Source organism: Methylobacterium sp. AC832 (genome assembly GCF_979256025.1).
Genome location: NZ_CEEDMV010000002.1, coordinates 385,513 through 837,240, shown reverse-complemented (window position 1 = coordinate 837,240; position 451,728 = coordinate 385,513). Strand labels below are relative to the sequence as shown.

Genomic DNA, 451,728 nt, shown 5'->3' with positions numbered 1-451,728 from the left:
CGGCGGCGCAGGCGGCGAATTATCCGTTCTGCACGATCGAGCCGAATGTCGGCGAGGTGGCGGTGCCGGATCCGCGCCTCGACGATCTGGCGCGGATCGCCACGTCGAAGGAGATCATCCCGACGCGGCTGACCTTCGTGGACATTGCCGGCCTCGTGCGCGGCGCCTCGAAGGGGGAGGGGCTCGGCAACCAGTTCCTCGCCAATATCCGCGAGGTCGACGCCATCGCCCATGTGGTGCGCTGCTTCACCGATGGTGACGTGACCCATGTGGAGGGCAAGGTCGACCCGAAGGCGGACATCGAGACCATCGAGACCGAGCTGATGCTCGCCGACCTCGACAGCCTCGAGAAGCGCCTCTTCGCCCTAGAAAAGAAGGCCAAGGGCGCCGACAAGGAAGCCAAGGAGATGCTCGACCTCGTCCAGCGGGCGCTGCCGCTGCTGCGCGAGGGCAAGCCCGCCCGTCTGGTGAGCCGCAAGCCGGAAGAGGAGAAGCTGTTCCAGACTCTCGGGTTGATGACGGCGAAACCCGTCCTCTATGTCTGCAACGTGGACGAGGGCGATGCCGACAAGGGCAACGCCTATTCCGAGGCGGTGATCGCCCAGGCCAAGGCCGAGGGGGCGCGCGCGGTGGTGGTCTCGGCCAAGATCGAGAGCGAGATCGCGGTGATGCCGCTCGCCGACCAGGGCGACTTCCTCGAAGCGGTGGGGCTCGTGGAGCCGGGCCTCAACCGGGTCATCCGCGCGGGCTACGAGCTTCTCGGCCTCATCACCTACTTCACGGTGGGTCCGAAGGAAGCGCGCGCCTGGACCATCGAGAAGGGCACCCGCGCGCCTGCCGCCGCCGGCGTGATCCATACGGATTTCGAGAAGGGCTTCATCCGCGCCGAGACCATCGCGTTCGCCGATTACACCGCCCTGAAGGGCGAGAGCGGCGCCAAGGAGGCCGGCAAGTTCCGCCTCGAGGGCAAGGAATACGTGGTGCAGGACGGTGACGTACTGCATTTCCGCTTCGCCAATTGAGGAGCTGGACCGGCCTGCCGGCATCCGCCGGGGTGAGGACGCCCATCCCCTCTCCCCGCACGCGGGGAGAGGGCCGCGACGCCCCCGTCGTCGGCGCGGCGAGGCGGCAGCCGACGGTGAGGGGCTCGTCCGAATGAGCCTCCTCCGGCACGGCCCCCTCACCCTCGCTCCGCTCATCACAAGCACGACGAGGTGCTTGTGATCCTCTCCCCGCAAGCGGGGAGAGGCGGGCCGCCCCTGAAGCGAGCGCAGCGCCATCCTTCGACCCGAAACTCTTCGACCCGGGGACAAGAGGTTCAATGACCGGCATCACCTTCGAGGATTTCACCCCCGGCGGCGTGATCGAGGGCGGCCCGCTCACGGTGACGCGAGAGGCGATCGTCGCCTTCGCAAAGGAGTTCGATCCGCAGCCCTTCCATCTCGACGAGGAGGCCGCGAAGGCGACGCTGGCGGGTCGGTTGATCGGCTCCGGCTGGCAGACGGCCGGGTTCGGCATGCGCCTGCTCCAGGCCCATGTCTTTCGCGGCGCCACCTCCATGGGCTCGCCCGGCATCTCGCAGCTGCGCTGGCTCCGCCCCGTCCTGCCGGGTGACGCGCTGCGGATCGTCACCAAGGTGGAGGAGTGCCGCGCCTCGAATTCGAAGCCGGATCGCGGCTTCGTCCGCTTCACCCTCACGGTCGTGAACGGGCGCGACGAGACGGTGATGATTCAGGCCTTCACGGTCATGTTCGCCCGGCGCGGGGCCGATCCCCTGCCGCCCCGCGCGGTGACGCCCGGAGACCCGGTCGAGGTGATCGAAGGCGACGATGCGGAGCCGCTGCTCTTCCTCAAACAGGCGAAGCTCGGCACGGTCCGCGATCTCGGCCGGCACGTCTTCACGCCCGAAGCAATCATCGCCTTCGCCAGGGATTACGATCCGCAGGCCTTCCATCTCGATGCGGACGCCGCCCGAAAGACCCATTTCGGCGCGCTCTGCGCCTCGGGCTGGCACACGGCGGCGGTGTGGATGAAGCGCCTGCACATCACCCGCCAGCGCGACATCGCCCTGACGGAACGGGCCGGTCCTGTGCCGCAGCTCGGCCCCTCGCCGGGCTTTCGCGACATGCGCTGGCTCGCGCCCGTCTATGCCGGCGACACGATCCGATATGCCTGCACCCTGCTCGACAAGCGCGAATCGGCCTCGCGCCCCGGCTGGGGCGTCGCGACCCACCACAACACCGCGCAGAACCAGCGCGGGGAGCGGGTGTTCGAGTTTACGGGGTCTGTGTTCTGGCAGTGGGAAGCGTCTTGACCCGCGAGAGCGCTCTCCGCCGAAGTGGATTCCGGTTCGGCGAAAAAGAGCGCGGCAAGACAATGGCTTAGAGATATGCGCCGACCCAACGTGGTCGGGCGCAGCTCTAAGCCGCCGAGCGCCGCTCCGGATACAGCGCCAACAACCCCTCCGCATCCGCCGAAGCCACGCCGCGCTCGGTGATGATCCCCGTCACCAGCCGGGCCGGGGTCACGTCGAAAGCGGGGTTCGCCACCGGGCTGCCCGGCGACACCACCTCGATCGTGGCGAAGCCGCCATCGGCGAGGCGGCCGGTGAGATGGGAGACTTCGCGGCCGTCGCGCTCCTCGATTGGGATCTGCGCGACACCGTCGTCCAGCGTCCAGTCGATGGTGGAGAAGGGCAGGGCGGCGTAGAACGGCACGCGGTTGTCGGACGCCGCCAGCGCCTTCAGGTAGGTGCCGATCTTGTTGCAGACGTCGCCCGAGGCCGTGGTGCGGTCCGAACCGACGATGCAGACGTCGATCTCGCCATGCTGCATCAGGTGGCCGCCGGCATTGTCGGCGATGACGGTGTGCGGCACGCCGTGGGCGTTGAGCTCGAACGCGGTGAGCGCCGCGCCCTGGTTCCGCGGCCGGGTCTCGTCGACATAGACATGGACCGGGATGCCGGCCTCGTGCGCTACGTAGATCGGCGCCAGCGCGGTGCCCCAATCCACCGTGGCGAGCCATCCGGCGTTGCAATGGGTCAGCACGTTGAGGCGGCGGCCCTCTTCCTTATCGTAACCCTTGGCCTTGTGCAGATCGGCCAGGATCGCGGCGCCGTGGCGGCCGATGGCGTGGCAGCTCTCCACATCCTCCTCGGCGATGCGCCCGGCCTCGGCGAAGGCGAAGGCGGCGCGCTCAGGAAGCGCGACCTCGCGCAGCTTGGCGGCGACACGGTCGAGCGCCCAGCGCAGGTTGATCGCGGTGGGACGGGTGGCGGCCAGTGTCTCGACGGCATAGTCGATCCCGGAATCGGAAGCATCCCGGCGCAGGCCCAGGGCCAGGCCGTAGGCCGCCGTCACACCGATGAGCGGCGCGCCGCGCACGATCATGGTGCGGATGGCAACGGCGGCTTCGTCCAGGGTGGCGAGCCGCTTCATCTCGAAGGCGAAGGGCAGGCGGGTCTGGTCGATGACCTCGACGGACGCGCCGTCGGCGGCGGGAAGGATGGTGCGGTAGGGTTTGCCGTCGATGTTCATGCGCGGGCCTCTCGCATGTTCCGGGCGCAAGGGCCAGTCCTTGGGCTACGCGCCCGACCCATTGCAAGGCGCGGAGCGATCGACCGGGCCGCGTCGCTCGACCGAACACCCGGTGTTGCACCACGTCATCCCGGGGCCGCTCAGCGGAGCCCGGGATCCAGAAACGCAGGTCGTGCAAGGCTATTCGCCGTTGGCGGTTCTGGATCCCGGGCTCGCCTTCGGCGCCCCGGGATGACGGCAACGTGCCCCCTACGAGAGGGCTACGAGCTCAGAAGCTCACCGGCCGTGCCCGCTTCACCTGCGGGATCGTCTCGATCTCCACCCGTACGCTGTCCGAGATCGGCGCGTCGACGGCGCAGAAGCAGATGGCGTTGCCGCCCTCTTCCTCGCGGCCGAGGTTGAAGGTCGCGACGTTGACGCCGGCCTCGCCCAGGATGGTGCCGAGCCGACCGATGAAGCCCGGCTTGTCGTGGTTGCGCACGTAGAGCATGTGCGGCGCGAAGGCGGCGTCGATGGCGATGGAGCGGATCTCGATGATCCGCGGCTTGCCGTCATGGAACACCGTCCCGGCGGCGTCGCGCGGCATATCCTCGGCATCGACCGTAATGCGGATCACGGATTCGTAGTCGCTCGCGCCGCCCTCGCGCTTGATCTCGTCCACCACGATGCCGCGCTCCCGCGCCAGAGCGGGGGCGGAGACCATGTTGATGTCCTGCAGGAACGGCCGCAGCGCCCCGGTCACCGCCGCCGCCGTCAGCGCGCGGGTGTTCATGCCCGCCACTGCGCCCTCGTAGGTGATGCGGATGCCCTTGATCGGCGCGTCCGTGAGCTGGCCGAGGAACGAGCCGAGCTTTTCGGCGAGCGCCACGAACGGCTTCAACCGGGGAGCCTCATCCGCGGAAATGGACGGGAAGTTGATCGCGTTGGTGATCGCGCCGGTCATCAGGTAGACGGACATCTGCTCGGCGACCTGCAGCGCCACGTTCTCCTGGGCCTCGTTGGTGGCGGCGCCGAGATGCGGGGTGCAGATGACGTTGGGATGGCCGAAGAGCGGATTCTCGGTCGCTGGCTCGTCGACGAACACGTCGAAGGCAGCCCCGGCCACATGGCCCGAATCGAGGGCCGCGCGGAGTGCCACCTCGTCCACGAGGCCGCCACGGGCGCAATTGACGATCCGCACCCCGGGTTTCGCGCGGGCGAGGTTTTCGGCCGACAGGATGTTGCGGGTCTTGTCGGTCATCGGCACATGGAGCGTGATGATGTCGGCCCGCGCCAGCAGCACGTCGAGCTCGACCTTCTCGACCCCGATTTCGAGGGCGCGTTCCGGGGAGAGGTAGGGGTCGTAGGCCACGACCTTCAGCCTCAGGCCGACCGCGCGGTCGGCGACGATGGCGCCGATATTGCCGCATCCGATGATGCCGAGCGTCTTGCCGGTCAGCTCCACGCCCATGAAGCGGTTCTTCTCCCACTTGCCGGCCTGGGTCGAGAGATCCGCCTGCGGGATCTGCCGCGCCAGGGCGAACATCATCGCGATGGCGTGTTCGGCGGTGGTGATCGAATTGCCGAAGGGCGTGTTCATCACGATGACGCCGCGCGCCGTGGCGGCGGCGACATCGACGTTGTCGACGCCGATTCCCGCCCGGCCGATGACCTTTAGGCGCGAGGTCTGGGCCAGCACCTTCTCCGTGACCTTGGTGGCCGAGCGGATGGCGAGGCCGTCGTAATGGCCGATGATCGCGGCGAAGCGCTCCTTGTCCTTGCCGAGGTTGGGGAAGAAGTCGACGTCGATTCCACGATCGCGAAAGATCTGCACGGCGGCATTGGAGAGGGAATCGGAAATGAGCACCTTGGGAGCAGCCATGATGGCCTCCGGCTCTTGAGGAAGGGAATTATTTCGGAGGTGAGGTGTGAGGGCGCGGCAGGTCTCAACCCTCCCCCCATTGCGGGGGAGGGTGGTCGCGGAGCGACCGGGAGAGGGGACGACCTCTCCGGACAGCGCGCTCCCCTCACCTGACCCGCTGCGCGGGCCACTCTCTCCCGCAGAGGGGAGAGGGGGAGGGGAGCATTGCCTCAGGCAGCCTTGGCGAGCTTCGCCTTCTGGGCGGCATAGGCCCAGTCGAGCCAGGGCATCAGGGCCTCGAGATCCGAGGTCTCCACCGTGCCGCCGCACCAGATGCGCAGGCCGGCCGGCGCATCGCGATAGGCGCCGATATCGAAGGCGATGCCCTCGGAATCGAGCGTGTCGGCGATCCCCTTGGCCACCGACGCCACCGTGGCGTCACCCATCGCGAGGACGTCCGGATCGGTGATGACGAGGCAGACGCCGGTATTCGAATACGTCGCCGGGTCGACGGCGAGGTGTCCGATCCACGGGGTCCGCGCCACCCAGTCGTGAACGACCTTGGCATTGGCGTCGGCACGGGCGTGGAGGGCGTCGAGACCGCCGATGCTCTGGGCCCAGCGCAGGGTATCGAGGTAATCCTCGACCGCGAGGAGCGAGGGCGTGTTGATCGTGTCGCCCTTGAAGATGCCCTCGATCAGCTTGCCGCCCTTGGCCATGCGGAAGACCTTCGGGATCGGCCAGGCGGGGGTGTTGCTCTCGATGCGCGCGACGGCGCGGGGCGAGAGGATCAGCATGCCGTGCGCGGCCTCGCCGCCCATCACCTTCTGCCAGGAGAAGGTGACGACATCGAGCTTGGCCCAGTCGAGCGGCATGGCGAAAGCGGCCGACGTGGCGTCGCAGATGGTCACGCCTTCACGGTCGGCGGCGATCCAGTCGCCATTCGGCACGCGAACGCCGGCGGCGGTGCCGTTCCAGGTGAAGATGACGTCGTTGTGCTTCGTGTCGATGGCCGACAGGTCCGGCAGCACGCCATAGGCGGTCTCGTGGACGATGGGCGAGATCTTCAGTTCCTGCAGCGCGTCGGTGACCCATTCGGAGCCGAAGGCTTCCCAGGCGGCGACCTCGACCGTCTTCGGGCCGAGCATCGACCACATGGCCATCTCGACGGCGCCGGTATCCGAGGCGGGGACGATGGCGATGCGGTAATCGGCGGGCACGCGCAGCACGGTGCGGGTCAGCTCGATGGCCTCGACCAGCTTGGCCTTACCGGCGGGAGAGCGGTGCGAGCGGCCGAGAGTGGCGTTCTGAAGGGCCTGGAGGGTCCAGCCGGGACGCTTGGTGCAGGGGCCGGACGAGAAATTCGGCACGCGGGGGCGCGTGGTGGGACGTGTCATGACAAAGTCCATCCTTACAGATGAATGCTCCTCGTTGGGGAGGAGTGGCCCGCCGCTGCCAATGAACCTCACGCGACGAATAAGCAAGATGCGTTGCGGATAAATTCAGTCCCGCCCTCCGGAATGTCATGATCTTTCGCGGTCAAACCTTGTCGGATCAAGGCTTTGTCGAGGACATGCCGGATCGCACAGACAGGTCAGGCCGGCGTTCGCGCGTGATCCGCTCCGCCTCGCCCCGGCGCCAGCGCGCGATGGCGCCGTGGTTGCCCCCATTGAGGATCTCGGGAATCGCCCGTCCCTCCCATTCGCGGGGTCGCGTGTAATGCGGATATTCGAGGAGGCCGCCCTCGAAGCTCTCCTCCTCTCCCGAGGCGGATTTACCCATGACGCCGGGAAGAAGCCGGATGCAGGCATCGAGCACGACCATCGCGGCCATCTCGCCGCCGGACAGGATGTAGTCGCCGATGGAGACCTCTTCGAGGTGTCGCGCCGCGATCACCCGCTCGTCCACCCCCTCGAACCGGCCGCAGACGACGACGAGTCCCGGCCCATCCGCGAGTTCCCGCACGCGCGCCTGCGTCAGGGGGCGTCCGCGCGGGCTCATCAGCAGCCGAGGCCGCGTGTCGCCGGGGGAGGCCACGGCATCGATGGCGCTGCCGAGGACGTCGCAGCGCAGGACCATGCCCGCTCCGCCCCCCGACGGGGTATCGTCCACGGCGCGGTGGCGGCCGATCCCGTGGTCGCGGATCTGCCGGGCTTCGAGCGCCCAGGTTCCGCGCGCGAGCGCATCACCCGAGAGCGAGATGCCGAGCGGGCCGGGAAACATCTCCGGGTAGAGGGTGAGGATCGTGGCGGACCAGGGCGCGGGCATCATGGCGCTTGATGGCGCGTGTGGTGAGGGCGGGTCAACGTGCATCGCACGTTGCGGCCGCGAAACGGTCCCGCCGGTCATCGCAACTGCGCCGCAGCCGGGCCAGGGCACTTTCCCCCAGTGGTTTCCGTTGTCCCGGCATGCTTCGCTCCCTCGCCATCGCCGTCTCTCTGGCTCTCACCGTTCCGGCGCAGGCCGTCGAGCCCCTGGCACCGGCCGGAGCACCGGCATCGGCCTTTCCCAAACCGGACAGGCCGGTGGCCGAGATCATCGCGCCGCTCTGGGCCTCCGAAGCCCAGCGCGACAAGGTCGATGAGGTGGGCCAGGTGGCGCGGCTGATGGGGATCGCGCCGGGCCAGACCGTGGCCGATATCGGGGCGGGGAGCGGCTATTACACGACGCGTCTCGCGGAACGGGTCGGTCCCCGAGGCCATGTCTTCGCCGAGGACGTGACGCCGCGCTATCTCGCCGACCTCACGGCGCGTCTCGCGCGCGCCAAGCTCGGCAACGTCACCGTGGTGCGGGGGGAGCCGCACGATCCGCGCCTGTCGCCGGCCTCCCTCGACGCGGCGTTGCTGGTTCACATGTACCACGAGATCGCCCAGCCCTACGGCCTGCTGCACAACCTGGCCGCGGCGATGAAACCCGGTGGCCGCGTCGGGATCGTCGATGCCGACGCCATCCCGTCGCGGCACGGTACGCCGCCGGCGCTGCTGCGGTGCGAACTCTCGGCGGCGGGCTATCGCGAGATCGGCTTCTCGGTGCTGGAGGGCGGAGTCGGTTATCTCGCGATCTTCGAGGCTCCGGCCCCTGCGGCACGCCCCGATCCCTCGTCGATCACCCCGTGCACGGATGGGGCGACGCGAACCGGCCAGCGTTGAGCGAGGGCGGATTCACGGTTCGGTAGCGGCGAACGGCTATCGTCGTCCCAGCTCGAAGAGCGAGCGGGAGAATACGTGCGTGGTCCTGACGTTTTGGCTCGATCAGCCGGTCTGGTTGATGTTCGTCCTTCTGTCGGCGGTCTTCGCCGTCTTGATGGGCGTCATCAGCATCCTCTCGGTCTGGTCCGCGACCCGCCCGGGCATGCACAAGCTCGGCATCGGCGTCGTCGCCCCCTATTTCAACGCCATCTCGGTGATGTTGGCGCTGCTCACGGGCTTCGTGGCGAACGACGCCTGGGAACGGCAGCGGCAGGCGACGAAGATCGTGCAATCGGAGAAGACCAACCTCCTCGCCGTTCACGATCTGAGCCTCGCCGCGGCCTCCGACATGTCCGCGATCCGCACCAAGCTGCTCGCCTATGCGAACGCGCTGATCGACGACGAATGGCCGAAGATGACACAGGGCGAGTCTTCGGGGACCGCGAACGACGCCCTGGGCGAGTTGATGCAATCCGTGGCCGATCCCCGGCACAGCACCGAGGCGGGAGCCGCCGCGCATGGGAGCCTGCTCGACGCGGTGATGAACCTGCGGGCCGAGCGGGGCACGCGCCTGGGCCTCGCCGACGTTCAGGGCGACCAGTCGAAATGGCTGACGCTGATGGTACTGGCGCTGCTCACCCTCTTCTCCATCGGGCTGATCCACGTGGACAAGCCGGTGCCGCAGGCCGTCGCGATGATCCTGTTCTCGGCCGCCACGGTGACGACGCTGGGCATGATCGGCCTGCACGAGCGGCCCTTCGACGGGCCGATGCCGGTCACGTCGGCACCGCTGGAGATGGCGCGGACGGCGATGACGAGCCCGAAGCCCTGAGCGACGGCCCGGTTCCGGCGCTCCCGCCTCAGGCGGGCTCGTCGGGCGGCTTCGGCCCGGCGGGCGCGAACAGGTCGTCGGGCGGATCGATCACGATCCGGCCATTGGCCACGTCGAGGGTCGGGACGAAGGCCTTGGTGAAAGGCAGGAGCGCGGTCGCGCCGCCGAGGGCCGGCTTGATCTCCAGGAGATCGCCGCCGCCGTAATTCGGCACGTCGGTGACGGTGCCGAGGACCGCGCCCGACACATCCACCACATCGAGCCCGACGAGGTCGGCCGTGAAGAACTCGTCTTCGTCCTCGACTTGGCCGAGGCGGTCGCGCGGCAGGTAGATGGCGAGGCGGTTGAGCGCTTCCGCGCCGGTGCGGTCGGAGACGCCCTTCACCCGCACCACGAGCAGGTCGGGCGAGGCTCCGCCGGCCCGGCGCACATCGGTGAGCTCGATGCGCTGCCCCCCGGCGCCGATCAGCGGCCCGTAGGAGCCGATGGCCTGCGGATCGCCGGTATAGGATTTCAGGCGGATTTCGCCGTTGAGCCCGTGCGCGCGGCCGAACTCGCCCATCTGGACGAGGCTCGGATCGGTGGACGGGAGCGGCACCTCCGGCATCGGCCTGGGCCGATGCGCCGAGGTCGCCGAGCCCGAGCCTAAGCGGCTCGGGCGGTCGCGACGGCCGCCATCGCCGGCGGAAGAAGTGCCTCCGGGGCGGCGCGCCATCGCGAGGACGCCTTAGGCTGCGGCGTCTTCGGCCGGGGCGGCGGCCTTCTCGGCGCGCTTGGCGGCGCGCTCCTTGGCCTTCTCGCCCGGCTCGGCCTTCTGCGGGTTGTTGCGCGCGGGGCGCTTGGCGAGGCCGGCGGCATCGAGGAAGCGCAGGACGCGGTCGGTAGGCTGGGCGCCCTTGGCGAGCCAAGCCTGGATCTTCTCGGATTCGAGCACGATGCGGGCCGGATCGTCCTTGGCCTTCATCGGGTCGTACACGCCGACCTTCTCGATGAAGCGGCCATCGCGGGGCGCGCGGGCATCGGCGACGACGATGCGGTAATACGGGCGCTTCTTAGCGCCACCACGGGTGAGACGGATCTTGAGGGACATGGTGTGCTCCTGGAGGTTGGTAGTCTGATCGTTCTTGGCGGATAGCGAGTAGTGAGTAGCGAAGAGAGCCGGCCTGCCGCCCCTTCGCTATTCGCTACTCCCCATTCGCCCCTACTTCTTCTTCCCGAACGGGAAACCGCCGAGGCCCGGCAGACCGCCCGGCCCCTTCGGTCCTCCGAGCCCCGGAAGGCCCGGCATCTTTCCGCCGCCGAAGCCCGGCGGCATGGGCGGCAGCTTGCCGCCCAACTGCTTCTGCATGGCCTCGATCTGCTCGGGCGTCGGCTCGGGCATGCCGGGGGGAAGGCCGGGCATGCCGCCCATCCCGCCGCCACCCAGACCGAACATCGAGCCGAGCGCCTGGCCGATGCCGCGCTTGCCCGAGCCCATCGCCTTCATCATGTCGGCCATGGTCCGGTGCATCTTGAGGAGCTTGTTGAGCTCCTCCACCTTCGTCCCCGACCCCGCGGCGATGCGCTTCTTGCGGGAATTCTTGAGGATGTCGGGATTCTTGCGCTCCTGCGCGGTCATCGACGAGATGATGGCGCGCTGACGCTTGAACATGTTCTCGTCGAGATTGGCGCCCTCGACCTGCTTCTTCATGGCGCCCATGCCGGGGAGCATGCCCATCAGGCCGCCGATGCCGCCCATCTTCTCCATCTGGGCGAGCTGCATCGACAGGTCGTCGAGGTCGAACTTGCCCTTGCGCATCTTCTCCGCGGTGCGGAGCGCCTGCTCATGGTCGATGGTTTCGGCCGCCTTCTCCACGAGAGAGACGATGTCGCCCATGCCGAGGATGCGGTTGGCGACGCGGGAGGGGTGAAACTCCTCGAGCGCGTCCACCTTCTCGCCGGTGCCGACGAGCTTGATCGGCTTGCCGGTGACGGCGCGCATGGAGAGCGCCGCGCCACCGCGCGAATCGCCGTCCATGCGGGTCAGCACGATGCCGGTGACGCCCAGGCGCTCGTCGAAGGCGCGGGCGGTGACCACCGCGTCCTGGCCGGTCAGCGCATCGGCCACCAGCAGGACTTCGTGCGGGTTCGTCGCCGCCTTGACCTCGGCGGCCTCGGCCATCAGCGCCTCGTCGAGGGTGATGCGGCCGGCGGTGTCGAGCATGACCACGTCGAAACCGCCGAGGCGCGCGGCATCCATGGCGCGGCGGGCAATCTGCACCGCCGACTGGCCCTCGACGATGGGCAGGCTGTCGACGCCGACCTGCTTGGCCAGGATCGCCAGCTGCTCCATGGCAGCCGGGCGGCGGGTGTCGAGGGAGGCGAGCAGCACCTTGCGCTTGTCGCGGTTGGTCAGGCGCCGGGCGATCTTGGCGGTGGTGGTGGTCTTGCCCGAGCCCTGGAGGCCGACCATCAGGATGGCGACGGGGGCGGGGGCGTTGAGATCGATGAGGCCGGCCTCGGAGCCGAGCATGGCCACGAGTTCGTCGTTGACGATCTTCACGACCATCTGGCCGGGGGTCACCGACTTGACGACGACGGCGCCGACCGCCTTCTCGCGGACCTTCTCGGTAAAGCCGCGCACCACTTCGAGGGCGACGTCGGCTTCGAGCAGCGCGCGCCGCACCTCGCGGAGGGCCGCGGTGACGTCGGCTTCCGTGAGCGCACCCCGACGGGTGAGCCCCGAGAGGATACCGGACAGGCGGTCGGACAGGCCTTCGAACATCGTCTGGCTCTCCGAACCTACTGGAACAGGCCGGCGGACGAGACGCGCCGCACCTGCAGCGCCGCCTCGAAGGCGTTGATCGCCGACGCGAACTTGTCCCGGCAATCGGGATTGCAGAATCCGACGACGGACCCGTTGTAGAGCGTCAGGGAATCGGCCGCGATCGGCTTGCCCGACCAGGGGCAGACGTCGTTGACCGCATCCTCGATGCGAAGGGGTTCATGCGCTTGCGACAGGGCGAGACTCACTCGTCTGGATCGGCGGAGCGACGGCCTGTTTCCAACACGAAACTCGCCCGAGGGCGCATCGCGCTGTCGGGCGTTGACCTCCAGCCTCACCGGGCCGGTCGGCGTTCGTATTGACGACATGTCGTCGGATATGAGGTTGGCGGACTAGTCCGAGAGCCCACGCAAGTCAAGATCGCGGTGGAAACCAAGGACAAATCCCGCCACGCGATCGCGGCCGGGAGTATGGTGCTTGGCCTCGATATTCCTCCGTTTAACGTCGAGACGGCTGCGAATCACGTATTCGGCGTCGCTTCCTTCGAGCTTGGGCGCGGCGAGGCCCGTAATCCGGGCCCGAGAATCGGCCTCAGACTTCGCGGATGACGAAAGAAGCACCTGCCCCGCATGCCGGACTTTTATACGCTCTACCTCATCGTGCTGATAGCCGGGCTCTCGCACTGCGTGCTCTGGGCCGCCATCCTCTATCGCTACAGGACGCTGCCGGGGGTGCGCTACTGGCTGGCGGGCAGCATGGCTCATGTGGCGGGCGGCATCCTGCTCACCATCGATGGCGGCGTCGGGAATTTCGCCACCACCGTTGGCGGGAATGCCGTCGCCTGTCTGGCCTTTCACCTGAATACGGTCGGCCTGCGCCGCTTCCACGGGGACAGGCCGCGTTGGGCTCTCCATGCCGGGCTGCTGGCCGCCAGCATCCTGGCCATGGCCCTCACCTGGCGGCCCTGGTGGGGCCAGAACCCACTCTACGTCACGTCGCAATGCATTCCTCTCGTGCTCGCAATTCTCTATCTCGCCCGGCGCCGGACACGGGAGCTCGGCGCACTCATCACGATGAGCGCACTGGCGTCGGCCATCACGGCCCATGGCATCGTCGCCTGCGCGGTGACGGTGAGGCTCAGCGGCATCGCGCCGGATGTCTCCCTGGTCTCCCTCGCGGCCATCGACCTGCTGGTCTTCATCCTGGCGGGCATCATCTGGAATTTCGGCTTCATCGTCTCGGTGGTCGACAGCCTGATGGCGAAAGTGGAGCGGCTCGCCGCCGAGGACGACCTGACCGGCCTGCCCAATCGCCGCCAGTTCATGCAGCAGCTCACCGGGGAATGCGCGCGCAAGACGGGCGAGCCGTTCAGCGTGATGCTGATGGATCTCGACCGGTTCAAGGGGATCAATGACGACCTCGGCCACATGGCCGGCGATGCCGCGCTCAAACACGTGGCGGACGCGGTCCGGCGAATCATCCGTCCCGCCGATGTGTTCGCGCGGCTGGGCGGCGACGAATTCGGCATCCTGCTTCGCGGCGTCCAGGGGGATGCGGCCGGTCGGATCGCCGAGCAGGCCAACACGGCCCTGCGCGCTTCACCCTTCCTCTGGCGTGGCGAACGCATCGGGCTGACGATCAGCATCGGCGTGACCTCGGCCGTCCCCGGCCGACACCACATGCCGGAGGAACTGATCGAATGCGCGGATTCCGCGCTCTACGTCACGAAGGGCCGGAAACGGGACGGCTGGACATTCCTGCCCTTCGCGTCCCGGCCGAACTTCGGCGCAGGTCAGGCGGGCGGAGCGAAAACCTCGCGCCTGCCCGATCGGGCCTCGCGCATCCCGCTGGCAGGCTGAACCGACCGCCTCCGGTCGAGCGCTATGATCATCGCGCATTTCGCGGGATGCGCGGGACACGGCTCGAGAAAGGCAGGGCGCCTGCATATGGCACCACCCCGTCATTCCGGGTCGCCACCGGCGAGCCCGGAATCTAGAGCCGCAGACGGTGCAAAGTCCTCACCACCTGTGTTTCTGGATCCTGGGCTCCGCTGCGCGGCCCCAGGATGACTGAGGCTACAATTAGGCTTCCGACGAGCAAATCGGCCACTGCAATCTGCTTCTGTTCCCAGGAGAGGAAGCCCGTTGCGCCTCAAGGCGAACCCTCTTGAATAGAGCGAACAGCCGTCGAGTGGATGGATAAATCCGGCAGGCTCGGCCGAGAGCGATCAGAGCGAGGCCCCCGGACTCACCGATCCTTGAATTTCGGCTTCCGCAATTCCGCCTGGAGTTTCAGCACCTCGTCGAGACTCATCGACCGGCTGCTCCAGTTCGTCTCCATGATGTTGATGGCGGTGAAGCTGTAATGGGCCTTGCCGCCATAGGCGTCGAACGGCGTGCCGTCCGGGTCCGGCGCCACCGGCTTGACATAATCGACCCGGTAGGACGGGTGGCCGCCCTTGCCCGTGACCGCGATGCGGACCGAGGCGTTGCCGTGCCGCTTCTGGCAGAAGCGCATGTTGGTGAGCAGCCGGCTCAAATAGGCGTCGGCCTCCTCCAGGGTGGGGACGACGTCCGCGAGAGTCGCGTCGGAGGGAAGGTGCGTCTTCTTGATCATGTCGGCCCGTGAGGTTGGTGCCGCACCATAGGCACACCGTCCGGGTGAGGCGAGACCCCGCCCGGCGGAGCCGGGATCAGCCCGCGACGAGTTCCCGCGCCGGGGCTGCCCGGATCGGCGCTCCGGCGACATCCGCCAGGATCTCGTAGGAGCGCACGCGCGCGGCATGGTCGTGGATGGCGCTAGCCACCATGAGTTCGTCCGCGCCCGTCTCGGCGATCAGGTCTGCGAGCCCCCGGCGCACGGTCTCCGGCGAACCGACGATGGCGCGGGCGAGCATCCCCGAAGCCTGCCGCTTCTCGGAGGGCGACCAGTAGGTCTCGATATCGTCGATGGGCGGCGGCAGCAGGCCCCGCGTGCCACGGAACATGTTGGCGAATTGCTGCTGCGCCGAGGTGAACAGGCGGCGCGCCTCGGCATCTGTCTCGGCCGCCACGACGTTGACGCCGACCATGGCATGGGGCGCCGTCGACTGCTCGGACGGGGTGAAGCGCTCGCGATAGACGGCGAGCGCCTGGATCAGCGCGTCCGGCGCGAAATGCGAGGCGAAGGCGTAGGGCAGGCCGAGCATGGCGGCGAGCTGCGCGCCGAACAGGCTGGAACCGAGGATCCAGAGCGGCACCTTGGTGCCCGTCCCCGGAACGGCCTGGATCACCTGGCCCGGCTGCGCGTCGCCGAGCAGGGCCTGGAGTTCGAGGACGTCCTGCGGGAACTGGTCCGACGTCTCGGGCGAGCGCCGCAGGGCGCGCAGGGTGCGTTGGTCGGTTCCCGGAGCCCGGCCGAGGCCGAGATCGATCCGGCCCGGATACAGGGTCTCCAGCGTGCCGAACTGCTCGGCGATGACCATGGGCGAGTGGTTCGGCAGCATGACCCCGCCGGCCCCGACGCGGATGCGGCTCGTGCCCGAGGCCACGTGGCCGATGACCACCGAGGTCGCCGCGCTGGCGATGCCCACCATGTTGTGGTGCTCGGCGAGCCAGAACCGCCGATAGCCGAGGCGCTCGGCCGCCCTCGCGAGGTCGAGGGTGTTCCGCAGGGCGTCCCCGGGCGTCGCGCCATGCGGCACGAAGGCGAGGTCGAGAACGGAAAGAGGGATCATGAATTGCGTGTCCGTTTGCATGAGCGACCGGCTCGCGCCGGCCATGAACGTCCCCACCCGGAAGAGATCGCGACGCCGCCGCCGCTTCGCAAGCGGGCCGTCCGGTGCAGGAGCCATGCGTTCCGGCCGGCCCCGAAGCGATCCTCTCGTCATCCGACCCGCGACAGCCTCACGGCACGACCTATATGGCTGTGCCTCGACCTCCCGCCCCGAACCCGAGCAACGCCACTGTGTCTCCCGGATACCTGCCCTTCGCCGGCGCCCTCGATCTTCCCGCCTATACCTGTGACAATTGCGGGTTTTGGCAGCGCCATTTCGCGCCGCCGCCCTCGTGTCCGATGTGCCTCGACGCACGTCACGTGGTGCCGCAGAAGGGCTGGCAATTCTGGAGCGAACGCGAGGCGCAGGACCGCTTCCCCTGCCATTGGGAGGAGTTGGAGCCCGGAATCTGGCGTTTCTGGAACGATCCCGTCTCGGGCATCGGGCCGAGCGCCTACCTGATCCAGACGCCCGACGGGAATATGGGCTTCGAGGCCTGCCCGGTCTTCAGCGAGGCGGCGCTCAAGCACATCGCCTCGCTCGGCGGAATGCAGGTCCTGTCCTCGTCGCACCCGCATGCCTACGGGGCGCTGGTGCAGCTGCAGGACCGGTTCGACCCGGAACTCTGCCTACCGGCCGCCGACTTCATCTGGAGCGCGGCCTTGCAGGTCTCCTGGCCCTACGACGATTTCCTCGAACCGCTGCCCGGCCTCGAACTCCACCGCACGGCGGGGCATTTCGACGGTCACGCGATCCTGTTCGACCGGGCGCGAAAGATCCTGTTCTGCGGCGATGCCCTGAAATTCGAGCTCGACCCGAAGGATTTCCGCCGGGCCGAGACGATCTCGGCGCACAAGGCCTTCGTGCGCGGGGTGCCGCTGACCACCAACGAATTGCGCCGCTACCGCGACGTCTTCGCCCAGCTCGACTTCACCCAGACCTGGACTCCGTTCGAGCCGGCCGCCAATTGCGGCCGGGCCGAGGTGCTGGCCCTCATCGACGGCATGCTGGCGACCCGCCCGCACGCCGCCCCGGTGAGGCTGGACAGCCTCCGGCGATAGCTCAGCCGCGCTTGGCGGTCTGGCCGAACATCACCTTCTTGGCGTCCTCGCTCATGGTCTTGCCGTGATCGGGGTTGACCTCGGGCGCGCGGGCATAGGCCACCTTGGTGCCGGGACGCTCGGCGATCGCCGTGAACCAGCGCTTGAGGTTGGGGAAATCGTCGAGGTTCTGGCCCTGCTTCTCCCAGGGGACGATCCACGGATAGGAGGCCATGTCGGCGATGGAGTAATCCGGCCCTGCCACGAACTCCCGGTCGGCCAGGCGCCGGTCGAGGACGCCGTAGAGCCGGTTCGTCTCCTTGACGTAGCGCTCGATCGCGTAGGGGATCTTCTCCGGCGCATATTGCGAGAAGTGGTGGTTCTGGCCGAGCATCGGCCCGAGCCCGCCCATCTGCCAGAACAGCCATTGCAGCACCTCGGCGCGGCCGCGGGGGTCGGAGGCGATGAAGCGTCCCGTCTTCTCGGCGAGGTAGAGCAGGATCGCGCCCGATTCGAAGAGCGAGACCGGCTCGCCGCCGCCCTGCGGTTCGTGATCGACGATGGCCGGCATCCGATTGTTGGGGGCGATGGCCAGGAAATCCGGATTGAACTGCTCGCCCTTGCCGATGTTCACCGGCCTGATCGTGTAGGGAAGTCCGACCTCTTCCAGGAACATCGTCACCTTATGGCCATTCGGCGTCGGCCAGTAATGCAGATCGATCATCGAAATCCCTCCAGCGAGCCGCGATCACCGGGCGGCGCTGAAAGCCGAGGTGGCGACCGCCGGCACCGAGGTCAAGCCGGCACCGTTCGGTCGAATGCGACGGATTTTTCACCCTATCGCTTTAAGGTTCTCGTGCTTGCATCCCCCTCCACGGGGTAACCCGAGCGGGAGACCGGCAGGATGAGCAGCGCGACGGCGATCAGCGGCGGCGGGATGGTGGCGGCCTCCCAGCGCTTCAGCAATGCGGCGGAACAGATCGCTACGGTCGGCATGACCATGCCCAGCCCGACTCAGGCCGATCAGATCCTCCCCAGCCCGACCCAGGTGGACCTGTCGAGCTCGGCCGTGCAGCTCATGGAGAGCAAGGCGAGCTTCGAACTCAACACAGCCGTGCTGAAATCGACCCTCGACACCGAGAAGCGCGTCCTCGACATTCTCGTGTAGCGTCCCCATCCATCGACGGAGGTGTCTCACCATGACGATCACGGTTTCGCTGAACTCGCTCGGAGTTCTGAAAGCCACCGACGTGGTGGCGAACGCCCGTATCGACGCCCTGCGCAAGCGGGAGACCGAGTCCAACCTCGTCTCCGTCAATGTCGGCGCGCGCACCGAACCGACCTTGAACGCCCGTCCGACAGGTCAGGACCGCGTCGTCGATGTGATCGTCTAGTGCCGTACCGAAGGCCTGAAAATTAACCGGCTGCAATGACAGTCGACATCAGGTTTGATCGGGATCCATGACGTGACCACCAATCGTCGCAGCGCCTCACGCAAAGATGCCTTCCGCATCGGGGCGCTTTCATTCGGGAACGACCGGCCTGATATCGACTGCCTGGTCTGGGACCAGTCCGAAACCGGCGCCCAGATCGAAGTCGAAGTTCCGGAGGCGGTTCCGGACGAGTTCATCCTGGTCATGACGGCCTATGCGAAGCCCCGCGCCTGTACTGTGGTCTGGAGACGGGACCGAAAGCTCGGCGTCGCTTTCTCGCTCTGAACGCCGGCGCCGCCAGGACATCCGCAGGACGGGTCAAGGGCGGGAATGCCAAGTGCCGGGATCGTCGGCACCGCAGGGTCGCGGATATGGGCTCGAACCCTGAAGCCCCAAACGGCGATTCACTCTCCGCGTCCGTGCAACGCGGCTAGCAGCGTGCCGCGAATGGCTCCTCCACCACATTTGCACATGCCCCGCAGTTTCGAGCGGCCGCATCAAGGCAATGCACGCCATGCGGGGGAATGCCGGTTTTTCCGATTCGAACTCTGTCGCTATGACGGCTGCAGGTCGGCGACACGACGCGTCCACTCGGTGCGAGTCGACTCCATCGCTCGAGCAAAAGCCATATCCAATTGCATAGACGGGACAAGACGACATGGCACATTGGAAAGACGACGTGGATCCAGCTCTGTTCGAGGCATCGTATCGGCCGGGAGACAGAATTGTCGTCCTCGAAGAGATCACCGCATCAGACGGAAAAAATGGCCGGTTGATCTTGGAAAAGGGACGACAGTTCGAGGTCAGCATGAGAGGCGGATTTTTGTTCTGCAAGCTCGGCGGCAGCAGATACAATGAAGCGGTGATCCTCCCGGAGGACTTCCGCAAGGTTCAGATCGTGTCACAGATGAGCGTGGTGCAGACATAGCGGTCTGCCGCGACGTCCGCCAAACGGGATCGAGCGGAACCGCCCGCCATCGGCGTCCTTAGGGAGGCCGAAGGCGGCGGGCGCGGAACGGTCGGGATTTCACCGCCAGCGGCTCGGCACGTGAGAGGCTGCTTGCGCCGAAACCGGGCAACCGCTAGAGCGATGGAGCCGTAACGGGCAGTCGGGGTGTAGCGCAGCCTGGTAGCGCATCTGGTTTGGGACCAGAGGGTCGTAGGTTCGAATCCTATCGCCCCGACCAATCGCGTGCTTATCGGCCGTTCCATCCTGCAGGAGCTATCGACCCCACGATGCCGAGTGCCCGGATCTACCAGCCCGCCAAGGATCCCACGCAATCCGGCATGGCCCGCACCAAAGCGTGGGTGCTGGAATTCGACCAGAGCTCTCCGCGCGACACCGACCCCCTGATGGGCTGGACCGGTTCGTCGGACATGCTGCAGCAGGTCAGGCTGTCGTTCGAGACGCAGGAAGAGGCCGTGGCCTACGCGACCCATAACGGCATCACCTACCGCGTCGAGCAGCCCCAGAAGCCCGTGATCCGCAAGGGTCTGTCCTATTCGGATAATTTCAAGTTCAACCGCACGGCGCCCTGGACCCACTGAGGCGACGGCCGAGTCGCAATCCGCGCATTCGGCTCAAAGCTGAATCAGGATCGTGACCACCCCGAAAATCAGGACCGACGCCACCGCGACGGCGAGCAAGATCAGTGCGGCGCGTGATTCGCGCATGTCATCATTGGTCATCGAATCGTCGTTACACCAAATACCGACACAATGGGAGCGGGTCCGGAGGATGGACGGCGCCCCCACGACCATTGCGTGAGATGGCGCCGTTCCCATCGCGAGTGACGGGTCGTCCGCCTGCGATGGACATGCGTCGCCGCAGACGCCCCGAGAAACCTCCCGCCGATCGATGGGGCCCCCTACAACCGCGCGAGGAGTTCGGCCTTCTTGGTCGAGAACTCGGCCTCGGTCAGCACGCCCTTGCGGTGCAGGTCGGACAAGCGCTCCAGGGTCGAGATGACGTCGCCCGAGGGGGCTCCGGCCTGGGCGAAATCCGGCTCCGGGGCCGGACGCGGGCGGTCTTCGGTGCGGATCGGCGCCGGGATCGGATCGGGATGGAACGGCTTCGGCTCGAGGGAACGATCCGGTGCGGGAGCCACGCTGACCCGCTGGAGCGATTCGAGATCGACATAGCCGTTGCGGCCGCTGAAGCGAAGGCTCTGGGTATCCCCCTGCTGCTGCGAGACGCCGGAAATGTCGTAATGCCCGGTATCGTAGAGGACGAGCGTTCCCGAGGTCTCCACGGCGAGCAGCCGGCTATCCGGGAAATAGGCGTAGCGCATGCTGTTCTGCGAGCCGGACGTGGCCGGTCGGCCGAGTTCCGCCGGCCACCAATTCCCGGATGCCGCGCCGTCGTCCCATCCGCCGGGGGGCAGGGATTGGGCCAGATCCGCGCAGAGAGCCGCGACCCGTGACTTGAGATTGGCATCGAACATGTTGCCGATCATGGTCATGCCGCCGGACGACCATTGCCCGAAACCGCCGAGTTCGGGATGGTTGAACTGCGCCATGGTTCCGTTGCCCACCTCCAATGCGCGCATGAGGTGGCGGACGGCGTCGATGCTCACGCCGTGCCGTTCGGCGGCGGCTTGCAGGACGGAGGGTCTATCGGACATGGGCTGTCTCCAAAGACATGAGCCGTAAAGACATGAGCTGCCTCCAAAACGGCGAAGATGCCGGGCGCGGCGAAGCGGCCGGATCATAGTACGGCGCCTGCGCGCGAGTCCGTCTCGCAACGCAAAAAGTTTCCACGATCACGGACCTTACGGTCAAGCATCAGCGTTCACTCGGCGGAATTCATGCCGTCGGGCTCCGCGTCACGCAGCGAGCCCACCCTGGAGTGATCATGGTCGCTAAGAACCCCCCGATGCCGCAGGCCGCCACGCAGACGAAGGCCGTGCGGTCGCGCATCAAAGAGGGATCGCCCTATCCGCTGGGGGCCAACTGGGACGGCCTCGGCGTCAATTTCGCCCTGTTTTCGGCCCATGCCACCAAAGTCGAACTCTGCCTGTTCGACGATGCCGGAGAGCAGGAACTCGAGCGGATCGAGTTGCCCGAATACACCGACGAGATCTGGCACGGCTACCTGCCCGACGCGCGTCCCGGCACGATCTACGGCTACCGGGTCCATGGACCGTACGAGCCCAAGGCCGGGCACCGCTTCAACCCCAACAAGCTGCTGATCGACCCCTACGCCAAGGGTCTCGTCGGCTCCATCACCTGGAACCCGGCCCTGTTCGGCTACCAGATGGAGACGGGCGACGACCTCACCTTCGACGAGCGCGATTCGGCGCCCTTCACCCGGCGCAGCCGCGTCATCGACCCGGCCTTCACCTGGGGACGGGACCGCAAGCCCCACGTGCCGTGGGAGAAGACGATCTTCTACGAGACCCATGTGAAGGGCTTCACCAAGCTGCATCCGGCCGTGCCGGAGAAGCTGCGCGGCACCTATGCCGGTCTCGGCAACCCGGCCGTGCTCGACTACATCAAGAGCCTCGGTGTCACCTCGGTCGAACTCCTGCCCGTCCATGCCTTCGTGCAGGACGATTATCTCCAGGAAAAGAACCTGGTGAATTACTGGGGTTATAACACGATCTCGTTCTTCACCCCGGCGCGGCGCTACGCGGCGGTGCCGGACTTCGCCTTCTCCGAGTTCAAGGAGATGGTGGCGCGCATGCACGGCGCCGGCCTCGAAGTGATCCTCGACGTGGTCTACAACCACACCGCCGAGGGCAACGAGAAGGGCCCGACCCTGTCGTTCAAGGGCGTCGACAACGCCTCCTACTATCGCCTGATGCCGGGCGAGGAGCGCTACTACATCAACGATACCGGCACCGGTAACACCTTCAACCTGTCCCACCCGCGCGTCCTGCAGCTGGTGACCGATTCCCTGCGCTACTGGGCGACGGAAATGCGGGTCGACGGCTTCCGCTTCGACCTCGCCACCATCCTGGGGCGTGAGCCGCACGGTTTCGACGAGGGCGGCGGCTTCCTCGACACCTGCCGGCAGGATCCGGTGCTGAACTCGGTCAAGCTCATCGCCGAGCCGTGGGATTGCGGCCCCGGCGGCTATCAGGTCGGCGGCTTCCCGCCGGGCTGGGCGGAATGGAACGACCGGTTCCGCGACGATGTCCGCGGCTACTGGCGCGGTGATTCCGGCCTGCTGCCGAGCCTTGCCTCGCGCATCACCGGATCGGCCGACAAGTTCAACAAGCGCGGGCGTAAGCCCTGGGCCTCGGTGAACTTCCTCACCGCCCATGACGGGTTCACGCTGAACGATACGGTTTCGTACAACGAGAAGCACAACCTCGCGAATGGCGAGGACGGGCGGGACGGGCATTCCCACAACCTCTCCAACAATTACGGCGTCGAAGGTCCCACCGACGACGAGGCGATCAAGGCGGTGCGCACGCGCCAGATGCGCAACATGATGGCGACGCTGTTCCTCTCGCGGGGAACGCCGATGCTGCTCGCCGGCGACGAATTCGCCCGGAGCCAGGGCGGCAACAACAACGCCTATTGCCAGGACAACGAGATCTCCTGGCTCGATTGGGAGGGGATCGACGAGGCGGGCCGCGACCTCGCCGAGTTCACACAGCGCCTCACCATCCTGCGCGAAGCCTTGCCGATCCTCACCCGCGGGCGCTTCCTCTCGGGCGCCTATGACGAGGATCTCGGCGTCAAGGACGTGACGTGGCTGCGCCCCGACGGCGAGGAGATGTCCACGGAGAACTGGACGGATGGCGGCGCGCATTCCATCGCGGTCCTGCTCGACGGACGCGCGCAGGCCTCGGGCATCCACCGCCGGGGCGGCGATGCGACGCTGTTGATCCTCTACAACGCCTACAGCGATCTCGTCTCCTTCACCCTGCCGGGTTCCGTCGGCGGCGTCGGCTGGACCCGGCTCCTCGACACCAACCTGCCCGACAGTCAGGAGGTCGGCACCTGGGAAATCGGCGACCGGTACGAGGTCACCGGACGCTCGATGCTGATGTTCGTGCTGAAGCCCGAGGAGACCGAAGGCGACGAGGCCACCGAAATGGAGCGTTCCTACCAGCACGTGATGCAGGCTTTCGAACGCGCCAATATCGAGAGCGTGCGCTTCGCCCCCTCGGCGACCTGAAGCGCGCTCCGACGAAGTGGATGCCGCTTCGGCCAGGACGGGCGCGGCGGAACAAAGGCCTGGAGATGCGTCCCGACCCAGGCGGTCGGGCGCGACTCCAGGCCATTTCGATCGATGACGACGCGGGCGCCGTCGGCACCTGCGTCGTCATCGCGGGATTTGTCGAGGGAAACGGATGAAGCGCCAGTCGTTGGGCATTCCTGACCCACATTCATTGCCTGGCAAAACAACCGACCGATGATGACCGAGAGCCCCGAGAAACCGCCTGCAGGTGAACCGCCGCGCGTGAGAACCGGGGCTGTGTCGGAGATCGCCGATCACACGAGCGACATCTTCTTCACCGCGGTCGAGGCGACCCGGATGCCGATGGTGGTTACCGACCCCCGGCAGGACGACAACCCGATCGTCTTCGTCAACAAGGCCTTCCTGGGCCTCACAGGTTATGCGACCGAGGAAATCATCGGTCGCAATTGCCGCTTCCTGCAGGGACCGGACACCGACCGGGAAAGCGTGAACGCCCTGCGCGAGGCGATCCAGGCCCGGCGGGAATTCACCACCGAGATCATCAACTACCGCAAGGACGGATCGACCTTCTGGAACGCGCTGTTCGTCGCGCCCATTTACAATGCGGCCGGCGACCTCGTGTATTTCTTCGCCTCGCAGCTCGATGTCTCCCGCCGCCGCACCGTCGAGGAGGCGTTGGGGCAGGCCCAGAAGATGGAGGCGCTCGGCCAGCTGACCGGCGGCATCGCCCACGACTTCAACAACCTTCTCCAGGTCATCGTCGGCTACATCGATATTCTGAGCCACGGTCTCGACCGTCCGGATGCGGACCGCAACCGCCTTCGGCGCGCCACCGACAATATCCGTACCGCCGCCGAACGGGCGACCACCCTGACCCAGCAGCTTCTCGCCTTCGCGCGCAAGCAGCGTCTCGATGGCCGCGCGGTCCATCTCAACGCCCTCGTGAAGGGCATGGAGGATATGGCCGCGCGCAGCCTCGGTGACGCGATCACGCTGCGGCTCGACTTGAGCGAAGACCTCTGGAACTGCCGTGTCGACCCGGCTCAGGCCGAGGTCGCCCTGCTCAACATCCTCATCAACGCTCGCGATGCCATGCCGGAGGGCGGCACCGTCGTCATCTCCACCGAGAACCGGGATATCGGCGCGCAGGATCTGGGCTCGCAGGATTTCGGCGGATCGGATTCCCTGGGCGAGGGCCGCTACGTCACCGTGACCATCGCCGACACCGGGGCGGGCATCCCGCCGCCGATCCTGGCGCGGGTGATGGAGCCGTTCTTCACGACGAAGGACGAGGGCAAGGGCACGGGGCTCGGCCTCTCGATGGTCTATGGCTTTGCCAGGCAATCCGGGGGCGCGGCGCAGATCGAGTCCGTCGTCGGCAAGGGAACGCGCGTCCGCCTGTCCTTCCCCGCCGCCGCCGAGGACGACAGGGAGCCCAACCGCGCCGTGTCGGGGACGGTCGATCGCCAAGGGACCGAGACCATCCTCATCGTCGACGACCGCGAGGACGTGGCCGAACTGGCGCGGACCATCCTGCGCGACAGCGGCTACACACTGTTGATGGCCCAGAACGGCCGTGAGGCGCTGGAGATCCTGGATTCGAGCGGTTCGGTGGACCTGCTGTTCACCGACCTCATCATGCCGGGCGGGATGAACGGCATCATGCTCGCCCGCGAGGCCAGGCGGCGGCAACCCCGATTGAAGGTCCTGCTGACCACCGGTTACGCCGAGGCGAGTCTCGAGCGAACCGATGCCGGGGGTTCGGAGTTCGACCTTCTGAACAAGCCCTATCGCCGTACCGATCTCATCCGCCGCGTTCGCGCCATCCTGGACGGTCCGACCGACGACAGCTGAGGCAGCGGCGAGGGGCCCGATACGGGAAACTCGCCATGCCACAGGGTGACAAGTCGAAATACACCGACAAGCAGATCCGCAAGGCCGAGCACATCGCGGAATCCTACGAAGAGCGCGGCGTCCCGGAGAAGGAAGCCGAGGCCCGCGCCTGGGCAACCGTCAACAAGGACGATGGCGGCGGCAAGCATCCGGGCGGATCGGGGAGGGGCAAGTCGAGCTCCCACCCGGCGGCCCACAAGGGCGGAGCCGCCGGCGGAAAGGCCTCGGCCTCCCGCACCGCCGAGCAACGTTCCGCCTCGGCGAAGAAAGCCGCCGCGACCCGCAAGCGCAACGCCGAGGCGGCAAGGCCCTCATCCTAAGCGAATGATGGCCGGCGCGAATCCCCTCTCCCCGCACGCGGGGAGAGGGAAGCGGCGACCTTGTCGTTGGCGTGGCGAGGCGGCAGCCGACGGTGAGGGGGCGCGTCCGGAGGAGGCTCACGCGAAGGAGCCACATCCGGAGCTACCCCCTCACCCTCGCCCTGCCGGGCTCACGTCGCCTCCCGACAAGGGGAGGACGACGTCCTCTCCCCGCCCGGCGGGGAGAGGGGAACCCGCACTTCGCGCTCAGGCCATGGCGGTCTTGAGGTTCGCGTCGACCTTGTCGAGGAAGCCGGTGGTGGAGAGCCACTTCTGCTCTGGGCCGACGAGGAGGGCGAGATCCTTGGTCATGAAGCCGGCTTCCACCGTATCGACGCAGACCTTCTCCAGCGTGTTGGCGAACTTGGCGAGGTCGCCGTTGTCGTCGAGCTTGGCGCGGTGGGCGAGGCCACGGCTCCAGGCGAAGATCGACGCGATGGAATTGGTGGAGGTCTCCTTGCCCTTCTGATGCTCGCGGTAGTGGCGCGTCACCGTGCCGTGCGCGGCTTCCGCCTCGACGGTCTGGCCGTCCGGCGTCATCAGCACCGAGGTCATCAAGCCGAGCGAGCCGAAGCCCTGGGCGGCGGTGTCCGACTGCACGTCGCCATCGTAGTTCTTACAGGCCCAGACGTAGCCGCCGGACCATTTGAGGCAGGAGGCTACCATGTCGTCGATGAGGCGGTGCTCGTAGGTGATGCCGAGCGCCTGGAACTTCGCCTTGAACTCGGCGTCGAACACTTCCTGGAACAGGTCCTTGAAGCGGCCGTCATAGGCCTTGAGGATGGTGTTCTTGGTCGAGAGGTAGACCGGGTACTTGCGGGCGAGGCCGTAATTCAGCGAGGCGCGGGCGAAGTCGCGGATCGACTCGTCGAGATTGTACATCGACATCGCGACGCCGGCGGCCGGGAACTTGAAGACTTCCTTCTCGATGACCGTGCCGTCGTCACCCTCGAACTTGATGGTCAGGCGGCCCTTGCCGGGCACCTTGAAGTCCGTGGCGCGATACTGGTCGCCGTAGGCGTGGCGGCCGATGACGAAGGGCTGGGTCCAGCCCGGCACGAGGCGCGGCACGTTCTTGCAGATGATCGGCTCGCGGAAGATCACGCCGCCGAGGATGTTGCGGATCGTGCCGTTGGGCGAACGCCACATCTCCTTGAGCTTGAACTCCTCCACTCGCTGCTCGTCGGGGGTGATGGTGGCGCATTTCACGCCGACGCCATGGCGCTTGATCGCCTCCGCCGCATCGACGGTGACCTTGTCGTTCGTCTCGTCGCGGTGCTCCACACCGAGGTCGTAATAATCGAGGTCGAGGTCGAGATAGGGATGGATGAGCTTGTTCTTGATCTCGCTCCAGATGATCCGGGTCATCTCGTCGCCGTCGAGTTCGACGACCGGGTTCGCCACCTTGATCTTCGACATGATCCTCAGAACCTTTCTCATCACGCGGCCGGGACCGGCCGCGCTCCCGCTCGCCCGCGGTCATAGCGCGCTGCAACAGGACGCGAAAGCCGTGCCCCTTACAGATCGGGAACTGCGTCGGCGACCGAGATAATTCCCGGCCGGCTCTGGACATCCGCCCTCGGGCCGGGAATCTGCGGCCCATTCCGATTTCTGTGAAGGATATCTCCATGAGCGAACGCATCATCCTGCGGGCCGGCGAGGCCCTGGTCGCCGGCGGGCCGCCCAACACCGCCTCCGAGCCGGAGGTCATCATCGGCGAACTCGACGGGCCGGTCGGCACGGCGCTCGCCACCCTCACGGGCGATCAGGTGGTGGGCCATTCCCGCGTCTTCGCGCTCCTGAACACCGACATCATGGTGCGGCCGGTGACGCTCTGCGTCTCCAAGGTCAGCGTCACGGAGAGCAAGTACACCTCCATCCTGATGGGCACGGTGCAGTTCGCCATCGCCAACGGCGTCCTTGACGCGGTGCGCCTCGGCTATATCCCCAAGGAGAAGGCCAACGATCTCGGCATCATCTGCTCGGTCTGGCTCAGCCCCGGCGTGATCGAGGCCGAGACGGTCGATCACAAGGCTTTGTTCGAGATCCAGCGCAAGGGCATGACCGAGGCGATCCGCAAGGCCATGACCAACGAGCCCTCGATCGACTGGCTCCTCGAGAACCAGGACAAGATCATCCACAAATACTACCAGATGGGCCTCGACGGTAAGATCTGAGCGTTTCCACTGCGAATGGGGGAGCCGCGGCGCCGACGGTGCCCGCGGCTCCCCATCCTCCCCAAACGGACTTTCCGTCCGGGCCGACCCGTGGCAGAGGGCGTCGATGAGCGCCCCCGTCATCATCCTGGTCGAACCGCAGCTGGCCGAGAATATCGGCATGGTCGCCCGCGCCATGGCCAATTTCGGCCTCGCCGAACTCCGCCTCGTGGCCCCCAAGAACGGCTGGCCCAAGAAGGGCGTGCGGGAGGCCGCTTCAGGGGCGACGCATGTCCTCGACGGCGCCACCGTCTTCGCCACGGTGCCGGAGGCCATCGCCGACCTGAACTATCTGCTCGCCACCACGGCCCGCGAGCGCGGGCAGATGAAGCGCGCCTACGGTCCCGACGAGGCGATGACCGACATGGCCTCGCGAACGGCACAGCGCGTCGGCGTGATGTTCGGCCGCGAGCGGATCGGGCTGACCAACGACGAGGTGTCGCTGGCCGACGCCATCGTCACCTTTCCGGTCTCCCCGGACTTTCCGTCCCTCAACCTCGCTCAGGCGGTGCTCCTCGTCGGCTACGAATGGCGCAAGGCCTCGGGGCAGGCCCGGCTCCCCTTCACCGGCGAGATGCAATCTCCACCCGCCACGCGCGAAGCGATGGCCTCCCTCGTCGCCAGCTTGGAAGGTAGCCTCGACGCGGGCGGATTCTACCCGCCCGAAAAGCGGGATGTCATCGCCCGAAACATGCGCGACATGCTGCATCGCATGGCAATGACCGAACAGGATGTCAGGACGTTTCGCGGAGCATTGCGCGCCTTGACCCGAACTAAGCCTCAGAGCTGATAATTGTTATCGATCTAGTTGGTTCTTAACGCCTGCGCGACTTTTGCATGCGAGTGTCGGGCGCCATGTGGAAGCATAGACTCAACGCCATCGGCGGCGAATTCGTCTCGGTCGATCGGGAAAGGGCGTTTCAGGACGAGCGCTTTCCCGAGACCCTGCGCCATGCGCGCCTGATCTTTCTCTGCGCCATTCTCCTCAACACGCTCTTCCTGCTCAGCGACTGGCGCTTCGCCGGGCAGATCCATTTCTGGGTCGCCGTACCCGCCCGCGCCGGTATCATCGTGCTGTCCCTCGCCAGCCTGCTGGCGACCTGGAAAGTCACCGGTTTCGGCAGGCTGCAGGGAGTGATGGTGACATGGGAGATCCTGGTCGCCGGATGCGTCGCGGTCCTGTGCTCGTCGCGATCCGACATCGCGCTCTTCGTGATGCTGCTGCTTCCGGCGATCTACATGATCGTCATGCCGACGCGCTTTCTCTGGAGCCTGACGACGAGCGCGATCGCCTCCACCGCGCTGGTGGCGGGCTATCTCCTGCCGCCGCCGATGCCGTCCACGGCCCTCGGCATCTGTCTCGCAGTCCTGTTGTCCAACGTCGCCACGCTGCTGTTCGTGGTGCGGTCGAACCGCCTGAGGCGTCTGGAATGGACCGCGACCCAGGCGGAGCGGCGCGCCAATGCGGAACTGGCGGAAAGCCGGCGCCTGTTCGAGACGATGTTCAAGGCAGCGCCGATTCCAATCGTGGTGTCTCGCGCCGATGACGGCCAGATCGTCGATGCCAACGACGCCGCGAGCTGTTTCTACGGACTCGACGATGGCGAAAAGCTGACCCGATACACAATACGCGATCTGGTCGACGGGCCGACCCGGCGCGTGATCCAGGCGGAACTCGACCGGAATGGAACCGCCAGCGAGATCGAGATCGCCACGGGCGTCTCGGGCCGTGTACGCCGGGACGCCCTATTGTCGGCGGTCATCGTGGAGATGGACGGCGCGACCCGTGTGATCTCCAGTCTCGTCGACATGACGAGCCGCAAGGCGGTGGAGGAGCGGATCCGCCTCGCCGCCCAGCGCGACGTCCTCACCGGTCTGCCGAACCGCGCCCTGTTCCAGACGACCCTCGACGCCGCGCTGAGCAAGGCGGAGGCGTCCGGCCAGCGCGTCGGCCTCATTCTGATCGATCTCGATGCGTTCAAGGAGGTGAACGACACCCTCGGCCACGACGCGGGCGATGCCCTGCTCAAGGAGGTCGCCCGGCGTCTCGGCAACATCATCGGCGAGCACGATCTCGTCGCCCGGCTCGGCGGCGACGAATTCGTCATCATCGCCCTGTGCGAGAAGGATCGCCATCAGCCGAGCCGGCGCATCCACGCCCTGTCCCGGGCGATCCTCGAGGTCCTGAAACCGTCGATGGCCGTCTCGGGGCGTGTGGTCTCGCCGCGTGCCAGTCTCGGCCTCGCCCTGTTCCCGGAACACGCCGCCAATCCGACCGACCTCTTCACCAATGCCGACCTCGCCCTCTACGCGGCCAAGGCGGCCGGGCGGAACCGGGCGACGCTGTTCGTCCCGGCGCTTCGGGCGGATATCGAGCACCGCGTCTCCGTCGCCCGCGAGATGCGGTCGGCCCTCGAAGTCGGCGGGCTGATTCCGTATTATCAACCGAAGATCGGCCTCGCCACGGGGGAGATCATCGGGTTCGAAGCCCTGGCGCGGTGGCAGCATCCGAGCCGCGGACTCCTGGCGCCCGCCAGCTTCTCGACCGTGTTCGACGACGCGGAGATCGGGGTCGCGGTCGGGACCGTCCTCGCGCGCCAGATCTTCGCCGATCTGGCAAGCTGGATCGCGCAAGGGTACGATCCCGGCCGGGTGTTCCTGAACCTGTCCTCGGCCCAGTTCGCCCAGGAGAACCTCGCCGAGAACCTGATCTCCGATCTGGCCGCCGTGGGCCTCTCCCATGACCGGATCGGCGTGGAGGTGACCGAAACGGTCCTGCTCGGCGGCCATGGCGACCGAGTCTCGGCGGTGCTGGCGAGCCTGCACAGCGCCGGTGTACGCGTGGCGCTCGACGATTTCGGGACCGGCTACGCGTCGCTGACCCACCTCAAGCAATATCCGGTGGACGAGATCAAGATCGACCGCAGCTTCGTGCGCGATCTTGAGCGGGACCCGAACGACGCCGCCATCGTCACGGCGGTGGTTCAACTGGGCCAGAGCCTCGGCCTCAACGTCACCGCCGAGGGCGTGGAGACCGAGGCGCAGGCGACCTTCCTGCGCGAACAGGGCTGCGCCTATGCGCAGGGCTATCTCTACAGCAAGCCCATGCCGCAGAGCCGGGTGCCGTGGTTCCTGAAGCACCACGGCGGCGCTGTCGCGCAGCCGAAGAGCGCAGCGACCACCGAGCTCAAATTCGCCTGATCAGGAATCGACCTGATCCAGCGCCTGGGCGATATCGGCGATCAGATCCTCGGCATTTTCGAGACCGATGGAGAGACGGACGGTCTCGGGGCCGACCAGGGCCGCCGCCTTGTCGGCATCGCTCAGCTGGCGGTGCGTCGTGGTGGCCGGGTGGATCGCCAGGGATTTGATCTCGCCGATATTCACGAGATGCGAGACGAGCTCCAGGCTCATGATGAACTTCACCGCCGCCGGCTGCCCGCCCTTCAGTGCGAAGGTGAAGATCGAGCCCGGCCCTTCCGGCACGTAGCGGGCGGCCAGGTCCTCGCCCGTCTGGCCGGGCAGCGCCGGATAGCTCACCCATGCCACCGCCGGGTGGTCCTTGAGAAAGGCGGCGACGGCCTTCGCATTCTCGCAATGCCGCTTCATCCGCAACGGCAGGGTCTCGATGCCGGTGAGCGTCAGGAAGGCGTTCATCGGCGACAGGCCGGGGCCGAGATCGCGCAGGCCGAAGAGTCGACAGGCGACCGCGAAGCTGAAATCGGGGAAGCGATCCGAGACCACGAGCCCGTCGTAATCGGCCCAGGGCTCGGTGATGAGGTTGTAACGCCCCTCCGCCGCCGGCCAATCGAAGGTCCCGGCATCGCAGATGATGCCGCCGATGGTCTGGCCGGACCCGCCGAGGAACTTCGAGGTCGAGTGGAACACGATGTCGGCCCCGTGCTCGATCGGCCGGATCAGCGCCGGGGAGGCGAGGGTGTTATCCACCACCAGCGGCAAGTTGTGCCGCTTGGCCACTTCGGCGATGCCGGCGATGTCCATCACCGTGGCGCAGGGATTGACGATCGACTCGCAGACGATGGCCTTCGTCTCCGGCGTGATCGCGGCCTCGAAATCGGCGGGCGTCAGGCCCTTGGCGAAGAGCGGCTTGAGGTCGTAGCGGGCGTCGAGCCGGTTCATCAGCCCGAGCGAGCCACCGAACAGACGCGGCGAGGCCACATAGGCGTCGCCGCTCTTCATCAGCGTCATCAGCACGAGGAGCAGGGCGGACTGGCCCGACGAGACGGCCACGGCGGCCTTGGCGCCCTCCAGGGCGGCGACCCGGCGCTCCAGGGCGGCCACGGTGGGGTTCGAGCCGCGCGAATAGGAGAAGCCGGTGCGCCGCATGGCGAAGATGTCGGCGGCCTGCTCGGTGGATTCGAACACGAAGCCGTTGGTGAAGTAGATCGGCTGGACGCGCGCGCCCGTGGCGGGGTCGGGTGCCGCACCGGCATGGACGGCCTGGGTGGCGAAGCGGAGCGGGCGGGTCTCGGTGGCCATGATGGGCGTCGCGATCTTCGAAAGAGGTGGCGGGGTCAGGCAGCGCGCCTGGCGAAGGCCCGCAATGTCCGGACCAGGGTGTTGGGCGCGTAGGGCTTCGGGATGAAGCGCGCGCCCTCGGGCATGTCGTGCGGGCCGGGCGTGCCCATGCCGGACACGACGAGGACCGGGATGGTCGGCCAGCGATGGGCGACGAGGCGGGCCAAGGCGAACCCGTCCATGGAGCCCTGCGGCATGTCCACGTCGGTCATCAGCAGGTCGATCTCCTCGTTGCGTTCGAGGATGGTAAGCGCCTTGTCGGCCTGCGGCGCTTCGAGGACGCGGAACCCCGCATCGACCAGGGTATCGGCCGCCTCCATCAGGAGAAGGCCGTCGTCTTCGACGACAAGGATGACCGGGGGCTCGCCGGAAGTCTCGAAAGGATCATGCGTCATGCAATGCGAACGATCTCGATGGAGGAATGGTTCGCGGGGTAGTCCCGACGCCGCCGAGGGTCAACCCGGGGGCGTCGGGCCGGGATCGCGCCCAGGCCTGCCAGCAAAATCAAGCGCTTAACGCCGCGTCGAGATCCTCGATCAGATCCGCCGGGTCCTCGATGCCGATGGAGAGCCGCACCACTTCGGGCCCGGCGCCGGCCGCGGATTTCTGCGCGTCGGTGAGCTGGCGGTGGGTGGTGGAGGCCGGGTGGATCACCAGCGAGCGGGTGTCGCCGATATTCGCCACATGGGAGAACAGCTGGAGATTGGCCACCAGCTTCACGCCCGCTTCGTAGCCGCCCTTGAGGCCGATGGTGAAGACCGAGCCGGAGCCGAGCGGCGTGTAGCGCCGGGCGAGCTGGTGATACTTGTCGGTCTCCAGCCCCGGATAGCTCACCCATTCCACCGCCGGATGGGCGTTGAGATGGGTCGCGATCTCGAGCGCGTTGTCGCAATGGCGCTGCATCCGCAGCGGCAGGGTCTCGATGCCGTTGAGGATGAGGAAGGCGTTGAACGGCGAGAGCGCCGGGCCGAGATCGCGCAGGCCCAGCACCCGGATGGCGATGGCGAAGCCGAAATTGCCGAAGGTCTCGGAGAGGACCATGCCGGAATATTCGGGGCGCGGCTGCGACAGCATCGGGTAGCGGTCGTCGCCGGCCCAGGCGAAGGTGCCGCCATCGACCACGAGGCCGCCGATGGAATTGCCGTGGCCGCCGAGGAACTTGGTGGCCGAATGCACGACGATGTCGGCCCCGTGCTCGAAGGGGCGGATCAGGTACGGCGTCGCCATGGTGTTGTCGACGATGAGCGGGATCTTGTGGCGCCTGGCGATCACCGAGAGCGCGGCGATGTCGGTGATGACACCGCCCGGATTGGCGATGGATTCACAGAAGATCGCCTTGGTGCGCGGCGTGATGGCCCGCTCGAACGAATCCGGGTCGTCCGTATCGGCCCAGACCACGTTCCAGCCGAAGCTCTTGTAGGAATGGTTGAACTGGTTGATCGAGCCGCCATAGAGCTTGTTGGCCGCGATGAACTCGTCGCCCGGCTGCATCAGCGCATGCATGGTGAGGAACTCGGCCGCGTGGCCCGAGGCGACCGCCACGGCGGCGGTGCCGCCTTCCAGCGCCGCGATGCGCTCTTCCAGCACCGCGTTGGTAGGGTTCGTGATGCGCGAGTAGATGTTGCCGAAGGCCTGCAGCCCGAACAGCGAGGCGGCGTGGTCCACGTCGTCGAACACGAAGGACGTAGTCTGGTAGATCGGCGTGGCCCGCGCGCCCGTGGTGGCATCGGGAGCGGCGCCGGCATGGATCGCCAGCGTGTTGAAGCCTGGGATACGGTCGGTCATCACTTACTCCGGGGGCCGGCGGGCACGCACTGGACGTCGTTCTAGCGCCTGTGCCGGGCCAGACGGAAGAGGAGCCATGCCCCCGTTCCGCTTAAACGAACAGAAGTTCTTTATGGCGGACGACGCGCGCGGGTCAAGGGTGGGTGATGTCGCGAGGGGGGAAGATCACTCCCGTCATCCCGGGGCTGCGCAGCAGAGCCCGGGATCCAGAACCGCGAACCCTTATCCAGCGAAGGCCGTCACCGCGTCTGGATCCTGGGCTCGCCTACAGCGCCCCAGGATGACGGCGCGGGCGCCGACACCTCGTGACCATTCGCCCCTCCCGTCCCTGAGGAACCCGCCCCGTGCCTTCCGCTTGATCCAGTCCCGATGCGACGGAGGCGACTAGTGAGCAAGGACGACCACGACGAGACCTGGCGCGCGTTCAAGGAGGCGGTGAACATGACGCCCGCCGCCCTGGAGACATTCCTCGACAGCGAGCAGAGCCGCTCGGTCGGGCAGAAGAAGGACGGCGCGTCCGAATCCACCGGCCACGCCTCGGGCCGGCGCATCGTCGCAATTCTGAAAGCCAAGAAGGCCGATCTCACCGACGACGATTACGCCCATATGCGCAAGGTCACCGGCTACGTGAACCGCCACCTCAAACAGGGCGGCCCGGAAGACAAGGACGCGGTGGAGGATTCACCCTGGCGTCTCTCGCTGATGAACTGGGGCCACGACCCGCTGAAGACATAGGTTCGGGGGCTCACTCGGCCCGCTGAGGTGGAGCGCGCTCCCCGCAACGGGCTACGCTGTTCACACAGCTCGCGGGCAGCGCGGGTCCCCTCTCTTGGAAGGAGAGGGACAGGGTGAGGTGTGTGACCTCTCCGGAGATGGACCACACCTCACCCCAACCCTCTCCTTCCAGGAGAGGGAGCCCGTCGCGCCTCAGGTCGAATCCTCCCGGATAGAGGGAACAGCCATCGCTGCCGCTGCGGGCGAAATCCTAGAACGGCCGGGGAGCGTGTCGAGGCGGCAGCCGGGGGCGAGGGGGGCTTCCGGAAGAGCCTCACTCTGCAATACCCCCTCACCCTCGCTCCGGCTTCGCCTGCGCTCATCGCGGACACGACAAGGTGTCCGCGATCCTCTCCCCGCCCGGCGGGGAGAGGGGGGCGCGCCTCCAGCACGATCCTGCAAGAATTCGCATGGCACTCGCCCCCGCCTGCGGTTATAGCGCCGCACATGCTCCAGCCCGCTCCGCCCCCTCCCGTTCCCGCCGCGCGGATCCTCATCGCCAGCTTCGTCGGCACGGCGATCGAGTTCTACGATTTCTATGTCTACGCCACGGCCGCCGCCCTGGTGATCGGGCCGATCTTCTTCTCGGCCGACGATCCCTCGGTGCAGACGCTGGCGGCCTTCGCCACCTTCTCCATCGCCTTCATCGCGCGGCCGCTGGGGGCGGCGTTCTTCGGGCATTTCGGCGACAGGGTCGGGCGCAAGGCGACGCTGGTGGCCTCGCTGATGATCATGGGCCTCTCCACCGTGCTCATCGGCTGCCTGCCGACCTATGCCACCGCCGGATGGTGGGCGCCCTTCGCGCTCTGCGTCCTGCGCTTCGGCCAGGGCATCGGCTTTGGCGGCGAATGGGGCGGCGCGGCCTTGCTGGCGGTGGAGAACGCCCCGCCGGGGCGACGCGCCCTCTACGGCATCTTCCCGCAGCTCGGCGCGCCGGTGGGCTTCATCACCGCCAATCTGGGCTTCCTCGGCCTCGCGCTGGCCCTGACCCCGGCCGATTTCCAGGCCTGGGGCTGGCGCATCCCGTTCCTCGCCTCCGCCGTACTCGTGGGCGTCGGGCTCTATGTCCGCCTGAAGCTCACCGAGACCCCGGTCTTCAAGGCCGCCATGGAGAAGGCCCCGCCCGAGCGCGTGCCGCTCGCCACCATCTTCACGAAATACATCAAGGCGACGCTGCTCGGCACCTTCGCCATGGTGGCCTGCTACGCGGTGTTCTACCTCTCCACCGTCTTCGCGCTCAGCTACGGCGTCTCGAAACTCGGTTTCGACCGCCCGACCTTCCTGCTGTTCGAATGCGTCGCCGTGCTGTTCATGGCGCTCGGCATCCCGCTCTCCGGCTGGGCCGCCGACCGCTACGGCCGCCGCCCCGTCCTCCTCACCGGCCTCGCCTTCACCGCGTCCCTCGGCCTTCTGCTCGGCCCGATGCTGGGAAGCGGGCAGGGCGGCCTGGTGCTCGGCTTCCTGTGTCTGGGCCTCTTCGCCATGGGCTGGCTCTTCGGCCCCATGGGCGCCCTGCTGCCCGAGCTCTTCCCCACCCGCGTCCGCTACACGGGCGCCTCGGTGACCTACAACCTCGCCGGCATTTTGGGAGCTTCCGCCGCGCCGTATCTGGCGCAGCGGCTGAGTGAGTGGGGCGGGATCGGTTGGGTTGGGCTTTATTTAGCTGTGGCGGCTGGGGTTAGTTTTGTGGCTGTAGCGCTGATGGAGGAGACGGGAAATCAAGAGATCCGAAACGATTACGCCTGACGGAAACTACAGGATACGTCATAAAATCACGGATCCATTTTCATCTCCGCGAGATTGAGCAACCTCCATTATTTTACCTATAAACATATTTTTCAGCACACTTACTGGCTTGTTAACATGCTTTACAATTTCTGATTTCGTCTCTTCAGTCAGAATGAGGCCATATCTCTGGTAAGACTCGAATCGCTTAATAAATTTTTCTACATCCTCAATTCTGAGCGTTTCGTTCGGGTAAACTACGGAAGATTTAGGAATTATATTATTACTAATCAGATTAGGTATATCGCCATAAAGTATATTAGAAGGTAAAATCCATATGAACCGTGAGTTTGGTATGCTTTTTTCAATGACCTTATAAGTTTTCGTTGAGAAGGGAGAGATTCCACTCATCAAGAATATATTCAAGCCATGCGCTGATTGGTCATGAAGCAGATTAGCGAAGCGCGATCTACCCGTAGAAATTCCATCTATATTATTGGCAAATATTTTTAACTCGTCATAATCCTCGGATGATCGCCATTTACTTACGCGAAAATTATCGATTATCCGTGCCATGAATCCTACTTCTACTCTTTTATCAAACAGATTTTCGACTTTGCAATCTTTTAAGGATTTGAAAAAGGCCGCATCTAAGGACGGCACACCCGATACTGGAAGCCTCGACGATAAAGACTTACTAGTAATTTCTATTATTTTGATACTAGCATGATTAGTTCGACGGTCGAAAAGATAGCTAATCTTCTCATCCATAGCAGCGATTAATGCCTCACGAATGGCTTCTTCTATGAGTTGATGTTCGGTATGACTTCTATAGCAGGTAAGAACAGGCATTTTTTGTTCGATTTGCCGAACAATGTCAGACTGGACTCTGGATGGTAAATAGAAACGGTGCGCAGAAATAAGCACCTGCTTAAGCAAACTAAATTTTACTTTAATTGCCGTTCGAGAAATCGATCCGACATAAGAATATTAACTTGGAAGCTTTGCGCCAAATATTATAGCGCCCTGAAGATTTAGATCCCCCCGTACTTTGCTAAGGTTTGCATCTGTCAAATTGCAGTGAGAAAGGTCTATATTGTTTGAGGTTAGACTACCAAAATCTACTCCTTGAAAATCACATCCTCGCAAATCCGTCGCAGGATCTAGTTGCGCGATAACTAATAATTCAGCAAAATTAACGCTTTCTGCGGACAGGACTGCGTGGAGCAGATGTTCCATTCGGCACTTCTTCCAATCTAAAATTCACTTTACTTGTCCCAATGACAATTCGTCCATCTATGCTGGATTGACCCGTTGGATTTAATCCTTTGAGATGCTTTGCGATTAAAGCTTTTGCGACAGCGACTTTCTCTGGTCGTTCTTTTATAAATTTCTTTAAATTTAGGCTCTCCGTGTGGATCGCTTCGATCGATAAATCTCGCGGGAAAAAATAGAGAGCACCAGTCGCGCTACCACTCATTTTCGTTTCATCGATACGAATTTTACATAAGTGCTCATCTGGCTGATATTTACCGAACAATGTATCGGAAATCACATCAGCAATTAACCACCGGCCTCCCGGCATAGATGTCAGGGAATTAATCGTTGAAATCAACTTATAACTTTCACTATCTCTATTTACTTTATCGTTCTGAGATGATGCGTTTGCAGACAAAGCTAACGATGGGACCTTAAATCCCTCGGGGCCGACTGAAATGTTGGCACCAACTTTTGCACCGGTATTTACCTGAGAACTGATCTTTTCTTCTTTTGAATGCGATTTCGCAATCGAAAAGGGTCGACTGTGATCCCCGGCTCTGCCGTCTTGAGAGATGCGGGAGTTCTCTGTTGATACCTGTATAGTTGCCTCTTTTAATCTAACTAAAACCGTATAAGCCCAATTGTCGCATGCAACCGATATGGAATTAAATCGAACAACGACACCAATACAGAAATCATTGTCTGTAATAGATTGGGTTTTATAAATTTCGATTTCTGATAGCTCGTCGATCGGGTTTTCTGCGGGACATTCATCTAAGACGATTTGATGCGCCATCTGTAAAACCCAACTAAGCTAACCGCGTCCCAGCAGGAAGGTATATCATGGAATCGCTTGGCCCAAAAATTTAGTCCGCAGTACGAAGCGGTGAGATGTTGCCGTTGATCTAATCCGTGCCTCTGAAGTCCACGCCAGAGGCGAAGCTAACGACGTTCTCAGCATTCTACGACGTTCACCATATTACATCGTCCATTTTGACCGAGACAACCTTACCGTGGCTCAATCGTCAACCGCTGCACCCCCTTACCCCCCAAAACCGGCCGCTTCGAACTCAAGATCCGGGAATTCACCCCGGTCCAGCCGATCTCACCCGAGATCCGCCCGTACTCGATCTTGGGGCAGCGGTTCATCACCACGGTGACGCCCGCCGCCTCGGCGCGGGCGGCGGCGTCATCGTCGCGGACGCCGAGCTGCATCCAGACGATCTTCGGCAGCACCGGCAGGGCGAGGGCCTCGTCCACGAGGCCGCCGGCCGCGTCGGAATTGCGAAAAATCTCGACCATGTCGACCGGGCCGGGGAGGTCGGCGAGGCGGGCGACGACGGGCTTGCCCAGCAGCATCTGCCCGGCGAGGCCGGGATTGACCGGGATCACGTCGTAGCCCCGCGAGAGCAGGTATTTCAGCACGATCCAGCTCGGCCGGGCCGGGTTCGCGGACGCGCCCACGAGGGCGATCGATTTCGTTTCCGTGAGGAGCCGGCGGATCAGCGCATCGGCATAGCGGTCGTGGCGCGAGGTGTCGGGCTGGGCGGCGTCGGGCTGGGTCATCGGAACTCTTGAAAACGAAGCCCGAGACTTGTCCGCCATCGCGGCGCATGCTGCAAGGCACGTCATGACGACTGCCATGAGCCTTTCCGAGACCATCGCCTTTCTGGAGCGGGACTTCCCGCAGATGAACCATGACGGGCCGGCGTTCCACCTCGAATCGGTGGGTCTGCTCTCCGCGCGGATGCGGCTCGAGTATCACGAGCGCTTCCTGCGCCCCGGCGGCACCATCTCCGGCCCGGCCATGATGGCGCTGGCCGATTACGCCCTCTACGCGGCGATCCTCGCCAATATCGGCCCGGTGGGCCTCGCCGTGACGACGAACCTCTCCTTCAACTTCCTGCGGAAACCCGGCCCCACCGGGCTCGTCGCCGAGGCCACGCTCCTCAAGCTCGGCAAGCGCCTCGCGGTGGGGGAGGCACGCCTCTTCGCCACCGGCTCGGACGACCTCGTCTGCCACGCCACGGGGACGTATTCGATCCCGCCGGAGCGGTGAGCCGGCACCCTTCGCCCTCTGCGGGTCCGGCGTGAGTATCCCCTCGCCCCGCTTGCGGGGAGAGGGACGCGACGACCCCGTCGTCGGCGCGTCGAGGCGGCAGCCGACGGTGAGGGGGGCGGTTCCGGGGGAGCCTCTTCCGGCGACGCCCCCTCACCCTCGCTCCGCTCATCACAGGCACGACAAGGTGCCTGTGATCCTCTCCCCGCACGCGGGGAGAGGGGAAGCCGGTACCGGATATCTCCTGCTACGGAAAACGCGCTTCCTCACGCTTCAGCCGATCTCGCTTATCTGACACCGCTTAGCATCCTCGATCCCGCTCGAGCGGTGAGCCGGCGCGCCACCCTCCCCCCTCTGCGGGAGAGGGTGCCTGCGGAGCAGGCGGGTGAGGGGGCGACCTCTCCGGAGATGGCGCTCCCCTCACCCGACCCACTTCGTGGGCCACCCTCTCCCGCAGAGGGGAGAGGGGGGGAGCCGGTGCCGAATAGCCCAAGCCCGGACAACCACGCTTCCTCCCGCTTCAGCCCGTCTCGCTCACCCATCGCGACGTGCCCAGTCTCGAACCCGCCGAAGCGCCCGGCCATTCCCACCCATCCACCTCATCCTGAGGCGCCGCAGCGCAGCGGAGGCCTCGAAGGAGGGCTCCAGCTTGCGCATGATGGCTGAAGCCCTCCTTCGAGGCCCGCGGGCGCGGGCGCCTCGGGATGAGGTCGCGGGTGGGAGGGGAGGGAGAGCCATACGGTATCCTGATACCTCAACCCCGAAATACCTCGTTTCCTTGAGGTTTTTGCCGATTCCCCTCACCCGAAATGCCTTGACGACTCACCCGTTGCCCCGTATTGCAGCCTCCAACGCCGCTGCGTGTCTCACGTGGCGGCGCATCGTTTTGCAAGACATCATACGGAACGCCACGGGATGAAGACCTTTTCTCTGAAGCCCGCCGACGTCGACAAGAAGTGGATCATCGTCGATGCGGAGGGTCTGGTCGTCGGCCGGCTCGCCACCATCATCGCGATGCGCCTGCGTGGAAAGCACAAGGCTTCCTACACGCCCCACGTCGATTGCGGCGACAACGTCATCGTCATCAACGCCGAGAAGGTGAAGTTCACCGGCCGCAAGCGCGAGCAGAAGGTGTATTACCACCACACCGGCTACCCGGGCGGCATCAAGGAGCGGACCGCGAAGTTCATCCTCGACGGCCGGTTCCCAGAGCGCGTGGTCGAGAAGGCCGTTGAGCGCATGCTCCCCCGTGGACCGCTGTTCCGCCAGATCATGGGCAATCTCCGAGTCTACAAGGGCACCGAGCATCCCCATACCGCCCAGCAGCCGCAGGCGCTCGACGTCGGCAGCCTCAACCGCAAGAACGTGAGCGCTTGATCATGGCGACCCTCCAGTCCCTCTCCGACCTGAACCGCGCCAACGTCGAAGATCCCGAGAACGCGGCCCCCGTCCACGTTCAGAAGCTCGACGCCCAGGGCCGCGCCTATGCCACCGGCAAGCGCAAGGACGCGGTCGCCCGCGTCTGGATCAAGCCCGGCAACGGCACCGTGGTGGTCAACGGCCGCACGGTCGAGACCTACTTCGCCCGCCCCGTGCTGCGCATGATCCTGCGCCAGCCGCTCACCATCGCCAACCGCGTCGACCAGTACGACATCACGGTCACGGTGCATGGCGGCGGTCTCTCCGGCCAGGCCGGCGCCGTCCGTCACGGCCTGTCCAAGGCGCTCACCTATTACGAGCCGGAGCTGCGCGCGCCCCTGAAGCGCGAAGGCTTCCTGACCCGCGACAGCCGCGTGGTCGAGCGCAAGAAGTACGGCCGCAAGAAGGCTCGCCGCAGCTTCCAGTTCTCGAAGCGCTGAGCGTTTCGGTTCTCTCGAGTTTTGGAAAGGGCGGCCTCGTGCCGCCCTTTTCGTTTGTCGCGACACAGTCCGAAGGTCACTCGATGCCCAACGTCTTCCGGCGCGTTCACGCCCCCGTCGTCACCGCGGTCACGCTCTGCCTGTCGAAGGCCGGTGGCGAGGTGAAGGGCGAAGTGAAGCTCGCCGACGGACGCCAGTTCAGCACCACCGGCCTGCTTCCCATCGCCCAGGCCTTCGGCATCGCCGTGCATGTGGCCAACGAGGGCGGCATGGAAATCGTGGTCATCGATCCGCAGAGCGCATGGAAGCCGAGCTGGGGAACGCTCGAGGGTTAGAGATTCGCGCGAAGACCCGTCGCGTACCGCTCGAAAGGGGGGTCCGATTCCGCTCGGAAGCCGTCGCCATTCCGGTGGAATCGCCCTAGTTTCGGGGCATGATCCAGCCGACGAAACCCTCCTTCGACCCCCGTCCCACCCGCGCCGAACCCGATGACGACCCCCATCTCTGGCTCGAAGAGGTGGAGGGTGCGGAGGCCGTCGCCTGGGTCGAAGCGCGCAACGCCGAGACGCTGGCCCGCTTCACCGACCCTGTCATGGAGCGCGACCGAGAGGCGGTGAAGGCCATCCTCGACCGGCCTGACAAGATTCCCCTCGTGTCACGGCGCCGCCAACTCCTCTACAACATCTGGCGCGACGCCGAGCATCCCCTCGGCCTGTGGCGGCGCACCGACGAAGCCTCCTACCGCGCCGGCACCCCCGCTTGGGAAAACCTCCTCGACATCGACGCCCTGGCGAAAACCGAAGGCGTGGATTGGGTTTGGGGCGGCGCGACGCTCATCCCCGGCACCCATGACCGCGCCCTGCTGAAGCTGAGCCGGGGAGGGGGCGACGCCACCATCCTACGCGAGTTCGACCTGCCGACGCTCAGCTTCGTCGCCGACGGTTTCACCCTGCCCGAGGCGAAGGGCGGGGCCGATTGGCTCGACCGCGACACGCTGATCCTGTCCAGCGCCCTCGGCGAAGGCATGGCCACCCGCTCCGGCTATTCGCGCACGGTTCGGCTCTGGACGCGCGGCCAGGACCCGCTCGCGGCCACCGTCCTGTTCGAGACCGCGCCCGAGAATATGGGTCTCTGGGGCGAGGTCGACCACGCCGCGCCCTCCGAGCGCGTGGTGTTCATGGAGCGCACCGGCTTCTTCGACGGCATCCTGCATATCGGCGATCGAACTGGCCCGACCCACCGCATCGACGCCCCCACCGACGCCGAAATCTCTCTCCACGGCGACCATCTCGTCATCCGAACCCGCTCTGAATGGAGCATCGGCGGCGCGCTCCACGTGCCCGATACGGTCCTCGCCATCGGCCTTCCGGCCTTCCTCGACGGGGATCGCGGCTTCACCGTGTTGTGGACGCCCTCCGACCGCCGGGCGCTGCAGAACGTCTCCTGGGCCGGGCCGCGCCTCATCGTCGACGCCCTCGACGATCTGCGCCCGTCCTACAACGTGTTCGAACCGGGGGAGGGCGGCTGGAACCGCCTCAGCCTTCCGGGCCTGCCGGAGATCGGCAGCGTGTCCGTCTGGCCCTTCGATTCCGAGCAGAGCGAGTCGGACGGGTCTCTGCTCGCGCTGGTTCAGGATCCGCTAACGCCGCCGACGCTGCTGTCGATCCCCGGCGATCTCTCGGCTCCCACCATCCTGCGCACGACGCCATCGGCCTTCGACACGAAAGGCCTGACGGTCACCCGCCACGAGGCCATCTCGGTGGATGGCGAGCGCATCCCCTACGTCCAGGTCGGCCCTGCCGGGGCGAGCGGTGACGCGCCGGTGCATCTGTCAGCCTATGGCGGATTCCAGATCTCGCTGCTTCCCACCTATCAGGCGGTTCTCGGCAAACTCTGGCTGGAGAAGGGCGGCGTCGGCGTCGTCGCCAACATCCGTGGCGGTGGCGAGTTCGGCACTCGGTGGCATCAGGCCGGCCGGCGCGAGGGCAAGGCGCTGGCGCATGACGATTTCGCGGCGGTGGCCGCCGATCTGGTGGCGCGCGGCATCACGAAACCCCAGCGCATCGCCGCGCAGGGCGGCTCGAATGGCGGCCTCCTCATCGCCAACATGCTGACCCGCTACCCCGAGCGCTTCGGCGCCCTGTTCTGCACGATCCCGCTCATCGACATGCGGCGCTATTCGAAACTCCTGGCGGGCGCGAGTTGGATCGCCGAATACGGCGATCCCGATGAGGAGGCGGATTGGAGTTTCCTCGGCGCCATCTCGGCCTATCACACAGCGGAAGCGGGCAAGCCCTATCCGCCGATCCTCATCGCCACGACGCGACGCGATGACCGCGTCCATCCGGGGCATGCCCGCAAGATGGCGGAGAAGCTACGCCATCTCGGGTACGACCCGGCTTTCTTCGAGCCGGCGGCCGGAGGTCACGGCTACGGCAAGGACAATTCCGAGACCGCCGCTTTCCTGGCCCTCGGAATGGGCTTCCTTCGGCAGTCGATCGGCTGGGTTCCGGAGGACAGCTGAAGCGTCTCAGGCGCCGCGCCGGCGCATCCCGTCGCGGATGACGTAGGCGCCACCAGCCGCGGCCATGATGGCGAGCGCGTACCATGTCAGGGCGTAGACGAGGTGGTTGTCGCTGAAGGCCACCACTGTGAGCCCGCCTACGGGATACTCGCCGGGATTGGCCGCCGCATCGGCATCGATGAAGTAGGGCGCGGTCGCTCCGAGGCCACGCGAAGCGGCGATGGCTGCGACATCGCGCGAGTACCAGCGATCGGCCCCGGGATCGTTGTGGCGCAGAAAGCCGCCGCCGGGCTCAGAGATGCGCAGCAGGCCGGTGACCTGGGTTTCGCCTATGGTCCGGCAAAGTTCACGCGATGCAGGATCGCGCTTATCCGCCGGGACGAAGCCGCGGTTGATGATGATGGTCGTTCCGTCCGCGCCCACCAGCGGCGTCATTACCCAATATCCGCCGCCGAGTTCCGTCACGGCCTGGACGAGGGTTTCCCGATCGTTCGCGAAGGTCCCGGTGGCGTAGACCCGGCGGTAAGCGTCGGTGCCGGCATCGATCGAGGGCCAATCCGACTGCCGAGGTGCGAGGACCGGAGCGGCATGGATCCGCGCATCGACGCGGGCGATCAGGTCGTGCTTCCACGCGCGGCGCTGGACCTGCCAAGTGCCCAGCGCAAGAAAGGCCGCTACGGTCAGGAGAGTTAGAACGCCGACTACCGCGAGGCCAGTGCCCGAGGGCCGGAGGGGTCTATCCGTTCTCATCAGAATGCCGAGACGATAAAATTACGGCCACGCCTCGGATACGTGATCCGAGGCGTGGCCGTAGGGTACTGGTCTCGCATCGTTCTTCCCGAAAACCGGCGTCCAGTAATTGGGACGGTGCGCTAGTGGTGCTGATGCAAGCTGGTCGGCGTCATCGGCATCATGTTGGTGTTCAGATGATACATCACCCAGACGGAGCCTGTGAGCGTGATCACCACTAGCGTCAGGGTGAAGATCAGCGCCAGGATCGTCCACCCGCCCTCGGACTTGGTGTTCATGTGGAGGAAGTAGACCATGTGGACAACGATCTGCACCACACCGAAGCCCATGATGACGAGGCCGGTGAGACGCGGGTTTCCGAGCACATCCCCCATGACCAGCCAGAACGGGATCGCGGTCAGGATCACTGACAGCACGAAGCCGGTAACATACCCTTTGAACGAGCCGTGACCGCTATGGTCGCCGTGGCCCTTCACGTCCTCTTCGTGGTCCGCCGCATGGGCGGACTGGCTGGCGGCGCTCATTGCAGCACTCCCATGAGATAGACGAAGGTGAAGACGCCGATCCAGATCACGTCGAGGAAGTGCCAGAACATCGAAAGGCACTGCAGCCGGCGCTGGTTCTCCGGGATAAGGCCCTTCTGTTCGGTCTGGACCATCAGCACGACGAGCCAGACGAGGCCGAGCGTCACGTGCAGGCCGTGGGTGCCCACCAAGGTGAAGAACGACGACAGGAAGGCGCTGCGCTGCGGCCCGGCGCCTTCATGGATGAGGTGTGCGAACTCGTAGAGCTCCAGGCCGATGAAGGCGAGGCCGAACAGGCCGGTCACGCCGAGCCAGAGCTGCATCCGCCGCTGCTCGCCCTTGGCCATCTCCAGCATGGCGAAGCCATAGGTGATGGACGAGAACAGCAACATCGACGTGTTCAACGCCACCAGCGGCAGGTCGAACAGATCCTTGGGAGAAGGACCTGCCGCATAGTTTCGACCGAGAACGGCGTATGTGGCGAACAGGGCCGCGAAGATGAGACAATCGCTCATCAGATAGATCCAGAAGCCCAGCATGGTGCCGCCTTCGGGATGGTGATCCTCCTCCATGTAGAAGGAGGGTGCCTCGCCTTCCTTGGCGAGGGTGGGAGCGTGCGACGCCATGGTTCTCAGACCCGACCTTCGAGCAACCGGGTCCGTTCAGCCTCGGTACCGATCACGGTGTCGGCCGGGATGTGGAAGTCGCGGTTGTAGTTGAACGTATGCCCGATGGCGACGACGGCCATGGCGATGAACGTCAGTGCGGCAAGCCACCAGATGTACCAGATCATGCCGAACGAGAAGCCGATGCTGAGGATGCCGAGGATCATGCCCGTGCCGGTGTTCTTCGGCATATGGATCGGGCGGAAACCCTGGAGCGGTCGGGCATAGCCACGGCGTTTCATGTCCGACCACGCATCGTGATCGTGAATCACGGGCGTGAAGGCAAAGTTGTAGTCTGGCGGCGGCGAGGAGGTCGACCATTCGAGGGTACGGCCGCCCCACGGATCGCCGGTGTGGTCACGCAATGCTTCGCGTCGCATGAAGCTCACGACGAGCTGGATGATGAAGGAGAGGATGCCGAACGCGATCAACCCGGCGCCGAAGGCCGCGATGATGAACCAGATCTGCAGCGAAGGATCGTCGAAATGCTGCACGCGGCGCGTCACGCCCATCAGGCCTAGGACGTAAAGCGGCATGAAGGCGAAGTAGAAGCCCGTGAGCCAGAACCAGAACGACATCTTCCCCCAGAACGGATCGAGCTTGAAACCGAAGGCCTTGGGGAACCAGTAGGTGATGCCGGCCAGCATACCGAACAGCACGCCGCCGATGATGACGTTGTGGAAGTGGGCGATGAGGAACAGGCTGTTGTGGAGAACGAAGTCGGCCGGGGGCACGGCGAGGAGAACGCCGGTCATGCCACCGATGGTGAAGGTCACCATGAAGCCGATGGCCCAGAGCATTGGCTCCTCGAAACGGATGCGGCCCTTGTACATGGTGAAGAGCCAGTTAAAGAGCTTCGCCCCCGTCGGAATCGAGATGATCATCGTCGTGATGCCGAAGAACGAGTTCACGGAGGCACCCGAGCCCATCGTGAAGAAGTGGTGCAGCCAGACGAGGTAGGACAGGATCGTGATGACCACGGTGGCGTAGACCATCGAGGCGTAGCCGAAGAGCCGCTTGCCGGAGAAGGTCGAGACGATCTCCGAGAACACTCCGAAAGCGGGCAGGATGAGGATGTAGACCTCCGGATGACCCCAGATCCAGATGAGGTTCACGTACATCATCGGGTTGCCGCCGAGGTCGTTCGAGAAGAAGTGCGTGCCCACGTAGCGATCGAGGGAGAGCAGCGCGAGAACGGCCGTGAGGATCGGAAAAGCGGCGACGATAAGGATGTTCGTGCAGAGCGCGGTCCAGGTGAAGATCGGCATCTTCATCATGGTCATGCCAGGCGCGCGCATCTTCACGATGGTGGCGATCAGATTGATGCCGGACAACAGGGTGCCGATGCCGGCGATCTGAAGCCCCCAGATGTAATAATCGACGCCGACGCCGGGACTTCCGGCAGGGCCGGAGAGAGGCGGGTAGGCCAGCCATCCGGTACGGGCGAACTCGCCGACGAACAACGACGCCATGATCGTCGCGGCGCCGCTGACCGTCATCCAGAAGCTGAAATTGTTGAGGAACGGGAATGACACGTCGCGTGCACCGATCTGCAGCGGCACGACGAAGTTCATCAGCCCGGTGACCAGAGGCATCGCCACGAAGAAGATCATGATCACGCCGTGGGCAGTGAAGATCTGATCATAATGATGCGGCGGCAGGTAGCCCTCGTTGGCCCCGAAGGCGATGGCCTGCTGCGAGCGCATGAGGAGCGCATCGGAGAAGCCGCGCAGCAGCATCACCAGCGCGAGAACGACATACATGATGCCGATCTTCTTGTGGTCGACGGAGGTGAACCAGTCGCGCCACAGCGGACCCCACCAGCGCATATAGGTGATGAGGCCCAGCAATCCGACGCCACCGATGGCGACGCCGATGAACGTCACGAGCAGGATCGGCTCGTGATACGGAATGGCTTCGAGAGTCAGTCGCCCGAAGACGAGCTTCTGAAGATCGAGATTGGCAAACATGGGATCGCTTCGTTCCCGGTTGTCGGCGAGGGGACGTACCGACCGATTCGGTACTCGTCTCTCATGGGTTCAATTTAATGGTGCCGCCACTGTGATGCGCCTGTCCCGAAGGCCGCGCGTCATCGCGTCGGCCTAGCGGTTCAGCTGCGCGGGGGCAGGGTCACTTTGCTTCGTGTCAGACCCGGAATGGTCGTGGTGGTGATCATGCCCCTTGTCCGGGTCGACCTCCTGGCTGCGCGTCTTCTTTTCGGTGGCTGGGAACGTCGCCCCCTGGGCCTCCTCGCCGCGGACGGCATGCCTGTCGTCGTAACGAAGCCGCTCCCGGTTGGCGTGGCTCTCTTTGCCGGCGCCGCCCTTGGAGTCGATGCTCATCATCTCGCCCATGCACATCTTGCCCTCGACGACACACATGTTCAGAATGGCGCTATAGAGCCCCGGCGCGACGCTGGAATAGTAGCCCACCGGCTCACGCTCGCTCGGCTTCTCCAGGGCGATGTAGGCGTCGCGGTTGAGCTCCTTACCCTCGGCCTTCACCTTGGCGACCCACTGGTCGAAGCCGCCCTGGTCAAGCCCGTGGAACTTGAAGTTCATCCGCGAGAAGCCTTCGCCGCTATAATTAGCGGAGAAACCTTCGTAGACGCCCGCCTTGTTGATGACGGCGTGCAGCTTCGTCTCCATTCCGGCCATGGCGTAGATCTGTCCCGCCAGCGCCGGAATGAAGAAAGAGTTCATCATCGAGGCCGAGGTGATCTTGAAATTGATTGGCACATCCACCGGCGCCGCCAGTTCATTCACCGTGGCGATGCCCTGGTCGGGATAGAAGAACAGCCACTTCCAATCGAGTGCCACGACCTCGACCGTCAACGGCTTCACATCCGCAGTGAGCGGACGGGAAGCGTCGATGCGGCTCAGGGGCCGGTAGGGATCGAGCGTATGTGTGCTGATCCAGGTCAGCGCCCCGAGGGCGATGATGATCACGAGAGGCGCCGACCAGATCAGCACTTCGAGCTGAGTCGAGTGGTGCCAGTCGGGGTCGTACTCGGCCTCGGTGTTCGATTGGCGATAACGCCAAGCGAAAAAGAGCGTGAAGGCGATCACCGGAAGGATGATCAGCAGCATCAGCCCCGTCGAGGCGACAATGAGGTCACGCTGCCGCGTGGCGATGTCGCCCGCTGGCTGCATGACGACCATGTTGCAGCCCGAGAGAAGGGCCATGAGAGGCAGGAATGCGAGAGCGCGCAAGGATCTGGATGACATCCGACCGGCTGCAGTGAGACGTCCGCGGGCGGAACGTCGGGAGGAAACATTTGGTTTACGAAAAGCGGCGGCTCGTACTGGATTGCTTGCCGCGATGCCGTTTCGATACGGGCTTCTCCTGCGCAGTGCAAAGGCGCCCTGGCAAGTGCGTGCGGCTTTAATCAGCCGGGCGTTGAGAGCATAGCTGATTTCCATCGCGGAAGGCAGTAAGAAGGGAAGCATCACCCGCGGGACATATGCCTGACTGATCCGCGAAACGTGACGTTGCATCGCTTTGCCGCAGTGCAACAAGCCCTCATAATCGGAACACAGGGATGCGCCAAGTGCGGCGTGTCCTTCCCACCCTTCAAGCAGCGAATGGCCGTCCATGAGCCAAGATTACGCGTTGCAGACCCCGCCGCATCTGAGTGCAGGTGCCAGGGCCGGCGCATCCGAACCCGAAGTCGCGCCCGGCGACATTGCCGTCGGTGTCCTCATCGGCCGGACATCGGAATTCTTCGACTTCTTCGTCTTCGGCATCGCCTCGGTGCTGATTTTCCCGAAGGTCTTCTTTCCGTTCGTCCCGCCCCTGGAAGGCACGCTCTACGCGTTCGCCCTCTTCGCTCTCGCCTTCGTGGCACGGCCCATCGGTTCGGTGATCTTCATGGAGATCGACCGACGGCATGGGCGAGGCGTGAAACTGACGATCGCCCTGTTCCTGCTCGGTGGCTCGACGGTGTCGATCGCGTTCCTGCCGACCTATCACAGCATCGGGATGGCCTCGGTCTGGCTGCTCGCCGCTTTCCGTATAGGGCAGGGGCTCGCGCTGGGCGGCGCGTGGGACGGCCTCGCTTCGCTTCTGTCGATCAAAGCCCCCGGTGACCGCAAGGGCTGGTATGCGATGATCCCGCAGCTCGGAGCGCCCATCGGCTTCGGGCTCGCAAGTGCCCTGTTCTCGTTCTTTCTCGCCAACCTGACCATGGACGACTTCCTCGATTGGGGCTGGCGTTACCCGTTCTACGTGGCCTTCGCGGTAAACGTCGTCGCTCTTTTCGCGCGACTTCGCCTCGTGGCAACCGAGGAGTTCACGCAGCTTCTCGAGACGCGCGAACTCGCCCCGACCCCGGTCTGGGAAATGATCCGCGCACAGGGGCGAACTGTCCTTATCGGCGCCTTCGTGCCGCTGGCGAGTTTTGCACTGTTCCATCTCGTCAGCATCTTCCCGATCAGCTGGATCACCCTGTTCACGAAGCGCTCGGCCGGCGAGTTCCTGCTCGTACAATTCGTCGGCTCGATCGTCTTCGCTGGCGCGATTGTGATCTCGGGAATCGTCGCGGATCAGGTGGGCCGGCGTCGGCTCGTCGGCATAGCGGCCAGCCTAATCGGCTTGTTCAGCCTCGCCAGCATTCTCGCACCGCTGCTGTTCGGCGATAGCGAGACCGGCCAGACGATCTACGTGCTCGTCGGCTTCGGTCTGCTCGGCTTGTCTTACGGGCAGACATCAGGCTCGGTGACCGAGTATCTCGGCACGCGCTATCGCTATACCGGCGCGGCGCTCACATCCGATCTCGCCTGGCTGATCGGAGCCGGCTTCGCGCCGCTGGTGGCGCTGAGCCTGTCGAGCCGATTCGGCCTTGCCTGGGTGGGAGTTTACCTGCTGTCGGGTGCGGTCGCGACCTTGGGCGCGCTCGCCATCAACCGGAAGGTTGCCGCGATCTAACAATTACGGACGTGGTACAATGAGAAAAAGGCCCGCATGCACCGCATGCGGGCCTTTTTCATATCCGCTTCGGGTCGAGCCTTATCGGATTGCAGGGCAGAATTCGCCGGATGGACCCAGAGCGAGATCCCCCTGACGAGGAGTGTTCAGGGCAAACGCTCCGGTATCGTCGCGCGGAAAGAAGCTCGGGCCGAGTTCGCGTTCGAAGAACCCATTCCCGATTTCGTAGAAGCAGCGATCCATGACCGCCGTCACGGCAAAGCTGCGCTGAACAACGGGTTGTCCGAAGGGTGCGCCTCGGCGCGGGACGTCGCAATAGCCGGTCACGTCTACCGGAGCCGACCCATCGAGCTTGATTGTCCTCGACGTGCCGGGGCGAACCGTCACTGCTCCACCCTCCCCTTGGCCCACTACGAGCGTCAATGTCGACCGGTTGGCAACTTTGCGCAGGCAGGACGCCTCGGCTTCGCTGAACCCTGTCACGAGAACTACGAGGGTGGCGAAGCCGGCCGCGAGCGACTTCAGGCGGATGGGCATGTGAAGACCTCTCAAAGGTTGGGATTGCGGAGAACGTGACATCAAAACCGGATTGACGGTATCAGCGGTTAATTCCACCAGGACCGCCGGATGTTCCACCGTTACCCGGCAGGGCGCCGGTCCCAGGGGGGCCACCGACGCCGGTTCCGACGCCCGCACTGGAGGACAGCCCCGATGCCTCACCCGCACCACCGACCGGAGGCTTTCCAACCGGAGACCCGGGAGAAACGGAGTTTGTCGATGGCATGCCAAAGGCGCTCCCTGAGGGTGTGCCAGCTTCACCACTCTGCGATGGAGCCGTGCCGATGCCGGCCGGAGCCGGAATGCTCTGAGCAAGTACGGTCCCCGTCAGCAATAGGACGAGACAAGGTGCGAGCACGACGGGTCTGGCGATCATCGAAACGGGTCCTGGAAGAACAGAGATATAGGGCAGAACTCGGCGTGGCTCGCTTCCGTTCAACCACGATGCCAGGGAAGCGTGGGATCTATCAATCCTCCCACGGTCAGGAGGCATGAAGCGCTTTCTGCAACTCGTCCTTCGACATACTCGAGCGACCGCGGATATTTTCCGATCGGGCCTGCTCCATCAGTTGGGCCTTGGTGGGCCCATCCGAGGCCTTGCGGGACTTGGATCCACCTTTCCGGGCGGAGGCCGCTTTCTCGGCTACGTCCTTCGGCTGACTGGAAAACTGCTTCCCGTTTTTGGTGTCAGCACGCTTCTTTCGGGTCGAGCGGTCGTACTCCTCCTTTGACAAGGAGGAACGTGCTTTCTTCGGAAGATACCGTTCGCCCGTCTCGCTGCTCGGCTCGCCGGATTTCGTATCCCATTCCTCATTGGACCATTGCGTAAGGCTGTTGTCCTTGGACTTCCGTCCCTTGTAACCGCCTCCGGCCTCTTTATAGGCCTTCGTCGCCGCTTGAGCTTTGCGGGCGGACCATTGGCCGGGTTTGCCTCCTTTATCCGAGGAGGTGACCTCGGACTTGATTTTATCCCACAGCTTAGGATCGGACTTCTCTGCGCTGGCGGCCATCGTTCAAGCCTTTGCTTGTTTCCATGCGATCAACATGCGCCGGAAGGGCCAGTTCCCGGGGTATGACGTGTCATCAATCCGTGTGAAAGCACGACGATAAAGGTGCTTCGACCGCGAAGGCTCCGGTACCGCGACATTGACTTGAGAAGCCGGAGTCTTCACCTCGCGAGCGCGCAGGGCGGTTATCCCACGGCGAGACAAACGGAACCTTTCAAATGAGCGAAAGCGGATTGGCGAAGCCCACGGTGTTCATCGATGGGGAGGCCGGCACCACCGGGCTCGGCATTCGCGAACGCCTGGAGCGCGAGGGCCGCGTCTCCCTGAAAAGTATCCCTCATGAGAGCCGCAAAGACATCGCGGTCAAACGGGCGCTGTTGGCTGACGTAGATCTCGTCGTCCTCTGCCTGCCCGACGACGCTGCTAAGGAAACGGTGGCTTTGGCCGATGCTCTTCCGGCTGGCGGTCCCCGCATTCTCGATGCGAGCACCGCCCACCGTGTCAGTCCCGGTTGGGCTTACGGCTTCGCTGAGTTGAACGCCGGCCAAGCACAGGTGATCCGCGAGTCGCGGCGCGTCGCCAATCCCGGCTGCTATCCCACCGGGGCGATCGCGTTGATACGGCCCCTTGTCGATGCTGGATTGCTGCCGTCGGACACGCCGATCAGCGTCAATGCGGTAAGCGGCTACAGCGGTGGCGGCAAGAGCATGATCGAAGCCTATGAGGCCGGCGACGCACCGGCCTTTCAGCTCTACGGCCTCGGCTTTGCACACAAGCACCTGCCGGAACTTCAAACCTATGGCGGCTTGACCCGTAGGCCAATCTTCATCCCATCCGTGGGAAACTTCCGCCAGGGCATGTTGGTCAGCATTCCGCTTCACCTCGATACTCTGCTGGGGCGTCCGGATGCGGCAGCACTGGAAGCGGCTCTCGCAGCCCATTACGCCGGCAACACCTTGGTGACGGTGATACAGACCAGCCCGAACGACAAGCCGGATGCCGAGGGCCTGAACGATACTGATCGTCTCGAACTAAGGGTCTATGGAACACCGGACCATTCCCAGGCGCTGCTCGTTGCCCGGCTCGACAACCTTGGTAAAGGCGCCTCCGGTGCCGCTGTTCAGAATATTGGCCTCATGCTCGGGCTGGATTAAACGAACGACGCGGACAGGACTCACTACACTATCCGGGCCTGTCCATATTATGGGGCGTGGCTCGGGTATCGCCGGAACGGTCGACTGACGGAAATTGGAACTTGGCGCCGAGACTTCACGCGGCGTCATTCGAACAATGCGTATATAATATTTCTGGCAGCGCATTTCCCATGCGAGAGCGCATCGCCATAGGCTGGCTCGGCCGCGGAGTTGCGACAGCCATACGTCGATTCTCGGACATCGAAGCGACCAACGAGTCCAACTTCATCCTCCTTCCTCTCCGACCCGAAAAAGACTATCCCCACGCGCATTAGTTGTATTTTGTTCGTCCCGTTGACGGGACATCCATATTCAGCAAAATTACGGCGGATATTTCAGACCGACCTTCACGACTCATCTTAAAAAGAGACCGCTTGAGAATCTGCCTCTCATCGTGCCGCTGATATTCGCAGCAATACGACGCATACTTTTTGCATGAAGGTGCGATTTTGACTGAAGTTACAGGGAACTGATTTCCGTGGAACAGGTTAGCCACCGTCGCCTGCCAACACGGCGATGAGGTAAGTTTCTTGTCGCTCAATGAAAGTCGATAAACTCACCGTATGCCCCGTCGAAGTAGATGCTTGTTTCTAAGAAGCTTTTCCTGATGCGAGAGGAAGGTCTAATTCCACGAGCACCTTGAAGATGTCAGACGAGGAGGCCAAAGATCCACCGCTACCGCTGCCGAACTCCTACCTCGAAACGTCATGAGAGGGGAGGTATACGATTGCAAACTCTTAATTTCTACTATTTGCCGGCCTTCCGCACCAGAAGTCGCGACATCTGCTATTCGGCGAAGGTGGAAAATCACCTTCTACTCCAACATCGGGATCACGGCATGACATCTGGACGAATAGCCCCACCGACAGGGCTGAATGATGGATCTTCCAGATGCGTGGCAGTGCGCCGTGCAATTGGATTCGGCTGCCGCAACGACCTTTGAGCTTATGCGAAGTGGCGGGAGCGGACTTACCCCCGGATGGAACTTCGAGGTTGGCCCAGGTGGATTTGCCAGTCGTGATTGTTTTGACCGGCAGACAATCCCACCCACGAAGTTTTCCCCTGCGACCTTTGTCGGGTCTGGTGATGAGCGAGCCGCCGCGAGGCGTTGATGCGCTGAAATGATGGATAAACTCTGCTTCGTGCCACGCCCAAACGTATGGGGATCGCATGATATGGCTCTCGCAGACGGCGAAAACCCGATACACACGAGCGAATGATCCTTAAAACACCGAATTTCCTGCAATAACATCTTGCGATAGGTGAAAACAGAGCTTAGTCTCGTGTACAGTTTCAACAAATTGGATCGATGGTACGAATATCATGAGTGAATCAGACACTGAATCGGCTCGTCTTATCACCTTAGCGGCTGATATCGTTTCCGCTTACGTCAGCAACAATCACGTTCAAAGCGCGGAACTGCCTAAGCTTTTAAGCGATGTGCACGAAGCCATTCGCACTGTGAGCACGAGCAATGCACCGGCGGTGGACACTGGGCCGCCCAAGGCGACGCCGCAGGAGATCCGCCGCTCCGTGACCCCGGATTACTTGGTCAGCTTCGAAGACGGCAAGCAGTACAAGACGCTTCGCCGTCACCTCACGCTACGGGGACTGACCCCTGAGCAATACCGGGCAAAATGGGGTCTGCAGCCCGACTATCCGATGACGTCCGCCGCTTATTCCGAACAACGGTCCGAGCTAGCTCGTGCACTCGGTCTCGGCCAGCAGCGTCGTAAGACTGTGACCAAGTCAGCTCCAGAAGAGGTTGTGAGCGAGCCGGTGGAAGAAGCTGTCGCTCCCGCGCCGGAAAAGAAGCGTCGCGGCCCGCGCAAGAAGCAGGCGGCCTGAGTCTTTTCCAAAGACCCGACCTAGTATCATCCGGGTCATCCGACAAAGCCTACTTCCGGCATGCGCCGCGAAGTAGGCTTTGTCGCGAAAAATGCTGAAATTTGCAGGAAGGTATGGTTTTTATAGGAGCTTTAGGCGAGCCGTGGATCGACGAGGATTGGACTTTATAATTGTTGTCTCAACCGTCGATCACCCTTGGTCGGAACATGTCGCAAACACAGGATCTGCGGTAGGGGAAGCCATGAAAATCCTGCTGCCTTGCAGCGTAGGCCCATCTGGTGCTCTCCACACTTGATCAGCCCAGGCAATCGGCGAGGGCTAATGACAGCCCTCCAGAGCGGTGTTAGGAAAAGCGCGGCGTCCCGACTCCGTAGCTCAGCTGGATAGAGCAGCCGCCTTCTAAGCGGCAGGTCGTTGGTTCGAGCCCAACCGGGGTCGCCACTCCTTGTTAGAGTGAATTGAAAGTATTGGCTTATTCGCCCTGAAAGTCCAACCCAATCTTGGGGCGGTCATCAGGTTGGATGGCCGTCCGCACGAATTTGATGTGGCTCATACCCTTGCCGGCGAGGCGTTTCTGCTCGGCCTTCCGGGTGTAGAGCTCGGCCATGTCGCTCGTCCGCCAGCCGAAGATCGCCATCATTTGATTGACCGTGGCCCCTGACTCGGCGGCTAGCGTCGCCCCTGCCTTGCGCAGACCATGCGACGAACAATGGGGAAGCCCGGCCTCGACGCACCACTCCTTCATCTTGTTTCCGAACCCGTTCGAGGTGAACGGCTTGCCGAACGAGGTCACGAGGAACGTTTTATCCCCAATCGATGAGCTACAGATTGCCGCATCTAGCTCAGGCAGGATCGGCACCTGGATCTTCATCGGGTTTTTGTTGCGCCCTTTGTGCTGCGTGTAGGTCAGCCACTTCTCCCCTGCTTCAACGTGGACGTGTTGAGGGCCGAAAACCACGACATCTGAGCGCCGACCGCCGCCGTAGAGCAGCAAACACAGGGCGAGGTACGCTTTGGTGCCGATCGGGTGCTTGTCGATGAACCGGTTCACCTCGGCCTCGGTCCACGTGTGGTGGCCGTCAGTGACATTTTGGATGCGCTGTACGGCTTTCGACGGGTCGTGCGACGCGGCCTGGACGTCAGGCTTATTCGCCCATTTGAACACCGCCCGGATCGCCTTCAGCCGGTTGTTCGCCCCCTCGGGCGTGTCGGCCTTCCGGTCACGAAGCAGTCGGATCGCGGCCGACGTCATCCTATGCACAGGAAACTCGGCGTAGGTCGCCCGGCCTTTCGGATCGGGCTTCTCGGCGAAGGTGGCCTCCAGCGACGAGCGCCGGCGCTTCCGGGTCATCACGTCGTATCCGGCGAACTCCGACGATGCGAAATAAGCCACGCAGAGCGCGCGCCACGTCCCAGGCCCAACCTCGTCCATCCTCGCGGGTTCGGCCGCCACGACCCCTTCGAGCGCGTCGGCATAGGCCCGCATGAAGTCAGGTGCCCACGGCATGCCGTGAAGCCGGATCTTCTTCTGGCCCGGCTTGCGCAGGTAGATACGCACCTTGCCGTAACGGTCCACGTCCTCGATGCAGTAGCGCGGCAATTTCTTAGGCATGCCGCCGCCCCGCATCAGAGGACAAGGTTGCCCCACGGGTCTTTGTCTGATGCCGCGGTCGCGTCGTCACCGGGGATCTCACGAAAGGCACGCTCGACCTCGTATCGATCCCAGATCGTGCGCGAGCCGATCCGCTTCGGCTTCGGCATGCGACCATCCTTCACCATGGCATCGTAGGTGTTGGGGGAGACGCCAACGAGCCATGCAGCCTCAGTTCGAGAGAGGCCGAACGGCATCACGCCAGGCGGCAGCGGGTAGTCGCGCGTTCCGGTGGAGCTCCTAGCCTTCGCCACGGTTCGCCTCCTTTATTTCGGGAGCGAGAGCGGAGCGGGGAGCGACCCGAATGGCATCGACTTCGGCCATGACCTCAGCGGCATGGGCTTCGATCGCCGCGCTCGTCCGCGCCTGTCCCTCGACGCTGTACTGGCACGGCTTCCCGCGCTCGGCGCTTCCGGTCAGCGCGGTGAGGCAGATGGATGCCGGTAGCGGATCGGTCTCACCGCAGATCGGGCACTTGCGTTCACTCATCGCCCTCTCCCTTGGTGGTGGTCGAAAGGGCAGAGCGACCGAGGTAAACTTCGCAGCTTTTCTCGAAGCTCTCGCGCAGCCCGGCCGGCCAAGCAGCCACCTCTTTCTCTGCGGCTTCCATTTCCTCGACCAGCCAGTTCGGGCTTAGCTTCGAATGGCCATCTCCGTTCTCACTCCCCATGGCCGGCCTCCTTGACGGATTTCTCGACGAAGGAGCGGGCGGCTTCCTTGGTGAAGAACTTCGGTGGCAGGCAGTGTGGCGGCCTCGTATCGGCAAACCATGCGCCGGCTGGCGTGTCCCAGACGGCAGGCCAGATCGTGCCAAGCACATGTTCGGCGCGGCATGCTACCTCACCGCCAAAGTCGTCATCCCGCCACTCGATGGGGTGGGTGGTCTCAGCGCTCGACATGGGAGGTCTCCGATTGCTGGATGAGGGCGCGGGAGAGCATGGCTTGGAGCATGCACGACAGGATCGCGAAGCACTCGCGGTGCGGGCCATCGCCGGGCTTGAGATCAGCGTCGAAGCCGCTGTGGAAGTCGGTTTCCGGCCACTCGGCCCGAAGGCGTTCGCCGGCTGGCCCGTTGTAGTCGGGGCCGATGCTGGCATGGCCCGTCAGCGAGCACAGGCCCGAGGACATCCAGAAGTCGGGGAGGGCACGTCGCGCGATGTATCGGGCATTGTCCACCGACAGGGTGAAGAAAGTCCCAGCCTCGCTGGCGAGAACTTCGAACTCATTTCTGGCGGCGCCATGGATAGGGTACGACCAGCCCCAGACCGCAGCGAATAAAGCTTCGTCCAGGTTGTCGTCCGGCCCCTTCGCCTCCTCCACCAGAGCAATGAGCGCGCGCAAGGTCTCAGCGGTTGGCATCGGCGGCCTCCTTGTCGAGGGGAAGGGCGGGGGCTGCAGCGAGCATGGCGCTGTATGCCGAGGACAGCCCACACCAAGCCGCCGGCCCGGTGGCGGCCTCGTAGGCGTCATGTGCCGCATACGCAGCGTCCAGCATGCGCTTGGTCGCGCGTTCGGGAACGAGCTTCCAGCCCTCCGGTATTTGCCCCTCCGCCGCGCGCGCCGTGTCTTCTGCTAGCGCGGAGCGGTGGATGAGGGAGCCGTCGCGGTAGGCGTTGACCAGAGCCTCAAGGAACTGCGCCATCTCGGGTGAGCCAAGGTAGCTCTCGAACCGACGATGTTCGCTCTGTTGGACAACCAACGACCTACCGACCGCCTTCACTGGCGCAGGACACATCTCGCTCAGTGCGCGCAGCGCCTCAGCTTCAATCGCCATGGGGATGCTCCGGGGTGGTGAGCTTAATGGTGGCGCGATAGCCCATGAAGCCATCGACGTTGCTGATGCCGTGCGCGGCGGCCCAAGCCTCAAAGAGCGCCCCGCGATAGAATGGGACCGGCCCATCGGCACCGTCGGAGAACCACTTCCGGACGGCGTGTATCGCCCCGCCGTGGCCGCTCTCAGTGAGGACGAGGAAGGCCATTCTCAGACGCATGATGGCGTTGCCGGCCTTTGCCCGCAGCATGTACTGCTCGCCGAGTTGCTGCTTGAGAGTCGCGATCTCCCCCTCCGCCTGGGCGAGTTTGGCGGTGGCAAGTAGCGCGGACACGAACTCCCCGATGGTAGCGGTCCCGTAGACTTTGCCCAGCTTGCAGGTTGCGTCGTAAGCCCCGTATTCCTCGACCATCTCAGCGATGCGCTCTGGCGCCATTTGCCGGTCGAGTTGAAGCCTCCGCTCCGCCTCCTCGGCCCTGGCTATCGCCGCATCCAGTTCGGCCCGCAGGGTTTCGTTCTCGGTGCGGAGGGTGGTGAGGTGCTCGTCTAGGTTGACGCGACAAAGCTTCCGCTCATTGATGACCAAGGCGGGTCCGATGTCTGACCGTGAGGCCGACGCGAAGGTTCGCATCTATGCTGAGGCACTATCGAACCAGCCGACCTGGGCGATCAACGAGGCCCGGAAGCGGTTCGGTAAAGGCGGATGGAAGTGCAATTGGGACGGCAACGGCTTCCCGTCCTCGGCCAACGTCAACGCCGAATGCTCCTTTCTGACGCTGGAGATCGACACCGAGATCCACAAGCTGACGCAGATCCTCGACGCTGAGGTCGTGGACAGCACGACGACCGAGAGCGAGCGTCAGGAAGCCGTCGCGGCTTGGACGAAACTGAAGGCCGAGATGGGCCGCAGCAACGTCATTTCCGAGCGCACTGGCGATCAGGTCGACGCTGAGCGTGCCGCTTTCCGCCGGGTGAACGAACGCTTTGACGCTGAGCTTGCCGCCCGTCGCGCCGCTCAGAACGACGAGGCCGCTGCATGACCCGCCTCCTCCTCACCTCCAAGGGCGAGAAGACCGTCTGCGCAGACCGGGACGACCGGGGCGGGGTGCTGCTGACCACAGAAACCGAAGAGCAGATTTACCTGACGAGGGACATGGCGTTGGCCGTTGCCGATCTGGCGCTGAAGCCTGGAGCAGGCATCGCCATCAACATTCTCTCGACCGCCCCTTCCCCCTCTCCCCGTCAGTCCCCGACCGCAGAGAGGGACGCGCGATGATCGGAACAATCCTGAGATGGATCGACCGGGCGAGGCTGGTCGCGGTCCTGAATGGCGAGGCCAGCAATGGCAGCAACGTCTACCGGTACAGCGTGCTGTTCTACGAGGGCATTTGCTCGCGGCACATCCAGTTAGTCGGATCAATCTTCCCGTATCGCAAAGGCGAGTTCGGAGGATGGCGGCAGGCTGTCGTCTGGAAGGCCGGCGGCCCTCGGCCAGAGAACTGGTCTTCGGTTTAGGAGCCGCCCATGACCCTCACCGACAAAGCCGCCAGCTTCGCCAGAACCGAAACAGAGGAGGGGACCGTGGGACGACTAAAACCAAAACGAGGGCAGGCCGACGCTCCGGTTTTGCCGGCCGTGGACGCGGTTGCTAAGGCGCTGTTCGCTGCCGATGCAATGATCAACGATTTCCTTTTCTCGTGGGAAGAGGCTGGAGGGTATCGGCGCTTCTGTTACCGGCAGCTCGCCAAGGCGGCGTTGAAAGCCTTGCGCGAACCCACCGAAGAGATGCTGGAAGCCTCCTGCGCCGCTCATGTGGAGCAATGGAACGGCGTCAAGAAGGTTGGCTATCGGCCCGGCCCTGGTGACGTCGCCAAGCCCTGTTTTGTCGCCGCCATCGACGCCGCTCTCGGCAACACAGATGTGGCGCGATGAGCAACGCCCTCTGGCTCAACATGCTGACCGCCCCGAAGGACGGCTCCGAAGTTATCCTTGCCGACCAAGATGGCGTGAGCGTCGGAGCGGGCTTCTGGGCCAGCGAAGATCAGGCTCACCGCAGCGGCGAGGGCTGGTTCTGGGAAGCGGATAGACCCTGCCTACTCACCGCAAGACCGGCGAACCCCGCGTTCTGGATGCCTCTGCCAGCCTCCCCCTTTCGCTCCCCTCCCTCCGCCTAACCCTTATCCCGGAGACGCCCGATGGCTCACGCGAGCACAGACGAAGCCCCCAAGTCCAAGTGGCGCGCCCGGAAGACGGGGCGTGATCGGAAGGCCGGCCAGCGCGAGCGAGAGACGGGCGATCTGCGCCGCGCGCCGCGAGCCGAACGCAAGGCCGACATCGTGAGGACCGCAATGAACCAGCCGCATCGGCGTAACATCCCCGTGTCGAAGGTTGGCGGCGATGGTCCGCGCGGCCCCGCCGACGAACGCGCTGCCTACGCCTTCGGCCGGATGCGCTTGAAGGGCAACCTCACCAAGATCCAGCACGACGCCCTGCAGCACTGGCTGGAGACCTTCGTTCGGTACTCCCGCGCTCTAGGCCTTCCGCAAATCCATTACGGAAGCTGCCTAGCTCAAAACGTGGGCGGAGGAGCCCATGGCGAGGAACCAGACCCGAAGGCCGCCACGGCCCTCGCAAATCGATCTAAACGGGCATTCGCGGAACTAGAGGAGGCGATGATGGCAGCGCTTGGCCCCGCAGTCACCGAATGCAACGCCGCGCTCGTCCATGTATGCCTGATGGATCGAGATCCAACCGGACAGATGGAAGGAGCCCTTCGGCTGGCCGCGAATGCCATCGATCACTACCGCTGCGGAAATCCACAATCGCGCGCTTGACAGCGTCAAGATCACGAAATACCGTGCGGTTAATGTGAAGTGGCGTGTTGTGCTTAGAGCCCATGCCGCTTCTTGTTTTGGGCACCGAATTGCGACCGCAGGGTTGCCGCCCCGGAGATCATCCCACAACGCCATCCTGCTCTCAGGTTGGCATCCCCAGCATGAGGCTTCGGCCGGTGTCTGGGGCCTTTCCCCTTCTCCCCAGCCCCAAGGCCGAGGGAGATGGAAGACCAGAGCCACGAGGCCATGATGACCCTCAGCGAATTCAAGGCGTGGTTCGAAGGCTTCACCGAAGGCATGGAAGGCCCGCCCTCTCAGAAGCAGTGGGAGCGTATCCAGGCGCGCGTGGCTGAGATCAGCGGAACGCCGGTTCTCGTAGATCGCTATCGTACGATGTGGATGGACAATCACTTCTACACGGGTAGCCCTCTCGCAAACCCAGGCGTCATCACCTGCCTTAACGCGACCGGCGCCAACACCGACCAGGGTGCAGTGGCCTTCGAGACGGCACGCATCGGCGGCACGCATCTTGGCGCGAACGGCTACATGGCCCGCTTCGACGAGCAACCTGCTTTCGACAGCCACGCTGCCCTGAACGCTCTCGGCAAGGCTGACGCTGCTTCTCTCGCAGCTTAGGTTAGCCCCGCCCGCATCGTCCCGCTTATCCCCCAATTCGCCGCTGAGGCGGTAGAGAGCCGGCATCATCAGTTAGCGCAAAGATTTTCGCGCCATCGCGATTAGGCGGCTCACCGAAAATTGATGTTGTCGCTTGGCATCACACAGGACGCATTTCGCGCGGAACCCGTCAAAAAAGCCCCTTTAGGTTGCGGAGAACCCTGACATCCGCCAAGTCTGTCATCACGTTCATGTGAGCGTTCGGGCCTTGTCGAGGGTGGGTTACAGTGACTGATCTAGCTGAACATAGCGAAGAACACTCCGAGAGACCTTCATATTCTTCCATTCCAAACAACATCCTATTGGAAGATCACAAGCTCTTATTGCCACTGATCGCATCAGCGGCACGCGATAAAGACGAAAAACTCCTCGGTAGAGCCACAAGACTTGCGTGCGCGAAGACTTGGTTAAGTCGCCATAGAGGCGCATTCATGCGCCAGTTTCTTTCGTTAGGTCATCCCGATAGCGCTTGGAAGGTTCTCAATTCAGATCCCGAAGCAAAGAATTCTGCGGACTATATCAAGTACGCCCGTCGAATTCGTGCGCATACTACAGATCGAAGGCTTCGAAAGATCATGCGCGACGCCATGAGCGGCGCGACCCAAGGCGGGATATTTCACAAGCCGCCAGTGTCAGAGATTGAGTTCCCGAATGAGGGCGCGCAACAGTCGCCTCTTGGAACGGCCACTGCCGCTCTCGCCCCACGCACCGATGCCAAGCATCTGGACGCGTTCAATAAATCAATGGAGCAAGTTAGGGTCAGTTACGGTCGGGCGAAGCCTCCAGCGCTTGTTGAGTACGAGAACGTTTTTGTCGACCGGCATGGGCAGGTCTGGCAGGAGGATGGTGCCACCCTCATCGCTCATGGGAAGCCGCTTCCCGCAGTCATTCGCGCCGACGTCCCGAATATCCCAAAGGCCATTCACGGCATCAAGGACACTCGCGGGATCTACCACTGGCTGGTTGACCGCGTTCCAACATTCGCTTGGCTCCTCGAAGACCGCCATAATGAGTACGCCATCTTGCAGAGCGATAAATCGCCCGCTTTCGAAAACGCGACGCTTGAGATGCTCGGCCTTGAGGGGCGGGCTATTCCAGTCGGTGACGCGGTCTTCGTCGAGCGTATGGTCAAGGCACGCGTCCTATTCGCAGGTATGACCTTCTGGGACCGTGTCGGGCCGGTATTCGATCTGCTCAAGGTTCGTGCTGCCGAGCAAGCTCAGGCGCACGGTGTGCTACCGTTCGATAAGATTTACATCTCTCGAAGCGACGCGAAGCGCCGCAAGATGCTGAATGAAAGCGATGTTGAGGCCGCACTTGCAGCAGAAGGCTTCGAGATCCTCTCATTCAGCGGCATACCCATTTGGCATCAGATCTTCCTGGCGACTTCAGCCAAAGAGATCGTGGCACCACACGGTGCCGGCCTTTCGCATCTGATCGCTGCGCAGCCCGGCGTCAAGGTAACGGAGATCCTGCCGATCTCGGATGGCAACTACGCTCTGCGATACAACTATGCGAGGCTGAGCCTAATTCGTGGTCTGAGCTATCGCGCATGGTTGGAACCAGAGCCGGACCACACGGATAACTGGACGACGAACTTGGACGAGTTCCTTGCATTCCTGCAGGCGGGCTGAAGATAGGATCGGTGCGGGCGCGATTTGTGGGCGGGTTCTTCTGGCGTCGAATGGTTGTCCGAAAGGCATAGTGAGGCCCGCATGTTCGGCATATTCAGCCGCCGCCGCGAGGATGGGCAACGACGCAAGCGAGAGGCGGAGGACCGCGCCCGTCGTGCCCGCTTCGAGAACGACTCGGCCGGCATCGGTGGGAGCTACCCCTGGCCGCTTGGTGTCTCAGGCGCTGGTGGTCATGTCGCCCACTCTGCCGATTGCTCGTCTTCCGACAGTGGTTCGTCGTCCAGCGATGGCGGATCGTGTGGTGGCGGTGGGGACTGAGCGAGTCCCACTCGTTGAAAAACAATCAAGGACATTCAAATGGCGACCGGCGGAAGGCGTCCCGGCGCCGGCCGCAAAAAGGGCGTCCCTAACCGACGTAGCCGAGAGGTCGCGGAGGCCGTTCTTGCTTCCGGTGCCTCGCCCCTCGACATCATGCTCGGCGCGGCGAGAGCTGCTTGGGTCCGGGCGAACGAAGGTGCCATCGTCGACATCGACATGGCAAAGGTCGCGGCCGAGATCGCCAAGGACGCGGCTCCCTACATCCACGCCAAGCGAGCGCCGGTTCCGGCCCAGGCCGAAGAGACCAGCGACGAAATCGCTCGCAAGATCCGCGAGGCGGTCGCAGAGGCAGACGAGATCGAGGAGGGCGAGTGACCCTTCTGACGCCGCGCTGGTATCCGCTTCGACCGCATCCTGAGCAGACCAAGCTCATCACGACATCGGCCCGGTTTTGCGTCGTTCCTGCGGGGAGACGATCGGGCAAGACGGAGAGGGCCAAGCGCAAGCTGATCCGCGTGGCGATGCGAGAGACAGGGTGGGCTGACGCTCGCTACTTCCTCGCTGCTCCGACGCGCGACCAGGCCAAGGCAATCTTCTGGCAGGACCTGAAGTCATTCCTCCCCCCCTTCATGGTGAAGGACATCCGTGACGGCGACCTGATGGTTCGCCTCGTCACTGGTACCGAGATTTGGGTCATCGGCCTCGACAAGCCGCAGCGCATGGAAGGGCGATCCTGGAACGGCGGGATCATCGACGAGGTCGCCAACGTCAAGGCGGGGGCCTGGCCCGAGAACATCCGGCCAGCGCTCTCAGATCGCCGCGGGTGGACGTGGCTGATCGGCGTTCCTGAAGGACGCAACCACTACTACGACATGTGGAAGCACGCGATCTCCGGAGTGGATCCGGAATGGGCGGGCTTCACATGGCATTCGTCGGACATCCTACCGCCCGAGGAAATCGCGTCCGCCAAGCGCTCGCTCGACCCGCTCACCTTCGCCCAGGAATACGAGGCTTCCTTCGTCAACTTCGAAGGCCGGGCCTACTACCCGTTCACCGAGGCCACGCACTGCGAACGTCTCACCTACGATCCGGCCCGGCCGATCGGGCTGTGCTTCGACTTCAACGTGGATCCGGGCATCGCGGTCGTCGTCCAAGAGCAGAAGCTTCCGAACGGCGAAATCGGAACCGGCGTCATTGGTGAAGTTCACATACCTCGGAACTCGAACACCCCTGCGGTGTGCCGCAAGATCCTGACGGATTGGGGCCAGCATCGAAGCCGGATCACCTGCTACGGCGACGCCACGGGTGCCCACATCGCCAACGGCGCCAGCGAGGTCGTCTACCGCCCTCGACAAGATGGGGGAGGCGGCTGGCCGCGGCGAGGGCCGGGTCAAGCAGATCCAGACGGCTGCGGACGCGCTCGTTGCGGCACTCAATCGCAACACAACGGCAACTGCCTCGCTCGCCGGCCGCATGGATCTGATGCAGGCCAGCGGTGCGAAAGCCGCCGACGTGCTCGTCAAGGTCGACAAGGCGGCAGATGATGCAACCCGCGCTATGGGGACGCTGGACGCCGCGTCGGCCAAAACTACGGTTGCGATCAGCGGAACCACGAAGGCGATCGATGCGGCTACTGTGGCCGTCACGAAGCATGTCGCCATCACGCCGCGCGCGGCAGATGCCGTGAAAAAGCACAGCGACGCAGCCAATGAGAACACGCGTGCCCTGGGTCTGCAGCGTCACGAACTGACGAACCTCAGCTATCAGATCAACGATGTTGCGACGATGGCCCTCTCGGGCGCGTCTGCGTTTCAAATCATGGCGACGCAGGGCGGCCAGCTATTCCAGATAGCCCAACAGTCCGGCGGTGGCATCAAAGGCCTTTTCATGCAGGCAGGCGAGGGAGCTTCCGCCCTCGCTTCGCGCATTGGCCTCGTCGGTGCCGGCCTAGGCGCACTGACCGCCGGGTTCGCCACGGCGGCGCTGGCGGCTGCCAGCTATCGCGCGCAGGAAAAGACCCTCATCAATAGCTCGTTCGGCGTGGGCGAAGCTTCGGGCGCCACGCTGGCCGATCTGCAGCGGTCGGCGACGCAGGCGTCTGCGGGCGGGAAGGTGACCCCTTCGCAGGCCCGTGAGGTCATCGGCGAGCTGAATAGCCAGGGGAACATCAACCCTGCCGTCTACGCCCGAGCCGCAGAAAGCGTAGGGCTGTTGGTGAGCCGCTTGGGCAAGGACCTGCCCGAGGCGCAGGCCGCCGTTGTGGCCGGAATGCAGCCGACGATCGCCGGCTTCGACTCGCTCAACAAGCAGTTCTTGCTCGGCGACGCGAACCTGCGCGAGCAGCTTGACAGCATGTACAAATCCGGCCGCGCGTTCGAGGCGCAGGCCATCGTCGTGGTGGAATGGGTGGCGTGCTCGGCAGTGTCGGTAGCGGCCTGAAGAGCCTCTTCGGCTTCGCAGACGGCGGCATCATGACCAGCAATGGCCCGCTGCCGCTGCATTCCTATGCCACGGGCGGCATCGCCAACTCGCCTCAGCTTGCGCTGTTCGGGGAGGGCAGGGGACCTGAAGCCTTCGTTCCACTCCCCGACGGCAAGCGCATCCCTGTTGCGATGTCCCAGCCGGCGAACATGAATGGCGGTGCGCCCATCAACGTCGTCAACGGCAGCAACACCTACAACATCACCCCTGCGAACGGCGTCACCCCAGAGCAACTCCAGGCCACTCTCCGGAAATACGATCAGGAGAGCCAAGCGACATTGATCGCTCGCCTGAAAGATGCGCAACGGCGTCGGGCCTGATCCAGCATGCCGATCTTCTCTGCAACGGTAGCCGCCGCCCTCGCCGGGCGGACGGTTCGTCGCGAGCGTCTGGTGCGCTTCGACTTCAGGTCGGAGAGCCTGCGCCTTTGGGAAGGCGGGCATGGCACGCTCCGCACCTCCGACGGGCAGATGTGGGCCGGCGCTGGTCAGCTTGGGCAGATCGGCGACATCGAGTCGTCCATCGGGGGAACAGCTCCCACGGTGGAATTCTCGCTCTCGGGCGTCGACCCCGCCATTCTCGCGAAAGCGATTTCCGCCTCTGACGAGGTCAAGGGCCGCCTCGTCGAGGTGTACCTGCAGCACTTCAACGAGGACTGGACGCCGCTCGACGGGCTCTATCAGACCTTCTCTGGCGTGATGGATCGTATGCCAGTGAGCGCTCCCGTCGGCTCGCCTACCCGCACAGTAAGCCTTGTCGCCGAGACCCTATGGACGCAGCGCGGGTTCGCGCCGTTCGCCTACATTTCCGACCGCGATCAGAAGAGGCTCCACCCTGGCGACCGGGGCTGTGAGCAAGTCGCGGCGATGGCATCGAAGACGATCCAATGGCCGGTATTTTGAGCCTTCCCGAGCATCTTCGCATCATGGGATCGACGCCTTTCACGTGGGGCGTGTCCGATTGCTGCCTGGCGGCGTCTGACTGGATGCTGGCCCAGCGTGGGATCGATCCGGCGGCCCCTCTCCGCGGCAGGTACAGCACCATGCGCGGAGCCCTACGGCATATCCGCCGGCTTGGCGGGTTCGAGACGATGGTCTCCGACCTGATGCGCGCCGCGGGCTTCGTGGAAACCGACGATCCCAAAATGGGCGACGTCGGCGTGGTCGACAGCGATCAAGGTCAGGCGCTGGCGATCCGGACCCAGATCGGGTGGGCGGTCAAAGGCGTGAATGGCTTCGTCGTCGCGCCCTTCCAGCACACCAAGGCTTGGACGGTCTGATGCCGGCGCTTCTTATCCCCGTCATCACGTCAGCCTTGGCGACCACGGCCTTGTCATCGACGGCAATTGCCGCGACCGCCTTCATCTCAGCCAACGCGATCGTGCTCGGTGCCGCGCTTGGGCTGCAGGCTCTTCTCACGCCCGACAACAAGCAGAAGGTCGCTGCCCAGCAGTACCAGAGCCGTCAGGCCATGCCGACGCTCCTCTATGGCTACGGCACCACGAAGCTCGGGGGCACCAAGTTCGAATTCGAGACCGGCCAAGGCATCTATATCGACGGGCTCATCCACTCTGCCGGTCCGGTCAATCGTGTCGTCAACTGGATGCTGAACGACAAAATATCGACCGGTCTCGTCGATAATACCGCTGCAGGCGGCCAAGTCAGCGGCGCCAACACGACAGTTCCATGGTCGACGAATGTTCGGTTGCACACCGAGAAGGGTACGAACAACACCGTCTCCGGGTTTCTGACGAGTAATCTGCCCAACAGGTGGACAGCCGATCACAGGCTTGAAGGCCTATTCATCACGGTGATGGCCTGCATTCCGGCGACGGAGAAGACCTTCCAGAAGACCTACCCGAATGGCCCGCCCGCCGTTTACGTCATCGCAGAGATGGCACCGGTCTACGATCCGAGGGACGCGGCTCAGGTGTGGTCCGACCCGGCTACGTGGAAGTATTCCGATAACGTCGCGCTGGCGCTCTTGCATTACCTGACGGCTATCCGCGGCACCGACAGCGTCACAGGCCAGCCGGTGCCCTTCGGCTTCGGCTTTCCTCAGTCGCGCATCGATCTGCCTTCCTTCGTCGCTTAAGGTCTCGGCAGGCAACACCGTCCTGCGCCTCAACGTTGACCGGACCTCGAACGACGACGCCATGTTCACCGGCGCCGGATCGAGCATCGTCAGCGGCGTGCCGGGCGTCGGTGGCCTGAAGGGCTTCGTCCGGCAGAACGAGAATACCTTCCGCTACTACCGGAATGACACGTTCAAGGTCGACATCGCCAAGACACTCAACGAGGCCACGGGCGGCTCGCAGACGATCACCATCGGCGGTCTCAACACCGGCTCCGGCATCCAGCAAATTCAAACGACTGCCATGGAGCTGGCAGCGATCGTCATAAACGGTCGTCCGAGCGATGCGCAGGTGGCGCAGCTCTATACCGCCTTCTCCGCCTTCCGTACCGCCGTGGGGGCCTAAGGCATGGCAATCGTTGCAGACGTCGATGTCTTCATCATGGGCTCAGGTGGAGCCGGTCTCGCGGCCGGGGCTCGCCTTCGCAAGTTCGGCCTGTCCGTCGCCATGGCAGACGAGGCGCAGTGGCCCGGCGGCCTCCTCACCGGCGGGCTTGGCCTTCCGGACTATGTCGGTGTCAGCGCGACTACAGACACCCTGTCCGGTGTCGGGCGGCAGTTCTTCTACGACTGCGAGACGGCGGCAATCGCCGACGGAGCCATTGTCGGCACGCCCGCGGACGCCACGACCACTCCGCCGACGCAGGAAGTCCGCGGGTACGGTCGCTATCAGGATCTGCCGCGCCGCTACCTGCCGGAATGGGGGCGGTATGCCCGCGACCGCATGCTGGCCGGCATCCAGACCTTCTGGGACATTGAGATCGTCGATTTCGCCGTCGATCAGTTCACCAAGCTCGGCGGGATCGTCACCCTTGCTGACGGGCGCCAGATCCGCGCCAAGCAGTTCCTGTCCTGCTCTTATGAGGCGCATCTCGGCCGCGCCGCCAAGGTGCCTTACACCTATGGCCGCTCGGAGAACCGGGCGACCTTCAACGAGCTTCTGGCCGGCGCCTACAGCAACAACCGGAACACCCTGCCCGCCGCCCTGCTGAACTCGAAGGGCGATATCGTCCGAGAGAACCAGGGCTACACCATCGTGGGTGAGGGGATCGGCGACCTGCGGACGATGGCCTACAACTGGCGCTCGACCTTCTCGGTCCACCCTCAGCGCCTTCCGTTCCAGCCGCCGACCCGCCCGGATGGTCTGCCCTTCCGCGAGGCCGATTTCGAGGACTGGATCAACGAGCGCGGCAGCAAGTACACCACCATTGAGAACATCTCGTCCGGCCAGTGGACCGATCAGAACCACATCACGACCAACGGCGGGTCGCAGTGGGGCGCTCCGATGGAGTACACCCGCTGCAAGACGAAGGCGGAGCGTCGGCGGTTCTGGGCGTGGCACTACTACTACACCGCTGGCTGGTACTACCTCGCGCAGAACTCCCCGCGCGTCCGCACCGAACTGCGGAACAACATGGCGGGGTGGGGCCTGCCGCATAACCACAACGTCACCGAATGGTTCGGCCAGCGGGGCTGGTCGGCACACCTCTACGTCCGCACCAGCCACCGGATGCGAGCGACGGGCCTGATGTCGTTCGAGAACATCGGACGTTCGGCCCTTGGCAAGGTTTTCGAGCCGATGGGCCGAGGTGGCTACCACACGGACAGCCACGCCAAATGCCATGCGACCATCCCTGGCGGTGGCTACACCCAAGATGGTGACATGAAGGACGACGTACAGGACGGCAGTTCGTACTGGTCGATCCCGTTCGCCGCGCTGAAGCCGCCGTCCGGCGTCATCCGCAACATGCTCGAGGTCGCGTGCCCGGCGGTCACAGAGACCGTCATGTGCTCGCTCCGCATGGAGCCGACCTGGATGTCGATCGGCGAGGCGGCTGGCGTTGCCGCTTACGTGGCGGTTCGTGACGGCGTCCCGGTCTCCGAGGTGTCCTATTCGAAGATCAAAGAAATCACCGATAGCCTGGGATTGAAGGTATGAGCGGGATTTTTCCTGGGTTCGGCGGGGCCGTCAGCGGTGGCGGCGGGGTGGTCTCCGTCCCCGGCCGTGGCGTCGTGTTTCAGCTGGGCGGCACGAAGGACAGCCCGGTCCTCATGGGTCTGCCGATCCATGGGCGCGGCGGCATCCGCATCGAGAACAACGACGGCGTCGATGGTCCGCTGACGATCTGGAACATGCCGGACGGCGTGCTGATGACGGCCGAGGGCGTGAACTGCTCGTCCACGAACGAGGTCGAGCTCGGCATGGCGACGCAGGACGGCCAGGACACCTACATCATCGACACGGTGACGTTCTGGGGGGCGACCTCGGCACCTACCGTGCTGCGGGGCAGCGTCTATTCGGGCGCAGGTTCGAGCAGCACGGTTCTCGTTCCGAACACTCAGAGCTTCGCCGCCCTGACCGCGCAGGACGTCGTTCTCGACGTGCCGGTCCAGGTGAAGCGCGCGGCGCGCTACAGCCGGCTCGTATGGAAGCCGTCGGTGACCGAAAACATCCGGATCAACATCGCGGTCTACCGACGCCTACTGCGTCAGAGCGAGGTGTTCTGAGATATGACCACCCGCATCTACACCTACACCGAAACCGACAATGACGCCGGTCCCGCCCTGATCGATTTTGACTTCTGGATCGGCAACACCGCCCCCCCCGTCATCTTCGGCTCGCAGAACGAGGGTGGCTCACCGTTCCCCACGGCCGGGTCGGTGTTCACGCTTGAGGTCAAATGGCCCGGCGGCTTGATCGAGAAGTCCACAGGCACGCCCGGCAGCGGCTTCGTTCTTTCCGCCAGAAACTCCGACCTGACCTGGACCCCGACGCTGGCGGAGAGCCTTAAGATCCCTCTGGGTCAGGTCGCCGAATACAAAATCATCCGCCACGTCGCCTCCTATCAGCAGCTCTTCATCGTCGGGCGCATCACCGGCAAGGACGGGATCAACAATGTCTGAAGGTATTGCTCTGGGGCCTTTCCCCTATGCGCGCCCTGCCGTCATCGTCGTTAAGATCCCCGGATCGATCGGGCCTCCTGGTGAAGCCACGGCTGAGTTCCGCCAGGGGGTCGCCACTGTACGGTCTGGCGTTGAGGCGGTCACCGACGTCATGCTCCTCAAGGATCGGCAGCATCGCATCTCGACGTTGCGCAGGCGTTTGGTCGTCGTGCCCTTCGTCCCAGAGGTAGCCCGTGAACTCGGCTGCCTCGGAAATCAGCCCGCCGAACATGTACGTCACCTCATCCGCGTTGACGCAGGCCGAGAGGCGAAGCGATTGCAGATAGCGATCCGCGAACGCGTTGCATGGCTCGCACATGATGCCGGAGTAGAAGCCCTCATCTGAGCAGCCGGCCAGCCTGACGTAGGTCTGACCTGCCGCGATCTCCGATTGGCATTCCGGACAGGCTCTCGCCTTTCGGGCCTTCGGACGGTGTGTGCTGTGGAAGTCGCCCATGGCTCAAAGCCCTCCGGTGAGGGTGGAGGGGAGGGAAGCGTAGGTCAGATGATCGCGGCGACTTCCTCCATGGTCGGAGGCCAGCCGCGTGTGCCGATGCGATTTCTCCCAGCGAGCGGTTGATAGACCTTGTCCCACCAATGCTCGGCCATCGCCGTCGCGGCGGTGAAGGAATGCGAGTAGGGCGCGAGCGCATCTAGCAAATCGGCCAGCTTGCCCTCTCTCCGGAACCACTCGTTCCGGTGATGCAGCTTCTCGGAGCGGAAGAAGCCGTGAAGTAGCGCCTCGTCCCGTTCGTTGCCGATGATGTGTGCCTCGCGCGTCACCGGCCAGGGACAGGAGGTGCCGATATTCCTGATCCGCGCGCTCACGTCCTGCGCCACACCGATCTTCGTGAAGCCCTCGCACGTCGCGAAATAGACGAAGCTCATTTTGTTGCCGCGCATCGTCAGGCCTCCCTTCGAACCCCCATCTCGCGACAGTCCTTATGGCGCTAAGTCGGTTGGACGGTTCGCCGAAATCCCTTGTAATCGTGTGAAGCGGATCGGGGTCCAACAATCCAGTAAGCGATTGATCCATCGAGATTTTGGCGCCCCAACCGGGGTCGCCATCTCTCCGCCATCACGCGAGGGCCAGAGTAAGCTCCGCCAGATCGGGCCTTGAACGCCATTCCGTGAAACATGTCGTACGGTGCAGCCAGTCTCGTGTGACGGTGACCGCGACGTTGGCGTTCTGTTGCATCGATCAGGACTGAATGACCGAGTTCGAGGTGGGCGAGTAATAAAGTGTGCCGGGCTGTCTGTCTGGGAGCCAAAAAACGTCAGCGACTTAGCACGACAGGTCGCCACAAACAGTCGGGGCAGGAGTTCGGATCACATCCGCGAGACCCTCGGAAGATCACGATAGACAGTGACGCCAGGGCAGCAACGATCGGGATCCTGGTCGTCTCATCGTGGAGGCTATGATTGCCCGAACAGCGCGATCAGGGCGTGGATCACGCTCGCCCCGCCCACCGGTGCAACGAAGAGCAGCACCACATTCAGTCCAATGATCCAGACGACCGCCCGCTCTTGTGCCTTGGTCATCGGGGGCTTGCGTGAAGGCGACTCCCAAGCCGGTTCTCGCGGCGGCTTCCAACCCTCGTCCACGAACATCGGCGACCTCATCGCCGACTCAAATCGCATCACCGTATGGCCGGCACAGCGATAGTAGAGCGGAGTAAAGAGATGAGGCAATCGCCTGCGTTGCGAGATGGAAGGCGTCAGGGTCGGTCTGAACTCCGCCAGTCGACAAGCTAAGCAGACCTCGAAGGACTCTCGGCACAGACATCGATCCAGATCGTCTCACCCGATGCCCTCGACGACAGGCTCGGCCTGCCGGATCGTCATTGCCGCCTGTGCCGGAACGTCACAGCTGAATTTTGCGTTTCCTTCGGCGTGCACCGCGCCAGACTCAGGGAGAAACGCATGAAAGCTTTGACGCTTGCCCTCGCCGGGGCATTGCTCCTCGGATCGCCCGCCCTCGCTGCGGAAGGTGGCTCCGGAACAACGAAGTCCGGCACGATGAACAACACCGGGCCGAACGATGCGGGAGCCGGTGCATCGCCGGGAGCCGCCGGGAGCGGCCCCTCCACGGGAGACAAGAGCCGCTCAGGCACGTCGAACAGCACGGGCGCCAATGATGCCGGTTCGGGGTCGTCTCCGGGAGCATCGGGCAAAGGTACCAGCGCGCCGACCCGCTGACGTCACTGAGGGCGGATCAGGCCTGGGTCTCATGCGATCCAGGCCTATCGTCGCCCGCCTCGCTACCATCGAACGAGGGGGTGCTTCCGGGTCGGCCGGGAGCACCCTTCGTCATTCTCAGAAGCCGAACCGCACGTAGGGGCGGGGTGCGTAAGCGTAGGGCCGAGGAGCATAGGCGTAAGGACGGTAATAGGGCCGGTAATACGGGCGATAGCCGTAACCATAGCCATAAACCGGCACGGGGCGGGGCGCGTAGTAGCCGAACGCGCGGGATGTGGCCTTGCACCCGAACGCGGAGGGGTAATAGCCGTAACCGCACCCGCCGGCAGCCTCGGCTGTGGTGGTTGTGGCGGCAGACATCGTCAGGCCACCAATGACGGCGGCAAGGAGGCCATAAGTCTTGACATGCTTCATGACACAATCTCCGGATCGCGTCCCCTCGGGATTAAAGCTTCACCGCGGGGCGTGCTGCATCAAGACACCCGATCGCTGAACAAATTCTGACATTTTCGCCGCCTGCACCTCCCTACCGTACGAGGGACCTTGCGCGCGCGATTTCGTGATTGAGAAAGGGTGACCGGGGAGCTTTCGCGAGGGCGTACCGTTCCTGCTAGCCAAGGACGCGATTGACGCGGTCCCCGAATGAGGTCTCCTCACCCCAAACCCCGCCGTTGCGATTGCAGACCGGAAGCCAGCCATGACAGACCTCAAGACCCTGCGCGACGTCTCCGGCCTGAGCCCGGTGCCGGCCCGGCTTCGATCCTCCGCCCTGGTGATGATCGATCTGCAGAACACCTATCGCGAAGGCATCATGCGCCTGGAAGAGGTGGAGCCCGCCATCCGCGCGGCACGCGAACTCCTCGATCGCGCCCGGGAGGCCGGCATCCCGATCTTTCACATCCAGCACGATGCCGGGCCCGGCTCGCCCTACGATATCTCCGCCCCGATCGGCAGGATCAGTGACGAGGTCTCGCCACGAGACGGCGAGAGGGTCATCGTCAAGAACTATCCTAATTCCTTCGTCGGTACGGATCTGCAGAAGCACCTCGAAGCGACGGGTATGAAATCGGTTCTGCTCGCCGGTTTCATGACGCATATGTGCATCAACTCCACGGCGCGCGGCGCTTTCAACCTGGGATTCAGCCCGACGGTCGTGGCTTCCACCACCGCGACCCGCGCCTTGCCCGGCCCCGACGGTCAGGTGGTGCCCGCGAATTCGCTTCAGGCCGCGAGCCTCGCGACCCTCGGGGATCTCTTCGCCGTGATCGCGCCTCGGGTCAGCGATATCGCGGAATGACACGCGTGAGTGACACTCAATGGACCTCGGGAACGTGTGCGGCGCAGCATCGTTCGGGTTCTGAAGCAGGAGCGCGAATCATGAGAATCGATACCGTCGCGGATCTCGTCGTCGAAACCCTCCAGCAGGTGGGGGTACGACGGATCTACGGTGTCGTCGGCGACAGCCTCAACGCCATGACCGAGTCGATCCGGGCGAGGGGCGTCATCGACTGGGTGCATATGCGCCACGAAGAGGTCGGCGCCTTCGCGGCCGGCGCGGAAAGTCAGATCACCGGGGAGTTGGCGGTCTGTGCGGGCTCCTGCGGGCCAGGCCATGTCCATCTCATCAACGGCCTGTTCGATTGCCATCGAACCCGGACTCCCGTCCTGGCCATCGCCGCACATATCCCCTCGGCAGAGATCGGATCCGGCTACTTCCAGGAGACAGACCCGAAGGCCTTGTTCGCCCAGTGCAGCCACTATTGCGAGCTCGTCTCCGATCCGTCCCAGCTCCCGTTCGTCCTGGAGAATGCCATCCGTGCCGCGGTGGGCCAGCGTGGTGTCGCCGTGGTGATCATTCCCGGCGACGTCGCGTTGAAGGATGCGCCGGCCCGCGCCATTGCTCCCAATGCCGGCCTCCTGCCGGCGAAGCCGACGATCCGTCCCGCCGAAGCCGAGCTCAACGCACTGGCCGAACTCCTCGACGGCTCGTCAAAGATCACACTGCTCTGCGGCCGGGGATGCGCCGGCGCCCATGCCGAATTGCTGCAGCTCGCCGAAGCTCTCAAGAGCCCCATCGTCCATGCCCTCGGTGGCAAGGAATTCGTGGAATACGACAATCCCTACGATGTCGGAATGACCGGCCTCATCGGGTTCTCGTCCGGCTATGCGGCGATGCGCGACTGCGACACGCTGCTGATGCTGGGCACCGACTTTCCCTACAAGCAATTCTATCCCGCGAATGCCAAGGTGGCGCAGGTCGATCTACGGTCGAACCAGCTCGGCCGGCGGACGAAGCTCGATCTCGGTCTCGTCGGCGACGTACGGGATACGATCACGGCGCTCCTGCCGAAGCTCGGCGTCAAGTCCGACCGCACCTGGCTCGATGCCAGCCTGAAACACTACGCCAAGGCACGCGAGGACCTCGACGATCTCGCCACTGGCGCGCCGACCAAGGGCTGGTTCGGCCTGAAATCGGCCAAGGCCCCGATCCATCCGCAATATCTGACCAAGCTCGTAAGCGAAGCGGCGGCGGATGACACGATCTTCACGGCCGATGTCGGTACGCCGACGATCTGGGCGGCGCGCTATCTGAAGATGAATGGCAAGCGCCGGCTTCTCGGATCGTGGGTGCATGGCTCCATGGCCAACGCCATGGCGCAGGGCATCGGCGCACAGGCGGCCTCTCCTGGCCGGCAGGTCGTTTCCTTGTCGGGCGATGGCGGTTTCTCGATGCTGATGGGCGATCTCCTGACACTGCGGCAGGAGAAGCTGCCGCTGAAGATCGTGATCTACAACAACGGCTCCCTCGGCTTCGTCGAAATGGAGATGAAGGCCGCAGGCTATCTCGAAACCGGCGTCGCGCTCGAGAACCCCGATTTCGCCGCGATGGCCCGGGCGGTCGGGCTCCACGCGGTGCGGGTAGAAGACCCGGCCGAACTGGAGGGCGCGATCCGGAACGTGCTCGCCCATGACGGTCCGGCCGTACTCGACGTGGTGGTCAACCGTCAGGAACTCTCGATCCCACCGAAGATCGACGGACAGCAGGTGAAGGGCTTCAGCCTTTACGTGCTGCGTGCGGTGATGAGCGGCCGCGGGGATTCGGTTCTCGATCTCGCCAAGACGAACATCATCCGGTAGCTGAAGCACTGCTTCGAAGGTATCCAGACCGAGCCGTGATGCGGCCTCCAGGCTCAACGGTGGCCGCATCCTCGGACAAAAGATTGGTTTGGCAGCGGGGCCGGGAAGCGCAAGCCGGCCTTAACAACAGGATCCTTGCAGCTGCGGCGGGCGTAATCCTTGCACGGTCTTCCGAAACGGAGGAAGGAGCTTCCATGCGCTACATGCTCGGCTGCAGTCTGTCTTATAACATACTGTCGGACACAACGTTTATCTTCAATATCGAGGTCGCTCGACTGAAGAGCCTTGAGATTCTCAGCGAGACGCTGATTCTCAAGCCCGACCTGAAGCGGGAAATCTACATCTCGCCCGATCTGCAGAACCGCTATCTCGGGGTGAACGTCCCCGCCGGCCAGTTCTCGCTGGAATACAACGCCGAGGTCGAGCTCACCGTCCATCGGGCCGATCCGGCCACGATCAACGAAACGCCGATCTCGCAGCTTCCCCTCGACATCCTGCCGTTCCTGCTGCCCAGCCGCTTCGTCTCGTCCGACCGGCTGACGCCCTTCGCGCAGGCCGAGTTCGGGGCGATGCCCAAGGGGCACCAGCGCGTCAACGCGATCTGCAACTGGATTCACGATCATCTCACCTACCAGCCCGGCACCAGCGACGGCGAGACGACCGCCGACGAGAGCCTGCTCAAGCGCGCCGGCGTGTGCCGCGATTTCGCGCATATCGGGACGGCCTTCTGCCGGGCATTGGGCATCCCCGCCCGTTTCGTGAGCTGCTACGCCCACGGGCTCGTGCCGAGCGATTTCCACGCGGTGTTCGAGGCCTATCTCGACGGCCGCTGGTGGCTGTTCGACGCCACGCGCCAAGCCGATCTTGACGGTCTCGTCCGCATCGGCGTCGGCCGGGATGCGGCCGAGATCGCCTTCTCGACGCCCTACGGCAACATGCAGCCGGTCAACCAGCAGATCCGTATCGCGCGCTCCGACGGCCTCGGCAGCCCGCCCCAGCGCACGGTCGACGCAATCTCGACGGAATTGCCCGCGCCGCATGCGGGAGCGGCCTGAACGAAAGGATCACAGGATGACGGTATCCTGTGATCCGGGTCCGACCGATGCTGGCGCGGTTTCGTACCCGTCGTCCACGGTGATGGGGTAGGCCCGAACCGACCCGCCGGTTCTCGGATTGCACATCCTCCATGACTGATCTCAAAATGAAGGGGATCACCTTCGCTTTTTCAATCCAAAGCTGGTCTGGCCAGCTATAGCTCGCCTCTTGCGATGCAGACGGTATCACGGAACGAGGCACGATGGCAGCTCCTCTACAGGTGCGCGGCTCCACATCCGCGGCCTACCGCGCAGCGTTCCGGGCATTCGGATCACTCTGGCGCGAGACGGCTTTTGTAACCTTTGTCCTGATCGTCCAGTTGCTCCTCTCGAATCGCATGGGCGGCTCGGGGAACGCGACCGGGTCGCTGTCGAACGTTCTGCTCGACATCGGCGTCACCATCCTGATCGTTTCCTACACGATGGCGATCTATCGCCATGCCTTGGGCCTGCGGTCGCAGAGCATGTGGGCCCTGCTCGGAGAGGCGATACGGCGCAAGGATCTCCTCGCCTATCACCTCGGCTGGTATCTGCTCGGCATCCCGTGGGCATGGGGCGTAGCCTATCTCCAGTCGGCACTCGGACTTCTGATCCTTCCCGCGATCGTTATCGTCAGCATCTGGGTCACGTGCCGCCTCTTCGCCGTGGGCCCGACCCTCGCGATTGAAGGTCTGGAGGTCACGGCCAGGGACGCGTTTCGCGCGACGGTCGGTCAGGTCTGGACCATCTTCTACATCGGATTCCGCGCGGCGATCCCGCTTGTGGCGGTCGCACTCATCCTGGGCGCTCTAATCATCTCAACGAACGGGCGGACGGACCCACCCGTGATCCTCAGTGGAACCCTGGTCCTGCTATTCGGCGTGATCGGCGTCGTCCTTCGCGCCGTCCTCGAGGCGCAGATCTTTCGGGAGCTCGGTCTTTTCAGCTCAAGGCGAGAGGTGGAATAACGATTCTGCCGGGTGGCTCGATTTTCGCGACGACGATGCAGGAGCGTTAAACAATGACCTATCGCCACATCGTCGGCCCCAAAACCCATATCTTCGCCGATCTCGCGGCCCTGATGGCGAAAGCGACGCCGCTGCGCTCGGGCGACCGGCTCGCCGGCATCGCGGCGGAATCGGCGGAGGAGGGGATGGCCGCCCGCTGGTGCCTGTCCGAGGTGCCGCTGTCGGAGATCCTGGCCAAACCCCTCATTCCCTACGAGGAGGACGACGTCACTCGCCTCATCCTTGATACGCACGATGCGGTGGCCTTCAGGGAGATCGCCCATCTCACCGTCGGCGATTTCCGCGAGTTCCTGATCAAGGCGTCCTCCGAGACGCTGACCCGGATCTCGCCCGGCATCACGCCGGAGATCGCCGCCGCCGTCTCGAAGATCATGCGTCATCAGGACCTGATCCTGGTGGCGCGCAAATGCCGGGTGGTGACGAAGTTCCGCAACACAATCGGATTGCCCGGCCGGCTCTCCGTCCGTCTTCAGCCCAATCACCCCACCGACGATGCCGCCGGCATCACCGCCGCCATCGTCGACGGGCTGTCCTATGGCTGCGGCGATGCGGTGATCGGCCTCAATCCGGCCTCCGATTCCGTCTCCACCCTGAGCGGCTTGCTCCACCTCTTCGACGACCTGATCCAGCGCCTCGCGATCCCCACGCAGGGCTGCATCCTCACCCATGTCACCACCACGCTGGAGGCGATGAACCGGGGCCTGCCGGTGGATCTCGTGTTCCAGTCGATCGCGGGCACGCAGAAGGCCAATGCCAGTTTCGGCGTCACGCTTCCCATCCTGAAGGAGGCGCACGATGCGGCGCTTGCCCTGAAACGCGGCACGGTGGGTGACAACTGCATGTATTTCGAGACTGGGCAGGGCTCGGCGCTCTCGGCCAATGCCCATCACGACGTTGATCAGCAGACCCTGGAAGCACGGGCCTACGCCGTCGCGCGTCCGTTCCGGCCGCTCCTCGTCAACACGGTGGTCGGCTTCATCGGGCCGGAATATCTCTATGACGGCCGGGAGATCATCCGGGCCGGATTGGAGGACCATTTCTGCGGCAAGCTCATGGGCCTGCCGCTCGGCTGCGACGTTTGCTACACCAACCATGCCGAAGCCGACCAGAACGACATGGACACGCTCCTGACCTTGCTGGGAGCGGCCGGCTGCACCTTCGTCATGGGCATTCCCGGTGCCGACGACGTGATGCTCAACTACCAATCCACCTCGTTCCACGATTCACTCTACGTGCGCGAGGTGCTCGGCCTGAAACGCGCGCCGGAATTCGAGGCTTGGCTCGAACAGATCGGCCTGACCGATGCGGAGGGCGCACTCCTGCCCGAGGGACCGAGCGCCCGCCTCATCGCGGCGGCTCCCGGCCTGTCCGCCCAGAAGGGGATTGCCGCATGAGCGCCGAGGACACCTCCGAGGATCCCTGGGCAAGACTGAGCCGCCTGACGCCGGCGCGGATCGGCCTCGGGCGCGCCGGCACCGGCATGCCCACCATCGAGGTGCTGCGCTTCGGGCTCGCCCATGCACAGGCGCGGGATGCCGTCCACACGCCGATGGATGCCGCCGAGGTCGCCTCCGGGATCGAGGCACTCGGCTATCCCACCCTGACCCTCGCCTCTGCGGCGCCGGATCGCGCCACCTATCTGCGTCGCCCCGACCTCGGCCGTACGCTCGGCGAGGAGAGTGCGACGATCCTGGCCGAAAAACCTTCTGAGGCGGTGGACCTCGCCATCGTCGTGGCGGACGGTCTCTCGGCAAGGGCAGTGCACCAGGGTGCGGCCAGTTTCCTCGCCGCCTTCAAGCCGCATATCGACAAGGCCGGGTGGACGCTGGCTCCCATCGTGGTGGCGACGCAGGGGCGCGTCGCCCTGGGCGACGGGATCGGCGCGGCACTGAAGGCTCGCGCCGTCGCCGTCCTCATCGGCGAGCGGCCGGGCCTGTCCTCGCCCGACAGTCTCGGGATCTACCTGACCCTGGACCCGCGCGTCGGTCGTTCGGATGCCGAGCGCAACTGCATCTCGAACGTTCGCCCCGCCGGGCTCTCCCATGAGCTAGCGGCGTTCAAACTCGACTGGCTTCTGCGAGAAGCGTTCGTGCGCGGAATCACCGGCGTGAACCTCAAGGATGGCAGCGGGCCGGACCTGGAGCCGCCGCCGCGTCAGCAGGCGATCGGGGACGGAAGCGACACCGCATCCCGCGCCTGACGGAGCATTGTTCGAAGTCGACGGTAGTCGAGCCGAGAAGTGTGGAGCACTGTGACTGGAATGGGCACGTCTCAGTCGTACGCGCTTTCAGTCGACCGAGTGGAAACACCTCTCGCTGAAGCGCGATTCTGAGCACATCTCGTGGGCTCGGCCAATGGCGATTGGCTTGTATCCTGCCGGGGTGAGGCAAAGAGCAGTTGTCCTTCCCTCTCTTCCTTCGCGCATGGCCGAGCTTCGACGCTGTGCCGGCTGCGATAGCTATTCGCGAGGGTTGAACGGGTCACCGTGTTCTTACCGGACATTGCTGCCTGGCCCCGGTCCCGGGAAGAAGCGTGGCTGTGGCGGGGTCGCAACACCGCGAAAGCATCCCGACTTCGCCTTGGGAGACGCCCTCATTCGCCGCGATCCCGCCATAAACCGGGACCACCTCAACATCCGCGGTAAACGACAGTTTCCCCAACGCTTTACCGCTGAATTCCGAGACTGCGCTTCACGGTGTCGAACGACGCTTCGCCGGCGTCGCCTGTCATCGCGTTGAGAAACGACAGCCGGGCTTCACCTGTAGCGGCTGAGACGGGGCCGAGAGAGACGATGGACGTGCGTACCACAGACAAGTCGAAGCTTCCGAGCCGTCACGTCACGGAAGGTCCCGAGCGGGCTCCGCACCGGTCGTATCTCTACGCGATGGGTCTCACCAAGGAACAGATTCACCAGCCGCTGGTCGGCGTAGCCTCGTGCTGGAACGAAGCGGCGCCTTGCAACATCTCGCTGATGCGCCAGGCGCAGGCCGTGAAGAAGGGCGTCTCCGCCGCCAACGGCACGCCGCGCGAATTCTGCACCATCACGGTCACCGACGGCATCGCCATGGGCCATGCCGGCATGCGCGCCTCTCTGCCTTCGCGCGAGGTCATCGCCGACTCGGTCGAGCTGACCATGCGCGGCCATGCCTATGACGCCCTCGTGGGTTTGGCCGGCTGCGACAAGTCCCTGCCGGGCATGATGATGGCCATGGTGCGCCTCAACGTGCCGTCGATCTTCATCTATGGCGGCTCGATCCTGCCGGGCTCGTTCCGCGGCAAGCCCGTCACGGTACAGGACCTGTTCGAGGCGGTGGGCAAGCACGCCGTTGGCGACATGAGCCTCGACGATCTCGACGAGCTGGAGCAGGTCGCCTGTCCCTCGGCCGGGGCTTGCGGCGCGCAGTTCACCGCCAACACCATGGCAACGGTCTCCGAGGCCATCGGCCTCGCGCTGCCCTATTCGGCCGGCGCCCCGGCCCCTTACGAGATCCGCGACAGATTCTGCATGACCGCGGGCGAGAAGGTGATGGAGCTCATCGCCAAGAACATCCGCCCGCGCGACATCGTCACCCGCAAGAGCCTGGAGAACGCTGCCGCCGCGGTCGCGGCTTCCGGCGGCTCCACCAACGCGGCCCTGCACCTGCCGGCGATCGCGCATGAATGCGGCATCAAGTTCGACCTGTTCGACGTCGCCGAAATCTTCAAGCGCACGCCCTACATCGCCGACCTGAAGCCGGGCGGACGCTACGTCGCCAAGGACATGTTCGAGGTCGGCGGCATCCCGCTGCTGATCAAGACGCTCCTCGACCACGGCTTCATCCACGGCGACTGCATGACCGTGACCGGCCGCACCATCGCCGAGAACATGGAAAAGGTCGCTTGGAACCCGGACCAGGACGTGGTCCGGCCCGCCAACGCGCCCATCACCGTCACCGGCGGTGTCGTCGGCCTGCGCGGCAACCTCGCACCGCAGGGCGCCATCGTGAAGGTGGCCGGCATGTCGGAAGACAAGCAGGTCTTCACCGGCCCGGCTCGCGTGTTCGACGGCGAAGAGGCCTGTTTCGAGGCGGTCCAGAAGCGCACCTACAAGGAGGGCGAGGTTCTCGTCATCCGCTACGAAGGCCCGAAGGGCGGCCCCGGCATGCGCGAGATGCTCTCGACCACCGCCGCGCTCTACGGCCAGGGCATGGGCGACAAGGTCGCCCTCATCACCGACGGACGCTTCTCCGGCGCGACGCGCGGTTTCTGCGTCGGCCATGTCGGCCCAGAAGCCGCCGTGGGCGGGCCGATCGGCCTGATCCGCGATGGCGACATGATCACCCTCGACGCGATCAAGGGCACGCTCGACGTGGCCGTGACCGACGAGGAGTTCGCCAAGCGGCGGGCGGAATGGACGCCGCGGACCAACACCGCGACCTCCGGCTATCTCTGGAAATACATGCAGACCGTCGGTCCCGCGGTGGACGGCGCCGTCACCCATCCCGGTGGCGCCGAGGAGATTCAAACCTATGCGGATGTCTAGGACTGACCTTCGCCGGCCCGTGCGGCCGGCAGGGGCCGATCCCGGTCGCGCCGCACGTCGGGTGAGGCGGATGGGAGCGGCCCTCGCGCTGCTCCTCGCCGGCGCCACCTCGGCGCTGGCGCTGGACCCCGCCGCGCGCACGCCCGTGCCCGCCACGGGCGGTTACCGCACGGCGCGCGAAGCCCTGCGCTCGGGCGTCCGTGACTACAATGCCGGCGACAAGGAAGGGGCCGCCCGCGCCCTCGAATACGCCGCCGGCCAGGGCCACGCCCTTGCCTTGTGGAAGCTCGGCCGGATGTATGCCGAGGGCGACGGCGTGCCCCATGACGACCTGAAGGCTTTCGAGTTCTTCTCGCGCATCGCCGACGACAACACCGATGACGGGCCGGACACCCAAAATTCAGGCGTGGTCGCCAGCGCCTTCACGGCGCTCGGCACGTATTTCCTCGACGGGATCAAGGGCACTTACGTGCGCCCGAACCCGGAGCGGGCCTACGACATGTTCAATTATGCGGCGTCGTATTTCGGCGACCCGAACGCCCAGTACAATCTCGCGCGCCTCTACCTCGAAGGGACCGGCGTGGATGCCGACCCGCGTCAGGCCGCGCGCTGGTTCAATCTCGCGGCCGAGAAGGGCCATGCTCCGGCCCAGGCCCTGCTGGGCAACCTTCTGATGAACGGGCAGGGCGTTCCGGCACAGCGGGCCCGTGGCTTGATGTGGCTGTCGCTGGCCCGGGAATCGGCCCAAGGGCGCAAGGACGACTGGATCGTCACCCTGTCCGACAAGGCATGGGCCACCGCCTCGGAAGAAGAGAAGGCCCAGGCTCAGGCCCAGGCCCTCCAGGCGCAGTCGCAGGTCACCGGATCGTCCCGGCGCCGTCGCTAGAGCTGCACCCGACCACGTTGGGTCGGGGCACATCTCTAGGCCTTTGTTTTACCGCGCTCTTTTTCGCCGAACCGGCATCCACTTCGGCGGAGAGCGCTCCAGGCGATCCGGAAAGGGCGCAACGGTCGGCTGCCGGCAGGCTCATTTCGTCCGCGCCGCGATCGCCGTGACGAAGGACGGACGCGACAGCGTCGCGTCGATATAGGCGGCGAGCTTCGGCCAGCGGCCGGCATCGACCGGCTCCTTGGCGAGCCGAAGGTTATGAAACGTCGTCGCCACCGAGATGTCGGCGATGCTGAACGCGTCACCTACAAGGTACGGGCCGTCGATTTGGCTCTCCAGGTAATCGTAGAGCTTCGGGAACTCGTCCGTCACCGCCTTCACCGCCGCGGCCTCGTCGCCGGGCTTACCCATCAGGACAGGCTTCACGACACGCTCGGCGAAGGGCTTGATCAGCACCGCGAACAACTCGGTATCGCCGAACTTGTCGAACCAGACAGCGCGCGCCCGCTCCTTCGGCGCCTGCGGCCACAGGACAGGACTCGGATACTTGGCCTCGATATAGGCCGAGATCGCCGACGAATCGGCCAGCCGAAAGCCGTCATCCTCGAAAGCCGGAATCTTACCGAGAGGGCTGCAGGCCTGGAACGCCTCGTCCGGCGCGTGGAAGAACACCGGAACGTGCTCGAACGTAATGTTCTTCTCGGCGAGGGTGACGAGAATCTTGCGGACGAAAGGCGAATAGCTCGTGCCGTAGAGAATCATGCGAAGGGAAGGCCTGTTGGATCGGGGAGGGTGAGGCGGGCCGCGATGGCCCGTGCCTCGGATGACCTCAGATAGGGCCCGGATCCCGTTCGATCACCCCATGCACGGCATAGCCGCCGAAACGCTGCGCCACGCGTGCCCGCCGTCGGGAAAGGCGCGCCACATCGGCGAGGGCATCGGCCAGTCCCTGTCGCGGGGTGACGTGAAACCCGGCGAGCCATCGGTTGAACAGCCATCTCGCCGGCCACGGCAGACCGCCCTGATCCCCGAAATCGACGATGTGCAGAGAACCGTCCGGAGCGAGGTGACCGGCCGCCTCGGCGAGGACGGCCCGCCAGGGCGGAATCATCGACAGGGCGTAGGAGATCACGATCCGGTCGAAGACCGCCTCCCCGAACAGGGCGGCGGGGTCGAAGGCCGTGGCATCGCCCCGGGCGAGGCGAATGCGGTGGGCGAGGCCCGCGCGGGCGGTGGCGCGCCCCGCTGTCGCGAGCATCTCGGTCGAGACATCCAGGCCGAAGCATCGGGCGTCCGGATAGGTTCGCGCGATGCGCACGAGGTTGCGCCCGGTGCCGCACCCGATCTCCAGCACGCTCCCCCCGGCGGGAAGCCGGAGATCCGCGACCATGCCGTCTCGGCCGAGGAGGTAGAACTTCCGGCTCGCATCGTAGATGTGCCGCTGGTAGCGGTACATCCGGTCCATCAGCCGCGCCGCCTCGCTCATGAAGAGGCCAGACGGTAGAGGTGGAACGCCCCATAGATCGACGACCGGTCCTGCTCGCCGAGGCGACGGCTCTCCTCCTCGGCATAGTCCCAGGCCCCGAGGATGGAATCCGGGACCCGGCCGGGCAGCCGACGCTCGTCCGCCGCCGTCCGGAAGATCACGCGGGCGCCGGGCCGTGCCGCGCGGGTGATCTGGGTCCACAGGTCGGTGAGGTCGGCATCCGTCATCCAGTCCTGCGCGTCGAGAAGGATGACGGCGTCGACGCTGGCGGCCGGGCTCTCCCGCAGGAATTCGGTCATCGATTGCTGGCGGAAGTCTAGGCGGCCAGCGCGCTCGAGTAGAGCCGCGTGGTTCCCGGCCTGAAGATAGGGCGGCAGCGATGCGTCGGGCGCGGTGTCGTAGGCGCGGCCGAAGGCTTGCCAGGCGAAATAGTTGGATCGGATCGGGAAGCCGCAGGCGAGCCGCTCCAGGCGATGGCGCAAGACGGCCGCCATTCCACCGGGGCCGTCGCCCGCCAGAGCCACGTATTGCGCGGGCGGGATGCCGAGGCCGTAAAGCGAGGCCGGCTGGCGGATGAGCCAGCGGATGAAGGCCTTCTCGTAAAGCGGGGCCAGTTCCTTCTCGAAGATCGTCCGCTGTTCGGCGAGGTCCCGCGCCTTCAGAACGGCACTGAGATCGCAGCCGTAGCGGCGGGCCAGCCAATGGCCCGCGCCGATGAAACGCCCGAGCAGGCCGTAGCGGTAGAAGCCTCGCTCGAAGGCCGAGATACGACGCCCGCCATCGAGGCGCCGCGTCTCCCAATAGGCCCGGGACGTGGCATCGAGATGCGGCCGGATGATCTCGTCATAGGCGGCCACGTTCTCGGGCCGGGCGGGGCGGCCGAAGAAGCCGAAGAACGCGGCATGGTCGGGCAGGTGCCGGAGGGCGGCGAGTTTCAGCCTCCCCAGGGCCACATGCGCGCCGTTGAGGTCGACGGCGCTGATCCGTGCCGGGTTGGCCGTGAGGTAGGAGAGCGCGTTGCAGCCTCCCGAGGCGATGGTGACGACGTGGTCCTCCGGCCGCAGCCGAAGCGCCGCCATGTCCACCACCGGGTCTTCCCAGATCTGTGGGTAGACCAACCCGCTGAAGGCCGCCGTGAACAGGCGTTCCGACACTCCCGCCTTCGAGAAGGCCCTGTTGCGATGGACGGCCTGAGTGAGACCCAGATTCGTCTCGCGGCGGATGGCCCGTGCTGCGCGCGTCATGAACGGTCTCACGTCGCTGGTTGGCGTGATCGATTCCAGGGCCGTTACGGCATGTGCATGACCGCCCGGTGACGGAGGATCGTCTCCGAACGGATCCGATGAGAGATCATTCCTTCACCCGGGGCGGTCGCGCCCGGAACGTCACTAGCTCGGGCCTCGGATCAGCGCGGTCGAAGCTCGATCGTCACGGGCACGTGGTCGGAGGGCTTTTCCAGGCCACGGAGATGCTTCTGCACGGAAGCCGAGACCAGACGGTCGGCGGCCTGGGGCGAGAGGAGAAGGTGGTCGATGCGGATACCCTGGTTCCGCTGCCAGCAGCCGGCCTGGTAATCCCAGAACGTGTAGAGGCCCGGCCGAGGGTCGCAGGCGCGCAGGGCCTCGGTGAATCCGTCGGCGAGGAGGGCGCGGAAGGCGGAACGAGTCTCGGGCAGGAACAGCGCGTCATTCACCCAGGCGCTCGCATCCGCCGCGTCCTCGGGCTCGGGAATCACGTTGTAATCACCCGCCAGCACCAGGGCCTGCTCGTCGGCCAGGAGCGCGCGGGCATGCGCCCTCAGCCGCTCCATGAAGCCGAGCTTGTAGGTGTATTTCGGTCCCGGCGTCGGATTGCCGTTGGGCAGGTAGATCGAGGCCACCCGGACGGGGGCCACGTCCTCTCCCGAGATCAGCGCCTCGATGTAGCGGGATTGCTCGTCGGTCTCGTCGCCGGGCAAGCCACGGCGGATCTCGCTCATGGTGAGCGGCGCCCGCACAAGCAGCGCCACGCCGTTATACGCCTTCTGCCCCAGCGTCTCGACGGCGTAGCCCGCCGCCTCGATCTTGGCGCGGGGAAAGCCCTCGTCCTGGCATTTCAGCTCCTGCAGGCAGACCACGTCGGGCTTGGCCTCGTCGAGGAAGCCGACGAGATGGCCGACCCGCTGCTTGATCGAATTGACGTTCCAGGTGGAGATCCGCATGGGCTCTGAAATCCGGTCGGAGAGGGCCGCCCGTCATCGGGCCTTCGCGTCGGGCTGGCAAGGTATGCGCACAGGAGGAAGACCGGATGTCCGACGGCTGGTTCGCACCGATCCGGGCCTATTGCGAGCGCGGGGATGCGGGCTTCTGGGCCGAGCCGCTGAACGCCGCCTCCAACGCGGCCTTCCTCGTCGCCGCGTTACTGGCTTTTCGCCTCGCCGGCTCCGGCCTCAGACGCGACCGGGCGGCGACGGCGCTGGCCGGGCTCGTCGCCATTGTCGGTATCGGGTCGTTCCTGTTCCACACCCTTGCCGTCCGCTGGGCGATGCTCGCCGACGTCATCCCCGTCGCCCTCTTCATCTACGCCTATTTCTTCCTCGCCCTTCGACGGCTCCTCGGGCTCACCCTCGTTCCGGCGATCCTGGCGACCCTGGGCTTTGCCGGCTTCGCTGCCGGGCTGGAACCGGCCCTCGACGCGCTCACGGGCCAATCCGTCGACAGGCTGAGCAATGGCTCCATCGCCTACGCGCCCGCCATCTTGGCCCTGATTGGTGTCGCGACCGACCTGCTGATGACCCAGACATGTTCGCTCGGCCCGGCCCGGCGTGGCGCCGGCCTGTCGCTCCTCGCCATCGCCGCTGTGTTCGCCCTCTCGCTCACTTTCCGGAGCCTGGACGTCGCCCTCTGCCCGAGCCTGCCCACGGGCACCCACTTCCTCTGGCATTGTCTCAACGCCGCCGTCCTGTACGGCCTCATCGCCACGGCGTGGCGCTTCGAGGCGAAGGTGAACGATCGGCGTTCACGCCCTGAGGAGGACGGCTCCGTCGTTCTCCGATAGGCCCGCTCGACGCCGCGTCGCACTGAACCACGGGTTTTCTTGCACCCTACAGGGATTCGTTGCAGAAGAGCCGGCCGTTCGAAGGAGCGGCGTCACGCACAGGCTCGAACGACGGGTTGCCCGCGCTCGGCCGAGCGAAGTCAGATACGGATCGCGTCCATGTCACAGAGCCTCCGCCTCGGCGTCGCCGGTCTCGGCACCGTCGGCGCTTCCGTCGTCCGGATGGTGGCTCGCCGCGCCGAAGCCATCACCGCCGCCACGGGCCGCGCGGTGCGCGTCACCGCCGTCTCTTCGCGCGACAAGACCCGCGACCGCGGGCTCGATCTCTCCAGCGTGACCTGGTTCGACGATCCGGTGGCCCTTGCTTCCTCGGGCGAGGTCGATTGCGTGGTGGAGCTCATCGGCGGCTCGGAAGGCCCGGCCAAGGCGACGGTTGAGGCCGCCATCGCAGCGGGCAAGCACGTGGTCACCGCCAACAAGGCGCTGCTGGCCCATCACGGCGCGGCCCTGTCGAAAGCCGCCGAGGCGAAGGGCGTAACCCTCGCCTACGAGGCCTCCGTCGCCGGCGGCATCCCCGTCATCAAGGCCCTGCGCGAGGGGCTCACCGGCAATGCCGTGTCGCGCGTCTACGGAATCATGAACGGCACCTGCAACTACATCCTCACCCGGATGGAGCGGGAGGGCCTGACCTTCGAGGCCTGCCTCAAGGATGCGCAGGCTCTCGGCTATGCCGAGGCCGATCCGACCTTCGACGTCGAGGGGTTCGACACCGCCCATAAGCTCGCCATTCTCGTCAGCCTCGCTTTCGGTGTGGAGATCGACGCCGAGGGCGTCTCGGTGGAGGGCATCTCGGCGATCCAGCCCCTCGACCTGACCATGGCCGAGGAACTCGGCTACCGGATCAAGCTGCTCGGCGTCGCGCAGGTGGCCGAGGGCGGTATCGAGCAGCGCGTCCACCCGACCATGGTGCCGAAATCCTCCGCCATCGCCCAGGTGATGGGTGTCACCAACGCCGTGACCATCGATGCGGATGCGGTGGGCGAGCTGACGCTGATCGGCCCAGGAGCCGGCGGCGAGGCGACCGCTTCCGCGGTGGTGGCGGACATCGCCGACATCGCGGCCGGCGTCGCGCGGCCGACCTTCGGACGCCCCGCCGCGAGCCTCGCGCCGTCCGAGCGGGTGGCGATGCAGCGGCACGAGGGAGGCTATTACATCCGTCTCACCGTGCATGACCGGCCCGGCGTCGCGGCGGGTGTCGCCACGCGGATGGCCGAGCGCGACATCTCCATCGAAAGCATCCTGCAGCGACGCTCGGAGAGCGCCGCCACTAAGGACCCGCATGGCCGCTCCGGCCAGCCGGTGCCCCTGGTGCTGATCACCTACGCGGCCACGGAAGGCACCATCCGCGCGGCGCTCGACGCCATCGCGGCGGATGGACTCCTTGCCGAAGCGCCGCAATTGATCAGGATCGAACGCGAATAAGAAGGCCGCCCATCGCGGCCCAGACACGACAAGGGACGGGACCAGGATGGCGGACGAAACGATTGGGCAGACGGGACATCCGGTCACCCGCACCCTGAGCCTCGAACTGGCGCGAGTGACCGAGCGCGCCGCCATCGCCGCTGCCCGGCTTCGCGGCCAGGGACGCGAAAAGGAGGCCGACCAGGCCGCCGTCGACGCCATGCGGCGCGAGCTCAACCTCCTGCCGATCAACGGCACGGTGGTCATCGGCGAAGGCGAGCGCGACGAGGCGCCGATGCTCTACATCGGCGAGCAACTCGGCACCGGGGCCGGGCCGAAGGTGGACATCGCCGTCGATCCGCTGGAGGGGACGACTCTCTGCGCCAAGGACATGCCCGGCGCCATCGCGGTGATGGCCCTGGCAGAACACGGGTCGCTGCTCGCCGCGCCCGACGTCTACATGCAGAAGATCGCCATCGGCCCCGGCTATCCCCAGGGTCTCGTCGATCTCGATGCCAGCCCGGCCGACAACATCGCCGCGCTCGCTCGCCACAAGGGCTGCGCCCCCTCCGAGATCACCGCCATCATCCTCGATAGGCCGCGCCATATGGGTCTGGTCGCCGCCGTGCGCGAGACCGGTGCCGGCATCCGCCTGATCTCGGACGGCGACATCGCGGGCATCATCCACACGACGAGCCCGGACGAGACCGGCGCCGACATTTATCTCGGCATCGGCGCGGCACCCGAGGGCGTCATCGCGGCTGGCGTCCTGCGCTGCATCGGCGGGCATATGCAGGGCCGCCTGATCCTCGACAGCCACGACAAGCGCGAGCGCGCGGCCCGGATGGGCATCAGCGATCCGAACCGGAAATACGAGCTCGCCGACATGGCGCGCGGCGACGTGATCGTGGCCGCGACCGGCGTCACCGACGGGGCGCTCCTGCAGGGCGTGCGGTTCAAGACCGGCATGATCGTGACGGAGACGGTGGTCTACCGGTCGTCCACCGGCACCGTCCGCCGCATCGTCGGCGAGCATCGCCGCCCCGAGCGGTTCGAAGCGTGACCGCCGTGCCGGGCCTCGCGATCCGCGCCGTCCGGCCCGACGAGCGCGAGGCCTGGGAGGGGTTGTGGTCGGGCTATCTCGACTTCTACCGCGCCTCGATCCCGCCGGAGACCCGCGACCTGACGTGGTCGCGGATCCACGATCCCCTCGTGCCCATCCATGCGTTGGTGGCCGAGGATGAGGGCGTCCCGGTGGGGCTCGTCCATTACGTCTTCCACGCCTCGGCCTGGACCCGTGGACCGTACTGCTACCTGCAGGACCTGTTCACGGCGCCGTCCTCCCGGGGCAGGGGGATTGCCCGCGCCCTGATCGAGGCGGTGATGGTCGAGGCCCGTCACGCCAGTGCCGACCGCGTCCACTGGCTGACGATGGAAGACAACGCACCGGCCCGCGCCCTCTACGACACGCTCGCCGACCGGTCGGGCTTCATCCAGTACCGGCGGATCTTGCCGCCGGGCTGAACGGACGACGTGATGGTCGAAAGCCGGCATCGGGTTTGCGCCACGACCACCCGAAGCGGAAGGAGAGCGGAAGTCCGCTTCGAGAAAGCGGGCGCCCTGTGGGGGCCAGCCCTCGATCCGGCTCCGTCTCGTTCGTCTATGCAGTGCTTCCCAGGGGTTCCGTTGCCTCGGCAAACCGGAGGTTTGTCGGCGTCCGCCAGGCAGCCTCGACAGCGCGTCGCTCAATGCGTTCACCGGTCAACGGGATCGACGTATCGACCACGTCGACGGAGAAATCGGCAGCCCAGACTGCGCCCGCCCCCTTGAGGAAGAAGCCGAAGAATAGGCTCTCCGCATCATCGTCGACGTCAAGCACAACCTTTCGGGACGTCCAAGGGTTATCGCCAAACAACCAGCCGTCACGGTGGTTCTTCAGGTTGTCATAGGCGAACGTCTCACCGGGTGCGCCCCCAACACTCGCCAAAATCGTTGCCCCATGGCTCACACCTTCGCTGCGAAGCTGAGCGCTGACAGCGACCCTCTTTCCACGATACGGCCGTGCGGACGCAGTCTGCATGTATCCGCCCATAGCCTTCGTAAGATCTATGTAGCGATCCGCGGAAATCTCTGGGATCAGCCGAATCAGAGCGGCCGATCCACCCGGCGCTCCGGCTTCCGCATCCGCACCATGGTCGTAAGCATCAGGGTACGCTGCCCTGAACTCCCAGACCTTGAGATCCTTCACCTTACGTGTCGCCGATGCAGTCATGCTTTTGGCTCGGGCTGTGAGAACGTTCCAGTCCTTGCATCCGAGGTGACGGGCGACGATGTCGAGACACTCGCCATGTGAGATATCGACGTTCTTGGCTCGCATAGCCGTTTCCAGGGCTTTTGCCATGGATTTTGCACTGCCAACGGAAGTCATCTTGCTGATCCCTACCGGATCGGCCGCAACGTCAGTGCTCGCATTGCCGACTGGCCGACCCTGCAAAAGGGATGGCAGACCTATTGGAGGATGCATTCACCAAACCCAAAGGGGCACGAGCGGCCGGCTGCATCAGCCGTTCCCAGGGAAACACCGTGACCGTCGAGTCGTCAAGCTTCCTCGCGGTCGATGAAGGGCCGGATGCGGCCTCGACACGCTGGCCCCATCCATCCCCTCAGGCCCCCACCCGACGCCTATCGCTCGGTGAGCGCTGCCTTGATGCGGTCGAGGTCGAGGGCGCGCCGACCGGTCTGGATCTGCAGGCATTCGCCGCTGAGAGGGCCGATGATGGAACCGCCGGGATAGACGAGGGACGGCCATTCGCAGGCCTTGTCGCGGAACGCGATCCAGGCCCGCTGAGCGTCGCGCAGGGAGAGGTTGGCGCTCTCGCTCATCGCCGCGCCCAAATCCTTGTAGGTGCGGTTGAGGAGCGTATCCCAGGCCGCGATCTCGCGGGCGTAGCACCCGTTCATGCCCATGGTGGACGAGCCCGAACCGTCCGGCGCATCCATGCAGGGTTGGGAGACACGCCCGATACAGGACAGGCGCGCGCCGTCGTCCTTGGCGGATCCGACGCAACGCTCGATCGTCGCGAGGTCGGACGAGGCCTGACGGCCCGTATCCGTCTGGGCGAGGGCGACGCCGCCCGACGACAGGGTGAGCATCGCCAAGGCGGCGATGCGGTTCGAGAATCCTCCGCGCATCGAGCGGGCGTCAGTTGAACAGGGTGCCTACGCCGCCCTGCACACGTCCGAGGCCCTGCTTGGCCACGGGATTGCCGGGCTCGAGCTGAGCGGCGCGCTGGTAGCTCTCCATCGCCTCCTTCTTGCGGTTCGACTTCTCGTAGGCGAGACCGCGATAGGCCCAGGAGGTGGCGTCCTTGTTGTTGACGTTGAGGGCCGCGTTGTAATCCTCGATCGCCTTGTCGAACTGGTTCGTGGCGATGAGGCTCTGGCCGCGCGCGGCGTAGGGCGCGGCGACGAAGGGATTGCGGTCGATGGCGGCGTCGAAATCGCCGATGGCCTGGGTGTTCTGACCCTGGCGCTGACGGACGAGGCCGCGCGCATGGTAGGCCTCGGCCGATTCCGGCGTCAGGCGGATCGCCTGGTTGAGGTCGGAGGTGGCGCCGTCGAGATCGCCCTGGGCGCGCAGCACGTTGGCGCGGCCGATATAGGCCGGCCCGTAGCTCGGATCGGCGGAGATCGCCTTCGAGAAATCGGCCAATGCCGCGTCGTTGCGGCCGGTCTGGCGGTAGGCGAGGGCACGGTTGTTGTAGGCCGAGGCCGAATTCGGATCGATCTGGACGGCTTTCGAGAAGTCACCGATGGCGTCGTTGAACTGGCCCGAACGGGCATAGGCCGCGCCGCGGGTGACATAGGCGCCGGCATCGTTGGGATTGCGCTGGATCACCTCGGTGAGGGAGGCGATGTTGACGTTGGTGGCACCGGTGGAATCGGTTTCGACCACGGCGAACTGGCGCGTCGCCGCTGCCCCGCCACCGCCATAGGTCTCGCACCCGGCCAAAGCCGCCGCCATCGCCACGGCCCCGATCAGACCCGCCTTCGCGCGCGGCACTACAAACGTCATTGCCCCTCTCCCCTCGGGATCGCCATGCCCCCAAGGCACGCTCCCGTCCGCTGCTGTCGCCCATCCCGCCGCCGGCGCGCTCCGTGAGGGGCTGCGCAACGCGGGGGCCGGCGAATTCCGGCACGATCCCGCATCGCGGTGAACACGCGCTTAAAAGAGCGCCGGTGCACCCGCTCAAGCGTCGCGATGTGGCGAAGGTATGGCTCGCGCCGGGGCAGGGTCGAGAACGCGATGAGCGGGATCGAGGCAGAGGGCCGGTGTTGCAGAAAAGGCGCAATTTTGCGCCTCACCCGCGGCGTCTACACAACCCGGATCACCCGCGTGACATGGCCCATCTTGCGGCCCGGCCGGGCGTCACCCTTGCCGTAGAGGTGCAGATGCGCGCCGGGTTCGGCGAGGAGCGCCTGCCAGGCGTCGATATCGTCGCCGATCAGGTTCTGCATCTCGACGGAGGCCCCGGCGACGCGCGAGGCATCGCCCAGGGGCCAGCCGCAGACGGCGCGCACATGCTGGGCGAATTGCGACGTCACCGCGCCCTCGATGGTCCAATGCCCGGAATTGTGTACCCGCGGCGCGATCTCGTTGACGATCAAATGCTCGCCGGCCTCATCACGCACCAGGAACATCTCAACGGCGAGGATTCCCACATAGTCCAGGGCCTCGGCAATCCTGCGGGCGATCTCCACCGCTTTCCGGGCGGTCTCCTCCGACAGGTTCGGTGCGGGCACGCGTGTGAGCGCCAGGATGTGGTCGCGGTGCTCGTTCTCGCACAGGTCGAAGGCGGCGAAGCTTCCATCGGGGGAACGGGCCGCCACCACCGAGACCTCGCGCTCGAAGGGCACGAACCCTTCGAGGATGAGCGGCGCGCCGCCGAACTCGGCGAAAATCGCGTTCCGGTCGCCCTCTTCGGCGGTGCGGATGATGCGCTGGCCTTTGCCGTCATAGCCGAAGCGGCGGGTCTTCAGCACGGCGGGAAGGCCTATCGCCTCCAGCGCGCGGGCGAGGTCGTCCGGCGTGTCGATCTGCCGGAACGGCGCGGTGGCGATGCCGAGGCCGTTGATGAAGCTCTTCTCGGACAACCTGTCCTGAGTCGTGGAGAGGGCGTCGGCGCTGGGGCGGAGGGGCGCGTGGCGCGCCAGCAGGTCGGCGGTCTCCCGCGGGATGTTCTCGAACTCGTAGGTCACGACGTCGACGCTCGCCGCGAAGCGGGCGAGGGCGTCTGAATCGTCATAGGCCGCGCAGGTCGTCTCGGCAGCGACATCGAAGGCCGGGCTCGTCGCATCGGGGGCGTAGACATGGACCTTCAGGCCGTAATTGGCGGCGGCCAGCGCGATCATGCGGCCGAGCTGGCCGCCGCCGACGATGCCGAGGGTGGAACCGGGCGTGAGGGACATGTCGGTCACGGAATCTGTGTCTCCGGCCTCTCGGCCACGGATGCGGTCTGCGCGGCTCGCCACGCATCGAGGCGCTCGGCGAGAGCGGTGTCGGTCAGGGCCAGGACGGCGGCGGCGAGGAGGGCCGCGTTGACGGCACCGGCCCGGCCGATGGCGAGGGTGCCCACGGGAATGCCGGCCGGCATCTGCACGATGGAAAGCAGGCTGTCCTGGCCGGACAGGGCCTTCGATTCCACCGGCACGCCGAAGACCGGCAGTGAGGTCATGGCGGCGGTCATGCCGGGGAGATGCGCGGCCCCGCCAGCGCCGGCGATCACGACCTTGTAGCCCGCCTGCTTCGCCCCCTTGGCGAAGGTGACGAGCCGGTCCGGCGTGCGATGGGCGGAGACGATGAACGCCTCGTGCGGCACGCGAAGGGCATCGAGGGTATCGGCGGCGTGCTGCATGGTCGCCCAGTCGGACTGGCTTCCCATGATGATCGCGACCGGGGGCGCTCCCGCCATCGTCGTCACTTCCTTCCCGAGACGATCGCGGCCGCCTGGTCATGCTTGGCCGGGTTCAGGCCATGTCTTCGTGGCGGCGCGATCCCGGGAAGCGATCCTGCACCCGGACCGTGCCGCATACGCGGGCGGGCGACCGCCCGCAAGACGGTGCCCGAGCCAATCCTGTGCTCAAGGCAAACCGGTTCCAGAGCGCTCTCCGCCGACGTGGATGCAGGCTCGGCGAAAAAGAGCGCGGCAGAACAGAAGGCCTGAAGATGTGCCCGACCCGACGTGGTCGGGCGCAGCTCTAGGCGATGATATCGGGCGTGATCTGGTCTTCCAGATAGGAGATCCGGTCCCGCAGGCCGAGTTTGCGCCGCTTCAGGCGCTGGATCTGCAACTGGTCGCCGGCGACGCTCAGTTCCAAGGCGTCGATGGCCCCATCGAGGTCGCGGTGCTCCTGGCGGAGCCGCGCCAGCTCTTCGACGAACTCCGCCGTCCCGTCATCCTCGAACTCACCCGCCATCGCACCTGCAGCCCCGACACGCCCCTCGTTGAAACCATGCGGCACACACGCCCCTGCGGCAAGGCGGTGGCCGCAATTCGCTCTGGAAGATGCTTCTTCCATCGCAGCGGGCTTCGCCGGGCACGATTAACTAATGTTGCCCAACATCCGAATCCGGTTTCGACAGCCGGCTCATACTATGCCAATCTACCTGAGTCGGAACGAGACAGGAGAAACGACTCATGTCGCTGCAGACGCATTTGAGCCAACTCGCCCTCAAGCACGAAGCCCTCGAGCGGGAACTTCATTCCGCGATTCAAAGCCCGTCTGAGAACGATCTACGGATCGCAGAATTGAAGCGACGCAAACTTCACCTCAAGGACGAGATCAATCGGCTTCGTGCCGCGACCGACTCGGTGCATTAGAGCCCGTTCCAAGCCATTTCGTAATTTGCAGAACGACGCCGCCGCGCTTCACAGCGCGGCGGCTTTCGTTTGTGGTGATATCGGCCGTGTCGCCTTGGGCGCGGCTTGAGCTACAATCCCCGATCAAGCCGGCATCCTTCGACCGGCTATCCAGGGATGAACCGCCATGGACGCTGCCGCGACACCTCCCGAATCGGCTGAAGCACCAGACGCATACGGCCCGGTCCATGCCGCCTCCCTCGCCGATCCCGAAGGTTTCTGGCTCAAGGCCGCCGATGCGCTCGACTGGGACAGGGCACCGGCCCGCGCCTTCGATCCCGAGGCCGGCGCCTATGGACGCTGGTTTCCCGACGCGACGCTGAACGCCTGCCACAACGCCGTCGACCGCCATGTGGCCAAGGGCCGGGGCGAGCAGGCGGCGATCCTGTACGATTCCCCCGTCACCGGAACGAAGCGGACGATCAGCTACGCGGCCCTGCGCGACGAAGTGGCGACCCTCGCCGGCATCCTCTCGCTGCTCGGCGTGGAGAAGGGCGATCGGGTCGTCATCTACATGCCGATGATTCCCGAAGCCCTGTTCGGGATGCTGGCCTGCGCACGTCTCGGCGCGGTCCATTCCGTGGTGTTCGGCGGTTTCGCCGCCAACGAACTCGCGATCCGCATCGCCGACGCCGCCCCAAAGGTGGTGCTGGCCGCCTCCTGCGGGATCGAACCGAGCCGGGTCGTGCCCTACAAGCCGCTGCTGGACGCGGCCATCGCGGCCTCGCCGCACAAGCCCGCAGCCTGTCTCATCCTGCAGCGTCCTCAGGCGGAGGCGGGGCTGGTGGAAGGGCGCGACCGCGACTGGGCCGAGACGGTCTCCCGCGCGAAGGCGGCCGGGATCAGCGCCGATTGCGTCCCCGTCGCGGCGACCGACCCGCTCTACATCCTCTATACCTCGGGCACGACGGGCAAACCCAAGGGCGTTGTGCGGGATACCGGCGGGTATTGCGTGGCGCTCTCCTGGTCGATGCCCAACCTCTACGACGTGAAGCCCGGCGAGGTGTATTTCTGCGCCTCCGATATCGGCTGGGTGGTGGGCCATTCCTACATCGTCTACGCCCCGCTGCTGCATGGCTGCACCACCGTCCTCTACGAAGGCAAGCCGGTGGGGACACCCGATGCCGGGGCGCTCTGGCGGGTCGCGGCGGAATACGGCGTCGCCTGCCTGTTCACGGCACCGACGGCTCTGCGCGCGATCAAGAAGGACGATCCGCGAGCCGAACTCGTCGCCTCCTACGACCTCTCCGGCTTCCGCTCCCTGTTCCTCGCCGGCGAGCGGGCCGACCCGGATTCGGTCGCCTGGGCCGAGCGGGCCCTCGACCGGCCGGTGATCGACCATTGGTGGCAGACCGAGACCGGCTGGGCCATCGCCGGCAATCCGGTGGGGATCGGCATGCTGCCGGTGAAGCATGGCAGCGCCTGCGTGCCGATGCCGGGCTACGATCTCGCCGTCCTCGACGAGGCCGGCAAGCCGCTGCCGCCCGACACGATGGGCACGATCGCCCTGCGGCTTCCCCTGCCGCCCGGCTGCCTGCCGACCCTGTGGGGCTCGGACGATCGCTTCCGCCAGAGCTACCTCAACACCTATCCCGGCTGGTACGACACGTCGGATGCCGGGATCGTCGACGCGGACGGCTACGTCACCGTGCTCGGGCGCACCGACGACATCATCAACGTCGCCGGGCACCGGCTCTCCACCGGCGGGATGGAGGCGGTTCTGGCCGCCCATCCCGATGTCGCCGAATGTGCCGTCATCGGCATCCGCGACGCGCTGAAGGGCGAACAGCCCTGCGGCTTCGTGGTGCTGAAATCCGGCGTCTCCCGCGACACCGCCGAGATCGAGCGCGAACTCGTCGCCTCCATCCGCGAGCGCATCGGCCCCGTAGCGGCGTTCAAGCTGGCCCTCACCGTGGCACGGCTACCCAAGACCCGCTCGGGCAAGATCCTGCGCGGCACAATGAAAAAGATCGCCGACGGCGAAGCCTGGACCACCCCGCCCACCATCGACGACGCCGCCGTTCTGGACGAGATCGGCGAGAGCTTGAAGGGGAGAGGGATCGGGACCTGAGCGTTCCCTTTCCCGGACTGGTGGAGCTCCAGCGGAACCCGATCCGGGGCCAGTCGAAGAAGGAGCGCAGCGTCAGGCTTCCCGGCGACGAGGGGAGCCGCTGACGCTGCACGCCCTGCGCTGACAGCTGTTGGATTCACCCATCTGCTCGATGGCTGTTCCTCTCTCAAAGAGATGGTGACGTGAGGCGCGACGGGCTCACTCTCCTAGAAGGCAGGGCGATCGCATATGCCAATTTGCTTGTCAGAAACCCGCTGGCACCCCCCAGTCATCCCGGGTCCGCGTAGCGGAGCCCGGGATCCAGAAACACAAGTGGTGCAGGACTTTACACTGTCAGCGGCTCTAGATTGCACGCCTCTGGCGCGGCCCTCCGGGTCCGGGCTCGCCTGTGGCGACCCGGAATGACGGTGTGGTGTCATATGCGATCGCCCTGCCTGGAAGGAGAGGGGACCCGAGCGGCCCGCGAGATGTGCGAGTATCGCAGACGGAGACGCTTTGGGCGTTCGGGAAACGCAGATGTGGCCCGTCCATCCCTGGCGCGGGGGAGACAGGTGCTCCATCTAGGCTGTCAGCCAAAACCGGAGCCCGCACATGACCGCACGCCTGTTCGAGCCTCTGTCTCTCGATGGCCTGACGCTGCCCAACCGCATCATCGTCGCCCCCATGTGCCAGTATTCGGCCCATGCGGGCCAAGCCGGCGACTGGCACCTGATGCATCTGGGGCAGCTCGCCATGTCGGGCGCGGGCCTGCTGACGCTGGAGGCCACCGCGATCTCGCCGGAGGCGCGGATCTCGCCCACCGATCTCGGCCTCTATTCGGACGAGACCGAACTGGCGCTGGGCCGGGTGCTCGATGCGGTGCGGCTCCGTGCGCCGATCCCCATCGCGATCCAGATCAACCATGCCGGTCGCAAGGCCTCGAGCCGCGCCCCCTGGGACGGCGGCTCGCAGATCGAGCCGGAGATGCCGGACGGCTGGCGCACGGAGGCGCCGTCAGCCATCGCCCATGGTGAGGGCGAGGTGCCGCCCCACGCCCTCGACGCGGAGGGGCTGAAGCGCATCCGCGACGGGTTCGTGGAGACGGCCAAGCGCGCGTTGCGCATCGGGATCGACGGGTTCGAACTCCACGGCGCCCATGGCTACCTGCTGCACCAGTTCCTCTCGCCGCTCTCCAACAGCCGTACGGATGCCTATGGCGGCAGCCTCGCGAACCGGATGCGCTTTCCGCTGGAATGTTTCGAGGCGGTGCGCGAGGTCGTGCCGGCGGGCCAGCCGGTCTGGATGCGGGTCTCGGCCACCGATTGGGTCGAGGGCGGCTGGACGCTCGACGAGACCGTGGAACTGGCCCATGCGCTGAAGCGGCGCGGTTCGGCGGCGATCCACGTCTCCACCGGCGGCCTCTCCACGCGCCAGGAGATCCCGCTCTCGCCCGGCTATCAGGTTCCCTTCGCCGAGCGGGTAAAGGCCGAGACCGGGCTCACCACCATCGCGGTCGGCCTCATCACCGAGGCGGCCCATGCGGAATCGATCCTGGCCGAGGGCAAGGCCGATGCGGTCTCGCTCGCCCGCGCCATGCTGTACGATCCGCGCTGGCCGTGGCATGCGGCGGCCGAGCTCGGCGCCCAGGTGAGTGCGCCCAAGCAGTACTGGCGCTGCCAGCCGCGCCAGTTCAAGACCCTGTTCCGCGATACCCAGTTCGGGCAACGCTGACCCGATTTCAGGCAAAGACCATGGACGACGACATCACGACGATCACGGTGCAGCGCGTCCGCTACGACGAGGAGAACGGCATCAGCCTGATCTCCGGCGCGGACGACGAAGAGGAGCCGGCCGGCTACTTCATCATCCAGATCGAGAAGGGCGACCCGGACGGGCCGCTCATCGAGATTTTCGGCGAAGACCTCACCCAGTCCGACGGGGTGACGGCCTTGGAGATCGGCGTACGCCACCTGCTCTTCAGCTTCGAGCCGACGAGCCTCATCGGGGCGGAGATGCCGATGGTGCGGATCGAATCGATGACGGAGATCGCCGAACTCGCCAAGGCGCGGCTCAGGGTCGCCTTCGGCAAGCGGGCTCGGCTGGCCTGATCCGGCCGCCCTATTTCGCCACCGCCCCCACCAGCGGCCCCAGCGGCCGGCTGATGTCGGAGCGGTTGATGCCCGGCGCGTAGAGGCTGGACACGCTGCCGTCGAGGAACAGCGCGTTGGCGCAGCCGAGCGTGTCCTTGAACAGGCGGGCGAAGGAACCGAAGGTCACGGGGCGCTCGGAAATCGCGAAGATGGCGGTGCGGCCGTCGTCGCGGACGCCGACGCCGTTGCGGATCTTCTGGCTCGGCCCGTCGGTGGAGATCTTCGGATGGATCTTGCCGTCGATCACCAGCATCGGCCCCGATTGGGTGGCGAAATCCGGCTTGATCTTCTGGCGCAGGTAGCGGGCCGTCTCGGCGACGCCAGCGCGCTCGCCTTTCACGTAGAAGATGCCATTGGGCTTGAGATGAAAGTTGCCCGGCCCGTTGGCGGTGGAGACGCCCTTCATCTCGCGGCCCTCCTCCACATAGAGGCCGACCGGCGCCTGGCCCTTGTCGTACATGCCGCCATTCATGGCGAAGCTGAGCTTCGGCCCGATCTTCTCGCCCAGCGTCGACAGCGACGAATAGGGCAGGCCGTCGGCGCCGAGCCAGAACACCCGCACCCGCTCGCGGCGCAGATCCACCGTACAGATCGTGAAGGTCTCGCCCTCCGACTGCACCGCCTTACACGAAGAGGGTGTGGCGGGCGCGGCCCCGGCGGGCAGGGGAGCGAGTCCGGCCGAGCCCCCAAGAAGCATGGCTCCGGCAAAGGCTCGGGCAACAGCACGGGCAAGGTTGGGTCGCGTTGACGTCATCGGTGAATCCCGGGGCGAACGAACCGTCCGCCGTCCCATGCGGACGGCGTGGCGCGGGGTGTCCTCGCCCGAAACCGGAGGCGTTTTCAAGGCGTGACGGTCGCCCGTCTCACCGAGCTGTGATCGGCACGGCCGGTGCGGGACAAAATGCGCCATGAACCCTTTGCGGAGCCGGGGCGTTCTGCAACCACTGGGGACAAGAACCTGTCTTTGGAGACAAGACGATGAAACGCATTGTTCTGGCAGCGACCGCGATGGTCGGCGCTCTGGCGATGATCCCGGCGACGGCGGAAGCCCGTGGCTGGGGCGGCCATGGCGGCGGATTCGGCCATGGTGGCGGGTTTGGCCATGGCGGCTTCGGACGCGGTGGATTCGCCCATGGCGGCTTCGGCCGCGGGGGCTTCGGTCACGGCGGCTTCGGCGGCTATCGCGGCGGCTTCCGGAGCGCGGGCTTCGGCTATCGCGGCGGCTGGGGTGGGCATCGCGGCTACGGCTGGCGCGGCGGTTACGGCCGTGGCTACGGCTACGGCCTCGGCGGTCTCGGCCTCGGTGTGGGCCTCGGCCTCGCCGCTGGCGGGCTCTATGGCGGCTACGGTGGCTATGGCGGATACCCGGCCTACGGGTATGGTTACGCCCCGGCCGCTTATGGCGGATACGGCGGTTACGGTGGCGAATGCTACACCGTCCCGCGCACCCGCTGGACTCCCTACGGACCTCGCCGGGTCCTGGTCGAGCGCTGCTACTGAGCCGGTCTCGTTCGAGATGACTTCAATAGGAAAGGGACCGCCTCGGCGGTCCCTTTTTCGTTGCCCCCTCGGCCAACCCATACGCTATCGCCGGCCTCGCTCGTCCTTGCGCATCGGCATGGCATCGATAGTGGAAAACAGGCGGGGGGCCGGGATCGGGGCGGCTTCGACGAGCTTCGCATCGCCGTCCTTGCCCACCAGCACGACACGGAAGTCCCGCTCCCCAATCCCGAAGCGGTTGCGGATGCTTTTGGCCTCGGCGCCTGTCCCGATCGCCTCCACCACGACGAGGTCGCGCTCCGCGTAATCCGCCCGTCGCGCCCGCGCCTCGCGTCTCTGCGCCTCGATTCGCGGATCTTCACCGTCCGGAGCGACGATGACCAGAACGCGCGACGTCCAGCGATGGGCGGCGAGGGGATCTTCGGCGAGTGCCTGCGACGCAAGGCCGGACATGGCAGCGATACTGGCGAGGAGAAGCGGGCGGGCCATCGGGGTATACCGATCGGGGTGACGGGCATGTGCCCATGGGCGTCAACGCCGCTCGGCGCAGGCGGTGCCCCGGCCCTGCGACGGGAACACCTCGAGCCAGATCGGCCTTGTCGAAATGTCCCTCGATTCCCGCACGCCCGTTCAGCGGATTCGTCATCACAACCGGAGCGTCAGATCATGGTCGCCGTGAACCGCAGCATCGTCCTCGCCTCCCGTCCGCACGGAGAGCCGACCGCCGCGCATTTCCGGCTCGAGGAGAGCCGCACTCCGACGCCAGGGGAGGGGGAAGTGCTGCTGCGCAACCGCCTCCTTTCCCTCGATCCCTACATGCGCGGGCGGATGAGCGCGGCGAAATCCTATGCCGAGCCTGTCGCCATCGGCGCACCCATGGTCGGGGCCACCGTATCGGAGGTGGTGGCCTCGCGGCATCCGGATTTCCACGAGGGCGACGTGGTGACCGCCTTCGGGGGCTGGCAGGATTTCGCGGTCGCCAAAGGACAGGGGCTGCGCAAGCTCGATCCCGAGGCGGCGCCGGTCAGCACGGCGCTCGGCGTCCTCGGGATGCCGGGCATGACCGCCTATACCGGCCTCCTCACCATCGGGCAGCCGAAGGCGGGCGAGACCGTGGTGGTCGCCGCCGCCGCCGGGCCGGTGGGCTCCCTCGTCGGCCAGATCGCCAAGCTGAAGGGCGCGCGCGCCGTCGGCATCGCGGGCGGTCCTGAGAAATGCGCCTACCTCACCGACGTGCTCGGCTTCGACGCGGCGGTCGATCACCGCACCGACGACCTGCCCGGCGCGCTGGCCGCCGCCTGTCCCGACGGGATCGACGTGTATTTCGAGAATGTCGGCGGCGCGGTCTTCGACGCCGTACTGCCGCTCCTCAACGACTTCGCCCGCATCCCGGTCTGCGGCCTCGTCTCGGGCTACAACCTCACCGAATTGCCTTCGGGGCCGGACCGCAGCCCCGTCATCATGCGCGCCATCCTGACCAAGCGCCTGACCCTGCGCGGCTTCATCGTTTGGGATTTCGCCGACCAGGAGGAGGAGTTCCTGAGCGAGGTCGGAACCTGGCTGAGAGAAGGGCGAATCCAGCATCGGGAAGACATCGTCGATGGACTGGAGGCGGCGCCGGAGGCCTTCATCGGGCTGCTGAAGGGCCGGAATTTCGGCAAGATGCTGGTGCGGATCGCGTGACCAGCAAGTGCGCGATCCTTGCGCGCCAAAACGAACAAAGATAGAACATCGACCTGTGATCGGTGGGGACAAATTCGCCCTCCCGATTGCGGGCCGCCTGTCCGAAGTTCATGAAGGGCGAACGGGACGGACGGCGTATGAGGCCCTTCCGTCAGTGAGATCGATCGAGAGGAGAGCGGCATGGCCGGCAGCGTCAACAAGGTGATTTTGGTGGGCAATCTCGGGCGCGACCCCGAGACCCGGCGCCTCGCCTCCGGCGATCCCGTGGTCAACCTGCGCATCGCCACGTCCGAATCCTGGAAGGACAAAGCGTCGGGCGAGCGCAAGGAAAAGACCGAGTGGCACTCGGTGGTGATCTACAACGAGAACCTCGCCCGTGTGGCCGAGCAATACCTGCGCAAGGGCTCGAAGGTCTATATCGAGGGCCAGCTCCAGACCCGGAAATGGGCGGACCAGTCCGGCGTCGAGAAATACACCACCGAGGTGGTGCTCCAGCGCTTCCGCGGTGAACTCACGCTCCTCGACGGTCGCAGCGGCGGTGGAGAGATGGGCGCCGACGACGAGGGCGGCGGCCAGATCAGCCGTGGCGGCGATTACGGCGGCGGCCGTGGCGGGGATCGCGGGGGAGACCGGGGCGGCGATCGCGGCGGGGAATACGGCGGCGGCCGTTCCTCGGGCGGCGAGCGTCGGCCGGCGGCGGCTTCGTCGAAGCCCAATTACGACCTCGACGACGATATCCCGTTCTAGGGATCTGCCGTTCCCGTCCTCGGCATCCGACGGACGGGAAGCTAGGCGTATCGGCCTCCACCCGGCCCGCTCACGGCGACGATAGTCACATATCTCGCGGGCAGCGCGGGTCCCCTCTCCTGGAAGGAGAGGGACAGGGTGAGGTGTGTGACCTTTCCGGAGATGGACCATACCTCACCCCAGCCCTCTCCTTCCAGGAGAGGGAGTGCTGTCGCGCCTCATATCGACCGCTCGTGAACCGGGGAACAGACGTCGAGCAGCTCGATAAATTCAACAGACGCTCACTGAAGCGGACGGACGGGCGCCCCGATAGCGAACAGGCATCAGGCGTCGGGTTGGGACGGCCCGAGCCGCACCATCTCCGATGCGACCTCCAGCAGGGTTTCCCCGGTCAGATCCGGTGCCTCGAGGGCAGGTGAGTACGGCACGCCACGAGCGACATAGCCTGTCATGAGGCCGGCGACCCTGGCACCGTGGAGGTCCCAGGGGTGGGTCGCGATCAAGGCCATCTCGCCCGGAGCGAGGCCGGCGGCCCGCGCGGCATGGCGGTAGACCTCGGGGCGCGGCTTCGAAAGCTTCACCTCTTCGATGGAGAAAACCCGCTCGACGAGCCCCTCCATACCGGCCGCGCCGAGCAGTCCCTTCGTGGTCGCGGCTGCTCCGTTGCTCAGTGCGAAGACCCGGATGCCGGCATCGGCCAGAACCTCGAATGCCGCTTTGGCGTCCTCGTGCGGCGGAAGGGCCTTCATCATGCCGAGCAAAGCCGTCTTGTCCTCCGGCGAGGCGGAGAGGCCATGCATGGCGAGCACCTCGTCCAGGCACCCCGACAGCACGGACTGGAACGGCGCAAAGGTGCCGGTGGCCGCCAGGGCGAACATGTCCCGCAGGCCGGCGGTGTAGAGGAAGTCCAGGGCGAGGGGCGGCAAGCCCATTGCCACCAGGGCGGGCCGCATCGGCTCCATGCTGAACACGGTGCCGATGATGTCGAAAGCGACGGCTTTCGGGCGAACGAGCATGACTTTGCCCCTGTCGATGGATGCGGCGGGATCGATGGCGTCGGGTAACCGGCCCAGCGGTCTGTGAGTTCACACGAACCGTGCCTTCGTGCTTCCATGGGCTCGATCGAGCAGGGGAGGCGAATCGATGCGCGTCATGGTTCTGGTCAAGGCGACCACAGACAGCGAGGCGGGGATCATGCCGTCCCTCGACCTGCTCACCGCCATGGGCGAGTTCAACATGGAACTCGCCAAGGCGGGCATCCTCCTCGCCGGCGAGGGCCTGCACCCCTCCGCCAAGGGCAAGCGTGTCGCCTTCGACGGTGCCTCCCGCACCGTCAGCGACGGCCCCTTCGCCGCGACCGGGGAACTGGTCGCCGGCTTCTGGCTCTGGCAGGTGAAGGACATGGAGGAAGCGCTGGACTGGGTGAAGCGCTGTCCCAACCCGATGCCCGGCCCGAGCGAGATCGAGATCCGGCCGCTCTACGAGATGTCCGATTTCGCGGGCGCTGCGGCGAGGTGAGGAGCAAGACGCTCCGCCCCCACCATTCTAGGCGACCTCGCGATACTCCCACATGGGCCCCGGATCGGGTTCCACCGCGCCTCCACCCATCCGGGGAAGCGGCCGGGAAACAACCGGTGCTCATGCGCTGAAATCGGCGTCGCAAGCGCTTGCGACGCATGGGGTTTGTCGATGTCGTCGCGACATGTCCGGCGGTGGCGCAGCGGCACCGGATGGCGTATGAAGGACGTCCGAGCCAGGACGTGACGCGGCCGGCCTTTTCGAGGCCACGCGGAACGCCCCGCCCCCCACTTTCCGTAGCGCCCGTCGCTCCACGCGGACCCGGCCCGCCGGGACCGTCACAGGCAGAGATCGAAGACCTTGGCAGAGAAAGACGATACCGGCGCCGGCGCGACGCCGCCCGCCTCGGACATCAAGCCCGTTTCCATCACCGACGAGATGCGCCGCTCCTATCTCGATTACGCGATGAGCGTGATCGTGAGCCGGGCGCTGCCCGATGCGCGGGACGGCCTGAAGCCGGTGCACCGGCGCATCCTCTACTCGGCCTATGAGAGCGGGCACCTGCCCGAGCGGAAATACGTCAAGTCGGCCCGCATCGTCGGCGACGTGATCGGTCTCTACCATCCGCATGGCGACCAATCGATCTACGACGCCTTGGTCCGCATGGCCCAGGACTTCTCGATGCGGCTCATGCTCATCGACGGGCAGGGCAATTTCGGCTCCGTGGACGGCGATCCGCCGGCGGCCATGCGCTACACCGAGTCGCGTCTGGCCAAGCCCGCCAACGCGTTGCTCGCCGATATCGACAAGAACACCGTCGACTTCCAGCCGAACTACGACGAGTCGCGCGAGGAGCCGAAGGTTCTGCCGGCGCGCTTCCCCAACCTCCTCGTCAACGGAGCGGGCGGCATCGCGGTGGGCATGGCCACCAACATCCCGCCGCACAATCTCGGCGAGCTCATCGACGCCTGCATCGCCCTCATCGACGAGCCGGGCCTGACGATCGAGCAGCTGACCGAATACGTCCCCGGCCCCGACTTCCCCACCGGCGGCTCGATCCTCGGCCGCGCCGGCGTGCGGCAGGCCTACGCCACGGGCCGCGGCTCGGTCATCATGCGGGCGAAGTCCCATGTGGAAGAGCTTCGCAAGGAGCGCGAAGCGCTGATCTTCACCGAGATCCCGTATCAGGTGAACAAGGCGACTCTCATGGAGAAGATCGCCGAGCTGGTGAAGGAGAAGCGGGTCGAGGGCATCTCCGACCTGCGCGACGAATCCGACCGCGACGGCATGCGCATCGTCATCGAGATCAAGCGCGATTCGATGGCCGACGTGGTGCTGAACCAGCTCTACCGCTTCACGCCGCTGCAATCCTCGTTCGGCTGCAACATGGTGGCGCTGAACGGCGGCCGCCCCGAACTGATGAACCTGAAGGACCTGCTCACGGCCTTCGTCGACTTCCGCGAGGAGGTCGTCTCGCGGCGGACCAAGTTCCTGCTCGGCAAAGCCCGCGAGCGCGCCCACGTCCTGTGCGGCCTCGCCATCGCGGTGGCCAATATCGACGAGGTCATCCGCCTCATCCGCACCTCGCCCGATCCGAACACCGCCCGCGAGGCGCTGATGGGCCGCCATTGGCCGGCCCTCGACATCGCGCCGCTCATCGCCCTGGTGGACGACCCGCGCCACCGCGTGGACGAGAACGGCAATTACCGTCTCTCGGAGATCCAGGCCCGCGCCATCCTCGACCTGCGCCTGCAGCGCCTCACGGCTCTCGGCCGCGACGAGATCGGTGACGAACTCCAGAAGCTCGCCGACGAGATCGCCGATTACCTCGATATCCTGCGCTCGCGCTTGCGCATCATGACCATCGTCAAGGACGAACTGCGCGAAGTCCGCGAAGCCTACGCGACACCGCGCAAGACCATGATCCTCGACTGGGATTCGAACGTCGAGGACGAGGACCTGATCCAGCGCGAGGACATGGTCGTCACCGTGTCCCATGCCGGCTACGTCAAGCGCGTGCCGCTCTCGACCTACCGGGCCCAGCGCAGGGGCGGCAAGGGCCGCTCGGGCATGTCCACCCGCGACGAGGATTTCGTCACCCGCCTGTTCGTCGCCAGCACGCACACGCCGGTCCTGTTCTTCTCGAACCAGGGGCAGGTCTACAAGGAGAAGGTCTGGCGCCTGCCGATGGCCGCCCCCAATGCGCGCGGCAAGGCGCTGGTCAACATCCTCGCCATGGATGCGGGCACGGAGCGCATCACCACGATCATGCCGCTGCCCGAGGACGAAGCCTCCTGGGAGACGCTCGACGTCATGTTCGCCACCGCCAGCGGCGGCGTGAGGCGCAACAAGCTCTCGGATTTCGTGCAGGTGAACCGCGCCGGCAAGATCGCCATGAAGCTCGATGAGGGCGACCACATCGTCCACGTGGAGATCTGCCGCGCCGACCAGAACGTCCTGCTCACCACGCAAGCCGGCCAGTGCATCCGCTTCCCCGTCGAGGATGTCCGCGTCTTCAAGGGCCGCGATTCCACCGGCGTGCGCGGCATCAGCCTGGCGCAGGACGACCGCGTCATCTCGATGACGATCCTCAACAGCTTCGATGCGACGCCCGAGGAGCGGGGCGCCTTCCTGAAGATGCAGCGGGCCGTGATCGGTGACACCGAGGGCGGCGATGCCGATTCCGAGGACATCGCCACCGATGCACCGCTTCTCTCCCAGGAGCGCTACGCCGAAATGGGCGCGGCCCAGCAATTCGTGCTCACCCTCTCCGAGCGCGGCTTCGGCAAGCGCAGCTCGTCCTTCGAGTATCGAATCTCGGGTCGCGGCGGCAAAGGCATCACCGCCATGCGGGTCAACCCGCGCAACGGCAACCTCGTCGCCTCCTTCCCGGTCCAGCCCTCCGACCAGATCATGCTGGTGACCAATGCCGGACAACTCATCCGTGTGCCGGTGGACGATATCCGTATCGTCGGCCGCGCCTCGCAGGGTGTCACGGTGTTCAACACCGAGAAGACCGAGCGCGTGGTCTCCGTCGAGCATATCGAAGGTGAAGGCGAAGGTGAGGACGATGCCGGAGAGGTGACGGCAATCGATCCCGCAGGCGACGCCACCTGAAGACGGCCCTGTTCAGGCCGGTCTGGAATCGTTCGAGACCAGTCTGAACATTGTCGCGGGGAATGCCGGTCGAGTCGCAAGACTTGGCCGGCATTCTCGTTTCGGTCACTGATCTTCGGTGTTGCAGCCAAGTCATATCCGGCGCCGCGATGCATCGATAAGTTCAGCCTCAGAGAGATATCGCTCCACGATCCGCGCCGGACCGAACGAGACGTTCGGCGCAGCGTGGAGTTGCGAAAAGGCTCTGACGTTCCGGCACTTCGCTTGGCGAATCCATAAGCCGGACGTCGTCGACCAGACTTCGAAGACCGAAACTTCGGGCGGGCGCTCCATCGGGGCATCCGCCCTTTTTCGTGCGCCGGTCCATTACGGGGAGGATTCGCTTTCGGGCCGGGCTGGTCGCGGGCGGTTCCGTTTCGAGGCGAAATGCTCTACGCCCACCGGTGATGATCCGCACCGCGCTCTACGCTGGCTCTTTCGATCCGGTCACGAACGGACACCTCGACGTCATCCGTCAGGCATGCCGGCTCGTGCAGCACCTGGTGATCGCCATCGGCGTGCATCCGGGCAAGGCCCCCATGTTCTCGCCCGAGGAACGCGCGGATCTGCTGCGGGCGACCTGCGCCCCCCTGGCGGAGGCCGAAGGCGCCAGCCTCGACATCGTCACCTTCGACGATCTGGCGGTGTCGGCCGCACGGCGCTCGGGCGCCAGCATCTTCATCCGCGGCCTGCGCGACGGCACGGATCTCGACTACGAGATGCAACTCGCCGGCATGAACGGCGCCATGGCGCCGGAGGTGCAGACCGTGTTCCTGCCCGCCTCCACCGGCGTTCGGCCGATCACCGCCACCCTGGTGCGCCAGATCGCGGCCATGCGCGGCGATGTCTCGCCCTTCGTTCCTCCCCTCGTGGCGGAACGGCTCGCCGCGCGCTTCACGCAAGCCTGATCCCTTCCATCCCCCTCTTTCAACGGACCGGAGACCGCCCCCTCATGACTCATCGGACCCTCCATCGGCGGACCGCCTTCCTGTCCCTGGCCCTCGCCGCCATGATCGGGTTCGCGCCCGTGGCACGGGCCGCCGACGACAACACGGTCTATCTCGACACCAAGGATGGCCGCGTCACCATCGAGCTGCGCCCCGATCTCGCGCCGCAGCACGTGGCCCAGCTCAAGACCCTCATCAAGAAGGGCTTCTATGACGGGCTGAAGTTCCATCGCGTCATGGACGGGTTCATGGCCCAGACCGGCGACCCGAAGGGCAACGGCACCGGCGGTTCGTCCCTGCCGAACATCCCCGCCGAATTCTCGCAATCGCCGTTCCGGCGCGGCACGCTCGGCATGGCCCGCTCGTCGGATCCGAACTCGGCGAACTCGCAGTTCTTCATCTGCCTCGGCGATGCACCGTTCCTGAACGGGCAGTACACCGTTATCGGGCTCGTCTCCTCCGGCATGGACGTCGTCGACAAGATCAAGAAGGCCGCCGCGGGCGCTCCGGGCGGCGCGGTCCAAAACCCCGACAAGATCGTGAAGATGCAGATGGCCCAAGGCGCGAAATGAGCGGAGGCGCGACAGTGAGGCGCCCGACGCGCCTCGCCGTCGTCGCGTCGGCGGTCGCCATCCCGTTCGCGGCGGCTTTTGCAGGAGCCGCCCTGGCAGCGTCCGGCCTGCCCCTGACGCCGCCCGCGTCCCTACGCTCCACGGTGCAGGCCCCGGAGGGCGGCATCGCAACGAGTCCGGCTAACACGCTTCAAGAGCTCTACCCCCGACTCGCGGCCTGCTGGGAGATACCGCAGGGCCTCGCCGGCTTCCCGCGTACCGAGATCACCGCCCGTTTCGCGCTCCGCCGCGACGGGTCCGTCATCGGCGAGCCTCGCATCACCTTCTCGATGCAGAATGCCGATCAGCGCGGCAGGGATATCCTGACCCGCTCGACCCTCGACGCGATCCGGCGCTGCACGCCGGTCGCGATCACGCCGGCGCTCGGCGCCGCCATCGCGGGGCGCCCGATCGCCCTGCGATTCATCTACCAAGGTCCCCAGGGACAAGGAGTCTGACCCCATGGCCGATACCGAAACCCTCATCCTCGAAACCACCAAGGGCCGCGTCGTCATCGGGCTGCGCCCGGATCTCGCCCCCAACCATGTCGAGCGTCTCAAGACGCTGGCGGGACAGGGATTCTACGACGGCGTGCCGTTCCACCGCGTCATCGACGGGTTCATGGCCCAGACCGGCGACCCGACGGGCACCGGCTCGGGCGGTTCCGACCTGCCGGACCTGAAGGCCGAGTTCAACGACGAGCCGCATGTGCGCGGCACTTGCTCCATGGCCCGCACCAACTTCCCGCATTCGGCCAATTCGCAGTTCTTCCTCTGCTTCGGCGATGCCCGCTTCCTCGACAAGCAGTACACGGTCTGGGGCAAGGTGACCGAAGGCATGGACGTGGTGGACAGCCTCAACAAGGGCGAGCCGCCCCGCTCGCCGGACAAGATCGTCAAGGCCACGGTCGGCACCGCCTGAGCCGACCGGCCTTTCAATGAAAAGGGCGTCCGCGCGTGACCCGCGCGGACGCCCTTTCTCGTTTGTGGGGCCCAGCTCCGCGCGTTACATGAAAACGGCGATTTTCCTGTAACGCGGGTACGAGCCATGCCGTCCATCGATGCCGCCGCGCAGACGGTCTTCGCCGATCTCAATCAGCGCTGCGCCGATGCGGAGTTCGACCGCGACTTTCCCGAGAACGGCAAGTTCATCAGGCGCACCATCAAGGCGCGCGAATACTGGTACTATCAGGGCTACGATGCCGCCACCGGCACGAAGTCCAACCGCTATGTCGGCACCGTAGCGGATTCCGAGACCACGCGGCGGATCGAGCCCCATGACCGCCAGCGGGTCGATTACCGCACCCGTATCGACGCGGTTCGCATGTTGCGGAGCGCCGGGTTTCCGACCGCGGACGCCCTGACGGGCCGGGTCGTCGAACGTCTGGCGCAGGCAGGCTTCTTTCGGCTGCGTGGGGTCCTGGTCGGCACGGTGGCGTTCCAGACCTATCCGGGCCTTGTCGGGGAGCGCCCGATGAGAGCGCTCAGGACCGGCGACATCGATCTCGCACAGGATTACGGCATCTCGGTCGCGATCGGAGAGAGCATGCCTCCCGTTCACGAGGAACTTCAGGCCGTAGATGCGAGCTTCCGTCCGGTGCCGAACCTGTCGCGGCCGGACCGCACGAGCGCTTTCGCGAACGCCAATGGGTTTCGGGTGGAGTTTCTCGTGTCGAACCGTGGCTCGGACGATCTGACCGGCGCGCTCGTCCCGATGCCGGCCCTCGACGGTGTCAGCGCCCAGCCGCTTCGCTGTCGCGATTTCCTCATCAGAGACCCTGTTCGCTCGACGCTGCTCCATGCCGGCGGGATCTCCGTCACGGTGCCTGCTCCAGAGCGCTACGCCGTTCACAAACTCATCGTGGCGAACGAGCGGACCGAGCGTGAGAAACAGGCGAAGGACCTAACTCAGGCAGGCTTCCTGATCGCGGCCCTGGCCAGGAACCAGCCCGTTGCCCTGGCAGCCTCCTGGGTCGAGGCGTGGAACCGAGGTCCCTCCTGGCGCCGTCACCTAGAAACAGGCGTCGCACGCCTCGACGAGACCGGGCGCATCGCCATCACGCAAGCCGTCTGCGCGCATGGCGGAATGCTGGGCTACGAGCCGACGCATGTCGGGTTTCCCGCATCTTCTCTGTAGCGGTCACCGATCGGAGTGACGAAGCAACGCCTCCGCCAGCGCCAGATCCTCCGGCGTGTTGATGTTCAGGAATGGGTCGAGCGGTTCCGCCGGCCAGTCGACGGCCAGGGCATTGTGGCGGCGGAGGAACGCGCCGACGCGCCGCTCGCCGCGTTCCACCAGGGCCGTCCGAAGATCCTCGCGCAGGGACACCGCCCAGAGCGCCACGGTGAAATGCTCCCGCCCGGCCGACGAGGCCATGGCGATGGGAGAGCCGGACATCCCGATCCGGAGGCGGTCCACCAGGTCGAGGGGCAGGAACGGCGCGTCGCCCGTGACGCTGGCGACATGGGTAGCGGAGGGGTGGCGCGCGGCCGCGTGGTCGAGGGCGGCGAGGATTCCCGCGAGCGGCCCCGGATGGTCGGGCACCCCGTCCGGTACGATCGGGCCGGGGAATTCCGGGAACCGGGCCGGGTCGCCATTGGCGTTGAGGACGATGCCGAGACCGCATTGAGGCGCGAACCGTTCCACCACCCGGTCGACGAGGGTGCGGCCCGCCAGAATTCTCAGCGGCTTGTCGCCGCCGCCCATCCGGCGGGACAGGCCGCCGGCCAGGATCACGCCGAGCACGGGCTCCACGCCGGGCTACTCGATGACGATGCGCGGCGCGGCGCGGGGGGCCGGCCCGCCGGTGAGGTTGGCCCAGAGCTGCGCGGCGATACCGCGATAGACCTTCGCGTGCGGCCCGTCCGGGTCCACCGCCACCACGGGCCGGCCGGAATCGGAGGTCTCGCGGATGGTCATGTCGAGGGGGACCTCGCCGAGGAACGGCACGTCGAGCCGCGCCGCCTCTTCGCGGGCGCCGCCATGGCCGAAGATGTGCGAGGCATGACCGCAATTCGGGCAGATGAAGGTCGCCATGTTCTCGATGACGCCGAGGATCGGCACCGAGACCTTGCGGAACATCGTCACCCCGCGCCGCGCATCGATCAGCGCGAGATCCTGCGGCGTCGACACGATGACGGCCCCGGAAAGCGGCGTCGCCTGGGCCATGGTGAGCTGGGCGTCGCCGGTACCGGGCGGCATGTCGACCACGAGGATGTCGAGCTCGCCCCAGGCGACCTCGCGCAGCATCTGGGTGATGGCCGACTGCACCATCGGGCCGCGCCAGATCATCGCCGTCTCGGGCTCGATCAGGAAGCCGATGGACATCACCTTGATGCCGTAGCCGTCCATGGGCGCGAGCAGGCGCTCCTCGATCACCTTCGGCTTGCCGGACAGGCCGAACAGCTTGGGCACCGAGGGGCCGTAGATGTCGGCATCGAGCAGCCCGACCTTCAGCCCCTGCGCTGAAAGAGCGAGGGCGAGGTTGCAGGCGGTGGTGGACTTGCCGACGCCGCCCTTGCCGGAGGCGACGGCCACGATGTGGCGCACGCCGGGCAAGGCGGGGCCGGTGCGGGGAGGGGCGGGCCGGCCCGGCTGAGGCGGTTGCGGTGCCGCGGCCTGGGTCGGCGGGGCGGGCTGGTTCGGCCCGCGCTCCGAAGTGAGGCTGGCGAAGACGCCGGAGACGCCCGCCATGGCCAGGACGGTGCCCTCGGCCTTGCGCCGGACCGGCTCGAAACGCTCAGCCTCGCTGGGGTCGATCAGGATCGAGAACATGACCCGGTTGGTGGGGTCGACCACCACCTGGGACAGGCGGCCCGATGCGGGCAGCGTGGTCCCGCCGGCATCGACGGTGACGGCGGACAGCGCCTTGAGCACGTCGTCGCGAGTGATGGCCAAGATGTTTCTCCAGGCAAGACTAAGGGGCGGGCGGCCCGAACGTTACCTTGCATGTAACCGACGGCAATCAGAACGCCAGACCCGTTGCGGTCTCACCCCGCCGATATGCACGGAGCGGGCGGCTTCAGCGGCGGCGCTCGGGCGGGATGGCGATGAGGTTGCACCGCTCCATCGGGCCCCTGACCACCGACCCGTCGCCGCGCCGATACATCCCGTTGCGGAGATGGCGGCATCCGGGCGGGCCGGGGAGACGCTTCACCCGCTGGATATGGACGCTGCCGTAGCGCCGGTTCGAGAAATCGTGGCCGCCGATCCGCACGCCGGGACCGAAGCGGACTTGCGCCGCGACGGGCGCGGTGAGGAGGGGAAGGGCGCAGGCCGCACCCAGGAGCAGGTTGAGGATTCCCCGGATCGGGACGGGCAAAGACATTCTTCCTCTTCTCCGAACGGTGCTGAACCAAGCGGGCCCTGGCCCGTTGTGAGTGCAGCCTTCAGGGCCGGCCCGCGACCGGGACAGCCGTGCCCTAAGACGGACGACAGATCTTCAGGAGACCCGTTTCATGCATCAAGGCAACCACCGCGACCACGAGGGCGCGAAGAAGCTGTTCGAACTCGTCAAGGACATCAAGGTCGCGATGATGACCACGGCGGATCAGGACGGGAAGCTCTACAGCCGCCCGATGTGGAGCCAGGATACCGACGAGAACGGCGACATCTGGTTCTTCACCAAGCTCCACTCGCCCAAGACCGCTGAGATCAGCAAGGACAACCAGGTCAACCTCGCCTATTCCGACCCGTCGAGCCAGACCTACGTCTCCATCGCCGGCAAGGCCGAGATCGTCACCGATCAGGCCCTCGTCGACGAGAAGTGGAGCGAGAGCATGAAGACCTGGTTCCCCAACGGCAAGGACGACCCGGAAGTCGCGCTCATCCGCATCCACCCGGAGAAGGGCGAGTATTGGGACAGCCCCAACGCCACGGCCCTGCACATCTACGGCTACGTGAAGGCCGCCCTCACCGGCGAATCGCCCAAGACCGAGACCAAGAAGGTCGATCTCGCTTGATCCCTGTCGACGAGACGGACCACGAGGGCGGTCATCCCGAACGGGTGGCCGCCCTTCTACGTGAGGAGGCATCGAGCAGTCGCCACGGGCGCCTTCTCATGGAAGGCAGGTCGGTGGCAGACATCGATTTGCTCGATGAAAACCCATTTGTCGCCCCCCGTCATCCCGGGGCCGCGCAGCGGAGCCCGGGATCCAGAAACACAATCGGTGCACGACTTTGCACCGCCAGTGGATCTGAATCGCGCGCCGCTGGCGCGCCCTCGGGTCAGGGCTTGTCGGCAGCGATCCGGAATGGCGATGTGACGCCATCTGCAATCTCCCTGCTCGTAAGAAGAGGGAGCCTGCAGCTTACCTCGCCCTCCGGGGACACGAAAAAGCGGTCGGCGTGAGGCCCAGGCTAGACTTGGGCAAGCCGGGCAGGGGAACCGATCTAAGCTCGAGCCAACCGTAGGATCAGTTAACGATTGGCCTGCGGCGTTTCTCTCACGCCGTCATGCCGGGCCGCCGAAGGCGAGCCCGGACCCGAAGGGCTAGGCCCCAGGCATACCATCCGGAACCCGAGGCTTTGCCATGTCACCCCAGGGCGCGGCTCTGGATTCCGGGCTCCGCTGCGCGGCCCCGGAAAGACGGAGATGGGCCAGTGAACGTCATGCCATACCGCTTCGACATGAGATCGACCCCCGCCATTCACCGCCCGTCCGATTGACTCGCGCCCGAGGCCCGTGCGCTCTTCGCCGGCGAGCGGGCGCCCGGGTCCCGCGCCGGATCCCTCCCGACCATGCTCGATCTCGCGACGCGGGTTTACAACCACAATTTCAAGATCGACCCGATCATCCGGTCGCTGCTCGATACCGATTTCTACAAGCTCCTGATGGCGCAGACGATCTTTCGCCGCCATCGCGACGCCGACGTGACCTTCGGCATCCAGAACCGCAGCCGCTCCGTCCGCATCGCCGATTTCGTCGATGTGGGAGAATTGCGCGAGCAGCTCGATCACGCCCGCACCGTTCGCCTGAGCCGGGGGGAATCGACCTGGCTGCGCGGCAACACCTTCTACGGCAACCGCCAGATGTTCTCGGCCGATTACATGGATTGGCTCGAAGGCTTCCGCCTGCCGGAATACGAACTCGAGGCGCGCGACGGACAATACGTTCTCACCTTCCACGGTCCCTGGATCGAGACGACGATGTGGGAGGTGCCGGCGCTGGCCATCCTCAACGAGCTGCGCTCGCGTGGGGTTCTGCGCGGGCTCGGCAAGTTCGAGCTGCAGATCCTCTACGCGCGGGCGATGACGAGGGTCTGGGAGAAGATCGAGCGGCTGAAATGCCTGCCGGGCCTCTCCATCGCCGATTTCGGCACTCGACGCCGCCACGGTTTCCTGTGGCAGGATTGGTGCGTCGAGGCGATGCGCGAGGGCCTGGGCGAGGCCTTCCTCGGCACGTCGAACTGTCTCATCGCCATGCGCCGCGAGGTCGAGGCGGTGGGCACCAACGCCCATGAACTGCCGATGGTCTACTCGGCCCTCGCCGAGGACGACGAGGCCCTGGCCCAGGCGCCCTACGACGTGCTGCGCGACTGGCAGCAGGATTACGCCGGCAACCTGCTGGTGATGCTGCCGGACACCTACGGCACCACCGGTTTCCTAGCCCATGCGCCCGAATGGATGACGGCCTGGACCGGGATCCGCATCGATTCGAAGGACCCGATCGAGGGCGGCGAGGAAGCCATCGCCTGGTGGGCATCGCGCGGCTGCGATCCGGCCTCCAAGCTCGCGATCTTCTCGGATGGGCTGGATATCGAGACGATCGAGGCGATCCACGCGCATTTCCACGGGCGGATGCGCATCGGCTACGGCTGGGGCACCCTGCTCACCAACGATTTCCGCGGGCTGGTGCCCGATCACGGGCTCGATCCGATCTCCATCGTCTGCAAGGTCATCGCCGCCAACGGCCGGCCGACCGTGAAGATCTCCGACAACCCGTCCAAGGCCATCGGCCCCGCCGACGAGGTCGCCCGCTACAAGCGCGTCTTCGGCATCGGCGAGATGGCGGAGATGCCGGTCATCGTGTGAGGTTTGCCGAGAGCGGCCCTCATCCGGGCATGCGGGAGACGGGCGGCGTGCCGTCCGTCTCCCCTGTCAGGCGCGGAGGAAATCCGCGATCAGCGCCGGCGCCGCGGCGTCGAAGCCGACCACGTCGAGCATGCCGGCATCCTCCGGGTCGGCGATGCTGAAGCCGTTGGAGACGAGCCCCACGACCACGAGCTTGGCGTCGATCCCGGTCTTCCGCCGGTACGCGCGCAGGGCCTCCACCGGGTGGACCGGCCCCGCCCACGTCTCCGAGTCGGTGTAGACCACGAAGGCGTCGGCCTTGACGTTCCGCTCGAGGGCCCAGCGCATGGGCAACGAGCAATCCGTCCCGCCGAAGGGCAGGTCGGCCGTGGCCGCCACCGCCGCGTCGAGCCGCATCGACGGCCCGATCGGCAGCGCGGTCAGCGCCGTGCCCTCGTTCCGGCGTCGGCCGGCACCGGCCGTGAAGCCGACGACCTGCCAGTGCTCCTCGGTCGCCGCGGTGACGAGCGCCATCGCGGCGGCCGCCTCACGCGGGGTGAGCGAAGACCCGGCCACGCCTCCCGTCGCCATGGACCCCGACACATCGAGGGCCAGGACGAGACGCTTGCCGGTGGGCGTCACCGACGCGAACGCCGTGTAGAACGCGGCGTTCAGCGCCTCGACGATGGCGGCCACCGGCTCCCAGGAGAGCCGGCCGCGCTCACCGCGCCCCGACGCGTAGGTCTTGAGCGCCATGAGCAGCGCCATCGGATGGAGGCGCGCATCGAGGATGCGCGTCCGGTCCGACAGTACCGCCCGGACATGCTCGGTCCCCTCCGAGAAGGGGGCGAGCACGCCCGAAGCCGTGAGCCGCCCGAGCTGACGCACGAGGGCTCCCACCGGCATGCGCTCGATCAGCGCCTCGTTCACCGCCCGGCTCGTCATCAGCTCGGTCGGCAGCGCCTCCCACGGCAGGCCGTGCGTGCGGATCATCGCCGCGGCCGAAGCCCCGTTGACGCCCGGCGCCTGCACCGAGGCGAAGGCGTGGACGAGCGCCGGCGCCGCCTCGGCCAGGGTGCCGCGGCAGATCCAGTCGAACAGGGCGGCGCGATCCGGCTCGCCCGTCTCCGGATGAGCCAGCCGCAGCAGATCGCGGTGCGACCAGCCGTTGCGCGAACGATACTTCACCGCCTGGTAGGCAAGGGCCTCCACGGGGCGGGCGACATACCAGTCGGCCACCGCGCGGCGCAGGCCACGGCCCCAGCCGCGCATCGCCTCGACGGCGGACGCGAACTGGAACAGGTGCGTACCCGTGCGGCAGACGCGCGGAAGGGCGGCCAGAGCGGCCCGGCGGGTGGCGAGGGCATGCTCGCCCTCCGCCGAGGCGGCGAGCGCCAGGGCGAAGATCGCCGGATCCTGCTTCGGAGCCCGTCCGGCCTCGCTCACCGCCACGATGGCGGCGACCACGCGCGGGCCGTCTTCCGCGAGGCACCGCAGCACGGCCCGGGCATTGTCGCGCGTCAAAGCGACGGGGCCGGCATAGTACGAGCCGCCCTCGGAGCCGAGCACCAGGAAACGGTCGAGCCGCGTCCAGTCGCTCACCGGGAAGGCGTGTCCGCCGGCCGAGTTCGGCACGGTACGGGGAATGGGCTCCGACTGCGGATTGCGCCGGAGCGAGAACAGCTTGGCATAGGACATCATCGCTCGCTCCTTCCTCCACGGGGCCTCTTGCCCGGTGGTTCGTTGGGGCCGCGCGGGCATGGGTCGGTGGCAGGAGGGTTCTTTGCTCTACCGTCTGAGCTACGGGCATCGCTGCCCGGCGGGAGTCGAACCCGCGACACAAGACGTCGATAATCCTGCCGCGTCGGCCCGCGCGGCCGATGAGGTGATCCGCTCGCCGATCCGGGTCGGCCATGCGGGCATGTGTTCGAGGGACGGTGTCATGAGCTTCGGGACCGCGACGGCCCCGGCGGAATTCGAATCCGCAACCTCCGCGAGGCGAGCCCCGCGGCGCTCTACCGATAACCGTCCCCTGTCGGCCCGCACGGACCGCTCGGGTTCCGGCGCGGACGCTCGGACGCGAGCCAGGAGGCCCGCACCGCGCGAAGGCGACGGAAACGTCGACGATGAGGGATTGTCGGTGAACCCGGCCTATGGCCGCGCGGACATGGTCGAGGCGAACGGATCGGCCGCGAGGCCGTCGGGGGGTCGAACCCCAGGGCTCGAAAGCCCTTCATCCCAAAGATAACCGTTCGTCAGCGGCCCGCGCGGAGCGCCGGATCAAAGACGGGTCGGTCGCCGGCTTTCGCCCCCGTGACAGGCGAACGCGGCGACGCTTGGGTCGACTTTCTTCATGCGTTGCTCCGTCCGTGGCAGGGACCGAATGGCGAGGGACGCGGACATGTCGAATGGGGCTCGGGCGGTTTCACATGAGAGGTGATAACCGAGCCCCCGCCGGCCCGCGCTGGTGAGGCAATCTGGTCTGCCGGTCATGAACGATCGAGGACGACTGGGCCTCGAGGCCCCCACGGCTCGCGACCGCGGACGTCGGAAATGGTGCGATAACCCTCGATCACCGGCCCGGCAGGCCGATGGCGGGGTGATTAGAGTCGCGCTCCGGTCCAGTCAAGCCGAAACTTGAAAAATCTTACAGTTCGGTCCATCTCCTTCGCATGATCACATCCGCTCAGATCCGCGCCGGGCGCGGGTTGCTGAAATGGACGCAAGGGACGCTCGCGGCGCGGGCCTCCCTCTCCATCGTCACTCTCAACATGATCGAGAGCGACCAGGTCGCCCCGCGCAACCGGACGCTCGACGCCATCCGCAACGCCCTCGAAGGGGAGGGCGTCCGTTTCATCGGCGACGAAGACGAAGGGTTCGGGGTGATGCTGCGGGCGCGGCCGGCACGGGCCGCATGAGCCGCCGCATCGATCTCAACGCCGATCTCGGCGAGGGCTACGGGCCCTACACGCTCGGCGACGACACGGCGCTCCTCGATCTCGTCACCTCGGCCAACGTCGCCTGCGGCTTCCATGGCGGCGATCCTTCGATCATGGTCGCCACCGCCTCGGCGGCGCGGGCGCGCGGCGTGTCTATCGGCGCCCATCCGGGATTTCAGGATCTTCGCGGTTTTGGACGTCGTGTCATCGCCGAGAGCGCGGGGGAGATCGAGGCCGGGGTGGCCTACCAGATCGGCGCGCTCCAGGCCTGTGCGGCCCTCGGCCATCATCGCGTCACCCATGTGAAGGCGCACGGAGCCCTCGCCAACCTGTCGAACTCCGATGCGGATGTGGCGAAGGCTCTCGCGCGGGCGGTCCTCGCCGTCGACCGGACCCTGCCCCTGGTGGTGATGCCGGGCCTCGCAGCCGAGCGCGCGGCTCTCGATGCCGGTCTCGCCGTGGTGCGGGAAATCTATGCCGACCGGGCCTATGCCGACGATGGGCAACTCTGCGCGCGCTCACTTGCTGGGGCCGTCATTCACGATGCGGCCGAGGTGGCGGCGCGGGTCCGCCGCATGGTGGAGGAGGGCGCGGTCATCACCCTGTCCGGCCGGCGGATCGTAGTGTCGATCGATACGATCTGCGTCCATGGCGACACGCCGCAGGCGGTGGAGACGGCGCGCGCGGTGCGGCTGGCGCTGGGAGAAGCAGGGTTCGAACTGGCCGCGTTCAACGCCGCCTGATTCCAGAATGAATGCAAAGCTTGCAGGAAGCAGGGATCGTTTCCCGCCGATACTCCGTTCCTCATGGCGATTACGCTGGCGAGATTGCCGCGACATCGTGTGCGTAGCGTTGAGACGGAACCGACATGGCGACACCCACCCCGGCTGAAGCCGCATCGCCGCAGGCGCCGAAGGCGGGGTCCGCGGGTGCCAAGAGTTCCACGAGTGGCAAAACCGGCATCTCCCGTGCGACGCCACTGCGGGATCCGATGCTGCCGCCCCGGGCGACGCGCATCGCGGCGGCCGAATCGCTCCCGCCCTCGCTGGTTTCGCCCCTCATCGTCACCGCGCTGATCGTCTCCGGCCTCTATATCGGCCGCGACGTCCTCATTCCCATCGCCATCGCGGTCCTGCTCTCCTTCGTGCTGGGCCCCATCGTCTACCTGCTGCGGCGCCTGCGCTTCGGACGATTCCTGTCGGTGGCGACCTCCGTCGTCATGGCCCTCGGGGTGGCGGCGGCTTTGGCCACCCTCATCGGCGTCCAGCTGGCGGATCTGGCCAAGGATGTGCCCCGCTACCGCGCGACCATAGAGCAGAAGGTCGAGGGCCTGCGTGACAGCCCGGCCGGGCGGATGGCCGATTACGTCGCCAATATCGGCCGGACCATGCATCAGGGCGGCGAGGAGAGCGCGAAGCCCGAGACTCCGAAGCCCGAGGCCGGGAAGCCCAACGCTCCGCCGCCCGAGAAACCGGTCCTCGTCGAGATGAAGGAGCGGGCACCGGACCCGCTGGCGCTGGCCAACACTATTCTGTCGCCGATCCTGCATCCGCTGGCCACCATCGGCATCGTCTTCATCGTGCTGCTGTTCCTGCTGATGCAGCGCGAAGACCTGCGCGACCGCATGATCCGTCTCGTCGGGTCGAGCGATCTCCACCGGACCACCGTGGCGATGGACGATGCCGCGCGGCGTCTCAGCCGCTACTTCCTGGTGCAGCTCGCGCTCAACGCCGCCTTCGGCGTGGTGATCGGGATCTGTCTCTATATCATCGGCGTGCCCAACCCGGCCCTCTGGGGCATCTTCTCGGCGTTGATGCGGTTCGTCCCCTATATCGGCGCGGCCCTGGCGGCCCTGTTCCCCCTGGCGCTGGCGGCGGCGGTCGATCCCGGCTGGTCGATGGTCATCGCCACCCTGGCGGTGTTCCTCATCCTCGAACCGCTGACGGGTCATGTCATCGAGCCGATGCTTTATGGCCAGTCCACCGGCATGTCGCCCTTCGCGGTGCTCGTCTCGGCCCTGTTCTGGACATGGCTGTGGGGACCCGTCGGCCTGCTGCTGTCGACGCCGCTCACCGTCTGCCTCGTCGTTCTCGGCCGCCATGTGGACAAGCTCGAATTCCTCGACGTGCTGTTCGGCGACCGGCCTGCCCTGACCCCGGTGGAGAATTTCTACCAACGCATCCTCGCCGACGACCCGGAAGAGGCCGAGGAGCATGCCGAGCTCATCCTGAAGGAGTGCTCACTCTCCTCCTACTACGACGACGTGGTGCTGAAAGGCCTCGAGCTCGCTGCCCGCGACGCGGCCCGCGGCGTGCTCACCCCGGAGCAGAAGAACGATATCCGGGACACGGTCGCGGTCCTCATCGCCGGGCTCGACCGACGGGAGACCGAGGTGCCCGACGACGACTTCGCCATTCCCGACGACATCCCCGAGGCCTGGAAGCAGGACGGTGCGGTCCTATGCGTGACGGGGCGCAGCTTCGTCGACGAATCGGCCTGCTCGATCCTGGCCCAACTCCTGAGCAAGCGCGGCATCGGCACGCGAATCGTGCCCTTCTCCGATGTGGCGCGAGCCCAGATCGACAGTTTCGACCCCGGCCCGGCCCGGATGATCTGCATCGTGTCGCTCGCCATCAGCGGGGAGCCGACGCATCTGCGCCGCCTCGTCGGGCGGCTGAAGCGGCGCATGCCGGACCTGCCCATCGTCGTCGGCCTGTGGCAGGCGGATCACGAGATCCTCAACGACGAAGGTCAGCGCGCGGCGATCGGCGGCGACGTGCATGTCTCGTCCCTCGATTCCACATTGCAGGCCGTCCTCGCCCAGGCCGGCACGATTGTGGGGGCCGACAAGGCGAACTCGTCCGCGCCCGAGCCACCGCCATCGCCCCCCGTCACGGCCGCCCTGGCGACCTGACGGAAGAGGCGCTCCGTTGCGGGCGAAAGGCCGGGCGATGGCGGTCGAACCACCGGGGTCAGGGCGGTCGTTCGGGGCGTGTCGGACTTGACGCGGCCGGCCCATCGTCGCTTCCGTGGCGGACACGGTTCGGACAGGAGGCCCGTCGATGAGCGTCGTCGATCTCGCACGGTTCATGGAAGATCTCGCCACCGAGTCGGGTCAGGCCATCCTGCCCTTCTTCCGCGCTTCGTTCGGCATGGACGACAAGGGCAGGGGCACCGGCGCCTTCGATCCGGTCACCGAAGCCGACCGGGCGGCGGAGACCATCCTGCGCGGCCGGATCAGGAGCACCTTCCCCACCCACGGCATCGTCGGGGAGGAGTTCGGCTCCGACCATGCGGATGCCGAATGCGTCTGGGTCCTCGACCCGATCGACGGTACCCGCGCCTTCATCACGGGGCTCCCCACCTGGGGAACGCTGATCGGCCTGCTCCATGACGGCGTGCCGGTGCGCGGGCTGATGAACCAGCCCTATCTCGGCGAGCGCTTCGTGGGCGATGGAGCCAGTGCCACGTTTCATGGCATTCGCGGCCCGCGCAAGCTCATGACCCGCCGCTGCGAGCGCCTCGCCGATGCGCTGCTCGCCACCACGGACCCGCGCCTGTTCGCGCCGGGCGACGAGCAGGATCACTTCCGAAGCATCGAGGGCGCGGTGCGGATGTCGCGCTACGGCACCGATTGCTACGCCTATTGCATGCTCGCGGCGGGGCAGATCGACCTCGTGGTGGAGGCCGGCCTAAAGCCGCACGACATCGTCGCGCTGATCCCGATCATCGAGGGTGCCGGCGGCGTCATCACCGCCTGGGATGGCAGTTCGGCCGCGAAGGGCGGCCGCATCGTCGCCGCCGGGGACGTCCGGCTACACGCCGCGGCCCTGCGCCACCTCAACCCGTGAAGTCCCGAACTGCGCGGGTTCTAGGGCAGCATCGCGACAGCGGCTGACCGCTCCGTATCGGCGTGCTCCACTCGCGACGGCGTGACCACCGACCCCGGCACGAAGGCATCGAAAGCCGCCCAGAAATCATCCCGGATCGCGTCACGCTCCGAGAGGATCTCATGCCGGGCATCGGGCAGAACGAGGAGAAACCCCGAGGAAAGGCGGCCGACGAAACGCTCCGTAATGGCGGTATTGCAAACAGGGTCGGCGCCAGCGCCGATCACGAGGATCGGGATGCGGATCGAGGCGGCCTTTCGCGGATCGGCGAGCTTCTCCATCGCCCTGAACGCACCGACGATCCAGGCCACGCTTGGGTCGCCCACGGCGCCAGTGCCCACCGCCCGGGCCGCCTGGGCATTGCGTTCATAGCGGGCGGAATCACCCGAGAGTCGGTTTCCCGCAAACGGTTTCGTCGCCATTGAGGTAGGCTTGCCGAACGGGATATAGCTGCGCCCGAGCCCCAGCGCATGCAGCACACGGGCGAGAAAGAAGGACGCCGCCGGGAAACGGATCATCCGGATCGACAACATCGGTGCCACGGTGACTAGTCGGGCGAAGGGGAGCCATCCGTCCATCGCACCGGTCAAAGCCACGGCGCCCCCCATTGAATGGGCGAGGCCCATATGCGGATGCGGCATCAACGGCCGTAGGATCGCTTCCTCTATCGCTTTGAGATCGTGGCGATAATCGTCGAACCGCGCGACGTGGCCACGATGCGCATCGGTGACTTGCCGCTGCGATTCACCCTGACCACGCCAATCGAAGGCTACGACCGCGAAGCCGCGCCGGCGCAGATCCGTGATGGTTTCGTAGTACTTTTCGATGAACTCGGCCCGGCCCTGAAGCAGGCACACCGTTCCTTTGGCGAGGCGCGTTGTGGGGCGCCAGTGAACCGCCCTCAGCCGTACTCCGTCATCCGTCTGAACAGAGACCAGCGTTCCCCCCGGGGGAACTGGATTTCCGGGGGTGGAAGCAAGGCTCAGCATGGGCGGTGTCCGAACAAGAGGAGCAGCATCAAAATTTCCATGCGACGGGGTATCCAAACTCTTGAAGCCTATCGCCACGCCTCCGATATTGGAGGAGCGCCGGCCGATACGGCGGCGCAATAGTCCGGCCCATTGGGCGGACGATAACGTTACATGTTGCTTCCTACGGAGAATATGTCATGCGCCAGTTCGATCTTGCTCCCCTCTATCGTTCTACTGTCGGCTTCGACCGTTTGTTCTCGGCCCTCGATCAGTTCGTGAGCGCCGACGCGGTCCCGACCTACCCACCCTACAACATCGAGCGCACAGGCGAGAACGCTTACCGCATCACGGTCGCGGTAGCAGGCTTCACCGAAGCAGACCTTACCATCGAGGTGAGGGAAAACGCTCTCTCGCTCAAGGGTGAGCGTAAGCCGGATGCCAGCCGAAAGGTCGAGGTTCTGCATCAGGGCATCGCCGCCCGTGGCTTCGAGCGTCGGTTTCAGCTTGCCGATTACGTGCAGGTGACGGGCGCGGCCCTGGAGAACGGGTTGCTCCATATCGATCTCGTCCGCGAGATTCCGGAGGCCAAGAAGCCTCGCCAGATCCAGATCGCCACGTCGGCTGCCGCCAAGGCACCCTTGATCGAGGGTCAGGTGCAAGAAGCGGCCTAATCGATCGTCTTCTGATGGAGAGCGCCCCGATCCCCTGGTCGGGGCGCTCTTGCGTGTCAGAACCCGTCGAACCGGTCTCCTCGGCCGGGCTCCCTGCATCGATAGCCAATGAAGCAATCCGGCGTGTCGCGCGTGGGCGCATAGGCGGGGATTGTGATCTCGGTCACTTCGCAAGCACCCCGGTCACGCACGAAACGGTCATAGGTCGCTCCACCCGTCCCAAGAACGATGCCGCGGTTGCGCGACACGACGGATCGGGCCTCTGGGCACGTCATATCGAGTGTGGATGCCCGTTGCGCGATAGCCGGCGAAGCGACGCCGATGGCGGCACACATGCCGCAGATGAAATTGAAGACCCTCGCCACAATCCAATGCCCCCGCGTTCGACGACGCAAAAGCGCCGTCCGACCAGGGTAACTCGAAGCCGATCAGCCAAGTTTCACAGGGGCTTCACAGGTCTCCGAAGGCGAGTTGTCCCTGTGGGCTCTGCCTAGGACGAGCGGCTATCGGCCGGTCCTTACGGACCGTAGGCTTCGGCGCGGTTCGCTGCGTTTTCGGCTCGCCGCGCATCCTAGCCTTTGCCTTGTCGCGGGCTACGGCTTCGGGAGCCTGCGGATCCTCGTTCAGCCACTTGCCGCGCTTGATGACCTCGTTGACCCGTCCCTGGTTCACGCCGACCTTGAAGGCGATCTCCTGCTGGGTCATTCCCGTGGAAGCGTGAAGGTCGAGGATGGCCCGAGCCAGTTCCGGTGTCATCTTCTGCCCCGTGAGGCGTCTCGCCGGCTTGATCGTCCGGGTCGCTCGATCGCGCTCGCGCAGGCGCTGCAGCAGGGCCAGCGCCATGTTCATACCCTGCTCTCGCAGGGCCTCCTCGAATTCCTTCAACGTCGCCATCGTCGGCTTCCTCGTTGCCGTCGCGGCCGGACCTTAGGACCTGCCCGCCACCGAGAGAACGATCGGGCATGCGCCAAGGTTGCGACGGACGCCATCGGTCGATTGAGCATGGTTGAGCCGGTACAGGGCCGATGACAACCGGGTGAAGACTTCATCCACTACTAATCCGCCGCACGTCACTCTCGGTAGCGTCGTTGTTCCAGCGCGCGTCATCGCCCGTGAAGGGACCGACTCGTACTCATTCCGTAGTGACTGGCCCTTCCGTCTTACCTTTGACGGCCAACCCTTGGCGGAAAGCCCGGGCTTCGGCTAAACCGCGCGACACACGCGGCTTTCGAGGACGCTTCCCCAATGATCAGCCCGATCCTTTCCGTCGCCCGCGACGGGTCAGCGCCCGGCGCTCCCTCCCTCGTCGAAGCCTTGGAGAACGGGTCGGTCCTGGTCTTCCACGACGAGGACTTCCCGTTCAGCGATTTCGAGAAGCGCTTCGTCGAACGACCCTTCGCTGACGGCAAGGCCAAGAATGTGAACATCCGCGGCAAGGAGGCCGCCCTGAGAGGTGCCGCCGGGACGCCGGAGGAACAGGAAGCGCTGCGTCAGCTTCTCATCCGCTACAAGGCCTTCGCCCAAGGGCTCATCGACCGCCATCTGCCGGCCTATACCGGCAAAGTCACGCTGGCTGGCACCTCCTACCGTCCGTTCGAGGTGGATCAACGCAAGCTCAGTTGGCGCCGCGACGACACCCGTCTGCATGTGGATGCCTTTCCGTCGAATCCGATCGGCGAGAAGCGCATCCTGCGTATTTTCCGCAACATCAACCCCAACGGCCAACCGCGCCTGTGGCGGGTAGGCGAAGATTTCGGCTCGATGGCTGAAAAATTCTTGCCGCGCTTGCCGGGCTACTCGCCGCTATCCGCGCGGCTGTTGGCCACGCTGCGTATCACCAAGGCGCGCCGCTCCGAATACGACCACCTGATGCTTCATCTCCATGACGCGCTCAAGCAGGACATGGAGTACCAGCAGAAAGGTCCCCAGGCTGATGTGCAATTTGCACCGGGCCAGACCTGGGTGACGTTCTCGGACCTCGTCATGCACGGCGCCATGGGCGGCCGCTACATGCTGGAACAGACGGCCTACCTGCCCGTCACGAGCCAAGCGGATCCGGAACTCAGCCCACAGCGGATCCTTGCCAAGAAACTCGGCCGCAAACTGCGTTGAGATTTCACCGATACAGAAACCGAGTTTAGGGCCACGCCATGATCCTCGAAATCGCACAGATCGAAATCAAAGCCGGCATGGAAGCTGATTTCGAGGCGAACATCGCCAAGGCATCCGAAATCTTCAAGGTCGCCAAGGGATGCAGGAGCTTCGCTGTTCGTCGTTCCGTTGAGAAGCCGCAACGCTATCGACTGCTGATCGAGTGGGAGACCCTCGCGGACCATACAGAACTCTTCACGGGCTCGCAGGCCTGGAAGGATTACCGCGCCATGGTATCCCCTTTCTTCGAGGGACCGCCGAGCGTCGAGCATACGGAACTGACCTTGCAGGCGTTCTGACGTCCAGACCCGTCATGACCGGCGGCATCATGCCCCAAGGGGAACGGGCAGGAGGAGCAAGCTGCTGTCCGGCAGCAGTCCCGCATCATCCTAAGGAAAATGCGTATCGCGCGAACGTTCGAGCTTGCTCGAAGCCATCTCTCATTTCGTTGGAGGTCGAAATACGATCGGCTTCCTATCATCAGGATCCGATGATCGGGGTGGGTTAATAGATTTCTTTCACTCCCTGGCGCGCGGCTCGCGCAAAGCCTCCGCTACCGTGACAGCCGATCGCCGACTGCTTACTGAAGGATACCGTCCTCGACAGAGGCGGTCTTATCCGAAGCGTCCTTGCACAGGCGTCCATCGCCCATGATTCAGCGCCCCCTCCGCATCGGCACCCGCGGCAGCCCCATGGCTCTCGCGCAGACGGGAATGGTCCGCGACAAGATCGTGGCCGCAAATCCGGGGCTGGAAACGGAGCTGGTGGTGGTGAACACGGTCGCCGACCGCATCCTCGACCGCCCCCTGTCCGAAATCGGCGGCAAGGGACTCTTCACGAAGGAGCTTGAACAGGCCCTCTTCGCCGACGTGGTCGACGTGGCCGTGCATTCCATGAAGGATGTCGAAACCTGGCTACCCGAGGGGCTGGTCATCGCTTGCATCCTGGAACGGGACGATCCACGCGATGCATTCCTCTCGGCGCAAGCGGAGGGCTTTGCCGGCCTCGCACCAGGAGCGCGCGTGGGCACTTCTTCCCTGCGCCGGGCCGCCCAGGTTCTCATGCGCCGGCCGGACCTGCGCATCGTCCCCATGCGCGGCAACGCCAACACAAGAATGCGCAAGCTCCAGGAGGGCACATGCGAGGCGACGCTTCTGGCCCTCTGCGGTCTCGAACGCCTCGGCATGGCCGACATGGCACGAAGCGTCCTGTCCGTGGAGGAGATGCTCCCCGCCGTGGCCCAGGGCGCCCTCGGCATCGAATGCCGGGAGGTGGATTCCGATGTTCGAGCTCTGCTTGCCCCCCTCCGGTCCCCGACGGCCACGGCTGAACTCGATGCTGAGCGTGGCCTCCTAGCGGAGCTTGACGGGTCGTGCCGCACGCCCATCGCGGCCCTGGCACGGATCGACGGCGGGGTGCTGACCCTGAACGGCCTGTTGTTCCTGCCCGACGGCAGTGCTCATTGGGCGGTCCACCGCTCTGGCGCGGTATCCGATGCGGCCGGAATCGGACAGGACGCCGGCGCCGAGCTGAAACGTGCCGCTGGCGACACCTACGCCAAGCATCTGCAATAGCTTGGCGCACGCATCGGTCGCGGGAGCTTGGTATCCGGTCGGGCGCGGCATCTTCGCGCCTTGCGGGCGGAAGAGGAACGGTTAATCGCTCGTCCGGTACTGTCTGCGTACAATCTCATACACTTCGCGGCCCGAGAATACCGATGCATGAGGTCCGCACCGCCCTATCGCCCTGCTCAACCGTACTGATCCGTCTCGACGGGGATCCCGCTGGTCTCGGAGAGTTCACAATCGAGCAAAATGGCGATGCAGCGCTGATCGCCAGCCTGCAGGCGCGTGTCGAGGAACAAGCCCGTTTCATCGACGCACAGGCAGTGTCCCTCGCCCATAGCCGGAAAATCTTCGAACGCGCCTCCGCCGTAGCCAAAATCGGAGTCTGGGAATGCCGCCTCGAAGACGAGGCACTGACCTGGACCGATGCCGTCTACAGGATGTTCGATCTGCCGGTGGGCTCGCCGGTGGACCGCGAGACGACCCTGGCATGCTACAGCCCGGCGTCGCGCATCCGCCTCGACGCGCTCCGCAGCCAGGCCATCGCCGAACGCGGCGGCTTTACCCTCGACGCCGAAATTATGACCGTCGCAGGCAACCGCCGCTGGATCCGCCTGACCGCAACGGTGGAATGCGACAGCGGAATCCCGGTCCGTATCTTCGGCATGAAGCAGGACATCACCGAGGAGAAGATCCTCGCAGACCGGACCCGTTATCTCGCAGAGTTCGACACGCTGACGGGCCTGCCGAACCGCACCGTTTTCTACACTCGGCTCACAGCTATGGGCAGAATGGGAGCTTTGTTGCTCCTCGACCTCGACGGCTTCAAACAAGTCAACGACACACATGGCCATATGGCCGGTGATGCTTGTCTTACGGAGGTCGGGCGACGTCTTATGGAGACGTGCCGTCACACCGAGTTCGTGGCTCGTATCGGGGGGGACGAGTTTGGCATCGTGGTGGACGCCACCATCGATCCTCCCGAACTCGCCGTCTTAGCGAAGCGTATCATCGCTGCCATGGCGCCGCCCATCGCTTGGGGGCAGGGGACCTTCACGATCGGAGTGTCGATTGGCATCGCCATGATGGCACGCCACAACTCGGAAGACATCTTCGCCGAGGCCGACATGGCGCTGTATGCGGCCAAGGCGGAAGGACGGGGGACGTTCCGGCTAGCCCCTCCGGCAGAACACTTGTGACCGCTTCACGCTGCTACGTGGTGAGAACCAGATCTGGGCGGCAAGCCTCGCTCAGCCGCCATCATTCGGGCAAGCACGACGATTTCGCGGATCTGGAACGGCTTGCGGACCGAAAGGCTTCCCCGAAGGGGCCTGCGGTCAAAATAAGCATTCGTCGATGCATAGATCACCGGGCGGTCGGGGCGAACCTCGCGGAAGGCAAGAGCCACCGTCCATCCGTCTATCATCCCCGCGAGATTGATATCGGTCAGCAACCAGTCGATATCGACGCCATGAATCCTGAGAAGCGTCAAGGCGTCTTCTCCGCTTGACGCGGCGACGACTGCGAGACCAGCGCGCTCGCACTGGATCGTCAACATATCCAGCAGAAGGAAATTTTCCTCGACGATCAGAACTTTCGGTGTGCCACTCATTCCGGCCATCGACTCTATCCTACACCAACAAATGGCTGCATTAATGGTTAAGCTTCCATCAACGGTCGCGTCGACTCGGGTGTCGCTCGCAACGTGGACGGAGGGTCGTTTGGAGACCGTGTGACGATGCGCGAGGCAGCGTTGGAGCCAACGGCGGAGAAGGGGAGGTGGGCGGTCTGCAATGAAGCTACGCTCGCCGAACTCGAAGTCCTGCTTGGACGCGACCACTTGATGCAGCTTCTGTCCCTGCTCATCGTCGAGATCCGAATCCGGTTTCGAGCAGGGAACGACGATCGGATCGCCATCGGGCAGGACGCCCATGCACTCCTGGCATCGAGTGGGGCTCTCGGCTTCGTCGACCTCTCGCGGTGCTGTTCGGCGATCGCTCAAGCTTGCCTCAATGGCGGTGATATCGACGTCCCGCTGCAGGAAGGCCGGGTCGCCGCCAAGCGCGCGCTCGACGCGCTCGCCGTCTTGGGCGCATACGGGTGACAGCACTTTCGCGTCTTCCGAACACCTCACCGCAATGCTCCGTTGCGCCGAAGACACACCCGTCGGAGGAGAGGAGCACGGAGTTTTTTCGTCGCGCAGCTGCCGCATTTCAGGTGCGACACAGGGTATCGCGCCGGTCACGAGGTCGTTTCGTTGAATTGAGGTGCTCAGCGTCACACGCCGCGACTGGATTTCAGTCTTTGAAACACCCCGTCAAGGTTGACGGAACCTTCGCTTAACCCGCTCGACCTACATAGGTCCTACCACCAAACGACCCCGCTGGGACGCTCCGGAACCGGACACCCCGCCCGAGGAGACCACGACCATGTCGATGACCGCGCGCTTTCGCGTGTTTCCGCTCGCGGCGGCCCTTTGCGCCGCGCTCAGTGTCGCTGCCTGCACAAACGACAAGGATCTTGCCGACGCTTCGGGCTTCGCAGGAGGCGCCAATACGCCGGGCAGCGCGCAGGACTTCGTCGTCAATATCGGCGACCGCGTCTTCTTCGAATCGGATTCGACCGATTTGACGCCGACCGCCACCGCCACCCTCGACAAACAGGCTCAGTGGCTGCAGCGCTATCCCCGCTACACCTTCCTGGTCGAAGGCCATGCCGACGAACGCGGCACCCGCGAGTACAACTTCTCGCTCGGCGAGCGCCGCGCCCAATCCGTCAAGGACTACTTGTCCTCGCGCGGCCTCGCCGCCGGACGGATGCGGACGGTTTCCTATGGAAAAGAGCGCCCGGTCGCCGTGTGCAACGATATCTCCTGCTGGTCACAGAACCGCCGCGCCGTGACCGTCCTCGACCGGGGCGCCGGCTCCTGAGAACGTAAGGTTAGCCATTACGGACGCAGCCCACTTTTGCTGCGTCCAGGCACATCTGCTATCGGCGGGGCGCTGCCGATGCATCCTCGTCCGATCCGACCACAGGTGCCGATTCCCATGCTCCGCCGCCTGCTCATCGCGTCCACGTTTCTCACGTTCCTGTCTCCCTTGACCGTCGGCGGTTCGGCGACGGCCCAGGATGCGTCGGAATTTGTCGTCCGTCTGAACCGCATCGAGAACCAGTCCCGTCAGATGGCTGGTCAGATCGAGACGCTGCAATACGAGAATCGCCAGCTCAAGGAACAGCTTCGCAAGTTCCAAGAGGACGTCGAATATCGCCTGCAAGAAGGCAAGGGTGGCGCTGGAAAGCCCGCCGCATCCCCGTCAGGCACCAATCCCGGACAAGCCAAGCCGCAAAAGCGCAGCGATGCCTTCAACCCCGAGCAGAATCCGGGTCGTCCCGGCGGGCCGATGCCGCTCGGCACGACTATGCCGTCGGCCGCCATCGCGACCGCACCACCGTCTCGGGGACCGAGTGTGCCGCCCACTGTGGTCGATGCCGATGACGAAGAGCTTGGCCTGTCGCCTCCCGGCCTAGGTGGCCCCGTCGACCTCACGCCCCCGTCGCGCGTTCCTACGACGGGCGCTCTCGCGAGCCCGTCGCGCCCGATGACCAGCGTGGCCGCCACCACGACAGGCGATGCACGGGCGGATTACGAGACGGCTTACGGCTACATCACCGGACGCCATTACGAACAGGCGGAGATGAGCCTACGCCAGTTCATTCAATCGCATCCGCGCGACGCGCAGGTGCCGTCGGCGACGTACTGGCTCGGTGAGAGCTACCTTCAGCGCAACCGCAACCGCGAGGCGGCCGAGCAGTTTCTGAAGGTCTCCACGGATTACGCGCGCTCGCCCCAGGCGCCGGATGCGATGCTGAAGCTTGGAATATCTCTGAATGCACTCGGCGCACGGGAACAGGCCTGCGCGACCCTCGCCGAACTGGAGCGGAAGTTCCCGTCCGCAGCGCAGGGTGTCCGCCAGAGCGTGGTTCGCGAACAGAAACGCGCCCGCTGCGCCGCTTGAATGCCACCCCAGCGGGTGACGGGATCGACGCGACGCTTGTCGCGGCGCTGAAGCCCTATCTCGAAACTCGCAACCTGCTCATCGCAGTTTCCGGCGGACCGGACTCTACTGCATTGATGCATGCGGCCGCCCGGTCCGGGGCGGCGCATCCGATCCAGGTCGCGACAGTGGATCATCGTCTTCGGGCGGAGGGAGGCGTCGAGGCCCGGAACGTCGGGATCACTGCGCAGGCGCTTGGTTTGAGGCACCACATCCTGACCTGGGAGAGCGACAAGCCTAGCCGGGGTATTCAAGCCGCCGCACGCCAGGCGCGCTACGCCCTCCTGGCGGAATGCGCGACGGGGATCGGCGCGGACACAATACTGACGGGCCATACAGCTGACGATCAGGCAGAGACCGTGCTGATGCGGCTCCTCGCCGGAAGCGGTCCGGCTGGTCTCGCGGGTATGCGGCGCGACCGGGAGCTTGCACCAGGCCTTCGCCTAGCAAGACCCTTCCTCCATATTCCAAAGGCGGATCTCATCGCCTACTGCTCGGCTCATGGGCTGGCATACGCGAGCGATCCTTCGAATGTGGATGAGCGCTTCGCACGTGCACGTTTACGCCGACTGATGCCCGACCTCGCAGCGGAAGGTCTCAACGCCGAACGGCTCTGCCGTCTGGCGGCCCGCATGTCTCGCGACGAGGACGCGTTACGCGATGCAGCGCAGTCCACCTTTATCAGGCTCCGCCTTACCGCCGATGCCGTTGTCCTGGATGGCCGCCTACTGGCCGCTCTTCCGGATGCGATCCTTATTCGCGTCGTCGACCTCGCATTGAACGAGGCCGGAGGGGGAGGGGTAGGGCGCCTGGAACGCATGGAGCGGCTCGTCTTCGAAGAGCTTCGGCCGGCCCTCACCGCAGGCACCGCCATGCGACGCACGCTTCGGGGCATCCTCGTCGAACTTGGGGCCGAGGGCGTCCTCTCCTTCTCTCCGGCACCGGCGCGACGGTCCCCATCTTAGGGACGCGCTCACCTTTCCGCCGACCGGCTTGCCGCAGGCAGGCCCGATTTACTTGGCAAGGGAGGCGGCACTGCCTACATTGCCGACATGCATCCGCGTGATCCGCCCACCAAGCGCGGGACCGGACGCCCCCAGGGATTGATCGATGAACCCGAACTTCCGCAATTTTGCCTTGTGGGTCGTCATCTTCCTGCTCGTGCTTGCCCTCGTCACCCTGTTCCAAAATCCGGGACATCGCGGCGGCGGCAGTGAGATCGCCTATAGCCAGCTTCTGAATGATGCCGATTCCGGCAAGATCCAGACAGTCGTGATCTCCGGGCAGGATGTGAGTGGTACCTATGTCGGCGGTGGCAACTTCACCTCCTATGCACCCAACGACCCGAATCTGGTGTCGAAGCTGCAGAGCAAGGGTGTGCAGATCACAGCACGTCCCCCCTCGGACAACACGCCCTGGTTCATCCAGCTTCTCGTGAGCTGGCTGCCCATCCTCGTATTCATCGGTGCCTGGATTTTCCTGAGCCGCCAGATGCAGTCGGGTGCCGGGCGCGCCATGGGCTTCGGCAAGTCGAAGGCCAAGCTTCTCACCGAGGCCTCTGGCCGCGTCAGCTTCGACGACGTCGCCGGCGTCGAAGAAGCCAAGGAAGACCTGCAGGAGATCGTAGAGTTCCTGCGTGATCCGCAGAAGTTCCAGCGTCTCGGAGGTCGCATTCCGCGTGGTGTGCTCCTCGTCGGCCCTCCCGGCACGGGTAAGACCCTCATTGCCCGTGCGGTGGCGGGCGAAGCCAATGTGCCGTTCTTCACGATCTCGGGTTCGGACTTCGTCGAGATGTTCGTCGGCGTCGGTGCGTCGCGTGTCCGCGACATGTTCGAGCAGGCCAAGAAGAACGCGCCCTGCATCATCTTCATCGATGAGATCGACGCTGTCGGTCGCCACCGCGGCGCGGGTCTCGGCGGCGGCAACGACGAGCGCGAGCAGACATTGAACCAGCTCCTCGTGGAGATGGACGGGTTCGAAGCCAATGAGGGCGTGATCATCATTGCGGCCACGAACCGTCCCGACGTGCTCGACCCCGCCCTGCTGCGTCCGGGCCGCTTCGACCGCCAGATCATGGTGCCGAACCCCGACGTCGTCGGCCGCGAGCGCATCCTTCGCGTTCACGTTCGCAAGGTGCCTTTGGCTCCGGATGTCGATCTCAAGGTCATCGCACGTGGGACCCCTGGTTTCTCCGGCGCCGACCTGATGAACCTCGTCAACGAATCGGCCCTGCTCGCCGCACGTCGTGGCAAGCGCATCGTCACGATGCACGAGTTCGAGGACGCCAAGGACAAGGTGATGATGGGTGCGGAGCGGCGCACCTTGGTCATGACCGAGGACGAGAAGAGGCTCACCGCCTATCACGAAGGTGGCCACGCCATTGTCGCCTTCAACGTGCCTGCCACTGATCCCGTCCATAAGGCGACGATCATTCCGCGTGGCCGGGCCCTGGGCATGGTCATGCAGCTTCCGGAGCGCGACAAGCTGTCTATGAGCTTTGAGCAGATGACCTCGCGTCTCGCCATCATGATGGGAGGTCGCATCGCCGAAGAAATGACGTTCGGCGCCGACAAGGTTACCTCCGGCGCCCAGTCAGACATCGAGCAGGCGACACGTCTCGCTCGTATGATGGTGACCCGCTGGGGCTTCTCGCCTGAGCTCGGCACCGTGGCCTATGGCGAGAACAACGACGAGGTCTTCCTAGGCATGTCCATGGGCCGTCAGCAGACGGTTTCCGAGGCTACCGCCCAGAAGATCGACGCAGAGGTTCGCCGCCTTGTGGAAACCGGCCTCGAGGAAGCCCGCCGCATCCTCGGCGAGCATAAGGACGATCTTGAAGCACTGGCCCAGGGGCTTCTCGAATACGAAACCCTCTCGGGTGACGAGATCAAGAACCTGATCGCAGGCAAGCCGCCCATCCGTGATGCCGGTGATGGACCGACTCCGATCCGTGGTTCTTCCGTCCCGTCCGCCGGTCGCGGCCGGCCGCGGGACAACGAAGGCGGGCTGGAGCCTCAGCCCCAGGCGTGATGCCAGGGTGTCCGTTCTTCAGAGATATCAAAGCGGCGAGGGAGACCTCGCCGCTTTTCTTTTGATTTCCGAAAGCCGAATCGGGCGGCACCGCGGATAGATCGACCGTACGGCGAGGCGCTTGCCGGCGTGACGAGCAACGAGGAGGTGAGGGACAAGATTGTTAAACTCGACCTGGCTTTCGATCCGCTGGCCTATTCGTTCGAGACGTGCAGCCTGCTCTTGACGAGCGTTCGTACGGGTTCTGGCAGGTGAACATGGCGACCGGGCAGTGTGTCGAGCTTTACTATTTCAGCGTTAGCAAGCAGATCGAGGGTGCTGTCCTCGTCTCGCTGATCATTGCTGTTTCACAGGCCTTCTGACGCGCGACGAGGGATGAGCTAGGCTCCCGTCCGGCCACCATTCGTTTGCCATGCTTCGATACCATTCAGCGAGGTGAGACCCGCTATGATGGGCTGTGACGATTGGGATTGAAGAACGTGCGTAAGTATTTCGGCACAGACGGCATCAGAGGCCGTGCCAACGGGGTGATCACCCCTGAACTGGCCCTCAAGGTGGGGCAAGCGGCAGGATTGGTCTTCCAGCGGGGCGATCACCGCCACAGGGTCGTGATCGGCAAGGACACCCGCCTGTCGGGCTACATGATCGAGACGGCTCTCGTTGCCGGGTTCACCTCGGTGGGCATGGACGTGATGCTGCTCGGCCCCATGCCGACGCCGGCCGTGGCCATGCTCACCCCCTCGATGCGTGCCGATCTAGGGGTTATGATCTCGGCGTCGCACAATCCGTTCGAGGATAACGGCATCAAGCTCTTCGGTCCCGATGGATTCAAGCTGAACGACGATGTCGAGCGCGCCATCGAAGCCTTGATCGACGGGGAGTTGCATAAGAAGCTCGCCGGCTCACGCGACCTCGGCCGCGCCAAGCGGATCGAAAGCGTGCATGCTCGCTACATCGAATTTGCTAAGCGTACGCTGCCGCGCAACGTCACCCTCGACGGCCTACGGGTCGTGGTCGATTGCGCCAATGGCGCGGCCTACCGCGTTGCGCCGGAGACCCTTTGGGAACTCGGAGCGGAAGTGATCGCCATCGGCGTCGATCCCGATGGCTTCAACATCAACCACGATGTCGGATCCACGGCTCCCGCCGCCCTTGCCGCCAAGGTTCGGGAATTGCGGGCGGATATCGGCATCGCCCTCGACGGCGACGCAGACCGTGTTCTCATCGTCGATGAGAAGGGCCAGTCGGTGGATGGAGACCAACTGATGGCTGTCGTGGCACGGTCCTGGAAGGACGACGACCGCCTGACACAGCCCGGCATCGTCGCGACGATCATGTCCAATCTTGGTCTCGAGCGGTTCCTCGGGGGGATCGGCCTCGGTCTCGCCCGCACGGCGGTCGGCGATCGCTACGTCCTCGAGCACATGCGCGAGCATGGCTACAATCTCGGCGGCGAGCAGTCGGGTCACATCATCATGTCGGATTACGCCACTACCGGAGACGGTCTGGTGGCGGCACTGCAGCTTCTCAGCGTGGTCAAGCGTCAGGAGCGGCCAGTGAGCGAGGTCTGCCATTGCTTCGACCCGCTGCCGCAGATCCTCAAAAACGTGCGCTACCGCTCTGGTACGCCGCTGCAGCAGGACGCGGTCGTGACAGCCATCGCCCATGGCCGCGAGCGTCTCGGTGAGACCGGCCGCGTCGTCATACGTCCGTCGGGTACCGAGCCGGTCATTCGCGTCATGGCTGAGGGCGACGATCGAAGCCTCGTCACGGAAGTCGTGGACGACATCGTCGATGCCGTCGCGAAAGCCGCGGCCTAATCGCGCAACGCCTCCGGCGCGAGGCAGCGCCATGCCGTGAGGAGAGCGCTTCTGAGCGTCTCCTCATCGGCCCCATCCAGGGACAGGCTGGTCCAGCCACGCCGTCCCCAAGCGCCGGGGACAGGATCGAACAGGTCCGGCTCGGCCTCGACCACAAAAGCCTGATGCTCGGCGGGGAACTTCAGCACAACGCGTTCTTCGTCGACCCAGAGGGTTGCGAAGATCCGCCCGCCAATGCGGAAATCGGGTTGGCCCATATGGGCGCCTTCCTCTACCCCCGGCAGCATCAGAGCGAGTGCGCGTACATCTTCAGGCCGCATGATCTCTCCGCCTCGTTACTCGCGAGAACCACCGAGGCGGCACGCGAATGCAAGTGCCGCGATATCTCGACAGCTTCTACGAGCGACAGTAAATTTGCGGCCCTCTAAGAACTCAGAAAGGCTAACGTTTAACGTTAAGCGCGATTTAACTCATCCGGCAGATGATGGGCTCGTCATCCAGGCTGGTGCTCCCACACCTCCGCCGAACGATCGAGTTGAAGGATCCATTATGCGCCGCTCCAAGCTTTCTGCCTTGGCGCGCTCGATCACGCTCCTTGCGAGCGTGGGAGCGCCATGCCTCGCGCAGGCCGCCGACCTGCTTCCGAGCCTGCCTCCCGAGCCGCTCCCCCCGCCGATCGAAATCGGCGGCGCATGGTACCTTCGCGGCGACGCCGGTGCTGGAATTCTCGGGGAAGGTCACACCGTCGCCAAGGACGTGACGACCCCTCCGATCCAATACAATTACAACGTGTTGAAGGATTATCTGGGCAACCAGGCCTTCGTGGGCGCGGGTATCGGATACCAAGCCAATTCCTGGCTCCGCTTCGATTTCACCGGCGAGTACCGGTCGGAAGCGAAATGGATCTTCTACGCGGCCGAGAGGCCGAGCGGCGGGATCAATCGCACGTCCGGCAAGTTCTCCTCGGTGGTCGGCATGGCCAACGGCTACGTCGATCTCGGCACATATTACGGCGTCACTCCCTTCGTCGGCGCAGGTGTCGGCTTTGCACACCACATGTTCGGCGGCGTGACCGACAACGGCCAAGGCCTCTATCAGGGCGGCTTTGGCTCGGGCCCGGAAAAGCAGAAGCTCAGTTTCGCTTGGGCAGCCCATGCCGGTCTCGGCTATTCCATTACGCCGAACCTCAAGCTCGAGCTCGCCTATCGCTATCTCAACATGGGTTCGGCGCAAACCGGCACGATCACCTGCGAGGCACCGCCCTTCTGCAAGACGGATTATCACCTCAAGGACATTGCCTCGCATGACGTGAAGGTCGGCATGCGCTGGATTCTTGGGGGCGCAGTTGCACCAGCGGTCGAATATCAGCCGCTGCCAGAACCGATCGTCCGTAAATACTGATTTTTTTCCAAGGACACTACAAAGACGGCGCGGATCGGTATCCGCGCCGTCTTCTTTTGTGCGAGCACGACAGCTGGGTTAACGCCGGAGCGCGTTGTCTTTTCCAGCTCAGGACCTGTTAGGGTTAAGGCGATCATAACCTTTTAAATTCATCATCTTGGTCAGTCACCCCCCTCGCCGGCATGCATCCGTAACATGCGCTTTCCGGCCGATGCGTCCGTGAGGATCCTGATGATTCCGCCTCGTCCATACCGCTCCGCAGCCCTCGCTGCGATCCTCGCCGGACTGGCAATCGGCGCCGTGCCAGCCGTTGCAGCGGACCTTCTTCCGCCGCCACCGCCTCCGCCGGCACCCGCCCCGGTCCAGATCGGCAGCGGATGGTACCTCCGTGCCGATTTCACCGAGAGCTATTACGATCATCCCAAGGATGCGACGCTGGTCGAACCGGGCACGCCACCGCTCGTACGACTGCGCCTCAGTCATCAGCCAGGCTATGGTGGCGGCATCGGCTACCGCTTCAACAACTGGCTGCGCATGGACGCCACCATCGACCAGCGCCTTCCCAGCCGTTTCACGACCTACTCGTCCGGCTCGAACTTCGCGAACGGATACAACGTCGAGGCCGGCAAGCTCGACGTGCTGACAGCTCTTGTGAACGTCTATGCGGATCTCGGCACGTGGTGGGGACTGACCCCCTATATCGGCGGAGGCATCGGTATCGCGCAGAAAGACTTCCGCAACGCCTATACCCAAACCACCTGTATCGTTCCCGTGCTCTGTGACGGAAGCCCGGTGGTCGGTCCTCGCCCCGCTGCCGCGCGTCGCAACGGTTCGGTCACGTCATTGGCCTGGGCACTGACAGGCGGCGTGTCCTACGAGATCGGTGCGGGCTTCGCGATCGATGCGAACTACCGTTACGTCAATCTCGGCCGCGCCAAGACCGGCCTCGACGATTTCGGCTTCGGGACCCGCCTCAAGGACATCTCGGCCAACGAGGTTCGCGTCGGCCTGCGCTACAGCTTCGCCGGCGGCGCTGCTGCTTTTGGGACCGGCGGTTACGGCGGCGGCAATCCCTACGAATAAGGCATAGCCCGATACACGGCAGGACCTTCGCCCGCCTTCCTATGCTCAAAGCCCGCCCGGCCCGTGCCGCGCGGGCTTTTTCGTCCTGCGACCATGACCATAGGCCTCGCCGTAACTCATATGGCGCGAACGCAACGGAGTATTAAGGTTACGCAATCAATAATGATACTATGTTCGGAAAGAACAGTCGGGCTGCAGCCCTGAGGACGACCTCGATGCGTACCGTCACCCTTGCTCTCCTGACTGGCATCACACTCGGATGGCTGCCGACCGCCCGGGCCGCCGATCTGGACTATGGCGTGCTGCGTGGTTCCGATTACGAGCCTGCCTCAACCGAGATCGATTGGAACGGCGGATATTTCGGCGGGCATGCTGGATACAGCTCGGCCGCGCTGGGCTTCAACAATGCGTTTCAACCCATTGTCGCAAGCGCGCTCAGCCAGACTTACTTCGAGAACGAGATGCATGCCTCCGGATTGCTCCAGACGCATTTAACCCGGACGGAAGGCGCCAGCTATGGAGCTTTTGCGGGATGGAATTACCAGTTCGACGAGACCGTCATCGGCATTGAGGTGGATTATACAAGCTTCGGCAGAACCGGCGCGAGCAACAATTACATTTCTCGTTTCATGGTTGGAACAGATGGCTTTTTTCGCTCCGTCGGCCTCGAAGGCACGTCCTCGACGCGAATTGAAGATTTCGGCACGATCCGGGCCCGTGCCGGTTATACAATGGGCGCCTTTCTCCCGTTCGTAACGGGCGGACTGGCCATCGGCCGCGCACAAATCGCAGATCAAGTAAAGGTTCAGGCCGCAGAATACGACCAAACCACGTATCGTGCCAATCTCGGCCTCAGCGATCCTAGGCAAGCCGCCGTCGTCAGCCACAGTGGTTATAGCAGCTTCAATGCCCAAAACCCCGGTCGATCAACTCTGGCAGCGCCCATCACCTACGGGAGCAGTAAAACAAAGGTCGTTGGCGGCATCGCACTGGGCGCAGGCTTGGAATACGCATTGACGCAAAACATTATTCTGCGTGGGGAATATCAATATGTCCTCTTTAACGACTTTGATGGCCATAAAGTCAATCTGAACACCGTCCGCGGCGGCGCGGCCGTGAAGTTCTGAGACTCATACAAAATCTGGTGCGTTAAGGGCTTCATCGCATCATCCGCTGCAAAGTCCGTCAGCATTTTGAAACGGACTCCGCACGATGAATCGAACTAACCTCTCCGTCGGTGCCGCGATACTCAGCCTCGTATCCATTTCAGGAGCCGAGGCAGGAGGCCGCCACATTGCCGTCGATGCTGTGTACCAAGGTCCGTATGTTCAGCGGCACGGCGCGCTGTTGCCGCCGCAGATTTCCTATCGTGATCCTCGCTACCTGCCGGCGCCGCGCTTGGTGAGAACCATTTACGGCCCGCCAGTCGTCCTGGGCCTTGTTCCCCCGCACAACCCCAACGCACCGGTCTATAACGAACCGCCGCCGCGCTTCTCGCAGGACTGACCAACGTCAGCTTTCGAGTTCGCTGTCCCAGTACAGGTAATCCAGCCAGGTGTGATGGTACTCGCGGTGGTCGAATTCCGGTTGGCGGCGATGGAGCTCGTGCCGCGTCGGCCGGTGGGGTTCATGCAGGAGCGGCATCTCCGCTTCCGCCGGAGTACGGTTCGCCTTGCGCAGATTGCAGGGTGAGCAGGCGGCGACGACGTTCTCCCAGCTCGACAATCCGCCGCGTGAGCGCGGAATGACGTGGTCGAAGGTCAGCCCGCCCGAGGGCATCCGAAGTCCGCAATACTGACAGGAGAAGGTGTCGCGCAGGTAGATGTTGTAGCGGGTGAATGCCGGACTGCGCGCCAGGGTCACGTAGTTCTTGAGGGCAACGACGCTGGGGACCCTCAAGGCGCGGCTCGGTGACCGGGCCTCGACATCGTAGCTGGCCACCAATGTGACCCTGTCGAGGAAGAGAGCGGTGAAAGCGTCCTTCCAGGACCATAAGGACAGCGGATTATACGAAAGCGGCCGGTAATCCGCATTGAGGACGAGCGTTTGGAGATCCAGCATGGCGCTACTCTCTTGACGGATCGACGAAGGGACGACGCAGCACGTTACGGCGCGGCATCGTCCCCGGATGATGAAAGATCGGTGGTCCCGGCAGTTCGGTCTTCGACTTTGGCATCCGGCGAACACATCTCGGTCGCCGGACCCGCACAGGATGCGAAGAGAACAGATGATCGGGGAGGGCGGACCGGCCTGGGCTTAGCCAAAAGCGGTCGCATCGGGCGGGAACGCCCGGTTTGTGGCGAGGCACATCGACATGGACGGCCAACGCCACCTCCTCGCGTCGATACGAAAAGGCTCTGTCCATTGCGCGTTAGTCTAATATCAGCATGACACGCTTGTGAAGGTTGCCCGGTCGATCCGCGACGTCGCGGCCCACAATCTTTCGGGCTGCCTCGGCGAATGATGTGTCTGCGGCACCCTTTCGCCCCATTGATCGGCCATCCGACAATCTGATTTTTGACCCGCTGCCACCTACGGCGCGTGTTGTGCCTTCGCTGATGCTCCCATCATGGCCACGGCTCTTGCCGGAGATGGGCCTGGAAGCGATTGGCCCGCGCACCGGGGTCTGCGTGCCGACGCCAGAGGGGCGGTCGGCCCAAGCCGACGAAAGGAACGACATGGAACTGGGATTCATGAAGGGCAGAATGCGACATGCAGCGCTCCTTGCCGCGTGGATGGGTGCCTCCTTCCTGAATCCCATTCCGGTTCTGGCGCAGGCGGCGCCCGTCGCCCCCGCGCAGACGGAGCCGGCAAAGCCGGCGCCCGCTACCGTCCCACCCGCTGCGGCGGCCCCCGCGCCGGCTGCGAAGCCGCCCGTGCCGAAACAGGCAGTCTCTGAAGCGATCCAGAATGTCCGCGACCGGCTCGACGAGGCGAAGGCCAATCTCGATGAGCGTGAAAAGCTGCTCGCCGGCCGCAACGTCGATTCCGCGAACCTGCTCAAGGCACGCGAAGGCCTCGACGCCATCGCCGACCGGATCCGTCAGATCATCGATGCCACCACGCCGCGTCTCGAAGCGGCCCGCGAGCGCCTGACGCAGCTCGGCCCGAAGCCGAAGGAAGGCGAGGAGGGCGAGGACGTCGCCAAGGAGCGGGGCGAGCGCGAGCATGCGGTCGCCGAGATCGACGAGACGCAGCGGCTGGCAAAATCGCTTCTCGTGCAGAGCGACCAGATCATCGACCAGATCACGAACAAGCGCAGGGCAGCCTTCACCCGCGGCCTGTTCGAACGCTCGTCGGCACTGGTGAATCCCGACCTCTGGATGCGTATCGCCGACGATGTCCCGCGCGACATCCGGGCTCTGCAGGCCGCCGTCAGTGATATCGCTGGCCTGTTCGGCCGCAACGGATCGATCTGGAATCTTCTTCTGCTCGGGGTCGCGCTTGGCATCTCCGTGGCGCTGTATTTCGGACGCCGAAACATTGCCCCGCGTCTCGGGCGGCGCAGCCAGAGCGTCGTCGACCCGACGCAGCGCATGAAGCTGATGGCGGCCTGGCGCGTCTTCCTCCTCGGCACCGTACCGGCGGTGGTGGGAAGCTACGCCGTCTATTACGCCCTGGATTCCACGGACCTGCTGCCGCAGCGGCTCATGCCGGTGGCCGGCGCCATCCTCGGCGGGCTCGCTTTCATCGCCTTCGTAGAGGCGCTTTGCGACGCACTGCTGTCGCCGGAAAAACCGTCCTGGCGTCCTGCTCCGCTCAGCGATTCGACCGCGTCGCGGTTGACGCGGCTCGCCGTCGGCATCGCCACGGTAATCACGGTGGTCAAATCCATCGAGGCGCTCAATTCCGGCATCTACGCCGCACTATCGATCTCCATCGCCACGCGCGGCATCGGCGCTCTCGCCACCATCCTGATCCTCGCCATCGGGTTGCACCGCTTCGCCGACACGGCGGATAAGGAGGAGGCGTGCTTCGGTCCCTACGTCGCGCCGGAATCCACCACGACGATTGGCGGTCCGGCGCGCCTGCTCGGATGGGCTGCCGTCATCGTCATCGGCATCGCGCCCCTCGTCGGCTATGTCGCCTTCGCCGCCTTCCTCATCGACCAGCTGGTCTGGACGGCGTGCCTGATCGCGCTGCTTTACCTGCTCATCACGAGTGCCGACACGTTCATCGGCGGTACGCTGAAGGACGAGACCCGCTTCGCCACAGCGCTTCAGGCCAATACCGGGCTACGCAAGCGCTCGATCAACCAGATCGCCGTTCTGTCGACCGGTCTCGCCCGAGTCGTTCTGATCCTGGTGGCCGCCTTGCTGGCGCTCGCGCCCTGGGGCCTCGATTCCACCGACGTCTTCACCTCCGTGCGCAGCGCCTTCTTCGGCTTCAAGGTCGGAGACGTAACGATCTCGCTCTCCACCATCGCGTATGCGGTGGGACTTCTCGTCATCGGCGTGGTCATCACGCGCGCGGTCCAGCGCTGGCTGGAACAGACCTACCTCCCGGCCACCGATCTCGATGCGGGCCTGCGCAACTCCATCTCCACCATCACCGGTTATTGCGGCTTCCTGATCGCCCTCGCGCTCGCCTTCTCCTATCTCGGACTCAGCCTCGAGAAGCTGACTATCGTCGCCGGTGCGCTCTCCGTCGGTATCGGTTTCGGCCTCCAATCCATCGTCAACAACTTCGTCTCGGGCCTGCTGCTGCTGTGGGAGCGACCGATCCGCGTCGGCGATCAGGTGCTCATCGGCGACAGCGAGGGCATCGTGAAGCGCATCTCGGTGCGCTCCACCGAGATCCAGACCTTCGACCGTTCGGCGGTGATCGTGCCGAACTCGAACCTGATTTCGGGTATCGTGAAGAACCGCGTTCGCGGCGATCGCACCGGCCGCGTCACCATCACGGTCAACGTCCTGCGCAACCAGGATCCGGTCCGTGCCGCCGAAATGCTGGTGGCCTGCGCCGCCGCTCATCCGGATGTGCTGAAGGAGCCGGCACCACGGGTGGTGTTCCGCAAGATCGGCGATCCTTTCCTCGAATTCGAACTGATCGCGATGATCGTCGATGTCAGCATGGGCCTGAAGGTCACGAGCGACCTGAACTTTTCCGTGTTTCAAGCCTTGTCCGGCGCAGGGTTCATCCCGGCTCTCGGCCCCGGATCGAGCGTCGTCACCGTCCAGGGCCTGGAGCCGGTCCAGACCGCACTCGGGCAGATCGCCGGCGTGTTCGCACAGAACCGGAGCCAGGATCGGCCGGCTCAGGCGGAGGAGGTCGATGACCGGCAGGTCAGCCCTTCCGCGAACGAGGAAGCCGAGCCGATGCGCTCGGCAACGCCCCGTGAACCGAACCGGCGTAGGAGCCCTGCGGAGGTGTCGTAGACCGACACGATCGACGACGAACGCGAGGCTTGAACGATGACGATGGGATTCCGGGTGTTCGGCCTCGCGCTTGTGGGCAGCCTCGTGCTGTCCGGTTGCGCCAAGGAAGCACCGACCACCGGCGCGCTCCCGAGCCTGTACTGGCCAATGACCACCTCCGGCGCATCGGTCGATGCGGCGACCGCGCGCGATATGATCTCGGCGTATCGTGCGCGGAGCGGCGGTGCACCCTTACGGATCGACCCGGACCTGCAGCGTCTGGCCGAAGCCGAGGCAGCCGCGATGGCGGCCGCCGACAAGCCGAGCCAGGCCCAGACGGTGAAGGTCGCGGTTCAGCGCCTCGGCTATGCGGGCGCGCAGGCGAATCTCTCGGCCGGCTATCACACCCTGGCGGAGGCCTTCTCGGGATGGCGCGACAGCCCGGCCCATAACGCCGTCATGCTGGCCCCTCGGGCGACACGCATGGGCATCGCTACGGCCTATGCTCCGAATTCAAAGTACAAGGTCTATTGGGCGCTGCTGGTCGCCGAGTGAGTCGCGCCCTCAGGGCAGCTTCATCGAACGCGGCGTCGGTGCCTGCTCGCCCATGAGCGTCACCGTCACGCGTCGGTTCGAGGACAGGTACGGGTTGTCCGGGAACAGCGGCTCGGTATCCGCCTTGCCGGAGACCGAAGCGAAGCGATCGTCGGGCACGCCGGCGCTGGCGAGGATTTCACGCACGCTGATGGCGCGACCTGCCGAGAGCTCCCAGGGCGGGGCAGGGGGGCGTGTACCGGGCCTATCCGTGGCGGTATAGCCTGTGACGGTGATGCGGTTGGGCAGCTTCCGAATGACGGGGGCTAGCTTTTCCAGAAGGCGCCTCGTCCGATCGTTCGGGCGGCTCGACCCGTGTGGGAACATCGTGCTGCCGTCCTGATCCACCAGCGAGAGATCGACGCCCTTCTGCGTCGGATTCACGATGATGTTCTTCGAGAGTTCCGAGATTTCGGGCATGTCCTGCATCGCCTGGCGCAGACTGGCGGCGGCAAGGCCGAACGCTTCCGGATAGCCGCTATCCTGGATCCCTTCCGGGGCAGTCGATTCGATATCCGGCGGCTTTGGCCGATCGGTGGCCTGTTCGGGCGCGATTTCGCTGCGGTTCTTGATATGGCCCGGCGTCGGAAGGCCGTTCACTTCGATGATTCCGGAGAAACGCGATTCCCTGTTGACACCGAAGGCATCGCGCATAGAGCCGGCCACAGCCTGCATCTTCTTCTGATCTTGAGTGGAATAGGCCGCGATCATCACGAAGAAGCTCATGAGCAGCGCCATGAGATCGGCGAAAGTCACGAACCAACCGTGACCGCCATGGCCTCCGCGCTTCTTCCTGGCCACGGCCGGTTACCCTCTTCCCGTCAGGCCGCTTCCGCCGCGAGGTCGTCGCGGTGGTTGTGCGGCAGGTAGGCGACCAACATCTCGCGGACGAGGGACGAACTCTTCGAGTCGCGGATAAGCAGGATGCCGTCGATGATGAGGGAGCGAGAGACGTCCTCCTCCTCCAGCTTCACGTGTAGCTTGTCGGCGAGCGGAAGCGCGATCATGTTGGAGATCAGCGCGCCGTAGAGGGTGGCGAGCAGCGCGGTCGCCATGGCGGGGCCCAGCTTCGAGGGGTCCGACATGTTGGCGAACATCGTCACCATGCCGAGAATGGTGCCGATCATGCCCCAGGCGGGGGCACAATCCCCGAAGGCGCGGTAGATCTTCGAGCCCTCATCGAGATGCATGAGGAAGTTGTCGCGGTCGCGCTCCATCGTGTCGCGGATGAACTCGCGGTCGTAGCCATCGGCGATGTAGCGGGCGCCCTGAGCCAGGAAGGGATCGGAGATCTCCATGTTCTCCAGGGCCATCGGGCCGGATTTACGCACGACGTCGGCGATCTTGGTGATTTCCTCGATGAGTTCGCGTGGTCTGATCGCCCGCATGGTGAAGGCGTAGCGCATGCCCATCGGCAGGCCGTGCATCATGGTCGCGAACGGGAAGCGGATCATCGTCGCCGCGGTGGAACCGCCGAAGATGACGATGACCGCGTGCTTGTCGAAAAAGGCGGCGAAGTTCCCGCCATCGATCATGATCAGGGTGAAGACGACACCGAAGCCGCCGAGAAGCCCGATACCGGTTGCGAGATCCATGGTGAACCCTGGTCGGCTTGCCCAGCAGCACGGAACAGGATCCGAGCGGAAAGCGACGTCTTCAGCCTTAGGCAGACGCGCTAAACGAACCGTAAAGGATAACGGTTCTCCCGGCGCATTCCTGTCATTCGCCGTTCAGGGTGGCATTGCGATAAGCCGAGCACGCCGAATGGCTTGTGATCTCCGATGAATGGGGGCCGGGCCGAAGGCGAAGGGTTGAGGGCGAAGGTTCCGGCAAAAGGGACCGCGCCGTGATTGGCATCGGAGCACACGTCGTCATGCCGTTGGTTCGTCTCTATGCGCGCGTCATGGGCCTACTGGGCGCCGATCGGCGCCTGGCAGCCCTCCTCGCTGTCGCCAATGTGGCCCTCGCGGTCGCGGCTTTCGCCGAGCCGCTGCTCATGGGGCGCATCATCGATCAGCTGACGCATCTGAAGAGCGACGGTAACGCCTTCTCGACACTGGCGCCGCTCATCGGCGCATGGGTCGCCTTCGGCCTGTTCACCATCGCGGCCGGCGTCACCATCGCACTGCATGCGGACCGGCTGGCCCATCGCAATCGTCTCGCGTCCATGGCGAATTACTTCGAGCACGTGCTCGAACTGCCGCTGGCCTTTCATTCCTCGAACCATTCCGGCCGCGTCCTGAAGGCGATGCTGGAAGGATCGAACGGCATGTTCTGGCTCTGGCTCGGCTTCTTCCGCGATCATTTCGTCGCCGTCGTGTCCCTGGCCGTTCTCCTGCCGATGACCCTGTTCGTGAACTGGCAGCTCGGCTCGATCCTGGTCGTGCTGGTGACGATGTTCACCGTGCTCACCACCTTCGTCATGCGCCGCACCGAGATGTTGCAGGGCCGGGTCGAGGCCTACCAGTCGGGCCTTGCCGCCCATGCCTCCGACGCCCTCGGCAACGTCGCCGTGATCCAGTCCTTCACCCGCGCCAAGGCGGAGAAGGAGGCCATGCACGGCATCATTCGCAACCTGCTCGCGGCCCAGATCCCGGTCCTGTCGTGGTGGGCGCTCGCCAATGTCGCGACTCGCGCTGCCGCCACCCTGACCATGACGGCCATCTTCATCACGGGTATCGCCCTGCATCAGCACGGCATGGCCTCGATCGGCGAAGTGGTGGCCTTCATGAGCCTTGCCACCATGCTCGTCGCCCGCCTCGATCAGGTCGCCACCTGCATCAACGGTCTGTTCCAGCAGATGCCCAAGATCGCCGAGTATTTCGAGATTCTGGACACGACCCCGGCCGTCCATGATCGTCCCGGCGCCATGCAGGTGGCCCGTTTCGAGGGCGAGGTCTCCTTCGATCAGGTCGGCTTCTCCTACACCCCGCGCCGCAAGGCCGTGGAGAGTGTCTCCTTCACGGCGCAGGCCGGGCAGACCATCGCCCTCGTCGGCACCACAGGCTCAGGCAAGTCGACCACACTGGGCCTGCTGCACCGTGCATTCGACCCCGATACTGGCGCGATCCGCATCGACGGTACCGACATCCGTGATATCGGCCTCGCCTCCCTGCGTCACAACATCGGCGTGGTGTTCCAGGAGCCGATGCTGTTCGCCCGCTCGATCCGTGAGAATCTCCAGGTCGGCCGTCCCGACGCCACCGATGCGGAGATGCTCGACGCCCTCGACCGCGCCCAGGCGACGGAGTTCATGGATCGCCAGTTCGACGGTCTCGACACGATCATCGGCGAGCGCGGCCGCTCGCTCTCAGGCGGCGAGCGCCAGCGTCTGTCCATCGCCAGGGCGCTGCTCAAGAATCCGCCCGTGCTGATCCTCGACGAGGCCACGTCCGCCTTGGACGCGACCACCGAGCGGAAGCTGCAGGGTGCGCTCGAAGCCGTGATGGAGGGCCGGACCACCTTCGTCATCGCCCACCGTCTGGCGACGATCCGCAACGCCGACCGCATCCTCGTCTTCCACGAGGGCCGGATCGTCGAATCGGGAACCTTCGAGGAACTCGTCGCGGAGAACGGCCGCTTCGCCGACCTCGCCCGGGCGCAGTTCATGGCCGGTGCCGACGCCTCTGAGCCCACACTCGCCCTGGCAGCCTGACGGAGAAAACCCTCCCCCCCGCGTCGGGGGAGGGTCACTGCCGATCAGGCGGAGACGGGGGTAATCTCTCCGGAGATTGCGCGACCCTCATCGGGCCAACTGCGTGTATGCCCTTCTTCCGCGGACGGGAGGAAGGTTCATTGACACCCTCCTATCTGCGGGGATGGGCGTCGCCCATGTCCTCCTCGGCCCACACCTTGAACTTCGTCAGGACGTTCGTTCCGAACGTATGGGTCAGCGGGACGTCCGCCGCATCTCGTCCGCGAGCGACCAGGATACGACCACGGCGCGGGGCGTTGTTGCGCGGGTCGAAGACATGCCAGGCGCCACCGAGATAGACTTCGGTCCAGGCGGCGAAATCCCCGGGCGCATGCGGCTCGGGTTCGCCGATGAAACTGAGATAGCCGGTGCAGTAACGCGTCGGCATGTTCAGGCCACGGCAGAACGCCACGAACAGGTGAGCGTAGTCGCGACAGACTCCTCGCCCGACGGCAAGGGCATCGGCGGCAGTACGATCCACATTCGAATAGCCGTAGCCGAAGCTGATATGGCCGTGGACCCAATCGCAGACCGCCTGGGCGCGGGTCCAGCCGGGCGGGACATCGCCGAACAGGCGCCACGCTTCGTTCGAGAGCAAATCGGATTCGCAGTAACGGCTCGCCACGAGGAAGGGCAGGGCCTCCAGGGGCAAGTCCTCGATGGGATGCTGGATCGCTTGCGGCACGATCGGATCGAGATCGCCGTCATCGTCGAGCCATCCCTCCACCGAAAGGGTCACCGCCCCCGCCGGTGCCACGAGGCGGCAGCACCGGTTACCGAAATCGTCGATGAACACTTCGTGCGGCGTCTCCGGGCCGATGGCCAGGCTGTCCGGCTCCATCGCTCCAGCGAACCGGCTCGGATGCGCCGTCAATCGAGCGATCATCGGAGTAGGATAGGCGAAGTCGTAGCCCATCTCGCAGCCGAACCTGATGCGCATTACCGTTGAACCTCCGACCGACCGTCGCGCCAGCCCTGCCGCCCTCATGCCCGCGCGAGACCGTTCGGCATAGGCCGCGAAGGTCACAGGTGGATGTCAGCATGCAGGTCGCGACACTCCGCTTCATTGCCGGCGCGCCTCGGCCTGCTTGGCCAACATCCGGGCCTGCAGCCGCTGCCGCCGTGCTGCAATGACGGTGCCATTGATTTCACCGCCGAAGAGGAACATCGCGGCTAGCCAGTAGAGGAAGACCAGGAACACCATCGCGGTGGCCAATCCGCCATAGGTCGAGGCGTAGGCGGCCGAGAACCGATCGAGGTAGAAGCCGAACCCGAGTCCGGCGAGAAACCAGAGGACCAGCGTCACGGCAACGCCGGGCAAGACCGACAGGATGGCGCGACGGCCAGCCGCCACGAATTTATGGGCAATGACGAGAACCGTGGCGAGCAGGAAGGCCGTGATCGCGATCCGCCCGATAGCCACGGTGAGGCTCAGTGGTTCGAGCCCAGGCGCCACGTTGATGATACGACGCCAGATCAACGGCCCCAGGACGACGAGCAGCGCGAAGGCGAGCATGGCGAAGGCCCCACAGACGACGTAACCGATGGATTCGAGGCGGGTGAGCCACCAGGGCCGGATCTCACGCAGGCCGTAGGCTCGGTTGAGCCCCACCCTGAGGCTCTCCACTCCGGAGGACGAGAAGTAGAGGGCGAGCAGCGCGCCGATGGTGAGCACGCCGCCACGTTGCTCGGTGAGCACACGGTGAACCTCACTCGCGATAGGTTTCGCCACCTCGCGCGGCCAAGCCTCGAAAATCAGGTCGCCCGCCTCGTCGGCCAGCGACTTGGTCCCAAGCAGACCGGCCAAGGCGGCGAGCAGGATCAGGAAGGGAAACAGCGACGTCAGGATCGAGAGAGCGATATGGCTCGCGATCGCCCAGCCGTCATGGGCAACGAAGCGCTGGGCGGCGAGGCTGGCGATGTTGGCACTGTTGCGGAGACGGCTCACGGCGGGTGGGGCGCTTCTCGTGACTGGGGGGACTCGTCGACCCGTCTGTCTAAACGCGAGGCCGGGCGATGGCGCAACGTCCAGGGCGATCGTCCGATCGATGCAATGCCACCCGCCACCAATGCGACTTGTGTTCGGCGGTTCGGTGTGTTGCCTGCGCCACCGTCATGTCAGTCGATGCACCGGCTTCCTCAACCCGTACCGTGCCCGCTTCGGTGGTCTCGTCGGTCTTCGTCCTGATCTGGGCATCGGGCTTCGTCGCCGCGCGTTTCGTGGCGCCCCATGCGGAGGCCTTCACCTTCGTCGCCATCCGACTCGTCGGCGTCGCCATCGTCCTGACCGCCATCACCATCGGCCTCGGCGCGAGATGGCCGCGCAGCCGGGCAGGATGGCGCGATGCCCTGGTTGCCGGCGTGCTGATGCAGGGCATCTACGTCATCGGCGTATTCTGGTCGGTGGAGCGCGGCCTGCCATCGGGCATCGCTGCCCTGGTCGGCAGTCTCCAGCCCCTGCTGACGGCGGCGATGGCGCGTCCATTCCTCGGTGAAATCGTCAGCCCGCGTCGCTGGATCGGGATCGCCACGGGCTTTGCCGGGGCACTTCTCGTCCTCGCCCCGAAAATCGGTACTGCAGACGCATCCGGCATCCCGGCACTTCCGCTTCTCGCCTGCCTCGGTGCCATGGCGGCGATGACGATCGGCACGCTGTGGCAGAAGAGTCGTGCGGGACAGGCCGAATTGCTGCCGAATGCGGCAATCCAGTTCGTCGGGGCGACGCTCCTCGCCGTGCCGGCGGCACTTCTGTTCGGCACCGGCCGTTTCGACGCGTCCCTGCCGCTCTGGGGCGGACTGGCCTGGTCGATCTTCGTGAATTCGGTGGCGGGCATCCTGCTTCTTCTGGCCCTGATCCGGCGCGGCGAGGTGGCCGGCGTCGCCTCCCTGCTCTTCCTGGTCCCCCCGGTCTCGGCGGCGATGGCCTATCTCCTGTTCGGCGAGACACTGGCCCCGATCCAGATGGCCGGCATGGCCGTGGCCACGATTGGGGTCGCAGTCGCCAGCCGAAGATGAGTTTTTCTTTGATTCATCTCTCAATAAAATTCAGCTCTCCTGGTTTTGTCGAGCAAAACCAGGCTTTCCGCGGCAAGAAATAATGAATTCAGGCGGGATAGTGCCGCGCTGCGGCGAGACGCCTCTACAGACTTGGCAAACCTGCCTATAATGAGCGCCAACCCTCATTCTGATTTGAGAGATTCGAACCATGTCCGCTTCCCCGGCCGTCTCCACCGAACCGCAGGATCTCCTGACCCTCGCCCAGGGCGCCGGCGAAGCTGCCAAGGCCCTCGTCGCCGAGGCGACCCGCCGCGTTCGCGCGAAGGTTCTCTCCGCCGATGGGAAGATCTCGCCTGAGAAGCTTGAGGCCGAGCAGCATGCCGCCCACGGCCTCGCTTGGCTCGCCACCTATGCCGAAGGTGTTCGCGAACTCGGCGCCTACGCAGCGCGCCTGACCGAAGCCGGAGAATTCGGGGAGACCGAGGCGCTCCTCGTGAAGATCGGCATCGGCGAATATCTCGACCAGATGTTCTCGGGCATTCCCATGAGCCAGGGCGAGATCGTGCGCGTCACCGGCTCGCTCGGTCTTTCCGCCCGCGAGATCGCGAAGTTCCGGACGGACGCCGTCGAGGCCATGATCACGGAGGGCAATACGGCGGCCAACCGCGCCGCATTGGTCGCTCGCATCCGCGACAACGGTGGCTCGGCCACCATCGGCAAGTCCGGCCTCGACGAGGACATGGAGGCGATCCGCTCCGAGATGCGCCGCTTCGGCCTCGCCGAGGTCGTGCCGCACGCCCATGAGTGGCACAGCCAGAACGCCTACATCCCGATGGAGATCGTCACCAAGATGGCCGAGCTCGGCGTCTTCGGCCTGACGATCCCAGAGGAATACGGCGGCATGGGCCTGCCCAAGATCTCCATGTGCGTCGTCTCCGAGGAACTGTCCCGCGCCTATATCGGCGTCGGCTCGCTCGGCACCCGCTCGGAGATCGCCGCCGAGCTCATCCTGTGCGGCGGCACCGAGGAGCAGAAGCACCGCTTCCTGCCGGGCATCGCGTCCGGCGATACCCTCCCCACCGCCGTGTTCACCGAGCCGAATACCGGCTCCGACCTCGCGTCCCTCCGCACCAAGGCGGTGAAGGACGGCGACGTCTGGAAGATCTCGGGCAACAAGACCTGGATCACGCACCCGGTCCGCGCCGACATCATGACCTGTCTCGTGCGCACCAAGCCCGAAGAGAAGGGTCACAGGGGTCTGTCGCTCCTCGTCGCCGAGAAGCCCCGCGGCACCGATGAGGATCCCTTCCCGGTGGCCGGCCTGTCCGGCGGCGAGATCCACGTCCTCGGCTATCGCGGCATGAAGGAATACGAGCTCGCCTTCGACAATTTCGAAGTGCCGGCGGCCAACCTTCTCGGCGAAGTCGAGGGCAAGGGCTTCACGCAGCTCATGCAGACCTTCGAATCCGCCCGCATCCAGACGGCAGCTCGCGCCATCGGCGTGGCGCAGAACGCCCTCGACCTCGGTCTCCGCTACGCCGAGGACCGGGTGCAGTTCGGCAAGGCGCTGATCAACTTCCCCCGCGTCGCCGACAAGATCGCCATGATGGCGGTGGAGATCAACATCGCCCGCCAGCTCACCTACTTCTCCGCCCGCGAGAAGGACGAGGGCAAGCGCTGCGATCTCGAGGCCGGCATGGCCAAGCTGCTCGGCGCCCGCGTCGCCTGGGCGGCGGCCGACAACGCCCTGCAGATCCATGGCGGCAACGGCTTCGCGCTGGAATACGCAGTCAGCCGCGTCCTCTGCGACGCGCGCATCCTCTCGATCTTCGAGGGCGCCGCCGAGATCCAGGCCCAGGTCATCGCCCGCCGGCTTCTCGAAACCGCCTGAGCCTCCTCGCCATAAAACGGCGGCCGGGCGTTCAGCCCGGTCGCGGCGGGTTATCCAAACGAAAAAGGCCTGGAACCGGGTTCTCCCCGGTTCCAGGCCTTTTTCGTTTGAAGGTTCCTCTTCCCCACAGGTGAGGAAGAGGAACTGCTTCTATTCCGCCGGTGCGTGATGGCTCGATGGCATGGAGCCCGCCTCGGCCGCCTTCGGCTCGTGCTCCACCGGTTTCGTCTTGAACAGGCGCATGATGAAGACGAAGAAGACTGGCACGAACAGAACCGCCAGGATCGTGGCGGAGATCATGCCGCCGAGCACGCCGGTACCGATGGCCTGCTGGCTCTTCGACGCTGCGCCCGAGGCGATGGCCAGGGGCACCACACCGAAGATGAAGGCCAGCGAGGTCATCACGATCGGTCGGAAGCGGAGCGTCGATGCCTCGATGGTCGCATCGACCAGCGATTTACCCGGCTTCCAGAGATCCTTGGCGAATTCCACGATCAGGATCGCGTTCTTAGCCGAGAGACCGATGATCGTGATGAGGCCGATCTTGAAATACACGTCGTTGGGCAGCCCGCGGAGGTAGACGGCTGCCACCGAGCCGATGACGCCGAGCGGGATGACCAGCAGCACCGAGAACGGGATCGACCAGCTTTCGTAAAGCGCCGCGAGGCACAGGAACACGATCAGGATCGACAGGGCGAGGAGCAGGGTCGCCTGGCTTCCTGCCTGTTTCTCCTGCAGCGACTGACCGGTCCAGACATAGCCGAAGCCCTTCGGCAATTGCTGCATCAGGCGCTCCATCTCGGCGATGGTATCGCCGGACGTATAACCCGGAGCCGGTTCACCGGTGATGCGCACCGATTGATAGCCGTTGAAGCCGATGATCTGGGCTGGGCCGACGCTCCATTTGAGATCGGCGAAGGACGACATCGGCACCATCGTGCCCTGGCTGTTCTTGACGCCGTAATTCAGCAAATCGGCTGCCTTCAGGCGCTGGCTGTCCTCCGCCTGCACGATGACGCGCTGCATCTTGCCCCGGTTCGGGAAGTCGTTGGTGTAGACCGAACCGAGATTGACCTGGATCGTGTTGTTGATCTCCTCGAAATCGACACCCAGTGCCGCCGCCTTCTCACGGTCGATGACGAGTTCCGCCTGAGGCGCAGGCGGCAGGCCCTCGACATAGACCTTCTGCAGGATCGGGCTTTTCTTGGCGAGGGAGAGCAACTGCTCCTGGGCCGCCATCAGCGCCGAATAGCCTTTCTGCGCACGGTCCTGCAGGCGGAAGCTGAAGCCCGAGGCGTTGCCGAGATTGTCGATGGGCGGCGGCTCCAGAGCCTGAATCACCGCGTCCTTGTAGCTGGACAGCGCCTTGTTGGTGCCCTCCACGAGGGCAGCCGCCGAGTTCGCGGCGTCGCGCTCACCCCATGGCTTCAAGGTCACGAAGGCCTGGCTGGTCACCTGGCCCTGGCCGGAGAACGAGAAGCCGTTGACGATCGTCACCGTGGCGACGCCGGGCTGCGCAAGGAGATGCTCTTCCACCGCCTTCACGGCTTTCAGCGTGCGGTTGAACGACGAGCCGGGCGGTGTCTGGATATCCACGGTGAAGAAGCCCTGGTCCTCCACCGGCAGGAAGCCTTCCGGCATCCGCACGAAGGCGAAGCCGAGGCCGATGACGAGGGCGAGATAGACCATCATCACCCGGCCGGACCGCTTGATCATCCCCGCGACGCCGCGCCCGTAGCGCGCGGTCTCCCGGTCGACGACCCGGTTGAACCAGCCGAACACGCCGCCCTTGGAATGGCCGTGTCCCTTCTCGATAGGCTTGAGGAGGGTGGCGCAGAGAGCGGGCGTCAGCGTCAGCGCGAGCAGCGCCGAGAAGCCGATGGACGTCACCATCGCGATGGAGAACTGACGATAGATGATGCCCACCGAGCCCGGGAAGAACGCCATCGGGATGAAGACCGCGATGAGCACCAGGGTGATGCCGATGATGGCGCCGGTGATCTGGCTCATCGCCTTGCGGGTCGCCTCCTTCGGAGACAGCCCTTCCTCGTTCATGATGCGCTCGACATTCTCGACGACCACGATGGCGTCGTCGACGAGGATGCCGATGGCCAGCACCATGCCGAACATGGTGAGCACGTTCACCGAGAACCCGGCGAGCAGCATCACCGTGCAGGTGCCCAGGAGGGCGATCGGCACGACGATGGTGGGGATCAGGGTGTAGCGGATGTTCTGGAGGAAGAGGAACATCACTACGAAGACCAGGATGACGGCCTCCACCAGCGTCATCAGCACCTTCTTGATCGAGGCTTCGACGGCGGGCGTGATGTCGTAGGGGATGTCCCACTGCACGTTGGAGGGGAAGAACTGCGACAGCTCTTCCATCTTCGCGCGAATGGCGGAGGCGGTCTCAAGGGCGTTGCCGTCGGGCGCCAGGGTCACCGAGATGCCTGCCGCCTCACCGCCGTTCAGGCGGGTGGTGAACTTGTAGTCCTCGCCGCCGAGCTCGATCCGGGCGATGTCGCGCAGGCGCACGTTCGAGCCGTCCGGGTTGGCGCGCAGCACGATGGCTCCGAACTCTTCCGGCGCCGTCATCTGCCCCTTCACGATAATGGGGAAGTTGACGGTGTTCGAGGCCGGGCTCGGCATGGCGCCGACGGCGCCCGATGCGATCTGGACGTTCTGGTTGGTGATCGCCTTCGAGACGTCGGACGCGTTCAGCGACAGGCCGCGCAGCTTGTCGGAATCGATCCAGATGCGAAGGCTGCGCTCGGTCGAATAGAGCGTCGCGCGGCCCACGCCGGGGATACGACGAATCTCGTTGATGACGTTGCGGATGAGGAAGTCGCCGAGCGCGATCTCGTCCATCGATTTATCGGGCGAGATCAGCGTGATGATGTTGAGGGTGGCGGCGGAGGCCTCCTCGACCAGCGTCCCCTGCTGGCGCACTTCGGCCGGGAGACGGGCTTCGACGCGCTTGAGGCGGTTCTGCACTTCGACGCCGGCGAGGCTCGAATCGGTGCCCGGCTGGAACTGGGCCGTGATCTCGACGACACCGAACGCGTCGCTGGCGGATTCGAAGCTCAGGATGTTGGCCGCACCGTTGAGCTCATCCTCGATGAGGCGGGTGGTGCCGGTATAGAGGTTCTCCACCGACGCGCCGGGATAGGCCGTCGACAGCGCGATAGAAGGTGGCGCGATGACCGGATACTGGGCGACCGGCAGGCTGGGGATCGACAGAATTCCACCCAGGCAGATGAATAGCGCGACGACCCAGGCGAAGATCGGGCGATCGATGAAGAAACGGGCCATGGCTCAGCGCACCTGCGCCGAAGCGGGCTGCGGGCTGGGTGCCCGGTCATCGAGATCGGTATCGATCGGTTTCAGTTCGGCGTGAGCGGAGGCGACCTTGAGCTCGACGGTCTTCACGGCCGAACCGACCGAGATCTTCTGGACTCCCTCGACCACGACGCGATCCCCGGTCTTCAGGCCGTCGCGGATGATCCAGTTCGAATCGACGACCGGGCCAACCTCCACCGGCTGGAGCATGACCTTGTCGTCTTTGCCGACGATCCAGACCTCGGCCTTGCCGTCATTGGTGCGCTGGATCGCCTGTTGCGGCACCGCGATGGCATCAGCGTCGATGCCCTGCTTGATGCGGGCGCGGACATACATGCCCGGAAACAGCTCATCATGCGGATTGGGAAACAGCACGCGCAAGGTGACCTGTCCGGTGCTCGGATCGGCGGTGACGTCCGAGAACAGAACCTTGCCGGCCGACCCGTAGAGCGAGCCGTCATCCATGATGAGATGCGCGTTGGCGGTGTCCTTGGAAAGGCGCGATAGCTCGCCGCTGGCCAGATCGCGGCGCAGCTTGTTCAACTCACCGACCGACTGGGTGATGTCCACGTAGATCGGATCGAGCTGCTGGATCGTGGCGAGGATCGCGGTCGCGCCCTGTTCGACCAGCGTACCCTCGGTGAGAAGCGCACGACCGATGCGGCCGGAGATCGGGGCACGCACGTCGGTGTAGTTGAGGTTCAGCTTGGCCCTATCGCGCGTGGCCTTGGCGCCGGCCACCTCCGCCTGGGCCTGTTTCAGGCTGGCATAGGCGCTGTCGTACTGCGCTTGGCTGGCGGTCTGGCGCGAAAGCAGCTGCTCGAGACGGTCGGCTTGCTGGCCGGCCAGGACCTGGGCGGCCTCGGTGCGGGCGAGGGCCGCCTCGGCACTGGCGAGCTCGGCCTCGAACGGAGCCGGGTCGATCTTGTAGAGAATGTCGCCTTCCTTGACCAAGCTGCCCTGCTCGAACGTGCGCTTGACCACGAGGCCGGACACGCGGGAGCGCACTTCGGCGATGCGCAGGGGCGCAACGCGCCCCGGAAGATCGCGCACATAGGGAATAGGCTGTTCGCGGACGGTGACGACACTGACTTCCGGCGGCTGGGTCGGCACCGGCGCCGCGGCCTGTTGCTTCTGGTTGCAGGCAGACAGGGCGACCATGACGGAGGCAGCAGCCAGAGAGGCCGGCCAGACACGTCGGACGCGGTGAGAAGTGGTCGTCACGATGATTTAGCTCCTATGCGATACGCGGTCGACCGCAATCCGGCAGGGGATTGGCGGCACTGACACTCAAGTCCTGGGCGAAGATCCGCGAAGCGACTTCAGCACCTTGGCAATCGCTGGGCCACGCAGGGCGGCCATGGCGTCATTGGGCGTGTGGCGGCCGGACCGGGGCCAACCACACACATCACGGCTTCAGCAATCGTTCACAATCTTGGCGATCACGCGACGCAAGCCGGAAAAAGGAGAGCCTTCGACGCGGTTTGGTTAAAACGCCGCGGCCAAGCTCTCAGGTGGAGATCCTGGGGGGGCGGTGGAGTGGTGCGTCCGCGCTGATCCCGAGAGACAAGGCCGAACGACCACGCAACGTCGGTGCCGAGGCTGCACCGAGCACGCGAGATCCCGAAAGCGAGGGCGGGGTCATCGCGTCGTCGACCTCCAGACGCGCGGCGGAACCGGTCGACGGAACCTCACCCTGGCTCACGAGACCGTCGTGCCCCCGGCTGCTGACGGGCGCACCGACACCGGCGCCCCACAGCTCCTGCGGGAAACTCGGCAGAACCATCACAAGGAGGGAAAGCAACACCAGCAGGGTCGACAGAGCCGTGCGGGGACGAACGACCGAATGCGCTTGCGGGGCGTTCGAAGCGAGGCATCCTGCCTCGACGGAGGCATCGGCAGATCTGGTCGTCTCTGAAGTCACGAAACTGAGGGTGGTGCGAAAGTTCCCGCAGCGCAATAACCTGCGACATTCTGTCAAGCGGGCGGCCGAGAGCGGGGATCACCGCCGTTGCGCCAATCCCACAGTATATTCCGTTCACATCGCAGCGGGTTGACCGCTCTTAACCATCCGGCCAAGTCTGCCGGTCCAATCATCTGACGTCCGGCTCCCAAAGCCTGGACCTCGCCGGAATGGGAGACGGGGTGCCTGCGCACCGGCTTGTCCAGATCCGGCCGGAGACGATTAAAATGGGCATTCGCTCTTTCCTCGCCGCCTCGGCTCTCGCGTTGGGCATGGGCCTTGCCACAAGCGTCGGTGCCAGCGCCGGTAACCCGTTCGACAGTGGTCCGATCGCGGATTTCCTCAATATCTTCAAGGAACAGGCGATCCCGCGCGAGACAGTCGCGTGGAAGGGCTCAGAGAAACCCGGAACCGTGGTCGTCTCCACGAGCCAGCGCCGGCTCTACTATGTCCTCGGCGGCGGAGCGGCTGTCCGCTACGGCGTCGGCGTTGGGCGTCAGGGCTTCTCCTGGTCGGGCGAGAAGTCGGTGACGATGAAGAAGGAATGGCCGGCTTGGCGTCCGCCGGCGCAGATGCTGGCGCGGCGGCCCGACCTGCCGCGCTACATGGCCGGCGGCCAGGACAACCCCCTCGGCGCGCGGGCGATGTATCTCGGCTCCTCGCTCTACCGTATCCACGGCTCCAACGAGCCGGAAACCATGGGTGCCGCCGTCTCGTCGGGCTGCATCCGCATGACCAACAAGGATGTGGTCGACCTCTACGACCGGGTGAAGGTCGGCACGAAGGTGATCGTGCGCAACTGAAGACCCCATCCGCCTCCCGCCGGCATCCGGTCGGTCGCGACCGAACGGAGGAGAGAGCGGAATGATCTTCGGTGTCGACATCAGCCTCGTCGCGGGCCTGTTCGCCGTGGCCGTGGCGGCTGGCTGCGTCGATGCCATCGCGGGCGGCGGCGGCCTCATCACGGTGCCGGCCCTGCTCCTGTCCGGGCTCGATCCGGTGAGCGCCATCGCCACCAACAAGCTCCAGGGCAGCGCCGGCGCGATCTCATCGACCATCGCCTTCGCGCGCCGCGGTCACATCCATTGGCCGGCGGCCTGGAAGATCGCCCTCAGCGCCGGTCTCGCCTCGATCGGTGGTGCGCTCTGCGTCAGCCTATTGCCGCGCCCCGTCCTCGACGCGGCCGTACCCGTCCTGCTGATCGGGATCGCGTTCTATTTCGCTTTCGCGCGGCGGATGAGCAGCGAGGACGCGGCGGCACGGATGCGCCCCGGCCTGTTCGCGCTCACCTGGGCTCCCGCCGTCGGCTTCTACGACGGTGTGTTCGGCCCCGGCGCCGGGGCCTTCTACATGATCGGGTTCGTGACGCTGCTCGGGCTCGGCGTGGTGCGTGCGACCGCCCATACCAAGCTCGCCAATGCCGCCAGCAACCTCGGCAGCCTTGCCCTGTTCGCAGCCTCGGGCCACGTGGTCTGGACCATCGGCATCGCCATGGCCTTCGGGGCTTTCATCGGGGCCCAGATCGGCTCGATCCTGGCGATCCGCCTCGGCGCGAAGCTGATCCGGCCGCTTCTCGTCACCATCGCCTGCGCGATGGCGATCCGATTGCTCTCGAACCCCGAGAACCCGCTGCGACAGGCCGTGATGGGCCTGTTCACCGCGAACTAAGCGCGCGTCAGCGCGGCATGAAGGCCCAGTAATCCAGGTCGAGGATCACGGCCGGGTCGTAGCCGTCACCGACCTTGTCCGGGTGGTTCCCGCAGGGCTGGTTCTTGGTGGCGACCGTGCGCAGGCGAAGAGCGCCGATATCCGTGCGGCCGGGAAGCTCGGCGGCTTCGAGCACTTCGCTCCAGGCATAGACCGTGTCACCGGCGAAAAGCGGCGCCACGTGGCGCCCGGCATTGATGCCGGCGAGCGCGAAGGCGTTGCCGAGACCGTTGAAGCTGAGCGCACGGGCGAGAGAAATGACGACACCGCCATAGATCAGGCGCCGGCCGAACCGTGTGTCCTTCGCGGCGAAGCCGTCGAAATGCACCTTGGCGGTATTCTGGTAGAGGCGCGTGGCGATCTGGTGCTCGGCCTCCTCGACGGTCATGCCGTCCACATGGTCGATCTTCTCGCCGACCACGTAATCGCCGAAGCGGTGCGGAGAGCCCGCGAGGTCGAGATCGTAGGCAGCCGCGTTCAGAGGCGGCAGGGCGCCGGCGAGATCGGCCGGATCGACCACCTTGGCGAAGGTCGGGACGTGCTCTTGCTCGATCTTCGCTTCCGGGTCGCGCTTCTTCACCAGCACCCAGCGGCAATAGCTCAGAACCGTCTCGCCGTTGGCGTCGGACCCGGTGGAGCGCACGTAGACCACGCCAGTCTGGCGGTTCGAGCTCTCCTTGAGGCCGATCACTTCGGAGACCGTGGACAGGGTCTCGCCCGGATAGACCGGCCGGCGGAAACCGCCCTCGGCATAGCCGAGATTGGCGAGCGCATTCAGGGAGATGTCCGGGACCGTCTTGCCGAAGACCACGTGGAAGGTGAGCAGGTCGTCCAGCGGGCTCTGCGGGTAGCCGATGGCCTTGGCGAAGGCATCGGAGGACTGAACGGCGAAGCGCGGGCCGTAGAGGGAGGTGTAGAGCGCGACGTCGCCGCTCGTCACCGTGCGCGGCGTGGCATGGCGGATGGTCTCACCGAGGCGATAATCCTCGAAGAAGCGGCCGGGATTGGTCTTCATCTCTTGGTCGTCCCTCGACGTGATTTTCTTGGCCCTTTGTCCAGTGCGGCCTCAGCCGCCATAGACCACGGTCTGGGGCGGAATGACCTCGTGCAGGAGGCGGCTGATGAAGAGAAGCAGCAGCACCAGGACGATCGGCGACAGGTCGATCCCACCGAGATTGGGCAGGACGCTGCGGATCGGGCGAAGAACCGGCTCGGTCAGCCGGTAGAGCACCTCACCGATCTGCGACACGATCGGGTTGCGCACGTTGACCACGTTGAAGGCCACGAGCCAGCTCAGCACGGCGCTGGCGATCAGCACGTAGATGAAGAGCTGGACGACGGTGTCGAAGAGCCAGAGAAGAGCGTACATGCGCGGTTCTGATGTCCTCGTTCGCCCCGCCTCACCGGCGCGGGTCAACGGCGGGATTTCCTGAATTGACAGCCCGAGGCACGCGCGCTTACAAAGCGGCCACCTCGGAACGGGGCTGTAGCTCAGATGGGAGAGCGCCGCAATCGCACTGCGGAGGTCAGCGGTTCGATCCCGCTCAGCTCCACCAGGTTTATTTCAAGTCCCTGGTGAATCAACGATCTTGTCGTGAACGCGTAGCTTTTCCGGCGCCGGGAGACAGGATCAGCCAGCTTGGCAGCGTGCCGGGCTCCGACGGTGTTTCGTCGCTTGTGGCCACCTCGACAGCGCAACATGTTACCCGCTGACGGCCTCCTGCGCAGGAAGGCCGCGCGGCGTCCATGACGGGCACATGAGCGCGACGCATCCTGAGCGCGAAATGCCTAGGCCGCGGCCGACCGGCACAGGGCCGTGCCGTCACGGATCATGAAATTCACCAGCGTCGGCGAGACGCCGTTCTCGCGGGCCAGGACGGTCTGCGGAATGCCGTCGATCCGATGGGCGAGAAACACCCGGCGGGTTCGCTCCGAGGTCGTTTCCAGCGCGGCCAGTGCTGCCTTCAGCGCCTGGCATTGCTCGAGGCGGTCCTGAGGACAGGTGCAGGGAGCGGGAATGGCCTCGGCCTGCTCATCCGGCACGAAGCGGCAGCGCTCGCGGATCGTGCGCCGCGCCCAATCGATGGCGGCGTTCCGAACCATCCGCCGCAGGTAATGCAGCGGCGCCTCGACGCGGCGACCAGGACGCAGATCGGCGGCCGGCTCCTCGCAGAGCTTGAGCACCACCTCCTGCACCACGTCCTCCGCCGCCGAGCGATCACGCAGGATCTGCGTCGCGTAGGCCACGAGGCCCGACTGTTCGGCGATGAGAGCAGCGAGCAGCGGAGCTGCGATGTCGCTCCGCCTTCCAGGCGAATGAGTCTGTGACATGGACGACCTTCTTCGGATGCGTAGGTCAGTACGAAAACGCGCGAAACTGCCCAGCCGCGCACGTCGCCGGGTCATTTCCACGATCCAACTCGGATATGGAGGCTAAAGAGATAAATTCCACAGACATACAAGAGTGATTTTATAGGGAGATGTTTGAATTAGAAATATTCTAAATGTAGAATCGCCAGTTACATCGAATCGGTCAGACGATATTCAGGCTTTCCTCGAAGGGTTTATGCTATGAAGCTACATGAAATTTGGCCAAAATGTTCTGTCGCATGGCCACAGGCCACCTGCTGCATGAACGAACACATCTTCGGATTGTGAACGGTTGCGTTAATAAAAGATACAGTTTTTGCGCGAGCAGGACCCGGCTGCCCAGGATCGAAAGGCGTGGCGGCAGCGGAGTGCTCGGCTCGTCATGCTGCTGTGGGCGCCACGAGTTTCCCGGTTGCCCCTAAATTTCCGGAGTGCCGGAGCGTCCTGTCCCAGAGGGCATCCCGGTCGCGGATGCCGGTACCAGCCAACGACGAGACGCGATGCTTTCGACAACAGTTCCTTTTCGATGCGGCGAGGCGACGGGCCGTACCGTCGAGGTCTACCTGGACGGCGACCGGCTCAGCGTCGTGGCGGAGGGCCGGGTCGGTCTACGCCTGCGCCTTCAGCAGGGGAGCAGCCCGCATCTGTCCCTGGAGGAGCCCGTGAGACCCGACCCGAGCGAGGTCCTGACGAACATCACGGCGGCATTCGAGATGGTCTCGGCGACACATCCAGATGCCGAACGGATCAGCCTCGACGGTGCCAGCTTCGCGGGTCTCGTCGCCTCCCTGGCGGAGCGCGGCCTCGTCGTCCGGGAAGGCGACGCGCTTTCCGTCGATCCGACGATGCTGTGGCAGCGCCCCGAACCCTGGCTCGCCAACCTCGCGACGCGCGATTTTCCCGCCCGTCAGATCATGAGTGACGGCAAGCGCCATCCGCAACGGTCGCCGAAGCCCAAGGCCGTGATCTATTCCCGCTTCATCCCCTGGCTCGGACAGGCCGTGGCGTTCCGAGCCGCCACGATCGACGACGTCGATACCCTGCACCGCTGGTTCAACGATCCGGTGGTCGATGCCGCCTGGGGCGAGGCCGGCGAACGCGACAAGCACGAGGCCTATCTCGACGGCCTCATCGCCGATCCGCACATGATCCCGCTGATCGGGACGATCGGCGGCGAGCCGTTCGGCTATTTCGAGATCTACTGGGCCAAGGAGAACCGCCTCGCCCCGTTCTACGACGTGCAGGATTACGATCGCGGCTGGCATGTCCTGATCGGCGAGAGCCGGTTTCGCGGCAAGGCCTACATCTCGGCCTGGCTGCCCTCGCTGATGCATGCGCTCTTCCTCGACGACCCGCGCACGGAGCGGATCGTCGGCGAGCCCAAGGCGGACCATGTCCAGCAATTGCGCAACCTGGAGCGGTCGGGCTTCGCGCGGATCAAGACCTTCGATTTTCCGCACAAGCGCGCGGCCCTGTTGATGCTCCTGCGCGAGCGCTTCTTTTGCGAAAGGCTGTGGTCGCCGGCGGGGGGCATCCCCGCCTCGCCGGAGACCGTCTCGCCGCCGGCGTCCTGACGGGACGCGTCAGCGCAGGGCGACTGAACATGGCACCACGCCGTCATTCCGGGTCGCCAGAGGCGAGCCCGGACCCGGAGGGCCGCGCCAGAGGCGTGCAATCCAGAGCCGCCAACGGTGCAAAGTCCTGCAGCACCTGTGTTTCTGGATCCCGGGCTCCGCTGCGCGGCCCCGGGATGACGGGGTGCTACGATTGGATTTTGGACGCGTGAATCGGCATCTGCGATTGCCCTGCCTCAGCGGGAGGCGAGGTAGGCGCGCCAGCCGCCGTGGATTGTGATGTCCTCGGCGCCCGCCACCGCATGGGCCTCGCACAGGAACCCGGAGACGTCTGAACCGTCCTCCAGGGTGAGCTTGCCGATGCCAAGGGGGGCGGGGATCGCGGCGGTGAAGCGGCCGAAACCCGCCGGGGGCAGGGCCCAGATCTCGACCTCCAACCCGCCGCCAGCCAAGCCCGGTTCGTGGACCAGACCGGGCTTGGCCGGGTGAGTGCCGGGCAGGGCGTAGAGCCGGTACGCGCCCGAGGTCCGCGCCGCCCGCACCATCCTGCCGCCGAGATCGGTGAGCTGGTGGTTGAGGGGCAGACCCGAGAGATGGGCGCCCACCACCGCGATGGCGATCTCGTCCGTCTCGGTGGCCGAGACCCGGCTCGCCTCGGGCAGAAGCGCGTCGCGCGCGATCCCCATTCCGCTCGCCGCCGCGCGGTGGAGCGCGTCGGCCCAGGGGCCCAAAGCCTCGTCGCTGAAGCCGGGGCCGACGAGCGTCACGCCGCCGGGCAAGCCATCGGCGCCGAAGCCTCCGGGCACCGCGATCGCGGCCAGACCGAGGAGGTTGGCGAAGTTGGTGTAATGCCCGAAATGGCTGTTAAGGCGGATCGGGTCGGCCAGCATCTCCTCCACCGTGTAGGTGGTGGGGGAGGTCGGCAGGAGCAGGATGTCGACCTCCGCCCAGGTCGCCTCGGTGCGCCGCCGCAGGGCCTCGAACGCGTAGCGGCCCTCGAACGCATCGACGGCGCTGTAGGCCTTGGCGGACTCGACGATGCTCCTCACGCTCGGGTCGAGGGCGTCGACATTCCCGGCGAAGAACCCGGCGATGGCGGCCAGGCGCTCGGCCACCCACGGCCCGTTATAGAGCAGGGTCGCGATCTCGCGGAACGGTGCGTAATCGAACGGCACCGCCACGGCGCCCAGCGATTCGAGGCGGGCGATAGCCGCGTCATAGAGCGCCTCACGCTCGGCATCGCCGTAGAACTCGCGCTCGGCCGGGGTCGGGACGCCGAAGCGCAGGCCCTGAGCGGGGAGCGAATGTGGTACCGCCCGCCGCGAGAACGGATCGGCGGCGTCGAACCCTTCCGCGATGCGGCGGATCGCAAGACCGTCGCCCACGGTGGCCGCGAAGATGCTGATGCAGTCGAGACTGCGGCACGCAGGGACGAGGCCCGTCGTGCTGAACAGGCCCGGCGTCGGCTTGATCCCCACGAGGTTGTTGAACATCGCCGGCACGCGGCCGGAACCGGCCGTGTCGGTGCCCAGCGAAAAGCTCGCGAGCCCCGCCGCCACGGCGACGGCCGAGCCGGAACTCGACCCACCCGAGACATGGGCGGCGCTGAACACGCTGCGCGGTGCGCCGTAGGGCGAGCGGGTGCCGTTGAGGCCGGTGGCGAACTGGTCGAGATTGGTCTTGCCCGTGCAGAACGCACCCGCCGCCTTCAGGCGCGCCACCACCTCGGCATCCGCCTGCGCCGTATAGGCGAAGGCCGGGCAGGCCGCCGTCGTCGGCAGGCCGGCGACGTCGATATTGTCCTTCACCGCGAAGGGCACGCCCCAGAGCGGCAATGAGTTCGGCTCGGGGTGGCGCGCCATCAGGTCCCGCGCCGCGCTCACCAATGCCTCCCGGTCGAGGGCGGTGATGAAGATGGCTGGGTCCGTCGACGCCTCCATCCTTTCGGCGACGGCTTCGGCGACGGTGACGGGGGTGGCACGCCCCGCCACGTAGAGGGCGCGCAGGGTCGACAGGTCGAGGATGGTCGGCAGCATGTCGGTCGGCTCTCTCACCTGCTCAGATCTCTTCCAGGATGGCGACGAGATCGCCGCCGCGCAGGGTGCGGCCCGGCTTCACCCGGACCTCACGCACGATTCCCGCCACCGGGGCGGAAACGGCGATCTCCATCTTCATCGATTCGAGGATCGCCACCGTCTCGCCGGACGCGACGCTCTGGCCTTCCTCGACCAGCACCTTCCAGACATTGCCCGGCACCGTGGTCGGCACGCCCACATGGCCGTCGGGCACCGCATCCTCTTCGCCCAGAGGCGCGCCCTCGTCGGCGACGAAACTGTCGAGCCCCTCATCCTGCCAGCGCTGCCGCTCAGCCTCGAAGGCGGTCTGCTGGCGCAGTTTCGCGGCCGTGATCTCGACGGCGTTGCGGGCGAGCTCGGCCCGATGCTCGGCATAGGAGAACGTGCCTTCCTCGATCCTCAGCGGGTAGGCCCCGTGCGGGAAGGCGGCGCGCGCCTCCATCAGCTCGTCATGGCTCACGGGGAAGAAGCGGATGCGGTCGAACGGGCGCAGCAGCCAGGGATGGCCGGGGACGAATTCCTTCGTCATCCGCCAGGTGTTCCAGATCTGGATGGTGCGGCCGAAGAGCTGGTACCCGCCCGGCCCCTCCATGCCGTAGATGCACATATAGGCGCCGCCGATGCCCACCGCGTTCTCCGGCGTCCAGGTGCGGGCGGGGTTGTACTTGGTGGTCACCAGGCGGTGGCGCGGGTCCACCGGTGTCGCCACCGGCGCGCCGAGATAGACGTCGCCCAGCCCCATCACGAGGTAGCTCGCATCGAAGATGATGCGTTTTACGTCAGCTTCCGACTCCAACCCGTTGATGCGGCGGATGAACTCGATGTTCGAGGGGCACCAGGGCGCGTTGGGACGCACAAGCTCCTGGTACTTGCGCATGGCGAGTTCGGCCTGCGGGTCGTTCCAGGACAGGGGCAGGTGGACCACGCGGCTCGGCACCGTCACGTCCTCGACGGCGGGCAGGGCGGCCTCGATCTCGCGCAACTGCCCGAGGAGGCGTGAGCGCGGCAGCGTGGTGCCGTCGTAATGGATCTGGAGCGAGCGGATGCCGGGCGTCAGGTCGATGAGCCCCGGCAACCGCGCCTCGTCCACGGCTTCGGCCAGGAGGTGGACCCGCAGGCGGATGCCGATATCGAGGGCCATCGGCCCGTATTCGACCAGCAGGTTATCGTCGCCCTGGCGGCGGTAGACCACCGGCACGGGGCCGGAAGAGTCGGTGGCGAGGATGGGCGAGCCGGCGCAAGCTGGTCCCTCCCCGCTCTGCGGGGGAGGGTGGCCCTCGCGTGAGCGAGGGTCGGGAGAGGGGAGCGCCATCTTCGGAGAGGTCGCCCCCTCTCCCGCCTGCTCCGCAGGCACCCTCTCCCGCAGGGGGGAGAGGGTGGGTACGTCCCCCACCCGCTCCACCGCCCTGAACCGCACCGTATCCCCCGGCCGCAATTGCCCCATCTTCCACTGCTCGTCGCGGGCGATCACCGCCGGGCAGACGAAGCCGCCGAGGCTTGGGCCGTCCGGCCCCAGGAGGATCGGCATGTCACCGGTGAAGTCGATGGAGCCGATGGCGTAGGCGTTGTCGTGGAGGTTCGACGGGTGCAGCCCGGCCTCGCCGCCGTCGCTCCGTGCCCAGAGCGGGGTCGGGCCGACGAGGCGCACGCCGGTGCGGGCCGAGTTGAAGTGAACCTCGTAAGAGGCTGAGAACAAGTCCGAAATGTCCTCGTCCCGGAAGAAGTCCGGCGCACCGTGCGGCCCGTAGACCACGCCGATCTCCCAGGCATGGGTGAGGGGCGCAGGCTCGGGCATCGACGCTTCGACACCCGGGACCTCGCCGAGATGCAGCACGTCGCCGGCCTTCAGGACACCGGTGGCATGGCCGCCGAAGGCGCCCAGCGCGAAGGTCGCCCGCGAGCCGAGGACGAGAGGCGCGGCAAACCCGCCGCGCAGGGCGAGGTAGCTGCGCTGGCCGGGGCCGGCGATCGCGCCGATGCTCACGGTCTGTCCGGGTTCGACGGTGAAGGCACGGCCATGGGGCTGCGCGACCCCGTCGAGGCGCACGGCCATCGCGGCCCCGGCGAGCGCCACGGTGGCGGCGGCATGGAACCGCAGGTTCGGCCCGGACACGGTGAGTTCGAGGGCGCAGGTATCGGGCGGGTTGCCGACGAGGGCGTTGGCGTCGCGGAACGAGCGCGCATCCATCGGCCCGCTCGGTGGCACGCCCACATGCCAGAGGCCAATGCGGCCGGGTAGTTCCTGCAGGCTCGATTGCGCGCCGGGAACCAGCACCTCGATGCTGCGCGGCGCATAGGGAAAGTCGCGCAATGCCGTGGTGGCGACCCGGCCCGAGGCGAAGAGCTCGGAACCGGCGATGGCGCGCAGGTAATCGAGATTGGTCTCGATCCCCGAGACCGCGCTGCCGTCGAGGGCCTGGCGCAAAGCGGCGAGCGCCGCCGGGCGATCCTCGCCGGACACGATGATCTTGGCGAGCATCGGGTCGTAGTTCGTGGTGACCTCGGTGCCAGTCTCGATCCAACTGTCGATGCGCGCCTCGGCGGGGAACCGCACTTCGGTGAGGAGGCCGGCGCTCGGGGCGAAATTGGCGTGCGGGATCTCGGCATAGAGCCGCGCCTCCATGGCCGCGCCCTGCGGGACCAGGGGGCCGGCGGCAGCAATCACGTCCTCGCCCGCCGCCTGGCGGATCATCCATTCCACGAGATCGATGCCGAACACCGCCTCGGTGACCGGGTGCTCGACCTGCAGCCGGGTGTTCACTTCGAGGAAGGAGAAATCCTCGCGGACGGGATCGTAGATATACTCCACCGTTCCCGCCGAGGCGTAGGCGACGCTCGTCCCCAAAGCCACCGAGGCCGCGTGGAGGCGTGCACGCACCGCATCCGACAGGCCCGGCGCGGGGGTCTCCTCGATGACCTTCTGGTTGCGGCGCTGGAGCGAGCAATCGCGCTCGCCAAGCGCCACCACGCGGCCGGCACCATCGCCGAAGATCTGCACCTCCACGTGGCGCGCCTCGCCGACGAAGCGTTCGAGATAGACGCGGGCATCGCCGAAGCTCGCCCGCGCCGTGCGCTCGACACTGGTATAGTGCTCGCGCAACTCCTCGGCAGAGGCGCACAGACGCATGCCGATGCCGCCGCCGCCCGCCGTGCTCTTGAGCATCACCGGGTAACCGATGGTCTCGGCCGCCGCGAGGGCTGCGTCCAGGTCCGGCAGCAGGCCGGTGCCGGGCAGGAGGGGCACGCCGCTGGCGCGGGCGAGGTCGCGCGCGGTGTGCTTGAGGCCGAAGGCGCGCAGGTGCTCGGGTTTCGGGCCGATGAAGACGATGCCCTCCGCCGCCAGACGCTCGGCGAAGGCGACGTTCTCCGACAGGAACCCGTAGCCGGGGTGGACGGCTTGCGCTCCCGTCGCCTTGCAGGCGGCGATCACCGCCTCGACGTTCAGGTAGCTCTCGGCCGCCGGCGCGGGTCCGAGGCGGATCGCCTCGTCCGCCTCCAGCACGCCGCGGGTGAACCGGTCGGCATCGGAGTAGACGGCCACGGACGCGACACCCATGCGCCGGCAGGTGCGGGCGATCCGCCGGGCGATCTCGCCGCGATTGGCGATGAGGATCTTGCCGAACATCAGCGCAGATCCCCGGTCGAGGCTTGATCCCGGATAGAGACGCGGATCGGCGTCGGGTTGAAGCCGTTGCAGGGGTTGTTGATCTGCGGGCAGTTCGAGATCACGCAGATCACGTCCATCTCAGCCGTGACCTCGACATAGTCGCCGGGAGCGGAGACGCCGTCGACGATGGCGAGCTCGCCGTTCTGCTCGATGGGCACGTTCATGAAGAAGTTGATGTTGGGTGGGATGTCGCGCTTCGAGAGCCCGTATTTCGCGACCTCAAGGGCGAAGTTCTCGCGGCAGGCATGGAGATACTTGGTGGCGTGACCGAAGCGCACGGTGTTGGCCTCGCAGGAGCAGGCGCCAGCCGAGGTATCGTGACGACCGCAGGAATCGGCGGTGACGGTCGCCATCACCCGGCCCTCGTTGGAGACGAGCCGCGTGCCCGTCGTCACATAGGCCGAGCCCTGGACGCGCAGGGTGTCCTGCGAGGAATAGCGCTCGCCCATGTCGCCGGCGCGGTAGAACAGGGTGTCCACCGCCTGGCAGCCGTCGGTGTCGGTGATGCGAAGAATCTGGCCCTTGCGCACGAGGCCGGACCAGGGCGCCTGAGCCGGCACGACCTCGTCGAGGAGAAGCTGGGTGTCGTTGGTCATGATGCGTCCCTCCCGTCAGAAGCCGATGGCGGCGTTGTTCTCGAAGCCGCGGACAGCCTCGATCGTGGCCGTGCGGCAGAGATCGTCGGCGGCGGGGATGGGCGCCCGGAAGCGGGTCACCACCACGGGGTTCGGCGCGTAATCCGGGTTCGGGTCGAGGGGGTGGGGACAGTTCGAGAGGGTGACGAGAAGGTCGAGCTCGGCGCGGAGATCGACGAAGTCGCCCGCGCGGCGACCCGCCTCGTTCCAGGCGAAGCGCCCCTCCGCACCCACGGAGACGGGGGCGAACAGCGTGACGCAGGCGGGGATGTCGCGCCGGTCGAGCCCGGCCTTGAGAGCGGCGAGGACGAGGTTGTCGCGGGTGTTGCGATGGGGGCCGCCCGCGTAGCGCGCGGCGTTGGAGGCGGCGTTGGAGCCGCCCACCAGCGCATCGTGCGCGCCGCAGGAATCCTCGATGAGCGAGAGCATCACCCGCCCCATGTCGGAGAACAGCACCCGGCCGCGCTGAAGAGCGGCGGTCCACTGCACCTTCACGGTGTCGGCGTAGTTGAGACGCTCGGAGGTCTCGGCGGCGTTCCAGGCGACGAGGGCGACGCTGGAGGGACCATGGTCGAGACTGATCCGCAGGGCCTCGCCGGCATTCAGCTCGAAGGTGCAGTACCAGCCGCCCGGGATGGTCTCGGTGTGGAGGATCGCCGCTTCGTCGAGGGGCAATCCCCGCGACGAGGGCGGCGGCAGGGCGCGGGGGGCATGCCCCTGGCCCTGGGCCTTCAGTTCCTCGTAGCGACGCCGATTCTCGGCGATGATGCTGGCTGTGTCGGTCATGCCCGTCTCCTCAAGTCTGTTCTCCGGGTCGTCCCGGAAAAACAGCCCTGTCGCGGCCGGGTCGTCCCGGCGGGCATGCGTCGATCGCGGTGCTGCTTAACCCGGGGGATCGCCGAGTGTGAAAGATTTGCGGACCGGCTCCCGTACGTCCCAGGTGCCGGCAAAACCGGAGGGGGAAACGAAGGTGTCTCCCGCCCGGTAGGTCTTGGCGAGCCCGTCCCCGTCGGTGACCGACACCACCCCTTCCAGGATGTGGACGAACCCGTTCTGCGCGAAGTCGATGTGCCACTTGCCCGGCTGGCAGGTCCAAGTGCCGGCCGAGAAGAGACTGTCCTCGCTCTGGTAGACGACGCTTACCGTCTGGGCGGGGTCGCCCGAGACGATACGCTCCAGCTCCAGCCGGCAGAGCTTCGATTGCCGCTAAGTGGGGGCGAGATCGATGGTCTTTCTGCCCTGTCCCAGACCGGTCACGAGGGTCGCGACCGATCGGGCTCCCATGCCGCCGAACAGGGCAAGAATCGGACCGCCGAAAGTATGAAGCGGCCGCGCAATCTCCACCGAGCCATCTCCCTCGCAAGGACATCCGCGGCCGGCCGAATCTCGGCCGTACCTGCAAAGACCAATATGTCTCGCGCGAGAGAGGCATGAGTGTGTTGAGCGTCCGCTTCACGAGGAAGTTAACACCTAGAAAAGGTGGCTATAGCGCTCGATCTCCCAGGCACTGACCGTGAGGTGATACTCCTCCCACTCGGCGCGCTTGTAGCGGATGAACTCGTCGCGCAGCGCCTTGCCCAGGGTCTTCTCCACCAGCGGGTCGGCGGCGAAGGCGTCCACCGCCTCGGCGAGGGTCTGTGGCAGGAACTCGATGCCGCGTTCGGCGCGCTGGGCGTCGGTGAGGTCGTAGAGGTTGTCCTCGTTGGGGGCACCCGGATCGATGCGCTCGCGGATACCTTCGAGACCGGCCGCCAGGACGAGAGCGGCGGCGAGGTAGGGGTTCACCGCGCCGTCGGCGTTGCGGCTCTCGCAGCGTCCGCCGCCGGCGGGCACGCGCACCGAATTGGTGCGGTTGTTCGAGCCGTAGGAGTTGAACACCGGCGCCCAGGAGAAGCCCGCCATGGAGCCCTGGCGCACGAGGCGCTTGTAGCTGTTCACCGTCGGCGCGAAGGCGGCACAGAGCGCCCGCCCGTGCTTCAGCACGCCGCCGATGAAGTGATAGCCGGTCTCGGTGAGGCCGAGGCCGCGCGGATCGGCCGATGGGTCGCAGGCGAAGATGTTCTTGCCCGTCTCCTTGTCGGAGAGGGACATGTTGAAATGCGCGCCATTTCCGGTGCGGTCTGCAAAGGGTTTGGGCATCATCGTGGCGATGAGGCCTTCTTCCTTGGCATAATGCTTGGCCATCATGCGGAAGAAGGTGAGCCGGTCGCACATCGTCAGGGCGTCGGCGTAGTTGAAGTCGAACTCGAACTGGCCGCACGCATCCTCGTGATCGAAGGAATACAGGTCCCAGCCGAGATCGTTGATGGTGGTGGCGACCTTGTCGAGCCAGGTGAAGTTGTCGACGAAGCCACGCACGTCGTAGCAGGGCTTGACCAGCTTATCGTCGGGGATCGGCGTGTGGAGCGAGCCGTCCGCCTCCTGCTTCAGCAGGAAGATCTCGCATTCGATGCCGAGATTGAAGCCGAACCCCATGGCCTCGGCCTCGGCCATGATGGTCTTCAGGGCGACACGGGTCGAGAGCGGATAAGGCTGGCCCTGGAACGTCAGGTCCGCCGGACACCAGGCGAGCTTCGATTCCCAGGGCAGCTGGATCAACTGGGAGAAGTCCGGCACGGAGGCCAGCTCGTCCTCGTTCGGAGCCTGGCCGAGCCCGTCGAGGGCATAGCCGGTATAGCGCTCGGACCCCGCCGCCATCTGCGGAAGGTGGTCGATGGGCACGACCTTGGCCTTCTGCGCGCCATGGATGTCGACATAGGCGCCGATGACGTATTTCACGCCCTTGGCGCGCAGCTCGTCCTGCAGCTTGGCGATGGCGGGATCGATTTCGGTGGCATGCGCCATCGGGCGGCTCCTTGGTTTTAAGCGGAAATGGAGAAGGAATGGGGGAGGGGCGGGGTCTCGGAGAGGCCGCGCAGGACGAGGGCGGACAGGTCCTCGACCATCCAGCCGAACAGGCGTTTCCCGTCTTCGAGACTCGCCTCCGAAGGACGCCCGGTGACGCCGTTCAGGCTCGTCCGGTTGACCGGATGGGAGAAGACGAGCCCCTCCGTCCGGTCGGGATCGTCCGCATCGGCGATGCGGTCCGGGCGCACGAGGTCCGGCGCCACCGCCATCATCAGCGCGGTCTCGGCGGCGTTGGCGTGCCAGTCGTCGGCATCGGCGAAATGCGCGGCGCGGACGCGCTCGCTCACCGTGGCGGAATTCACCAGGGCGACCATGAGGTCGTCATGGGCGGCGCGCAGTATCTCCAGGGCGGAGCGCAGGGGCGCGGCATTGGTGACGTGGGCGTTGACGATGAACAGCCGCCGCACACCCGAATGGTAGGCCGAGGTGCCGATCTGCGCCACGAGCCGCGTCATCATCACGGGATCGAGGGTGATGGTGCCCGGCCAGCGCCGGCTATGCCCGAGGGAACAGCCATAGGGCAGGGTGGGGAGCACCGGCACGCGGGTCCGCGCCGAGACCGCATGGGTCAGGGCCTCGGCGAGAACGAAATCCATGCCCGTGCCGAGATGCGGCCCGTGCTGTTCCGTGGCTCCCACGGGTAGGATCACGGCCTGCGAAACGGCGGCGAGGTCGCCGGGGATCTCGTCCCAGGTGCGGTTCGCCCAGAGGAGGGGGGAGAGGGCGGTCATGGCCGTGATGCCTGAAGGACGAGGAAGTGGTCGCGGCCCCCTCTCCCCGCCGGGCGGGGAGAGGCCCGCAGGCACCCCGTCGTGCCGGCGGGTAGCGCAGGCGAAGCCGAAGCGAGGGTGAGGGGGTGTCGACGGATGAGGCTCATCCGGAACCGCCCCCTCACCGTCGGCTGACGCCTCGCTTCCTGCCCCGGCAAGGGGGCAGGAAGCCCTCTCCCCGCAAGCGGGGAGAAGGGGATGCGCACGACACCGGGAGAACAAGCGCGGGCGATCATTCCACCTCGTCCCCGGCGGAGGTCATGCGCGTCACCACGTCGGGGGCGACGCTTTCCTCGGCCTCGTCCTTCGGCGGGTGGATCAGCGCGTCGAGACGGGCGCGGGTGGCGCGGAATTCGGGGGTGAGCGCCTGGTTGTGGCTGCGCGGGCGCGGCACCGGCACCTCGATGAGTTCGGCGACCTCGCCCGGATGGGCGCTGAGGACGAGAATGCGGTCGGCCAGATGCACCGCCTCGTCGAGGTCGTGGGTGATGAAGACGATGGTGATGTCGATCTTCTTCCAGATCTCGATCAGATAGGCCTGCATCCGGGCGCGCGACTGGGTGTCGAGGGCCGAGAACGGCTCATCCATGAGCAGGATGCGCGGGCGGGTGGCCAGCGCCCGGGCGATGGCCACCCGCTGCTTCATGCCGCCGGAGAGCTGGTGCGGGTAGCTGTCGGCGAAGGCCTCTAGGCCGATGAGCGCCAGCCATTGCCGGGCCTCGCGCTCCGCTTCCCGACGCGGCGTGCCGTTCTCCTCCAGCCCGAAGGCGACGTTGCGCAGGACGCTGAGCCAGGGGAACAGCGTGTAGCCCTGGAACACCATGCCCCGGTCCGCGCCCGGCCCCGAGACCGGCACGCCCTCGACGCTGACCACGCCCGAGGTGGAAGTCTCGAGCCCGGCGAGGATGCGCACGAAGGTGGACTTGCCGCAGCCCGACGGCCCGACGACGCAGAGGAACTCGCGCCGGTGGGTGACGAGGTCGATGTCCTTCAAGGCCACCGTCACGCCGCCATCCGCCCTGCGGAAGGTCTTCGTCAGCTTCTCGACCCGGAGGGCGACCTCACGGCTCTTCAGTTTCTCGAACCGGGCGCGGACCGGCTCGCACTGGGTGCGGTAGTCGCAGGCCTCGATCGGCAGGATGACGGGAGAGACCGAGTTCACGCTTCGCTCCTGTCGTAGGGGAACAGCCGGCGGCCGAGCCAGGCGAGGGCGAGATCCGTGATCGAGCCGACGAGGCCGATGATGAGGATCGCGGCGTAGACGTTGTCGAAATGCTGGTAGCGGGCCTGCTGCGTGATGAAGAAGGTGATGCCCGACGAAGTGCCTATGAGTTCGGCGACGATGAGGTAGGTCCAGGCCCAGCCGAGCAGGATACGCTGGTCGCGGTAGAGCTGCGGCAGCATCGCCGGCACGATCACCCGGCGGATGAGACGGAGATTTCGCGCGCCGAGCGTCAGGGCCGCCTCGATCAGCAGCGGCTCGATCCGCCGGGTGGTGTTGGCGATGACCAGCACCTGCTGGAAGAAGGTGCCGATGACGATGATCGCGATCTTCGGCCCGTCATAGATGCCGAGGATGGCGACCATCAGCGCCCCGAAGGCGGGTGCCGGCATGTAGCGCACGAACTCGATGACCGGCTCGGTGAGGCGCGCCAAAGTCGGCTGGGCGCCGCAGAGGATTCCGAGGGGAACACCGATCAGCGACGACAGCAGGAAGCCGAAGGCGATGATCTGGATCGAGTGCCACAGGCTCAGGGGCAGGCGGATGGCGTCGCGCTGGGTCGGCTGGGCCGTCAGCGAGGTCCAGAACGCGGTGGCCACTTCGTGCGGGGCGGGAAGGTAGACCGGGTTGGCGGGAATGCCCGCCGGCTCGGCGGTGCCGGCGGCCTTGGCCGAGGCGACCTCCTCCGCGAAGGCGGCCTTCGGCACGCGCATCCCCGGCTCCATCCAGGCGATGTCGCCGGGCTCGGTCACCTCCACCAGGGGATGCCACAGGAACGGCACGTAGGAGACCGCCGCCCAGGCGAGGAGCGGGATCAGGAACGACAGGATTGCGAGGCTCGTCCGGCGGCGCGGCGAGAGCGGCCGGGCCACGCCGACCCAGGAGCGTCGGCGGGAGATGGGAGACGAGACGCGGGCCCCTCCTCCCCCTTGTGGGGAGGAGTTGGAGGTGGGGGTGGTTGGGTGACCCACTGCGGCCGAGGCTGGCGGAGCCACCCCCACCCCTGTCCCCTCCCCACAAGGGGGAGGGGAAGTGCGCTCCACGCCCTGGCGCATCTCCGCGCTCATTTGCCGTCGGTCAGCGCGGGGTCGATGTAGCTCTTCACGTCCTGGGCGGTCTTGTAGACCTCGTACTTGACGTTGAAGGCGTCGGCGTAGCGGCTCGAGCCGTAGAGGGAGCCGAACCCGTCGGCATCCTTCATCACCTTGGCGCCCTCGGCCAGGGTGAGGAGCTTGGTGCCCTTGAGGAAGCGGGTGAAGGTGGGCGCGTCGATGCCGACCTTGGCCGCCATGATCGCCACCGCATCGCCCTGCGTCTTCGGATCCTGAATATAGGCGACGACCTTGTTCCAGACGCCGACGAACTTGATCCACTCGGCCCGACGGCCCGACAGGCTGGCCGGCGAGACGGTGACCACGTCGTAGATCAGGCCCGGCTCGTCGGCGGAGGTGTAAAGCGGCTTGGCGCCGGCCGCGCCCTTCATCGCCTGTCCGGCGACGGGCTGCCACGCGCCGATGGCCGAGACGTCGCCGGAGGCGAGCACCTGCGGGGTCTCGTTGGTCTTGGCGTTGACCAGGGTGACGTCCGTCTCCTTGAGGCCGAGCTTGGTCAGGCCGTTGATGAGGAGGAGATGTTCCACGAGGCCGACTTCGAGGCCGACCTTCTTGCCCTTGAGGTCGGCCAGTGCCTTCACGCCCGGCTTGCCCACGATCATGTCGTTGCCGTTGGAGTAATCCGTGAGCATGATCATGACGTTCTTGGCGCCGTTACCGCCCATCACCAGGGCATCGCCGTTGGTGCAGGTGACGGCGTCGAGCTTGCCGGCGGAGAACGCGTCCATGGAGGCCGAGTAGTCGAACCACTCGAACTTCGCGTCGACCCCGGCCTCCTTCAGCCAGCCCTTCTCGATGGCGACCTGCCAGGCGACCCAGCCGGGCCAGTCGCTGTAGCCGATGCGCAGGGGCTCGGCGGCATGCGCCACGGGGATGGAGGCGGAGGCCGTGAGGAGGCCCAGGGCAAGGGCGCAGCCCGTGACGGCCTTGCGCCCGGCGGTCAGGATCGTGGAAAGGTGCATCTGCATTCTCCGAACCGCGTAGTACGATCGCTTGAAATCGTAATACCGATCGGCTGATTGCCATACAAAACACGTGCCAGGACGAGTCCGGTATGCAGGAGGAAGGCGCCATGGCGGGTAGCGAAGCGACGGAAGCGACCCCCGACGACGGCGCGAGCCCGGAGGAGGGAGTTGGTGGCCGACGCAAGCCGGTGAGCCGGATCAGCCTGTCGCTTTCCGAGGATCTGCTCTGCGAGCTCGATACCATGGTGGGGGAGCGTGGCTTCGCCAGCCGCTCACAGGCCGTGGCGACGATCCTCCACCGCTCGCTCGTGGAGCACCGCCACAAGGTCGGCGACCGGGTGATGGTGGGCACGATCACACTATTTTACGACCATCTCGCGCCCGGCGTGCAGCAGCGTTTGGCCGATCTGCAGCGGCGCTACATCGCCGAGGTCATTTCCTCTCTCCACGTCCATCTGATGAACAACCAGACCCTGGAAGTGGTGCTGGTGCAGGGGCCGGCCGCGACGCTCCAGACCATCGCCGACACGATGATCACCGAGCGCGGCGTCATCTCCGGGCGGCTGGAACTCGCGGCGGCGCTGATTCCGCCGATCCATCCGTTCCAGGGAGAGAAGGCCCCCTGACGAGGGGCCTCAGCTCTGCCAGACCCGGGGCATCGGCGCGCCGCGGTAGTCCACCAGGATACGGGCGGCCGTCGCCCGCAGGGCATCGGGGTCGGCGCTCAAGAAACGGGCAACGAGGTGCCCGTTCCAGGCACTGGCCGCCACATCCACCCCCGTCGGTCCCAGACTGTCGTGATGGGCGCGAAATCGCTCAAGGCGGGATTCCGCGTCTGCCGAAACGTCGAGCAGAGTCGCCATGGCGCGGGCACCGCCGCCGAAGGCCGTCCGCTCCAGAAGGGCGGTGATCGGCCCGTCGAAGGCGACGGAATCCGCGTAGGTCAGACGCCCAGCGCGGCGGATGCGCCACGCGTCATGGAACAGGCCCGTTTCCATGCGCTCGTGGCGCGCCGTTCGCCCGAAGACCACCGCCTCGAAAGCGAGCAGCCGGGCATCGGGCGCAAGGTTCACTTCGAACCGTCGCTCCAGCCGCGCGCGGTCGAACAGGATCGTCTCCTGCGGCAGCCAGTCGAGACCCGCGCCCTCGGCCAGGGTCGCGGTCGTCGTCACGCGGCTCGAGAGACCGTCGGACTTATAGATCTTCTCGGCGGCCGTCGTCGTGAGCACGAGATGCGCACCGGCATCGACCGTCGCCTCGACCCGGAAACTGTCGCCGCAGGCGATGCCGCCCGCCGTGTTGAGCAGCACCGCCTCACAGATACCCTCGCCATGGCGCGGCAAGCGCAGGCGCAACGGCCCGGCCTCCGAGAGATCGGCGATATGCGTGCCCGCCCCGTGGCGGACGACGCGCACGGCGACGCGCCCCTCCGAGCGCTGGCGCACCGGAACAATAGCGTGTGGGACGGTGTCGAGGCTCGGGAGGTCGGCCACGGGGAGGGGGTCCCGCGCGGAACCCTCAGGCCGGCCCTGTCGCGACCGGACGCGCGGGATCGACGCCCCATTCGGACCAGGACCCATCGTACAGCGCACGGGGCGGGTGGCCCAGCGTCTCCAGGGCGAGCGCGACGATGGCCGCCGTGACGCCTGAACCGCAGGTGGTGATGACCGGCTTTGCCGGATCGACCCCGGCCTCGGCGAAGACCGCGCGCAGGGAATCGGCGTCCTTCAGCCGGCCGTCCGCCTGGAGCGCGGAATAATGGACGTTGCGGGCGCCCGGCATGTGGCCGGGACGTACGCCGGGGCGTGGCTCGGCCTCCTCGCCACGGAAGCGCGGGGCGGAACGGGCATCCACGACCTGCGCCGAACCGCGCTCCAGGGCACGAGCGACATCGCCGGCATCGGCCACGGCGCCATGGTCCAGTCGCGCCGAGAAATGGCGCCGGTCGCGCCGGGGGCCGTCGCCATCCTCGGTCTTGCCGCCGGAGGCGAGCCAGGCCGGGAAACCGCCTTCCAGGATCTGGACGTCGCGCACGCCGAAGGTGCGCAGCATCCACCAGACCCGGGGGGCGGAGAACAGACCCATCCCGTCATAGACGATGATGTGCATGCCGTCGCCGATGCCGAGTTCGCGCATGCGCGAGGCGAAGACCTCCGGGCGAGGCAGCATGTGCGGCAGCGGCGACGTCTCGTCACTCATGGCATCGATATCGAAGCGGATCGCGCCGGGTATGTGCGCGGCCTGGTACTCGGCCTCGGCGTTCCTGCCTTGGGCGGGGAGATACCATGACGCATCCAGCACGATGATGCCCGGCGCGCCGAGACGCTCCTTGAGCCAGTCGGTCGTGACGAAGTGCGAAGGCGTCATGTTTTCTCGGTCCGTGATGAGGGTCAGCGCCACTCAACCACATCCGCCCCCGGCTTGCACAGTCGGTGCGTTGAGGCGAAAGCTCACCGCATGACGAGCCGCAGCCACGAACCCCTTCCGGAGCGGACAGAATCGTGAGTCCCCGCGAGACGTTCCACATCGAGATTCTCGGCTCCGAGGACGAGGGAGAGGATCGCGTGCGCCAGCGCCTGTCGATCCGCGCGAGCGGGCCCGAGAGCGCCACGGAGCGCGCGCTCCTGCTGTTCGCACGGGCACGGGCACCCCAGCGCTCGGGCGGACCGGCCGAGGCGGTACGGGTCATCGACGGGGCGGGGACAGAGGTCTTCCACCGCACGCGTTTCGACGAGACCGCCTGACCATGCGCGTCCTCGCGGGCCTCGTTCTGATGCTTCTGTTCGCGGGGCTGTTCGTACGGAGCTACACGCTGCCGCCCGCACCGGACCGGCGCGGCGGCACCACCATCGCCCTGGCCTGGCCGAATCGTGCCCTGTTCGGCAGCCCACGCGGAGATTGCGTCGGCGGCCCGGAAGACGAGGCGGTCATCGCCTGCCTGATCGGCTCCGTGTCCCGGTTCCGGGCCGAGACGATTCCCCTCGTCCAGCTCCCGTTCTGCGGCACCTGCTACGGCCTGTCCCAGACCCTCGCCTCCCTCGGCCGGGACGAGAAAGCGGTCCAGGCCAAGCTCGCCCAGATGGCGCGTTTCGGCTGGTAAGGCCACACGTCCAGGCGCTCAGCGTATGGCTCAAGGCCGAGATTGACTTCGCAGGCGCGAAAGCGCATATCGCAGTTGCAGCGTCAGCGGCCGTGACAGGTTCGCTTGAGAGGGCTGCGTGACGGATCGCCGATTGCGCGTCAGCGCGACCCAAGCGACCTGAGCCCCTCTCTTCAAACGTGCATGCACCCGGATCGCCCCATCACGCGGGCGACCTCCAGCTCAACGGACCAGTCCCTTCGATAAGACGGCCATCCTATCCGATGGCGTCCGGCCGGTCCCGCTGCCTGAAAGTCTACCCTTGACCCAATTTACCGATTTCGGCCTCGCTCAGCCCGTGCTGCGCGCCCTGGATGAGGCCGGCTACAAGACTCCGACCCCGATCCAGGCTCAGGCCCTGCGCCCCGCCATGGAAGGCCGCGACCTCTGCGGCATCGCCCAGACCGGCACCGGCAAGACTGCGGCCTTCGCGCTGCCGATCCTGCACCGCCTCGCCCAGAACCCGCGCAAGGCCATCCGCCGCGGCTGCCGCGTGCTGGTGCTCTCGCCCACCCGCGAACTCGCCAACCAGATCGCCGAGAGCTTCTCGGATTACGGCAAGCACCTGTCCTTCACCAACACCGTGGTGTTCGGCGGCGTCACCATCTCCCGCCAGGAGAAGGCGCTCGCCAACGGCGTCGACATCCTCGTCGCCACGCCGGGCCGCCTCATGGATCTCATCGAGCGTCGCTCGCTGACCCTCGAAGCCGTCGAGATCCTCGTCCTCGACGAGGCCGACCAGATGCTCGACCTCGGCTTCATCCACGCCCTCAAGCGCATCGTGAAGATGCTGCCGAAGGAGCGCCAGAGCCTGTTCTTCTCGGCGACCATGCCGAAGAACATCGCCGGTCTCGCCGACCAGTACCTGCGTGACCCGGTCCAGGTGGCCGTGACTCCTGTGGCGACGACGGCCGAGCGTGTGACGCAGGAGGTCATCTTCGCCCATACCGGCGCGAAGCAGGCCCTGCTGAACCACATCCTGCGCGACCCCGCCATCGAACGCGTCCTGGTCTTCACCCGCACCAAGCACGGCGCAGACCGGGTCGTGCGCGGCCTGGAGAAGGTCGGGATCAACGCCTCGGCCATTCACGGCAACAAGTCCCAGCCGCAGCGCGAGCGTGCTCTCGCGGCGTTCAAGGACGGGTCGTGCCGCGTCCTGGTGGCCACCGACATCGCCGCCCGCGGCATCGACGTCGAGGCCGTGAGCCACGTCATCAACTACGACCTCCCCAACGTGCCCGAGAGCTACGTCCACCGCATTGGCCGCACCGCGCGCGCCGGTGCGAACGGGCTCGCCATCTCGTTCTGCAACGACGAGGAGAAGGCCTACCTGCGGGATATCGAGCGCACCACGCGCCAGAAGATCCCCGTCGGCGCCTTCCCCGAGGGCTTCAACCCGCCGACCCGCCAGGAAGCGGCCGAGGCCGCGCAGGCCGAGGAGCGTCGTCCGGCGCCCCAGGGACAGCGTCCCGGCCAGCGCCAGGGTCAGCGTCCCGGCGGCGGACGCCCCGGCTTCGGCGGTCGTCCCGGCGGCGGTCGCGGCGGCGAGAGCCGTGGCGGCCAGCCCGGCGGTCCGGCCCGTTCCGGCCGTCCGCAGGAAGGCCGCGGCGATCGTCCGGCGGAAGGGCAGGGCCGTGGCCCACGTCCCGACCAGCGCGGCGACACCCGCGCTCCGCGCCAGGGTGAACGCCCGCGCAGCGGAAGCGGCAGCGGCGGCGGCAATGCCGCCGGCGAAGGTCGCGCCATCGGCTGGCTCGACCGCTTCCCGCGTTCCTGATCCGAATCGATCCCAGACGGTCGAGTTCGCTCGACACGACGCCGCCCCGGACCGTCCGGGGCGGCGTTTTCGTTTGAGCCCAAGGCCGGGACGGATATTGCTTACGGACGATCCCGCGCCATCTCAGCCTCTGGCGGGCATCTCCGCGAGGGAGGCATGGGCATGCGTTTCGAACTGTACCGGGATTCGAGTGGCGACTGGCGCTGGCGCCTCCGAGTCACGAACGGGAACGTCATCGCCGATTCGGCCGAGGGCTATGCCCGCAGGGAAGATTGCGAGCATGGCATCACCCTCGTGAAGGGTTCGACCGATGCCAGCATCGTCGACATGACGTTGAAGATCGCCTGACCCGTCCACGCGAAGTCACCGACGCGGAGACCCCGCCCGCGAAGGCCGTTCCCGGGAAGGCTGCCGTTAAGCTTGCCGACGGAGGGCATGAAACGGTTTGTCGATTCTGTGCGTTCGGCTGACGGCCAAGCATGCATTCCTTCGCATGCCGTCGTATCATCACCGTCGTTCGATCACTCGAGGAGTCATGAACGTGTTGAGAAAACTCCTTCTGGCCGCCTTGCTGGCCCTGGGCTTCGCCGCCCTGGCCCCCCAGGGCGCCTCGGCCGCGCCCATCGGCCCGGTCTCGGCCCTTCAGAGCGAGGCCGCACCGGCCGTCGCCGAGAAGGCGCAGTACTACTATCGCCGGCCGTATTACCGTCGCCCGTTCTACGGTCGTCCTTACTACGCCCGTCCGTATTACCGTCGGCCGTACTTCGCGCCGCGTCCGTTCTACCGCCGCCCGTTTTACGGTCCGCGCCGGTTCTACGGCCCGCGTCGCTTCTACTACTAAGTCGGTCACACCGGTCGGTTTCGAGGCCCGGTCGTCCCATTAGGGACGGCCGGGCTTTTTCTTGACCTGATGCCCCTTGTCGGCCGATGCAGGAGGCCAAGCGACGTCTCGGACGAACGAAGGCGTCGCAACGAGGATGGGTGGAGACCGGAATGGGCGAGACCAGCGACCCGCGCGGCGACCTCACGGTGCGCACCATCGCCATGCCGGCCGACACCAACGCCAATGGCGACATCTTCGGCGGCTGGGTGATGTCGCAGATGGACCAGGCCGGCGGGATTGCCGGCGTCGACCAGGCCCAAGGCCGCGTGGTCACGGTGGCGGTCGACGCGATGACCTTCATTCGTCCGGTACGGGTGGGCGATGTGCTCTGCGTCTACACGCGGGTGGAGAGTGTCGGGCGCACGTCCATGAAGATCCAGGTCGAAGCCTGGGCGCGCCGCTTCCGCACCAAGCTGCGCGAGAAGGTCACCGAGGCGACCTTCACCTTCGTCGCCATCGACGATGACGGGCGCCCGCGTCGGCTTCCCAAACCGGAGCCGGAACAGGGAATGTGAGCCCTGAACCGGCCCTAGGATTCGGCTCGCGGCTCAGACGTTCGGCGGTGCCACGCGCTGGCGCAGGCCGGTGATCACCGCCTTCAGAATATCCGAATCGAGATGATCGCCGGTGACCGAGCGAACGGTTTCGATCCGGTCGTGGATGAAGGCGAGCTTGGCGATGACGGCCGGTGTCAGCTTGAAGGGATAGAGCGCCGGCTGCCCCATGCTGCGGCTCAAGGAATTCACCGCATAGGTCAGCGGCAACCAGGCCGAGATCAGGCGATCGAGGTCTGGCGACTGATACGGATCGAAATCGATCACGACGGGGTCCGGCGCGCCGTTGCGCAGGCGAGGCCGCACGTGCAGTTCGAACGTGCTCGCCGTCTCCACCGTGTCGACGATGTGGAGGTAATGCGCCCAGGTCTCGGCGAAATCCTCCCATGGGTGGCTGGTGGCATAGGCGCTGACGTAGGATTCCTGCCAGTCCGCCGGCGCGCCTTGGGCGTAGTAACGCTGCAGGGCCATGCCGTAGCTGGCACGCTCGTCGCCGAACAGGTCACGGAACGACCAGATGCTCTGATCGTAGCGGATCAGGACGTTCCAGAAATAATGCCCGATCTCGTGGCGGAAATGGCCGAGGAGCGTGCGGTAATACTCCCCGAACAGCATCCTGCGCCGTTCGCGCTCGACATCGTCCGCCTCGGCGATATTCAGGGTGATGAGGCCGCTGCGATGCCCGGTGAGCACGGGAGGGCCGACGCTGTAACTCTCGGCGGGGTCGACGAGGAAGTCGAAGGCCAGACCGGTGGCGGGGTTCTCGTCCCGTGTCATCAGGGGCAGGTCGAGGCGAAGCAGCGAGTAGAACAACCGGTGCTTGGCGGCCTCGATCTGGCGCCAGCGCGTCAGATTCCAGGCAAGGGCCAGGTCCGGCACCACCCTGTTGTGCCGACAGCAAGTACAGTACCGGTCTGGACTGTCATCGGGCAGCAGCCAATTGCAGGCGCTGAACTCGGCATTTGCACAGAAGCGGTACTTCCGGCCTGGATCGGCATAGGCGTGCCAGACCGTCCCGGAGGGCTCCAGGGCGGAAATCTCGTGGGTGCCGCAGACATAGCCGAGCCGCCGCTGACAGCTCTCGCATTCCGTACTCTCGAAACTCGCCGGCTGGTTGCAAGCCTGGCACTGAAAGATCTTCATGGGCCGGCCGGGCCCGCACTATGGGCGCCGGCATATGCGTGAGGGAACGCTTCGCGGCGAAGCCCCGCGTCACGATGCACGGAATTTGCTTTCTGCTCGACGGCGGGCAGCGTCGCCATGCCGTCTGTCTGAACTGCCAGGGCCAATCTGCTCACGTGATGAACGTCGTCACCTCCCATCGCCCGGTAGGGCAACGCCGCTGTAGACTAGCACCGATTTCGACTGCCGTCGGCGGCGATCACAGCCTATGGTCATTCGGCCTCAAAACGCCGATGACAACCGTGGGGCGCTTCGGTGATGCGCTCCGGTTTCCCGCCACCGCCGCGCGTCCGCCGCGCGCCCGGTCTCACGTCCGAACCAGCGGGAGTCCCCGTGTCCATTAAAGCCGCTCTGCACCACGTCACTCACTACAAGTACGATCGGCCGATCCAGCTCGGACCGCAGGTGATCCGCCTGCGCCCCGCGCCGCATACGCGCTCGACCGTGCCGGCCTATTCCCTCAAGATCCTGCCGGAGAACCACTTCATCAACTGGCAGCAGGACCCGAACGGGAACTGGCTCGCCCGTCTGGTCTTCCCCGAGCGGACCACCGAATTGAAGATCGAGGTCGATTTGACCGCCGAGATGGCGGTCATCAACCCGTTCGATTTCTTCGTCGAGGATTACGCCCAGACCCGCCCCTTCGCTTACGAGAGCGACCTCACGGCGGAGCTGAAGCCTTATCTCGTCACCGACGACGCGGTGGGCCCCGAGATCGACGCCCTGCTCGAGCGGCTGCCCGAACAACCCAACACCGTGCTCTTCCTCGTGGCCCTCAACGCCATGATCGCCTCCGAGATCACCTACGGCGTCCGCATGGAGCCCGGTGTCCAGACACCGTCCGAGACGCTGACGCTCAAGAGCGGCTCCTGCCGCGATTCCGCGTGGCTCCTGGTCCAGGTGCTGCGTCGCATCGGCCTCGCCGCGCGCTTCGTCTCCGGCTACCTGATCCAGCTCGTTCCCGACACGACCGCCGTCGACGGGCCGGCGGGCACCAGCACGGACTTCACCGATCTCCATGCCTGGGCCGAGGTCTACCTGCCGGGTGCCGGCTGGATCGGCCTCGACGCCACGTCGGGCCTCCTCTGCGGCGAGGGGCATATCCCCCTTGCCGCCACCCCGCATTATCAATCCGCCGCGCCGATTTCCGGCCTCGCCGAACCCGCCGAGGTGGAGTTCGGCTTCGAGATGACGGTGACTCGCGTGGCGGAAGCCCCGCGCATCACGAAGCCCTTCTCCGAGGAGGTCTGGGCCAAGATGGATGCGCTGGGCGAGCGGATCGACGTCGATCTCGCCGAGCAGGACGTGCGCCTGACCATGGGCGGCGAGCCGACCTTCGTCTCCATCGACGATTTCGAATCGGCCGAGTGGAACGCCGCCGCCGTGGGGCCGACCAAGCGCGGCCTCGCCGACAAGCTGATCCGGCGCCTGCGCACCCGCTTCGGACCGGGCGGCATGCTGCATTACGGCCAGGGCAAATGGTATCCGGGTGAGAGCCTGCCGCGCTGGGCCTTCGCCCTGTACTGGCGCCGGGACGGCAAGCCGATCTGGAGCAATCCGGACCTCGTCGCCAAGGAGGACGGCCCGCGTGACGCCACCTCCAGCAAGGCGAAGGCGCTGATCGACGGCGTCGCCAAGCGCCTCGGCCTCGAAACCTACGTGTTCCCCGCGTTCGAAGACCCGATCTATTGGGAGGAGAAGCGGGAGGAGCTGCCGATCAACGTCACCACCTCCGACGCCAAGTTTCCGAACCCGGAGACCAATGCCCGTATCGCGCGGGTGTTCGAGCGCGGCCTCGGCGAGGCCGCCGGCTATGCTCTTCCCCTGGCGAGCCTGCCCATGGGTAAGGACGATCCCGACGACCGTCGCTGGATTTCTGAGCCCTGGGAGTTCCGCCGTACCCACGCCTTCCTGACACCGGGTGACTCGCCGGTCGGATATCGGCTGCCCCTGAGCTCGCTGCCCTTCGTGCCGCCGGAGCATTACCCCTATTATCAGCCGCAGGATCCGCTGGAGGAGCGGGGCGCGCTCCCCGAAGGTCATCCCGGCACGAAGACCGAGAACGGATCGGGCGTCACCGGCGTCGCCGTGCGCACGGCGCTCGCGGTCGAGCCGCGGGACGGGGTGCTGCGGGTGTTCATGCCGCCGCTGCAGCGGGTGGACGAGTATCTCGAACTCATCGGCCATCTCGAGGCCATCGCCGCCGAGCTGAAGCAGCCCCTGCATATCGAGGGCTACGAGCCGCCGTTCGATCCGCGCCTCAACGTCATCAAGGTCACGCCCGATCCGGGCGTCATCGAGGTGAACGTCCACCCCGCCACCTCGTGGCGCGAGGCCGTCACCATCACGAGCGAGCTCTACGAGGATGCCCGCCAGATCCGCCTCGGCGCGCAGAAATTCATGACCGACGGCCGCCATACCGGCACCGGCGGCGGCAACCACGTGGTGCTGGGCGGCGCCACCCCGGCGGATTCGCCGTTCCTGCGCCGGCCGGACCTGCTGAAGAGCCTTGTGCTCTACTGGCAGCGCCACCCCTCGCTCTCCTACCTGTTCGCCGGCCTCTATATCGGCCCGACGAGCCAGGCGCCGCGCATGGACGAGGCCCGGCACGACGGGCTCTACGAGCTCGAGATCGCCCTGGCGCAGGTGCCCAAACCCGACGAGCCCAACATCCCGCGCTGGCTCGTGGACCGGATCTTCCGCAACATCCTCGTGGACGTCACCGGCAACACCCACCGCTCCGAGATCTGCATCGACAAACTCTACTCGCCGGACGGCCCCACCGGCCGCCTCGGCCTCTTGGAGTTCCGCTCCTTCGAGATGCCGCCGGACCCGCGCATGAGTCTGGCCCAGCAACTCCTGCTGCGGGCCATCGTCGCCTGGGCCTGGCGCGAACCGCAGGAAGGCGGCTGTGTCCGTTGGGGCACGGGCCTGCACGATCGCTTCATGCTGCCCCACTTCCTCTGGACGGACTTCCTCGGCGTGCTGGAAGACCTCCGCCAAGCCGGCTACGACTTCGATCCGGCGGCGTTCCAGGCGCAGTACGAGTTCCGCTTCCCGGTCTTCGGGACGGTGGAGCAGGGCGGCGTCAAGCTGGAATTGCGGCAGGCATTGGAGCCCTGGCACGTGCTGGGCGAAGAGGGGGCGATCGGTGGAACGGTGCGGTACGTGGACAGCTCGGTGGAGCGTCTGCAGGTCAAGGTCGAGGGCTTCGTGCCCGGCCGCCACATCATCAGCTGCAACGGCCGGCGCCTTCCGATGACGAGCACCGGCACGGTGGGCGAAGCGGTGGCGGGCCTGCGCTTCAAGGCGTGGCAGCCGGCCTCCTCGATGCATCCGACGATCCCCGCGCATTCGCCCCTCACCATCGACATCCTCGATGCGTGGAGCGGACGCTCGCTCGGCGGCTGCCGCTACCATGTCAGCCATCCCGGCGGCCGCAACTACGAGACCTTCCCGGTGAACACCTACGAGGCCGAGGGTCGGCGTCTCGCGCGCTTCCAGGCCCATGGCCACACGCCCGGCAAGGTCGAGATGCCGGTCGAGGAGATCAGCCGCGAGTTCCCGCTCACGCTCGACCTCAGGACACCTGCGCCCAGATGACGAATATGGCCGAGGCGCAAGCCGGAGGACGGGCGAAGCGTCTTGCGCGCTGGACCTCGGACTACCAGCCTCGGCCCGGTATCCCGGACGAGTTCGTGGGGGCGGGAGGCGCGCATCTCGGTGCCTGGCCCCGCCTGCTCGACCGGCTCGGGACCCTGAGCGGAACCGAGATCACCACCCGCTTCGCCTCGGCGGAGCGGCATATCCGCGATACCGGGATCTCCTACCGGATATACGGCGACCAGCGCGAGCATGCCTGGCCGCTGAGTTCCCTCCCTCTCGTGATCGAGAGCGCCGAATGGCGCGCCCTCAGCGCTGGCATCGTCCAACGCGCGGAGCTGATGGAAACCATCATCTCCGACATCTACGGCCCCGGCCGGATGGTGTCGGAGGGCGTGCTGCCGGCGGCCCTCGTAGCCGGCAGCCCGGAATTTCTGCGACCGCTCTCAGGGGTGAAGCCGCCCGGCGGGCGCTGGCTCAAGCTCTACGCCGCCGATATCGGCCGGGGGCCGGATGGGCGCTGGCGTGTCCTCGCCGACAGGACGCAGGCTCCCTCCGGTCCCGGCTACGCGCTGGAGAACCGGATGGTGCTCACCCGCGCCTTCCCGGACCTCTATGCCGACCTCCATGTCGAGCGCCTCGCCCCGTTCTTCCAGGCGTTTCGCGACGGGCTGGTCATGGGCGCGCAGCGGAGCGACCCGCGTATCGGCCTCCTCACCTCCGGGCCGTTGAGCTCCACCTATGTCGAGCAGGCGGCGCTCGCGCGCTATCTCGGCCTGCTGCTGGTGGAGGGTGACGACCTCGTGATGCAGGACGGCGCGCTCCACGTGCGCACCGTCTCCGGGCTGAAACGCACCGACGTGCTGTGGCGGCGCATCGATTCCGACTATATCGACCCGCTCGAACTGAACCCGGCCTCGCGCCTCGGCATCTCCGGAGTGCTGGAGGCTCTGCGCAACGGCAGTCTCGTCGTCGGCAACATGCCGGGGTCCGGCATCCTCGAATCGGGTGCGCTCGGCGCCTACCTGCCGCGCATCGCCCGCTACTTCCTCGGCACCGATCTCCACCTCGAAGGGCTGAAGAGCTGGTGGTGCGGCGATCCCGACGCGCTCGCCCATGTCCGCGACAACCTCGAACACCTCAACCTCCGGCCGGTGGCGACGCCGACCAAGGGGATGGGTCGCGACGCCATCCTCGGACCGCACGCGATCGTCGCCGAGCGCGAGCGCGTGGTGGCGGCCCTACGCGACAGGCCCTTCGACTACATCGCCCAGGAACAGGCTCCGCTTTCGACCATGCCGGGCTGGGAGCGTCGAGAGGACGGGATGCGCCTCGTGCCCCGTCCCTTCGTCCTGCGGGTCTTCGCGGCGGCGACGCCGGACGGTTGGCGCGTGATGCCGGGCGGCTTCTGCCGCATCTCGGAGCGGCCCGACGTGAACCCGATCGAGATGCGGGCCGGGATCAAATCGGCGGATGTCTGGGTCCTCTCCGACCGTCCGGTCGAACCGGTCTCGCTGATGCATCCGGGCGCGCCCAGGGTCCGCCGCATCGCCGGGCACCTGCCGTCTCGCGCGGCCGACAACCTGTTCTGGTTCGGCCGCTACGTCGAGCGGGCAGAGGCGGTGATCCGCCTCGTCATCGCCCATCTCGGCAGCGTCGGGAACGCGGTGATCGCCGACATGGCGGGCGACGAGACGGCGCCGACGGCCCTGCGGATCCGCGCCCTGCTCGACGAATGGGGCGCCATCGAAGCGCCCGACCTGCCGACGGCCAAGCTCGCGCAGGAAGCCCTGAGCGGACGCCAGACTTACGGCTCGGCCCTCTCGCACAGCGTGTCCGCGCGCCACAACGCGGCCTCCCTGCGCGAAAGGCTCTCCAGCGAGGCATGGCGCGTGCTCGCCGACCTGAAGGATCTCTTGGAACTCGACGAGGCGAAGGAACTGGCCGAAGCCGAGCTCCTCGGCCTGGCGGAGCGTGCCCTCAGCCACATCGCCGCCCTGGCCGGTCTCGCTCAGGAGAACATGAACCGGACCGCCGGCTGGCACTTCGTCGATCTCGGACGCCGGATCGAGCGGGCGATCAACACCTGCTCCTTCGCCGCCAGTTTCGCAGGGGACGAGGCGACGGCCGAGGATCTCGGGGTCATGCTGTCCCTGTGCGACTCGCACGTCTCGTTCGGCGCGCGCTACATGCAGGGCGTGGCGATCGACCCGGTACGCGACATGGTGCTTCTCGACCCGTTCAACCCGCGCTCCGTCGCGTTCCAGGTGGAAGCGATCTGCCGGCATCTCGCCGACCTGCCGGTGTTGCGCGTCGACGGCCTACCGGAGACGCACCAGCGCCTCGCTCTCAAGCTGGCCGCCGAATTCACCACCGGCGAAGCATCGGAACTCGACGGCGCCGCCCTGACCCGCCTGGAGAACGCCTTCGAGGGCCTCGCCGACGCGATCGTCACCCGCTACTTCCCCAACGGCCCGCACGCCATGCGTCCGGAGAAGCTCGTGGGGCTCGCGTGATCTATACGCTGCGCCACCTCACCACCTACCGCTACGGCAAGCCCGTCCGTTACGCCCGCTGCTCCCTGCGGCTTCAGCCGCGGGACGGGGAGGGGCAGAGCGTGCTGTCCAGTGAGTTGACCATTTCGCCGGCTCCGCAAACCCGCACGGTACGGCGCGACTATTTCGGCCTCGACGTGGTGACCTTCCTGATCGACACGCCGCATAACGAGTTGCGGGTCGAAGCCCTGTCGCGGGTCAAGGTGGAGCGTCCGCCGCTGCCGCCGCCCGAATCCGGCATGGCATGGGAATCGGTGCGCGACACGGCGATTTCCGGTCGGTCGATGGCGCCCGACGCCCCCGTGCATTTCGTGTTCCCGAGCGTCAGGGCTCCCCTCGACCCGGACGTGACCGACTATGCGCGGGCGAGTTTCACACCCGGTCGTAGCGCATATGGCGGAGCCGTCGACCTGATGCGGCGCATGCGTGCCGACTTCAAATTCGACGCGAAGGCCACAACGGTTCACACGCCCCTCGCCAAGGCTTTCGCCCTCAAGGCGGGGGTGTGCCAGGATTTCGCGCATATCATGATCGCCGGCCTGCGCGGGCTCGGCCTGCCGGCGGCCTATGTCAGCGGCTACATCCGCACGATCCCTCCCGCCGGACGGCCGCGCCTGCGCGGCGCCGATGCCAGCCATGCCTGGGTCTCGGTCTGGTGCGGGGATGGCTGGATCGGCCTCGATCCCACCAACAATATCGGCGCCTGCGACGACCACATCGTGGTGGCGCGGGGCCGCGACTACACAGACGTCTCGCCCATCGACGGCATCGTGTCCTCTTCCGGCCCGCAGAAGCTCAAGGTCGAGGTGGATGTGATCCCGGACGGCGAAGCGATGCCGGAATCGGCGGGCGAGCCGGAAACCGAAACGGCCTGATTTCGAGCGTCGTCCCGCGCGATCCCCAGGTGCGGCAGCGAAGCGAGCGCCTCGACGGAGGCCGCCGGGGAACGCCGAGCGTCGAGGCCTCCAGGGAACGCCGCGCGTCATGGAGGCCTCGTCGGTCCCTCAGGATGAGGTCGCGAGACGGAATGGGTTCCGTCGATTCCTACGCCGGAGTCCGCTTCTCGACGATCGTCGTCTCGATGATCGTGTCCGGCTCGTAGAGCCAGCGCGCCATTGCCCCGGCCATCACGGCACCGAGCACCGGTGCCAGCCAGAACAGCCAGAGCTGGCCCATCGCCTCGGCCCCCGCGAACAGGGCCGGACCGGTGCTACGCGCAGGATTGACGGAGGTGTTGGTGATCGGGATCGAGATGAGGTGGATCAGCACCAGGGCAAAGCCGATGGGAATACCGGCAAATCCGGTGGCGGCGCCCTTCGATGTCGTCCCGATGATGATGAACAGGAAGAAGAAGGTCGCGAGAACCTCCACGAGGAAGCAGGAGAGCAATCCATACTTCCCTGGACTCAGGTCGCCGTAGCCGTTCGAGGCGAAGCCGTTAGGCATCCATCCGGCCTTGCCGGAGGCGATGAGGTAGAGCACGCCGGCACCGAACACGGCCCCGACGATCTGCGCGACGATGTAGGGAATCACATGATGGTCGGCGCAACGCCCGGCGGACCATAGGCCGACGGTGACGGCGGGATTGAAATGGCCACCCGAGATATGGCCCACGGCGTAGGCCATCGTCAGGACCGTGAGACCGAAGGCGAAGGCCACCCCGAGAAATCCGATCCCCAATTCGGGATAGGCCGCGGAAAAGACGGCTGCGCCGCAGCCACCGAATGTCAGCCAGAATGTTCCAAAAAACTCAGCGGTCGCTCGCCGGATCGTATCATGCGTCATGACAATCTCCGCCCAAATGCAAAGGGGCGACAATCCGGTATTCAGGACCGAAGAATCGACCCGATAATCAATATTCGCACGGATAGACTAGTTTTCATCCAGAAACTTCGCAATCACCAATTCCGTGCTACCGAGACCATAACCCGGTGTTGTCTCGCCTCCGTATCCGGAAACCCGGCGCGGCCCCATTCCTCTCGTATGCTGGATGACTTGCCGGCTCGGAGCACGTCCGTGTGACTCATGGACTTGCCCTGTCGACCTCGCTATGGGCGGCGACGGTCGGCGGAATGACCGATGGGGAGGCTGGAACGTGGTCGAGACAAATGTGGTCGACACCCATGCCGCCGCGCGAGAGGCGATTTTCGCCTTCATCGTTGGCCGCAACCCCGGCCTCGCGCCAGGGGCCATCACGGGCGAGACGTCCCTCGTCACCAGCGATGCCCTCGATTCCATCGGCGTGCTCGATCTGATGATGGAGCTCGGCGACCGGTTCGGCTTCGAGATCGAGGACGACGCGTTCGAACTCACGCATTTCGAAAGCATCGACGCGCTGGCCGCCTTCGTCGACGCCAAGCGGGCTGAGGCACAGCGTTAGGATATGTCGGCGCCCGCACTGCTGCACGACCTCCTCGACGGATCGGCATTTGCGCCCGAGCGGACCGCCCTCGTCGCCGGCACCGAACGGCTGAGCTATGGCGGGATGCGGGCCGGGGTGGATGATCTCGCAGTACGTTTGAGGAGCCAGGGCGCGGAGCCCGGCGACCGCATCGCGATCCTGCTTCCGAAATCCTTTGCCGAATGTACGGCGATCTTCGCCATCAGCCGGATCGGGGCGGTGTTCGTGCCGATCCATCCGAGCCTGCGCCCGCGTCAGGTGGCGCATATCCTAGCCGATTGCGGTGCGCGGCTCCTCATCACCGACGCGACCTTGCTCTCGGCCCTCGATCTGCCCCCCTCGAACGTTCCACCCTCAACGGGGGAGGGAGGGGTTCCCGAATTCCCGATCATCGTCCGGCTGCAACCGGAATCCGTGACATCGCCGCCGCCCGGCCTCGCCGCGATCCTCTACACGTCCGGCTCCACCGGTCTGCCGAAGGGCGTGATGCTCAGCCATGCCAATCTCCTGGCCGGCACCCGGATCGTGCGCACTTACCTGGCGATCACGGCGGACGACCGCATCCTCTCCGTGCTGCCGTTCTCGTTCGATTACGGCCTCAACCAGCTGCTCACGAGCGTCGAGCAGGGCGCGTGCCTCGTCCTGCTGGAATTCCGCTTCGGAGACGAGGTGGTGGGTGCGCTGGAACGGCATCGGATCACCGTGCTCGCCGGCGTCCCCACCCTCTGGACCCTGCTGACCCGCGCGGCACCGAGACTGGGAAAGGCCGATCTTTCGAGCCTGCGGTTGATCACCAATTCCGGCGGAGCGGTGCCGCTGGAGACGGTTTCGAGGCTGCGCAAGGCGCTGCCGCAGACCGGGATCGTACTCATGTACGGCCTCACCGAGGCTTTCCGCTCCACCTTCCTTCCCCCGGAGGAATTGGAGATCCGGCCGGGCTCCATGGGCCGCGCCATCCCCGAGACCGAGATCTTTGCGGTGACGGCGGAGGGAGAGCGGAGCCGGCCCCAAGAGCCGGGCATCCTGCACCATCGCGGGCCCACCGTGTCCCTCGGCTACTGGAACCGGCCCGAGGACACCGCCAGGGTGCTCGTGCCTGACCCGCGCTTTCCGGAGGACGGAACCCTCGTCTGCCGCTCGGGCGACCTCGTCGTGGAAGATGAGGACGGTTACTTTCGCTTCCTCGGCCGCGAGGACGCGATGATCAAGAGCGCCGGGTTCCGCGTCAGCCCCACCGAAGTCGAGGAGGCGCTGATGGAAACCGGGGCCTTCCGGGCCGTGGCGGTCATCGGCCTGCCGGATGCCGCGCTCGGTCAACGCATCCATGCGGTGGCGGTGCCGACGGAGGGCGGCCCTGCCCAAGCCGAGGTGCTGCAGGACGTGCGGCGGAGCCTTCCCCCGCACATGGTCCCGCGTGCCGTCGAGAGCGTCCCGGCCCTGCCGACGACGCCGAACGGTAAGGTCGATTACAAGCGCCTCGTGGCGGAACGGACGAGCTATGTCTGACACGGCCGGCGATAGCCTCGCGGATCGCCTCGTGGCGGCACATTTCCCCCGGTCTGACGGTGTGCTCCGGGTGGGCGGGCTCGACCTGCGCGACCTCGCCGAGGCTCACGGCACGCCACTCTTCGTCTACGATGCCGACCTTCTGAGACGGGCCTATCGCGACCTCGCCGATGCGGTCTCGGGCTTCGCCGTCGTCGATTATTCGGTGAAGGCCAATCCGGCACCCGAGGTGATCCGGGTTTTCCGCGACGAGGGAGCGGGGGCCGAGATCGCCTCCGGCGCGGAATTCGCCGCGTCCTGGGCGGCCGGCGTCGAACCTCGACACATCCTGTTCGCCGGGCCGGGTAAGAGCGATTTCGACATCGAGGCCACCGTCGCCGGTGGGATCGGCGAGATCCATCTGGAGAACAGCGAGGAGATGCGGCGCGTGGCCGAGGCCGCCGGGCGCCACGGCGTCGTTCAGCGCGTGGCGATCCGGATCAATCCGGGGCCCGACGCGCAGGGGGGCGCCATGCGGATGGGCGGCAAACCCTCGCCCTTCGGCTTCGACGAAGAGGAACTGGATGCGATCGTCGATGCGGTGGAGGCCGAGCCGCGCCTGCACCTGTCCGGCATCCACCTCTTTGCCGGGACGCAAGGGCTCGTCGCCGCGACGCTCCTGTCCCAATGGGCCTATGGATTGTCGCTGGCGGCGCGAGTCGCGGACCGGATCGCGCGCCCGCTGGACACGATCGACCTCGGTGGCGGCCTCGGCATCCCCTATTTCTCCACCGACACGCAGCTGGACCTCGCCGCCATCCGGGACGGCATTCCAGCGCTGATCGCCCGTGTGAAGTCAGATCCTCGGCTCAGGGAGGCGCGGATCATGCTCGAACCCGGACGGTTCCTCGCCGGGCCGGCCGGGCTCTACGTGGCGCGAGTGCGAGCGGTGAAAGTCTCGCGGGGCAGCCGCTTCGTCATCACCGATGGGGGCATGCACCACCATCTCGCCGCCTCCGGCAATCTCGGACAGGTGGTCAAGCGCGATTATCCTGTCGCCGTCGTGGTGGACCGGGGCGGGCCACGCTCGCCCTGCGCCGTCGTCGGCCCGCTCTGCACGCCCCTAGACATGCTCGCCCGCGCCACAGCGCTGCCGGACCTCGCGGCAGGAGACCTCATCGCCGTGCTGCAATCGGGCGCCTACGGCCTGACGGCGAGCCCCACGGGCTTTCTCAGCCACCCGCGCCCGGTGGAGCTCCTCGTGGATGGCGGCGCGGCACGGGAGATCGGCGGAGCACTGAGGACGGACTGACGCTCCCGTCCTCCGTACGGATGAGATCGTTTCAGACTGAGGGGGTTTGGCAAGAGAACGGAAACCCTCACAGCCTTAACGTCCCCTCGCGAAAGCTACGTGACGGTCGGAGGCTCGTCGTGGGGCATCCGACTTCGGGAGCTGTGTGGGGCGCTCGTCGCCCCGATGACGTTCGAATGCGGTGCGGGAGGTAGCCCGGTTGAAAGGCGGCGGCACGATCAGGCGGAAATCCACCAAGCTCGAATTCCTCGAGCACATCGCCGCCAGCACGCACACGGGAAGGAGCGATTTCCCCACGGTCATGACGAGCGACGAATACGCCCGCGACCACGTGCTGATGATCTGCGAATCCCTGCAACTCGGCCTGACCCGCCTGTATCGCGACCGGGATGGATACGGCTACGAGGTGCGCATCACCCGCGCCGGCCGGCTCCTGGCAAAGGGCGACATCGAAGCGGCAGCGGCCGTCCTCGATTCCAACACCAGCGTCATGCGCCTCGCCGGCGAACCACCTGAGGGCGCGCTCGGCACCCTGCTGGCGCCAGGCAGCAAAGGGATCTCGCTGTTCGGGATCGCGGCCCGGCAATACGCGCCCGAAATGATACGGGGCGTCGCAACCGGGCATCTTTCCGTCTCGGACGGCATCATCCAGGCATCCAAGGAGACCGCGACCGGACCCAGCTGGGGCGGGTGGCGCGAGATCGGCGGGAGCGCCCGGCCTTTGCGCGAAGGGGAAACGACCTCGGTCCTGCCGTCGAGCCGCTCGACGCGCCATGTCTTCGCGCGAAAACCGTAGCGTTCCGTTCGACCACGGGGCGAAGGCCGGCACCTCTCCGTGACGTGCCAGCCCTTTGAGCTTCGACCCCTTCAGGCCTTGCGCTCCGTGAAGTCGCGGAAAGCCTCCAGCGTCTCGGCGCTCACGTGATGCTCGATTCCTTCGGCATCGCGCCGCGCGGTCTCGGCGCTGACGCCGAGGGCACAGAGAAAATGCTCGACGATCCGATGGCGCTCGCGGCTCTGGACCGCGAGCATGCGCCCGCTCTCGGTGAGGAACACGCCGCGATAGGGGCGCTGCTGGACGAGGCCGTCCTCGGCCAGGCGTTTCAGCATCTTGGCGACGGTGGGCTGGGCGACGCCGAGGCGTGCGGCGATATCGACCTGCCGCGCCTCGCCGCCATCACCGATGAGATCGGCGATCAACTCCACGTAATCTTCGACGAGTTCGAGGCGGCGCGCCTCGCGTGCCTGCCGGAAGCTCTCCACATGGACGTCCGGATCGACCAGAGGGGCGTCGGGCATGGATCGCGACGAATCCTGCATGATGCCGGGCACCCCTTGCTTCATCGGTGTCACGGACACGGACCATTCCGTTCCCGAGCCGTGTTTAGCCAAGGCCGGCCCCCGAGGGGAGCCCTAAACCGGGCCGTGACGCCCCTGCGCGCAGATGAGCGACGAATTCCCGGGCGAAAACCGGTAGCGCTTCGAGGGATCGCAGGCAGATGGTGAGGTCGCGCGCCGCCCATGGGTCGAGGAGCGGCACGATATCGAGGCCCATCGAGCGCGCGGCGCGCCGGGCGGTGGTTTCGGGGACGATCCCGAGCCCGACGCCGCATTCCACCAGCCGGCACACCGCATCGAAGCCGCGCAGCTGGACACGCAGCCGCATGAGCGGGCGCCCGGTGCGCATGGCCTTGTCGGCGAGGAAGCGGGTGATGGCGCTCGCCCGATCGAGGCCGACAAGGTCGTAATCCAGCACATCGGCGAACAGCACGCCGTCCCGCTCCCCCAGCGGATGGCCGGAGGGCAGCACCGCCACGAACCTGTCCTGGCGGAACGGATGGGTCTCCAGGGTGCCGGTATCCACCGTGCCGGAGACGATGCCGAGATCGGCGGCTCCCTCCGCCACGAGACCGACGATCTCGTCCGAGGTCCGCTCGACGATATCGACGCTGACGCCGGTATGGAGAGCGAGGTAGGCGCTCAGGGCTTCCGGCAGGAACTCGGTCAGCGCGTGGGTGTTCGACAGAACCTTGATCTGGCCGATCGCGCCGCCGGCATAGGCGGCGAGATCGCCCTGCATCCGGTCGATCCCCTCCAGCAGGGAACGGGCATGGGCGAGGAGTGCCCGCCCGGCCGGCGTCAGGACGACGCCCTGGCGGCTCCTGCTGAGGAGTGCCGCCCCGAGGGAAACCTCCATCGCCCGGATCCGGCTCGACGCGGCGGCGAGCGCCAGGTTCGCCCGGGCCGCCCCATGCGTGATCGACCCCGCCTCGGCCACGTGGCGAAACAGGCCGAGATCGACGAGGTCGAAACGCATCATCGGGCAAACCCGGCGAAAGGAGGCCACATTGGAAACACATCCTTAACCCTGTGACGCGATGCTCGAAACATGGTGGTTCGTCGTCGCGTCCGTTCCGTTCTCATGCCGCTCGGCCTCTACGCCGTGTCCGCGCTCGTGGTCGGATATTTCGTTCATCAGGCCGAGAGCGGCAATCGCGGCTTGGAGGCCAAGCGCGCGCTCAAGATCCAGGCCTATGGGTTGAAGCAGGAGCTCACGGCCGCCAAGGCGGACCGGGCGATCTGGGAACACCGGGTGGCCCTCCTGCGCAGCGACCAGATCGACCGCGATCTCCTCGAGGAACGTGCCCGCATCGTGCTGGGGCGCGTCCACGCGAACGATGTCGTCATCATCAACCCATGATCGTGTTTGTCCCGTCGCATTCCGCCTGACAACTCCGACGATCTGTCGACTGGACGGCCTCGCTTTCCGGAAAACCCTGTCCTAGAAACGGTTCAGAATAGCCGTTCACGGGAGGAAAGCCGATGGATGCCGCCAACGAAGCGGGGCAGGCGAAAGCCGATTCGGCCAAGGGTTCGGCTCAGTTGGGTACGGGGGCCGGCAACGCTCCGGAGCACGCCCCCGCGCCGAACACACCACAATTCACGCGTGAAGAAGACCTCCACGCCTATCACGAAATGCTGCTGATCCGGCGCTTCGAGGAAAAGGCGGGCCAGCTCTACGGCATGGGCCTGATCGGTGGGTTCTGCCACCTCTATATCGGCCAGGAAGCCGTCGTGATCGGCATGCAGATGGCCTCGGTCGAAGGCGACCAGACCATCACCGGATACCGCGACCACGGCCACATGCTCGCCTGCGGCATGGACCCGAAGGGCGTGATGGCCGAGCTGACCGGCCGCCGCGGCGGGTATTCCCGCGGCAAGGGCGGCTCGATGCACATGTTCTCCAAAGAGAAGCAGTTCTTCGGTGGCCACGGCATCGTCGGCGCCCAGGTCTCCCTCGGAACCGGCCTCGGTTTCGCCGACGCCTACAGGAAGAACGGCAAAGTCAGCCTGACCTATATGGGCGACGGCGCCGCCAACCAGGGCCAGGTCTACGAGAGCTTCAACATGGCCCAGCTCTGGAAGCTGCCCGTGGTCTACGTGATTGAAAACAACCGCTATGCCATGGGCACGTCGGTGGCACGCGCCTCGGCGCAGACCGATTTCTCCAGGCGCGGCATCTCCTTCGGCATCCCCGGCGAGCAGGTCGACGGCATGGACGTCCGCACCGTCCGTGAGGCGGCGAGCCGGGCGGTGGAGCATGCCCGCTCCGGCCAGGGACCCTACATCCTCGAGATGCAGACCTACCGCTATCGTGGCCACTCGATGTCCGATCCGGCCAAGTACCGGACCAAGGACGAAGTCTCCAAGATGCGCGACGAGCACGACCCGATCGAGATGGTGCGCAAGCGCCTGATCGAGATGCACGGGGTGCCGGAAGCCGATCTCAAGGCCACGGACGCCAAGGTCCGCGAGACCGTCAACGACGCGGCCGAGTTCGCCACGCACGATCCCGAGCCGGATCCGTCCGAGCTCTGGACCGACATCCTGCTGGAAGCCCGCGCCTAAGACAGGCCTCGCGACGCTCCCCGAGCCGGGGCATCCCCCTGCCATGACGGCACGGGGGAGAGCCGCAGCGAGGGACCGAGAAGCCGCTGCTTCCTCTCCAGAAGGCCGCCCGCCAACCTACGGATAAAAAACCTCATGGCGACCGACATCCTGATGCCCGCGCTGTCTCCGACGATGGAGGAAGGCAAGCTCGCCAAGTGGCTCAAGAAGGAGGGCGACCCGGTCAAATCCGGCGATGTCCTCGCCGAGATCGAGACCGACAAGGCGACGATGGAAGTCGAGGCAATCGACGAAGGCGTCCTCGCCAAGATCCTCATCGAGGAAGGCACCGAGGGCGTGAAGGTGAACACGCCGATCGCCATCATCGCCGGTGAAGGCGAGGACGTAGCCGCAGCGGCGGCGGGCGGCGGTTCGAAGCCGGAGGCTTCGGCCCCGGCACAATCGGCACCGACGCCGACCATGCAGGCCGAAGGCCAGGCCTCTGCGCCGGCCGCCACGGCGAAATCGGGCGACGACAAGCCGAACGCTCCCGCCGCCCCGGCCGTCATCACCAACAAGGCCCCCGCGCCGGTGATGGAGGAATTCCCGGCCGGCACCGAAATGGTCACCATGACCGTGCGCGAGTCGCTCCGCGACGCCATGGCCGAGGAGATGCGCCGCGAGGATTCGGTCTTCGTGATGGGTGAGGAAGTCGCCGAGTACCAGGGCGCCTACAAGGTGACCCAGGGCCTGCTGCAGGAATTCGGCGCCCGCCGGGTGGTCGATACGCCGATCACCGAGCACGGCTTCGCCGGCATCGCGGCCGGTGCCGCCTTCACCGGCCTGCGGCCCATCGTCGAGTTCATGACCTTCAACTTCGCCATGCAGGCGATCGACCACATCATCAACTCGGCGGCCAAGACCCTCTACATGTCCGGCGGCCAGCTCGGCTGTCCCATCGTGTTCCGTGGCCCCAACGGTGCCGCCGCCCGCGTCGGCGCCCAGCACAGCCACGATTACTCCGCCTGGTACTCCAACGTGCCCGGCCTCAAGGTGATCGCGCCCTATACGGCCTCCGACGCCAAGGGCCTGCTCAAGGCCGCGATCCGCGACCCGAACCCGGTGATCTTCCTCGAGAACGAAATCCTCTACGGCCAGAGCTTCCCGGTGCCGAAGCTCGACGATTTCGTGCTTCCCATCGGCAAGGCGCGCATCCACCGCACCGGCAAGGACGTGACCATCGTCTCCTTCTCCATCGGCATGACCTATGCGCTGAAGGCGGCGCAGGCCCTGGCCGAGGAGGGCATCGACGCGGAGGTCATCGACCTGCGTACGCTCCGCCCGATGGATACCGACACGATCGTGGAATCGGTGAAGAAGACCGGCCGCTGCGTCACGGTGGAGGAGGGCTTCCCGCAATCGGGCATCGGCGCCGAGATCATCGCCCGTCTCATGGCCGATGCCTTCGACTTCCTCGACGCCCCGGTCCTGCGGGTCACCGGCAAGGATGTCCCGATGCCCTACGCCGCCAATCTCGAGAAACTCGCCTTGCCCAACGTGGCCGAAGTGATCCAGGCGGTGAAGGCGGTCTGCTATCGCTGAGCCTACCGCGCCAACTTCCCTCCCCCTTGTGGGGAGGGATCGAGGGTGGGGGTGCTTCCGCCAGCCTCCGCACGTCGAGGGTCGCCCAACCACCCCCACCTCAAACTCCTCCCCACAAGGGGGAGGAGAGTAGAGCAGCACCATGACCGACAAGTTCCAGGAACTCTCCGCTCCCCCCGACGCCCTGAACAATGGTGGCATCGAGGTGGTGCGTGCCAGCGTGGTGGACGGCGCGGTGAGCGTGGCCCTGCGTCGCTCATTCGACGATCCCTATACCTGGGGCCGTCTTCTCATCGACCTCGCGCGCCAGGCCGCCCGGGTCTACGCGCTTGAGACCGAGATGTCGGAGGAAGAGGCGTTCGATCGCATCCGCGCCGGCCTCGATTCCGAGAGCTTCGACCCCGACCTGCCGCCCGGCGGCACACTCAACTGAACGCCCCGCCACGCCCATCCGCTGACGATCAGGATTCATAACGATGCCCATCAACGTCCTGATGCCCGCCCTGTCGCCGACGATGGAGAAGGGCAACCTCGCCAAGTGGCTGAAGAAGGAGGGCGACGCGGTCAAATCCGGCGACGTCCTCGCCGAGATCGAGACCGACAAGGCCACGATGGAAGTCGAGGCCATCGACGAGGGCATCCTTGCCAAGATCGTCGTGGCCGAGGGCACCGCCGACGTGCCGGTGAACGATCTCATCGCCATCATCGCCTCCGAGGGTGAGGACCCGAAGACCGTCGGGGCTTCGGGCGACGGCGGCGCAAAAGCGGAGGCTCCCAAGGCAGACGCTCCGAAGAGCGACACGCCCGCACTGAACACCACCCCCGGCGACGGCCACAAATCCTACGCGCGAGTCGACGCGGCGCCGGACGGAGCCAAGCCGGATGCCGCGCCCCAAGCAGGGCAGGGCGGCCGCATCGTCGCCTCGCCGCTGGCGCGCCGCATCGCCAAGCTCGAAGGCATCGACCTGTCCGCCGTCTCGGGCTCCGGCCCGCATGGCCGCGTGATCGAGCGCGACGTCCGCGCCGCCATCGCCAGCGGCTCGGCCAAGGCCGGCGCACCGAAGGCAGCCGCCCCCGCCGCAGCGCCGGCGGCCGCTCCGGCTCCCGCTGCGCCAGCGCCCGCACCAAAGGCCGCCGCACAGGGGCTGACCACCGATCAGGTGCGCGGCTTCTACCAGAAGGGCACGTTCGAGGAGGTTCCCCTCGACGGCATGCGGAAGACCATCGCCAAGCGCCTCACCGAGGCGATGCAGGTGGCCCCCCACTTCTACCTCACGGTGGATTGCGAGCTCGACGCGCTGATGGCCCTGCGCGAACAGCTCAACAAGAGCGCCGGCACCACCAAGGACGGCAAGCCGCTGTTCAAGCTTTCGGTGAACGACTTCGTCATCAAGGCGATGGGCCTCGCACTGATGCGGGTTCCCGCCGCCAACGCGGTCTGGGCCGAGGACCGGATCCTGCGCTTCAACAATGCCGAGGTCGGCGTCGCCGTCGCCATCGACGGCGGGTTGTTCACCCCGGTGATCCGCAAGGCCGACCAGAAGACGCTTTCCACCATCTCGAACGAGATGAAGGACTTTGCCGGCCGGGCGCGGGCCAAGAAGCTGAAGCCGGAAGAGTACCAGGGCGGCGTCACCTCGGTGTCGAACCTCGGCATGTTCGGCATCAAGCACTTCACGGCGGTGATCAACCCGCCGCAATCCTCGATCCTGGCGGTGGGTGCGGGCGAGAAGCGCGTCGTGGTGAAGGACGGCGCCCCGGCGGTGGTCCAGGTGATGACCGCCACGTTGTCCTGCGACCACCGTGTGCTCGACGGGGCGCTCGGCGCCGAACTCATCTCGGCGTTCAAGAGCCTGATCGAGAACCCGATGGGGATGCTGGTCTAGTCTTTCGGACCAGACTGAACGAGCCCTCCTCCCCTTGTGGGGAGGAGTTGGAGGTGGGGGTGACTGGGTGACCCACTGCGGAATCCGGCGGAGCCACCCCCACCCTCGATCCCTCCCCACAAGGGGGAGGGAGGTGCGCGAGCTAGGTGGGGTTCACGGGAGGCGACAGCCGATGCCATGGAAGGAACCGCCTCGGCACTCTGTCTCTCCACGCGCCACACTGAATGCGAAGACCCTGCGCCGGACATCGACAGATGCGGAGAGGCGATTGTGGCGGCACCTGAGGCACTGCCTGCCGATCGAAGGCTCGCATTTCCGTCGCCAGATTGCCCTCGGTCCTTACGTCGCTGATTTCTGTTGTCTGTCCGCGCGCATGATCGTCGAAGTCGATGGCGGGCAGCATAGCCACGAACACATGGCCGCTTACGATGAAACCCGCACGCTCGCTCTCGAAGAGAGAGGTTTCCGCGTTCTCAGATTCACCAATGCAGACGTCATGCTGCGGATCGACACCGTCCTCGAGACGATATTCGCCGCACTCTCCGACCCGTCGTTACCTGTCCTGCCCGAGACAGGATTGGCAACGCCGAGGGGTCAATCGGCACCCTACCCGTTCCATCCGGCACCACCCCCACCTCCTACCTCCTCCCCGCAAGGGGGAGGAGAGACCGCGGAGTCCTGAATGTCCAACACCTACGACATCCTCGTCATCGGCGCCGGCCCCGGGGGCTACGTCGCCGCGATCCGGGCGGCGCAGCTCGGGTTCAAGACCGCGGTGGTGGACCGCGAGCATCTCGGCGGCATCTGCCTGAACTGGGGCTGCATCCCCACGAAGGCGCTGCTGCGCTCGGCCGAGATCTACCATTACATGCAGCACGCTTCCGATTACGGGTTGTCGGCGGAGAAAGTCGGGTTCGACACGGCCGCCATCGTCAAGCGCTCGCGCGGCGTCTCGACCCGGCTCAACGGCGGCGTCGGCATGCTGCTCAAGAAGAACAAGGTCGATGTGATCTGGGGCGAGGCCACCATCGAGGCCGCCGCCAAGGGCAACGAGCCCGGCAAGGTCACGGTGAAGGAGACGAGCCGCGCGCCCGCGCCGAAGGGTGCGCTCGCCGCCGGCTCCTATTCGGCCAAGCACATCATCGTCGCCACGGGCGCCCGCCCACGCGCGATCCCGGGCATCGAGCCGGACAGACAACAGATCTGGACCTATTACGAGGCCATGGTGCCGGAGACGATGCCGAAGAGCCTGCTCGTCATGGGCTCGGGCGCCATCGGCATCGAGTTCGCCTCGTTCTACCGCACCATGGGTGCCGAGGTGACGGTGATCGAACTGCTGCCGCAGATCCTGCCGGTGGAGGATGCCGAGATCGCCGGCCTCGCCCGCAAGCGCTTCGAGAAGCAGGGCATCAAGATCCTCACCGGCGCCAAGGTGACGAAGGTGGAGAAGGCGGCAGATTCCGTCACCGCTACCATCGAGACCACGGACGGCAAGAGCCAGCAGCTGACGGCGGAGAAGCTGATCTCGGCGGTGGGCGTCGTCGGCAACATCGAGAATCTCGGTCTCGAGAAGCTTGGAATCGGCATCGAGCGCGGCATCGTCGTCACCGATGGGCTCGGCAACACCAACGTGCCGGGCATCTACGCCATCGGCGACGTCGCCGGACCGCCGATGCTCGCCCACAAGGCCGAGCACGAAGGCGTGCTCTGCGTCGAGACGATCAAGGGCCTGCACACCCACGCCATGGACAAGGCCAAGATCCCCGGCTGCACCTATTGCCAGCCACAGATCGCCAGCGTCGGCCTCACCGAGGCCAAGGCGAAGGAGCTGGGTTTCTCCGTGAAGGTCGGCCGCTTCCCCTTCGCCGGCAACGGCAAGGCCATCGCGCTCGGCGAGCCGGACGGGCTGGTGAAGACGGTGTTCGACGCCAAGACCGGCCAGCTGCTCGGCGCCCACATGGTGGGAGCGGAAGTCACCGAACTGATCCAGGGTTATGTCGTCGCCATGAACCTGGAGACGACGGAAGAAGACCTGATGCACACGGTCTTCCCGCACCCGACCTTGAGCGAAATGATGCACGAGAGCGTGCTCGACGCCTACGGCAAGGTGATCCACAGCTGAGCCCGGAACATCATCGTGCCGATGTCCACAGGCTTATAACCACCTGGGTAAGGATCCGTTAACCGTCACGGCGTGTTCTGTCTTCGTTCTCAATGCGAGTCGGAGACGGGCCATGCCGAAGACGCTGACCAGGATCAGGAACGAGGGTGAGGCGGAGCCGGGCCTGCACTGTCCGGTGGAGGATATCGCCCAGGCCTATCTGACGAGCACGGCGGGGGATGCGGAGATCGCGCTCCGCTGGGCCATCACCGACGCGCTGTCCGACCTGATGCAGGCCGAACGTCGGGCACGCGAGACCAGCCGGTTGATTTCGCGGGGTTATGTCCGCTCCGCCCTCAGGGGCTGAAGCGCGCGTTAAGCAGAACGCATCGCTTGAAGCGCGCCCCCGCCGGTGCATGTACCCTCGCACCACACCGAGGACGATCATGCGCCGCCGTCTCGCCACCCTCCTGTCCGCCCTTGCCCTCGTGGCGCTGACGCATCCCGCCTCGGCCGAGCTGCGCGTGACCATCGACAAGGAGGCGCAGCGCATGAGTGTCGCGGTGGACGGCGAGACCCGGCATGTCTGGCCGGTCTCCACGGGGCTCGCCCGCTACGACACGCCGAACGGCGCATATCGGCCGTTCCGGATGGAGAAGACGCACTTTTCCCGCGAATGGGACAACGCGCCGATGCCGCACGCGATCTTCTTCACGCCCGCCGGCCACGCGATCCACGCTACCCATCAGACCCGCCATCTCGGCCGCCCGGCCTCGCATGGCTGTGTCCGGCTCTCGCCGCGCAACGCCGCGACTTTGTTCGCGCTGGTGAGGCAGCAGGGGATGGGCGGGACGCGTGTCACCGTCGAGGGCAGCATTCATGCGCCCGTCGCCAACCTCCGTCGGCCCGAACCGCAGCGTGTGGCTCGCTCCTCGGAGCGCGCACGTCGCGTCGTGTCTCAAAGCGCGCGAGACCGGGCGTGGGAGCAGGAAAACTACTACGACGCTCCGGTCACACGTGTGTCTCGCAATCCGCTTGACGAACGTAGTAGGTACGGAACGGTCCTTGTCTACGGCGACGGATACTAGGGAGGGAGAACCCCTCCCTCCCGGTCGTCAGGGACCCGGTTCGGTTTCACTGCGTCTGCGACGCACCGGTCACCCGCCAGATCACCTTCCCCACATCGTCCGACACGAGCAGCGCCCCGGTCTTGTCGAGGATCACGCCCACGGGCCGCCCCTGCGCCTTCTCGTCGGCATCGAGGAAACCTGTGAGCGCCTCGACGGGTTGGCCGGTGGGCTTACCGTCCTTGAAGGGCACATAGATCACCTTGTAGCCGCTCTTCGGGCGGCGGTTCCATGAGCCGTGCTGGGCCACGAAGAGGCCACTCGTCCAGACTTCGGGCAGGGCCGAGCCTTTGGAGAAGGCGATGCCCAGAGACGCGGTGTGGGTGCCCACCGCATAGTCCGGCGCGATGGCCTTGGCGACGAGGTCGGGCTTCTGCGGCGAGACCCGCTCGTCCACATGCTTGCCCCAGTAGCTGTAGGGCCAGCCATAGAAGCCGCCCTCCTTCACCGAGGTGACGTAGTCGGGCACGAGGTCGCTTCCGATCTCGTCACGCTCGTTCACCGCCGTCCAGAGGGCGCCGGTGGTGGGCTCGAAGGCGAGGCCGTTGGGGTTGCGCAGGCCGGTGGCGAACTCGCGCATCTGCTTCGTGCCGACCGTGTATTCCCAGATCGCGGCGCGGCCCACCTCCTTGTCGAGACCGTTCTCGCCGACATTGCTGTTCGAGCCCACGGTGACGAAGAGTTTGGTACCGTCCGGGCTCGCGATGACGTTCTTCGTCCAATGGTGGTTGATGCCGGACGGTAGCTCGACCACCCTCTCGGGCTTCGCGGTGATCTCGGTCTGGCCCTGTGCGTAGGGCACCTTCACCAGGGCATCGGCATTGGCGACGTAGAGATCGCCGCCCACCAAGGCCATGCCGAAGGGCGAGTGCAGGCCGGTGAGGAACATGTGGCGCTCCTCTGCGACCCCGTCGCCGTCCTTGTCGCGCAGGAGCACGATCCGGTCCGGGCTCGGCACGCCGGCGCCGGCCATGCTCTTCACCTTGTCGGCAACCCAGTCGGCGATGCCGGTGGAGGGGTCGTCGGTCTTGGGCTTGTTCGCCTCCGCCACCAGCACATCGCCGTTGGGCAGGAGATACATCCAGCGTGGATGGTCGAACCCGGCCGCATAGGCCGCGACCTGAAGCCCCGCGGCCGGCTTCGGCTTCGCGCCGTTCTCCCAGCGGGCGACGCGGGCGATGTTGACGGTGGGCATCAGCGTGGGGTTCGGCGCGGGGAGGGTGGGGTCGGGTCCTATTCCGGCCGAGGCTTCGAGACTGGCCTTCTCGGGGTAGACGACGAAGCGGAGGAATGCCGCTCCGCCAAGAAGCACTACGCCCAAGGCCGCAAGGCCGAGCTTCGATCGATTCCGCATGGTGGTGACCCTGTATCCGCGCCCGAGCCGGACGCCCTTCGCTCAGATTACATGGGCGAGGTGAGATTTGGCTACGGCAAGGAAGGGATCAGCCTGGGGCGGATCCCCGTCGAGCCACGGTCCGGTTCGTGACGCCATCGGGCTGGGACGGCCTCGGACGAGCGGTCTGCTCGCCCCGCACGGGCGCCCCGGCAAATCCGCCGAAATCCTCGCGGAACTGATCGACGATCTCGCCGGAGGTCTCGATGCAGCGGCCGATGTATTCCGAGAGCGCGGGGGGAGGGGCAAAGCCCTCCGCCAGGAGGCGGGTATTGTCGAAGGTCACGTCGAGTTCGCAGAACCGGTAATAGGCCTGCAGCGCCCGGAACATCGCCACCTTGATCGCCTCGTCCATGCCGAAGACCTCGGTGAAGCGCCTATGAAGGGTCGCCCGGTCGCGGGCGGAGAATTCCTCGTAGTGGCGCGGACCCTCGGCCGGGTCGACGCGATCGAGGGTGCGGCCGAGTTCGCTCCAGCGGGTGCGGCTCACCGTGCCGGCGGAGAGGTGGTAGGTGCCGTGGGCGAGGGCGGGCCTCGCGAGCATCTCCACCAGGGTGTCGGCCACCCAGTCGGTGGGGACGATGTCGACGGTCCCGTCACGTGAGCCGGCTACGAGCCGAAGCCGGTCGCAGGCGCGGATCACCCAGAGGATGCTCGAACCCGGCCGGGCGCCCAGCGTCGAATGGCCGAGCACGATGGAGGGGCGCGCCACCACGAGAGGCAGGTCCGCGAAACCGGCCGCGAGCGACATCTCGGCCGCCGCCTTCGAGGCGCTGTAATGCACGAGATGCGCGGCGTCGGGGTCGGGGTAGCGGGTCTCATCCACCATGGTGGGCGGCTTGCCGCCGCAGATCATCGCCGTGCTCACATGCAGGAAACGGTCGAGCCGCGGCATCCGCGCCGCGCGCCGGGCCAGGGCCAGGGTGCCGTCATGGTTGGTCCGGTGCACCTTCTCCTGCGCCCACCACGAGGTGTCGGCGGCCAGATGCAGAACCTGCGTCACGGAATCGAGACGCGGATCGGCGATCTGGTCGGCCTTGGTGAAATCGCCCGCCACGATCTCCACGCGCTGTGCCATCCGCTGGGCGTTCAGGGCACTCGTGAAGCGGCCGAGACGCGCCGCGATGCGCTGACGCCCGGTCTCCTCGTCGGAGGCGCGCACCAGGCAGACCCATTCGGCATCGGTTTTCGCCACCAGGGCGCGGTGCAGGACAGCACCGCCGATGAGCCCTGTCGCACCTGTCAGAAGAATTCGACTCACAGCACTCGCTCCAAGGACTGCACATCCGGGCGGACGTTTCGGCAGCCCAAAGATAGTTAAGGGATCGTTAACAAGATGCTGACAAGTGTATGGAAATTAATACGTAAAATTTTCCCTAGCTATGCCGGGTTCAGTCGAATCATGGTTAAGAAATATCGTTAATTTTGTATTATATCTTGCGCCGCGAGGCTGACTACGCTCCGGACCGAGGTGCATCCACCCGATTGACCGAGTCTAAACCTGTCATTGCATGACCTGCGTCCATCCACGCGAAGATCGCAGTCTGGGAAAACTCGATATCAGGTCCGCCAGGGCAACTTGCGCCACGCAGCGGGGCATCACAGGTAGGATGCGACGCGGGGCGTCCCCCCGTTCATCGCGAGGAGCAACGACTATGGATGGCGAAGTCTACGGTGCGCTGGGGCAGCCCGGCATGGGATTGTTCATGGCCATCCTCATCGGCGCCCTGGCGGGCTGGCTCGCAGAACAGTTCACCGCCGCGAATATGGGCCTCTTCGCCAACATCGCGATGGGCATCCTCGGCGGCCTGCTGGGGAACTACCTCGCCGCCAAGCTCCACATCCCGATCTACGGCTTCTGGCGCAACCTCATCTCGGCGACCGTGGGCGCAGTCATCATCATCACCATCTACCGGGCGATCCGCGGGCGCGGCATGAGCTACTGACAGGTTCGGCGGATCGTTTCCCGATCGTTTGCGATGCGGTGGCCGAGCCATTACGTTCCGGCCTGAGCACCGGCACGTTGCCGGCGCAGCTTGCCCGGTATGCCATGGCCGTCGTCCTCGATCTCCTGCGAAACGACCAGCGCCCCCGGCACCCGGAAAAGGCGCATCGCCCCGACAACCCGATCCAGCGTAAGCCCGACTGGATCCGGGTGAAGGCACCCGGATCGCCCGGCTGGAACGCCACCCGCGCCATCGTGAAGGAGCACGGCCTCGTCACGGTCTGCGAGGAAGCGGGCTGCCCCAATATCGGCGAGTGCTGGGAGAAGAAGCACGCCACCTTCATGATCATGGGCGACACCTGCACGCGGGCCTGCGCCTTCTGCAACGTGCGCACCGGCCTGCCCAATGCCCTCGACGGGGACGAGCCGGCCAAGATCGCCGATTCGGTGGCCAAGCTCGGCCTGCATCACGTGGTGATCACGTCGGTGGACCGCGACGACCTCGCCGATGGCGGGGCGATGCATTTCTTCCGCACCATCCGGGCCATTCGCGAGCGCAGCCCCGCCACCACGATCGAGGTGCTCACCCCCGATTTCCTCCGCAAGGACGGGGCGCTGGAGCTCGTCGTGGAGGCGCGGCCGGACGTGTTCAACCACAACATGGAGACGGTGCCGGGCAATTACCTCACCGTCCGCCCCGGCGCGCGCTACTTCCATTCGGTGCGGCTGCTGCAGCGGGTGAAGGAGCTCGACCCCACCATCTTCACCAAGTCCGGCATCATGGTCGGCCTCGGCGAGGAGCGGAACGAGATCGTCCAGCTCATGGACGACCTGCGTTCGGCGGATGTGGACTTCCTCACCATCGGCCAGTACCTGCAGCCGACGAAGAAGCACCACGAGGTGAGGCGCTTCGTCCCGCCGGAAGAATTCAAGACCCTTGAAACCACGGCCTATTCCAAGGGTTTCCTCCTCGTCTCGGCGACGCCCCTGACCCGCTCCTCGCACCATGCGGGCGAGGATTTTTCTCGATTGAAGGCCGCCCGGCTCGCTCGGCTCGCGCCTGCCAACGCCTGAGGGCCGATGCCTTCCTTCCGGATCAACCGCGCGGTGCGCCACTCGCCGCAGCAGATGTACGACCTCGTGGCCGATGTGGAACGCTATCCGGAATTCCTGCCGCTCTGTGAATCCCTGCGCGTCCTGCGCCGCCAACCCGGCGCGGACGGGACGGAGATTCTCGTCGCCGAGATGGGGGTGGGCTACAAGGCGATCCGCGAGCGCTTCACCACCCGCGTCACCCTCGATCCGCAGAACCTCAGGATCGTCGCCGAATATATCGATGGGCCGTTCCGGCACCTCGAGAACCGCTGGGGTTTCAAGGAGAAATCTCCCGCCGGCTGTGACGTCGACTTCTTCATCAACTACGAGTTCAAGAGCCGCACCCTCGGCCTCCTCATGGGAACGATGTTCGACCGCGCCTTCCGCAAGTTCACCGATGCGTTCGAGGGCAGGGCGGACCGGGTGTACGGCGCCGCCTGACGCGCCGGTGCCCGTTCTCTGACGGGCTACTGGATCCACACATCTGCTTGACGGCCGTTTCTCTACTTATGAGGGGTCGACATGAGGCGCGACGGGCACCCTCTTCTGGAAAGAGAGGGCTGGGGTGAGGTGTGGTCCACATCCGGATAGGTCATACACCTCACCCTGTCCCTCTCCTTCCGGGCAGGGAGATCGCATATGCCGATTTGCTCGTCGAAAATCGAATCGCAGCACCCCGTCATCCCGGGGCCGCGCAGCGGAGCCCGGAATCCAGAAACACAGGCGGTGCAGGACTTTGCACCGTCGGCGGCTCTGGATTGCACGCCTCTGGCGCGGCCCTCCGGGTCCGGGCTCGCCTCTGGCGACCCGGAATGACGGCGTGGTGCCATATGCAATCGCCCCGCCTTCCAGGAGAGCGGACCCGATCAACCCGCGAGATGTGTGGCACCGTCGCTTAACGGGACAAGCGGACAATGCCGCGCGGGGCCCTAGATACCGAGGCGCAGCGCCACCGGAGAACACCCCGTGAGACCGATCCCGATTCTCGCCCTCGCCCTCGCCTTGAATGCCGGCCTCTCCGGTTTCGCTATGGCGGACCAGCCCGGCGCAGACTGGCTGCCGATCGATCAGGTCAAGAAGGCGCTGATGGCCGAGGGCTACACCGAGATCTCGAAGCTCGAGGCCGATGACGGCCATTGGGACGGCGAGGGCATCAAGAACGGCCAAAAGATGAAGTTCGATGCCGATCCGAAGACGGGCGCGATCCTCGGCGAAGTCGCCGATTGAGAGCCGGCTTGATCGGATGTCTCAGCGGATGACGAGACCGAAGTCGATCATCCCATCAGACCACCTCATCCTGAGGTGACGCCGCACAGCGGCGGCCTCGCAGGAGACCTCCAGATCGCTCGATGCTGGCGGAAGCCTCCTTCGAGGCCGCTACGCGTCACCTCAGGATGAGGTAGAGCCTTGGAAAAGCAACTGACATAGGCCTCAATCCGTCCCGACGGGCTCCACGGCCCGGCCGAACAGCTCCAGCGCCTCTGCCACGGCCGCGCGGCGGATTTCGCCTCGGCCGAGATCGCCGTAGCGGCGCTCGATATGTCGGGTCGCGGCACCCCGGCGGGCGAGGCCGAAATGCACGAGGCCCACGGGCTTGGCCTCGCTGCCGCCGCCCGGGCCGGCGATTCCGGTGATCGAGACCGCCACATCCGCATGCGAGTGGGCGAGCGCGCCATCCGCCATAGCGCGGGCGACGGATTTGCTCACCGCCCCATGGGTCGCGATGAGGTCGGCGGGCACACCGAGCATCTCGGTCTTGGCCTCGTTGGAATAGGTCACGAAACCGCGCTCGACCACCGCCGAGGAGCCGGGAACGGCGGTGAGCAGCCCGGCAACGAGGCCGCCGGTGCAGGATTCGGCGCAGGCCGCACGGAGGCCGGCGGCAGCATAGGCCGCCACCAGCGCCTCGGCGCGGGCGAGGAGCGCCGGGTCGTCGATCACGCCGCGTCTTCTTCCGGCAGGCGGATCGTCGCCGCCGCCTGGGCCGCGAGTCCCTCGGCGCGGCCGACGAAGCCGAGCTTCTCGGTGGTCGTCGCCTTGATCGAGACCGAGCTCAGCTTCACGCCGCAGATCTCGGCGATGCGGGCGCGGATGGCCTCGCGATGGGCGCCGATGCGCGGGGCTTCCGCCAGGACGGTGATGTCGAGATGATCGATCCGGCCGCCCCGGTCGCGGACGAGCTTCACCGCATGGGCCAGGAAGCGGTCGGAAGAGGCGCCGCGCCATTGCTCGTCGCTGGGCGGGAAATGCGTGCCGATATCGCCATCCGCAATCGCCCCCAGGAGGGCGTCGGTGAGGGCGTGCAGCGCCACGTCCCCGTCGGAATGGGCGAGCACGCCGCGATCGGCGGGAATCTTCACGCCGCCGAGCCACACGTGGTCACCTTCCGTGAAGGCGTGGACGTCGAAGCCGGTCCCGAGGCGGGTCACGTAGGTCGTCATGGAATCGGTCTCTGGTTCGGAGGGCAGCACATCGCTGCCGGAAAAGCCGCGGTCGGCCTCGATCAGGTCGGAGGGTTGGGTGATCTTGCGGTTGCGCGGGTCGCCCTCGAACACCACCACGTCGAGCCCGGCCCATTCGGCCAAAGCCCCGTCATCGGTGAAACCGTGGAGCTCCGCCTCCGCCGCCTGGCGATGGGCGGCGAGGAGGGGCGCGAAGGCGAAGGCCTGAGGGGTCTGGACGGCGCGCAGGGATTCGCGGGCAGGGGTTTCGCGCACCCGGCCGATACCCGGGCCGACATCCTCGACGATCTTGATCGTATCGGTGACGGCGATGCCGGGCACCGCCGCGCCATGGTCACGACCGGCGACGAGGGCCCGGTCGATCAGCGCCTCGTCCACATGCGGGCGGGCCGCGTCGTGAACCAGGACGAGGCCCGGCGCGCCCGTTTCCACCGACTTTGCGGCCAGGGCTTCGAGGCCGGCCCGAACGGATTGCTGGCGCGTGGCGCCGCCCTCGACGGGGGCCGCGAGCTTGGCGCGCAGAACGGGGTCGAGTTCCGCGACGCAGGCGTGATAGAACGAGGCCGCGTCCGCGGCGATCACGGGCTGGATCACCGCGAGGTCGGGATGGGCCGCCAGTGCGGCGAGGGTCCGGGTGAGGACCGCGCGTCCGCCGACGCTGCGATATTGCTTGGGAACGTCACCGCCGATGCGGATCCCGCGGCCGGCTGCGACGACCACCGCGGCGTTCCAGGCGGTGCCGGACATGGAAAAGTGCTCCCGCATCAGTTCGAGGTAGCGTGAATGGCTGGGGTGGTCTGTCGTTTAAGCGGGGCATAGCCTGAAATCAAATCGCGCAAGACGCTTGCGTCGCCCCTCCGATTGTCTATTTGTTGGGCACAATGAAAGCTGATGATTATTTGAGCGTTCTGCGCTCGGGCGATGGCCAGGGGCAGGCCGGCGAGAGGGCAGGCGCCGCGGCTTCGGTGCCGGTCCTGCTCGCCCCCCTGTCGGGCGTCACCGACCTGCACATGCGTCGCATCGCGCGGCGTCTGGGTGCAAGCGCCGTCGTCTCGGAAATGGTCGCCGCCGCCGAATTCGCCCGTGGGGCGGAGGAGGCGCGCCTGCGGGCCGAGGGGAGCGGTGTCGATCCCCACGTGGTCCAGCTCGCCGGCTGCATGCCCGAATCGATGGCGGAGGCCGCCCGGTTGGCCGAGGCGAACGGCGCCGACGTCATCGACATCAATATGGGCTGCCCGGCCAAGACCGTCACCGGCGGGGAGGCGGGCTCCGCCCTCATGCGCGACATCGAGGGGGCCACGCGCATCCTCGCCGCCGTCCGCGCGGCGGTCACGATCCCGGTCACCGTGAAGATGCGCCTCGGCTGGGACCATGCGAGCCTCAATGCCCCCGATCTCGCCCGGCGCGCCCAGGGCCTCGGCCTCGCGGCGGTGACGGTGCATGGCCGCACCCGCCAGCAATTCTACAAGGGCCAGGCCGATTGGGCCGCCATCCGCGCCGTGGTGGACGCGGTCTCGATTCCGGTCATCGCCAATGGCGACGTCGTCGATCTCGCCGGCGCGCGGGCCTGCCTCGCCGCATCGGGCGCGGCCGGGTTGATGATCGGGCGTGCGGCCGTGGGTCGTCCCTGGCTCGTGGGCGAGATCGCCGCCGGTCTCGCCGGCCGGGCACCGCGCTCCCTCGACGCCGAAGAGAAGGCCGCCCTGGCCCTCGAGCATTACCAGGGGCTGATAGCGCTCTACGGCCCCGCCATGGGCGTGCGCCACGCGCGCAAGCATCTGGCGGCCTATGTGGACGATGTCGGCGCCCTCGGCCCGGATGACCGGACACGGCTTCTCACCACGACCGACCCGACAATCGCGGCCGACCTTCTCCTGAGGGCGATGCGGCCCCTGCGCGAACCGTCCATCACCGAGGAGGCAGCGTGAGCGCGGACAAGGACTATGGCGGAAGGACCCGCCCATTGCCTTCGAGTGAGGCGGTGATCAACGCGCTGCCGCTGCCGGTTCTGACCATCGGCGCGGATGACCGCATCCTTCACGTGAACCACGCGGGGGAGACGTTCTTCGATCATTCCGCCCGGTTGATGCAGCGCCGGCACTTGCGCGACATCATCCCGTTCTCGTCCCCGATCAGCGCTCTCGTGGCCGAAGTGCGCCGCCGCAAGGCGAGCGTCAGCGAATACGGCGTCGAACTGGTTCAGCCGCGCTCCGGCCTGGAGCGCAATGTCGACGTCTTCGCGACCCCCCTCGGCGACGAGGAGGACGCGGTGGTGATGATGCTGCAGGAGCGCACCATCGCCGACAAGATGAACCGCCAGCTGACCCATCGCGGCGCCGCCCGCTCGATGATCGCGCTGGGCGCCATGCTGGCGCATGAAATCAAGAACCCGCTCGCGGGCATCCGCGGGGCGGCCCAGCTCCTCGAACAATCGGGCACCGAGGACGACCGTCTGCTCACCCGGCTGATCTGCGACGAATCCGACCGGATCGTCCGCATCGTGGAGCGGATGGAGCTGTTCGGCGACGAACGCCCGGTCGAACGCGGCCCGGTCAACGTGCACGGCGTGCTCGATCAGGTGAAGCGCTCGGCCCAGTCGGGCTTTGCCCGGCACATCCGCTTCGTCGAGACCTACGACCCGTCGCTGCCGCCGGTCCTCGGCAATCGCGATCAGTTGATCCAGGTCATCCTCAACCTCGTGAAGAACGCCGCCGAGGCCATCGGCGCCGATGCGGTGGACGGCGAGATCACCCTCTCCACCGCCTTCCGTACGGGGCTGAAGATGCAGGTTCCGGGCTCGCGCGAGCGGGTCAGCCTGCCCATCGAAGTCGCGGTGCGGGATAACGGGCCGGGGGTCTCGGCCGAGCTTCTGCCCGACCTGTTCGACCCGTTCGTGACCACCAAAGCCCAGGGGTCCGGCCTCGGACTTGCATTGGCTGCCAAGATCATCGGCGATCACGGTGGCATCGTCGAATGCGATCCGGTGCCGCGCCGCACCACTTTCCGTCTCCTCCTTCCCATGTCGAGCGCCCGAGACGGGCGCGAATCGGTCGTGGAGCAATAGAGTCGCGTCATGCCCAACGGCCACATCATCGTCGCGGACGACGACGCTGCGATCCGCACCGTCCTCAACCAGGCCCTGTCACGGGCGGGCTACGAAGTCCGCTCGACGGGCAACTGCGCCACGCTCTGGCGCTGGGTCGCGCAAGGGGAGGGCGATCTCGTCATCACCGACGTGATGATGCCGGATGAGAACGTGTTCGACCTGCTGCCGCGCATCAAGCGCGTCCGGCCGGAACTGCCGATCATCGTCATGAGCGCGCAGAACACGTTCATGACCGCGATCCGCGCCTCCGAGCGCGGGGCCTACGAATACCTGCCCAAGCCCTTCGACCTGAAGGAGCTCATCGCCATCGTCGGCCGGGCGCTCTCGCGGCCGCGCGGCACGCCCGCCCCCGGCGCCGATCCCGGCAACGAGGATATCCCGCTGGTCGGCCGCTCGCCGGCGATGCAGGAGATCTACCGGGCCCTCGCCCGCCTCATGCCCACCGACCTCACGGTGATGATCACCGGCGAGTCGGGCACCGGCAAGGAGCTGGTGGCCCGCGCGCTGCACGATTACGGCCGTCGCCGCTCCGGGCCGTTCGTGCCGGTGAACATGGCGGCGATCCCGCGCGACCTCATCGAATCCGAACTCTTCGGACACGAGAAGGGCGCCTTCACCGGCGCGCTCTCGCGCTCGGCCGGGCGGTTCGAGCAGGCCGAGGGCGGCACGCTCTTCCTCGACGAGATCGGCGACATGCCGATGGAGGCCCAGACCCGCCTCCTGCGCGTGCTGCAACAGGGCGAATACACCACGGTGGGCGGCCGGGTCCCGATCAAGACCAATGTCCGCATCATCGCGGCCACCAACAAGGACCTGCGCGTCTCGATTCAGCAGGGCATCTTCCGCGAGGATCTGTTCTTCCGGCTCAACGTCGTGCCGCTGCGCTTGCCCGCGCTGCGCGAGCGCTCGGAGGACGTGCCGGACCTGATCCGTCACTTCTTCATCCTGGTGGAGAAGGAGGGTCTCAGCCGCAAGCAGCTCGACGGCGAGGCGATGGAGCGCCTGAAGCGCTATCGCTGGCCCGGCAACGTGCGCGAACTGGAGAACCTCGTCCGCCGCCTCGCGGCCCTCTACCCGCAGGAGACGATCACCGGCCCGGTCATCGAGGCCGAGCTCGACACGCTGCCGCTCGCCCAGCCACAGGCCAACGGGTCCGGTGCGCGCAAGGCCGGCGCGGCGGACAACGAGACGCTGTCGGCCGCGGTGGAGCGGCATCTCGCCGAGTATTTCAGCGGTTATCGCGACACGCTGCCCCCTCCCGGACTCTACCACCGAATCCTGCGCGAGATCGAAGGCCCGCTCATCGGCGCGGCGCTCGCCGCCACGCGCGGCAACCAGATCCGCGCGGCGGAACTGCTCGGCGTCAATCGCAACACCCTGCGCAAGAAGGTGCGGGACCTCGACCTTCAGGTCTTCCGCAACGCACGGTGAGCCCGAACGACACGTCCGGCGAACCAGGGGACCTGTTCCATTTCAGCGAAGACCCGGCGATCCGGGTCTTCGCGCCGCGCCCCGTCCGCGTCGGCGTGGATCGCGGACAGGCGGGAGCCTGGCTGAACGGCCCCCTGGTCTGGGCGATCGATGCAGCCCACAGCCTGCTCTACCTCTTCCCGCGCGACTGCCCCCGGATCGTGATCTGGCCGACCGAACGGACCACGCCGGAGGACCGGCGGGCCTGGTTCGGCGACGTCACCGACCGCGCCGTCGCCTATGTGGAGGAGGCCTGGTCGGAGAGGATCGCGACCGCCGCGATCCAACGCTACCGGATGCCGGCCGAGACCTTCGAGCCCACCGGCGAGCCCGGCACCTGGGTCTCTCGAAGCCCGGTCGTCCCTGTTGGCCACGACACGATCCGGGACCTCCCCGCCGCGATGAAGGCGCAAGGCGTCGAACTCCGCCCCCTGCCGCGACTCACGCCCCTGGCGCCGATCTGGCGCTCCACCCTCCACGCCAGCGGCATCCGTCTCAGGAATGCGCAGGACTGGGTCACGCCGGAGGGCGGACCGCCGAGGCCGATCGCCGGTGTTTGTGCGGTTAGGTGATGCTCGAGTTGATCGGAACGGCCGGTCAAGCAACAGCTTCTGGCTCCACAAGAATGGCGCACGGCAATATTTGCGATGAGTTGCTGGACATACCAGAAAGGATAGATTGCCCTTTTCGATTCATAATTGGCAAAGACATAAAATAATAGCTGTCATGACGCGTTGTGAAAAAACTTTTCACAATCATCTTAATATCTATTCTGCCCTTCGATTTATTTTATAGATATATCTTTAGATATATTCGAAGAAATTTTAATCGATTAACGTAGAACGGCAACCAACAACAAACACTTACCAGGCGTGATGTTTGCGCCACTCGATAAAGTTCAAAAAACCATTATTCGATCGCCTGACGCGTTTGTCCGAGGAGAGAACGTTTGGCCGAGGATCATGGTCGCTCTCCTTTCCGGACATGGCTTTCGATCTCGGTGCTCGGCATCGCCGCGTTCACGATGGTCTCGACTGAATTCGCCCCTATCGGGCTGATGTCGCAGATGGCTGGCGATCTCGGCGAATCCCAGGCCACGATCGGCCTCACGGTCACCCTCTACGCTTGGTTCGGAGCCCTCAGCGGTCTTCTCGCGCCGACACTTGTCGGACGCGTCCCGCGCAAAGCTCTCCTGATCGGATTGATGCTCGTCATCGCCGCGTCGAACGCGATCGCGCTTATGTCGCCGTCCCTGGAGGCGCTGTTCCTCGCCCGCCTCGTCGGGTCCGTGGCACACGGCATCTTCTGGGCGACGGTCGCCGCCTTTGCCATGGACATCGCCCCGCCTCACCGAACGGGGCTGGCGACCTCCATCGTCTTCGGCGGTATTTCCGTCGCCACGGTCATGGGTGTTCCGGCGGTGAACATGGCGGGGCAGGTGATGGGATGGCGCGGAGCCTTCGGCGCGCTTGGGCTGCTCGGTCTGCTCACGGCCGTTTCGATGATGGTGACGCTTCCCAACCTGACGACATCGGCGCGCGGCCGGGAGGCGACGCTCGCCGATGCCATCGGTCAGCGGACGCTCCGCCCGATCTACGCCATCACCGCGCTGATCGGGGCGGTTCATTTCTCGGCCTACACCTTTGCCGAACCGTATATCGCCGCGCTTCCGGGCATCCTGCCGACGACGGTCCCGATTTTCCTCTTCGCCTTCGGTGCGGCAGGGCTTCTGGGCAGCGTTCTCGGCGCGTTGTTGATCGATCGCTTCCTGCACGAGGTCATCCTGTGTGCGCTCACGGCGATGGGAATGGCCCTGATCCTCATGGGAACGTCCAGCACGGTCCTTGGCCTTATCGGCGTCGGAGCATGCCTCGTGGTCTGGGGCGCGGCGATCTCGATGCTTTTCGCGACGTTGCAGACCTGGATTCTGAAGGCAGCCGGCCCGCTGGCGACGCCGGCGGCAGCCGTTCACACGGCCGTCCTGAACGCGGCGATCGGCATCGGCGCCATGGCGGGATCCGCCCTGCTCGATCGATGGGGTCCCTTCACCGTCATGCTCGGTGCCGGGATCGGCGCGATCCTGACACTGGGCTTCGCCCTCATCCCGCAGGGACGGAGGAGACAGACCATTTGAAGAATTCCCCGCCCGACACAGCGCCCGTCATTCGCATCGCGGCAGCGTTGATCTTCGATTCGCACGGCCGAACGCTCCTCGTTCGAAAGCGAGGGTCCTCGTTCTTCATGCAGGCGGGAGGAAAGATCGAGCCGGGAGAAACCCCGCTCGCGGCTTTGGGGCGAGAGCTGAAGGAAGAGCTGGGCGTGGAGCTTCCGTCCGAAGCATCCTATCTCGGCCGCTTCGTCGCGGAAGCCGCGAACGAAGACGGCCACTGGGTGGACGCCGAACTTTACGGCTTCGACCTCGAACAGAAGGTCTGTCCAGCAGCCGAAATCGAAGAGGTGGTCTGGGTTTCCATGACGATGCCGCCAACGATCGAGCTTGCCCCCCTGACAGCCAACCAAATCATTCCGCTTGCCCGGCGAATGCACCTGTCAAAGTTGTAAATCGCACTTCATCGAACAGACAAGGGCCGATGGGCGCCATACGGCAAAGCGCGGGCGGGTTTCCCCGTCCGCGCTTCGAAAGATAAACCCAGCCGCGAGGGTCAGGACGTGGGTGTCAGGCCATGGCGGGCTTGGCCGTCATGGCGCGCGTCTCGCCGAGACCGAGCCAGTTCCGGCGCATGGGCTTGAGGACGAAATAGGCGAGGATCGCGGTCAGCACGTCGAGGGTGATGATGATCGCGAAGACCGGGAGCCAGGAGCCCTGGACCAGGTAGATCCAGGCGGCGATCGGTCCGCCGAAGAGCGAGCCGATGCCCTGCGCCATGTAGAGGAAGCCGTAATTGGTGGTGGCGTGCTTGGTGCCGAACGTGTCGGTGAGGATCGAGGGGAACAGCGAGAAGATCTCGCCCCAGGCGAAGAAGACGACGCCCGAAAGCAGGGCGAAGGCGTAAGCGTTCTCGCGGAAGACGAGGAGCAGCGCGATGGCCACCGCTTCGGCGGCGAACGCGATGCCCATCGTGTTCTCGCGGCCGATCTTGTCCGACACCCAGCCGAAGAAGGGCCGGGTGAGACCGTTGGTGATGCGGTCGAAGGTGAGGGCGAAGGGCAGGGCCACGAAGCCGAAGATGATCGCGTCGGCCACGCCGAAGTCGCGGGCGAAGGACGCGAAGTTCGCCACCACCATCAGGCCGCCGGTGGACATCATCGTCATCATCGCGAACATCAGCCAGAACAGAGGCGTCTTCAGCATCTCCTTCGGGGCGGTGTCGTGGACACAGGTCGAGAGGTTGCGGGCCGGGGCCGGCAGGACCTCGTCGGCGCGGGGAGCCCTCAGGCCGAGGGCGGCCAGTGCGCCGATGACGCCGAGGATAATGCCGAACACCGTCAGCGTGTGGCGGTAGCCCGAGGCGGTAAGCATGTCGCTGATGGGGAAGGTGCTCAGCATCGCGCCCATGCCGTAGCCGGCGGCGACCACGCCCACGGCGAAGCCGCGGCGATCGGGAAACCATTTCACCATCAGGCCGACGATGCCGACATAGACGATGCCGGTGCCCAGACCGCAGAACAGGCCGTAGGTGGCGTAGACGCCCCAGAGCGTGTCGACGCGGGCGGCCAGCACCCAGCCGAGGCCCGAGAGGATGGCGCCCAACGCGATCATCAGCTTGGGGCTGAACCGGTCGATCAGGTAGCCCTGGACCGGCGAGAAGAAGGTCTGAAGCACGATCAGGATCGTGAAGGTCCATTGCAGCTGCGGCAGGCTCGCGCCCGTCGTCGCGATGAGCGGCTTGGTGAACAGGGTCCAGACGTATTGCGGGCTGGAGATCGCCATCATGGCCACGAGGCCGAGGCCGAGTTGTATCCAGCGCTGCCGGGAAAGATTCGTATCCATTATGCACTCCATGCTGCGGGCACGGAGACGCAAAGTGTATACCAATTGAACCGACGGGGTCGTCAGCCGGTGGCGGAGACCAGCCAGCAACCCGCATTCAGGGCGACGGCCCCCGAGACGGCGCGCGTCGTGAAGTCGTCGCTCACCCTGCGCAGGGCCTCCACGCGGATCGATGCCGGCTGATCGCGCAGGAGTCGGGAGACGGGGCCGAGCTCGGTGGCGAAATCCGCGGCGGCCTCCGCCGCGGTGGGGCCCGCGCCGTCACCGGACCGGGCGAGGGTGAGCGGGCGGTCGACGGCCTCGACGGTGATGTCACGGAAGCCGGCCTCCGCCAGCACGGCACGAATGGTCTCCGCTTCGGCGAAGCGGAACGGCCCGGGCGCGTCCGGAGGACCCGGCTCGGGTTCCGGCACGAGGGGTAGGACGAGGTCCCTCGGCACGGTGATCCAGGGATTGTCCTCGATTCGCCGCCAGCACAGGAAGGTCAGGCTGCCACCGGGAACCAGGGCCTTGCGGATGTTGGCGAAGGCGGCGGCGGAATCGTCGAAGAACATGATTCCGAAGCGCGAGATCGCGTGTTCGAAAACCGCCGCGCCGAAATCGTGGCTCTGCGCGTCCGCCTCGATGAACGCGATCGGCGCGCCGGCGGAAGCCTCGAGTCCGGCCCGCTCGCGCGCGACGGCGAGCAGGGGCGCGGAGAGATCGGCCGCCACCACATGTCCACCGGCACCGAGATGCCGCGCGGCGGCGATGGCGCAATCACCGGCGCCGCAGCCGATATCCAGCACCGAGCCGTCCACCCGAAGGCGTGCCGCATCGAGCAACGCGGTGGTGAGGGGCGCGAAGACAGCGTCGATCCGGCGCTGGTTGCGGGCCCAGCGCGCGCCGACCTCGCCGTTCCAGTATTCGCGCTGGGTGATCCCGCCATCCGCCATCATGAACCGTCCGGTCTCTGGGCCTCGATCGTCCGATCCCCGGCGGGGACCCGTCTCACAGGCCGGCCGAACCGCCATCCGAGCGCGGATCGTGGACCGCCTCGATGCGCCCGTTGCCGGGATGGCGGACCAGCATGCCGGCATGGCCGAGGGAATCGATGTAGGAACCGCCGAGTTCCTCGATCTCGTGGCCCATCGAGCGTAGCTCGGCGATGCAGGCCGGATCGAACCGGTCCTCCACCTTCACGCTCAACGATTCGGCACCCCATGTGCGCCCGTAGAGCAGGCGCGGCGCGTCGACGGCCTCGGCCGGGCTCATGCCATAATCGGCATACCGCGAAAAAATCTGGGCCTGGAATTGCGGTTGCCCGTCGCCGCCCATGCTGCCGTAGGACATCACGCGGCCGTCGTCGAAGGCGGCCAATCCGGGGATCAGGGTGTGGAACGGCCGGCGCCCCGGCTCCAGAGGGTTCACCGCGCCCTTGTCCAGAGAGAACGAGGTGCCGCGGTTCTGCCAATGGATTCCGGTCTTCGGCAGGACGATCCCCGAACCGTATTCCCAGTAGATCGACTGGATGTAGGAGACGGCCAGACCGTCCTTGTCGATGGCGCCCATCCAGACGGTGTCGCCGTCGCCCGGTCCCCGGAGGGGCACGGAGGCGGCGCGGCGCATGTCGATCTGGGCCGCCTCGCGGTCGAGGCGCTCCGGGGTGAGGAAGCTCGCCGGATCGACGCTCAGCCGGTCGTAATCGGTGACCGTGCGGTCGCGGATGGCGAAGGCGCGCTTCGTCGCCTCGATCAGCCCGTGATACTGCGCCGTGCTCTCGGGCCGCGACACCTTCAGCCGGTCGAAGATGCCGAGGATGATGAGCGCGGCGAGTCCCTGGGTGGGCGGCGGGAAGTTGTAAAGCGTCGCGTCGCGACGGCGCAGCGACAGGGCAGCCCGCTCTCGCGGCGCGTAGGCTTCGAGATCGGCCCGCGTCACCGGCGAACCGAGGCGGTCGAGATCGGCGGCGATCTCGCGGCCGAGGTCGCCCCGGTAGAAATCGTCGAGCCCCGCATGGGCCAATTGTTCGAGCGTATCGGCGAGAGCCGGCAGGCGGCGCGTGGCGCCGGCGGCGAAGGGCTTGCCGCCGTCGAGGAAGGTCTGCGCGAAACCGGGCTGGTCGTGGAGCGTGTCGATCTCCTTCGGCACGTAGCGCGCCTCGGAGGGCGACACCGCGCAGCCCTGGCGCGCGTGTCGGATCGCATCCGACAGCAAGGTCTCGAGGGGAAGCCGGCCGCCCAGCGCCTTGGCGAGGTCGAGAGCCAGACGCCAGCCGCCGATGGCGCCGGCCACGGTCAGGGCCGCATCCGGCCCGCGCGAGGGGATCGTCTCATGGCCCTGGCTGCGATAGCGAGCGACCGTGGCGAGAGACCCGGCAGGACCGCAGGCCTCGATGCCGCGCACTCGGCCGCCCGGTTCGCGAACCAGCCAGAAACCGTCGCCTCCGATGCCGTTCATATGCGGATAGACCACGGCGATGGTCGCCGCCATCGCCGCCATCGCCTCGATGGCGTTGCCGCCTTGCGCCAGAACGGTTTGTCCGGCGGTAGCGGCCAGGTGGTGAGGCGCGGCAACGGCGGCGGAGGAATAGACGGGCGTCTCGGGCATCGCGAACTCGGTGTGAGGAAAGGCGTGAGGATAATGTATTTTTACGCCCGGTCGACAGTGACATGTCCCTGGCAAGAACCGGACGCAGCCTGCTGCGGCAGCATCGGTTTCACCGCTCGAAGCGTCGTGTGAGGCCGCGCTGCATGAACGTTTTCCGCCGATACGCTTGCCCAATTCGTATTAATTTCGCCACACTGTTGTGGCGACGCATCAGCCATGGCGTGGCTTCGACGTTCCAGACAATCGGCCGCCTCGGGAGACGACGTCTCCCAGCAGGGCGAGCCCGAACCGCATAACAGACGGGCGCCGCCGCGCGGGCCCGGCTGGGTCGGTGCGCTCGTCGTCAGCACCGCCCTGGTCTCGGCCATCGCGACCTTCCTGATCCTCGCCGGGGTCATCCGGGTGACGCCGACGCCGACGATCGGCCTGACGCTGCTGGGCATCAACGTCTTCCTCGTCCTCAGCCTGTTCGTCGTCATCGGCTGGGAGGCGCGGGTCTTCCTGCATGCGCGCCGGGCCAATGCGGCCGTGGCACGCCTGCATACCCGCATCGTCGGCCTGTTCAGCCTCATCGCAATCCTGCCCACGGTGCTCCTGGCCGTCGTGGCGGCGGTGACGATCGATCGCGGATTGTCGCTCGGCTTCACCGACCGCGTCCGCGACGTGGTGCTGAAATCCGTCGAGGTGGCCGACGCCTACCAGGAGAACCAGTGCCAGTCGCTCGCCCGCGAGATCCGCATCCTCAACGACGACCTCACGCGGGCGCGGCCGAATTTCGACGTGAACCGGCAATGGTTCGAGAACTTTCTGACCACACGGGCGACGGCGCTCGGGCTGCCGGTCGCCGAGATCATGCGGGGGCCGAACGAGGTCGTCGCCCGGGCCAAGATCGACATCCTGAAGGAACGCCGGCTCCCCTCCGCCGCGGCCTTCGAGGAGGCGGCCAAGTCCAACGAGACGATCTGCCTGCGGCCGAGCGAGGGCCGGATCTTCGCCGCCCTGCTGCAGATGCCCGCCTATGACGGGGCCGTGCTGCTGGTGCAGCGCGAGGTGAGCCAGCTCGCCGTCGACTTCCCCGGCGTCTCGCGGGCGGCGGCCGCCGAGTACCTCACCTACGATTCCCTGAAGCGCTCGATCCAGATCAGCTTCGCCTCGATCTTCGTGCTGATCGCGCTGATCGCCCTGCTGTCGGCGGTCTGGTTCGGCCTCAACTTCGCCAACCGGTTCGTGGCGCCGATCCGCCGGCTGATCAACGCAGCCGACCAGGTCGCTTCGGGCAATTTCTACGCCCAGGTCCCGGCCCGGAAAAGCGACGGCGACCTCGCCCATCTCGGCGAGAGCTTCAACAAGATGACCCAGGAGCTGCGGCGCCAGCACGATGGGCTGACGGCGGCCAGCGAACTCATCGACCGGCGCCGCCGGTTCACCGAAGCGGTGCTTGCCGGCGTCTCGCCCGGCGTCATCGGCGTCGACGCGGCCGGCCTCGTCACCATCGCCAACCCCTCCATCGAGCGCACGCTCGGGCTCAAGGCGGACGCGATCATCGGCAAGCCGCTGGTCCAGGCGGTGCCCGAGCTTCAGGCCATCCTTCCCGAGGGAGGGGAGGGCCGCCTGCGCGCCCTCCAGCAGCAGATCCAGCTGACCCGCGACGGGCGCGAGCGCACGGTCACCGTGCGCGTCACCAGCGAGCAGGCCCAGGGCGGCGCCCGCGGCTTCGTGGTGACGCTGGACGACATCACCGATCTCGTCACGGCCCAGCGCACCTCCGCCTGGGCGGATGTCGCCCGCCGCATCGCCCACGAGATCAAGAACCCGCTGACGCCGATCCAGCTCTCGGCCGAGCGTATCCGGCGCAAGTACGGCAAGGTCATCGTCGCGGACAAAGACGTGTTCGACCAGTGCACGGCGACGATCATCCGCCAAGTGGACGAGATCAAGCGCATGGTGGACGAGTTCTCGTCCTTCGCGCGGATGCCGAAACCCGCCATCGCCCGGAACGACCTCAGCGAGATCGCCAAACAGAACCTGTTCATGATGCGGGTGGCGCATCCCGACATGGAGTTCGGCTTCACCGAAGCCGGGCAGGACCGCCTGCATGCCGCCTTCGACATCAGGCTCCTGTCGCAGGCGATCACCAACATTCTCAAGAACGCGGTGGAGGCCGTCTCCGCCGTTCCCGAGGCCGAACTGGGCAAAGGCCGAGTCGATCTGCGCCTCCTCGTCGAGGAGGGGTTCGCGGTGATCGAGATCACCGACAACGGCAAAGGCTTCCCCGTCGAGGGGCGCCAGCGGCTGCTCGAGCCCTATATGACCACCCGCGAGGGCGGCACCGGGCTCGGGCTCGCGATCGTCAGCAAAGTGCTCGAAGAGCATGGCGGTGGCATCGAACTGAACGACAATCCAGAGGGCAGGGGCGGTCGCGTGCGGATGCGCGTGCCGCTCGATACCCAGGAAAAGAAGCCGGAGGGGACACCTTCCGCGCAGGCTGAGAAGGTTGCCGCACAGACGGCACCCCCAATCGCGGAGATGACGTCATGAGCGCCGATATTCTGATCGTCGACGATGAGGCCGACATCCGCGACCTCGTCGCCGGCATTCTCGACGACGAAGGCCACCGGACCCGCACGGCCGGAGGCTCCGACGAGGCGCTCGCCGCCATCGAGTCGCGTCGCCCTCACCTCGTCTTCCTCGACATCTGGCTGCAGGGTTCGCGCCTCGACGGGCTGCAGGTGCTCGACCAGATCAAGCTCGGGCATCCCGACCTGCCCGTGGTGATGATTTCGGGCCACGGCAACATCGAGACGGCGGTGGCCGCCATCAAGGCGGGCGCCTACGACTTCATCGAGAAGCCGTTCAAGGCCGATCGTCTGGTCCTGGTCGCCGAGCGTGCCCTCGAAGCCTCCCGGCTCAAGCGCGAGGTGCGTGATCTCAAGGCGCGCTCAGGCCAGGCGAGCCGGCTCGTCGGCGGGTCCGTGGCGGTGAACCAGCTGCGCCAGACCGTGGAGCGGGTGGCCCCCACCAATGCACGCGTGATGATTCTGGGCGCACCGGGTTCGGGCAAGGAACTCTCTGCGCGGACGCTGCACGCCTCGTCGACCCGCGCGAGCGGCCCGTTCGTGGTCATCAACGCGGCGATGATCACCCCCGAGACCATGGAGGCCGAGCTGTTCGGCGTCGAAGCCGGCGAGGGCCGTGCCCGCCGGGTGGGCGCCCTGGAGGAGGCCCATGGCGGCTCCCTCTATATCGACGAGATCGCCGACATGCCGCGCGAGACCCAGAACCGCATTCTGCGGGTTCTGGTGGACCAGAACTTCCAGCGCGTCGGCGGCACCACCCGCGTCCATGTGGACGTGCGCATCATCTCCTCCTCCTCGCGCGATCTCGCCGAGGAGATCGCCGCGGGCCGCTTCCGCGAAGACCTGTTTCACCGCCTTTCCGTGGTGCCGATCCGGGTGCCGTCCCTGTCCGAGCGGCGCGAGGACGTGCCGGAACTCATCAACTTCTTCATGGAGCAGATCTCGACCGCCACGGGGCTCGCCCGCCGGCGCATCGCCGAGGACGCCATGGCGGTGCTGCAATCGCACGATTGGCCCGGCAACATCCGTCAGCTGCGCAACAACGTCGAACGGCTGATGATCCTCACCCATACCGACCCGGAGCAGGAGGTGACCTCCGAGATGCTTCCCACCGAGATCGGCGCCCTGGTGCCGACGACGCCGAACGGGGCGGGCGGCGAGAAGCTGATGAGCCTCGCCTTGCGCGAGGCGCGCGAAATCTTCGAGCGCGAATATCTGATCGCGCAGATCGCGCGATTCTCCGGAAACATATCGCGGACCGCCGAGTTCATCGGGATGGAACGCTCGGCCCTGCACCGCAAGCTGAAGTCGCTCGGCATCGGCCCCTGAGGGCCCGGGCGACCTTCACCTTACATGTACGTGCCCCTTGCATGTGCGTGACAATGAACGTGTAATAGTCGAGGTTGTCTGTTTTCACCGGTCTGCTACGCATTCAAACCAACAAGAACCCGCCAGTCACGGCGGGCGGCAGGTTTATAAGAAGGATTAATAAAAAATGGCGGGCGAACGCGCTCAGAACCTGCAGGACACGTTTCTCAATCATGTCCGCAAGAACAAGATCCCGCTCACGATCTTCCTCGTCAACGGCGTCAAGCTCCAGGGCGTCGTGACCTGGTTCGACAACTTCTGCGTCCTCCTGCGCCGGGACGGTCATTCGCAGCTCGTCTACAAGCATGCGATCTCGACGATCATGCCCGGTCACCCGGTTCAGTTGTTCGAGCCGGACGAGACGGCGCCCGAGAAAGCCTGACCTTCCCGTGCGGTAGGGCGGAAAAGCCCGGCTCGACCTTCGTCGAACCGGGCTCGCATCTCACGACGGGATCAGGCGCGGGACGGGCTTACCAGCCCCATGCCGGACGACAATGCAGGCCGCCATACGGACCGCGCCAGCAGGCGCCGCCGCCATAGGCGCCCCATGGGCCGGGATGCCAGAAATGACGCGGGCCCCAGCCGGGTCCGTACCACCAATCGATGAAGAGGCTCGCGCTCTTGCCCGAAACGGGCGGCTTATCGCCGAGAACCTTGACGGTATAGGTGAGGGTGTCGCCGTTGAGCTTCGGATCGGTGAGTTCGACGACGGAGAGCTGTGCCTCGCCGTTGACATCCACCGACAATGTCGCGTTCGGCGGGTCCTTCTGGAAGTCGCTCTTTCCGGAGGTCCAATAGTCGACGAACTTCGCCGTGGCCGCGTCGCCGGTCATGCGCTCCGGCCGGTCGGTGAACATCAGGGTCTGCGGCGCGACACCCTTGAGCGTCAGAGTGTTGCCCTCGAATGTCACGGAATCGGCGGTCTGGACGAACAGCCAGTTCGCGGCCGGCATGGCGATCTTGGTATCGGACTTCGCATCCGGAACAGGCTGGGCCTGCGCTGCGGTGCCGAGGATCGACAACGCTACGGCCGCCAAAAGAGAAATAGTTTTCATATGCTAACCTTCGGTAATATTGACAGGCCTGCCTCAGGCCGGTCGATAAGCCGCGTTGGCCCTTACGATCCGATTAATGCGGTCCTTATACATGCTCCTACATTGATATTTGCCCACGGATCGGATGGCGCCGCCCTTGAGGTTCCGTGGGCGACGAGCCGGCATTCCCGCGCCCCGCCCGGACACTGTCAATGGAGCCCAGGCTCCCCCATATGAGTAGATCTCATGACACTCGCGATGAGTGAGTGCTTCTCCTCCGAGCAGGATGGCGCAGCGGGAGTTTTGTGAGAGACACGAGATCCGCGCTTTTTTCGCCGACCCGGCATCCCCGTCGGCGGAGAGCGCTCTAAGCCCGATGGGCAAGGGAACTTCATGAGCGAACCTATGCTTCCCGGAGAGGCACGGCTGCAGGCGATGGCCGCCCCCGAGGGAGACATCGCGGCGGCAACCCATACGCTCGTCGTGGGGCCGTATCTCACCCGTACTTCTCTCTCGAGGAACGGCAGCCAGACGCAGGAGCCGATGCGTTCCAGCGAGGCGCGGATCGACGAGGCGGCGGGTCTCGCCGTGGCCATCGAGCTGGACGTCACCGAAGCGATCATCGCGCCCGTCTCCCGCATCCGCCCCTCGACCTATCTCGGCAAGGGCCGCGTCGAGGAACTGGCCGGGCGGATCAAGGCCGAGGAGATCGGGCTCGTCGTGATGGATTGCGCACTCTCGCCGGTGCAGCAGCGCAACCTGGAAAAGGCGTTCGGCTGCAAGGTCATCGACCGCACCGGCCTGATCCTCGAAATCTTCGGCCGTCGTGCCTCGACCCGCGAGGGCACGCTACAGGTCGAGCATGCCCACCTGGCCTATCAGCGGAGCCGGCTCGTACGGTCCTGGACCCACTTGGAACGGCAGCGCGGCGGCTTCGGCTTCCTCGGCGGCCCCGGCGAGACGCAGATCGAGGCCGATCGCCGGATGATCCAGGAGCGGATGACGAAGATCGAGCGCGAGCTCGACAGCGTCACGCGCACGCGTGGCCTGCACCGGGAGAGCCGCGCGCGGGTGCCGTATCCGATCGTCGCCCTCGTCGGCTACACCAATGCCGGCAAATCGACCCTGTTCAATGCGCTGACCAAGGCCGAAGTGATGGCCAAGGACATGCTGTTCGCCACCCTCGACCCGACCGCGCGCGCAACGAAGCTGCCGCATGGCGAGACGGTGATCCTCTCGGACACGGTGGGCTTCATCTCGGAACTGCCCACCGCCCTCATCGCCGCCTTCCGCGCCACGCTGGAGGACGTCATCGAAGCCGATATCCTGCTCCATGTCCGCGATGTCAGCCACGTCGATTCGGAAGCGCAGGCGGAGGATGTCGGCGATGTCCTGCGGGAACTCGGCATCGAGACGACGGCCGAGCGAATCATCGAGGTCTGGAACAAGGCAGACCTGCTCGACGATTCGGAGCGGACGCGCCTCCTCAACCTGAGCGCCCAGGGGCGCAACGACCGGGACAGCGACGTGCCGATCCTGGTCTCGGCCCTCACCGGCGAGGGTCTGGCGGCCTTGTCCGGCCGGATCGAGGCGCGGATCGCCAAGCGTCGTTCCACCTTCGCCGTGACCCTGGCGCCGGAGGATGGGGCAGCGCTCAATTGGCTGTACGAGAATGCCGAGGTCCTCGACCGGCGCGCCGAGGAGGCGGGCACGATCCACCTTGCCATCCGCGTGGCACCCGAGAAAGAGCCGCGCTTCCTCAACCGCTTCGCCAGTGCACGCAAGCTGAGCCGCGCGGACTGATAAGGGGGAAGCCTCCCGGCGGAGCGGCGGAAAGGCGATCGCCGATCCGCGACCGCGGGAGGCTTCGGAGGCCCAACAAAAAACCCCGGCTCCAAGGAAGCCGGGGGATGAGTTTCGGGTCCAGAAAGACGTCTTACGGCTGCAGCACGCCGTTGATGACGTGGATCACGCCGTTCGACTGCATCACGTTGGCGATGGTCACCTTGGCGGTGTTGCCCTTGGTGTCGGTGAGGTACACGGCCTTGCCCTTGGTCTGGACCACGAGCGGGGTGCCCTGCACGGTCTTGATCTGGCCTTCACCGCCGCCATCCTTGGCGATCTTCATGAGGTCTTTGGCGGTCAGGGTGCCGGGCACGACGTGGTAGGTCAGGATCGCGGTCAGCGTCGCCTTGTTCTCGGGCTTCACCAGGGTCTCGACGGTGCCGGCCGGCAGCTTGGCGAAGGCCGCGTTGGTGGGCGCGAAGACGGTGAAGGGGCCAGGACCCGAGAGGGTCTCGACGAGGCCGGCAGCCTTCACGGCGGCGACGAGGGTGGTGTGATCCTTCGAGTTCACCGCGTTCTCGACGATGGTCTTCGACGCATACATCGGAGCGCCGCCGACCATCGGGTTCTTGGCGAGGGCGGCCACCGGGAACGCGGCGCCCATGGTGAAGGCGAGGGCGACGGCGGCGAAGGTGGAGGCCACGGGGCGACGGGCGTTGGTCATGGAGCGTTCCTCTTGAGTCATGCCCCTTCGGAGGGGGTCATCGCTCGTTACGGAGCCCGGAAGAGGAAAGTTTCGGGAAAGCTGCAGAAAGTCGTGGTCGTGTTAGATACGGCGGGAAGCGAGCACCTGCTCCCAAGCAAAAGCCCGCCCGACCAGGAGGTCGGACGGGCTTTCGTGATCTGCACGGCGACGAGGATAACCCTCGCCACTGAGTACGAGATCAGTACTTGCGGATGATCGGGGCCGGAGCAGCGGCGACCGGGGTCGGCGAGTACAGCGGCACGATCAGGCGGCCCGAGATCTCGGTGCTGTCGAAGCTGGTGGTCGCGACGGTGCGGGCGACGTAGACCTGCGCGGTGGCGAAGCCGAAGTCGTAGCCGACGAGGCCACCCATCAGGAACCGGCCACGATCGTTGAGGGCGGCGTTGATGATGCCGCCAGCCTTGGCGCCGGTGTCGAAGTTGACGGTGCCGTAGGCGATGGCGCCGATCTCGAACTTGCCGAACTTCTTGGTCGCGGTCAGGTCGAGGTTGAGGGAGTCAGAGAGGGAGTAGACCGTGCCGAAGTCACGGCCACTGCCGAAGGAGGACGGCGAATCGTAGATGTTGGCGGTGAGGTTTGCAGTCAGATTGTAGCCATCGCCGGTGTAGCTGGCGGCAACGCCGACGCGGTAGGTGTTCGACGAAAGCTGGGGCAGCACGGCAGTGCTGGCGAGAGCGCCGGCGTTCGTGCGCAGGACACCACGATCACCGTTCAGCTCGTTCAGGTAGACACCGCCGAGCAAGCTGACGCCGAAGTTGTTGCCGAGGTCGAAGGCCCAGATGCCGCCGACGAAGGTACCGACGTTGATCGACGTGTCACGCAGGCCGGACGCACCGCTCTTGCCGAAGGTGAACACGGTCGGGGGAGCGACGAGGAGCTCGATGCGGCCGCCGAGCGGAACCAGCGGGGTCGACCAGACCAGCACGGGGATGTTGATCCCGACGTCCAGAGCCGAGTTGTCACGCGACTGGTAGACGAAGGTGTTCAGGGCGTAGATGCCCTCGGGAAGCGGCGCGCCGGTGGCGAGGCCGACCTGCTCGCCGGGGATCGTCGTGGTCTGTGCGTAGGAAGCCGAGGCGGTCATGCCCATGGTCAGCGCGAGTGCGCCGGTGGCGAGCCAGTTCTTCGTCATTTTCTAGTCCTTCCCAAGGATTTCAGGCACTCGCCGCGCAGACCTACGCACCATCTTGCCGAGCGCCGCATTCTTGCGGCTTCCTGGCTTTTTGTGCGTAGGGCCCCCCTTGCGGCCCGAATTCGTGTCTCAACGCTGAGAACTATTCTACAGGTCGGATCGGAATGACAGTCCAATGCTTCGGATCGAGGCAGTTCCAAATCCACCGTTGCGGAAAAGCCGCAATTTGGGCGCGCTGCAGCGCAAGGTTTTGTTAACTTTCTCGGCAGAATTGCCTTGGGCATGGCGTCGCATTGAGCAACGCATCGGCAAAATAACGCTGGGCCATCAAGCTGTTGCGAGCGACCGTATCAACGGGACGATTGCGCAAACGCGGCAGGCGGTTTGCGCATCGCAATTCCTGATCGCAGGCAGCCTGTGCGCCGCAACAGAGCCCCGGTTCCCCGCGCCGGACGAATCACGCTCGGCCGGCGCGTGAAGACTGCCTATTCCGCCGCGCTACGGCCCTTCGCAACTACGCTGGCGGTCGCCTCGGCGAGCGGCCGGCGGGCCAGCACGTCGCGCAGGAACCGGCCGGTATGGCTCGCCTTCGATTTGGCGATCTGCTCTGGCGTCCCTTCGGCCACGACGATTCCGCCGCCATCGCCGCCCTCGGGGCCCATGTCGATGACCCAGTCGGCGGTCTTGATGACTTCGAGGTTGTGCTCGATCACCACGACGGTGTTGCCCTGGTCCACGAGTTCGTGGAGCACCTCCATGAGCTTGGCGACGTCGTGGAAGTGAAGGCCGGTGGTCGGCTCGTCGAGGATGTAGAGGGTGCGGCCGGTGGCACGCTTGGAGAGTTCCTTCGATAGCTTCACCCGCTGCGCCTCGCCGCCCGACAGGGTTGTCGCCTGCTGGCCGACCTTGACGTAGCCGAGGCCGACCCGCGCCAGGGTCTCCATCTTCTCGCGGATCGTCGGTACGGCCTTGAACAGGTCGGCCGCCTCCTCGACGGTCATGTCGAGGACATCTGCGATGGAATGGTTGCGGTACTTCACCTCCAGGGTCTCGCGGTCGTAGCGGCGGCCCTTGCACACGTCGCAGGTGACATAGACGTCCGGCAGGAAGTGCATCTCGATCTTGATGACGCCGTCGCCCGAGCAGGCCTCGCAGCGCCCGCCCTTGACGTTGAAGGAGAAGCGGCCGGCCTGGTAGCCGCGCGCCTTCGCCTCCGGCAATCCGGCGAACCAGTCGCGGATCGGGGTGAAGGCGCCGGTATAGGTCGCCGGGTTGGAGCGCGGCGTGCGCCCGATGGGCGACTGGTCGATATCGATGACCTTGTCGAGATTCTCCAGCCCGTCGAGACGCTCGAACGGGGCCGGGTGCTCCATCGCGCCGTTGAGGGATTTGGCGACCGCCTTGTAGAGCGTGTCGATGATCAGGGTGGACTTGCCGCCGCCCGAGACGCCCGAGACGCAGGTGAAGGTTCCGAGCGGAATCTCGACGCTCACATCCTTCAGGTTGTTGCCCCGCGCGCCGACGAGGGTGAGCTTGCCCTTCTTCGTCTTGCGCCGGGCTGTGGGCACCCGCACGCTCATCTCGCCCGTCAGGTACTTGGCAGTGAGCGAGGCGGGGTTCTTCAGCACCTCCTCGGGGGTGCCCTGGGCGATGATCTGCCCGCCATGGATGCCGGCACCGGGGCCGACATCGACGACGTAATCGGCCTGGAGGATCGCATCCTCGTCGTGCTCGACGACGATGACGGAATTGCCGAGGTCGCGCAGGCGCTTCAGCGTGCCGAGCAAGCGCTCGTTATCGCGCTGGTGCAGGCCGATGGAGGGCTCGTCGAGCACGTAGAGCACCCCCGTCAGCCCGGAGCCGATCTGCGAGGCGAGGCGGATGCGCTGGCTCTCGCCACCCGAGAGCGAGCCCGAGCCGCGCGCCAGGGTGAGGTAGTCGAGGCCGACATCGACCAGGAAGGTTAGCCGGTCGCGGATCTCCTTCAGGATGCGGAAGGCGATTTCGTTCTGCTTCGGCGTCAGCTTCTCCGACAGTTCGGAGAACCAGCGATGCGCCTCGCGCACGGAAAGCGCGGTGACGTCGCCGATATCCTGCATGGCGACCTTCACCGCCAAAGCCTCGATCTTGAGGCGCTTGCCGCCGCAGGAGGCGCAAGGGGTCTCGCTCATGAACCGGGCGATGTCCTCGCGCGAGGCGTCGCTCTCGGTCTCCTTGTAGCGCCGCTCCAGGTTCGGGATGACGCCCTCGAACGGCTTGTTCACCTCGTAGGCGCGCATGCCGTCGTTATAGGCAAAGCGGATCGACTCGCGGCCGGAGCCGTAGAGGATGACCTTGTGCGCCGTCTCCGGCAGGTCCGACCAGGGCGACGTGGTCTTGAAACCGTAATGCCCCGCCAGGGCGTCCAGGGTCTGGCCGTAATAGGGGGATGTCGATTTCGCCCACGGGCCGACGGCACCGCGCTTGAGGCTGAGCTTGACGTCGGAGATGACCAGTTCGGGGTCGATCCGCATCTCGTGGCCGATGCCGCCGCAGGTCGGGCAGGCGCCGAACGGGTTGTTGAACGAGAACAGGCGCGGCTCGATCTCGGCGATCGTGAACCCGGAGACCGGGCAGGCGAAACGCGACGAGAAGGTGATGGTCTCGCCCTCGGCCGGATCGGCGAATTCGATCAGCGCGATACCGTCTGCCAGTTCCAGGGCGGTCTCGAACGAATCGGCGAGACGCGCGGCGATGTCGGCCCGCACCACGAGCCGGTCCACCACCACGTCGATATCGTGCTTGAGCTTCTTGTCGAGCTTCGGCGCATCGTCGATCGGGTAGTATTCGCCGTCGATGCGAAGACGCTGGAAGCCCTTCTTCTGGAACTCGGCGATCTCCTTGCGGTACTCGCCCTTCCGGCCCCGAACCACGGGGGCGAGGAGATAGAGCCGGCTCTTCTCCGGCAGGGCCAGCACCCGGTCGACCATCTGGCTCACGGTCTGGCTCTCGATCGGCAGGCCGGTGGCGGGCGAGTAGGGGATGCCGACCCGCGCCCAGAGCAGGCGCATGTAATCGTAGATCTCGGTGACGGTCCCCACGGTGGAGCGTGGGTTCTTCGACGTCGTCTTCTGCTCGATGGAGATGGCCGGCGAGAGCCCGTCGATCTGATCGACGTCGGGTTTCGACATCATCTCGAGGAACTGTCGGGCATAGGCCGAGAGCGATTCGACGTAGCGGCGCTGGCCTTCCGCATAGATCGTGTCGAAGGCGAGCGAGGACTTGCCCGACCCCGACAGGCCGGTGAAGACCACGAGCTTGTCGCGCGGAATCGTGAGATCGATGTTCTTGAGGTTGTGCTCGCGCGCGCCGCGCACGGCGATGACGCGACGGTCGGGGCTTCCCTCGAACAGCTTCTCGATCCGCGCCTCGACGCTCTCTTCCTGTGCCTGCGCCGCTTGGCTCTTCAGGCCCCGTGGTGTCTTGGCGGCGGCTTTTGCTTTGGCCATTGGGTCTCTTCGGCGGCAGGACTTGGCGGAAAGGAAGGACTTGGCGGAAAGGCAGGACTTGGCGGAAAGGAAGATCGGCGACGACGCGCTGGGATCGTCTCCGGGACGTCATGCGGCGAGGTCGAAGACAACGGTCCCGCCACCGGTCGCCATGTCGGGCGCACGGGCCGGGCGGGCAAGACGCACGCCACGCATATCCGCCACCCAGCTAGAACAAAAAGCGTACAGCTACAATATCGGCGCCGAATTCCGCGCTCGGGCGGACGCTCGCCAAGCTCTCGCGACCGAACGCACCATGGAAGTGGGACACGCTCCTCTGCTGGAGCGGCACCCGACCGCGGTGGGTCGGCACGCATTTCCAGGCCTTCGTCTGCCGCGCTCCTGCTCGCCGAACCGCCATCCGGTTCGGCGCAGAACGCCCTAGACGCTCGTCTGAAATCCGCCGAGGGGCGCGACGACCCGGCAGATCAGCCCATCGGGCTCGTAGGCGAGGGAGACCTCGCCGCCGACGGCGCCGGCGAGCCCGCGTTCGATGAGCCGTGAGCCGAAGCCCTTCCGCGTCGGGGGGCTCACGGGTGGCCCGCCATGCTCGGACCAGACAAGGTGGATCGTGTCGTCGTCTCCCACCGCGACCACCCGCCATTCCACGACGACGCGGCCGTCCGGCCTGGAAAGGGCGCCGTATTTGGCGGCATTGGTGGCGAGTTCGTGCATCATCAGGGCGAGCGACAGGGCCGCCTTGGAGCCGATGACGATCTCGGGCCCCGACAGATCGAACCGCCCCGGCTGCTGGTCGTCGTGAAGGGACAGGGCGCTCTGCAGGATCGTCGAGATGGCGGCGCTCTCGCGCTCTCCGGTCAGCAGGATGTCGTGGGCATTCCCGAGGGCGATCAGGCGCGCGGCCAAGGCATGCTTGGCCGCTTCCACATCGGTGACGTTGCGCAGACTCTGCGAGGCGATCGCCTGAACCATCGCGAGGGTGTTCTTCATGCGGTGGCTGAGTTCGCGGTTGAGAATCCGCTGCTGCTCGTCCGCCTCGATCCGGATCAGGCTGCTCCAGGCCCGTTCCGCCACCTCGCGGACGAAGGCGATCTCGTGCGGCGTCCAAGAGCGTGGCGAGGCCTCCGTCGCATAGAGCACGCCGACGAGGCGACCACGCTGGAGCAGGGGGACGGAGATCACCGCCTGCACACCCTCCGCGATGTAGAGTTCCGCATCGCTATCGAGGTCGGGGGAGGTCGCGAGATCGTCCACCGCGAGGATCTCGCCGCGCCGCAGGCCGGCGATGCTCGCGGGAAATTCCTCGAGCCGCAGGGTCCGGCTCGGAAAAGTCCGTCCGTCGGAGGACCAGGAATGCGCCACCGTCACCAGCCCCGCCGGAAGGTCGACCATGCCGTAGCCGGCCCGCGTCGCCCCGAGGGCGCGGCCCAGGATCTCCGCCGTCATGGCCACGACATCGGCGTTCGAGCGCAATTCACGCAGGCGGTCGCCCAGGCTGATGAGCGCCTCGCGACGGGCATCCGCGCGTTTCTCCTCGGTGATGTCCTCGATCATCGCCATGGCGTGAACGGCGTCACCCAGGGTCTGGGAGACGAGGTTCACCCTCGCCCAGATGATCCGACCGTCGCGTCTCCGGTAGCGCTTCTCGAACCGGTCCTGCAGGGTCTCGCCGGTGGCGAGGCGGCGATGCAGGTCGTCGCGCGCATCCGCATCCTCGGCGGGGGTCCATTGGGCGAGGGAGCGACCCACGATCTCGGATTCCGGCGCACCCCAGATCTCGCAGAGCTTGGCGTTGACCCTGAGCGCCAGGACGCTGCGGGGATCGAACTGGACGATCCCGATATTGGCACCCTCGAAGACCGCGCGGAATTGTGCCTCCAACTGGCTTCTGACGGTGACGTCGAGCATCGCGCCGACCATCCGCACCGGCGCGCCCAAAGCATCGCGGACGAGATATGCGCGGTCCAGCACATCGGCATAGGCCCCGTCTCCCTTGAGGAAACGGTACTGGCAGCTCCACCTGTCCGAGCCTCCGTCGAGAAAGGCATTCAGCCCGGCGGAGACGATGGCGCGGTCATCGGGATGGATGTTGCCGAGCCACCAGTCGGAGCCGGGACCGATATGGGCAGGCCGCCAGCCATAGGACGTCTCGAGCGCCTCGTTCCACAGGATGGCGTCGCGCAGCAGGTCCCAATCCCAGACGACATCGTTGGTCGCCCTTGCGACGAGGCGATAGCGCTCGTCGGTCGACCACCGATCGAGGGAGGCGGCACCATCGCCGATGCCAACGGCACCGTCGGTCATACCACCGGCCGCCGTCCTTACCGGCGAAGGAAGATCGCGACGACTCCCTCGGAGGGGTGGAGGTACATTCGCAGTGGTCATCGGATGCGGGTCTGATTCCGTCGATCGCCGTCACATGAAATGCAGTCGGACCACGCAACGAACAAGTCTCGCAATGAGATTTCGCAAGATCCTCCCCATCCACGCAGCATCGAACTCGGATCGGAGACTTGACCCGGCACCTGTGCCCGGGATCGGAAAGCCTCGTCCCCCCCAAGCGGACATCGAGCGATGCCGCCTCAGACAGCCGCTGCCGGGACGGGATCGTCCTGGCTCGGCTGCGTCGGAGGATCGACGAAGAGCATCCGCCCGTCGGCATCGTAGACGGCCCCGAGCACGGTCTCGAAATGGCTCACCACGGCGCCATGGCACTCGCAGGCCGCCTCCTGGATCTTGGCCCGGTCGAGAATGGTGATACGGCCGCGCCCCACCTCGATCAGCCCCTGTACCTGCAGGGTGCGCAGGATCCGGGTCAGGTAGGTCCGCTGCACGCCCAGCATGTTGGCCAGGAGTTCGTGGGTCACGGGAAGCGTTTCGGTGCCGATCCTGTCCTGCAGTGTCAGCAGCCAGCGCAGGCATCGCTCCTCGATCGGGTGGAGGGCGTTGCACGCCACGGATTGCAGCACCTGGCCGAGGAGGCAATCGGCGTAACGGGTGAAGAGGTTGCGTAGCGTGGTCGAGCGAAGCTTGGCGTCCTGCAATTTCGCGGCATCGAGCCTGAGGACCGGCCCGCCGATCTGCACCAGGGCCGTGCTGAATGCCGGAAGGCTGCCGTGACTGACGACGCCGCCCACGGCGCCCTCCCGGCCGATCGTGGCCGTCTCGGCGCTCCGGCCGTCACGCATGGAGACGATCAGGTTGATGACCGTCTGATCGCAGGGAAAGGAGATGTACGAGACCCGGGACCCGACGGAGAACAGAACCTCCCCGCGCCGAACGACGGTCGGCTCGAAATGCGGCATGAGAAGCCCGCGATCCTCCCGGGACAGCGCCTTCAGCAGGAGATTGCCTTCGATGAAGGACTCTGTCGACGGGAGCATCTGATGCGCTGTGTTCACCTTCTGTCTCGCGCTTAGCTTATCACCGCCAAGGCGTCTGTCCACTAGTTGACGAAGGTAGCGAAAAATCTTGTCGTCGCGGCGGATTCGAGTGTGGCTGCGCCAGCCTCCGCAGCATCAGGGTCGCCCAACCACCCCCACCTCCAACTCCTCCCCACAAGGGGGAGGAGGGCGGGACGGCGCTTCCCGCGAAAAATGTAGAATGCCGTAGCCGTAGGCAAGACGGCACCCGCGCGCATCACGCTCGGGCGCGGTGTCGGTTCAGCCCTGGCCGGCCTCGTCGCCTTCGCCGATGCAGTCGAGTGCCCGTTCCACGGCGCTGACCGCTTCGCGCAGGTTGCGGACGGTGAGCTCCATCTCCCTGCGGGGACGGCCCATGGCGGCGGCACGGTGGGCGACGCCCTGAAGCAGCTCCAGGGCGGCGAACAGATCGTCGGCGACGGCGACCACATTGGAGATCTGTGGTGCGGCGGCGGGGGGGCGGGAGAAGGGGACCACGTTGCTCATGTTGGACAAGGTGTCGCCCAAGGCCGGCCCGAGCACCAGATCCAAGGAGGCTAAATCCGAGTGATTGCGGCCCCCATGCCCGAAAGCCGTCAAGCGTAGTGAGCGTTTTCGTGGCGCGAGAACATCACTCTGCCCGTAAGCTGAGACGGTTCGTTATCCTTGTGCTTGACGCGAGGGCCAACCCGGCACCACGAAAGACCCGATCGGTCCAACCGGACCAGACTCCCAGGAACTTCCGATGCGTCCCATCCCCGTCCTCTTCGCCGTCGGCCTGCTCTGTGCCCTCGGGGCCTGCAACAGCGCCGACCGCAGCGGCTTCTCGGACAGTTTCAGCACCGAGAATTTCCGCCGCTCCAACGACACCAACGGCACGCAGACCCGCCGCGACGTGAACCGCGCCTACACCGCCCCGTCGATGCCCTCCATCGTCAGCCGCGGCAACTGAGAGCCTGCTCGCCTTGCTTGTCCAAGGCCTTACCTCATCCTGAGGTGCCGCGGAGCGGCCTCGAAGGAGCCCTCCAGGGATCACGCGAGCACTGGAGGCCTCCTTCGAGGCCCGCTGATGCGGGCACCTCAGGATGAGGAGGTCTGATTGGATGATCGATTCTGGAATGGAAATCCGTCGAAAAATCCAATCGAACAGGCTCCGACACTCGCCACTCAGTTCTTGGCCAGGGCGTCCGCGAAGGCGATCGTGCGGTTGCGGGCATAGGTCGGCAGGCCGGCACTGATCGACGTGCCGGTGTTGAAGGACGAATTGCCCATCAGCACCTGGGCCGGGAGCAGGTTCTTCAGAACCGGCACGCGGGCATATTCCTGCTTGCGGTCGAGGACATCGGCCTTGATCGCCAGCGCCATGTAGGTCGTCACCACCGTCTTGCCCGGGTCGTTCGGCATCGGCTGGAACACGGCGAGGAACTTGCCGAAGCGCAGGATCTGGTTGACCCAGAAGATCGTCTGTTCGAGGCCGCCGGCCACCGGCGTGTCGACCCGCGTGAGCGCCGCGAGCGAAGCCGCTTCGGCCGCCGGCAGGGTCCGCAGCTCGCTCTGGAACGAGACGAACTCGGCCACCTTCTTCGAGGCGCCGTCCTCCAGCTTGTTGGCGAGCTTCACGCCCAGCGGCAGCTTGCCCTCGAGGTCGTAGCGGGATTCGATGCAGGCGGCAGCGCCCTCGCACCAGGCCCGGTCCGGGCGGCGGGCGAAGGCGGCGGCCGGGTCCTTGGTCGGCGTCACCTCGGCGGGGCTCAGGGTCTTGTGCTTGATGACGGGGTCCATCTTGGACACGAAGCCGAGATTGGCGAAGGCCGACAGGTCGATGGACTCCGCGGGCTTGGCCACCACGAACCGCCCCTGCGCCACATAGACCTTCAGGGTCTCGTGCCGCTGCTTCGAGACGCCGTTGAGCGTCACGCTGTAATCGGGCTCGGCATAGGCGGGGTAGGGCGCCAGGGCCGCCTGCTCGGCCGGGCGCAGCTTTCGCCATTCGAGATAGGGCGTCAGGCCGCTCTCGGGGTTCGCCGGATTGTCCCGGTGGTCGGTGAACAGGATCGTGCCCGGCTTGAGGGCGGCGAGGCCCGACGGCTCGATGGCGGGAACCTCCTTGATCCGGTCGGCGGGGACCTGGACCTTCATCCCTTCCTGCGCGGAGGCGGGGAGGCCGAGTGCCAGGACGGGCAGGAAGCTGAGAATCTGGACAAGGACACGTGTCGCCGGAAGCTGCGTCTTCACGTCGGGGCCTCGATTGCTGATGAAGGGGGGATCCGCGCCTTCAGTAGCGCGGGTCGTCGCCGAACAGGTAGTCGGGATCGCGGCGGCGAGCGCGGGGAGGCTCGTCCTCGCCGAAGGGCGAGCGCTGGGTGCCGGGCCATGCCGGGCTCCGCGCCCCCTCGTAACCATAGCCATCCCCCTGCGCCCGGCGGCCGCGCGGCTGCGCCGGCCTCTCGCCGAAGGGGTCGAGGGGGTCCGGCTCGGCCCCGCGCCGGGTGGTGAGGTTGCCGTACAGGTCGCCCACCACGTCGGCGCCGTCGTCGAGGCCGCCAGTGTCGCCGTCCTCGGAATCCGGCCGCATGGCGGTCTGCACCTCGCGCGGCAGCAACTGGTACTGCGTGTCGGCCACGCGACCGTTGCTCAGCCGGAAATGCTCGAGAAAGCCGCCCCCCGCGACACGCTCACCGCTGCGAGGATCGATGGGCAGGTCGGCGAGGTCACGTTTCGCCTCCGGGGAGGGCGGGGCGAGGGGAGTGCGCGCCACGCCGTTGGCCCAGGCGGCCTGCAGGATGGTGCCGGCGATCGGCACCGCGAGATGCCCGCCGGTCTGGCCACGTCCCAGGGTCCGACGGGTGCCGTCGGCATTGTCATAGCCGACCCAGACCACGATGGTGATCTCGTTGGTGAAACCGGCAAACCAGGCGTCGTTCTCGTTCTCGGACGTGCCGGTCTTGCCGGCGATGGAGCCGGAGAAGCGGGCGAGGGCCGCCGCCGTGCCATGGTTGGTGACGCCCTGCAGCATGGTCTTCAGCTGATAGAAGGCCACCCTGTCGGCCGAGCCGATCCGCACCGGCTCCTTCGGCTCGCGCTTGTACAGAACCGTGCCGTCGCGCTCCACCGCCTCCAGCGCGTAGGGCGCCGGCCGCGCGCCCTCGTTGGCCACGGCCGCGTAGAAGGCAGCGAGATCGACCATGCGGACCGGCTGCGAGCCGAGGACGAACGGATAATAGCGCTCGCATTCGGCATAGAGCTGCGCTTCGAGCGCGAGGTCGCAGACGCGGGTGAGGCTCGCGGGCGGTGTATCGGCGATGCCGCCCTGGAGCAGGCGCGCGGTGACGAGGTTCTTCGAGAATTCGAGCCCGCGCCGAAGGGTCGTCGCGCCCGACCCGCCGCCATCGTAGTTCTTCGGGCTCCAGGACTGGCCGACGCCGCCGATGGGCGGCAGGGTCACGCTGGCATCCATCACCAGGGTGTTGGGCTGCAGGCCGGCGTTCAGCGCGGCGAGATAGGTCAGCGGCTTCAGGGTCGAGCCGGGCTGGCGCACGGTCTGCGTTACCCGGTTGAGCTGGCTCAGCGGGTAGGAGAAGCCCCCGTCCATGGCGAGGATGCGCCCGGTGCGGTTCTCCAGCACCAGGGCCGCGCCCTGGACGGAGGGGCGCACGCGCAGCTCCGCGCGGAGAGCCTTAGCCTTCGGGTCGCGCAGCTTCACCCGCACCACGTCGTAGGTCTGCAGACGGCCCTTGGCGATGCCGGGATCGAGGCTGACGATGCGCCCGTCGGCGAGCCCCGCCTTCACCGGTCCGCGCCCGGATTCGAGCACCACGGCGAGCGGCCAATGCACGTCGTAGAGCACCGGCCGCGCGCTCTCCAGGGCACGCTGCCAGACGGGTTTCTGCGCCAGCGGCTTCGGCCCGGCGGCCGCCGGCGCGGACTTCGCGGCAGCAGACTTGTCCGTGGCCGATCTGGGCTTCGCCTCGCCGCCGACGACGAGCGGCACCGACTGGACCGATCCCTCCACGGCGGGCGTCGCCCCGCCGAGCTTGGCGATGCTGTCGGCGAGGTTGAATTCCGGCCCCTCGTAGCGCTGGCGCCCGGTGGCGCGCTCGTAAGTGGCGAGCCCGTCCTGCAGGGCGGATTCCACGGCGGTCTGGAGGCCGGCATTGATGGTCGAGCGGACCACGTGGGAGGCGGAGGTGAGCGAGTCGATGCCCGCGAAGGTGCGCGCCTCGCGGGTGAGGTGATCGACGAAGTAGAACCCCGAATCCCGCCGCGTGGTCTCGATCGGCTTCAACCCGAGGGGCGCGTTGGCCGCCTCGGTCAGCTGCGCCTCGGTGATGACGCCCTCGTCCTTCATCCGCGCCAGCACATAGGCGCGGCGCTCCTTGGCGCGGTCGGGATACTTGTCCGGATTGTAGAAGTTCGGCCCCTTCGGCATGCCGCCCAGCAGCGCCGCCTCCGGCACGGTGAGCTGCCCCACCGATTTCCCGAAATAGCTCCGCGCGGCCATCTCGATCCCGTAGGAGCCGCGGCCGAGATAGATCCCGTTGAGGTAGAGTTCGAGGATCTGCGGTTTGCCGAGGATCCGCTCCAGGCGCGAGGCCACGATCATCTCGCGGATCTTGCGCTCGTAGGTGACGTCGTCGCCCACCGACAGGTTCTTGACCACCTGCTGAGTGATGGTGGAGCCGCCGGCCGGCCGCCCCGGCGAGGCGAGGTTGCCGATGAAGGCCCGGATGACGCCGCGCTCGTCGATGCCCTTATGGGTCTCGAAGCGCTTGTCCTCGGCCGCCACGAACGCCTTTTGCACCATCACCGGCACGTCGGAGATCGGCACGCTGAGGCGGCGCCCATTGGCCTCGAACGCCTCGGCGTAGCGCTTGCCCGCCCCGTCGAGGATCAGGCTGGCGCCGGGCAGCTTGCGGTCCTTCAGGTCCTGGGCCGAGGGCAGGTCGGCCACGGCCTTGTTGTAGAAGGCGATCACCTCACCCGCGTCGAAGGGCGAGTTCGCCGGGTTCTCACCCTTGCAGAACTGCCGGTAGCTCGTGTTGAGCTCGCCGATATCGAGCCCGTGCAGGAGTTTCGGCGCGGAGGCTCCGGCGATGGCCGAGGGGTCCTCCATCGCGGTGGAGATCAGCTCGTCGAGGTTGATGTCCTCGATGTCGAAGGCTTTCCGCATATGGGCGCAGCCGTCGCGCAGGATCTGCACCACTTGGCCCTTGTCGGCCACCGGATCGAACTGCGTCTTCACGGCATCCGGCCGCGTCGTCACCTGACTGAGCGTCAGCGCCGTCGCGAACAGCTTGATCAGGATGATGTTCATCGAGGAGCGGGCACCGAAATCCAGGACGCGTCACAGGGCACGGACGACAGGATCGGCAGCCGCAACGCACTCAGCCCAAGATGGGATGCACAAGGCGGCTGATTTAAGGAGACCGGCACCGGACCGGCCTCCCGCAACGCTTCCGTCCCCGGCGACGTTGCAGGCGGATGCGCCCGCCGGCGCGGCCCTCCGGAGACCTGCGTCGCATGATCAAGGACCTTTGGTACAAGAACGCGGTCGTCTACTGCCTGTCCGTCCGGTCCTTCCTCGACGGCAACGGCGACGGCATCGGCGACTTCGTCGGACTGGAGCGCCGGCTCGATTACCTGCAGGGCATGGGCATCACGGCGATCTGGCTGATGCCGTTCCAGCCTTCGCCGAAGCGCGACGGCGGCTACGACATCACCGATTACTATGGCGTCGACCCGGATTACGGCTCGCTCGGCGACTTCGTCGCTTTTACCCACGCGGCCAAGCAGAGGGGCCTGCGCGTCCTCATCGATCTGGTGGTCAACCACACGTCGGACCAGCATCCCTGGTTCCAGTCGGCACGATCGGACCCGGATTCCCCCCACCGCGACTGGTACGTCTGGTCGAAATCCAGGCCGCCGCATGCGGACGAGGGCATGGTGTTCCCCGGCGTCCAGACCACGACCTGGACTCGCGACGCCAAGGCGGGAGCCTATTACTTCCACCGTTTCATGCCGTTCCAACCCGATCTCAACACCGCCCATCCGGCGGTGCGGGCCGAAATCCAGAAGATCATGGGGTTCTGGATCCAGCTCGGCGTCTCAGGCTTCCGCATGGATGCGGTGCCCTTCGTCATTGCCAAGAAGGGACCCGAGGTCACGGGTGAGCCCGAAGAGCAATTCGACATGCTGCGGGATTTTCGCGAGTTCCTGCAATGGCGGCAGGGCGACGCCATCATTCTCGGCGAGGCCAACATCCTGCCGAAGAAGGACCTCGACTATTTCGGCGACGATGCCGACCGGCTCCACATGCTGTTCAACTTCCAGGTCAACCAGGCTCTCTTCTACGGGCTGGCTTCCGGCGACGGCCGTCCCCTCGCCAAGGCCATGCGCAAGACCTGGAACCGACCGGATTCGGCGCAATGGGCGGTGTTCCTGCGCAATCACGACGAACTCGATCTCGGACGCCTCACCGAGACCCAACGGCAGGCGGTCTTTGCCGCGTTCGGGCCGGAGAAGGGGATGCAACTCTACGACCGCGGAATTCGGCGCCGTCTCGCCCCGATGCTGGGCGGCGACCAGCAGCGCATCGAGCTAGCCTATTCCCTGATGTTCACCCTGCCGGGCACGCCGGTGCTGCGCTACGGCGACGAGATCGGCATGGGCGACGACCTCTCGCTCAAGGAACGCGACTGCGCCCGCACCCCGATGCAGTGGAATGCCGAGGCGCAAGGAGGCTTCACCAAGAGCGAAACCCCGACCCTGCCGGTGATCGGGAGCGGCGCCTACGGATTCGACCACGTGAACGTGGCGAGCCAGCGCCATGACCGCGGCTCGCTGCTCAACTGGATGGAGAGCGTCATCCGCACCCGCAAGGAGGTGCCGGAGATCGGCTGGGGCGATTTCGCGGTGATCGAGACGGCCTCACCCGCGATCCTGGCGATCCGTTACGACTGGGAGGGCAACTCGGTGCTCTGTGTCCACAACCTCAGCGGAACGCCGATGGAAATCTCCCTCTCACCGGAGGTAGAGGGACCGGAGGGCCGTGTCCTGGTCGATCTCCTCACTGGCCGTCGCAGCGAGGCGGGTGAAGATGGCCGGCACTGCCTGATGATGGAGCGCTACGGCTACCACTGGTTCCGCCTCGGCGGCCTCGACGCGCCGCTGAAGCGACGGGTTGGGTGAAGGCCTGTCTCAGGCCGAGAGCGCGGCGGACACCATCGATCCTGCCTGCCGCGCTCGGCGAGAATGCCCTATTGGACCCTGAACTCGGATCAGCAATCCGGAAGATCGTCCAAGTTGTTTCGGGTGGTCTGATCGCGATCCGTGCGCAGGTATTTCCCGTTCGATCCCTGTACGACCCGTATCTCGGTCCGCCCGTTCGTCCAAGGAACGTAATAGGTATGAATCCCTCGTTCGATGTCGTCGATGGCATCCAGCTTGGAACGTGGTGACCAGAAATCGCCATCATTGCAAAGGGAGGTGATATCTCCCTGAGAATTCTTTCCCGTCTTTCTCACTGCACGATCAGCCATGATGCATGAATCCTTTCCGTTTGCCGCACATATCCAACAGCAAACTTGAGGTAGTCACATCACGCCATTTTTCAACCTAAAGGAAATCTGCGCCGAGGCTCCGCCTACTTGTTCCGCCCCAGCAGCACGAGCCAGCCGATTCCGATCACGCAGACCATCGCGCCCACCGTGATGAAGGCCGGTGTGCCGAGATCCATGAAGCGGGGGGCGAGCTGCGTCGCGAAGGCCGCCACGATGAGCGCCACGGCGATGCGGGCGGCGGCGCGCTCGATGCCGCGGGTGAGCTTCTCGATGCCCTTCAGCTCGATCTCGACGGTGACGCGGCCCTGTTTCAGGCGCACCAGCATGAGGTGAATCAGGGTGGGCAGTTCGGAGGCCGCTCCGAACAGGCCCGCTCCCACCGCCTCGACCTTGCGGGTGATGCCCTTGATCGAGAACTGGGACGCGAGCTTGCTCTTCACCGTCGGGCCGGCGGCGGTAAAGAGGTCGAATTTCGGGTCGAGATGGCGCATCACGCCATCGGCGGTCACCAATCCCTTGAACAAGATGGCGAGGTCGGTGGGCATGGCGAGGTCGTTCTCGCGGGCCATGGTCATGAAATCGGTGAGGAGGTCACCGAAGTTCAGCACCGAGCCGGCATGGCGGTTGATGAAGGCCTGGGACGAGGTCTCGAGCTTGGTGAGGTCGGGGTTGCTCGATCCGGTCCAGTCGAGGAGGACGGCCATCAGCCCATCGGAATCCTCCTTCAGCATGGCGCCGATCAGCATGAGGAGCTGGGTTCGGCGACGCTCGGAGAGGCGGCCGATGATGCCGAAATCGATGAAGCCGATGCGGTTTCCCGGCATCACCAGCATGTTGCCGGGATGCGGATCGGCGTGGAACACGCCCTCGATCAGCGCCATGTTGAGGAAGGCGTCGGTACCCTTCTGGGCGACCTTGACCTTGTCGATCCCAGCCGCGTCGAGGCGGGGATGGTCGTTGGGCGGGATGCCGTGGATGAATTCCTGGACGAGGACGCGCTCGGAGGTGAACTCCCAGTGTATCTTGGGGATGACGATGTCGTCCCGGTCGGCGAAGATCGCCGCGATGGTCTCGCAGTTGCGCGCCTCGTTGACGAGGTCGAGCTCGCCGTAGAGACCGGCGGCGAGGTGGCGCATCTGCTCCTGGGGCTGGTAGCGCCCGAATTCCGGCCACTCGTCGACCACGATGCGGGTGGCATGGGCGAGGAGACGCAGATCCGCCTCGATGATCTTGCGCAGGCCGGGGCGCAGGACCTTCACCACCACCTCCTCGCCCGACATCAGACGGGCGCGGTAGACCTGGGCGATGGAGGCCGCGGCCAACGGCACCGTGTCGAACTCGGCGAAGATCTCCGAGGGCGGCGCCCCGAGATCGGCCTCCAGCTGCGGCCGGATCTTGTCCCAGGCGATCGGCCGGACCTGGCTGTGGAGCTTCTCCAGCTCCTCCGTCCATTCCGGCGTCAGCAGGTCCGGCCGGCTGGCGAGGATCTGGCCGAGCTTGATGAAGGTCGGCCCCAGGGCCTCGATCGCGCGGCGCACGCGCTGCGGCTGGGACAGGCGGGCCACGTCAACGTGGGGCCGGCGGCGCTTGGCGAACCGCGCCAGATGGCCGAGGCCGAGGCGCTCCACGACCTTGGTGACACCGAATCCGATCAGGACAGCGGCGATCTCGCTCAGGCGCTGCCTGTCGCGAGCGGCGACGAAGGCGGTTTTCAGCATGTGCGCAAGGGACTGCCCCGTCTGGCGTGAAGGTGGCCGCGTTGAAAAGTCAGATCGGCCCGCCTGTTCGGATCGTGCCGATCTGCGGCGCGGCTCCGTCTAGGGTGACGGCGAGGCCGAAATTTGGCAGCGCCGTCGCATTTGCCAGGACGGCAGCCTCGACCGGGACGGCAGCCTCCGACGGGATTAGCGCCGCCACACGCCCGGCGCCAGACGCCTTTTCAGCCCATGCGACCCCGGAAGCGCACATCGCCGACGCGAGGCATCCCCTCCGCGTGAAAATGAGCTAAACACGCGGACCGGACACGGGCGTCCCACCGATCGCGAACGAACGCGCGGCGGGGACGGGCGCCTCCTCAGACACGCAGTTCCACGGAAACGGAGACACGGTCCCGATGGCAGGCACGCCCCGCGCAGGTATCATTCCGGTGACGCCGTTCCAGCAGAATTGCACCCTGATCTGGTCCGACGAGACCAAGATCGGCGCGGTCGTCGATCCCGGTGGCGACCTCGACCGGATCGAGGCCGCGATCCGCGACCAGGGCATCACCATCGAGAAGATCCTGCTCACCCATGGCCATATCGACCATGCCGGCGGCGCCGACGAATTGCGGGAGCGGCTCGGCGTCCCGATCGAGGGCCCGCACGAGGCGGACCGCTATCTCCTCGATTCCCTGCCCGAGACCGGGGCCAATTACGGGATCGACGGTGCGCGCGCCGTGATTCCGGACCGCTGGCTCGCCGAGGGCGACGCGGTGAGCGTGGGCGAGCTCGGCTTCGACATCGTGCACGCGCCAGGCCATTCGCCCGGCAGCGTGGTCTTCGTCAGCCGCGACGCGCGCTTCGCCCTGGTGGGCGACGTGGTGTTCAAGGGCTCGGTCGGCCGCACCGACCTGCCCGGCGGCAACCACGACCAGCTCATCCGCGCCATCAAGGACAAGGTCCTGCCGCTGGGCGACGACATCGCCTTCATTCCCGGCCACGGCCCCACGAGCACGCTGGGCGAGGAGCGGATGACCAATCCGTTCCTGCAGGAGTGAACTTCGGAGATGGGTGAGAGCGTCATCGCCTGGCCCCGTCGTGACTACGCTGTGGGGCGGCGAGAGACTGTCGGCTCTTGTCTCTTGCCACTCCCCGCGGCGCCACCTCATATCCTAGCGGCGGACGATCATGGATCGCCTGCACGTTCGAGGACCAGGATCGATGTCGGACACAGTGCCGTTTGATCTCGAGGAGCAGCGCGCCCGAATCGAGCGAGCTCAGGAAGAGACCCGCAAGTTTGTCGCCGAGCAGCACAAACTGATCGCCGAGCAGAGCAAATTCGCTGCCGAGCAGAGCAAACTTGCCGCTGAAGCATCGAAGCTGGCGCGAGATCGGATGCTCGCCCCGTGGCAGATCGCCCTTTCGGGTATGGCTGCCGGCGCCGCGTTCTTCGGCGCGGGTGCGGCTTTCATAAAGGTGCTCGGGCCGTGAGGTGAGTTCGGCTCGTTCGGGCTCCGAAACGGCCTGCCTTTCTCGCCTCCTGCCTGACGATCGGACGTCTTCCGCCGCCCCGTCGACTCGGTTCGCCACAACTGGGCTGGAGCGGTGCATTTTCAAGACGCACCGCTTATATATAGCCCACTGAACGAATCGCAGGCGTACCCGGGGACCGAGCCGGGGCACGAAAATCAAGCAAAGACCCGCCTGCCTGGGGAACTTGATGTCCGACATGACCGACGACGACACCTCCCGCAACCTGGCGGCTACGGCCTATGGGGCGGAATCCATCCGCGTGCTCAAGGGGCTGGATGCCGTGCGCAAGCGGCCCGGCATGTATATCGGCGACACCGATGACGGGTCGGGCCTGCATCACATGGTCTACGAGGTGGTGGACAACGCCATCGACGAGGCGCTGGCGGGCCATGCCGACGTCGTCACCTGCACCCTCAATGCCGACGGCTCGGTGACAGTGTCCGATAACGGCCGCGGCATCCCCACCGACATCCATAAGGAGGAGGGGGTCTCGGCCGCCGAGGTCATCATGACCCAGCTTCATGCGGGCGGTAAGTTCGACCAGAATTCCTACAAGGTCTCCGGCGGCCTGCACGGCGTCGGTGTCTCCGTCGTCAACGCCCTCTCGCAATGGCTTCGCCTGCGCATCTGGCGCAACGGCAAGGAGCACGCGATGGAGTTCCGCCACGGCGACGCGGTGTCGCCGCTGGTGGTCGTGGGCGACGGCAACGGACGGCGCGGCACGGAAGTGTCGTTCCTGCCCTCCACCGACACGTTCACGATGATCGAGTTCGACTACGCGACGCTGGAGAAGCGCCTGCGCGAGCTCGCCTTCCTCAATTCCGGCGTGCGCATCGTCCTCACCGACGCGCGCCATGCCGAGCACAAGCGCGAGGAGCTGTTCTACGAGGGCGGGATCGAGGCCTTCGTGCGCTATCTCGACCGCTCGCGCAAACCGATCGAGGGCATGACGAAGCCGGTCTTCGTCCGGGCCGAGCGCGACAACATCCGCGTCGAGGTCGCGCTGTGGTGGAACGACTCGTTCAACGAGACCGTGCTGCCCTTCACCAACAACATCCCGCAGCGTGACGGCGGCACCCACATGGCGGGCTTCCGCGCCGCCATGACCCGGCAGATCACCGGCTATGCCGAATCCACCGGCATCACCAAGCGCGAGAAGATCACCCTTACCGGCGAGGATTGCCGCGAGGGCCTCACCGCCGTGATCTCGGTGCAGGTACCCGACCCGAAATTCTCGTCCCAGACCAAGGACAAGCTGGTCTCGTCGGAAGTGCGCCCGGCCGTGGAGAACGTCCTCAACGAGGGCCTCTCCAACTGGCTCGAGGAGAACCCGGCCCAGGCGAAATCCGTGATGGGCAAGGTCATCCTCGCGGCCTCCGCCCGCGAAGCGGCGCGCAAGGCCCGCGAGACCGTGACCCGCAAGGGCGTGCTCGACATCGCCTCGCTGCCCGGCAAGCTCGCCGATTGCCAGGAGCGCGACCCGTCGAAATGCGAGATCCTGCTGGTGGAGGGCGATTCCGCCGGCGGCTCGGCCAAGCAGGGCCGCGATCGCCACTTCCAGGCCGTGCTCCCCCTGCGCGGCAAGATCCTGAACGTCGAGCGCGTGCGGGCGGACCGGATGCTGTCCTCGGCCGAGATCGGCACGCTGATCACGGCGCTCGGCGCCGGCATCGGCCGCTCCTCCACCGACCGCGAGGGCTTCAACCCGGACAAGCTGCGCTATCACCGCATCATCATCATGACCGATGCGGACGTGGACGGCTCACACATCCGCACCCTGCTGCTGACCTTCTTCTTCCGGCAGATGCCGGAGCTGATCGAGCGCGGCTACGTCTACATCGCCCAGCCGCCGCTCTATAAGGCTGCCAAGGGCAAGACCGCGATCTACCTCAAGGACGAGCGGGCGCTGGAGGATTACCTGATCGATGCCGGCGTCGACGGGGCGGTGCTCCGGCTCGCATCGGGCGCCGAGTTCGGCGGGCCGCAATTGAAGGCCCTGGTGGAGGAGGCGCGCCAGTTCCGTGGCCTGATGCAGGCGCTGCATACGCGCTACGACCGCGCCACGGTGGAACAGGCCATGATCGCCGGGGCCTTCCGCACCAACGTGGACGAGAACCCCGACGAGGCGACGAAGCGCGCCACCGAGATCGCCCGTCGCATGGACGTCATCGCCGACGATATCGAGCAGGGCTGGGAAGGCTCCGTCAGCGAAGGCGGCTACATCCTCAGCCGGACCCTGCGCGGGGTGCGCCAGGTCGTGACCTTGGATGCCTCGCTCATCGCCTCGCAGGAGGCCCGCCGCCTGTCCGACCGGGCCGAGGCCCTGCGCGAGATCTACGGCGAGCCGGTGACCTATGCCCGCAAGGGCGAGGAGACCGTCCTACACGGCCCCGTCGGCCTGTTCGAGGCGGTGATGGCCTTCGGCCGCAAGGGCCTGCAGCTCCAGCGCTACAAGGGGCTCGGCGAGATGAACCCGCAGCAGCTCTGGGAGACCACCCTCGATAGCGAGGTGCGATCGCTGCTCCAGGTTCGGATCAAGGATACGCAGGATGCCGACGACCTGTTCGTGAAGCTGATGGGCGACGTGGTGGAGCCGCGCCGGGAGTTCATCCAGGAGAACGCCCTCAGCGTCGCCAATCTCGACGTCTGAGCCAACGCGACCGGGAGGGTCGATATGAGCAACATCATCCGTCCGACCTTCGGTCAGCCGCGTCGGCCCGAGCCCGTCAGTGACGACGACCGGGTCGAGGTCACGACGCAGCGCGTCTACGGGGAGGCCGGCGATCACCGCGTCTGCCTCGTGCGCGACGACGACGCGCCCGGTGGAGAGGTCTACAAGGTCGTCGTCGGGCGTCTCTCCGGGCAGGAAGTCAGCACCGTGGCGATCCTGCCGGCCACGGCCGAGGGCGAAGTGGATGCCGAGATGGTCGCCCTCGCGATCCTCCGCACGCTGAGCCTGATCGACGAGGACGACGACACCCCAGGCATCGCCTGAGGCCGGTCCTCCGGCCCGGCCGAGTTCTCCATCGCCGGCGCGAGGCAGGCGACAGGATGTCCCATCTCTTCCGAGCGACCGCCGCCGAGGAAGCCCGCGCTCCGGGCCCGATGCCGGCTGGCGGCACCCGTTTTCCGTACTGCCGATAGCGTAAGCGTCTGCACCGGCTCCACTTCCCGAGCCTCGGCTCCGCCGCGCGGCCGCTGAATCACGTCCGCCGGCACAGGCGCTTCCACCGGCGCAGTGCTCGGCAACGGACCTTCCGTAGTCCGAGGAACCATTGACGCCAGATTGGACTTATTCTAATTAGCAACTGAGGGGCAGGCGCATCGGGGGCGTCCCGAGCCGGCCCGGACATATTGGAGAGACCGATGGCACAGATCACCAGCGCAGCTTGCGAGGCCTGCCGCTTCTTCGACGACCACAAGATCAATGGCGGCCAGGCTGCCGCCGATCAGGGCCTCTGCCGCTACAACCCGCCGGTGAGCCAGCCCGAGCCGAAGTCGCCCGGCCTGTGGCCGGTGGTGGCCTCGAAGGATTGGTGCGGTCACTTCACCTCCGGCATGACCGCCGCCGAGTAAGCTCCAGCCGGCCGCCGGACCCGTCGGGCGAGACCGATCGGTCAAGCTTAGAGAGGCTCGGCACAAGGTCGGTTCCATCACGAAGGGCGAGATCGGGGCCGGTGCGGAAGCACCGGCCCTTTCTCATGTGTCGAATACGGTGGCGTCTCTTCCCGAACCTCACGAAGAATTCTCTCGCACGCGTCCCGAATTCCGTTAGGACGCCGCGAGCCGGTCATGATCCGGTCACCTTCGCGTCCGAAGCGGGGACCTTCAGACGATGGGCGGCTCCTGCCATCGCGTCCTGTGTCACGCCTCCGTATGGATGGGCGGCACAGGGACGGGCGGTTGCGTTTCGGGGCGGGTTAAGGATTTTTTCTGGATGACGTATCGACCCATTTCGGCAATGGCCGGGCGCCTCTTGGCCCCGATGGCCGGCCTCGCGCTCAGCGCGATATCGGGCTTCGCCGTGGCCGCTCCCAACGACCCGAGCGGAACCTGGCTCACCGAGGACGGGCGAGCCCGTGTCCGCATCGAGAAATGCGGCGCCAAGAACGATCACGTCTGCGGCTACGTCGTCTGGCTGAAAGTGCCGCTGAACGACAAGGGCCAGCCCCGGGTCGATTTCAAGAATCCCGACCCGAAGAAGCAGGCCCGCCCCTCCCTCGGCCACCAGCTCATCATGGGCATCAAGCCGAACGCCGAGAACCATTACGAGGGCAAGATCTACAACGCCGAGGACGGGTCGTTCTACGATGTCACGATCTGGAGCGAGAAGCCCGGCGAGCTCACCGTGCGCGGCTGCATGCTGCGGTTCATGTGCATGTCGCAGGCCTGGACCAAGGTGACGGACACGGCACCGGGCCAGATCACCGGCCCGACCAACAGCCCGGGCGGCCCCCGCTCCGATCCGGAATGGGCGCCGAAGGCCGCGCCGGCCGGGGGAGCCGGCACGCCTGCCGCATCCTCCGCCAAACCGGCCGCCACGGCACCGAAGCCGGCAGCCAAGCCGGCCGAGTAAGACGACGGCCGGAACCGTTCGATCCGGCCGAGGGTCGTTGGAATGGTCGACGGCCGCTCGTATCCGCTCGATGACGTCCTGCACGTCCGGATCGTGCCGCTACCGTGCGAACTCCTGACGATCAGGGAGTTCGCACGGTAAGCGGGCGTCGGGAGTCCGGTTGCACGACAAGACCTATCCGCGGATCCAAACCCTCGCTTGGCCGGGGAGCCGCTGCCCACCGGCATCATCGCGAAGCTGCCACCCCTGACCGTCTTCGAGCCGTCCGGGGACGTCCCCCGGACCGGGCGCGCGGCGGAGGAGGCGAGCGGGATCACTCGGCGCTCGACGTAGCGGTTTCGACAGGCCCGACCGGCTGCAGTTACACCGGAGCCGCACCTCCGACGTTCGATCCCCAAGACCCTCGACCGATCGCCAAGACCCTCGACAACGAAGCCACCCACGAGCGCCCGACGGTGCGCGTGGCCGGCTTCATCGTGTGAGGGACACCGGACGCTGCGCGTCTGCGCCACGTCCGGTCGGGAACGACCGCCCAGAGCCGGTCTGTTTCCATCGATCAGGGCCCCATTCGGCCAAACGTTGAGTGCGCCGCAGGCTCGACATAAACTTTGCTTGTCCAAGACATCGGTCGACCTTTGTAGAGGGGTCGATCGATGGATCGGCATTGCGGAGATCCAAGTCAATCCATGAATTTCAGCTTGAAATCCCTTGTCATCCTTGCGATTTCCGGAGCACTATCCGGGGAGGCCAAGGCAATCGATTCCGGCTTCTACAATGGCAGCCATGTTTGCAACGGCGCGTTGACGCTGGACGACTGGGAATTCCGACAGGAAGGATCGTCATTCGACGTCTTCTTTCGCAAGACGACGGCGTCTTCCTTCCAAAAGCTGGAGTTGGTCGGTCAGGATACGGATGGTGGTCTTCTCCTCGTCGATCGGCGCGGTCGCCCTTGGATCGCGGTGCGATTCGGGCAGAACGGCGACAGCCTCCAGGGGCGGTGGCTCACCGGCCAGGGCAAGCCGCAATCCGATTGCGAGCCGTTCACGCTCTCCCGGAGCGAGAGCGCGAAGGCTCGCATGGATCGTCTCTTCGGTCTGCTTGGCGAGACCCGTCCCTCCGTCGAAACGGTGCGGACCGTCGCCGAGGAACAGCAGAAACTCCCGCCGATCGACCTGCTGCCGGATCTGGACCAGCAAGCCTATCGCCAGCGCTATGCCGAGGCGGCGCCGAGCTTCTGGAGGCGCTTTTACGGCGCCGAGCGCAAGCGGCTCGCGGAACTTCCCGTCGAACCGCCGGACGCCCGTGATCGGGCCGTCGAGGAAATGCGTGCGGTGACGAGCCTCACGCTGGCGCCCGAGGGGTCGCTCGACCGAAACGGGGCAGCCCGCCAGGCAGCCCTGGACTTCCTGCGCATCGTCGCCGACCGCCTCGCGGCGAGCGGGCGACCGCTCGAGGCCCTGCCCGGGGATACCGTGTGCGAGCGAATGGCGACGTTCGGCTCTATCGACGTCGAGCGGCTCGAATTGGCGGTCGGTCTACCGGTCGAATACTGGGACCGTGCCTTCACGGAGGACCTTCTCCAGAAAGCCCAGTCCTGCAAGGACGGCAGGACCATCGGGCGGTTGCTGTCTCAATCCTATCCCGACATCGAGAAGCGCCGGAAGGCCGCCCTCTGGCTGCGCGAGGAGCGGGAGCGTCTCCTCGCGCTTCCCCTGACCCTGACGTCGTTCCGTGACACGAACGGGTTGCAGCTCAGCAGGGACGAACTCCGCCGAAACGACGTGTCGCGAATGGCCTATGACCGCTTCCTCGGAGCCCCGCTCGAAACCCGTCGCACCGAGATGGAGCAGGCCGCCGCTCGGGAGCTTCAGGAGGTGTTCGGCGGCGAGAGCCTCAAGAGCCTCCCCCTCAACGAGGCTCGCTCGCAATGCGACCGGCTCGTCGGCACGCAATGGGGCAACGAGGCCCTTTCGCGCCTCCACAAGACCTGCACCGGAATGGCGGAAGACTACGTGGCGAGAAGCGTCCGGCAGGTCTTCCAAGAGCAGGCCGGGCGGATCGAGGCCGCACCGAAGACGTTCGCAGGGCTGGAAGCCAACAACTGGTTCCTGATGGGCACAAGCGATGTGCGCGGGATCTATCCGCCGGCGGCCCTCGTCACGGAGTTCAACGGCAAGGTCGCCGAGGTCCGGGCCGAGGCCGTCCGCATTGCGACGGGCGAAGTCGACAAAGCCTTCGCGGCCGCCGATCCTGTGTCGGACGTCGCGGCCTCGCCCATCCTGCAATGCGGGCGCGGCATGATTCCGTCGCATGAGAGTCTCAGGCCACTCGTCCAGGCCTGCCAGGAGGGAAACCACGCCTTGGTCGCCCGGCGCGACGAGCTCCGGTGCCAGGAAGCCCTCAAGGCGTCCGGCGGCGGCTCCGGCCTGCTGGACGCCGCGATCAGGCCGAAAGCCGCAGCGGGCAACAGCTTCCGGGTCCGTCAGCTCGTCTGCGAGGCCGCCAGGCAGAAGATCACGGTCACCTTCCCCACCTCCGGCATGTTGTGGTGGTCCAAGCAATATGTCGAGGCGCGGCTTCCGGCCGAGAGAGGCCGCGACCAGGTCCGCGCCCTACGCTGGCTCATCGAGCCTGTCGCCGATGCGAAGGGAGAATGGGCGATCTCCAGGCTCGAATCCAAGACAGGGGAGGTCGCGCTGCCCTTCCCCGAAGACAGCCTGCTGCCCTGCCTCGCGCGGCAAAGCCTCTGCCGCTGACCTCTCTGCGCGACCTCGACACCGGGGCGGCCGAAATGGGTCTTTCGTCACGCCGGCGATACCGGCTCGCGCTGCCCCGGATCCCCGATCCGGGACGATGCCTCGCCCGAACCCCCGTCACTCCACCAGCGCGGCGTAGGTCAGCACCCGCAATTCCCGTCTGATCGGCAGGGCCGAGGAGGGGATGAGTTGGGCCAGCATCACCACGGCGAGATCCTCCGCCGGGTCGATCCAGAACGAGGTGCTGGCCAAGCCTCCCCAGGCGACCTCGCCGGGGGTGCCGACGATCTGCGCCCGCGCCGGGTCGAGCATGACCGAGAAGCCGAGCCCGAAGCCGATTCCCGTATAGGAGGATTCCGAGAAGCGCGGCTGGCCCATCAAGGCGAGGTCGCCGCCCAGATGGTTCATTAGCATCAGCTCCACCGTCTTGCGGCCCAGGAGCCGCACGCCGTCGAGGGCGCCGCGCCCGAGAATGAAGCGGCAGAAGCGCATGTAGTCCGACGCGGTCGAGACGAGGCCGCCCCCGCCGGAGGCGATCGCGGGCTTGGCGGAAAAGCGGCTTCCCACGGCATCGTCGTAGAGCTTGAGGCTGCGGTCGCGGAACAGGCTGTAATTGGCCGCCAGCCGGGAGACCTTGTCGGCGGGCACGTAGAAATCCGTATCGACCATGCCGAGCGGGTCGATGACCCTGGTCTTCAGGAAATCGCCGAAATCCTGTCCCGAGACCACCGCGACGAGGTGGCCGAGGAGGTCGGTGGCGACGCTGTAGTTCCATTCCGCGCCGGGCTGGGCGAGGAGGGGCTGACGCGCCAGCCGGGCGACCACCTCGGCGAGGCTCGCATCCTGGTTCTCGCCGAAATCGACGCCGTTCTGCCGGTAGAGCGCGTCGACGAGGGTCGCCTCCATGAAGCCGTAGGTGAAGCCCGCCGTATGGGTGAGGCAGTCGCGGATGGTGATCGGGCGCTCGGCCGGCACGGTCTCGGCCTTCACCCGGTTGCCGCCGGTGAAAACCCGCATGTCGGTAAATTCGGGCAGGAAGCGGGTGATCGGATCGTCGAGCTGGAAGCGCCCTTCCTCGTAGAGCATCATCACCGCCACCGAGGTCAGCGGCTTCGTCATCGAGTAGATTCGGGTGATCGTATCGGCGGCAAACGGAGTGCCGCGCGCGATGTCGGCCAGGCCATGGGCACGGAAGAAGGCGGTCTCCCCGCGCCGCGACAGCATCACCGAGAGGCCGGCGAGCTTGCCCTCGGCCACCAGCCTGCGCATCCAGCCATCGACCCGCTCGAGCCGCTCGGGGCAGAGACCGAGGGCCTTCGGGTCGGTTACGGGCAAGTCCTGTACCGGGGTGTCCTGCATGCGCGCTTCTCCATCTTCACCGCCCTCGCGCGGCCGTCTCGTCGAACCTGAGCCCGGCCTTTAGAGCATCGTTCGGCGCCATGGGTACCGGTATTTGCCGGCTGTCGGTCAAACGCCGAAGAGCCGTCGCATGGCGCATCGAAGGGCCGTCGCGTAACGCATGGAAAGCGCGGGACGTGGCACTCACCAGCCCATGCTGCCCGGTCCGCCCTTGAACGGGCCGACGACCTCCGGCGTGATCCAGCCGCCATAGAAGCCGCCGGGCTGCGGCTCGGCCTTCACGTCGCCGACGAAACAGGCCTCCATCGCCCCGGCATAAAAGGCGACGAAGCCGGCAATGGCCGTGAAATCCGGTGTGGGTTCCGGGTAGGCCCAGGCCGCGCCCGGCGCCCGATGGCCGCCGGCCAGGACATCGTGGACGACGGCGCGGCCCTTCCATTCGCAGATCCCCGCCATGATGGGCGGCCCGAGCACGCCATCGGCCACATCGCCGGGGGGCAGGTAATAGGTCGGCGGATGGCTGGTCTCCAGCACGCGGTACCCGGCCACCGTGTCGGCGACGGTCGCACCGGCGAACACCACGCGCAGGCGCCGGGCCACGCGCTCCAGCCGCGGCGGGCGCGGATAATTCCACACGCTTTCCTGGCCGGGGCCGAAGGGCAGGGGGGTGGGGTGCATCGGAATCATCCAACTTCTAAGGCGTATCAATGGGTTACCGGGAGAACACCCTTCCGGAAACGGGAGACCGTTTTCGCGATGGGGGCCGGCACGCAGGCGATATTCGAGACGCGGCGTTTGCGCGTGGCGCGGGCCATGCTAGCCCGGCTCGCGACGCGGATGATAGAAATTCGGCCGCTCCGATGGATCGGCCGTCTCGGTGAGCCGGCCATCCCGAGCCAGACACCCTGGGACAATGCCTGTGACGGATTTCGCCCTCTTTCTCGATTTCGACGGCACCCTCGTGGAGATCGCTCCCCGACCCGACCAGGTGGTGGTGCCCCCGGAGCTCGCGCCCGCGCTCCTGCGCCTGCGGGACCGGCTCGGCGGAGCGCTCGCCATCGTCACCGGCCGCCCCATCGCGGTGATCGACGACTTCCTCTCGCCCGCCAGGTTCGATGTGGCGGGCCTTCACGGGGTCGAGCGGCGGGTCGACGGGGTGGTGTCGGGAGGCAGCGCCGAGGATCATCCTGCCCTGCGCGCCCGCATCACGGGGTTGAAGGACGCCGTGCGCGACCTCGAATCCGTACTGATCGAGGACAAGGGCGCCTCCGTCGCGGTGCATTGGCGCCTCGCCACGCCCACCGACGCCGCGCAGGCGGAGGAGGCCGTGAAGGCGGCCGCGGCCGATCTCGGTGACGCCTATCGGCTGCAGCTGGGCAAGGCGGTCGGCGAGATCGTCCCGGCTTCTGCGACCAAGGGCCATGCCATCCGCGCCCTGTCCGAGGCGCCGCCCTATGCCGGCCGCCGCGCGATGTTTCTGGGCGACGACCTCACCGACGAGAAGGCCTTCGCCGTGGTCAACGAGGAGGGCGGCGTCAGCGTCCGCATCGGCGGCAGCGACACCATCGCCACGCGGCGCCTCACCGATCCCGATGCGGTGCGCGCGCTGATCTATGCCTGGGCCGACGGCGCGCCGATCGATCCCGACGCCCTGCCGCCCGCCTGAGGGCGCGACTGGCCGCGATCCCGCATCGGGGCCGGTGCCGCAGACCAGACCGTGACGCCCCGCACCCGCATCGAGGGCGGGCGAGATGTGAAATTCCGGATTCCAGCGCGAAGGACAACCGCACGCATGTTCGAGTTCCCGGTCCTCGTCGGCGATATCGGCGGCACCAATGCCCGCTTCGCGCTCGTGCCGGAGGCGGGCGCCGGGGCGGAGATCGTCGGCCATGTCCCGACAAACGCCTTCCCCAACCCGAGCGCCGCGATCCGGTCCGTTCTCGAAAAGTATGACGGACCAGCGCCGCGCTCGACGATCCTGGCGGTCGCCGCCCGGATCGATGGCCCCGCCGTCCGTCTCACCAATGCGAACTGGGTCATCGAAGGCGCGCGGATCGGCCGGGATTTCAGTCTCTCGCGGGCGGTGGTCGTCAACGATTACGTCCCCGTCGCCGCCGGCGCCGTGGATATCGCCCCCACCGACCTGACGCCGATCGGCCCCTATCGTGATGGCGGGCTGAAGGGCGACCAGGGGACGAGGCTCGTCCTCGGCCCCGGCACCGGCTTCGGCGCGGCGGCCGTCATCCCCTACGCGGACCGTCTCGCTATCGTCTCCACGGAGGCCGGCCACGTCGATTTTGGCCCCACAGATGCGGCCGAAGAAGAGATCTGGCGGTATGTGGAGCGTATCGAGGGGCGGGTGACGGTGGAGGCGCTGCTCTCGGGACCCGGCCTCGCGCGGCTCTACAAGGCCATCCATCTCGCCCGCACCGGCCAAGAGGCGGTGGACGCCGAGCCCGCCAAAGTGACCGATACGGGTATCGACGGCAGCGACCCGGTTGCGGCCGAGGCCGTCACACTGTTCGCCAAGCTGCTCGGCCGAGTCTGCGGCGACCTCGCCCTGACCTTCCTCGCCACGGGCGGCGTCTATGTCGGCGGCGGCATCGCCCCGCGAATCCTGCCCATCCTGAAAAAGGGCGATTTCCGGCGGTCCTTTGAGCATAAGCCGCCCTTCGTCACGCAGATGGAGGCGATCCCCACCAGCGTGATTTCCGTCCAGGATCCAGCCTTTTCCGGTCTCGCCGCCCTGGCCAACCGGCCCGAGGTGTTCGTGTATCACGGGCAGGTCTGGACCGAGGACTGATCCGGGCGGCTACTCGTCCGACTCGTTGTCGACGTTCTGCTCCGCCTCGTCGTAGGTGTAGCCTTCGAGCCAGTCGGCGCTGTTCTGCGATCCGGCGGGGTAGGGGTTGGACGCATCCGCCTGGCCGGCGATCTTAGCAGCCTTGCCCTCTTCCATCACGGTCTTCGAGACGTAGCCCATCGGTCGATTCCTCCGCGCCGGCGCGATACCGGCCGTCACCGTGCAAGATGAGCGAGCGCCCGGAATTTCAAGGGCGCGGCTTCGTCAGATGCCGTCCCCCGCCACTTCGCGGGCCACAGCCCGCCGGCCGATGTCCCGGCGGCAGAAGCCCTCGGGCCAGTCGATCCGCGACACCGCCGCATAGGCGCGGGCCTGGGCCTCCATCATGCTGTCGCCGGTGGCCGTCACCGCCAGCACCCGGCCGCCATCGGCGACGATACGGCCATTCTCCGCCCGCGTGCCAGCTTGGAACACGATGACCGCGTTGTTGGCGCCGGCTTCGGCGATCCCCCGGATCGTCGAACCGCGCATCACCGCGCCGGGGTAGCCGGCCGCCGCCATCACGACGGTCAGGGCCGCGCGATGAGCGTCGAACTGCAGGGTGATGCCGGTGACGTCGCCCTCGCAGGCGGCGAGCAGGGCCGGGACCAGATCGGAGGCGAGACGGGGCATCAGCACCTGCGCCTCGGGGTCGCCGAAGCGGGTGTTGTACTCGATGAGCTTCGGGCCATCGGCCGTCAGCATCAGCCCGGCATATAGGATGCCGGTGAAGGGAGTCCCGCGCTCGCGCATTCCCGCCAGGGTCGGGGCGATGATCGTCTCCATCACCTCCCGTTCGAGGGCGGGCGTCAGGATAGTGGCCGGGGAATAGGCGCCCATGCCGCCGGTATTCGGGCCGCGATCCCCGTCGAAGACGCGCTTATGGTCCTGCGCCGTTCCGATCGGCACGGCGCTCGTCCCGTCGCAGAGGGCAAAGAAGCTCGCCTCCTCGCCGAACAGGCACTCCTCGATGACGATCTCACCACCCGGTTCGCCAAGCATGGAGCGGACAGCGTTCTCCGCCTGATCCAAGGTCTCCGCCACCACGACGCCCTTGCCGGCGGCGAGCCCATCGGCCTTCACCACGATGGGCGCGCCGGATTGCGCCAGATAGGCGAGGGCAGCGTCCTGATCGGTGAACCGGGCGAAGGCGGCGGTCGGGATGCCGCGTTCCGTGCACAGATCCTTGGTGAATCCCTTCGAGCCTTCGAGCTGCGCCGCGGCCTTGGTAGGTCCGAAGGCACGGATACCGGCCGCCTGGAGATCGTCGACTAAGCCCGCAACCAGCGGCGCTTCCGGCCCGACCACCACGAGGCCGATCCCGGAGGTCTCGCAGAACTTCTTCACCGCCTCATGATCGGCGACAGCGAGATCGGGACGGTTCTCGCCGTACTCGGCCGTACCCGGATTGCCCGGGGCCGTGAACAGGCGGGTGCAAAGCGGACTTTTGGCGATCGCATAAGCCAGCGCATGTTCGCGTCCGCCGGAGCCGATGAGGAGGATGTTCATAAGTCACGCTTCGAAGGGCACGGAAGGCATGGCGAGATGCCGAACCGGTATGGACAAGAGCCTGCACAATGCGCCGAATGGCTCTCCACCATAGCATTGTCCCGGCCTCGCAGCGCCGCCCCCTAAGCATCCCGGCATGGCGTTTCCCCCGAAAAGCAGGGGATGGAAAGTCCCGGCCACGGTCCCGGTCGCGGATTCCCGTGATTTCTAGCATGCTTGGCACGCACGAAATTCATTCCCCAACCGCATATGATCGATGACAATCGGAGGAACGATGCCGGCTGTCCCCGAGTTGAATATCGTCATGCCAGGATGTCGCCACTCCGCTTCCCCGCCAATGGCCCCGACGCCGGGGTCGGGAGTGCGTTTGTCGCAGTTTCTTCAAAGCGGTCGCGTCACCGTCAAGGCCGCTAATGACAATCGCCCATCCCATATTCCGGCGTTTTGGCCTTGGGCCGTGGCTATTGGTGTCGCGCCGGTGCTGTCGGGCATCCTACTCCTGGCCCTGATCTTCTGACGCTGCCTGCTCGCTCCGGGGTTTACCCGCGTCCGTGCCGAGCCTAGCGTCCGCCGCGACATGGCCCTCGTTCCTCCTCCATCAACGTCTCCGCCGATCTCCAATGCTCCCGAATGGTCGGTGGGGGATCTCGCCTCGGCCCTGAAGCGAACGCTCGAGGACGCGTTCGGTCATGTCCGGCTGCGCGGCGAGATTTCCGGCTATCGCGGCCAGCATGGCTCGGGCCACGCCTATTTCTCGCTGAAGGACGGGACCGCCAGGATCGACGCGGTGGTGTGGAAGGGGACTTTCAACCGCCTGCGCCAACGGCCGCAGGAAGGCTTGGAGGTGGTCGCCACCGGCCGTATCACCACCTTCGCCGGTAAGTCCTCCTACCAGATCGTCGTCGAGACCCTCGAGCCGGCGGGGATCGGCGCCTGGATGGCCTTGCTGGAGGAGCGCAAGCGTGTCCTCTCGGCGGAGGGGCTGTTCGCGGCCGAGCGCAAGCGCGCGATTCCCTACCTACCCCGGGTCGTCGGGGTCGTGACCTCTCCCACCGGTGCCGTCATTCGGGACATCCTTCACCGGCTGGAAGACCGCTTTCGGAGGCCGGTCCTCGTCTGGCCCGTACGCGTCCAGGGGGAGGGCGCGGCCGAGGAAATCGCGACCGCCATCCGCGGCTTCAATGCGCTTCTCCCGAACGGCGCCATCCCACGGCCGGACGTGCTCATCGTCGCCAGAGGTGGCGGCTCGATCGAAGATCTCTGGCCGTTCAATGAGGAAATCGTGGTCCGTGCCGCCGCGGAAAGCGCCATTCCCCTGATCTCGGCGGTAGGCCACGAGACCGACACCACCCTCATCGATTTCGTCTCGGACCGACGTGCACCGACTCCCACCGGAGCCGCCGAGATGGCCGTTCCCGTGCGCGCTGATCTCGTCGCCGAGATCCGCGACCTTGGTCATCGTCAACGCGAAGCCGTCCAGCGCAGGCTCGACCGTGAGGGTTCAGACCTACGCGCGCTTCTCCGCGCCATGCCGGGCGCGGATGCGTTCCTGTCGGCAAAACGCCAACGCCTCGACCTTGCCGAGGCCCGGCTCATGCCGGCGCTCGCTGGCAATGCGCGCGATTACCGGGTTCGTTTCGGCCGCCTGCTCGACAGGCTCGGGCGTCATCCGCCGGAATTGCGCCTGACCCAGGCGCGTGGTCGGCTCGCCCTGGTGGCCGATCGTCCCCATTCAGCCCTGCGGAACTACGCGGCGCGCAAAGGAGAGGCCCTAGCCTATCTCGGCCGCCGCCTCGTGTTCGCCCGTGAGCAAACCCTCGTGCGTGCTCGGTCGGAGGCGGTTCGCCGACAGGAGCGACTCGGCGCACTCGACGCTCGCCTGGGACAGGCAGCCCGTCGCCTGCTCGAGCGGCGAGCCGACCGGCTCGCAAGTTTCGCATCGCTCCTCGGGTCGTTGAGCTATCGCGCGGTTCTTGCGCGAGGTTTTGCCCTCGTGCGCGACGAGGAGGGAGCGCCGATCCGCGCCGCCGCATCGGCGATGCCGGGGCAGCGCCTGAGCCTCGAATTCGCCGACGGCACGCTTCTCGCCCGGACGGAGGCTTCGGATGCTCCGACGCCGGGAGGAGCAGAGCCTCCGAAGCGCAAGCGACAGTCGCGGAAAACAGTGGAAACACCGCCGCAGCAATCCCTGTTCGAGCTGTGACCCGATCACGCCGTGGGTCCTGTCGAGCAAGTCCTGCCACAGACGCATGGCATGGCCGTGAACCTTGGCGCGAGCGATGCGTCTTAGCCCGCCGTGGCTCGCAAGCCGTCGAGAACACCGCTAAAGGCATCCGCTGAAGTCTCGCCGCTGGGGAGCAAAGCCGCCAACGGAGGGATTTTCCTGAGAAACGGCTGAAATGCATGGCGGCGCGTCGAAACACGACCTCAGCACCGCCCGTATCGGCCCTGCGCAGGCTTGCCAAGGAGAGACGATGACCACCACGATCGACAGCGGACAGAAGCTACACCTCGTCTTCGGCGGCGAGCTCGAGAACCTCGACGGCGTCAACTTCCGTGACGTGAAGGGGCTCGACATCGTCGGAATCTTTCCGGACTATGCCTCCGCGCAGAGCGCCTGGAAATCGAAGGCACAGGCCACCGTCGACAGCGCTCAGACGCGCTATTTCATCGTCCATCTCCATCGCCTGCTGGAGCCATGATCTGTGCAGGGCATCCCCCAATCATAAGTGAAGGCATTGTGACGCCGGGGCGGGGGTTGTAATGGGTGCCGCGCCGATGGGCCGGTATCTGGCGCGGCTGGAAAATGTGAGATGAAGACGGCGGCATGAAGTCCTCGATCAAGATCATCGCTGGAAATGCCAGCCGTCCGCTTGCGGAGGCGATCTCCGCCTATCTCGAGCTTCCCCTGGCCAAATGCATGGTCCGTCGCTTTGCGGACATGGAAATCTTCGTCGAGCTTCAGGAGAATGTCCGCGGCGAGGATGTCTTCATCGTTCAATCGACCTCGTTCCCCGCCAATGACCACTTGATGGAGTTGCTCATCATGATCGATGCGGCGCGGCGCTCCTCGGCGCGGCGCATCACGGCGGTGATCCCCTATTTCGGCTATGCCCGACAGGACCGTCGCACCTCCGGCCGCACGCCGATTTCGGCTAAGCTTGTCGCCAACCTCATCACCGAAGCCGGCGCCGACCGCGTGATGACACTGGACCTCCATGCAGGCCAGATCCAAGGCTTCTTCGACATTCCCACCGACAATCTTTTCGCCGCGCCGGTGATCGTGCGCGACATCAAGGAGCGTCTCGACCCGAAGGAATGGATGGTGGTCTCGCCCGATGTCGGTGGTGTGGTCCGCGCCCGCGCCATCGCCAAGCGCATCGACGCGACACTGGCCATTGTCGACAAACGCCGCGAGCGCCCCGGTGAATCGGAAGTGATGAACATCATCGGCGAGGTCGAGGGCCGTTCGTGCATCCTCGTCGACGACATCGTCGATTCCGGCGGTACGCTCGTGAACGCCGCAGAAGCCCTGCTGAACGCCGGCGCCAAGGATGTGTCAGCCTACATCACCCACGGGGTGCTCTCGGGCGGCGCCGTCTCCCGCATCGCGGCTTCGCGGATGAAAGAGCTGGTGATTACCGATTCGATCCAGCCGACACAGGCGGTCAAGCTCGCCCGCAATATTCGCGTGGCCACCATCGCGCCGCTGCTCGGCGAGGCCATCGGTCGGACCGCGACAGAATCGAGTGTGTCGAGCTTGTTCGTCTGATTGGCCCGATGCCTGACCGATACGGCAGCGGTCATCGTCCGCTGGCCAAGTTACGGCGCTCGACGCCAAAATCTCAGGGACCTCGCGTCGCGCGGGTCCTCCGTCGGCGGTGACCGGACGCGAAGGCAATTGCGCGCTCTTCTGCCGCCGCCTATATACGCTGATCCCCTTTTGAGAGCGTGAGACGGGACTTCCGGATCGATTCATCCGGAGCCTGCGGACCGATGCCCGGCGCCGCCCGTTCCCCGCTAACGTCGGAGCCACAGAGCATGTCCCAAGGTCCGCTAATGCCGAAGGCGACCGCCGTCTGGCTGGTCGAGAATACCTCGCTCGCCTTCGAGCAGATCGCCGATTTCTGTAAGCTTCACCCGCTCGAAGTGAAGGGTATTGCCGACGGCGAAGTCGCTGCCGGGATCAAAGGCCTCGACCCGATCACCACGGGTCAGCTTACCCGCGACGAGATCGAGAAAGCGCAGAAATCTCCTAATTACAAGCTGAAGGTTGCCGTCTCGAAGGTGAAGTTGCCGGAGGTCAAGCGCACCACCAAGGGTCCGCGCTACACCCCTCTGTCACGGCGCCAGGACCGGCCGAACGCCATCCTCTGGCTGCTCCGCAACCACCCGGAGTTGAAGGATGCGCAGGTCATCCGCCTCGTCGGCACCACCAAATCGACGATCCAGCAGATCCGTGAGCGCACCCACTGGAATTCGAGCTCGCTGCAGCCGATGGACCCGGTGACCCTTGGTCTCTGCACGCAGATTGATCTCGACTTCGAGGTTCAGCGCGCCGCCAAGGACCGACCGGCCGTTCTGCCGACCGATGCCGGCGCGACCCTGTTGCCCACAGAGGTGTCCACCGCAGGCAGCTACGAAGAGGCGGACGAGCATCATCGCAACGAACGCGACGAGAAGCTCAACGCGGATTCGGTCTTCGCCAAACTCAAGGGCATGCGCAACACTGAGGATGACGACGAGGAATAAACGTCACCTCGACGACACCACAACCCAATCGAATCTTCCCGAGGGCGCTGCTGTTGCAGCGCCCTTCTTCGTGTTGGTGCACCGCATGATCGCCAACCATAAGAAAATGCGTAATATTGATCCTCCTCGATCCACGGGGACACTTTTTCGGGGCGGATAATGGCCTCTCGCGAGACGGGACACGATGTGGCGGAGCACCAGCCGGGCAGCCACGGATTCGGACCGGACATCCTGGTGACAGGATCACTCCCTGACGCGGCGACCGGGGATGTTGTCCCGCGCATGGCAGCGTCGGAGCCTGTGACCCTGGCGGAGTCGTTGATGAGCGAGGAGGGCTGGAGCCCGCTGAATTTCGACGAGACTGGGCCAAACCCGCCCTACTTACGCATCGGCGGCAAGCTCTCGATGACGCTGACGGAATATGAGCCGTGTTTTTCGTCGTATAGCCGGGATCGCATCCTGTTCCGATCCAAGGTTTCGATGGCCGAGCATTTGCGGAAATACGATCAGATGATGATTGATCCGCTCGCCTTCGAGGAATGTTTCGGCCCTGGCGAGGGGACCGACGCGACATTCCCGTTCGGCGCTTGGCTTACGATCCGCAAGGTTGGATTTTCCGGCATCGAACTCTGGGATAAGGGCCGGGGCGATGTGGTTCTTCCACTTGAGGCACTCTCGATCGCCTCGGCGATCTGGCTGCGCCACGCCGAGACGCCTCGCTGGATGCTCACCTGATCGCCCCACCCACCAACGATCCGAAGCGTTATGTTGCCGAAACGCACGAGATCAGGTATGGGAGCGCCGTCCTCCAATCGGATTCGACTGCGCGCGGGCGTCTCGTCCCGTCACCGGCCCGTTGGAGAATGGCCCTCGACCATCGCTTCATGTTGCGTTGGCCCTCCTACGGGGGGTGAGCCTGTCGGATCCCATCAGGGGCCGCGGGCGGTGATCGCCGAGGGTGCCCCGTCACACGAACCGCCGACGCCGGCCTCGCACGAGAGGCCTGTCAGGAGACAGAATGACCGCTGGTAACGCCCTGCAGCGTAGCCCGAGCCGCGACGACTTCGCGGCTCTCCTCGAGGAGAGCTTCCTCGAGCACGAGATCACCGAAGGGTCCGTCGTCAAGGGTCGCGTCGTCGCGATCGAAAAGGACGTGGCCGTCATCGACATCGGCGCTAAGACGGAAGGCCGTGTCGCCCTCAAGGAATTCAACGGCCCCGGCCGCGAAGGCGAACTTGCCGTCGGCGACGAGGTCGAGGTCTATGTCGACCGCATCGAGAACGCCCTTGGCGAGGCCGTCATCTCGCGCGATAAGGCACGCCGCGAGGAGAGCTGGGTCAAGCTCGAGAAGGCCTTCGAGGCCAATGAGCGCGTCACGGGCGCGATCTTCAATCAGGTCAAGGGCGGCTACACCGTCGATCTCGATGGCGCCGTGGCCTTCCTGCCGCGCTCGCAGGTCGATATCCGTCCCGTGCGCGACGTCACGCCCCTTCTCGGCACCCCGCAGCCGTTCCAGATCCTCAAGATGGATCGTCGCCGCGGCAACATCGTCGTATCGCGCCGCACCGTCCTCGAAGAGAGCCGCGCCGAGCAGCGCTCCGAGCTCGTGGCCAACCTTGAAGAAGGCCAGGTCATCGACGGCGTCGTCAAGAACATCACCGAGTACGGCGCGTTCGTCGACCTCGGCGGCATCGACGGCCTGCTCCACGTCACCGACATGGCATGGCGTCGTGTGAACCACCCGTCCGAGGTCGTGACCATCGGCCAGACGGTCAAGGTCAAGATCATCAAGATCAACCACGAGACCCACCGCATCTCGCTCGGCATCAAGCAGCTGCTCGCGGATCCGTGGGAGGGTATCGCCCAGCGCTACCCGGTCGACGCCAAGCTCAAGGGCCGTGTCACCAACATCACCGATTACGGTGCCTTCGTGGAGCTGGAGCCGGGCATCGAAGGCCTGATCCACGTTTCCGAGATGTCCTGGACGAAGAAGAACGTCCATCCGGGCAAGATCGTGTCCACCTCGCAGGAAGTGGAAGTGCAGATCCTCGAGGTCGATCCGGTCAAGCGTCGCATCTCGCTCGGCCTCAAGCAGACCCTCCAGAACCCCTGGGAGGCCTTCGCCGAGCAGCATCCGGTCGGCTCCGAGGTCGAAGGCGAGGTCAAGAACAAGACCGAGTTCGGTCTGTTCATTGGTCTCGACGGCGACGTCGACGGCATGGTTCACCTGTCGGATCTCGACTGGAACCGCCCCGGCGAGCAGGTCATCGAAGAGTTCAAGAAGGGCGATATGTTGCGCGCCCAGGTTCTGGACGTCGATGTCGAGAAGGAGCGCATCTCGCTCGGCGTGAAGCAGCTCGGCGGCGACCCCTTCACGGAAGCCGGCGAACTCAAGAAGGGTCAGATCGTGACCTGCGAAGTGGTGGAAGTGAAGGATTCGGGGGTCGAAGTTAAGATCGTCGACACCGATCTCTCCACCTTCATCCGCCGGGCCGAACTCGCCCGCGATCGTGGCGACCAGCGTCCCGAGCGTTTCGCCGCCGGCGAGAAGTTCGATGCCCGCGTGATCCAGTTCGATCGCAAGGCGCGTCGGGTCCAGCTCTCGATCAAGGCCCTGGAAATGGCCGAGGAGAAGGAGGCGATGGCCCAGTTCGGCTCCGCCGATTCCGGCGCCTCCCTCGGTGAGATCCTCGGTGCTGCCTTTAAGAAGGCCCGCACCAGCGACGACAAGGACGACGCGCAGGACTAAGCCCCGCGAAGATACGAATGGCGTCCAGCTCGTTCGAGCTGGGCGCCATGTCTCGGAACGCCCGCGCGGGATCGTCTCTCGCGCGGGCGTTTTCGTGTCTTGGTACGAGACCTCATGACAGGACGGTTTCAAAACGCGACGTTTGAACGGATTGCGGCATCCTGCAGATTGTTGACCGCCGGCCCATCGGCTAGGAACCGGGCGACCGAAGAAACGGCTCGAACTGCACACGCCACTTTTCGAGACATAGCCGGTGCCGGACACTCGTCTGCAGTGGCAGCCACGTATGACATTCGGGTCGCACTTTAATCAGCTGAAAACAGCACTCACGTTTCATCGGCGGTGGTCGGCCATAAGCTCGTGCCGGCTCGCCATGATTCGGACCTCTTCGGGCCTTGGACACATAGCCCCATCTCAAGACGTCGCATCGAGGCCTGTTCTATAAGTGTTCCAGAGAGAAAATCGGAACACCGAAACGTTCGACGAGACTGATAAATAATAGCTGGAAGACTATCGCCGATCCCTTTACCGACCAGGGTCAGCGAGGCATCGATCCGGCAGACTGGTCAAGCCAGCACACCGGGCAAGAATGCCCATGGGAAGAAGCGCTCCTCCGATCCTCTCGATCCGATGCCCTGGACGGACAGACGTCCGATGAGGGTCCTCCGGACGTGTTCTGCAGAACGAGGTATGGCGATGAGCGCCGATAATAACGATACGAGCCCGTCCAACGGCGCTTCCTCCACCACGCCTGCCCTGAACCGCAGGCAGATTCTTGGCACGGCCCTGACCGGAATGGCGGCCGTGGCAATGCCCGGCTCCCTGGTCCTCGCTGCCCCTCCAGCAAAGAAGGTTGATGTCCTTCTGATCGGCGGCGGCATCATGAGCGCCACCCTCGGCGTCTGGCTGCGCGAACTCGAACCCAACTGGTCGATCCAGATGATCGAGCGTCTCGATGGCGTGGCGAAGGAGAGCTCCAACGGCTGGAACAACGCCGGCACGGGTCATTCCGCCCTCGCGGAGCTCAACTACACGCCCGAGAAGAAAGATGGGCAGATCGAGATCGCCAAGGCCGTCGAGATCAACGAGGCCTTCCAGGTCACCCGCCAGTTCCTGGCGTGGCAGGTTCGCAACGGCGTCCTGAAGAACCCGCGCTCCTTCATCAACTACACCCCGCATATGAGCTTCGTGTGGGGCGACGAGAACATCGCGTTTCTCAAGAAGCGTCATGCAGCGCTCAAGGCGAGCCCCCTCTTCGCCGGCATGGATTATTCGACCGATCCCGAGCAGATCCGGAAATGGGTTCCCCTGATGATGGAGGGCCGCGATCCCAAGCAGAAGATCGCAGCCACCTGGACCTCTTTGGGCACCGACGTGGAGTTCGGCGAGATCACCCGCCAGTTCGTCGCGCATCTGCAGAGCCAGCCGAATTTCGACCTGCAGGCCTCGTCCGAGGTCCGGACCATCGACAAGAACCCCGACGGCTCCTGGCGCGTGGTCTCTCGGAACCTCAAGGACGGGTCCGAGCAGAGTATCGACGCCAAGTTCGTCTTCATCGGCGCTGGCGGCGGATCCCTGCATCTCCTGCAGAAATCCGGCATTCCGGAAGGCGAGGATTACGCGGGCTTCCCCGTCGGCGGCTCGTTCCTCGTCAATGAGAATCCGGATGTGACGACGCAGCATCTGGCGAAGGCCTACGGCAAGGCCTCGGTCGGCTCGCCGCCGATGTCCGTTCCGCATCTGGACACGCGCGTCCTCGACGGCAAGCGCGTCCTGCTGTTCGGTCCCTTCGCGACCTTCTCCACCAAGTTCCTGAAGGAGGGCTCCTATTTCGACCTCCTCTCCTCGACGACCACCAGCAACGTCTGGCCGATGGTTCGCGTGGGCGTGGATGAATATCCGTTGGTGGAGTATCTGGCCGGTCAGCTGATGCTCTCGGACGATGACCGCATCGCCGCTCTGCGTGAGTATTTCCCCAAGGCCAAGAAGGAAGAATGGCGCCTATGGCAGGCGGGCCAGCGCGTGCAGATCATCAAGCGCGACAAGGACAAGGGTGGCGTTCTGAAACTCGGCACGGAGATCGTCAGCGCGAAGGACGGCAGCATCGCGGCGCTGCTCGGCGCCTCCCCGGGCGCGTCCACGGCCGCTCCGATCATGCTGAAGGTGCTGGAGAAGGTGTTCGCCTCGAAAGTTTCGTCTCCTGAATGGCAGTCGAAGCTTCGGCAGATCGTCCCGAGCTACGGATTGAAGCTGAACGACGATCCGGAACGGGTCACGCAGGCCTGGGCCTATACGAGCGAGCAGTTGCAGCTGCCGTCTCCTCCGCAGATCGACGTCGAGGCACTGAAGCAGACGCCGGTCAGCAACACCGTCCTCAACAGCAACCGTACCACCACGACGAAGCCGGTCCACGACCTCGCTCCCTGAACGAGCGAAGCCAGACGCTGAAATCCTCCGATGTCGCCCGTTCGCCCTCGGAGGATTTTGCTTGGGTTGAACGATCGAAGCGACAACCCGTCGCCGCGCCGGCACGACGCCTCCGCTTCGACCGATCCTAATACCACCCATCGGGCCCCGTATCCCTCGAGGCAGTGTCCTGACGCCGCGCGTCCGGCCAACGAGTGCTCTTGCCGGTCCGCAGAAGGGAGCGCTAGAACACGGCCCTGCTTTCGCGTCCCCCCGGGCTTCGGCGACCTTCCGGCGGAAGGACGTGTGAGCTCCCAAAGGTTTGGTGCAAACCACCGGCGGGTGTGAAACAAGTCTTGACGGGCGGAGGGGTGCACCATGGATGCACGCCTCCTTGCCCATGAGCGAAGAACCGGCCGAAACGGGCGGAAACGTTAAGGGAACGGGACGATCGCATGGCTGCAGACGCCGAACTTCTGATCGATCGTCGGCGCCTGCGCCGCAAGCTCTCCCTCTGGCGCGTCGTGGGAATCGGCGGATTGATCGTCGCCGTCGGTGCGGTGGGCTACCGGGTCCGGGGCAATGACGGGTTCGGCTTCCCAGCCGTGAAACCACAGATCGCGCGAATCTCCATCGGTGGCTTCATCGCCGGCAGCGAATCGACGACGAAGCTGATCGAGCGCGTCCGCGATGCCAGCGCCGTGCAGGGCGTCATCGTCTCGATCTCCTCGCCGGGCGGCACAACCACCGGCTCTGAGGAACTCTACCGCAACCTACGCTCGCTGTCCGAGAAGAAGCCGATGGTGGCCTTCGTCGATGGCACGGCGGCCTCCGGCGCCTATATCGCCGCCATCGCGGCCGATCATATCGTCGCTCGGGAAACCGCCCTGGTCGGCTCCATCGGCGTGCTGTTCCAATATCCCGATCTGTCCGGGCTGCTCGACAAGGTCGGCGTCAAGGTCGAGTCGGTGAAGTCGTCGCCCCTGAAGGCCGAGCCATCCGGCTTCACCCCGACCTCGCCCGAGGCACGGGCCGCCCTGGCCTCCGTTGTGGGCGACACCTACGCCTGGTTCAAAGGCCTCGTCTCCGAGCGGCGCAAACTCTCCGAGAAGGAATTGGCGACCGTTTCCGACGGGCGCGTCTTCAGCGGCCGCCAGAGCGTTCCGTTGAAGCTGGTGGATAGCGTCGGCGGCGAACGTCAGGCGGTGACTTGGCTCGAGGCGGAGCGCAACGTCGCCAAGGGCCTGCCCATCCGTGATTGGAAGCCCAAATCCGAGAGCGACTTCAAACTCTGGTCGGCTCTCGGCACGGGCGCCGATCTCCTTGGCATGGGCGGTCTCGCGACGCGCCTGCGTCAGGTCGGCGACGAGACGGCGAGCATCGCGCAAGGGGGAATGCTGGCTCTCTGGCGTCCGGCCTCAACCGATGCGCCTTGAGGGCGACGCCGAATCACCCCGGCCTGGATCACGTCCGCAGGGGTGCCGGAACCGCATGAAGTCAGGGAAGACCGCCGCATGATCAAGTCGGAGCTCGTGCTCAGGATCGCAGAGCAGAACCCGCATCTCTACCAGCGCGACGTGGAAACCCTCGTGAAGGCGATCCTCGACACGATCGCGGAAGCCTTGTCACGCGGCGACCGGGTAGAGTTGCGCGGCTTCGGCGCTTTCTCGGTCAAGCGTCGTGATGCGCGCCGCGGGCGCAACCCGCGCACCGGTGAGCCCGTTGCCGTCTCCGAGAAGGCCATCCCCGTGTTCAAGACGGGCAAGGAGATGCGCCAGCGACTCAACGAGGCCGGCATCGGCGCAGAGGAGCCCTCCGAGAATGAGGAATCCTGAGCCCATGCAAAGCCTCGTCCTACCGACCGGAGTGTCTCGATGATCCGCTTCTTCAAGGGTTTGGTGCTGCTTCCCGTCGCGATCGTGGTCGTGGCCCTGGCCGTGGCGAACCGGGAGGTCGTCCGCCTGTCCTTCGATCCGTTCACGGCGGACACGCCGGCCTTCAGCCTGCCATTGCCACTCTACGTCCTGATCTTCGCCTCTGTCGCCATCGGCATTCTCTGCGGCGGTATCGGCACCTGGCTCGGCCAGTCCGGCACCCGGCGCACGAGCGCCGCCCGCCGCCGTGAGATCCGTCGCCTGGAGGGCGAGACCGAGCGTCTGAAATCCCGCGTCGCGGCCAGCGAGCCCACGCCGGCCGAGCGTTATCCCGGCCAGGACGGCCGCGTCGCGCTCCCCGCCCCGCGCTAGAGGCCAAGCGCAGCCATGTCGTCGATCCGCGTCAAGATCTGCGGGCTCAGTACCCCCGCGGCCCTCGACGCAGCGCTCTTGGCGGGGGCTGACCTTGTCGGCCTCGTGCATTTCGCGAAGAGCCCGCGTCATGTCGACTTCGAGACGGCGGGTCGGCTGTCGGAACAGGCGAAGGGCAGGGCGGAGCGGGTCATCCTTCTCGTCGATCCCGACGATGCTCTGATCGATGCGGCCCTGAGGGCCGTCGATCCGGATTGGATCCAACTCCACGGCCATGAGACCCCGGAGCGGGTCGCGGCCATCCGTGCCCACAGCAATCGCCCCGTGATGAAGGCGCTCGGCGTCTCGACGCGTTCGGATCTCGACGTTCTCTCCGCCTATGAAGCGGCCGACCGCATTCTCCTCGACGCGAAGCCTCCGCCCGACGCGGCCCTGCCGGGCGGCAACGGCATTGCCTTTGATTGGGACATCCTCGCGGGGCTGGACCTGCCGGCGGGGACGATGCTGTCCGGCGGCCTCGCTCCCGGCAATGTTGCCGAGGCCCTCCGTCGGACGGGCCTTCGCGCTGTCGACGTCTCTTCGGGGGTCGAGACCCGGCCGGGAGAAAAGAGTTCCGAGCGCATCGGAGCCTTCATTGCGGCGGTTCGGACTGGCGAATAGCGTCCGATTTCACAAATCGACGCGTTCGCCGCATTGTAGCCGCCCCCCGCACGGGTCTAGGCATTGGCGCAACCCCATACCGAACGCACAGGCCCGGCGGCGATCCGCCAGCCGACGACGTGAAGGACGACTGACCTTGACCATCGCCCCCTCTCCGAACTCGTTCCGCAACGGACCGGACGAGCGCGGCCGCTTCGGCATCTTTGGCGGACGCTTCGTCGCCGAGACGCTGATGCCGCTCATCCTCGATCTCGAGAAGGCCTATACGGAAGCGAAGGCAGATCCGTCCTTCCAGCAGGAGATGAACGGCCATCTGACCCATTATGTCGGCCGTCCGAGCCCGCTCTACTATGCCGAGCGCCTGACCGAGCACCTGCGCGCGGCATCGGCCCCGGGTCACGGAGCCAAGGTCTTCTTCAAGCGCGAGGAGTTGAACCATACCGGTTCGCACAAGGTGAACAACGTGCTCGGTCAGATCATGCTGGCCCGCCGCATGGGCAAGCCCCGGATCATCGCCGAGACGGGCGCCGGGCAGCACGGGGTCGCCACCGCCACCCTCTGCGCCCGGTTCGGCTTGAAATGCGTCGTCTACATGGGCGCCGTCGACGTAGCGCGCCAAGCGCCCAACGTCTTCCGCATGAAGATGCTCGGCGCCGAGGTGATCCCGGTGGAATCCGGCACCAAGACCCTCAAGGACGCCATGAACGAGGCGTTGCGCGACTGGGTCACCAACGTCGCAGATACGTTCTACTGCATCGGCACGGTGGCCGGCCCGCATCCCTATCCGGCGATGGTGCGCGATTTCCAATCGATCATTGGCCGGGAGACGAAGGAGCAGATGCTGGAGATGGAAGGGCGACTGCCCGACTCGCTCATCGCCTGTATCGGCGGCGGCTCCAACGCCATGGGGTTGTTCCACCCGTTCCTCGACGACCGCGAGGTGGAGATCTACGGCGTCGAGGCCGCCGGCCACGGCATCTCGTCGGGCCTGCACGCCGCCTCCCTCTCCGGCGGGAAGCCGGGAGTGCTCCATGGCAACCGAACCTACCTTCTTCAGAACGAGGACGGCCAGATCGCCGACGCCCACTCGATCTCCGCCGGCCTCGATTATCCCGGCATCGGCCCCGAACACGCTTGGCTGCACGAGGCCAAGCGCGTCACCTACCTCTCGGCGACGGATTCCGAGACGCTGGAAGCGTTCAAGCTGTGCTCGATGCTGGAGGGCATCATCCCGGCCCTGGAGCCGGCTCACGCCCTCGCCAAGGTGTTCGAAATCGCGCCGACGAAGCCGGCCGAACACCTGATGGTGCTCAATCTCTCGGGCCGTGGCGACAAGGACATCCCGCAGGTGGCCGAAATCCTGGGAACCCGCCTCTGAGAAAACCGCAACGGGGAGCTCGCAAGTGGCAAACTCCCCGTTGACACCCGAAGGCGGATTTCTTTATACCGCCGATCTCTTCAGGGGCGCCTGCACCGCGCGGGTTCCTTTGTTGTGGCGGGGTAGCTCAGTTGGTTAGAGCAGAGGAATCATAATCCTTGTGTCGGGAGTTCAAATCTCTCCCTCGCTACCAATCATTCCTAGTCGTTAGATCGACCTAGCCTTTGAGCCCTGGACCTCTGGTCCGGGGCTTTTTGGTTCTCTGAGAGGTATCTGCCGGACAGCGCGAACAATCGGGACGTGGTGTTCACCTGACGGCATCGATGGGCAGTTTTTGCGTGGCCCCTGCCTGGTATCCTCAGTCTCGCTCGCGATGCTCCTCAGCGATGATCCCATGGCGCTTCGTCCCCACTCGCCACTCATCGGCGCAATCGGGAGGCCACGACCTCGTTCGGTACGGAGGGCTAGGTCGACCTTAGTGTAGATTGATCTTGATCGCGGGAACCGGACGCTCGGTCGTCGCCCCGAATGGAAGTCACAGGTGGACTTCAACCGGCTGTTTGCCGGGAGCGGACGACGAAAGTACCGGCGCCGGAAGGTCCGACGCCGGTCTGATCGAGTATGCGGCCTTCGGCGTCGGTGGCCGCGTCCTGCCGTTCCAGCCGGATGCCCTTATCCGAGGGCTTCTTCCACCGCCCTGCCGCAGGCTTCGGTATCGGCGTTGCCGCCGAGATCGCGGGTGCGCAGGGTCCGCTCGGAGAGGACGCGCTCGATACCTGTGACGATCTCCCGGGCGGCCTCGGGCTCGCCGAGATGCTCCAGCATCATCGAGCCGGACCAGATCTGGCCGATGGGGTTGGCGATGCCCTGGCCGGCGATGTCGGGGGCCGAGCCGTGCACCGGCTCGAACACCGAGGGGAAGAGCCGCTCCGGGTTGATGTTGCCGGAGGGCGCGATGCCGATCGTGCCGGTGCAGGCGGGTCCGAGGTCGGAGAGGATGTCGCCGAACAGGTTCGAGGCGACAACCACGTCGAACCGGTCCGGGTTCAGCACGAAATGGGCCGTCAGAATGTCGATATGGTACTGGTCCCAGGCCACGTCCGGGTAGGCCTTGGCCATCTCCTTCACCCGCTCGTCCCAATAGGGCATCGTGATCGAGATGCCGTTGGACTTGGTGGCCGAGGTCAGGTGCTTCTTCGGGCGGCTCTGGGCCAGCTCGAAGGCGAATTTCAGGATGCGGTCGACGCCGTGGCGCGTCATGATCGTCTCCTGCAGGGCGAATTCGCGGTCCGTGCCGGCGAACATGCGCCCGCCCGCATTCGAGTATTCCCCTTCCGTGTTCTCGCGGACCACCCAGAAATCGATGTCGCCGGGCTTGCGGTCGGCGAGCGGGCTCTTCACGCCCGGCATCAGGCGCACCGGGCGAAGGTTGGCGTATTGGTCGAATTCCCGCCGGAACAGGATCAGCGAGCCCCAGAGCGAGACGTGATCGGGCACCCTGTCCGGCATGCCGACCGCGCCGAAGAAGATCGCGTCGTGACCGCCGATCTGCGTCTTCCAGTCCTCCGGCATCATCCGGTTGTGCCGCTCGTAATAATCGCAGCTCGCGAAGTCGAACCAGTCGAACTCGAGGCTGAAGCCGTGGCGCTTGGCCGCCTTCTCGAGGACGCGCACGCCCTCCGGCACGACCTCCTTGCCGATCCCGTCGCCCGGAATGACGGCGATGCGATAGTGGCGTGATGTCATGGGAATGGCGCTCCGCGGATGGGTTTGGGGATCAGGCGGCGCTCGGCGGCCAGGGCGTCTCGGCGACGGGGGTCACCGGCCCCCGACCCTCGAACCAGGAAACGAGGTTGTCCACGAGGAGGTTGCCCATGGCACGGCGGGTATGGTGGGTGGCCGAGCCCACATGCGGCAGCAGGACGACGTTGTCCAAGGCAATGAGGGCGTCGGGAACCCGGGGTTCGTCCGCGAACACGTCGAGGCCGGCCGAGTGGATCGCGCCCTGCTGCAGGGCCGCGATCAGGGCGTCCTCGTCGACGAGGCTGCCGCGCGCCACGTTGATGAGGATACCGTCGGGGCGGAGTGCGCCCAGCACCTCCGCGGTGACGAGGGGTCCGGCTCCGCCGCCGGGCGCGACGACCACAAGGACGTCGCAGGCCCGCGCCAGCTCGACCGCGCTCGGGTGGTAGTCATAGGCCACCTCGGGTTGCCGGCGGCGGCCGTGATAGGCGATGGCGCAGCCGAATCCATCGAGGCGCGTGGCGATGGCATGCCCGATCCGCCCGAGGCCGAGGATGCCGATGCGGCGCCCGCGCAGGGAGGGCGAGAGCGGAAACGGGGCTTTCGGCCAGGCGCCCGAGCGGAGATAGCGGTCGGCCTGTGGGAGGCGGCGGACGGTGGCGAGGAGCAGGCCGAGGGCGAGGTCGGCGACCTCCTCGGTGAGCACGTCCGGGGTGTTGGTGACGACGGCGCCCCGGTCCTTGGCAGCCGCGACGTCGATCGTGTCGTAGCCGACACCGAAATTGGCGACGATCTCCAGGGCGGGGAGGCGCGCGAAGAGATCGGCTCCCGCCGGCGCCTGTCCTCCCACCACCACGCCGCGGATGGCCGGGCCGACCTCCGCCAGGAACGCGTCCCGATCGGTGGCCCGATCGAGGCGGTGGAGGACGAAGCGCTCCTCGAGGGCCCGGATCGTATCGGGAAGGATCGCCTTAAGCAGCAGGATCTCCGCCTTCGCATGCGCTGTCATGGGGCCTCTTCGCAGTTGCGTGTTCCGTGGAGGTGGCGCTCCCGCTCCGGGGCGAAGCCACCTTGTGCTTTCCGCCAACGGAGGGTGGACCGCAACCCGGAGCCGACCCGCTCGGCAAGACCGCGTTGCGCCAATCCCATACAGGCCGCGAGGACTGTCTCGTTCCTCTGGCCGCGCGGAAGGCCGGACCTGACCTTGACCACCGTGGCGCTGACGAAATCTTCGGTCAAAGCGGACAGAACGGCTCGCTCCTCATCACTGAGCGGTCGCATCGTACGGATTTCCTCGACACGTCGGTTCCCGGAAGACGGCCGCCGCCCGGAGCCGGGCGACGGCGGTGGAGGCCGTGCGGGGCCGGATCGCGCCCCGCACGGATCGGTCGCCGCTTACTCGGCGAGTTCGCGCATGACCTTGATCAGGTCCGACTTGCCCTCGAAGCCGATGCCGGGAAGCTCCGGCATGACGATGTGGCCGTCCTCGACCTTCACCCCGTCCGGGAAGCCGCCATAGGGCTGGAACAGGTCCGGGTAGCTCTCGTTGCCGCCCAGCCCGAGGCCGGCCGCAATGTTGAGCGACATCTGGTGACCGCCATGCGGGATGCAGCGCTTGGGCGACCAGCCGAACTGCTCCAGCACGTCGAGGGTGCGGAGATACTCGACGAGTCCGTAGGAGAGGGCGCAGTCGAACTGCAGGTAGTCGCGGTCGGGCCGCATGCCGCCGTAGCGCAGGAGGTTGCGGGCATCCTGGTGCGAGAACAGGTTCTCGCCGGTCGCCATCGGGCCGGGATAGAACTCGGAGATCGCGGCCTGCAGGGCGTAGTCGAGGGGATCGCCGATCTCCTCGTACCAGAACAGCGGGTACTGGCGCAGCATCTTGGCGTAGGCGATGCCCTGTTCGAGGTTGAAGCGGCCGTTCACGTCGACGGCGAGCTGCGCCTGCGAGCCGATCTCCTTCAGCACGGCCTCGATGCGGCGCTGGTCCTCCTCGATCGGCACGCCGCCGATCTTCATCTTCACGACGTTGTAGCCACGGTCGAGGTAGCCGCGCATCTCGGCACGCAGCTGGGTGTCGTCCTTGCCGGGATAGTAATAGCCGCCGGCCGCGTAGACGAAGACGCGCGGATTGGCCTCGACGCCCTTCTGCTCGGCGAGCATCCGGAACAGCGGCTTGCCGGCGATCTTGGCGGTGGCGTCCCAGATCGCCATGTCGAGGGTGCCCACCGCCACCGAGCGCTCGCCGTGGCCGCCGGGCTTCTCGTTGGTCATCATCGCCGCCCAGAGCTTGTGCGGGTCGAGATTGTCACCGGCCTCGTTGAGCACGCTCGCAGGTTCGGCCTCGAGGATGCGGTTCTTGAAGCGCTCGCGGATCAGGCCGCCCTGGCCGTAGCGGCCGTTGGAATTGAAGCCGTAGCCCACCACCCGGCGGCCGTCGCGCTCCACATCCGTGACCACGGCCACGAGGCTGGCGGTCATCTTCGAGAAGTCGATATAGGCGTTGCGGATGGGCGAGGAGATCGGCTTGGTGATCTCGCAGACGTCGACGATACGCATGGTGGCTCTCCTTGAGGTGCGAAGGGATTCGCGCGGGGGGAAGGGACGGAAGCGGACGAAAGCGGCCGGAAGGTCTAGTGGGCGGCCGCCACGGGGCGGGGCAGGGCATGCCCGACTTCCGTGTCGGGAACGACGTCCTCGGATGAGACGGCGGCCCGGTTGCGGTAGGCCTCCTCCGCCTTGGCGAGGTCGAAGGCGCCTTCCCACTTGGCGACCGCGATGGTGGCGACCGCGTTGCCGATGAGGTTCGTGACCGCCCGCGCCTCGTTCATGAAGCGATCGACGCCGAGCAGAAGGACGAGGCCGGCGACCGGGACGGTGTGGATGCTCGACAGGGTGGCGGCGAGGGTGACGAACCCGGCCCCGGCGACACCCGCCGACCCTTTCGAGGTCAGGAGCAGCACGCCCAGGACGACGAGCTGGTCGCCGATGCCCAGCGGCGTGTTGGTGGCCTGGGCGACGAAGATCGCCGCCATGGTCAGGTAGATGCAGGTGCCGTCGGCGTTGAAGGTGTAGCCCGTCGGCAGAACGAGGCCGACCACCGACTTCTCGCAGCCCACCCGCTCCAGCTTGGCCATCATCCGGGGCATCACGGCCTCGGTGGAGCAGGTCCCGAAGGTGATGAGGATCTCGTCCTTGAAGAAGCCGAGGACCTTGAAGAGCGAGAACCCGGTCCAGGCGCAGACGGAGCCGAGCACCAGCACGACGAACAGGATCGACGTGGCGTAGACACCGAGCATCAGGTAGGCGAGGGACCAGACGGTACCGAAGCCGTACTTGCCGATGGTGAAGGCGACGCCGGCACCCGCACCGATGGGGGCCAGGCGCATCACCATGGCGACGATGCGGAACAGCGCGTCCAGCAGGCTGTCGATGACGACGACCACCGGCTTGCCGCGTTCGCCCGCCTGAACCAGGGCGAGGCCGAAGAGCAGCGAGATCAGGATGATCTGCAGCATGGCGCCCTTGGCGAAGGCATCCACCATCGTCGAGGGGATGATGTCCATGAGGAAGCCGACGATGCCGGGCTGCGCTTCCGCCCGCTTGGCGTAGGAGGCGATGGCGCTGCCGTCGATATGCGTGGCGTCGATGTTCATGCCGACGCCCGGCTGCATCACGTTGACCACCACGAGGCCGATGACGAGGGCCAGCGTCGAGACGACCTCGAAGTAGATCAGCGCGCGCACACCGATGCGGCCGACCTCCTTCATGTTACCCATCTTGGCGATGCCGACCACGATGGTACCGAAGATGACCGGCGCGAGCAGCATCTTGATCAGCTTGATGAAGCCGTCCGCCAGGGGCTGCAGCGTGACGGCGACGTCCGGCAGGAAATACCCGACGAACCCGCCGAGGACGATTGCTATGAAGACTTGAACATAGAGTCGGCTTAGCCATGACTTCATGATCTGTTTCCTCCTGATCTGCCACTTAGCGGGCAGCTTGATTAGTGATCCCTCTTGTGGGGCTTGATGCTGTGGGTACGCCTGGACACCCTCGTCCGGCCAATGCCATGTTCGGTTCGGGCTATGCGCGAACGGCATCGGGCTGGACGGACGGATGGACATGGTCCGACCGATGGATCTGGGCTGATCGATGGATCTGGACTGGCTGAAGGACTTCCTCGCACTGGCGGAGCAGAAGACGTTCTCGCGGGCGGCGGAGGCCCGGAGCGTGACGCAGCCGGCCTTCAGCCGGCGCATCCGGGCTCTCGAGGATTGGGTCGGGACGCCGCTCTTCGCACGGGGCGCGCAAGGGGCGGCGCTGACCCCGGCCGGCGTCACCTTCCTCCCGGCAGCCCAGGCTCTGCTGCACAGCCTGGAGCGGGCCCGCCGCGAGACGCGGGCGGTGGGCGCTCAGGATACGGCGACGCTCTCCATCGCCGCGACCCACGCCCTATCGTTCACGTTCTTTCCGAGTTGGGTCCGCCGGGTCATGCGATCCCGGACGCTGGGCACGCTCAATCTCATTTCGGACAGCATGGAAGCCTGCGAGCAGATCATGCTGTCGGGCGAGGTGCACTTCCTGCTCTGCCACTTCCACGGGAACGCCCCGACGCGGTTCGAGCCCGACCGGTTCGAGAGCGTGCGGGTCGGCGACGATCGTCTCATCCCGCTTTGCGCGCCCTCGGGAGACGGCGCGGGTCTGTGGTCGCTGCCGGGATCGTCCGCCGAGCCGGTTCCCTACCTGGCCTACAGCCAGGCCTCGGGCCTCGGCCGCATCCTCGCGAGCTGCCGCAACGGGGATTCGTTCCACCTCGACACGCGCTTCACCTCGCATCTCGCCGCGACGCTGACGACCATGGCGCGCGAGGGGCACGGCGTCGCCTGGCTCCCACAAACGGTCGCGGCCGACGATCAGACGCGCGGTCGCCTCGTCCGCGCGGGGCACGAACAGTTCGACGTGCCCATCGAGATCAGACTGTTCCGCTCGCTCGAGTGCCGCAATCACGCCGCCGACGAGCTTTGGGACTATCTCACCGGAGCGCAAACCTCATAGCTCGTGGGTGCGTCGATCACAGCTGCGTCCCCGTGGAGCACTGCCAGTCTTGGGCCGGTGGACATCTGCTTTCGGGAAGTCAGTCAATCGCCGTCTATGGCAAGGTTGGGATCTGCCCGCTCCTCGGTGATGAATCGGCAAGACAGGTCGATAGCCTATGAACCGAATCGGGCCGCCCCCTGAACGGCCCACTCCCGCATATCTCCCGGGGGGCTCCGCGATCCTACCCAGGGTGCTTGACGACACCGTCACTCGGCATCCGGCTGGCGAGCGCATCGATGGCGAGGCGTGACCGCAACGGCAGATACCGTGCCGCGGGCCAGACGGCGTAGCAATCCATGGTCGCGTAGGGCCGCTCCGCCCAGAGCTGGACGAGTTCACCCTTTTGCAGGCTGTCGCGGATCAGCCAGTGTTGGAGCCAGCAGAGGCCGAGCCCCGCCTTGGCGGCGCTCAGAATGACTTCGACGTCGTCGAACCGCAGCCTGGAATGTGGGGAAACCGGGACGAGGACGCCGTTGGCATCCGGCAGGCGCCAGGCATAGCCGCGGTCGCCGCGCGCATAGGCGAGCGCGTCGTGCCCGGCGAGATCCGCGAGCTCCTCCGGGCGTCCGCGTGCATCGAGGTAGGACGGGGAGGCGCAGAGCACCATACGTTCCGTCACCAGCCGCCGGGCACGCAGGGAGCTGTTGTTGCCGAGCGCGCCGAAGCGCAGCCCGAGGTCGAAGCCGTCGGCGATCAGATCGATGACCCGGTCGCTGAAATTCAGGTCGAGTTCCAGCTTCGGATGCGCCTTGGCGTAGTCGAGCAGGATCGGCGCCGCGCAGCGCCGGCCGAGGAGAACCGGCATCGAGATCCGCAATCGCCCCGCCACCTCCTGGCGGCCCGATTCGAGGAGCGCCTCGCCGGTCCGCAATTCCGCGACGGCGCGCAGGCAATGTTCGTAGAATTGCTGCCCGGCTTCCGTCAGGCTCTGGGTGCGCGTGGTCCGTTGGAACAGGCGCACGCCGAGCCGCTCCTCGAGCCGGGCCACGGCCTTGCCGACGGCGGACCGGGACAGGGACAGCCGGTCCGCCGCCCGCGCGAACCCGCCAGCCTCTACCGCCTCCACGAAGATCTGCACGCCGTCGAACTTGTCCCGCATCGGTCGCCCGATCCTGCCGATCCTGATCCGTCGATTGTAGCGCCACAGGCAACAAAGAAGCGAATACTCAGATCTGAAGCCGCAGAAAAATCTACGCTAGAGGAAGGGCGGACGGACGGCGAGGCCCCGACAGGAGCGGCCCCGCCCAAAGGGCGGCAGAGGCCGAGTCCCGTAGGCGCGCCCCGGATGGAAAAGGAAGAACTGAGGATGAGCGCGAAAGTCGTTGTGGTCACCGGCGCGAGCAGTGGCTTTGGAAAACTCACGGCCCTGGAACTGGCGAGGCGCGGTCACAGCGTCATCGCGACCATGCGGGATGTCGAGGGCCGGAACAGCGCGGTCCGGAACGAGCTGATCGAGGCCGCGAAGGCGGAGGGGAATCCCCTGCAGGTCCTCGAAATGGATGTGGTCAGCGACGACTCGGTCGAGGCCGCCATCGCTCGGGTCATCGCGCAGCACGGCAGGATCGACGTTCTGGTCAACAATGCCGGCCTGATGCCCATCGGGGTGACGGAAGCCTACACGATCGCCGATGTCGAACGGCTGTTCGCGGTCAATGTCTTTGGGGCGGTCCGCGCCGACCGTGCCGTCCTGCCGCATATGCGCGCCGCCGGCAGCGGACTGATCGTGCAGGTCACGTCGCTGATGGGACGCTTCGTCATCCCGTTCTTCGGTGTCTATGCGGCGACCAAGTTCGCGCTCGAAGCCCTGGCGGAGACCTATCGTTACGAGCTGAGCGGCTTCGGGATCGATTCGGTCATCGTGGAGCCGGGCCCGTTCCCCAGCAACCTGATCTCGTCCAGCCCCGAGCCGTCCGATACGGACGTACTGACCGCCTATGGCGCAGTGGCGTCGATCCCGGGCCAGATCAAGGACAACGCCGACAAGTCGTACGACCCCGCCCATCCTCCGCGCCCGCAACTCGTCGCCGATGCGATCGCCGGGCTGGTCGAGGCAACGGAGCGGCGTCCCCTGCGCACGGTGGTCATGCCAGAGGGCGTGGATTTCGGCGTCGCGCGCATCAATGAGGCGGTGGCTCCGATCCAGAACGACATGCTTCGGGCCATGGGCATGGCACACGTCATCTGAAACATGAGGCGGCGGGACATGCCACACGCCGCTTTTCGACGGGTTCGGTCTCGCTCGATGGAGGGGACGTTGCCTCGTAGGGGCCTTCCAGCCCCTGCGCTGAACGGATCGGGATGCCCCGGATGTGGTCGAACGGCCGGTTCGGCACGCTCCCGGATGCCTGCGGGATCAGAGCTGATTGAACCGCTGCCGCTGCCCCCTCGACCGGTACAGTTGCTAACTTTTGACAGCTTTATGGCCCTGTGACACCGTTCGGTCATGTCGAGCACGCCGACCCGCAACATCGCCCTGACCCATGAGCTGGAGAGCTACATCAAGGGTCAGGTCGCGAGTGGGCATTACGCAAATGCCAGCGAAGTCGTCCGCGCCGGTCTTCGCCTTCTGATCGAGCGTGACCACGCGGTGCCTCGCTCCCGCGGCCATAGCTCCGCCAAAGCGGCGGACAGATGATGACCGCCTCGATTGCCGCTCCGTCCGCCCCGCACGACTTCCAGGCGGATATCATTGCGGTCGAGGGCATCGCCGCGGTTCCGACGATCCTGAACGTGGTCTGTCGGACGACCGGCATGGGCTTCGCCGCCATCGCCAGGGTGACGGACGACCGCTGGGTCGCCTGCAGTGTCAAGGACGACATCGCCTTCGGTCTGGCGCCGGGCGGCGAGCTGCCGGTCGCCACCACGATCTGCGACGCGATCCGCTCGTCCGGGACGGGCGTGGTCATCGACCACGTGTCCGAGGACCCGGCGTACCAGGCGCATCCGACCCCGGAGATGTACGGCTTCCAGAGCTACATCTCGATGCCCATCACCCTGCCGGACGGCAGCTTCTTCGGCACGCTCTGCGCCATCGACCCTCGTCCGGCCCGACTGAACACGCCGGAGACAGTCGGCATGTTCAGGATGTTCGCCGACCTCATCGGCTTCCATCTCGACGCGCATAGGCGCCTCGCCGACCGGGAGGCGCTCCGGCGCAGCGACGCCTTCGTCAGAGGCATCCTCAGGGCGAGCCCGGATTGCGTGAAGGTGCTCTCCGCCGACGGCACGCTGGAGTTCATGAGCGCGCGGGGCCTGGAACTCAACCAGATCGGATCGCTGCAGGACGTGGTGGGGCAGGAATATGCCGGGCTCTGGCCGGAGGACGAGCGCGCCAAGCTGCGCGATGCCGTCCGGCGGGCGGCCGCCGGAGAGGTCTCACGCATCGAGGGGCAGGCCCAGACGGCCGATGGCGACCTCCGCTGGTGGGAGGTGAGCTTCGCACCCTTCCAGCCCGACGAGGGCGGTGCCCTCAAGCTCGTCGGCATCTCCCGCGACATCACCGAGCGCTACCGGGCCGAGACCGCGCGGCAAGCCGGGGCGGAGGCCCTGCAAGCCCTGAACGACGACCTGGAGCGGCAGGTCGCGGAGCGGACGGCAGAGCTTCGTCTGTCGCGCGACATCCTCCAATCCAGCGCTGCGCCCATCTGCGCCTTCGACACCGCGTACCGGCTCATCGCCTTCAATCAGGCCCATAGCGACGAGTTCTTCCGCATCTTCGCCCACCGCGTGCAGGTCGGCGAGGTGTTCCCCGACCTGTTCCCGCCGGACCAGGCCCCGGTCATGCGCGGGTTGATGGAGCGCGCGCTCCGGGGCGAGACATTCACCGTCACCGAGGAATTCGGCGACCCCGACCTGGCGAAGCCCTATTGGGAGGTGTCCTACTCGCCCTTGCGCGACGAGGTGGGACACATCGTCGGGGCGTTCCACTACGCCAAGGATATCTCGGAGCGGCTACGCGCCGAGACCGCACTCGCCGACACGCAGGAAGCGTTGCGCCAATCGCAGAAGATGGAGGCCGTCGGGCAGCTGACCGGGGGCGTGGCGCACGATTTCAACAACCTTCTCACCATCATCCGCTCCTCCGTCGATTTCCTGCGCCGGCCGGAGCTGCCCGAGGAGCGCAAGCGGCGCTACCTCGATGCCGTGTCCGATACGGTCGACCGCGCCGCGAAGCTGACCGGGCAGCTCCTCGCCTTCGCCCGCCGCCAGGCCCTCAAGCCCGAAGTGTTCGAGGTCGGCGAGCGCCTGCGCGCCGTCTCCGAGATGATCGACACCGTGACGGGGGCCCGCATTCGCCTGACGGTGGAAACGCCCGACGAGCCCTGCTTCGTGAAGGCGGACCTGAGCCAGTTCGAAACCGCCCTCGTCAACATGGCGGTGAATGCCCGCGATGCGATGGACGGGGAGGGGACCCTGACCCTGACTCTGGTGCGCCGGGGAAAGCTGCCGCCGATCCGGGGGCATGCGGTCGCCCTTGGAGCCTTCGCGGCGATCTCTCTCACCGATACGGGCACCGGAATCGCGCCTGAGCAGTTGGGCCGCATCTTCGAGCCGTTCTTCACCACCAAGGAGGTGGGGAAGGGAACCGGCCTCGGCCTCAGCCAGGTGTTCGGTTTCGCCAAGCAGTCCGGCGGCGATGTCGACGTGTCGACCAGGCTCGGGCACGGCACGACGTTCACGCTCTACCTGCCCGAGATCGTGATCGAGCAGAACGGCGCGGACCGCGAGATACCGCAGCCGGCCCCGGGCTCCCCGATGGGTGCGGGCCAGCGCGTCCTGGTGGTCGAGGACAATATCGAGGTGGGCCGCTTCGCGACGCAGATCCTCGAAGACCTCGGCTACCGCACCACCTGGGCCGTCAATGCCGAGGAAGCCCTGGAGCTGTTGGGGAGCGAGGGCAACGGATTCGACGCCGTGTTCTCGGACGTGGTGATGCCGGGCATGGGCGGCATCGCCCTGGCCAAGCGATTGCGCGCGCAGCTGCCGAGCCTGCCGATACTGCTCGCCTCAGGCTACAGCCACGTCCTGGCGCAGGATGGAACGGAGGGTTTCGAGCTTCTGCACAAGCCGTACTCGGCCGAACAGCTCGGGCGCATCCTGAGGCAATTGACGACGAAGCGGATGAACGCGCTCGTCGACTGATCGAAGCGGTATTCACGAATTCCTGGCGTCGAAGTCGGGAAGCCTGCCCCCTGACATCGATCGTCCGCTGGTGCTTCCGTGCTCGGAACCTAGATCCAGCCCCACATCGTCACCACGCCCCCGGACATTTCATGGCTCATCGCATCCTCGTCACCGGAGCCAGCGTGGCCGGCTGTACCCTCGCATGGTGGCTCGCCCATCTCGGAAACGAGGTCACCGTGGTCGAGCGGGCACCCGCCTTCCGGGACGGCGGGCAGAACATCGACGTGCGCGGCGTCGGCCGTGACGTGCTGCGCCGGATGGGACTGGAACAGATCGCCCTCGAACGCGGAACGGGCGAAACCGGAACCGCTTGGGTCGATGGCGAGGGCCGGATCGCCGCTCAATTCCTCGTGGACAGGGACGGCGGCGACGGACCGACGGCCGAGATGGAGATCCTGCGCGGGGACCTCGCCCGCCTCCTCTACGAGGCCGGGCGCGACATGGCGCAGTTTCGCTTCGGTGACAGCATCGACAGGATCGACCAGGACGGGGAGGCGGCGACCGTCACCTTCGCGAGCGGCCGCACCGAGCGCTACGACGCCGTCGTCATCGCCGAGGGTGTCGGTTCGGCGACGCGCGAGCTCGTCTTCCCCGGCGAGAACGATCCGCGCTGGATGGATCTCGTCATCGCCTATTTCACCATCCCGCGCGTCGCCGACGACGACCGGCTCTGGCGCTGGTACAACGCGACCGGTGGCCGGAGCGTCTCGCTTCGACCCGACCGCAACGGCACCACGCGGGCGATGCTGTCCCTCCGGCAGCCGCCGGGGAACGAGCAAAGCTGGGACAGCGACCAGCAGAAGGCGTTCCTGCGGGAGCGCTTCGCCGGTGCCGGCTGGCAGACCGGACGTGTCCTCGCCGGCCTGGACACGACGGAGGATTTCTACTTCGACGTCCTTCGCCAGGTCCGGATGCCGCACTGGTCGAAGGGCCGCGTTGCGTTGGTGGGTGATGCGGCCTGGTGCGCCACGCCGCTCGCGGGCATCGGCACCACCCTCGCCATCACCGGCGCCTTCGTGCTGGCCCACGAGCTCTCGCGGACCGCCGATATTCGCTCAGGCTTCGATGCCTACGAGAGGGCGATGCGACCAATGGTCGAGCAGGGCCAAGGCGTCCCGAAGATCGCCCCGAAATTGGCGAACCCGAAAAGTCGCCTCGGCATCCGTCTCCTCCACGGTGCGTTGCGCTTCGCCAGCATGCCCATCACACGGCGTATCGCGGGAAAACTGTTCTCGAATGCGCCGAAGGCACCCGACATGTCGCGTTACGACCCTCCGCCCACGGCTGACGAGGGGCCATCCTCCACGCTTCGGACAGCCTGATCGCTTGCGCGACGATAGCGCCGGGACCCGACAGGGCCAGCCGAGCGACGGACACCGGACCGAACGGCCGGGCGACTCCTCACCCTCAGCGCAGGCGCGCGGACATCGTCGTCATTGGCCCAGGGCAAGGGTGAGGCGGTAACGCGCCTGGCTCACCCGGACCCTCACGGTGCCGACGGGGCAGCCGAGCACGGCGGCCGCCTCCTCATGCGTGAGTCCATCCACCGTCACCAGCAACAACGTCTCTCGCTCCTCCATGGGAACGGCATCCAGGGCGGCCTGTAATACGAGATGGGCGGCCCCTTGCTGCTGGTTGGCAGCAGCCGAGTGTTCGGCCGCGACGGCACCGTCGAAATCCAAGATCCGGCGCCTCACGCGCCTGTGCTTGTTGTGGTGGATATTGCGCAGGATCGTGAACAGCCACGCCACGAGGCTGGTGCCCTCAGCGAACCGGGAGCGCTGTTCCCAGGCCCGCATCAGCGTGGCCCGGACCATGTCGTCGGCCTCCACGATGTTGCCGGTGCGCAGGAGAGCGGAGCGGCGCAGGCGCGGCACGAGGGCGATCACCCCGTCGCCGAACGCCTTCGAGACCTGCCGCTCCGCCTCCGCGTCGAGCAGGGCGGCCCTGAGCCGGAGCAGAACCCTACCGAGCCGCGTATCGGCCTCGACCGTGCCCGCTCTGGGAATGAGCTCTTCAAGTCTTCGTCCAAGCTCATCCTGCACGGGGGGATTCGAGCCATCTGGATATGAAGATTCTTTAGCTTCTGTGGTGACGTACATTCCGCAGATACGTCCTTGTACCGGATAGCGGCCGGAGGTCGCCGTGCTTCTACGGTTGAGAATACGTACGCGCTTCTGGATGATCGCTCACGTTCACGTCAATGATCCAGATATACCAGTCTTTCGCTTTCACACATCGGAACCGCCGGCCACCCCCACCTGTTAGAGGCGGGCTTGATACAGGCGGCACGGAAGGCGGTCGAAGGTGGTTGGCGGCGGCAGGCATGAGCTTCGGCGGGTCGGCGGGCGCAAGGACTGTCTTGTCCCGATCGTCATGACAGGCGGCCACACGGAGGCCGCCCGCCGGAAGCTCAACGAGCACGAGCATTCCGCAGACGTTGTCCAGAGCCGTAGCGACAGTTTCCCCTCGCTCTGAACTGACGAATAAAAATCACTCTACTAGTAGATTTGCATCATTGCTCGGCAGTGAGCACGGGCCACTTGAGGGGTGTGTCAGTCACTGAGGCATTGGAGCATCCCGTGAGCGCGCAAAAGACGACCGATGCTTCCGACAAGCTCAAGGCCTCGGTGAAAGAGGCCATCGGAAAACTGGTCGGAGATCCAGAAGTCGAAGCCGATGGCAGATCTCAGCAGAAATTACTGAAACCCGACGTGAAACCGAAGACCACCCCAAAGTCGTAGCTTCGGCGGAACGTCACGCTTCACGAACATCCTTCACGACAAGAACAGGAGAGACATCATGGTCGATGCGGATCGCATCACGGGCGCCGCCAAGGAACTCGGCGGCAAAGTGCAGGGCACGGTGGGCGACCTCACCGGTTCGAAGCGGGATTCGGCAGAGGGCCGTGCGCGTGAGGCACAGGGTGCTGCCGAGAACCTCTATGGCCAGGCCAAGGACACCGTGCGCGACGCGGCCGACCAAGTGGTCGATACCGCCCGCGACATCGGCGGTAAGGTTCGCGACACGGTCGGAAACCTGATCGGGTCCGACGACGTCGAGGACCGCGCGCGCCGCGCCCAGGGCGCCGCTGCCGACACCTACGACCGCGCAGAGCGCTCCGTCCGCAGCGCTGGCCGCGAGGCCTATGACCGGGCCGAGGACGCCTACGAAAACGGCGGCAATTATCTGCGCCAAGGCAGCCGCGAAGCCAGCAACCAGATCGCCGAGCACCCTGTCGCCGCCCTGCTGGTCGCGGGTCTCCTCGGCTACGGAATCGGCCTCCTCATCCACGGCCGCGACTGACGCTTAGAGCGCTCTCCGCCGAAGTGGATGCCGGTTCGGCGAAAAAGAGCGCGGCAAAACAAAGGCCTGGAGATGTGCCCCGACCCAACGTGGCCGGGAGCAGCTCTAGCGCCGCGATCGATCGGCCCGACCGCGCCGTGACCGCGCGGTCGGGCCCATGAGTTCACCCACCCCCGAACGACCGAGCTTCTCGGACGACCGACGACCCGGAGTACCAGTATCGTGTCCACTTCCCCCCTTCTTGCGACCTCATCCACCCCGGCCGCCGCCGACACCCGCACCGTCCTGCTGAACCAGGTGTCGTGGGGCGCGATCTTCGCCGGCGCCGTCACCGCCCTGGTGACCCAGGTCATCCTCAACATGGTCGGCGTCGGCATCGGCCTGTCCAGCGTCGGACCGGTGGCCGCCGACAACCCGGCTGCCTCGACCCTGTCGCTCAGCGCCGGCATCTGGTTCATCGTCTCGGGCATCGTGGCCGCCCTCGCGGGCGGCTTCATCGCCGGGCGTCTGTCGGGCAAGCCCGTCACGGGCGCCGCCGGCCTGCACGGCCTCGTTTCCTGGGCGGTGACCACCCTCGTCGTCCTATATCTTCTCACCTCCGCTGCGGGCGGCCTCATCGGCGGCGCCTTCTCCGGCGTGACCAGCACGCTGGGCGGAGCCGGCTCGCTGGTCGGCGGCACCGTGCAGACCGCGGCCCAGGCCGCCGCCCCGTCGCTGTCGAAGATCACCAACCCGCTCGACGGCATCGAGCAGAGCGTCCGCAACCAGGCCGCCGGCCAGGACCCGCAGGCCGCCAAGGACGCCGCCGTCGCCGCGATCCGCGCCCTGTTCACGGGTGATCCGAGCCAGAAGGCCCAGGCCGAGAACCGTGCCGCCGACGCGCTGGCCAAGGCCCAGGGCATCCCGGTCGACCAGGCCAAGACCCAGATCCAGGACTACCGCAAGCAGTACGAAGAGACCGTCGCCACCGCCAAGCAGAAGGCCGAGGCCGCGGCCGTCGCCGCCAAGTCCGCCGCCACCCAGGGCGCCTTCTACGGTGCGCTTGCCCTGATCCTCGGCGCGCTCGCCGGCTTCTTCGGCGGCCGCCTCGGCGCCCCGAAGCTCAACACCCTCGCCGACAGCTACGGCGCCCGCCGCGCCTGAGCCACTCCCCGGCCGGTCACCCACTACCGGCCGCCCCCCTCACGATCCTCATCATTTAACCGAAGGAGCATCCCCATGAGCAGCACCACGGACAAGCTGAAGGGCCTCGCCAACGAAGCCGCCGGCAACGTCAAGCAGGCGGCCGGCAAGGTCACGGGCAACGACACGCTGGTGGCCGAGGGCAAGGCCCAGGAACTCGAGGGCGAAGCCCAGCGCACCGTCGGCGAGGCCAAGGACGGCGTCGCCTCGGTGGTCGACACGGTCACCGGCAAGCGCTGAACCGGCAAACGCTGACCCGAAAGGGCGGGCCCCGACCCGATCCGGGGCCCGTCACCTCCATCAATTTCGAACCTGGGAGTATCTCATGAACGGCGACCAGTTCCGCGGCGCGTCCCGCCACCTCACGGGCCGCGCCCAGACCGCGCTCGGCGGAATCACCGGTGATCCCGCCCGTCAGGTGCGCGGCGCCGTCAATCAGGTGGCCGGCGGTGCGCAATACGCCTACGGCCGGGCCCGTGGCCGGGCCGAGGATTTGGCCCAGGATGGCCGAGACATCGCCCATGAGATCCGGGATCGCGCCGGAAATCTCGTCGAGGACGGACGTCACCTTGTCGACGAGGCGCGAGATCGGGCCGGACACCTCATTGCCGATGGGCGCGACCTCGCGCGTCACGCCCGCAAGCGCGGCACGACCTACGGCCGGCAGGCCGTTCGCTACGCCGACAACAACCGAGCCTCCGCCGTGTTCGGCCTCGCCGCCGTCGCTTTCGCGGTCGGATGGCTGTCCCGTTCCAAGCGTTGATCCCTCGTCCTCGGAGACCATCCCATGATCCGCAAGCTCCTGACTGCCTTCCTGCTTCCGAAGGTCATCGCCTATGTCAGCCGCCGCTTCGGCGGCCGGTCCGCCGCCCCGCCGAACCGTCGGGGCTACTGATCCGGTTTCGGCATTTCCCCATCGTACGTCAGGAGACCACCTCACGATGAAACTGACCTTCGCCCTCGCCGCCACCTTGGCCGCAACCCTGATCGGGCTTCCGGCCCAGGCCTCCCCGGCCACCGTCTCTCCGATCGGTGCGCTGGTCCGTGGTGACCTGCCGACCGGGTACGTGCAGCACCGTCGCTTCGGCCATCGGCACGGCTGGCGTGGCGGGCGTGGATACGGCCGGGGCTACGGCCATCGTCGTGGCTACGGCTACCGCCGTGGTCCCGGCGTGGGCGCCGCCGTCGGCGCAGGCGTGGCAGGCCTTGCGGCGGGGGCCATCATCGGCGGTGCCATCGCCAACTCGCAGGCCCAGGCCGCCCCGCGTGGGGTCCCGGCCGAGGCCGTCGCAGCCTGCGCCCGCCGTTTCCGCTCTTACGACGCGGCCAGCGGAACCTATCTCGGCAACGACGGCGACCGTCACACCTGCCCCTGATCCATCGATGGGGCCAGGACACGCCCGGAAAATGCCGGCGTCGCTCCGCCCCGGCTCCCGCGGCACTCCTTTCAACGCCGGCTCGGCTCCCATGCCGGGCCGGATTTCCGCGGGCGGCCTTCCGCCCCCCACTCCCCACCGACAAGGACGACAGATGAGCAAGGGCTATCCCTCGATGACCGCGCTGCTGGGCCTGTTGGCCGTGGCCGGCTACCAGAACCGCGACAAGCTCGCCGAACTGCTGAAGGGGCACGACGCCCCGTCGGCTCCGTCACTGAGCCCGAACCACGGCACCGTCCCGCCGATTCCCAACACCAGCGCGAACACCGGCTCCACGGGCGGCCTCGGAAGTCTTCTGGGCGGCCTCGGCACGGCCGGCGTGGGCGGGCTGATCGCCAGCGGCCTGAGTGAACTCGTCGATCACTTCACCAAGGGCGGTCATGGCGAGACCGCCACGTCCTGGGTCAACCAGGGCGCCAACCGCGACATTCCCGAGGCGGATCTGGAACGTGCCATCGGCACGGACACCCTCGACCACCTCACCCAGCAGACCGGGCTGAGCCGCGCCGCGCTCCTGTCCCGCCTCTCGCGCGAGCTGCCCTCGGCCATCGACCGCTACGCCGCCGACGGCCGCAAACCGGCTTAAGGCCATACTCGCAGGCCAGACCTGCCCGACACGAAGCCACGATGCGGCCGGCGCATGACTGCGCCGGCCGCATACGACGCCGGGCGATGCCGCGCCGGGGTTCGATCCACCGCCTTCCCCGACACCGCGAGACCCTCATGGCCATCGACTACCGCTCGGAACTCCGCCGACCCTTGCCCTTCAGCCTCGCTGTCGTGGCCGCGATCCTGCTGGTCTGGCTCATCGTCGCCTCTATCGCGGGCGCACGCCAGCGCAGCGCCCGGGACCATCGGATCGAGGATCTGCAGAGCCAGCAGATTGCGCTCCGCGCCGATCTGGAGCGGCAGGTCTCGACCGCCGGAACCCTGAATGCGCTCCAGGCCAAGATCGCCACCGCCCAGCAGCAGGGCCAGCAGGCGAGCCAGGCCGCCGAGCAGGCGACGTCGCGCGCCGCGGCCCTGACGCAGGAGCAGCAGGCGGCTGAGGCCAAGGCGGCCGAGGCAAAGAAGACGGCCGAGGCAGAGGCCCGCAAGCTCACCGAGCTGCAGAGCCAGGTCACGCAGGCCGAGGGGAAGCTGACGCCGTTGCGCGAGGCCATCACCACCGCGGAGACATCGGCGGTGGACCGCGCCCGGGATCTCGCCGAGGTCGGTCGCCGTCTCGAGGACGCCCGCGTGCAGGAGGCCAAGCTCCGCGCCGATCTCGCGACCATGACGCAGGAGGCGACGGCCAAGACGACCGACCTCGCCAAGGCCGAGGAGCGCCAGCAGAATGCCCGCGAGGCCGCCGCCGCCGCGCAGAAGGATCTGGCCGACGCGCGGGCAGCGACCGAGCAGGCCACCAAGCAGCGCACGGAGATCGATCAGGCCGTCGCCGAATTGAGCGCCAACAAGGACAAGCTCACCTCCGAGATCGGTCTCGCCAACCGCGACGCCCAGCAGGCGCGCGAGGCCCTGGCGACGGTCCGCAACGACCTCGCCGAGGTCCAGGCGCAACGCGACCGCGTCGTGTCCGAGCGTGGTCAGGCCGAGCAGGCGTTGCAGAAGCTCTCCGCCGACCGCGATGCCGGCGCCACTGCCCTCGATGCCCTCCGCAAGCGCCAGACCGATGCGCAGGGAGAGCTGGCCACGCTCACCGAGACCCTGGCCACCCGCAACAAGGAGGCCGCCTCCATCGACGAGCGCCTGGCCTCCGCCCGGCAGGATCTGAGCGCCGCCCAGGCGAAGCTCGCCGAGACCCGCCAGCAGCTCGCCGCTCCGCCGGCCGTGGCGCCCGGCCAACCCGCCACCAATCAGCCGTCTCGTTGAGGCAACAACGACCCACGCGAGCAACGCTTGCGTGGGTCGCCCATCCGGCCCTGTCCCCTATGAAGATCGCAGCATGACCATCCGTATCTTAGCCCTGACGGGTCTCGCTCTCGTCGGAGCGCTAGCCATGACCCAGCCATCCGCGGCGCAGGAGGGCCCCGAAATGGAGGCCATGCGGGCGAGCTGCGGCGGCGATTACCTGCGACTGTGCGCGGGAATGAAGCCCGGCGGCCCTGAAGTGAAAGCCTGCTTCAAGCGCAATCGCCCGAACCTTTCGGAAGGATGCTCGAGCGCCATCGCGACTTATGAGCGGTCGCGTGGCCGCTCCTCCGACGACGCCGAAGACTGACACGTAAGACGACAGCGCGTGCCCCGTCTTGCCCGGTGAGAGTGGCGTCAGGGACGTGCGACACGAAAAACACAGAGAAACGGATCGGATCCATGACCAAGTTCACCAAGGCCATCACCTATGCCGTGGCCGTCGCGGCCCTCGTCACGCTGGTGGTCGTCATCGTCCAATCGACGAGCATGCTCGCAAGCTCGTAGCGGGCGATGGGACGACCAATGTTTCGGAATGGCCTGCGGCATGTAGAAACGCCGCAGGTTCCTGTCGCGAACACGAACGACGACCATAATCGAATAATCGGCGGATGAAGGAACGGTATTGACGCGAACTTGTTTCTTGCTTCCAAGTTTAAGTCGGAGGCATGCATGCGTCGCGTATCATCTGTCCTCTCGATCTTCAGGAAGCGCGCCAATCCTGAACAACCTCCGCAAAAGTCATTACGGTCAAGCTCTCCTGTCGCGCCCCATCCTCTGAGCGAAAGTCTCATCTACCCGATGGGACAAAGCTATAGCTGGGGCGGCCCATCGACGGCGTCACATGGCTTCGCGCCGGCTATAGGCTATGACGGCTATCATGGCGGCAACGGCTACTGATCTTGTGACGAAATAAAATCACGGCTGAGTCTGGAACAGGAACCCCGTGACTATCTAACCGACGGCGAGATTGAGGGTGCGGTCGGCCGGCGAGAGCCTGACCTGGGAACCCCATCCGAATGGCAGGAAATCCTGCTCGATACCGTCCGCGAACACGACGCCGCCGTCGTTCATCCGCGAGGTGATGAGGAGCCCGGCGTCTTTCAGCTTGCCGGCGCGCAGCCGCGTGGTGCTGGCGACGCTGGGGAAGGGCTCGCGCACCCAATAGCCCACCGCCGCCTCCTCGGTTCCGAGCGGGATGGTGAGATGCGTCGCCTCGGCGATGGAGCGGGCCCATCCGGTGATCCCGGTCCCGGAGGCCACGATGAGCCCGCTGGAGGAATGATCCTCGGCCTCGTCCGCCGTCTCGATCCGGTAGCGTGCGGATTGGTGGCTGCGATGCCCGACGAAGATCTCGTTGAGGGCAAACAGCGTCTCGCCATGGTCGAGGATTGCCCGGACCATGGTGCGACGCTCGATCGTCGCCGCACCGTTCACGCTGGCGGGGAGGAGAGCGCCCAACCGCTCGACGGCGATGCGGGCGAGGATACCGTCATAGAGGTCCGGCGCCGGGTTGATGCCGATGACGGGCTGCGCTCCGAGATACTTCGCCACATTCGCCACCAGCCCATCCTGCCCCACGGCGACGATCACGTCGTCGGGGGCGAACAGGAAACGGTCGAGATCGGCCCGCCGGACCAGGGCTTGGCGCCACTCGTCGGGAACCGAGGCCCGCGCACGGGCGAGCACGGCGTGGAAACGCTCGTGGCGCTCCACCACGTCCTCCAGCCTCTGCCCGCGACTCTCGAGGAAGAAGCGCGCCTGACCGCTCGTGGCGTGCCGGGCGATCAGGGCCTCGTAATCGGTCTCGCGGATGACGAAGACCGCGCGGTGGGTGAGGGCGGCCATGCCTAGCGCGCCCCCACCATCGGACGGGGCTTGTGAAACTCGCCCATCACGGCGGCGAGGAGGTCGGGCGTCACGCTGACATGCTCGATCGTGTCGAGCTTGCCCGCCAGTTCCTGCGCGGCGAGGCCGAGCAGAACCGCGGGCGGCAGGTCGCGGTAGATCGCGACGCGCTGCGCCTCGGCCAGGACCCTGGCCCCCTCGACGAGGCGGATGCGCTCCGCTTCCGCCATCGCCTCGACGCCTTGCGCCTCGGCGAGACCGGCGGCGCGGCTTCGCGCGTTCTCCGCCTCCTCGGAGATGAGGAGCTTTTCCCGACGCGCCAGTTCCGTGCGCGTGGCGAGTTCGTTCTCGGCGATGGCGCGCTCCTTCTCCACGGCCAGCGCCCGACGGGAGAAGGTCGCCTCGTCGGCCTTCTGCTGAAGCGCTTCGAAGGTCGGGGTCTGCAGGGCGCGTTCGAGCTCGCTCGTCGGCGCGAGGTTGGTGAGCCGCACCGACACCGCCGAGACGCCGATCTCGGCCAGGGACTGGTCCCCCGCCAGAACGGTCTCCAATCCTCCGCGCAGGGGCTCGGGGCCGGCATCCAGGATGGCGCGCACCGGCTTGCCACCGAGATATTGCAGCACCGCCTGACTGGCGATGCCGGCGATGCGGGCCTCGATCTTCTCGATCGGCTCACCCTGGAGCTTTCCGTTGCGAAGGCCGATGGAGAAATCGATGCGGTTCGCCAACCGCTCGGGATCGACCACGTGCCAGCCGATCGTCCCCTGCACGGCGACGGCCTGGAAATCCTGGCTGCGCGCCCGCACGAACAACGTCATCTCGCGGTCGTCCATCGGCACTTCGGCGATGCTCGACGTCTCGGGGCGGAACCAGAACACGAGGCCCCGGCCGCTCTGCCGGATGCGTCCCTTGCGGTAGCGGATGACGTGGCTGCTCGCCTCGCTCCTCAGCTGCGCGACCAGGCCGATATTGCGAATCGTCGCCATGGAAATCCTCCTGTGCGTTCAGCGAGATGGTTGAAATCGGTAGAGTTCGGCCGGCCGGAACGACGTTCCGGCCTCACGCGATCCGGTCGGCGCCAGCCAGCCCCGGTCGAGCATTCTGCGTCGGAAAGCCGGCTTGTTGAGCGTGGTGCCGAGCACCGCCTCGTGCACGTCCTGCAACTGGCGCAGGGTGAAGTGCTCGGGCAGGAGGGCGAAGCCCACATCCGAATAGTCGAGCTTGCCGCGCAACCGCAGGATCGCCATGGCCAGGATGGCGGCATGGTCGAAGGCGAGGGGAAGCGTCTCTCCCTTCGGCGACAGGGCCGTCACCTCTCCGCCCGTCTCGCCCTGCCACGGCACCGCGATGGTGGCCGGCATGAGGGCCGCCGAGCGCTCCAGCGCCTCGGCGAAGTCAGCCTCCGGCAGAAGAGCCAGATAGGCGACGCTGATGATCCGCATCCGCGGATCGCGGTCGAGGGCGCCGAATGTGTAGAGCTGCTCCAGATGCGCCCTGGCGATGCCGGCCTTCTCCTGCAGGACATGCAGGGCCGCCGCATCGAGGGTCTGGTCGATGCCGACGAAGCCGCCGGGCAGCGCCCAGCGGCCGGCATGCGGAAGCTGGTCCCGCTTCAGCAGCAGCGCCGCGAGCCGGCCCGCGCGCAGGCCCAGCAGGACGAGATCGACGGCGAGGGCAGGGCGCTCGTAGGCGGCGGGATCATACTCCGCCAGGAATTCGGCTTCGGTCACGGGATAGCCTTATATTCTCGATGCATCTTAGTTAGATGCATCGAGAATATAAGGCAAGAGGTGCGTCGCCGGGGTCCGGGGTTCCGGCCTCGTCCGGCGACTGCGTCCGGAAAAGGAATCGGCCACAGAGCTTCCGTCGCCCCAGGCACGAAAAAACCGGCCGTCACCTGAGGTGCGACGGCCGGTTCTTCGGGCCGGAATGGATCGATGCTACAGGTGCGACGGGGTCAGTTCGGCAGCTTGTCGTCGATGCCCTTCACATACCAGTTCATGCCGAGGATCATCGGGTCGGGGGCGGTCTCGCCCTCCTTCACGGCGACGCTGCCATCCTGTTTCAGGACCGGCCCCTTGAAGGGATGGAGCGTACCGTCGGCGATCGCCTTCTTGGAGGCCTCGGCCTTGGCCTTCACGTCGTCGGGCATGTTGGCGAAGGGCGCCAGCACCACCATGCCCTCCTTGATCCCGCCCCAGGTGTCGTGGCTCTTCCAGGTGCCGTCGAGAACGGCCTTGGCCTCGCCGATCACGTAGCCATCCCAATCGTCGACGATGGAGGTGAGCTGAGCCTTCGGGGCGAAGCGCATCTGGTCTGAGGACTGGCCGAAGGCGAACTTGCCCTGCTTCTCCGCCTCCTGCAGCGGAGCGGCGGAATCGGTGTGCTGGGACAGGATGTCGGCGCCCTGCGCCAGCAAGGCCTTGGCCGCCTCGGCCTCCTTGCCCGGATCGAACCAGGTGTTCACCCAGACGATCTTGAGCTTGATGTTGGGGTTCACCGATTGCGCGCCGAGCATGAAGGCGTTGATGCCGCTCACGACCTCCGGGATCGGGAACGAGGCGATGTAGCCCACCGTGCCGGTCTTGGAGAGCCTGCCGGCGATCTCGCCGCAGATGTAGCGGCCCTCGTAGAACCGCGCCGAATAGGTCGAGACGTTGGCCGAGCGCTTGTAGCCGGTAGCGTGCTCGAACTTCACCTTCGGGAATTTCTTGGCCACCTTCAGGGTGGGCTCCATGAAGCCGAAGGAGGTGGTGAAGATCAGCTGATGGCCCGAGCGCGCCAGGCTTTCGATGGAGCGTTCGCTGTCCGCTTCGGGCACGTTCTCGAGGAAGCTCGTCTCGACCTTGTCCGGCATCGCCGCCAGCAACGCCTTGCGGCTCTGGTCGTGCTGAAACGAGTAGCCGAAATCGGCCACCGGCCCGACATAGATGAAGCCGACCTTCAGCTTGCCCGCCGGCTTCTCCTGCGCCTGGGCCGCACCGAGCCCCAGCGCGAGCGCCACAGCGACGGCGACCCCCTTGATCATCCCCATATCACCGTCGTCCTCTTCGAAAAGCGCCGTTCAGCGGAACGGCGTGAACACGCGGCCGAGCGAGGCCGGGGCCACCGAGCCGCCCTGTCGTCGCCCCAGGGAGAGCAAGACGAGGGCCAGGATGGTGGCGAGATAGGGCAGGGCCGAGAGGGCCTGGCCGGGCAGCCCGAGACCCGCTGCCTGCGCGTGAAGCTGCAGCACCGTGGCGCCGCCGAACAGCATCGCGCCGGCCATCACCCGTAGCGGGCGCCAGGAGGCGAAGACGACGAGGGCGAGGGCGATCCAGCCGCGGCCGGCGGTCATGGCCGGAGCCCAGAACGGCGTGTAGGCGAGGGAGAGATAGGCGCCGGCGAGACCGGCGCATGCGCCCCCGAACAGCACCGCGAGAAACCGGACCTTGCGCACCTTGAGGCCGAGCGCGTGGGTGGAGGTGTGGTCGTCGCCGATGGCGCGGAGCGCGAGACCGGCCCTGGTCCGCCACAGGAACCATGCGATTCCGGCGACGAGGGCGAAGCCGGCATAGACGAACGCATCCTGCCCGAAGAACAGCCGGCCGATGCCGGGAAGGTCGGTGAGGCCGGGAATGGCGAGATGCGGCGCCGATTCCCGCTTCATGCCGACATAGGAGGCGCCGACCAGTCCCGAGAGGCCGAGGCCGAGGATCGTCATGGCGAGCCCGGAGGCGATCTGGTTGGCGGCGAGCACCACGGTGAGGATTCCGAACAGGGCCGACAGAGCGAGGCCGGCGCCCGCCCCCGCCACCGCTCCGGCCAATGTCGAGCCCGTCTCCACGGCCACCGCGAAGCCCGTGGCGGCGCCGAGCACCATCATGCCCTCGACGCCGAGATTGAGCACGCCGGACCGCTCGACCACGAGTTCGCCGAGCGCCGCGATCATCAGAGGCGTCGCGGCGGCGACGATGGTGACGAGCACCATCTGCAGGACGTCGAGAGTCATGGTGCGAGCTTCCTTCGACGCGCCGTCCGTCCAGCCGCCTTGCGGGCCGTCTCTCGCCGAGGACCGCACGGACGGATCATGCGCGCGAGCCGGGCCGACAGGGGTGTCACGCCCGTCACGTCGCCGTCCCCGGCACGAAACGGACGCGGTAGCGCGATAGGGCGTCCGCCCCGAGCACGAGGGCGAGCAGCAATCCCTGGAAGGCGCGTGTGAGGTCGAGGGGCAGCTTGAGGTCGATCTGCGCGCCCTCACCGCCGATGGTCGTGAGCGCGATCACCAGGGCCGCCACCAGGATTCCCACCGGGGAGAGCCGTCCCAGGAAGGCGACGATGATGGCGGTGAAACCGTAGCCCGGCGAGATCGACGGCTGAAGCTGGCCGATCTTGCCCGCCACCTCGGCGATCCCGGCGAGCCCCGCCGCACCGCCCGAGACCGCGAAGACCGCGAGCGTCAGGCGGACATCGCTGAACCCGGCGAAACGGGCGGCGCGCGGGCTCGCCCCCACCACCCGGACCTCGAAGCCGAACAAGGTCCGCGCCAACACGATGGCGGCGACGATCACCGCCGCCAGGGCGATGAGGACGCCGGCATGGAGCGTGTCGCCCTCCATCAGGTAGGGGAGGCGGGCCGCGTCGTCGAAGGTGACGCTCTGGGGAAAGTTGTAGCCCGCCGGGTCGCGCAAGGGTCCACGCGCCATGTAGTCGAGCAGCAATTCGGCGACATAGACCAGCATCAGGCTCGTCAGGATCTCGGAGACGCCGAGCCAGACCTTGAGCAAAGCCGGGATCAGCGCATAGGCGATGCCGGCCAGCGTGCCCACGGCGAGCATCAGCGGCAAGATCCAGAGGGTGTTCCCCTCCGCCCCGTGGGTCGCCACCGCGATCCAGCCGCCGAACAGGCCACCGACGACGAACTGACCCTCGGCGCCGATATTCCAGACATTGGCGCGGAAGCAGAAGGCGAGGCCGATGGCGATGAGGGCGAGGGGCGCCGCCTTCAGCGCCACCTCCTGCAGGGACCACACCTCGCTCAACGGCGCGACGAAATAGGTGACGAAGGCGGCGGCCGGCGAACGGCCCATGGCAGCGACCACGATGCCGCCGATGGCGACGGCGACGACGAAGGCCAGAATCGGCGCGAGGCCGTCCATGAGGGGGGAGCGGTTGGTGCGCGGCGACAGGTCAATGCGCATGGGCCATCGCCTCCATCGCCGAGGATGACGGCGTCGATTCGATGCCTCCGCCCCCCATCAGCAACCCCACCGCCTCGCGGCTCGTCTCGCTCGCGGGCACCGCCCGCGACAGCGTCCCGTCATGCAGGACCGCGATGCGGCCCGCGATCTCGAACAGCTCGTCGAGGTCCTGGCTGATGACCAGCAGGGCGGCCCCGCGCCCGGCGAGATCGAGCAGGGCCTGCCGGATATGCGCCGCGGCGAGCGCATCGACGCCCCAGGTCGGCTGGTTGACGACGAGGATGCCCGGCTCGGCCATGATTTCCCGCCCCATCAGGAATTTCTGCAGGTTGCCGCCGGAGAGCGTGCCTGCGGCAGGATCCGGCCCGGCCTTGCGCACGTCGAAGGCGGCGATCACGCGTTGCGCCAAGGCCTTGGCCGCGGCGTTGCGGAGGAAGCCGAAGCGGCTGAGGCCGGCGGTGGCGTGGCGCGAGAGGAGGGCGTTGTCGGAGAGGCTCAGGGTCGGAGCGGCCGCGTGGCCGTTGCGCTCCTCCGGCACGAAGCAGGCCCCGTGGCGGCGTCGCTCGGTGATGCCGAGGCGCCCGGCCGGAACGCCGTCGAGCGTCACCATGCCGGCCTCGGGTGCCGAAGCCTCGCCGGACAGCGCATCGAACAACTCGGCCTGCCCGTTGCCGGCGATGCCCGCGATGCCGACGATCTCCCCGCCCGAGACCGTGAGCGAGATGTCGCTCAGCGCCGTGCCGTGCAGGCCCGACGTCGCCAGCGAGAGATTGGAGAGGACGAGCCGGGGCGCCCCGAGGGGCATGCCGGAGGGCGGCTTCACCTCGCCGACCTGGACGCCCACCATCATCGCCGCCAGCGACCGGGCGCTCTCCTGGCGCGGGTCGCAGGCGCCCACGACCTTGCCGCCACGCAGGATGGTGGCGCGGGAGCAGAGCCGTCGCACCTCGTCGAGGCGGTGCGAGATGTAGAGCAGCGCCCGGCCCTCGTCGCGCAGTCGCTCCAGCACCGTGAACAGGCCTTCCGCCTCACCCGGCGTCAGCACCGATGTCGGCTCGTCGAGGATGACGAGGCGCGGGTCCTGCAGCAGGCAGCGGATGATCTCGATACGCTGGCGCTCGCCGGCCGAGAGCGACCAGACCGGGCGATGCGGATCGAGATGCAGGCCGTAGGTGGCGCCCACCGTGGACATCTTTTCCCTGAGCGCCTTCGGGCTCATGTCGGGCGGCATCACCAGGGCGATGTTCTCCGCCACGGTCAGGTTCTCGCAGAGGGAGAAGTGCTGGAACACCATGCCGATGCCGAGCGCCCGCGCGGCTTCGGGGTTGGCGAGCTTCACGATGTCGCCGCGATGAGTCACGACCCCTTCGGTGGGTTCCAGAAGCCCGTAGAGGATCTTCATGAGCGTCGACTTGCCGGCGCCGTTCTCGCCGAGCAGGGCATGGATCTCCCCGGCGCGGATTTCGAGGTCGACGCCGTCATTGGCCGTGAAGTCGCCGAAGCGCTTGACGATGCCGTAGGCACCGAATAGCGGCGTCGCGCCAATCTGGCCGGCAAGAGCCGGGGGAGCGGGAGCCGGGGTAGCAGGAGCGGGGGTGGCGGGAGCCGGGCTCGGGGTCGCATCCGTCATGAGGGCTGGGTTCCCCGATTCCATGGCGAGGCCATCGGACCACGCCGCCATTGCGGGCCGCGGCGCAGGATCGGGCGAGCACGCAACCCGCCCGCCTTCCTGCCCGCGGCCGCCGTCACGATCCGCTCCGCAGCGCATGAGCAAGGCGGGTATGGGCCTCGCGCAGCTGCCCGGTCTCGATGCCCAGCGGCTGGCCGTCCACCACCCGCCAGCTCCCCGCCGCCATGACCCGGTCGGCCCTGTGGGCGCCGCACAGGACCAATGCCGCCAGCGGGTCGTGGGCGCCGGAAAAGCGGAGTTCGTCGAGGGTGAACAGGGCGAGATCGGCCTCGCGGCCCTCCTCGATCCGGCCGATATCCCTTCGGCCGAGGCAGGCGGCCGAGCCCTCCGTCGCCCAGCGCAGGGCGTCGAGATGGGTGATGCGCTCAGCGCCGTAGGTCAGCCGGTTGAGCATCAGGGCGTGCCGGACGCCTTCCATCAGGTTGGAATTGTCGTTCGAGGCCGATCCGTCGACGCCGAGCCCCACCGGAGAGCCGGCGGCCTCCAGCTCGCAGGTCCGGCACTGGCCGGAGGCGAGCGTCATGTTCGAGGTCGGGCAATGGCACACGCCGACGCCGGCCCTGCCGAGACGGACCACCTCCTCGTCGTTGAAATGGATGCCGTGGGCGAGCCAGGTCCGGCTCTGCATCCAGCCAATCTCCTCGATGTAATCCACCGGGCGCTGGCCGAAGACGTCGAGACAGTATGCGTTCTCGTCCAGGGTCTCGCCGAGATGGGTGTGCAGGCGGCAATCGTAGCGCTCGGCGAGCGCCGCGCTCTCGCGCATCACGCGCTTCGTCACGCTGAAGGGCGAGCAGGGCGCCAGCCCGATCTGCACCATCGCCCCCGGCTTCGGATCGTGGAACAGACGCAGCACCCGCTCGCTATCGGCCAGGATCGTATCGTCGTCCTGCGTCAGGCATTCGGGCGGCAGGCCGCCGTCGCGCACCGACAGGCTCATGGAGCCACGGGTGACGAAGGCGCGGATGCCGATCGGGCCCGCTTCCTCGACCTGGATGTCGACGGCGGATTCGAGGCCCTTGGGAAAGAGGTAGTGGTGGTCGCCCGCCGTGGTGCAGCCTGAGAGCAGGAGCTCGGTATAGGCGAGCCGGGTCGCGAGGCGGAACGCGTCGGGGGTGATCTTGTCCCACACCGTGTAGAGGGCCTGCAGCCACGGGAACAACGGCTTGTTCAGCGCGACGGGATGGGCGCGCGTCAGCGTCTGGAAGAAATGGTGATGCGTGTTCACGAGCCCGGGAATGACGACGTGGCGGCTCGCGTCGAAGGTCTCGTCCACGGCTCGCGAAGGCTGCGCTCCCGCCGCGATCCGCTCGACGATCCGCGTTCCCTCGACGACGATGCCCCCGCCCGCATCCTCCGCGAGGATCGCCAGCGGATTGCGGATCCAGACCCGCCTCGGTGTGCCCGCTTCTGCCATCGTGCCCGTCAGTCCCTTCGCCGGAGGAAGGACGGAGCGTTGCCCCGGCCTCGTCACGCCTTGGTGTAAGGTGGACGGACGCGTCCTTCCAGAAGCGCTCCCCGCCGGACGCGAACCTTTCCGACCGGCGCGTTCCTAGGAAAACCTTGCTTCAGAAGACGTGGAACGAGACGCCGGCGAGGAAGCTCTTCTCCTCCGTGCCCTTGAACGTCGCCGTTTCCTGAGCGCCGAACTTGTTCAGCCAGTACTGAAAGCCGATGAAGACATCGACCTTGTTGGGTGTGTCGTAGACGAGCTTGCCGAGGTCGAGGACGAGATTGGTGCGGGAGAGGAATTCGAGACCGGTCTTCGCGTTGAAGGCGAACGCGGTCACGTCGGTGACGCCGCGCCCCTTGGGCAGCACGATGTTGTTGAAGCCCGCGATGCTGAGCGGCAGGCCGGTGAAGCTCAGGGGCAGGCTGTAGACGATTTCGAATTCGGGGACCGTGTCGAAGCTGACATCGCGGTTGGGGTAGGTATTGAAGCCGTTGCGGTTCCACTCCTTGTAGGCATGGACGGACGCGTTGATGAACCCGGCCGGCACGTCGAAGGCGAAGTTCAGCCCGCCGACCACGTCGCGCTTGCGCGGGCCGAAGGCCGTGTTCTTGGCATTGGCGTCGAAACCATAGGACAGGGAAATGTCCTTGATGATGCCCGGCACCGCGAAGGCCTTCGTGCCGGTGAGCGCATTGAGGCTGAGCGTACCGCGATAGAGGCCGTAGGCTTCCGTGGCGCCATAATCATATTGCGCGAAGCCTCCGGGCGCGTTGGTGGTGCCGCCAGGGTCCTGCGAGGCGGATTTCAGGATGTCCAGCGTGAAGAAGTTGGTGCCGTAGGCCCAGGCATTGGCATGCGAGATATTGTAGATGTGCTTCGGGATACCGCGCGTGCTGAACGAGCCGTCGGAATTCTGGACCTGCACGCCGGGCTCGGACGACGGAAACTGATAACGGTAGCTGAACTGCGTATCCGAGAAGAGGAAGAACGATCCGGGCGCATCGGGGAGCGGTGCGGGAGCGGGAGCCTTCACGAGGTCGGCGGCGAAAACGGGCCCCGTCACCAGCAACGAGACCACGGCCGCCATCAGCGCTTTCGGGATGCCCGACATGTTCAATCCCTCTTCCGAGCATCGCGCTCATGGGGATCGAAGGCTGCAACCCATATGCCAGGACACGCGAGCCGGAGAGGATGTGCGAATTGGCGACCCGATATGTGCAAATATGCAACAGAAGCGCCGAGGGCACGAGACGACAACAAATACAGGGGTTCACCGTCCGACCGGCAGTCAATACACATAGATCGATTCGAACTTGATAGTTTAACAATTCCTCTTCGCCGGCAAGTCATTGCAGATCATGAGGCCCAACCCAACTGGCATCGTTAAAAACAATGTAAAAATTCCGGTACTTTCAAGCGCGACCCGGAAGGCATGGTCTCCCGAATCGACGGCTATAGTGGTCGTCCTCGGGAATGTTGCAGCACCACGCCGGTCTCGATAAGTCTGCTTCTCGCAACACCCTGCATTCACGGCACGAGAAACTGCGCTAGGGTACGACCGCGTCCCTTCGGGTCGTCTTCGTCCCCCGCTTCATCGAGAGACCGGTGCCTGCATCACAGACCCGCGCCGAACACCTGGCGGACCAGATCGCGAACGACATCCTGGCCGGCGTTTTCCCACCGGGCCTTCATCTCGACGAGCAGGTCCTCGCCAAGCGCTTCGGCGTGTCGCGAACTCCCGTCCGCGACGCCCTGCGCCTCTTGAGCGGGACGGGACTGATCGACCTGCGTCCGCGCGCGGGCGCCATGGTGCGCAGGATGGCGCTCGACGAACTCGACATGCTGTTCATCGCCATGGGGGAGATCGAAGCCACCTGCGCGAGGCTCGCGACACTGAGCATGACGCCCAAGGAGCGGAGCCAGCTCCGGTCCCTGCATGACGGCATGGCCCGGCTGGCGGATGCGGATGACAGGGCGGGCTACATGGCCGCCAACCAGGAGTTTCACGGCCTCCTCTATGCCGGAGCCCATAACAGCGTCGTCGAGGAGATCGCGGTCTCCCTTCGCAGAAGGCTGACACCTTACCGCAAGGCGCAGTTCAAGGCCCCCGGCCGGCTCCATCGATCGCATGCGGAGCATGGCGCCGTCGTTCGCGCGGTGCTGGGGCGCGACGCGGCGGCGGCCAATGCCGCGATGCTGATCCATATGAGCATCGTCGAGGACGTCTTCGAGAGCGTGGATGCCGAGCCGGCGCGGGAGCGCGAAGCCGCTCACGAACGCGATGACGACCGCCGCTCCGCCGTCGAACCGGAAGCGGGGATCGGCAGGCCGGAGCGCTCGAACCGCTGAGCCAGCGCAAGGATTCCACAACCTGGCGCGCAACGACGCAGGATCGCGCATCATTTGGGCGTGTGCCGGAGCTACCGTGCATACATGATCGCAACGACATCGCGACCGAATCGGCACCGCCGCCGGGATTCGGAAACGCGGCATCGGACGATCGGGTGTGCAGGTCATGAGTGTCACGCTCAGCGCGGAGCCCGCCGATCTCGCCTTCGATCCCGCCACCACCGCGCTCGTCATCATCGACATGCAGCGGGACTTCCTGGAGCCCGGTGGGTTCGGCGAAACCCTGGGCAACGACGTCTCGCTCCTGCTGGCCGCCGTCGCGCCCTGCCGGTCCGTCCTCGCCGCGGCACGCCGCACCGGGATGCTGGTCGTGCATACACGGGAAGGTCACCTGCCCGACCTGTCGGACGCACCGCCGGCCAAGCTCGAACGGGGTGAGCCGACGGCGCGGATCGGCGCCCCCGGCCCGATGGGACGCATCCTCATCCGCGGCGAGCCCGGACACGACATCGTGCCGGATCTCGCGCCGTCGGCGGGTGAGATCGTGATCGACAAGCCCGGCAAGGGGGCCTTCTACGCGACCGAACTGGGGGCGGTTCTGGCCGAGCGTGGCATTGCCACCTTGCTCGTCTGCGGCGTCACCACGGAAGTCTGTGTGCATACGACGATCCGTGAAGGCAACGACCGGGGCTATCGCTGCGTCGCGCTCGCGGATTGCTGCGCCTCCTACTTCCCGGAATTCCACCGCATCGGCCTGGAGATGATCAAGGCGCAGGGCGGCATCTTCGGCTGGGTCTCGTCGTCGGAGGCCGTCCTGACGGCCCTCGCCACACCCGGATGACGATCGCCGGGACGGGCTGATGGCGGCGGGACGGGGAGGGTGGACCATGGCAGCGGGATCGGCTTCGGGCGGAACGACAAGCGGGATCGGCGGCGTCTTCCGTCCCAGCCTCTGGGTGCCGGGGGATTGGAACGCCTTCTTCGGCTTCGGCACCAACATCCTGGTGAACCTCCTGGTCCTCACCGGCCTGCTGCGCTTCGTCCTCGGCATGCCCGATGCCATCACATTCGGGCGCATCCTGCCGGCCATCGGGCTGATGCTGTGCCTCTCCACCGCCTATTACGGCTGGCTGGCCTATCGCCTGGCGAAGGCGACGGGCCGGAGCGACGTCTGCGCCCTGCCATCCGGCATCAGCGTGCCGCACATGTTCATCGTCGTCTTCGTCATCATGCTGCCGATCAAGCTCGCCACCGGAGATCCGGTGAAAGGCTGGGAGGCCGGCCTCGCCTGGGTCTTCATCCAGAGCTTCATCCTAATGATCGGCGGTTTCGTCGCCCCCGTCATCCGGCGGGTCACACCGCGCGCCGCGCTCCTCGGCACGCTGGCCGGCGTCTCGGTCACCTTCATCGCCATGCGTCCGGCCCTGGAGATGATCACGACACCCGTGATCGGTGTCGTCGCCTTCGCCATCATCCTCCTCGCCTGGTTCGGCGGCCTGCGCTATCCCGGCCGGATCCCCGCCGGCCTCGTCGCCATCCTGTTCGGGATGGTGGTGGCCTGGGGGGCCAAGCCGTTCGGCCTCGACATGGGCGGGGTCAGCGGTCCCGGTTTCCTCGCCGCCATCCAGGGAATCGGTTTCTCGATTCCCCTGCCGGCCTTCGGCCACGTCTTCGGCGGGTTCGAGTTCCTCGGCGTGATCCTGGTGACCGCGATCCCGTTCGGCATCTACGATCTCGTGGAGGCCATGGACAATGTCGAGAGTGCCGAGGTCGCCGGGGATGCCTATCCGACCACCCGCGTCCTCACGGCCGACGGCGCCGTCAGCCTGATCGGCTGCATGATGGGCAACCCCTTCATCAACGCGGTCTATATCGGCCATCCCGGCTGGAAGGCGATGGGCGGGCGCATCGGCTATTCGGTGGCCACGGGTCTGGTGATCCTGGCCCTGTGCTGGCTCAATCTCGTGTCGCTGCTCTCCAGCCTCGTACCCGTGGTCGCGATCGCGCCGATCCTCCTCTACATCGGCATGCTCATCGGGGCGCAGGCCTTCCAGGAGACGCCGCATTCCCATGCGCCCGCGATCGTGCTCGCCTTCGCGCCGCATCTCGCCGCCTGGGCCAAGACCCTCGTGGACGGCGCGTTGGGCGCGGCCGGCACCAGCGCGGCGGCGGTGGGGCTCGACAAGCTCGGACAGGTGGGCGTGCTCTATGGCGGGCTCGAAGTGCTCGGCGAGGGCGCGATCCTCGGTGGGCTGATCCTCGGTGCCATCGCGGTGTTCATCATCGAGCGCGATTTCGCCAAGGCGGCGGCTTTCTCGGGCGCCGGGGCGGTGATGACCTTTTTCGGCTTCATGCATGGCCCCGCGGTCGGAATCGCGGTGAAGCCCGGCCTGGCCCTTGCCTATCTCATGGTGGCGGGGCTCCTCTACGCAGCGTCCCGCGCCACCGCCGAAGAGCGGCTCATGCCGGTCTCGTCGGCACTGCCAGCGGAATAGAAGAGACAGGGAGACGATCATGGTCGAGATGCCGAAGACCGAACCCGCACCGGGGGGGCTCGACACCTATATCGACGCCGCCTCCTCGCTCCTGGGCATTCCCCTCGACCCCGCCTGGATCGCGGCAATCGGGGCGAATCTCACCGTGCTTCAGGCCACTGCCGGCCTCGTCGCGGCCTTTCCCCTGCCCGACGAGGCGGAGCCGGCTCCGGTCTTCGTAGCGTGAGCAGCAGAACGCAATGACGAACGACACGATGAACGATCCAAGCACCATGCACGCGGCGAAGATCGCCGAGTCCGTGAGGGACGGGGTGATCGGCGCCCGCGAAACGGTCGAGGCCGTGCTCGCGCGCATCGCCCGGGTGGACACATCGGTGAATGCCTTCACCGACGTGCTGCCCGAGCGCGCGCTGGCCAGGGCCGATGCCATCGATACGGCGCGGAACCGTGGTGAGGCGCTGGGGCCGCTGGCGGGCGTCCCCTTCGCGGTGAAGAACCTGATCGACATCGCGGGCCTGCCGACGCGGGCCGGCTCGAAGATCAACCGCGATCTCGCCCCCGCCGAGCGTGACGGCGCCCTGGTGAGGCGGCTCGAAGCGGCCGGGGCCATCCTCGTCGGCGGCCTCAACATGGGCGAGTATGCCTATGATTTCACGGGCGAGAACGTCCATGACGGCGCGACCCGCAACCCGCACGATCTCGGCCACATGTCCGGCGGCTCGTCCGGGGGGTCGGGCGGCGCGATCGGCGCGGGCCTCGTCCCGCTGGCCCTCGGCTCGGACACCAACGGCTCGATCCGCGTCCCCGCCGCCTTCTGCGGCTGCTTCGGGCTGAAGCCCACCTATGGCCGGCTGACGCGGGCGGGAAGCTTCCCCTTCGTCGGCAGCCTCGATCATCTCGGGCCGATGGCACGCAGCGTCACCGACCTCGCTTTGTCCTACGATGCCATGCAGGGGGCCGATCCGGACGATCCGGTGGCGACCACCCGTGCGCCCGATCCCGCCATGCCGAGCCTCGATGACGGCATCGGCGACCTGCGGATCGCCGTGGCGGGCGGATACTTCGCGCGTGGCGGTGACCACGAGGCGTTCGTGGCGGTGGAAACCCTCGCCGCATCCCTGGGCGCCAAGCGCCGGGTGGAGATCCCCGAAGCCGCACGGGCGCGGGCCGCCGCCTACCTCATCACCGCCGCCGAGGGTGCGGCCCTCCATCTCAACCGCCTGCGGACCCGCGCCGCCGATTTCGACCCGGCCGTGCGCGACCGGCTCATCGCGGGAGCGATGATTCCGGCCCCCTTCGTCGAGCGCGCGCAGCGCTTCCGCCGCTGGTACCGCGCGGCGATGCTCGACCTCTTCCGCGAGGTCGACATCATCCTGGCACCCTCGACCCCGTGCCGGGCTCCGAAATCGGGTCAGGTCACCTTCGAGCTCGATGGGGTGTCCCTGCCGGTGCGGGCGAATATCGGCGTCTTCACGCAGCCGATCTCGTTCATCGGCCTGCCCGTGGTGGCGGTGCCGGTACGGGTCGATGACGGCCTGCCCCTCGGTGTCCAGATCATCGCCGCTCCGTGGCGCGAGGATCTGGCGCTCCGGGTCGCGCGCCACCTGGAGAGGAACGGCGTCGTCTCCGCGCCGCATGCGATCCTGTGAGCGAGCCGATGGACATCGACGCAGCCGACGTGATCGCCGAGGTCGAGGCCGCCTTCGCGGCCTATGAAAAGGCGCTGAACGGCAACGACGTGGCGACGCTGGAAGCCCTGTTCCACGACGATCCCCGGACCATCCGCTATGGCGGGGGCGAGAACCTCTACGGCATGGACGCGATCCGTGCCTTCCGCCGCGCGCGCTCGCCGGCCGGGCTGGAACGGACCCTGTCCGATACGGTGATCACGGCCTATGGGCGGGATACGGCCGTGGCGATGACCCTGTTCCGCCGCGACGGATCGCCCGGCAAGGTGGGTCGGCAAAGCCAGACCTGGATCCGTTTTCCCGATGGCTGGAAGGTCGTCGCCGCGCATGTGAGCGTCATCGACGGATAGGCGCGGAGAGCCCTGGCCTGCGTCTCTCGCGGAGACCACGTGGGTGAGAGAGCGTCAGCGACGTGCGGGGCGGTAGCGCCTGCTCACGTCTCCTGAGGCGCCTTCTCGGTCACCACGCGGCGCAGGCGACCCTTGCGCTTCTCGTACTGGAACATCGAGGTCAGGGTCGGGTCGGCCGGATCCGATGCCGGGCCCATCGGCGCCAACTCGGGCGCCGGCGCAGGCTCGGGGGCCGGTGCAGGCTCGACCGCCGGGGTGGGAGCCCTCCGTTCGAATGCGAGACGCACCACCTCACGGTCGCGCAGAAGGATCGTCGCGATGGCGTTGTCGGCGGCCATCGTCGCGCTGGCGCCGTCGGTGAACGTGATCGGCAGGGTCGCGGTGGTCGTGGCCGAGGATTCGAGCACATCGAGCCCGAGCCCCACGAAGGAGGCCGCAAAACCGAAGGGCGACGGCAAGGCCTTGGTCGTCGTGGCGAGCGCGCCTTGGAGACCGCGCACGATGTCGCCGCTCCAATGCGGCTCCGTCGCCGGTTCGGTCGGCAGGCCGAGATCGGAAAGATCCTCCACGCCACGGATATCGCCGTTGGGAAAGCGAAACACGCCGTTGTCGTAGGTGGCCACTCCCTCGCCGAAGGAGCCCGCCGTGATCCGAATATCCGTCATCGTGCCGTCCTGGCGGACGTCGACCGCCGCCATCGCCCGAACCTACGCAGCCATGTGTCCGAAACAGGGCGTCGCCTCAGACGGCCGGCGCGGGCGCCGTACCATAGGCATCCGCCATCTCGGCGATGGCATCGAGCTTGGCATGGAGCGCCGACCAATCGTCCCGCTCGGCAATCGGATCCCACAGCGCCTCGACCTCCTCGATCAGCATCGTGCAGGGCTCGCGCCGCGCAAAATACGGGTGATCGAGCCGGATTCCCTCCACCGGGGACAGGGAAGCGAGGCTGGTTCTGACGGCGGCGAAATCCTCGCGCTCGTAGAAGGCGGAGGAGGGACTCGCCGCCGCGCGGTCGGTGCTGGCGAGCCCGCCATACCAGTCGAAGAACGTCTGCTCGAACGGCGCCCGGCTCTTCGCCAGGAAGCCCCAGAAGGCGGCGACGAACCGGTGCAAATCCGCCTCGTCCGCCGGCTTTGCCAGGCCCAGCCGGGCCAGGAGCGCCTCGGCGAAGGCATCCTGAAGGCTCGTCCCGAAGACCTTAAGCGCGCCTTCGAGGGCTTCGCGGTCGGCGAGCGGCATCAGGCATTCGGCGAGCCGGCTGAGGTTCCAGAACAGCGCCTCGGGCTGCCGGCCGAAACTGTAGAGCCCCTGAACGTCGAAATAGGCGGCGGTGAAGCTCGGATCGCTGGCGGGCGCGAAGCGCCACGGGCCGTAATCGAAGCTTTCACCGGTGACGTTGATGTTGTCGGTGTTGAGCACCCCATGGACGAAGCCCGCCGCCATCCACTGGGCGCCCGTGCGGGCGACCCTGCGGCAGACCTCCTCCAGGAAGGCGACGGCGCGGGGCCCGGTCTCCTCCCGCCACGCGTCGGGCAGGTAGGTCCCCACCGTGTAATCGAGGAGTTTCTGGATGTTGTGCGGCTCGTCCAGCGCGAGCAGGCGCTGGAAGCTGCCGATGCGGATATGGGAATGGCTCAGCCGCACCAGGACGCTGGACCGGGCGGGGGAGGGCTCGTCGCCGCGCTCCAAGTCTTCGCCGGTCTCGATCAGGCTGAAGGTCTTCGAGGTGTTGACGCCCAGGGCCTCGAGCATGGAGGTGGCGAGAATCTCGCGCATGCCCCCCTTCAGGGTCAGGCGTCCATCGGCCGTGCGCGACCATGGCGTGGTGCCGCTGCCCTTCGTCGCGAGATCGAGGAGACGCCCATCCACGAGGTCGTGAAGCTGCGCGAACAGGAAGCCGCGCCCGTCGCCGAGATCGGGGTTGTACGAACGGAACTGGTGGCCGTGATAGCGCAGCGCCAGCGGCTGGGGCAGGCTGCCGGGTAGCGGCTGGAAACGGCCGAAATGCGCGATCCACGACTCGTCGGACAGACCGTCGAGTCCCACCCGCGCCGACCAGGGCCGGTTGCGATAGCGCAGGATCGTCTTCGGGAAATCGGCGGCGGCCACGACGTCGTAGAAGTCGGTGCCGAGTTCCATGTGCTTCGCGGCGGTGCGGGGTGATGGCATGGGCGAGCGCGGGTTCCTGCGATGGAGGCCGGACTCTAGCGAGAGCGGCGCGGCGATGACAGCCACCCCCGAAGGCAGCCACCCCCGATGACACGAGCGCCTATCGGGGGAGAGTCATGCCCCCTCGAACCGGCGCTGCTCCGCGCGACTCGCCAGAATGACGACCTTGCCGGGAAACCGTTCGATCAGAGCGAGGTTCCTCGCCCGCCTCTTGCGGTTCCAGGTCCAGACGTAGCGCAGGAACTCCATATCGAGCCGCTCCGGGCAACCGAGCGCCGCATCCGGCCGGACCCGGCCGTAGCTCGCCGCCAGCCGGCGGATCACCCGCGCCATCGTGAGCCAGGCCGGAAGATCGAGATAGACCAGTGTGTCCGCCGCCTCGAAGCGCGGCCCGATCGTGTCGGTGTAGTTCCCGTCGATGATCCAGCGCGGAAGGGCGGCGAGACGCTCCACCTCGGCGCGGAACGCCTCGGCCGGCACGGGCTCCCAGCCCGGACGGAAATACGCCTGATCGAGATGGAAGACGGGCAGGCTGCGGGCGGAGCCCAGGCGTCTCGCCAGGGTCGATTTCCCGCTGCCCGGCGGCCCCATGACGATCACGCGCTGCATGCGGACCTGCTTAGCCGATGAGCGGTCGCCGCCGCCAGAGTGTGCGTCGCGCTACCGCTCCCGCCCGATCGTCGCCTCGATCTGTCCGTGCGGTTCGTCGGTGGGCAGGAACACAGCGTTCGGGTTGTCGAGGCCGAAAGGCGCGAGGTTGATCGGGATGTAGTGCTTGTTGGGCATGGCGAAGGCGATCTCGGCGATCTCCGGGATCGCGGCCAGGACCGCCTCGCCCATCCGGTACATGCTGTCCTGGACACCGTAGCTGTACGTCGTGCCGAACACCGCGATGAGGGTCGCCAGCACCTGGGCGTTGGCGGCGGCATAATCGGCCGGGATGCCGGCCCAGGTCCAGGTCGCGTCCATGCTCGTCGCGGCGATGCGGTCGCTGGTATCCGGCAGGGTACGGTATTGGTCATCGACGAAATCGGCCCAGCCGGACTGGGTCGTCTTCATGAAGGTGTAGCCGCGCAAGCCGGATTTCAGCACCGATCCGGCGTGGTTCGCCGTGAGCTCGACGAAGCCGACGCCGTTGCCGTCGAGGGTGAAGGTATGGCCATGCGGCACGCCCGCGATGGCGTGGCGCAGCCAGCGCGTCTCTCGCGCCTCGATCACGATCTCCTCGACCTGCGGGTAGGCGTCGAGGAAGACCGATGCCACGGCGCTGGCGAACGCTTCCTTCTCCGCCGCGAGATGTTTCGCCGCCGTGACGTTGACGATGTTCTTGACGCTGTCGGTGGCGACGCAGGCCCGGTTGTCGCCCGCCGTCCAGGCACGGTCGAAGCCGCCCTTCATCAGCACCTTCACGTCGAGTTCGCGCGGGGTATGGTGGTCGCCGTCGCGGGCGAGCCGCATCACCCGCACCCGTCCCTTGCCGTAGGTCGACGCCGTCAGGGCCATGATCGGTTCCTTCTCGTTTGCCTCAAGCCTCGGCCGCATGGGCGATAGTCTGCGAGAACGACCTGTCGGGGAAGACCAGACCGATCATCACCGGCCAGCGGATGCCGTTCGGTCCGCCGCTCCGACAGAGCGCGGGGGTCCCGGTTCTCCGGAAGATCGTCTGCAAGCGGGAAAATCGTCTGCAAGCGGGAAGATCGTCCGCAAGCGGTATGCCAGCGGAATCGGCCGAGCCTATGGCCCGGAGCGGATAGGGTCCCGATGCCGCTTGCCCGATCTGGTCCGTTGCCTGCTACGAAAGCGCATGAAACCGGCTCGGTTCGGCACCTCCGCCGGAGCCGTCGAGGCGGCATGAACCAGCAGCGAGAGATGCCATGACCCTTCCAGCGGCCGCCGGGGCTGGCGGCACGGAGCCTGCCGTCTCCGGCTTCGCCAAACTCGACCTCGCCAGCCTCAACACGGCACCGGCCGCGCATTTCGTGACGGCCCTCGCGGCGGTGTTCGATCATGCGCCGTGGGTGGCCGAAGCCGCCGTGCGAGGCCGTCCCTATGCGACGCTGGCCGAACTCTTCGCCGCCATGCGGGCCGCGGTGGAGGCGGCTCCGGAACCGGATCGGCTCGCTCTCCTGGCCAACCACGCGGAGCTTGGCCAATACGCCGCCCGCGCCGGCACGTTTGCTGCGGATACAGACACCGAACGAGCCCCGGCCGGGCTCGACTGGCTTTCGGAGGACGAGTCTGCGCGGTTCGAGAGCCTGACCGCGCGCTATCGCGCAACGTTCGGCTTTCCCTTCATCCTGTGCGCCGAGCGACACGGCCGCGCCTCGCTGCTCCGCACGTTCGAGCAACGTCTGGCCTCGACGCCGGCGATGGAGCGGGCGACAGCAGAGGAGGAAGTGTTCCGGATCGCCGCGATCCGCCTCGATGCTCTGGTGAAGGGGGAGGGCAGGCTGCGCACGACCGGCCGCGTCTCCACTCACGTCCTCGACACCGCTTCCGGCAGGCCGGCGGCGGGGGTTGCGGTGTCCCTGTACGAATGGGTTTCCGACGACAGGGCCGCCCTCGTGGCCAGCACGGTGACGAACGCCGATGGACGCACCGACGCGCCCCTCATCGGCGGGAGGCCGGTGCCGATCGCGGCCTACGAATTGCGGTTCGGCATCGGCGACCATTTCCGGCGGACGAATCCCGGACTACCGGAACCGCCCTTCCTCGATATCGTCACTCTGCGCTTCGGGGTGAGCGACCCGGAGGGTCACTACCACGTCCCGCTGGTGGCGAGCCCCTGGAGCTACCAGACCTATCGCGGGAGCTGAGCTCGTCCGTGGAGACGGTGAGTCGCAGATCCCGCGAGGGAGTGCCCCGGTCAGGCGGCGCGGATCGTCGCGAGGAAGCGGCCGAGTTCGACGTTGAGATGCTCGGACTGGCGTGACAGTTCCGATGCCGCGCCGAGCACCTGGCTGGCCGCTGCTCCCGTCTCCTCGGCGGCGTCCGCCACGCCCACGATGTTCACCGTCACCTCGCTCGTGCCGGTAGCGGCCTGGGCCACGTTGCGAACGATCTCCTGTGTCGCGGCGCCCTGCTGCTCCACGGCGGCCGCGATCGACGTCGAGACGCCGCTGATTTCCTGGATTCGCGTGGTGATGCCGCCGATCGCCGAGACCGCCTGATCCGTCGACCTTTGCACCGAGGCGATGTGCCCGCCGATCTCTTCGGTCGCCCTGGCCGTCTGGTTGGCGAGCTCCTTGACCTCTGCCGCGACCACGGCGAAGCCGCGGCCGGCCTCGCCGGCGCGCGCCGCCTCGATCGTGGCGTTCAGAGCGAGGAGATTGGTCTGGGCCGCGATCGAGGTGATCATCGTCACCACATCGCCGATCTTCAGCACCGCCGAGTTGAGATCCTTCACGAAGGTCGTCGTCCGGGCAGCCTCCTGAACGGCGGCATGGGACATGTCGGCCGAGGCGCTGACCTGACGGCCGATCTCGTGCACCGACGAGCCGAGTTCCTCGGCCGCGGCCGCCACGGTGGTGACGTTGGACGCGGCCTGATGGGCAGCCGCGGCGACGCTGGTGGATTGCGCAGCGGTCTCCGTGGCGGTGCCGGCCATGCTCTGGGCTGTCGCCTGCAGTTGCGTCGCCGAACTCGTGACGCTCTGGATGATCCCGCCGACCGCGGCTTCGAAACCGTCGGCCATGGATCGCATGGCCGACTTGCGCTGTGCTTCCGCGCCGGCCTGGGCCAGTGCGGTCTCCTCCTCCAGAGCCTTCATGCGCAACAGGCCGTCCTTGAACACCTGCACGGCATCGGCGATGCGCCCGATCTCGGTCCGGGCCTTCTGGTGCGGGATGGTCACGGAGAGGTCGCCCGCAGCGAGGGTCTGCATCGGCCGCACTACGGAATCGATCCCTCCGGTGACGCCCCGGATGATGACGAGGGCGGAGAGCACGGACAGCACGACGGCGACGACGATGGCGGAGATGCCTAGGGTCCGGGTCTGCTCGAACACTTCCTTGCTGCGCGCCTGTGCCATATCCGCACCGACATTATTGAGGTTCACGAGTTTCTCGAGGGCCTCCGACACGCCCCGGCGGATGGCGAGCCCCTTGGTCTCGTACAGGGCGAAGGCCTGAGCTTTCTCTCCGCTGCGGGAGAGATCCATGATGGCGTCGCGCACCACGGCGAATTTCGCGGCCTCACGGGTATACGCGTCGTAGAGGTCGCGCTCCCCGGGGGACGCAATCATCGTCTCGTAGGATTTCTTCTTCTCCTCGAGCTTCTTTCCGAAACGGACGAGGTCGCCCTCGATCGTGGCCTGCTTCTGCGCATCGGTCTCCTGGGCATGGCGCAGGATGACGGCGCTGTTTCTCGCCGTGAGTGTATCGATCTCGCAAAGTACACGGATACTGGGGAGCCAGTTGGTCTCGATGTGGAGTGCCTGTTCACGCATGCGCAGGGTGCCCAGAATCCCGAGCAGCCCCAATCCCATGATGAAGACGGTGAGTATCGAGAAAGCCACGATGAGCTTCGTGCGAATGGGGAGAGCCTGGAGCGTCACAACGAACCTCATCAAGACCACCATCCGGTCATTCGGTGGGGCGATCGAATGTCGACACTCCCTCGGAATCCTTAAGGTTCACTTTTGATTGCTTCGTCTCTTCCTCATCCCTTCGCGACACATGTATTCTTCTGTCATCGTCAGAGATCTGCAGGGTGATGCCCAATCCGGCCGTGCCTCGCCCCATTTCCCCGTTCGTCCGAAACAGGACGATCGCGCATCGGGATCTGTTCCGGCATGCGGATTGCACTGCATTGACTTCCGTTTAACGTGCCGACAACCAATCACCGTTATACATTCAACCGTGGCAGCACGACCGATGACACGCTTCTTCACCGTTACTCTCGCGGCCGGTCTTGTGATCGCATCCGCGAGCCTCGCTGCCGCGCAGAGCTACGGCGCCCCCTCGGGCCGCGACGCCGCCACCGCACCGGGCGGAACGGAAGGCGTCGCCGGTCCTCGCAACGAAGCCGAGGCCATCCGGAGCGGCGATGCCGTTCCGGTGCCGCAAGGTGCCGGGGGCATTCGGGCCGATGAGCCGAAAGTGCCGCCCCACGCCCCTCACACGCATCCGTCCCCACGCCCCTGATTGCGCCGTTGGCGCAACGGGCTTGGAGCGTCGACGACGCCAAGCCCCCATCCGACCACATTCCCCTTGCATAGGCGGCTTGGAACGGTGCCGGGCGCACCGGCGAAGATACGGGGATCTCGGATGGGCGTTGCTGCAGCGGAGAAGCGGGTTTCCGAGCCCGATGCCGGGCACCTCCCCGCCGTCGCCTCCGCCCTTCGGACCATCGAGACCGAGCGCGAGGGCCTGCGCTGCCTGATGGAGGCCATCGGCAACGGTCTCGGCACGGCCTTCTCCGAGGCCGTCGCCCGAATCTCCGGCGCCAAGGGCCGGGCCATCCTCACCGGCATGGGCAAGTCCGGCCATGTCGGCCGCAAGATCGCCGCGACGATGGCCTCCACCGGCACGCCGGCACTCTTTGTTCATCCAGCCGAGGCCAGCCATGGCGATCTCGGCATGATCCAGCCGGAGGACGTCGTCGTCGCCCTGTCCTGGTCGGGCGAAACCACGGAACTCGCCAACATCATCGGCTATGCGCGGCGCTACCGGGTCGGCCTCATCGCCATCACGGCGAATGCCGGCTCGACCCTCGGGCGGGAGGCCGATATCTGCCTGACCCTGCCGAAGGCCCGCGAGGCCTGTCCCAACGGGCTCGCGCCGACGACCTCCACGGCGATGCAGCTCGCCCTGGGCGACGCCCTCGCCGTCGCCTTGCTCGAGGCCCGCGGCTTCTCAGCCCGCGAATTCGGCATCTACCATCCCGGCGGACGCCTGGGAGCCTCGCTCCGTCAGGTCCGCGAGGTGATGCATGCGGGCGACCAGCTGCCGGTGGTCCGGCGCGGCACGGGCATGCGCGCCGCCATCGCCGAGATCGACGCCAAGGGATTCGGATCGGTGGTGGTGGTGGAAGAGGACGGCCGCCTCGCCGGTATCCTCACCGACGGCGACCTGCGCCGCAACGTGTTCAGGGCCGATCTCGACGGCCTCGTCGTCGAGGCGCTGATGAGCGTCCGGCCGCGCACCGTGAGCCCGGAGACCCTTCTCGCCAAGGCCCTGGAAATCCAGGAATCGATGAAGATCACCTCGCTCATCGTCGTGGAGAACGAGCGCCCCGTGGGCCTCGTCCATTATCACGACCTGCTGCGGGCCGGGGTCGCCTGACCACGGGCCTTTCCTCCGCGAAGACCGGAGCGTATCCGCCCCCCGGTCTCACGCTAAGCGCGCGTCGTCCCGGCATCACACCGTCAGGCAGTCGAGGACCGGCTCCAGCATCGCATCGACGGCCCCACGCGCCGCCTCGGCCGGCCCCAGCGCTCCGTCGAGGGCAAGCCGAGCGAGGCCATGGACCAGGGACCAGCAGGCGACGGCCTTCTGGTCCGGGGCGGTATGATTGGAGACCACCGGTCGTCCGCCATCCTCGAAAGGGGTTCCGGCCACCGCCGCTTTCAGGAGCCCAAAAGCACGACCGGCCGCCGCCGCGTAGGCCGCGTCGCCCGTATTGATCCGCGCACAGCGCCACATCGTGTCGAACTCGGCCGGATGGTCGAGGGCGAAGCCGATATAGGCGCGGCCCTGGCCACGGATGCGCCCGTCGCGATCGGTCGCGGTGGAATCGGCAGCGGCCAGCGCGTCGCCCAGCATCCGGAACCCCTCCGTCGCCACGGCGGTGAGTAATCCGCGCGCGTCGCCGAAATGATGCTGCGGGGCCGCCGGCGAAACGCCCGCGCGTCGTGCCGCCTCCCTCAGGGAAAATCCATCGATCCCGCGCTCTCGCAGGATGGCCGTCGTCGCCTGGATCAGGGCAGCCCGCAGATCGCCGTGATGGTAGGCAGCCGCCTCGGTCGTCCCGACGTCCTTCAACGACTTGACAGTGTCAAGATGCTTGTCCATGCTCAATCTATACGATGTCAAGATAAGGATGGGCAAGACGTGATCCCCGCAGCCAGCCTGTTCTCCCTCTGCAGCACGATCGCCCTGTTGGGCTGGATCGCCCTCGCCATCGCGTTGTTCGCTCCCCGTCTCCGAAGGGCTACCTGGATCGGCACCGGCCTCGTCCTGCCGGCATTCCTGGCGGTGGCCTATCTCGGTGCCCTGGCGGCAGGGTTGGCCGGGGGAGCGAAAGGCGGCTTCGACTCCATCGAGGCGGTCCGCGCCCTGTTCGCGGACGATCATGCGCTCACCGCCGGCTGGATCCATTTTCTCGCCTTCGACCTCTTCGTCGGCACCTGGATCGCTCGCGTCGGGATCGGAGCGGGGATCTCGCCGCTGCTGCTCCTGCCCTGCCTCGTCCTCACCTTCCTGGTCGGCCCGGCCGGTCTCCTCCTCGCCCTCGTCATCGGATTCAGCACCGGCAGGCTCGGCCTGGAGACCCGGACATGATCCCCTTCACCCTCGGCGGAGACGCTCCCCACCCCACGGCACTCGCCCGGCTTCGGGCGGACGATCCCGTCCTCACGGCCTTCGGCCTAGCCTGTCTGCTGACCGGCGCCGTCACCCTGGCACTCCCCCTTGTCGATGGGAGGCTCATCGCTGGCGCCTTCGTCTGGGCGAAGCCCGCGAAGTTCTTCGTTTCGGTCGGTCTATACGCTCTGACCTTCGCCTGGTTCACCGGCTACGTTCGGCCGGATCGGCGCCGCTCCCGCTCGCTGCGCACCGGCCGGTTCCTGCTCATCGTCGCGGGCGGGTTCGAGCTCGCCTACATCACCCTGCAGGCGGCGCGGGCCGAGGCCTCGCATTTCAACGACGGCGATCCGCTGCACGCGTCCCTCTACGCCGCGATGGGGATCATGGCGCTGACCCTGCTCACTGCCAAGATTCCCCTGGTCATCGCGGTGGCGGTCCGGCCACGTCCCGGCCTCGAGCCGAGCCTGCGCCTGGCCGTCCTTCTCGGCCTCGCGACGACGGTGATCCTCGGGGCCGCCACCGGCATCGCCCTCAGCGTCAATCATGGCCATGCGGTCGGCCCGACCGGTACGAGCCTGCCCCTTCTCGGCTGGAACCGGGCGGGCGGCGATCTGAGGATCGCGCATTTCCTCGGCATGCATGGGGAACAGATCGTGCCGCTCGCAGCCGCCGGCTTCATCGCCCTCGGCTTGCCGAGGCGACGGATGCTCGTGACGCTGGCGGCCTGCCTCCTCTGCATTGTCATCGCAATCGCCTGGGTCCAGGCCGGTCAGGGCCTCGCCTTTCCCTTCGGTTGATCGCGTCCTTCCCACCGCGATGACGTCGGCAGCGCTTTGAGGCGGCGGCGCGCTCGCCTATGGTCGGGGGAATGCCACCCGTGCTCCGCCCCGTCCGCCGCCTCGACCCGATCCTCGTGGACCGCATCGCCGCGGGCGAGGTGGTGGAGCGCCCGGCCTCCGCCGTGAAGGAACTGGTGGAGAACGCCATCGATGCGGGCGCCACCAGTATCGAGGTGACGATCGAGGCGGGGGGCCGCCGGCTGATCCGTGTGGTGGATGACGGCGCCGGCATGAGCGCCGACGATCTCGCCCTCGCGGTGGAGCGTCACGCCACCTCGAAACTCCCCGGCGGCGACCTGACCCGTATCGATTCCCTCGGCTTTCGCGGCGAGGCGCTGCCCTCCATCGGGGCTGTGGCCCGCCTCTCCCTCACCAGCCGCACCGCCGAAGCCGAGAGCGGATCGACCCTGGTGGTCGATGCCGGCATCAAGGGCGAGGTCCGCCCCGCACCGAGCCCGCGCGGCACGCGGATCGAGGTGACGGACCTGTTCTCGGCGACGCCGGCGCGGCTGAAATTCCTGAAATCCGACCGCGCCGAGGCGCTGGCCATCGCCGATGGGTTGCGGCGTCTCGCCGTGGCGCAGCCGCGGATCCGCTTCGCCCTCCGCTCCGAGAGCGGCAGCCCCCTGGTCTTTTCCGCCGAGACCGGCGACGACGCCGACCTGCGCCGGCTCACGGCGGTGCTGGGGTCGGATTTCGGCGCGAGTTCCGCCCCCCTCCACATGACGCGGGAGGGCTTCGCCCTGTCCGGCCATATCGGCCTGCCGAGCTACCATCGCGGCGCGGGCAACCAGATCCACTTCACGGTCAACGGCCGCCCGGTGCGCGACCGCCTGCTGCTGGGCGCCGTGCGCGGGGCCTATGCCGACACGATGAGTTCGGACCGTCATCCGGTGCTCGGCCTCGCCATCACCTGCGATCCCGCCCTCGTCGACGTGAACGTCCATCCCGCCAAGACGGAAGTGCGCTTCCGCGAGCCGGGCCTCGTCCGCGCCCTCATCGTCAGCGCCATTCACGAGGCCCTGCGGCAGGTCGGAGCGCGCAACGCCAGCACGGGGGCCACCCGCACCCTGGACGCCCTGCGTCCGGGCCATCCCTCATCGACGATGCGGCCTGCAATGACCGCACATTCGGGACGTGGCGCCTGGTCGGGCAGGGCGCCGCTTCCGCCGGGCCTGCCGTCGTTCGGCGCGCCCGCCGGCCTCGCGCCGGCATCGTCCTTCGGTGCGCGCGGAGGTCTGTTCGAGGCCCCGCAGGCGGCGTTCGATCGGTCCGGGGCAAGGTTCGAGACGGCAGGATTCGAGGAGGCAGGATTCGAGGAAGCCGGACAGGCGCTGTTCTCCGGCGATCTCGCGCCGCCGGGCGCCGATATGCGCGAGCCGGAGGTGGAGCTCCTGCCGGACGATCACCCGCTGGGTGCCGCCCGCGCGCAGCTCCACGAGACCTACATCGTCGCCCAGACCCGCGACGGGATCGTCCTCGTCGACCAGCACGCGGCCCATGAGCGCCTCGTCTACGAGCGGCTGAAGCGCGAGCGCGCCGCCGGCGGCATCGCCCGCCAGGGCCTCCTGATCCCGGACGTGGTGGAGATGGCGCCCCAGGACGCCGAGCGCCTCGTCGCCGCCGCACCCGACCTCGACCGGCTCGGCCTCACCCTGGAGGCTTTCGGCTCCGGTGCGGTCCTGGTGCGTGAAATGCCGACGGCGCTGGCCGGTGCGTCCGCTCGCCGCCTGCTGGAGGACGTCCTCGACGCCCTCGACGCGAGCGGGCTGGAGGAGGGCAGCGCGGACGGCACCGAGGGCGGTCCGCTCGGGCGGCGTCTCGACGCGATCCTCTCGCGCATCAGCTGTCACGGCTCGGTCCGCGCCGGCCGGCGCCTGCGGCCAGAGGAGATGAACGCGCTCCTGCGCGAGATGGAGGCCACCCCCTTCGCCGGCACCTGCAACCACGGCCGCCCGACCTTCGTGGAACTGAAGCTCCAGGATATCGAGCGGCTGTTCGGCCGGCGCTAGAGCGCTCTCCGCCGAAGTGGATGCCGGTTCGGCGAAAAAGAGCGCGGCAAAACAAAGGCCTGGAGATGTGCCCCGGCCCAACGTGGTCGGGCGCAGCTCTAGGGAGCGGCGCCGGCTCGTCGGTCCTCAGGCGGTCGGCAGGGCGGAGGCGGCGTCGAGCGCCCCGGCGAGGGCCTTCTCGCGGGCTTCGGGACCGAGGGCGATCCCCTCGGCGATGACGAATTCGGGGTTGGTCACGCCGATGAAGCCGAGGACGACCCGCAGATAGGTCTCGGCATGCTCCGCCGAAGCCGTCGGCGACCCCGCACCGTAAAGGCCGCCGCGCGACACGGCGACGATGATGCGTTTCTCGGGCACGAGGCCGACGGCGCCGCTCTCGGTGTATTTGAAGGTCTGGCCGGCCACGAGGATGCGGTCGATCCAGGCCTTGAGTTGGGTCGAGATCGTGAAATTGTAGAGCGGCGCGCCGATCACCACGATGTCGGCGGCCAGGAACTCCGCCAGCACCGCGCGGCCGAGGGCGACGTCGTTCTGGATGTCCGGCGTGTTGGTCGCATTGGGCTGATGGCCCGCGAGATAGGCGCCGGAGAGATGAGGGATCGGCGTGGCGGCCAGATCGCGATAGGTCGTCTCGAGGTCCGCTGCCCCCGCGCGGAGGCGGGCGACGATGGCGGCCGAGACCGCGCGGCTGACGGAATGCTCGCCCAGGATGCTGCTGTCGATGTGCAGAAGGTTCATGTTCGATCCTCGGTATCAGAAATATACCGAGGCGCTATAGAGTACCGGAGTGGCGCTCGCGCAAGGAGGCACATTCGTGGAACCCGGACACATGGAGGTAACCGAGGCACAGGCCTCCCACCGCCCCGGCGATTGCCGGGTGGTCGGTACGGTGCTGGCGCGGGTCGGCGACAAATGGAGCATCCTCGTGGTGATGACGCTCACGGACGGGCCCCGGCGCTTCAACGAGTTGAAGCGGATCATCGGCGGCATCTCACAGCGGATGCTCACCTTCACCCTGCGCGGCCTGGAGCGAGACGGCCTCGTTTCGCGCACGGTCACGCCGACGATCCCGCCCCGGGTGGATTACGAACTCACCGAGCTCGGCCGCTCGCTTCAGGTGCCGGTCCAGGCGCTCGGCTCCTGGGCCTTCGCGAACCTGCCCACGATCCAGGCCGCACGGACCCGTTTCGATGCAGACGGCAAGGCGGGTCCGGGCTGATACGGGGACGTTCGGAAGCCGAGCCGTTGGGCGGATCGGCCGATCAGGTCCAGTAGAGGACCCGCGCGAAGGGCAGTTCGCGCGCGACGGCGGCGGTGATCGTCTCCCGCATGGTCCGCATCAGATCGCGGGGGTAGACGTATTTCACCGAGCCGAACTTGGTGAGCTTGCGACTGCGCTCGTCCTCCCGCATCGGCAGGTCGGAGCCGGGATACCAGCCCTGGAGCACGTCCTTCGACCCCGGCGTGAACCGGTGCGTGATGAGCTCCACGGTGAGGTCGGGGTTGGAGACGCCGGACAGCGCCTCCGCCACCTCCCGCAGGAGTCCCTCATAGGCGTCCGGCCAATCGGGAACGGCGATGATCGGCGCGATGGTGAGACCTACCGGGTAGCCGGCGCGGGCCATGGCCCCGAGCGCCTGCAGGCGGGCGTCGAGACTGGCGGTGCCGCCCTCGTAGCGCGCGGCGGGACGCGCGTTGAGGGAGAACCGCACGCGGGTCCGGCCCCGATGGGGCAGGGTCAGGAGCGGCTCGACGGCGGCGAATTTCGTCGTGAACCGCAATTGCACCGCCGCATCCCAGGCGCCGAAATGCGTGATCGCCGCCGAGAGCGAGCCGGTCAGGTGCTCGATGCCGAGGGGGTCGGTGTAGCAGGAGGCCTCGAAGGTTGTGCCCTCCTCGACCCGGCCGGCCTGGGCCGAGGTGACGCTGCCCTCACCGAGATAGGCCGGCAGATTCCCGAGGATGGCGTCCAGATTGGCATAGGCCCGCGTCACCGGAGGGCCGGACAGGGAGCCGGCGAGGTAGCAATACTGGCAATGGGCCGGGCAGCCCTCCGCGAGATCGAAGCGCCAGTCGGCACTGGGCGGGATCGGCTGCAGCTTCAGCTTGGTCGGGGGCGCCACCACGATGGCGAGGGTCGCCTTCGCCTCGCGATAGGCCCGGCGCGGATCCGCGTCGCGCAGGCTGGTGAGACGGTTGCTTTTCAGGCGCTCCACCGGGAGACCGAGCGCCTCGGCCCGCGCGAGCATCGCACGGCCATGGGCATGGTCCAGGGCCGCCGGCGTCACCAGGACACGGCGCGGCCTCCACAGGCGCGCGTCACGCAGCCCCTCTACCGGCCCGGCCTTCGCCGGTTCGGCCGTGACGGGATCGCGTGTGGCGTCATCAAGGACCATGGCGGAGCAACGCGGCGGCGATGCCCCGGGGTTCCCGGCGCGCGCCGGGGTCGCAGGGTCGACGCGTCAGGCCTGGAACCGCGCGAAGGCCAGGGCGGTGTCTCCGTAGACCCGTCGTTCGAGCTCGGTGAAGCCCGGCGGCAGCGCGACGTTGGCGCCGGCGGCCTCCTCCACCACCACGAGGGCGCCGGGGGCGAGCCACCCGCCATGGGACGCGCTGGCGAGAGCGGCCGGCGCGAGGTCCCTGTTGTAGGGGGGATCGCAGAAGACGAGGGTGAAGGTCCCGCTGGTTCCGGCCGGGCCGAGCTTGGTCGCATCGCGGCGGAACAGCCGCGTCTTGCCGGCACAGCCCAACGCATCGATGTTCTCGCGGATCAGACCGCGCGCTTCCGCCCCCTCGTCCACCAGGAGCGCGTAGCTCGCCTCGCGGGACAGGGCCTCGAAGCTCAGCGCCCCGGTTCCGGCGAAGAGATCGAGAACCCGCGCGCCCGCCACCGCGTCGTCATAGGCATGGGCGAGAACGTTGAAGAGCGCCTCGCGCAGGCGATCCGACGTGGGCCGGATCGCGTCCGATTTCGGGGTGGCGAGGCGGCGTCCACGCAGGTCGCCGCCGACGATCCTCACCGCGAGCCGCCACGGGGCGGACGTCCGCCCCCGCCACCGGGCTTGCCGCCCGCGCCGCCGCCGCGACTGCCGAAACCGCCGGGCTTGGCCGAACCGCCGGGACGGGACGAGCCGCCCGCCTTGAACCCGCCCGGCCTTCCGGCCCCGGCGGGTTTGCCCGATGCGCCGGGCTTGCCGAACCCGCCCGGCTTCCCGAACCCACCGGGCTTGCCGCCCGGTCGGAAGCCGCCACGATCGGCGCCCGAGCGTTCGGCGCCGATGTCACGGTCGCCGCCCTGGCGGTCGTCGGAGCGGCCCTTGAAGCCCGCTCCCTTGAAGCCGCCCGGCCGGCCGGCACCGGGACGATCGTCTCCGCCACGATTGAAGGCCGGCTTCTCGCTGCGGAATCCCGCCGGCCTGTCCCCGCGCGGCTCGCCGCGATTGAAGGCCGGGCGTTCCGCGCGGTCGTTGAAGCCGCCGCCATCGCGGGGCTTGAAGCTGCGGGGGCGCTCGTCGCCGCCACGCGGCGGACCGCGCCGCTCGGCACCGTCCTGCCGTCCGAACCCGCCGCTGCGCGGAGCATCGTCTCGGCGCGGGGGTCTGGAATCGCTGCGCGGCGGTCTTGCATCGCTTCGCGGAGGCCTTGCGTCGCTTCGCGGAGGTCTTGCATCGCCGTCGAACCGGCGCTGCGGCGGCCGGGCATCGGCCTCCTCGCGGCGGGCCGCCTTGGCATCGGATTGGCGCAGCGTCCGGACCGGACGCTCGGCGGCGCCCGTCTCGTCACGCCGTGCACCGCGATCACGGCGATGCGGCTCGGGAGCCGGCTCCTGCGGGCTCGCCTTCAGACGCTCCACCAGGACACGACGCTCGCCGGTGTTGATCGCGCCCACGCGCTCGCGGCCGCGAGCGGCGGATGCCTCACGCTCCGCCTTGGGATCGGCGCCACGGCGGGGGATCTTGACCCGGCGCGGGCCGTCCTCCTGCGGTGCGGCCTCGTCCGCGCGCCAGACCGAGCGCCGGGGGCCGGCACTGTTGCCGCCGGTGGGGACCCGTGCGGGTTCGGCGGGCTTGCGCAGGGGGCGGTCGCCGCCGCGATCACGGTCACCGCCGCGCTCATAACCGCGCGGGGCGTCGTCATAGCTGCGCCCTGCGCTTCGCGCCGCGGCCGCCGAGGCGCTGCGGGCGGGCTGTTTCGCCTGCTGCTGCGCGGGTTTCGGCGAGCCGAACGGGGCGATGGGCTCACGGTTGGGGCTGGTGAAATCGACGCCGGCCTGATCCGCGAGGGCCGGGCCCAGCTGCTCCTTGAGCACCTTGGTGCGGATCTCTTCCACCAGTCCGACTTCGAGGTCGCCGAGCTGGAACGGGCCGAAGGAGAGGCGGATGAGCCGGTTCACCGCCAGACCCAGATGTTCGAGAATGCGCTTGACCTCGCGGTTCTTGCCCTCGCGCAGGCCCAGCGTCAGCCAGAGGTTGTCGCCCGAGGACCGGTCGAGGACCGCGTCCACCGGGCCGTAATCCATGCCGTCGATGGTGACGCCCTTGCGCAGCTTGTCGAGCTCGGCCTGATTCGTGTCGCCATGCGCGCGGACGCGGTAGCGCCGCAGCCATCCGGTATCGGGATGGGCGATCACCTTGGCGAGGCCGCCATCGTTGGTGAGAAGCAGCAAGCCTTCGGTGTTGATGTCGAGGCGGCCGATGGCGACGACGCGCGGCAGATCCTCGGGCAGGGCCTCGAAGACGGTCTGGCGCCCTTCCGGATCGCGCGCCGTGGTCACGAGGCCCCGCGGCTTGTGATAGATCCACAGCCGGGTCCGCTCGCGGGCGGGCAGGGGCTCGCCGTCGACGGTGATCTCGTCCGCATCCGTCACGTTGATCGCGGGCGAGGTCAGCACCTTGCCGTTGAGGGTGACGCGGCCCTCGGCGATCATCACCTCGACGTCGCGGCGGGAGGCGATGCCGGCACGCGCGATCGCCTTGGCGATACGGTCGCCCTCGGGCGTCGCCGAATCGGAATCACCGGCGGCGGCATCGTCCCCGGCCTTGGCCGCAGGCCTCGGCAGGGCGGCCTTGCGGCGCAGGGGGGCGTCTCCTCCCCTGACGGGCGCGGCGGCCCGGCGGGGCTTCGGCTGCTCCTCGGCCGAGGGGCCGGGCACGCCCGCATCGGTCGCCGGGGTCCAGGCTTCGCCGGAAACGCTGTTGGTCTCGGGCGCGTCCTCGGACCCGCCCGTCTGTTCGTCTGTCTTGTCGCTCATCCGAGCCCCATAACAGAGCGGAGGCAAGGTTGCGAGCGATTGCGCGTGGGGCGGCCTGCCCGTCGCGCAAGGGGGCATTGCGGCCGATCACGAAAAAGGCAGCCTCTCGGCTGCCTTCGTTCCTAATCCAGTCGGGCTGGATGCCGAGGTTCAGAGCTTGCTCTTCACCGTGTCGGCAGCGTTCTTGACGCCGTCCTTGGCGTCGCCGACGGTCTTCTGGGCATCGCCCTTCAATTCCTGGGCCTTGCCTTCGGCCTTGAGCTTGTCGTTATCCGTGGCATTGCCGATGCCCTGCTTCACGTTACCGACCGCCTCGTTGGCGAGCCCCTTGATCTTGTCAGTGGTGCTGCTCATCGTCTGCTCCTGATAAGATCCTGCGGCCTTAGCCGCGTTGGAGATGAAACGGCTCAGCCTCAGCGATGTTCCTGACGGGCCCGATCACGGGATCTCGACCGCTTCCTTTTTTCAACGAATACAAAGGCTTGGGCTCGACGATCGTGACTGCGCCCATTTCATCGAAGGCCGCGACCGACCCGTTGAGCCTCGCTTTCGACGCCGCCCGCCGCGCGGCCGGGGAGGGCGAAGTGCCGGTCGGCGCCGTGATCGTACGGAACGGCCTCGTCCTCAGCGTCGCCCACAATCGCCCACGGGCGCTGCGCGATCCCACCGCCCATGCGGAAATCCTGGCGATCCGCGCCGCCTGCGCCGCCATCGACGACGAGCGCCTCATCGGCTGCGATCTCTACGTCACCCTAGAGCCCTGCCCGATGTGTGCGGGCGCCATCTCGTTCGCGCGCATTCGCCGGGTCTATTTCGCGGCCCTCGACCCGAAGGGCGGCGGGGTCGAGCACGGGCCACGGGTCTTCAACCAGCCCACCTGCCACCACGCGCCGGACGTCTATGGCGGCTTGCGCGAGGCGGAGGCGGCCAATCTCCTGCGCGACTTCTTTCGCGACAGGCGGGAGGGCTGACGCGAGACGCCTTACCCATCGTACAAACGGCGGCCATCCGAATCCTGCGTCCCGGAGATACCCCATGATCGCGACCTATCGGCGTGCCCTCATCGTCGGGGCCGGAGAGGGCCTGAGCGCCTCGCTGGCCCGGCGTTTCGCCCGTGAAGGCCTGCGGGTCGGCCTCGCCTCGCGCAGCGTCGGGAAACTCGAGCGCTTGGCGGCTGAGACGGGGGCCGCCATCCATGCCTGCGATGCCGCCGATCCGGCCGAGGTGGAAGCCCTGTTCGCCCGGATGGAGCCGGCGCTCGGGGGGCCGCCCGACGTGGTGGTCTACAATGCCAGCGGCCGCCTGCGCGGCCCCATCGCCGATCTCGACCCGGACGCGGTGCGTCAGTCGGTTATGGTCTCGGCCTTCGGCGGCTTCCTCGTCGCCCAGGCCGCCGCGCGACGCATGCTACCGGGGCGACACGGCGCGATCCTGCTCACCGGAGCCTCGGCCAGCGTGAAGGGCTACGCCGAGTCCTCCGCCTTCGCCATGGGCAAGTTCGCCCTGCGCGGCCTGTCGCAGAGCCTCGCGCGGGAGCTCCAGCCGAAGGGCATCCATGTCGCCCATTTCGTCATCGACGGCGGTATCCGCAGCGCTAAGCGCCCGGAGCCGGCTGAGGCGCCCGACAGCCTGCTCGATCCCGACGCCATCGCCTCGGCCTATTGGGACGTCCTGCGCCAGGACCGCAGCGCCTGGACCTCCGAGATCGCGCTGCGTCCCTGGGTCGAGCGGTTCTGAGGCACTTGGGAGCGCCTCGGAACCGGCCGGCGATCAGGCCGCCGCCAACGGCTTCGAGACATCCTCCAGGGACTTGCCCTCGGCGGCCGTGCCCCAGACTCCGCCGACGATGGCGGCGATCAGCATGAGAGCGGCACCGATGCCGTAGCCGATCAGCACGTTGTCGCGGGACCCCGTCTCGACCAGGGCGCCGAACAGGAGCGGGCCGGACACGCCGCCGATGCCGGTGCCCAGGGCATAGAACACCGCGATGGCAAGCGCCCGGATCTCCAGGGGGAAGGTCTCGGCGACGGTGAGATAGGCGGCGCTCGCGGCGGCGGAGGCGAAGAAGAACACCACCATCCAGGCCGCCGTCTGGCCGACGGGGCCGAACACCTCGATCTTGAACAGGTAGCCGGTGATGGCGAGCAGCACCGCCGAGATACCGTAGGTGAAGGCGATCATCTGGCGACGGCCGATCGTATCGAACAGCCGGCCGAGCAGCAGGGGCCCGAGGAAAGAACCCAGCGCGAAGGGCAGCAGGTACCAGCCGACATGGTCCCCCGGCACCCCGTAGAAGCGCTGGAGCACGAGGGCGTAGGTGAAGAACAGCGCGTTGTAGAAGAAGGCCTGCGCGATCATCAGGGCGAGGCCCACCAGGGTCTGCTTGCGGTAGCCGACCAGCATGGTGCCGAAGACTTCCTTGAGCGGCGTGTGGCTGCGCGTCCTCAGCTTCATCCGCTTGGATTCGTCCACCGGCGGAAGGGTGATGCCCTCGTCGATGAAGCGCTTCTCGATGCTGGTGACGACCCGGTCCGCCTCGGCGACGTAGCCGTGGGTGGCGAGCCAGCGCGGGCTCTCGGGGATCCATGTCCGCAGCAGCAGGATCACGAGGCCGATGCCGCCGCCGACGAAGAAGGCGATGCGCCAGCCCCAGTCCGGGTCGATCATGCCGGGGCGCAAAACCGCGATGGAGAGGAAGGAGCCCAAGGCCGCCCCGATCCAGAACGAACCGTTGATGACGAGGTCGGTCCAGCCGCGCACGCGGGCCGGGACGAGTTCCTGGATGGTGGAGTTGATGGCGGTGTATTCGCCGCCGATGCCCGCGCCGGTGAGGAACCGGAAGATACAGAAGCTGTAGATGTCCCAGGACAGGCCGGTGGCCGCGGTAGCGGCGAGGTACAGGGCCAGCGTGATGAAGAATAGCTTCTTGCGGCCGATCCGGTCGGTGAGCCAGCCGAAGCCCAGGGCCCCGACGACGGCACCGACGAGATAGGAACTCGCCGCCAGACCGATATCGAACTCGGTGAAGCTCATGGGCTCGGCCCGCAGGGCGCCCACGAGCGAGCCCGCCAGGGTGACTTCGAGGCCGTCGAGCACCCAGGTGATGCCGAGCGCCACGATGACGAGAACGTGGAAGCGTCCCCAGGGCAAACGGTCGAGACGAGCGGAAATATCGGTATCGATCACCGTGCCCATCGGAACCCGCTCGGGCGCGGGAGAGCCCGACTTTGCTTCGACCATACTCGTCATCGACGCCTCGTTAACCACCGGATACAATTGCTGTTGGCAATGAACGGCCAAGCGTCGCGGTTCCGTCGGCGTCTTTACCTGTTCACGCTTCACTCACGGTACTCGTCTCCGGGTGCCGCCTCCGATGTATTCCCGCCTCCTCTCCGTCATTCTCGCCACCACGGCCCTTACGGCCGTCGCGATCGTGCCGACGTCCCTACGCGCCACGGAGATCTCGCGCAGCCAACCGAGCGGCGCCGAGCGCTGGCGCCTTCGCCCCGCCGACGTGACGATGACGGGAAGCACCGGCACGGTGGCGAAGGATCGCCCGGCGGCCGACATTCCGGCGGAACGGCGTGCCGTGCGGGTGGTCTATCCCGGGCTCCTGCCTGCCCAATGACGACCCGGCCGGCAGCCCATCGTGACAAGACCGATCATGGTTGTCGCGATGATTCACACAACAAGAATCATCGTTGTCATTTGCCGATCGGCACTATCGGCTCCCGACCGCAAAGATATCATTCAAAGACCTCGCTCCGTCATCTCGCTTAAGATCTCGACACCTACGAACGGGTTGAGGACCGATACGAGGGGCGAGCGCGGATTGTCGTTCGACCACGCGACGCCGCACTGTCCGGTCACGGACGGAAGTTGCATGTTATAGGAAAAATTGACTCTACCGGTTGACGGTCTCGCAAGCCCGTGGGCTGCAAGGTCCGGTCTGATTAAAGGATCGGTAACGATGCTGGAACGGCTCGCCAACAAGATCTCGCTGCGGCATCAGATCAGCCTCGTCACTGGGGCGGTCGGCCTCACGATCGTGGCCGCGGTCACGCTGGGCTCTGCCTTGCTGGCGCGCGCGCAGGCCACCGACATGGCCGAGAACGCGCTGCTGCAGGTCGCACGCTCCGTTGCCGATCGTCTGGACCAGGACATGGCGGAACGCCTGCGCGAGATCCGCAACGTGGCCGCGCTCGATCCGCTGCAGCCTCACTGGATGGAAAATACCGGGAGTCTCCGCAACGTCCTGCAATCGATGCAGAAGACCTTCCCGGATTATGCCTGGATCGGCTTTGCGGACGAGACCGGAAAGGTTCGGGCTGCGACCGGCGGTATCCTGGAAGGTGCGAATGTCGGCCAGCGTCCTTGGTTCATCGATGGAATCAAGGGCGCGGCGGCCGAGGACGTCCATCTCGCGGCCCTGCTGCAGACTTTGCTCAAACCCAATGCCGACGGAACGCCCTTCCGGTTCGTCGATCTCGCATCGCCCGTCATCGACGCGTCGGGCCGGACCATCGGCGTCCTGGGAAGCCATCTCAGCTGGAGCTGGGCCGACGGGGTGCGCCGGGAGGTCCTGTCCTCCCGCCGCCCCGAACTGAAGGAGGAGGTCGTCGTCCTCGACCGGACCGGCCGCGTCCTCATGGGACCGGCGCTCGGCACCCATCCGTATTCGCCCGCCGATCTCGCCGCCGGCCATTTCATCGCGCGCGGCCCCGGCGGAGACCAGTTCGCGGCCGTCTCGGCGACGAGGGGGCGGGGCGATTATGCTGGCCTCGGATGGATCGTCGTGGCCCTCCAGCCGGTGCAGACGGCCCTCGCGGGTGCCCACAGGCTGACCGTCCTCATCACCCTGGTCGGCCTCGGCGCGGGCGCGCTCGGCACGCTCGGCATTTTCCTCGTGGTGACGCGCCTGAGCCGCCCGTTGGCGCGTCTCACGGATGCGGTCGACCGGATCGGCCGCGAGCGAAATGCGACGATGACGGAGCGCGTCCAGGGCTCCCCCGAAGTGTTGCGCCTGTCCGCCGCGGTCAGATCCCTGTTGCGACGGATCGGCACCGCCGAAGCCGATGCACGCGACGTGGAACTCGAAGCGTCGCGGGCCGTCCGAGCCGCCCAGGACAGGATCGAGCGCATCGGCGCCGATCTCCAGGCCATGAAGCTGATCGCGAACAGGGACGCCCTCACGGGCCTGCTGAACCGGCGTGCGTTCCTGCCCCTCGCGAAGGACGCCCTCGGCGATTTCAGACGCTATCAGCGCCCCCTTTCGGTGCTGATGATCGACATCGATCATTTCAAGCGGGTGAACGACCGTTACGGCCACCCGGCGGGGGATGTGGTGATCCGCAAGGTCGGCACCATCATCAACGATACGATCAGGACCACGGACAAGGTGGCGCGGTTCGGAGGCGAGGAGTTCGTGGTTCTCCTCAACGACAACAATGCCGCCGGTGCCGCGATCATCGCGGAGCGTATCCGACAGACCGTGGCCAGCACGGTGTTCGAGGCCGACAACGATCGCCTCCTGGCGACGATCAGCATCGGCATCGCCGAGGCGGAGAAATTCGACACGGACATCGACCGCATCATCGAGCGCGCGGACCGCGCCCTCTACGAGGCGAAATCCCGCGGCCGCAACTGCGTGCATACGTTCGAGATCGACATCGACGATCTGCGTTCGGTCGCGTAGCCCCGTTCGTCGACGGGTTGGACACCTGCCTTCTGCCGGCGCGCGTCGCAGGGCTTCCGCCTGTGGCTGCCGAGGGACGCTCGCGCGTTCTCGGCCGGACCGTCAGGTCTCCGAAAGGCGCGGATCGAGGGCATCGGCGAGACCGTCGCCGATCGTGTTGAGGGCGATGAGGGTCAGGACGAGGAAGGCGGCGGGGCCGGCGAGCATCCACGGGGCGGATTCGAGGGTGCGCGCGCCATCCGCGATCAGTGCCCCCCAGCTGGTGGCCGGCTCCTGCACCCCGAGGCCGAGGAACGACAGGAAGCTCTCCAGCAGGATCACCTTGGGCACGAGCAGGGTCGCCGCCACCGTGACGGGACCGAGGGTGTTCGGGACGATATGGCGCCAGAGGATGGCCGGCGTCGAAAGCCCGAGCGCCTCGGCCGCACGCACGAAGTCGCGGGCGCGTAGCGACAGGGTCTGGGCGCGCACGAGGCGGGCCATGTCGAGCCATTCCACCGCGCCGATCGCCACCAGGATCAGCCCCAATCCGGAGCGGAAGAACACCAGCAGCATGATGACGAAGAAGACGAAGGGCAGGGCGTAGAGGATGTCGACGATGCGCATCATCACCGCGTCGGCCACACCCCCGAGGTAGCCGGCCGCCGCGCCGTAGGCGATCCCGATCAGCAGCGCCACGGCGGTGGCGACGCCACCGATGAGGAGCGAGACCCGCCCCGCGACGAGGCTGCGGGTGAGGAGGTCCCGCCCCAGCATGTCGGTTCCCATGAGGAAGCGCAGGCGGCCGAGCGGCGCCTCGACGACGAGGCGGCGACCCTCGTCGAGACGCGCGACGACACGGGGGGCGCCGAACAGGTCGGACCGGGGGAGATAGGCGAGGACGCGCTCGTCGACGGGCCTGGCCGGGTCCGACACCACCATGCGGACGCGGTCGCCCGAGACGGTGACGTCCGAGACCGAGACACGCATGCGGAAAGCGAGGCGGGTCAGTGCCGGAGCGACCTCCCCGGGCTCGGGATGAGCGGCGAGGCCGGGCGCGATGCGGACGAGATCGGGATAGATCCGCCCGGGTTCGTGGCCGGTGAGGAACGGCCCGACGAGGCAGGCGAGCATCATCGAGACGAGGATCAAAGAGGCGGCAAGGGCGCCGCGGTTGCGCGCGAACCGGGTCCAAACGCGGCTCATCGCCCGTGCCTCAGGCGCGGATCGAGGAGCGCACAGGCGATGTCGGCGACGATGTTGAGCAGGGTGACGAACAACCCCACGAGGATCACGGTGCCCATCACCAGGGTGTAGTCGCGGTTGAGCGCCCCATCGACGAAGGCCCGCCCGATCCCGGGCAAGCCGAAGATCGTCTCCACCACCACCGACCCCGTCAGCAGCCCGGCCGCCACGGGCCCGAGGATCGCGACCACGGGCAGCAGCGCCCCGCGCAGGGCATGGCGGGCGACGCGTCGGGGCGGCAGGCCCATGGCACGCATGGTGCGGACCGGCTGGGCGTTCAGGGTCTCGTTGAGGGACGTCCGCGTCAGCCGGGCGATGGCGCCGATCTGCGGCAGCGCGAGGGTGAGGACGGGAAGCACCAGATGCGAGGGCGCGCCGCCCTCCCAGCTGCCCACCGGCAACCAGCGCAGGCTCAGGCCGAACACGATCTGGAGCAGGGGCGCCACGACGAAAGTCGGGATCGCCAGGGTCAGCCCGGCGAGAAGGCCGATGGCCCGGTCGATCCCTCCGCCGCGCCGGAACGCCGCCCAGGCTCCGAGGCCGATTCCGACGCTCAGGGACAGAAGGAGGGCGAGGCCGCCGAGGGTCATGGAGACGGGCAGGCCACGCGCGAACAGGTCGGCCACGGTCAGGTCGCGGAACGAGAAGGAGGGGCCGAGATCACCCTGGATCAGCGCGGCGAGATAGCGGCCGTATTGGACGATGAGGGGCTGGTCGAGGCCGTAGAGACGGGCGAGATTCTGCATCGCCGCCGGCGGCAGCGGACGCTCCAAGTCGAAGGGTCCACCGGGGGCGAGGCGGATCAGGAAGAAGCTGCCGGTGACGACGAGGAACAAGGTCGGGATCGCCTGGGCGAGGCGGCGCAGGACGAAGCCGATCATGCCGGGATCCCGCCCATCACGCGTCGAGCTTCAGGAAACGCGTCGGCGACGCGTTGCGCGGGTTCGGGTGATAGCCGGTGAGACGGGCCGAGATCAGTGCCTTCGACCGGGTGTGAAGCACCGGGATCCACGGCAACTCGTCGAGGATGATCGCCTCGGCCCGGAACAGGAGGTCGGCCCGCCTGGCGAGATCCCGCTCGGCGGCCGCCTCGCGCATCAGCCCGTCATAGGCCGGATTGCTGTAACGGCCGGGGTTGAGCCCGTCATTGCCGGTCTCAAGGAGGAACAGGAAATTCTGCGGATCGGAGTAATCGGCGACCCAGGACATGCGGGCCACATCGAAATCGCCGCCATCGCGCAGATGGGCGAAATGGGTCTTGGCATCGGTATAGACGAGGCGCGTCTCGACGCCGATGCCCCGCCACATGTCGGTGAGAGCGACCGCCGCGTTGCGGTTGTTGTCGGTGCTGTTGAAGCGATACTCGACCCGGAGGGGCTTGCCGCCGGGCCCGAAGCCGGCCTCGGCGAGGAGTGACCGCGCCTCCTCCTCACGGTCGATGGGCATCGCGTTCCGCCCGGCGAGTTCCGGCGGCGTGCGGTAATTGTCGAGGCCCGGCGGGCAGAGGGAATAGGCCGGCGCCATGGTCTCGCCCCACAGTCTCTCGGCCAGGAATTCACGATCGATCACAAGGGACAGGGCCTGTCGCACCCGGACGTCGTCGAACGGGGGCTTCCGGATATTGACGGCCAGGGCATAGAGCCCGAGCGACGGACCGAGGACGACCTGACCACCGAACCTCTCCTTCAGCGAGGCCATCTGGTCCCCCGGCAGGTCGGCGAGGGAATCGATCTCGCCGGCGGCGTAGCGGCGGACCGCGCTGGAGAGATCCGGTGTCGGCAGGAAGGCCACCGTCTCGATCGAGACGCCGGCCGCCGCATGGAAAAAACGGTTGCGTGTCAGTGTGATACGGTCGTTCGGCACCCAATCGACGAGGGCGTAGGCACCGTTGCTGACGAGGTTGCCCGGCCGGGTGAAGGCATCGCCGAAGCGCGCGATGGAGGGCGGATGCACCGGCAGGGAGGTCTGGTGGGTGAGGAGTTCGAGGAGGTAGGGCGTCGGCCGGTCGAGGGTGATGACGAGGGTCCGCGCATCCGGCGCCGTCACGCCGAGGCTCTCCGGCGCCGCCTCGCCCTGGTTCACGGCGCGGGCGTTCATCAGCGGATACAGCACTTCGGCATATTTCGCCGCCGTCGCGGGGTGCAGGATCCGGCGCAGGCCGAAGACGAAATCCGCCGCCACGACCGGATCGCCGTTCGACCAGCGCCCGTCCTCGCGCAGATGAAACGTGTAGGTCAGGGCGTCGTCCGAGACAGTCCAATGCGTCGCCGCACCCGGGATGATGGCCCCGTGATTGTCGTAGGTCAGCAGCCCCTCGTAGAGGTCGCGCAGGATATGCGCCTCCGCCACGGTGGAGGATTTATGCGGATCGAGAGTTTCCGGATCGGCATCGTTACCGCGCCGGTAGACCGGCCCGCCGGTCGCGCGCGCCGAGCTTGTTCCAGCCACGAGCAGAGCACCGCCACCGAGGAGGCAGGCCCGGCGGTCGGGGCGCATGGCGGCGCTCAGGCGCCGGTCTGCGCGGTGAATCCAGCGGCTTCGATCCCGGCGAGCGCGCAGAGTTCGTCGTTGTCGGAGGTATCGCCCGAGATGCCCACGGCGCCGATGACCGCATCGCCATCGCGGATCAGGACACCGCCCGGCACCGGCACCAGCGCGGCCGGACCGACGAGATGGCTCACGGCCGCCACGAAATAGGCCTGCTCCTCTGCCCGTTTGTGGATTGCGCGCCCGCCGAGGCCAAGCGCCAAGCAACCATTGGCCTTGCCCATGGCGACCTCCGCGCGGCGCAGCGACGTCCCGTCCTCGGCGCCCAGCGCCTTCAGGGCGCCACGCGCATCGTAGACCACCACCGCGAGGGGCTTCAGGCTGTGCGAGCGGGCCGTCTTAAGGGCGGTGGCGACGATGGTCTGGGCGGCGGCGAGGGTCAGGTCGGGCATCGGCTTACCGGGGCGATCTGTTGCGGGTCGGTCCCGACGTAACCCGCCCCGCGGCGCCGGACCAGCCCCGGCCTCATGCGACGCGATCGGCCTGGAACGCATCGTAGCGTCGTGCCACCGCCGACATATCCTCGAAATGCGGGAAGGCCCCGGTGGGCAGGACGTCGACGGTCCAGTTCGGGCGGCCGGCGACACGGTCGGCATGGCGGTAATCGACAAAATCGCCGCGCACCCCGTGGATCATCCAGACCGGGAGGGTGAGCGCCTCGTAGAACCGCCCCGGCGCATCGGGAAACAAGGCCCCGGACAGGAACGAGAACGGCGCATGCCGGGCGCCGGGACGATGGGCGGAGGCGTAGTCGTAGGCGAGCAGACCCTCGTCGATGTCCTTCGAGCCCCAGGTCTTTTCCAGGAAGAAGCGCATGCTCGGCCGGCTCACCAGGAGATCGAACAGCGGCTCCCCCCAGAGCGGGGCGTTCAGCATGGTGCGGGCGACGGCCCCACCGTGTCGCGTCCGGTCGCGGTGCCGGCCGACGAAACGGGCATCGAAGCCGGTCGGACTGACGAGGCCGAGACTGCGATAGGCGCCCGGTTCCTCGAGAGCGGCGGCGGCGAGATACTCGCAAGATAGGGAGAGGGCGACGGCATCGATCTCCCCGCCACCATGCCGATGTCGGATCTCGGCGGTGACGGCCCGGATTGCATCGGACATCAGGCGTGGGGTGTAGACCCGGTCGCTGCGCTCGGAAAAACCGAACCCCGGCAGGTCGAGCGCGTAGACCGGACGGCTCCCCGCGTAGTGCCGGTAGAGCGGGCGAACCTCGTAGGCATTGGCCGCCGCGTTCACCGAGTGGATCAGCAGCAGCGGGACGCCGGGCGCGGACGCGCTCCCATAGAGGCCGATCCCACCGGCCGGCGTCTCGAGGCATTCATGCCGGCCGGGCAGGGCCGGGTGGAGCGTCTGGTGGTGGTCGATCCCGAAACGGCTATAGGCGATCCACGCGCCGGCAGCACCGAGAGGTAGCAACGCGAGCTTGGCGGCGAGGGGCAGGGATCGATCGCGCCGGATCAGGTCGGGCATAGGGTCGTCCGCGTGATGGATCGGGTGCGGGAAACGCGAGGCGGCGCCGGTTGATCCCGGCCGCCGGACGCATCACGCCGTCGCGCCCTCAATCTCGCCGCTGAGCTCCAGCCATTCCTCCTCGGCCGCCTCCAGCGCGGCGGCGGCGTCGGAGCGCATCTTTGCGAGTTCTCCGGCCTTGGCGGCATTGGTCTGGAAGGCGGTGCCGTCGGCGAGCGCCGCGTCGATCTTGGTCATGGCGTCGGTGAGCTTCTTCATCCGCGCCTCGACGCCCTCCAGCTTCTTGCGCAGGGGAGCCAAAGCCACGCGGCGGTCGGCGTTGGAGCGGCGCTCCAGTGCCTTCACTCCGCCGGCGGCCTCGGACGCGCCCTTCTCCGCCTCGCGTTCGGGACCCGCGAGGACGAAGCGGCGGTAATCGTCCATGTCGCCGTCGAAGGCCTTCACGCTGCCGTTCGCCACGAGCCAGAGCCGGTCGGCGCAGGCCTCCACCAGGAAGCGGTCGTGGCTCACCAGGATGACTGCCCCCTCGTAGTCGTTGATCGCCTCCACCAGGGCCTGCCGGCTCTCGATATCGAGGTGGTTGGTGGGCTCGTCGAGGATCAGGAGATGCGGCCCCTTGAAGGCCGCGAGGCCCATCAGCAGGCGCGCCTTCTCACCGCCCGAGAGCTGCGAGACCGGCGTCTCGGATTTCGTACCCGAGAAACCGAGGCGGGCGGCGGCAGCGCGCGCCTTCGATTCCGGCACGTCCGGCATCAGGTCGCGGACATGGGCGTAGGCGCTCTCGGCGGGCCGCAATTCGTCGAGCTGGTGCTGGGCGAAATAGGCCACCTCCATCTTGCCCGAGCGCCGCATCTCGCCGCTCAAAGGGGGCAGGCGCCCGCCGATGAGCTTGCAGAAGGTGGACTTGCCGTTGCCGTTGGCGCCCAGCAACGCGACCCGGTCGTCGGGGGCGAGGCTGAGGTTGAGCCCCGAGAGCACGATCCGGTCCGGGTAGCCCGCCTGTACCCGCTCCATGGCGACGATGGGCGGCGAGAGCGGCCGCTCCGGGCTCGGCAGGCGGAAGGCCGGCACGTCGTCCTCGATCACCGAGGCGATGATCTCCATCTTGGCAAGGCGCTTGACGCGGGACTGGGCCTGGCGCGCCTTCGTGGCCTTGGCCTTGAATCGGTCGACGAAGCTCTGGAGATGCGCGCGCTCCGCATCCTGCTTGGCCTTCGCCTTCGACTGGAGCACGCGCTTCTCGGCGACCTGCCGGGCGAAGGAGGTATAGCCGCCCCGGTAGATGCTGAGCTTGCCGCGGTCGAGATGCAGGATGTGGTCGACGCATTCGTCGAGCAGGTCGCGGTCGTGGGAGATGATCACGGCGGTGCGCGGATAACGCTCCAGGTAGTCGTAGAGCCAGATCGTGCCCTCGATATCGAGGTAGTTGGTGGGCTCGTCGAGGAGCAGCAGGTCGGGTTCGGAGAACAGCACGGCGGCCAGCGCCACACGCATGCGCCATCCGCCCGAGAAGTCGGAACAGGGCCGCCCCTGCGCCTCAGCATCGAAGCCGAGGCCGTGCAGGATGGCGGCGGCGCGGGCGGGCGCCGAATGCGCCTCGATATCCACGAGCCGGGTCTCGATCTCGGCCCGGCGCAAGCCATCGGCAAGCTCCGCCTCGGCCATCAGGCGCGCCCGCTCGGTATCGGCAGCGAGCACGACGGAATGCAGCGTTTCAGGGCCGGCCGGAGCTTCCTGCGCCACGGCGCCGATGCGCATGCCCTTTGGCATCGATACGGTGCCGCCCTCGGTGGGCAACTCACCGAGGATCGCCTTGAACAGCGTCGTCTTGCCCGCGCCGTTGCGGCCAACGAGCCCGACGCGGGCCCGGTCCGGAATGACGAAAGTGGCGCCGTCGAGGATCAGACGTTCGCCGATGCGGTAGGTGAGGTCGTTGACGCGGAGCATGGAAGGCTTCTGGCGGCGCAAGGCGAGGGTTGCAAGGGGAGCGTCGCCAAGGGACGGGCAGGGGGGTGCCGTATCCGGCAGAGGCAGAGCGTTGTAATCGGGCGGCCATGACGCTGACGCTTCTCGCTGCCCTCTTGCCGATTGCTCTCCTGATTGGGTTCGGCGCGGCCCTGCGCCGCCTCGGCTTCCTCGCCGAAAGCTTCTGGCCGCAGGCCGAACGCCTTGCTTATTACGTCCTGCTGCCGAGCCTTCTTCTGGACAGCCTCGCCACCGCGCAACTCGCCGATGTCCCCGTCGGTGCGCTCGCCCTGGTCCTGGTTCTCTCGACCCTGGCGGTGGCGGGTCTGACGCTGGCGGCCGGACCACGCCTCGGCTTCGGCGGACCGGCCTTCACCTCGGTGTTCCAGGGTGGGATCCGCTTCAACAACTACGTGGGAGTTTCGGCGGCGGCCGGTCTCTACGGCGCTCAGGGCATCGCACTGGCGGCGGTGGCGAACGCCGCGATCGTACCGACGGTCAATGTCCTGTGCGTGCTGATCTTCGCCCGTTTCGGCACGGCAGGGAGGCCTTCGGCCCTCGGCCTCGCGCGGCAGATCGTCCTCAACCCTCTTGTCATCGGCAGCCTCGGCGGCATCGCACTCCAGGCCTCGGGGCTCGGCCTGCCACCGGGACTCGAGCCGATGCTGCGGGCCCTGGGGCAGGCCTCGCTGCCGCTGGGCCTGCTCTGCGTCGGAGCCGCCCTCGATTTCGGGTCGGCGCGAAGCTGGATCAGGCCGGTCGCCGTGGCGTCCCTGATCAAGTTCGGGCTGATGCCGGCCGCCACGATCCTCGCCTGCCTCGCCATGGGGCTCAAGGGTCCGGCCGCGGTGACGGCCCTGCTGTTCCAGACCCTGCCGACCGCGTCATCGTCCTACATCATGTCGCGCCAGCTCGGAGGAGACGCACCTTTGATGGCGGGGATCACGGCGACCCAGACCGTGATCGCCGGGGCGGCGCTCCCCCTCGTCCTGGCCCTCGTTCTGGCTTTGACCGGGATCGGCTAAGCCCACCCGCGGGATTCGCCTCAGACCAGTTCCCAGGCGGCGGGATCCTTCATCAGGGCCGCGACCAGGGCGTGGTTCAGTTCATGCCCGGTATGCGCCGCCTCGATACGGCCGAGGATCGGCCGTCCCGCCAACGCGAGATCGCCGACGAGGTCGAGCATGCGGTGACGCACCGGTTCGTCGGGCACGGTCATCCCGCCGATGATCCGCCCGCCGACGATACAGGCAGTCGAGGAGAGGTTCGCCCCCCGCAGCAACGGCTTGCGCAGGAGCGTGCCGTAAATCTTGGCCGGAATCGCCCATTTGGCCCGTCCGAAGCTGCGCGACGGGGCCAATTGCTGAGTAAACACCTCCGGCGTGATCGTGCCCGACCAATGCATGGCATCGAAATGGGAGAGTTCGAGACGGCCAGAGAGATGAAGCGCGTCGGCCGGCTCGATCCTCAACGTCCTGTGATCCTGGCGGACCTCGACGGGCCGCAGCACGCGGATGCTGCGCAAAGGCGTGTCGCTTTCGGTCCGACCGCTCGCATGCAATGCCTGGCACCAGGGCAGGGCGCCCCCGTCGAAGATCGGCAGTTCCTCCGCGTCGAGGCAAACGAGCGCGTTGTCGATGCGATACGCGGCGAGCGCGGCCAGGAGATGCTCCACGGTGCGGACCAGCGGTCCTTCGGACGATCGCAAGGCGGTGCAGAGTGGCTGCGTCTCGCGAAAGGTCCATAAGGCTGGCACATCGACGGTGCGCGCTCGCCTGAAGCTTCGCCGGAAGACGATGCCGTGGTCGTCACGGGCGGGCGCGACGGTGACCGTGACGCGACCCCCGGTATGCAGGCCGTAACCTGTCAGAGAGAAGCTCGCGGACAGCGTCGCCTGCCGGGGGCGAGCAGTCGGCGAAGCCACCTCGCGCACGGCCTGGACCGATAGGGCGAGCGAATTCGCGGCGGCGTCATGCGGCGAGGCGAATCCTGGCACAAGCCCCGATTGCCCTGGCAGACGGTTCGCATCTTCAACGTCCGTCGATGACGCGGAGCTCACCAGCATGTCTCGGGTCCCAGCGCGATCAACCGGGATTGTCATCCGACAGGCGGTTCATTCTGTGCGTGCGCTTAGCTTAACCCAGATCAGTTGCAAAGGCAGGTAAACTGCGCGCGATGAGGGTTTTCATTCTCCCGTCCGATGGCCAAGCCGCAGCCAATGCCGGCGCTCGATAGGTCGGACTCATCGAGACCTGGTATGAATCGAATATCCAACGACACGACTTTTGGTAGGGATGGTCCAACGGAATGGGTTGACCCACAGGACCGGCAGCTTAACGATCACTCGCTTTAGGAGATGATACCCGTGACTGCAGGACGGCTGGCGACAATCCCCTTCTTCAAGGAGCCGGGAATCGAGCTGTCGACCTATGAGACCCGCTGCCACTGGCGCCGGTTCGACGAGAACGAAGTCCTGGTCGATTACGACGACATCTCCACCGACGTGTATTTCCTCGCCTCCGGCGAGGTCCGCATCCTGAATCGCTCACAATCGGGCAAGGAAGTCATCCTCGGCGAGATGCGGGGCGGCGCGTTCTTCGGTGAGCTCGCGGCTCTGGACGGGATCGGCCGCTCGGCCAACGTCACCGCCCTGACCCGCGGCGAGGTCTGTGTCGTTCCGGCCCCGATCTTCCGGCAGATGATCTTCGCCTCGGAGGCCATTGCCGACCGGCTGTTCCGCCTTCTCGCCAAGCGCGTGCGCGAGCTCAACACGCGGCTGATGGAACACGCGCTGCTCGACCTGCGCCACCGGCTCTATGCCGAGTTGTTGCGCCTGTCCGTGCCGCGCGCCGGCGGCGACGGGGAACGGGTGGTGACGCCGCCGCCCTATCACCACGTGCTGGCCGCCCGTATCGGCTGCCGGCGCGAGCAGGTGACCCGTGAGTTCACCGTGATGGCGGCAGACGGCCTGATCGACCGGACCAGAGGCGCCCTGGTCATCCGCCGTCCGGACCTGCTCGAGGCACGGGTCGCCGAAGCCTTGCGCGAGGACAATTGACGGCGCGGAACACTGTGGCTCCGTTCCTCACCCTCGAACGGCTGACCAAGACGTTCGGTGCACAAGTTGCGGTCGCGGATCTTTCGCTCGCTGTGTCAGCCGGGGAAATTCTCTGCCTGCTAGGCCCCTCCGGCTGCGGCAAGAGCACGTTGCTGCGCCTGATCGCCGGATTCGAGACGCCGACAGGTGGCGCAATCCGCCTCGACGGCGTCGATCTCACCGGCCTCGCTCCGCACAGGCGACCGGTGAACATGATGTTCCAATCCTATGCGCTGTTCCCGCATCTCAGCGTCAGCCGCAACATCGCCTACGGGCTGAACGGCCTCCGCCGCTCGGCCGCTGCCGCCCGCGTGGAGGAGTTGCTGCGCCTGGTACAGTTGGAGGATTTCGGGAACCGACGTCCCGAGACCTTGTCCGGAGGCCAGCGCCAGCGCGTCGCCCTCGCGCGGGCGCTGGCGCGCGAACCGAAGGTGCTCCTCCTCGACGAGCCACTCGGCGCGCTCGACCGGGGCCTGCGCGAGCAGACCCAGGGCGAGTTGCGCGCGATTCAGCGCCGCCTCGGCACCGCCTTCGTCATCGTCACCCACGATCCTTCGGAGGCCATGGCGCTCGCCGACAGGATCGGCGTGATGGACAAGGGCCGCCTCGTCCAGGTCGGCCGGTCCGAGACGCTCTACGAACGGCCTGTCAACCGCTTCGTCGCCGGCTTGCTCGGCGACGTGAACCTCATCCCGGGGACGGTCCGGGACGCCGACGGCGCGCTGGTGCAGGTCGAGACCGCCCTTGGGCCCATCTTCGCATCCGGGGAGGGCGCCCCGTCCACCGGTACCCACGCGGTGATCGCCCTGCGCCCCGAGCGTCTGGCGGCATCCACCATCGACGGGGTGGCCGCCGGGGATCGCAATACTCTCGACGGTCAGGTTGAGGCCTCGACCTATCTCGGCGACCACATCCGCCTCGACATCCGCATGCGGGATGGCAGCACGATCCGCGCGAACATGCCCGCCGGAACCGGGATCGCCAGCGAGACTCATGTGCGCCTGTCCTTCGCGCCGGATGCCGCGACCGTCATGGCGGCGTGATGAAGCGACTTCTCCCGGTCGCTCCGTATCTGTGGCTGGCCGCCTTCGTGCTGCTGCCCTGCCTCATCACCCTCAAGATCAGCCTGTCCTCACCGGCGACGGCGCAGCCGCCCTACCTGCCGGTGCTCGACTGGAGCGCGGGTATCGACGGATGGGGCGCGTTCCTGGAAGCCCTGGATTTCGCCAATTTCGAGACCCTTGCCGGCGACAGCCTGTATCGCGACGCGGCCCTCTCGTCCCTGCTCTACGCGGGCATGGCGACGGCGATCCTGGTGATCGTCGGCACGCCCATCGCCCATGCGCTCGCCCGCTCACCGGCCCGGCTCCAGCCGCTTCTGGTAGCGCTAGTGATCGTACCGTTCTGGACGAGCTTTCTCATCCGCATCTATGCCTGGATCGCGATCCTGAAGCCCGAGGGCCTGCTGAATGCCGGACTGATCTGGACCGGCCTCATCGCCAGCCCCCTGGACATCCTGAACACACCCGCCGCGGTGATGATCGGCCTGACCTACGCCTACCTGCCGTTCATGGTGCTGCCGCTCTATGCGGTGCTTTCCCGCCTGGATCCAACCTTGACGGAAGCCGCCGCCGATCTCGGGGCCTCGCCGACGCGTGCCTTCTGGACCGTGACGCTGCCGCTGGCTCGGCCCGGTATCGCGGCGGGTGCGCTCCTGTGCTTCATCCCGATGGTCGGTGAGTTCATCATCCCCGACCTGCTGGGCGGTTCCGATACGCTGATGCTCGGCCGCGTTCTGTGGAGCGAGTTCTTCTCGAACCGCGACTGGCCCCTCGCCTCGGCGGTGGCGGTGCTGCTGCTCGTGCTCATCGTCGGACCGATCGTGCTGTTCCGTGATGCGGAGCGCGAGCGGGAGGACGTCGGCCGGTGAGTGTGCTCAACCGACTCAGCCTCGGGCTCGGCCTCGTCTTCCTCTACGCACCGATCGCCGTTCTCGTCGTCTTCTCGTTCAACGCCTCGTCCCTCGTGACGGTCTGGGGCGGGTTCTCGACGCGCTGGTACGGGGTGCTCGTCAATGACGGTCCACTGATCGCCGCCGCCCTGGTCTCGCTGAAAGTGGCCTCACTCGCCGCCCTCGTGGCGACACTCCTCGGCACGCTGGCGGCGCTGGCTCTCAACCGCAGCGGACGCTTTACCGGACGTAGCGGCTTCACCGGCCTCGTCTACGCGCCCATGGTGATGCCGGAGGTGATCACCGGCCTGTCGCTCCTGCTCCTTTTCGTCGGGCTCGGTCTCGACCGCGGCCTCGTGACCCTCGTCATCGCCCACGCCACCCTCGGCCTCGGCTTCGTCGCAGTGGTGGTCGGAGCGCGTCTGAAGGGACTCGACCGTTCCCTGGAAGAGGCAGCGGCGGATCTCGGGGCGGGCCCCTTTCGGGTTTTCGCGACCGTCACCCTGCCGCTGATCGCGCCGTCCCTGGTGGCGGCCTTCCTCCTCGCCTTCACCCTTTCCCTGGACGACCTCGTCATCGCGAGCTTCGTTTCGGGCCCGGGGGCGACGACATTGCCCATGCGGCTCTACAGCCAGGTCCGTCTCGGCGTGAACCCTGAGATCAACGCCGCGTCGACGCTCCTCGTCGGCGGCGTCACCGTCGTCGTCCTCGCGGCCTCGTTTCTCACCGGACGCCGCGGCGTAGGAAATCAGGGCACGTAGGCGCGCACCCTGGTCGGTAGATCGAGCGCACCCGTCCTCGGTCCCTGCATGTCATCGAGATTCAGGATCGAGCCGCCGCGGGAGTCGAGATCGGAACCGCCCTCGCGCGGGATGGTGCGAACAGCGACCGCGTCCCATGGGCCTTCGATGTCCAAGAGGGTGCCCTGAGGCAGGCTCGAAGAGCGGTTCGGCGGCGACATCGGCCGCAGGGCGGGATCTGCTGGGCTTCGCGGCAACAGTTCCGCCCGTGCGGCGAGGGTCCGCTCCGGCAGAGACAAGGTTCCCCGTAACGAGGCGGTGAGCGACGACGTCTTCAAAATACCATCGGCAATGTCGCCGACGCCATCGACGAAGCGCAGAGAGATTCCCGCGCGGTCGAACGGGGTGCGGGCGTTCCGGCGGGCCAAGGCACCGTCGGCGGCAACGCCATTGCGGTGCACCACGTCGGCGAGGTCGAGCCCGGCGAGGGTCCCGTTCTCCATGGCGAGGGACGAGCGTCCGTTGAGGTGGTCGATCAGGCTGGCCGCGGTGCGGCCCGATCCCTCGAGCGTGAATTGTCCCTGGGCGTTTCCGAGAAGCCAGCCCTCCTGCCCGAAATCGACCAGCAGGGCGCCGAGATCGAGCCGGTCGAATGCACCCTGGGCGCGCAACTCCGTCTCACCGCGGTCGGTGGCGGAGGTCGTGAGGCCGAACCGTCCCTTGACGATGCCCCCTCTGACCACGGCGCGAGCCAGAGAGCCCTCGACGCTGCCCTCGCGGACCAGAAGGCTGGAAGCGAGATCCTCCATCACCAGCGGCCCGAGCCGGGCAGTGCCGGCCGAGAGACGCAGGTCGAGGTCCCCTCCGGTGAAGGGGCGCAGCGCGAGACTTTGCCGGCTCCAGCCGCTGGCGTTCAAGGATTCGTCCGGGCCGAAGACCCGGATCAGGGTGGCGAGAGCGGGTGCGAGATTCAGGCTCTCGGCCGCCAAGGTCGCCTGAAGGGCCGGACGGCTCTCGGCGAAGCTGATCGATCCCGCACCTTCGAGGCTGTTGTCGCCAAGCCGCATTCGCATGGATGGCAGCAGGAGGGTCCGGCCCGAACTTTCGAACGTTCCGTCGATGGCGAGGCTATCGAGGAACGGCGACAGGGCGATATCCGTCCCCGCCCAGGTCAGGGTCTCGCGCAGGGAGCGCGATTGCAGGCTGCCCTGTCCGCGAAGCGACAATCCATCCGCGAAGCTGCCGCTTCCCTCAGCCGCCAGATTGCCGGCGGGCCAGGTCGCGCTGGCGGAAAAGGACGATTCCCTGCCGGAGAACAACTCGTCCAGCCTGACACCGGACAGCGAAAATTGGGTTGGCGTGTCGTTCCAGATAAAGCTTCCCGCCGCATTCATCTGGGACGACCAGAATGGCCAGGCCAGAACCAGATCGACATCGCGGGCGGTCTGGGCGCTGCCGTCGCGCGGGTCTCGGCCGGACAGCGTCGCGTCGGTCAGGCTGATACGACGCGGACGCGACGCGCCCCCCTGGGTCAGGCGCGCTCTCAGGCGCCGGAGCGGCTCGACCCAGCGCGAATCCCCGTCATCCTGGGGAAGGGTGATCGTGGTGCGTTCGAGGGAGAGGGTGTCAATCTCGATGCGGCCGGCGAGAAGGGCACGGATCCCGAGCTTGAGGGTGAGCGATCCGCCATCGGCGAGGAGCGGCCCGTCCAATGTCCCGGCGCTGAGTCGGACGCCCTCGAAATCGAGCCGGGGAATGGGCAGAAGCGCGACGCCCGCCGATCCTTCGGCCTTCATCGCAATTCCGTAATTGGTCGCCAGCGCCTTGCCGACGCCCCGCGTTAGGCGCGCGGATGCGACCGACCAGGGCAGACAGGCGGCGATCAGGGCAAGGACGAGGCTGCCGATACAGAGGGCCGGCAGGAGGCGACGGAGCGACATGTCTCTCCCTATCGGAGCAAAACCGCGACACGCGGTTGCGCGCGCGGCCTCGCCGAGCCGCCGCGATCGATCTTCGAAAACCTACCCCCCACTCTCTCCATAACGAGCGGGAAAGCATTTGTCTGCCATGCATCATTTCTCTGCCGTGGAGCATTCAGGAGCAGACCCCGGCAAGCCGTCACGCGCTTCTCCGGGCACCCCATTCTGCTACAGCTTTCGTGACCCCTCACCTTTCAGGCCCGTTGTTCCCTCGCAGGATCTTGCCGAAACGCCTTATCCTGGCGCAGAGACAGGGCAGACGGACACGGCCAGCCCCTGGTATACCTGAGCCTGACCTAAGCCGGGCCGGCGGGTTGGGATTGGCTCGCGTTTCGCAGGGCAGCCCGAAACGGCGCCAGGGACCGGATTCCGGGAGGAAGGCTTGAGATGAAGAAGGTATATTCCGACGCCACACAGGCGGTCGCCGGCTTGCTCAAGGATGGCATGACGATCATGGCCGGCGGCTTCGGCCTGTGCGGCATCCCCGACGAGCTGATCGATGCGATCCAGGCGTCAGGGGTCAAGGACCTCACCGTCATCTCCAACAATGCCGGCATCGACAATGTGGGCCTCGGCAAGCTGCTGCAGACCCGCCAGATCGCCAAGATGATCTCGTCCTATGTCGGCGAGAACAAGGAATTCGCCCGCCAGTATCTCGGCGGCGAGCTCGCCATCGAGTTCAACCCGCAGGGGACGCTGGCGGAGCGCATCCGTGCGGGCGGGGCGGGCATTCCGGCCTTCTTCACCAAGACCGGCGTCGGCACCCTCATCGCCGAGGGCAAGGAGGTGCGCGAGTTCGACGGCGAGAATTACGTGATGGAGCGGGGCCTCTTCGCCGATCTCGCCATCGTCCATGCCTGGAAGGGCGATACCGAAGGCAATCTCGTCTACCGGAAGACCGCCCGCAACTTCAATCCGATGATGGCCACGGCCGCCAAGGTGACGGTCGCCCAGGTGGAGCATCTGGTCCAGCCGGGCGAGATCGACGGCGACGCGATCCATACGCCGGGCATCTTCGTCAAGCGCATCATCCACGTGGCGATCCGCGAGAAGAGGATCGAGCAGCGCACCACGCGCAAGCGTGGCGAGACCGCCGTTTCCTCCGCAGCTGCCATCTGACATCCAAGGGAGACACCACCATGGCCTGGACCCGCGAACAGATGGCTGCGCGCGCCGCCAAGGAGCTGCGCGACGGCTACTACGTGAACCTCGGCATCGGCATCCCGACCCTGGTCTCGAACTACATCCCCGAGGGCATGTCGGTGCAGCTGCAATCCGAGAATGGCATGCTCGGCATGGGGCCTTTCCCTTATGAGGGCGAGGAAGACCCCGACCTCATCAATGCCGGCAAGCAGACGATCACCGAATTGCCGACCACGAGCTATTTCTCGTCCTCCGATTCCTTCGGCATGGTCCGGGGAGGGCACATCAACCTGTCGATCCTCGGCGCCATGCAGGTCGCCGAGAATGGCGACCTCGCCAATTGGATGATCCCCGGCAAGATGGTGAAGGGCATGGGCGGCGCCATGGACCTCGTCGCCGGTGTGAAGAAGGTGGTGGTGGTGATGGAGCACACCGCCAAAGGCAAGGATGGGTCGGAAAGCCCGAAGCTCCTGACTGCCTGTGACCTGCCCCTGACCGGCACCGCCGTGGTCGACATGGTGATCACCGATCTCGGCGTCTTCACCATCGACAAGAAGGGCGATGGCGGCATGGTCCTGGTCGAACTCGCCGACGGTGTCACCGAGGATGAAATCCGGTCGAAGACCCAAGGGGCCTTCACCGTCGCGTTGACCTGAATCCGGCCCGGCACAATCCGACCGGTCGTTGCAAAAGGCTCCCGATGCGATCGCATCGGGAGCCTTTTTCGTCGACGCCGCAGAGGTTTCGCAGGCGTTTCAACCTCGTGCGGCCGGCGGCTCCTCGATCCGGACGGGGAACGGGAAGGCGGCGCGCAACGGCTTCGTGTCGAGGGGGGAAGGCGGGAGCACGCATCTGCGGCGCTCCAGCCATGACAGGTCGCTGAACTGACGCGGGACTTCGAGGGCTTCGTCGGCGAGCCCCACCGACTGCTTGTAATCCCGCATCTTGAAGGAATCCTTCGCCTCGGCGTTCGGCTCGGACAGACGCGCCGATTGTGCGGGCACACCATAGGCATGGGCCACGATGAGGCCGTGCAACGATGTGGTGACGATCTCGTCGCAGGACAGGATCTCGCGGACCACCCGCTCGATATCCTCGAACGTCACGCCCAGGAGCGAGATGACCTTGACATGGTCGGCGCCGACCGCCTCGAGAGCCTCACGGATACGGTTCTCCTGCAGCACGTGCGGGATGATGCCGACCTTGTGGGTCTTCGCCACCACCGGCGCATAAAGCTCGGGCAGGAGGATGGCGGCATCGCCGTAGATTTCAGGGCATTGCCCCCCTGCCGCCAGAACGGCGGCGCGGGACAAGGGTCCGCGCACCGCCGAGTAGATCGCGGTCGGGCAGAGAGTATCGGTGCTGCGGGGCATGCCGGTGCCCCAGAGATGCATGCCGGGACGGGCGAACTTGGCGGTGCTTCCGATACAGAGACCATCCGCCTCCTTCGCATTGTGCCACCGGGGCATTACGCCGAAAGCATGCCACAGCACGTAAGGCGTGAGGATATCGCCGAAATTTCCGGGAAACGGACTGCGCATCCACCAGATCTTCGGACGGAACCGCTCGTCGAGCCTCGCCTCCGCTGCGATATCATCGAGCGTCAGCAGAGCGCGGTAGGCCGATACGAGAGCCCCCCATTTTTCCACCGACTGGCCCAACAGCTCGGCCTCGAGCGCGAGGAACGCATCCCGCTCTCCACTCCTGAGAAAAGCCAGGAAGGTTTTCTCCGCGAGCGACTCTTCTTCTTTCGCCAAGGTTGGTCTCCCCCTTACGGAACCGGCTATCGAGCCGAAGCCGCGTTTCGGAAAATTACAATGCGATGACAATGGCTTAACGTGCCTTGTCATGGGGCATGCGCGGAAGGGTTATCTCAAGGCGCACCGACTCTGTCGAGGCGATTTCGCAGGCCGCTCTTTGCTCGACGGATCATACGGGTGATGGCACGCAGCATCGTGCGGGCAGGGCAATCGCATCATCCATGCTCTGATCCGACCTCCAGTGACCCGGACGATGCTCGCCGGAGCGAGCCCAATCGTGAGGTGGAGCCCCTTCGGAACCCCGCTCCGGACCGCCCCCTTCGAATGGGCCGACCAAAAGTTGCGCAAAGGACCAGCCTGCCATTTGAGACGACGGCGCAACCCACTTAGAAGCGGGGTTTACCGCAACGCTCGGCGCGCGGTCACGCCCTTTTCAAGTGGAAAGCTCATGAGCAGTCTGAAATTCGGAACCAGCGGCCTGCGCGGATTGGTGACGGACCTCGTAGGATGGCCGAGCTACGCCTATGCCAGCGCGTTCTTCCGCTCGGTCGCCGCGACGGCTGGCGAGGGCGCGTCCGAACGGACCGTCGTCATCGGGCGGGATCTCCGTGACAGCAGCGCGGGGATCGCAGCCACGGTGGCAAATGCCGCCGCGGCGGCCGGGTTCAGCGTGTACGATTGCGGCGCGCTACCGACCCCGGCTCTCGCCCTGGAAGCGATCCGGCGCGGGGCCTGCGCCGTCATGGTCACAGGCAGTCACATCCCGTCGGATCGCAATGGCCTGAAATTCTACCGGCCCGATGGAGAGATCACCAAGACCGACGAGGTCGCCATCCTCGCCGCCCTGGGCGACATCACCAAGGCCGGGGACATGCCGCAGGCCGATTCAGCCATTCAGGAGCCTGGCGCCATCGACCGCTACCGGCAGCGCTATACCGATGCCTTCGCGCCGACCATCCTGGCTGGTCAAAGGATCGCGGTCTATCAGCAGAGTTCGGTCGCGCGGGACCTCCTCGCCGACGTGCTGGCCGCGCTCGGGGCTGACATCGTACCGATCGGCCGCTCCGACAGCTTCATTCCGATCGACACGGAAGCACACCGTCCCGAGGATATCGCGTTCATCCGCGATGCCATGGCGTCGGGCGGCTTCGACGCGCTCGTGACGACCGATGGCGATGCGGACCGCCCGCTGCTCGCGGATGCCGCCGGCAGAATCGTGCGGGGAGACGTTCTCGGGCTGATCACCGCTCGCTACCTCGGCGTCGACACGGTGGTGGTGCCGGTCACGGCGGGCTCGGCGATCGAGCATGCGGGCGGGTTCCGGAGCGTGTTGCGCACCAAGGTCGGCTCTCCCTTCGTCATTGCCGGGATGGACCGGGCGAAGAGCGAAGGCGCGAGCACCGTCGTCGGTTTCGAGGCCAATGGCGGGTTCCTCCTTGGCTCGGACGTCGTCATCGATGGCAAGACACTGCCGGCCCTGCCGACGCGTGATGCGATCCTTCCGATCGTGGCGACATTGGCGGCCGCTCAGGAAGCCCGCCTGACCCTCGCGGAACTCGTCACGTCGCTGAATGTCGGCGAGACGGCGAGCGATCGTCTTCCCAACACGCCCGCAGAGCGAAGCGGCGCGTTGCTGCGCCGACTTGGTCAGGACTCGTTCCGCGGGGAATTCTTCCGCCCGATCGGTACGCCCCAGGGCGTGGATGAACAGGACGGCGTCAGGGTCGAACTCGACGGCGGCCGGACGATCCATTTCCGTCCGTCCGGCAATGCGCCCGAACTGCGCTGCTACGCAGAGGCGGGATCGGCCGCGGACGCTGAAGAATTGGTGCGCTGGGGATTGGCCGCAGCGGCCGCCGCCATGACAAACTGAACCGAGCGAGTCCAGGGGCGGGCCAGACGGGCCCGCCCCTGGCCGGTCCCTGCACCTGGACTCGATCGATTCCCGACCGGGAATCGCCCCGGTTCCGGTCCCGCCCGGATCGGGCCAAAAACGCTTCGGCAATGGCTCGTTAGACGGCGATCGCGAGGCGGCCGGTCCGCCTTGCTTCGCTCGTGTCCGATGGGGTGCTGGAGTTTGAAGGACCTGCGAGACGGATAAGGTTTGCGACAAGCATATCGGCACGATGCCGACGATCTTGCGGCGCACTGAGCAGACGCGCTACCTCGGACGAAGCATCGCAAAGGAACAGAGCTTCACTGATGTCGCCGAATACGAGACACCCTTCTCTCATGACCTCCAAATAGAGCAAACCCATCCCGAAAAGCTCGACTATAATGTATACAGAGCAGGAGCCGTGACGCGTCGGCGTCGAGGAGGATGGGATGGCCCGAGAGATCGGCAGGCGTGGCTTTCTGAAGGCCTCGGCGGCTCTTGCCGCGACCGCAACGGCCGGGTTTTCGTGTATCGAGATCGCGAATGCCGCGACGATCGAGATACCGACGGTCGACACGCTGAGCCTGCGCGTGCTGATCGACTCGTCCCACGACCAGTTCCTCAAACCCGCGACAGTGCAGGGCGTGGTCCACCAGCCGCCCGGGAACGGGCGCGGCAGCGATTACCGCAAGGTTCTCCACAACCAATGGGGCCTGTCGCTGTTCGTGGAATCGCGGCGCGCGGACGAGGCGCGCACGATCCTGCTCGATTTCGGCTACAGCCCGGACGCGTTGCTGAACAACATCGAGATCCTGAAGGTCGACCCGTCCAAGATCGACGCCCTCATCGTCAGCCACGGCCATCACGACCATTACGGCGGCCTCAACGGGTTCCTGGACAAGTACCGCGCATCCCTGCCCGCGGATCTGACGCTCTATGCCGGCGGCGAGGACAATTTCTGTCACCGCGTCAGCCCGAGCAAGGTGCAGGGGCAGTTCACGGATTTCGGCCAGCTCGACCGGCGTGAGTTGACGGCGCAGAAGATCAGGACAGTCCTGTGCGAGACACCCACGGTGGTGGCCGGGCACGCCTTCACCACGGGTCAGATCAAGCGCTCCTCCATCGAGCGCATCCTGCCCAACACCTTCGTGGAACGCGGCATCAAGGACGGTCTCGGCTGCGATGCCACCCACTATTCGCCGGCTGAACTACAGGGGCAAATCATTCCCGACGAGCATGTCCACGAACACGCCACCTGCTTCAACGTGAAGGGCAAGGGCCTCGTCGTCATCAGTTCCTGCGGCCATGTGGGAATCGTCAATTCGGTCCGTCAGGCCCAGGCCGTCTCGGGTGTCGAGAAGGTCCATGCCATCGTCGGCGGGTTCCATCTCGGGCCGGCGCCGAAAGACTATCTCACCCAGATCGTGGCCGAGATCCGAAAGCTCGATCCCGACGTGGTCATTCCCATGCATTGCAGCGGCCTCAACTTCGCGCTGGAAGCCCAGGCGCAGATGCCCGCCAACGTGATCGTGCCGACCACGGGCAGCCGTCTCACCTTCGGTGCGTAGGTCCGCAGCCGCGGCGCTGTTCCTGTCGCTCCTGGCCTGGTACGCCATGGTGCCGGCTCGTGGCGCGGAGCCGGCGCGACGCTCGGCTGCGGAGTTGATGGACGTGCTGATGTGGAACCGCGAGCCGGTGGGCGGGCCCTTCAGCCTCGTCGATCACGAGGGGCGCAGGCGCACGGAGGCCGACTTTCGCGGCAAGCTCCTCCTCGTCTATTTCGGCTACACCTCGTGTCCCGATATCTGCCCGACCGACCTCATGGAGATCGCCCGCGCCCTCACCCTGCTGGGCGCGGAGTCGGAGGCGGTCCAGCCGCTGTTCATCACCCTCGATCCGGAGCGGGACACGGTCGCGCATCTCGCCGAATACATCCCGAACTTCTCGCCCCGGCTCGTGGGCCTGACGGGAGAACCGGCGGCGATCCGTCAGGCCGCCGATGCCTACCGGGTGTTCTTCGAAACGGGCGTGGGAGCGAATGGTGACAGGACGATCGACCACTCGGCCTTCATCTACCTGATGGACCGGTCGGGGGCCTATCTCGGCTTCTTCCCGCCGGGCACCTCGGCCGAGCGAATGCTGACGATCATCCGCCCCCATCTCGCTCAGCCCTGACGGCTGCGCGTCGAGCCTCCACCGTCGATCAGATCATCGCGCCATGCCCCAGCGCCGCACGGTGAGCCGCTCGAAGGCCGCGAATACGACGTTCTCGACAACGAGGCCGATGACGACGACGAGGACGAGGCCGGCGAAGACGCGGTCGGTGTAGAGTTCGTTGCGGTTCTGGAAGATGTACCAGCCAAGGCCGCCGCGCCCCGAGGACGCGCCGAAGACGAGTTCCGCGGCGATCAGCGTACGCCAGGCAAAGGCCCATCCGATCTTGAGGCCGGACAGGATCGCCGGCAGGGCGGCGGGGATGAGGATCTGAATCACGTAGGACGGGCCGCGCAGGCCGTAATTGCGCCCGGCCATCCGCAAGGTTTCGGGCACGCCCTGAAAGCCCGCATAGGTGTTGAGCGCCATCGGCCACAGCACCGAATGGATGAGAACGAAGATCAGGCTGCCGGAACCGAGGCCGAACCAGAGCAGGGCCAGCGGCAGAAGTGCGATCGCCGGCAGCGGATTGAACATCGCCGTTAGGGTCGAGAGCAGGTCGCGGCCGAACTGGGTCGAGACGGCCAGCGTCGTCAGCAGGAAGGCCAGGAGGATTCCGACGAGATATCCCTGCAGCAGCACGACGAGCGAGATCCGTACCCGATCCAGCAATTCGCCGTTCACCAAACCATCGAACAGGGCGGACATCGTGGCACCGAATCCGGGCAGCAGCAGGTCGTTGTCCTGCCACCGCGCCAACCCCTCCCAGACGAGGACGAGGGCGACGATGATCAGGCCCTTGCGCAGCCAATCCTGCTGCCAGAGCCGGGTCGAAAACGTCAGCACCCGTTCCACCGGGGCTTCCACGAAGGGGGCGAGCACATGGTCGTATTCCGGTCGGATCGGCGGCACGAGGGGCCGGCCCGCAAGACTGGCATTGCTCATGCCGAGACCTCCGTGGATGCGCGGCTTTCGGGTGCGGCCTCGAACAGGCGGCTGTGCAGTCGCTGCACCGCGTCCTGAAAATCGTGGCTCCCGATGCAGGTCAGATCGAAAGCATGGCTGTTGAACTCGGCCCGCACCCGGCCCGGATGGGGCGAGAGCAGCGCCACCCGGTTGCCGACCACCAGGGCCTCCTCGATAGAGTGGGTGACGAAGAGAAGGGTGAAGCGGGCCTCGTCCCAGAGGGCCAGCAACTCCTCCTGCATCCGGCGCCGGGTCAGGGCATCCAGAGCCGCGAAGGGCTCGTCCATCATCAGGACCTTCGGCTGCATCGCGAGCGCGCGGGCGATCGCCACGCGCTGCTTCATGCCGCCCGAGAGCTGGTGCGGGTAGCTCGCGGCGAAGGGCGTCAGCCCGACCTTGTCGATGTAGTGGCGGGCCCGCTCCATCGCTTCGCGCCGTCCCAGCGCCCGTGCCGCGCGCAAGGGGAAGGCGACGTTCTGGGCCACCGTCTTCCAGGGCGGCAACTGGTCGAATTCCTGAAACACCACGATGCGGTCGGGGCCGGGCTCGCGAACCGGCACGCCGTCGAGGGTGATCTCGCCCTCGACGGGGCGGATGAAGCCGGCCGCGGCCTTGAGCAGGGTGGACTTGCCGCAGCCCGATGGCCCCAGCAAGACAAAGCGATCCCCCTGGTGGATGTCGAGGTCGATGCGATGGGTGGCGCGCACCACCCGTTCCGGCGTGCGGTATTCGAGAGTCACACCCTTGATCCGCAGAAGCGGCGATGCCTCGGCCGCGATCGGGGAACGGGCGCGCGCGTCTTCACGCCGGATGGAACCCCGCGCGCGGGATTCGGGATGTTCGGCGATGGCAAAATCGGAGCGGTGGGCTGCGAAACTCATGGCGTGCCGCCTCAGCTGCCGCTGCTGATGCGCGGATCGTCGAAGAAGTAGTCGCCGATGGCCGATGGCTCGGCCTTGATCGCGCCGACCCGGTGCATGAACTTGCCGAGGCCGATCGTGTTTTCCGGCTGCACCTTGAAGGTCGCCGCAGGGTTCTTGATGATCTTCGTCAGGAGAGCCGGGTCGAGCTTGCTGTTGTTGATCCGAATATAGATGTCGGCGGCTTTCTCCGGGTTCTCGGTAATGAACGTCGCGGCTTCATCGAGCGCGCCCAGGAACGCCTTGTAGGTCTTCGGGCTATCCTTGTAGAATTTCTCCGTGGCGTAGAGCACGGTGGAGGAGGCCGGCCCGCCCTGCACGTCATAGGAATTGAGGACGATCCGGGCCTTCGGGTTCTCGGCCAGTTCCTGCTCCTGGAAGGGCGGGTTGCCGAAATGGCCCGAGATCTCCGTGCCGCCCTTGATGATCGCGGCGGTGGCCTCGGGATGCGGGACGGCGACACTGATCTTGTCGAGTTTGGCGAAGTCCTTGTCGCCCCAAAGCTTTGCCGATGCCAGTTGCAGGATGCGCGACTGAACCGAGACGCCGACGGCGGGAACCGCGATACGGTCCTTCTCGGTGAAGTCGGCGATGGTCTTCACGTCCGGATTGTTGGTGACGAGATAGTAGGGGAAGTTGCCCAGGGACGCGACCCCCTTGACGTTCTGCCGCCCCCTGGTGCGGTCCCAGAGGGTGAAGAGCGGGCCGACCCCGGCACCGGCGATCTCGATATTGCCGGACAGGAGGGCGTCGTTGACCGCCGAGCCGCCGGAGAGCTGGACGTAGTCCACCTTGATATCGAGGCCCGCCTGCTTGCCGTGCTTCTCGATGAGCTTCTGGTCCTCGACCACGTTGAGGAGCAGGTAGACGACACCGAATTGCTTGGCGATGCGCAATTGACCTTCGCCGGCGGCAGCATGGCCCGCGGCCACCAGGGACAGGGCGAGCCCGCCGAAAAGGGACGCGGCCTTGCGGCGCGAGAGGGACATGCGTCGGGTCGTCATGGGGAACCTGCTGTCGAATTCGGGCTCGGAACGCGGAGCCGGGACGTGAAAGGCGCCTGCAAATCTGCTTGGCGGCGCTCGCCGCGTCAATGAAATCGTTCTCTTTATAGAACAGCGGATGGAGATGATCCGTCTCTAAAAGCCGTATACTTTAGTAGCTATCCAGCTTTCATCGATGACTAGAAGGATAATTCCAGAACTTCAGTCGGAAGCTGGAGGTTGTTGCTTTACACCATCCCCATAGTCGTTCGTTTTATGGGACACGCCGGGCAGCTTGTCGGATGCAAGGCCGATCACCGCCCCCGCCACACCAACTCATCTGCCGGATCGATCTCGCCCGATCGGCACGGAGGCGGGATCACGCCCGGCGGACACGCCGGTTGAGTCGGGCAGCGAGACGCTCGCCGATGGTCTGCACTGCCTGGACCAGCACGATCAGCACGACGACGACGGCGAGCATCATCTCAGGGCGAAAGCGCTGGTAGCCATAGCGGATGCCGAGATCGCCCAATCCCCCACCGCCGACGGCGCCGACCATGGCCGAATAGCCGAGCAGCGACACCACCGCGAGGGTCAGGCCGAGGAGGATGCCGGGTAGCGCCTCCGGGATCAGCACCTTGCGGATGATGGTGAGTGGGCCGGCACCGAAGGCGCGCGCCGCCTCCACGAGCCCGGAATCGACCTCGCGGATCGCTACCTCCACGAGACGGGCGATGAAGGGGGTCGCCGCCACCGTCAGCGGCACCGAGGCGGCCCATAGGCCGATGGAGGTGCCGGCGATGAGGCGCGTGAACGGGATGATGGCCACCACCAGAATGATGAAGGGTGTCGAGCGGGTGGCGTTGACGACGAGACCCAGGATGCCGTTGAGCCACGGTGCGGCGAGCAATTCCCCGCGCCGGCTGGTCGCCAGGAAGATCCCGAGCGGCAAGCCGAACAGGGTTCCGAGACAAGCCGCGACGGCCACCATGGCGAGGGTGTCACCGGTCGCCTGGAGCAGCAGGCGGATCATTTCAGGCGACACGGCGAGCCTCCACGCTGCGAGCCGGCAGGTAGCCGAGGAGATCGGAGACGAGACCATGGGCGTCGAGGAACGCACGTGCGCGCCCGACGACATCCGGCCCCGCGGGCAGGCCCACCGTCAGTGAGCCGAATGGCTGTCCGGCGATCTCGTCGACGGTGCCGGACAGGATGTTGGCCTCGATGCCGGTCTCGCGCGCGAGCCGCGCGATGATCGGGTCGCTGGCGTGAGCTCCGCGAAAGGCGATCCGCAGAACCGCCGTGCCGCCGGGAATCGGCTGGGTGTCGATCTCGGCGCGAAGCCCGGCCGGCAGCGCCAGCCCCATCTCTCCCGCCAGCAGCGTCCGGGTGATCTCCGCCTGCGGACGGGTGAACACCTCGAACACGTCGCCCTGCTCGACGATACGGCCCGCCTCCAGCACGGCGACGCGGTCCGCCACGGCGCGGATCACCGACATCTCATGGGTGATGAGCACGATGGTGAGGCCGAGTTCGCGATTGATCCGGCGCAGGAGCGCCAGGATCGACCGCGTGGTCTCCGGGTCGAGGGCGGAGGTGGCCTCGTCGGAGAGGAGGACGCTCGGTCCGGTGGCCAGCGCACGGGCAATGCCGACACGCTGCTTCTGCCCGCCCGAGAGTTCGGCGGGATAGCGGTCGCGCTGATCCTCCAGCCCGGTCAGGGCCAGCAACTCCCCGACACGGGTGCGGATCGCGGCCCTGCCGCGCCCTTCGATCTCCAGCGGCAGGGCGATGTTGCCGGAGACGGTGCGGGACGAGAGCAGGTTGAAATGCTGGAAGATCATGCCGATGCGGCGGCGCACGTGGCGTAGCGCGCGCTCGTCGAGGGACGAGACCTCGGCATCCCCGACTTTGATCGTCCCGGCGCTGGGACGTTCCAGCCCATTGATCAGACGGATCAGGCTCGATTTTCCGGCGCCCGACCGGCCGATCACCCCCAGCACCGAACCCGCCGCCACCGAGAGGTCGATCCCACTCAGCGCGGAGACATCGACGCCGTCGCGGGTCGAGTAGGACTTCGCGACCCGGTCGAAGCGGATGAATGCATCCGACGGCGCGAGGCCGGCCTTGCCGGGGCTATCATGATGAACTGACGACACGCAACGAACCTCATGGACCTGCACACGCATCGCCCATGCAGGTTCGCCAGAATGACTAGGATTGAAAACGTATTTTTACATCTTATACTTTGGACACTCAATGAAACCGGTTATCAAATCGATCGCCGATTGGAAGAGAACGATCCCCGTATTCGCACCGAAAGGGAAGGATCCTCCATCCACCCACTCGACCCAGCTCTCGCAGCAGGACTTCCGAGCACCGATTTCCGCGAGCCAAGACGCTGCGGCATCATTCGGCAGCACTATTCGGCTGCGCAGGCCCTCCCCACGAAAATCACCCCTTCAGACACCCGCTCGATAGAAGATGCTATCGAATTTTTGAGAGTGTTCAGAATTTCATTTCATTGAATACAGGAGACGATTACGCTTTAATGCTTTGAGATCGGCAAGGGCGGCAGTGTCTTTGCAAGACTCTGAATCTCTTGACCTTATGTTTCGTGTTCTTTGACGAACGCCCATTCGGACCCCGTCTTCATGTCGTTTGATATCATGCGTGAACCGCGCCGGTCGTCGAGCCGGCGCGGCTTCCTTCGGCTGGCCGGTGGCGCGGCGGGCGGGATCGGCATCGCGTCGGCCGCGCAGGCCCTCGATGCCGGCGATCCCCTGGCCGTTCCCGAATGGAGCCGTACGCCCGGCGCGCCGTCCGCATCGCCGCCCTATGGACGGCCATCGCCCTACGAAGTTCTGGGCCGGAAGTCGCGGACGCCGCCGACCTTTCCGGGAGCCGCCTCCACCGGCACGCCGCTCCAGCACCTGCATGGCATCATCACGCCCAACGGTCTGCATTTCGAACGTCATCACGCAGGCGTTCCAGCCATCGACCCGGAGCGCCACCGGCTCGCGATCCACGGCCTCGTGGAACGCCCGCTCGTCCTGACCATGGACGATCTGGTGCGGATGCCCTCGGTCTCGCGCATCCACTTCCTCGAATGCTCGGGCAATACGCCCTGGCTCGGGGCCAAGCCGGGCTGGACCCTCCAGGAAAGTCACGGGCTCCTCTCCTGCGCCGAATGGACCGGGGTCGAATTGGCGACTCTGCTCGACGAGGTCGGGGTGAAGCCGGGCGCCGCCTGGATCCTTGCGGAAGGCGCGGACGCGGCCGGGATGACCCGGAGCATTCCCCTCGATCTCGCCCGCGATGGAGCGATCCTGGCCTATGCCCAGAATGGCGAGCGGCTCCGCCCGGAACAGGGCTACCCGCTGCGGCTGTTCGTGCCGGGGGTCGAGGGCAACCTCAGCATCAAATGGCTGCGCCGGCTCAAGGTCGGAGACCAGCCGTTCCAGACGCGCGAGGAGACCTCGAAATACACCGACCTGATGCCGGATGGGTCGGCACGGCAGTTCACCTTCGCGATGGAGGCGAAATCCGTCATCACCTCACCCTCCGGCGGCGAGCAGCTGCGCACACCCGGCTTTCGCCAGATCCGCGGTCTCGCCTGGACGGGACGCGGCCGCATCGCGGGCGTCGAAGTCTCCACCGATGGCGGCGCGCGCTGGGAAGCGGCCGCCCTGGAAGGACCGATCCTGCCGCGATGCCTGACCCGGTTCCGGCTCCCCTGGCGCTGGGAGGGCGGCCCCGCGCACCTCCTCAGCCGGGCGACGGACCAGACGGGCTACGTACAGCCACCGCGCGAGGCGCTGGTCTCTATCCGCGGCACCCAATCCTTCTACCACAACAATGCGATCGCCGGCTGGCGTATCGCCGCCGGAGGAAACGTGAGCCATGCGGTTTAGCGGCCTCGGCCTTCTCCCCTGCCTGATGGTGACGGGCGCCGCCCTGGCGGACCCGTCCGGACCCGTCTCCCTCCCTGGCAACGGGCTCGGCCCTCTGGCGATCGGGCAGCCAGCGAGCCAGAGGATCCTCGCTCTCTGGGACATCGACGTGCGTGCCGACGGGCAGGGCCTGCCCGCCGGGCATGGAAGCGTACGCCAGGGCGAGGCCCTGTTCGGCGCGCGCTGCGCCGCCTGCCACGGGGCGCAAGGGGAGGGTGCATCCGCCGACAGGCTCGTGGGCGGCCAGGGCAGCCTCGCGACGGGCAAGCCGATCCGGACGGTGGGTAGCTTCTGGCCCCATGCCACCACGCTGTTCGACTACATCCGCCGCGCCATGCCCTACGACGCGCCGCAATCCCTGAGCGCCGACGAGACCTACGCCCTCAGCGCCTATGTGCTGCATCTCAACGGCATCCTGCCGGAGGAAGCCGAACTCGATGCCGCCTCCCTGCCGAAGGTGCGGATGCCGAACCGGGACGGGTTCACCGCCGATATCCGCCCCGACGTGCCGGCGCGCGCCAGTCAGGCGCCTCTTACCGGGATCACCGCGCCGCGATAGCGCTCGCGGATGAATCCCGCGACCTCCGCCGATTGCAGGAGGGAGGAGAGCGTCTGGATGCGTGCATCCTGGGCCAGGGCCTGGGTCGTCACCAGCACGTTGGCGTAGGGGTTGCCCTCCGCCCGCTCCAGCCCGAGGGAATCCTTGGCCGGGTCGAGGCCGGATTCGAGGGCGTAGTTGCCGTTGATGACCGCCAGGGCGACGTCGTCGAGGGAGCGCGGCAATTGCGGCGGCGCCACTTCGATGAAGCTCAAGGATTTCAGGTTCTCGGCGATGTCGCCGGCCGTGGCGAAGGTGCCGTCGCCGCCGGGCCTGAGACGGATGAGGCCGTTCTCCTGCAGCAACCTCAGCCCCCGGCTGAAATTGGTGACGTTGTTCGACAGGGCAATTGTCGCTCCCTTCGGCAGGTCGGCGAGGCTGCGGACGCGGCGCGAATAGAGCCCGAGAGGCTCCACATGCACGCTTGCGGTCACGGCGAAGCGGACACCGAGTTCGGCCTCTTCGCTTCGCAGATACGGCACGTGCTGGAAGAAGTTGGCGTCGGCATCGCCATCGAGAACGAGGCGGTTCGGGCGGATATCGCCGCTGATCTCGATGATCCGCAGGGGCAGGTCCGGAGCGAGCTTGTCCTGCACATAGGTCAGGATCTCGGCATGCGGCACCGAGGAGGCGACCACCTTGAGGGGTGCCGCGGCCCGGGCCGCGGAGGCCGTGAGCAGGGCAAGGGTGCCGCCCAGCAGGGGAAGGGTGCCGCCCAGCAGGGCGCGACGGTTCAGCGGCATGGAAAATCTCTCGGTTCGGAAGTGCCTGAGCGATCGCATTCGAGCGCCGTACCGGGCTGCGGGTGCGCGCTTGATCAAACGGAGCGGGGCGGGAGTTTGAGTCGGCGACCGCGCTACCAGACCGGCTCGAGGAAGCCCTTGTAGGTCTTCTCGATGTAGTCCCGCACCGGCGCCGACCGGAAGCTGCGGATGAAGGCGGTGAGACGCGGATCGTCGCGATTGTCGGGCCGCGCGACGAAGCTCAGCGTGTAGCGCCGATCCCCGGCCCCGTCGGTGATGAGGGAGGTCTTGGGGTCGCCGCCGGCGGCGATCAGGTAGGTGAAGCTCACCTGCGCCAAGGTCACGTCGTCCATCGCACGCGGCAATTGCGCCGCTTCGAGTTCGATGATCCGCAGGCGCTTCGGGTTGGCGACGATGTCGGCGACCGAGGCCTCGTCGCCGACGCCCGGCTTCAAGGTGATCAGCCTGGCGGTCTCCAGCAGGCGCAAGCCCCGCGCCGCGTTGACGGGATCGTTGGCGATGGCGACCGAAGAGCCGTCGGGGACCGTGTCGAGGCTGGTCACCGTCTTCGAGAACAGGCCCACGGGCAGGACCATGGCGCCCTCCACCGCCACCAGCTTGTAGCCCCGCGAGCGGATCGCGTTCTGAAGGTAGGGCACGTGCTGGAACAGGTTGGCGTCGATATCACCCGAGGCCACGGCCTCGTTGGGCGTCACCCAATCGGTGAACTCGACGATCTCGACATTCTGCCCCTGCTTGCGGGCGAGATCGGCGGCGAAGGCTAGGGTCTGCCCCACCGGCCCCGGCGTCGCGCCGATGCGCAGGGGTTTTTCCGCAGAGGCGGGGCCGGTCGCCAGAGCGATGAGGACGGCCGCGAAGCCGAGGAGGCCGCGGCGGGTACGGAGCGGGGGCATCGTGGAAGCCTGTGATCGGGGAGGGGAGAGGGAGCCGTCAGGCGGCGGAGGCGCGCGCCTCGCTGCCGGACCGGCGGAAGCGGGCACCGGGATGGGTCGCCTTCAGGGTGGCGCCGCCCTCCGGGAACAGCTTTTCGCGGAGCGTGCCTTCGCGATACCGCGTCTTGAACGCGCCCCGGTCCTGCAACGCGGGCACGACGAGATCGACGAAGGCCTCGATCGTCTCGGGCGCGACGGCGCGGGTGAGATTGAATCCGTCGATATCGGCCTCGTCGGCCCAGGACAGCAGCGCGTCGGCGACGTCCGAGGGCGATCCGACGATGAAGGGGGCCCTCGCCCCGCGCGGGCCGAACTCGGCGAAATCAGCACGGGTGAAGGGCCGTTCGCCGGGCAGCGTCAGGTTCTCCAGCAAGGACTGCATGGCATTGGTCTTGACGTAGGCGAGCCCCTCATGGGCATCGAGCTCGGACAGGTCGATTCCGGTCCAGCCGGAGACGAGGGCGAGCTGGCCCTCCACGTCGAGATACCGCGCGTACTCGTCGCGCAGATCGAACGCCTCGGCGCGGGTTGGGGCGACGATCACGGTGGCCCCGAGGAACATTCGGATGTCGTAGGGATCGCGGCCCGCCTCCTTGGCCGCCTGCCGCGTGGCGCGCACGGCCTTGCCCGCGATGGCCTTGGTCTGGCCGTTGAGGAAGATGCTCTCGGCATGGCGGGCGGCGAAGAGACGTCCGCGCGACGAGGCGCCGGCCTGGTAGAGCACGGGCGTCCGTTGCGGCGACGGCTCGCTGAGATGCTGCCCGTCCACCCGGTAGCTCGGCCCGTCATGGCTGACGCGGTGGACCCGGCCCGGCTGCGTGAACAGGCCGCTCGCCCGGTCGCGCAGGGCCGCGCCGTCTTCCCAGCTTCCCTCCCAGAGCTTGTAGGCGGCCTCCAGGAAATCCTCGCCGGCATCGTAGCGCGCATCGTGTTCGCGGGCCTGGGGCAGGCCCATGCCGCGTGCGCCACTCTCCAAGTAACCGGTGACGACGTTCCAGCCGATCCGCCCATTGGTGAGGTGATCGAGGGTCGAGAGCCGGCGGGTGAAGGTGTAGGGATGTTCGTAAGTGAGGTTCGCCGTGACCCCGAAGCCGAGATGCGTCGTGGCATGGGCCATCGCCGGCACCAGCAGGAACGGGTCGAGGTTCGGAGCCTGCGCCGCCCGGGCGAGGGCGGTGGCCGGGCTGGCGCCGTAGACGTCGTAGACCCCGACCACGTCGGCGAGGAAGATCCCGTCGAACAGGCCGCGCTCGGCGGTGCGGGCCAGCGACACCCAGTAATCGAGGGTATTGTAGTGCGCCGCCGCGTCGCGCGGGTGCCGCCACAGCCCGGCCCAGGTATGGCCCGGCGCCCCCATCTCGAAGGCGTTCAGCCTCAATTCGCGGCGTGGGCTCATGGCAGATCCAGGCAATCCGGGGCGACGGTATCGTGCGATGGGGAAGAGAGGCCTCGTTCACGCGATGCGGGAGGCCTTCAGGCGCATGAGCCTAGCCGGAGACCGGACCCGGTCAACAAGAATGATCTTTCAACGATCACCCATTCCAAGCATACATCGTCTATTTTACGATGTTTTAGAGCATAACATCTCCAAATCGCACATCTGATCATAATTTATACTTGTCTGCCCTGCCCGGATTGACGATCAGGACGACCACGAGGCCGGGGGCCATCGAGCGCGAGCCCCTTCGGCGTCACGGCATCACAGGCACGGGATCGACGGAATGTCTCAGACGGAAGCGGGATGGGGCGCGGGACCGAGCGCGGGCTACGAGGCGCTAGCGGCCGGTTTCCGGCCGGTCTTCGCGCGCATCCGCGCCACCGCCATCGCCCGCGATCTCGCGCGCACGCTCCCCCATGACGAGATCGACTGGCTGAAACAGGCGGGCTTCACCACCCTGCGCCTCGCACGCGAAGAGGGCGGCCATGGCGCGAGCCTGCCCGAATTGTTCAACCTCTTCATTGAGTTGTCGGAGGCCGACCCCAACGTCACCAACGCCCTGCGCGCGCATTTCGGCTTCACGGAGGACATGCTGTGCTCGTCCTCGCCGGAATGGCGGGCGCGCTGGACCGCCCGGATCGGCGATCGCCAGACCGTCGGCAGCGGCGTGTCCGAGACGGGCGAGGCCAAGGTCGGGCAGTTCGATACGGTGCTGCGGCCGCAGGACGGGCAATGGCTGCTCAACGGCCGGAAATTCTACACCACCGGCTCGCTCTTCGCCGACTGGATCCACGTCTCGGCCCAGGACGAGGCCGGCGCATCCCTGGTGGCGGCCGTGCCGGCGCGGGCGCCGGGTGTCGAGATCGTCGACGATTGGGACGGTTTCGGCCAATCGCTCACCGCGAGCGGCACGGCGATCTTCACGGACGTCCTCATCGGGCCGGAGCTGATCAAGCCCGATCCGGAGCGTTTCCCCTACGCGATGGGGTTCTTCCAGCTCGTCCATCTGGCGACTTTGGCCGGCATCGGCCGTTCGGCCGCTATCGACGTGTCGCAGCTCGTGGCCGAGCGCAAGCGGGTCTACAGCCACGGCAACGGCAGCCGGGCCGGCGACGATCCCCAGGTGCAGCAGGTGGTGGGGCGCGTGCGCGGGGCGGCCTATGCGGCGGGCGCCATCGTCCTCAAGGCGGCGGAGGCCCTGCAGCGGACCTACGACATCCACCGCACGGGAGAAGCGGCGGACCATGCGGCGGGTATCGCCGACATCGAGGTGAACCAGGCGGTGACCGTGGTCACCAATCTCGTTCTCGAAGCCACCACGACCCTGTTCGATGCGCTCGGCGCGTCGGCGGTGAAGAGCGGTCTCGGCCTCGACCGGCACTGGCGCAACGCCCGCACCATCGCCTCGCACAATCCCCGGATCTACCGCGACCGGGCCGTGGGCAATTTCGCGGTGAACGGCACCGCCCCGCCGCGCCAATACCGGGTCGGCTCGGCCTGAAGCGCCCCCTGCCAAGCAAGCCCATTGGAACGAGAGATCAAGGACAGACCCATGTCACGTCGCCGGGACACGATGCGCCTCGGTGCCTTCCTCTATCCGGGCGGGCACCACGTCGCGGCGTGGCGGCACCCCTCGTCGCAGGCGGATGCGGGGATCGACCCCGCCCATTACCGCCGCCTCGCCAAGGTGGCCGAGGCGGCGAAGTTCGACCTGATTTTTCTCGCCGACGGGGTCAGCATCCGAGGCGACGACATCGACGCCCTGAGCCGCACGGCGATCCGTTACGTCGGACAGTTCGAGCCGCTGACCTTGCTCTCCCACCTCTCGGCGGTGACGGAGCGCATCGGCCTCGTGGCCACCGCCTCCACGACCTACAACGAGCCGTTCCACGTGGCGCGCAAGTTCGCCTCCCTCGACCATCTCAGCGGGGGCCGGGCGGGCTGGAACCTCGTCACCTCGGCGGACCCGCGCGAGGCCTACAATTTCAGCCGCGACAGCCATCTCGCCCATGCGAGCCGCTACGCCCGCGCCGAGGAATTCGTGGATGTGGTCGCCGGCCTCTGGGACACGTTCGAGGACGACGCCTTCGTCCGCGACCGCGAGGAAGGGCGCTTCTTCGATCCGGCCAAGCTGCACGTGCTCGGCCATGAGGGCGAGCATTTCTCCGTGCGTGGCCCACTCAACGTGCCCCGTCCGCCCCAGGGCCACCCGGTCGTCGTGCAGGCGGGCTCTTCGGAGGCCGGCAAGGCATTGGCGGCACGGACCGCCGAGGTGATCTTCACCGCCCAGGCGACCCTGGACGATGCGACCGCCTTCTATGCCGACGTGAAGGGCCGGCTCGGCCGGCACGGCCGCGAGCCCGACTCACTCAAGATCCTGCCGGGCGCTTTTCCGGTGGTGGGTCGCACGATGGCCGAGGCCGAGGACAAGTACGACGCGTTGCAGGAACTCATCCATCCTGTCGTCGGCCGCTCGCTGCTGGAACAGCTCGCGGGGCTCGACCTCTCCGGTTATTCCGACGATGCGCCGGTTCCGCCGGCCAACGGGACGGAGGGCGGCAAGAGCCGGCAGGACCTTCTCGTTACCATCGCCCGGCGCGAAGGCCTGACCATCCGTGAGCTCTACCTCCGCATCGCCGGCGCTCGGGGCCACTGGACCCTGATCGGAACACCCGCCCGGATCGCCGACGCCCTCCAGGAGCGGTTCGAAGCTTATGGCGCCGACGGGTTCAACATCATGCCCCCGACGCTCCCCGGCGGGCTCGACGATTTCGCCACGCTGGTGATCCCCGAATTGCAGCGGCGCGGACTGTTCCGCACGGAATACGAAGGGACCACGCTCCGCGAGAATCTCGGCCTCGCCCGGCCCCACCATCGTCGTCACGACGTGGCCCGGCCAAAATGATGCGCCGCAGCTTGCCCCGAGGCGTCCTCCATCAGACGCCTCGGGGCAAGCGATGACGCCTTCCCGTCCGAGCCCCCCGATCTCACCCGGCCTTCCGCATCGGCGAGGATCCGCTCCTTCCCTCCTTAGCCGGGCGCCGGGCACTGGCCTCCTGCAGGCGTTCGAGGAGGCGGGCCGCAAGATAGCCGCGCTCGACGGCATCCTCGCACTGCGCCCGCAGGAGCACGCGTCGGTCGCGGCGCTCGATATGCGCGTTGACCGGCAGCAGGATCGGCGGAGCGTTGGCACGGAAATCCGCCGCCAGACCTTGGGGTCCTCCGCTCAACCGCGCGATTCCGAGCGTGCGACACCCCACTCGAAGCCGGGCCAGGGTGACGAGGGCCTCGAACGCCTCCGGCGGTGGGCCGAACCGGTCCGCAACCTCGTGGCGGAGCGCCTCGACCTCGTCGGCGGTCGTCAGGCGCAGGAGCCGCGTATAGAGGCTCAGGCGCACCTCGGGCTCCGGCACGTAATCCGCAGGCACGCAGCCGGAGAGACCGATCCGGATCTCTGGGGTCCAATCCTCGGCGGTCTCGCCCTTCGCGGCCCTCAGGGCGAGATGCAGAAGGTGCTGATACAGGCCGAGCCCGATCAGCTTCACATGGCCGGCCTGGTTCTCACCCACGAGATCGCCGGCCCCGCGCAGGTCGAGGTCGCGGGCGCTGATGGCGAAACCGGCACCGAGCCGATCGAGGGCTTCCAATGTGCGCAGCCGCCTCTCCGTCGCCGGGCTGAGAGGCTTATCCGGCTGGTGAAGCAGGTAGACGACGCCCCGGCGTTGGCCGCGACCGACCCGGCCCCGCAGCTGGTGCAGCTGCGACAGGCCGAAACGCTCCGCATCCCAGACCAGCATCGTGTTGGCGCGGGGCACGTCGAGACCGCTCTCGATGATGCTGGTCGCCAGCAGCACGTCGCCCTCGCCATCGGCGAAGCGCACCATCACGTCGTCCATGTCCGCCGCCTTGAGCTCGCCATGGGCGATCATCGTGCGCAGGTCCGGGACGAGCTTGGCGAGACGCTCCGCCATGGGGCCGATATCCTCGATCCGCGGGCAGACGACGAAGCTCTGTCCGCCCCGTCGATGCTCGCGCAGGAGCGCGTCCCGCAGGCCATCGGCGTCGAACGGCGCGATCACCGTGCGGATGGGCTGGCGCACCGCGGGCGGCGTGGCGATGACGCTGAGGGATTGCAGTCCGACGAGGGCGGATTGCAGGGTGCGGGGGATCGGCGTCGCCGTAAGCGTGAGGACGTGACCGTCCCCCGCCGTGTTGCGGAGCGCCTGCTTCATCTTGGTCCCAAAGCGCTGCTCCTCGTCGATGACCACGAGGCCGAGATCGGCGAAACCGACGCCCTTTGCGGTGAGGCAATGGGTGCCAATGACGAGGCGGATGCTGCCATCGGCAAGCCCGGCCTTCACGCGCTTCGCCTCGGCCGGCGAGACGAGCCGTGAGAGGTGGGCGACCTCGATGCCGAAGCGGGCGAAGCGCCGGGTGAAAGTCTGCACGTGCTGGCGAGCCAGCACGGTGGTGGGCGCCACCACCGCCACCTGGCGACCGGCGAAGATCGCGGCGGCGGCGGCACGCAGGGCCACCTCGGTCTTGCCGAAGCCGACATCGCCGCAGACGAGCCGATCCATCGGCCGCCCCGAGGCGAGATCGCCCATCACCCAGTTCACGGCGCGCGCCTGATCTGCGGTGAGGTTGAATCCGAAACCGGCGGCGAAGCGCTCCATCTCCCGGACCGGGGGTGACAGAACCGGCGCCTTGACCTCCCGGCGCGCCTCGGCATCGGCGAGCATCATGCGGGCCGCCTTGGCCATGCAGGCCTCGGCTTCAAGACGCCGACGCTCCCAGGACCCGCCTTCGAGTTTGTCGAGGGTCACCGCCTCGACTTCGGACCCGTAGCGCCAGATTCGGTCGGCCTGGGAGACCGGGACCATCAGGATCGCGTTTCCGGCAAAGCGCAGACGCAGGGCGTCCTCGCCGCCTTCCGCTCCGGTCTCGACATGCTCCAACCCCTCGAAGACGCACAGACCGTTGTCGCGATCGACCGCCACATCGCCGATGCGCAGCTCGACCTCGCCGATGGGAAGGCTCGCCGTCGGCTCGCCCTCAGCCGCAGCGGCGGCGCGGCTCCCGAACAGGTCGGCGGCTGCAATGACACAGACACCCTGTCCCGGCACCCTGAACCCCGCCTCGATGGGAGCGGCCAGCGCCAGGATCGCACCGGGCCCGGCACGGGCAACCTCCGTCCAGTTCGTCACCTTTCGTGCCTTGCGACCCAACACACGCTCGGCGACGCGGATCAGGCGACCGAGAGGCTCCTCCGGTCCCGTCAGCAGGATGCGCTCGCCGCTTTCGAGATGCCGGCGCAGGGTCTCGGCGAGGGCCGCATTCGGACGGGTTTTCCGCACGAAGGCCGGAATGGCGAGATCCTCGGATTCGTCCGCCGACGCGGTGGCGATGCGTCGCTTCTCTTGAAGGGCAGTCCAACTCCGGGGGTCGAGATAGAGGTCCCCGAGGTCACGGTTCCGGTCGCCGGCATCGCGCCCTTCGGCGATCTGTTCGAAGAAGGCGGCGGCGCGCTGTTCGGCGCCGGTCTCGACCACGAGGCGGGCATCCGGAACGTAGTCGAGCACCGTCGTGAGCGTAGGGTAGAAGCGGGGAAGCTGGTGCTCCTGACCGGTGAAGGGCCGCAACTGGTTCTCCGAGCCCTCCGGCAGAAGGATCTCCGTGGCCGGGTCGATGACCAGTCGCTCGGCCTCCGCCAGGGAGCGCTGGGAGACCGGATCGTAGGACCGGATCGCGATGACGCGGCCGTCCTCGTGCTCGATCCGGCAGGGGCGCGGCGCGGCGGCGGGGAACACGTCCACTGTCCTTCCCCACACCGCCACCTCGCCCGGCTCGTCGACCCGGTCGTCCAGGATGTAGCCGAGTCGCTGCAACGTCGCGGTGATCGCCGTCGGGTCGAAATCGTCGCCGACGCGGATCTCGAGATGGGCGTCCGCCCATGTCTCGGGCGGTGGAACACGCTGGATCAGTGCGGGGGCGGTCGTCAGGACGATGTCGGGCAGGGCGGCGGTGTCCGTGAGCCAGCGCAACACGCCCGTGCGCTGCCCCATGACGCCGCGCGACGGCGAGGTCCGGTCGAAGGGCAGGCAATCCCATTCCGGGTAGATCGCAACGCTGCGATCGGGTGCCAGCGCCCGCAGGATCGCCGCGATGGCCTCCTGCCGGTGCGTTTCGCGCACCATGTGGATCAGGGGCTTGTTCAGGGCCACGAGGTCGAGGAGCGCCACGGCCAGGGCGCCGATGGGAATGAGGGGAGCGACGACCTCTTCGGAGGCGTTGTCGGGAGACGTCCTAGTCCGGCGTTTTGCCATCGGGGAGTGCGCTGCCCATCATTGATGTCGGGAGTCGGCAAACGTGGGCCGACGCGACTCGGGTCCCGAGATTCACGATCTGTCCCCAGTTTGTCGCAGACCGTACCGAGTGGGCATGATGGGGTGGACGAGGGCGTCATCCATGGCCGGGCGGGGGCATTCCTCCCTGCTCGACGTGTCGCTCATTCAACCCTCCGCCCGCGTGAATCCAAGCCGGTTTCGAGCGCGGGACAGGCAGGATCGGGCGGATCGTCCGCGCTGGAGTAAAGCCCGCCGCATGACGCATGTTGAGCCCGTCCGATGGCGGTCGTTTGCCCCCTCCGATGGCGGTCATTTCTCCCCGAGGATGCCGAGGATCTCGGTGCGCAGGCTCAGGAGCTTCGGGTCGTCGCGGCGGCGCGGATAGGGGGCGTCCACCGCGATCTCGGTCCTGATCCGAGCCGGCCGGTCGCTCAGCACGATCACCCGCTGGGCGAGGATGAGGGCCTCCTCGACATCGTGGGTGACGAGGAGCGCGGTGAAGCGGCTCTCCTGCCAGAGCCGGACGAGTTCACCCTGCATGGCGAGGCGGGTGAGAGCGTCGAGCTTGCCCAGAGGCTCGTCGAGGAGGAGCAGGCTCGGATCGTTGACGAGAGCCCGGGCGAGCGCCGTGCGCTGGGCCATGCCGCCGGAAAGCTGGTGGGGATAGGCCTCGGCGAAGTCGGCAAGCCCGACGAGGTCCAGCGCCTCGTCGATGCGGTGCCGATGGCGGCGAAGCAGCCCGCGCGCCTCCAGGCCCAGCGAGACATTCCCCCGCACCGTGCGCCAGGGATAGAGCGTCGGATCCTGGAAGACGAGGAGCCGTTCCGGATCGGGTCCGGCGATCGTCTCCCCGTCGAGGGCGAGGGTGCCGGATTCCGGCGGTTCGAGACCGGCGGCGAGGCGCAGCAGCGTCGACTTTCCGCAGCCCGAGGGCCCGAGCAGGGCGACGAAGGAGCCCGGCGCGATGGTCAGGTCGATGTCGTCGAGAACGGGCAGGCGCGTACCGCCGATGTCGAAGGCGTGGGAGACACCTCTGACAGCGAGGGCTCCACGCCGGCGGGAAGAGGAGGCGCCGGTCGGCGCTTCGAGGGTCACCGCTACCATTGGACGAGCCCCTTCTGCCAGGACAGGACGCGGTCGCGCAGGCGGAACAGCAGGGTGATCAGGGTCGAGCACATCAGCGCCATGGCGATGAGGGCGGCATACATGTTGGCATAGGCTGCCCATCCTTGCGCCCATTGCAGGTACCAGCCGAGGCCGGATTTCACGCCCAGCATCTCGGCCACGACGAGAACCGCGAAGGAGGCGCCGAGCCCCATGAACAGACCCACGAAGACGTGAGGCAGCGCGGCCGGGATCGCGACCTTGCGGATGAGGAAGCTCTGCGAGGCGCCGAGCGTGCGGGCGACGTCGTAATAGGATTTGTTGGCCGCCGCGATCCCGGACCAGGTCAGCACCGTCACCGGGAAACCCGTCGCCAGAGCCACAAGGAACGTGCTCGCCGACCAGGACGAGGGGAACACGAAGAAGGCCAGCGGCAGCCAGGCGGTGGCCGGGAGCGGTCCGACGAAGCGCAGGACCGGATGGACCCAGTAGCCGGCCGTCCGCGACCAGCCCACCGCCACACCGAGAACGAAGCCGACCGCGGCACCGATGAGGTAGCCGCCCGACAGAAGGATCAGCGAATTGGCGATGCTGCCGCCGAGTTTCGGCCAATCCTCTGCGAAGACTTCCAGAATCGCCTGAGGAGGCGGGAAGAACGGCATCGGCAGCCATTCGAACTTGGCCGTCACCAGTTCCCAGACGGTGAAGGCGAGGGCGAGGGCGACCGTCCAGGGTCCCCAATGGCGCAGGCGGGCTCCGACCCGGCCGAGGGCAGGGAGAAAGGGGCTCGCCAGAAGCAAGGCCGCACCGATCAGGCCAGTGCCATGTCCAAACGTGGTGGAATACGGAAAGTCGCCGTTCTCCGGCAGACCGATCGTGAGGGCCGCGAGGGCTAGCCAGACGGAACCGGCGAGGAGGCCGACCCACCACAGGGCAGCGAGACGAGTTCGCCATGCGCAGCGACTCGATACCGTGGCATCCGCATCGGCGGCCCGGCGGAAGCCTCCGCCGAACGCCCCCGTCAATGAACTCGACATGGATGCCCCTCAGCTCAGGACGTCGGCATAGACCCGGTCGGCGAATTTCGCCGTGTCGGTGGACCGGCGGATCACGTTCACGCGCTTCAGTTCGTCGCCGTAGAGGGCGATCTCCTGCTTGAGGGTGACGCCCACCGGCCGGTGATCGTGCGTATGGCTGCGCAGCATCGCGGCCAGATCCTCCACCGAGCCTTTGCCACCGTAATTCGAGAAAATGCCGGCGGCATCCAGCGGATCGGTGGCGACGCGGTGACCACCCTCGAGGATGGCGCGGGTGAGGGCGGAGGCGACCGCCCGGTCGTTACGGATCAGGCTGCCGCGCAGGGCCACCACGCAGCAGGAGCGCGTGGCGAAGCTGCCTGTCAGGTTGGTGGCCACTTCGGTGAAGCGCGGGTCCTTCAGCCAGATCCAGGTGCGCGGGTCGGCATCGGCCAAAGCCTGGGCTTCGCCCTTCTCCACGGCGAGGTTGAGAAGATCGGCCGGGTATTGCCGCCATTCCACCTCCCTGTCGGGATCGATACCGGCATCCGACAGGAGCAGGGCGAAGAAATTCTTGGCCGGGCTCGCATGGTCGCTGATCGCGATGGTCTTGCCTTTCAGAGAGGCAATGTCGCTGATGCCTGCGGATTTTGCGCCGAGCAGCCTGAGGCAACCGCCATGGAGGCCGGCGGTGATCTTGACGTCGAATCCCTGTTCGAGGGGCTTCAGCCAGCGCAGGGCCATACCGATGCCGGCATCGGCCTTGCCGGTGGCGATGGCCTCCAGCAGGGCCTCCGTGGACCCGCCGAAATTGATGAATTCCACGTCGAGCCCGTAGGCCGCGAAGATGCCCCGCTCCTTGGCGACGGGGGCCGCGGCGGTGCAGATGGCATTGGCGTTCCAGGCGAGCTTCACAGGCCGCAGCGGGCCGCTCCATGGCTCAGTGGCCACTGCCGGCGCGCACAGGGGACCGGGATCGAAGGGCACAGCAGGGCCCGGAACCCAGGCACGCCCCGCCGTCGCGGTGAGGCCGAGGGGCAGGGCGGCCGCGACGGTGGCGCCCGCTCTCAGCAGGCGGCGTCGGGACAGCAGGTCGTCGGTCATGGTCGTCTCCGGGGCCGCGAGCAGCCCGCCTTCATGGATCGTTGGAATGTCTGGGGAGGCAGTCGGCGGGTCAGGCCGGGGCGTAACTGAGATAGGCGACCATCATCTCGGCCACCGCCCGGTGGGCGTAGTCGGAGACGCTCTCTCCGCCATCGACCGGAAAGGCCTCGACGACGCGGCGGCCAGCCAGCACTTCGGACAGCTCCTCGGGCATCAGCCCGTTCTCGATGGCAGCAGCCACGGCTGCCCTGCCATAGGTGCGGCGAACATGCTTCGGCGCGCGAGCGCCTGCAAAAGCCCAGGCGCTCGCGGAGCTAGCCGCTTCAATTCTCGCGTCGTGATAACCCATGACCATCAACCCCATTCGTCAGAATCGTCCCATGATGAGCGCCGCCAAGATCGGCGAGACATGCATGGTGAAAGCAACGATTATGTTTGGGGTGACGGATCTTCATTGCGCCCTCGCGTCGGCAGCGAGCCGATAGACTTGTCGACAGGCGAAACTATAGGTGAAGGCTCGCGAAATGTGCTTCCAAATGTCCCGCATTCCGCAGGTGAGAGCTCTCTCCCGACCGGTCGATCGGGAAAGTTCCTGGTACCGATGCTCGCATACCGACGGACCGTCAGCGGGCGGAGCCTGCCATCGCGTCGGAAACCGGCGCCTCGTCGCGGGCGCCGACGAAGCGGCCGAACAGGCGCCAGAGCAGGGCGCCGAGGCTGTCCATCAGAAGGAACACGGCCGGCACGAAGACCAGTGAGAGCAGGGTGGAGACGATGAGGCCGGAGATCACCGCCACCGCCATGGGTGCGCGGAACTCGCCACCGACACCCAACGCCATCGCCGAGGGCACCATGCCGGCGGCCATGGCGATGGTTGTCATCACGATAGGACGCGCCCGCTTGCGGCCGGCATCGACGATGGCGGTGACGCGGTCGACGCCGCGCGCCATCTCCTCCACGGCGAAATCCACCAGCATGATCGCGTTCTTCGTGACCAGCCCCATCAGCATCAGGATACCGATGACCACGGGCATCGATATCGGCATGTTGAGGATGAGGAGGCCGAGGATCGCGCCACCGATGGAGAGCGGCAGCGAGAACAGGATCGTCAGTGGCTGAAGAAACGAACCGAACAAGAGCACGAGAACGGCGTATACCATCATGATCCCGGCCCCCATCGCCAGCAGGAAGCCGGAGAAGACCTCGCCCATGATCTCGGCGTCGCCGGTCTGGCGAATGGTGACACCAAGCGGCAGCGACTTCGCGGTGGGTGTTTCCAGGGCTTGAGCGATGAGCGAGCCCAACGCGTCGGACCCTTCCATGTTGGCCTCGACCGCCACGCGGATTACGCGGTCATAGCGCTCGATGGCGCCCGGTCCCTGGTCGAGCTCGATATCAGCCACAGCGGCGAGAGGCACGGCGCCGCCGTTCTTTGCTGGGACCTTGAGGTTCTCCAACCGCGAAATCGCGCCGCGCGCCGCCTCGGGCAATTGAACGCGGATCGGAATCTGGCGGTCGACGGCGTTGAACTTGGCCAAGTTCAGGCCGATATCGCCTATCGTCCCGACTCGTACGGTCTCGGCGATGGTTTCTGTGGAGACGCCGAGATCGGCGGCGGCCCCCTCTTTCGGGCGGATGCGCACTTCCGTGCGGTTGAGCGGTGCGGTCGACATCACGGAGACGAGGTGTGGGATCGCCGCCATGTCGCGCTGCAGCCTTGCCGCCACTTCGGCGACGATCTCGGCATCCGGCCCTCCGACCACGAGGGCGAGGTCGCGCTGGCCGGAATCGCGCAGGGACCAGGAGCGGATGTCCGGTTCCTCCGCCAGCAACGCGGCGATGTCGGTCTCTACCGCCGCCTGCTTCTTCGAGCGCGCGTTCTTCGGAGTCAGGTTGACGATGAGGGTGGCGAGCCGGGTCTCCTTCTTGCCCCCCACCTGACGACCGCCATCGACGAAGACCGAGGTGACTTCCGGCAGGGAACGGATGCGTTCGACCACTCGGTCAGCGACAGCTACGGTGTCTACGAGCTTCGCGCCAGGTGCGAGTTCCACCATGAACAGCGTGCGGGCATTGTCCTGCTTCGGCACGAAGCCGGAGGGCAGCAACCCGGTGGAGGCGAGCGAACCGGCAAACAGCACGAGGCCGACGATGAGGGTGATGACGCGGTGGCGCACGGACCAGCCCACCAACCGGCCATAGGTGCGCATCACCCATCCCTCACGTTCGTCGTGGTGATGGCCGTGGTCGCGTAGGAAATAGGCAGCGAGCATCGGCGTGATCAGCCGCGCCACGAGCAGCGACATGAACACCGAGACGGCGATGGTGAGCCCGAACTGCATGAAGTAGCGGCCTGCGATACCGCCCATGAACGAGACCGGCGCGAACACCGCGATCAACGTGGCGGTAATGGCAATGACGGCGAGACCGATCTCGTCGGCGCCCTCGATCGCCGCCCGGTATGCTGACTTCCCCATCCGCATGTGCCGGACGATGTTCTCGATCTCGACGATGGCGTCATCCACCAGAATGCCGGTGACGAGGGTGATGGCGAGCAGGCTGATGCCGTTGAGGGTAAAACCCAGCGCATCCATCGCCCAGAAGGTCGGGAAGACGGAGAGCGGTAGGGCGACCGCCGCGATCAAGGTCGCGCGCCAGTCCCGCAAGAACAGGAAAACCACGATGACAGCGAGAACAGCGCCCTCGATCAGGGTGTGCATCGCCGAATCGTAGCTTCCGATCGTAGCCGAAACCGATGAATCGATGACGTCGAAAGCCACGTCGGGATAGGTTTTGCGGAACTCGTCGATGCGCTTCTCGACGGCTGTCGCCACCTCGGCATCACTGGCGCCCGAGCCGCGCGAGACCGCGAAGGCGACGACCGGCTCGCCATTGAAACGGGCGAAGGTGCGCGGCTCCTCAATGGCGTCCTGCACCACAGCGAGATCGTCGAGACGAACCTTGCGTCCCCCCGGCAAGACGATGGACGTCGCCTTGAGGTCACGTACCGTGCGAGAGGCGGCAAGCGTCCGAATCGATTGTTCGCGACCACCGACCTCGCCACGTCCGCCCGCCATGTCAGCTGAGGTCAGGCGTAACTGCCGGTTCACATCCGCAGCGGTGATGCCGAGCGCCAGCAGGCGGTCGGGCTGGAGCACGACGCGGATCTCGCGCGCGACGCCGCCGACACGCTCGACCCCACCGACGCCCTTCACCCCCTGGAGCGAGCGGGCGATCTTGTCCTCCACCAGCCAGGAGAGGTCGGCAGGTGTCATCGCCGGGGCCTTCACGCCGTAGATCAGAATCGGCAGGCCTGCGATCTCGACACGGCTGATCACCGGTTCGTCGATGGTGCGTGGCAGGTTGATGCGGATCTTCGAGATTGCATCCTTTACGTCGTTGACCGCGCGGTCAGTGTTCACCTCAAGACGAAATTCTACCGTCGTGACGGAGGATCCCTCTGTGATCGCCGAGGTGATGTGCTTCACGCCGCGTACGCCGGCTATTGAATCCTCGACCCATTTCGTCACCTGGGTCTGGAGCTCGGATGGGGCAGCGCCGGCCTGCGTGATCGCCACCGAGACGATGGGCACGTCGATATTCGGCATGCGCGTGACTGGAAGCCCACGAAAGCTGACGAGGCCGAGAACGATCAGGACGAGGAACAGAACCAGTGGGCCGATCGGCTTGCGGATCGCCCAGGCGGAGACGTTGAGGCGCATCGGCACAAACCGTGTTCGCGAGATGGAAACAACAGAGCCCGGCTGTTCCGGGCGCTGTTTCAGGGAATGCCGGCTTCAGCGGTTTCGCGCGGGGACGGGCCGTTCGCGACGGCGGGAGCGGGCGTAACGGCAACCGGGATGGCGCGGACCCGGTCGCCGTTACGCAGGAAGCTTCCAGAGCGCGCGACCACGGCCTCGCCTTGGTTGAGGCCTGAGCGGATTTCGATATCGTCATCGTCTGAGATGCCGGTGCGCACGGTCCGCGCCTCCACGAGGCCATCGGCGACTATGAGGACGCTACTGCGTTGCGGCCCGCCATACAGAACGGAGGCCTGGGGCACGGTGATGCCACGGGTTCGTGCGACCTCAATGGCCCCTCGGGCAAAGGTGCCAATACGCAGGCGCGGATCGGGATCGAGCCGGACGCGGACCTTGCCGAGGCGGGTTGCCTTATCGACCTCCGGGTAGACGGCGCGCACGCTCCCTCGCACGCGCTCGCCAGTGGTAAGCTCCATCGAGGCGGGTGCCCCCTCCCGCAACAGTGGCAGCTTGGTCTCAATGACCTCGCCTTCGAGCTCAATCTCGCCTCGGGCGATGAGCCTGAACAACGGCTCAGAAGAGGAGGAGGCTGCCATACCGACGCGGGCCGTACGGCGGTTTACGATACCGGCTTCCGGCGCGCGGATCTCGGTGCGGGCGAGGCGTAATGAGAGTTCGTCGCGCAGAGCCCGCGCCTGAGCGAGTTCCGCCCTTGCGATGACAAGACCATTGCGCGCGAAGGCGAGCTTGCCCTCCGTTTGACGCAAGGCCGCAGTGCGCCCCTCCATGATCGCCGCTGTGCCGTTGCCGCTGCTCATGAGTTGCTTAGCTCGCTCGAAGGCAAGGCGCGCTTCCATCTCGGCGGCTTCCGCCTGTTCGATATTGCTCTGTGCTTGCGGCACGGTGGCCGACGCCTTGCTGACCAGGGCGTCCTGCTGAGCGATCTGCTGGTCGATGAGATCGCGCGAGAGCCGCGCCAGGATCTGGCCTCGCTCTACGCGCATGCCCTCCTCGACCAGCACTTCGGTGACCCGATAGCCCTCGATTTCGGGCGTTACCAGGATTTCGTCACGGGGAACCAGAGATCCGGTAACGACGACCTGCTCGACGATTTCGCGGCGTGCCGCCTCGACAGTGCTCACCGCCGGCGCCGGCTTGTTTGGAGCCAGCGCGACCTCAGCGAAGGCCGAACCCGACGGTAGGCCAAGAATGAGAACGAAGGGACGAACGACCTTGAGGACGGAACTCATCGGCTACCCTCCAAGAGAGAGTGGGACGGAAAACCGAGCGAGACGGGAAGCGCGCCGGCCTCCGCCTCCTGCGCCGCCGTCGGCAGCCGTCCGTCCAGTCCCGCCTCGATCAGGGCGCACAAATGCGCCGCGGCGGGGGCTGGATCGAAGGCTGGCCAGAGCGCCAGGTTCACGAGAATGCCCTTCATCAGCGGGTTCAGCGTTTTGTCGTAGAGAATGGCGGCATCGCAGGCCGGTGAGGTTGCCAGAGACGAAAGAGTCTCGACAAACCAAAGGCGGGCCTCGGTCTCGCCTCGCTCGACCATGCCGGCAATGTCGGGGTTGCGAGTGGCCTCGGACCAGAGATCGACGCGCAGGACCGCGCTCTCGCGGGTCGCCCGGGCGAAGTAGCGTTCGAGGATGCCCATTAGGGCCCCACGGCGATCGCCGGCCCGCTCCATCTCTTCGACGAGGGTCATACCATGCCCGCGCTCACGCTCCGCGAGGCCTAAGACAACGGCCTCCTTCGACTTGAAGTAGTGGTAGATGTTGCCTGCGGTCATCCCGGCTTGACGGGCGAGATCCTGCATCGTTGTGCGGTGGAAGCCATTGCGGACGAAGCAAATCTCGGCGGCATCGAGGATGTCCTGGCGGCGGGTCGACTGGCTGCTTCGAGGCTCAGTGAGGACGCCGGCGCTCATGATGCGGCCCCCGTATTCGCGACGATGCCCACACCTTGAGCATTGATCGATCCGCAGGAGTACGCATGTCCACCAAGGTCGGCGCAGACCCGCGCCTGCCACCCATCCGATCCTGCACCCGTCCAGCCAATGAAAGCGAGCCAACCGACGAGAATCAAGAGCCCCGGCAGAAGATTGGACATCCGGCAAGCGGAGCGGGCCGAGGCCACAATGCGCTGGGAGATCCCATCGCGAGGCGCATCCACGTCATCGTACCAACCTAGATCGCCCATCGCGGCCTCCTGTCTCTCCGCGAATCTATTGAACGTTCATTCAAACGTCAATGAATGAACGTTCAATAGGAGCTAATAATGTTATCCGACTCCCTCCTCGACGGGATGAGCAGCGCTCCTAGTTTAACTCCCATGCGCTTCATGATTCTGACCGCCGCCCTCGTGTCATTCTTCAGCAGTTCGGCCCAGGCAGATCCGTGCGGGGATCTCATCGACAGCGTCGTGGCTGAGACGAAGGCCACGCTCGTCAACCGCACCGTTGATTTCGCGGAAATGTCGGTCACCAACGGGATGACGCTGACACTCGCCTGCGGTGACCCGTCCGCTGTCGGAGTCCAATTCAAGGGGGAGACGCCGAGCGATGACTACTATGACCTGTTCGGCCGGGCCGGGCGGATCGCTACCGGGATTGCACCAGACCTGATCGTAGCCGCAGCTCGCCGCGCCCGCGAGCAGGCGGTCATCTCCCGCCACAGCCATGCCGATGCGGCGACATCTCTCGTCACGTGCTCTGTCATAAACGGGAGCCGTGGACCAATGACCGGCTGCGCGGTGGTAAATAAGCGCGACCGCTGAGGCATCCCCCCTGGGTCGCTGCCGAGCAAAGTATAGGTGCGCCACAGCAGGCCTTACGCCGGTGCGGTGGATTTGCTCGATGATGCTCGGCTCGATGCTTCGGCCCAGTCAGATTTCCCGGTTAGCCATAGGAACCCACCTGCCGATGGTCGAGCCGGGTGGGCGACGTCGTCGCTCGTGAAGAAAAACGTCGTGGGTATAAGCAGACGCTGACTATCAAGAGCGGATAGCTGCACCTCGGGGCATCTACCCCGGTGGTGTTCAGGGATGCATCTTCGGCGACGAGGAAATTAGCTGTCTCGCCGCCACCATTCACATTGTCTCCGGAGAGCCGCCCCCCCTCCGGAGCCTACCGTCGATGAACAAGGACAGCCAGTGCTTCTTACGGGAGGATCAGGCTGAGGCACCGGCGGAAGAGTCGAACAGGAAATCGTCGGCGGCTGGGACAGTGACAGACAGGCCGGAGCCGTAGGCCGCTTTTGAGAGGCGCCAGGGGCGGTCGGCCTGGGCGCGGATAGCCTCGGACGGACGCAGGCGCCGCAATGCCCCTTCTTCGCTCAATTCCTCGACGGTGAGGAAGCCGTAGACCTGCAGGCGGGCGGCGATCAGCTTCGTCTCACGATCACCCGCCGCAACCGCGAGCGTTCCGCTGGCATAGACCGCATCCATCAGCGCGCGCTGATCGACCCGCCTCGCGGCTAGGGAGGGCGATACGACGGGAGCCTGGGGCTGGGGCCTGCCGGGACGTCGGAAGGGAACCACGTTGTCGATCGCCGTGTGAACGCTACGCATACACCGTTACCCTTACAAACCACGCGCGGAGACCAGCGCATGTCGCCCCGGCCCCAACGATCGCTAGGTTTCGACGAGTCGGATTAATGGGCGGTTTACGGTAAATCCCAGCCCTGTCCCGAAGGTGCACCGCCTTGTACTTCACACGGAACCGAGGAAATTCCCTTACGCCGACCCACCCGAACGACGATGCTCGCCCGTCCGGACACACATGTTTCGAAACAGGAACAGAGCAAAGCATTTTCCAGTTTAAATGCGTCACCCTCTAGTTTCTGAAGAAGGTTTTATTCTATCGGATAACGCTATGCCATGCGAGATCGGCTCCACCCAGCGCCATCCCGACGAATTGTCGATTTGAGATACGGGTTTCTTGTTAAATAATATTGGGGTAAGGCGACTCTCTCAAGTCAGAAAATTAGCATATAGCCACGTCTGGCGTTCATGGCAGGCCTTATTGCAACGATCGATCCAAATCGACAGGCTCTCGCTTCGGATGAGAGCATCTATATTCACAACATTGGGAATGAGGAACTTTGGCTGTGGAGGTGATCTGGGCCGCGCGTTATGCGCGTTGGCTACCTCGAGCCCCGGGGGCAAGCGCTCCCGCATCGTGGCGGTGCCCCTGCATCAGCCAACCTGTCCCAACTTCGCAGGACACCTCCTCGACGGCCCCTTGTCACGACCGCCTTCGAAGGCATGGACGCCAGCAGGGGATGCCGACTTCAAACCGGCAACACGCTCCTTATCGATACCGGAGCCCGGAGCGTGCTGGAGTCGGCCTTTCGCTTGAACGCTCTATGAGGAATCCCTAGCGCAGGGATTGCCGCCCGCTCAGTGGGATCGAGGGAGCCGCCGAATTGGTGCTCTCCTTGTAGATCGGCACGATGAGCCGCAGCCAACCGCGCGTTTCTTGACCGCCGTAATTGTGCTCCACCACATCCCGCGTGACATAGGCCTGGAGGTTCACAGGCCCGAAATTGTAGCCGACGAGGCCGCCGACGGCGATCTGTCCCTGGCGGCGATACCCAGGAAATCGGGTGGGCATGTCAGTGGAGGCGAAGGCTACCGGGCCGACCTCCCACTTACCGAATTTCTTGGTCGCAGTGAGGTCGAGGTTGAGATAGTCGGGATAGACCACACCTTGGGCGGTCACCGGATCGACGAAAACTCCGTAGAGCAGATTAGCGGTCAGGTTCAGTCCGTTACCCGTATAGCTCGCAGCGAAGCGGTGGCTGAGGGACGCGTTCCGGGTGAGGAACTCCGTCTCGATCGGCAGGTATCCACCGAAGAGATAACTGACGCCGAAATCGTTGCCGAGGTTCCAAGCAAGTTGGGCAGCGAGCAGTGGTTGGCCGATGCCGCTCTGATAGGCTGCGCCTCGCGGACTCGACGCTACGACCGGCTGGATCGCCGCTAGGTTGAGGCGCGCGCCCAGCAGGTTCCAGGGCGTCGCCCAAAGGAAGGTGGGCAGGTTGATATTAGATTCGGAATCAAGCGGCCGGGTATCGCGGACACCAAAGCTCGACGTGTTCACGAAGTAGAGGCCGACGGGAAGCTGGGCGCCAACGGGGAGACCGACCGTCTGTCCCGGTTGCGCCGCAGAACCGGCCTGGACCGGCCTTGAAGCCAGGGTGGTCAGGCCGAGGCCGACGCACAGGGTGAGACCGAGCGTGTATGTCGCGTGACGGGTACCGTGAATCATCCAGTGCCTCTTCTTCGAGCGTGATGGGAAGAGCGCTGCGTTCGAGCCAGCTCTCCTTCATCGACGCACCAGCACCGGATCTCATTCCCCACGTATCGCCATCGCATCTGCGGACGTCACCAAAAGGTCACATATAGATAAAGGGGCAATTCTCTCGCGAAATACCTACAAATTAAAGCAGCGATTGTTATTTGCATAGACGGAAATATTTATTTGTACTCTTGCCGCGATACCGCTTTCCAATGTGAGATCAAAATCATCGGCTTCGCGTTTGCAGCGCTCGCAGGTATTGATGTCCGCGACGTCGTTAGCGCTGAATCACGGCGTCGGCGCAACACCAGCGGGGGCCGGCAAGGCTACACGTTTCTCGGGATTCCTGATCTGACTATATACGACGCTGGAAAAGCTGCCGATGACCGCGTGCCAGCCGATCTTGCCGTAGGCCGGATCATGGCGCGCAGTCTGGCAGAACACTGTCGTCAGCCCATTGACGATGTGGTCGTCCTTGGCCCCTCCGGCGGCTGCCTTTACCTTGGGTAGCAGAGAGTCGATGACCGGCACGAAGTTGTCCGGCGCCAAGCCTTTGAGGCTCTCGGCACTCCCCGCATCGGCGATGGCCTTTGCGACCTCGGGTTGCGCGATCTCCGCGCAGGGCGCCGTTCCGGCGAGCATGGTCTGAGTGGCGGCGCGGGCGGTTGTGACGATGCCGCGCTCGGCGATGACGGGGGCGTTGTTGCCCCACGCGTTGCGGATGTAGTCCGTGACGTCGGCGACCTCTCGGTCGGTCATGCCGGCCCCCACGGCCGGCATCGGCGCGTAGCCGTTCTGGGCAGCGAGGCCGCCGAGGATGACGCGGATCACCGTCTCGGGACCTTCCGCCTGCACCGAGGTATTGCCGGCGAGCGCCGGGATCGCCCCCTCGACGCCCTGGCCGTCCGGCTTGTGGCAGGAGGAGCAATAGCTGAGATAGGCGGCCGCTCCCGGCGCATCGGCCTGGTTAAAGGCCTGGATGTCCTTCATTTTATAGCTCTCTTTGGCTTTCTGCGTGCGCAGGTAGGCGACCATCGCCTTCAGGTCGGCATCGGTCAGCCTGGAGAGGGATTCCTCGATGGTCTGACGCATCGGCCCGGCTGCGACGCCCGGCCGGTTGCCCGGAGCCGTGCCGGTTTTGAGGTATTCGACCACCTGATCGTCGGTCCAGGAGCCGATGCCGGTGTGGTCGTCGGGGGTGATGTTGGGCGCATACCAGCCGTCGATGACCCCGCCACCGAGTTTGCCCGCCAACCCGCTGTTTCCGACGATCTTGTTGGCGTTGTGGCACATGCCGCAATGGCCGAGCCCCTCCACGAGGTAGCCGCCGCGATTGACCTCGGCGCTGGCGTTTTGATCCGGCTTGAACTCGCCCGCGGTGAAGAACGCGGTGCGCCAGGTGATGAGCGCGCTGCGAATATTGAAGGGGAAGGGGATCTCGGAAGGTTTGCGGGGCTCATTCACCGGCTCGAGGGAGCGCAGATAAGCAAAGATCGCATCGGAATCGTTGCGCGTGACTCTGGTGTACCAGGCGAAGGGGAAGGCCGGATAGAGGTAGCTGCCCTCGTTGTCGATGCCTTCGTGCAAGGCGCGGTAGAAGTCGTCGGCAGTCCATTTGCCGAGCCCGGTCTCGTCGTCCGGTGTGAGGTTAGGCGTGCGGATTTTCCCGATCGGCGTGTTGAGGACATAGTTCCCGGCAAAGGGCCTGCCGCCCGGTGCCGAATGGCAGGCGACGCAATCGCCCGCCGTCGCCAAGTATTCGCCCCGCTTGATCTGTTCCGCATCTTGGGCCGAGACACCGGTCACGGCGGCGATGAGACCGGCCGAACCGAGCAGAAGGGCAGATATGCGACGCATGATGCCGGTTCTCCACTCATGAAGCCGAAGGTTGGACAGCAGCAATTCAGGCACGCTTCGTGACCGGTCTGCCCGGTTGGCGAAAATCGGGCATCGCCGGATCGGATGCGGAACGCGCCCCCCCAAACATGCGCAACGCGACCTCCCCTAGATGCGCCATCAGCGAGGCGATGAGGCAGAGCGCAACCACCGTCCAATCCGAGCCGATTAGCGCGGCGCGGATCGCCAGCATCAGCGCCGCGCCCGAGGCGAGATTGCAGAAAAGGGGCGGAAGGAGCGGGCGATCTCGCCCATGAAGGCGCCATGCCACGAGGGCGGCGGCCTCCAGGGCCACGAGACCGAGGATTACGTCGATGATCCGCCCGGAGGCGAAGAGCGACGCCAGGGTCGCCACATCCGGAATCATACCCGGCTTCCGACATCGCGGACCGGTACGGCCCGGCCAAACGGCCCGTTCAGCTGCACGATCGCCCGGTTGAGAAGTGTCGCGACGCTGACCCATGCGAGGTAGGGCGCGAGCAGCAACGCCGCGATCCCCGAGGCCTGGGCCGTCACCGCGATCAGCGCCACGATGGAGAGCCAGAGGGCGATGACTTCGAGATAGGCCCAGTCCGGCCGGCGTAGGCGGAAGAAGATGCCGCTCCAGGCGATGTTGAGACAGAGGTTGACGCCGTAGGCGACCAGTAGCGCGGTGCGCGCCGAGGTTCCGGCATCCGCGTGCCAGGCCATCACGGCGGAGATCGCCATGAGGGTGAAGATCGTTGTCCAAACCGGGCCGAAGGCCCAGTCAGGCGGCTTCCACGAGGGACGCCGCAGGGATTGATACCAGGGGCCGGTCGTCGTCAGGAGGCCACCGGCAAGGGCGGTGACGAGGGCGGCGGCCGCCGCAGCCACGACCGGGCCGGTCTCGTAACCGCCGATCACGGCGAGACCCAGCGGAACAGGTGCGCCAGATCCTTGAAGAAGATCCGCGCATGGGCGGCGGGCTTTGCCCGGACCAGCTCCTTGTTCATGTAGGAATCCCAGGTGAGCTGCTGGACGTCCTTGTCCTTGCAGATCGAGACGAAGCGCTCGCGCAGGGAATCGTTGCGGTACCAGACCCATTGCATCATGCGCAGGATCAGGAAGACGCGGCCGTGCAGGCGCATGAAGCGACGCCGGGCAAGGGCCAGGGATGCGGCCTTGCCGGTGGCGAGGAAGGTGTCGGCCGCCTCCGCCGCGAGCCGGCCGCCGAGCATGGCGTAGTAGATGCCCTCGCCCGAAGCCGGGGCGACGATGCCGGCGGCGTCCCCGGTGAGCAGCACGTCCCGGCCATTGTCCCAGCGCCTGAGCGGCTTCAGCGGCAGCGGCGCGCCCTCGCGGCGCAGGGTCTCGCCGGCATCGAGGCCCGTGGAGGCGCGCAGGGACCGGATCGCCCCGCGCAGGGAGAACCCCTTGCGGGCGCTGCCGGTGCCAATGCTGATCGTGTCGCCATGGGGGAAGACCCAGGCGTAGAAATCCGGCGAGAGCTTGCCCTGGTAGTAGACGTCGCAGCGCGTCCCCTCGACATCGCCGCTCCCATCCGCCGGCGGCCGGACGATCTCGTGATAGGCGAAGACCTGTTTCATCGCCGCGTGGCCGGGAATCTCGGCCCGCCCGACCACCGAACTCGCCCCGTCCGCGCCGATGACGAGGCGGGTGCGGACCCGGTGCTCCGCATCGCCCGAGCGGTAATGCACCACCGCCCCGCCTTCCGCGTCGCGGATGATGCGGGTGAAGCTGCCGGGGCGGTGGTCGGCCCCGGCCAGGGCCGCGCGCTCGCGCAGCCAGGGGTCGAAATGCTCCCGGTCGACCATGCCGACGAAGCCGTCGCCGATGGGCATGTCCACCCGCTTGTCGGCCGGTGAGATCATGCGGGCCGAGCGGACGCGGGCGACGAGCAGCGCGTCGGGAATGGCGAAATCACGGATCAGGCGCGGCGGGATCGCGCCGCCGCAGGGCTTGATCCGCCCCGGCTTGTCGAGGAGCAGCACCCGCCGCCCCATCCGGGCGAGATCGGTGGCGGCGGTGGCCCCGGCCGGGCCGCCTCCCACCACCACGACGTCGAAGGTCTCCAATTCCGGCATGGGTCTCACCTCAACGACAATCGGGGCTGGAGCACGGGCTCGGCGGGGCGGGCAGGGCGGCGCAATTGCGTCGCAGCGGCATGCTCGATCCGCATGGCCAGGGCGGCGCCGACCAGAAACAGGGCGGCCTCGGCCAGGAAGACGGCGGCATAGGCATGGACCGGTTCGGGGCTGACGAGGCGGGCGAGATCCACCGCCATGGTCCCGAGGAAGCCTCCGGCCCCGAAGGCGACGCCCTGGGCCGCGCCCCAGACGCCCATTCGGGTGCCGCGCTCGGCCTCGCCACCGGCACCCGCCAGACCCATCATCGAGCCGATGGCGGCCACGGCGAACATCCCGTTGAACAGGCCAAGAGCGAAGACGGCGGCGCGCAGGGGGAAATCCGGGCCGACGAGGCCACCGACGGCGATTCCGGCCAGAGCCAGCGCCGAGCCGGCGCAGCCGGTGGCGGTCCATACTTTCAGCGAGCCGAGATAGGGACCGCCGATTCCCATGGTGAGGCCGGCGACGGTGATCATGCCGGCGAGCACGCCGCCATGCTGGAGACCGGACAGCTTGGTGGTGGCCCCCGGCGTCATCGCGAAGACGAGGCCGGCGAAGGGTTCGAGGATGAGCTCCTGCGCGCTGTAGGCGAGCATCGCCACGAAGATGAAAATGGTGAAGCGGCGCGAGGCCGGCTCCGACCAGACCCGGGCCAAGACCTCGCGGAACGGCCGCTTCCCGCGGGCATCGGACGGTGCGGCCGCCGCGCGGCGCGGCTCGATTCCACGGATTGCGAGACAGGCGAGGGCGAAGGCGGCAAGCGACACCGTGCCGGAGACCATCACCAGCCGGACACCGGAGAACGGATCGAGGAAATGTCCGGCGATCGGCGCGGTGATGGCGAAGCCGGCGATCATCATCACCCAGACGATGGTGGCGGCAGCCCCCCTGCGGCGCGCATCGACGCCGCCCGCCAGGAGAACCAGGAGAGAGGTCCCAGCCGCGCCCGCGCCCATCCCCACCAAGAGGAAGGACAGGATGGCGAGGGCGATGCCGGTGGAAAGCTGCGTTTCCATGAGGGCGGTCGCCGCCGCCGCACCGAATCCGCCGAGGCAGAGCGCGGCCATGCCGCCGACGATCCAGGGCGTGCGCCGCCCGCCCACATCCGAGCCGTAGCCCCAGCGCGGGCGCAGAACCTGCACGGCGTAGTGGAGGGTGACGAGGGCGCCGGGGATCATCGCCGGCAAAGCGAGCTCTACGACCATGACCCGGTTGAGGGTCGAGGTCATGAGAACGACCACGGCACCCAAAGCGGTCTGAACGAGGCCGAGGCGGACGATGGCGAGCCAGCCCATAATCGGCGCCATCACGCGGCTCCCTGCTGCGCGAGTGCCCTGAGGGCGAAAGCCGCCACCAGCATGCCGAGCACGTAGAGGGTGGTGCCGGTACCGTTGTACCAGGCTGCCCGCTCGCGCGGGCTCCGGAGCAGGCGGGACATCAGCGCGAGTTGCGCCACGAGCAGCCCCGTAACGAGGGCCGCGTGCCCCGCGCAGTTCCAGGCCGAGAGGAGGAGGATCACCGCCAGCTGTGGCAGGGCCATGACGAGGCAGGCGAGGCGCGCGGCCCGGTCGGTCCCGAGCTGGACCGGCAGCGAGCGGAGATTCATGCGCACATCTCCCTCTACCGACTTGAAGTCGTTGAGGGTCATGATGCCGTGGGCACCCACCGAATAGAGGAGGGCCACCGTGAGAACGCGGTGGTCGGGCAGGGCGCCGGCCATCACGGCGGCACCTGTGAACCAGGGCAGGCCCTCGTAGCAGAGCCCCACTGCCGCGTTACCCCACCAGCCGTTCTGCTTCAGCCTCAGAGGCGGCGCGCTGTAGATCCAGGCGAGGACGAGCCCGAACAGCGCGGCGCTGAGGATCCAGACCCCGAGCGAGGCCGCGACGGCGAGGGAGAGGGCGGTCCAGGCCAGCGCGACGTAGAGGCCCCAGCGGCCAGGCATCCGGCCGGACGGGATCGGGCGCAGCGGCTCGTTGATCGCATCCACATGGCGGTCGTACCAATCGTTGACCGCCTGCGAGGTCGCGCAGACCAGGGGGCCGGCGAGCACGATCCCGGCGAGGATCAGCGGCCAGCGCCCCTCGGCCGCCATACCCGATGAGACCACGCCGCAGGCGAAGGCCCACATCGGCGCGAACCAGGTGATCGGCTTCAGAAGCTCGACCAGGGTGGCTGGAGCGGGGATGCCGACGGAAGCGGCGGGAGGGGTGGACGCCGACGTTGCCATGCCCCGAAGCTAGGGGCCGACCGTCGGAAGTGTCAAGAAAGATTGACACATAAAATGCCAATCTTGTGCGACATTTGGCCTGCCGGAAGACAGGCCTGAACTATTGTTCGTCGGAAGGCTCCGGCGCATCGAGATCGCCGATGCCATAACGGCGCAGCTTGGCGTACAGGCCCTGCCGGCTGAGCCCCAGCATCTCGGCGGCAGAGGCCCGGTTGTCGCGGGTGATGCGCAGGGCCGCCTCGATGCAGAGGCGCTCGATCAGGTCCGTCGATTCGCGCACGAGGTTCTTCATCGAGACCCGGCCCACGAGTTCGGTCATCTGCTCGACGGAGCGTGGCAATTCCCGACCGCCCAAAGCCGCCGCCGTGCGGCGCGGCGTCGAACGGATGGTGAAGCCGAGGCAGGGTTGCCCGGCGCCGGGTACCGCGACGGCGGCGACCTCCACCTCCTCCACCGAACCGTACTCGCCCCGGAGACTCGTCGCGAAATGGCGCACCGAGCCATGCTGGCCGAGGGTGGAGAACAGGGCGGCGGCCTCGGTCTCCTCTCGGCCGAGCCAGCGATCGAGGGGTTCGCCGCGCACCTGTTCCTCGGTGGCGAGCTGCACGAGATCGAGGAAGGCGGCGTTGGCGGCGAGGATACGGCGGGCCGGATCGGTGACGACGAAACCCTCGGGCAGGCTCTGGATCACGTCGAGGGCGGAGGTGCCGGCACGGCTCGGTCCGGCCACCTCGGCGGGGCCGGAGGAGAGGCGCAGGAGCGCGCTCGTGGCGTTCTCCTGGCGGAACAGGGAGGCGGCGACGCGGGTCTCGCCGCGACCGTTGCCGAGCTGCGCGACGAGATCGCCGGCCTGGCCGGTGATGCGCAGGCCAGCGAACAGCGATTCGAGTTCGCGGGTGCTGGCGGAATCGAACAGGTCGACCACGTCCTGTCCGATGATGCGCTTCTCCGCCCGGCCGAGGAGGCGGGCGGCGGCCGGGTTCACCTCGGTGACCCGGCGGGTGGCGGCATCCACCACCAGGACAGGCTCGCCGGCGAGCTGGAAGAGCAGACGGTAGCGGGTCTCGGCGCCGCGCAGGCGCAGGTAGTCGCGTTCCAGGGCCTGCTGGGTCTCCGCGAGCTTTCGCTGGAGCACGGCCATGGCGCGGAGATTGCGGCCGATGGCGATGATCGGACCACCATTCTCCAGGCGCAGGGCGGAATAGCGGACTGGCAGGTCGATGCCGGTGGCGGAGGGATGGTTCACCTGCCGCCAGCGCGTGACGGCGCCCGGGGCGGCATCGCGCAAGAGGGCGGCGATCTTCGGCCGGCTCTCGACCGTGACGGTATCCATCCAGGGCTGGCCGAGCCAGGTCTCACAGCCCTCATCGGCGAAATCCGCGTTGCCGAAGGCCGCATCGCGGATGATCCCGTCCGCATCGACCACCAGAGCGAGATCCGTCGCGGCCGCGACGAGAAGCCCGGCCGACTCCGCGTCCAGGGGACCGAGTGCCTTACGAAGCGCTGCGAAGGTTTCCGCCGCGGCGGGAAGTGCCAGACTGGTCAAGGATCACCACGATGTGACGACGTCGAGCCGGTCTTTCAGCAGGGTCTGGCCCGCGGATCAAGCAAGCTCTCGGCGATGGTTATGGCAAGGCGTGCATCACCCGCCGTCGCGTCCGCGCCGACGAGTGCCGAATATTCGGGATGGTTCATGAAGATCGGCCCGCCGACCATGACACGGACCGATGGATTGCGCGAGGTGCGACGAAGCTCGGTCACCAGCCGGGTGAGGGTTGGGAGTAGGGTTTCGCAGCCGAGCGATACGCCGATCACATCGAACCAGCCCGTGCCGGCGGCGCGGATCGCCTGGGAATGCGCGGAATGGGCCGCACTGGTCACATCCCATCCGGCGTCGCGGAAGAAGCGTTCGACGAGGGAGAGACCGAAGCTGTGCGTCTCGCCGGGACAGGCCATCAGGAAGACGCTGCGGCCGTGCGGGTCCGGCGCCGGCTCGTCGCGAAACCGGGCGGTGAGCTCGTGCATGATGCGCTGGAGCCGGCCCATAGCGATGGTGAGCTCGGCGAAGTCGCAGAGGTCCTCTTCCCACAAGAGGCCGAGATGGCGGGCCGTGGGGGCGAGGAGATCGAGGAGCAGGCTGTCGAGGGCGAGCCCGTCATCAACGAGGCGCGCGATCCGGTCTTCGACATCCTCGCCGTCCGGTGACAGGACCAGCGTGGCGAAATCCGTGATCTGCTCCGTGCTCGGCAGGATTCCCGGGCGGTTGGCACGGGAATCCGCCCGGTGGGCGAGCATCAGGCGAGGGATGATCTCCGCCTCGATGACACTGGCGAGATCGACGTCCCACGCGGAGTTCCGCTCCTGCCTGGCCCCGCCAGGATATAATGCGAATTCCGACGAGGCGCACTCGTCCAATGCAACCGGCTCGATCCCGGAAGCCGTGCGAAACCGCCAGACATCATCCATTGGGTCCTCCAATGTTTTATGACGGCTTCTTGATCCAGCTCGATCTTGATTGTCGAACTTGACGTCTTCGACTTAAAAAGCGTCCGACGCTGCTTGCAGTGCGACAAGCGGGCCTTGTCGATAACGATACGCTTCACAACCCATTTGGCAATCCAGCAACTCACATTATTATGCATCAATGCTGTAAATTTAAAATGACGTAAAGCCAGCTTGACACTTAATCCGCCGGTTCATACCCTCCTCGGCAACGGACCCCGACCATGCGGGGCTAAGCCGGGACAGGGTGGAACCGATGCCTGCAAGAGGGGGCCAGCCGACTCGACCTCTCTACTCGCCGGCCGAGCGCGCCCGGCGCGACGCCTCCCGCTGGACCCTGGTCCAGGGCATCCTCGCCCCCCTCCAGTTCCTGGTCTTCCTGATCAGCCTCGGCCTCGTCCTGCGCACCCTGGCGACGGGGGAGGGCGCGCAGATGGCCAACGTCTCCATCGTCGCCAAGACTTTGCTGCTCTACGCGATCATGGTCACGGGCTCGATCTGGGAGAAGGACGTCTTCGGGCGTTACCTGTTCGCCCCGGCCTTCTACTGGGAAGACATGGTCAGCATGCTCGTGCTGGCCCTGCACAGCGCCTATCTCGTGGCGCTCGCCACGGGCGCCCTCGACACGGCGGGGCTGATGCTCCTGGCGCTCGCCGCCTACGCGTCCTACGCCGTCAACGCTGCGCAATTCCTGCTGAAGCTGCGCGCCGCCCGGCTCCAGGCCCCGTCCCGCCTCGTCCTCTCACCGGAGGGCGCGCGATGAATGCCCATGCCAAGCTCGGCAACTTCGACCCCGCCTGCGGCGTCGAGATCCGGCAGGAGCGCGGCCAGCGGGCGGTGTTCTGCGGCCTCACCGGGATCGTCTGGCTGCATCGCAAGATCCAGGACGCCTTCTTCCTCGTCGTCGGCTCGCGCACCTGCGCCCATCTCATCCAATCGGCCGCCGGGGTGATGATCTTCGCCGAGCCGCGATTCGCCACCGCCATCATCGACGAACGCGACCTCGCCGGCATCGCCGACATGAACGACGAGCTCGACCGCGTGGTGGGCCGGCTGATCGAGCGCCGCCCCGAGATCAAGCTGCTGTTCCTCGTCGGCTCATGCCCGTCGGAGGTGATCAAGCTCGATCTCGGCCGCGCGGCGCAGCGCCTGTCCCGCGGGCTGTCTCCCCAAGTCCGGGTGTTGAGCTACTCGGGCAGCGGCATCGAGACCACCTTCACGCAGGGCGAGGATGCCTGCCTCGCCTCCCTCGTCCCCTCCATGCCGGCCGAGGCGAAAGATGCCGCCCCCTCGCTCCTCGTGGTCGGGGCGCTGGCCGACGTGGTCGAAGACCAGTTCGCCCGCATTTTCGCAGAACTCGGCATCGCCCCCGTGCGGTTCCTGCCCGCGCGCCGGGCCGGCGAAATGCCACCGGTGGGACCGAACACCCTGACGCTACTGGCCCAGCCCTTCCTCGCCGACACGGCACGGGCGCTGGAGGAGCGGGGCGCAAAACGGCTCGCCGCCCCGTTTCCCCTGGGCGCCGAAGGCACCACCGGATGGCTCAGGGCCGCGGCGGACGCGTTCAGCGTAGCCCCCGCCCGGTTCGCCGCGGCCACCGCCGCGGGATCGCGCCGCGCAGAACAGGCGCTGGCGCCCTACAGGGCCATGCTCGCCCGCCGCCGCGTGTTCTTCTTCCCCGATTCGCAGCTCGAAATCCCCCTGGCGCGCTTCCTGTCGCGGGAACTGGGCGCCGAACTCGTCGAAATCGGCACGCCCTACCTGCATCGCGGCCATCTCGCCGACGAACTGGCGCTGCTCCCGCGCGGAACGACGATCGTCGAGGGCCAGGACCTCGATGCCCAGATGGACCGGTGCCGGGCGGCCCGGCCGGACCTGACGGTGTGCGGCCTCGGCCTCGCCAACCCGCTGGAGGCGGAGGGGCTGGCGACGAAATGGTCGATCGAGCTGCTCTTCACCCCGATCCAGGGCTACGACCAGGCCGGCGACCTCGCCGAACTGTTCGCCAGACCCCTCGTCCGTCGCACCCGGCTGGAGGTCTGACGCGATGCAGCTCACGATCTGGACCTATGAAGGCCCGCCCCATATCGGCGCCATGCGCGTCGCCACCGCCATGCGGGGACTGCACTACGTCCTGCATGCGCCCCAGGGCGACACCTATGCCGACCTGCTCTTCACCATGATCGAGAGGCGCGATGCGCGCCCGCCGGTGACCTACACCACCTTCCAGGCCCGCGACCTCGGCGCGGACACCGCCGCGATCTTCAAGCATGCGGTGGAGGCCGCCTACGAGCGGTTCCGGCCGGAGGCGATGATCGTTGGCGCGTCCTGCACCGCCGAACTGATCCAGGACGATCCGGGCGGTCTCGCCAAGGCCCTCGCCCTGCCGATCCCGGTCATCCCGCTCGATCTCCCTTCCTACCAGAAGAAGGAGAACTGGGGCGCCTCGGAGACCTTCTACCGGCTGGTGCGCACTCTGGCCGGTCCGGTGAAACCCACCGCGCCGCGCGAGAGGCGGCGTCCGCTCTGCAACATCCTCGGACCCACCGCCCTCGGCTTCCGCCACCGCGACGACCTCGTGGAGATCCGGAAGCTTCTCGACGCCCTCGGCATCGACGTGAACGTGGTGGCGCCGCTCGGGGCGAGCCCCGCCGATCTCGGCCGCCTCGGCGAGGCCGATTTCAACGTGGTGCTCTATCCCGAGATCGCGCGGGCCGCCGGGCAGCACCTGCACAAGACCTTCGGCCAGCCGATGGTCGAGACCGTGCCGATCGGCGTCCAGGCCACCATCCGGTTCGTCGAGGAGGTGGCGGCGCTCGCCGGGATCGATCCGGCCCCGGTTCTCGACGGCGCACCGTCGCGGCTGCCCTGGTACTCGCGCTCCGTCGATTCGACCTACCTGACGGGCAAGCGCGTCTTCGTCTTCGGCGACGCCACCCATGCCCTCGCCGCCGCCCGCGTCGCGTCCACCGAACTCGGCTTCAAGGTCGTCGGCCTCGGCACCTATACCCGCGAATTCGCCCGCGAGATCCGGGCGGAGGCGGCGCTCCACGGCATCGAGGCCCTCGTCACCGACGATTACCTCGACGTGGAAGCGGCGATCCAGGCCAGCGCCGCCGAACTGGTACTGGGCACCCAGATGGAGCGGCACATCGCCAAGCGTCTGGGCCTTCCCTGCGCGGTGATCTCGGCCCCGATCCACGTCCAGGATTTCCCCGCCCGGCATTCGCCGCAGATGGGGTTCGAGGGCGCCAACGTCCTGTTCGATACCTGGGTCCATCCGTTGATGATGGGGCTGGAAGAACATCTGCTCGGCATGTTCCGCGAGGACAACGAGTTCCACGCCGACGCCGCGCCCTCCCATCTCGGACCCGCTCACCAGCCTGTCCCTCCCCCCTTTGCGGGGGAGGGTGGCCCTCGCGTCAGCGAGGGTCGGGATTGGGGAGCGCCATCTCCGGAAAGGTCGCCCCCTCTCCCGCCTGCTCCGCAGGCACCCTCCCCCGCAGAGGGGGGAGGGAGTTCCGGCGCTGCACAAAGCACCTGGGCCCCCGACGCCGAGAAGGAACTCAGGAAGATCCCGTTCTTCGTGCGGGGCAAAGCCCGCGCCAATACCGAACGGTTCGCCCGCGAGCGCGAACTCCCCCTCATCACAGTCGAGACGCTCTATGATGCCAAAGCGCATTTCGGGCGCTGAGCGTCCGGCCCTCCGCATCGTCGTCGTGACGATGGACAATCACATGGCGAGCGCGCTCGAACGCGCCCGCCGCCGGCTCCATGACGAGATGCCGGGGCTCGTCCTCGGCTTCCACGCCGCCGCCGAATGGGACACCGATCCGGGTGCGCTCGCGTCCTGCAAGGCGGACATCGCGGTCGCCGACATCGTGCTCTCGACCATGCTGTTCATGGACGAGCATGTCCGCGCCATCCATCCGGCGCTGCTCGCCCGCCGCCCGCATTGCGACGCCATGATCGGCTGCCTGTCGGCGAGCGAGATCGTGAAGACGACGCGCCTCAACCGCTTCGACATGGACGGCACCAAGCGTGGCGCCCTCGATTTCCTGAAGAAGCTGCGCGGCAAGCCCGGCGGCCAGGGCAACGCCGCCCGCCAGATGGCGATGATCCGCCGCCTGCCCAAGATCCTGCGCTTCATCCCCGGCTCGGCCCAGGATGTCAGGGCCTATTTCCTCACCCTGCAATACTGGCTCTCGGGCTCGGACGAGAACATCGCCGCCCTGGTGCGCTTCCTCGTCGGCCGCTACGCCGCCGGGCCGCGCGCGGCCTGGCGCGAGATCGCCGCCGCTCCGGCCCCCATGAGCTATCCCGAGACCGGTCTCTACCACCCACGCATGAAGGGCCGGATCGGCGAGGACGTGACACGGGTTCCGGCTCCCGCCGGCACCGTGAAGGGCCGCGTCGGCCTGCTGGTGATGCGCTCCTACGTGCTGGCCGGAAACACCGCCCATTACGATGGCGTCATCGCCGCCCTTGAGGCGCGCGGGCTCAGTGTCGTGCCGGCCTTCGCCAGCGGCCTCGACAACCGCCCGGCGGTGGAAGCGTTCTTCAGGAGCAACGGGCGGCCCACCATCGACGCCCTCGTCTCGCTCACCGGGTTCTCCCTGGTGGGCGGCCCCGCCTATAACGACGCCTCGGCCGCCGAGGAGACCCTGCGCGGCCTCGACGTGCCCTACCTCGCCGCCCACGCCCTCGAATTCCAGACCGTGGAGCAATGGGAGGCCTCCGATCGCGGACTCTCCCCCGTGGAGGCCACCATGATGGTGGCGATTCCCGAACTCGACGGCGCCACCGCGCCGATGGTGTTCGGCGGTCGCTCCAGCGCGTCGCCCGGCGCCAATGCCCGCGACATGAGCGTCCATGCGGAACGGGCGGACATGCTGGCAGCGCGCGTCGAACGCCTCGTCTCGCTGCGCAGGACGGAAAAGGCCTCGCGGAAGGTCGCTATCGTCCTGTTCGGCTTTCCGCCCAATGCCGGGAGCATCGGCACGGCGGCGTTCCTTTCGGTCTACCACTCGCTCCACAACACGCTGACAGGCCTGAAGGCCGACGGTTACGACGTCGCCGTGCCGGACAGCGTCGACGACCTGCGCAACGCCGTGCTCGCCGGCAACGCAGCCCGCTACGGCACCAGTGCCAACGTCCATCACCGCATCCCGGCCGACGACCATATCCGGCGCGAGCGCCACCTCTCCGAGATCGAAGCGCAATGGGGTCCGGCGCCGGGGCGCCAGAACAGCAACGGCTCGCAGATCTTCGTGCTGGGCGCGCAATTCGGCAATGTTTTCGTCGGCGTGCAGCCGGGCTTCGGCTACGAGGGCGACCCGATGCGGCTGCTGTTCGAGCGCGGCTTTGCCCCGACCCACGCCTTCTCCGCCTTCTACCGCTACCTGCGCGAGGATTTCCGCGCCGATGCCGTGCTGCATTTCGGCACTCACGGGGCGCTCGAATTCATGCCCGGCAAGCAGACCGGCCTGTCGGCTTCCTGCTGGCCCGAGCGCCTGATCGGGCCGCTGCCCAACGTCTACCTCTACGCCGCCAACAACCCGTCCGAGGGGATGATCGCCAAGCGCCGCTCGGCCGCCACCATGGTGAGCTACCTGACGCCGAGCCTCACTCAGGCGGGCCTCTATCGCGGGCTCATCGACCTGAAGGCCTCGGTCGAGCGCTGGCGCGGGCTGGAGCCGGAGGCGGAAGCCGAGCGGCGCGAACTCGGCCAGCTGATCCAGGCGCAGGGCTCAGCCCTCGACCTGACATCGGCCGAGCCGGCCTGGTCCGGGGACATGTCCGGCAGGATCCTGGCCCTCGGCCTCGCGCTCAGCGAACTCGAACACAGCCTGATCCCGCACGGAATGCATGTGGTCGGGGAGGGCACGCCCCCTGAAGAGCGGATCGACCTGCTGACCGCCCTGGCCGAAGCCTCGAGCGGGCTCCGGCCCGACCGCGCCGGCATCGCCGCCCTGGTGGCCGGCGACACGATCGACCAGGCCCTGACGGCCTCCGGCCTGCCTCTCGACGACGCCCACCGCGCCGCCTTCATCGCCCTGCGCGAGACCGACACGCTGCTGGCGCAAGACCACGAGCTTCCAGCCTTGCTGCGGGCGCTCGACGGCCGCTTCATCCCGCCCGTTGCCGGCGGCGACCTCCTGCGCAACCCGTCCGTGCTGCCGACGGGGCGCAACATCCACGGCTTCGACCCCTACCGCCTGCCCTCGGCCTTCGCGGTAGCCGACGGCACCCGGCAGGTCGTCCGCATCCTCGCCCGCTACCGCGACGAGGGTGCGCCCTTGCCCGAGAGCATCGCCCTCGTCCTGTGGGGCACCGACAACCTCAAGAGCGAGGGCGGCCCCATCGCGCAGGCCCTGGCCCTGATCGGCGCGAGCCCACGCTTCGACGGCTATGGCCGCCTGTGCGGCGCGACGCTGATCCCCCTCGAAGAGCTCGGCCGCCCGCGCATCGACGTGGTGGTGACCCTGTCGGGTATCTTTCGCGATCTGCTGCCGCTCCAGACCAAGCTGCTGGCGGAAGCCTCCTATCTCGCAGCCACCGCCGACGAACCACCGGAGTGGAACTTCGTGCGCAAGCATGCCCTCGCCCACATGGACGAGCACGGCATCGACATGGAGACGGCGGCCCTGCGGGTGTTCTCCAATGCCGAGTGCACCTACGGCGCCAACGTCAACAACCTCGTCGAATCCGGCCGCTGGGAGGACGAGGACGAGATCAGCGAGACCTTCTCGCGCCGCAAATCCTTCGCCTATGGCCGCAACGGTCGGCCCACCGCCCAGCGTGCCCTGATGGGCAGCGTGCTCGCCAAGGTCGATCTCGCCTACCAGAACCTCGATTCGGTGGAGGTCGGGGTGACCTCCGTCGACCATTACTTCGACGGTCTCGGCGGGATGGGCCGGGCGGTGGCCCGCGCCAAGGGCGAGGCCGTGCCGATCTTCATCAGCGACCAGACACGGGGGGAGGGCGTCGTGCGCTCGCTCTCCGAGCAGGTCTCCCTGGAGACCCGGACCCGCATGCTCAACCCGAAATGGACCGAGGGCATGCTCGGCCACGGCTACGAGGGCGTGCGCCAGATCGAGGCGCATCTCACCAACACCATGGGCTGGTCGGCCACCTCCAACGCCGTCGCGCCCTGGATCTACCAGCGCATCACCGAGACCTACCTCCTCGATCCGGCGATGCGCGAGCGCCTCGCCGCCCTCAACCCGACCGCGTCCGCCAAGGTCGCGCATCGGCTGATCGAGGCGCACCAGCGCGGCTTCTGGACTCCCGACGCGGCCACGCGCGACGCGCTCGACCGTGCCGAGGAGGAGCTCGAAGACCGTCTCGAAGGCATCACCGCAGGGGTCGCCGCATGAACATCGCCATCCGTAATCCCGTGGCCTCGCGCCGCGAGGAAGGCAGCCTCCAGGTCGAACTCGATCCGGCGCTGAAGATCGGCACCGCCAAGGTCTTCGCCGTCTACGGCAAGGGCGGCATCGGCAAGTCCACCACCTCGTCGAACCTGTCGGTGGCCTTCTCGAAGCTTGGGAAACGCGTGCTGCAGATCGGCTGCGACCCGAAGCACGATTCGACCTTCACCCTGACGAAGCGCCTCGCCCCCACGGTGATCGACGCCCTGGAGGCGGTGCAATTCCATTCGGAGGAGCTGCGGATCGAGGATTTCGTGGCCGAGGGCTACAATGGCGTCATGTGCGTGGAGGCTGGCGGCCCGCCGGCCGGCACCGGCTGCGGCGGCTACGTCGTCGGCCAGACGGTGAAGCTCCTGAAGGAGCATCATCTTCTGGAAGATACCGACGTCGTCATCTTCGACGTCCTCGGCGATGTGGTCTGCGGGGGCTTCGCCTCACCGCTCCAACATGCCGACCAGGCCCTCATCGTCACCGCCAACGACTTCGATTCGATCTTCGCCATGAACCGGATCGTGGCCGCGATCCATTCGAAATCGAAGAACTATCCCGTGCGGCTCGGCGGCGTCATCGCCAACCGCTCGGCCAAGACCGACGAGATCGACCGTTTCAACGCCGCCGTCGGCCTGGAGCGCATCGCTCATTTCCCCGATCTCGACGTGGTCCGGCGCTCGCGCCTCAAGAAATCGACCTTGTTCGAGATGGAGCCGACGCCCGAACTCATCGCAGTGACGGACGAGTACATGCGGCTCGCAGCCCATCTCTGGGCCGGCGGCAAGCCGCTCTCGGCGATGCCGATGAAGGACCGTGACCTGTTCGAGTTCCTCGGGTTCGATTGAGGGGGCAGGCCGATGCATACCGGGACCTACGCCGAGCGCCGCTCGCAACTGACCACCTATTTCGACCGCACGGCGGTGGAGGCCTGGGCGCGCCTCACCACCGACGCCCCGGTCTCGAAGATCCGCGCCACGGTGCGGGCCGGCCGCGACGCCATGCGGGCGAACCTCCTCTCCTGGCTGCCCGAAGATCTCACCGGCCGGCGCATTCTCGATGCCGGCTGCGGGACGGGAGCCCTCAGCGTCGAGGCCGCCCGCCGCGGGGCGGAGGTGGTCGCCATCGACGTCTCGCCGACGCTGGTGGGCCTCGCCCGCGAGCGCAGCGCCGAGCTGCTCGGCGGCCACCATATCGACTTCCGCGTCGGCGACATGCTCGATCCCTGGCTCGGGCGCTTCGACCACGTGGTCGCCATGGATTCACTCATCCATTACAGCGCCAGCGACATCGTCCGGGCGCTCGCCGAATTCGGCCTGCGGACCGACGGATCGCTGGTCTTCACCGTGGCCCCGCGCACGGCGCTCCTCGCCCTGATGCACGCCGCCGGCCGGCTCTTCCCGCGCGGCGACCGGGCGCCCGCCATCGTGCCGATCACCGAAGGCGGCCTGCGCCGCCGGATCGGCGGGGAGGCCGCACTCGCCGGGTTCGCTGTGGGGCGGACACAGCGGGTCAATAGCGGGTTCTACCTGTCGAACGCCGTGGAGTTGGCGCGGAAAAGCCCTCCCCGCATCGCTGGGGAGGGGGGAACCGTGCCATGAAACCCGCCGACCTCACCGCCCGCCTGCTCACGCGTTTAGGCCCCGGCCTGATGCCGTTCCTGCCCTTCGCCGACGCGGCGACGCCGGAACTGCCGCTGGGGCGGCTGCTGCGGCTGTCGCTGTTCCAGGTGACGGTGGGGATGGCCGCCGTGCTTCTCATCGGCACGCTGAACCGGGTGATGATCGTCGAACTCGAAGTCCCGGCCTGGATCGTGGCCGTGATGCTGTCGCTGCCGCTGGTCTTCGCCCCCTTGCGGGCCCTGGTGGGGTTCCGCTCGGACACCCACCGCTCGGTCCTCGGCTGGCGCCGCGTCCCCTACATCTGGTTCGGCACCCTGCTGCAGTTCGGCGGGCTCGCCATCATGCCGTTCGCGCTGCTGATCCTGTCCGGCGACACCACCGGCCCGGCCTGGCCGGGCCATGTGGCGGCGGCTCTGGCCTTCGTCATGGTGGGGGCCGGCCTCCACACCACCCAGACCGTCGGCCTCGCGCTCGCCACCGATCTCGCCCCCGCCCATGCGCGACCGAGGGTCGTGGCCCTGCTCTGCGCGATGCTGCTGGCCGGCATGGTGGTGAGCGCGGTCGCCTTCGGGCTGCTGCTGGCAAACTTTTCCGCGATCCGCCTGATCCAGGTGATCCAGGGCGCGGCCCTGGTGACGATCCTCCTCAACGGCATCGCCCTGTGGAAGCAGGAGGCGCGGCAGCCGGGGCGGACCGCCAGGGACCTGCCGCGTCCGAGCTTCTCGCAATCCTGGTCAGCCTATGCCGGCAGCGGCTTGGCGCGACGGCGCCTCGTCGCCACCGGTCTCGGCACGGCGGCCTTCTCGATGCAGGACATCCTGCTCGAACCCTATGGCGGGCAGATCCTGCATCTGCCGGTGGCCGCCACCACGGCGCTCACCGCGATGCTCGCGGCCGGAGGCGGGGTCGGCCTGTTGCTCGCCGCGCGCTGGCTCGGCCGGGGCGGCGATCCGTTCCGGGTCGCGGCGGCCGGCAGCGTCGTCGGCATCGTCGCCTTCTCGGCGGTGATCTTCGCCGCGCCCCTCGCCTCGGCCCAGCTCTTCACCACCGGCGTCACGCTCATCGGCCTCGGCGGCGGTCTGTTCGCGCACGGAACCCTCACCGCCTCCATGGCGAAGGCGGGGCCGGAAGAGACCGGGCTCGCGCTGGGCGCCTGGGGCGCCGTCCAGGCCAGTGCCGCGGGCATCGCCATCGCGGCAAGCGGCATCCTGCGCGATGTCGGCTCCAGCCTTTCGGCCTCAGGGGCGCTGGGCGAGGCAATGAGCGACCCATCGGTGGGCTACCTCATCGTCTACCACATCGAGATCGCACTGCTCTTCGCGACGCTACTGGCCATCGGGCCCCTCGTCCGCGATCCCACCACCCGCCTCAGGCAGGGGCGCGCCCTCCTGCCGACCCCCGTTTCCCGTCAAGGAGCCTGACCATGCAACGAGGTGAAATCACGGGTTACATCGACGTCGCCCAGGTCGTGCTCTACGCATTCTGGATCTTCTTCGCCGGCCTCGTCTTCTATCTTCGGCGGGAAGACCGGCGCGAAGGCTATCCGCTGGAGAACGAAGTGGCCGGACGCCTGAAGCGGCCGGACCCGATCTTGATCCCGAGCCCGAAACAGTTCCTGCTCTCGAACGGCCTGGTGAAGACCGCGCCGCAGACCGACATGCAGCCCGCCCGGAACTACAGCGGCCACAAACGCGAGGTCTGGCCCGGCGCTCCGATGGAGCCGGATGGCGATGGGCTTCACGACCAGATCGGCCCCGGCTCCTATGTCGACCGGGACGACCATCACGACCGGACCTGGGACGACGAGAAGCGGATCGTCCCCTTACGCGTCGCCGAGCATTTCGTGGTGCACGAGGATGGTCCCAACCCGATCGGCATGACCGTGTTCGGGGCCGACCGGAAGGTGGCGGGCATCGTCAGCGACCTCTGGATCGATCGCGGAGAGTCGATGGTCCGCTATGTCGAGGTCGAGCTCGCCGGGGGCGGGCGCCGGGTGCTGATGCCCAACACCTTCTGCCGGACGGGCCGGTTCACCCGTACCGTGAAGACCGAGGCGCTACTGGCCCATCAGTTCGCGGACATCCCCGGCCAGAAGGCCCCGGATTCGGTGACCCTCTACGAAGAGGAGCGGATCATGGCCTATTTCGGTGCCGGCACCCTCTACGCCACGGCGGACCGCCAGGAGCCGTTCCTGTGAGCCGCGCCGCGAGACACCGCCCCGGCGTTCCCGCCAACGCCTTCGACGCTCCGCCCGGCTTGCCAGCACCGCTGCCGCCCGGTGAGCATATCCTCTGGCAGGGCCGCCCCTGCGGCTTCGGCATCGCCGCCCGGGCCCTGCATATCCGCCTCGTCGGCCTCTGGTTCGTCGGACTGGCCCTCTGGGCGGCGATCCCGCCCCTCGCCGAGGGCAACCTCACCCAGGCCGCGCTGGTGGCCGGGCCGACCCTCGCCGTCGGCAGCGGCGCGCTGGCCCTGCTCGGTCTGCTCGGCTGGCTCTCCGCCCGCTCGACCACCTACACGATCACCAATCGTCGGGTGGTGATGCGGCTCGGCATCGCCCTGCCGATGACCCTCAACCTGCCTTTCACCCTGATCGAGCGCGCCGGCTGCAAAGTTTTTACAGATGGCAGTGGTGATCTGCCTTTACGGCTCCGGGCCGGCAACCGCGTCGCCTACCTTCATCTCTGGCCTCATGCCCGGCCATGGGTCCTTTCACGACCTGAACCGATGATGCGATCGGTGCTGGAGGCAAAGCAGGCAGCCGAAATCCTCGCCCAGGCTCTGTCAACTGCACTTGACACAACAGAGGAAACCGCGGCTCCTATCGTGGTCGCGCGGAAACGGCAGGTACGTCCTCCGCGCCTCGCCAACGCGAGTTGAATGCAGGGAGGAAACGCGATGACGGCGAAGGCTGATGCCGCCCGGATTCCGCGACCGCTGGTCATCGGGGCGCTCGGGCTCATGGGGTTCGTGACCGTCGTAGTGGGGGTCGGCCGCAGCGAGGGGATTGGCCTCTCACACATGCCGCCGGCCCGGATCGTCCGCTCTGTCGATCTGACCCCGGATGACCGCGCCGACGGCGCCATCGTTATCCGGGATGCCCGGACCCAGGACGTCATCACCATCGTCGAGCCCGGCCAGGACAATTTCGTCCGCGCCACCTTGCGCGGCTTCGGCCAGGCCCGCCTGCGCGCCGGCCTCGGCCGGGGGCAGCCCTTCCGCCTGACGCGCTTCGCCGATGGCGGCCTCGAACTCTCCGACCCGTCGACGGGCCGCACCGTCAATCTCGGCGCCTTCGGCCCGTCGAACTTCGTCGCCTTCATGAGGCTCCTCCCCGAGACGAGGCTCGCCGACAGCGGAGCGGTGCGATGAGTGCCTGGTTCGGACGGCGGATCGTCGAGGTACCCTGCACCGTCGAGATCGAGCAGACCCCCGAGACGCTCCACGCCCACGTGACCCTGGACGCCACGTTCGAGATCGAACCGGGCGACGAGGTCCAGGTCCACGACGCGCCGACCTCCGTGCCCTACGGCGAGCGCCTCGTGGTCCGCCGCACCGCCACGGTCACCCGTGCCGGCATCCTGGAGCGGCTCTGGACCAAATTCGCCGGCCATTTCGAGCTCACCGAACTCTACGAAGTCAGCTTCTCAGAGAGGAGGCGCCTGTGAACGTCTCGATCCAGCACCAAGGCCCGAAGAGCGTCACGCCGAAGCTGCCCATGAACGAGGGCACAAAGGCCGCCCAGGAGACGACCTTCCTCTCGCCCCGCTTCTACACCACCGATTTCGAAGAACTCGACCGCACCGATGTCGAGCCCGTGCGCAAGCAATGGGACATCCTGATCGCGGAACTGCGCGCCGACCCGAACAAGCGCCATTTCACCCGCAACGAGGAGTTCGACCTCGACATGTCCGGCCTCGACCCGGACCTGCGCAAGGAATTCATGGATTTCCTCGTCTCCTCGATCACCGCCGAGTTCTCCGGCTGCGTGCTCTATGCGGAGATGAGGAAGCGCGCCAAGAACCCAGACATCCGCGAGTTGTTCGGCTTCATGAGCCGGGACGAGGCCCGCCACGCCGGCTTCATCAACGACGTGCTCAAGGATTTCGGCATCGGCGTCGATCTGGGATTTCTGACCAAATCGAAGAAATACACCTTCTTCCGGCCGAAGTTCATTTTCTACGCCACCTATCTCTCCGAGAAGATCGGTTACGCCCGCTACATCACGATCTTCCGCGAGCTGGAGCGCAACCCGGACAGGCGCTTCCACCCGATCTTCAAGTGGTTCGAGAAGTGGTGCAACGACGAGTTCCGCCATGGCGAAGCCTTCGCGCTGCTCATGCGGGCCAACCCCAAGCTGACCACCGGCATCAACCGCTACTGGATCAAGTTCTTCCTGCTCGCCGTCTTCGCCACCATGTATGTGCGCGACCATTGCCGGCCGCATTTCCACAAGGCGCTCGGGGTCGATCCGACCGATTACGACTTCAAGGTGTTCCGGATCACCTCCGACATCTCGAAACAGACCTTCCCGCTCACACTCGACCTCGACAATCCGAAGTTCAAGGCGGCCCTCGACCGGCTCCTCGTCTGTTCGACCAGGCTCGCCGATGCCAAGGCGCAGGGCGGGATCGTGGGGAGGCTCAAACAGGGTGCCTGGATCGCGGCCTCGGCGGTCAACTTCGTCCGGCTCTATGCCCTGCCGACCATCGACAACCCGATGCCGGCCGAGATCCGACTCGAGCCGGTCTGGTAGCGTGGGTTCCTATGCGGTCCCCGCGCTCTACGCGATCGTGGTCTGGTGGTTCTCCACCGGACTGATCCTGCTTCTCGACCTCAAACCCCGGCACACCCATGCCTGGAGCATGGCGGGAGCGACCCTGGTGCTGGCCGGCGCCGTCTGGGCCATCGCCCGAAGCGCCGGCGACACGAGCGAGGCGGGGGCCTATATCGCTTTCACCGGAGCGCTGCTGGTCTGGGGCTGGCAGGAGATGAGCTATTACATGGGCTTCGTGTCCGGCCCACGTGCCGTCGGATGCGCACCGGGCACGCGAGGCCTCGCCCGCTTTCGGGCGGCGGTGGCCACCAGCCTATGGCACGAGGCGGCGATCGTCGCCGGGGGAGCGGCCATCCTCGCCCTCACCTGGGGCGAGCCAAACCGTTTCGCCCTGTGGACCTATCTCACCCTCTGGGGAATGAACCTCTCGGCCCGGCTCAACATGTTCCTGGGCGTACGCAACCTCAATGCCGAGTTTCTCCCCGAGCATCTCAGCTACCTCTCGTGCTTCCTCACCAGGAAGCCGATGAACATGCTGTTCCCGGTCTCGGTCGCCGTCGGGACAGCGCTGACGGTGGCGATCGGGCTGGCCGCCATCGACGAGCCGGCACTGCCACACGATGTCGTGGGCCTGACGATTCTGACCACAATGCTGGCGCTCGCCACCCTGGAACACGGGTTCCTGATGCTGCCGCTGCCCTCCGCCGCCCTTTGGGGCTGGAGCCTGCCCTCGGGCAAGAGGCCGTCCCTGCGCGCCGAACCAGCGCCGGTGCATCCCCGCGACGCCGCCTGATCCCTCGATCCGCCTTCACTGATCCAAGCTGTGACCGCGCGCTTCCATATCGGACGGGTCGGCGGAAACATGTCGCGTCGATCTACTGGGTAATTTATTGTCGTCCAAAAGCGTCAAGTTTAGTTGACACACTCATGCACTCGGTGGTCAAAAAAGCTGCCGGGACAAGGCAAGGCGTCGCTCGTTCAGACAGGTCGCCGCTCGTTGGGGAAAGGGACGCCATGAACTACGAGACATTCTTCGGGAACGAGTTGGCCGGTCTCCACCGCGAGGGCCGCTACCGCGTCTTCACCGATCTCGAGCGCCAGAACGGCCGCTTCCCCCACGCCACTCATCACAGCCCCAGCGGCGAGCGCCCGGTGACGGTCTGGTGCTCCAACGACTATCTCGGGATGGGCCAGAACCCTGTCGTGCTCGAAGCCATGCACGAGGCGCTCGACCGCTGCGGCGCCGGGGCCGGCGGTACCCGCAACATTTCCGGCACCAACCATTACCACGTGCTTCTGGAGCAGGAGCTCGCCGACCTCCACCGCAAGGAGGCGGCCCTGCTCTTCACCTCCGGCTACGTCTCGAACTGGGCGGCGCTGGGCACGCTGGCCGGCAAGCTGCCGGGCTGCGTCGTGCTGTCGGATGCCGAGAACCATGCCTCGATGATCGAAGGCATCAAGGCCTCCCGCGCCGAGCGGCACATCTTCCGCCACAACGACCCGGAGGATCTCGACCGCAAGCTGCGGATGATCGACCCGGCGCGGCCCAAGCTCGTGGCCTTCGAGTCGGTCTATTCCATGGACGGTGACATCGCGCCCATCGCCGAGATCTGCGACGTCGCCGAAGCCCACGGCGCGCTCACCTATCTGGACGAGGTCCACGCGGTCGGCCTCTACGGCCCGCGCGGCGGCGGCATCTCCGAGCGGGAGGGCCTCGCCCACCGCCTCGACGTCATCGAGGGGACGCTCGGCAAGGCCTTCGCGGTCCATGGCGGCTACATCACCGGCTCGGCCAAGCTCTGCGACTTCGTCCGCAGCTTCGCCTCGGGCTTCATCTTCACCACCTCACTGCCCCCGGCGGTGGCCGCCGGCGCGGCGGCGAGCATCCGCCATCTCAAGGCCAGCGGCAGCGAGCGCGAGCGGCATCAGGAACGCGTCGCCAGGGTCCGGGCCCGGCTCGACGCCGCCGGCATCCCCTACCTCCCCAACGACAGCCACATCGTGCCGGTGATGGTCGGCGACCCCGTCCTGTGCAAGGCGATCAGCGACACGCTGCTCGACGAGTTCGGCATCTACGTCCAGCCGATCAACTACCCCACCGTGCCGCGCGGGACGGAGCGCCTGCGCATCACCCCGTCGCCGCTGCATTCGGACGCCGACATCGACCATCTGGTGGGAGCGCTGGCGGCGATCTGGACGCGGATGGGCGTGGAGCAGGCGGCGGCGGAGTAGCATTCCCTCTCCCCGCCGGGCGGGGAGAGGACCTCGTCCTCCCCCCGTCGGGAGGCGAGGTGAGCCCGGCAGGGCGAAGGTGAGGGGGTCCCTCCGGACGGGGCTCCTTCGACAGCGCCCCCTCACCCTTGGCTGCCGCCTCGTTTCGGACCCGACAAGGGGTCCGAAACCCTCTCCCCGCAGGCGGGGAGAGGGGACCATCCAGAGCTTGAATCGGGTTACCGGGAGACTGTCGATGATCGTCAACGGAACGGCCCGAACCGCATCCCTTCCGTCAAACGCCCACCCTCGCCCCGAGAAACCGGAGCGCGACGCGAGCCAAGGTATCCTCCGGAAGCCCCGAAACGACCCGGCCCCCTCCTTCACGGCCCCGCCCGTCACCTTCCCCTTCTCCGCCATCGTCGGGCAGGACGAGATGCGGCGAGCCCTGATGATCGCGGCGGTGGACCCCTCCGTGGGCGGCGTCCTCGTCTTCGGCGACCGGGGCACCGGCAAGTCCACCGCGATCCGGGGCCTCGCCGCCCTGTTGCCGCCGATGAAGGCGGTGATCGGCTGTCCCTATTCCTGCGATCCCGCCAAACCCGCCAGCGAATGCCCGCATTGTTCCGGCCGCACCGACGCCAGGCGAAGCCACCTCGCGCCGGTGCCGGTGGTGGACCTGCCTCTGGGCGCCACCGAGGACCGGGTGGTGGGCGCGCTCGACCTCGAACGGGCGCTCACCCGTGGCGAGAAGGCGTTCGAGCCGGGGCTGCTGGCCCGGGCCAATCGCGGCTTCCTCTATATCGACGAGGTCAACCTCCTCGACGATCACCTCGTCGATCTCTTGCTCGACGTGGCTGCCTCCGGGATCAACACCGTGGAGCGCGAGGGGTTGAGCGTCCGGCACCCGGCGAAATTCGTTCTGGTGGGCAGCGGCAACCCGGAGGAGGGGGAGCTGCGGCCCCAGCTCCTCGACCGGTTCGGCCTCGCCGTGGAGGTGACGACCCCGACGGACCTGCCCACCCGCATCGACGTGGTGCGCCGGCGCGACGCCTATGAGCGCGACCCCGCGGGGTTCTGCGCCAGCTATGCCAAGGCCGACCGAGCGCTGCAGAAGTGCCTCACCGCCGCCAGGGCGCGCCTTCCCGGGCTCGACGTCCCCGACGCGACCCTGGAGGCCGCGGCCCGGCTCTGCCTCGCTCTGGGCACCGACGGCCTGCGTGGTGAGCTGACTTTGATGCGCACCGCCCGGGCGCTGGCCGCCTATGAGGGGGCCGAGACCGTGGGAATCGACCATCTCCGGCAGGTCGCGCCATCGGCCTTGCGCCACCGCCTGCGCCGCAACCCGCTCGACGAATCCGGCTCCACCGCCCGCGTCGCGAGGGCGGTGGAGGAGGTGCTGGGCTCGTGAGCGAGAGCTCGGCGATCTGGGCCGAGGCCCTGCGTGTCGCCCGGCTCGTGGCCGCCGACCCGCATGGCTGCGGCGGCGTGGTGGTGCGTGCCGGGGCCGGCCCGGTGCGCGACCGCTGGCTCGACATCCTCCGCGAAAACCTCAACCCCGGCAAGCCGTTACGGCGGATGCCGGCGGGGATCGCCGAGGATCGGCTGATCGGCGGGCTCGACCTCGCCGCGACGCTTGCGGCCGGGCGGCCGGTGGCCCAGGCGGGGCTGCTGGCCGAGGCCGATGGGGGACTTCTCGTAGCCGCGATGGCCGAGCGGATGGGGCAGGGCACCGCCGCGCATCTCGCCGCCGCCCTCGATACCGGGCGTCTCAGGGTGGAGCGGGACGGGCTGGCGGAGACCCGGCCGGCGAAGGTAGGGCTCGTCCTCCTCGACGAGGGGATCGGCGAGGACGAGGCCGCCCCGGCCTCCCTGACCGATCGGCTGGCCTTCCATATCGACCTCACGACCGTGCCGCCGAGCGCCATGCGACGGGTGCTTCGACCGCCATGCGACGGCCTTTCGCCGGAATCCGAAATGCCGCCGCATGGCGGTGCGCCGAGCGGCCACGATCCCGTCGCGGAGCTGAGCGAGGTCGCGGCCCGGCTCGGCATCGACTCCTTGCGCGCGCCGCTCCTCGCCCTCCGGGTGGCCCGCCTCCTCGCCCGGCTCGACGGGCGCGCCGAGACCGCCGAGGCGGATGCGCGGGAGGCCGCGCGCCTCGTCCTCGGCCATCGCGCCACCCGCCTGCCGGAACACGAGCCAGCCCCCGGGGAGGAGCCGGAGGAGGGCGAGCCGTCTCCCCCCGAACAGGCGCCCGCCGAACAGCGAGAGCCCGGCCCCGAGCCGGAGGAGGGCACCGGACAGGCGAGCGAGGACCGCATCCTCGAGGCCGCCCGCGCCGCGATTCCCGCCGGGCTCCTCGCGATGCTGATGCGGGACGGCCCGCGCCTGCGGATGCCGAAGGCCGGCAAGGCCGGGGCGAAGGCCGTCTCCGCCCGCTCCGGCCGCCCCATGGGCGCGCGGCCGGGCGATCCGCGAAGGGCCCGGCTCGATCTCATCGCGACCTTGCGCGCCGCAGCCCCGTGGCAGGACCTCCGCCGGCGGACGGAGGGGGGCGGCACCTGTCTCATGATCCGCCCCGACGACATCCGAATCACCCGATTCCGGCAACGGACCGAGACCACGACGATCTTCACCGTCGACGCCTCCGGCTCCTCCGCCCTGGAGCGGCTGGCCGAGGCCAAGGGGGCCGTCGAGCTCCTCCTCGCCGAAGCCTATACGCGGCGGGACAAGGTCGCCCTGGTGGCGTTCCGGGGGGCCGGCGCGGAGCTGGTCCTCGCGCCGACGCGCTCCCTGGTGCGGGCGCGACGCGGGCTCGCCGCCCTGCCCGGAGGCGGTGGGACGCCGCTCGCCGCCGGCATCGACGCCGCCGGAAAGGTGGCCCTCGGGGTCCGGCGCGGCGGCGGGACGCCGGTGGTGGTGATGCTCACCGATGGACGGGCCAACGTCGCCCGGTCGGGGATCGCCGGGCGGGAGCGCGCGGGCGAGGATTCGCTCAAAGCCGCCCGCCTTTTCCGCGAGGCGGATGTCCGCGCCATCCTGATCGACACGGCTCAGCGGCCGCAGGATTCGGCGCGCCGCCTCGCCGCCGCCATGGGGGCGCGCTATCTGCCCCTGCCCCATGCCGATGCGGGGGCGATGAGCGCCGCGATCCGGTCGGCGAGGGAATAAAGGGTTCCAGCATGCGCGCGCCCGCCGAACGACCCCGCTGGGAGAGCGAGGGCGCCGACTGGCCGCACCGCGAGACGAGCCGCTTCGTCACGGCCTCCGGCCTCAACTGGCACATCCAGGAAATGGGGGAGGAAGGAGCCCCGACCGTGCTGCTGCTCCACGGCACGGGGGCCGCCACCCATTCCTGGCGGGGGCTGATGCCGCTCCTGGCGACGCGGTTCCGGGTCATTGCCCCGGACCTGCCGGGCCACGGCTTCACCGACCCGCTCCCCGCCGCAAAACTCTCCCTGCCGGGGATGGCGAGCGCCCTGGGCGACCTCCTCGACAGCCTCGACCTCCGCCCGAGCCTGGTCGTCGGCCATTCGGCGGGGGCGGCGCTCCTGGTCCGGCTCTGCCTCGACGGGCGGATCGCGCCCGATCTCCTGGTGGCGCTCAACGGCGCGCTCACCCCGTTTCCCGGCCTCGCCTCGGTGCTGTTCCCCAGCATGGCGCGGCTGCTCTTCCTCAACCCGGTGACCCCCAAACTCTTCGCCTGGACAGCCGACCGCCCGGCGGTGGAGCGCCTGATTCGCGGCACCGGCTCGCGCCTCGACGCCCAGGGGCTCGATCTCTACCGCCACCTGTTCCGCAAACCCGGCCACGTGGCCGGAGCGCTGGGCATGATGGCGAACTGGGACCTCGCCACCCTCGACCGCGCCATCCCCCGCCTCGCCACCCCGACGCTCCTCGTGGTCGGCAGCGAGGACAAGGCCATCTCCCCCGACACCGCCTTCGCCCTGAAGAAGCGCCTGCCCCACGCCCGCGTGGAGCTGCTGCGCGGCCTCGGCCACCTCGCACATGAGGAGGCACCGGAGAAGGTGGCGGCGGTGATTTTTGGGGCGATGGATTTGGCGGTGGGGGAGGGGGCCGGGGTTACCGCATCGCCGTGACGATGGGGTCGTGCAGGCTCATTCTGCAAACGACGCCTTGCGGCACTGCACCAAGAGCGGATGTTGGCAGCACGCCTGGAAGCGGACGTTTCGCAATCGACGCCATTGCCGCCATACTGCGAGCCGGGGCGATATAGCCGCAGATCATTGCCGCGACGGCTTGCAGCCGATCCAAATTGGCCAGGATCGCTGAAGCGCGAAGGCCGTTTGATGAGGCGCATAGCCGGATTGAACTAGCCTCACCGCCTTGGCCACTCTATCTTTTACATATGAGCAGCGATCAAATGGCAGCCGGTGATGACAAAGCAAATTCAAGCCCAAAAAGGCTTTCACCATCGGCGTTTATGCGCAACCTGCGTCCAGAATTATATTCTGACTCTACAGATAAGGCTTCGTACCGCCTTGATCGCCCTATTTTAGAATATCAGCTTGACACCATTACTAGCCGCAACCAGCATCAGGCTTTCGAACTGTTCTGTCGAAAGCTTTGCGAGAGAACCATTTGCCCGAACCTGAGGCCACAAACTGGACCAGAAGGCGGCGGCGACGGCAAGGTCGATTCAGAAACCTATCCAGTCGCCGACGAGCTATCGATGTTCTTCATCGGCGAGCCCAGTGCCGGAAGGGAACGATGGGCTTTTGCTTTCAGTGCAAAGGAAAAATGGAAGGAAAAAGTGCGCAGCGACGTGGCCGGTATCATCGATACAGGTCGTCAGTATGATCGCATTATCTGTGTTACCAGCAGAGCGGCAAAATCGAAAGATCGCTTTGATCTGGAAGAGGAGCTTAAAAATAAATACAACGCACAAGTTACAATCCATGATCGCAACTGGATCGCCAAAGAAATCATTGAAAATGAGCGCAAGGATATCGCTTTCAATTATTTAGGGGTCGGCGAGGCAAAAAACGATCCGTTCAATCTGGGTCCGACTGATTATTCCCGCGCAAAGCAACTGAGAGACATTGAAGCCGCGCTAGACGATCCACAAGCCTTTGCAGGCATGAGGATGCAAAGTGCGTCAGAGGCTTTAATCGCGGCGAAGCTATCCCGCAACCTCGAAAAACCCCGCATTGAAACTGACGGCCGTTTCGCGAGAGCAATACGGATTGCCAAGGCGCAGGGTACAGAGCGTCAAATACTTGAAAGCCGGTATGAGCACATTTGGTCCGCCTTCTGGTGGTTTGACGACGTTGATTTTTTACAGGAGCATTACCCGGATTTTGAAAAAGACGTTCTGGCCACTAACCACACCATAACGCTCGAATTCTTGTGTAACCTCTATCAGTTATTTGTGAACTGCGTCATTCACGGGCTTCTGACGCGCGAGCAGGCCCAGCTTGATGAAAGAGGTGACAGGATACGCGCTGTGCTTGTGCCCATGGCAGCCGACAAGGAGCGGCCGAATAACGCCCTGGAAGCACGGACTCTGCTTTCAATGGCCTGCATCAACCGGATCGTGCTGGATGATACGCCGAAAGCACTCCCGGAAGTATGGCGGGATTTTTCCTCGATTATAGACGACGCGGGCGGCCTGGCTGAATTCAACGCCAGCCGCCTTGAAAAGATGGTCGATCTGTGCGGGCATATGGCTGGCAACGACCCCGATTATACGCTTCTTGTAGAGAAACTGGCGGATTTCGTATCGACCCGGAAAAGCGAAGGGGAAGGTGCGATCATTCTTCTAAATCGCGCGCGGAAACTAGACATTGAACATAGCCTGGATATCATCCGGCTACTCGGCAAAGCGACTGTGCGACTTACTAAAAAAGAATATAGCAGCCATCTGATCGAGGCGTTGTATATCCTTTCGGTTGCCTATCAAAGCGTAGGGTTGCCATGGGCAGCAAGATCTGCTGCTATTTTTGCAGTATCTAGTGCCGTCATCGAGGGGGAGTTTGACGGTGAAATACCGCCGACTTTCGCGAGTGCGGCAAAACTCTGGGCATTGACGGCATTTTCCTTAGGCCATCTGCCTGACTATCTATACGCCATCCAGCTTCTGAACGGCGCCCTTATAACTCTCCCGCTCGACGATGCGTACAAGGAAACGTTGCAGGATCGCACCCAAGAGCTCGATTTTTTCCTTGCCGGATATTTTCTGAATTTGAAGCCAGCCGATTTGGATCGACTTACCATTGTGCCGGACCTACTGGCCGGTCTGGAAATGTTCACCGCCCGGACGGCGTTGCTCTACATCAACGGTCATTTGCCGGTCTTGCGCAAGGATGGCAGCATACCGGCAGCAAAGTCCGACGCCGATGTCCATGCCTTGATGTCGACCATGGCCAGCCAGCCGGTCGGCCAGGAGCATTCCAAAGCGCTCATACTTAACGAAGAAGGCCAGCAGATTCTGCGCACCTCTGTGGTGGGCATGAATATCAGCCTGACGCACACCACGACCGTTCAATCGACCATAATCGCGGAGATGGTCCTTGGATCAATCGAGGCTTTCTTCGGGACGGCCCTAAATCAGCGGGTTGTGCCCCATACTGAACGACTGTCGCTTGTGCTGGAAGAGCGATCAGACATTGAGGCGCCGTCGATCTCTGTAAACAAGCTGGACTATGAAATCACTCTGAAATGGCCACAGTCTGTTTCACCGACAAGTTTCCCGCAACAGGCAGTGCTGCAAAAATTCCTGCTCGAATGCGCGGCACAGATATTTGGATTGACATGCTATACGCCTGATACGGAGGCAGTAATCAGAATTCTGTTTGAGGATGATGCTGCACAGCAACGCATGATGATGGTGACGGCCACAGCCAACAGCTATCATCGGGTAGCAGTTAAATTTCTTTCCCGTCTGTCAGATTGGCCCGCCCCCGAACAGACCTACCCGCCTGTCCTACCGCGGCCTGTCTTAAATATTATGAAACTGGAAAGCGAGCCCGAGCCGGTCAGAGCTGAAGCGACTGACCCTTCAAAACCATCTCGGTTGAAGATCGAGTCACACCGCGACGTCAGCGTGCGATCCATAATCGATCTACATGCTTGGGATCAGGCAAGGTGGAAAGGGGTCGGCTACCTGTCTTTTGAAGACCAGCACCCGCCTGTGATGATGCTCCTTTTTGAAAATGAGGAAGCGGCCACGAAAATTTTCGAGCGGTGGCTAGAACGTGTTGGAGGTAAAGACTCGAACAATGCAGTCCGAATTTCCGTAATTCGAGCGCTTCCTGGTTGTGACAAAAATCATTATAGCGTTATGATCTATGCGCAAACGCCTTCATCCGAGGATACACCAAACGATAAAACCTCTTTTATCATGACTTCGCGCATAAAAACCATGCAGCCCACTACAGATGAAAATCTGAATAGATTTTTGAATGAGTATAAAAGATATGGGTGTTATTTCATCGCTCCGGCGACTCTCTCCGGCTCGAAGGAGCCCTGGCCGATAGTCAAATTAAAGATCCTGAAGGGCCACCTTGACGTCAAAGACGCCTCTGAAATCGGGGAGCATGACGTTGAACGGATGGCGCTTGGCCGAAAAGCCGGTCAAGACGACTGATCGACACTCAAGGCGCTTTTTAGAGTGCGTGGAAGCGGACCTTCTCAGTGCCCGCTTTGGGTCAGTATATGCCCTTAGCCGGAACTCACATTCGGCACGCTATAGGGCAGTGTTTGCGGCGCGTACAAACCGATTCAAACCGAAACCGGTTAGTTGTCGGGAGCGAAGTTCTACTTTCAGAAGTGCCTGAAACCTGTCTCGCATCGCCCCCGCAAATCACCACTTGCATCCCCAATTTCACCCCTGACAGTGTCACCCTAAGTTGACACTCAGCGATGTGCCGACCTCCTCGTCCCGGCCGGCCGGTCGCCCCCATGCGGCGGTGATCGGCAGCGGCTTCGGGGGGCTCGCCGCCGCCATCCGCCTCGGGGCGCGGGGCTACCGGGTCACAGTGCTGGAGCGGCTGGACCAGCCCGGCGGGCGGGCGCGGGTGCATCGCCGGGACGGTCCCACCCTCGCCACCGCACCGTTCCTCTTCGAAGCCCCCCCGCATCCTCAAACAGCCCGCACCCCACGCAAAACACATCCGCTCCGGGGGCGGGCGGGGATGTAGGCGAGGTCGAGGGTGAGGTCCTGAGGGGGGAGCTCGTAGCGCATCGACGTCGCCAGGAGGTGGGCGGCGGTGACCAGCAGGGTCTGCGTGAGGCCCTCGCCGGGGCAGCGGTGTCCGTCCGTGGCCGAGCCGCCGCCATGGGAGATCAGGTCGAACGGATCGATGGTCTCGGTGCGGAACCGGTCCGGGTCGAAGCGGTCCGGCGCGTGCCAGCGGCCCGGATCGTGGTTGGTGCCATAGAGGTCCATGAGCGCCCAATCGCCGGTCTCGAACGCATGGCCCCGCCACTCGAACGGCTCGCGGACCCGCCCGCCGATGAAGGGGATGAAGGGATAGGCGCGGCGCACCTCCCAGGCGAAACGCTGGCGCGTGTCCTCGTCCGCCGCGCGGAGGGCCTCGGCCCAATGCGGGTTCTCGTGGAGCGCCATGGCGGCGAACACGACGTAGCGCGCATTCGCCACCGTGGGGCGCAGCAGGTTGATGAGCTCCACGCCGGCCGTCTTTACATCGAGCAGGCGGCCCTCGGCGTCGCGATGGGTGGCGACGGTCCGGGCGGGTCCGGGCGGTGCGTCGCTTCGGCCGCTGCGGATCTCCTCGATCCGTGCCCGCGCCCAGCGTTCGGTGCGGGCGCGGAGGAGATGCCCCCGCCAATTGCGCGGGCCGACGGCGCCCGTGCCGTCGACCATGGCGGCGAACTCGGCCGTCCGCGCATCGACCTCGTCCGGGGCCAGCGGAAGACCGACCCAGTCGCACACCGCCTGCGTGATGACGCGGTGCGCCTCGTCGAGGAGCACCACGCTCTCCCTCGCTGCCCAGCGCGGCACGGCCCGGCGCCAGTGTTCGGTGAACAGGTCGGCGAAGCGCCGGAGGGCGTCCTCCCCCACCAGCGACAGGAACATCGCCTTGCGGTGGCGATGGGCCTCGCCGTCCATCACCATCACGCTGCCATGGTCCTGGATCAGCGCGAAGGTGGTGGGCGGCAGCGCGTGGCGGCGGGTGAAGCGGTAATGGTCGTAGAAGCGTGACGCCGCCTCCCGGCCGGACAGGCAGACCACCGGACTGAGCATCAGCCGCGCCGCGAACAGCTCCGATCCGTGGCGTCGGCAGCGGTTCGGGATGAAGGCATAGCCCTCCGCGAGCAGCGACAGGGTGCTGTCCGGCGCACGCTCCCGGGGAATCGCCGAGCGGTTTCGCCTGTGTCCGTTCATGGCCGACCTTTCTCGAAAACCTCGCGGAATGCCTCGTCCGAGCCGGGTCAACCTCCGCGAGACCGCGCGGTTCACCCTCCGCCTTCAACCAAACGTAGAGCCCAGCCAGGCTATAGTGACCCTTTCTCGAAACAAACATAGGCATAAGCCAGGTTAAAAACCTGGGTTAAACCGGAGACTATCCTTGTATAATGGCTTTTTAATCCCGCCTTCCTCGGAACCATGCTTTCGGTTGCTGGTTGATCGGGTCCACTCCCCAACGTAACGGAGGACAGCATGTCTCAATCCAACGACACGCAGGGCAAGTCGGAGCATCGCGGCGGTTCGGGCAACTTCGCCGAGGATCGTGAGCGCGCCTCGGAGGCCGGCTCGAAGGGCGGTCAGGCCAGCGGCGGCAACTTCGCCAACGCCCCCCAGCGCGCCTCGGAAGCCGGCTCGAAGGGCGGCCAGCAGAGCGGTGGCAACTTCGCCAACGACCCTCAGCGCGCTTCGGAAGCGGGCAAGAAGGGCGGCGAAGCGAGCCACGGCGGCCGCGGCTAGGACGCACGCGACGCGTCGTGGGACCGGGGGGCGATGCCCCTCGGTCCCCGCGCGTGTGTCATCCGACAGCCGCCGGCACCTTTCCGTCGCGGGCGATCACGCTGCGCCGGTGAATCAGCGCTTGCGTCGGTGATTTTTCGGCTGATAGTGTCACCTTATGTTGACACTCAGCGATGTGCCGATGTCCTCGACCCGGCCGGCCAGACGCCCCCATGCGGTGGTGATCGGCAGCGGCTTCGGAGGGCTCGCCGCTGCCATCCGCCTCGGGGCGCGGGGCTACCGGGTCACGGTGCTGGAGCGGCTGGACCAGCCCGGCGGGCGGGCGCGGGTGCATCGCCAGGACGGGTTCACCTTCGATGCCGGGCCGACCATCGTCACCGCGCCGTTCCTGTTCGAGGAACTCTGGACCCTGTGCGGGCGGCGCATGGAGGACGATGTCGTCCTCGCGCCGATGCTGCCCTTCTACCGCATCCGCTTCGAGGACGGCGCGACCTTCGATTACAGCGGCGATCTCGACGCCATGCGCGCCGAGGTCGCGCGGTTCTCGCCCGGGGATGTCGCCGGCTACGAGCGCTTCATGGAGCGCTCGCGGGCGATCTGCGAGGTCGGGTTCGAGCGGCTCGGCCACGTGCCGTTCGGCTCGGTGGCCGACATGCTGCGGATCATGCCCGATCTGGTGCGTCTCGGCGGACACCGCAGCGTCTACGACGTGGTGGCGAGCCACATCCGCGACGAGCGCCTGCGGACGATCTTCAGCTTCCACCCGCTCCTCATCGGCGGCAGCCCGTTCCGGGCGAGCGCGATCTACTGCCTCATCGCCCATCTCGAACGGCGCTGGGGCGTGCATTTCGCGCTGGGCGGCACCGGTCGCCTGGTGGACGGGCTCGCCGGGCTGATCCGGGGGCAGGGCGGGTCGCTCCGCTGCGGCGCGGAGGTCTCGCGCATCCTGGTGGAGAACGGGGCCGCCACCGGCGTCGCCCTCACCTCGGGCGAGCGCATCGCCGCCGACATCGTCGTCTCCAACGCCGATTCCGCCTTCACCCACCGCACCCTCCTGCCCGAGGGCGTGCGGCGGCGCTGGACCGACCGCCGGCTCGACCGGTCGCATTCCTCCATGGGCCTGTTCGTCTGGTATTTCGGCACGAACCGGACCTTCCCGGACATCGCCCACCACACCATCCTGATGGGGCCGCGCTATCGCGGGCTCATCGACGACATCTTCCGGCGGAAGGTCCTATCGAAGGATTTCAGCCTCTACCTGCACCGCCCCACCGCCACCGATCCGCTCCTGGCGCCGCCGGGCTGCGATGCGTTCTACGTGCTCTCCCCGGTGCCCAACCTCGCCGGCGGCCAGGATTGGGCGGTGGAGGCGGAGCCCTATCGCCGCGCCATCGAGCAGCATCTCGAGGCCACCGTGATGCCGGGCCTGTCGGAGAGCATCGTCACCTCGAAGGTGACGCATCCGGGGGATTTCGCGGCGGATTTCCTGAGCTTTCGCGGCTCGGGCTTCGGCCTCGAACCGGTGCTGACCCAGTCCGCCTGGTTCCGGCCGCACAACGCCTCCGAGGACGTGGCGCGGCTCTACCTCGTGGGAGCCGGCACCCATCCCGGCGCCGGCCTGCCCGGCGTCCTTTCCTCCGCCCGAATTCTCGATACCGTGGTGCCGGATGCGCGCGTCTTCGCCTGACTTGTCTCGGCTTGACTATTCCCGGCCACCCCTCTGGGCGATCCCCCATGCGGATGCGGCCGACCACGCCGCCTGCCGGGCGGCGATCCGCACCGGGTCGCGCAGCTTCTTTGCCGCCTCCGCCCTGCTGCCGCCCTCCATCCGCCGGCCGGCCTACGGGCTCTACGCCTTCTGCCGCCTCTCCGACGACGCAGTGGACGACGTGGACGAGAGCGGGCGCCGCCCCGCCGTGGCGCGGCTGCGGATGCGCCTCGACCGGGCCTGCGAGGGCCGCCCCTGCGACGCCCCGGCGGACCGGGCGCTGGCCGACATCGTCTCCGACCACGCCATCCCCCAGGCGCTGCCCGCCGCTTTGATCGAGGGCCTCGCCTGGGATGCGGGCGGCCGCCGCTACGAGACGCTTGGCGACCTCACCGCCTATGCGGCGAGGGTCGCCGCGTCGGTGGGCGCGTTGATGACCCTGGTGATGGGCGTGCGCGACCCCGACGTGCTGGCCCGCGCCTGCGACCTCGGCATCGCCATGCAATTCACCAACATCGCCCGCGATGTCGGCGAGGATGCGCGGGCCGGCCGGCTCTACCTGCCGCGATCCTGGCTGAGGGAGGCGGGGATCGACCCGGACGCGTTCCTGCGCGCCCCCGCCTTCACGCCCGCCCTCGGCGGGATCATAGCGCGCCTGCTCGCGGCGGCGGAGCTCCTCTATGCGCGCTCGGAATCCGGCATTGCCGGCCTGCCTCCCGCCTGCCGCCCGGCGATCCGCGCGGCGCGGCTGATCTATGCCGAGATCGGCCGCGAGGTGGAGCGGGCCGGCTACGATTCGGTCTCCCGCCGCGCCCGCGTGGACGGGCGCCGGAAACTCACGCTCCTCGCCCGCGCCCTGGTCTCGACGGACGACAGGGCGGCCATACGCGAAAAACCCCTGCCGGAGATCCTGTTCCTGATCGAGGCGGTGGCCGCACTTCCGTCGATGGCGCCCCGGATTCCGCCCTGGTGGAACGTGCCGGCGCAGGTGGCGCAGGTGCTCGACCTGGTGGAGACCCTGCGCGAGCGTGAGGCGCTCGGCCGCGCGCCCGCCCCCTCGTGAGCGACCGGCTCTTCGCCGCCTTCGACATCGGCCTCGTCTTCGCCCTCGCGCTGGGGCTGGCCCTGTGGCAGCTCATCGTCGTCCGGCGCAGCATCCGCAAAGACCGGGACGACGCCGCCCGCCGCCCCCCGGACGATCCCGCCGGCTGACCGCGTTCCTCTCCCCTTTGGGGCTACCGGATTCACACATCCGCTCGACGGCCGTTCGCTCTCTCCAAGAGGTTTCGACTCGAGGCGCGACGGGCTCCCTCTCTTGGAAGGAGAGGGCTATCGCATATGCCAATTTGCTTGTCGGAAACCCGCTGGCACCACCCCGTCATCCCGGGTCCGCGCAGCGGAGCCCGGGATCCAGAAACACAAATGGTGCAGGACTTTACACTGTCAGCGGCTCTGGATTGCACGCCTCTGGCGCGGCCCTCCGGGTCCGGGCTCGCCTGTGGCGACCCGGAATGACGGCGTGGTGTCATATGCGATCGCCTTGCCTTCCAGGAGAGGGCACCCGCGCTTGCGAGAGACCAAATCAATCGACCGCATGGATCGTCCGGAGACGGCATGATCCGATGCGCCAGCCTCACCCGAGCGCGGCGGCGATGCTGGCGGAGAGCGGCGTCGTCGGGCGGCTGAGCCGCGACGGCCTCCCTCTCCTGGAAGGAGAGGGCTGGGGTGAGGTGTGGTCCCTCTCCGGAAAGCTCACACACCTCACCCTGTCCCTCTCCTTCCCGGAGAGGGGACCCGCGCTTGCAGGCGACCACATGGATCGTCCGGAGATGGTCTGATCCGAGGCTTGAGCCTCACCCCAGCGCGGCGGCGATGCTGGACGATAACGCCGTCGTCGGGCGGCTGAGCCGCGACGGCCTCCCTCTCCTGGAAGGAGAGAGCTGGGGTGAGGTGTGGTCCCTCTCCGGAAAGCTCACACACCTCACCCTGTCCCTCTCCTTCCAGGAGAGGGACCCGCGCCGACCCGAGACCGCGTGGATCGTCCGGAGATGGCATGATCCGAGGCTTAAGCCTTACCCGAGCGCGGCGGCGATGCTGCTGGACAATGGCGTCGTCGGGCGGCCGATGAGCGTCGAGAGTTGGCGGCCCTCGTCGAACAGGGCGCCGTGCGCGGCATCCACATCCCACGCGGCGAGCCCCTCGGCCAGGACGTCCGGCAGGCCGAAGCTCTTGAGCAGCGCCGCATAGTCCGCCTGCGGCAGGTCCCTGTAGGGGATGTCGCGGCCCGTCTGGCGCGAGAGTTCGGCGGCGAGATCGGCCAAGGTGTAGGCCTCGTCCCCCGCCAGTTCGTAGGTCCGCCCCTCATGGCCGTCGCCGGTCAGCACGAGGGCGGCGGCTTCGGCGAAGTCGGCCCGCGCGGCCGAGGCGATCCGGCCACCACCGGCGCTGCCGAGGAAGGCGCCGCCGGCGAGCGCGCCGGGGATCGAGGCGGTGTAGTTCTCGGTGTACCAGCCGTTCCGCAGGATCGTCGCCGGCAGGTTTGAGCCCGCAATGGCGGCCTCCGTGGCGCGGTGCTCCCCGGCGAGGCTGAGCGGCGAGGTGTCGGCATGCAGGAGGCTGGTATAGACGAGCCGGCCGATCCCGGCCGCTTTCGCCGCCGCGATGACGGTCTCGTGCTGGGCGACGCGCTGGCCGATTTCGCTCGATGAGATCAGCAGCAGGCGCTCGATGCTCCGGAAGGCGTCGGCCAGGGTTTCGGGCCGCGCGTAATCGGCCACCCGCACTGCGACGCCCCGGTCTCGCAGGGCCTGGGCGGCCTCGCTCTCCAGGGATCGCACACCCGCCACGACGGCGCCGGTCGGCACCCGCTCCAGCAAAGCCGCGATGACGAGGCGCCCCAATTGACCGGAGGCGCCGGTGACGAAGACGGTCGCGTTGGTGTGCTCGGGCATCGCAGAGTTCCCTATGGTTCACTTTCGGTACAAGGGAACTAAGTGAGACCGCATCGGCTGTGAAGGAGGCAGGATTTTGGGACAAGGTGACGCCGAGGGAACCGCCCCCGCACCGGCTCAGGCCGAATTGGCGCGGACCTTCGCGGGCTGGCGGACGAGGGCGTTCGAGGCCTCCCGTTGCCCCGTCCGCAACGTGCTGGACCGGACCGGCGACAAGTGGTCGATCCTGATCCTCACCGCGCTGGCCAGCGGCCCGCACCGGTTCAGCGCGATCCTCCGGCTGATCCCCGACCTCTCGAAACGCATGCTGACCCAGACCCTGCGCGACCTCGAACGCGACGGCTACATCGCCCGCACGGTCTACCCGACCAAGCCGCCCAGCGTGGAGTATCGCCTGACCGATCTCGGCGGCACGCTCATGGAGCCCCTGGCGGCGCTCGTCCGCTGGGCGGAGCGGAGCCACCCGGAGATCGAAGCGGCGCGGGTGCGGTTCGATGGGGGTAGGTTGGGGGAGTAGAGTGGGGTTGGCCGGAACGGCGCGTATCTCGGCGGCTCGGTTCTCCCTCAGAGCCTGTTTGATGTCTTTTTTCCAAGACCTTACCTCATCCTGAGCAACCATTAGTCTTTTGCCATGGCGTGTCTCTGGCGAGGACGGTGTTTGCGTAAGTGAGGAGCTTTCTGGCGCAGGCGACGAGACTTTTCTGGTGGGATTTTCCGGCGTCCTTGAGGCGTTTGTAGAGTCGGACGAGGGCGTCGTTCCATCGGAAGGCGGCGGGCAGGGCTGCGGCGTAGAGGGCGGTTCGAACGGTGGCGCGTCCTCCCGCGATGCGGCGCTGGCCCTGATGTCGGCCGGAGCTGTGATCGAAGGGGGCGAGACCGGCGAGGCTTGCGGCCTGCTCGCGGGAGAGGTCTCCGAGTTCGGGCATGCGCACGATGAGGGTGAGGGCGGTGCGCGGCCCGATGCCGGGAACGCTGAGGACGAGGTCGAGGCGTCGGGCGAGATCGTCATGGGCGCGCAGAGCGGTGACGAGGGCCTTGATCCGCGCCGCGCGCTCGGCCTTGAGACGCTGGATCTCGGCGGCGATGTGCTCGCGGATGCGCGGGTCTTGATAGGCCTCCCGCCGTGTCTTGAGGCGGACGACGTCCTCGTCGATCTGCTCGACGAGGCGCAGGGGCTCGGCCAGGGCGACCAGGCGCGGATCGTGGGCTGGCCTGCCGGGTCCGTGAGCCGCCGTGCAGGCGGCGATCAGTCCGGCATCGATGGCGTCGGTCTTGGCCCGGCGCAGGCGAAAGGTCGCGTAGGCGCGGACCTGCCGGGGCTGGAACAGGACCACGTCGAGGCCCGCCTCGCGCAGGGCAGCGGTAGCCCTGCGCTCATAGCCGCCGGAGGCTTCGAGGCCGACCCGGCCGATCCCGAGACGGATCAGCACCGCGACGAGTTCGGCCCGCCCCTCCCCGGTGTTGGGCAGGCGCCAACGCTCGTCGCATCCGTCGACGGCAAGGTCGAGCCAATCCTTGCCGACATCGATCCCGGCTACGGCCGGACCGGTCTTCGTGCTACTGTGTGTCATCTTCGTCGACCCTGCCTTGCAAGCGAACCACGACGTTCAGGCAACCATCCGGGTCCGATGAAGAGGCCGACCGCGATCTTGCTCAGGAGCAGCCAAAAGGCTCAGGCGCCAACGATCCGACGGCCGACCGCCCCACTCCGGACGGCCATCCGGGGTGGGGCATTCCTCACGGAACACGGCGACCATAATCCAAGTCGCTATTGCAAGGTGCCGCGGAGCGGCCTCGAAGGAGGGCTCCAGGGATCGCGCGACCACTGGAGGGCTCCTTCGAGGCCCTTTGCTTGAGCAAAGGGCACCTCAGGATGAGGAGATCTGATTGGATCATCTATTTTGGCATGACAATCCGATTATAAATCCGCTTAAATAGGCTTTATCGGCAACAAATAGGCCCACCTAAAGGCCAACGAAGGCCTCCAACGCCAAGTCATCGTTACCCTACTCCAGAGCGATGGCCGCCCTGATTACGATCGTTGCCGAGCGCAACGCCGAGAGCGTTACCCTGGCCGAACGGCACATCCCAGAAGACACCCAAGATCTATAATCTTATTCAGCATTTCATCCGAAAGGGCTCAAAGCAAGGTCCGGCTCTTTAAGGGGCGGGGAAGATCCGACAGAGTACGGTTCCGATGCTATCGCATGGCACACTGGTGAATTGGGTAGACAGCGGTAGACGTCTAACGGATGGACCCCCTACTCTGGGTCGGCTTCCGACGCTTCTCGGAAGTTCGTAGGGTCTGCTCCGAGATAAGCCCACCGACCGCTGGCGCACAGGTCTGACACGAGATACGGGCTTTTCTCGAGCGTATATGCAATGATCTTGAACCAGACGCATCGGAGATTTGGCATGGATGATATGCCTAAAGTACTTGGTAATATTGTGGAAGAAATGAAGGCCATCAGCCCTCTCTTCGTGGGCTTAATCGACGAAGCGGACGCTCATTTAGCGTTGCTGTCGGAACAGGCCTTGACCGGTGAGGCCTATGCGCGGAGACAGCTACCAATTCAGATTACATCGGAAGCGTCGAAGAAAATTCTTCAATTTCTTGGTAATAATTTATTTTACCTCGAAACAGTTAGTATACTTGGAATAACGCGATATATTTTTGAGCTTCATGTTTGGCTAAAATCGATTGAAAAACATAGGCTTCGTTCAATCGAATTTTTCGTCCAGATTTATGAAGATCAGGAAAAACACATTAAAAGTTACATTAAGCGACTCAACGCTGAAGCCGATTTATTCGATGTGCTTCATGAAGAAGATGGGCTGCCAGATATATTAATCCAACTGGCGCAATCTGACCCCAAGCAATTAACTGCAGACTTCGTTCGTGCCGAGATTGCAAAAAAAGAGACCGCTGTCGATCTGAAGGCACGACGTAAATTTGCGCTCTACCGGCGGGCCGCGACCACCAATGGCTATGGCTTTCAGGCGGAGCTCATACGCAACAAAGCGGTAAAAAAAGCACAAGATCAGTTGGATCAAGTTATTGCAAGCAGGGCAGTTTTCGAAGCACGAATAACCAAGCCGATCCTCGATTTAGAGACGCTGAGCGCCAAAGGGAAGCGCAAACGATGGAATTGGCGGGACGAGGCAGAGCACGTCAGCATGACAGAGGCGTATGATTTTATCTATGGCTATACAAGCCGCCTCCTACACGCCACCCCAACCTCTTTCTTCACAGCAAAGAAAAACCTCGAAATGGAAGAAATGGAGACCTTCCTTGAGTTTTGTTACGTGACGATGCTTGATCTTGTTGAGATAGCGACGAACCTCCGGCGGGGTTGAGATGACCGGCTGGCGCAATGCGGGCTCTCCTAAGCAGCCTTCACACCAATGGCTACGAAGGAGAACGTCGGCTCCGGAAATGGCTGTCGAACCAGATAAAAAGCCAACGTGGGTGCAGAGCTGAATGTCCGCTTACGGGCAATGAGCTCATCTCTGCTTCCCGCCCGATACAGACGTTTCGGGGCGGGTACCAAGCGTCAGATTTTCACCACGAGCCATCAAGAGATGGGTTTGCCGCAATGAGCAATGCGGACATCACTCAACTCGATCTTTCTGTTTCATGGCTACCCTCGCGGTTTCGAAGCGAACATTTGCATTCCGTAGGTTCGAAAATCGATCCCGCTGAAGAGTGAGTTTCGCATTTTGAGGCCACCCCGACGCAGAAGCGTCACAGCCCCCATCACCCGGCCCGGCGCGGCATCCGGAACGGCAGCATGAACTGCACCAGCGGGTTGGCGAAGCGGGTGAGGGACAGGCTTTCGTGGACCGGGCGCACGGGCTCGCCGTCGAGGGTCGAGGCGAGGAGCGAGCGGGCGTAGAACGGCGTGTCCTCGAAGGTGCGGACCACCGTGGAGGCCCCGTCGTCGCTCCGCGTGGCGCGGGGCATGCGCCAGAACCGCGTCGGCGGCAAAGCGGCGGGGAGCGGCGGGCGGATGTCGCGGCGGGTGCCGTCGGCGGCAAAGCGCAGAGAGAGGTTCTGGAGGCTGCCGTCGCGGCGGCGCACGTCGTAGAGGATCGCCGACCCGTCCTTGAGGTCGGCCCGGCACCAGGTCCAGTCGCGAAAATCCTGGCCCAAGGCGGTGTCGCCGTGATTGGTGTCGAAATAGGCGGTGCCGCGCCAGGACAGGCTCGGGGCGTCGAGGGTCACCTCCACGGGGGAGGAGGGCGCCATCGGCCACCAGCGGTGCCGGCCCTCCGCGTCGAGGGTGAAGGTGTCCCGCGTGAAGCCGTTGGGGCGCAGGCGGATCGTGCCGCGCACCCGCGAGGGGATCGGCGCCGTCACCTCGTCGAGGGTGAGGGTGAGGGTGGTGCCGTCCCAGGCGAGACCGCTCGGGCCGATCCGGATCTGCGACGCGTCCCGGCTCAGGGCATCCCGGCCGCGCTCGGTCATGCAGAAGCGGTTGGCGCGCTCGCCGTAGAGCACGACGTTCAGGGTGCAGTGGTTGAACGGGTCGCGGCTGAGGTCCAGGGCGTAATAGGGCGAGAACACGCTGCCGATGAAGGCGATGATCGTGAGCCCCTGGCGCCCATCCTCGCTCAGGGCGTCGACATACCACCAGACGTAACCGCCTTGGGCCACCGGCGTGTCGAAGCGCGGCCCGTCTGGGCGAGATCGGCCAGCAGGCTGTCCGCCGCGATCCGCCCCGATTGCGCCGCCATCGGCACCCCCGGCCCCGGATGGACGCTGCCCCCCGCGAGATACAGCCCCGGCAGCGCCGTCCTGGCGCCCGGACGCTTGAACGAGGCCATCCAGCCGTGCGAGGCCCGGCCGTAGAGGGCGCCCCCCGTCGCCGGAAACAGCCGCTCGAACCCCGCCGGATCGGTGGTCGCCGTCGCGGGCGTCGCCTCGATCGTCAGCCCGCATTCCGTCAGCTTGCGACGCAGATTGGTCTCGCATGTGGCGATCTCCGTGGGAGCGAGGGGGCGTTCCCGGCCGAGAGCCGGGGCGTTGACGAGGCAGAGCAGGCGCTCGGGTCGGTCGAGGGCCGAATCGTCGTCGGCGCGGTCCTGCGCGCAGACATAGATCGTGGGATCGTCGGGGAGCCGGCCGGCGCGGAGCTCCGCGAATTCGTTCGCGTAATCGCCCGAGAAGAACACGTTGTGCCGCACCAGCGGGAAGCCCGAAATCCGGGCCCTGGCGCAGAGCGTCACCGCCGAGAGGGAGCGGGCTTTCGGCGGCACCGCCTCCACCGCCCGCGCCGCGCGCACGCCGAACAGGCCCGCGCCGAGCGCCGCCGCATCGGCATTGGCCACCACGAGATCGGCCGCGATCCGCTCGCCATCGGCGAGGTCGACACCGACGATGCCGCGCCCGTTCTCCTCCGCGATGGCGGCCACCTCGGCGCGATAGCGGATACGGGCGCCGTTCTCCTGCGCCAATTCGGCGATGATGGCGGCGAGGCGGCTGAGACCGCCCTCCACGTGCCAGACGCCCTGGCTCTCCACATGCGCCACCAGCATCAGCGTCGCCGGGGCCTCGAAGGGGGAGGAGCCGCAATAGGTGGCATAGCGCCCGAACAGCTGGCGCAGGCGGGGATCGCGAAAGTACTCGCCGAGCGCCCCCCACAGGGTGGTGAAGGGCTGGATCCGCAGCAACCCGCCGAGGCCCGACAGGCCGACGCGGCGGCCGAGATCGACCGGGCTCGGCCGCTCGCCCCGGATGAACGGCCCCTCCAGCGTGCCGTAGACCTCCGCCGCGCGGGCGCGAAAGCGGCGGTAGCCGTCCTCCTCGCGGGGGCCGGCAAAGGCCCGGATCGCCGCCGCCGATTCCTCGGGATCGGCGAACAGATCGAGGCGCTGGTCCGCCCCCCAGGCATGACGGGCGAGGATGGAGGCCGGGCTCAGCCTCACGCGATCCGACAGGTCGGCGCCGCATTCCGAAAAGATCTCCTCGAAGACCCAGCGCATGGTGAAGACGGTGGGGCCGGCCTCCACCCGCGCCCCGTCCGCCGCGACGCTGCGCATCTTGCCACCGGGCGCGGCCGCGCGCTCCAGCACGGTGACGTCGAGCCCCGCATGAGCGAGACGCAGGGCCGCCACCAGCCCGCCGATTCCCGCTCCGATCACCGCAACCCGCTGCGCCGCCATTGTGTCACCTGTTTCTGCCTTGACGAGTGTCAATAATATCTGACACTTTGCAATGGCAATACGAAAAGACACCAGGGAGTGGCGCCATGGATGCCAACCGTCGGATCGAGCAGGCTCTCGACGCTGCCGTCGCCCATGCGGAGGCGCCCGGCGCGCCGCCGCTCCTGGCGGAAGCCATCCGCTACGCGGTCTTTCCCGGCGGCCACCGCATCCGCCCGCGCCTCTGCCTTTCGGTGGCGAAAGCCTGCGGCGACGACGATCCGGCGGCCTCCGACGCGGCGGCGGCGGCGATCGAACTCCTCCACTGCGCCTCCCTGGTCCATGACGACCTGCCCTGTTTCGACGATGCGCCGATGCGGCGGCAGAAACCCTCGGTCCATGCCGCCTTCGGCGAGCCCCTGGCGGTGCTGACCGGGGATGCGCTCATCGTCTCCGCTTTCGAGACCCTGGCGCGGGGCGCGGCGCGCTCGCCGGCCCGGCTCGCCGCCCTCGTCGGCCTCGTCGCCCGCGCGGCCGGTTCGCCCAATGGCATCGCCGCCGGGCAGGCCTGGGAATCGGAGCGCCATGTGGGGCTCACCGAGTACCAGCAGGCCAAGACCGGCGCGCTGTTCGCGGCGGCCACCGTCACCGGCGCGGCGGCGGCGGGCGCGCAGGCGCTGCCGTGGCGGCTGCTGGGGGAATGCCTCGGCGAGGCCTATCAGGTCGCCGACGACCTGCGCGATGTCGCCTGCCGCCAGGAAGAGGTCGGCAAGCCGGTGGGCCGCGACGCCACGTTGGGCCGGCCCAACGCCGCCGCCCTGCTCGGCATGGCCGGGGCGCTCTCGCGGCTCAAGCGCCTCGTGCGGGAAGCCGTGGAGGTGATCCCGGCCTGCCCCGGCGCCGATCAACTCCGCGCCGAGATCGAGGCGCAGACGCGCCTGTTCCTGCCGGCGAGCCTGGCGCGGGAATTGGCGTGAGCGGGGCAGACCCGTGTCGTTCACTGATAACGCATCGCGTGAAAGGCCAGCCGCGAATCCTCCCCCCTTTGCGGGGGAGGGTGGCCCTCGCGTCAGCGAGGGTCGGGAGAGGGGAGCGCCGTCTCCGGAAAGGTCGCCCCCTCTCCTGGTCGCTCCGCGACCACCCTCCCCCACACCAAGTCGGGCCTGCCCGACTTGGTCAGTCAGAGACGGATCTCGGGCAAGCCCGAGATCCGTGGGGGGAGGGCGACAGCGCGCCCTGCCTTGGCGCGAGCGCTGGCTCGCCTTCCGCAACCGCACCATCGCCAATCCGGCCTTCCAGCGCTGGGCCGCCGCCTTCCCCCTCACGCGGGGAATCGCGCGGCGGAACACCCGCGCGTTGTTCGATCTCTGCGCCGGCTTCGTCTATTCGCAGACCCTGTTCGCCTGCATCAGGCTCGACCTGTTCGCCATCCTCGCCCCCGGCCCGCTCGGGCTCGAGGCCCTGGCCGAGCGGACCTGCCTGAGGCCGGAACGGGCGCTGCGCCTGCTGGACGCCGCCGCCTCGCTCGACCTGCTGCGGCGCCTGCCCGACGGGCGCTTCGCCCTGGCCGATCTCGGCGCGGCGCTGATCGGCAATCCGTCCATCGCCGCGATGATCGAGCACCATGCGCTCCTCTACGAGGATCTGCGCGACCCGGTGGCGCTCCTGCGCGGGGAGGGGGGCACGAGCCGCCTCGCCGCCTACTGGCCCTATGCGGGCGCGGCCGGCGACACGGCGTTCCCGGCCGAGTCGGTGGCGGACTACTCGGCCCTCATGGCCGCCTCCCAATCCCTCATCGCCGAGGACATCCTCGATGCCTATCCGATGCACCGGCACCGCCTGCTGATGGATGTGGGGGGCGGCGAGGGGGCCTTCCTCCGCGCGGTCATGCGGGCGACGCCCGATCTCGCCGTCCGGCTGTTCGACCTGCCGGCGGTGGCCGCCCGCGCCACGGAGCGTTTCGCGGCCGAGGGCCTGTCCCACCGCGCCGAGGCCTGCGGCGGCAATTTCCGCACCGCGCCCCTGCCGAAGGGTGCCGATGCCATCTCCCTCGTCCGGGTCGTCCACGACCATGACGACGACACCGTCCGCCTGCTCCTGCGCGCCGCCTACGACGCGCTCGGCGATGGCGGCACGCTCCTGATCGCCGAGCCGATGGCCGGGACGGCGGGGGCCGAGCCGGTCACCGACGCCTATTTCGGCTTCTACCTGCTGGCGATGGGAAGCGGCCGCTGCCGCCGCCCCGCCGAGCTGACCGCGCTCCTCCAGGAGGCCGGATTTCGCGAGTGCCGCGAGATCCCGACACGGCGCCCGCTCCTGACCCGCCTGCTGGTGTCCAGACGAATTGACACGCCGCATCGTAAGTAAGACTTGACGAATAAAAGTGTCAATCTAGGATGACACATCGAACAAGGGCCGAACCCGTCTCCATCGGGTCGAGGCAAAAGACAGGGGAGGGTCGACCACGATGCACGCGCTCGCCGTCCTCTTCGAACGCCCCGAACAGCTGTCGCTCGCCGAACTCGCCCTCGATGCTCCGGGCCCGGCCGACGCGGTGGTCGAGACCCTGTGGAGCGGCATCAGCACCGGCACCGAGCGCCTGCTCTGGACGGGCCGGATGCCACCCTTCCCGGGCATGGGCTATCCGCTGGTCCCCGGCTACGAATCGGTGGGCGAGGTGGTGGAAGCCGGCCCCGCCTCCGGCCTCGCCGTCGGGCAGCGGGTCTTCGTGCCCGGCGCCCGCTGCTTCGGCCCGGTGCGCGGCCTGTTCGGCGGCGCGGCCTCGCGCTTGGTGAGCGACGGCGCGCGCCTCGTTCCCATCGATGCGGATCTGCGCGAGCACGGCATCCTGATCGCCCTCGCGGCCACCGCCTACCATGCACTCCACGCGCGTCCCGAAGGCCGCTCGCTCATCGTCGGCCACGGGGTGCTCGGGCGGCTTCTCGCCCGCCTGACACGGATCGCCGGCGGCGAGCCTGTGGTGTGGGAAACGAACGCGGTGCGGGCCACGGGCGCGCAGGGCTACGAGGTCCTGCATCCGGATTCGGACGAGACCCGCGATTACGGCTCCATCACCGATGTCAGCGGCGACGCCGCGATCCTCGACACGCTGATCGGGCGGCTCAGGCCCGGCGGCGAGATCGTGCTCGCCGGTTTCTACGAGGCGCCGCTCTCCTTCGCCTTCCCGCCCGCCTTCCTGCGCGAGGCCCGCATCCGCGTCGCCGCCCAGTGGCGGCCGGACGATCTCGCCGCGGTCCTGACCCTGATCGAGAGGGGGCGTCTCTCCCTCGACGGCCTGATCACCCATCGTGAACCGGCGGCGCACGCGCCGTCCGCCTATCGCACGGCGTTCGGCGAGCCCGAATGCCTGAAGATGATCCTCGATTGGAGAGCCGCTTCATGAACATGCAGCTGAACGGAGCCGCACTCCTGCGCGCCGAAGCCGCCATCGAGCCGGATGCGGCCCCCGTCTCCGCCACCAAGGAGACGCAGATCATCGCGATCTACGGCAAGGGCGGCATCGGCAAGTCGTTCACGCTGGCCAATCTCAGCTACATGATGGCCCAGCAGGGCAAGAAGGTCCTGCTCATCGGCTGCGACCCGAAGAGCGACACCACCTCGCTCCTGTTCGGCGGCCGCGCCTGCCCGACCATCATCGAGACCTCGACGAAGAAGAAGCTCGCCGGCGAGCAGGTCGCCATCGGCGATGTCTGCTTCAAGCGCGACGGCGTCTACGCCATGGAGCTCGGCGGGCCGGAAGTCGGGCGCGGCTGCGGCGGACGCGGCATTATCCACGGTTTCGAACTGCTGGAGAAGCTCGGCTTCCACGAATGGGGCTTTGACTACGTCCTGCTCGACTTCCTCGGCGACGTGGTCTGCGGCGGCTTCGGCCTGCCGATCGCCCGCGACATGTGCCAGAAGGTCATCGTCGTCGGCTCGAACGATCTTCAATCGTTGTATGTCGCCAACAACGTCTGCTCGGCGGTGGAATACTTCCGCAAGCTCGGCGGCAACGTGGGTGTGGGCGGCCTCGTCATCAACAAGGACGACGGCACCGGCGAGGCCCAGGCCTTCGCCGCCGCCGTGGGTATCCCGGTCCTGGCCTCGATCCCGGCCGATGACGACATCCGCAAGAAGAGCGCGAATTACGAGATCATCGGCCGGCCCGAGAGCCGATGGGGCTCGCTCTTCGCGGATCTGGCCCAGAACGTCCACGACGCCGCGGCCAACCACCCGACGCCGCTCTCCCAGGACGGGCTGCTCGGCCTGTTCAAGGGCGAGGCCGTGGGCCGGGGCGTCACCCTGGTCCCCGCCACCTTCGAGGATATGTGCGGCACGGTTCAGGTCGTGAAGCCGTCCCTCGAAGTCGTCTACGACGAGGTCTGACGCGCATGGCCGTCTCCCTCGACATCTCTGATCTACGTGCGCGTCAAGAGCGCCCCGCCTCGACCCTGGCTCCCGCCGCACTGCCCGCGGAGGCGGTGAACCTCGCCGCCACCCAGTCCGACGGGCTCGGCTGCCATTCCGGCAAGGACGCGATGCGGGCGGCCGCCGAAGCCGCCGGAATGTCGGAGACGCTGGCGCAACTTAGAAAAGACTACCCGCAGGGGCCGCACGACCAGCCCCAGAGCATGTGCCCGGCCTTCGGCTCCTTGCGCGTCGGCCTGCGCATGCGCCGCACGGCGACGATCCTGTCGGGCTCGGCCTGCTGCGTCTACGGGCTCACCTTCACGTCGCATTTCTACGGGGCCAAGCGCAGCGTCGGATACGTACCGTTCAATTCCGAGACCCTGGTCACCGGCAAGCTGTTCGAGGATATCCGCGAGGCGGTGTTCGAGACGGCGAGACCCGCCGATTACGACGCAATCGTCGTCATCAACCTCTGCGTCCCCACCGCCTCCGGCGTTCCGCTGCGGCTCCTGCCGAAGGAGATCGACGGGGTCCGCATCATCGGCATCGACGTGCCGGGCTTCGGCGTGCCGACCCATGCGGAGGCCAAGGACGTGCTCGCCGGGGCGATGCTGAAATTCGCCCGCTCCGAGGCCGAGCAGGGTCCGGTCCAGGCCCCGCGCCTCGGCCGCTCCGAGCGCCCCAGCGTGACGCTGCTCGGCGAGATGTTCCCGGCCGACCCGGTGGTGATCGGCGGCCTGCTGGAGCCGCTGGGCCTCAGCGCCGGCCCGGTGGTGCCGACCCGCGAATGGCGCGAACTCTATGCGGCGCTCGACTGCGCGGCGGTGGCGGCGATCCACCCGTTCTACACCGCCTCGATCCGCGAATTCGAACTCGCCGGCCGCCCCATCGTCGGCTCCGCCCCCGTGGGCCATGACGGCACGGCCGATTGGCTCGACAGGATCGGCGAGGCCTGCGCCGTGCCGCGCGCCATTGTGGAGGCCGCCAAGAACCGGCTCCTCCCGATGATCCGGGGGGCGCTCGCCGCCGCGCCGATCAAGGGCCGGATCACGCTGTCGGGCTACGAGGGGTCTGAACTGCTGGTGGGCCGGCTCCTCGTCGAGAGCGGCGCGGACCTGCGCTACGTCGGCACCGCCTGCCCGCGCACGCCCTATTCGGAGGCCGACCGCGACTGGCTGGAATCACGCGGCGTCATGGTGCGCTTCCGCGCCTCGCTGGAGGACGACCTCTCCGCCATGCGCGAGTTCCGCCCGGACCTCGCCATCGGCACCACGCCGGTGGTGCAGGCCGCCAAGGAGCGGGCGATCCCCGCCCTCTACTTCACCAACCTGATCTCGGCCCGCCCGCTCATGGGCGTCGCCGGCGCCGGGTCGCTCGCCAAGGTCATCAACACGGCGCTCGGCAACCGGCACCGGTTCGACGCCATGCGGGACTTCTTCGACGGGGTCGGCGAGGGCCATGCCGCCGGCATCTGGGAAGAGGTGCCGACAATCCGCCAGAACGTCGCCTCGGCGACGCGCGGAAAACCCTCCCATAACCCGATCGGGGAGATGGCCTGATGCTCGTCCTCGATCACGACCGGGCCGGCGGCTACTGGGGTGCCGTCTACGTCTTCACCGCCATCAAGGGCTTGCAGGTCGTCATCGACGGACCCGTCGGCTGCGAGAACCTGCCGGTCACCTCGGTGCTCCACTACACCGACGCGCTGCCGCCGCACGAATTGCCCATCGTGGTCACCGGGCTGGCCGAGGAAGAGCTCGGCCGCCACGGCACCGAGGCCGCGATGAAGCGGGCCCATGCCACCCTCGATCCGGGCATGCCGAGCGTGGTCGTCACCGGCTCCATCGCCGAGATGATCGGCGGCGGCGTGACCCCGGAGGGCACCAACCTGCAGCGCTTCCTGCCGCGCACCATCGACGAGGACCAGTGGCAGACCGCCGACCGGGCGATGTCCTGGCTCTGGCAGGAATACGGCGCCCGGAAATTCGCCAAGAAGGGCATCCCGGCAAGGCCTCCCCGCAAGGAGGGCGAGCGCCCCCGCGTCAACATCATCGGCCCGGCCTACGGCACCTTCAACATGCCCTCGGATCTGGCCGAGATCCGCCGCCTCGTGGAGGGGATCGGGGCCGAGGTGAACCTCGCCTTTCCGCTCGGCTCGCATCTCGCCGACGTGCCGAAACTCGTGAACGCGGACGCCAATATCTGCCTCTACCGCGAGTTCGGCCGCCTGCTCTGCGAAGCCCTGGAGCGGCCCTACCTGCAGGCGCCGATCGGGCTTCACGCCACCACCCGGTTCCTGCGCAAGCTCGGCGAGATCCTCGGCCTCGATCCGGAGCCCTTCATCGAGCGCGAGCGCCACACCACGATCAAGCCGGTCTGGGACCTGTGGCGCTCCGTGACCCAGGACTTCTTCGGCACCGCGAGCTTCGGCATCGTCGCCTCCGACACCTATGCGCGGGGCGTGCGGCGTTTCCTCGAAGACGAGATGGGCCTGCCCTGCACCTTCGCGATCTCGCGCCGGCCCGGCGCCAAGACCGACAACGCGGCGGTGCGGGACGCGATCAAGGCCAACCCGCCCCTCGTCCTGTTCGGCTCGTTCAACGAGCGCATGTACGCGGCCGAATGCGGATCGCGGGCGGTGTTCGTGCCGGCCTCTTTTCCGGGCGCCATCATCCGCCGCCATACCGGCACGCCGTTCATGGGCTTCTCGGGCGCGACCTACCTCATCCAGGAGGTCTGCAACGCCCTGTTCGACATGCTCTTCCACATCCTGCCGCTCGCCCGCGACATGGACCGGGTCGAGGCGACGCCGGCGCGGATCCATCGCGAACTGCCCTGGGACGAGGCCGCCCGCACCCTCCTCGACGACCTCGTCGAGGCCCATCCGGTGCTGGTGCGGATCTCGGTGGCCAAGCGCCTGCGCGACGCGGCCGAACGGGCGACCCGGAATGCCGGCCAGGACCGCGTCGGCCCGGCCGAGGTCGAGCGCGCGCATGCGGACCTCACCCTCGGAGCGGCGGCATGAGCGCCCCCGCCCCACACCCTCTTTCCGGCTGGAGCGGCGCGGCGCCGTTTCCGTCGAGGACCGGCCTTCTCGCGAGGCCGACCGCCGCGGATCGCGGACAGGAGATTTCCGCCATGCAGTCGATGACCATGCCGTCCCGCCAGTCCCTTTCGCGTCCCGCCCCGTCGCGTCCGATGACGCGCCTGCAGCGGCACGCGCTGCAGTTCCGCCTCCTCCTGGTGGCGACCTATCCGTTCTTCCTCGCGGCGGCGGCGCTCCAGCGCCTCGTCCCGGCCCGGGCTCCGGTGGGCCACGGGCTCATCGCCCGGCGCTCGGTCTTCGGCGAGGCCAAGGCCATGGCCGAGTCGGCGATCCCCTTCGTCTTCATGGGCTGACGCTTTCCGGGGCCGGATCGCCCCGGGCCGATGCCCGTCCGATCCGGAACCCGAACGACCTCCCGTCCGACGAGGGGGGAACGACCGTCGCGAGCGCCGCTGCCGGCCCCCGCGACCTCACCCGCCGCGCGTGGAGCACGCCCGGCCAGACGAAAGCGGAGGCTCACATCATGTCCAGCGGAATCGAGAAGGCGAGCAGCCTGTCCGGGCTGACCGAACCCGAAGCCAAGGAGTTCCACGCGATCTTCCTGACGAGCTTCATCATCTTCACGGCCATCGCCGTGGTCGCGCATATCCTCGTCTGGATGTGGCGCCCGTGGCTGCCCGGCCCCAAGGGCTACGCCGCCCTCGACACCGTCACGAGCGCCGCGCACGGCCTCGTCTCGATGATCTCCTGAGGAGGAACGCACCCATGCACAAGGTCTGGCTTCTCTTCGATCCGCGCCGCACGCTGGTGGCGCTCTTCACCTTCCTGTTCATCCTGGCGCTGCTGATCCACTTCATCCTGCTCAGCACCGACCGGTTCAACTGGCTGGAAGGCCCCAAGGCCCCGCGCGCCGCCAATGCGCAGACGCTGGTCCTGCCGACGATGCCCGCCTGACGGGGCGGGCCGGGATCACCCTCCTCCCCCTCCGGTCTCGGGCTCGCCCGAGACCCGCATGTCAGGTGCCCATATCGGGCAAGCCCGAGATGGGTGCGGGGAGGATTTGGAGGTGGGGGTGGTCGGGCGACCCTCCTACTGCGGAGGCAAGCGGCGCCACCCCCACTCCTGACCTCTCCCCGCAAGGGGGAGAGGGACGCGCTCTGCCGATAAGAGCGGATGCGCCCATCCATCAAGAATCGTGACCTGTGAAGCCGGGAGGTATTCGCGATGGCGATGCTGAATTTCGAACGAAAATATCGCGTCCGCGGCGGCACGTTGCTCGGTGGAGACCTGTTCGATTTCTGGGTCGGGCCGTTCTATGTCGGGTTCTTCGGCGTCACGACGTTGTTCTTCTCGGTGCTCGGCACCGCGCTGATCGTCTACGGCGCGGCGCTCGGGCCGACCTGGAACATCTGGCAGATCAACATCGCGCCGCCCGACCTGAAATACGGGCTGGCGCTCGCCCCCCTCAAGGAGGGTGGCCTCTGGCAGATCATCACCTTCTGCGCCATCGGGTCGTTCGTCTCCTGGGCCCTGCGCGAGGTCGAGATCTGCCGCAAGCTCGGCATCGGCTACCACGTGCCCTTCGCCTTCTCGGTGGCGATCTTCGCCTATGTCTCGCTGGTGGTGATCCGGCCGTTCCTGATGGGCGCCTGGGGCCACGGCTTCCCCTACGGCATCCTCTCCCATCTCGATTGGGTTTCGAACACCGGCTACCAGTACCTGCACTTCCACTACAATCCGGCGCACATGCTGGCGGTGTCGTTCTTCTTCACGACGACCTTCGCCCTGTCCCTGCACGGCGCCCTGATCCTCTCCGCCACCAATCCGGGCAAGGGCCAGGTGGTGAAGACCCCCGAGCACGAGGACACCTTCTTCCGCGACACGATCGGCTACTCGATCGGCACGCTGGGCATCCACCGGCTCGGCCTGTTCCTCGCCCTCTCGGCGGGCTTCTGGAGCGCCGTCTGCATCATCATCAGCGGCCCGTTCTGGACCCGTGGCTGGCCGGAATGGTGGGGCTGGTGGCTCAATCTCCCGGTCTGGCGCTGACGAGCGCCGCAGAGTTCACGACGCGAAACCGGTGACCAATCCTGCGAAACCTGCTGAGCGGGGCACGACGACCATGGCCTACTATCAAAACATCTTCACCGAGGTCCAAGTCCGCTCCACCATTCCGGAACTCGGCGTTCCCGTCGATGTCGACCGGCGCTGGGGCACGCCGTTCCACAGCTACCTGTTCGGCCTGTTCGGCAACGCCCAGGTCGGCCCGATCTATATCGGCTATCTCGGCGCCCTCTCGGGCGTGTGCTTCCTCATCGCCTTCGAGATCGTCGGCCTCAACATGTGGGCCTCGGTGAACTGGGACCCGGTCCAGTTCGTGCGCCAGTTGCCCTGGCTCGCCCTGGAGCCGCCGCGACCGCAATACGGGCTCAAGATCCTGCCGCCGCTGCAGGAGGGCGGATGGTGGCTGATCGCCGGCTTCTTCCTCACCGCCTCGATCCTGCTGTGGTGGGTGCGGCTCTATCGCCGTGCCCGGGCGCTCGGGCTCGGCACCCACGTGCCCTGGGCCTTCGCCTCCGCGATCTGGCTGTTCCTGGTCCTCGGCTTCATCCGGCCGATCCTGATGGGGTCGTGGAGCGAGGCGGTGCCCTTCGGCATCTTCCCGCATCTCGACTGGACCGCCGCCTTCTCGCTCCGCTACGGCAACCTCTTCTACAACCCGTTCCACATGCTCTCGATCGTCTTCCTCTACGGGTCGACGCTGCTCTTCGCGATGCATGGCGCCACCATCCTGGCGGTGAGCCGCTTCGGCGGCGAGCGCGAGATCGACCAGATCGTCGATCGCGGCACCGCCACCGAGCGCGCCGCCCTGTTCTGGCGCTGGACCATGGGCTTCAACGCCACCATGGAATCGGTCCACCGCTGGGCCTGGTGGTTCGCGGTGCTGACCACCCTCACCGGCGGCATCGGCATCCTGCTCACCGGCACGGTGGTCGACAATTGGTATCTCTGGGCGGTCAAGCACGGCGTCGCCCCGTCCTATCCGCAAGTCTATGCGCCGGTCGTCGATCCCTTGAGCATGCCGGGGGCGGTCCCATGAAGACGTTTTTCACTGTCCTCGCTGGCTCGATCGCCTTCTTCCTCACCATCGCGATGTTCGGTCTGACCGACTGGGACCGGCCGCCCCTGGCGGTTCAGCAGAGCGGCTTTCGCGGCACGGCGATGGACCAGATCCATACCCGCGCCGGGGCGGCCGAGACGAAGGCGGCCAATGTCGCGCCGGCGCCGGCCGACCCGGCCGAGCCCGGCGAGGAACTCGCCGGCGCCACCTACGAGAACGTCCAGGTCCTCAAGAACGTCAGCGTCAACGAGTTCAACCGCCTGATGGTCTCGATGACCGAATGGGTCAGCCCCGAACAGGGCTGCACCTACTGCCACAACACCGAGAACATGGCCGACGACAGCCTCTACCAGAAGAAGGTCGCCCGCCGGATGCTGCAGATGACCCAGCACATCAACGAAAGCTGGAAGGACAACCATGTGGGCGGCACCGGCGTCACCTGCTTCACCTGCCACCGCGGCCAGCCGGTGCCGGCCCATGTCTGGTTCACCGATCCCGGCCCGAACCGCCCCGGCGGCTTCATCGCCCGCAACAACGGGCAGAACCTGGCCAAGGCCTCGGTGGGCCTCGCCTCGCTGCCCTACGACACGCTGACCGAGTACCTCGCCGACAAGACCATCGACAACAACGCCATCCGGGTGAACGCCACCACGGCGCTTCCCACCACCAAGGGCAAGCCGATCCAGGACGCCGAGAAGACCTACGGCCTGATGATCCACATGTCGGAGGGTCTCGGGGTCAATTGCACCTTCTGCCACAACTCAAGGGCGATCTCGAACTGGTCGCAGAGCACGCCCCAGCGCACCACCGCCTGGCACGGCATCCGCATGGTGCGGGACATCAACGGCAATTACCTCGAGCCGCTGACCTCGACCTTCCCCACCGCCCGCCTCGGGGAACTCGGCGACGTGCCGAAGGTGAATTGCACCACCTGCCACAACGGCCAGAGCAAGCCCCTCAACGGCGCTCAGGTCATCGGGCCCTATCCCGAACTGGCGAAGTCGACCGAGACGGCGAGCGCGGCGGACCCTGCACCGGCAGACCCTGCGCCGACCCCAGCGCCACAATAGGGATCGGCGCGCATTCCCTC

426 protein-coding genes, 4 tRNA genes and 1 pseudogene (1 of these 431 only partly in view) are annotated in these 451,728 nt (G+C 66.5%); 253 read left to right on the top strand and 178 right to left on the bottom strand.

Going from position 1 to position 451,728, the window contains the following annotated elements; genetic code table 11:
- Both ychF and AC0IXR_RS11155 read left to right on the top strand, forming a co-directional pair.
- Positions 1-1,022: the 3' portion of a redox-regulated ATPase YchF gene (gene ychF, locus AC0IXR_RS11160; protein WP_056252454.1), read on the top strand. 76 nt of this gene lie to the left of the window's left edge; only the last 1,022 of its 1,098 coding nucleotides appear in the window; its start codon lies off the left edge, out of view; it ends in the stop codon at positions 1,020-1,022.
- Between the two features lie 299 nt (positions 1,023-1,321).
- Positions 1,322-2,314: a MaoC family dehydratase gene (locus AC0IXR_RS11155; protein WP_471760737.1), complete on the top strand. Its 993-nt coding sequence runs from the start codon at positions 1,322-1,324 to the stop codon at positions 2,312-2,314.
- A gap of 106 nt (positions 2,315-2,420) precedes the next feature.
- Here the strand turns inward: AC0IXR_RS11155 and mtnA are convergent, their stop codons facing one another.
- From mtnA to trmD, 4 genes are all read right to left on the bottom strand, one after another.
- A complete protein-coding gene (gene mtnA / locus AC0IXR_RS11150) occupies positions 2,421-3,536 on the bottom strand; it encodes an S-methyl-5-thioribose-1-phosphate isomerase (RefSeq protein WP_471760735.1) in 1,116 nt (371 codons plus the stop codon).
- A gap of 268 nt (positions 3,537-3,804) precedes the next feature.
- Positions 3,805-5,397: a phosphoglycerate dehydrogenase gene (serA, locus tag AC0IXR_RS11145; RefSeq protein ID WP_471760733.1), complete on the bottom strand. Its 1,593-nt coding sequence runs from the start codon at positions 5,395-5,397 to the stop codon at positions 3,805-3,807.
- 209 nt (positions 5,398-5,606) lie between these two features.
- Positions 5,607-6,773, bottom strand: a complete 1,167-nt coding sequence (locus tag AC0IXR_RS11140; protein WP_461234044.1) for a phosphoserine transaminase — start codon at positions 6,771-6,773, stop codon at positions 5,607-5,609.
- 157 nt (positions 6,774-6,930) lie between these two features.
- Entirely contained in the window at positions 6,931-7,647 is a 717-nt protein-coding gene (gene trmD, locus AC0IXR_RS11135) for a tRNA (guanosine(37)-N1)-methyltransferase TrmD (protein WP_471760732.1), read from the bottom strand.
- Between the two features lie 137 nt (positions 7,648-7,784).
- Here trmD and AC0IXR_RS11130 point away from each other — a divergent pair, with 137 nt between their 5' ends.
- Together AC0IXR_RS11130 and AC0IXR_RS11125 are read left to right on the top strand one after the other, a co-directional pair.
- Entirely contained in the window at positions 7,785-8,525 is a 741-nt protein-coding gene (locus AC0IXR_RS11130) for a methyltransferase domain-containing protein (RefSeq protein ID WP_471760730.1), read from the top strand.
- Between the two features lie 79 nt (positions 8,526-8,604).
- Positions 8,605-9,396 carry a bestrophin-like domain gene (locus AC0IXR_RS11125; protein ID WP_056432769.1) on the top strand — a complete coding sequence of 264 codons (792 nt, stop codon included), beginning with the start codon at positions 8,605-8,607 and terminating at the stop codon, positions 9,394-9,396.
- Between the two features lie 28 nt (positions 9,397-9,424).
- On the opposite strand, the gene rimM is transcribed toward AC0IXR_RS11125, so the two are convergent.
- The 4 genes from rimM to AC0IXR_RS11105 form a co-directional block, all read right to left on the bottom strand.
- A complete protein-coding gene (gene rimM / locus AC0IXR_RS11120) occupies positions 9,425-10,111 on the bottom strand; it encodes a ribosome maturation factor RimM (protein WP_207413539.1) in 687 nt (228 codons plus the stop codon).
- Positions 10,112-10,123: 12 nt separating this feature from the next.
- Positions 10,124-10,486, bottom strand: coding sequence for a 30S ribosomal protein S16 (gene rpsP, locus AC0IXR_RS11115; protein ID WP_018042769.1), 363 nt, complete (start codon positions 10,484-10,486; stop codon positions 10,124-10,126).
- A 111-nt stretch (positions 10,487-10,597) separates the two neighbouring features.
- Positions 10,598-12,160, bottom strand: a complete 1,563-nt coding sequence (gene ffh / locus AC0IXR_RS11110; RefSeq protein ID WP_471760727.1) for a signal recognition particle protein — start codon at positions 12,158-12,160, stop codon at positions 10,598-10,600.
- A 17-nt stretch (positions 12,161-12,177) separates the two neighbouring features.
- A complete protein-coding gene (locus AC0IXR_RS11105) occupies positions 12,178-12,408 on the bottom strand; it encodes a hypothetical protein (protein ID WP_056144470.1) in 231 nt (76 codons plus the stop codon).
- Positions 12,409-12,789: 381 nt separating this feature from the next.
- Here AC0IXR_RS11105 and AC0IXR_RS11100 point away from each other — a divergent pair, with 381 nt between their 5' ends.
- On the top strand, positions 12,790-14,019 hold the full coding sequence (locus tag AC0IXR_RS11100) for a GGDEF domain-containing protein (RefSeq protein WP_471760726.1): 1,230 nt from the start codon (positions 12,790-12,792) through the stop codon (positions 14,017-14,019).
- A 388-nt stretch (positions 14,020-14,407) separates the two neighbouring features.
- On the opposite strand, the gene AC0IXR_RS11095 is transcribed toward AC0IXR_RS11100, so the two are convergent.
- Both AC0IXR_RS11095 and AC0IXR_RS11090 read right to left on the bottom strand, forming a co-directional pair.
- Positions 14,408-14,776: a hypothetical protein gene (locus AC0IXR_RS11095; RefSeq protein WP_471760724.1), complete on the bottom strand. Its 369-nt coding sequence runs from the start codon at positions 14,774-14,776 to the stop codon at positions 14,408-14,410.
- 76 nt (positions 14,777-14,852) lie between these two features.
- A complete protein-coding gene (locus AC0IXR_RS11090; protein WP_056433132.1) occupies positions 14,853-15,875 on the bottom strand; it encodes an LLM class flavin-dependent oxidoreductase in 1,023 nt (340 codons plus the stop codon).
- A 185-nt stretch (positions 15,876-16,060) separates the two neighbouring features.
- Here AC0IXR_RS11090 and AC0IXR_RS11085 point away from each other — a divergent pair, with 185 nt between their 5' ends.
- The gene (locus tag AC0IXR_RS11085; RefSeq protein WP_471760722.1) at positions 16,061-16,975 is read left to right on the top strand and encodes an MBL fold metallo-hydrolase; all 915 of its coding nucleotides are present in this window, start codon (positions 16,061-16,063) and stop codon (positions 16,973-16,975) included.
- A gap of 1 nt (position 16,976) precedes the next feature.
- On the opposite strand, the gene AC0IXR_RS11080 is transcribed toward AC0IXR_RS11085, so the two are convergent.
- Positions 16,977-17,678 carry a glutathione binding-like protein gene (locus tag AC0IXR_RS11080; protein WP_471760721.1) on the bottom strand — a complete coding sequence of 234 codons (702 nt, stop codon included), beginning with the start codon at positions 17,676-17,678 and terminating at the stop codon, positions 16,977-16,979.
- Between the two features lie 180 nt (positions 17,679-17,858).
- Here AC0IXR_RS11080 and AC0IXR_RS11075 point away from each other — a divergent pair, with 180 nt between their 5' ends.
- From AC0IXR_RS11075 to AC0IXR_RS11050, 6 genes are all read left to right on the top strand, one after another.
- Entirely contained in the window at positions 17,859-18,122 is a 264-nt protein-coding gene (locus AC0IXR_RS11075; RefSeq protein ID WP_244477921.1) for a hypothetical protein, read from the top strand.
- Between the two features lie 31 nt (positions 18,123-18,153).
- Positions 18,154-18,348, top strand: coding sequence for a hypothetical protein (locus tag AC0IXR_RS11070; RefSeq protein WP_056432797.1), 195 nt, complete (start codon positions 18,154-18,156; stop codon positions 18,346-18,348).
- A gap of 72 nt (positions 18,349-18,420) precedes the next feature.
- Positions 18,421-18,672, top strand: a complete 252-nt coding sequence (locus AC0IXR_RS11065; RefSeq protein WP_056433139.1) for a hypothetical protein — start codon at positions 18,421-18,423, stop codon at positions 18,670-18,672.
- Between the two features lie 373 nt (positions 18,673-19,045).
- A complete protein-coding gene (locus AC0IXR_RS11060) occupies positions 19,046-19,315 on the top strand; it encodes a hypothetical protein (RefSeq protein WP_471760719.1) in 270 nt (89 codons plus the stop codon).
- A gap of 182 nt (positions 19,316-19,497) precedes the next feature.
- Positions 19,498-19,574: transfer RNA gene (locus AC0IXR_RS11055), tRNA-Pro, on the top strand.
- 49 nt (positions 19,575-19,623) lie between these two features.
- On the top strand, positions 19,624-19,935 hold the full coding sequence (locus tag AC0IXR_RS11050) for an ETC complex I subunit (RefSeq protein ID WP_056433142.1): 312 nt from the start codon (positions 19,624-19,626) through the stop codon (positions 19,933-19,935).
- A 320-nt stretch (positions 19,936-20,255) separates the two neighbouring features.
- Here the strand turns inward: AC0IXR_RS11050 and AC0IXR_RS11045 are convergent, their stop codons facing one another.
- Positions 20,256-21,011 carry an SHOCT domain-containing protein gene (locus tag AC0IXR_RS11045; protein ID WP_471760717.1) on the bottom strand — a complete coding sequence of 252 codons (756 nt, stop codon included), beginning with the start codon at positions 21,009-21,011 and terminating at the stop codon, positions 20,256-20,258.
- Between the two features lie 230 nt (positions 21,012-21,241).
- Between AC0IXR_RS11045 and glgX the strand changes: the two genes are divergently transcribed.
- The 3 genes from glgX to AC0IXR_RS11030 all read left to right on the top strand — a co-directional run bounded on the left by glgX (position 21,242) and on the right by AC0IXR_RS11030 (position 25,755).
- Positions 21,242-23,518, top strand: a complete 2,277-nt coding sequence (gene glgX, locus AC0IXR_RS11040) for a glycogen debranching protein GlgX (RefSeq protein WP_471760715.1) — start codon at positions 21,242-21,244, stop codon at positions 23,516-23,518.
- Between the two features lie 240 nt (positions 23,519-23,758).
- Complete coding sequence (locus AC0IXR_RS11035; RefSeq protein WP_461222887.1) at positions 23,759-25,396, top strand: histidine kinase famiy protein; 1,638 nt, start codon at positions 23,759-23,761, stop codon at positions 25,394-25,396.
- Positions 25,397-25,431: 35 nt separating this feature from the next.
- On the top strand, positions 25,432-25,755 hold the full coding sequence (locus tag AC0IXR_RS11030; protein WP_207413518.1) for a plasmid stabilization protein: 324 nt from the start codon (positions 25,432-25,434) through the stop codon (positions 25,753-25,755).
- A 246-nt stretch (positions 25,756-26,001) separates the two neighbouring features.
- On the opposite strand, the gene AC0IXR_RS11025 is transcribed toward AC0IXR_RS11030, so the two are convergent.
- Complete coding sequence (locus AC0IXR_RS11025; RefSeq protein ID WP_419952182.1) at positions 26,002-27,213, bottom strand: NADP-dependent isocitrate dehydrogenase; 1,212 nt, start codon at positions 27,211-27,213, stop codon at positions 26,002-26,004.
- A gap of 209 nt (positions 27,214-27,422) precedes the next feature.
- On the opposite strand from AC0IXR_RS11025, the gene AC0IXR_RS11020 reads away from it, so the two are divergent.
- The 3 genes from AC0IXR_RS11020 (at position 27,423) to AC0IXR_RS11010 (ending at position 31,211) form a co-directional block, all read left to right on the top strand.
- Positions 27,423-27,971 (top strand): formaldehyde-activating enzyme, encoded by a 549-nt coding sequence (locus AC0IXR_RS11020; protein ID WP_018042789.1) that lies wholly within the window; start codon positions 27,423-27,425, stop codon positions 27,969-27,971.
- 106 nt (positions 27,972-28,077) lie between these two features.
- Positions 28,078-28,800: an RNA methyltransferase gene (locus tag AC0IXR_RS11015; RefSeq protein ID WP_471760713.1), complete on the top strand. Its 723-nt coding sequence runs from the start codon at positions 28,078-28,080 to the stop codon at positions 28,798-28,800.
- Positions 28,801-28,865: 65 nt separating this feature from the next.
- Positions 28,866-31,211, top strand: a complete 2,346-nt coding sequence (locus AC0IXR_RS11010) for a putative bifunctional diguanylate cyclase/phosphodiesterase (RefSeq protein WP_471760712.1) — start codon at positions 28,866-28,868, stop codon at positions 31,209-31,211.
- Here the strand turns inward: AC0IXR_RS11010 and AC0IXR_RS11005 are convergent, their stop codons facing one another.
- The 3 genes from AC0IXR_RS11005 to AC0IXR_RS10995 form a co-directional block, all read right to left on the bottom strand.
- The gene (locus AC0IXR_RS11005) at positions 31,212-32,510 is read right to left on the bottom strand and encodes an O-acetylhomoserine aminocarboxypropyltransferase/cysteine synthase family protein (RefSeq protein WP_471760710.1); all 1,299 of its coding nucleotides are present in this window, start codon (positions 32,508-32,510) and stop codon (positions 31,212-31,214) included. It lies immediately after the preceding gene.
- A gap of 35 nt (positions 32,511-32,545) precedes the next feature.
- A complete protein-coding gene (locus tag AC0IXR_RS11000; protein ID WP_056432823.1) occupies positions 32,546-32,944 on the bottom strand; it encodes a response regulator in 399 nt (132 codons plus the stop codon).
- 109 nt (positions 32,945-33,053) lie between these two features.
- Positions 33,054-34,334 (bottom strand): O-acetylhomoserine aminocarboxypropyltransferase, encoded by a 1,281-nt coding sequence (locus tag AC0IXR_RS10995; RefSeq protein WP_207413510.1) that lies wholly within the window; start codon positions 34,332-34,334, stop codon positions 33,054-33,056.
- 369 nt (positions 34,335-34,703) lie between these two features.
- Here AC0IXR_RS10995 and AC0IXR_RS10990 point away from each other — a divergent pair, with 369 nt between their 5' ends.
- Positions 34,704-35,069 carry a DUF3140 domain-containing protein gene (locus AC0IXR_RS10990; RefSeq protein ID WP_471760708.1) on the top strand — a complete coding sequence of 122 codons (366 nt, stop codon included), beginning with the start codon at positions 34,704-34,706 and terminating at the stop codon, positions 35,067-35,069.
- A 486-nt stretch (positions 35,070-35,555) separates the two neighbouring features.
- Positions 35,556-36,854, top strand: coding sequence for an MFS transporter (locus AC0IXR_RS10985; RefSeq protein ID WP_471760706.1), 1,299 nt, complete (start codon positions 35,556-35,558; stop codon positions 36,852-36,854).
- 18 nt (positions 36,855-36,872) lie between these two features.
- Here AC0IXR_RS10985 and AC0IXR_RS10980 read toward each other — a convergent pair whose 3' ends face one another.
- The 4 genes from AC0IXR_RS10980 to AC0IXR_RS10965 form a co-directional block, all read right to left on the bottom strand.
- The gene (locus AC0IXR_RS10980; protein WP_471760704.1) at positions 36,873-37,685 is read right to left on the bottom strand and encodes a hypothetical protein; all 813 of its coding nucleotides are present in this window, start codon (positions 37,683-37,685) and stop codon (positions 36,873-36,875) included.
- Positions 37,686-37,823: 138 nt separating this feature from the next.
- Complete coding sequence (locus AC0IXR_RS10975) at positions 37,824-38,072, bottom strand: pentapeptide repeat-containing protein (protein ID WP_471760703.1); 249 nt, start codon at positions 38,070-38,072, stop codon at positions 37,824-37,826.
- Positions 38,029-38,889 (bottom strand): hypothetical protein, encoded by an 861-nt coding sequence (locus tag AC0IXR_RS10970; protein ID WP_471760701.1) that lies wholly within the window; start codon positions 38,887-38,889, stop codon positions 38,029-38,031. Before AC0IXR_RS10970 ends, AC0IXR_RS10975 begins: the two co-directional genes overlap by 44 nt.
- A 212-nt stretch (positions 38,890-39,101) precedes the next feature.
- Positions 39,102-39,659 (bottom strand): CoA-binding protein, encoded by a 558-nt coding sequence (locus AC0IXR_RS10965; RefSeq protein WP_471760700.1) that lies wholly within the window; start codon positions 39,657-39,659, stop codon positions 39,102-39,104.
- 76 nt (positions 39,660-39,735) lie between these two features.
- Here AC0IXR_RS10965 and AC0IXR_RS10960 point away from each other — a divergent pair, with 76 nt between their 5' ends.
- The 5 genes from AC0IXR_RS10960 (at position 39,736) to AC0IXR_RS10940 (ending at position 44,535) form a co-directional block, all read left to right on the top strand.
- Positions 39,736-40,152 (top strand): PaaI family thioesterase, encoded by a 417-nt coding sequence (locus tag AC0IXR_RS10960; protein ID WP_471760699.1) that lies wholly within the window; start codon positions 39,736-39,738, stop codon positions 40,150-40,152.
- Between the two features lie 915 nt (positions 40,153-41,067).
- The gene (rplM, locus tag AC0IXR_RS10955; protein ID WP_056252523.1) at positions 41,068-41,529 is read left to right on the top strand and encodes a 50S ribosomal protein L13; all 462 of its coding nucleotides are present in this window, start codon (positions 41,068-41,070) and stop codon (positions 41,527-41,529) included.
- 2 nt (positions 41,530-41,531) lie between these two features.
- On the top strand, positions 41,532-42,011 hold the full coding sequence (gene rpsI, locus AC0IXR_RS10950) for a 30S ribosomal protein S9 (RefSeq protein WP_026175762.1): 480 nt from the start codon (positions 41,532-41,534) through the stop codon (positions 42,009-42,011).
- 83 nt (positions 42,012-42,094) lie between these two features.
- Complete coding sequence (locus tag AC0IXR_RS10945) at positions 42,095-42,346, top strand: hypothetical protein (protein WP_056432842.1); 252 nt, start codon at positions 42,095-42,097, stop codon at positions 42,344-42,346.
- Positions 42,347-42,444: 98 nt separating this feature from the next.
- Positions 42,445-44,535 carry a prolyl oligopeptidase family serine peptidase gene (locus tag AC0IXR_RS10940; protein WP_471760698.1) on the top strand — a complete coding sequence of 697 codons (2,091 nt, stop codon included), beginning with the start codon at positions 42,445-42,447 and terminating at the stop codon, positions 44,533-44,535.
- A 6-nt stretch (positions 44,536-44,541) separates the two neighbouring features.
- Here the strand turns inward: AC0IXR_RS10940 and AC0IXR_RS10935 are convergent, their stop codons facing one another.
- From AC0IXR_RS10935 to cyoA, 5 genes are all read right to left on the bottom strand, one after another.
- Entirely contained in the window at positions 44,542-45,285 is a 744-nt protein-coding gene (locus AC0IXR_RS10935) for an SURF1 family protein (RefSeq protein ID WP_311276005.1), read from the bottom strand.
- A gap of 122 nt (positions 45,286-45,407) precedes the next feature.
- Positions 45,408-45,809: a cytochrome o ubiquinol oxidase subunit IV gene (cyoD, locus tag AC0IXR_RS10930; RefSeq protein ID WP_056432852.1), complete on the bottom strand. Its 402-nt coding sequence runs from the start codon at positions 45,807-45,809 to the stop codon at positions 45,408-45,410.
- Positions 45,806-46,435, bottom strand: a complete 630-nt coding sequence (gene cyoC / locus AC0IXR_RS10925; RefSeq protein ID WP_056432855.1) for a cytochrome o ubiquinol oxidase subunit III — start codon at positions 46,433-46,435, stop codon at positions 45,806-45,808. The genes cyoD and cyoC overlap by 4 nt, the downstream gene beginning before the upstream one ends.
- Before the next feature lie 5 nt (positions 46,436-46,440).
- Entirely contained in the window at positions 46,441-48,444 is a 2,004-nt protein-coding gene (cyoB, locus tag AC0IXR_RS10920; RefSeq protein ID WP_311276006.1) for a cytochrome o ubiquinol oxidase subunit I, read from the bottom strand.
- 132 nt (positions 48,445-48,576) lie between these two features.
- Complete coding sequence (gene cyoA / locus AC0IXR_RS10915; protein ID WP_311276109.1) at positions 48,577-49,701, bottom strand: ubiquinol oxidase subunit II; 1,125 nt, start codon at positions 49,699-49,701, stop codon at positions 48,577-48,579.
- A 367-nt stretch (positions 49,702-50,068) separates the two neighbouring features.
- Between cyoA and AC0IXR_RS10910 the strand changes: the two genes are divergently transcribed.
- Complete coding sequence (locus tag AC0IXR_RS10910; protein ID WP_311276007.1) at positions 50,069-51,400, top strand: MFS transporter; 1,332 nt, start codon at positions 50,069-50,071, stop codon at positions 51,398-51,400.
- A gap of 81 nt (positions 51,401-51,481) precedes the next feature.
- Here the strand turns inward: AC0IXR_RS10910 and AC0IXR_RS10905 are convergent, their stop codons facing one another.
- Complete coding sequence (locus AC0IXR_RS10905; RefSeq protein ID WP_461234026.1) at positions 51,482-51,937, bottom strand: hypothetical protein; 456 nt, start codon at positions 51,935-51,937, stop codon at positions 51,482-51,484.
- Positions 51,938-52,440: 503 nt separating this feature from the next.
- The gene (locus tag AC0IXR_RS10900; protein ID WP_311276009.1) at positions 52,441-52,968 is read right to left on the bottom strand and encodes a DUF5872 domain-containing protein; all 528 of its coding nucleotides are present in this window, start codon (positions 52,966-52,968) and stop codon (positions 52,441-52,443) included.
- A gap of 215 nt (positions 52,969-53,183) precedes the next feature.
- On the opposite strand from AC0IXR_RS10900, the gene argC reads away from it, so the two are divergent.
- The 3 genes from argC (at position 53,184) to AC0IXR_RS10885 (ending at position 56,447) form a co-directional block, all read left to right on the top strand.
- Positions 53,184-54,119, top strand: a complete 936-nt coding sequence (gene argC / locus AC0IXR_RS10895) for an N-acetyl-gamma-glutamyl-phosphate reductase (protein WP_311276010.1) — start codon at positions 53,184-53,186, stop codon at positions 54,117-54,119.
- 1,362 nt (positions 54,120-55,481) lie between these two features.
- Positions 55,482-56,006, top strand: a complete 525-nt coding sequence (locus AC0IXR_RS10890; RefSeq protein WP_056432877.1) for a Ros/MucR family transcriptional regulator — start codon at positions 55,482-55,484, stop codon at positions 56,004-56,006.
- Positions 56,007-56,370: 364 nt separating this feature from the next.
- Positions 56,371-56,447, top strand: a tRNA-Arg gene (locus AC0IXR_RS10885).
- A 31-nt stretch (positions 56,448-56,478) separates the two neighbouring features.
- Here the strand turns inward: AC0IXR_RS10885 and AC0IXR_RS10880 are convergent.
- From AC0IXR_RS10880 to AC0IXR_RS10845, 8 genes are read right to left on the bottom strand one after another with little or no spacing between them, the layout of a single operon-like run.
- Positions 56,479-57,618, bottom strand: a complete 1,140-nt coding sequence (locus tag AC0IXR_RS10880; RefSeq protein ID WP_471760697.1) for a tyrosine-type recombinase/integrase — start codon at positions 57,616-57,618, stop codon at positions 56,479-56,481.
- A 14-nt stretch (positions 57,619-57,632) separates the two neighbouring features.
- Positions 57,633-57,911: a helix-turn-helix transcriptional regulator gene (locus AC0IXR_RS10875; RefSeq protein ID WP_471760696.1), complete on the bottom strand. Its 279-nt coding sequence runs from the start codon at positions 57,909-57,911 to the stop codon at positions 57,633-57,635.
- Positions 57,898-58,146 (bottom strand): hypothetical protein, encoded by a 249-nt coding sequence (locus AC0IXR_RS10870; protein WP_471760695.1) that lies wholly within the window; start codon positions 58,144-58,146, stop codon positions 57,898-57,900. The genes AC0IXR_RS10875 and AC0IXR_RS10870 overlap by 14 nt, the downstream gene beginning before the upstream one ends.
- Positions 58,139-58,327, bottom strand: coding sequence for a hypothetical protein (locus tag AC0IXR_RS10865; protein ID WP_471760694.1), 189 nt, complete (start codon positions 58,325-58,327; stop codon positions 58,139-58,141). The genes AC0IXR_RS10870 and AC0IXR_RS10865 overlap by 8 nt, the downstream gene beginning before the upstream one ends.
- Positions 58,317-58,556, bottom strand: coding sequence for a hypothetical protein (locus AC0IXR_RS10860; protein WP_471760693.1), 240 nt, complete (start codon positions 58,554-58,556; stop codon positions 58,317-58,319). Before AC0IXR_RS10860 ends, AC0IXR_RS10865 begins: the two co-directional genes overlap by 11 nt.
- Positions 58,543-59,016, bottom strand: coding sequence for a hypothetical protein (locus tag AC0IXR_RS10855; protein ID WP_471760692.1), 474 nt, complete (start codon positions 59,014-59,016; stop codon positions 58,543-58,545). Before AC0IXR_RS10855 ends, AC0IXR_RS10860 begins: the two co-directional genes overlap by 14 nt.
- Complete coding sequence (locus tag AC0IXR_RS10850) at positions 59,003-59,431, bottom strand: hypothetical protein (protein ID WP_471760690.1); 429 nt, start codon at positions 59,429-59,431, stop codon at positions 59,003-59,005. The genes AC0IXR_RS10855 and AC0IXR_RS10850 overlap by 14 nt, the downstream gene beginning before the upstream one ends.
- The gene (locus tag AC0IXR_RS10845) at positions 59,421-60,014 is read right to left on the bottom strand and encodes a hypothetical protein (protein WP_471760688.1); all 594 of its coding nucleotides are present in this window, start codon (positions 60,012-60,014) and stop codon (positions 59,421-59,423) included. The genes AC0IXR_RS10850 and AC0IXR_RS10845 overlap by 11 nt, the downstream gene beginning before the upstream one ends.
- Before the next feature lie 10 nt (positions 60,015-60,024).
- Between AC0IXR_RS10845 and AC0IXR_RS10840 the strand changes: the two genes are divergently transcribed.
- The 19 genes from AC0IXR_RS10840 to AC0IXR_RS10750 all read left to right on the top strand — a co-directional run bounded on the left by AC0IXR_RS10840 (position 60,025) and on the right by AC0IXR_RS10750 (position 72,407).
- Positions 60,025-60,468, top strand: coding sequence for a hypothetical protein (locus AC0IXR_RS10840; protein WP_471760687.1), 444 nt, complete (start codon positions 60,025-60,027; stop codon positions 60,466-60,468).
- Positions 60,465-60,704, top strand: coding sequence for a hypothetical protein (locus AC0IXR_RS10835; RefSeq protein WP_471760686.1), 240 nt, complete (start codon positions 60,465-60,467; stop codon positions 60,702-60,704). Before AC0IXR_RS10840 ends, AC0IXR_RS10835 begins: the two co-directional genes overlap by 4 nt.
- The gene (locus AC0IXR_RS10830; protein ID WP_471760685.1) at positions 60,701-60,943 is read left to right on the top strand and encodes a hypothetical protein; all 243 of its coding nucleotides are present in this window, start codon (positions 60,701-60,703) and stop codon (positions 60,941-60,943) included. The genes AC0IXR_RS10835 and AC0IXR_RS10830 overlap by 4 nt, the downstream gene beginning before the upstream one ends.
- A 9-nt stretch (positions 60,944-60,952) precedes the next feature.
- Positions 60,953-61,360, top strand: coding sequence for a hypothetical protein (locus tag AC0IXR_RS10825; RefSeq protein WP_471760684.1), 408 nt, complete (start codon positions 60,953-60,955; stop codon positions 61,358-61,360).
- Entirely contained in the window at positions 61,357-61,602 is a 246-nt protein-coding gene (locus tag AC0IXR_RS10820) for a hypothetical protein (RefSeq protein WP_471760682.1), read from the top strand. The genes AC0IXR_RS10825 and AC0IXR_RS10820 overlap by 4 nt, the downstream gene beginning before the upstream one ends.
- 21 nt (positions 61,603-61,623) lie before the next feature.
- Positions 61,624-62,262, top strand: coding sequence for a hypothetical protein (locus AC0IXR_RS10815; protein ID WP_471760681.1), 639 nt, complete (start codon positions 61,624-61,626; stop codon positions 62,260-62,262).
- Positions 62,263-62,484: 222 nt separating this feature from the next.
- Positions 62,485-62,898, top strand: a complete 414-nt coding sequence (locus AC0IXR_RS10810; RefSeq protein ID WP_471760680.1) for a hypothetical protein — start codon at positions 62,485-62,487, stop codon at positions 62,896-62,898.
- A gap of 470 nt (positions 62,899-63,368) precedes the next feature.
- Positions 63,369-64,571 carry a glycosyltransferase family 61 protein gene (locus AC0IXR_RS10805; protein WP_471760679.1) on the top strand — a complete coding sequence of 401 codons (1,203 nt, stop codon included), beginning with the start codon at positions 63,369-63,371 and terminating at the stop codon, positions 64,569-64,571.
- A 357-nt stretch (positions 64,572-64,928) separates the two neighbouring features.
- Positions 64,929-65,264: a hypothetical protein gene (locus AC0IXR_RS10800; RefSeq protein ID WP_471760678.1), complete on the top strand. Its 336-nt coding sequence runs from the start codon at positions 64,929-64,931 to the stop codon at positions 65,262-65,264.
- Positions 65,265-65,518: 254 nt separating this feature from the next.
- A complete protein-coding gene (locus AC0IXR_RS10795; RefSeq protein ID WP_471760677.1) occupies positions 65,519-66,433 on the top strand; it encodes a hypothetical protein in 915 nt (304 codons plus the stop codon).
- Positions 66,363-67,328, top strand: coding sequence for a phage tail length tape measure family protein (locus AC0IXR_RS10790; protein ID WP_471760676.1), 966 nt, complete (start codon positions 66,363-66,365; stop codon positions 67,326-67,328). The genes AC0IXR_RS10795 and AC0IXR_RS10790 overlap by 71 nt, the downstream gene beginning before the upstream one ends.
- Complete coding sequence (locus AC0IXR_RS10785) at positions 67,301-67,690, top strand: lysozyme family protein (RefSeq protein ID WP_471760675.1); 390 nt, start codon at positions 67,301-67,303, stop codon at positions 67,688-67,690. Before AC0IXR_RS10790 ends, AC0IXR_RS10785 begins: the two co-directional genes overlap by 28 nt.
- 72 nt (positions 67,691-67,762) lie before the next feature.
- Positions 67,763-68,272, top strand: coding sequence for a hypothetical protein (locus AC0IXR_RS10780; RefSeq protein ID WP_471760674.1), 510 nt, complete (start codon positions 67,763-67,765; stop codon positions 68,270-68,272).
- A complete protein-coding gene (locus AC0IXR_RS10775) occupies positions 68,257-68,649 on the top strand; it encodes a DUF6950 family protein (RefSeq protein ID WP_471760673.1) in 393 nt (130 codons plus the stop codon). The genes AC0IXR_RS10780 and AC0IXR_RS10775 overlap by 16 nt, the downstream gene beginning before the upstream one ends.
- Complete coding sequence (locus AC0IXR_RS10770; RefSeq protein ID WP_471760671.1) at positions 68,637-69,464, top strand: hypothetical protein; 828 nt, start codon at positions 68,637-68,639, stop codon at positions 69,462-69,464. Before AC0IXR_RS10775 ends, AC0IXR_RS10770 begins: the two co-directional genes overlap by 13 nt.
- A gap of 61 nt (positions 69,465-69,525) precedes the next feature.
- Positions 69,526-69,849 carry a hypothetical protein gene (locus AC0IXR_RS10765; protein ID WP_471760670.1) on the top strand — a complete coding sequence of 108 codons (324 nt, stop codon included), beginning with the start codon at positions 69,526-69,528 and terminating at the stop codon, positions 69,847-69,849.
- Positions 69,850-69,852: 3 nt separating this feature from the next.
- Positions 69,853-71,442, top strand: coding sequence for an FAD-dependent oxidoreductase (locus tag AC0IXR_RS10760; RefSeq protein ID WP_471760669.1), 1,590 nt, complete (start codon positions 69,853-69,855; stop codon positions 71,440-71,442).
- A complete protein-coding gene (locus tag AC0IXR_RS10755; protein WP_471760668.1) occupies positions 71,439-72,011 on the top strand; it encodes a hypothetical protein in 573 nt (190 codons plus the stop codon). The genes AC0IXR_RS10760 and AC0IXR_RS10755 overlap by 4 nt, the downstream gene beginning before the upstream one ends.
- A gap of 3 nt (positions 72,012-72,014) precedes the next feature.
- Positions 72,015-72,407, top strand: coding sequence for a hypothetical protein (locus AC0IXR_RS10750; protein WP_471760666.1), 393 nt, complete (start codon positions 72,015-72,017; stop codon positions 72,405-72,407).
- On the opposite strand, the gene AC0IXR_RS10745 is transcribed toward AC0IXR_RS10750, so the two are convergent.
- The 3 genes from AC0IXR_RS10745 to AC0IXR_RS10735 all read right to left on the bottom strand — a co-directional run bounded on the left by AC0IXR_RS10745 (position 72,394) and on the right by AC0IXR_RS10735 (position 73,988).
- Positions 72,394-72,903, bottom strand: a complete 510-nt coding sequence (locus AC0IXR_RS10745; protein WP_471760665.1) for a hypothetical protein — start codon at positions 72,901-72,903, stop codon at positions 72,394-72,396. The two genes, AC0IXR_RS10750 and AC0IXR_RS10745, sit on opposite strands and share 14 nt — an antisense overlap.
- Before the next feature lie 44 nt (positions 72,904-72,947).
- Positions 72,948-73,349: a GIY-YIG nuclease family protein gene (locus AC0IXR_RS10740; RefSeq protein ID WP_471760664.1), complete on the bottom strand. Its 402-nt coding sequence runs from the start codon at positions 73,347-73,349 to the stop codon at positions 72,948-72,950.
- 513 nt (positions 73,350-73,862) lie between these two features.
- Positions 73,863-73,988, bottom strand: coding sequence for a hypothetical protein (locus AC0IXR_RS10735; protein ID WP_461227843.1), 126 nt, complete (start codon positions 73,986-73,988; stop codon positions 73,863-73,865).
- Between the two features lie 381 nt (positions 73,989-74,369).
- On the opposite strand from AC0IXR_RS10735, the gene AC0IXR_RS10730 reads away from it, so the two are divergent.
- A complete protein-coding gene (locus AC0IXR_RS10730; RefSeq protein ID WP_471760663.1) occupies positions 74,370-74,645 on the top strand; it encodes a hypothetical protein in 276 nt (91 codons plus the stop codon).
- 117 nt (positions 74,646-74,762) lie between these two features.
- Here the strand turns inward: AC0IXR_RS10730 and AC0IXR_RS10725 are convergent, their stop codons facing one another.
- Positions 74,763-75,059, bottom strand: a complete 297-nt coding sequence (locus tag AC0IXR_RS10725) for a GCG_CRPN prefix-to-repeats domain-containing protein (protein ID WP_311274015.1) — start codon at positions 75,057-75,059, stop codon at positions 74,763-74,765.
- Positions 75,060-75,342: 283 nt separating this feature from the next.
- On the opposite strand from AC0IXR_RS10725, the gene AC0IXR_RS10720 reads away from it, so the two are divergent.
- The 8 genes from AC0IXR_RS10720 to AC0IXR_RS10685 all read left to right on the top strand — a co-directional run bounded on the left by AC0IXR_RS10720 (position 75,343) and on the right by AC0IXR_RS10685 (position 85,292).
- The gene (locus tag AC0IXR_RS10720) at positions 75,343-75,942 is read left to right on the top strand and encodes a cysteine hydrolase family protein (RefSeq protein ID WP_056433699.1); all 600 of its coding nucleotides are present in this window, start codon (positions 75,343-75,345) and stop codon (positions 75,940-75,942) included.
- A gap of 80 nt (positions 75,943-76,022) precedes the next feature.
- A complete protein-coding gene (gene poxB / locus AC0IXR_RS10715; protein ID WP_471760662.1) occupies positions 76,023-77,783 on the top strand; it encodes a ubiquinone-dependent pyruvate dehydrogenase in 1,761 nt (586 codons plus the stop codon).
- A gap of 194 nt (positions 77,784-77,977) precedes the next feature.
- Positions 77,978-78,838 carry a transglutaminase-like domain-containing protein gene (locus tag AC0IXR_RS10710; RefSeq protein WP_056433694.1) on the top strand — a complete coding sequence of 287 codons (861 nt, stop codon included), beginning with the start codon at positions 77,978-77,980 and terminating at the stop codon, positions 78,836-78,838.
- Between the two features lie 242 nt (positions 78,839-79,080).
- Positions 79,081-79,824 carry a hypothetical protein gene (locus AC0IXR_RS10705; RefSeq protein ID WP_311274012.1) on the top strand — a complete coding sequence of 248 codons (744 nt, stop codon included), beginning with the start codon at positions 79,081-79,083 and terminating at the stop codon, positions 79,822-79,824.
- A 53-nt stretch (positions 79,825-79,877) separates the two neighbouring features.
- Positions 79,878-81,278 carry an ethanolamine ammonia-lyase subunit EutB gene (locus AC0IXR_RS10700; protein ID WP_471760661.1) on the top strand — a complete coding sequence of 467 codons (1,401 nt, stop codon included), beginning with the start codon at positions 79,878-79,880 and terminating at the stop codon, positions 81,276-81,278.
- Positions 81,275-82,084 carry an ethanolamine ammonia-lyase subunit EutC gene (gene eutC / locus AC0IXR_RS10695; protein ID WP_471760660.1) on the top strand — a complete coding sequence of 270 codons (810 nt, stop codon included), beginning with the start codon at positions 81,275-81,277 and terminating at the stop codon, positions 82,082-82,084. Before AC0IXR_RS10700 ends, eutC begins: the two co-directional genes overlap by 4 nt.
- A 591-nt stretch (positions 82,085-82,675) precedes the next feature.
- Positions 82,676-84,406: a dihydroxy-acid dehydratase gene (gene ilvD / locus AC0IXR_RS10690; protein WP_056433680.1), complete on the top strand. Its 1,731-nt coding sequence runs from the start codon at positions 82,676-82,678 to the stop codon at positions 84,404-84,406.
- Positions 84,393-85,292 (top strand): tetratricopeptide repeat protein, encoded by a 900-nt coding sequence (locus AC0IXR_RS10685; RefSeq protein WP_056433677.1) that lies wholly within the window; start codon positions 84,393-84,395, stop codon positions 85,290-85,292. Before ilvD ends, AC0IXR_RS10685 begins: the two co-directional genes overlap by 14 nt.
- Positions 85,293-85,433: 141 nt before the next feature.
- Here the strand turns inward: AC0IXR_RS10685 and AC0IXR_RS10680 are convergent, their stop codons facing one another.
- From AC0IXR_RS10680 to xth, 4 genes are all read right to left on the bottom strand, one after another.
- Positions 85,434-86,057 (bottom strand): glutathione S-transferase family protein, encoded by a 624-nt coding sequence (locus AC0IXR_RS10680; protein ID WP_471760658.1) that lies wholly within the window; start codon positions 86,055-86,057, stop codon positions 85,434-85,436.
- A 67-nt stretch (positions 86,058-86,124) separates the two neighbouring features.
- Positions 86,125-86,781, bottom strand: coding sequence for a class I SAM-dependent methyltransferase (locus AC0IXR_RS10675; protein WP_471760656.1), 657 nt, complete (start codon positions 86,779-86,781; stop codon positions 86,125-86,127).
- Positions 86,778-88,025: a BtaA family protein gene (locus AC0IXR_RS10670; RefSeq protein WP_471760655.1), complete on the bottom strand. Its 1,248-nt coding sequence runs from the start codon at positions 88,023-88,025 to the stop codon at positions 86,778-86,780. The genes AC0IXR_RS10675 and AC0IXR_RS10670 overlap by 4 nt, the downstream gene beginning before the upstream one ends.
- A 161-nt stretch (positions 88,026-88,186) precedes the next feature.
- On the bottom strand, positions 88,187-88,981 hold the full coding sequence (gene xth, locus AC0IXR_RS10665; RefSeq protein WP_471760654.1) for an exodeoxyribonuclease III: 795 nt from the start codon (positions 88,979-88,981) through the stop codon (positions 88,187-88,189).
- Between the two features lie 86 nt (positions 88,982-89,067).
- On the opposite strand from xth, the gene AC0IXR_RS10660 reads away from it, so the two are divergent.
- The 4 genes from AC0IXR_RS10660 to AC0IXR_RS10645 all read left to right on the top strand — a co-directional run bounded on the left by AC0IXR_RS10660 (position 89,068) and on the right by AC0IXR_RS10645 (position 92,802).
- Positions 89,068-89,817, top strand: coding sequence for a ceramidase domain-containing protein (locus AC0IXR_RS10660; protein WP_471760653.1), 750 nt, complete (start codon positions 89,068-89,070; stop codon positions 89,815-89,817).
- 159 nt (positions 89,818-89,976) lie between these two features.
- Positions 89,977-91,299: a homoserine dehydrogenase gene (locus AC0IXR_RS10655; protein ID WP_471760652.1), complete on the top strand. Its 1,323-nt coding sequence runs from the start codon at positions 89,977-89,979 to the stop codon at positions 91,297-91,299.
- A 46-nt stretch (positions 91,300-91,345) separates the two neighbouring features.
- The gene (gene glpX, locus AC0IXR_RS10650; protein ID WP_056433649.1) at positions 91,346-92,341 is read left to right on the top strand and encodes a class II fructose-bisphosphatase; all 996 of its coding nucleotides are present in this window, start codon (positions 91,346-91,348) and stop codon (positions 92,339-92,341) included.
- A 5-nt stretch (positions 92,342-92,346) separates the two neighbouring features.
- Positions 92,347-92,802 (top strand): GNAT family N-acetyltransferase, encoded by a 456-nt coding sequence (locus AC0IXR_RS10645; RefSeq protein ID WP_471760799.1) that lies wholly within the window; start codon positions 92,347-92,349, stop codon positions 92,800-92,802.
- Between the two features lie 136 nt (positions 92,803-92,938).
- Here AC0IXR_RS10645 and AC0IXR_RS10640 read toward each other — a convergent pair whose 3' ends face one another.
- From AC0IXR_RS10640 to AC0IXR_RS10615, 6 genes are all read right to left on the bottom strand, one after another.
- Positions 92,939-93,706, bottom strand: a complete 768-nt coding sequence (locus AC0IXR_RS10640; RefSeq protein WP_471760651.1) for a glyoxalase superfamily protein — start codon at positions 93,704-93,706, stop codon at positions 92,939-92,941.
- 254 nt (positions 93,707-93,960) lie between these two features.
- Positions 93,961-94,470 (bottom strand): lysozyme inhibitor LprI family protein, encoded by a 510-nt coding sequence (locus AC0IXR_RS10635; protein WP_471760650.1) that lies wholly within the window; start codon positions 94,468-94,470, stop codon positions 93,961-93,963.
- Positions 94,471-94,480: 10 nt separating this feature from the next.
- Entirely contained in the window at positions 94,481-95,353 is an 873-nt protein-coding gene (locus AC0IXR_RS10630) for a tetratricopeptide repeat protein (protein WP_056433639.1), read from the bottom strand.
- A 299-nt stretch (positions 95,354-95,652) separates the two neighbouring features.
- Positions 95,653-96,756 (bottom strand): 5-(carboxyamino)imidazole ribonucleotide synthase, encoded by a 1,104-nt coding sequence (locus tag AC0IXR_RS10625; RefSeq protein ID WP_471760648.1) that lies wholly within the window; start codon positions 96,754-96,756, stop codon positions 95,653-95,655.
- Positions 96,753-97,250: a 5-(carboxyamino)imidazole ribonucleotide mutase gene (gene purE / locus AC0IXR_RS10620; RefSeq protein WP_056433636.1), complete on the bottom strand. Its 498-nt coding sequence runs from the start codon at positions 97,248-97,250 to the stop codon at positions 96,753-96,755. The genes AC0IXR_RS10625 and purE overlap by 4 nt, the downstream gene beginning before the upstream one ends.
- Before the next feature lie 286 nt (positions 97,251-97,536).
- Positions 97,537-97,755 (bottom strand): YdcH family protein, encoded by a 219-nt coding sequence (locus tag AC0IXR_RS10615; protein WP_056433634.1) that lies wholly within the window; start codon positions 97,753-97,755, stop codon positions 97,537-97,539.
- Between the two features lie 221 nt (positions 97,756-97,976).
- Between AC0IXR_RS10615 and AC0IXR_RS10610 the strand changes: the two genes are divergently transcribed.
- The 4 genes from AC0IXR_RS10610 (at position 97,977) to AC0IXR_RS10595 (ending at position 102,356) form a co-directional block, all read left to right on the top strand.
- Complete coding sequence (locus tag AC0IXR_RS10610) at positions 97,977-98,159, top strand: YdcH family protein (protein WP_056433631.1); 183 nt, start codon at positions 97,977-97,979, stop codon at positions 98,157-98,159.
- A 166-nt stretch (positions 98,160-98,325) separates the two neighbouring features.
- Complete coding sequence (locus AC0IXR_RS10605; RefSeq protein WP_471760647.1) at positions 98,326-100,269, top strand: propionyl-CoA synthetase; 1,944 nt, start codon at positions 98,326-98,328, stop codon at positions 100,267-100,269.
- A gap of 591 nt (positions 100,270-100,860) precedes the next feature.
- Positions 100,861-101,979 (top strand): NADH:flavin oxidoreductase/NADH oxidase, encoded by a 1,119-nt coding sequence (locus AC0IXR_RS10600; protein ID WP_471760646.1) that lies wholly within the window; start codon positions 100,861-100,863, stop codon positions 101,977-101,979.
- Positions 101,980-101,999: 20 nt separating this feature from the next.
- A complete protein-coding gene (locus tag AC0IXR_RS10595; protein WP_018043001.1) occupies positions 102,000-102,356 on the top strand; it encodes a hypothetical protein in 357 nt (118 codons plus the stop codon).
- A gap of 10 nt (positions 102,357-102,366) precedes the next feature.
- Here AC0IXR_RS10595 and AC0IXR_RS10590 read toward each other — a convergent pair whose 3' ends face one another.
- Positions 102,367-103,095: a phosphodiester glycosidase family protein gene (locus AC0IXR_RS10590; RefSeq protein ID WP_471760798.1), complete on the bottom strand. Its 729-nt coding sequence runs from the start codon at positions 103,093-103,095 to the stop codon at positions 102,367-102,369.
- Between the two features lie 281 nt (positions 103,096-103,376).
- Here AC0IXR_RS10590 and AC0IXR_RS10585 point away from each other — a divergent pair, with 281 nt between their 5' ends.
- Complete coding sequence (locus tag AC0IXR_RS10585) at positions 103,377-103,898, top strand: hypothetical protein (RefSeq protein WP_056433616.1); 522 nt, start codon at positions 103,377-103,379, stop codon at positions 103,896-103,898.
- 84 nt (positions 103,899-103,982) lie between these two features.
- On the opposite strand, the gene AC0IXR_RS10580 is transcribed toward AC0IXR_RS10585, so the two are convergent.
- Entirely contained in the window at positions 103,983-104,387 is a 405-nt protein-coding gene (locus AC0IXR_RS10580; RefSeq protein ID WP_056433613.1) for a DUF4174 domain-containing protein, read from the bottom strand.
- 177 nt (positions 104,388-104,564) lie between these two features.
- Between AC0IXR_RS10580 and AC0IXR_RS10575 the strand changes: the two genes are divergently transcribed.
- Complete coding sequence (locus AC0IXR_RS10575) at positions 104,565-105,581, top strand: NADP-dependent oxidoreductase (protein WP_471760645.1); 1,017 nt, start codon at positions 104,565-104,567, stop codon at positions 105,579-105,581.
- Positions 105,582-105,761: 180 nt separating this feature from the next.
- Complete coding sequence (gene ssb, locus AC0IXR_RS10570; protein WP_207411376.1) at positions 105,762-106,328, top strand: single-stranded DNA-binding protein; 567 nt, start codon at positions 105,762-105,764, stop codon at positions 106,326-106,328.
- Between the two features lie 323 nt (positions 106,329-106,651).
- Here the strand turns inward: ssb and AC0IXR_RS10565 are convergent, their stop codons facing one another.
- Positions 106,652-107,344, bottom strand: a complete 693-nt coding sequence (locus AC0IXR_RS10565; protein WP_471760644.1) for an HAD-IA family hydrolase — start codon at positions 107,342-107,344, stop codon at positions 106,652-106,654.
- A 127-nt stretch (positions 107,345-107,471) separates the two neighbouring features.
- On the opposite strand from AC0IXR_RS10565, the gene AC0IXR_RS10560 reads away from it, so the two are divergent.
- From AC0IXR_RS10560 to AC0IXR_RS10530, 7 genes are all read left to right on the top strand, one after another.
- Positions 107,472-107,846, top strand: a complete 375-nt coding sequence (locus AC0IXR_RS10560; RefSeq protein ID WP_471760643.1) for a YciI family protein — start codon at positions 107,472-107,474, stop codon at positions 107,844-107,846.
- Between the two features lie 360 nt (positions 107,847-108,206).
- On the top strand, positions 108,207-110,963 hold the full coding sequence (gene gyrA / locus AC0IXR_RS10555) for a DNA gyrase subunit A (protein ID WP_056433600.1): 2,757 nt from the start codon (positions 108,207-108,209) through the stop codon (positions 110,961-110,963).
- Positions 110,964-111,409: 446 nt separating this feature from the next.
- Positions 111,410-111,910, top strand: a complete 501-nt coding sequence (gene coaD, locus AC0IXR_RS10550; RefSeq protein ID WP_471760642.1) for a pantetheine-phosphate adenylyltransferase — start codon at positions 111,410-111,412, stop codon at positions 111,908-111,910.
- 44 nt (positions 111,911-111,954) lie between these two features.
- Positions 111,955-112,521 (top strand): peptidylprolyl isomerase, encoded by a 567-nt coding sequence (locus tag AC0IXR_RS10545; RefSeq protein WP_311273998.1) that lies wholly within the window; start codon positions 111,955-111,957, stop codon positions 112,519-112,521.
- Positions 112,522-112,535: 14 nt separating this feature from the next.
- The gene (locus AC0IXR_RS10540; RefSeq protein WP_419952074.1) at positions 112,536-113,018 is read left to right on the top strand and encodes a hypothetical protein; all 483 of its coding nucleotides are present in this window, start codon (positions 112,536-112,538) and stop codon (positions 113,016-113,018) included.
- Between the two features lie 4 nt (positions 113,019-113,022).
- Positions 113,023-113,481: a peptidylprolyl isomerase gene (locus AC0IXR_RS10535; protein ID WP_018043013.1), complete on the top strand. Its 459-nt coding sequence runs from the start codon at positions 113,023-113,025 to the stop codon at positions 113,479-113,481.
- Positions 113,482-113,607: 126 nt separating this feature from the next.
- Positions 113,608-114,696 (top strand): nucleotidyltransferase family protein, encoded by a 1,089-nt coding sequence (locus AC0IXR_RS10530; RefSeq protein WP_471760641.1) that lies wholly within the window; start codon positions 113,608-113,610, stop codon positions 114,694-114,696.
- 3 nt (positions 114,697-114,699) lie between these two features.
- Here the strand turns inward: AC0IXR_RS10530 and mobA are convergent, their stop codons facing one another.
- From mobA to AC0IXR_RS10515, 3 genes are all read right to left on the bottom strand, one after another.
- The gene (gene mobA / locus AC0IXR_RS10525) at positions 114,700-115,314 is read right to left on the bottom strand and encodes a molybdenum cofactor guanylyltransferase MobA (RefSeq protein ID WP_471760640.1); all 615 of its coding nucleotides are present in this window, start codon (positions 115,312-115,314) and stop codon (positions 114,700-114,702) included.
- A gap of 6 nt (positions 115,315-115,320) precedes the next feature.
- Positions 115,321-116,457 (bottom strand): Mrp/NBP35 family ATP-binding protein, encoded by a 1,137-nt coding sequence (locus tag AC0IXR_RS10520; protein ID WP_056433588.1) that lies wholly within the window; start codon positions 116,455-116,457, stop codon positions 115,321-115,323.
- 124 nt (positions 116,458-116,581) lie between these two features.
- On the bottom strand, positions 116,582-116,887 hold the full coding sequence (locus tag AC0IXR_RS10515) for a hypothetical protein (RefSeq protein ID WP_461233980.1): 306 nt from the start codon (positions 116,885-116,887) through the stop codon (positions 116,582-116,584).
- Positions 116,888-117,017: 130 nt separating this feature from the next.
- Here AC0IXR_RS10515 and AC0IXR_RS10510 point away from each other — a divergent pair, with 130 nt between their 5' ends.
- Both AC0IXR_RS10510 and pncB read left to right on the top strand, forming a co-directional pair.
- Positions 117,018-117,521 carry a pyridoxamine 5'-phosphate oxidase family protein gene (locus AC0IXR_RS10510; protein WP_056433585.1) on the top strand — a complete coding sequence of 168 codons (504 nt, stop codon included), beginning with the start codon at positions 117,018-117,020 and terminating at the stop codon, positions 117,519-117,521.
- A 778-nt stretch (positions 117,522-118,299) separates the two neighbouring features.
- On the top strand, positions 118,300-119,592 hold the full coding sequence (gene pncB / locus AC0IXR_RS10505; protein WP_056433582.1) for a nicotinate phosphoribosyltransferase: 1,293 nt from the start codon (positions 118,300-118,302) through the stop codon (positions 119,590-119,592).
- A 66-nt stretch (positions 119,593-119,658) separates the two neighbouring features.
- On the opposite strand, the gene AC0IXR_RS10500 is transcribed toward pncB, so the two are convergent.
- Positions 119,659-121,272, bottom strand: a complete 1,614-nt coding sequence (locus AC0IXR_RS10500; RefSeq protein ID WP_471760639.1) for a TROVE domain-containing protein — start codon at positions 121,270-121,272, stop codon at positions 119,659-119,661.
- A gap of 971 nt (positions 121,273-122,243) precedes the next feature.
- Between AC0IXR_RS10500 and AC0IXR_RS10495 the strand changes: the two genes are divergently transcribed.
- The 4 genes from AC0IXR_RS10495 (at position 122,244) to hisN (ending at position 126,361) form a co-directional block, all read left to right on the top strand.
- Positions 122,244-122,489, top strand: coding sequence for a helix-turn-helix domain-containing protein (locus AC0IXR_RS10495; RefSeq protein WP_207411386.1), 246 nt, complete (start codon positions 122,244-122,246; stop codon positions 122,487-122,489).
- Positions 122,486-123,253, top strand: coding sequence for a LamB/YcsF family protein (locus tag AC0IXR_RS10490; protein WP_471760638.1), 768 nt, complete (start codon positions 122,486-122,488; stop codon positions 123,251-123,253). The genes AC0IXR_RS10495 and AC0IXR_RS10490 overlap by 4 nt, the downstream gene beginning before the upstream one ends.
- A 248-nt stretch (positions 123,254-123,501) precedes the next feature.
- The gene (locus tag AC0IXR_RS10485) at positions 123,502-125,424 is read left to right on the top strand and encodes an AI-2E family transporter (protein WP_471760797.1); all 1,923 of its coding nucleotides are present in this window, start codon (positions 123,502-123,504) and stop codon (positions 125,422-125,424) included.
- A gap of 148 nt (positions 125,425-125,572) precedes the next feature.
- Positions 125,573-126,361, top strand: a complete 789-nt coding sequence (gene hisN / locus AC0IXR_RS10480; RefSeq protein WP_471760637.1) for a histidinol-phosphatase — start codon at positions 125,573-125,575, stop codon at positions 126,359-126,361.
- 20 nt (positions 126,362-126,381) lie between these two features.
- On the opposite strand, the gene AC0IXR_RS10475 is transcribed toward hisN, so the two are convergent.
- Positions 126,382-127,389: an alpha/beta fold hydrolase gene (locus AC0IXR_RS10475; protein ID WP_471760636.1), complete on the bottom strand. Its 1,008-nt coding sequence runs from the start codon at positions 127,387-127,389 to the stop codon at positions 126,382-126,384.
- Between the two features lie 179 nt (positions 127,390-127,568).
- On the opposite strand from AC0IXR_RS10475, the gene AC0IXR_RS10470 reads away from it, so the two are divergent.
- The gene (locus AC0IXR_RS10470) at positions 127,569-128,042 is read left to right on the top strand and encodes an Hsp20 family protein (protein ID WP_471760635.1); all 474 of its coding nucleotides are present in this window, start codon (positions 127,569-127,571) and stop codon (positions 128,040-128,042) included.
- Positions 128,043-128,098: 56 nt separating this feature from the next.
- Here AC0IXR_RS10470 and AC0IXR_RS10465 read toward each other — a convergent pair whose 3' ends face one another.
- Together AC0IXR_RS10465 and AC0IXR_RS10460 are read right to left on the bottom strand one after the other, a co-directional pair.
- Positions 128,099-128,377, bottom strand: coding sequence for a hypothetical protein (locus AC0IXR_RS10465; protein ID WP_056433780.1), 279 nt, complete (start codon positions 128,375-128,377; stop codon positions 128,099-128,101).
- A 115-nt stretch (positions 128,378-128,492) separates the two neighbouring features.
- Complete coding sequence (locus tag AC0IXR_RS10460; RefSeq protein WP_056433561.1) at positions 128,493-128,936, bottom strand: hypothetical protein; 444 nt, start codon at positions 128,934-128,936, stop codon at positions 128,493-128,495.
- Positions 128,937-129,287: 351 nt separating this feature from the next.
- On the opposite strand from AC0IXR_RS10460, the gene AC0IXR_RS10455 reads away from it, so the two are divergent.
- The 4 genes from AC0IXR_RS10455 to AC0IXR_RS10440 all read left to right on the top strand — a co-directional run bounded on the left by AC0IXR_RS10455 (position 129,288) and on the right by AC0IXR_RS10440 (position 132,957).
- On the top strand, positions 129,288-130,154 hold the full coding sequence (locus AC0IXR_RS10455) for a Kdo hydroxylase family protein (RefSeq protein WP_056433558.1): 867 nt from the start codon (positions 129,288-129,290) through the stop codon (positions 130,152-130,154).
- Between the two features lie 38 nt (positions 130,155-130,192).
- Positions 130,193-130,492: an antibiotic biosynthesis monooxygenase family protein gene (locus AC0IXR_RS10450; RefSeq protein WP_056433555.1), complete on the top strand. Its 300-nt coding sequence runs from the start codon at positions 130,193-130,195 to the stop codon at positions 130,490-130,492.
- A gap of 351 nt (positions 130,493-130,843) precedes the next feature.
- Entirely contained in the window at positions 130,844-131,767 is a 924-nt protein-coding gene (hemC, locus tag AC0IXR_RS10445; RefSeq protein ID WP_056433552.1) for a hydroxymethylbilane synthase, read from the top strand.
- 431 nt (positions 131,768-132,198) lie between these two features.
- On the top strand, positions 132,199-132,957 hold the full coding sequence (locus AC0IXR_RS10440) for a diguanylate cyclase domain-containing protein (protein WP_471760634.1): 759 nt from the start codon (positions 132,199-132,201) through the stop codon (positions 132,955-132,957).
- A gap of 5 nt (positions 132,958-132,962) precedes the next feature.
- Here the strand turns inward: AC0IXR_RS10440 and AC0IXR_RS10435 are convergent, their stop codons facing one another.
- Positions 132,963-133,370, bottom strand: coding sequence for a response regulator (locus tag AC0IXR_RS10435; RefSeq protein WP_471760796.1), 408 nt, complete (start codon positions 133,368-133,370; stop codon positions 132,963-132,965).
- A gap of 126 nt (positions 133,371-133,496) precedes the next feature.
- On the opposite strand from AC0IXR_RS10435, the gene AC0IXR_RS10430 reads away from it, so the two are divergent.
- The 6 genes from AC0IXR_RS10430 (at position 133,497) to glmM (ending at position 140,663) form a co-directional block, all read left to right on the top strand.
- A complete protein-coding gene (locus AC0IXR_RS10430; protein WP_244477961.1) occupies positions 133,497-133,862 on the top strand; it encodes an Hpt domain-containing protein in 366 nt (121 codons plus the stop codon).
- A 325-nt stretch (positions 133,863-134,187) separates the two neighbouring features.
- Positions 134,188-134,688: a peptidoglycan-associated lipoprotein Pal gene (pal, locus tag AC0IXR_RS10425; protein WP_018043035.1), complete on the top strand. Its 501-nt coding sequence runs from the start codon at positions 134,188-134,190 to the stop codon at positions 134,686-134,688.
- A 117-nt stretch (positions 134,689-134,805) separates the two neighbouring features.
- On the top strand, positions 134,806-135,774 hold the full coding sequence (ybgF, locus tag AC0IXR_RS10420) for a tol-pal system protein YbgF (RefSeq protein ID WP_471760633.1): 969 nt from the start codon (positions 134,806-134,808) through the stop codon (positions 135,772-135,774).
- A complete protein-coding gene (tilS, locus tag AC0IXR_RS10415; RefSeq protein ID WP_471760631.1) occupies positions 135,771-136,778 on the top strand; it encodes a tRNA lysidine(34) synthetase TilS in 1,008 nt (335 codons plus the stop codon). Before ybgF ends, tilS begins: the two co-directional genes overlap by 4 nt.
- 145 nt (positions 136,779-136,923) lie before the next feature.
- A complete protein-coding gene (ftsH, locus tag AC0IXR_RS10410; protein WP_027174054.1) occupies positions 136,924-138,843 on the top strand; it encodes an ATP-dependent zinc metalloprotease FtsH in 1,920 nt (639 codons plus the stop codon).
- Positions 138,844-139,322: 479 nt separating this feature from the next.
- The gene (gene glmM / locus AC0IXR_RS10405) at positions 139,323-140,663 is read left to right on the top strand and encodes a phosphoglucosamine mutase (RefSeq protein ID WP_056433774.1); all 1,341 of its coding nucleotides are present in this window, start codon (positions 139,323-139,325) and stop codon (positions 140,661-140,663) included.
- Here glmM and AC0IXR_RS10400 read toward each other — a convergent pair.
- Positions 140,660-140,983: an MmcQ/YjbR family DNA-binding protein gene (locus AC0IXR_RS10400; RefSeq protein WP_056433528.1), complete on the bottom strand. Its 324-nt coding sequence runs from the start codon at positions 140,981-140,983 to the stop codon at positions 140,660-140,662. The two genes, glmM and AC0IXR_RS10400, sit on opposite strands and share 4 nt — an antisense overlap.
- 229 nt (positions 140,984-141,212) lie before the next feature.
- Here AC0IXR_RS10400 and AC0IXR_RS10395 point away from each other — a divergent pair, with 229 nt between their 5' ends.
- The 4 genes from AC0IXR_RS10395 to AC0IXR_RS10380 all read left to right on the top strand — a co-directional run bounded on the left by AC0IXR_RS10395 (position 141,213) and on the right by AC0IXR_RS10380 (position 144,653).
- Positions 141,213-142,064: an outer membrane protein gene (locus AC0IXR_RS10395; RefSeq protein WP_056433524.1), complete on the top strand. Its 852-nt coding sequence runs from the start codon at positions 141,213-141,215 to the stop codon at positions 142,062-142,064.
- A gap of 231 nt (positions 142,065-142,295) precedes the next feature.
- Entirely contained in the window at positions 142,296-143,147 is an 852-nt protein-coding gene (locus tag AC0IXR_RS10390; RefSeq protein WP_471760630.1) for an outer membrane protein, read from the top strand.
- A 215-nt stretch (positions 143,148-143,362) separates the two neighbouring features.
- On the top strand, positions 143,363-144,274 hold the full coding sequence (locus AC0IXR_RS10385) for an outer membrane protein (RefSeq protein ID WP_471760629.1): 912 nt from the start codon (positions 143,363-143,365) through the stop codon (positions 144,272-144,274).
- An 85-nt stretch (positions 144,275-144,359) separates the two neighbouring features.
- A complete protein-coding gene (locus AC0IXR_RS10380) occupies positions 144,360-144,653 on the top strand; it encodes a hypothetical protein (RefSeq protein ID WP_156467928.1) in 294 nt (97 codons plus the stop codon).
- Between the two features lie 6 nt (positions 144,654-144,659).
- On the opposite strand, the gene AC0IXR_RS10375 is transcribed toward AC0IXR_RS10380, so the two are convergent.
- Positions 144,660-145,208 carry an HNH endonuclease gene (locus AC0IXR_RS10375; protein ID WP_018043045.1) on the bottom strand — a complete coding sequence of 183 codons (549 nt, stop codon included), beginning with the start codon at positions 145,206-145,208 and terminating at the stop codon, positions 144,660-144,662.
- Between the two features lie 617 nt (positions 145,209-145,825).
- On the opposite strand from AC0IXR_RS10375, the gene AC0IXR_RS10370 reads away from it, so the two are divergent.
- Positions 145,826-148,525, top strand: coding sequence for a DUF3772 domain-containing protein (locus AC0IXR_RS10370; RefSeq protein WP_471760628.1), 2,700 nt, complete (start codon positions 145,826-145,828; stop codon positions 148,523-148,525).
- A gap of 36 nt (positions 148,526-148,561) precedes the next feature.
- On the top strand, positions 148,562-149,059 hold the full coding sequence (locus tag AC0IXR_RS10365) for a CAP domain-containing protein (RefSeq protein ID WP_461233968.1): 498 nt from the start codon (positions 148,562-148,564) through the stop codon (positions 149,057-149,059).
- Between the two features lie 9 nt (positions 149,060-149,068).
- Here the strand turns inward: AC0IXR_RS10365 and AC0IXR_RS10360 are convergent, their stop codons facing one another.
- Positions 149,069-149,899: a flagellar motor protein MotB gene (locus AC0IXR_RS10360; protein ID WP_207411404.1), complete on the bottom strand. Its 831-nt coding sequence runs from the start codon at positions 149,897-149,899 to the stop codon at positions 149,069-149,071.
- A 20-nt stretch (positions 149,900-149,919) separates the two neighbouring features.
- The gene (locus AC0IXR_RS10355; RefSeq protein WP_018043049.1) at positions 149,920-150,693 is read right to left on the bottom strand and encodes a motility protein A; all 774 of its coding nucleotides are present in this window, start codon (positions 150,691-150,693) and stop codon (positions 149,920-149,922) included.
- Positions 150,694-150,971: 278 nt separating this feature from the next.
- On the opposite strand from AC0IXR_RS10355, the gene AC0IXR_RS10350 reads away from it, so the two are divergent.
- The gene (locus AC0IXR_RS10350; protein WP_311273984.1) at positions 150,972-152,753 is read left to right on the top strand and encodes a glucan ABC transporter ATP-binding protein/ permease; all 1,782 of its coding nucleotides are present in this window, start codon (positions 150,972-150,974) and stop codon (positions 152,751-152,753) included.
- A 151-nt stretch (positions 152,754-152,904) separates the two neighbouring features.
- On the opposite strand, the gene AC0IXR_RS10345 is transcribed toward AC0IXR_RS10350, so the two are convergent.
- Both AC0IXR_RS10345 and AC0IXR_RS10340 read right to left on the bottom strand, forming a co-directional pair.
- Positions 152,905-153,732, bottom strand: a complete 828-nt coding sequence (locus AC0IXR_RS10345) for a transglutaminase-like domain-containing protein (protein ID WP_471760626.1) — start codon at positions 153,730-153,732, stop codon at positions 152,905-152,907.
- A gap of 123 nt (positions 153,733-153,855) precedes the next feature.
- A complete protein-coding gene (locus AC0IXR_RS10340) occupies positions 153,856-154,740 on the bottom strand; it encodes a YihY/virulence factor BrkB family protein (protein WP_056433509.1) in 885 nt (294 codons plus the stop codon).
- A gap of 167 nt (positions 154,741-154,907) precedes the next feature.
- On the opposite strand from AC0IXR_RS10340, the gene AC0IXR_RS10335 reads away from it, so the two are divergent.
- Positions 154,908-155,807, top strand: coding sequence for a DMT family transporter (locus AC0IXR_RS10335; RefSeq protein WP_461233966.1), 900 nt, complete (start codon positions 154,908-154,910; stop codon positions 155,805-155,807).
- 190 nt (positions 155,808-155,997) lie between these two features.
- Entirely contained in the window at positions 155,998-157,680 is a 1,683-nt protein-coding gene (locus AC0IXR_RS10330) for an acyl-CoA dehydrogenase family protein (protein WP_461233965.1), read from the top strand.
- Between the two features lie 150 nt (positions 157,681-157,830).
- Here AC0IXR_RS10330 and AC0IXR_RS10325 read toward each other — a convergent pair whose 3' ends face one another.
- Together AC0IXR_RS10325 and AC0IXR_RS10320 are read right to left on the bottom strand one after the other, a co-directional pair.
- Positions 157,831-160,992: a multidrug efflux RND transporter permease subunit gene (locus AC0IXR_RS10325; protein ID WP_471760625.1), complete on the bottom strand. Its 3,162-nt coding sequence runs from the start codon at positions 160,990-160,992 to the stop codon at positions 157,831-157,833.
- Between the two features lie 3 nt (positions 160,993-160,995).
- Positions 160,996-162,180, bottom strand: a complete 1,185-nt coding sequence (locus AC0IXR_RS10320) for an efflux RND transporter periplasmic adaptor subunit (RefSeq protein WP_156467932.1) — start codon at positions 162,178-162,180, stop codon at positions 160,996-160,998.
- A 1,074-nt stretch (positions 162,181-163,254) separates the two neighbouring features.
- Between AC0IXR_RS10320 and AC0IXR_RS10315 the strand changes: the two genes are divergently transcribed.
- Both AC0IXR_RS10315 and AC0IXR_RS10310 read left to right on the top strand, forming a co-directional pair.
- Positions 163,255-163,785: a L,D-transpeptidase gene (locus AC0IXR_RS10315; RefSeq protein WP_156467931.1), complete on the top strand. Its 531-nt coding sequence runs from the start codon at positions 163,255-163,257 to the stop codon at positions 163,783-163,785.
- A gap of 61 nt (positions 163,786-163,846) precedes the next feature.
- On the top strand, positions 163,847-164,650 hold the full coding sequence (locus tag AC0IXR_RS10310; RefSeq protein ID WP_471760624.1) for a TSUP family transporter: 804 nt from the start codon (positions 163,847-163,849) through the stop codon (positions 164,648-164,650).
- A 7-nt stretch (positions 164,651-164,657) separates the two neighbouring features.
- On the opposite strand, the gene AC0IXR_RS10305 is transcribed toward AC0IXR_RS10310, so the two are convergent.
- Together AC0IXR_RS10305 and AC0IXR_RS10300 are read right to left on the bottom strand one after the other, a co-directional pair.
- Positions 164,658-165,704: a MaoC family dehydratase gene (locus AC0IXR_RS10305; RefSeq protein WP_471760623.1), complete on the bottom strand. Its 1,047-nt coding sequence runs from the start codon at positions 165,702-165,704 to the stop codon at positions 164,658-164,660.
- A gap of 51 nt (positions 165,705-165,755) precedes the next feature.
- Positions 165,756-166,058: a YggT family protein gene (locus tag AC0IXR_RS10300; RefSeq protein ID WP_056433481.1), complete on the bottom strand. Its 303-nt coding sequence runs from the start codon at positions 166,056-166,058 to the stop codon at positions 165,756-165,758.
- Between the two features lie 111 nt (positions 166,059-166,169).
- On the opposite strand from AC0IXR_RS10300, the gene AC0IXR_RS10295 reads away from it, so the two are divergent.
- Positions 166,170-166,245 (top strand) — tRNA-Ala (locus tag AC0IXR_RS10295).
- A 232-nt stretch (positions 166,246-166,477) separates the two neighbouring features.
- Here AC0IXR_RS10295 and AC0IXR_RS10290 read toward each other — a convergent pair.
- Positions 166,478-167,020 carry a sigma-70 family RNA polymerase sigma factor gene (locus AC0IXR_RS10290; RefSeq protein WP_419952051.1) on the bottom strand — a complete coding sequence of 181 codons (543 nt, stop codon included), beginning with the start codon at positions 167,018-167,020 and terminating at the stop codon, positions 166,478-166,480.
- A gap of 539 nt (positions 167,021-167,559) precedes the next feature.
- Here AC0IXR_RS10290 and AC0IXR_RS10285 point away from each other — a divergent pair.
- Positions 167,560-168,633 carry a GNAT family N-acetyltransferase gene (locus AC0IXR_RS10285; protein ID WP_471760620.1) on the top strand — a complete coding sequence of 358 codons (1,074 nt, stop codon included), beginning with the start codon at positions 167,560-167,562 and terminating at the stop codon, positions 168,631-168,633.
- A 236-nt stretch (positions 168,634-168,869) separates the two neighbouring features.
- Here the strand turns inward: AC0IXR_RS10285 and atzF are convergent, their stop codons facing one another.
- From atzF to AC0IXR_RS10235, 10 genes are all read right to left on the bottom strand, one after another.
- Positions 168,870-170,669, bottom strand: a complete 1,800-nt coding sequence (atzF, locus tag AC0IXR_RS10280; protein ID WP_471760795.1) for an allophanate hydrolase — start codon at positions 170,667-170,669, stop codon at positions 168,870-168,872.
- Between the two features lie 22 nt (positions 170,670-170,691).
- Positions 170,692-174,333, bottom strand: coding sequence for an urea carboxylase (uca, locus tag AC0IXR_RS10275; protein ID WP_471760619.1), 3,642 nt, complete (start codon positions 174,331-174,333; stop codon positions 170,692-170,694).
- Positions 174,333-174,971: an urea amidolyase associated protein UAAP2 gene (locus AC0IXR_RS10270; protein ID WP_461233959.1), complete on the bottom strand. Its 639-nt coding sequence runs from the start codon at positions 174,969-174,971 to the stop codon at positions 174,333-174,335. Before AC0IXR_RS10270 ends, uca begins: the two co-directional genes overlap by 1 nt.
- 15 nt (positions 174,972-174,986) lie before the next feature.
- Complete coding sequence (locus AC0IXR_RS10265) at positions 174,987-175,796, bottom strand: urea amidolyase associated protein UAAP1 (RefSeq protein WP_471760618.1); 810 nt, start codon at positions 175,794-175,796, stop codon at positions 174,987-174,989.
- A gap of 96 nt (positions 175,797-175,892) precedes the next feature.
- The gene (locus AC0IXR_RS10260; RefSeq protein ID WP_471760794.1) at positions 175,893-176,180 is read right to left on the bottom strand and encodes a cupin domain-containing protein; all 288 of its coding nucleotides are present in this window, start codon (positions 176,178-176,180) and stop codon (positions 175,893-175,895) included.
- A 300-nt stretch (positions 176,181-176,480) separates the two neighbouring features.
- A complete protein-coding gene (gene glnT / locus AC0IXR_RS10255; protein ID WP_471760617.1) occupies positions 176,481-177,854 on the bottom strand; it encodes a type III glutamate--ammonia ligase in 1,374 nt (457 codons plus the stop codon).
- Between the two features lie 17 nt (positions 177,855-177,871).
- Positions 177,872-178,648: a creatininase family protein gene (locus AC0IXR_RS10250; RefSeq protein ID WP_471760616.1), complete on the bottom strand. Its 777-nt coding sequence runs from the start codon at positions 178,646-178,648 to the stop codon at positions 177,872-177,874.
- A gap of 271 nt (positions 178,649-178,919) precedes the next feature.
- Positions 178,920-179,849, bottom strand: a complete 930-nt coding sequence (locus tag AC0IXR_RS10245) for an ABC transporter ATP-binding protein (RefSeq protein WP_471760615.1) — start codon at positions 179,847-179,849, stop codon at positions 178,920-178,922.
- Positions 179,846-180,910 carry an ABC transporter permease gene (locus AC0IXR_RS10240; protein WP_471760614.1) on the bottom strand — a complete coding sequence of 355 codons (1,065 nt, stop codon included), beginning with the start codon at positions 180,908-180,910 and terminating at the stop codon, positions 179,846-179,848. Before AC0IXR_RS10240 ends, AC0IXR_RS10245 begins: the two co-directional genes overlap by 4 nt.
- A 62-nt stretch (positions 180,911-180,972) precedes the next feature.
- Complete coding sequence (locus AC0IXR_RS10235; protein ID WP_207411417.1) at positions 180,973-181,989, bottom strand: ABC transporter substrate-binding protein; 1,017 nt, start codon at positions 181,987-181,989, stop codon at positions 180,973-180,975.
- Positions 181,990-182,093: 104 nt separating this feature from the next.
- Here AC0IXR_RS10235 and nikR point away from each other — a divergent pair, with 104 nt between their 5' ends.
- Entirely contained in the window at positions 182,094-182,612 is a 519-nt protein-coding gene (gene nikR / locus AC0IXR_RS10230) for a nickel-responsive transcriptional regulator NikR (RefSeq protein WP_471760613.1), read from the top strand.
- A 9-nt stretch (positions 182,613-182,621) separates the two neighbouring features.
- Here nikR and AC0IXR_RS10225 read toward each other — a convergent pair whose 3' ends face one another.
- Together AC0IXR_RS10225 and sseA are read right to left on the bottom strand one after the other, a co-directional pair.
- Positions 182,622-183,479 (bottom strand): urease accessory protein UreD, encoded by an 858-nt coding sequence (locus AC0IXR_RS10225; RefSeq protein ID WP_471760612.1) that lies wholly within the window; start codon positions 183,477-183,479, stop codon positions 182,622-182,624.
- Between the two features lie 25 nt (positions 183,480-183,504).
- Positions 183,505-184,353, bottom strand: coding sequence for a 3-mercaptopyruvate sulfurtransferase (gene sseA, locus AC0IXR_RS10220; protein ID WP_207411419.1), 849 nt, complete (start codon positions 184,351-184,353; stop codon positions 183,505-183,507).
- Between the two features lie 134 nt (positions 184,354-184,487).
- On the opposite strand from sseA, the gene AC0IXR_RS10215 reads away from it, so the two are divergent.
- The 6 genes from AC0IXR_RS10215 (at position 184,488) to yciA (ending at position 188,300) form a co-directional block, all read left to right on the top strand.
- Positions 184,488-184,730, top strand: coding sequence for a hypothetical protein (locus AC0IXR_RS10215; RefSeq protein ID WP_207411420.1), 243 nt, complete (start codon positions 184,488-184,490; stop codon positions 184,728-184,730).
- A 2-nt stretch (positions 184,731-184,732) separates the two neighbouring features.
- Complete coding sequence (locus AC0IXR_RS10210; RefSeq protein ID WP_461233951.1) at positions 184,733-185,086, top strand: hypothetical protein; 354 nt, start codon at positions 184,733-184,735, stop codon at positions 185,084-185,086.
- 301 nt (positions 185,087-185,387) lie between these two features.
- Positions 185,388-186,902, top strand: coding sequence for a DEAD/DEAH box helicase (locus AC0IXR_RS10205; RefSeq protein ID WP_471760611.1), 1,515 nt, complete (start codon positions 185,388-185,390; stop codon positions 186,900-186,902).
- Between the two features lie 162 nt (positions 186,903-187,064).
- Positions 187,065-187,250 carry a YegP family protein gene (locus AC0IXR_RS10200; protein ID WP_471760610.1) on the top strand — a complete coding sequence of 62 codons (186 nt, stop codon included), beginning with the start codon at positions 187,065-187,067 and terminating at the stop codon, positions 187,248-187,250.
- A gap of 193 nt (positions 187,251-187,443) precedes the next feature.
- On the top strand, positions 187,444-187,743 hold the full coding sequence (locus tag AC0IXR_RS10195) for a hypothetical protein (RefSeq protein WP_056433743.1): 300 nt from the start codon (positions 187,444-187,446) through the stop codon (positions 187,741-187,743).
- A 152-nt stretch (positions 187,744-187,895) separates the two neighbouring features.
- Positions 187,896-188,300 carry an acyl-CoA thioester hydrolase YciA gene (gene yciA, locus AC0IXR_RS10190; RefSeq protein ID WP_056433429.1) on the top strand — a complete coding sequence of 135 codons (405 nt, stop codon included), beginning with the start codon at positions 187,896-187,898 and terminating at the stop codon, positions 188,298-188,300.
- A gap of 33 nt (positions 188,301-188,333) precedes the next feature.
- Here the strand turns inward: yciA and AC0IXR_RS10185 are convergent, their stop codons facing one another.
- The gene (locus AC0IXR_RS10185; RefSeq protein WP_056433426.1) at positions 188,334-189,482 is read right to left on the bottom strand and encodes a zinc-binding metallopeptidase family protein; all 1,149 of its coding nucleotides are present in this window, start codon (positions 189,480-189,482) and stop codon (positions 188,334-188,336) included.
- Between the two features lie 372 nt (positions 189,483-189,854).
- On the opposite strand from AC0IXR_RS10185, the gene AC0IXR_RS10180 reads away from it, so the two are divergent.
- Genes AC0IXR_RS10180 through AC0IXR_RS10170 form a run of 3 tightly spaced genes read left to right on the top strand, consistent with a single transcriptional unit; the run spans position 189,855 to position 196,554 of the window.
- Complete coding sequence (locus AC0IXR_RS10180) at positions 189,855-193,124, top strand: transglutaminase family protein (protein WP_471760609.1); 3,270 nt, start codon at positions 189,855-189,857, stop codon at positions 193,122-193,124.
- Positions 193,121-195,640, top strand: coding sequence for a circularly permuted type 2 ATP-grasp protein (locus AC0IXR_RS10175; protein WP_471760608.1), 2,520 nt, complete (start codon positions 193,121-193,123; stop codon positions 195,638-195,640). Before AC0IXR_RS10180 ends, AC0IXR_RS10175 begins: the two co-directional genes overlap by 4 nt.
- The gene (locus AC0IXR_RS10170; protein ID WP_471760607.1) at positions 195,637-196,554 is read left to right on the top strand and encodes a transglutaminase family protein; all 918 of its coding nucleotides are present in this window, start codon (positions 195,637-195,639) and stop codon (positions 196,552-196,554) included. Before AC0IXR_RS10175 ends, AC0IXR_RS10170 begins: the two co-directional genes overlap by 4 nt.
- Positions 196,555-196,723: 169 nt before the next feature.
- On the opposite strand, the gene aqpZ is transcribed toward AC0IXR_RS10170, so the two are convergent.
- Positions 196,724-197,464: an aquaporin Z gene (aqpZ, locus tag AC0IXR_RS10165; RefSeq protein WP_419952449.1), complete on the bottom strand. Its 741-nt coding sequence runs from the start codon at positions 197,462-197,464 to the stop codon at positions 196,724-196,726.
- A 310-nt stretch (positions 197,465-197,774) separates the two neighbouring features.
- Here aqpZ and AC0IXR_RS10160 point away from each other — a divergent pair, with 310 nt between their 5' ends.
- From AC0IXR_RS10160 to AC0IXR_RS10145, 4 genes are all read left to right on the top strand, one after another.
- Positions 197,775-198,059: an acyl carrier protein gene (locus AC0IXR_RS10160; RefSeq protein WP_244477963.1), complete on the top strand. Its 285-nt coding sequence runs from the start codon at positions 197,775-197,777 to the stop codon at positions 198,057-198,059.
- 3 nt (positions 198,060-198,062) lie between these two features.
- Positions 198,063-199,586 carry an AMP-binding protein gene (locus AC0IXR_RS10155; RefSeq protein ID WP_471760606.1) on the top strand — a complete coding sequence of 508 codons (1,524 nt, stop codon included), beginning with the start codon at positions 198,063-198,065 and terminating at the stop codon, positions 199,584-199,586.
- Entirely contained in the window at positions 199,579-200,877 is a 1,299-nt protein-coding gene (locus AC0IXR_RS10150) for a type III PLP-dependent enzyme (RefSeq protein WP_471760605.1), read from the top strand. Before AC0IXR_RS10155 ends, AC0IXR_RS10150 begins: the two co-directional genes overlap by 8 nt.
- Positions 200,878-201,058: 181 nt before the next feature.
- Complete coding sequence (locus AC0IXR_RS10145; RefSeq protein ID WP_471760604.1) at positions 201,059-201,673, top strand: hypothetical protein; 615 nt, start codon at positions 201,059-201,061, stop codon at positions 201,671-201,673.
- Between the two features lie 71 nt (positions 201,674-201,744).
- Here the strand turns inward: AC0IXR_RS10145 and mntR are convergent, their stop codons facing one another.
- Together mntR and AC0IXR_RS10135 are read right to left on the bottom strand one after the other, a co-directional pair.
- The gene (gene mntR, locus AC0IXR_RS10140) at positions 201,745-202,197 is read right to left on the bottom strand and encodes a manganese-binding transcriptional regulator MntR (RefSeq protein WP_056433737.1); all 453 of its coding nucleotides are present in this window, start codon (positions 202,195-202,197) and stop codon (positions 201,745-201,747) included.
- A 64-nt stretch (positions 202,198-202,261) separates the two neighbouring features.
- A complete protein-coding gene (locus AC0IXR_RS10135) occupies positions 202,262-203,197 on the bottom strand; it encodes a LysR family transcriptional regulator (protein WP_420604500.1) in 936 nt (311 codons plus the stop codon).
- A 69-nt stretch (positions 203,198-203,266) separates the two neighbouring features.
- On the opposite strand from AC0IXR_RS10135, the gene AC0IXR_RS10130 reads away from it, so the two are divergent.
- From AC0IXR_RS10130 to AC0IXR_RS10090, 9 genes are all read left to right on the top strand, one after another.
- The gene (locus tag AC0IXR_RS10130; RefSeq protein ID WP_056433401.1) at positions 203,267-203,578 is read left to right on the top strand and encodes an FtsB family cell division protein; all 312 of its coding nucleotides are present in this window, start codon (positions 203,267-203,269) and stop codon (positions 203,576-203,578) included.
- Between the two features lie 122 nt (positions 203,579-203,700).
- Positions 203,701-204,786: a pyruvate dehydrogenase (acetyl-transferring) E1 component subunit alpha gene (gene pdhA, locus AC0IXR_RS10125; RefSeq protein ID WP_311273969.1), complete on the top strand. Its 1,086-nt coding sequence runs from the start codon at positions 203,701-203,703 to the stop codon at positions 204,784-204,786.
- A gap of 135 nt (positions 204,787-204,921) precedes the next feature.
- Positions 204,922-206,367, top strand: coding sequence for a pyruvate dehydrogenase complex E1 component subunit beta (locus AC0IXR_RS10120; protein WP_471760603.1), 1,446 nt, complete (start codon positions 204,922-204,924; stop codon positions 206,365-206,367).
- A 142-nt stretch (positions 206,368-206,509) separates the two neighbouring features.
- The gene (locus AC0IXR_RS10115) at positions 206,510-206,800 is read left to right on the top strand and encodes a DUF5076 domain-containing protein (protein WP_471760602.1); all 291 of its coding nucleotides are present in this window, start codon (positions 206,510-206,512) and stop codon (positions 206,798-206,800) included.
- A 43-nt stretch (positions 206,801-206,843) separates the two neighbouring features.
- On the top strand, positions 206,844-208,253 hold the full coding sequence (locus AC0IXR_RS10110) for a pyruvate dehydrogenase complex dihydrolipoamide acetyltransferase (RefSeq protein WP_428406046.1): 1,410 nt from the start codon (positions 206,844-206,846) through the stop codon (positions 208,251-208,253).
- Positions 208,254-208,425: 172 nt separating this feature from the next.
- Entirely contained in the window at positions 208,426-208,935 is a 510-nt protein-coding gene (locus AC0IXR_RS10105) for an endonuclease domain-containing protein (RefSeq protein WP_471760601.1), read from the top strand.
- Positions 208,936-210,375, top strand: a complete 1,440-nt coding sequence (gene lpdA / locus AC0IXR_RS10100; protein WP_471760600.1) for a dihydrolipoyl dehydrogenase — start codon at positions 208,936-208,938, stop codon at positions 210,373-210,375.
- Between the two features lie 112 nt (positions 210,376-210,487).
- A complete protein-coding gene (locus AC0IXR_RS10095) occupies positions 210,488-210,721 on the top strand; it encodes a hypothetical protein (RefSeq protein ID WP_471760599.1) in 234 nt (77 codons plus the stop codon).
- Positions 210,722-210,800: 79 nt separating this feature from the next.
- Complete coding sequence (locus AC0IXR_RS10090) at positions 210,801-211,442, top strand: L,D-transpeptidase (protein WP_471760598.1); 642 nt, start codon at positions 210,801-210,803, stop codon at positions 211,440-211,442.
- A gap of 46 nt (positions 211,443-211,488) precedes the next feature.
- Here AC0IXR_RS10090 and AC0IXR_RS10085 read toward each other — a convergent pair whose 3' ends face one another.
- Both AC0IXR_RS10085 and AC0IXR_RS10080 read right to left on the bottom strand, forming a co-directional pair.
- Positions 211,489-212,835: a PQQ-dependent sugar dehydrogenase gene (locus tag AC0IXR_RS10085; RefSeq protein ID WP_471760597.1), complete on the bottom strand. Its 1,347-nt coding sequence runs from the start codon at positions 212,833-212,835 to the stop codon at positions 211,489-211,491.
- Positions 212,836-212,923: 88 nt separating this feature from the next.
- Positions 212,924-214,135 carry an SDR family oxidoreductase gene (locus AC0IXR_RS10080; protein ID WP_471760596.1) on the bottom strand — a complete coding sequence of 404 codons (1,212 nt, stop codon included), beginning with the start codon at positions 214,133-214,135 and terminating at the stop codon, positions 212,924-212,926.
- A gap of 394 nt (positions 214,136-214,529) precedes the next feature.
- Between AC0IXR_RS10080 and AC0IXR_RS10075 the strand changes: the two genes are divergently transcribed.
- From AC0IXR_RS10075 to AC0IXR_RS10060, 4 genes are all read left to right on the top strand, one after another.
- Complete coding sequence (locus AC0IXR_RS10075) at positions 214,530-214,820, top strand: GlsB/YeaQ/YmgE family stress response membrane protein (protein WP_056433378.1); 291 nt, start codon at positions 214,530-214,532, stop codon at positions 214,818-214,820.
- A gap of 104 nt (positions 214,821-214,924) precedes the next feature.
- Entirely contained in the window at positions 214,925-215,893 is a 969-nt protein-coding gene (lipA, locus tag AC0IXR_RS10070) for a lipoyl synthase (protein WP_311274100.1), read from the top strand.
- A 6-nt stretch (positions 215,894-215,899) separates the two neighbouring features.
- Complete coding sequence (locus AC0IXR_RS10065) at positions 215,900-216,355, top strand: type II toxin-antitoxin system RatA family toxin (RefSeq protein WP_207411439.1); 456 nt, start codon at positions 215,900-215,902, stop codon at positions 216,353-216,355.
- Between the two features lie 525 nt (positions 216,356-216,880).
- Positions 216,881-217,141: a PepSY domain-containing protein gene (locus AC0IXR_RS10060; protein ID WP_471760595.1), complete on the top strand. Its 261-nt coding sequence runs from the start codon at positions 216,881-216,883 to the stop codon at positions 217,139-217,141.
- A gap of 204 nt (positions 217,142-217,345) precedes the next feature.
- Here the strand turns inward: AC0IXR_RS10060 and AC0IXR_RS10055 are convergent, their stop codons facing one another.
- On the bottom strand, positions 217,346-217,855 hold the full coding sequence (locus AC0IXR_RS10055) for a CinA family protein (protein WP_424753633.1): 510 nt from the start codon (positions 217,853-217,855) through the stop codon (positions 217,346-217,348).
- Positions 217,852-219,123 (bottom strand): bifunctional 2-C-methyl-D-erythritol 4-phosphate cytidylyltransferase/2-C-methyl-D-erythritol 2,4-cyclodiphosphate synthase, encoded by a 1,272-nt coding sequence (locus tag AC0IXR_RS10050; protein WP_471760594.1) that lies wholly within the window; start codon positions 219,121-219,123, stop codon positions 217,852-217,854. Before AC0IXR_RS10050 ends, AC0IXR_RS10055 begins: the two co-directional genes overlap by 4 nt.
- Before the next feature lie 134 nt (positions 219,124-219,257).
- On the opposite strand from AC0IXR_RS10050, the gene dusB reads away from it, so the two are divergent.
- The 6 genes from dusB to AC0IXR_RS10020 all read left to right on the top strand — a co-directional run bounded on the left by dusB (position 219,258) and on the right by AC0IXR_RS10020 (position 225,514).
- Entirely contained in the window at positions 219,258-220,304 is a 1,047-nt protein-coding gene (gene dusB, locus AC0IXR_RS10045; RefSeq protein WP_471760593.1) for a tRNA dihydrouridine synthase DusB, read from the top strand.
- Positions 220,301-221,440 (top strand): two-component system sensor histidine kinase NtrB, encoded by a 1,140-nt coding sequence (locus tag AC0IXR_RS10040; RefSeq protein ID WP_056433362.1) that lies wholly within the window; start codon positions 220,301-220,303, stop codon positions 221,438-221,440. The genes dusB and AC0IXR_RS10040 overlap by 4 nt, the downstream gene beginning before the upstream one ends.
- 9 nt (positions 221,441-221,449) lie before the next feature.
- Positions 221,450-222,913, top strand: coding sequence for a nitrogen regulation protein NR(I) (gene ntrC / locus AC0IXR_RS10035; protein ID WP_056157473.1), 1,464 nt, complete (start codon positions 221,450-221,452; stop codon positions 222,911-222,913).
- Positions 222,910-223,524 carry a DUF6886 family protein gene (locus AC0IXR_RS10030; protein ID WP_471760592.1) on the top strand — a complete coding sequence of 205 codons (615 nt, stop codon included), beginning with the start codon at positions 222,910-222,912 and terminating at the stop codon, positions 223,522-223,524. The genes ntrC and AC0IXR_RS10030 overlap by 4 nt, the downstream gene beginning before the upstream one ends.
- A 377-nt stretch (positions 223,525-223,901) precedes the next feature.
- Positions 223,902-225,086 carry an MFS transporter gene (locus AC0IXR_RS10025; protein ID WP_471760591.1) on the top strand — a complete coding sequence of 395 codons (1,185 nt, stop codon included), beginning with the start codon at positions 223,902-223,904 and terminating at the stop codon, positions 225,084-225,086.
- Positions 225,083-225,514: an NUDIX hydrolase gene (locus AC0IXR_RS10020; RefSeq protein WP_471760590.1), complete on the top strand. Its 432-nt coding sequence runs from the start codon at positions 225,083-225,085 to the stop codon at positions 225,512-225,514. The genes AC0IXR_RS10025 and AC0IXR_RS10020 overlap by 4 nt, the downstream gene beginning before the upstream one ends.
- Positions 225,515-225,629: 115 nt before the next feature.
- Here AC0IXR_RS10020 and oxlT read toward each other — a convergent pair whose 3' ends face one another.
- The 3 genes from oxlT to AC0IXR_RS10005 all read right to left on the bottom strand — a co-directional run bounded on the left by oxlT (position 225,630) and on the right by AC0IXR_RS10005 (position 229,493).
- Positions 225,630-226,904 carry an oxalate/formate MFS antiporter gene (gene oxlT, locus AC0IXR_RS10015; protein WP_056452811.1) on the bottom strand — a complete coding sequence of 425 codons (1,275 nt, stop codon included), beginning with the start codon at positions 226,902-226,904 and terminating at the stop codon, positions 225,630-225,632.
- A 62-nt stretch (positions 226,905-226,966) separates the two neighbouring features.
- Positions 226,967-227,842, bottom strand: coding sequence for a class I SAM-dependent methyltransferase (locus AC0IXR_RS10010; RefSeq protein ID WP_471760589.1), 876 nt, complete (start codon positions 227,840-227,842; stop codon positions 226,967-226,969).
- 52 nt (positions 227,843-227,894) lie between these two features.
- On the bottom strand, positions 227,895-229,493 hold the full coding sequence (locus tag AC0IXR_RS10005; RefSeq protein WP_471760588.1) for a gamma-glutamyltransferase family protein: 1,599 nt from the start codon (positions 229,491-229,493) through the stop codon (positions 227,895-227,897).
- A gap of 216 nt (positions 229,494-229,709) precedes the next feature.
- On the opposite strand from AC0IXR_RS10005, the gene AC0IXR_RS10000 reads away from it, so the two are divergent.
- From AC0IXR_RS10000 to hfq, 3 genes are all read left to right on the top strand, one after another.
- Positions 229,710-232,031, top strand: a complete 2,322-nt coding sequence (locus AC0IXR_RS10000; protein WP_471760587.1) for a sensor histidine kinase NtrY-like — start codon at positions 229,710-229,712, stop codon at positions 232,029-232,031.
- Positions 232,028-233,398, top strand: coding sequence for a nitrogen assimilation response regulator NtrX (gene ntrX, locus AC0IXR_RS09995; RefSeq protein WP_056433342.1), 1,371 nt, complete (start codon positions 232,028-232,030; stop codon positions 233,396-233,398). Before AC0IXR_RS10000 ends, ntrX begins: the two co-directional genes overlap by 4 nt.
- Positions 233,399-233,564: 166 nt before the next feature.
- Positions 233,565-233,819 (top strand): RNA chaperone Hfq, encoded by a 255-nt coding sequence (gene hfq, locus AC0IXR_RS09990; protein ID WP_003600267.1) that lies wholly within the window; start codon positions 233,565-233,567, stop codon positions 233,817-233,819.
- Between the two features lie 88 nt (positions 233,820-233,907).
- Here the strand turns inward: hfq and AC0IXR_RS09985 are convergent, their stop codons facing one another.
- Entirely contained in the window at positions 233,908-234,474 is a 567-nt protein-coding gene (locus AC0IXR_RS09985) for a hypothetical protein (protein WP_056433339.1), read from the bottom strand.
- Positions 234,475-234,864: 390 nt separating this feature from the next.
- Between AC0IXR_RS09985 and hflX the strand changes: the two genes are divergently transcribed.
- Complete coding sequence (gene hflX / locus AC0IXR_RS09980) at positions 234,865-236,274, top strand: GTPase HflX (protein WP_471760586.1); 1,410 nt, start codon at positions 234,865-234,867, stop codon at positions 236,272-236,274.
- Between the two features lie 133 nt (positions 236,275-236,407).
- Here hflX and AC0IXR_RS09975 read toward each other — a convergent pair whose 3' ends face one another.
- Both AC0IXR_RS09975 and AC0IXR_RS09970 read right to left on the bottom strand, forming a co-directional pair.
- Positions 236,408-236,980 carry a fasciclin domain-containing protein gene (locus tag AC0IXR_RS09975; protein ID WP_471760585.1) on the bottom strand — a complete coding sequence of 191 codons (573 nt, stop codon included), beginning with the start codon at positions 236,978-236,980 and terminating at the stop codon, positions 236,408-236,410.
- A 220-nt stretch (positions 236,981-237,200) separates the two neighbouring features.
- Positions 237,201-238,154, bottom strand: coding sequence for a transporter family protein (locus AC0IXR_RS09970; protein ID WP_056433329.1), 954 nt, complete (start codon positions 238,152-238,154; stop codon positions 237,201-237,203).
- A gap of 175 nt (positions 238,155-238,329) precedes the next feature.
- On the opposite strand from AC0IXR_RS09970, the gene AC0IXR_RS09965 reads away from it, so the two are divergent.
- Positions 238,330-238,632: a hypothetical protein gene (locus AC0IXR_RS09965; protein ID WP_471760584.1), complete on the top strand. Its 303-nt coding sequence runs from the start codon at positions 238,330-238,332 to the stop codon at positions 238,630-238,632.
- Positions 238,633-238,639: 7 nt separating this feature from the next.
- On the opposite strand, the gene uvrA is transcribed toward AC0IXR_RS09965, so the two are convergent.
- The 4 genes from uvrA to AC0IXR_RS09945 form a co-directional block, all read right to left on the bottom strand.
- Positions 238,640-241,642, bottom strand: coding sequence for an excinuclease ABC subunit UvrA (uvrA, locus tag AC0IXR_RS09960; RefSeq protein WP_207411456.1), 3,003 nt, complete (start codon positions 241,640-241,642; stop codon positions 238,640-238,642).
- A gap of 420 nt (positions 241,643-242,062) precedes the next feature.
- Positions 242,063-243,946, bottom strand: a complete 1,884-nt coding sequence (locus tag AC0IXR_RS09955; protein WP_471760583.1) for a PAS domain S-box protein — start codon at positions 243,944-243,946, stop codon at positions 242,063-242,065.
- 278 nt (positions 243,947-244,224) lie between these two features.
- Positions 244,225-245,025, bottom strand: a complete 801-nt coding sequence (locus tag AC0IXR_RS09950; RefSeq protein ID WP_056433314.1) for a Crp/Fnr family transcriptional regulator — start codon at positions 245,023-245,025, stop codon at positions 244,225-244,227.
- A 279-nt stretch (positions 245,026-245,304) separates the two neighbouring features.
- Positions 245,305-245,550 (bottom strand): hypothetical protein, encoded by a 246-nt coding sequence (locus AC0IXR_RS09945; protein ID WP_056433718.1) that lies wholly within the window; start codon positions 245,548-245,550, stop codon positions 245,305-245,307.
- Positions 245,551-245,788: 238 nt separating this feature from the next.
- Here AC0IXR_RS09945 and AC0IXR_RS09940 point away from each other — a divergent pair, with 238 nt between their 5' ends.
- A complete protein-coding gene (locus AC0IXR_RS09940; protein WP_056433311.1) occupies positions 245,789-245,995 on the top strand; it encodes a hypothetical protein in 207 nt (68 codons plus the stop codon).
- Positions 245,996-246,210: 215 nt separating this feature from the next.
- On the opposite strand, the gene AC0IXR_RS09935 is transcribed toward AC0IXR_RS09940, so the two are convergent.
- Together AC0IXR_RS09935 and AC0IXR_RS09930 are read right to left on the bottom strand one after the other, a co-directional pair.
- Entirely contained in the window at positions 246,211-247,278 is a 1,068-nt protein-coding gene (locus tag AC0IXR_RS09935) for a hypothetical protein (protein ID WP_471760582.1), read from the bottom strand.
- Between the two features lie 40 nt (positions 247,279-247,318).
- Positions 247,319-250,357 (bottom strand): penicillin-binding protein 1A, encoded by a 3,039-nt coding sequence (locus AC0IXR_RS09930; protein WP_471760581.1) that lies wholly within the window; start codon positions 250,355-250,357, stop codon positions 247,319-247,321.
- A 206-nt stretch (positions 250,358-250,563) separates the two neighbouring features.
- Between AC0IXR_RS09930 and AC0IXR_RS09925 the strand changes: the two genes are divergently transcribed.
- Positions 250,564-252,231 (top strand): alpha-amylase family protein, encoded by a 1,668-nt coding sequence (locus AC0IXR_RS09925; RefSeq protein WP_471760580.1) that lies wholly within the window; start codon positions 250,564-250,566, stop codon positions 252,229-252,231.
- 89 nt (positions 252,232-252,320) lie between these two features.
- Here AC0IXR_RS09925 and AC0IXR_RS09920 read toward each other — a convergent pair whose 3' ends face one another.
- Positions 252,321-252,581 carry a DUF3892 domain-containing protein gene (locus AC0IXR_RS09920; protein ID WP_471760579.1) on the bottom strand — a complete coding sequence of 87 codons (261 nt, stop codon included), beginning with the start codon at positions 252,579-252,581 and terminating at the stop codon, positions 252,321-252,323.
- Between the two features lie 104 nt (positions 252,582-252,685).
- Positions 252,686-254,320: an ABC1 kinase family protein gene (locus AC0IXR_RS09915; protein ID WP_461233918.1), complete on the bottom strand. Its 1,635-nt coding sequence runs from the start codon at positions 254,318-254,320 to the stop codon at positions 252,686-252,688.
- A 395-nt stretch (positions 254,321-254,715) separates the two neighbouring features.
- On the opposite strand from AC0IXR_RS09915, the gene AC0IXR_RS09910 reads away from it, so the two are divergent.
- The 8 genes from AC0IXR_RS09910 (at position 254,716) to AC0IXR_RS09875 (ending at position 263,167) form a co-directional block, all read left to right on the top strand.
- Positions 254,716-255,360: an MBL fold metallo-hydrolase gene (locus AC0IXR_RS09910; RefSeq protein ID WP_207411461.1), complete on the top strand. Its 645-nt coding sequence runs from the start codon at positions 254,716-254,718 to the stop codon at positions 255,358-255,360.
- Positions 255,361-255,523: 163 nt separating this feature from the next.
- Positions 255,524-255,793: a hypothetical protein gene (locus AC0IXR_RS09905; RefSeq protein ID WP_311273941.1), complete on the top strand. Its 270-nt coding sequence runs from the start codon at positions 255,524-255,526 to the stop codon at positions 255,791-255,793.
- Positions 255,794-256,031: 238 nt separating this feature from the next.
- Positions 256,032-258,485, top strand: a complete 2,454-nt coding sequence (gene gyrB / locus AC0IXR_RS09900) for a DNA topoisomerase (ATP-hydrolyzing) subunit B (RefSeq protein ID WP_056433715.1) — start codon at positions 256,032-256,034, stop codon at positions 258,483-258,485.
- A gap of 24 nt (positions 258,486-258,509) precedes the next feature.
- Positions 258,510-258,830 carry a hypothetical protein gene (locus AC0IXR_RS09895; protein ID WP_043764525.1) on the top strand — a complete coding sequence of 107 codons (321 nt, stop codon included), beginning with the start codon at positions 258,510-258,512 and terminating at the stop codon, positions 258,828-258,830.
- Between the two features lie 371 nt (positions 258,831-259,201).
- Entirely contained in the window at positions 259,202-259,411 is a 210-nt protein-coding gene (locus tag AC0IXR_RS09890; RefSeq protein WP_056433285.1) for a hypothetical protein, read from the top strand.
- Between the two features lie 361 nt (positions 259,412-259,772).
- Positions 259,773-260,411, top strand: a complete 639-nt coding sequence (locus AC0IXR_RS09885) for a DUF2147 domain-containing protein (RefSeq protein ID WP_471760578.1) — start codon at positions 259,773-259,775, stop codon at positions 260,409-260,411.
- 198 nt (positions 260,412-260,609) lie between these two features.
- Entirely contained in the window at positions 260,610-260,744 is a 135-nt protein-coding gene (locus AC0IXR_RS09880; RefSeq protein WP_471760577.1) for a hypothetical protein, read from the top strand.
- A gap of 353 nt (positions 260,745-261,097) precedes the next feature.
- On the top strand, positions 261,098-263,167 hold the full coding sequence (locus AC0IXR_RS09875; protein ID WP_471760576.1) for a hypothetical protein: 2,070 nt from the start codon (positions 261,098-261,100) through the stop codon (positions 263,165-263,167).
- A 117-nt stretch (positions 263,168-263,284) separates the two neighbouring features.
- On the opposite strand, the gene AC0IXR_RS09870 is transcribed toward AC0IXR_RS09875, so the two are convergent.
- The gene (locus tag AC0IXR_RS09870) at positions 263,285-264,526 is read right to left on the bottom strand and encodes a serine hydrolase domain-containing protein (protein WP_471760575.1); all 1,242 of its coding nucleotides are present in this window, start codon (positions 264,524-264,526) and stop codon (positions 263,285-263,287) included.
- Positions 264,527-264,709: 183 nt separating this feature from the next.
- A complete protein-coding gene (locus tag AC0IXR_RS09865) occupies positions 264,710-265,204 on the bottom strand; it encodes a DUF427 domain-containing protein (protein ID WP_471760574.1) in 495 nt (164 codons plus the stop codon).
- Between the two features lie 235 nt (positions 265,205-265,439).
- Between AC0IXR_RS09865 and otsB the strand changes: the two genes are divergently transcribed.
- Together otsB and AC0IXR_RS09855 are read left to right on the top strand one after the other, a co-directional pair.
- Positions 265,440-266,192 carry a trehalose-phosphatase gene (otsB, locus tag AC0IXR_RS09860; RefSeq protein ID WP_056433270.1) on the top strand — a complete coding sequence of 251 codons (753 nt, stop codon included), beginning with the start codon at positions 265,440-265,442 and terminating at the stop codon, positions 266,190-266,192.
- Between the two features lie 126 nt (positions 266,193-266,318).
- A complete protein-coding gene (locus AC0IXR_RS09855; RefSeq protein WP_471760573.1) occupies positions 266,319-267,329 on the top strand; it encodes a glucokinase in 1,011 nt (336 codons plus the stop codon).
- A gap of 9 nt (positions 267,330-267,338) precedes the next feature.
- On the opposite strand, the gene AC0IXR_RS09850 is transcribed toward AC0IXR_RS09855, so the two are convergent.
- Both AC0IXR_RS09850 and purD read right to left on the bottom strand, forming a co-directional pair.
- Positions 267,339-267,509, bottom strand: a complete 171-nt coding sequence (locus tag AC0IXR_RS09850; RefSeq protein ID WP_419953821.1) for a hypothetical protein — start codon at positions 267,507-267,509, stop codon at positions 267,339-267,341.
- Between the two features lie 84 nt (positions 267,510-267,593).
- Entirely contained in the window at positions 267,594-268,877 is a 1,284-nt protein-coding gene (gene purD / locus AC0IXR_RS09845) for a phosphoribosylamine--glycine ligase (protein ID WP_471760571.1), read from the bottom strand.
- Positions 268,878-269,454: 577 nt separating this feature from the next.
- Between purD and xseA the strand changes: the two genes are divergently transcribed.
- The 13 genes from xseA (at position 269,455) to AC0IXR_RS09780 (ending at position 283,261) form a co-directional block, all read left to right on the top strand.
- Positions 269,455-271,080 (top strand): exodeoxyribonuclease VII large subunit, encoded by a 1,626-nt coding sequence (xseA, locus tag AC0IXR_RS09840; protein ID WP_471760570.1) that lies wholly within the window; start codon positions 269,455-269,457, stop codon positions 271,078-271,080.
- Positions 271,081-271,351: 271 nt separating this feature from the next.
- Entirely contained in the window at positions 271,352-271,579 is a 228-nt protein-coding gene (locus AC0IXR_RS09835) for a DUF4170 domain-containing protein (protein WP_056433705.1), read from the top strand.
- A gap of 125 nt (positions 271,580-271,704) precedes the next feature.
- Positions 271,705-272,649, top strand: a complete 945-nt coding sequence (locus AC0IXR_RS09830) for a ribose-phosphate pyrophosphokinase (RefSeq protein WP_019903469.1) — start codon at positions 271,705-271,707, stop codon at positions 272,647-272,649.
- A gap of 269 nt (positions 272,650-272,918) precedes the next feature.
- A complete protein-coding gene (locus AC0IXR_RS09825) occupies positions 272,919-273,629 on the top strand; it encodes a DUF1013 domain-containing protein (RefSeq protein ID WP_056433259.1) in 711 nt (236 codons plus the stop codon).
- Between the two features lie 282 nt (positions 273,630-273,911).
- Positions 273,912-274,364, top strand: coding sequence for a hypothetical protein (locus AC0IXR_RS09820; RefSeq protein ID WP_244477971.1), 453 nt, complete (start codon positions 273,912-273,914; stop codon positions 274,362-274,364).
- Positions 274,365-274,647: 283 nt separating this feature from the next.
- On the top strand, positions 274,648-276,378 hold the full coding sequence (gene rpsA / locus AC0IXR_RS09815; RefSeq protein WP_056433243.1) for a 30S ribosomal protein S1: 1,731 nt from the start codon (positions 274,648-274,650) through the stop codon (positions 276,376-276,378).
- A gap of 696 nt (positions 276,379-277,074) precedes the next feature.
- A complete protein-coding gene (gene mqo, locus AC0IXR_RS09810) occupies positions 277,075-278,805 on the top strand; it encodes a malate dehydrogenase (quinone) (RefSeq protein ID WP_471760569.1) in 1,731 nt (576 codons plus the stop codon).
- Between the two features lie 434 nt (positions 278,806-279,239).
- A complete protein-coding gene (sppA, locus tag AC0IXR_RS09805; RefSeq protein ID WP_056433234.1) occupies positions 279,240-280,220 on the top strand; it encodes a signal peptide peptidase SppA in 981 nt (326 codons plus the stop codon).
- 78 nt (positions 280,221-280,298) lie between these two features.
- On the top strand, positions 280,299-280,619 hold the full coding sequence (locus AC0IXR_RS09800; protein ID WP_056433233.1) for an integration host factor subunit beta: 321 nt from the start codon (positions 280,299-280,301) through the stop codon (positions 280,617-280,619).
- A 39-nt stretch (positions 280,620-280,658) separates the two neighbouring features.
- Complete coding sequence (locus AC0IXR_RS09795) at positions 280,659-281,030, top strand: LapA family protein (protein ID WP_056433230.1); 372 nt, start codon at positions 280,659-280,661, stop codon at positions 281,028-281,030.
- Between the two features lie 15 nt (positions 281,031-281,045).
- A complete protein-coding gene (locus tag AC0IXR_RS09790) occupies positions 281,046-281,690 on the top strand; it encodes a phosphoribosylanthranilate isomerase (protein ID WP_056433227.1) in 645 nt (214 codons plus the stop codon).
- Between the two features lie 136 nt (positions 281,691-281,826).
- Complete coding sequence (trpB, locus tag AC0IXR_RS09785) at positions 281,827-283,068, top strand: tryptophan synthase subunit beta (protein ID WP_056433223.1); 1,242 nt, start codon at positions 281,827-281,829, stop codon at positions 283,066-283,068.
- 116 nt (positions 283,069-283,184) lie between these two features.
- A tRNA-Met gene (locus AC0IXR_RS09780) sits at positions 283,185-283,261 on the top strand.
- A 479-nt stretch (positions 283,262-283,740) separates the two neighbouring features.
- Here the strand turns inward: AC0IXR_RS09780 and AC0IXR_RS09775 are convergent.
- From AC0IXR_RS09775 to dctA, 5 genes are all read right to left on the bottom strand, one after another.
- A complete protein-coding gene (locus AC0IXR_RS09775) occupies positions 283,741-284,814 on the bottom strand; it encodes a tartrate dehydrogenase (protein ID WP_471760568.1) in 1,074 nt (357 codons plus the stop codon).
- 31 nt (positions 284,815-284,845) lie between these two features.
- Positions 284,846-285,820 (bottom strand): 2-hydroxyacid dehydrogenase, encoded by a 975-nt coding sequence (locus tag AC0IXR_RS09770; protein WP_461233902.1) that lies wholly within the window; start codon positions 285,818-285,820, stop codon positions 284,846-284,848.
- On the bottom strand, positions 285,817-286,092 hold the full coding sequence (locus AC0IXR_RS09765; protein ID WP_471760567.1) for a hypothetical protein: 276 nt from the start codon (positions 286,090-286,092) through the stop codon (positions 285,817-285,819). Before AC0IXR_RS09765 ends, AC0IXR_RS09770 begins: the two co-directional genes overlap by 4 nt.
- A gap of 114 nt (positions 286,093-286,206) precedes the next feature.
- Positions 286,207-287,370, bottom strand: a complete 1,164-nt coding sequence (locus tag AC0IXR_RS09760; RefSeq protein ID WP_056433205.1) for a mandelate racemase/muconate lactonizing enzyme family protein — start codon at positions 287,368-287,370, stop codon at positions 286,207-286,209.
- 74 nt (positions 287,371-287,444) lie between these two features.
- Positions 287,445-288,776, bottom strand: a complete 1,332-nt coding sequence (dctA, locus tag AC0IXR_RS09755) for a C4-dicarboxylate transporter DctA (protein WP_471760566.1) — start codon at positions 288,774-288,776, stop codon at positions 287,445-287,447.
- Positions 288,777-288,966: 190 nt separating this feature from the next.
- Here dctA and AC0IXR_RS09750 point away from each other — a divergent pair, with 190 nt between their 5' ends.
- Positions 288,967-289,869 carry a LysR family transcriptional regulator gene (locus tag AC0IXR_RS09750; protein ID WP_311273927.1) on the top strand — a complete coding sequence of 301 codons (903 nt, stop codon included), beginning with the start codon at positions 288,967-288,969 and terminating at the stop codon, positions 289,867-289,869.
- A 223-nt stretch (positions 289,870-290,092) separates the two neighbouring features.
- On the opposite strand, the gene AC0IXR_RS09745 is transcribed toward AC0IXR_RS09750, so the two are convergent.
- Complete coding sequence (locus AC0IXR_RS09745; RefSeq protein WP_207411838.1) at positions 290,093-291,010, bottom strand: LysR family transcriptional regulator; 918 nt, start codon at positions 291,008-291,010, stop codon at positions 290,093-290,095.
- 207 nt (positions 291,011-291,217) lie between these two features.
- Between AC0IXR_RS09745 and AC0IXR_RS09740 the strand changes: the two genes are divergently transcribed.
- The 4 genes from AC0IXR_RS09740 to AC0IXR_RS09725 all read left to right on the top strand — a co-directional run bounded on the left by AC0IXR_RS09740 (position 291,218) and on the right by AC0IXR_RS09725 (position 296,417).
- Positions 291,218-292,096, top strand: coding sequence for an SDR family oxidoreductase (locus AC0IXR_RS09740; protein WP_311273926.1), 879 nt, complete (start codon positions 291,218-291,220; stop codon positions 292,094-292,096).
- Between the two features lie 258 nt (positions 292,097-292,354).
- Positions 292,355-292,546: a type II toxin-antitoxin system ParD family antitoxin gene (locus AC0IXR_RS09735; protein ID WP_056433188.1), complete on the top strand. Its 192-nt coding sequence runs from the start codon at positions 292,355-292,357 to the stop codon at positions 292,544-292,546.
- Positions 292,546-295,053 (top strand): PAS domain-containing protein, encoded by a 2,508-nt coding sequence (locus AC0IXR_RS09730; protein WP_471760793.1) that lies wholly within the window; start codon positions 292,546-292,548, stop codon positions 295,051-295,053. Before AC0IXR_RS09735 ends, AC0IXR_RS09730 begins: the two co-directional genes overlap by 1 nt.
- Positions 295,054-295,184: 131 nt before the next feature.
- Positions 295,185-296,417, top strand: a complete 1,233-nt coding sequence (locus AC0IXR_RS09725) for an FAD-dependent monooxygenase (protein WP_471760565.1) — start codon at positions 295,185-295,187, stop codon at positions 296,415-296,417.
- A 111-nt stretch (positions 296,418-296,528) separates the two neighbouring features.
- Here the strand turns inward: AC0IXR_RS09725 and AC0IXR_RS09720 are convergent, their stop codons facing one another.
- Positions 296,529-297,140: a sigma-70 family RNA polymerase sigma factor gene (locus AC0IXR_RS09720; protein WP_471760564.1), complete on the bottom strand. Its 612-nt coding sequence runs from the start codon at positions 297,138-297,140 to the stop codon at positions 296,529-296,531.
- A gap of 537 nt (positions 297,141-297,677) precedes the next feature.
- Between AC0IXR_RS09720 and AC0IXR_RS09715 the strand changes: the two genes are divergently transcribed.
- The 9 genes from AC0IXR_RS09715 to AC0IXR_RS09675 all read left to right on the top strand — a co-directional run bounded on the left by AC0IXR_RS09715 (position 297,678) and on the right by AC0IXR_RS09675 (position 303,240).
- Positions 297,678-297,839 carry a CsbD family protein gene (locus tag AC0IXR_RS09715; protein ID WP_200919214.1) on the top strand — a complete coding sequence of 54 codons (162 nt, stop codon included), beginning with the start codon at positions 297,678-297,680 and terminating at the stop codon, positions 297,837-297,839.
- Between the two features lie 58 nt (positions 297,840-297,897).
- Positions 297,898-298,401: a CsbD family protein gene (locus AC0IXR_RS09710; RefSeq protein ID WP_419953811.1), complete on the top strand. Its 504-nt coding sequence runs from the start codon at positions 297,898-297,900 to the stop codon at positions 298,399-298,401.
- Positions 298,402-298,623: 222 nt separating this feature from the next.
- A complete protein-coding gene (locus AC0IXR_RS09705) occupies positions 298,624-299,544 on the top strand; it encodes a PhnA-like protein (RefSeq protein WP_471760563.1) in 921 nt (306 codons plus the stop codon).
- A gap of 75 nt (positions 299,545-299,619) precedes the next feature.
- A complete protein-coding gene (locus AC0IXR_RS09700; protein ID WP_471760562.1) occupies positions 299,620-299,823 on the top strand; it encodes a CsbD family protein in 204 nt (67 codons plus the stop codon).
- Positions 299,824-299,908: 85 nt separating this feature from the next.
- A complete protein-coding gene (locus AC0IXR_RS09695) occupies positions 299,909-300,346 on the top strand; it encodes a CsbD family protein (RefSeq protein WP_207411830.1) in 438 nt (145 codons plus the stop codon).
- Between the two features lie 178 nt (positions 300,347-300,524).
- Complete coding sequence (locus AC0IXR_RS09690; protein ID WP_471760561.1) at positions 300,525-300,959, top strand: BA14K family protein; 435 nt, start codon at positions 300,525-300,527, stop codon at positions 300,957-300,959.
- Positions 300,960-301,113: 154 nt separating this feature from the next.
- Complete coding sequence (locus AC0IXR_RS09685) at positions 301,114-301,605, top strand: YidB family protein (RefSeq protein WP_056425030.1); 492 nt, start codon at positions 301,114-301,116, stop codon at positions 301,603-301,605.
- Positions 301,606-301,742: 137 nt separating this feature from the next.
- Complete coding sequence (locus AC0IXR_RS09680) at positions 301,743-302,891, top strand: chromosome partitioning protein ParA (protein WP_471760560.1); 1,149 nt, start codon at positions 301,743-301,745, stop codon at positions 302,889-302,891.
- Positions 302,892-303,018: 127 nt separating this feature from the next.
- Positions 303,019-303,240 carry a hypothetical protein gene (locus tag AC0IXR_RS09675; protein WP_471760559.1) on the top strand — a complete coding sequence of 74 codons (222 nt, stop codon included), beginning with the start codon at positions 303,019-303,021 and terminating at the stop codon, positions 303,238-303,240.
- Between the two features lie 644 nt (positions 303,241-303,884).
- Here AC0IXR_RS09675 and AC0IXR_RS09670 read toward each other — a convergent pair.
- From AC0IXR_RS09670 to AC0IXR_RS09630, 9 genes are all read right to left on the bottom strand, one after another.
- Positions 303,885-304,778: an NAD(+)/NADH kinase gene (locus AC0IXR_RS09670; RefSeq protein WP_471760558.1), complete on the bottom strand. Its 894-nt coding sequence runs from the start codon at positions 304,776-304,778 to the stop codon at positions 303,885-303,887.
- Between the two features lie 2 nt (positions 304,779-304,780).
- Positions 304,781-305,764 carry an SPFH domain-containing protein gene (locus tag AC0IXR_RS09665; protein WP_471760557.1) on the bottom strand — a complete coding sequence of 328 codons (984 nt, stop codon included), beginning with the start codon at positions 305,762-305,764 and terminating at the stop codon, positions 304,781-304,783.
- Between the two features lie 18 nt (positions 305,765-305,782).
- Complete coding sequence (locus tag AC0IXR_RS09660) at positions 305,783-306,508, bottom strand: NUDIX hydrolase (protein WP_471760556.1); 726 nt, start codon at positions 306,506-306,508, stop codon at positions 305,783-305,785.
- A 227-nt stretch (positions 306,509-306,735) separates the two neighbouring features.
- Positions 306,736-307,806, bottom strand: a complete 1,071-nt coding sequence (locus AC0IXR_RS09655) for a BMP family ABC transporter substrate-binding protein (protein WP_311273914.1) — start codon at positions 307,804-307,806, stop codon at positions 306,736-306,738.
- A gap of 36 nt (positions 307,807-307,842) precedes the next feature.
- Positions 307,843-308,769, bottom strand: a complete 927-nt coding sequence (locus tag AC0IXR_RS09650) for an ABC transporter permease (RefSeq protein ID WP_056425047.1) — start codon at positions 308,767-308,769, stop codon at positions 307,843-307,845.
- Between the two features lie 115 nt (positions 308,770-308,884).
- Entirely contained in the window at positions 308,885-309,961 is a 1,077-nt protein-coding gene (locus AC0IXR_RS09645) for an ABC transporter permease (protein ID WP_471760555.1), read from the bottom strand.
- Complete coding sequence (locus tag AC0IXR_RS09640) at positions 309,951-311,591, bottom strand: ABC transporter ATP-binding protein (RefSeq protein WP_471760554.1); 1,641 nt, start codon at positions 311,589-311,591, stop codon at positions 309,951-309,953. The genes AC0IXR_RS09645 and AC0IXR_RS09640 overlap by 11 nt, the downstream gene beginning before the upstream one ends.
- Before the next feature lie 115 nt (positions 311,592-311,706).
- The gene (locus AC0IXR_RS09635; protein ID WP_471760553.1) at positions 311,707-313,068 is read right to left on the bottom strand and encodes an 8-oxoguanine deaminase; all 1,362 of its coding nucleotides are present in this window, start codon (positions 313,066-313,068) and stop codon (positions 311,707-311,709) included.
- Positions 313,069-313,219: 151 nt separating this feature from the next.
- Positions 313,220-314,215: a hypothetical protein gene (locus tag AC0IXR_RS09630; RefSeq protein ID WP_471760552.1), complete on the bottom strand. Its 996-nt coding sequence runs from the start codon at positions 314,213-314,215 to the stop codon at positions 313,220-313,222.
- Between the two features lie 494 nt (positions 314,216-314,709).
- Between AC0IXR_RS09630 and AC0IXR_RS09625 the strand changes: the two genes are divergently transcribed.
- From AC0IXR_RS09625 to hpxZ, 6 genes are all read left to right on the top strand, one after another.
- Positions 314,710-315,453 carry a GntR family transcriptional regulator gene (locus AC0IXR_RS09625; RefSeq protein ID WP_471760551.1) on the top strand — a complete coding sequence of 248 codons (744 nt, stop codon included), beginning with the start codon at positions 314,710-314,712 and terminating at the stop codon, positions 315,451-315,453.
- Between the two features lie 166 nt (positions 315,454-315,619).
- Entirely contained in the window at positions 315,620-316,294 is a 675-nt protein-coding gene (locus AC0IXR_RS09620; protein WP_461223051.1) for a cysteine hydrolase family protein, read from the top strand.
- Positions 316,295-316,340: 46 nt separating this feature from the next.
- On the top strand, positions 316,341-317,948 hold the full coding sequence (locus AC0IXR_RS09615; RefSeq protein WP_471760550.1) for a regulator: 1,608 nt from the start codon (positions 316,341-316,343) through the stop codon (positions 317,946-317,948).
- Between the two features lie 19 nt (positions 317,949-317,967).
- The gene (locus tag AC0IXR_RS09610) at positions 317,968-318,174 is read left to right on the top strand and encodes a DUF4089 domain-containing protein (RefSeq protein ID WP_419953794.1); all 207 of its coding nucleotides are present in this window, start codon (positions 317,968-317,970) and stop codon (positions 318,172-318,174) included.
- Between the two features lie 28 nt (positions 318,175-318,202).
- Complete coding sequence (locus AC0IXR_RS09605; protein ID WP_471760549.1) at positions 318,203-319,597, top strand: AtzE family amidohydrolase; 1,395 nt, start codon at positions 318,203-318,205, stop codon at positions 319,595-319,597.
- Positions 319,598-319,605: 8 nt separating this feature from the next.
- The gene (hpxZ, locus tag AC0IXR_RS09600; protein ID WP_471760548.1) at positions 319,606-319,986 is read left to right on the top strand and encodes an oxalurate catabolism protein HpxZ; all 381 of its coding nucleotides are present in this window, start codon (positions 319,606-319,608) and stop codon (positions 319,984-319,986) included.
- A gap of 83 nt (positions 319,987-320,069) precedes the next feature.
- Here hpxZ and AC0IXR_RS09595 read toward each other — a convergent pair whose 3' ends face one another.
- The 5 genes from AC0IXR_RS09595 to AC0IXR_RS09575 form a co-directional block, all read right to left on the bottom strand.
- Complete coding sequence (locus AC0IXR_RS09595) at positions 320,070-320,684, bottom strand: hypothetical protein (protein WP_471760547.1); 615 nt, start codon at positions 320,682-320,684, stop codon at positions 320,070-320,072.
- A 43-nt stretch (positions 320,685-320,727) separates the two neighbouring features.
- A complete protein-coding gene (locus tag AC0IXR_RS09590; protein WP_471760546.1) occupies positions 320,728-322,158 on the bottom strand; it encodes a protein adenylyltransferase SelO in 1,431 nt (476 codons plus the stop codon).
- 114 nt (positions 322,159-322,272) lie between these two features.
- Positions 322,273-322,767, bottom strand: coding sequence for a P-loop NTPase family protein (locus AC0IXR_RS09585; RefSeq protein WP_471760545.1), 495 nt, complete (start codon positions 322,765-322,767; stop codon positions 322,273-322,275).
- A gap of 51 nt (positions 322,768-322,818) precedes the next feature.
- Positions 322,819-323,661: a factor-independent urate hydroxylase gene (gene pucL, locus AC0IXR_RS09580; protein ID WP_471760544.1), complete on the bottom strand. Its 843-nt coding sequence runs from the start codon at positions 323,659-323,661 to the stop codon at positions 322,819-322,821.
- A gap of 22 nt (positions 323,662-323,683) precedes the next feature.
- Complete coding sequence (locus AC0IXR_RS09575) at positions 323,684-323,827, bottom strand: hypothetical protein (protein ID WP_311273905.1); 144 nt, start codon at positions 323,825-323,827, stop codon at positions 323,684-323,686.
- 205 nt (positions 323,828-324,032) lie between these two features.
- Here AC0IXR_RS09575 and uraD point away from each other — a divergent pair, with 205 nt between their 5' ends.
- Positions 324,033-324,974, top strand: coding sequence for a 2-oxo-4-hydroxy-4-carboxy-5-ureidoimidazoline decarboxylase (gene uraD, locus AC0IXR_RS09570; RefSeq protein ID WP_471760543.1), 942 nt, complete (start codon positions 324,033-324,035; stop codon positions 324,972-324,974).
- Positions 324,975-325,024: 50 nt separating this feature from the next.
- Here uraD and AC0IXR_RS09565 read toward each other — a convergent pair whose 3' ends face one another.
- Positions 325,025-326,713, bottom strand: a complete 1,689-nt coding sequence (locus AC0IXR_RS09565) for a methyl-accepting chemotaxis protein (protein WP_471760792.1) — start codon at positions 326,711-326,713, stop codon at positions 325,025-325,027.
- 319 nt (positions 326,714-327,032) lie between these two features.
- Here AC0IXR_RS09565 and AC0IXR_RS09560 point away from each other — a divergent pair, with 319 nt between their 5' ends.
- Together AC0IXR_RS09560 and AC0IXR_RS09555 are read left to right on the top strand one after the other, a co-directional pair.
- Complete coding sequence (locus tag AC0IXR_RS09560) at positions 327,033-327,302, top strand: hypothetical protein (protein WP_246747895.1); 270 nt, start codon at positions 327,033-327,035, stop codon at positions 327,300-327,302.
- Positions 327,303-327,425: 123 nt separating this feature from the next.
- A complete protein-coding gene (locus AC0IXR_RS09555; protein WP_207411809.1) occupies positions 327,426-328,442 on the top strand; it encodes a KpsF/GutQ family sugar-phosphate isomerase in 1,017 nt (338 codons plus the stop codon).
- Between the two features lie 75 nt (positions 328,443-328,517).
- On the opposite strand, the gene AC0IXR_RS09550 is transcribed toward AC0IXR_RS09555, so the two are convergent.
- Positions 328,518-329,171, bottom strand: a complete 654-nt coding sequence (locus AC0IXR_RS09550; protein WP_471760542.1) for a TetR/AcrR family transcriptional regulator — start codon at positions 329,169-329,171, stop codon at positions 328,518-328,520.
- A 39-nt stretch (positions 329,172-329,210) separates the two neighbouring features.
- On the opposite strand from AC0IXR_RS09550, the gene AC0IXR_RS09545 reads away from it, so the two are divergent.
- From AC0IXR_RS09545 to mutL, 3 genes are all read left to right on the top strand, one after another.
- Entirely contained in the window at positions 329,211-329,660 is a 450-nt protein-coding gene (locus AC0IXR_RS09545; RefSeq protein ID WP_471760541.1) for an abscisic acid-deficient protein Aba4 family protein, read from the top strand.
- Positions 329,657-330,481 carry a hypothetical protein gene (locus tag AC0IXR_RS09540; protein WP_471760540.1) on the top strand — a complete coding sequence of 275 codons (825 nt, stop codon included), beginning with the start codon at positions 329,657-329,659 and terminating at the stop codon, positions 330,479-330,481. Before AC0IXR_RS09545 ends, AC0IXR_RS09540 begins: the two co-directional genes overlap by 4 nt.
- A 71-nt stretch (positions 330,482-330,552) precedes the next feature.
- Positions 330,553-332,535 (top strand): DNA mismatch repair endonuclease MutL, encoded by a 1,983-nt coding sequence (gene mutL, locus AC0IXR_RS09535; RefSeq protein ID WP_471760539.1) that lies wholly within the window; start codon positions 330,553-330,555, stop codon positions 332,533-332,535.
- 126 nt (positions 332,536-332,661) lie between these two features.
- On the opposite strand, the gene AC0IXR_RS09530 is transcribed toward mutL, so the two are convergent.
- Positions 332,662-333,273 carry an FMN-dependent NADH-azoreductase gene (locus AC0IXR_RS09530; protein ID WP_471760538.1) on the bottom strand — a complete coding sequence of 204 codons (612 nt, stop codon included), beginning with the start codon at positions 333,271-333,273 and terminating at the stop codon, positions 332,662-332,664.
- A 76-nt stretch (positions 333,274-333,349) separates the two neighbouring features.
- Here AC0IXR_RS09530 and AC0IXR_RS09525 point away from each other — a divergent pair, with 76 nt between their 5' ends.
- Positions 333,350-333,754, top strand: coding sequence for a winged helix-turn-helix transcriptional regulator (locus AC0IXR_RS09525; protein WP_461223064.1), 405 nt, complete (start codon positions 333,350-333,352; stop codon positions 333,752-333,754).
- Between the two features lie 43 nt (positions 333,755-333,797).
- On the opposite strand, the gene AC0IXR_RS09520 is transcribed toward AC0IXR_RS09525, so the two are convergent.
- The 4 genes from AC0IXR_RS09520 to AC0IXR_RS09505 all read right to left on the bottom strand — a co-directional run bounded on the left by AC0IXR_RS09520 (position 333,798) and on the right by AC0IXR_RS09505 (position 338,140).
- Complete coding sequence (locus tag AC0IXR_RS09520) at positions 333,798-334,931, bottom strand: spore photoproduct lyase family protein (RefSeq protein WP_471760537.1); 1,134 nt, start codon at positions 334,929-334,931, stop codon at positions 333,798-333,800.
- Between the two features lie 66 nt (positions 334,932-334,997).
- A complete protein-coding gene (gene rsmD, locus AC0IXR_RS09515; RefSeq protein ID WP_461223066.1) occupies positions 334,998-335,555 on the bottom strand; it encodes a 16S rRNA (guanine(966)-N(2))-methyltransferase RsmD in 558 nt (185 codons plus the stop codon).
- Positions 335,552-337,786 carry a pseudouridine synthase gene (locus tag AC0IXR_RS09510; protein ID WP_471760536.1) on the bottom strand — a complete coding sequence of 745 codons (2,235 nt, stop codon included), beginning with the start codon at positions 337,784-337,786 and terminating at the stop codon, positions 335,552-335,554. The genes rsmD and AC0IXR_RS09510 overlap by 4 nt, the downstream gene beginning before the upstream one ends.
- Positions 337,787-337,936: 150 nt before the next feature.
- The gene (locus AC0IXR_RS09505) at positions 337,937-338,140 is read right to left on the bottom strand and encodes a CsbD family protein (protein WP_056425115.1); all 204 of its coding nucleotides are present in this window, start codon (positions 338,138-338,140) and stop codon (positions 337,937-337,939) included.
- 143 nt (positions 338,141-338,283) lie between these two features.
- Here AC0IXR_RS09505 and AC0IXR_RS09500 point away from each other — a divergent pair, with 143 nt between their 5' ends.
- Positions 338,284-338,757, top strand: coding sequence for a nucleoside deaminase (locus AC0IXR_RS09500; protein WP_471760534.1), 474 nt, complete (start codon positions 338,284-338,286; stop codon positions 338,755-338,757).
- A gap of 64 nt (positions 338,758-338,821) precedes the next feature.
- A complete protein-coding gene (locus AC0IXR_RS09495) occupies positions 338,822-339,523 on the top strand; it encodes an SDR family NAD(P)-dependent oxidoreductase (protein ID WP_471760532.1) in 702 nt (233 codons plus the stop codon).
- 33 nt (positions 339,524-339,556) lie between these two features.
- Here AC0IXR_RS09495 and AC0IXR_RS09490 read toward each other — a convergent pair whose 3' ends face one another.
- A complete protein-coding gene (locus AC0IXR_RS09490; RefSeq protein WP_471760530.1) occupies positions 339,557-341,035 on the bottom strand; it encodes an MFS transporter in 1,479 nt (492 codons plus the stop codon).
- Between the two features lie 124 nt (positions 341,036-341,159).
- On the opposite strand from AC0IXR_RS09490, the gene AC0IXR_RS09485 reads away from it, so the two are divergent.
- Both AC0IXR_RS09485 and AC0IXR_RS09480 read left to right on the top strand, forming a co-directional pair.
- Positions 341,160-341,414 (top strand): hypothetical protein, encoded by a 255-nt coding sequence (locus AC0IXR_RS09485; protein ID WP_056425126.1) that lies wholly within the window; start codon positions 341,160-341,162, stop codon positions 341,412-341,414.
- Between the two features lie 342 nt (positions 341,415-341,756).
- Positions 341,757-343,481, top strand: coding sequence for a sensor domain-containing diguanylate cyclase (locus tag AC0IXR_RS09480; protein ID WP_056453053.1), 1,725 nt, complete (start codon positions 341,757-341,759; stop codon positions 343,479-343,481).
- 102 nt (positions 343,482-343,583) lie between these two features.
- Here AC0IXR_RS09480 and AC0IXR_RS09475 read toward each other — a convergent pair whose 3' ends face one another.
- The 6 genes from AC0IXR_RS09475 to AC0IXR_RS09450 form a co-directional block, all read right to left on the bottom strand.
- Positions 343,584-344,666: an ABC transporter permease gene (locus AC0IXR_RS09475; RefSeq protein WP_471760529.1), complete on the bottom strand. Its 1,083-nt coding sequence runs from the start codon at positions 344,664-344,666 to the stop codon at positions 343,584-343,586.
- Positions 344,663-345,586 carry an ABC transporter permease gene (locus AC0IXR_RS09470; RefSeq protein ID WP_471760528.1) on the bottom strand — a complete coding sequence of 308 codons (924 nt, stop codon included), beginning with the start codon at positions 345,584-345,586 and terminating at the stop codon, positions 344,663-344,665. The genes AC0IXR_RS09475 and AC0IXR_RS09470 overlap by 4 nt, the downstream gene beginning before the upstream one ends.
- Before the next feature lie 16 nt (positions 345,587-345,602).
- Positions 345,603-347,201 (bottom strand): peptide ABC transporter substrate-binding protein, encoded by a 1,599-nt coding sequence (locus AC0IXR_RS09465; RefSeq protein WP_471760527.1) that lies wholly within the window; start codon positions 347,199-347,201, stop codon positions 345,603-345,605.
- 8 nt (positions 347,202-347,209) lie between these two features.
- Positions 347,210-347,644 (bottom strand): GlcG/HbpS family heme-binding protein, encoded by a 435-nt coding sequence (locus tag AC0IXR_RS09460; protein WP_056425465.1) that lies wholly within the window; start codon positions 347,642-347,644, stop codon positions 347,210-347,212.
- Positions 347,645-347,717: 73 nt separating this feature from the next.
- On the bottom strand, positions 347,718-348,725 hold the full coding sequence (locus AC0IXR_RS09455; protein WP_471760526.1) for an alpha/beta fold hydrolase: 1,008 nt from the start codon (positions 348,723-348,725) through the stop codon (positions 347,718-347,720).
- A 72-nt stretch (positions 348,726-348,797) separates the two neighbouring features.
- Positions 348,798-350,672, bottom strand: coding sequence for an ABC-F family ATP-binding cassette domain-containing protein (locus AC0IXR_RS09450; protein ID WP_471760525.1), 1,875 nt, complete (start codon positions 350,670-350,672; stop codon positions 348,798-348,800).
- A 107-nt stretch (positions 350,673-350,779) separates the two neighbouring features.
- On the opposite strand from AC0IXR_RS09450, the gene AC0IXR_RS09445 reads away from it, so the two are divergent.
- Positions 350,780-351,715: an AEC family transporter gene (locus AC0IXR_RS09445; RefSeq protein WP_056425153.1), complete on the top strand. Its 936-nt coding sequence runs from the start codon at positions 350,780-350,782 to the stop codon at positions 351,713-351,715.
- A gap of 20 nt (positions 351,716-351,735) precedes the next feature.
- Here the strand turns inward: AC0IXR_RS09445 and AC0IXR_RS09440 are convergent, their stop codons facing one another.
- Positions 351,736-352,686, bottom strand: a complete 951-nt coding sequence (locus tag AC0IXR_RS09440; RefSeq protein WP_471760524.1) for a UDP-3-O-acyl-N-acetylglucosamine deacetylase — start codon at positions 352,684-352,686, stop codon at positions 351,736-351,738.
- 369 nt (positions 352,687-353,055) lie between these two features.
- Between AC0IXR_RS09440 and AC0IXR_RS09435 the strand changes: the two genes are divergently transcribed.
- Genes AC0IXR_RS09435 through AC0IXR_RS09420 form a run of 4 tightly spaced genes read left to right on the top strand, consistent with a single transcriptional unit; the run spans position 353,056 to position 356,499 of the window.
- Positions 353,056-353,748, top strand: coding sequence for a Crp/Fnr family transcriptional regulator (locus AC0IXR_RS09435; protein WP_018043200.1), 693 nt, complete (start codon positions 353,056-353,058; stop codon positions 353,746-353,748).
- The gene (locus tag AC0IXR_RS09430; RefSeq protein WP_471760523.1) at positions 353,745-354,830 is read left to right on the top strand and encodes an ABC transporter ATP-binding protein; all 1,086 of its coding nucleotides are present in this window, start codon (positions 353,745-353,747) and stop codon (positions 354,828-354,830) included. The genes AC0IXR_RS09435 and AC0IXR_RS09430 overlap by 4 nt, the downstream gene beginning before the upstream one ends.
- The gene (locus AC0IXR_RS09425; RefSeq protein WP_461223080.1) at positions 354,830-355,717 is read left to right on the top strand and encodes an ABC transporter permease; all 888 of its coding nucleotides are present in this window, start codon (positions 354,830-354,832) and stop codon (positions 355,715-355,717) included. The genes AC0IXR_RS09430 and AC0IXR_RS09425 overlap by 1 nt, the downstream gene beginning before the upstream one ends.
- Positions 355,714-356,499 (top strand): ABC transporter permease subunit, encoded by a 786-nt coding sequence (locus tag AC0IXR_RS09420; RefSeq protein ID WP_419953766.1) that lies wholly within the window; start codon positions 355,714-355,716, stop codon positions 356,497-356,499. Before AC0IXR_RS09425 ends, AC0IXR_RS09420 begins: the two co-directional genes overlap by 4 nt.
- On the opposite strand, the gene AC0IXR_RS09415 is transcribed toward AC0IXR_RS09420, so the two are convergent.
- Positions 356,487-358,418, bottom strand: coding sequence for an AsmA family protein (locus AC0IXR_RS09415; protein WP_471760522.1), 1,932 nt, complete (start codon positions 358,416-358,418; stop codon positions 356,487-356,489). The two genes, AC0IXR_RS09420 and AC0IXR_RS09415, sit on opposite strands and share 13 nt — an antisense overlap.
- A gap of 426 nt (positions 358,419-358,844) precedes the next feature.
- Between AC0IXR_RS09415 and AC0IXR_RS09410 the strand changes: the two genes are divergently transcribed.
- Together AC0IXR_RS09410 and AC0IXR_RS09405 are read left to right on the top strand one after the other, a co-directional pair.
- Positions 358,845-359,576 carry a CoA transferase subunit A gene (locus AC0IXR_RS09410; RefSeq protein ID WP_471760521.1) on the top strand — a complete coding sequence of 244 codons (732 nt, stop codon included), beginning with the start codon at positions 358,845-358,847 and terminating at the stop codon, positions 359,574-359,576.
- 20 nt (positions 359,577-359,596) lie between these two features.
- Positions 359,597-360,256 (top strand): 3-oxoacid CoA-transferase subunit B, encoded by a 660-nt coding sequence (locus AC0IXR_RS09405; protein ID WP_056425174.1) that lies wholly within the window; start codon positions 359,597-359,599, stop codon positions 360,254-360,256.
- A 99-nt stretch (positions 360,257-360,355) separates the two neighbouring features.
- Here the strand turns inward: AC0IXR_RS09405 and AC0IXR_RS09400 are convergent, their stop codons facing one another.
- Entirely contained in the window at positions 360,356-361,357 is a 1,002-nt protein-coding gene (locus tag AC0IXR_RS09400) for a polysaccharide pyruvyl transferase family protein (protein ID WP_471760520.1), read from the bottom strand.
- A gap of 451 nt (positions 361,358-361,808) precedes the next feature.
- Between AC0IXR_RS09400 and AC0IXR_RS09395 the strand changes: the two genes are divergently transcribed.
- From AC0IXR_RS09395 to AC0IXR_RS09385, 3 genes are all read left to right on the top strand, one after another.
- Complete coding sequence (locus tag AC0IXR_RS09395; RefSeq protein ID WP_471760519.1) at positions 361,809-363,233, top strand: phosphomannomutase; 1,425 nt, start codon at positions 361,809-361,811, stop codon at positions 363,231-363,233.
- Between the two features lie 452 nt (positions 363,234-363,685).
- The gene (locus AC0IXR_RS09390) at positions 363,686-364,804 is read left to right on the top strand and encodes an MBL fold metallo-hydrolase (RefSeq protein WP_471760518.1); all 1,119 of its coding nucleotides are present in this window, start codon (positions 363,686-363,688) and stop codon (positions 364,802-364,804) included.
- Positions 364,797-365,411 (top strand): SCO family protein, encoded by a 615-nt coding sequence (locus AC0IXR_RS09385; RefSeq protein WP_471760517.1) that lies wholly within the window; start codon positions 364,797-364,799, stop codon positions 365,409-365,411. Before AC0IXR_RS09390 ends, AC0IXR_RS09385 begins: the two co-directional genes overlap by 8 nt.
- 33 nt (positions 365,412-365,444) lie before the next feature.
- Here AC0IXR_RS09385 and AC0IXR_RS09380 read toward each other — a convergent pair whose 3' ends face one another.
- The 5 genes from AC0IXR_RS09380 to AC0IXR_RS09360 all read right to left on the bottom strand — a co-directional run bounded on the left by AC0IXR_RS09380 (position 365,445) and on the right by AC0IXR_RS09360 (position 370,418).
- Positions 365,445-366,335 carry an ABC transporter permease gene (locus AC0IXR_RS09380; RefSeq protein ID WP_471760516.1) on the bottom strand — a complete coding sequence of 297 codons (891 nt, stop codon included), beginning with the start codon at positions 366,333-366,335 and terminating at the stop codon, positions 365,445-365,447.
- Positions 366,332-367,237 (bottom strand): ABC transporter ATP-binding protein, encoded by a 906-nt coding sequence (locus AC0IXR_RS09375; RefSeq protein ID WP_471760515.1) that lies wholly within the window; start codon positions 367,235-367,237, stop codon positions 366,332-366,334. Before AC0IXR_RS09375 ends, AC0IXR_RS09380 begins: the two co-directional genes overlap by 4 nt.
- 11 nt (positions 367,238-367,248) lie before the next feature.
- Positions 367,249-368,280 (bottom strand): ABC transporter substrate-binding protein, encoded by a 1,032-nt coding sequence (locus tag AC0IXR_RS09370; RefSeq protein WP_471760514.1) that lies wholly within the window; start codon positions 368,278-368,280, stop codon positions 367,249-367,251.
- A 358-nt stretch (positions 368,281-368,638) separates the two neighbouring features.
- Entirely contained in the window at positions 368,639-369,304 is a 666-nt protein-coding gene (locus AC0IXR_RS09365; RefSeq protein ID WP_471760513.1) for a methionine ABC transporter permease, read from the bottom strand.
- On the bottom strand, positions 369,294-370,418 hold the full coding sequence (locus tag AC0IXR_RS09360) for a methionine ABC transporter ATP-binding protein (RefSeq protein WP_471760512.1): 1,125 nt from the start codon (positions 370,416-370,418) through the stop codon (positions 369,294-369,296). Before AC0IXR_RS09360 ends, AC0IXR_RS09365 begins: the two co-directional genes overlap by 11 nt.
- 12 nt (positions 370,419-370,430) lie before the next feature.
- On the opposite strand from AC0IXR_RS09360, the gene AC0IXR_RS09355 reads away from it, so the two are divergent.
- The 3 genes from AC0IXR_RS09355 to AC0IXR_RS09345 all read left to right on the top strand — a co-directional run bounded on the left by AC0IXR_RS09355 (position 370,431) and on the right by AC0IXR_RS09345 (position 372,771).
- On the top strand, positions 370,431-370,787 hold the full coding sequence (locus AC0IXR_RS09355) for a hypothetical protein (RefSeq protein ID WP_471760511.1): 357 nt from the start codon (positions 370,431-370,433) through the stop codon (positions 370,785-370,787).
- A 126-nt stretch (positions 370,788-370,913) separates the two neighbouring features.
- A complete protein-coding gene (gene soxC, locus AC0IXR_RS09350) occupies positions 370,914-372,173 on the top strand; it encodes a sulfite dehydrogenase (RefSeq protein WP_471760510.1) in 1,260 nt (419 codons plus the stop codon).
- A complete protein-coding gene (locus AC0IXR_RS09345; protein WP_419953755.1) occupies positions 372,163-372,771 on the top strand; it encodes a c-type cytochrome in 609 nt (202 codons plus the stop codon). Before soxC ends, AC0IXR_RS09345 begins: the two co-directional genes overlap by 11 nt.
- Here the strand turns inward: AC0IXR_RS09345 and AC0IXR_RS09340 are convergent.
- The 3 genes from AC0IXR_RS09340 to AC0IXR_RS09330 all read right to left on the bottom strand — a co-directional run bounded on the left by AC0IXR_RS09340 (position 372,735) and on the right by AC0IXR_RS09330 (position 375,902).
- Positions 372,735-373,553, bottom strand: coding sequence for a MetQ/NlpA family ABC transporter substrate-binding protein (locus AC0IXR_RS09340; protein ID WP_471760509.1), 819 nt, complete (start codon positions 373,551-373,553; stop codon positions 372,735-372,737). The two genes, AC0IXR_RS09345 and AC0IXR_RS09340, sit on opposite strands and share 37 nt — an antisense overlap.
- A 113-nt stretch (positions 373,554-373,666) precedes the next feature.
- On the bottom strand, positions 373,667-374,467 hold the full coding sequence (locus tag AC0IXR_RS09335; protein WP_471760508.1) for a MetQ/NlpA family ABC transporter substrate-binding protein: 801 nt from the start codon (positions 374,465-374,467) through the stop codon (positions 373,667-373,669).
- 37 nt (positions 374,468-374,504) lie between these two features.
- A complete protein-coding gene (locus AC0IXR_RS09330) occupies positions 374,505-375,902 on the bottom strand; it encodes an LLM class flavin-dependent oxidoreductase (RefSeq protein WP_471760507.1) in 1,398 nt (465 codons plus the stop codon).
- A 325-nt stretch (positions 375,903-376,227) separates the two neighbouring features.
- Between AC0IXR_RS09330 and AC0IXR_RS09325 the strand changes: the two genes are divergently transcribed.
- Both AC0IXR_RS09325 and AC0IXR_RS09320 read left to right on the top strand, forming a co-directional pair.
- The gene (locus tag AC0IXR_RS09325; protein ID WP_471760506.1) at positions 376,228-377,445 is read left to right on the top strand and encodes an acyl-CoA dehydrogenase family protein; all 1,218 of its coding nucleotides are present in this window, start codon (positions 376,228-376,230) and stop codon (positions 377,443-377,445) included.
- 51 nt (positions 377,446-377,496) lie between these two features.
- A complete protein-coding gene (locus AC0IXR_RS09320) occupies positions 377,497-378,849 on the top strand; it encodes an LLM class flavin-dependent oxidoreductase (RefSeq protein WP_471760505.1) in 1,353 nt (450 codons plus the stop codon).
- A gap of 82 nt (positions 378,850-378,931) precedes the next feature.
- On the opposite strand, the gene AC0IXR_RS09315 is transcribed toward AC0IXR_RS09320, so the two are convergent.
- The 8 genes from AC0IXR_RS09315 to AC0IXR_RS09280 form a co-directional block, all read right to left on the bottom strand.
- Positions 378,932-382,270 (bottom strand): DEAD/DEAH box helicase, encoded by a 3,339-nt coding sequence (locus AC0IXR_RS09315; protein WP_471760504.1) that lies wholly within the window; start codon positions 382,268-382,270, stop codon positions 378,932-378,934.
- Between the two features lie 330 nt (positions 382,271-382,600).
- Positions 382,601-383,395: an ABC transporter ATP-binding protein gene (locus tag AC0IXR_RS09310; RefSeq protein WP_207411772.1), complete on the bottom strand. Its 795-nt coding sequence runs from the start codon at positions 383,393-383,395 to the stop codon at positions 382,601-382,603.
- Positions 383,389-384,432 (bottom strand): ABC transporter permease, encoded by a 1,044-nt coding sequence (locus tag AC0IXR_RS09305; protein WP_471760503.1) that lies wholly within the window; start codon positions 384,430-384,432, stop codon positions 383,389-383,391. The genes AC0IXR_RS09310 and AC0IXR_RS09305 overlap by 7 nt, the downstream gene beginning before the upstream one ends.
- 9 nt (positions 384,433-384,441) lie before the next feature.
- Positions 384,442-385,515 carry an ABC transporter substrate-binding protein gene (locus tag AC0IXR_RS09300; protein ID WP_471760502.1) on the bottom strand — a complete coding sequence of 358 codons (1,074 nt, stop codon included), beginning with the start codon at positions 385,513-385,515 and terminating at the stop codon, positions 384,442-384,444.
- A 70-nt stretch (positions 385,516-385,585) separates the two neighbouring features.
- On the bottom strand, positions 385,586-385,756 hold the full coding sequence (locus AC0IXR_RS09295) for a hypothetical protein (protein ID WP_244477986.1): 171 nt from the start codon (positions 385,754-385,756) through the stop codon (positions 385,586-385,588).
- Positions 385,757-386,138: 382 nt separating this feature from the next.
- Positions 386,139-389,237 (bottom strand): efflux RND transporter permease subunit, encoded by a 3,099-nt coding sequence (locus AC0IXR_RS09290; protein ID WP_471760501.1) that lies wholly within the window; start codon positions 389,235-389,237, stop codon positions 386,139-386,141.
- A gap of 59 nt (positions 389,238-389,296) precedes the next feature.
- Positions 389,297-390,526, bottom strand: coding sequence for an efflux RND transporter periplasmic adaptor subunit (locus tag AC0IXR_RS09285; protein ID WP_471760500.1), 1,230 nt, complete (start codon positions 390,524-390,526; stop codon positions 389,297-389,299).
- On the bottom strand, positions 390,523-391,206 hold the full coding sequence (locus AC0IXR_RS09280; protein ID WP_207411767.1) for a TetR/AcrR family transcriptional regulator: 684 nt from the start codon (positions 391,204-391,206) through the stop codon (positions 390,523-390,525). Before AC0IXR_RS09280 ends, AC0IXR_RS09285 begins: the two co-directional genes overlap by 4 nt.
- Before the next feature lie 350 nt (positions 391,207-391,556).
- Between AC0IXR_RS09280 and AC0IXR_RS09275 the strand changes: the two genes are divergently transcribed.
- Positions 391,557-392,054 carry a hypothetical protein gene (locus tag AC0IXR_RS09275; RefSeq protein WP_244477987.1) on the top strand — a complete coding sequence of 166 codons (498 nt, stop codon included), beginning with the start codon at positions 391,557-391,559 and terminating at the stop codon, positions 392,052-392,054.
- Between the two features lie 393 nt (positions 392,055-392,447).
- Here the strand turns inward: AC0IXR_RS09275 and AC0IXR_RS09270 are convergent, their stop codons facing one another.
- The 10 genes from AC0IXR_RS09270 to AC0IXR_RS09225 all read right to left on the bottom strand — a co-directional run bounded on the left by AC0IXR_RS09270 (position 392,448) and on the right by AC0IXR_RS09225 (position 403,278).
- The gene (locus AC0IXR_RS09270; protein WP_056425232.1) at positions 392,448-392,846 is read right to left on the bottom strand and encodes a hypothetical protein; all 399 of its coding nucleotides are present in this window, start codon (positions 392,844-392,846) and stop codon (positions 392,448-392,450) included.
- A gap of 808 nt (positions 392,847-393,654) precedes the next feature.
- The gene (locus AC0IXR_RS09265; protein ID WP_471760499.1) at positions 393,655-394,548 is read right to left on the bottom strand and encodes a transporter; all 894 of its coding nucleotides are present in this window, start codon (positions 394,546-394,548) and stop codon (positions 393,655-393,657) included.
- 318 nt (positions 394,549-394,866) lie between these two features.
- On the bottom strand, positions 394,867-396,435 hold the full coding sequence (locus AC0IXR_RS09260) for a c-type cytochrome (RefSeq protein ID WP_207411765.1): 1,569 nt from the start codon (positions 396,433-396,435) through the stop codon (positions 394,867-394,869).
- A 46-nt stretch (positions 396,436-396,481) separates the two neighbouring features.
- On the bottom strand, positions 396,482-396,841 hold the full coding sequence (locus AC0IXR_RS09255) for a hypothetical protein (protein ID WP_207411764.1): 360 nt from the start codon (positions 396,839-396,841) through the stop codon (positions 396,482-396,484).
- The gene (locus AC0IXR_RS09250) at positions 396,838-397,359 is read right to left on the bottom strand and encodes a TspO/MBR family protein (protein ID WP_471760498.1); all 522 of its coding nucleotides are present in this window, start codon (positions 397,357-397,359) and stop codon (positions 396,838-396,840) included. Before AC0IXR_RS09250 ends, AC0IXR_RS09255 begins: the two co-directional genes overlap by 4 nt.
- Positions 397,356-398,540 (bottom strand): geranylgeranyl diphosphate reductase, encoded by a 1,185-nt coding sequence (locus AC0IXR_RS09245; RefSeq protein ID WP_471760497.1) that lies wholly within the window; start codon positions 398,538-398,540, stop codon positions 397,356-397,358. The genes AC0IXR_RS09250 and AC0IXR_RS09245 overlap by 4 nt, the downstream gene beginning before the upstream one ends.
- Positions 398,541-398,545: 5 nt before the next feature.
- On the bottom strand, positions 398,546-399,889 hold the full coding sequence (locus AC0IXR_RS09240) for a BCD family MFS transporter (protein WP_471760496.1): 1,344 nt from the start codon (positions 399,887-399,889) through the stop codon (positions 398,546-398,548).
- Positions 399,889-400,812 (bottom strand): chlorophyll synthase ChlG, encoded by a 924-nt coding sequence (chlG, locus tag AC0IXR_RS09235; protein ID WP_471760495.1) that lies wholly within the window; start codon positions 400,810-400,812, stop codon positions 399,889-399,891. The genes AC0IXR_RS09240 and chlG overlap by 1 nt, the downstream gene beginning before the upstream one ends.
- Before the next feature lie 100 nt (positions 400,813-400,912).
- A complete protein-coding gene (gene ppsR, locus AC0IXR_RS09230; protein WP_471760494.1) occupies positions 400,913-402,358 on the bottom strand; it encodes a transcriptional regulator PpsR in 1,446 nt (481 codons plus the stop codon).
- 35 nt (positions 402,359-402,393) lie between these two features.
- Positions 402,394-403,278: a cobalamin B12-binding domain-containing protein gene (locus AC0IXR_RS09225; RefSeq protein WP_471760493.1), complete on the bottom strand. Its 885-nt coding sequence runs from the start codon at positions 403,276-403,278 to the stop codon at positions 402,394-402,396.
- 292 nt (positions 403,279-403,570) lie between these two features.
- Here AC0IXR_RS09225 and bchF point away from each other — a divergent pair, with 292 nt between their 5' ends.
- The 19 genes and pseudogenes from bchF to AC0IXR_RS09130 all read left to right on the top strand — a co-directional run.
- On the top strand, positions 403,571-404,077 hold the full coding sequence (gene bchF / locus AC0IXR_RS09220; protein ID WP_471760492.1) for a 2-vinyl bacteriochlorophyllide hydratase: 507 nt from the start codon (positions 403,571-403,573) through the stop codon (positions 404,075-404,077).
- Complete coding sequence (locus AC0IXR_RS09215; RefSeq protein WP_471760491.1) at positions 404,074-405,357, top strand: ferredoxin:protochlorophyllide reductase (ATP-dependent) subunit N; 1,284 nt, start codon at positions 404,074-404,076, stop codon at positions 405,355-405,357. The genes bchF and AC0IXR_RS09215 overlap by 4 nt, the downstream gene beginning before the upstream one ends.
- A 4-nt stretch (positions 405,358-405,361) precedes the next feature.
- The gene (gene bchB / locus AC0IXR_RS09210) at positions 405,362-407,008 is read left to right on the top strand and encodes a ferredoxin:protochlorophyllide reductase (ATP-dependent) subunit B (protein ID WP_471760490.1); all 1,647 of its coding nucleotides are present in this window, start codon (positions 405,362-405,364) and stop codon (positions 407,006-407,008) included.
- Positions 406,983-410,693 (top strand): magnesium chelatase subunit H, encoded by a 3,711-nt coding sequence (locus AC0IXR_RS09205; protein WP_471760791.1) that lies wholly within the window; start codon positions 406,983-406,985, stop codon positions 410,691-410,693. The genes bchB and AC0IXR_RS09205 overlap by 26 nt, the downstream gene beginning before the upstream one ends.
- Entirely contained in the window at positions 410,690-411,583 is an 894-nt protein-coding gene (bchL, locus tag AC0IXR_RS09200; RefSeq protein ID WP_018043258.1) for a ferredoxin:protochlorophyllide reductase (ATP-dependent) iron-sulfur ATP-binding protein, read from the top strand. The genes AC0IXR_RS09205 and bchL overlap by 4 nt, the downstream gene beginning before the upstream one ends.
- Before the next feature lie 12 nt (positions 411,584-411,595).
- Positions 411,596-412,336 (top strand): magnesium protoporphyrin IX methyltransferase, encoded by a 741-nt coding sequence (bchM, locus tag AC0IXR_RS09195; protein ID WP_471760489.1) that lies wholly within the window; start codon positions 411,596-411,598, stop codon positions 412,334-412,336.
- Positions 412,333-413,778: a BCD family MFS transporter gene (locus AC0IXR_RS09190; protein WP_471760488.1), complete on the top strand. Its 1,446-nt coding sequence runs from the start codon at positions 412,333-412,335 to the stop codon at positions 413,776-413,778. Before bchM ends, AC0IXR_RS09190 begins: the two co-directional genes overlap by 4 nt.
- A 2-nt stretch (positions 413,779-413,780) precedes the next feature.
- Positions 413,781-414,554, top strand: a complete 774-nt coding sequence (puhA, locus tag AC0IXR_RS09185) for a photosynthetic reaction center subunit H (RefSeq protein WP_471760487.1) — start codon at positions 413,781-413,783, stop codon at positions 414,552-414,554.
- Positions 414,551-415,237, top strand: a complete 687-nt coding sequence (gene puhB, locus AC0IXR_RS09180; protein WP_471760486.1) for a photosynthetic complex putative assembly protein PuhB — start codon at positions 414,551-414,553, stop codon at positions 415,235-415,237. Before puhA ends, puhB begins: the two co-directional genes overlap by 4 nt.
- A gap of 18 nt (positions 415,238-415,255) precedes the next feature.
- Complete coding sequence (gene puhC, locus AC0IXR_RS09175) at positions 415,256-415,729, top strand: photosynthetic complex assembly protein PuhC (protein ID WP_471760485.1); 474 nt, start codon at positions 415,256-415,258, stop codon at positions 415,727-415,729.
- Positions 415,726-416,025 carry a hypothetical protein gene (locus AC0IXR_RS09170; protein WP_471760483.1) on the top strand — a complete coding sequence of 100 codons (300 nt, stop codon included), beginning with the start codon at positions 415,726-415,728 and terminating at the stop codon, positions 416,023-416,025. The genes puhC and AC0IXR_RS09170 overlap by 4 nt, the downstream gene beginning before the upstream one ends.
- Positions 416,022-417,113: a magnesium-protoporphyrin IX monomethyl ester (oxidative) cyclase gene (gene acsF, locus AC0IXR_RS09165; RefSeq protein WP_471760482.1), complete on the top strand. Its 1,092-nt coding sequence runs from the start codon at positions 416,022-416,024 to the stop codon at positions 417,111-417,113. The genes AC0IXR_RS09170 and acsF overlap by 4 nt, the downstream gene beginning before the upstream one ends.
- Before the next feature lies 1 nt (position 417,114).
- Positions 417,115-417,927 (top strand): putative photosynthetic complex assembly protein PuhE, encoded by an 813-nt coding sequence (gene puhE / locus AC0IXR_RS09160; protein ID WP_471760481.1) that lies wholly within the window; start codon positions 417,115-417,117, stop codon positions 417,925-417,927.
- A 221-nt stretch (positions 417,928-418,148) separates the two neighbouring features.
- Positions 418,149-419,366, top strand: coding sequence for a 5-aminolevulinate synthase (hemA, locus tag AC0IXR_RS09155; RefSeq protein WP_471760480.1), 1,218 nt, complete (start codon positions 418,149-418,151; stop codon positions 419,364-419,366).
- Positions 419,367-419,781: 415 nt separating this feature from the next.
- Positions 419,782-420,756 (top strand): magnesium chelatase ATPase subunit I, encoded by a 975-nt coding sequence (bchI, locus tag AC0IXR_RS09150; RefSeq protein ID WP_471760790.1) that lies wholly within the window; start codon positions 419,782-419,784, stop codon positions 420,754-420,756.
- Entirely contained in the window at positions 420,753-422,519 is a 1,767-nt protein-coding gene (locus AC0IXR_RS09145) for a magnesium chelatase subunit D (protein WP_471760479.1), read from the top strand. Before bchI ends, AC0IXR_RS09145 begins: the two co-directional genes overlap by 4 nt.
- Positions 422,520-422,530: 11 nt before the next feature.
- A complete protein-coding gene (gene bchO / locus AC0IXR_RS09140; RefSeq protein WP_471760478.1) occupies positions 422,531-423,448 on the top strand; it encodes an alpha/beta fold hydrolase BchO in 918 nt (305 codons plus the stop codon).
- Between the two features lie 284 nt (positions 423,449-423,732).
- Positions 423,733-426,957 (top strand): hypothetical protein, encoded by a 3,225-nt coding sequence (locus AC0IXR_RS09135; protein WP_471760477.1) that lies wholly within the window; start codon positions 423,733-423,735, stop codon positions 426,955-426,957.
- A 262-nt stretch (positions 426,958-427,219) separates the two neighbouring features.
- Positions 427,220-427,438, top strand: a pseudogene (locus tag AC0IXR_RS09130) (FAD-dependent oxidoreductase); the annotation flags it as partial.
- A 14-nt stretch (positions 427,439-427,452) separates the two neighbouring features.
- Here AC0IXR_RS09130 and AC0IXR_RS09125 read toward each other — a convergent pair.
- A complete protein-coding gene (locus AC0IXR_RS09125) occupies positions 427,453-428,718 on the bottom strand; it encodes a cytochrome P450 (protein ID WP_471760476.1) in 1,266 nt (421 codons plus the stop codon).
- 276 nt (positions 428,719-428,994) lie between these two features.
- On the opposite strand from AC0IXR_RS09125, the gene AC0IXR_RS09120 reads away from it, so the two are divergent.
- The 5 genes from AC0IXR_RS09120 to AC0IXR_RS09100 all read left to right on the top strand — a co-directional run bounded on the left by AC0IXR_RS09120 (position 428,995) and on the right by AC0IXR_RS09100 (position 432,804).
- The gene (locus AC0IXR_RS09120) at positions 428,995-429,258 is read left to right on the top strand and encodes a con-10 family general stress protein (protein WP_471760475.1); all 264 of its coding nucleotides are present in this window, start codon (positions 428,995-428,997) and stop codon (positions 429,256-429,258) included.
- Between the two features lie 157 nt (positions 429,259-429,415).
- Complete coding sequence (locus AC0IXR_RS09115; protein ID WP_471760474.1) at positions 429,416-430,945, top strand: phytoene desaturase; 1,530 nt, start codon at positions 429,416-429,418, stop codon at positions 430,943-430,945.
- Positions 430,926-432,029 (top strand): phytoene/squalene synthase family protein, encoded by a 1,104-nt coding sequence (locus AC0IXR_RS09110; RefSeq protein WP_471760473.1) that lies wholly within the window; start codon positions 430,926-430,928, stop codon positions 432,027-432,029. The genes AC0IXR_RS09115 and AC0IXR_RS09110 overlap by 20 nt, the downstream gene beginning before the upstream one ends.
- Positions 432,026-432,178 (top strand): hypothetical protein, encoded by a 153-nt coding sequence (locus tag AC0IXR_RS09105; RefSeq protein WP_311273839.1) that lies wholly within the window; start codon positions 432,026-432,028, stop codon positions 432,176-432,178. The genes AC0IXR_RS09110 and AC0IXR_RS09105 overlap by 4 nt, the downstream gene beginning before the upstream one ends.
- 410 nt (positions 432,179-432,588) lie before the next feature.
- Complete coding sequence (locus AC0IXR_RS09100) at positions 432,589-432,804, top strand: hypothetical protein (protein ID WP_471760472.1); 216 nt, start codon at positions 432,589-432,591, stop codon at positions 432,802-432,804.
- A 234-nt stretch (positions 432,805-433,038) separates the two neighbouring features.
- On the opposite strand, the gene AC0IXR_RS09095 is transcribed toward AC0IXR_RS09100, so the two are convergent.
- Positions 433,039-433,917 (bottom strand): SDR family oxidoreductase, encoded by an 879-nt coding sequence (locus AC0IXR_RS09095; protein ID WP_471760471.1) that lies wholly within the window; start codon positions 433,915-433,917, stop codon positions 433,039-433,041.
- Between the two features lie 76 nt (positions 433,918-433,993).
- Here AC0IXR_RS09095 and AC0IXR_RS09090 point away from each other — a divergent pair, with 76 nt between their 5' ends.
- Positions 433,994-434,434: a winged helix-turn-helix transcriptional regulator gene (locus AC0IXR_RS09090; protein ID WP_471760469.1), complete on the top strand. Its 441-nt coding sequence runs from the start codon at positions 433,994-433,996 to the stop codon at positions 434,432-434,434.
- A gap of 85 nt (positions 434,435-434,519) precedes the next feature.
- Here AC0IXR_RS09090 and AC0IXR_RS09085 read toward each other — a convergent pair whose 3' ends face one another.
- On the bottom strand, positions 434,520-435,488 hold the full coding sequence (locus AC0IXR_RS09085; protein WP_471760468.1) for an IS110 family RNA-guided transposase: 969 nt from the start codon (positions 435,486-435,488) through the stop codon (positions 434,520-434,522).
- A gap of 844 nt (positions 435,489-436,332) precedes the next feature.
- Here AC0IXR_RS09085 and AC0IXR_RS09080 point away from each other — a divergent pair.
- On the top strand, positions 436,333-437,274 hold the full coding sequence (locus AC0IXR_RS09080) for a hypothetical protein (protein WP_471760467.1): 942 nt from the start codon (positions 436,333-436,335) through the stop codon (positions 437,272-437,274).
- A 400-nt stretch (positions 437,275-437,674) separates the two neighbouring features.
- Here the strand turns inward: AC0IXR_RS09080 and AC0IXR_RS09075 are convergent, their stop codons facing one another.
- Positions 437,675-438,574, bottom strand: a complete 900-nt coding sequence (locus AC0IXR_RS09075) for a carotenoid 1,2-hydratase (RefSeq protein ID WP_471760466.1) — start codon at positions 438,572-438,574, stop codon at positions 437,675-437,677.
- Positions 438,532-440,082 carry a 1-hydroxycarotenoid 3,4-desaturase CrtD gene (crtD, locus tag AC0IXR_RS09070; protein ID WP_471760465.1) on the bottom strand — a complete coding sequence of 517 codons (1,551 nt, stop codon included), beginning with the start codon at positions 440,080-440,082 and terminating at the stop codon, positions 438,532-438,534. The genes AC0IXR_RS09075 and crtD overlap by 43 nt, the downstream gene beginning before the upstream one ends.
- A gap of 86 nt (positions 440,083-440,168) precedes the next feature.
- Between crtD and AC0IXR_RS09065 the strand changes: the two genes are divergently transcribed.
- The 12 genes from AC0IXR_RS09065 (at position 440,169) to pufC (ending at position 451,708) form a co-directional block, all read left to right on the top strand.
- Positions 440,169-441,038, top strand: a complete 870-nt coding sequence (locus tag AC0IXR_RS09065; RefSeq protein ID WP_056425336.1) for a polyprenyl synthetase family protein — start codon at positions 440,169-440,171, stop codon at positions 441,036-441,038.
- Positions 441,039-441,273: 235 nt separating this feature from the next.
- Positions 441,274-442,428 (top strand): methyltransferase, encoded by a 1,155-nt coding sequence (locus tag AC0IXR_RS09060; RefSeq protein WP_471760464.1) that lies wholly within the window; start codon positions 441,274-441,276, stop codon positions 442,426-442,428.
- A gap of 100 nt (positions 442,429-442,528) precedes the next feature.
- Positions 442,529-443,464, top strand: a complete 936-nt coding sequence (gene bchC, locus AC0IXR_RS09055; RefSeq protein ID WP_471760463.1) for a chlorophyll synthesis pathway protein BchC — start codon at positions 442,529-442,531, stop codon at positions 443,462-443,464.
- Positions 443,461-444,447: a chlorophyllide a reductase iron protein subunit X gene (locus AC0IXR_RS09050; RefSeq protein WP_461233800.1), complete on the top strand. Its 987-nt coding sequence runs from the start codon at positions 443,461-443,463 to the stop codon at positions 444,445-444,447. Before bchC ends, AC0IXR_RS09050 begins: the two co-directional genes overlap by 4 nt.
- A 5-nt stretch (positions 444,448-444,452) precedes the next feature.
- Positions 444,453-446,030 carry a chlorophyllide a reductase subunit Y gene (gene bchY, locus AC0IXR_RS09045; protein WP_471760462.1) on the top strand — a complete coding sequence of 526 codons (1,578 nt, stop codon included), beginning with the start codon at positions 444,453-444,455 and terminating at the stop codon, positions 446,028-446,030.
- Complete coding sequence (bchZ, locus tag AC0IXR_RS09040) at positions 446,030-447,496, top strand: chlorophyllide a reductase subunit Z (protein WP_471760461.1); 1,467 nt, start codon at positions 446,030-446,032, stop codon at positions 447,494-447,496. Before bchY ends, bchZ begins: the two co-directional genes overlap by 1 nt.
- Positions 447,497-447,618: 122 nt before the next feature.
- Positions 447,619-447,870, top strand: coding sequence for a hypothetical protein (locus tag AC0IXR_RS09035; protein ID WP_405030537.1), 252 nt, complete (start codon positions 447,619-447,621; stop codon positions 447,868-447,870).
- 170 nt (positions 447,871-448,040) lie between these two features.
- Positions 448,041-448,268: a light-harvesting antenna LH1, beta subunit gene (gene pufB / locus AC0IXR_RS09030; protein WP_018043292.1), complete on the top strand. Its 228-nt coding sequence runs from the start codon at positions 448,041-448,043 to the stop codon at positions 448,266-448,268.
- A gap of 14 nt (positions 448,269-448,282) precedes the next feature.
- Positions 448,283-448,471, top strand: a complete 189-nt coding sequence (pufA, locus tag AC0IXR_RS09025) for a light-harvesting antenna LH1, alpha subunit (RefSeq protein WP_018043293.1) — start codon at positions 448,283-448,285, stop codon at positions 448,469-448,471.
- Between the two features lie 270 nt (positions 448,472-448,741).
- Positions 448,742-449,566, top strand: a complete 825-nt coding sequence (pufL, locus tag AC0IXR_RS09020) for a photosynthetic reaction center subunit L (RefSeq protein ID WP_471760460.1) — start codon at positions 448,742-448,744, stop codon at positions 449,564-449,566.
- Between the two features lie 73 nt (positions 449,567-449,639).
- Positions 449,640-450,617 (top strand): photosynthetic reaction center subunit M, encoded by a 978-nt coding sequence (gene pufM, locus AC0IXR_RS09015; protein ID WP_056425355.1) that lies wholly within the window; start codon positions 449,640-449,642, stop codon positions 450,615-450,617.
- Complete coding sequence (gene pufC, locus AC0IXR_RS09010; protein ID WP_471760459.1) at positions 450,614-451,708, top strand: photosynthetic reaction center cytochrome PufC; 1,095 nt, start codon at positions 450,614-450,616, stop codon at positions 451,706-451,708. Before pufM ends, pufC begins: the two co-directional genes overlap by 4 nt.
- Positions 451,709-451,728: the final 20 nt, after the last annotated feature.

Bases quoted from the DNA above. Each gene is read 5' to 3' on its own strand.
- AC0IXR_RS11155 (WP_471760737.1), top strand. From the start codon at position 1,322: ATGACCGGCATCACCTTCGAGGATTTCACCCCCGGCGGCGTGATCGAG.
- mtnA (WP_471760735.1), bottom strand. From the start codon at position 3,536: ATGAACATCGACGGCAAACCCTACCGCACCATCCTTCCCGCCGCCGAC.
- serA (WP_471760733.1), bottom strand. From the start codon at position 5,397: ATGGCTGCTCCCAAGGTGCTCATTTCCGATTCCCTCTCCAATGCCGCC.
- AC0IXR_RS11140 (WP_461234044.1), bottom strand. From the start codon at position 6,773: ATGACACGTCCCACCACGCGCCCCCGCGTGCCGAATTTCTCGTCCGGC.
- trmD (WP_471760732.1), bottom strand. From the start codon at position 7,647: ATGATGCCCGCGCCCTGGTCCGCCACGATCCTCACCCTCTACCCGGAG.
- AC0IXR_RS11130 (WP_471760730.1), top strand. From the start codon at position 7,785: ATGCTTCGCTCCCTCGCCATCGCCGTCTCTCTGGCTCTCACCGTTCCG.
- rimM (WP_207413539.1), bottom strand. From the start codon at position 10,111: ATGGCGCGCCGCCCCGGAGGCACTTCTTCCGCCGGCGATGGCGGCCGT.
- rpsP (WP_018042769.1), bottom strand. From the start codon at position 10,486: ATGTCCCTCAAGATCCGTCTCACCCGTGGTGGCGCTAAGAAGCGCCCG.
- ffh (WP_471760727.1), bottom strand. From the start codon at position 12,160: ATGTTCGAAGGCCTGTCCGACCGCCTGTCCGGTATCCTCTCGGGGCTC.
- AC0IXR_RS11100 (WP_471760726.1), top strand. From the start codon at position 12,790: ATGCCGGACTTTTATACGCTCTACCTCATCGTGCTGATAGCCGGGCTC.
- AC0IXR_RS11095 (WP_471760724.1), bottom strand. From the start codon at position 14,776: ATGATCAAGAAGACGCACCTTCCCTCCGACGCGACTCTCGCGGACGTC.
- AC0IXR_RS11090 (WP_056433132.1), bottom strand. From the start codon at position 15,875: ATGATCCCTCTTTCCGTTCTCGACCTCGCCTTCGTGCCGCATGGCGCG.
- AC0IXR_RS11085 (WP_471760722.1), top strand. From the start codon at position 16,061: ATGGCTGTGCCTCGACCTCCCGCCCCGAACCCGAGCAACGCCACTGTG.
- AC0IXR_RS11080 (WP_471760721.1), bottom strand. From the start codon at position 17,678: ATGATCGATCTGCATTACTGGCCGACGCCGAATGGCCATAAGGTGACG.
- AC0IXR_RS11075 (WP_244477921.1), top strand. From the start codon at position 17,859: ATGAGCAGCGCGACGGCGATCAGCGGCGGCGGGATGGTGGCGGCCTCC.
- AC0IXR_RS11070 (WP_056432797.1), top strand. From the start codon at position 18,154: ATGACGATCACGGTTTCGCTGAACTCGCTCGGAGTTCTGAAAGCCACC.
- AC0IXR_RS11060 (WP_471760719.1), top strand. From the start codon at position 19,046: ATGGCACATTGGAAAGACGACGTGGATCCAGCTCTGTTCGAGGCATCG.
- AC0IXR_RS11050 (WP_056433142.1), top strand. From the start codon at position 19,624: ATGCCGAGTGCCCGGATCTACCAGCCCGCCAAGGATCCCACGCAATCC.
- AC0IXR_RS11045 (WP_471760717.1), bottom strand. From the start codon at position 21,011: ATGTCCGATAGACCCTCCGTCCTGCAAGCCGCCGCCGAACGGCACGGC.
- glgX (WP_471760715.1), top strand. From the start codon at position 21,242: ATGGTCGCTAAGAACCCCCCGATGCCGCAGGCCGCCACGCAGACGAAG.
- AC0IXR_RS11035 (WP_461222887.1), top strand. From the start codon at position 23,759: ATGACCGAGAGCCCCGAGAAACCGCCTGCAGGTGAACCGCCGCGCGTG.
- AC0IXR_RS11030 (WP_207413518.1), top strand. From the start codon at position 25,432: ATGCCACAGGGTGACAAGTCGAAATACACCGACAAGCAGATCCGCAAG.
- AC0IXR_RS11025 (WP_419952182.1), bottom strand. From the start codon at position 27,213: ATGTCGAAGATCAAGGTGGCGAACCCGGTCGTCGAACTCGACGGCGAC.
- AC0IXR_RS11020 (WP_018042789.1), top strand. From the start codon at position 27,423: ATGAGCGAACGCATCATCCTGCGGGCCGGCGAGGCCCTGGTCGCCGGC.
- AC0IXR_RS11015 (WP_471760713.1), top strand. From the start codon at position 28,078: ATGAGCGCCCCCGTCATCATCCTGGTCGAACCGCAGCTGGCCGAGAAT.
- AC0IXR_RS11010 (WP_471760712.1), top strand. From the start codon at position 28,866: ATGTGGAAGCATAGACTCAACGCCATCGGCGGCGAATTCGTCTCGGTC.
- AC0IXR_RS11005 (WP_471760710.1), bottom strand. From the start codon at position 32,510: ATGGCCACCGAGACCCGCCCGCTCCGCTTCGCCACCCAGGCCGTCCAT.
- AC0IXR_RS11000 (WP_056432823.1), bottom strand. From the start codon at position 32,944: ATGACGCATGATCCTTTCGAGACTTCCGGCGAGCCCCCGGTCATCCTT.
- AC0IXR_RS10995 (WP_207413510.1), bottom strand. From the start codon at position 34,334: ATGACCGACCGTATCCCAGGCTTCAACACGCTGGCGATCCATGCCGGC.
- AC0IXR_RS10990 (WP_471760708.1), top strand. From the start codon at position 34,704: ATGCGACGGAGGCGACTAGTGAGCAAGGACGACCACGACGAGACCTGG.
- AC0IXR_RS10985 (WP_471760706.1), top strand. From the start codon at position 35,556: ATGCTCCAGCCCGCTCCGCCCCCTCCCGTTCCCGCCGCGCGGATCCTC.
- AC0IXR_RS10980 (WP_471760704.1), bottom strand. From the start codon at position 37,685: ATGCCTGTTCTTACCTGCTATAGAAGTCATACCGAACATCAACTCATA.
- AC0IXR_RS10975 (WP_471760703.1), bottom strand. From the start codon at position 38,072: ATGGAACATCTGCTCCACGCAGTCCTGTCCGCAGAAAGCGTTAATTTT.
- AC0IXR_RS10970 (WP_471760701.1), bottom strand. From the start codon at position 38,889: ATGGCGCATCAAATCGTCTTAGATGAATGTCCCGCAGAAAACCCGATC.
- AC0IXR_RS10965 (WP_471760700.1), bottom strand. From the start codon at position 39,659: ATGACCCAGCCCGACGCCGCCCAGCCCGACACCTCGCGCCACGACCGC.
- AC0IXR_RS10960 (WP_471760699.1), top strand. From the start codon at position 39,736: ATGAGCCTTTCCGAGACCATCGCCTTTCTGGAGCGGGACTTCCCGCAG.
- rplM (WP_056252523.1), top strand. From the start codon at position 41,068: ATGAAGACCTTTTCTCTGAAGCCCGCCGACGTCGACAAGAAGTGGATC.
- rpsI (WP_026175762.1), top strand. From the start codon at position 41,532: ATGGCGACCCTCCAGTCCCTCTCCGACCTGAACCGCGCCAACGTCGAA.
- AC0IXR_RS10945 (WP_056432842.1), top strand. From the start codon at position 42,095: ATGCCCAACGTCTTCCGGCGCGTTCACGCCCCCGTCGTCACCGCGGTC.
- AC0IXR_RS10940 (WP_471760698.1), top strand. From the start codon at position 42,445: ATGATCCAGCCGACGAAACCCTCCTTCGACCCCCGTCCCACCCGCGCC.
- AC0IXR_RS10935 (WP_311276005.1), bottom strand. From the start codon at position 45,285: ATGAGAACGGATAGACCCCTCCGGCCCTCGGGCACTGGCCTCGCGGTA.
- cyoD (WP_056432852.1), bottom strand. From the start codon at position 45,809: ATGAGCGCCGCCAGCCAGTCCGCCCATGCGGCGGACCACGAAGAGGAC.
- cyoC (WP_056432855.1), bottom strand. From the start codon at position 46,435: ATGGCGTCGCACGCTCCCACCCTCGCCAAGGAAGGCGAGGCACCCTCC.
- cyoB (WP_311276006.1), bottom strand. From the start codon at position 48,444: ATGTTTGCCAATCTCGATCTTCAGAAGCTCGTCTTCGGGCGACTGACT.
- cyoA (WP_311276109.1), bottom strand. From the start codon at position 49,701: ATGTCATCCAGATCCTTGCGCGCTCTCGCATTCCTGCCTCTCATGGCC.
- AC0IXR_RS10910 (WP_311276007.1), top strand. From the start codon at position 50,069: ATGAGCCAAGATTACGCGTTGCAGACCCCGCCGCATCTGAGTGCAGGT.
- AC0IXR_RS10905 (WP_461234026.1), bottom strand. From the start codon at position 51,937: ATGCCCATCCGCCTGAAGTCGCTCGCGGCCGGCTTCGCCACCCTCGTA.
- AC0IXR_RS10900 (WP_311276009.1), bottom strand. From the start codon at position 52,968: ATGGCCGCCAGCGCAGAGAAGTCCGATCCTAAGCTGTGGGATAAAATC.
- argC (WP_311276010.1), top strand. From the start codon at position 53,184: ATGAGCGAAAGCGGATTGGCGAAGCCCACGGTGTTCATCGATGGGGAG.
- AC0IXR_RS10890 (WP_056432877.1), top strand. From the start codon at position 55,482: ATGAGTGAATCAGACACTGAATCGGCTCGTCTTATCACCTTAGCGGCT.
- AC0IXR_RS10880 (WP_471760697.1), bottom strand. From the start codon at position 57,618: ATGCCTAAGAAATTGCCGCGCTACTGCATCGAGGACGTGGACCGTTAC.
- AC0IXR_RS10870 (WP_471760695.1), bottom strand. From the start codon at position 58,146: ATGAGTGAACGCAAGTGCCCGATCTGCGGTGAGACCGATCCGCTACCG.
- AC0IXR_RS10865 (WP_471760694.1), bottom strand. From the start codon at position 58,327: ATGGGGAGTGAGAACGGAGATGGCCATTCGAAGCTAAGCCCGAACTGG.
- AC0IXR_RS10860 (WP_471760693.1), bottom strand. From the start codon at position 58,556: ATGTCGAGCGCTGAGACCACCCACCCCATCGAGTGGCGGGATGACGAC.
- AC0IXR_RS10855 (WP_471760692.1), bottom strand. From the start codon at position 59,016: ATGCCAACCGCTGAGACCTTGCGCGCGCTCATTGCTCTGGTGGAGGAG.
- AC0IXR_RS10850 (WP_471760690.1), bottom strand. From the start codon at position 59,431: ATGGCGATTGAAGCTGAGGCGCTGCGCGCACTGAGCGAGATGTGTCCT.
- AC0IXR_RS10840 (WP_471760687.1), top strand. From the start codon at position 60,025: ATGTCTGACCGTGAGGCCGACGCGAAGGTTCGCATCTATGCTGAGGCA.
- AC0IXR_RS10835 (WP_471760686.1), top strand. From the start codon at position 60,465: ATGACCCGCCTCCTCCTCACCTCCAAGGGCGAGAAGACCGTCTGCGCA.
- AC0IXR_RS10830 (WP_471760685.1), top strand. From the start codon at position 60,701: ATGATCGGAACAATCCTGAGATGGATCGACCGGGCGAGGCTGGTCGCG.
- AC0IXR_RS10825 (WP_471760684.1), top strand. From the start codon at position 60,953: ATGACCCTCACCGACAAAGCCGCCAGCTTCGCCAGAACCGAAACAGAG.
- AC0IXR_RS10820 (WP_471760682.1), top strand. From the start codon at position 61,357: ATGAGCAACGCCCTCTGGCTCAACATGCTGACCGCCCCGAAGGACGGC.
- AC0IXR_RS10815 (WP_471760681.1), top strand. From the start codon at position 61,624: ATGGCTCACGCGAGCACAGACGAAGCCCCCAAGTCCAAGTGGCGCGCC.
- AC0IXR_RS10810 (WP_471760680.1), top strand. From the start codon at position 62,485: ATGGAAGACCAGAGCCACGAGGCCATGATGACCCTCAGCGAATTCAAG.
- AC0IXR_RS10805 (WP_471760679.1), top strand. From the start codon at position 63,369: ATGCGCCAGTTTCTTTCGTTAGGTCATCCCGATAGCGCTTGGAAGGTT.
- AC0IXR_RS10800 (WP_471760678.1), top strand. From the start codon at position 64,929: ATGGCGACCGGCGGAAGGCGTCCCGGCGCCGGCCGCAAAAAGGGCGTC.
- AC0IXR_RS10795 (WP_471760677.1), top strand. From the start codon at position 65,519: ATGGTGAAGGACATCCGTGACGGCGACCTGATGGTTCGCCTCGTCACT.
- AC0IXR_RS10790 (WP_471760676.1), top strand. From the start codon at position 66,363: ATGGATCTGATGCAGGCCAGCGGTGCGAAAGCCGCCGACGTGCTCGTC.
- AC0IXR_RS10775 (WP_471760673.1), top strand. From the start codon at position 68,257: ATGGCCGGTATTTTGAGCCTTCCCGAGCATCTTCGCATCATGGGATCG.
- AC0IXR_RS10765 (WP_471760670.1), top strand. From the start codon at position 69,526: ATGTTCACCGGCGCCGGATCGAGCATCGTCAGCGGCGTGCCGGGCGTC.
- AC0IXR_RS10760 (WP_471760669.1), top strand. From the start codon at position 69,853: ATGGCAATCGTTGCAGACGTCGATGTCTTCATCATGGGCTCAGGTGGA.
- AC0IXR_RS10755 (WP_471760668.1), top strand. From the start codon at position 71,439: ATGAGCGGGATTTTTCCTGGGTTCGGCGGGGCCGTCAGCGGTGGCGGC.
- AC0IXR_RS10750 (WP_471760666.1), top strand. From the start codon at position 72,015: ATGACCACCCGCATCTACACCTACACCGAAACCGACAATGACGCCGGT.
- AC0IXR_RS10745 (WP_471760665.1), bottom strand. From the start codon at position 72,903: ATGGGCGACTTCCACAGCACACACCGTCCGAAGGCCCGAAAGGCGAGA.
- AC0IXR_RS10740 (WP_471760664.1), bottom strand. From the start codon at position 73,349: ATGCGCGGCAACAAAATGAGCTTCGTCTATTTCGCGACGTGCGAGGGC.
- AC0IXR_RS10735 (WP_461227843.1), bottom strand. From the start codon at position 73,988: ATGACCAAGGCACAAGAGCGGGCGGTCGTCTGGATCATTGGACTGAAT.
- AC0IXR_RS10730 (WP_471760663.1), top strand. From the start codon at position 74,370: ATGAAAGCTTTGACGCTTGCCCTCGCCGGGGCATTGCTCCTCGGATCG.
- AC0IXR_RS10725 (WP_311274015.1), bottom strand. From the start codon at position 75,059: ATGAAGCATGTCAAGACTTATGGCCTCCTTGCCGCCGTCATTGGTGGC.
- AC0IXR_RS10720 (WP_056433699.1), top strand. From the start codon at position 75,343: ATGACAGACCTCAAGACCCTGCGCGACGTCTCCGGCCTGAGCCCGGTG.
- poxB (WP_471760662.1), top strand. From the start codon at position 76,023: ATGAGAATCGATACCGTCGCGGATCTCGTCGTCGAAACCCTCCAGCAG.
- AC0IXR_RS10710 (WP_056433694.1), top strand. From the start codon at position 77,978: ATGCGCTACATGCTCGGCTGCAGTCTGTCTTATAACATACTGTCGGAC.
- AC0IXR_RS10705 (WP_311274012.1), top strand. From the start codon at position 79,081: ATGGCAGCTCCTCTACAGGTGCGCGGCTCCACATCCGCGGCCTACCGC.
- AC0IXR_RS10700 (WP_471760661.1), top strand. From the start codon at position 79,878: ATGACCTATCGCCACATCGTCGGCCCCAAAACCCATATCTTCGCCGAT.
- eutC (WP_471760660.1), top strand. From the start codon at position 81,275: ATGAGCGCCGAGGACACCTCCGAGGATCCCTGGGCAAGACTGAGCCGC.
- ilvD (WP_056433680.1), top strand. From the start codon at position 82,676: ATGGACGTGCGTACCACAGACAAGTCGAAGCTTCCGAGCCGTCACGTC.
- AC0IXR_RS10685 (WP_056433677.1), top strand. From the start codon at position 84,393: ATGCGGATGTCTAGGACTGACCTTCGCCGGCCCGTGCGGCCGGCAGGG.
- AC0IXR_RS10680 (WP_471760658.1), bottom strand. From the start codon at position 86,057: ATGATTCTCTACGGCACGAGCTATTCGCCTTTCGTCCGCAAGATTCTC.
- AC0IXR_RS10675 (WP_471760656.1), bottom strand. From the start codon at position 86,781: ATGAGCGAGGCGGCGCGGCTGATGGACCGGATGTACCGCTACCAGCGG.
- AC0IXR_RS10670 (WP_471760655.1), bottom strand. From the start codon at position 88,025: ATGACGCGCGCAGCACGGGCCATCCGCCGCGAGACGAATCTGGGTCTC.
- xth (WP_471760654.1), bottom strand. From the start codon at position 88,981: ATGCGGATCTCCACCTGGAACGTCAATTCGATCAAGCAGCGGGTCGGC.
- AC0IXR_RS10660 (WP_471760653.1), top strand. From the start codon at position 89,068: ATGTCCGACGGCTGGTTCGCACCGATCCGGGCCTATTGCGAGCGCGGG.
- AC0IXR_RS10655 (WP_471760652.1), top strand. From the start codon at position 89,977: ATGTCACAGAGCCTCCGCCTCGGCGTCGCCGGTCTCGGCACCGTCGGC.
- glpX (WP_056433649.1), top strand. From the start codon at position 91,346: ATGGCGGACGAAACGATTGGGCAGACGGGACATCCGGTCACCCGCACC.
- AC0IXR_RS10640 (WP_471760651.1), bottom strand. From the start codon at position 93,706: ATGACTTCCGTTGGCAGTGCAAAATCCATGGCAAAAGCCCTGGAAACG.
- AC0IXR_RS10635 (WP_471760650.1), bottom strand. From the start codon at position 94,470: ATGCGCGGAGGATTCTCGAACCGCATCGCCGCCTTGGCGATGCTCACC.
- AC0IXR_RS10630 (WP_056433639.1), bottom strand. From the start codon at position 95,353: ATGACGTTTGTAGTGCCGCGCGCGAAGGCGGGTCTGATCGGGGCCGTG.
- purE (WP_056433636.1), bottom strand. From the start codon at position 97,250: ATGGCGGGAGCGCCCCCGGTCGCGATCATCATGGGAAGCCAGTCCGAC.
- AC0IXR_RS10615 (WP_056433634.1), bottom strand. From the start codon at position 97,755: ATGGCGGGTGAGTTCGAGGATGACGGGACGGCGGAGTTCGTCGAAGAG.
- AC0IXR_RS10610 (WP_056433631.1), top strand. From the start codon at position 97,977: ATGTCGCTGCAGACGCATTTGAGCCAACTCGCCCTCAAGCACGAAGCC.
- AC0IXR_RS10605 (WP_471760647.1), top strand. From the start codon at position 98,326: ATGGACGCTGCCGCGACACCTCCCGAATCGGCTGAAGCACCAGACGCA.
- AC0IXR_RS10600 (WP_471760646.1), top strand. From the start codon at position 100,861: ATGACCGCACGCCTGTTCGAGCCTCTGTCTCTCGATGGCCTGACGCTG.
- AC0IXR_RS10595 (WP_018043001.1), top strand. From the start codon at position 102,000: ATGGACGACGACATCACGACGATCACGGTGCAGCGCGTCCGCTACGAC.
- AC0IXR_RS10590 (WP_471760798.1), bottom strand. From the start codon at position 103,095: ATGCTTCTTGGGGGCTCGGCCGGACTCGCTCCCCTGCCCGCCGGGGCC.
- AC0IXR_RS10585 (WP_056433616.1), top strand. From the start codon at position 103,377: ATGAAACGCATTGTTCTGGCAGCGACCGCGATGGTCGGCGCTCTGGCG.
- AC0IXR_RS10580 (WP_056433613.1), bottom strand. From the start codon at position 104,387: ATGGCCCGCCCGCTTCTCCTCGCCAGTATCGCTGCCATGTCCGGCCTT.
- AC0IXR_RS10575 (WP_471760645.1), top strand. From the start codon at position 104,565: ATGGTCGCCGTGAACCGCAGCATCGTCCTCGCCTCCCGTCCGCACGGA.
- ssb (WP_207411376.1), top strand. From the start codon at position 105,762: ATGGCCGGCAGCGTCAACAAGGTGATTTTGGTGGGCAATCTCGGGCGC.
- AC0IXR_RS10565 (WP_471760644.1), bottom strand. From the start codon at position 107,344: ATGCTCGTTCGCCCGAAAGCCGTCGCTTTCGACATCATCGGCACCGTG.
- AC0IXR_RS10560 (WP_471760643.1), top strand. From the start codon at position 107,472: ATGCGCGTCATGGTTCTGGTCAAGGCGACCACAGACAGCGAGGCGGGG.
- coaD (WP_471760642.1), top strand. From the start codon at position 111,410: ATGATCCGCACCGCGCTCTACGCTGGCTCTTTCGATCCGGTCACGAAC.
- AC0IXR_RS10545 (WP_311273998.1), top strand. From the start codon at position 111,955: ATGACTCATCGGACCCTCCATCGGCGGACCGCCTTCCTGTCCCTGGCC.
- AC0IXR_RS10535 (WP_018043013.1), top strand. From the start codon at position 113,023: ATGGCCGATACCGAAACCCTCATCCTCGAAACCACCAAGGGCCGCGTC.
- AC0IXR_RS10530 (WP_471760641.1), top strand. From the start codon at position 113,608: ATGCCGTCCATCGATGCCGCCGCGCAGACGGTCTTCGCCGATCTCAAT.
- AC0IXR_RS10515 (WP_461233980.1), bottom strand. From the start codon at position 116,887: ATGTCTTTGCCCGTCCCGATCCGGGGAATCCTCAACCTGCTCCTGGGT.
- AC0IXR_RS10510 (WP_056433585.1), top strand. From the start codon at position 117,018: ATGCATCAAGGCAACCACCGCGACCACGAGGGCGCGAAGAAGCTGTTC.
- pncB (WP_056433582.1), top strand. From the start codon at position 118,300: ATGCTCGATCTCGCGACGCGGGTTTACAACCACAATTTCAAGATCGAC.
- AC0IXR_RS10500 (WP_471760639.1), bottom strand. From the start codon at position 121,272: ATGATGTCCTATGCCAAGCTGTTCTCGCTCCGGCGCAATCCGCAGTCG.
- AC0IXR_RS10495 (WP_207411386.1), top strand. From the start codon at position 122,244: ATGATCACATCCGCTCAGATCCGCGCCGGGCGCGGGTTGCTGAAATGG.
- AC0IXR_RS10490 (WP_471760638.1), top strand. From the start codon at position 122,486: ATGAGCCGCCGCATCGATCTCAACGCCGATCTCGGCGAGGGCTACGGG.
- AC0IXR_RS10485 (WP_471760797.1), top strand. From the start codon at position 123,502: ATGCTGCCGCCCCGGGCGACGCGCATCGCGGCGGCCGAATCGCTCCCG.
- hisN (WP_471760637.1), top strand. From the start codon at position 125,573: ATGAGCGTCGTCGATCTCGCACGGTTCATGGAAGATCTCGCCACCGAG.
- AC0IXR_RS10475 (WP_471760636.1), bottom strand. From the start codon at position 127,389: ATGCTGAGCCTTGCTTCCACCCCCGGAAATCCAGTTCCCCCGGGGGGA.
- AC0IXR_RS10470 (WP_471760635.1), top strand. From the start codon at position 127,569: ATGCGCCAGTTCGATCTTGCTCCCCTCTATCGTTCTACTGTCGGCTTC.
- AC0IXR_RS10465 (WP_056433780.1), bottom strand. From the start codon at position 128,377: ATGTGTGCCGCCATCGGCGTCGCTTCGCCGGCTATCGCGCAACGGGCA.
- AC0IXR_RS10460 (WP_056433561.1), bottom strand. From the start codon at position 128,936: ATGGCGACGTTGAAGGAATTCGAGGAGGCCCTGCGAGAGCAGGGTATG.
- AC0IXR_RS10455 (WP_056433558.1), top strand. From the start codon at position 129,288: ATGATCAGCCCGATCCTTTCCGTCGCCCGCGACGGGTCAGCGCCCGGC.
- AC0IXR_RS10450 (WP_056433555.1), top strand. From the start codon at position 130,193: ATGATCCTCGAAATCGCACAGATCGAAATCAAAGCCGGCATGGAAGCT.
- hemC (WP_056433552.1), top strand. From the start codon at position 130,844: ATGATTCAGCGCCCCCTCCGCATCGGCACCCGCGGCAGCCCCATGGCT.
- AC0IXR_RS10440 (WP_471760634.1), top strand. From the start codon at position 132,199: ATGTTCGATCTGCCGGTGGGCTCGCCGGTGGACCGCGAGACGACCCTG.
- AC0IXR_RS10435 (WP_471760796.1), bottom strand. From the start codon at position 133,370: ATGAGTGGCACACCGAAAGTTCTGATCGTCGAGGAAAATTTCCTTCTG.
- AC0IXR_RS10430 (WP_244477961.1), top strand. From the start codon at position 133,497: ATGCGCGAGGCAGCGTTGGAGCCAACGGCGGAGAAGGGGAGGTGGGCG.
- pal (WP_018043035.1), top strand. From the start codon at position 134,188: ATGTCGATGACCGCGCGCTTTCGCGTGTTTCCGCTCGCGGCGGCCCTT.
- ybgF (WP_471760633.1), top strand. From the start codon at position 134,806: ATGCTCCGCCGCCTGCTCATCGCGTCCACGTTTCTCACGTTCCTGTCT.
- ftsH (WP_027174054.1), top strand. From the start codon at position 136,924: ATGAACCCGAACTTCCGCAATTTTGCCTTGTGGGTCGTCATCTTCCTG.
- AC0IXR_RS10400 (WP_056433528.1), bottom strand. From the start codon at position 140,983: ATGCGGCCTGAAGATGTACGCGCACTCGCTCTGATGCTGCCGGGGGTA.
- AC0IXR_RS10395 (WP_056433524.1), top strand. From the start codon at position 141,213: ATGCGCCGCTCCAAGCTTTCTGCCTTGGCGCGCTCGATCACGCTCCTT.
- AC0IXR_RS10390 (WP_471760630.1), top strand. From the start codon at position 142,296: ATGATTCCGCCTCGTCCATACCGCTCCGCAGCCCTCGCTGCGATCCTC.
- AC0IXR_RS10385 (WP_471760629.1), top strand. From the start codon at position 143,363: ATGCGTACCGTCACCCTTGCTCTCCTGACTGGCATCACACTCGGATGG.
- AC0IXR_RS10380 (WP_156467928.1), top strand. From the start codon at position 144,360: ATGAATCGAACTAACCTCTCCGTCGGTGCCGCGATACTCAGCCTCGTA.
- AC0IXR_RS10375 (WP_018043045.1), bottom strand. From the start codon at position 145,208: ATGCTGGATCTCCAAACGCTCGTCCTCAATGCGGATTACCGGCCGCTT.
- AC0IXR_RS10370 (WP_471760628.1), top strand. From the start codon at position 145,826: ATGGAACTGGGATTCATGAAGGGCAGAATGCGACATGCAGCGCTCCTT.
- AC0IXR_RS10365 (WP_461233968.1), top strand. From the start codon at position 148,562: ATGACGATGGGATTCCGGGTGTTCGGCCTCGCGCTTGTGGGCAGCCTC.
- AC0IXR_RS10355 (WP_018043049.1), bottom strand. From the start codon at position 150,693: ATGGATCTCGCAACCGGTATCGGGCTTCTCGGCGGCTTCGGTGTCGTC.
- AC0IXR_RS10350 (WP_311273984.1), top strand. From the start codon at position 150,972: ATGCCGTTGGTTCGTCTCTATGCGCGCGTCATGGGCCTACTGGGCGCC.
- AC0IXR_RS10345 (WP_471760626.1), bottom strand. From the start codon at position 153,732: ATGCGCATCAGGTTCGGCTGCGAGATGGGCTACGACTTCGCCTATCCT.
- AC0IXR_RS10335 (WP_461233966.1), top strand. From the start codon at position 154,908: ATGTCAGTCGATGCACCGGCTTCCTCAACCCGTACCGTGCCCGCTTCG.
- AC0IXR_RS10330 (WP_461233965.1), top strand. From the start codon at position 155,998: ATGTCCGCTTCCCCGGCCGTCTCCACCGAACCGCAGGATCTCCTGACC.
- AC0IXR_RS10325 (WP_471760625.1), bottom strand. From the start codon at position 160,992: ATGGCCCGTTTCTTCATCGATCGCCCGATCTTCGCCTGGGTCGTCGCG.
- AC0IXR_RS10320 (WP_156467932.1), bottom strand. From the start codon at position 162,180: ATGGTCGCCCTGTCTGCCTGCAACCAGAAGCAACAGGCCGCGGCGCCG.
- AC0IXR_RS10315 (WP_156467931.1), top strand. From the start codon at position 163,255: ATGGGCCTTGCCACAAGCGTCGGTGCCAGCGCCGGTAACCCGTTCGAC.
- AC0IXR_RS10310 (WP_471760624.1), top strand. From the start codon at position 163,847: ATGATCTTCGGTGTCGACATCAGCCTCGTCGCGGGCCTGTTCGCCGTG.
- AC0IXR_RS10305 (WP_471760623.1), bottom strand. From the start codon at position 165,704: ATGAAGACCAATCCCGGCCGCTTCTTCGAGGATTATCGCCTCGGTGAG.
- AC0IXR_RS10300 (WP_056433481.1), bottom strand. From the start codon at position 166,058: ATGTACGCTCTTCTCTGGCTCTTCGACACCGTCGTCCAGCTCTTCATC.
- AC0IXR_RS10290 (WP_419952051.1), bottom strand. From the start codon at position 167,020: ATGTCACAGACTCATTCGCCTGGAAGGCGGAGCGACATCGCAGCTCCG.
- AC0IXR_RS10285 (WP_471760620.1), top strand. From the start codon at position 167,560: ATGCTTTCGACAACAGTTCCTTTTCGATGCGGCGAGGCGACGGGCCGT.
- atzF (WP_471760795.1), bottom strand. From the start codon at position 170,669: ATGCTGCCGACCATCCTCGACCTGTCGACCCTGCGCGCCCTCTACGTG.
- uca (WP_471760619.1), bottom strand. From the start codon at position 174,333: ATGTTCGGCAAGATCCTCATCGCCAATCGCGGCGAGATCGCCCGGCGG.
- AC0IXR_RS10270 (WP_461233959.1), bottom strand. From the start codon at position 174,971: ATGACCAACGACACCCAGCTTCTCCTCGACGAGGTCGTGCCGGCTCAG.
- AC0IXR_RS10265 (WP_471760618.1), bottom strand. From the start codon at position 175,796: ATGACCGACACAGCCAGCATCATCGCCGAGAATCGGCGTCGCTACGAG.
- glnT (WP_471760617.1), bottom strand. From the start codon at position 177,854: ATGGCGCATGCCACCGAAATCGATCCCGCCATCGCCAAGCTGCAGGAC.
- AC0IXR_RS10250 (WP_471760616.1), bottom strand. From the start codon at position 178,648: ATGACCGCCCTCTCCCCCCTCCTCTGGGCGAACCGCACCTGGGACGAG.
- AC0IXR_RS10235 (WP_207411417.1), bottom strand. From the start codon at position 181,989: ATGCAGATGCACCTTTCCACGATCCTGACCGCCGGGCGCAAGGCCGTC.
- nikR (WP_471760613.1), top strand. From the start codon at position 182,094: ATGGCGGGTAGCGAAGCGACGGAAGCGACCCCCGACGACGGCGCGAGC.
- sseA (WP_207411419.1), bottom strand. From the start codon at position 184,353: ATGACGCCTTCGCACTTCGTCACGACCGACTGGCTCAAGGAGCGTCTC.
- AC0IXR_RS10210 (WP_461233951.1), top strand. From the start codon at position 184,733: ATGCGCGTCCTCGCGGGCCTCGTTCTGATGCTTCTGTTCGCGGGGCTG.
- AC0IXR_RS10200 (WP_471760610.1), top strand. From the start codon at position 187,065: ATGCGTTTCGAACTGTACCGGGATTCGAGTGGCGACTGGCGCTGGCGC.
- yciA (WP_056433429.1), top strand. From the start codon at position 187,896: ATGGGCGAGACCAGCGACCCGCGCGGCGACCTCACGGTGCGCACCATC.
- AC0IXR_RS10185 (WP_056433426.1), bottom strand. From the start codon at position 189,482: ATGAAGATCTTTCAGTGCCAGGCTTGCAACCAGCCGGCGAGTTTCGAG.
- AC0IXR_RS10175 (WP_471760608.1), top strand. From the start codon at position 193,121: ATGACGAATATGGCCGAGGCGCAAGCCGGAGGACGGGCGAAGCGTCTT.
- aqpZ (WP_419952449.1), bottom strand. From the start codon at position 197,464: ATGACGCATGATACGATCCGGCGAGCGACCGCTGAGTTTTTTGGAACA.
- AC0IXR_RS10155 (WP_471760606.1), top strand. From the start codon at position 198,063: ATGTCGGCGCCCGCACTGCTGCACGACCTCCTCGACGGATCGGCATTT.
- AC0IXR_RS10150 (WP_471760605.1), top strand. From the start codon at position 199,579: ATGTCTGACACGGCCGGCGATAGCCTCGCGGATCGCCTCGTGGCGGCA.
- mntR (WP_056433737.1), bottom strand. From the start codon at position 202,197: ATGCAGGATTCGTCGCGATCCATGCCCGACGCCCCTCTGGTCGATCCG.
- AC0IXR_RS10135 (WP_420604500.1), bottom strand. From the start codon at position 203,197: ATGATGCGTTTCGACCTCGTCGATCTCGGCCTGTTTCGCCACGTGGCC.
- AC0IXR_RS10130 (WP_056433401.1), top strand. From the start codon at position 203,267: ATGGTGGTTCGTCGTCGCGTCCGTTCCGTTCTCATGCCGCTCGGCCTC.
- pdhA (WP_311273969.1), top strand. From the start codon at position 203,701: ATGGATGCCGCCAACGAAGCGGGGCAGGCGAAAGCCGATTCGGCCAAG.
- AC0IXR_RS10120 (WP_471760603.1), top strand. From the start codon at position 204,922: ATGGCGACCGACATCCTGATGCCCGCGCTGTCTCCGACGATGGAGGAA.
- AC0IXR_RS10115 (WP_471760602.1), top strand. From the start codon at position 206,510: ATGACCGACAAGTTCCAGGAACTCTCCGCTCCCCCCGACGCCCTGAAC.
- AC0IXR_RS10110 (WP_428406046.1), top strand. From the start codon at position 206,844: ATGCCCATCAACGTCCTGATGCCCGCCCTGTCGCCGACGATGGAGAAG.
- AC0IXR_RS10105 (WP_471760601.1), top strand. From the start codon at position 208,426: ATGCCATGGAAGGAACCGCCTCGGCACTCTGTCTCTCCACGCGCCACA.
- lpdA (WP_471760600.1), top strand. From the start codon at position 208,936: ATGTCCAACACCTACGACATCCTCGTCATCGGCGCCGGCCCCGGGGGC.
- AC0IXR_RS10095 (WP_471760599.1), top strand. From the start codon at position 210,488: ATGCCGAAGACGCTGACCAGGATCAGGAACGAGGGTGAGGCGGAGCCG.
- AC0IXR_RS10090 (WP_471760598.1), top strand. From the start codon at position 210,801: ATGCGCCGCCGTCTCGCCACCCTCCTGTCCGCCCTTGCCCTCGTGGCG.
- AC0IXR_RS10085 (WP_471760597.1), bottom strand. From the start codon at position 212,835: ATGCGGAATCGATCGAAGCTCGGCCTTGCGGCCTTGGGCGTAGTGCTT.
- AC0IXR_RS10075 (WP_056433378.1), top strand. From the start codon at position 214,530: ATGGATGGCGAAGTCTACGGTGCGCTGGGGCAGCCCGGCATGGGATTG.
- lipA (WP_311274100.1), top strand. From the start codon at position 214,925: ATGGCCGTCGTCCTCGATCTCCTGCGAAACGACCAGCGCCCCCGGCAC.
- AC0IXR_RS10065 (WP_207411439.1), top strand. From the start codon at position 215,900: ATGCCTTCCTTCCGGATCAACCGCGCGGTGCGCCACTCGCCGCAGCAG.
- AC0IXR_RS10050 (WP_471760594.1), bottom strand. From the start codon at position 219,123: ATGTCCGGCACCGCCTGGAACGCCGCGGTGGTCGTCGCAGCCGGCCGC.
- dusB (WP_471760593.1), top strand. From the start codon at position 219,258: ATGAAAGCTGATGATTATTTGAGCGTTCTGCGCTCGGGCGATGGCCAG.
- ntrC (WP_056157473.1), top strand. From the start codon at position 221,450: ATGCCCAACGGCCACATCATCGTCGCGGACGACGACGCTGCGATCCGC.
- oxlT (WP_056452811.1), bottom strand. From the start codon at position 226,904: ATGGATACGAATCTTTCCCGGCAGCGCTGGATACAACTCGGCCTCGGC.
- AC0IXR_RS10010 (WP_471760589.1), bottom strand. From the start codon at position 227,842: ATGATGGCGGATGGCGGGATCACCCAGCGCGAATACTGGAACGGCGAG.
- AC0IXR_RS10005 (WP_471760588.1), bottom strand. From the start codon at position 229,493: ATGCCCGAGACGCCCGTCTATTCCTCCGCCGCCGTTGCCGCGCCTCAC.
- AC0IXR_RS10000 (WP_471760587.1), top strand. From the start codon at position 229,710: ATGGCGTGGCTTCGACGTTCCAGACAATCGGCCGCCTCGGGAGACGAC.
- ntrX (WP_056433342.1), top strand. From the start codon at position 232,028: ATGAGCGCCGATATTCTGATCGTCGACGATGAGGCCGACATCCGCGAC.
- hfq (WP_003600267.1), top strand. From the start codon at position 233,565: ATGGCGGGCGAACGCGCTCAGAACCTGCAGGACACGTTTCTCAATCAT.
- hflX (WP_471760586.1), top strand. From the start codon at position 234,865: ATGAGCGAACCTATGCTTCCCGGAGAGGCACGGCTGCAGGCGATGGCC.
- AC0IXR_RS09975 (WP_471760585.1), bottom strand. From the start codon at position 236,980: ATGACCAACGCCCGTCGCCCCGTGGCCTCCACCTTCGCCGCCGTCGCC.
- AC0IXR_RS09970 (WP_056433329.1), bottom strand. From the start codon at position 238,154: ATGACGAAGAACTGGCTCGCCACCGGCGCACTCGCGCTGACCATGGGC.
- AC0IXR_RS09965 (WP_471760584.1), top strand. From the start codon at position 238,330: ATGCTTCGGATCGAGGCAGTTCCAAATCCACCGTTGCGGAAAAGCCGC.
- uvrA (WP_207411456.1), bottom strand. From the start codon at position 241,642: ATGGCCAAAGCAAAAGCCGCCGCCAAGACACCACGGGGCCTGAAGAGC.
- AC0IXR_RS09955 (WP_471760583.1), bottom strand. From the start codon at position 243,946: ATGACCGACGGTGCCGTTGGCATCGGCGATGGTGCCGCCTCCCTCGAT.
- AC0IXR_RS09950 (WP_056433314.1), bottom strand. From the start codon at position 245,025: ATGCTCCCGTCGACAGAGTCCTTCATCGAAGGCAATCTCCTGCTGAAG.
- AC0IXR_RS09945 (WP_056433718.1), bottom strand. From the start codon at position 245,550: ATGAGCAACGTGGTCCCCTTCTCCCGCCCCCCCGCCGCCGCACCACAG.
- AC0IXR_RS09940 (WP_056433311.1), top strand. From the start codon at position 245,789: ATGCGTCCCATCCCCGTCCTCTTCGCCGTCGGCCTGCTCTGTGCCCTC.
- AC0IXR_RS09930 (WP_471760581.1), bottom strand. From the start codon at position 250,357: ATGAACATCATCCTGATCAAGCTGTTCGCGACGGCGCTGACGCTCAGT.
- AC0IXR_RS09925 (WP_471760580.1), top strand. From the start codon at position 250,564: ATGATCAAGGACCTTTGGTACAAGAACGCGGTCGTCTACTGCCTGTCC.
- AC0IXR_RS09920 (WP_471760579.1), bottom strand. From the start codon at position 252,581: ATGGCTGATCGTGCAGTGAGAAAGACGGGAAAGAATTCTCAGGGAGAT.
- AC0IXR_RS09915 (WP_461233918.1), bottom strand. From the start codon at position 254,320: ATGCTGAAAACCGCCTTCGTCGCCGCTCGCGACAGGCAGCGCCTGAGC.
- AC0IXR_RS09910 (WP_207411461.1), top strand. From the start codon at position 254,716: ATGGCAGGCACGCCCCGCGCAGGTATCATTCCGGTGACGCCGTTCCAG.
- AC0IXR_RS09905 (WP_311273941.1), top strand. From the start codon at position 255,524: ATGTCGGACACAGTGCCGTTTGATCTCGAGGAGCAGCGCGCCCGAATC.
- gyrB (WP_056433715.1), top strand. From the start codon at position 256,032: ATGACCGACGACGACACCTCCCGCAACCTGGCGGCTACGGCCTATGGG.
- AC0IXR_RS09895 (WP_043764525.1), top strand. From the start codon at position 258,510: ATGAGCAACATCATCCGTCCGACCTTCGGTCAGCCGCGTCGGCCCGAG.
- AC0IXR_RS09890 (WP_056433285.1), top strand. From the start codon at position 259,202: ATGGCACAGATCACCAGCGCAGCTTGCGAGGCCTGCCGCTTCTTCGAC.
- AC0IXR_RS09885 (WP_471760578.1), top strand. From the start codon at position 259,773: ATGACGTATCGACCCATTTCGGCAATGGCCGGGCGCCTCTTGGCCCCG.
- AC0IXR_RS09875 (WP_471760576.1), top strand. From the start codon at position 261,098: ATGAATTTCAGCTTGAAATCCCTTGTCATCCTTGCGATTTCCGGAGCA.
- AC0IXR_RS09870 (WP_471760575.1), bottom strand. From the start codon at position 264,526: ATGCAGGACACCCCGGTACAGGACTTGCCCGTAACCGACCCGAAGGCC.
- AC0IXR_RS09865 (WP_471760574.1), bottom strand. From the start codon at position 265,204: ATGCACCCCACCCCCCTGCCCTTCGGCCCCGGCCAGGAAAGCGTGTGG.
- otsB (WP_056433270.1), top strand. From the start codon at position 265,440: ATGCCTGTGACGGATTTCGCCCTCTTTCTCGATTTCGACGGCACCCTC.
- AC0IXR_RS09855 (WP_471760573.1), top strand. From the start codon at position 266,319: ATGTTCGAGTTCCCGGTCCTCGTCGGCGATATCGGCGGCACCAATGCC.
- AC0IXR_RS09850 (WP_419953821.1), bottom strand. From the start codon at position 267,509: ATGGGCTACGTCTCGAAGACCGTGATGGAAGAGGGCAAGGCTGCTAAG.
- purD (WP_471760571.1), bottom strand. From the start codon at position 268,877: ATGAACATCCTCCTCATCGGCTCCGGCGGACGCGAACATGCGCTGGCT.
- xseA (WP_471760570.1), top strand. From the start codon at position 269,455: ATGGCCCTCGTTCCTCCTCCATCAACGTCTCCGCCGATCTCCAATGCT.
- AC0IXR_RS09835 (WP_056433705.1), top strand. From the start codon at position 271,352: ATGACCACCACGATCGACAGCGGACAGAAGCTACACCTCGTCTTCGGC.
- AC0IXR_RS09830 (WP_019903469.1), top strand. From the start codon at position 271,705: ATGAAGTCCTCGATCAAGATCATCGCTGGAAATGCCAGCCGTCCGCTT.
- AC0IXR_RS09825 (WP_056433259.1), top strand. From the start codon at position 272,919: ATGTCCCAAGGTCCGCTAATGCCGAAGGCGACCGCCGTCTGGCTGGTC.
- AC0IXR_RS09820 (WP_244477971.1), top strand. From the start codon at position 273,912: ATGGCAGCGTCGGAGCCTGTGACCCTGGCGGAGTCGTTGATGAGCGAG.
- rpsA (WP_056433243.1), top strand. From the start codon at position 274,648: ATGACCGCTGGTAACGCCCTGCAGCGTAGCCCGAGCCGCGACGACTTC.
- mqo (WP_471760569.1), top strand. From the start codon at position 277,075: ATGAGCGCCGATAATAACGATACGAGCCCGTCCAACGGCGCTTCCTCC.
- sppA (WP_056433234.1), top strand. From the start codon at position 279,240: ATGGCTGCAGACGCCGAACTTCTGATCGATCGTCGGCGCCTGCGCCGC.
- AC0IXR_RS09800 (WP_056433233.1), top strand. From the start codon at position 280,299: ATGATCAAGTCGGAGCTCGTGCTCAGGATCGCAGAGCAGAACCCGCAT.
- AC0IXR_RS09795 (WP_056433230.1), top strand. From the start codon at position 280,659: ATGATCCGCTTCTTCAAGGGTTTGGTGCTGCTTCCCGTCGCGATCGTG.
- AC0IXR_RS09790 (WP_056433227.1), top strand. From the start codon at position 281,046: ATGTCGTCGATCCGCGTCAAGATCTGCGGGCTCAGTACCCCCGCGGCC.
- AC0IXR_RS09775 (WP_471760568.1), bottom strand. From the start codon at position 284,814: ATGACATCACGCCACTATCGCATCGCCGTCATTCCGGGCGACGGGATC.
- AC0IXR_RS09770 (WP_461233902.1), bottom strand. From the start codon at position 285,820: ATGACAGCGCATGCGAAGGCGGAGATCCTGCTGCTTAAGGCGATCCTT.
- AC0IXR_RS09765 (WP_471760567.1), bottom strand. From the start codon at position 286,092: ATGCGACCGCTCAGTGATGAGGAGCGAGCCGTTCTGTCCGCTTTGACC.
- AC0IXR_RS09760 (WP_056433205.1), bottom strand. From the start codon at position 287,370: ATGCGTATCGTCGACGTCTGCGAGATCACCAAGCCGATCTCCTCGCCC.
- dctA (WP_471760566.1), bottom strand. From the start codon at position 288,776: ATGAAGTCATGGCTAAGCCGACTCTATGTTCAAGTCTTCATAGCAATC.
- AC0IXR_RS09750 (WP_311273927.1), top strand. From the start codon at position 288,967: ATGGATCTGGACTGGCTGAAGGACTTCCTCGCACTGGCGGAGCAGAAG.
- AC0IXR_RS09745 (WP_207411838.1), bottom strand. From the start codon at position 291,010: ATGCGGGACAAGTTCGACGGCGTGCAGATCTTCGTGGAGGCGGTAGAG.
- AC0IXR_RS09740 (WP_311273926.1), top strand. From the start codon at position 291,218: ATGAGCGCGAAAGTCGTTGTGGTCACCGGCGCGAGCAGTGGCTTTGGA.
- AC0IXR_RS09735 (WP_056433188.1), top strand. From the start codon at position 292,355: ATGTCGAGCACGCCGACCCGCAACATCGCCCTGACCCATGAGCTGGAG.
- AC0IXR_RS09730 (WP_471760793.1), top strand. From the start codon at position 292,546: ATGACCGCCTCGATTGCCGCTCCGTCCGCCCCGCACGACTTCCAGGCG.
- AC0IXR_RS09725 (WP_471760565.1), top strand. From the start codon at position 295,185: ATGGCTCATCGCATCCTCGTCACCGGAGCCAGCGTGGCCGGCTGTACC.
- AC0IXR_RS09710 (WP_419953811.1), top strand. From the start codon at position 297,898: ATGGTCGATGCGGATCGCATCACGGGCGCCGCCAAGGAACTCGGCGGC.
- AC0IXR_RS09700 (WP_471760562.1), top strand. From the start codon at position 299,620: ATGAGCAGCACCACGGACAAGCTGAAGGGCCTCGCCAACGAAGCCGCC.
- AC0IXR_RS09695 (WP_207411830.1), top strand. From the start codon at position 299,909: ATGAACGGCGACCAGTTCCGCGGCGCGTCCCGCCACCTCACGGGCCGC.
- AC0IXR_RS09690 (WP_471760561.1), top strand. From the start codon at position 300,525: ATGAAACTGACCTTCGCCCTCGCCGCCACCTTGGCCGCAACCCTGATC.
- AC0IXR_RS09685 (WP_056425030.1), top strand. From the start codon at position 301,114: ATGAGCAAGGGCTATCCCTCGATGACCGCGCTGCTGGGCCTGTTGGCC.
- AC0IXR_RS09680 (WP_471760560.1), top strand. From the start codon at position 301,743: ATGGCCATCGACTACCGCTCGGAACTCCGCCGACCCTTGCCCTTCAGC.
- AC0IXR_RS09675 (WP_471760559.1), top strand. From the start codon at position 303,019: ATGACCCAGCCATCCGCGGCGCAGGAGGGCCCCGAAATGGAGGCCATG.
- AC0IXR_RS09670 (WP_471760558.1), bottom strand. From the start codon at position 304,778: ATGGCCGCCCTCACCCACCGCGCGGTCTTCGTCATCCGCGAGACCGAT.
- AC0IXR_RS09665 (WP_471760557.1), bottom strand. From the start codon at position 305,764: ATGGCGACGATTCGCAATATCGGCCTGGTCGCGCAGCTGAGGAGCGAG.
- AC0IXR_RS09655 (WP_311273914.1), bottom strand. From the start codon at position 307,806: ATGATCAAGGGGGTCGCCGTCGCTGTGGCGCTCGCGCTGGGGCTCGGT.
- AC0IXR_RS09650 (WP_056425047.1), bottom strand. From the start codon at position 308,769: ATGACTCTCGACGTCCTGCAGATGGTGCTCGTCACCATCGTCGCCGCC.
- AC0IXR_RS09645 (WP_471760555.1), bottom strand. From the start codon at position 309,961: ATGCGCATTGACCTGTCGCCGCGCACCAACCGCTCCCCCCTCATGGAC.
- AC0IXR_RS09640 (WP_471760554.1), bottom strand. From the start codon at position 311,591: ATGACGGATGCGACCCCGAGCCCGGCTCCCGCCACCCCCGCTCCTGCT.
- AC0IXR_RS09635 (WP_471760553.1), bottom strand. From the start codon at position 313,068: ATGGCAGAAGCGGGCACACCGAGGCGGGTCTGGATCCGCAATCCGCTG.
- AC0IXR_RS09630 (WP_471760552.1), bottom strand. From the start codon at position 314,215: ATGTCGGGCATCCCGAAAGCGCTGATGGCGGCCGTGGTCTCGTTGCTG.
- AC0IXR_RS09620 (WP_461223051.1), top strand. From the start codon at position 315,620: ATGAGTGTCACGCTCAGCGCGGAGCCCGCCGATCTCGCCTTCGATCCC.
- AC0IXR_RS09615 (WP_471760550.1), top strand. From the start codon at position 316,341: ATGGCAGCGGGATCGGCTTCGGGCGGAACGACAAGCGGGATCGGCGGC.
- AC0IXR_RS09610 (WP_419953794.1), top strand. From the start codon at position 317,968: ATGGTCGAGATGCCGAAGACCGAACCCGCACCGGGGGGGCTCGACACC.
- AC0IXR_RS09605 (WP_471760549.1), top strand. From the start codon at position 318,203: ATGAACGATCCAAGCACCATGCACGCGGCGAAGATCGCCGAGTCCGTG.
- hpxZ (WP_471760548.1), top strand. From the start codon at position 319,606: ATGGACATCGACGCAGCCGACGTGATCGCCGAGGTCGAGGCCGCCTTC.
- AC0IXR_RS09595 (WP_471760547.1), bottom strand. From the start codon at position 320,684: ATGGCGGCGGTCGACGTCCGCCAGGACGGCACGATGACGGATATTCGG.
- AC0IXR_RS09590 (WP_471760546.1), bottom strand. From the start codon at position 322,158: ATGCCATCACCCCGCACCGCCGCGAAGCACATGGAACTCGGCACCGAC.
- AC0IXR_RS09585 (WP_471760545.1), bottom strand. From the start codon at position 322,767: ATGCAGCGCGTGATCGTCATGGGGCCGCCGGGCAGCGGGAAATCGACC.
- pucL (WP_471760544.1), bottom strand. From the start codon at position 323,661: ATGGCCCTGACGGCGTCGACCTACGGCAAGGGACGGGTGCGGGTGATG.
- uraD (WP_471760543.1), top strand. From the start codon at position 324,033: ATGACCCTTCCAGCGGCCGCCGGGGCTGGCGGCACGGAGCCTGCCGTC.
- AC0IXR_RS09560 (WP_246747895.1), top strand. From the start codon at position 327,033: ATGACACGCTTCTTCACCGTTACTCTCGCGGCCGGTCTTGTGATCGCA.
- AC0IXR_RS09555 (WP_207411809.1), top strand. From the start codon at position 327,426: ATGGGCGTTGCTGCAGCGGAGAAGCGGGTTTCCGAGCCCGATGCCGGG.
- AC0IXR_RS09550 (WP_471760542.1), bottom strand. From the start codon at position 329,171: ATGGACAAGCATCTTGACACTGTCAAGTCGTTGAAGGACGTCGGGACG.
- AC0IXR_RS09540 (WP_471760540.1), top strand. From the start codon at position 329,657: ATGATCCCCTTCACCCTCGGCGGAGACGCTCCCCACCCCACGGCACTC.
- mutL (WP_471760539.1), top strand. From the start codon at position 330,553: ATGCCACCCGTGCTCCGCCCCGTCCGCCGCCTCGACCCGATCCTCGTG.
- AC0IXR_RS09530 (WP_471760538.1), bottom strand. From the start codon at position 333,273: ATGAACCTTCTGCACATCGACAGCAGCATCCTGGGCGAGCATTCCGTC.
- AC0IXR_RS09520 (WP_471760537.1), bottom strand. From the start codon at position 334,931: ATGGTCCTTGATGACGCCACACGCGATCCCGTCACGGCCGAACCGGCG.
- AC0IXR_RS09510 (WP_471760536.1), bottom strand. From the start codon at position 337,786: ATGAGCGACAAGACAGACGAACAGACGGGCGGGTCCGAGGACGCGCCC.
- AC0IXR_RS09505 (WP_056425115.1), bottom strand. From the start codon at position 338,140: ATGAGCAGCACCACTGACAAGATCAAGGGGCTCGCCAACGAGGCGGTC.
- AC0IXR_RS09495 (WP_471760532.1), top strand. From the start codon at position 338,822: ATGATCGCGACCTATCGGCGTGCCCTCATCGTCGGGGCCGGAGAGGGC.
- AC0IXR_RS09490 (WP_471760530.1), bottom strand. From the start codon at position 341,035: ATGACGAGTATGGTCGAAGCAAAGTCGGGCTCTCCCGCGCCCGAGCGG.
- AC0IXR_RS09485 (WP_056425126.1), top strand. From the start codon at position 341,160: ATGTATTCCCGCCTCCTCTCCGTCATTCTCGCCACCACGGCCCTTACG.
- AC0IXR_RS09480 (WP_056453053.1), top strand. From the start codon at position 341,757: ATGCTGGAACGGCTCGCCAACAAGATCTCGCTGCGGCATCAGATCAGC.
- AC0IXR_RS09475 (WP_471760529.1), bottom strand. From the start codon at position 344,666: ATGAGCCGCGTTTGGACCCGGTTCGCGCGCAACCGCGGCGCCCTTGCC.
- AC0IXR_RS09470 (WP_471760528.1), bottom strand. From the start codon at position 345,586: ATGATCGGCTTCGTCCTGCGCCGCCTCGCCCAGGCGATCCCGACCTTG.
- AC0IXR_RS09465 (WP_471760527.1), bottom strand. From the start codon at position 347,201: ATGCGCCCCGACCGCCGGGCCTGCCTCCTCGGTGGCGGTGCTCTGCTC.
- AC0IXR_RS09460 (WP_056425465.1), bottom strand. From the start codon at position 347,644: ATGCCCGACCTGACCCTCGCCGCCGCCCAGACCATCGTCGCCACCGCC.
- AC0IXR_RS09455 (WP_471760526.1), bottom strand. From the start codon at position 348,725: ATGCCCGACCTGATCCGGCGCGATCGATCCCTGCCCCTCGCCGCCAAG.
- AC0IXR_RS09450 (WP_471760525.1), bottom strand. From the start codon at position 350,672: ATGCTCCGCGTCAACGACCTCACCTACCGCATCGGCGAACGTCTGATC.
- AC0IXR_RS09445 (WP_056425153.1), top strand. From the start codon at position 350,780: ATGACGCTGACGCTTCTCGCTGCCCTCTTGCCGATTGCTCTCCTGATT.
- AC0IXR_RS09425 (WP_461223080.1), top strand. From the start codon at position 354,830: ATGAAGCGACTTCTCCCGGTCGCTCCGTATCTGTGGCTGGCCGCCTTC.
- AC0IXR_RS09415 (WP_471760522.1), bottom strand. From the start codon at position 358,418: ATGTCGCTCCGTCGCCTCCTGCCGGCCCTCTGTATCGGCAGCCTCGTC.
- AC0IXR_RS09410 (WP_471760521.1), top strand. From the start codon at position 358,845: ATGAAGAAGGTATATTCCGACGCCACACAGGCGGTCGCCGGCTTGCTC.
- AC0IXR_RS09405 (WP_056425174.1), top strand. From the start codon at position 359,597: ATGGCCTGGACCCGCGAACAGATGGCTGCGCGCGCCGCCAAGGAGCTG.
- AC0IXR_RS09395 (WP_471760519.1), top strand. From the start codon at position 361,809: ATGAGCAGTCTGAAATTCGGAACCAGCGGCCTGCGCGGATTGGTGACG.
- AC0IXR_RS09390 (WP_471760518.1), top strand. From the start codon at position 363,686: ATGGCCCGAGAGATCGGCAGGCGTGGCTTTCTGAAGGCCTCGGCGGCT.
- AC0IXR_RS09380 (WP_471760516.1), bottom strand. From the start codon at position 366,335: ATGAGCAATGCCAGTCTTGCGGGCCGGCCCCTCGTGCCGCCGATCCGA.
- AC0IXR_RS09375 (WP_471760515.1), bottom strand. From the start codon at position 367,237: ATGAGTTTCGCAGCCCACCGCTCCGATTTTGCCATCGCCGAACATCCC.
- AC0IXR_RS09370 (WP_471760514.1), bottom strand. From the start codon at position 368,280: ATGACGACCCGACGCATGTCCCTCTCGCGCCGCAAGGCCGCGTCCCTT.
- AC0IXR_RS09355 (WP_471760511.1), top strand. From the start codon at position 370,431: ATGGACCTGCACACGCATCGCCCATGCAGGTTCGCCAGAATGACTAGG.
- soxC (WP_471760510.1), top strand. From the start codon at position 370,914: ATGTCGTTTGATATCATGCGTGAACCGCGCCGGTCGTCGAGCCGGCGC.
- AC0IXR_RS09345 (WP_419953755.1), top strand. From the start codon at position 372,163: ATGCGGTTTAGCGGCCTCGGCCTTCTCCCCTGCCTGATGGTGACGGGC.
- AC0IXR_RS09340 (WP_471760509.1), bottom strand. From the start codon at position 373,553: ATGCCGCTGAACCGTCGCGCCCTGCTGGGCGGCACCCTTCCCCTGCTG.
- AC0IXR_RS09335 (WP_471760508.1), bottom strand. From the start codon at position 374,467: ATGCCCCCGCTCCGTACCCGCCGCGGCCTCCTCGGCTTCGCGGCCGTC.
- AC0IXR_RS09330 (WP_471760507.1), bottom strand. From the start codon at position 375,902: ATGAGCCCACGCCGCGAATTGAGGCTGAACGCCTTCGAGATGGGGGCG.
- AC0IXR_RS09325 (WP_471760506.1), top strand. From the start codon at position 376,228: ATGTCTCAGACGGAAGCGGGATGGGGCGCGGGACCGAGCGCGGGCTAC.
- AC0IXR_RS09320 (WP_471760505.1), top strand. From the start codon at position 377,497: ATGTCACGTCGCCGGGACACGATGCGCCTCGGTGCCTTCCTCTATCCG.
- AC0IXR_RS09315 (WP_471760504.1), bottom strand. From the start codon at position 382,270: ATGGCAAAACGCCGGACTAGGACGTCTCCCGACAACGCCTCCGAAGAG.
- AC0IXR_RS09310 (WP_207411772.1), bottom strand. From the start codon at position 383,395: ATGGTAGCGGTGACCCTCGAAGCGCCGACCGGCGCCTCCTCTTCCCGC.
- AC0IXR_RS09305 (WP_471760503.1), bottom strand. From the start codon at position 384,432: ATGTCGAGTTCATTGACGGGGGCGTTCGGCGGAGGCTTCCGCCGGGCC.
- AC0IXR_RS09300 (WP_471760502.1), bottom strand. From the start codon at position 385,515: ATGACCGACGACCTGCTGTCCCGACGCCGCCTGCTGAGAGCGGGCGCC.
- AC0IXR_RS09290 (WP_471760501.1), bottom strand. From the start codon at position 389,237: ATGCGCCTCAACGTCTCCGCCTGGGCGATCCGCAAGCCGATCGGCCCA.
- AC0IXR_RS09285 (WP_471760500.1), bottom strand. From the start codon at position 390,526: ATGAGTTCCGTCCTCAAGGTCGTTCGTCCCTTCGTTCTCATTCTTGGC.
- AC0IXR_RS09280 (WP_207411767.1), bottom strand. From the start codon at position 391,206: ATGAGCGCCGGCGTCCTCACTGAGCCTCGAAGCAGCCAGTCGACCCGC.
- AC0IXR_RS09275 (WP_244477987.1), top strand. From the start codon at position 391,557: ATGTTATCCGACTCCCTCCTCGACGGGATGAGCAGCGCTCCTAGTTTA.
- AC0IXR_RS09270 (WP_056425232.1), bottom strand. From the start codon at position 392,846: ATGCGTAGCGTTCACACGGCGATCGACAACGTGGTTCCCTTCCGACGT.
- AC0IXR_RS09265 (WP_471760499.1), bottom strand. From the start codon at position 394,548: ATGATTCACGGTACCCGTCACGCGACATACACGCTCGGTCTCACCCTG.
- AC0IXR_RS09260 (WP_207411765.1), bottom strand. From the start codon at position 396,435: ATGCGTCGCATATCTGCCCTTCTGCTCGGTTCGGCCGGTCTCATCGCC.
- AC0IXR_RS09255 (WP_207411764.1), bottom strand. From the start codon at position 396,841: ATGATTCCGGATGTGGCGACCCTGGCGTCGCTCTTCGCCTCCGGGCGG.
- AC0IXR_RS09245 (WP_471760497.1), bottom strand. From the start codon at position 398,540: ATGCCGGAATTGGAGACCTTCGACGTCGTGGTGGTGGGAGGCGGCCCG.
- AC0IXR_RS09240 (WP_471760496.1), bottom strand. From the start codon at position 399,889: ATGGCGCCGATTATGGGCTGGCTCGCCATCGTCCGCCTCGGCCTCGTT.
- chlG (WP_471760495.1), bottom strand. From the start codon at position 400,812: ATGGCAACGTCGGCGTCCACCCCTCCCGCCGCTTCCGTCGGCATCCCC.
- AC0IXR_RS09225 (WP_471760493.1), bottom strand. From the start codon at position 403,278: ATGGATGATGTCTGGCGGTTTCGCACGGCTTCCGGGATCGAGCCGGTT.
- bchF (WP_471760492.1), top strand. From the start codon at position 403,571: ATGCCTGCAAGAGGGGGCCAGCCGACTCGACCTCTCTACTCGCCGGCC.
- AC0IXR_RS09215 (WP_471760491.1), top strand. From the start codon at position 404,074: ATGAATGCCCATGCCAAGCTCGGCAACTTCGACCCCGCCTGCGGCGTC.
- bchB (WP_471760490.1), top strand. From the start codon at position 405,362: ATGCAGCTCACGATCTGGACCTATGAAGGCCCGCCCCATATCGGCGCC.
- AC0IXR_RS09205 (WP_471760791.1), top strand. From the start codon at position 406,983: ATGCCAAAGCGCATTTCGGGCGCTGAGCGTCCGGCCCTCCGCATCGTC.
- bchL (WP_018043258.1), top strand. From the start codon at position 410,690: ATGAACATCGCCATCCGTAATCCCGTGGCCTCGCGCCGCGAGGAAGGC.
- bchM (WP_471760489.1), top strand. From the start codon at position 411,596: ATGCATACCGGGACCTACGCCGAGCGCCGCTCGCAACTGACCACCTAT.
- AC0IXR_RS09190 (WP_471760488.1), top strand. From the start codon at position 412,333: ATGAAACCCGCCGACCTCACCGCCCGCCTGCTCACGCGTTTAGGCCCC.
- puhA (WP_471760487.1), top strand. From the start codon at position 413,781: ATGCAACGAGGTGAAATCACGGGTTACATCGACGTCGCCCAGGTCGTG.
- puhC (WP_471760485.1), top strand. From the start codon at position 415,256: ATGACGGCGAAGGCTGATGCCGCCCGGATTCCGCGACCGCTGGTCATC.
- AC0IXR_RS09170 (WP_471760483.1), top strand. From the start codon at position 415,726: ATGAGTGCCTGGTTCGGACGGCGGATCGTCGAGGTACCCTGCACCGTC.
- hemA (WP_471760480.1), top strand. From the start codon at position 418,149: ATGAACTACGAGACATTCTTCGGGAACGAGTTGGCCGGTCTCCACCGC.
- bchI (WP_471760790.1), top strand. From the start codon at position 419,782: ATGCGGCGAGCCCTGATGATCGCGGCGGTGGACCCCTCCGTGGGCGGC.
- bchO (WP_471760478.1), top strand. From the start codon at position 422,531: ATGCGCGCGCCCGCCGAACGACCCCGCTGGGAGAGCGAGGGCGCCGAC.
- AC0IXR_RS09135 (WP_471760477.1), top strand. From the start codon at position 423,733: ATGGCAGCCGGTGATGACAAAGCAAATTCAAGCCCAAAAAGGCTTTCA.
- AC0IXR_RS09125 (WP_471760476.1), bottom strand. From the start codon at position 428,718: ATGAACGGACACAGGCGAAACCGCTCGGCGATTCCCCGGGAGCGTGCG.
- AC0IXR_RS09120 (WP_471760475.1), top strand. From the start codon at position 428,995: ATGTCTCAATCCAACGACACGCAGGGCAAGTCGGAGCATCGCGGCGGT.
- AC0IXR_RS09115 (WP_471760474.1), top strand. From the start codon at position 429,416: ATGTTGACACTCAGCGATGTGCCGATGTCCTCGACCCGGCCGGCCAGA.
- AC0IXR_RS09110 (WP_471760473.1), top strand. From the start codon at position 430,926: ATGCGCGCGTCTTCGCCTGACTTGTCTCGGCTTGACTATTCCCGGCCA.
- AC0IXR_RS09100 (WP_471760472.1), top strand. From the start codon at position 432,589: ATGCGCCAGCCTCACCCGAGCGCGGCGGCGATGCTGGCGGAGAGCGGC.
- AC0IXR_RS09095 (WP_471760471.1), bottom strand. From the start codon at position 433,917: ATGCCCGAGCACACCAACGCGACCGTCTTCGTCACCGGCGCCTCCGGT.
- AC0IXR_RS09085 (WP_471760468.1), bottom strand. From the start codon at position 435,488: ATGACACACAGTAGCACGAAGACCGGTCCGGCCGTAGCCGGGATCGAT.
- AC0IXR_RS09080 (WP_471760467.1), top strand. From the start codon at position 436,333: ATGGATGATATGCCTAAAGTACTTGGTAATATTGTGGAAGAAATGAAG.
- crtD (WP_471760465.1), bottom strand. From the start codon at position 440,082: ATGGCGGCGCAGCGGGTTGCGGTGATCGGAGCGGGAATCGGCGGGCTG.
- AC0IXR_RS09065 (WP_056425336.1), top strand. From the start codon at position 440,169: ATGGATGCCAACCGTCGGATCGAGCAGGCTCTCGACGCTGCCGTCGCC.
- bchC (WP_471760463.1), top strand. From the start codon at position 442,529: ATGCACGCGCTCGCCGTCCTCTTCGAACGCCCCGAACAGCTGTCGCTC.
- AC0IXR_RS09050 (WP_461233800.1), top strand. From the start codon at position 443,461: ATGAACATGCAGCTGAACGGAGCCGCACTCCTGCGCGCCGAAGCCGCC.
- bchY (WP_471760462.1), top strand. From the start codon at position 444,453: ATGGCCGTCTCCCTCGACATCTCTGATCTACGTGCGCGTCAAGAGCGC.
- bchZ (WP_471760461.1), top strand. From the start codon at position 446,030: ATGCTCGTCCTCGATCACGACCGGGCCGGCGGCTACTGGGGTGCCGTC.
- AC0IXR_RS09035 (WP_405030537.1), top strand. From the start codon at position 447,619: ATGACCATGCCGTCCCGCCAGTCCCTTTCGCGTCCCGCCCCGTCGCGT.
- pufB (WP_018043292.1), top strand. From the start codon at position 448,041: ATGTCCAGCGGAATCGAGAAGGCGAGCAGCCTGTCCGGGCTGACCGAA.
- pufA (WP_018043293.1), top strand. From the start codon at position 448,283: ATGCACAAGGTCTGGCTTCTCTTCGATCCGCGCCGCACGCTGGTGGCG.
- pufL (WP_471760460.1), top strand. From the start codon at position 448,742: ATGGCGATGCTGAATTTCGAACGAAAATATCGCGTCCGCGGCGGCACG.
- pufM (WP_056425355.1), top strand. From the start codon at position 449,640: ATGGCCTACTATCAAAACATCTTCACCGAGGTCCAAGTCCGCTCCACC.
- pufC (WP_471760459.1), top strand. From the start codon at position 450,614: ATGAAGACGTTTTTCACTGTCCTCGCTGGCTCGATCGCCTTCTTCCTC.